Here is a 461,373-nt window from a genome sequence, read left to right on the forward strand (position 1 = left end):
GATACGAAACCGGCGAATCGACCTGCACCGATGACGCGAGACACCCGGCTAGGCTGCATACCCCCCATGAACGGAGTGTGCTTGAGAGTCATCTTGGCAAGCGATACCGGGGCGACCGCCGCGCAGTAGGCAAGAACGAATATGCTAGCAAATGCTCCGATCGCCAAGACAACCGAGATCCAAAACTTAGTCTTGTGCGTGAGCTTGCTTCAATCCCCTCCTCCAAATGCGAAATATTATTGACCGGAGAGTCTCCCGTCCACCATGCGAAGCTTGACGATGGGTACCAAAAGCAAGAATAAACGTTAGCGCTCCAAGCCGCCGCGCTCGTCGGCGGCCGCCCAGAACTCGCCGGCGAAGCGGGGGTCGGACGCGGCCATGAAGGCGTTGGTGGCGATCCAGCCGGAGGGGGTGCCGGTGTCGTAGCCGGACAGAGGGTCGATGACGACGGCGTACATGGCCTCGCGGTCCAGGCTGCGCGCCATGGCGTCGGTGAGCTGGATCTCGCCGCCCTTGCCGGGCTGCTGGTTGGCGAGGAGCTCCATCACGAGCGGGGAGAGCAGGTAGCGGCCCACGATGTAGAGGTTCGAGGGCGCCGCCTCGGGGCTCGGCTTCTCCACCAGGCCGCCGATGCGCCACACGGAGCCGGGCTCGGTCTCCCCCGCTCCCTCGCAGCCCTCGAGGGTGCCCACGAAGCCGCCGGCGATGACGCCGTAGCGGTCCACCTGCTCGGGCGCGCAGCCGGACTCACCTCCCCTACTGCCCCTGCGCTTTGTACCTCGCCTCGGTGGCCTCCTTGGCCGGGCGCCACCAGGCCTCGTTGTCTCGGTACCAGGCGATCGTCTCCGCCAGGCCGGCGGCAAAGTCGGTGTGGGAGGGCTCCCAGCCCAGCTCGCGGCGGAGCTTGGTCGAGTCGATGGCGTAGCGCCGGTCGTGGCCGGGGCGGTCGCGGACCCAGTCGAAGTCGTCGGCATCGCGGCCGAAGGCGCGCAGGATCTCGCGCAGGACGGCCAGGTTGTCGCGCTCGCCGTCGGCGCCGATGAGGTAGGTCTCGCCGATGCGGCCGCGAGTGAGGATGCGCCACACGGCGGAGCTGTGGTCCTCGGTGTGGATCCAGTCGCGGACGTTGCGGCCGTCGCCGTAGAGCTTCGGGCGCACCCCGTCGATCAGGTTGGTCACCTGCCTGGGGATGAACTTCTCCACGTGCTGGTAGGGCCCGTAGTTGTTTGAGCAGTTGGAGATGGTGGCCTTCATGCCGAAGGTCCTCACCCAGGCGCGCACGAGCATGTCGGAAGCCGCCTTGGTGGAGCTGTAGGGGCTGGAAGGCCTATACGGGGTCTCCTCGGTGAAGCGGGCCGGGTCGTCCAGCGCCAGGTCGCCGTAGACCTCGTCGGTGGAGACGTGGTGGTAGCGCACGCCGTGCCTGCGGCACGCCTCGATCAGGGTGTAGGTGCCGCGCACGTTGGTCTCCAGGAAGGGCGAGGGGTCGGCGATGGAGTTGTCGTTGTGGGACTCGGCGGCGTAGTGCACCACGGCGTCGGCCCCGGCCACGAGGCGGTCCACCAGCGCGACGTCGCAGATGTCGCCGACCACGAGCTCCACGCGGTCGGCGGGCAGCCCCGCGATGTTCTCGGGGTTGCCGGCATAGGTGAGCTTGTCCAGCACGGTGACGTGCACGCCGGGGTGCTCGCGCACCACATGGTGGACGAAGTTGCTGCCGATGAAGCCGCAGCCGCCGGTGACGACGATGCGGGAAGGCTCGAAGGTGATGTCTGCCATGAGGTCCTCTCTGCCTGCGCTCGTGTTGCCGATATGATTATCGCCCCGACCCGCAGCATAATCACAGGACGCCCCGCATCTTCGTGACCCGCAGGCAGGCAGGCTCATACAAAATCATCCCTCATGTCGCCATGAAGGGACTCAGCGCTGCCTCATAAGACAGCCAATCCCACCCCGAGGCAAACATCCTAATGCGCATCGATTCTCTGCTGCATTTTGGACAGCATCTCCGGAAATCCAAGATCATCCAGCAAGTGGACCCCCGCAGCGTTTACCTCTAAATAATTCCCTACAAGATCCGTTACATCGCGCAAGAACCCATAGAACTCTTCTTCTGTAAGAAAACGTTCGAGCATCCAAATCATCTTGCTATACCCGACGTTCTTGCGGGCTCCAACATGCGCGCAATATAGACGCTCATCATGGGCGCAGAGATTGCGGAACTTAACAAGGACCTCCAGAGAGACTCGAGCTTCATCGACATCAAAATACCCGAGCAGCTTGCTTCCTTTTCTTCCAATGCTCTCCGCAATCATCTTGCACACAGAGACCTTTTCATTGGGTTTCATCAAATTGAAGAAATGCTGAATATTGCCAAATGTCAAGGCGTTGCAGAGAGCGATCGAATGTGAACAGGGCAAAGATATCGTCAAATGAAGTGCCACCTTTATAGCGGTCATTTAGTTCGTCCTTGGTCACAACCGGCTCGAGGAACGGTTCCTTGTAACCGTTGATGATTGAATATTAGCCTTCGCGCATCAAGGCGCAACGCTCACCCTCGGTACGAGAAACACCTCGTCTCTTCAGAAGCTCAATTTGCTCCTCAATGGCCAGAAACGGCTTGCCCACATGGCCTCCCTAGAAAAAAGACGACCATCCCCGTAAGGACAGCCGTCTCTCGCGGAAGCGGGCCCCGTGAGGTCACCACGTCAATACCGCTGCTTAAAGAATAGTCGCAGCATGCTCAAAGCCAAGCGCTTGCCAGTCGACAGTACCTTGATTTCCAACATGGTTATTGAGAATTGGGCGGAAGGCATCAATTGAATGCCCGTAAATAACTAGAGCCAGTCCCCGAAAAGACCGGCCCCTACAGAACCTCGGAGGTTATTGCATCTGTGCTCATCTTGGCATCAGCCTTGTGCCGCTTCAAGGACCATCGCAAGAAACGTAAGATGGGACACGAGGGGATTCTGTATCCCATAGAGCACGATCGCGCCATCCATCAGGGGACGGAGGCCAGCGACCGCGTCAAGCACTCAACGCAGAAGAGATAAAAGGCAAGCATCGTCCCGAACGGCTCCACTTCCAGCGATACCCATACGGGAATGGCGTCCCGGTAGTGATCGATCGGCGGCTCCGCGTACTCATCCACCCGAGAACGCGATACGAGGGCGCGCCCAAGCCCATCGCGGAAGCCATGCAGCGGAGAGGACACGAAGTCGGCGACAATCCCATAGCCATCCTCCCCACGTCCAGCGGCCTCGGACACTAACCATGCCCCTACTGCGCGCTCGACATCCTTCGCCATGAGGCAAAACGCATCACGAAGAACTTCGTCGAGAGAACTCACGTCCAAGAGATCCCCGAAATCGCGGCTCACGAACTTTCCGGCGTCAGCGCCGTTCTCATGGCGCTGGAAAAGCACCCGGTAAGCGGAAAGACGCAGATAGGCATTGGCGCTCGAAATAATCTCGAGAGCGTTATCCATGCTCCATGCTGTGTGCTTCTTAGTATCATCCGACATGCAAGCAATTCTACCACCGCAGCCAGAAGCTGAAGACAGTTTAGGAAAAGCAGTGCGGTCCGAGCTTGCGGGCCTTCGCCTCTCTTGCTGTTTGGGCAATTGTATGAGGCAAATCAGAACTCGCGTTACCAGGTGGAATTACTAATCAAAGAATCATTCCATGCTAATTTACCTAACGGCGTCAACCAGAGTAGCACTGCACTCGGCCTGCGTTAACGCACATCGAACCCTATAGAGGCGACGGTCCATGACGGATAGCAGCGGAGGCGGTCACGCACATATGCCTAGCCCCGCCCTTCGGCATACCGCTCCGTCCACTGATCTAGCAACTTCTCGCACTGCTCATAGGAGGCGCTGGCCTCGGAATACGAGACAGCACCTTCCAGCAGACGCTCCACGCAAATCCTCAAGCCAGCGAGCTTAAGCTTTACGCTCTGACCGAGCGTCCAAAATGCGTCGCTACGCAGCGCGCCATCAAAGCTGTCGAGCACCCGTTCCATGGAGATATCGTTGTCAAAATCGACCGGAAAAGCCCATCCAGTTTCGCCAGCCGAATGATAGAGGCCCAATTGATAACTTGCATAAAGAAGATAGGCCAGCGGATCAAGAAGCAACCCCTCAGTTACGCGCGCGGCATACGCTCTTTGATCAAAACAGCTCCACAGATACAGCAGCATCCGAGAACCTTCTATGGCCAAATACTCAACAGAAAGCTGCGCATCACAAAGAGTCTGGGCAATACTCCGCTCAACCCGCTTCAAACACGCAAGCGAAATCAGCTGCTCGCTCGGCTTTTCGCTTTTGCCTGCCAGTCTTCCGTAGGCAAGCTCTTGCCCGTTAACAAAGTGTGCCATTTTAGCCAAATGCGAAAAATCCAAACCCTTTATCTCGGAGGCGAATAGTTCACTCGCCGCACCCTCTCCCATAGCAGAAAAGAACTTCTCAAGACAGCTCTCGTAACGATAGAACGGCAATGAAAGCAGTCCGGCCCCGTCAGATTCCCCCGGGCTGCTTCTAATAATCGCCCGCGCAAAGGTAGAACGCCGGTCTTCATTCATATCGGCCGCAGTCTCACCCGCAACTGCGACAAGCGTTGAGGCAACATCATTCGATCCTTCGTCCAAAATGGCCTTAAGCTCGTCTACTGAGCCAGAATGCAACAATGCTATCGCCAACTCACGCGGAAAAGCGTATGCTTCCATGCTCCCAGACAGGTAGTTTCTCAAAATCTCCGGACATGCGATCCTGCGATCAATCTTAAGCTTGGCCTCAGATACACTCACGGCATGCAGTCCGCATGCATTTGCAACACGGGGGAAAACTGCCGCTAGCAACCTCAGGGCATCATCAGCTTTACCGCAATCTCCAAGCAGCTCGCCAAGTGCCTCTAGGTATTGCTTCTTGCACCGCTCAGCGTCCGAAACCAGATAGCCTCCCCCTGTGCCCCCGCTCAACCCTGGAGCCTGAGTCCTAATCCATGGCAAAATCTTGGGATATACGATGCGCAGCACAGACATGCTCAACAGGTCGCCTGGAGCAACCTTCTCCACAGACGCCCGCCAATCGGCCTCAAATAGATTCAGGATACGTCGCACATCGCGCACGGTACGAACCCTCGAAGTCGCATCATTGACTGATAAACCAACACGCTTCAGCTCGCTGCGGCTGAGCTGAACGTGGGACACAACCCTCTCCACACCCTCTTGAAGCATTGCTGAAAGGGCGCCGACAGCAGGCTCCGGCAGCTCAAGAGGCACCTGGATGATTTTCTCAAGGTACTCATCCCCGTCGCATTGCTGCACGGCACGAAGCGCGCGCAGAATATTGCTGCGATCGTAAGCGAGCAGGTAGCTTACCCGCGAAAAATCGGCGACAGCTGCAACAAGCTGAAAAATCGAGCACACCGTGTCGTTGGACAGGCGATCAAGATCGTCGATCATGATAACAACGCGTAGGTGCAGCGACAGCAAGCTATCACCAATCTGCTCTTTCAGCTCTGCCAGAGTTTTTCTCTCCTCCTTTCTCTTTTTCCTGGCAAGACGCACTTGCACCAAATTAACCAGCGAACTCATACCTCGAGGGGTCACCGGCTTCAAGGCGTCCACATAGTCAGCAATCGCCTCAAGAGCCTCCTCAGCACGCTTCTTCATACGGCTTTTAAGGTTATATTTTCGTATTTCGGAAGCCAATGAAGTAAGAAACGGTGTTACCAGATCGGAGCCGGCAGGATAGTTCCAGGGATCGAAGCGAACTACAACGGGCGGGTCGCTAGCCTCACTGAGAAGTTCGCCCACCATGTTGAGCACTGACGTTTTTCCCGAACCCCATGATCCCGAAAGTCCGAAGACAATCGAGTGGTCCGCAGGTGCCCCGATTAGCATGTCGGCAATGTGCCGAGCAATACCAACTCGTCCAAGCCGATCGTCGATGCACTTTGTAATTGGGACGTCAGTGTCCACAACAACCCCCTATTCACACGATGCCAGTATGGCATTACAAAATTCTGCTTAAAATCAATTCCTATTAACCATTTTCCCATCATCGTCCCCAGCGATAGCTGGCGAAAAAGAAATGACACGGTCATCCACTGAAATCGATTTAGATGTCGACACGCCCAAGACTGATATCGGACCTAAAGAACTATAGTCAAATGATCAGCGTGCTGGACGAGCAGCCATACCAGATAGTGCCTCTCTCTTCCGGTACCGTATATGCAGTGCATCGGTACCGTTTTTGTGGGTCGGTACCAACTAAGTGCAGCACTCACTTGCATCGCATTCTCTTAAGAATGGAGGCCAAGTTGCTCAATTCATCGGTTGCCACTCAATCATCTAGATGCTTCAACGTCTGGTACCGTCAAGATTCTTGCGCACTTTCCGACAGCCCCATAGGCCCGCCATCCGGTACGGCTACTCGTCGAGCAGCGTCACGTCCAGATAGCGGCGGGATCCCCATTCGCTCTCCGCGACGTACTTGAGCCTCGCGGTGACGAGCATGAGGGCCGACCTGCCGTCGGGAAAGGTGCCCACCACGCGGGTCCGCCTGCGGATCTCGCGGTTCAGGCGCTCGATCGCGTTGTTGGTGCGGATACGGCGCCAGTGCTCGCGGGGGAAGGCCGTGTACGCCAGGGTCTCGGGGGAGCCTTCGCGGACGACCCTGGCGGCCTCACCGAGCCGCATCCGCTCGAGCTCGTCCGCGACCGCGAGCGCCTTTGCCTCGGCGGCCTCGCGCGACTCCATGGCGTGGACCGCCTTGAGCATGGCCGCGACCGCGGCGCGCCCGGGCTTCGGCACGCGGGCGAGCACGTTGCGGTAGAAGTGCACGGCGCAGCGCCGGTGGGCGGCATCGGGGAGCACCTCCGCGATCGAGCCGACCATGCCTGACGCCTTGTCGCCGACGACCGTCCGCACGCCGTGAAGGCCTCGGGGCCGCGGCCAGGACAGGAATTCCCGCCAGCACTCCGAGGACTCGGTGAAGCCCTCGGCGGCGCCGATGACCTCGCGGTAGCCGTCGTCGTTGACGCCGATGGCCACCATGACGGCGACGTTCCCGTGGGCGCCTCCCCGGCTGCGCTTCAGGTGTATGCCGTCGACGCAGGCGTAGGGGTGGGCGCGCCCGGGCGGGCGGTTCCGCCACTCCCCGGCCGAGGCGAACGCCTTCTCGTCGAGGTCGGGGACGGTCGCGGCGGAGACGCTCGACCCCCAGAGGATCTCGGAGACGTCCTCGATCCTCCTGGTCGAGACCCCGGCGAGGTGCATCTCGATCATCGCCTCCTCGACGGAGGACTCCCGCCTGCGGTGGCGCTCGATGGCCGCCGTCGCGAGGCGCGCGCCCTTGAGCTTGGGCATGCGGACGGTCACCTCGCCCGAGCTCGTCGTCAGGCCGCGGTCGTAGTGGCCGGCGCGGTAAGCCTCCCGCTCGGCGGTGCGCCCGTGGCGCTCGGCCCCGACAAGGTCGTCGGCCTCCGCCTCGAGCAGGCCGTTCAGGGCGTCCTCGACCGTCTTCCTGGCCAGTTCGCGCAGATCGGACCTGAGGCTATCTTCATTCAATGTCACGATGGGTTCTGGCATGGCAACCTCCGATATGCTTCTTGTCTCGACAACTTGAATCATACCGAGGCGGGCCGTGCCTTCCCTTCTATCTGGACGCTATTCCGCTGTCAAAGTGCGCAAAATATTGTACGTTACCTATGGGCGTCGCTGGTGACGCAAATCGCGCCGTCGACTCCGCGTGCGCGCGGCGACAGCAGGAACGGCTTCCAGCCGTCATAGGACTCGGTGTCGATGGCGTCGAGCCCCAGAAGGCGTCTGTACCCGCCCGAGCCGACGCCGATGGCGGTGACAGGCGCGGTCGACTGCACGCGGCCCGCGTCCTCGCACTTGGTGTAGGTCGCGTCGAGCCAGATATAGGGGTAGACTGCGTCTGACGGGTCGTGTTCCCGCAGGTCGGCGACCGACTCGTCCATCGACGAGCATATCCTCGACACTTGGCTGGCGCTCATGCGGTCTATGCCCATGGTACGCGGCGCGCAGCTTCGGGATCCTGAGGTTGATGGTGCCGACGCCGGTGACGAGCTTGCGCACGCGGTAGCCGTTGCGCCGGTTGCCGCCCTCGCGCGCCTCGTCGGCCCGGGCGTCCATGATCTCGTCGACGGGCGACTCGGCCATCACCCTTATGAGCTCGGCCATGTTCACCATGCCGTCGTCGAATCTCGGCATCAGGGCGCCGTCGCCCGCGATCTCGTGTATCTTGTCCATATGCGGTTATCGCCCTTCCACGAATCCTAACTTCAGCAATTGAGATTCCAGGCGATAGCCGCTTCCTGCTTTCTGCGGTCAGGGAAGCGACCCCTTACACCAACATTCGGCACGCGATCATTTGATCGAGCGCAAGCCGCGCGTAAGTACGATGTTTTTCTAGGCTCGATGCGAGATGAGAAAATCCAAGCGCAACGGCACTTTCTTATGAAGAGCAGCGCTTGAATATATTTCCCGAGGGCTCTTTATCTTTGGCGTTCATTGTCGTGTACCAAATGTAGTCCGAGTCATAGAGTCTAACTATATGAGTGGAAAGCAACCGAATAATGAGTTCGCGCCACTCAAGTATCTCCTTTTCCAATTTCTCATAACCCGAAGCGAGGCTTGCTTCGTCAACAAACGGAGATGATTGGTGTAGGTATTTTCCACACGTGCCATACGCTTCGATAAACTTCTCTTCTGTGAGATATCCCTCTTTTACATCAACAAACTCATCTGGTCGATTGTCATCGTGGGCCACGATTTCGATTGGTTGTGGATAAAAATCAGGGTGGATTCGCCCAATGTCTCTAAGTATGAGGCGAGCATTCCACATTTTTTCAATTTTATCTAACCGCTCGCGATACAAATCAGCATCAGAAACAAATGCAGAGAGGGCTATGAGCTCAAGAATCTTCCTGATTTGGAGTACACAAAACTCCATGTTCGTTATTCTGTAGGTCGTAGAACATCTCCCGAAGAAAATATCATCGATTGCCGCCACACGCCTCTTCACTTCCGACATGTTCCTCAGATACAGCTCCCACAGACGTTGCTGACGTTCGAGCTCTTTGTCCTCCAGACCTCTTTGAGCCATGCTGCTGCCCTTCCGCCCTTGATTGAATCGAGAAATTACTCGCGAACGTTCTCCTGCGCACCTACTTTCGAGTTTGTCAACACAACACCGATGGGCACGGCGCCACCCGCTGCGTACTCGGATCCCTCAGCCTTATACTCGATAGAAGTGTTGCCGATCCACCCATGCCTTATTGCCAGTCGCACTGTAGTAGAAATAACGCAAGCGTATATTTTGATGACTATGGCGGCGTCGAAATCCCCGGATGCTCATCTCTCCGTCAAGGAAAACATGCGGATTTGCTTTGCCGTCACAACCACTCATGGTACACCTGTCAAAAAAGAAGGGGCTTGCCTAGTTTAGGGGCCTTTCGCGGAGTTCCCGAAGCATGAATCTGTACATGCCCCGCCCCCGCATGTCGAACCTGAACTCGCATTCCCTCAGATGGAGGTAGAAGTCCTCCTCGGGCATACCCTGGTATTTCACCAGCCTGTCCTTCGCGTGGCCCCAGAAGCCCTCGGTGCCGTCGATGCGGTCGCCCGGGTTCCCCCGCTCAACGGACCCGTTCTCGCCGCGGCTCACCCTGTGATGGTGCCTGCAGCCCCAGTCCACCAGGCCGTCGCAGGAGGCGGACCCGTCGGTGCACATGATGGGGTCCCTGGACGCCCTGCCCTCGATCACCCGCGTCGACGTCCCGCGGGTGACGTCCGGCACGATCCGGGTGCAGACCTCGCCGCCGCGCTTGGGCAGGCCGGAGACGATCGCCTCGCCCCTCGCCCCGCGGCCCCGGGCGCCCCGAGCGCGCCCCGCGCCGAAGTGGCCCTCGTCGGCCTCGGCCTCGCCGTCGAGGGGGCCGTCGGCCTCGCAGGCCTCCGCAATGCGGGCGCGGGGCATGCCGTGGTGGCGGTTGGCCGTGTCGCGGTTGAGGCCCGTCGGGGAGGCCGCGGAGAGCGCCGTCGCGTCGGCGCGGAACAGCCTCGGCAGCTCCCCGAACTTGCGCTCCGAGAGGTGCGATTTTTTTGACGTACTTGTTCTTCGGTGCCTTCTTGCTGCCCATGGCCTAATTCTAGAGCCTTTCCGGCCCCTAAACTAGGCAAGCCCCTTAATGTCACTCGAGGCCATTACAGACGCTTCCTCCACACCATCTTGTCCACGATGCCCGTGTAGGACTGGATGATCTTGACCACCTTGGTTGACACGCACTCGTCGGCGTAGTCGGGCACGGGGGCCTGGGGCAGCGACCCCTCCGCGTCCAGAGCCACGGCGGTGCGCACGGCGTTGAGCAGGCCGCGCCCGTCGATGCCGGCGAGCGTGAAGCACGCCTTGTCCAGCGCCTCGGGGCGCTCGGTGGAGGTGCGGATGCACACGGCGGGGAACGGCCTGCCGATGGAGGCGAAGAAGCTGGACTCCTCGGGCAGCGTGCCAGAGTCGGAGACCACGCAGAACGCATTGGACTGAAGACAGTTGTAGTCGTGGAAGCCCATGGGCTCGTGCATGCGCACCAGCGGGTGGAGCGCGAAGCCCGTCTCCTCGAGCCGCCTGCGGCTGCGCGGGTGGCAGCTGTAGAGGATCGGCATCCGGTAGGTCTCGGCGAGCCTGTTGATCGCATTGAACAGGGACTCGAAGTTGGCCCGGGTGTCGATATTCTCCTCGCGGTGGGCGGAGAGCAGCATGTACTTCTTGGGCTCCAGACCGAGGCGGGCGTGGACGTCGGAGGCTTCTATTTTTTCGAGGTTGGCGCGCAGGACCTCGGCCATGGGCGATCCGGTCACGTAGGTGCGCTCGGGGGGCAGGCCGGTGTCCTTCAGGTAGCGACGAGCGTGCTCGGAGTAGGCGAGGTTCACGTCGGAGATGACGTCGACGATGCGGCGGTTGGTCTCCTCGGGCAGGCACTCGTCCTTGCAGCGGTTGCCCGCCTCCATGTGGAAGATGGGGATGTGCAGGCGCTTGGCGGATATGGCCGAGAGGCAGGAGTTCGTGTCGCCGAGCACCAGCAGGGCCTCGGGCTCGACCTCCCTCATGAGGTCGTAGGAGCGCGCGATGATGTTGCCCATGGTCTCCCCCAGCCCGTCGCCCACGGCGTCCAGGTACACGTCGGGGTCGTCCAGGGACAGGTCGCGGAAGAAGATGCCGTTCAGGGTGTAGTCGTAGTTCTGCCCGGTGTGGGCGAGCAGGCAGTCGAAGTGGCGGCGGCACTTCTTGATGACCTCGGACAAGCGGATGACCTCGGGGCGCGTGCCAACGATGATGAGCAGGCGCAGGCGCCCGTCATTTGTAAATTGTCTACTCATTTCACCAATCTCCCTATTCATTATTCAACAATTTCAAATTAATATCTCTGCGCGCAACAATCGTCTGAATTAACGACGTGGGAACAAGGCATAGTGTGGTTGCGAACACCACGCCAATCCAGCCAATTCCTAAATGTCCAATTAGAATCGAAAGCGGTATCTTAAGCACAGCCCCGCATCCCAAACCCATCATCTGGGCAGTCAGAGCATTCGAGGCGTTCGCGTAGCAGGAAGAAGCATTCAATAAAAGCATTGATCCTGTATATGCCGCAAATATATAAGCATATGGGATAGATGGCACTAGCGTATCGGACCCAAGCCAAATCCTAAAAATAGGATGGATAAAGTTGGCTCCAATAAAACATAGTGCAGTTAAAGCAATCGCCGCCATAACAAATTTGCTGTGAACATTCTTTATCCAGCGATATCGCTTTTCTTCAATCGCGAGACCCATTGAGCTCCAAATTGGTTGAACTAACAAGCCAAAAAGGGTAATCGCCAAATTGAACAATCTGAAATATGTTGAATAGTATACGACGCTCTCCGATCCAACTAATCGCGCTATTAGCATCTCGTTAGAGGACGTAATTACCATCAAACAAACTTGGATAATAAAAAACTTCCCGCCAAGCCCACATACCGACCCTGCATGTTCAAGAGAGATGTATCGAAATGACGGGATCAACTCTCTAAATTTCGTCAAGAAATAATATACTGTAGCGATCAATAACGGCAAGTTCATACTAAGAACCTGAACCCATGCTATATAAAATAATTTAGATGCTGCAGAGCACCGCAATGGCACAAAAAGCGCCAGCAATACTGCTGCATTTGATATTAGTGCTATAAATGAAGGTAATGCAGTTTTCTCAAATGCGTAAAGCACAGCAGTAATCAGTCTTAACCAGAGTTGCAGTGCAGTACCAATCACCACAATGCTAAGCACCGCCCTTAAATCTGAAGTAGAAATGGCGTGCGCACCTATACCAAATAGCCGAGAGACAGGAGCGATATAAATTGCAGCGATCAATACAATTGACATGCCCGCGCTTAAGATACCTAAAGATAAATACGCAGAAGACACATATTTTCGTGCCTCCTCATTACTGCCGCGTGAACGACACGCAACGATTTTATTCCTCAGCCCGTTGCCAAGTCCAAAATCGAAAAATAACACCCAATTTAAAACTGATACAATTGCAAACCATAATCCCAGAATAGAGTTATCGTTAAAAAAAGCCAGATAACACGGCGTGGAGAAAAAGGAGACTACTAAAGCCAGGCCCTTAATCCCAAATGATGCAACGATGTTCTTAATGAGCGTGCTTGCATTAGTCATCTATGGCACCGCCGACCTTTTTATTCTCCATCTTTAGCATCATCAGCGGAATTGTAAGAAAAAGCAGATCGAAAATATGAGTCTCTTTATTCAGAATCATATATAAAAGCGTTATCAGAATAATCCTTTGCACAAAAGATAGGTTTTTAAGCCTCGCCACTCCAATAGCCGGCAGCAAGGATAATGCAATTCCTAAAAAACCATATGCCGCCATATAAAATGTTGAAGTAGACGTTTGCGCATCCACTGATGCGCGCAGCATCACCTCCCGTGCATAGGCTTCTGAGGCCTCGGTTAATCCAAGACCGAATACGGGATCTTCCAAAAACAAACGAAGGTTAATAACTGGCGCCTCGAGCCTTGTTGACGCAGTCAGCAAATCGAGATTCGCTATTTTTCCGAAAATCGTTGGATTTAGACTGATTAGCGCCCTAACGATATTTTCGCTCCAATAAATCAATGCAAGCGCTACAAGCAAACCAATCAGGCATAGCAAAATGCTTGTTTTGCTATTTGATCTGAAATATTTAGGCAGTAGGGCAATTGGCAAGAGTAGTATTCCCGCTGTCGAAAAAGTTGTGATAAGCGCTACTGACATAATGATGATTTGTTTGGGTTTATATTCACTGATGCCTACCGATTGAAACGAAATGGCCAAAAGCAGAATACTTGCAAAAATGCCAGGCTCCCAAAAGATGCTTAAGCTAGAGTACCAAATACCGGAATACATGTAATTTGGACTGCATACCGCAAGCAATCCCAGTTTGTACTTAATGGAGTTAAAGCTTGTAAACTCGTTGAAAAATAAATTCAAACCGAAGATATTGACCAGCACAAATTGCAATAATGCAAATATAGCGAGTGCAACAACTATAGTGTTTACTGTCTTAAAAAATAACTTACTGGGTACTGACAATGAAATTAGAAGCGCCGTTGATACGAGGAGTACCATCCGCATCTCTTCGGAGTCGAGTCGCATCCCATGCGCCATTCCGTCAATCGTGAAAATGCCCAACCATAAAATGATTGAAGCCTTAATCCAACGATTCGGTATGCACCCGCCCGATAAAGCCGGAAGAATCAAGCATGCTATTGCGAGCAGAAGCAGAATAGAACCCAATAGCATCGACCCGTTAAGAGTCAACATGAAAGATGAGCTATTATACAAACATGCACATACTAGTATAAGAGCAACAACTGAGAAATCTACTCGTAGGGCTGCGATTCTATTTAAGAGCCTCATTTCTTCTTTCCTTTAATCAGTAGAAGAAAAAACCTCACAAGGCTCTTTAAGCGATAGGATATAGGCTGAAGGATAATTTGATCAATCCTTTTCTCAACGTTATCATCCAAGCAATCTTCTCCCAAATGAATCAACGGAAACCGCAAAGGATAAGAGTCGATTCCACAAAAACGTTTCGTCATCTCGTCCTCCATGGAATTCCCGCCGTGGATAGACATAGCATCAACACCGATATTTTTTATTTGATTCCTTGACGGCATGATTCCAAAGAGGCGGTTGCACCTTATTGTAGAAACAACCTGGTAATCCCATGAGGCATAACCATACCCCAGGCGTCTTCTCAAAATCTCAGTATCAATACTAAGCTTCTGCTGCAAGCGAAGCCATCTATTCGAATAAGACTTCCTGAACTCTCTTTTTCCGTCAGAGGACAAATATCTACTGAAATCCTTGTCATAGTATTTACGATACTTTTTACTCCATGATGCCCAGCCGCACGGAAGAAGGCTTTTCGTCAAATAATATGATGATTGATTCAGCTCATCCAAATCTTCGAGATAATTCGTTCCGCATATCCAGAATATTTCATCATTATTTCTAAATTTCTGAAGCATCTCTGCACAGTAGTCAAAAAACGATAACTCAGGAAGATTATCGTCTTCGAGAAAAATCGCTTCTTCTTCCTGTGAGAAAACCCAATCAGCTCCTAACCCAATATTGTTATATACTCCACGATTGACGTCTGCAAAATTCCGTATTACTTCACATTCCCAATCAATCGCGTTTAGAACCTTATCCCTACATTCATCGACCAGTATCTGCTCGTCAGGCGTTCTTCCCGCATCCGCAATCAGATAAATCTTTTTTACCCGAACTTCTCGAAGCCTCTCAATGATCTTTAACGTACAGCTCGTTCTTTTAAAGATAAATAAAACCACAGGGATATCAAACGTGCCATGTCCAATCAACCGCTAGACCTCCTCGAAGTAGGTGTCGGGGTCCTCGGGGTCGAAGGGCTCGTTGACCCACATGACCGTCACGAGGTCCTTGGAATCGGAAAGGTTCTCGATGCAGTGCGTGGTGCCGGGCGCCATCTCGACGACCATCGGATTCTCACCGCTCACGCGATACTCATCCACAGGGAACTGCTTGCCATCGGCATCAAAGCCGACACGGCGCAGACGAATCGACGCCTCGCCAGATACCACCAGGAATCGCTCCCACTTGGAGTGGTGCCAGTGGTTGCCCTTGGTGATACCAGGTTTGGAAACATTGATGGAGACCTGACCGCGCTCAGGCGTGCGTAGGAACTCGGTAAAGGAACCGCGATCATCACAGTTGGCCTTCAACGGATACGCCCGGGAGCCCACGGCGTAATAGCTTTCAAACGTGCTCCAAAGCTTCTTGGAAAAAGAGCCGTCAGCAAGACTCGGGACCATAAGGTCGTCGCGGCTCGACTTGAACGATTCGAGCAGGGAGACGATCTGGCCCAGCGTCACATGATCCGTGGGATGGCACGTGCAGAAATCCTCACCATCGATCTCGGTTAGGCCGTCATAGCCACAGCGATGCTCTTCACCGAGCAGGGAGGAAAGCATCTCGGCGACCAAGTCATCAATATAGAGGAGCTCAAGCTCGACCGTGGGATCGTTCACCGTGTACTCGTCACCGTTTGCGATGGCATCGCAAAACGTCGCGACAGCGGAGTTATAACGTGGGCGGCACCACTTGCCGTACAGATTGGGGAAGCGGTAGATCAGGACCGGGGCACCGGTGCGCCCGGAGTACTCGCGGAAGAGGCGCTCCCCCGCCAGCTTGGACTCGCCGTAGGCGGAGCCCGCGTAGCGGCCCGCCAGGCTCGCCTGCGCGGAGCTCGCGAGCATCACGTGGCACGCGTTGCCGTGGCGCTCCAGCGCGGCGAGCAGGTCGGACGCAAACCCGAAGTTGCCGGCCATGAACTCGTCGGGGTCCTCCGGGCGGTTCACGCCGGCGAGGTTGAACACGAAGTCCGCCTTTGCGCACATCTCGTCGAGCTCGTCGGCCGTCGTCTCGACGTCGCACTCCATGACCTCGAGGGGCAGCAGGGGCCGGAAGCGGCCGCGGCGGTCCCTGCCGTCGCGGATCGCCCCGAGGGCCTCGCAGAGGTTGCGTCCGACGAACCCCCTGGCGCCGGTGACCAGGACGCGCATCACTGCACCGCCTCGTGCTCGCGGCCCTCGAGCGCCAGCTGCACGTACTCGGCGGTCTTGATCTTCTCGACCGTGCCCGCGACATCGAGCCTCTCGGTGTTGTGGGAGGTGTAGGCCTCGTCGGCCTGGGTCCTGACGTCGCCCTCCACGAAGAAGCTGTCGTAGTTGAGGTCGCGGCTGTCGCAGGCGACGCGGTAGTAGTCGCCCATGTCCTCGGCCCTCAGGCGCTCCTCGCGGGTCATGAGGGTCTCGTAGAGCTTCTCGCCGTGGCGGGTGCCGATCACCTTGGTGCCCACATGCCCGAACACCTCCTGGACCGCCTCGGCCAGGTCTCCGATCGTGGAGGCCGGCGCCTTCTGGACGAACAGGTCGCCGGGGTCGGCGTGCTCGAAGGCGAACTGCACGAGGTCGACCGCCTCGTCGAGGTTCATGAGGAAGCGGGTCATGCTGGGGTCGGTCACCGTGAGCGGCTCGCCGCGGCGGATGCGGTCGATGAACAGCGGGATGACGCTGCCGCGCGAGCACATCACGTTGCCGTAGCGCGTGCAGCAGATGGTGGTGCGGCCCGCGCCGTTGCGGGCGTTGGCGTAGATGATCGACTCCATCATGGCCTTCGACTTGCCCATGGCGTTGATGGGGTAGGCGGCCTTGTCGGTGGACAGGCACACGACCTTCTCCACTCCCTCGGCGATGGCGGCGTGCAGCACGTTGTCGGTGCCGATGACGTTGGTGCGCACGGCCTCCATGGGGAAGAACTCGCATGAGGGCACCTGCTTGAGCGCCGCCGCGTGGAAGACGTGGTCCACGCCGCGCATCGCGTCGCGCACGGACTGGGCGTCGCGCACGTCGCCGATGAAGAAGCGCACCTTGGAGGCGAGCTCGGGGCTGCGCTCCTGCAGGCGGTGGCGCATGTCGTCCTGCTTCTTCTCGTCTCGGGAGAAGATGCGGACCTCCTCGAAGTCCGTGTCCACGAAGTGCTTGAGCACGGTGTTGCCGAAGCTGCCCGTACCGCCCGTGATCATGAGGGTCTTACCTGCAAAACTTGCCATAATTCAATCTCCCTATTAATTCGATCGATTTACTGAAATAGATCAAAAGGAAATGCCGAGAGCAGTTCCTCGCGCATCGTTTTTAAATTCGGAATTTCAGGAGGCGCCAAATACGAAACTTCTGATAAAGAATGAGCAACTGGATGCTTCGACCGGCCCGTCGATTCATACCAGTCCTCATACTTCATAAAGTCGCAATTTGGCATCATTAGAATTGCTGGAACGCCATAAGCCTCAGCCAGAATAACGCCATGCAAACTGGTAGAGACAACAATCTCGACACTCGTTATCTCGTCAATAAAGTGGTGATAGTCATCGGTTTTAATGTCGATATTTATGTAATTCCCGTCCAGCTTCTCCGTATCGAAGAAACGCTTAGATCCATCTTTGTGAATGATTAACCCGTACTTTGCCACTTTTCTAGCGTTATCCGGCATGTATATCTCCGGCATAAATACCGCAGGGTCCCCATAAACTGCCGGCACCTCATATCCGTACTCCAGCAACAGGGCTCTTGTCACCGGTCCACGCACGGCACGAATGTCGAGTCTTCTTTTCTCGACACGATAGAGTAGCTTAGGGTTAAGAATGCCACTACCCCAGATTGTACAATCTTGAGCACCCGCCGTAATGACGCTGCCAATAGCGCAGAGATGCTTTGTCCCATCGATTTCGGTATCAAGAGTCAATCCTCTAGAATTCAAAATATGCTCGACAACAACAGGAGAAATAGCATCGCCAAGATTTGGAAGTTCGCTCCAGTAGTTCAGGTTGACCCTATTTGCCCTGGCCTTAGCACCAGGCTGCAGAAGTATGTAGTTATTTGCCAGTGGCTTAAAAATTAGGAATAGCATCTTTTTGGGAAGCGACCCAATTCTCTGCTTTATTCCCACTTGCTTACTCTCCGTCACCGGTAGCATTCCTCTCCAATAGCTCTGAAAACGTATCGATTAGCAGCCTCTGAACTGCGTCACGCCTATGGTTTTTGCAACCAGCTGCCCATGCATTGTTTGCATATTCAGTTAATTGGCCTTTATCTAAAGCTAGTCGCATCAACTGAGCTGGAAGTTGATCCAAATCATTCACCACAACCCCGCATCTTTCCTTCTTAATATAGTTGGTAGCAGTTGTAGGTCCTCCAAGCGACAAGATGCATCGAGCGGCATTTAGGTAATCGACTATTTTTGTCGAGAAGGAGTACCTACATTCCTCCAGCTCTTTTACGTCTGTAGACTCCACGTGAACCAAAATATCCGCCTTGTCAAAAAGTGCTGGCAGCTCCCTGGCATCCACTCCACCATGGAGACTCGATTGTTTTGTATTTAGGCGTTCCTTCATTTCTGGCGAACAGGGCGTATGGGTGTAGATGTCAAGCTGGGCTTTTGTTTCGCAATTCAGATTGCAAAACTCTACTGCATCTATAAGCCGGGCCAACACCTTCCATCGGCCTGCACCTATATTGCCTGCGTAGAGCAAATGAAGTTCATCCTCTTCACGCAGAATGTACTCCGGCTTTGATGTGAAGTCATACGCCTTTCGAAGGAGTTTTGTCGGCTTGTCAAACAGACACGAATAAAACTCACCCAGCTCAGGGGTAATCGTGAAAATAACACTCGCTGATTTTGCGCACCTTGCCAAACTTCTACGCTCAAGAACGGCGCGAATATAATAGAAGGGTGACAAGCGACCATGTTTTATCGAATAGTGTTCATCCCATCCATACACAACAAGAGGAATCGAATAGCGGCGCGAAATGAACCGCATTAAATCGTTAACAACTGGCACGCGCCCCAAAGCCCCGAAAACTATATCTGGTTTTTCTTCTCGAATAAACTCGTCAAGCGCTCTGGAGTTCCAATTGCCCAGCACTCCGATACAGTCCTGAGCTAATAAAAATGAGTCCCACCTAAGTTGTCGAGCTTTGTTATAGGCGGCAGGAAGCGAAGGATCGGCGCCTTCCTTCACCTCTTTTTCTTTTGAAATTGTTACGCGTTTTCCTACTGCTTTTCGCGTAACTATACTTTTAGCCAGTTCCTTTTCTGAAATATGGAAACAGGCACCCTCGTATTCATTCGATGGAAACCCATCTCTGAAATATAGCTGAATAATATTTAGCTCTTTTTCGAGCCCTGAGAATATATTTGAAAAAGTATTCCCGACGCTCGTGTCTGTACGCCAGGGCACATTTGTAACAACCAACACATTAATCATTTAATGCTGCTTTCAGCTCACTCTGATTTGCCGCCTCGAATAAACTCGTATAACGAACAGCCAAATTTACAGATTCTCTTGAAATGTCGTAACCTTTAGCTTTTGCTGCAGATGCATACCCTACTCTCTGTTTGTTTTCGCGATTTTCAAGTATCACTGCCGCCCAGAACTCAGGACCTTGATCTAAATGCAAACTTCGAGCGACAGGGGCTATATAAGCCTCGCTGGGAACATGCTCTGACAAATAAGTTGGCAAGCCGGCGACCTGAGCCTCAACGGCGACCATTCCCAGGCCTTCATAGTTACTGGGAAGGCAGAACGCATCGAACGCTTGATACAAAGAGCCAACTTCGCTTCTATTGGGTAAAAACAGCACCTTGTTTACGAGATTCAAAATCTCAACACGCTTCTCAAGCTTTGCGCGAAGCGGGCCATCGCCGACTATCAGCAGGCGGGAGTCGGGCATCTGTTTCTCTATATTCGCAAAGACTTCCAATAAGAACTCTTGATTCTTTTGCGTAACAAGTCTCCCGACATGCCCAAGAACAAAAGTGCCCTTATTAATTCCGAGTTCGCTTCTAGCTCGTTGACGAATCTGGGGGTTAAAGCAGAATGACTCTAGATTGATTGCATTTTTAATTATTTCAAAATTTGCTCCATTTCCGAATAACCACTTCCCCGCTAAATCACTACAGGCAAATCGATTAGTTGGATATCTATTTGCCTGCTTCTTCAGCAACGATTTAATTACGTTCTTTATCGGCTCACCGCTACCCCCCGTGCTGTGGCTATGCGCAATGCGCACAGGCACGCCCGCCTTGGCTGCTGCATGCAGAGGAAACACAGACATCGCGTTTATGTGACTATGGACTATAAGCCAACCGTTATTTTCAAATAAATCTGATAGCTCTCTCTGGTAAAGAACTGGCTTCTGATACGGAGGTACTGTAAAAATACGCCCGCCCAAATCTAGTATTTCCTCAGTTGGGACCCTTGGAGAATCCGCGTCAACGATAAAATCAAACTGGATGCACGACCGATCGATGTTGCGATAGTAATTCATCACAACTTGCTCGACCCCACCGCCAAGCATCTTGCCCATCACATGAGCGACCCTGATCGGCTCAGGCATCTACGCCGCCCCCTTCCCGGTGAAGACCACGGCTATGGTCTGGAAAATGATCTTGAGGTCCATGGCGACCGACCTGCGAGCGATGTAGCCGAGGTCGAGCCGCACCATGTCGTCGAAGTCCACGTCCGAGCGTCCGCCCACCTGCCAGGGGCCGGTGAGGCCGGGCTTGACCGCCAGGCGCTGCATGGCCCACTCGTCGTACTCGGCGACCTCCTCGGGCAGCGGGGGCCTGGGGCCCACCACGGACATGTCGCCCAGAAGGACGTTCAGGAACTGCGGGAACTCGTCGATGGAGTGCCTGCGGATGAAGCGGCCGATACGCGTGACGCGCGGGTCGTCCCTCATCTTGAACATGGGGCCCTCGACCTCGTTGGAGGCCATGAGCTCGTCCTTCATCTTGTCGGCGTCCTTCACCATGGAGCGGAACTTCCACATGGTGAACTCGCGCGGCCTGCCGTCGGCGCCGATGCGGCCCACGCGCCTCTGGCCGTAGAGCGGGCAGCCGGGGCTGTCGATCGCGATGGCGGCGCACAGGATCGCGCCGGGCACGAGTCCCACGGCGATGACCGCGGCGGAGAAGGCGATGTCGAAGGCCCGCTTCGCGACGCGGTAGCCCAGGCGCTCGCGGTCGAAGGCCTCGGCGTTGCGCATGAGCGTGAGGCGGCGCACCGAGCGCTCCTCCTGCTTGGCTGATTCTCTTGTTCCTGCAATGGGAATAGTTGTGGGAGCTGGAACGACCGTGGACTCAACGCCCCTCGTAGCCGAATCGTCGAGCGCGGCCACCTCGGGGCTGTCTACAGGTTGCACAGGGAGCTGCCCCCCCCCGGTACGTTTGTAAGGCTAGCGTCTGAGGCTGTCACCCTTCGACGCTGGTATGTCTTCTCTTCGACCGACAATTCCCAGTCCCACCTTTGTTGCGACTCTTCGTCCACATATCTCGAGCTCCACAAAGGCAAGGTTCTTATGGCGGTTTACGTTCGTGATACGCGCCTCGTGCCCACGGAGGGGGCCGGAGAGGACGGCGACGTGCTCCCCATCCATTACGCCCACACTCATGTCCACGCATCGACTTCCCTTATTGGTAAGGGCTTCGATCCATGCGCGCTCATCACTGGCCAAGGGAACGAACGACTCTCCCATCTTGAGGAGGAGGGTGTACTCGGGAATCTCGCGCAATGCGCGTATAACCAAATCAAGCCGACTGCTCACCACGATTACGTAACCTGGAAGCAGGGGCTTCTCAACATCAACCCACTCCCCCGCACGCTTCATTTGCGTGGCGTACCGCGGAGAGAAACACTCTTCAACTGCTCCCTCAGGTGCCATGTGTTCAATCAGATTGCACAGCTTGCGCTCGGCACCCGTAGGCACTTGAATCACATACCATGAAACTGCAGCCATGGCTTCCTCCTCTTCGCGCGGCATAGCTTCGCCATAGGCGTACGCCATGCGGGAAAGTCGTATTCGCTCTCTTGGCACCGCTGGGCTCTGCACGTGGCACGATCCCCTTAGGAGCAAGATATGTACGCAGAAAGCTTTACCGGCCTCCTGCCCCGTTGGCGCTCGAACCCGTGTTCAAGTGCAAACGGGGCAACATGCCAAATCAAATTCTCTTATAGGGTATCAGTTTAGATCCTCATATGCGACCCACGTCGTGGATATTTGTCGATTGCGCGAGCAAGATACATATAGTGTTCGGGCCTATGCGCATCGCTTGCAATATACCGATACAAATTGCGGTCAAACAGCTTCTTAGCGGGCTTTTTCTCTTTACCAAAGCGACCCCCGGCAAGAAAGTCGGAAGAGGCCTGCAAGTGACATCCCATTCGCACAAGCCGCTCTGCAATGTCAGGTTCTTTTTGAATTGCTCGATACCGCTCGGGGTGGGCGATAATCACCGAATAACCGAGACCTTGAAGCTCAAAGATGGTCCGCTCGTAGTCGGCAAAATCGCGCTCAGTAGCGTGGGGGTCAAGCTCAAGGAGAAACTCGTTGCCCCCGTCAAAACACAGGTAGGGCGCCCACTGCTCCACCCCCAGCTCCATGAGCTTAGGGTGCGCCACCTCAAAGCCCATCTGCAGGGGAAAGCCATCCGCATGAGCCTGCAGCTCGCGGAATGCCGCCCACATAGCGTCGTAGTCAAAATAAGGATCACGGCAATGGGGTGTGCAGACAATACTCGTCACACCAGCAGCCTTGGCAGCCTCGAGCATCGAAAGGCTCATGGCAAGATCACGAGCGCCGTCATCAACGCCGGGAAGTATATGGCAATGGATGTCTCTCATGACTGCCCCCTCGCTTCTTTAGTAAAGCTCCGCCGTGCTCGTGGCACGGCGGAGCGGTCGATACTCGCTGTGGCGCTTAGTTCTTCTTGGCGCCCGCACTCATGCTTGCGATAAACTGCGCCGTCGAGTCGGGAGCGATCTTACCCGCCGACGCACCGGGAGTATTGGGCAGGGGCTTAAGGCCCGGAGCGGCATTCGCCGAGCGCGCGGATCCTGCAGGACGGGCGGCGGAGCGCGACGCAGGACGTGCGCTGGGCTTGGAAGGCGCCGGCGCGGCAGAGGGCGCGGAGGTAGGAGCACTCGGGGCGTTAGCATCGTCGCCGCCGCGAGAATAATACTCGGTGTAATACTCGCTCTTCTCGCTCTTGCACAGGTTCATGACGGCACCCAAGACATTCGCGCCTGCCTTCTCAAGCTGCGCAAACGAGGCGGTAAGCTCATCGCGGCGCACAACATTCTGGCCAACGACCAACAGCGTGCCGTCGGCAACAGTGGAGAGAATCGCGGCGTCGACGAAGGCGGACAGCGGCGGCGTGTCAAAAATGACGTAGTCGAAGCTGGAAAGCGCAGCCTCGGCTAAATTACGGAAGCGCTTGGAATCGAGTAGGGCATCCGGATTGGGAATGTGGGGTTCGCAATCGAGGAAATACATGCCGCGGGCAGCGGTGCTCACCACGGCGTCGGCAAGAGAGACCTGACCGCACAACACGGCATACACACCGGAACGCGCGTGCACGCCCAAGCTGTTCGCAACGGACCTGCGACGCATGTCGGTCTCGACCAAAAGCACCTTGCTCCCCGAGCTGGCCATGGCCTCGGCAAGCGAGATGGCCACCGTGGTCTTGCCCTCATTGGGAACCGACGACGTCACCACAATGGAGCGAATCGGATCGTCAACGGAGGCGAAGCGAATGTTGGCCGCAAGCGTCTTGATCGCGTTCTGCATAAGGATCTGGTCGACACCGACCTTCTGCTGCTTTGCCATATTAGCGGCCCCCTTTCACAAGCGGAATGCGTCCGATAACCGGAACACCCAGAAGCTCCTCGACTTCCTCGGCGCTACGGACCTTCATGTTGAGCATATCGGCAACAACGACGATCGCAACGGCTGCAAATAGGCCACCCATGCAGGCAACGGCTACGTACAGCGGACGCTTGGGGCCACTCGGCGCCTGGGGCGCGACCGCCTGGTCGATGATGTTAACGGCTTGGACCTTCATGACGTCCTGCGAGATGGCGGAGACGCTATCGGCGATGGCGTTCGCGACCTCGGCCACCTGCTGGGGATCGGTACCGGTCACTGACAGTTCGATAACGCGAGACGTGGTGGCACTGGAGACGGAGATTTCAAAATCGCTCAAGTTCTTGAGGCCCAGATCGTCAGCGGTCGCGTTCTGGACGCGCTTGGACTCCAAAAGCGTGGTGACGTCGTTTGCCACCATCTGGGAGGCTGAAAGATCAGAAGAGAGATTGCTCGAAGACTGGTCCTGGCTGGTAAGAACGTACAGGCTTGTGGTTGCCGTATACGTATTGGGCATTCCAATAAACGAATACACGGCAACAAGCAATGCGCAGATAACGGGTAGTCCCACGACCAGCTTCATATGCTTTTTCAATAATTCAAACAGCTCGAGAAGCGTCATTAAGCAACCTCTCCATCCCCAACGATACGAAGACACATCAAACAGTCGAATATATTACCAAACTGGGTAGATTTGTCTCCTGGAATGCATAACGTGCGACACAACTGCAGAAATCTGACAGAAATGCGTCAGATTCTTCCGTTTATTAACGCCCCAATAAGAATTCGAGCGCCCTTAAGCGGCAATCCAGGTGCGTGGCAGCCCATATGTGGGCCAAGCCGAGGAGCCGCGCCGCGGTATGGGGGTCGATGTTTGAGGCGGCGAGCTCCGTGAAACGCAGGGCAATGAGACCCTCGAGCCACTGCGCCATGTTGGCATCCACCCGCTCGCACCCGGGAACGCCCTGCGCGCAACTGGCGCACAGCAAGCCGCCTGCCTGGGCCGAGAAGTACGTTGGGTGCTCGTCATCGCACGCGATGCAGCACGAATAATCGGGCCGGTAGCCCACATGACTCAGCAGCTTGAATATGTACGCGGCCACCAACAGGTCCTGGTGGGCAACATCCACCGGGGCCAGTTGCGCCAGCGCCGCCCGCGTGATGGGGTACACGAACGGATCTTCGGCATCCTCATAGGTGCACCGCTCCGCGACCTCCGCCACCGCGCTTGCGGTGGCAAGGAGTTCGTACGTGGGCTGCGACCCCAAAGGCGCCGCGATGAGCTCCGCCTGCGAGACGATGTCGAGGCTGCGCCCATGCGCCAACAGCAGGTCGACCTCGCAGCACAGCTCGCAGCGCGCGGCCAGGCGGCTCCCCGGCTTGCGCGCGCCCTTGGCGACCGCACGGATCTGGCGACCGGTCTGGTCGACGAGCGTGAGGATGAGGTCCGTCTCCTTGAGCTTGGTCTTGTCGAGCACGATGGCCTTCGTGCGATACGTGCGGCTACCGGCCATGACCGCTCACGACCAGCCGCAGTGCATGTGGAGGGTTCCGGTGCATGTCATCGCCTGCTCGAACAGTCCTGCTCGCGACGAAGGCGCCACAGGCGCCTTCTGCTCGTGCGGAACTCGCAAGCGATGACGTGCACCGGCACCGGACGATCACGGGCGTCAGTCTGTACGAGTGAGAAACGTGGCTACTCGTCATCGGCGGCGTAGCCAAAGCGGCGGATCTCGCGGGCGTCCTCGCGCCAATGCGGCTTGACCTTAACGTCCAGCCCCAGGTACACGCGGCAGCCGAACATGCGCTCCAAGTCACGGCGCGCCTCGATACCGATACGCTTGATCATCTCGCCGCCCTTGCCCACGAGGATGCCCTTCTGACCCTCGCGCTCCACATAAACGGTGGCATGCAGGCGCAGTAGATCGCGCTTGGGACGCTCGAACTCATCGCAGATCACGCCGACGGCATGCGGAATCTCCTCGCGCGTGCGCAGCAGCACCTTCTCGCGCACGAACTCGGCAACCAACACCTCGTCGGCCTCGTCGGTGCCCATGCCCTCGGGGAACCAGCGCGGACCTTGCGGAAGGAATCGCGCCACCACATCCACGAACGCCTCCACGTTGAAGCCCTCCGTGGAGGAGACCACGATCTCGTCATCAAAATCCACCAGGGCGCGCGCGGCCTCAAGCTGCTTGAGCATCTGCTCCGGACTCGCCAAGTCGGCCTTGGTGAGAACGAGCACTTTGGGCGCCTTGGCTGCGGCCACGCGCTCGGCCACCCATGCGTCGCCACGACCGATGGGCGCGCTCGCGTCGATCACGAACGCGATCACGTCGACGTCCGAGAGCTCGCCCAGGGCGCTCTTGTTGAGCTCGGATCCCAGGCCGTCCTTGGGCTTATGGATGCCGGGCGTGTCCACAATGACGAGCTGGCAGTCCTCACGGTTCACCACCGCGCGCAGACGGCGGCGGGTGGTCTGGGCCACCGGTGAGGTGATGGCCACCTTCTCGCCGTAGCACGCGTTGAGCAGTGTGGACTTGCCGGCATTGGGACGACCGACGAGCGCCACGAAGCCGGAACGGAAACCCTCGGGCACATCGGCGCACAGGGGTGCCGGTCCAGCAGTGCCGGAAAAGTCAGGCATCTCACCGGACTCGAGCATGGCATCAAGCTCATCGTCGGAGAGGTCGGCAAACGGGTCGAAATCGGTCATAACATCGGACATAGGTACTCCTCAACAGATACGTTGGAACTTGAACGGTGCGGACAATCACCGCGATCGAATGGTGCAATTGGGGACGTACCCCAACTGCGCCATTCCCCAACTACACCATTCGGTGCGAGTTACAAGGTGCGACTGCTGACAGGGCTGCGTTTTACAAAGGGACTACGTCCCCAATTGGAAAGGCGGTCAGTGCCAGGGGCCGAGGAAGCCGAAGGCGTGGGCGAACACGAGGATGCCCACGATCGCGGCGGTGATGGACAGCACGTAGACACTCGCAGCGGCGATGTCCTTGGCGCGCTTGGCAAGCGGGTGCAGCTCCTGCGTGGCCAGATCCACGATGGCCTCCATGGCGGTGTTACACAGCTCGGCGAAGATCACCAGGCCGATGCAGATCGCGATAAGCGCCCAGCTAATCAACTGAAGCTTGGCCACTAAACCGGCGATGACCGTAAGGATACCCGCCACGAGCATGACCTTGATGTTGCGCTCTGTCTTGACGGCGGTCATGAAGCCCTCAATGGCGTAGCCAAACGAGCGCAAAAACGACGGATGGTCCTTGTTGGAACCGGGAATCATGGCGCCTCCTAATCGTGCGCGTGGTTAGTGATGGGACCGACCTCGACGTCGTCGGGGTTCTCTCCCCGCATGACGGCGAGCTCGCGCAACAGCGCGTCCTCGCGGGCCTCCATAACCTCAGCCGCATCATCCTCGATATGGTCATAGCCCAGAAGGTGCAAAAGGCCGTGCACAAGCATGAGGCGGCACTCGTCGGCTGGCGTGTTGCCAAACCCGGGTGCTTGGCGCTCAATCACCTCGGGCGCCAGGATAACATCGCCAAGCTCGATGAGTTCATCGGCAGGAAGCTCATCGTCAAAAGCTGAGTCGCACTCAAAGGAGAGGACATCGGTGGTTCGATCGATGCCACGCCACTCATGGTTGAGCTCGCGCATCTCCGACTCGTCCACAAACGAAAGGGAGATCTCCACCTCTCGCTCCACTCCTTCTGCGGCGAGGACATGTGCCGCAATGGCACGAATCTCCTCCTCGGCAATGAGTGTGGGCAGCTCGGCATCGTTACTTATGAGAACGGCCATGACACCCCTCCTTTCCAGATTGCACGCGTTCGGCATCAAACGCCTCGTACGCTTCCACAATCTTACCAACAAGCCGATGACGCACCACATCGGCGCGGGCGAGCTCCACGAACGCGATGCCCTCCACGCTGCACAGGATCTCCTGGGCATCGGTGAGACCGCCGCGCTTGCCAGGTAGGTCGCGCTGCGTGGCATCGCCGGTGATAACGAAGGTCGAGTTAAAGCCCAGACGCGTGAGGAACATCTTCATCTGCTCGGGCGTGGTGTTTTGCGCCTCGTCCAAGATCACGAACGCGTCGTTCAGGGTGCGGCCGCGCATGTAGGCGAGCGGCGCGATCTCGACCACGCCGCGCTCAACGAGCTCATGCGCGCGCTCGGCGTCCATCATGTCGAACAGCGCGTCGTAGAGGGGGCGAACGTAAGGATCGACTTTCTCCTCCAGGGTGCCGGGCAAAAAGCCCAGACTCTCCCCCGCCTCGACCACCGGGCGCGTGAGTACGATGCGCCCCACGTCGCGGCGCTGCAGAGCTGCCACCGCCATGGCCATGGCAAGATACGTCTTGCCCGTACCCGCGGGACCCGTGCAAAAGGTGACGGTGTGCTCGCGAATGGCGTCGATATAGCGTTGCTGGCCAGGGGTCTTGGGCCGAATGACCTTGCCGCGGTAGCTGAGCAGCACGTCATCGCGCGGGCCGGAGGAGCGCACGTCCTCGGCGCGCAGGCCGTCGATGGCGCGATCCACATCGTCCGCCGTGAGGGTAACGCCGGTAGTGGCAACTTGCATGATGTGGGTGAACAGGCGCGTGAGCAGGTCGACTTCGCCGGGCGCGCCACTCAACGAGACGGCGTTCCCCCGCACGGTGACGCTGGCCTCGCACCGGCGCTCGGCGGCGCGCAGAAGCGCGTCGGCCGGGCCGGTCACGCGCGTGGGGTCAACCCCCGCGGGGATGGAAAGCCGCACTTTCGCCGTACTGGTAGCGGAGCCACTCATCGCCGCCCCTCCCCTTCGGCAGACCCATCAGAGGCGTTGGGGGCTACCGACTGGTCGTCGTTCCCGCGCAGGACATGGGCATGGAGGATACCGCGATCATCCATGGCGTCGACCCGCACGCGAACAAGGGAGCCGGCGCGGTCGAGGGGCACATCGTCCACGATCACGCGATGGAAGCTGCCCAGGGTACCGCGGTTACCGTACTCCAAGACGGCGTTCTCGCACGTGCCCACGCGTAAGGCCGCATCCGCCTGAGCGCACCGCTCGGCAACCGCACGAAGCTCAGAGGCGCGGGCCGCCATGACCACGGGCGCCACCTGATCGGGCGCCTCGGCAGCGGGGGTACCGGGTCGCGCGCTATAGCGGAATACGTGCATGCGGCTAAAGCCCACGCGCTCGCACAGGGCGCGGCTCTGAGCAAACTCTTCCTCGGTCTCCCCAGGGAAGCCCGCGATGATGTCACAGGAAATAGAGGCGGCGGGCAGTTTGCCGCGGATCATGGCGACCGTAGCCTCGTATTGCTCTGCCGTGTAGGGGCGATTCATGCGCTCCAGGGTAGCGGTGCAACCGGACTGGAGCGGTAGATGCAAAAACGGGGCGACACGCTCGCCGCCGGCCACCATGGCGTCTATAAGGCGCTCGTCGACGTCCATGGGCTCGAGCGAGGACAGGCGAACCTGGGGGATGTCCGTCTCGTGCAGGATGATGCGCAGCAGCTCGTCGATCTCCACATGAGAGTCCTCGGCATCCGCGCCATCATATGCCCCCAGGTTGACACCCGTGAGCACGACCTCGGGAATGTCGGCGCGTTCGGCTTCGCACACTTGGTGCAGGACCGCCTCGACGGGAACAGAGCGCTCGGGACCACGTGCCTTCCACACGATACAGTAGGAGCAACGGTTGTTGCAGCCGTCCTGGACCTTGATGCCCAGGCGCGAGCGGCCCAGAAGGTCACCTAGGTCGTGGTGTTCGCCTGCCGACGCGTCGGTACGCAAGGAGAGCCCTGCGGCTCGAGCGGCCGTGCGGGCGACGTCGATCTTGGAGGGTTCGGCGATTACGCGCGGCGACAGCTCCGTAAGCTCACCGGGATGAAGGTTGACCACGCAGCCAGTCACGATAACGATGGGCTCGTTGGGCAGACCGAGTGCATGCCGCACGGCCTTACGGGTCTTTGACTCGGCCTCACCGGTGACGGCACAGGTGTTGATGACGATGAGGTCCGCATCTTGCTGGTCCACGAGCGCGAAGCCCGCAGAGGCAAGGTCGGAGGTGATGCGGTCGGATTCGACGCGGTTTACCCGGCATCCCAGGTTAACCACGCTGGCGAAGGGGCGCGTCATACGGGTCCGTTCTAGTCGAGGATATCGTCGATGGCGTCACGGATGCGATCGCCCACCGAGCGCTTCTTGGCGGTGCCGGCAGCATGCTCACCCGAAGCCGCGGCATAGCGCTCGAGTGCCTCGCGCGCGTCGGCGGAGAGGCGCGTGGGGACGTCGATGACGATGCGAGCCACAAAACGACCGCGCGAACCGCCGCCACCCAAGCGCGGCATGCCATGCCCGTCGACGGTGATGAGGGAGCCGTACTGCGTGCCGGCGGGGACCTCAAGATCGAATTCCTCGTCGGGCATGATGCCCTTGACCTCAACCAGGCAGCCGAGTGCTGCCTCGGCGATGCCGATGTGAACCTCAGAGAGGAGGTCGTCACCATGGCGCTCAAAGCGCTCGTTGTCCTCGACCTGGATGGTCACGATGAGGTCGCCGGATGCGGCACCTCGGTAGCCGGCCTCGCCATAGCCACGCAACCTCAGCTGGCGGCCCGTCGCAACACCGGCCGGGACCTCGACATCCAGGCGCTCGTGCGTACGAGAACGACCCTCGCCGTGGCAGTGCTCACACGGCTTGTCGACGATGGTGCCCTCGCCACCGCAATCCGGACACGGGGCGCTCGACTGCATCTGGCCGAAGATGGAGCGCTGGACGGTGGTCACATAGCCGGAGCCGTTGCAGCGCGGACAGGTCTTCTCCTGGCCACCCTCTCCACGACCTGAACCGTGACAATGCCCGCACGGCGCCAAGCGATCGAACGAGATGGTCTTCTTGCAGCCGATCGCCGCCTCTTCGAGCGAGACGGTGAGCGAGATGGCCATATCGCGCCCGGCCCTGCGGCGAGCACGGTCGCGCGGACTGCCGCCGCCCGATCCTCCTCCGCCGAAAATCGACGAGAAGATATCATCGACGCCCATGCCGCCGAAGATGTCGGAGAAGTCGACGTAGCCGGACCCGCCGGGCATGCCGTCGACGGTGCCGTAGCGATCGTACATGGCGCGCTTCTGGTCATCGGAAAGCACCGAGTATGCCTCGTTCAGCTCGGCGAACTGCTCGTTGGCGTCGGGGGCGTCGTTGTGGTCGGGATGAAGCTTGACCGCCTTCTTTCGGAACGCGCGCTTGATCTGGTCGGCCGTGGCATCGCGCTCGACGCCCAGCACCTCGTAGTAATCCCTTTTGTCCGCCACCTTGTGGACCCTCCCCCAATGAATGATCAACCTTATGCGCCCGCCGCGCGCACGCCGCGGGCGTCTTTCGTTTTACCCATAGTTCCGCCCATCCACACGCGCGATGCACAGACACCCCAAGGCATCGACACACCCCGCTCCGCAAGACGGGAGAAGCGAACAGCGCGTGCCATGTGCGGACGTTCCGCTCGGACTTTAACCCTGCCTACATGAACCGATACGGCGCGAGGAGCACCGCCTGCGTGCAGCTGGAAAACCAAACGGCAATCATAGCGAACACCAGCCCGTTGGCCGCGCCGTTCGCAAGCACCTGCAAACCTCGCTTCCACCACAGCCCGCTGCGATGCAACACGTCATCGGAGACGATCATGAAGATGCCCATGACGAGCGGTATCAGGCACAGCATGAGGAACATGGAAAACGTGCCGGAAAACGCCGAAAGCACCAGGAACGGCAAGACCAGGCCGAGCATGTAAAAGCCGCTCTGCGCGCGACCCTCGAGGCGCTCGGCAGCCACATGGGCGCGGCCCACAAGGTCGCCCGTCTCCCCACCGTTGGTTCCAGCGTTGCCGCGGGCCTTTATGCGAACGACGTCGCCGTCATGCGTGCCCGCCGGGAACTCGACCACGGCCTCGGCTTGAACGCGCGTACGGCCCTCTCCCCCGCACACGGGGCAGGGGTCGGCCACGACTTTGCCGGAACCGCCGCACTCGGGGCAGACCATGCGGGCCTGACCCATGCCGAACATGCCCAAATCGACGGCAATGGCGCCGGTGCCTCCGCAGGTGGGACAGGCGCGGTGATGCTCGGATGCCACGGAGCCCGAGCCGTGGCAATTGTCGCAGGGCTCATAGCGCGGATACTTGACGGCCACCTTGGCACCGTCCTTTGCCTGGTCGCGCGAGAGCTTGACCTCGACGATAACGTCGGCACCGGTAGAAGGGTTATAGGCGGACGCGCCGCGGCGGCGCTGCGTGCCAAAACCGCCCATGCCGCCGAACGGGAAGCCAAAACCGCCGAAGCCGGTGTAGCCGCCCTGGTATCCGCCGGGGTACCCTCCGGGGTAGCCCCCCGCGGACGGCGAGCCGGCCGAGGCAAAGGGGCTGCCCGAGCGCATGGCGTCGTAGCGGGCGCGCTTTTGTTCATCGGAGAGAACGGCGTATGCCTCGGAGACCTCCTTGAAGCGCTCCTCGGCATCGGGCTCCTTGTTCACATCGGGATGGAGCTTGCGGGCCTTTTGCTGGAAGGCCTTTTGGATGTCCTTAGCGGAGGCGTCTTTATCAACGCCCAGAATGGCGTAGTAGTCTTTATCGTTCATTCCTGCCATATGGCAAAGACTCCCCTGTTCATGGGTTACATTCAGTGGGAGACATTATATCCCGACCCCGCGTGCGATAAGCGGGGCGGGTGCGTTTTACACATCCACGTACAAAACGTGTCCACCGCTTTTACAAGCGGCGATGCAATCGGTCGCTCGACCGGAACCCGTGCCTAGCGGCAGTGTAGTCACCTGCCCAAGAGCCTATTCAGCAGGCTGATCGCTCAACTGGACCTGGCGATAGGCAATGCCGCAGCGGTCGAGGATGTTCTTGGAAATGAGGTTGTCCTCGGTGCCGCAGTACTTGTCGTCGAGGTAGACGACCTCGCCGATGCCCGCCTGCACGAGGGTCTTGGCGCACTCGTGACACGGGAAAAGCGTGACGTAGACGGTGGCATCTGCCATGTCCTTGAGGGAGCCACGGTAGTTGAGGATCGCGTTGGCCTCGGCATGAATCACGTAATTGTGCTTGTCATGCAGGGGGTCGTCCGCTGTGCCCCAGGGGAAATCGTCGTCGTTGAGGGCGGAGGGCGTGCCATTGTAGCCCACCGAGAGGATGCGGTGGTTGGTGTCGGCAATACAGGCGCCGACCTGCGTGTTGGGATCCTTACTGCGCAGGCTCGCGGCGACGGCCGCACGCATGAAGAACTCGTCCCAGCTGATCACGTCTTCGCGTTTACCGGGCATGATGCCCCTCCTCTCAAGCGTTTTGGACAGCATGGCGCATAACGTGGGAAGATGCAAGCGTTGGCGAAAAGATGTCCCTCGCAAAAGGCGGTGTCGCTAGCGGAGAAGCGTGCCCGCAATGGCGACGAGGGCTGCCCGTAACGGCGACGAAAGGCACCGGGGCAACGACGACGCTTGGCATTGGCGATGTGAGAAATCAGGGGTTTGAAACAAGCCGGCCGTTTCAAACACCTGATTTCTCACAAAAAAGTAGGTGGTAATGTGATTTATCAACGGTTTGAATGAATGGGCTTATGTCAAACCGTGGATTTCTCACATTGCGAGGGCGAAGAACGGCGGCCGAGGGCTGAGATGCGGGGGCCCGGCACTCGGCGCGCGTTCAGGCCGTGCACACAGCGTTACGCATCAGCCGCCAAATCCCAGAAGATGCCGAAGAGCTTGTTGCCATCGAGCCATCCGAGGTGCGTGGGCTTGAGGGCACCGTTGTCCCACGCGGCGAGGTTCCACTCAACAGCGCGATCACAGGCAGCGGAGAGCTCGTCCGCCGGAATGACCCGTATCGCACGCGCGAGTAGCTCCGGGCCGATACCGTCGGTCATACGGCACGCGAGCATGAGGTCCTCGGCCATAGCTTCGCGGGGCGTAAGGAACTCGTGGTCGAATTCCTCACCCGCGTCGTCGAGCTGCGTGAAGCGAATGCGGGCCGTGGACGAATTGGCAGACGATCTGCCGGCAGCGCCATCGGACGTGCCGTCAGACTCACTATCTGGCGTTCCGTCGAACGTGTTTTCCAGCAACAAGCTGACGTCGCCCGTTGCAGCGCACATGCTTGCGGCGGAGCGGCCGATACCCAAATAAGGCACGCCGGTCCAGTAGGCGATGTTGTGCTGGCAGCGGTGCCCGGGCTTGGCATAGCTCGCCACCTCGTAGCGCTCGTAACTATGCGCATGCAAAAGCTCCGCCGCGATGTCCATGCATTGGGCCTGGAAATCCTCATCGGGCACCTCGATTTTCCCCGCCGACTCGAGACGCTCCAGAGGCGTGCCTTCCTCAAGCTGCAACGGATACACCGAAACATGGTCGGGATCCGCCAAGAGGACCCTCTTAAGCGTGTCCCTCCATGCGTCGAGCGTCTGACCGGGCAACCCACACATCAGGTCGCAGGAGGTGGAAAATCCAGCCCCCTTTGCCAGAGCAACGGCCTCCAAAGCTTGTTCGACCGAATGGATGCGCCCGATCACGCGAAGCTCATCCGCCTGCAAAGACTGCACGCCAAGGGAAACCCTTGTCACGCCCGCGGCGCGCAACGAGCGCGCAAGCTCGGCCGTAAACGACTCGGGATTCGCCTCGCAGGTGAACTCGACCGGATCACAGTAGCCGAGTACACGCCGGACGAGTTCAACCAGGCGGACCCCCAACAGCGAGGGCGTTCCGCCCCCGATGTACACCGTTTGGACCTCCGCCAGATCCCCCGCCCTGCCATGGGCGTCGATCTGCGCGGCAAGAGCGTCGCAGTAGGTGGCCACGGCCTCATCCAGCGCGCACCCCTCGCCCATCGCGCGCGAGTCGAAATCGCAGTACGCGCATTTGGATTTGCAGAAGGGTATATGCAGGTACAGAGCCTCGAAGCGCATGGCTACACGCGCTCCGGCGACGACGGTCCCGCGTCGGCGACGCCGCCGGCAGCGGGAACGGCTGACCTGCAGGCGCCCGGAGCGGCGGGAGCGGATGCCCCGAAGACGCTTGGGGCGGCGGGGGCGGCTCCTGCACCGAAAACGACATCTGCCCCGCAAGCGGCGTCGGCGGGGGCAGCCTCGAAGGCGACGACGTCAGCCTCGACCTCGTCGAGCATCGCCATGAACTCTTCGTAGCTGGTGCACCGCACGACCTTGCCGCGCCAAGCGGCGGCGTGCGGCAGCCCCTTGAGGTACCAACCCGCAAAGGCACGGGCGCGCGCCATGTAGGGCTGCGTGGCGTGCAACAGCGTGAGGTGCTCACGCAGGGCGTCAATGCGCTCGAGCGCGATGCGCTCCGGCACGGGAACGCCATCGAGCGCGAACGCACGGGCGTCGCCGAAGATCCAAGGGTTTCCGTATATACCGCGCGCGATGAACACTGCGTCTGCGGCAGTGTCGTTGAGCATGCGCGCCGCATCCTCGGCCGAAAACACATCGCCGGAGCCGATCACCGGTACGTCCACGCGCGCGGCGACCTCGTCGATGGTGGACCAATCGGCCTCGCCAGTGTAGAGCTGATTGGCGGTGCGCCCGTGAACCGCCACCGCCGCGGCGCCCGCCTGCTCCATGCGCGCTGCAAACTCGGCGGCCGTGTTCTCCCCCGCCGCGAAACCGCGGCGGATCTTGACGGTGACGGGCACGCGCGCCTCGCGCACGCACGCCTCCACCAGCGACGCGGCAAGCTCGGGCTCCTTCATGAGCGCGGATCCCTCGCCCTTGGTGATGACCTTGCGCGCCGGGCACGCCATGTTGATGTCGATGAGACTGAGCTTCTCCCCCACTCGCTCCTGCACGGCGTCGACGGCGAAGGCGAACTGCTCCGGCTTGGTGCCGAACAGCTGCACGCAGATCTGCGGCTCCTCGGGCTCTGGCTCCACGAGCACCCACGTTTTGGCGCTTTTGTACGAAAGACCCGCAACGCTCACCATCTCGGTGTACGCCATCTCGGCTCCGCGACGGCGGCACATAATACGGTACGCCGCGTCCGTGACGCCCGCCATGGGCGCCATCAAAAACGGCTGACGCCTGAATTGTTCACGTAGGTCGATCAAGTAAACCCCTTAAATCGACGATAAGCCTATCAACTCGATCTGGGTTTCTCAGGTGCCCCAGATTCGGGTGAAAGAGGAGGGCGCACGCCTGACGTGCGGCGCCCGACGATTGAACCCGAAGGTGGGGTGCCTGAGGAAGCCAGATTAGTCTTCGACCTTCAAAATGGCGAGGAACGCCTCCTGCGGCACTTCCACGCTGCCGATAGCCTTCATGCGCTTCTTGCCCTCTTTTTGCTTCTCGAGCAGCTTGCGCTTGCGCGAGATGTCGCCGCCGTAGCACTTGGCGAGCACGTCCTTGCGGCGCGCCTTGACGGTGGAGCGGGCGATGATCTTGTTGCCAATGGCGCCCTGGATGGGCACCTCGAACAGCTGCCGGGGGATGATCTCCTTGAGCTTGTCGCAAAGCCCTCGCGCCAAACCGTAGGCCTTGTCCTTGTGGACGATGAACGACAGGGCGTCCACCTCGTCGCCGGACAGCAGGATGTCGAGTTTGACGAGTTCGCTCACGCGATAGTCGGAGAACTCGTAGTCGAGCGAGGCGTAGCCCTTGGTACGGCTCTTGAGCTGGTCGAAGAAGTCGAGGATGAGCTCGGCGAGCGGGATATCGAAGTGCATCTCCACGGACTTCTGCGACAGGTGGATCATGTCGGTGGTGATGCCACGGTGTTCGATGGCGAGCTGCATGACCGCGCCGGTGTACTCGGGCGGAGTGATGATCTTGGCCTTGAGGTAGGGCTCCTCGATGTGGTCGATGCGCGTGACGTCGGGCAGGTCCTGCGGGCTGCGGACCTCGAGCATCTCGCCGTCGGTCTTGTAGACGTGGTAGTCCACGGAGGGGCTCGTGGCGATGAGCGCCAGGTCGAACTCGCGCTCCAAGCGCTCCTTCACAACCTCCATGTGCAGCAGGCCGAGGAAGCCCACGCGGAAGCCGAAGCCGAGCGCCGCCGAGGTCTCGGGCTCCCAGATGAGTGACGGATCGTTGACGTGCAGCTTCTCAAGCGCGTCACGCAGGTTCTCGTAGTCCTTGTTGTCGATGGGGAACAGGCCCGTGTAGACCATGGGCTTGGCCTCGCGATAGCCGGCAAGCGGCGCGTCGCAGGGGTTATTCACAAGGGTGAGGGTGTCGCCCACGTGCACGGCCTCGGGATCCTTAAGACCCGTGACCACAAAGCCGACTTCGCCTACGCCGAGCGCATCGACGGCGAACTCAGCCGGACGGCGCACACCCACGCCGTCTACGAGGAACTCCTCGCCGCCCTGCATCATGAGCAGGTGGTCACCCTTCTTGACGTGTCCGTCGAAAATGCGAACCGTGGCGACCACGCCGCGGTATTCGTCGAAGTACGAGTCGAGGATGAGGGCCTTGAGTGGCTTGTCCGCGCTGCCCGTGGGCGGGCTCACGAGAAAGACGATAGCCTCGAGCAGGTCGTGGATGCCCTCGCCCGTCTTTCCAGAGACGCACACGGCGTCGTCGGCGGGGATGGCAAGCTCGTCCTCGATCTCGACCTTGACCTCCTCGGGATGCGCGGAGGGCAGGTCAATCTTGTTGATGGCCGGTACGATGTCGAGGTCGGCGTTCATCGCGAGGCTCGCATTGGAGACCGTCTGTGCCTCGACGCCCTGGGTGGCGTCGACCACGAGAACGGCGCCCTCGCATGCCGCGAGGCTGCGGGAGACCTCATAGGTGAAGTCGACGTGACCGGGCGTGTCGATGAGGTTGAACTGGTAGGTCTCGCCGTCATCGGCGTCGTACATCACACGGACGGCATTCGACTTGATGGTGATACCGCGCTCGCGCTCGATGTCCATGGTGTCGAGCAGCTGCGACTCCATGTCGCGCTCCTCCACCGTGCGGGTGAGCTCGAGGATGCGGTCGGAGATCGTCGACTTGCCGTGGTCGATGTGCGCAACGATCGAGAAGTTGCGGATGTGGGAAGTGTCAAAAGTATTCATGCAGACCATCTTACCTGAAATTGGCTGGGTCGGGTGCGTGTTTGCCGCTCGGTCAAGTCCTGCGCAAGACGAAGAGCCCACTGGGCTCTTCTTTGCGTGCGGAATCTACGGCAAACACGCACCCGACCCAGCCCCAAGGCTCGACGGCCGCGCATTCAGAACGAGATTCCGCCTGAAAGTCGCCCGTAAACGTAAGCTCAACGTAGCCCAGCGAGAACATATAAGGTTCGACGTAGATTCCGCACGAGCGGAAGGCGCCTGTGGGGCCTCGTCGCGAGCAGGACTTGACCGAGCGCCGAATCTTATATGCTCTCGATGGGCGAGCGTCTACAGTTGTCCTGCCTCAGCGAGCATTTGCTTGGCGTGGGCGAGAGATTCCTCGGTGGCGTCGCCCGAAAGGAGGCGGGCGACTTCGGCGATCCGCTCGGGACCCTCAACGCGCAGCAGACGCGTCTCGGGGACGTCCTCGGAATCATCGCGACGGACCACGTAGTGGACGGAGCCCTGCACCGCGACTTGCGCGAGGTGCGTAACCACGATCACCTGGTGCGTGCGGGCAAGGTCGGCGAGCACCTGGGCGAGCGAACGCGCCGTGGCACCGCCAACGCCGGCGTCGACCTCGTCGAATACGAGCGTATCGACGGCGTCGGCTTCACCAAGCACCACTTTTGCGGCGAGCATCACGCGCGAGAGCTCGCCGCCACTCGCGATACGGCGCAGGGGACGCGGCGTAAGGCCGGCGCCACTGCGGTACAGCAGCTCGCAAGCGCAGGGCCCCTGGGCGGTCCAGCGTTCGCGCGGGAGCTCGCGGCTCTCCCACACCAACTCGGCACGCCCCATCTCCAGTCGTGCCATCTGCTTGCCCACCTCGCGGCAAAACCGCGGAGCCGCGGCATTACGGCGCTTGGTAAGCGCGCGGGCCGCCTCATCGAGAACGGCCTCGGCAGCCTCAAGCGCCTCGCGGGCACGACGGACGCGGGCCTCGGCGTCATCGACGAGGCTCAGCAGCTCGGCAGCCTCGGCACGACGCGCGAACACGTCCTCCATGCGCGGACCCCATTGGCGCAGCAGTCCCTTGAAGGCCGAGAAACGCTCCTGTGCCGCCGCGAGCTCGGCGGGGTCGTAATCTACGGAGTCACGATAGCGCCGTAGGTCGGAGGCGGCGTCCTCGATGATAATCGCGGCACTCGTGAGCTCCTCGGCAAAATCGGCGAGCTTGGCATCGACTGAACCCATACGCGAAAGGCCGGCAATGGCGGAGTTGAGGGCATCAAGTGTTCCCCCTTCGCCCGAGAGGGCCTCAGAGGCGTCGTTGGCGCAGCTCGCAAGCGCCTCGGCATGCTCCGCTCGGGGCAGACGCTCCTCAAGCTCCTCGTACTCACCGGGCTTGGGGTCGACTTCGTCAATACGCTCAAGGGCAAAACGGGCTTCCTCAAGTCGACTTCCCTGCGTGCGGCTTGCCTCTTCCACACGGGCAAGCTCACGAGCCGCCTCGGCGGCGCGCGCAAGCGCTTCGCGATACGCCTTGAGCGCGTCGGCAACGCCGGTGCCCGCCCATGCGTCTACCATGCCCACATGGGAGGCGGGATCGAGCAGGCGTTGATGCTCGTGCTGGCCGCAAAGGTCAATCAGAGGGCTCACGCGCTCGGAAAGCTCACGCACGCTGGCCAAGCCGCCGTCGATGCGCGCGCGAGAGCGACCGTCGGCACCCAGGCGGCGCGTCACCACGAAGCCCTCCTCGTCATGTGGGCCCGCAAACAGACGGCCCTCCACCAGCGCGCCTTCGCTCCCCTCTCGAACCGCGGAGGAGTCGGCACGCTCCCCCATGAGCAACTTGAGTGCGGAGAGCAACGCGGTTTTTCCCGCTCCGGTCTCGCCCGTGAGCACGGTGAGGCCCGCGCCCGGTACGAGGTCCGCCTCGCGGATCAAGGCCACATTTTCGACATGGATCTCATCGATCATGACGCACTCCGTAGAACACACGGCTCACCGAGCGGTAAAAGCTCTGCGGACCATAATCGAGCAGCAGAACATCGGCGTCACCCCGACGAACCTCCACACGGTCGACCTCGCCCTCGCAGGTGAGGAACTGGCCGTCGACGGCGATGGCGGGCACCGAGGGGCGGTCCTTGGACATCTTGAGTTCGATCACATCGGAGGGCGAGGTGAGGAAGGCGCGCGCCTGAATAGTGTGCGCCGCGATAGGCACGCAGACCATGCCCGCGTAATCGGGGCTGACGATGGGGCCTCCCGCGGAAAGTGCATAGCCCGTCGACCCAGTTGCCGTGGACACCACCACGCCGTCGCCACGTAGACGGTCGATATGATGGCCCGAGACCGTGATATCGAATTCAACCATATCGGACAGCGGGCCACGCGTAAGGGCCAAGTCGTTCAGGGCGAAGCTCGTGTAGGAGCGCTCCTCGCCGAACTCATCAACGCTCACGATATCGCAGGCGAGCGTTGCGCGACGACTCACGTGCAGCTCACCTGCAAGGGCATCACCCACTACGGTGAGGACGTTGCGATCCTCGGGCCTGGCCGCCGTAAGAAAGCCCAAATGGCCATAGGAAAGGCCGAGAATGGGGATCTCGCGGTATCCCACGATGCGTGCGGCGCGCAGCAGCGTACCGTCACCGCCGAGTGAGATCACCAGCCCACAGTCTTCAAGGTCGGGCGTCAACTCGATGCCGGAGCGCTGGTCGGGGGCCCACTCGACCTCGAAGCCCTGACGCGTGAGCCAGAGCTCCAAGGCAAGACCGCTCTCAACGGCCTCCTGCTTGTAGTAATTGGGGACGAGAAAGACCATCATAGCGAGGCCGCCTTACTCACGAGCAACGCGATGCGCTCATCGAGGGCGCGTGCGTTGGAACACAGACCTTGGACGTCGCGGGCGCCCCGAGCGCCCAGCAGGAAGAACTCACGATTGCCCTTCGCCCCCTTGATGGGCGAGGCGCACACGTCGAGCGGGGCGAGGCCGCTTTGGGCGAGCAGGCGCACCGTTTGCTCCAACACGCGCGCGTGCACCGTGGGGTCGCGCACGATACCGCCTTCCCCCACCTCGTCTGGCGCCGCCTCGAACTGCGGCTTGACGAGCGTGAGGAAGGCGCCGTCGGCCGAGATAAGCTCGAGCACCGCAGGTAAGATGGTGCGAATGCTGGTGAAGGAGACATCGCACACGGCTAGGTCGAAGGCCCCCGCATGACCGAGCGCGGGTACATCGACGATGTTCGTGCGCTCGAGCAGGGTCACGCGGGCGTCGTTGCGCAAGGACCAGTCGAACTGGGCACGGCCCACATCGACGGAGACCACGTGCGCAGCGCCGCGCTTAAGCAGGCAGTCGGTAAAACCACCCGTCGAACATCCCACATCGAGGCAGGACAGGCCCGAGGGGTCGACCTCGAACGCGTCGAGGGCACCGGCCAGCTTGAGGCCCCCGCGGCCCACATAGGGAATGCGCCCCTTGACATGCAAGGGCGTGCCGGGCTTGACCATCATCCCGGGAGAGCTCAGGCGCTCGCCACCCGAAGAGACGAGACCCGCCATCAACGTGCGCAGGGCATCTGCGCGGTTCTCGCAGATGCCCTGGGAAATCAATTCATCATCTAGACGAACACGTGCCACGATGTGCCCTTCTTACGCGTCCTCGGCGCTCGAATCCGCGCCGGAGGGCCCATCCGAAGACGCGGTTGCTTCGGGTGTACGCGCGTCCTTGACCGCCGAATCTGCCGAGTCCTCGGAGCCGTCACGCGACTCCCGCTCATCGAGCATGTCGACCTCGCGAGGCGACAGCTCGAACGAGTCGACCATATCCACGGCGCGCGAGCCAAGCTCGATCGCCTCATCGAACAAATCGAGGCTGCGCTCGAGCGAGGTGTCCTTGGAACGAACTTGAGCGATGATCTGGTCCAGACGCTCCGTGATGTCGTCGAAAGTGCCCTCGGCCATGTCCTACTCCCCGTCGGAGGAATCGAACGGGTCGAGGAACATATCGTCGAGGTCCTCGGTCTCAAAGCCATACTCGGCTGCCTCGAAGCGCGCGCGGGCCTCCTCGGCGGCGCGGGCGGCTTCGCGTTCCGCCTCGAGCCGCTTGGGATCGATCTCGAACCACAGGGCGGAAATGCAGGCAGCCTCGCAGTCATCTGCCGTGACGGTGCACGCAACGTGCTGGAGGCTCGGCAGATGGCGCTCACGGACGATGCGGCCGAGCACGCCGTTCACAAAGCCAGCGGAGTCGTCGGTGCCGTAGGCCTTGGCGACCTCGACGGCCTCATTGATGACGACGGCGGCATCGAGGGTATCGGCCACCTGGAAGTACAGCTCGTACACGGCGGCGCGCAGCAAGTTGCGGTCGGCACCGGGCATGCGCTCGAGGCTCCAATTGGCGGAGACGGCGCGCAGCGCGGAATCGATGCGCTCGCGATTGGCGTCCACGCCGCGCGCGATCTCTACCGCGTAATCTGCCAGCGGGCCCTTGGAAAGCGTGAAATCGCCGGCAAGAACGTCGGCCACGGACTCGCCGCGGACCTCCGCCTGGAACAAGATCTGAAGGGCCTGGCTACGGGCGAGCGTACGCCCGCGGTTGACCTTAAGGGATGCCACGCGCTACTCCTTGGGGAAAACGAGGCTGTCGATGCAGATGTTCACGCTCTCGACCTCGACGCCCACCTGGGCATCGATGGCGTTGACCACGGCCTCGCGCACGACCTCGGCGAGCTTCTTGAACGGATAGCCGAAGAAGACCGTGAGGTGCACGGTGAGACGGAGCTTGTCGTCAATGACCTCGGCCTCGACGTCCTCACCCACCTGCGTGGACTTGGCGGAGAACATGGAAACGAGATTGGTGGCGAGGTCCTTGACGCCCACAGACGCGACGCCTTCGACCTGCTCGACGGAACGGGAGACGATGGCGGCCAGGACCTCAGGCGCGATGCCGATTCCTGCGATGGTGATCTCTTGCGACATGGTCACTCCTTACGTGAATGCGTGATGCGCGAGGATGCGATTAGAGGCGCTGGACGAACTCGCCGGTGCGGGTATCGACCTTGATGCGCTCGCCCTCGTTGAGGTACATGGGGACCTGAACGACCGCGCCGGTGTCGATGGTGGCGGGCTTGGTGGCACCTTGGACGGTGTTGCCCTTGGCACCCGGGACGGTCTCGACGACCTCGGCCTCGATGAACATGGGCGGATTCACGCCGAGCAGCTCGGTATCGGCGTAGAGGAGCTGGGCGTTGTCGTTCTCGCGCAGCCACTTGGCGTTGTCGCCGATAAAGTCGGCGGGCACCGGGATCTGCTCATAGGAGCTCATGTCCATGAAGTAGTAGTTGTCGCCGTCGTTGTAGAGGTACTGCATCTCGTTGGTGATGAGCTGCACGCTCTCGAACTTGGAACCGGCGTTGCAGGTGTTCTCGACCACGCGGCCGGTCTTGAGGTCCTTGGTCTTGTAGCGGACGAAGGCACCGCCCTTGCCGGGCTTGACGTGCTGGAACTCGACGATGGTGTAGTACTTGTCCTTGATCTTAAGACCCATGCCGTTGCGGAAGTCGGCGGTGGTAATGGAAGCCATGGCTTGCCTTTCTGTAGAGGAGTCGAACCTGAAAAGTATACTCTCAAATGCGCTTAACAGTCGATGACGACCAGCTCGTGCGTAGAGGTCGTGAAGGGCTCGTAGCCGTCCTTCGTCACGACGCCGTAGTCCTCCAGGCGCACGCCGCCCACGCCGGGCAGGTAGATGCCGGGCTCCACGGTGATGACGGCGCCCTCCTCCACGATGTTGCTCTTGCGGCCGAAGACCGGAAGCTCGTGGATGTCGATGCCCACGCCATGACCGAGGCCGTGGCCGTAGTACTCACCGTAACCGGCATCGCCGATGATCTTCTGCGACAGCAGGTGGATATCGTGACCGTCCACGCCGGCGCGGATCGCGGCGACGCACTCCTCGTGCGTACGGCGAACGATGTCGTAGATCTCACGTTGCTTCTCGGAGGGCTCGCCCACGCAGACCGTACGGGTCATGTCCGACTTGTAATCGCGGTACCCCGCGCCGTAGTCCATAAGGACGAAGTCACCCTTCTCCACCACGCGGTCACCGGGGATGGCGTGCGGGTTGGCGGTATTGGGGCCGCTCGCGACGATGGAGCCAAAGGCCAGGCCATCGGCACCGTTGTCGAACATGAAGGTTTCAAGCTCGGTGCGGAGCTGCTTTTCCGTGTAGCCGGGACGGATGAACTCGCACATATGGACGAAGGCGGCGTCGGTGATGGACTGCGCATGGCGCATGAGCTCGATCTCCTCGGCGTCCTTGATGGCGCGCATGAGCTGGAGATCTCCGTGCATGAGCGGCAGGCTCGCGCAGATGGAGCAATCCTCTAGCCCGCGCTCGATGCCGCGGTAGAAGTTGATCTGCATGTCATCCTCAACGGCGACGGTACGGCTCTTGGTATCGCGGGCGCGCTCGGCGACCCAACGCGGAATGTCGATGACCTCCATGTCGAGCTTCCACTCGACGCCCTCGGGAAGGTTCTCCTCGAAGGTGTTGAAGTACCGGGAGTCCGTGTGCAGGTAGCAGGCATCAGCGGTGATAAAGGCGGCGTGCGGGTATTCGCCGGTGTAATCGAAGACCCGCATGGCCCCAGTGAGCCAGCGAAGGTTTGCCTCGTCGCGCACGACCACGGCGTCGTAGCCGCGCTCTGCCATAAGGGCACGCAGGCGGGCGATGCGCCCGGCGGGACCGTTAAGTTTCTGGGACATAGGATGATCCTTTCTCGAGAACAGGCTGGCTGGGATGTGTGCAATGGGAAGACGGATGCGTCCTGCACCATTATCGCACTGTAAGAAGCTAGGGGTGGCGCGAGGCGAGGAACGCGCGGGCGTGGCGCTCGAAGACCTCGTCGTCTACCGATGCCAGGCGAATGATGCCCGGATGCTTGGGCAGGGCAAACTGGAAACGGTTCGAGCGACGGAAGCGCTCAGCGCGCACGGCCTCGACGAACGTCTCGGGTTCAATCGAGAACTGAAGCTCCTCGATGCCCAGGTCTTCCAGGCGATCGTCGAGGGCAAACATCTCATCAACGGGAAACTCGCACACGTCGACGGCAAGACGCGCCTCGAAGCGCATGCCCTCGGCGTAAAGACGGTACCCGGGGATGGAGGAGTCATTCAAACACACGGCTAGTGCGCGAGCCGTGGTATCGCCGTACATGAACGCGCGGCGTGCGGAGGGGCTCGCCGACTTGACAGTATTCATGCGCGAGGTATGCGCACTGGTGAACGCCTCCATGAGCGAGACTTCACTACCGGCGACCATGCCCTCGACCGTGGACTCGAACGACTCCCAGCACTTGCGGCTCTCGGCGAGGCTCGCCGCGCACATGAGCACGTAGCCCAGGCCATTGCGCTGCGAGTCGAACGCGCGCACAAGGTCGAGATCGCATATGACGAGACCGACCTCAGGCGCAAGCGACACGCCCGCATCATGTGCCCCAACGGAAAGGGGCACCATCTGGGTGGGTGCCATGATCATGGCATCGAGCGTCGTGGGGACAAGAGCGCACGCGCACCCTCCGCACCACGAACGGGCGATGTACGCGGAGATGGAGCAGACGGGGGCGGAGCCAACGCCCACGACGAGGTCCTCGGCAGTGAGGCCGAAAGACGCGAGGCGCACGAACAACCCGCCGACAGTTGCGAACGAGCTCGCGGCCTCTCCATCGAGCGCCACCTCATCCACGCGATATCCGGCATCGATAAGCGAACGGCGCACGTTAAGGACAAGGTCCTCGGGCAGGTCGGCATCGGCAACCATGAAGGCGCGACAGGGACGCCCCACGGCGCCGGCGAGCATTTTGGAGAGCTCGGAAAACGCACCGCAGCCAAAGCGCAAATCGGTGCTACGTGAGCCAAAGTTGAGAAGCTTGCGACGAATCGTCATATCAAACCACGCTCCAAGAGCAGTTCGGCAACGGTATAGGACACATCGGTGAACGAGGTGCCGCGAATATCCACGGTAAGATCGGCAGCCTGTCGGTACAACGGGCGGCGATGTTCGAGCAGACGCGCGGCGTGCTCGGCGCTGCGGAAATCGGGTCGGGTGTCGGAGCGGCGGATTTGACGCAGGGAGTCGTCTAAGTCACCGTCGAGATACACACAGTAGCCCATCTCGTGCATGAGCTCGATGTTACGAGGAGTCTCCACGACACCACCCCCGCATGAGACGAGCAGGCTGCGCTCCGAACGCAGCCCCTCGAGCACGGCGGTCTCGAGCTCGCGAAAGCGGTCCTCGCCAAGTTCCTCGAACACGCGGGCGACGGTGCTGCCGCAACGCCGCTCGACCAAGCGGTCGGTGTCGACGAAACGGCGATGGAACATCCGTCCCAGGTTTCGGGCGAGCGTCGACTTGCCGGCCCCAAGGAATCCGACGAAGAAGACGTGATCGCATCCGTGCTTGACCGCCTGCGCCATGGCGACCTACTCCTCGCAGGCCACGTGACGCAGGGCGCGGCGCTCGAAGATGCGGAAAATCTGCGTGTACCACAGGTCGACGGTTGTCTGTGGCTTGACCAGAATAGTGTCGATACCGGCGAAGTTTCCGCCCCACACATCGGTGTAGAGCTGGTCGCCGATCATGACGGCCTCCTCCGGCTTCGCGCCCAAACGGCGCATACCCGCCGTGATCGCATAGGGCAGCGGCTTGCACGCGAAGGAGATGTAATCCATCTTGAGCTCGCGCGCCGAGCGCGAGACATGACTCTTGTGCCAGTTGTTGGACACCATGATGAGCTCGAAGCCGAGCTCACGCGCATGGTCGAGCCACGCCGCCACGCTGGCGGGCGCGTCCTTGCGGTCACGCGGGACGAGCGTATTATCGCGATCGAGTAGAATGGCGCGTTTGCCGGACGCCCAAAGGGCGTCGAGGTCGATGCGCTCAACGCTCGAAACATAGCGTGCAGGGGAAAACCAGCTCATTGCCTACTCCCAAGACTGCATGTGCTCATCGTAGGTCTCGGAGAAATACTCCTCGTCCTGCGTGATGTAAAAGTAGAGGTCATTTGAATCGGTCGGGTTCAAGGTAGCCTGAATCGCCTCGACCGACGGCGCGCAGATGGGCGTGGGGGGAAGTCCCGCGTTCTTATAAGAGTTATACGGGCTGTCGATGCTCTGGATGTCATCGGCCGTGACGGCGCCGCCCGTCACATACATGAGCGTGGCGTCACTTTGCAGGTACGGGCGACCCGCAAAATCACCCTTCCCGCTCATGCGGTTGAGGAAGACGGAGGCAACATGCGCGCGCTGGCTGGCGTTCAATCCCTCACGCTCAACCACGGAAGCGAGGACGAGCAATTCATAATCGCTGAGGTCGAGCCCATAGCGCTCGTTGATAGCGATGCGGGCGGCCGTGAAGTCGAGCGCGTCGACCACATCCGTCTGATACTGGTCGAGCATGGCGCGAATAATTTGATCGGCCGTGGGAGTGCCCGAGAAGGTATACGTCTTTGGATAAAGGAAGCCCTCAAGGGAATCGTCGGCTGCCTCAGACAAGAAGGGATAATCCGAAACGTAAGCGCTCGCCTTTGCCTGGGCAAGGAAGTCATCGGCAGAGATGCCATAGGTCTCCTCAACGAGCTGCGCCGTCTGCCCGACAGTCCTGCCCTCGGGCACCGTGAGCTTGGCGCCACTGGCATTCGGGCCCTCGACGAGCTGCTCGACCACTTCGACGGGATCCTGCAGCGTCTCGAACTGGTAATCGCCGGGCTTGAGCGACATCTCGGCATTCAGCTTCTTGACGGCGGCATAGTACTCCGAGGGATCCTCGATAATGTGGTTCTCGGAAAGGATGGAGGCTATGGTATCGCCAGAGGCACCATCGGGAATGGTGATAGTGACCTGCTGGCCCGCCTCAACGGTTTGATCGGATCCGCTAAACAGACGAGGGAAGATAAAGATGGCAGCACCTGCGACGACGGCGATGGCGATGAGGACGCCGACGATCACCGGAATCGGAGAGCCCTTCTTATGCGAATCGCCACTACGGCTGTATACAGGCTGAACACCAGTGCGGGAGGGCTGGGCGGAAGCGGGACGCGAGGTGTTCTGCGAGAAACGAGTGCCCGCTGGACGCGGCGCGGCGGTACGACTCGAGGCAGACGAAGCGGGGGCAGACCCATTGGTGCGGAATCGCTTGCCCGCCGGACGGGACGTGTCGCCGGGGCGATGGGAACCGGAGTAATCAGCCACGGTCTTCCTTTCGTCTCTGAGAGTCGAGCCACGCCTGCAGGAACAGCGAAGCCGAGATCATATCTACCTTACCGCGCATCTGTTTTTCGCTCAAACCCTGCTCACGCAAAACGCGCTTGGCCTCGCTCGAGGAAAGGCGCTCGTCGATGAACTCGAGGGGAAGGTCGCAGGCACGCGATACGCGTTCGGCGATCGCACGGATATGCTCTGCCTGCGGGCCTTCCTCCCCCGCCATCGTCTGGGGCAGTCCGCAGACGATGACATCGGGCTCATGGTCCTCAATGATCATGCGAAAGGTGCGCGCCATATTCTCAACCTCGGAAGCAGGGAGGACCTTGAGCGGCATGGCGACGCGCCCGGTGCGGTCGGAGACCGCGATACCGGTACGCGTGCCGCCAATATCGAGCGCGAGTGCAACCACCTCTGGACGCCTCGGTTACGCGTTCAGCGCATCGCTCGCGGCCTCGAGAGCAGCAGCGATGCCCGCGGCATTCTTGCCGCCAGCCTGCGCCATGGTGGGCTTACCGCCACCACGGCCATCGACGAGCGGCACGATCTGCTTGATGACGTTACCCGCGTGGAAACCAGCGGCGGCGGCGTCATCGGTCGCGGCGGCCAGTAGCGCGGGCGTACCCTTCTCGGTAACCGTGGCGAGCACGCAGGCGACCGGGCCGGCGATCTTGCCGCGCACGGTGTCCCACACATTGCGCAGGTCCGCCGCCTCGAGCCCCGTGAGCTCGGCGGTCACGAGCTTGTACGAACCCATGTCGGCGGCGTTTTCGATCGCCGCGGAAATGGCATCGGAGCCACCGCCGGTGAGCGCGCGTTTGAGCTTCTGGTTGACCTCGCGCAGCTCGGACTGGAGCACAGCGATGCGCGTGGGAACCTCCTCAACACGGCACTTGAGGCCAGCGGCGGCCGACTCGGCCAGCGCAGCGCGCTCCTCGAGATACGTGATGGCGCCGGTGCTGGTCACAGCCTCGATACGACGGACATTGGAACCGGTGGAGGACTCGGAGACGATCTTGAACAATCCGAGCTCCGCCGTGTTGGCAACGTGGGTGCCGCCGCACAGCTCGCGGGAGAAGGGCTCATCCTCGACGCCCACGGACACGACGCGAACCACGTCGCCGTACTTCTCACCAAAAAGCGCCACGGCGCCGGAGGCCTTGGCCTCCTCAATGCCCATGACGGTGGTCACCACGGGCTTGGCGGCAAAGATCTGCTCGTTGACCAGGTCTTCCACCGCGCGGACCTGCTCAGTGGTCATGGCCTCGAAGTGCGTGAAGTCAAAGCGCAGGCCCTCGGGAGACACCAGCGAACCGGCCTGGTTGACGTGGTCGCCCAGGACCTCCTTCAAGGCGGCGTCGAGCAGGTGGGTGGCGGTGTGGTTGCGACGGAGCAGACCGCGGCGGGCGAGGTCGTAACCGACAAAGACGGTGTCACCCTGCGAAAGCGCGCCGATGAGCTTGCCCTCATGGACGTACAGACCGCCCTTGGCGATAGTGTTATTGACGAAGAACTGGGCGTCGACGGTGTCGATAAGGCCGTGGTCACCCATCTGGCCGCCCATCTCGGCGTACAGAGGGGTGCGATCGAGCACGACGGCAGCCTCCGCGACGTTCTCGGCGCGCTCGACACGCTCGCCGTTCACGACGATAGCGAGGACCTTCGCGCCCTCGATGCTCTCGTTGTCGTAGCCCACGAACTCGGTGGCGGGCAACTGGTCTGCAAGCTCGGTCCACACGTCGTTGAAGGAACCCCAGGCGTCACCCTTGGCGGCGGCGCGGGCGCGGGCCTTCTGCTCGGCCATCTCGGCATTAAAGCCCTCGATATCGACCGCATGGCCGGCGCCCTCGGCGATCTCGACGGTGAGGTCGATCGGGAACCCGAACGTGTCGTGCAGCATAAATGCGGCGGAGCCGGGAAGCTGCTCGCCATCCGCGAGTGCCGCGAGCTGCTCATCGAGATAAGCGCGGCCGTTGTTGAGGGTGGTGGAGAAACGCTCCTCCTCCGCCTCGACGATACCCTTGACCAGGCCAACGTTCTCGAGCAGGCTCGGATAGGCGTCGCCCATCACATCATTCACCGCGTCGATGAAACGGCCCAGGAACGCGTCCTCAATGCCCAACAGTCGCCCGTGGAACACGGCGCGACGCAGCAGGCGGCGCAGCACGTAGCCACGGCCCTCGTTGCCGGGAAGCACGCCATCGGAGATGAGGAAGTTCACCGAACGGGCGTGGTCGGCAATGATGCGTAAGGAACGGGAGGCGCCGGTGTAGTCGTCGTCGACGTAGGTCTTGCCGGAGATCTCCTCGCCCAACTTGATGAGGCTCTGCATGACGTCGCCGTCGAAGAAGGAGCTCTTGTGCTGCATGATGGCGGCCATGCGCTCGAGGCCCATGCCGGTATCGAGATTGCGGTGGGGCAGCTCGGGCATGGAGCCGTCCTCCCGGCGATCGAACTGGGTGAACACGAGGTTCCAGAACTCGAGGAAGCGATCGCAGTCGCAGCCGGGCGCGCAGTCCGGGCATCCACAGCCCACCTCCTCGCCAAGGTCGAAGTAAATCTCGGAGCACGGACCGCACGGACCGGTGGGGCCGGCCGCCCAAAAGTTGTCGTCCTCCCCCAGACGGGTGATGTGGTCGGCAGGCACGCCGAGTGAGCGCCATACGGACTCGGTCTCATCGTCCTCGGTGAAGACCGTGAAGTACAGACGGTCCTTGGGCAGCTTGAAGACCTCAGTGATGAGCTCGTATGCCCACGTGCATGCCTGCTCCTTGGTCACGCCGCCAAAGGCGAAGTTGCCGAGCATCTCGAAGAAGGAGGCGTGGCGCCCGTCGGCACCGATGATGTCGATGTCATTCGTGCGCACGCACTTCTGGCACGAGCACGCACCGATCTCCTTCATGACCTTTTTGCCCTGGTAGAACTCCTTGAACTGGTTCATACCGGCGTTGGCGAGCAGCAGGGACGGGTCATCGGGAACGAGTGAGGAGCTCGGATAAAGCTTGCAGCCCTTGCTCTCGAAAAAGTTGAGGTAGGCCGAGCGGATCTCGGCGGTCTTCATGGTGGGATAGTCGGCGGCCATGCGTAAACTCCCTGGGTTAAATGAGGTCCCGATCACCGGGACAGTTTCCAACCCGTCTAGTATACGTTAACGGCCGTCATCAGTTGTGTCGGTTTCCTCGGGTTTCTTGGCACCCACATCGTGCTCGTGCGAGGTGAAAGGGTTCTCGAAGTCGATGAGCTTTGCCCACGGGTTCTCGAGCTCGGGCTTGGGCATGGCCTCCGCCTCGGGAACCGAGCTCTCGTCGATGATCTGCGAGTCGGCTACGAAACTGTCGTCTCCCAGCGCGTCAAAAGCAGGAACCGGGTTGCCCTGTGCATCACGGAAGGGGGCTCCACGGAAGAGCGCACCCTCGTAGGAAACGATCTGCTCGCCGGTGCGCGTCTCGAAATAGAAGATGAAGAGCGATTTGATGACCGCAACGAGCGGCAACGCGACGATCATTCCCGCGGCTCCACCGAAAGTCGATCCAACAACGAGCGCCGTGAGCGACAAAACCGGATGCACCTGCATCGTGGACTGGTTGATCTTGGGCGCGATCACGTTGTCCGTGATGTTTTGGGAGAGCATAGCCATGACCATCGTCCACAGCGCCATGATGGGGCTGTACACAAGTGCGATCAGAGACGCCAACGCCGCGGATATGGAGGGGCCGACCACGGGAATGATGTTTAACACGCCCGAAAGAACACCCATGGCGCCCGCGTACGGATGGCCCACGATCGTAAATCCCACGAAGGCGAGGAAGCCCTGGATGACGGAGTTAATGACCGTCGAGCGCAGGTAGCCCCCCACCGAACGACTGACCACCGCAACCATGAGGCGATAGTCGTCGGCTTTGCCCTCGGGCAGCACGCGACAGATTTCCTCGTTGATGCGGGGGTAATCGCACGCAAGCCAGAACGCGAGGACGAAGCCGAGGAACACGATGAAGACCGTCGAGGCGATGTTGTTCACCATGGGAACGATGCCATCGCGCACAGCCGCGAGCAGGCCCGAAAGCGCCTGGTTGACGATGTCCTGCGCGGCGGTGAAGATCGAATCGAGCTGAACGATGTCATTCAAATGCTCGACCACGGCGTACTTGCTCTCCATGCGCACCACCCACGCACCGAGGGCGGAGAATTTGGAAGGAGCATCGCGCAGGAGGTCGATGAGCTGCCCGGTAACCATGGGGATCACGAGCGCAAAGAGTAGAATCAAGCCGACCATGACAACGATGAGGCCTATCAGGGCACCCGCACCACGGGGGACACGGTGGCGCTCGAGCCAATTGACGATGGGCGAGGCGACGAATGCCGAGAGGCAACCGACGGAGAGGAAGAGCAGCACACTCGAAAGCGAGCCGATCAGGTTCAGCGCGACGGAGGCGATGATGATGACGCCGATGACGATCCAGATGTTGAAAAACGTGATGCGGGCCACACGCTCTGCGTGCGAAGTATCGTGCTTCATAGTTCCTCTCACCAACCGGACCTAGCCGGCCATGGACCCGTCGGGGTCGATTTTGTCTTGGATCTTCTTGAGCGTACGCCTGAGCAGACGGCTCACCTGCACTTGGGAGATGCCGAGCTTCTCGGCAATTTCAATCTGCGTCATCCCCTGCAGGAAGCGCATCTCAATGACCTCGCGCTCACGCGGCGAGAAGCTCGCAAGTGCCTCCTCGATGATGATGCGATCATCGGTGAAGGCGAGGTCTTCATCCTCCGTGGCATATCGGTCGATGACCGAGGGGGTGTCGTCATCCTCCATGCCCGAAGGCGCCTCAAGCGAAACAGAGCTATACGCGGAAGAAGATTCCATGGCCTCGAGCACCTCGTCGACGGAGGCGTCCAGATACTCCGCAATCTCGGCGATAGTCGGCGAACGCTGAAGCTTGGAGGTAAGGGTATCGGTGGCCTGGTTGACCTTTGCCGAGAGCTCTTGCAGGCGCCTAGGCACACGGACGCTCCAACCCTTGTCACGGAAATGCCGCTTAATCTCGCCCATGATGGTGGGCGTGGCGAACGTGGTGAACTCGAGGCCGCGACTCGGATCGAAGCGGTCGATAGCCTTGAGCAAGCCCAGATACCCGACCTGCACGAGGTCATCGAGAGGCTCTCCGCGATTCTTGAACTTATTGGCGATGAAGCGCACGAGATTCAGATGGGACATCACGAGTTTCTCGCGAGCATCCATATCGCCCTCTTCTTTGAAGCGGCGGAAGAGCTCGCGCATCTTCTCCTTGTCCCAGGCGCTTTTACCCGAGGTTTTAGATGGCATCGACGTCCGCCTTCACGTCGAGCACCAAGCGAGCGGGCGCCTCGTGCTTTTCGTAGACATCGCAGACCGAGCCCAAGATGAGATCGGCGTACACGGCGGTCGGGTCCTCCTCAGAGGGCACTGCGAACGCCGTTGCGGACAACTGGAACGTCATGGCGACATGACGCTCATCGACATCGAAGTCGATGACTAGCTCCTCACCCGGCGTCGTTCCGCAAGCGTAGATGAATGCCTCCTCCGCAGCCATGCGCATGTCTTCGACGCGCTCGACCGACATGGCGGAAAGCGTCGCCACGTTCGCGGCGGTCATGCGCACGATGCGCGCGAGATGCGGCTCGCAAGCAACGGTAAGGGCGACACGCGTGGGATTACTCATGGTCGGACTCCTCGGCGGGGGTGTAGGTGAAGTACTGACGGGGCTCATCTGCCTCAATGGGCTCTGTCTCCCCCGAGGCATGGTCGAACGAGCCGGGCGTCTCTGCTGCCGGGGCAGCCGCTGTGTCGCCGAAGGTGCGGGGTGCGGGCATGGACTCAGTCTTACGCGGCTTGGCAAACAGCTTGTGAACCTTCTCACTCGCGGCGTCAGCAAAACCGGTCACGGCACTCGACGCGCTGCTGGCGGCACCGCTTACCGCGGAGACGTCACGAAGTACACCGTTGACCTCGATAAGGTCTGCCGAGAGTGCCTCAGTCGCGACCGTGGCCTGCTTGAGCAGGGGTTCGATCTGGGACACAGCCGGCTGCAGTTCGTCGACCACACCATCGAGCTTGGCGACCACAGGACGCGCCTCCTCGATGGTGCTGTTGATCTGCTCGACGGTCTTATCGAGCGAATCGACCACGCCGCGTGTACGACGCAGCATGAGGGCCAACTCGACGACGGCCCAAGCGCCGGCGAGCGCCAAAACGATAAGGACGATCTGGATGGGATCCATGAATGCCTCCGTAGTTGTCTCGTCACAGATAGATTGATGATACCCGTTCGCGTCCAATTCAACCATCTCGCTTCTCCCGTGCGCGGGCGGCGATCATTTTGCTCGGTCAAGTCCTGCGCAAGACGAAGCGTCCACTGGACGCTTCTTTGCGTGCGGAATCTACAAAATGATCGCCGCCCGCGCACGGGGGAAGCGAGATGACAGGCATGGCGCACACTTTGAAAGAGTTGTGAACCACAGCGGTTATCTAGGGCGGGTCTCGGCGCGCCATTGTTCCCAACCTCGGCCGCTGGGGTGCCAGAAGGCGCCGGGCTCGAGACCCTCAGGGAGATACCGCTGCGGTACCCAGCCCTCTGGGTAGTCGTGTGGATACTTGTACTCTCCATATTCGTCTGAACCCGGGCGATGGCGGTCGCGCAAGTGGTTGGGGACTTCGCGCTGACCACTCGAGCGCACGTCTTCGAGGGCGGCGTCTATGGCGGCTTCGGCGGCGTTGCTCTTGGGAGCCAGTGCGTTGTAGATGGCCGCCTGCGCCAGATTGATGCGGCATTCGGGATAACCGATCACCTCAGCGGACTTGAATGCGGCCTCGGCGACCAGCAAGGCTGTAGGGTCGGCGTTCCCGATATCCTCGCTTGCCTGGATCATGATGCGACGCGCGATGAACTTGGGGTCCTCCCCCGCGTCGATCATGCGGGCGAGCCAGTACACCGCGGCATCGGGATCACTGCCCCGCATCGATTTGATAAACGCGGAGATGATGTCGTAGTGCATGTCGCCAGACTTATCATAGGAGAGCCCGCGCCTGGGGTTCGCCTGCTTGACGTCCTCGAGTGTGATCTCGATGGGAGCTCCCTCGGCGCGAACGTCCTCCGCCGGGTCTGCCGGACGCGTAAGCGCAATCTCGCTTGCGAGCTCAAGCGTGGTGAGCGAGCTGCGCCCGTCGCCCGCGGCAAGCGTGCAGATCGCCTTGATGACCTCATCACTCGCCGTGTACCTGCCCGCCAAGCCCTCTGGGGCCCCAAGAGCACGGCGCACCAATTGCTCAACGTCCGCGTCGCTCAGGTGCGTCAGTTCGACCACACGACTGCGCGAGAGCAACGCGGAGTTGACCTCGAAATACGGATTCTCGGTGGTGGCGCCGATCATGACCACGGTGCGGTTCTCCACCGCATGGAGCAGAGCATCCTGCTGGGAGCGGGAGAACCGATGGATCTCATCGATAAACAGAATAGTACGGCGGTCGAACATCATGAGGCGGTGCTTGGCCTCCTCGATCTCGCGACGCAGGTCCTTGACCGTACCCGTCACCGCCGAAACCTCGACGAACTCACTCTTCGTGTGTGCGGCGATGATGTGGGCCAGGGTGGTTTTACCCGTACCGGCAGGTCCATAGAGGATCACGCTCGAAAACACGTCATGTTCGATGGCGCTGCGCAGCCACGAACCAGGCCCCACCGCCTTCCGTTGACCCACGTAATCGTCAAGCGTGTTGGGACGCATGCGCACCGCCAAGGGTGCGTTCTTGAGCTGTTTGCTCCGCTCGGAGCTGCTGAAAAGGGTATCCATGAATCCGTTCCGTCGATTCGCCATCGCATGTGATTCTAGCAAATGGAATGATAGATTCAAACACCTGTTCGTATTAGCGTTCGTTGATGTACGTGCGCTGGGGGAACTTGAGCTCCGGGAACAACGTGCACGCAAGCTCGGTAAAGTATCCATCTGTCATGCTCGCGATATAATCGACGACCGTCTGGTCAAGATCACGCTCCCACTCGTACGTGCGCCCGTAGTACGACAGAGCCTTGTCGATGCGCGCGATGTGGTGGCGGAAGATATAGCTCTGCTCGTCATGTGCCTTAAGGTCGCCTAGGAAATGCTCGTACATGAGGCTGAATGCGCGCGCCATCGTCGCCGCCTCCTGCTCCTCGATGCCAGCCGAGTGATAGATCTTTTCGTAATTCTCACGCTTCGCGCGGCGGATCTCGCAGAACAGCTCCTCGCTCATCTCGATGCGGTCCTTACCGTAACTGTGCTCGACGATGTCGATCGAGGCGCGCGTGAGAATCCAGGAATTGTATCGACCACCTAAACCGTCTTCAAACGCGTCTTCCGAGAGTAAACCCGCCTCGATGGCGTCCTGACGGTCGCGCCCCACATAGGCGATGATATCCGAGATGCGCACCACGCAAGCCTCGAGCGTCATGGGGCGCAGCGTCTTGACGTAGTCGAAGTCGTGGGTGTAGCACTCCCCCACCACGTGGTCGAACTGCTCGAACGATTCCATGCCCGAGAGCTCGAAGACGCGCTGCTCGTACTCGCCGTTATGGCACAGCACGCCATCGAGCGTCTGCAGCGACAGGTTGCGACCGTAGAGCTTGTCGAGCACCCGGACCGAATGGACGTTGTGGAAAAACGAGCGGCCGGTGCGGGCGGTGGTGATGTCGTTGAGGCGCGCCTCCCCCGCATGGCCAAAGGGCGTGTGCCCCAGATCGTGCCCCAAACCGATCGCCTCGATGAGGTCACAATTGAGACCGAGCGCGCGCCCGATGTCCCGCGCAATGCGCGCCACCAGCTGCACGTGGAGGCCACGGCGCGAGAGATCGTCGTTGCTGCGGAAGCTGAACACCTGCGTCTTGCCGTTGAGGCGGCTGTAGGCGGGCAGATGCATGATCTTCTCGGCATCACGCACGTACGACGGACGCCAGATGCTACCGGCGTCACCTGCGCGCGGCTCGCGGCGAATCGCCGCATCGTCGGCGGCGCGATAAGGATTGATCCATCCTGCAGCACGATCCTCCTCCATACGCTCGACCAGCTCGGCGCTCAATTGGTCGGGCATGGCGAGTAGGCGATGCGTGAGATCACTCGTTGACTCTGAGGCATCGACAGTCATACGGGGATTCACATCATTTGTCTTCTGTTGCTGTACGTTCGTCATGTTCCATCTCCTCCTGTCATCGTTGATCGAGACCAATCATCGCACGGCGTGCGGACATACATCGATTCGCATTCGCAGCCGGACGGCTAACCCATACGAACGGCAACGATCATCACCAACAACAAAGTTACTACGAAGGGCAGTAGCGGCAACGAGACGCGCCGTGCAAACAAGCCGGTCAAGGCAAGCAACACCAAGCCGCCTCCAAACGCCGCGAGGGCTTCGAGGGGCCTCCAAAGCGAAAGCGCGGCGAGGAACTTGACGTCCCCCATGCCAAGGCCCGCGCGTCCCTTGTGCCAACGGCGCCACCACAACTCGAATGCGACGATCACCGCACTCGTGAGGGCGGATACCAGCGCGCACCACATGAGTCGCAGCAGGCCTCCCGTAGCCAAGCTCAAGGCCGCGCACGCAAGTGCCAAGCCCACTCCGAGCACGGTGGGAAACCTCCGCTCACGCGCATCGACCACCGCAGCCGCAACCAACAGGACGCACACGAGCAGCGTCAACGCACCTGCAGCGAGGCCCCTAGACGAAACCCCCTCCATCAAATTGCCCGCCTGTACCATGTATACCACCTCGACACTCGCCCGCCGCCACGCCAACGCGGGTATAATGGCGACAATGAACTCGACCTTTCACGGGAGACCTATGGAAACGCCCACGTTCGACTACAGCACCAAACCCGAACCCCAAATGACCGGTCCACAGGCGGCGGACGCCGACGTCATAGAGTCCATTGACGGCCAGCGAGTGATCGAAAGCGCGAGCGCTTCGACCGCGCCTCAGACGAACTCGTCAAACTTCGCCTATGTCCTTGCCGCAGTGACGTTGGGGATCATCTCATTGCTGGCAATCGCGTTCGCACTCCTCATGTTCGGGGTGGTCGGAACGGCCATCAATTCGTCCTACGCATATGATGAGCTGCCGAGCGATGGCTATGTGAACGGTTGGAAACGCTTTGAGAACGAGCATCGCGATGAGCTCGACCAGTTCGAAGAAGAACTCTGGAACGAGCTCATGTCCGAAAACGGCTACGACGCGTAAAACCTATTTGGCCCCGTCGAGCACCTCGTCGAGCGTCACGCTCACGTCATGCGGCGTGGGAACCCAGTCGACCTTAAGGAACAGCGCCGCCACGGTGAGCGGGACATACGTGAACATAAACAGCGGGAAGGTAAACAAGTTGGCGAAGATGCGCCAGCGCTGCGGACAATGGATGTGCTTCCACTCGGTGATAGTAGTGAAGAGCCCCATGACAAAGAACGTGCCGTACATATAAGCAAAAATCATGATTACCGAACCGATTGCCATCTCGATCTCGGAGTCGGTTGCCAAGAACCCGTGGCTCAGGCTACCGACCACGATGAAGGTGGTGTTGACCATGAGGCAGAGCAGAGTCAACAGCATGGCAGGACCGATGACCATGAGCATGTCGTAGGCGGCAAAGCGGCGAAACTTGGTGATGGACGTGAGCATGTGGCGGCCGTAGGTGAAAAGCACCTGATAGAAGCCTTTGGTCCAGCGCATGCGCTGTTTGATGGAGGCCTTGAGCGTGACGGGCTGCTCATCGAAGAATTCGGCCGGGGCATAGCCGATGCGAACACCGTGGATGGCGCAGAAGGTAGCGAACTGGATATCCTCAGTGAGTGTGTGGAAGTCCCAGCCGTGCATGCCCTGGATGATCTTGGCCGAAACGAGGTAGCCCGAGCCGGAGACGGCGCACGAGGTGCCGCAGATCATACGCGCGTTGTTGAGATAGCGCGCCTCGCGCATGAACCAGGTGGCGTAGGCCGCGCTGATCCAGGAGCTACCGAAATTCTTTGAGTTGCGATAGCTCGTGAGCGCCAAATACCCCTGGTCGAAGGCGTCGTTCATGACGGTGACGTAGTCACGTGCGAGCAGATTGTCGGCGTCGAAGATGAAAAACGCCTCGTGCTTGCCGGGATACTCTTTGAGGATGCGGTCGAACCCGTAGTCCATGACCCAGCTCTTTCCCTTGCGGGAGAGGTCGTTGCGCTCGTAGACGATGGCACCGGCATCACGCGCCGCTTGGGCGGTGTTGTCGGTGCACGCGTCCGCCACCACGAAGATGTCGATCAGTTCGGAAGGATAGTCCTGGTCTTTAATCGACTTGACGAGGTTGGCGATCACCGCTTCCTCGTTATGGGCGGCGATGAAGAACGCATAGCGATGCTGCTTCTTGGCGGCGGGGATCTTCACCTGGCCCCGCAGAAGTCCGATGAAGAAGAAAACGACCTGGTACAGAAAGCACCAGGTGAATAGGAAGCCAACGATGCTGTTGAAGGCGACGATAGGTGTCAAAACGCCTCCCGGGTCGCGATTGTTTCGTACGTCTCAGTGTACGACAGTCTGCGCCCGGGCACGCAATCTCCAATCGAGAGGGCTCAATCCTCGAGGAGGCCGAGGCGTGGAATGATCTGCTCCCCCGCCTCCGTGCGTCCGAGCGAGCGGTCGTGCAGCTCATCCAAAGCCGCCGCGAGGTCCCAAGGAAGCTCATCCTTGCAACTCACGACCTCACCGGTCACCGGATGCACGAACGAGACGCTCCATGAGTGCAGAAATTGACGGTCGAGGTAGAGGTTCATGCGCTCATTGCCCTTACCGTACAGCGGGTCGCCTACGAGCGGATGGTGGATGTGGCGCATGTGCACGCGAATCTGGTGCGTACGCCCCGTGTAGAGGTGACATTCGACGAGCGTATAGCCCTCGTCGCCCCGCGCGGGCTCAAAGCGCTCAAGCACCTTAAACGTCGTAATGGCCTGACGTGCAAAAGGATCATCGGAGACGGCCATCTTCACGCGATCGCGTGTGGAGCGCGCAATACCCGTGTTGATGGTCCCCTCGTCCATGACGATCTCGCCGTGGACGAGCGTGATATAGCGACGGTCGAGCGTACGCGTGCGGATGAGGTTCTGCAGGGCGCGCTGCGTGTCATCGTCCTTGGCGGCGAGCATGAGGCCCGAGGTGTCGCGGTCGAGGCGGTGCACGATGCCTGGTCGGTCCTCCCCCTGCACCGTGCCCAGGTGATCAAGGCCGCAATGGTACGCAAGGGCGTTCGCCAGCGTGCCATCCTCGTGGCCGTGCGCCGGATGGCACACCAAACCGCGCTGCTTGGAGAGGACGATGAGGTAGTCGTCCTCGTAGCGAATGTCGAGGGGAATGGCCTGTGGAATGATGGCTCCCGGTTCGCGGACCTCGGGAAGCTCGATGGAGATGCGGTCACCCTCAGCAACTTGCTGCTTTTTGGAGAGGCACGTTTCGCCGTTGATGGCCACGGCACCCGCCTCAACGAGCTTCGCGCAGGCAGAGCGTGAGGGGCACGCATCCTGCGCGCCCAGATACGCATCGAGGCGCTCGCCCGCAGCTTCGACGGGAACGAGCAGGTGAAGGTCGGCGGGCATTAGCGTCCCTCCCCTTCCGGCTTGTCGCACTCCTGGCGCTCACGCACCGCGCGGGCGCGCTCGCCGCGGCGTTTGGCGCGACGGGCGGCGGCACGGGCGTCACGTGCGTCGAGCTCGGCACCCGCATCGACTTGGGCGGCGGGAGACAGGAACATGAAGCCCACGAACGCGAGGAAGACGCCAACGCAAATGCCGATATCTGCAACGTTGAACACGGGGAAATCGATGAAGTCGCTGGCGATGAAGTCGACCACGTAGCCGAGAACCAGGCGATCGAGGGCATTGCCAATCGCGCCCCCCGCAACAAGGCCGAGCCCGAAGGTCTCCACCTTCGACACCTTCCTCACGTGACCAAGGTACAAGGCGATGGAAACGATGACGACTGCGGCAAAGAAGGCGAACAGCATACCCATGCCCTCGCCCATGCTGAACGCGGCACCGATGTTCGCGACGAAACGAAAGCTCAAGATCCCTGGGATGACGGATACGCTCTCCCCCGTCAGCATGAGCGTGTTCTTAACGAACACCTTGGAGATGTAATCGAGCGCGAACACCGTGACGGCGGCGACGAGCGCCACGCACGCGCGCCATCCAAGCGACGGCTCAAAGGTTTTTGTATCCGGCTTCTCGGCCAAAGGAATCCCCAAACTCCGAAGTGAACATCCTTGATGTAGAAGGTCATGCCGCGTGCCAAAGGGGCACGTCCCCAATGGCACGCGATCCTTGATGTGGGCATGCACATCAGCGAGCGACGGCCAGGTGCGCCAGATTGCCCTGAAAGAGGAGGGCGCACGCCTAGCGTGCGGCGCCCGACGATTGAAGGGCAAGGTGGCGTGCCTGGCCGCCGCGCAGCGTCATGCGCTGAGCTTAGCTCAGCGCCTTTAGCTCAGCGCCTCAAAGCAGCGGTCGCAGATGTGCTCGTGCTCGCCGTGGACGCCCGTAGAGGTACGGTAGTTCCAGCAGCGGTCGCACGCCTCACCATGGGCGGCCTCGATCTGGGCGGTGAACGCCGCACCCTCGGCCAGCTCCACCTCGGAGACGATGTAGAACTCGGCGAGGTCGACAGCCTTGTCGCCGGTGAGCAGCGCATAGGCCTCGGCCGGGGCGGTCGCCTTCACGCGGACCTGCTGGCTCTTGGTGAAGGTTCCCGCGGAACGAGCCTCCTCGATGGCCTTGGTGACCACGCCTCGCAGCTCGAGCGACGCCTCGAGGACGCCGGCGAACTCGTTGGCCTGCTCGAGCGTGATGGGGCTCTTGTACCAATCGAGCAGGGCCGCGAACTCCTGGTTGTCTCGGCAACCGGCCGGAGCGAACTCCATGGCCTCGTCGACCGTGTAGGACAGGATGGGCTGCAGGTCGCGCATGAGCATGGAGAGCAGCTCGGCCACGACGGTCTGCGCGCTGCGCATCTCGTGGCTGCCCGGCTTCTCGCAGTACAGGCGGCCCTTCAGCGCGTCGAGGTAGACGTTGGAGAGCTCGGTGACGACGAAATCGTACAGCGTGCGGTACGCGCGGTTGAACTCATAACCGGCGTAGGCCTCGTCGACCTCGGCCTGCACCTGGGTGAGGCGGGCGAGCATGAGCTTGTCGAGCGGCATGAGCTCGTCGAAGGCCACGCCGTCGGTCGCGGGCTCGAACTGGCCCTCGAGCACGGACAGCAGGAAGCGCAGGGTGTTGCGGAAGCGGCGGTACGCGTCGGAGGTGCGGGCGAGGATCTCGTGGTCGCAGGCGACGTCGGTGGAGGTGTCCACGGAGGCGACCCACAGGCGGATGATGTCGGCGCCCATCTCGTCGCAGATCTTGTTGGGGTCGATCACGTTGCCGAGCGACTTGGACATCTTGCGGCCCTGGCCGTCCAGGGTGAAGCCCTGGGAGATGACGGCCTTGTAGGGGGCGACGCCGTTGGTGCCAACGGAGGTCAGCAGCGAGGACTGGAACCAGCCGCGGTGCTGGTCGGAACCCTCGAGGTACACGTCCGCCGGGTACTTGAGCTCGGGACGATACTCGCACACGGCCTTCCAGGACACGCCGGAGTCCCACCACACGTCGAGGATGTCGCGATCGGCCTTGAGGTGATGGCCGCCGCACTTGGGGCACACGCAGGCGTCGCCGAGGTAGGACTCGGGTGCGTCGGTGAACCAAGCGTCGGAGCCCTTCTCGTGGAAGAGCGCGATGACCGCGTCGAGCGTGTCGTCGTTCATGATCTTCTCGCCGCAGTCGGCGCAGGTGAAAGAGGGAATCGGCACGCCCCAGTTGCGCTGACGGGAGATGCACCAATCGGGACGCTGCTCCACCATGGCGCCGATGCGGTTGACAGCGTGCTCGGGATACCAGGACACGTGGTTGCGCACCTGGTCGAGCGCCTGCTCACGCAGGCCGGTCTTGTCCATGGAGACGAACCACTGGTCGGTGGCGCGGAAGAGAACCGGGCTCTTGCAGCGCCAGCAGTGCGGATAGCTGTGGGTGATCTTCACCTCGGCCACGAGCATGCCGCGGTCGCGCAGGAACTGGATGATATGCGGGTTGGCCTCATCGGTGTCCATGCCGGAGAACGGGCCGCCGGTGCCGAACTCGGTGCCGTTATAGAAGCGACCGTCGTCGTCGACGGGCATGCAGACGTCCATGCCCTCCTTCATGCAGACGTAGTAGTCGTCCACGCCGTGGCCGGGCGAGTTGTGGACGATACCAGTACCGTCCTCGGTGCCTACGTAGTCGGCAAGGAGCGCCACGCCCTCGACGCCGTCGAAGACGGGCTGCTTGTAGTGCAGGTGATCGAGGACCTCGGCGGGGACCTCATAGGGCTTGCCATCGACCATCACGGGGGTGACGTCCCATCCGGCGATGCCGCAGACCTTCTCGGCGAGGTCCCTGAGCATGATCTCGGCGCGGCCATCGTGCTCGATGGCGGTGTAGATCGCCTCGGGCTTGAGGGAGACCGCCTGGTCGGACGGGATGGTCCAGGGGGTGGTGGTCCAGATCACGAAGTCAACGGGGCCGTCGAAGGACTCGAGGCCCGCCGGCTTGGTCGTGAGTTCGAAGCGCACGTAGATGGACGGGCTCGTCTCATCGCCGTACTCGATCTCGGCCTCGGCCAGGGCCGTATGGCAGTGCTTGCACCAGTGGACCGGCTTATGGCCGCGATAGACCATGCCCTTATCGAACATGGCCTTGAAGGCCTCGATGTCGGCGGCGTCGTGCTGGTGGTAGAGCGTGAGATATGGGTTGTCCCAGTCGCCCAGGACGCCCAGGCGCTTGAAGCCCTCACGCTGCAGGTCGATGTTCTCGACAGCGAACTGGTTGCACAGCTCGCGGATCTCGGCAACGCTCGTCTGGTTGAACTTCTCCGTCCCGAGCTTCTCCTCGACCTTGTGCTCGATAGGCTGGCCATGGCAGTCCCAGCCGGGAACGTACGGGGTCTCATAGCCCTGCATGGCCTTGTAGCGGTTGATCATGTCCTTGGCGATCTTGTTCATCGCGTGGCCCAGGTGGATGGGGCCATTGGCGTACGGAGGGCCGTCGTGGAGCACGAATTTCTCGTGGCCCTCGTTCTTCTTGAGCATGAGCTCGTAGACATGGTTCTCCTGCCAGCGCTTCAGGCGCTCCGGCTCGCGCTGCGCCAGGGCCGCCCGCATGGGGAACTTGGTCTTGGGCAGGTTCATGGTCTGCTTGTACTCGTTTGCCACGAATACCCCCTTCTCGTTATGGGCGCATGAAAAAAGCGCCCGTCCTAGCTCAAGCTGGGACGAAGCGCGTATGAGATACGGGAAGCAGGGCCCGCGGTGCGTTTCGCTATACCACCCAGCTCAAAGGTTCGCGCACATGCGCTCCCCTCGTACTCGGCTGGCCCGTGACGACGGCCATCCCGGCGACGCCTACTGGGCACCATCCCGCGTCCCCGCAAACGACACTCCCCATTGGGGACGTAGTCGTTTTGCAAAACGCTATGGATGGCAGCCGTTCGGGCCGCGGCTCCGGGGTGATCTTCGACTGGTCGCACGCACTTGGATCCCACCGCCCCAAGCTCTCTTTTCCGTGCGGGTCCGGCCTACTCGTCCCCATCAACGCCTGTGGCTCGACATGATAGCACGTGGCGAGACCCGTGCGATGGAAGCGCATCCGTTAACTCAGCGATTACACGCAGCGGTACGGGAACGCTCTGGACAATCCACTACGATTGCCGGAGGCAGGTGGTGTTCATGTGCCTGATGCCAAAGAAGATTCCGACAGCCATCGCGAAAACCGCCATGAGCGTAACCCAAACCGATGAATCACGGCTTATCGAGCCTTGCGTGCGAGCGAACTCCGCAAGTGCCATCGTGCCGAGAGCGAAAAACGCACCAACCATGATGAACCCCATGGCTCTGCATAGTTTCCGCTCGTCATATCGAGCACGCTGCTCGGGTGTCGAGGTGTTGTAGCCGGCGATGAGCTTGGCTCCTCGACCGGAAAAGAATAGCATGCTCAATACACCGCATAGCAAGGCAAAGGCAGACATGATGACAACGTAATTCATAGGCACCCCTTAATACACAAAGTGATGGTTGGGAGAGGCAGGCATGGGCGGTGGTAAAGCTGTCAGGTTTTCAGCGCCGTTGCCGTTTGCTCAGATGCAGAACTACGTACATTTTTACCCCGCAGGCCCCGCAGGTCCCTCCGCCAAACTCGCCCTCGTCCTCCGCATCGCCCTTGATGAGAAATTCGAAGAGGTCTTCTACTTCTCATGATCTAATCGAGTACGTCATCTAAATCGGATGCGTCCACCAAGCGCACGCCCGCCGCCGCGAGCGCTTGGGCGAACAGGCCTTGCCCCGGAATAAGCGTCCCCGTGAAGGTGCCATCATAGACTTGATGAACGCCGCAACTGGGACTCCGGGACTGTAGAACTGCTGCCGCAAGCTCCCCCGTCTCGATCGCCGGCGCGAGCCGCGCCATCTCGGCGGCGACGCCCGCCCGATACGCGGTATCCACGCTTTCGCCAAGATTGTTGACAACCTCACCGCCCATGATCTCCGCAGGTGGGCGAGGCGTGGGCAGACCGCCCGCCACCTCGGGGCACACAGGGATCACCTCGATATCAGGACGGGCATGTAGCACCTCCAACAGGCGCTCACAGCGGTTGTTGCCCCCGCTGTATTTGCAATTCTCGCCCAGCAGGCAGGCGCTCACCGCGACCTTCATGACAGCCACCTTTCTTCCCAGAACGGAAATCTCACGTTAACACTCTTTTTCCGATTTCGATACAGAGCGCCGCGTGCGAACACCGTCCTAGAATGTCACGAACGACAACTCGTCAAGGAGGTCACATGCGCACCATTCAAATGAGCAGCTATACGGTTGGCGAGGATTGCTTCGAGGCGATCCCCGCGGTACTCGCCCCCTACCAGGCAAAAACCGTCGTCCTGGTAGGTGGACGCCGCGCCCTCGCCGCTGCGGCGCCTGGTATCCGCGCCGCACTCGATAGTGCAAACGTGCAAATCCTCGACGAGATCGTCTACGGCACCGATTCCACCCAGTCCGCCATCGACGCGCTTGTTGCGAATCGGGCATTTCGCGATGCCGACATCGCCTTCGCGATCGGCGGGGGCAAGGCGATCGACACGGTGAAGACCGCTGCCAAGGAGCTCGACAAGACCGTCTTCTCCGTTCCGACCATCTGCTCGAACTGCTCGAGCGCCACCGCCATCGCCGTGGTCTACAACGACGACCACTCACTCAAGGGATACGCCTATCCCGACGCGCCTGCGCACATCTTCATCAACCCCGCCATCATCGCCGCCGCACCCGAGGAGTATTTCTGGGCCGGCATCGGCGACGCCCTCTCCAAACAGCCCGAGGTCGAATATGCCACCAGCGAGGCCGAGCTCACGCACACGGGCACGCTGGGCCTCACGCTCGCACACACCTGCACCGATCCCCTCATGGCCTACGGCGAGCAGGGCTTGGCCGACGTCCGCGTCGGCCAGTCGAGTGAAGCGGTGCGCCAAATCGCGCTCGACATCGTGGTCAACACGGGGTATGTCTCCAACCTCACCAACCAGCCCGACTTCTACTATAACTCCTCACTTGCGCACGCCTTCTACAACGCCACGACGGGCGTGCAGCGCCCCGGGCGCACGCACCTGCACGGAGAGGTCGTGAGCTTCGGCGTGCTCGTGCTGTTCGCCTACACGGGCGACACCGAGCAGCTGGCGCGCTATGCCGCCTTCAACAAGAAGCTCGGTCTTCCCGTCACTCTTGCCGAGCTCGACCTCGACGAGAGCCACCTGCAGCGCATCGCCGAGCTGGCCCAGAACACGAACGAGTGGAAGCAGGCGAATCCCGCCCCGTTCTCGCCCGAGGGGTTCATCGAGGCCATCAAGGCCGCCGACGCCTTCGGCAGAAACTTGAAGTAGCGCGAGCCGGGAGTCGGCTAATCCGAGCCAACAGGCACAGCGAGTCTAACGGCACGCAATCGGGGCGCCCGCGTTCAACTTGAATGAACGCGGGCGCCCCGCCTTTCAATCGAAACCCCCGTCGAAAACGGTAGCACAACTCGACAAAACTTCGCGATTTCATGAAGTTTTGTCGAGTTGTGCTACCAAACCCTGCGTGAGGAGTGTCCGAAGCTCAAGCCCCGCCCCGACACGCGCCAGCACGTCCCGAAAGCGAGTCGCGGCAAAAAACGGGCCCCGTGAGAACGGGACCCGTCGCAAAGCGAATTGTTCGCGAAGACCTAGAGGCTGTTCACGAGGTTCTGGACGCCGGACTTGCGGTTGGCAGCCTGATTCTTGTGGATAACGCCCTTGGCAACGGCCTTGTCGAGCTTACGGTAGGCGGTCGTGGCAGCAGCCTGGGCAGCAGCCTTGTCGCCAGCCTCGACGGCGGTCTTAACGTGCTTGATCACGGTCTTGAGCTCGGAGCGGATCGCCTTGTTACGGACGCGAGCGATCTCGTTGGTGCGGATGCGCTTCTTCTGGGACTTGATGTTTGCCATCGGGTTCGGTTCCTTTCGGGTACTTACAAGGTCTTACTATCCGGCCTCTGAGACACGGTTGTTGAGGTCATACGGGCGAGTATTTTACACGCGGTCCAGCCGCGGCGCAAGCCGCATTGCGTAATTGTGCAGGTTACTTGCGGAATTCACAAGTAAGATGCGAGCCCGTACGGTCATATGCGATCCGTGCGAGCCGCCGGGGCCACTTGCCATTTCCCATGTCCGAACCTATCAACTGCCCATGACGATGACCGCACATGCAACGACACCTCGTCGGACCAGTTTGGCATCCCGAGCCCTGCAGTTACCGACTGGTCATGGAGATGACCCACATACGCAACGCCAGCTCGCTGTCGCGCGAACCCTTGAGCGCAAGCTCGACCTCGATCGCCTGGGACAAGGCCTCGAGCAGCTCGTCCATGCGCCAGCGTCGCGCCCATGAAAGGTGGTTCTTGACCTGCCAACCCTGGACGCCCAACGTGGTGGCAAGCTGGCTCCCCTGCCCTCGGGTGTCGAGGGACTTCGCAATGATCAATTCGCGCAGACGTGTGACGAGCAAGGACCACAGCCTGACCTCGCTCTTTGCCGGCTGGAGCTTGAGCAACTCCAGCGAACGCACAAGATCTCGCGCGGCAACGGCGTTTAAGAACTCCCAAGGCTTGACCTCGGCGGTCCGCATAACGTGTCGCTCAATATCGGCAAGCGTTATCTCGGACCCTGTGACCATGGACGCGAGCTTCTTGAGCTCGTTGTCAAGCATCCTGGTGTTCTCTCCCGAGCGCGCAACCAGCACCTCGGCGGCGGGAAGGCCCATCGCCTTCCCATGAGCTGCTGCCATCTTGACCACCTGGGGCGGCATCTCCCATGTCTTTTTGGGCGCACAGTCGATAATCGCTTTATCGCCAAGCTTCTTGATCGCCTTATACAAGCGCGTGTTCTTGGCAAGAGTGGTGGCCACCACCAGGCACACGGTCGTCGGGGACGGATTGGCAAAATACTCGACAAGGGGCTCGCTCATCGCCTTAGGGAGCTTGTCGCAGTTGGTCAGAATGACCAATCGGAACTCAGCCCCCATGGGAAAGGTGTTGAGGGAGGCGACGACATCGTCGACCTGCGGGTCTTTGGTCATATCGCGCTCATCGAGGTTGAACTCGACCATGCCTGACTTCCCCAGGCGAGCACGCATACGCTCGACGGCACGCGAGCTCTTGAGTTCGTCGGATCCCACGATCAAATATCCTGGCAACAGACCTTGCCCGGCCATGCGCGCCCCTTTCGAAACGACACGTCAGGCGCTGTATCCCTGACGGGCGGAGAATTTCATCAACTATACCCCGATGCGGACCTTGAAGAGTTCCTCGGATGCCGAATACCGGCATTCCGGCCCTTCACCTTCCTCGTTCCCGTCATTGAATCCCCTGGGTCTTAACGACAGGACCCGTCTTTCCCGGACGAATGATCACATCGCCCACGTCCTTGGTGCACAGAAAACGCGCACCGGCTCGTTCGAGCAGTGACACGCACACCGGATCGGGATGGCCGTAGGAATTCCCCTCGCCCGCACTCGCCACAGCGAGTTCGGGATCCAGCAGCTCAAGCGGCTTCTCGGCAACAGCGATCTCCGAACCATGATGACCCACTTTGAGCACGTCGATATCCCCCACCTCATCCGCGTATTCCGCAAGCTCATCTTGTTCCGTATCACCCGTAAGAAGCATGTCCAGACTCGCCCCCTCACCATTGCCATACGATACGTCCAAGCAGAGGGAGTCGGCATTTTCCTCACCAGAGACCAAACCCTGGGGCCATACAACCCTACAGGCGAACTCCCCCACACGGATCACATCGCCTACTTGCACCTCGACAATCTCTTGAGAGACGCTTGAGAGCTCGGAAGGCGCATGCGCGGATGCGCCGCAGGCAACGACGATTTGGCCGACCGGCATGGCGTCGAGCACATCGGGGAGACCGCCCCAGTGATCGCGATCCCAATGTGTCACGACCACCGCGTCCAGCGCATACACGTTGTTTCGCGCGAGCGCCTCTACGACGGCATTGTCGACGCCCGCATCGACCAACATGGTCCTCGAGCCATCGCGAATGAGAATGGCATCGGCTTGTCCCACGTCAAGAATCGCGACCTGTGCCGGGGCGTACATCGACCATCGCAGGATATGCGCCACGAGCAGCAACGCCGGCAAACCGATGATGCAAGAGACTCGACGCGCCGAGGCATCGCGCCACCTCACATAGACCACAATCGCCGCACCGTATGCAAGTACCGGCAACCACCAAGGAGCGACAACCGTCATCGATGCAAAGGGAACGGCGGCGAAGAGCCGCGCGAGAAAGATGGCGAGCTGCGCCAGGGCGTCGGGCAGCCACAAGACCGCATCGGCAACACGAGCGATCAACGCCTCCGGCACATCCGCAAGCACACCCACGCCATACACCACCTCCCCGACTGCCGTCGCTCCAAGACCCGCCATCAGCAGCCCCGTCATCACCGGCCCCACAACGAGATTCGCCAATGGCGCGATGAGCGACACCTCACCGAACACCGGCAGGGTTACAGGGAGTGTCGCCCACTGCGCGACAAGTGAGAGGGAGAGCGGCTCGGCAATTGCGGCCGGCAGGCGAAGGCACGCGAGGGCATACGAGACATACCGGCCAAGCACCCCGATGAACAAGACGCTGAGCGCCGAGAGCTGGAACCCAAGATCGTACACAACTCCCGGATTGAGCCAGACGAGGGCCGTCACCGTGAGAGCGAGGGCAGAGGGGGCGTGCGATCGACGCCCACCGAGGATTGCTGCCGTAGCCAGCCCGACCATCGAGACCGACCGGAGCGCAGAGGGCGCACCCCCGGTGAACATCACGTACAGCGCCATGACTACCAGAAGCGCCGCACTTTTTGCCGCGCGCCCGCAGCGTAAGCGCCGCAGCAGCATCTCAAGCATCGCGGAGATGTAAGCCAGATGACTCCCAGACACGGCGACAAGGTGCGTGAGGCCACAGCGAGAGAACGCATCGTACGCGTCTTCCCGCGCGAGCTCCGTCACGCGCCCGCAAACCGTACCAGCCAGCAAGGCCCGGGATGGACCGCACGCTGAATCAAGGATGGAAAGCGCAACGGTGCGCGCCACAGCGACGGGCGAGCTAGACGCATTCTCTTCCATTTCCAAAACCGTGGCGACATCGAGAACTCCCACCTCGCCCCTCATGAACCTCCCGCGTGCCCAATCACCTTCTTCCAACCGCTCGATGTGCCCGACAACCCTAAGCGCCGCACCGGATTCGACGGTGCGTCCCGTGGTCGCTCTTAGCCGAACGCCGGTAGGGATACCGGAGTCAACCAACTCGACAGTTGAGGATGCCCCGTATTCGCCGAGACTCGGGTCTCCTATGGTGACGAACTGCCAGGCGCTTACCGATGCAGACCCCGCCATGTGCAGGCGATGCTCCCAACCGGCGAGCTCCACGCCCGAGATCGCAGCAGCAACCGCACACCCAACGCCGGCAAACACCAGCGAAAGACGCACGTAGCGACCGGGAAATGACCCCTCGTCATCTCCATGAGCGGTCCCCTCCCAACGAGCTATGAAACGCCATGCGAACAGTGCCAGTGCGCATCCAAGAACGACCAACGCCCCGATGGTGCCCCAAGGCGCAACCGTCACTTGTGCCCGCCGCGTCCAACCTATCTGCATGACGCATGCGGCGGATGCACATGACCCGATCGCCAAAAAGGCCGTGGGCGGAATATACGGACGTACGGGCTTCTCAACTACGCCCCCGCGCATCGCCATCACACGCAGATGCCCGATTTGAGCTTTTCGAACTTCTTCTCCCCTATGCCGCTCACACGCATAAGATCCTCGATGGTGGAGAAGGGTCCGTTCGCGTCGCGGTCTTCTATGATTGAACGCGCTGTCGAGGGCCCTATACCCGGCAGCTCGTCGAGTTCCGCCTCGCCTGCTGTATTGATGTCCACGAGGGAGCCACCCGCATCTCCGTCTCCCGTCGACGACGCGCCATCTCCCGATGAAGATCCGCCCGCAAGCGCGCTCTCGGACAGCTCCTCACCAACACGCGGAATGTAGATCTGCTGTCCATCCGATACCCTAGCCGCGCGATTAACTCGCGACAAATCAGCGTCGCCAAGAGCTCCCCCCGCGGCGGCGATCGCGTCGCCCACACGCGCATCCGCTTCGAGTTCAAAGACGCCTGGTTCCGTTACCGCCCCGGCAACATCAACGATGATGTCGTCGAGCGAGTCCCCTGTTTCCCCATCGGCTCCCGCACCATCGGCCTCCGTTTCATCCGTGTCCCCAGAATCGATGTCAGTGCCTTTATCCGAGTCGACATCGCGTCGTATCTCAACCCCATCAGCCGAGGCAAATCCATCTCTCGCGACTCCCCCGGCAAAGAGCATCCCAAGTCCAACCGACCCCAGTACCAGTCCTGTCACCAGAGCGAATGCGAAGCACGCGATCGGTCTCTGACGCAGGTACAGCGCGACGCGCGTTGCGAGGGCCACACGCTTCTTTTCAACCTGAGCCATGTCACCACCTCCCCCATCCATCGTTGCAGTGCTCGCACGATGAGTTCGGGAGTTTTTTAGAAAGTCTTCAATGCTCTGTTGAGGGCTCAGGCACGCGACTGACACGTCAGGCAAGGTTCCTGCCCGCAAAAGGCAAGGGCTTCGCGATGGGATGGACATGGGACCAAGGGCGGGAGGGCCCGCGATCTCGGTAGGGATGGCTCCAAAAGCAGAACGGGGTCGAAACGACCATATCGTCTCAACCCCGTTCGCATCAGCCTACCTACGGCAGCATGGAAATCATTCCGTTGCAAGGTCTTCGGGCGCATCGGCCTTCGGACGGAGAAAACGCGGCGCCAGTTCGTCATGACGCTCGCGCATCGCACGCGGCCGCTTATAGACGGGAGCGGTAAAATCAACGTACTCGACGTGCTCAACCAGGTAATCGATCATCGTCTCGTGATCGAACATGTTCCACGCCTCGTGAACGGCGTCGAGCTTCGCATGCGTCTCGGGACGGCGGGGCATGAACAAGGTGCAGCAATCGGGCGCCGTCTGGCAGGAGATTTCGTACGTTCCGATCTGCTTGGCGCGCTCGATGATCTCCTGCTTATCGGATCCGATGAGCGGACGAAAAACCGGAATGTCCACAATCTCGTTTACGGCCATGATGTTCTCGAGCGTCTGGGAGGCAACCTGTCCCAGCGACTCGCCCGTGACAATCGCCTTTGCCCCCTCGATCTTCGCAATGCGCTCGGCCACCGCGTACATGACGCGGCGATACATGATAACGCGTAGGTCGGAGGGTGTCTTAAGCGAAATTTCGCGCTGGCAGTCGCCAAAAGGCACCACGTACATGCGACCGATCTGCACCGCAGGTGCAAGCTGCTCGATGATGTCCTGACAGAGGTACTCGCTCGTATCGGCGGTCTGTGGACGACCTGAGAAGTGGATGGGCACCACAACCGCGCCGCGACGGGCGAGCTGCCACGTGGCGACTGGAGAATCGATACCTGAGGAGAGCAGCGTCACGACCTTGCCGGCACTACCCTGGGGCAGGCCGCCAACACCCCGCATGCTCTTGGCGTACACATAGACGCTGCCCTGAACGACCAGCACGTGGACAGTGGCATCGGGCTCGCGCATTTGGACCTTCTTCTCGGGATACGCGAGGCAAAGCGCCTCGCCCACCTGTCGGTTGAGGTCCATACTCGTGAGCTCGTAATCGGTGTTCGATCGGCGGGCGGCAACCTTGAACGTGTCAAACGGGCCGAACTCTGCAAGCGCGTCGATCGCCGCCCGACAGTACTCGGAGGGCTCACGGTTGGTATGAAACGCGAGAGAGCAACGTGCGACACCCGGAACCTGAGCGATCAGCGGCATGGCGCGCTCGGCTTCGCCCTTGGTGGAGAAGGTGATGAGGATATGCCCGGAAATGCGCGTCACGCACGAAACGGAAAAGGCGGCCAAAGCCGCCTTGCACGAGTCCATGAGGATGCGCTCGAACCGAGCTCGGTTCTTGCCTTTGAGTCCTATCTCGTGATAGTGCACCAGGCAAACGCGGCTGGCCATCTACGCTTCCGACGGGTCGATGTGGCCAAGGGCGGCCTCATAGCGGGCGTGGTCATAGGAGATGGTGCCATCAACGATCTCCTCCATGGCCATGGAGATGGTGTCCTTGCCAGAGAGCAGCACGGTCAGGTCATCCGTATCCTGAACAGCGAGCACGCGATTGTGCTGGCCGCGCAACATGTTGTTGATATCGCTTGCGCGTTGGGACGCAAGAGCGGAGAGAAGGAACCGGTTGTGGTCGGTCTTCTCCAGCAAGTCATCGATGGCGGGCTTCACAACAGACACTGGAATCAGTTCCTTTCGTGACGATGCAGTACGGCAATGAGCTCCTCAGTCGCGCGATCGAGGTCATCGTTTACCACGATTTCGTCGTAGCGATCACGCAGATGCATCTCGCTCTCGGCGGTATGCAGGCGAAGCTCGAGAGACTCAGACGTTTCCGATCCGCGGCCGATCAAGCGCTCACGCAGAACCTCGAGCGACGGGGGCTCGATGAAGATGAGGACGGCATGGGGGAACCGCTCTTTGACGGCGAGCGCTCCCTGCACGTCGATCTCCAAGATGAGGGACTGACCGGTGGCCAGATTGCGTTCGACCTCGCTGGCAAGCGTGCCATACCGATGATCGTGCACCTGTGCCCACTCGATGAACTCGCCGGCCTCAATCCGAGCGGAGAACTCATCGTCGGTCAGGAAATAGTAATTCACGCCGTCCACCTCGCCGGCGCGCGGAGCTCTCGTGGTAGCGGAAACCGTCAGACCCAGGTTAGGCATCTGTTCGCGAACGCGCGCGACCAGCGTACCCTTCCCTGCGCCTGACGGCCCGGAAATCACAAAGAGCTTTGGCTCGATGAGACCCACTTACTTGGTGAGCTGCTCGATGAGCTGCTCGCGCTGACGGACGCCGAGGCCCTGGACGCGACGGGTGGCGGAGATGCCCAGCTCGTCCATGATCTTGGCGGCCTTGGCCTTGCCGTAACCAGGAAGGGACTCGATGAGCGTGGAGACCTTCATGCGAGAGGCGATCGGGTCGTCGGAGTTAAGAACGGACTCGAGCGTGGTCTCGCCCTTCTTGATCTTCTCGCGAAGCTCGGCACGGGCGTGACGGGCGGCAGCGGCCTTCTCGAGAGCGGCCTTACGCTGCTCATCGGTGAGCTGAGGAAGCGCCATGTGTACCTCCAATAACGGGTTACTCATACGAATTAAGATTCCAATATGGGCATTTACGTGCGCATTTGAACCTTTAACGGCTCCTTAGGGTAGTCCATGCACTGGCGAAATGCAAGCAAAACGGAGAAAAGAACCGAGAAATGCCTGTTTAAAGGCTATGCGGACACCGTTTGGACAGGCACGGTGCCCGCTCCATCATTACTTCACGCCCCGTACCAGCTCTTCGACGATCGCCTCGTATGCGGCAACGGGGTCCTCTGACCCTGTGATGGGACGCCCCACCACGATATGGCTCGCACCACGCTCGATGGCCTGAGCGGGCGTTGCAACCCGGGACTGGTCGCCGAGCTCCGCACCAGCGGGACGGACCCCGGGCGTGACGATGAGCGCATCCGGCCCCAACAGCTCACGCATTGCCCGTGCCTCCATGGGAGAGCAGACGATACCGTCGATGCCGTTGGCCTGCGCGAGCGACGCAAGACGGGCGGCCTCATCGGCCACAGGGGAATCGACGCCGATCTGCGTCAGGGCATCTTGGTTCATACTCGTGAGCACGGTGATGGCAACGAGCTTGGGACGACTACCGCGAATCTCGGCAGCCTCCTCCGCCCCCTCGCGGCAGGCCGCGAGCATGGCACCGGAACCCAAACCATGCACGGACAATAGGTTCGCACCGGCGAGCGCGGCAGAACGAGCGGCTCCGCGCACCTGATGCGGGATGTCGTGGAACTTAAGATCCAGGAAAACCTTGAACCCACGTTCATTGAACTCGCGAACGATTTGCGGACCTTCGGCATAAAAGAGCGTCATGCCCACCTTGAGCCACTTGGCGTGCCCGGACAGGGCATCGGCAAGCTCGAGGGCGCGGGTACGGTCGCAGTCGATGGCGACGATAACGCGGTCGCGGGCGTCCGCCTCTAGCATTCAAAGGCTCCGATCAGCTCGTTGATATCACGAACGCCCTGGCTCTCCGCCCACTCCTCGAGCTCGCGCAGGATGCGCACAGAGGCGTCTGGCTCGACGAAGCTCGCCATGCCAACCGAGACGCAGCAAGCGCCGGCCAAGATGAACTCGGCGGCATCCTCACCGGTCATGACGCCACCGACGCCGCAGACCGGAATATCGACCGCATTGGCGGCCTCCCACACCATGCGCACCGCGATGGGATGGCACAGCGGGCCGGACAAACCACCCGTGGGCTTGGAGAGCTTGGAGCGGCGCGTATGCACATCGATCGCCATACCGGGAATGGAGTTGATGACGGTAAGGCCATCAGCTCCCTCCGCCTCGAGCGCCCGGGAGATCTCGGGAATGCGAACGGGGGCCATCTTCACGAACAGGGGGCGATCGGTCACCTTACGGCACGCGCGCATGACCTCCGCGGCGCCATCGGGGGTCGAGCCGCAGGCGGCGCCGCCAGCTGCGATGTTGGGGCAGCTCACGTTGATCTCAAAGCCAGCCGCCCACGGGCACAGCTCATCGAACATCTCGAGGGCGCGGACGTACTCTTCCGTGGAGTGACCGGCAACCTGGCAGATCACCTGCGTCCCCTTGCCCGTGAGTTCGTCGAGCCATGGACCGTAATCGCGCGCGAAGGCCTCCACGCCGGGATTCTGAAGGCCCACGGAATTCATCATGCCGCCGCGGACCTCGGTCATGCGGGGTGCGGGATTGCCCGGCCAGGGCTCCGCCGCACAACCCTTGGTGGTGATGGCGCCGAGCTGACTCACGTCCATGAGCTCGGAGAACTGCCACCCCTGGCCGAACGTCCCCGACGCGGTGTTAATGGGGTTCTTCATCTTGACGCCGCCGAAATCGACGGCCATATTCACCTGGCTCACCAGACCACCACCTTGGATGCATCGAACACGGGACCGCACATGCAGGCGCCCTGCATGCCGGAGGTCGTCTCGACGTTGCACGTGCTGCAGGCGCCAAACCCGCAGCTCATCATGCGCTCGAGAGACGCCTCGCAATACACGCCGGCATCCGCTGCCGCCTGGGCGACCTTGCTCATCATGACACCGGGACCGCATGTGGCCACGTAGTCGTACCCGCCGGCGGCCAAGAGCTCGGCAGCGGGATCGGTGCAGAAGCCGCAGCTGCCGGCAGAACCGTCGTCGGTGGCAACGCGAACCGTGCCGCAACCCAGAGCCTCGAAGTCTTCAACGCCCACGAGCTTGTCGGCCGTCGCCGCGCCCACGCAGGCGTCAACGGCAACACCCGCCGCCGCGAGATCACGCGCAAGGCACAGCACCGGCGGCACGCCGATGCCGCCGCCCACCACGAGCACCCGGCTGGCATCCTCGGGCACGCACCAGCCATGGCCCCCGGGGCCAAGAAGGTCGCTCTTAAAGCCGGGCTTCCACTCCGACATGCGCTGCGTTCCATTACCCACAACGGCATACCAGATTTCTACCGTACCTGCCTGCGGATCAGCCGCGACATAGCTCAGCGGAATGCGCAGCAGCTCGCTGGCATCGCCGGGCACGCGAACGTTGACGAACTGGCCGGGCTTGAGCGCGGATGCGAGACGCGGGGCCAAAATGACGAGCGAGAAGATGCCATCGGCGATCTTCTCGTTCGTGACGACCTCGAAATCGTGCATGCGCGCAGGTGAAGGATTCGGCATATATGCTCCCCTCCCCATGCGGTGCATGGTCAAGATGTACGCGCGGCCCCGCAATGACAAATCGAGGGGCCGCGCTATGCAGATACAGCTATCTTAGCAAACGACGCCGTTGGCGAGCGTGCGCTTTCCACCCACGAAAACATCCGTGGCGCGACCGGTGAGCTCAGCGCCCTTGAATCCGGAATTCTTGGCGTGGCTGACGAAATCGTCCTCAGACACGGTCCAAGCGACATCGGCATCGAAGACGGTGAGGTCGGCGACGCTGCCCTCGGCGATCGTGACCTGATCGAGCCCGAGGATCTTACGGGGCTCGATAGCCATGAGCTCGACCATGCGGGCGAAGGTGATCTTGCCCGTCTTGACCAGGTTGGTGATCACCAGGCCGAGCGCGGTCTCGAGGCCGGTCATGCCGAACGGAGCGAGCTCGAACTCGCGGGACTTCTCCCAATCGGAATGCGGGGCGTGGTCGGTCGCGATCGCATCCACGGTGCCGTCGATGACGCCCGCGATGAGTGCTTCGGCGTCGGCGGCGGTGCGCAGCGGCGGGTTGACCTTGAAGCACGTGTTGTAGGTTCCGTCGATGGCATCCTCAGTGAGGAACAGGTGATGCGGGGTAGCCTCGCAGGTAACGGGCAGACCCTTGGCCTTGGCGGCACGCACCATATCCAGGCCCTTGGCGGTGGAGATGTGCTGGATGTGCAGCTTGGCACCGGTGAGCTCGGCGATCATGATGTCGCGCATGATTTGGAGCTCCTCGCCTTCCGCCGGCCAACCGAGCAGGCCCAGGCGCGTGGAGACGGCGCCCTCGTTGATCTGGCCATCGCCCACAAGGTCCTCATCCTGGCAGTGGCTCATGAAGACCTTACCGAACATCTGGCCGTAATCCATGGCGCGGCGCAGCATGCCGGCGCCCTGGACGCCATGGCCGTCGTCGGTGAAGGCCACGCAGCCATGCTCGACCATATCGCCCATCTCGGAGATGATCTCGCCTTTGAGGCCCTTCGTCATGGCACCGGAGGGGTACACGCGGCAGTGGCCCTTGGCGGCGGCGACGGACTTGATGTACTCGACCACGACGCCGTTGTCGGTCACGGGCTTGGTGTTGGGCATGGAGCACACGCCGATGAAGCCACCGCGCGCGGCAGCGGCGGTCTCGGACTCGATGTCGCCCTTGGCCTCAAAGCCGGGCTCGCGCAGATGCACGTGCATGTCCACCAGACCGGGGACGAGATACTTGCCGGTAAGATCGATGACTTCGGCAGCATCGCACGTGAGGTTCTCGCCGACAGCGGCGATCTTGTCGCCCTCGACGAGCACGTCTACACATCCGTCAAGCTCGACGGCAGGGTCGACGACGTGGGCATTCTTAAGAAGCAAGGCCATTATCGGCACCTCCAAGCAGCAGATACAGGGCAGCCATGCGCACGCAGATACCGGCGTACACCTGGTCGAGGATGACGGAGCGCTCCGGATGGTCGGGCATGTAGGAGTCGAACTCGACGCCACGGTTGATCGGGCCGGGGTGGCACACGATCGCATCGGGCCTCATGAGGCCCTCGCGGGCCTTGGTGAGACCGTAGAGGCGGTGATACTCGCGCTCGCTCGGGAACGGCGCGCCCTCAAGGCGCTCACGCTGGATGCGCAGCATGTAGACGACGTCAAGATCGGGAAGGACATCGTCGAGGCTGTTCGACACATGGTCGGCGCCCAGGATGTCGGGACGGGGCGGCATGAGGGTGTTGGGACCCACGGCCGTGACCTCGGCACCCATGATCTTGAGCGCGGGGATGAGGGAGCCGCACACGCGGGAGTGACCGATATCGCCCACGACGCCCACCTTGAGGCCGTCGAAGCTCCCCTTGCGCTCCCAGATGGAGTACAGGTCGAGCAGCGCCTGGGTGGGGTGGCCGTGCTTGCCGTCACCGGCGTCGATGACGACGGCAGGGCTCGCCTGGCTCACGATGTGAGGCGCACCGGCGTGCTTGTCGCGCACGACGATGCAGTCGATCTTATAGGCGTCGAGCGTCATGACGGTGTCGATGAGGCTCTCGCCCTTCACCGTGGAGGTGGAGGAGCCGCCAAAGTTCAGCGTGTCCGCGGAAAGACGCTTCTCGGCCAGCTCGAAGGAGCTGCGGGTGCGCGTAGAGGGCTCGTTGAACATGTTGACGATGGTCTTGCCCTTGAGGGTCGGAACCTTCTTAATGGTGCGCTCATTGACCTCGGAGAACGCCTTGGCGGTCTGCAGGATCGTCATGAGCTCGGTATCGGAGTACTCGGAGATGTCGATGAGGTGCTTGTGGTTGTTGAACACGGATTACTCGCCTCCCAGCGGCGCGGAGCCAACGTGGCCACCCGGCGCGACGTCGAAGATCTCGACGGCGGAACGGCCGTCGACCTCCTCAAGATACAGACGGACGTTCTCCTCGTGAGAGGACGGGACGTTCTTACCCACGAAGTCGGGGCAGATGGGCAGCTCGCGATGGCCGCGGTCAACGAGGACGGCGAGCTCGACGCGGCTGGGGCGACCCAGGTCCATGATGGCGTCGAGGGCGGCGCGGATGGTGCGGCCGGTGTAGAGAATATCGTCCACGAGCACGATGCGCTTGGCATCCAGGTTGAACGCGATGTCCGTGGCGTGGACCGCAGGAGCGAAGTTGGTGAGGTAGTCGTCGCGGTAGAAGCTGATGTCGAGGCTTCCCAGCGGGACGCGCACCCCCTCGATACGCTCGATCTCGTCCACGAGTTTCTTTGCGAGCAAATCGCCGCGGGTCACGATACCCACAAGCGCGAGGTCCTCAACGCCCTCGTTCTTCTCGACGATCTCGTGCGCAATGCGGGTGATGGCGCGGTTGATCGCGGTGTCATCCATGATGACGGCCTTAGGTGAAGACATGCTCTCGAACTCCTTCCTTACACTCTTGACCTGCGACAATTGCAGGTCAAAAAAATAATGCCCGACCGCTTGGCGTGCGAGCATCACAGGAAGGCATATATGCTGGGCGCGGGCGCCCCGCTTGATGGTCCTTGTGGTATCTCGTACGCACTTAAAGGTCTTTGTCCATTGTACACGGTATGGCGGATGTCGAACATGGTGAATAGAATTTCGCGCGGAGCGCATAAAATGCGAAGATGGCGACCTGTGGGTGCCCGTGGTGGAAAAGCGCGGTGACTCGAAATCCGTCGTGATCCACGTGAGCACGGGGTACCCACGTTCGACAACCGTTGCGACCTCATCGAAGGAGCACCCGGTGAGCTCAACGCCGTGGAGTGGCGCATCCACGGCAGCCGCATACGCATCTGCGCAAACTACCACGGCGGGCGGCATGGCGCTGCCGGAACTCCGCACGTCGCCTGCAAAATGGTTGACGAAATCGCTCCACGTGGGGTCGGTCGGCATGTACGTGTCTATGAGCGCGGAAGGCTCAACCGAATACCCCATCGAACGCAGACACATTGCGAGCGAGAACGCCTCGCATCCCGATGGAAACTCCGGGTTTTGGTACAGCGGCGCGACGATGAGCTCCTGCGAACGCCTGGGAAACTCCTCTAGACGTGAGGATGGCCCTCCAAACACGAAGCTAATTTCCCATGCACATGCAGCGGCCAAGCACATCGCCAAAAGCATCAACAGTGCACATCTTTTGCGTCTAGTGTGCTTGCGCCTTGGCCTACCAGCACGACACCCGCCATTGAGCAATTCAGACATCCGATGGCCTTCCTTTCCCCGTGTTTCCTCGAGCGCGGCTCATGCACGCGCATCGCGGTCATACGTCGACAAGGAACATAGGAGTCGCGAACGGCTTCGTCTGCCATCAAAGGATATGAATACGCCGTGTGCGCCTGATGACAGGCGCGCACGGCGTGGAAACACTCGAGAAGGACATTGTTCAGTGCCTTAAAGCCCCGCATCCCTTCGCAGCAAAGCAACAAGCTGGGCGCGACGATGAACGCGTAGCAGTCGATAGGCGGCATCCCGGGCGGAGTTGACGGTGCCGATTGAATAGCACATCGCGCGGGCGATCTGTGGGCCCGACTCCCCCGCGACGATACGCAGCGCAACTTCAACCTGGACAGAGTTGAGGCCTCGACCTGCAAGGTAACTCTCCAACCGAGAACGATCCGCATTGTGAGAAGCGAGGAGCGCCGCGGCATCGCGCTCATTACGGGCATCAGCAAGAAGCCGAACACCCGCCCACACGGTCAGAAGCATCAACAAGGTCAGACAGGTGACAATCACCACGAGCATCGCGGTTCTGACATCGCCCATGCCGCTCGCCGGTACGACATCTCCCATGGACGCGTATCCTCCGAAAACCACATCTCTAAACTGAGCATATGAGAGGTCGGCGTACACATTCGTCACCTTGCCACCGCCGAGGATGCCCGCCACCCCAAACAGCGCACAGAGTGGCAACCCACGAGCCGACATCCGCACCGTGTTGCGTAAAGACAATGCGAGCAGGTAGATTACAAGCACGGACGTGCCAAAGAGGGCGACGGACGCTTGCCCTGATTCCGCAGCGAACACAACCACCAGCGTGCCGCTGAGAAGCTGGCGCGTGGCCCCCACCCCTTGGGAGCGTAGCCCTCCAACGCACACAACGATGATGCATCCGAACAGTGGCATCATGAGCGGTGCGAAGCTGAGCGGCGAGGCCGAGCGCCACACCTCCTCCCAAGCAATGCCGATCATAAGGGAAAGCAGCGCCAAGTAGACAACATGGAGAACGTCAAGCGTCACGCCCGGAGACGTGGGGGCGACGGGAACAGACGATATTGCCGCCCCTCCGGCATCGTGATGACACATCCAAGAGATGGACGAGGAGATTGCACAGAGCGCGATGGACACGATGGCAGCGCAGCCCAAAAATCCCGGAATTGCCGACGCGAAGACGATCTCGCATAGGACTCCCCACGTGGCAGCTCGAGCCTGCCGGGCGACCAGCTCGCGTGCTTCTGCGAGCGAGGCGACCTCCATTTTGCGGTACGCACGTTGCTGATACGCACGAACGGTCGGAGCCTTGATACCCAATCGCTCCGCGATGGCAGCGGAGGTCATCCCATCCAGCGCAAGGAGAAGGCACACTGTCTCGCGCTCCGTCAGGTGGTACGTCTCAGCCAGTCGCTCATGCCGCCGCTCGTCTCCCTCGTCCAACTCCAAAGACGATTCGTCGGCTCCGCTTTCCACAACTTCTTGTCCCGTATGCCGCCAGACCACAAACACGCAGGCGATCACCGCCACAACCAGAACCATGCACAGACCATAGGAGGCAAGCTCTCCAAATGGCCCCCTTAGAGGAATCGCACACGAAGCCGCATAGGAGGCGACTTCGCCCGATGCATATGAGCCCAGCAGGGCGCATGCGTAACGCCGTGATACTCCCGTGGGACTTCCAACACCAGGCCGCGCAATTCGAACGACCCACATGCCGACGCCTATCACGGATGCCACGAGCCCCAAGCTCGCCATCGGATTCCCCACAACCTGCGTTCCCCACAAAGCCCCACATGCAAAATGGGGAAAGCACCACATCATGGCGAGAGGCCGTAAACATCCGATGCAAAAGAACAACGCCGGCACCATGCGCATTCGACGCGCGTCAAAAACACGGGAGACGCCCGATGGTCCCGCATCGTCACGTCCCCCGCACCCCTTCGCAAGGATAATCCCCTCCCAAGACCAGCATGCAGCGGAAATTGCAGACGCAATGAGGCAGATGAGGCGCCCATCAAGCACATAGGGCAGCTGGCCCATTAGGAAACCCGCGAACACCTGCACCAGACAAACATGTCTACCTCCATATGAGACGAACACATCCAAGCAACTACAGCTTGGCGAACGCTCATCTTCGAGCGCCGAGGAAATCATCACCCGTTGGTAGGGCGGCTGTCTGTAGTCAACGGATATGAATCAACCGATGACATGCCCTACCTTACGTTTGTCGCCAATATAGATAAAGGTTACGCGTCGCTGAAATCACGCGCAATATCGACCTTTCGACAGATTCAGGCCCTTCTCCTTGTGAACAGCGCGGCAGAATGCACAAATGCGCAGCGCACGGCATCAAAACCCTACAGCTATTCATCGATGCGCAGGCACAGGCATCAGCAAGGCCATCCACGGTTCCTGACCATGGCCCATCCACGGCTCAAAAACTTTTTTAAAATTGGGGCTTGCGTCACGCGGGACGTTCCGTATAATTAACTTCGTTGCTCAGGAGCACAGCACGTGAGCAGCTTGACAATTCCTCGATAGCTCAATGGTAGAGCCCGCGGCTGTTAACCGCGTTGTTGTAGGTTCGAGTCCTACTCGAGGAGCCAGAATTTTCAGACCCGCGTTCTCGCGGGTCTTTTTGTATACAGATGAGCCACCGCAATCCCTCCCCTGCGATCACGGGAGTCGGGGCCCTCGCCCGCCAGGACAAGTACGAAAAGCGCCCCTTGGAGCACAGGGCTCGCAAGGGGCGAAAAGAACGCGCTCTCGTATTGACTTAGCAGTTCTCGAGGTAATCCTTGAGCTTGCTGGAGCGGCTGGGGTGACGAAGTTTGGCCAAGGTCTTGGACTCGATCTGGCGAATGCGCTCACGCGTGACGCCAAACTCGCGGCCAACTTCCTCAAGAGTGCGCGGATGGCCATCGACCAGGCCAAAGCGCAGCTCGATAACCTTACGCTCGCGTTCAGCCAAGCCATCGAGCACCTGCGTGAGCTGCTCCTGCAGCATGGAGAAGCTCGCGGCATCGGCGGGAACGACCGCTTGGGCGTCCTCAATGAAGTCACCCAGCTGGGAGTCCTCCTCCTCACCAATGGGCGTCTCAAGCGACACGGGCTCCTGAGAGATCTTCTGGATCTCGCGCACGCGATCGGCGCTCATGTCCATCTCGGCGCCGATCTCCTCGGGGGTCGGGTCGCGACCGAGATCCTGAAGCAGCTGACGCTGCACGCGGACGAGCTTGTTAATGGTCTCGACCATATGGACCGGAATACGGATGGTGCGGGCCTGGTCGGCGATTGCGCGCGTGATGGCCTGGCGAATCCACCACGTGGCGTACGTGGAGAACTTGAAGCCCTTCTCGTAGTCGAACTTCTCGACCGCGCGAATCAAACCGAGGTTGCCCTCCTGGATGAGGTCGAGGAAGAGCATGCCGCGACCCACGTAGCGCTTGGCGATGGACACAACCAGGCGGAGATTCGCGGAGATGAGCGCTTGCTTGGCGTCCAAACCCACCTGCTCGACACGCATGAGGCGGCGCATCTCGGCACGGGTGAGCTCGAGCTCGCCAGCCTCCTGCTTTTCGAGCTTGTCGGCAGCGTCCAGGCCGGCCTCGATCTTCATGGCCAGGTCGACCTCTTCGGCGGCCGTCAACAGATCGACCTTGCCGATCTCCTTAAGGTACATGCGAACCGGGTCACCCGTCAGCATGACCGTTGAGGCGTCGATGCCGCGAGCGCGCGAACGGCTGCGCGTGGTGCGCACGGTACGAGCCTTCTTCTTCGATTTAGTCGAGGCCATCTCGGCATCCGCGCGCTTAGCCATTTTAAGGTCATGGTCCTCGTCGCTCTCGTCCCCGTCGAGATCCTCGTCCCTCATAACGTCGTGGTCGTCATCGTCCACAACCAGCTCGGACTCATCGTCTTCGGTGGCAGAGACGATCTCGACGCCGCGATCGCGGAGGAATTGGTAGATAGAGCTCAGCTGTGCATCAGTTACATCGACATCCTTGAGGGCAACCTGAATCTCGTCCTCAGTGACGGAACCGGACTTCGAGCCGAGATTGAGCAGCTTTTCGATGGTCGCGTCCAGCGCGGATTCAGTGCTTTGAGTCTTTCTTGGCACAGATGCTCCCTTCTTAGCACATAGGATTCATTACTTTACCACGGTTCTATACCCAATTGTGCCAGAAGATTGCGCTTTTCTGACAATCTCGTTATTGCCGGAAGGGGTCGGCTATCCCCTCAACGGCCCGCTCGAGCTCTCGAATGCGCGCGGCATCCCGTGTTGCCTGGATGGCGAGCTCCCTGCGCTCATCGCTCGAAAGCGAGCTGTTGGACCGCAGGCGCGACTGCGCGGCCTTCATGCGACGACGTGCCGTGTACAGTTCGAGCGTGTCGAGCAGGAAGGCGATGTTTGTCTCTGTAGGATGCCTGCTCGTCGCCGAGATCATACCGGCCGACACGAGCTGCGCCGCCTCGGGGCACACCGCGCGTGCGGCCGACATGACCTCAGCGGCACCCGTGCCCTCGGGCGTTGCGAGAACAGACCAGGCTATCGTCTCGTTGCGGGAATCGACCCATTCAACCTCGGTGATGCGTTCCGCAAACGGCCTGAACGCGTCGGGGTAGGTGGTGAGCATGGTCAGCAGCTCACGCTCGCAGGCGAGCTGACGGCGCTCGAGGTCGGTGAGCATGGATAGCGCCGCGTCCTCGTTGCGCGCGGGTGGTTCCGCACCAACGACATCGGGAGCATCCGGAACGTAATCGTACGGTGCGTCTTCATAGAACGGCTCATCATATGGCGGATAGTCGACGGCGGAGGTGGCTCCAGGAGCGGCAGGCGCACTCCCGACGGACGCAATCGTCTCACTCCCGCGCGCGCGAGGCGCTCCCCCGCCCTCGGCACCGATACGTTCACGCTCCGCCTGCGCGCGCTCGCGTTGCTGCTCGCGACGGCGATTGGTCTCCTCGCGCTGCTGAACCTCGCGAAACACCTTGCCGGCGTTCGAGCGAATCATTTCAACGTCGAGTCCCAGGCGGTCGGCGATCTGCATGTAATAACCGTCGATCATGTAACTCGCGCGCAGCGGGTAGATGAGCTCGAGCGCGGAGCGCATAGCCTTGGCGCGACCACCCGGTGTGGAGATATCGCTCTCCTCCTCGAGCTTTCCAAAGACGAAGTCCATGAGCGGGATGGACTGATCGAGAAGCGCCCGCAGGGCCTCGCCGCCGTTTGCGCGTACGAAGTCATCGGGATCCTGACCATCGGGCAGGATGACGCAGCGCAGGTCGATGTCGTCCTTCTCGATGAACCGGATCGCGCGGCGAGCCGCCTTTTGCCCGGCGGCGTCGCCGTCGAACATATAGATGATCTTCTTGGTGAAGCGCGTAAGCGTCTTGACGTGCGATTCGGTGAGCGCAGTCCCCAGCACGGCCACGATGTTCTCGATACCCGCTTTCCAACAGCTCATCGCACTGATATAGCCTTCGACCACAATGACCTCGTTCGCGTTCACGATGTGATCTTTGGCCCAGTTGAACCCATAGAGGTTCTTGCCTTTGTGGAAGATGGGCGTCTCGGACGTGTTGAGATATTTGGCGTTCGTCTTCTCCTTATCGAGCGCGCGACCGCCGAACGCGATGCACCGACCCTGCTCGTCGTAGATAGGAAAGATCACGCGGTCGAAGAAGCGGTCGACAAGCCCGCCGCTGCGACTGCGGAACGCCACATTGGCATCGATCATCTCCTGCGGCGTAAACCCCTTGGACCCCAAATAGCGCACGAGCGCGCCATGGCCGGGCGCAAACCCCAGGTGGTACGTGCGACAGGTGGCGGCATCGAGGTCACGTCCCTTGCAGTATGCGCGACCGCGGTCGTCTTTACCCCGCATGAGCAGGGTATGGTAGAACTCGGCGGTCGCCTCGCAGACCTCGATAAGGCGATTGCGCTTGGTGCCGGAACGCTTGAAGGTGCGTTCCTCCTCGAGCTCGATGCCCGCGCGATCCGCTAGATATCGAATGGACTCGGGAAAACTCAGGTTCTCACGCTTCATGACGTACGTGAACGCGTCGCCGCCCTCACCGCAGCCAAAGCAATGCCACACCTGCGTGGAGGGGATCACGTGGAAGGAAGGCGTCTTCTCGCCGTGGAACGGACAGCAACCCCAGAGGTCGATGTTGCCGCGCGGCTTGAGCTCGACGGTCTCTTGGATGAGCGCGACGAGATCGGTCGCGTCACGTACCTTGTTCTTGTCGTCCTCAGAAATCATGCGATCCTCACCGGCGTCGTACCATAATCTGCCGCAATCTGTGCGATATCCCCCTCAACCGCCCGGATAAGCGCGTCAATGGACTCGAATGAACGCGAGGGACGCACCATGCGATCGAACGCGATGGAGACCTCCCGACCGTACAGGTCACCGTGATAGTCAATTAGATTGGCCTCGAGGCGGGCGGACGCGGCGGAGTCGGCAAACATCGGGGGCACGCCGGCGTTGATCGCGGCGGGCCAGACCTCGCCTCCAACACGCGCGAATCCCGCGTAGACGCCATCGGCGGGCATCTGTATGTCCGCTTGGACCTCGATATTGGCAGTGGGAAATCCCATTCCCGTGCCCTCTCCGCGCCCCGGCGCAACAACACCGTGCACGTAGAACCGTCGTCCGAGCTCACCGGCGGCGGCCACGACGTCACCCGCGGCGATCAGGCGCCGGATGCGCGTGGCCGTGATGGGTGCGTCGCCATCGATAAGCAGCTCGTGACCCGTAACCTCAACACCGCGATTCGCACCCCAGGCACGAATGACATCGACGGTCGAGGCGCCACGTGCGCCAAGGCGAAAATCGACGCCAACGTGTATCGCGCGGATGTCCACATACGGAGCGAGGACCTGCTCAAAAAAGGCCACATGATCGAGGGCGGCAAGCTCGCGCGTGAACGGAACGACCACCACACCCGTGCCCGACGCCCTAAGGGTTTTGATGCGATCGGCGATACTCAGGAGCTTGAGTGCGGGACGCTTACCCACCACCTCATCCGGATCGGGGTCGAACGTGACGGCAATGGCAGCAACCCCACGCTCAGCTGCATCACGACGCGCGCGGGAAAGCAGGCCGAGATGACCCCGGTGGACACCGTCGAACGCCCCGATGGCAACGACGCACGGCACGGGCGTCGCTGGCGAAGCATCGTCACCCACACGTATAACGGTTGTATGGCTACCGCTCACGTCGGCATCAGAGGCAAGGGGGGCGACGAGAAAGTCGCGCGCGAGCTCTGCACGCGCGGGCATGTGCGCCCCGGGCATGTGCGCGCCCGTATGCGATGAAGCCGCGTCCTGTACGCGCGTCATTGCGCAACACCTTCGATACCCTGGGGAAAGACCGTCTCCATGCGTAGGCTATCGCCCTCTGAGCTCGCGATGGCGCGCAGTTGGCCGCCGTGTGTGAGCGCGCACGGAGTGTCGATGGGAACATCGGCCGGGCGCCCAAGAGAGCCTCCCGCAAAGTGGTTCGGTATCGCGCGACCATTCAGAACGGCAGCAAGCTCGGCATCGCTGAGCGTACGCACGGGCATGCCGAGCACGACGGCGGGATCGAGCGCGGCGGCGCGAGCACCTTCGCACGACAGGTCCTCGATGCGCAGGCACATGCCAGCCGTAACGGGACCCGAGGCGGTACGGCGCAAGTCGGAAATGTGGGCGGCGTTGCCCGCAGCGCGGCCGATGTCGCGCGCAAGGGAGCGGATGTACGTCCCCTTGCTCACATCAAACGAAGCCGTCCAAACAACATGGCCGTCGACCTCGTCTATCGCCACGAGGTCGGCAGCATACACCTCGATGGTGCGCGCTGGGAGATCGACATCCTCCCCAGCCCGGGCTCGTTTGTACGATCGCACACCGTCGATGGAAATCGCGGAGTACGCCGGCGGGACTTGCTCCTGCTCACCGAGAAAATCCTTGAGGATGCTCGAGGCGAAGAGCCGAGAACTAAGATCGTCCGTTGCGGGAGCAGTGCGCGTGACCTCTCCTTCCGCATCGTCGGTCGTGGTCTCGGCCCCAAACGTGATGCGCGCGAGGTATCGCTTGCGGTCAAGGGTGACACGCCCCAACAACCGCGTCGCCTGGCCTACGCCCACGATCATGACGCCTGAGGCAAGCGGGTCAAGGGTTCCGGCATGACCCACGCGGCGCTCGCCCAGGGCGCGACGCACCTTGGACACAACGTCGTGAGAGGTGATACCCACCGGCTTATCGACAGCGAGCAGGAGATTGAGCTCGCTCGGCTTGCGCTTCGCCATGCGATCCTCACTTTCTGGCGAATATGTTCACGTGTACGCAAGGGGCATGCGCATCTCGCGCCCATCCCCTTGGTCGTGCTTTGTGTGACGAGCCCTAAGCGAGAAGCGCCTCCAGCTTGGGGAGCACCGTCTCGGCAGCCTCGGCAACCGTTCCATGGAAGGTGAATCCCGCTGCCGCGGCGTGCCCCCCGCCGCCGAGTTCGACGGCGATTCCGGAGATGTCGAGCTTGCCCTTCGAACGAAGGTTGCCGCGCACCACACCCGGCTCGCTCTCGCGCAAAAACAGGCAGAGCTCAGATCCATCAACCTGACGCACGATATCGACCAGGCCGTCGCATTCCGCCGGCTTGACACCGCATTCGACAAGATCGCTGGCAAACGCGTAGCTGTAGGCAACGCGACCGCACGCGTGCGTCTCGATACGGCTCATCACGATCGACTCGAGATGCAGATACTCAATGCGCTGGCTCTGGTACACCTCGAGGGCGATCCGTGCCGGCTGGGCACCGGCGTCGACCAGACGAGAGGCGCAGGCAAACGCCGAGGGATTGGCGTTTTGATACTGAAAGCGCCCGGTGTCGGTCATCAAGCCCGTCAAGAGACACGACGCGATGTCAGGCGTGCAGGGCCACCCCGCAGCATCGAGGAGCTCGTACACAAGGACTGCGGTCGCGGCAGCCGACGTCACGCGCACCGTGACGTCGCCGAACTCTTCGCGCGAGGGATGATGGTCGATCACCACGCGACCGCGAGCCTGCTTAGCCACCGCAGCGGAATCCTCAAGACGCTCGAGAGTGGGAACGTCGACCGAGATGAACAGGTCGTACGCCTCCGCATGCCGAACAGCGGGCTCCAGCTCCCCGGCAAGGGGCAGAAAGCGGTATATGCGCGGGATGGAGCCATCGTCGGCAAGCAGAAAGTCGACGCGCTTGTCGGGAAACTGCGCCCTGATCGAAGCGCCGAGCCCGAGAACCGAGCCGAGGGCGTCACCATCGGGATTCGTGTGCCCCGAGATCGCGATGGTGCGGGCGCCCTCGACGAAATCTATGACACCCGCCCACATATCGGGCGTCGTGCTTCGACCGGAACAAGGCGACGTGCTATTGCTCATCACTCATATCTTTCTCAACATCGGCATCCTCGATGGGATAGCCGAATTCGTCCTTCTCGACGGCGAGGGTCGCGGGGATGTTCTCGAGGGCACGGCTAATCGCCTCCGCCTCGTCGGTGGAGCGGTCGATCTTGAATTGGAGCTCGGGAGTCACACGCCAGTCGAGCGAACGTGCAAGAAGGCTGCGAATTCTGCCCTTGGCCGCGTTAAGGACGTCCAGCACCTCCTCATAGCGATCGCCTTCGCAGCTCACGAACACGCGCGCGAATGAACGGTCCTGGGAGACCTCGACACCCGTGAGCGTCACGAGCTCGAGACGAGGATCGGAGATCTCGAACAAAAGGATATATCCGAGCTTCTCACGCAGCTGCTCACCCAAGCGGCGGGTCATAGGCGTCTGCTTCATACAACACCAGCTCCCCAAAAGGTCTGTGTAGGCTACGAAAGGACAACGCACGCACGCGCACGTTGCCCTCTCATATACCCACGAAGGTTCTTCTCGTTACACACCCTACTCGCTCGTCCTGACAAACCAGATCGTACAAGCAAAGTGCCTCAAGGCTTTTCCAGGTGCCCCAGATTCGGGCGAGCGCAAGAGCGTCCAATCAAAAACGGGATCACCGAGCAAGGCCACCCGGCCTGGGTTTCTCAGGTGCCCCAGATTGCCCTGAAAGAGGAGGGCGCACGCCTTGCGTGCGGCGCCCGACGATTGAAGGGCAAGGTGGGGTGCCTGAGGAAGCCAGTCGCAGGCTACTCTGTCCTCGCGACCTCGACGATCTTGTAGGCCTCGAGAATGTCGCCGACCTTGATGTCCTGGAACTTCTCGATGCCAAGACCGCACTCGTAGCCCCTCTTGACCACATTGACGTCATCCTTGAAGCGGCGCATGGAGCCGAAGGCGCCGTCGAATACCACGACGCCGTCGCGCACGACGCGCACCTTGTCGTCGCGGCTGATCTCGCCCTCGGTGACCATGCAGCCGGCGATGAGACCCGCCTTGGGCACGCGGAACGTTTCGCGAACCTCAGCGGCACCGGTCTGGACCTCTTCCTCCGTGGGCGCAAGCATACCGATGCGGGCAGCGTCGATATCCTCGATAGCCTTGTAGATGATGGAGTAGGTCTTGATCTGGATGTTCTCCTTCTCGGCCGCGTCGCGCGCCTTGGGCTGCGGACGCACGCCAAAGCCGATGATGATGGCGTTCGAGGCAGCGGCGAGCGTGACGTCGGTCTCGGAGATCGCGCCGACGGCGGAGTGGATGATGTTGATACGGACCTCGGACTGATCCATCTTGCCGATGGAGTCCGCGAGCGCCTCGATGGTACCCTGGGCATCCGCCTTGACCACCAGGTTGAGCTCCTTGAGCTCGTTTTGGCTCATCTCGTCGAACAGGGTCTCGAGCGTGACGTGCTTGACCTTGTTCTGCTCCTCGATGCGGGCCTTGAGCGAGCGCTGCTCGGCGAGGTCGCGGGCATCGCGGGCATCCTCAAATACACGGAACTCGTCGCCTGCGGCAGGCACGGAGTTGAGTCCGAGGATCTCGACGGCGTCGGAGGGGCATGCGGCATCCTTGTGCTCGCCATGCTGGTCGAGCATGGCGCGGACGGAACCGTAGCTCATGCCGGCGACGATGGTGTCGCCCACGTGCAGGGTGCCGCGCGTGACGAGCAGGGTCGCGACCGGGCCGCGACCGCGGTCGAGCTTGGCCTCGATGACGGTACCGGATGCGAAGGTGTCGGGATTGGCCTTGAGTTCGAGGACGTCCGCCTGCAGCAGGATGGTCTCAAGCAGCTCGTCGATGCCTTGGCCCTTCTTGGCCGAGACGTTGACGAACATGTTCTGACCGCCCCACTCCTCGGGGATGATGCCATACTCGGTGAGCATCTGGCGGACCTTGTCGGGGTTGGCCTCGGGCTTATCGCACTTGTTCACCGCGACGATGATCGGCACGCCAGCCGCCTTGGAGTGGTTGATGGCCTCGATGGTCTGAGGCATGACGCCGTCATCGGCGGCGACCACGAGCACGACCACGTCGGTGATCTTGGCACCGCGGGCGCGCATGGCGGTAAAGGCCTCATGGCCAGGGGTGTCGACGAACGTGATCTGACGACCGTTGATCGTAACCTCGGAGGCACCGATGTGCTGGGTGATGCCGCCGGCCTCGCCGCTCCACACGTTGGTGTGGCGGATGGCATCGAGCAGGCTCGTCTTGCCGTGGTCGACGTGTCCCATGACGGTGACCACGGGCGGACGCGGCTTGAGGTCCTTGGGATCGTCATAGAAGCTGAAGGAGTTCTCCTCCTCGGCCGTGACGATACGCACCTGGCGACCCAGGTCGTCGGCGACGAGCTCGACGAGGTCGTTGCTCATGGTCTGCGTCATGGTGAGCGGGGTGCCCAGCAGGAACAGGCGCTTGATGATGTCGTTGGCGGAGACGTCGAGGGCCTCGGCGAGCTCGGCGACGGTCACGCCCTCGGAGACCTTGACGGCGTCGAGGTCCTCGGGATTGATGCCCTGAGCCAGAGCCTCCTCGATCTTGCGCTCCTCGGCTGCGGCTGCCGCCTCGGCCTGGCGCTTCTCCTTGCGCTTCTTGCGGCGACCGGAAGACTCGCGGGAAGCCTCTTCCACGGCAGCGCGGGCGTCGGCCAGCACCTTCTCGCGGCTGTACTCCTCCGCCTCGCGAGCCATACGAGCGTAACGATCCTCGCCGTCATGGGTGTCGTGCACGGAACCCTTGCGACCCTTCTTGCCACCCTTGCCGGCTTTCTCAGGCGAGGGCGGGAAGTTGTCGGGCATATTCGCCGCGGGTGCGGAACTGCGGCGGCGGCTGCGCGTCGGAGTCTCCGACCCCTTATCGGATGAGGTGTTCGCACCACGGTTGCCACGACGGCCACCGCGCTCGTTGCGAGACTCGTTCGCGGGCTTTGCAGCCTCGGCTGCCTTCTTCTCCTTGAGCACGGCCTCCTGCTCGGCGATCTGATCGAGCAACGAACGGAAGCGCATACCGGAATCGGAAGCGGGGACGGCGCGGCGCTTGGCCTCAAGCTCCGCCTCACGAGCAGCCTTCTCGGCCTCCTCCTTGGCACGACGCTCGGCCTCCTCCTTGGCGGCACGGACGGCCTCAGCGGCGGCCTGGGCCTCCTGGGACAGGCGGCGCTCCTCCTCGCGACGGGCCTCGGCGGCGAGGCGCTCGGCCTCTTCCTTGGCGGCGGCTTCGCGCTCGGCGGCACGGGCGGCCTCCTCCTCGGCGCGCTTAGCGGCCTCGACCTCGGCGGCGCGCGCCTCGATCACGGGAGCGAGCTGCTTTTTGACCATGGAGACGAAGGCGTCTTCGAGGGTCGAGGACGCCGACTTTGCCGGGATCTTCATCTCTTCAAGGTGGCCCATGAGTTCCTTGGACGTCATGCCGAACTCCTTGGCCAGGCTGGAAATACGGACTTTCGCCATATCTTTCACCTACCTCTCACGCACATCGACGTGCGCATCTTCAATCAAACGGACTCGGTTGCGCGGACGCGCCTGCAGACTAGATGAGGTCCTCGGCGTTCGCGATGGCATCGGAGTCGGCGCCGTCGAGGGAATCGACATCGTGCACGCCGCAGTAGCGAGAGCCGGGACGGGCCTGGTTGCGGCAACGGATGCCGTCCTCGCTCACGTGCGCGCAGCGCTCGGGCTCGAAGTCACCGGACTCCTCGTCAATCAAGTCCTCGACCACGGGCTCGGGAGCAAGCGGGACGTTCTTGAGGATGTCGGCGGCGAGGGTCTCGCTCTTGATGTCGATGTGCCAACCGGTGAGGCGCGCTGCGAGGCGGGCGTTCTGGCCCTCCTTACCAATGGCGAGCGAGAGCTGGTCGTCGGGGACGATGACGCCAGCGTAGTTCTTTTCGGGATCGATGAGTACGCGGGTCACCTTTGCCGGGGAAAGCGCGTTCGCCACGTAGACGGACGGGTCCTCGTCCCACAGGATGACGTCGACGCGCTCGCCGCGCAGCTCGCCCACGACAGCGCGGACACGGCTGCCCTTGGGACCCACGCAGGCACCCACGGGGTCGAGACGGTCGTCGAGGGAGTGGACGGCGACCTTGGAGCGCTGACCAGGCTCACGAGCGATGGACTTGAGCTCGACGGTGCCCTCGTACACCTCGGGAACCTCCTGCTCGAACAGGCGACGCATGAGCTCGGCATGGGTGCGCGAGATCACGATCGGCGGGCGGGAATGCTCACCGCGCACCGGAGGCAGCGTGGAGTTGGGGTCACGGACGTCGACGATGACGGCCTTGAGGTGCTGGTTGTGCAGATAACGCTCGCCGTTGGGGCGCTCGTTGCGCTCATCCGGGTAGCGACGCTGGTCAAAGTGGGGCAGCTCGGCCTCAACGCCATCGCGAATCTTGACGATGGTGAAGTCGGGCGTGGACTGCAGCACGGTGCCGTTGATGAGGTCGCCGACGCGGCCGGAGAACTCCTCGTAGATCTGCTCGCGGGCGGCGTTGCGCACGATGGCGTTGATCTCGGCCTTGGCGGTCTGGGCGGCGAGGCGGCTGACGTCCTTGGGCGTGACGTCGATCTCCTCGTACTCGGTGAAGTTGCCCTCCTCATCCATGGAGTCGTCGATGGGCTCGAGACGATACACGTAGATCTTGCCCGTGGCGCGGTCGATGGTGACCTTGGCGCCCCAGTCGAGCTTGAGGACCTTGGCATAGGTCTCGGCCAGGGCCGCCTCAAGACGGTCAAGCAGGTAGAGCTGATCGATGTGCTTTTCCTGGCACAGAAGCATAAGTGCTTCCATCATGGTCATATCGGCGTCTGCCATCTTACTTCCCTTCCTTAACGCCCTTGAAGTCGTAAACGGGCTTCAAAGTGCACTTCTTTACATCGTCATAGGAGATAGTGGCGGCGTCCTCGCCCTCGGGTTGGATGGTCACGGACGCATCGTCGGCGGCCGCGATGACGCCCTTGTACGAGCGGCGGCCCTCCATCGCGGTGGTGGTGAGCTCGACCTCCTCGCCCTGGAAGCGGACGAAGTCGCTGGGACGGCGCAAGGGGCGCTTCATGCCCGGGGAACTCACCTCAAGCGTGTAGGAGCCCGAGATGGGGTCGAGGGCCTCGACGGTATCGGAAACCCATGCAGTCTGCGCGGTGACCTCGTCGAGGTTGATGGGGTCCCCCTCGAGCTTGTCCAGGCGTACGCGGACGCATGGGGCCTTGGTAGCTCCCACGATCTCGACGTCAACCACATCGATGCCGTGCTCGGCGGCGCGGGCCTCCAGGGCGTCGATGATGTCCTGCTCGAGCTTGCTCTTGACCATGCAACACCTCTCCTTCATGAAAAGGGAGCGCGGGCGAACCCGCACTCCCTTCACGTGACAACTTCATTTGCTGCTGCACTATAGCACATCCCCAGCGTATGGGGCAATTTTGCATCGCCGGAGAGCTCTTTTGGCGTCTACTTCACCACAAGATTTACAAGTTTACCCGGCACGCAGATGGCCTTGACAACTGTTTTGCCCTCTATGTGCTTGGCAGCGGCTACCTCCGCGGCTGCCTGCATCGTCGCGGCGTCGGCACCGGCGGGCACCATCACGCGAGCGCGCATCTTGCCGAGCACCTGAACGGCGATCTCGATCTCGTCGGCGGCAGCCTCGGCGGCATCGAACTCAGGCCAAGGGGCGGTGTAGACACTCCCCTCGCGGCCGAGTGCCGCGTGCCAGAGCTCCTCACAGGCAAACGGGCAGATCGGAGCCAGGACCGAGACGATGTCGCAGGCGACGAGTGCGGTGAGGGCGACGTCGCGCTCGGTCGCAGGCACAGCGTTGAGGTAGGCGTTCGCGGCGTTCACGAGCTCCATCATCGCCGAAATCGCGGTGTTGAACTGGCCGCGGTCGAAGTCCTCGGTGCACTTGGCAAGGGTGCGGTGGCGTTCACGGTAGAGCTCGAGAGCGGGCTTGGAAAGCGTCGACTTGTCGAGAGCAGTCGCATCGCCGGCGGTTTTAGCGAGCTGCCACACGGTGCGCCACGCGCGCTTGATGAAGCGGTTCGCACCCTCGACGGCGTTGGGGTCCCAGTCGAAGTCCTTCTCGGGCGGGGCGATGAACAAGATCGCGAGGCGCATCGTGTCGGCGCCAAAGGGCTCGATGACCGAGCTCGGCGGGACGACGTTGCCCTTCGACTTGGACATGGTGTCGCCGTTCTCGTCCTTCACCATGCCCTGGCATAGCAGGTTGGTGAAGGGCTCATCGACGTCGAGCAGCCCCATGTCGCGCAGAGCCTTGGTAAAGAAGCGGCTGTAGAGCAGGTGCAGGATAGCATGCTCGATGCCGCCGATGTAGTTGTCGACCGGCATGAAGCGGTTGGCTGCCTCGCACGAGAACGGGAGCTCGGTGTTATGCGGGTCGGTGTAGCGCAGGTAGTACCAGCTGGAGCAGGTGAAGGTGTCCATGGTGTCAGTCTCGCGGCGGGCCGGGGCTCCGCACACGGGGCAGGTGGTCTCGTAAAACTCGCGGCACTCGGCGAGCGTCTCACCTGCGCCGAGGTCGAGGTTCTCGGGCAGGGTCACCGGCAGCTGGTCCTCGGGTACGGGGACGATGCCGCAGTGCTCACAGTGGATGGCCGGAATGGGATTACCCCAGTAGCGCTGACGGGAGATGAGCCAGTCGCGTAGGCGGTACTGCACGGAGCGGCGTCCGGTGCCGGCGGCCTCAAGGTCGGCCACGATGGCGGCCTCGCCCTCGGAATGCTTGCCGCCCGTCATGCCGGTGTACTTACCGGACTGCACCAGGGTGCCCTCGCAGGTAAGCGCCTCGTCCCAGTCGACGGACGTGACAACCGTACCCTGCTCGGCTTTGAGCTGCTCGAACAGCGGGTCTTCATCGGAAAGGATGATGGGGACGATGGGTAAGTCGTACTTCTTGGCGAACTCGAAGTCGCGCTGGTCGCCACAGGGAACGGCCATGACGGCGCCGGTGCCGTAATCGGAGATGATGTAGTCGGCCACCCAGACGGGGACCTTCGCCCCGGAGACGGGGTTGACAACGTAACGACCCGTGAACGCGCCGTGCTTCTCGAGCGTGCCCTGGGCGCGCTCGACGGCAGAGATGTGCTTGGCGCCCTCGACGACCTCGCGGACGGCCGCCTCGTACTCGGTGCCCTCAACGAGCTCCATGAGGCCCTTGTACTCGGGAGCAAGCAGGAAGAAGGTGTTGCCGAACAGGGTGTCGGCGCGAGTGGTGAAGACGGTGATCTTGCCCTCATCGCCCGGGATGGGGTCGCCATCGGCGTCGCACAGGGTGAAGTCGACCTCGGCCCCCTCGGAGCGGCCGATCCAGTTGGCCTGCATCTGCTTGACGCGCTCGGGCCAACCGGGCAGCTTCTCGAGGTCATCGAGGAGCTCCTGGGCGTACTCGGTGATCTTGATGTACCACTGCTCGAGGTCGCGCTTCTCGACCTCCGAGTCGCAGCGCCAGCAGCGGCCCTCGGTCACTTGCTCGTTGGCGAGCACGGTCTCGCACGTGGGGCACCAGTTGACTGGGTTCTTCTTGCGATACACCAGGCCGCGCTCCCACAGCTTCTCGAAGATCCACTGGCCCCAGCGGTAGTAGTCGGGGCTGCAGGTCTTCACGAGACGGTCCATGTCGTAGGAGAAGCCCATACGCTTCATGGTGGCGAGAGCCTGGTCCATGTTCTTGTACGTCCACGCGGCGGCCTGGGTGTTGTGCTTGATAGCCGCGTTCTCGGCGGGAAGGCCGAATGCGTCGAAACCGATGGGATGCAGCACGTCATAGCCGCGCATACGGGCCTGGCGGGCCATGGCGTCGCCGATGGTGTAGTTGCGGGCGTGGCCCATGTGCAGGTCACCCGAAGGGTACGGGAACATCTCGAGGACGTACTTCTTGGGCTTGGTGGAATCGGTGTCCACAGCGAAGAGATTCTGCTCCTCCCAGGACTTCACCCACTTTTCCTCAATGGCCTGCGCGTCGTAAGCCGGGATCTCCCCCGCCGCGCGACCGGCGTGATCGTGCTCGTGGCAATCGCACATGGTTGGCTCCTATCGTTCAAGCGCCGGGGCCGCTCGGGGCCCGCCGCGCCGCGTCGGTAATGTTCAAGAGTTTAGCAGGTCTGCAGCAAGCAAAACTGTTCGATCTCGCGCACCGCACGCTATGGCAAGTCCATGGCAGATCTTTCAAACTCAAACCAAGGAATAATCGACCGCACGCACACCAATCCAACCCGGAATGCTCGCAATATGTGCTGTAAAATCCCCTTGCAGTTAATTGTTGCAGGTTTTATATATTTCGAAGCGCATCTCTAACTTCTTCGACCTGCGCCCTTTATTGATTGCATGGTCAATGTTATTGCTATTGCTTTATATCATTTTACTCTAAGAGATTTTTGCAGCACTTAAGAAACGCGGCGGCACACAAACGCGGCGCATAATATGAGAGATTCGGGGCATAGCAATACTCGCGGGCGTGAACGCGACGAACAGCCGCGCTTGGCGCAGGACGACCGAACGTTTTTACATGCGGGCATTCGCCAGATTCGCACATGCATAATCCGCCAACACAGAATCAAACGATCTAACTACGAACTGCAACCACAGCAGTCGCCTCCGCTCTTGCGTCCTGAGAAGCACCTCCCTGCTCTCTGCAGAATCTTTTGCCCCGCGAAGCAAGGGGCGCGATCGCCTGCCCAGCAATCTCCTCATGCGATCAGCAAGTTTTTCCAAGTACTCAAAACTCATTGCATCATCGGAGGTGATGGTGAAATGGGGCACATCGCGGATTGTGGCCATATCGTTCCTACGCCGAGAATCGAGCATCATCTTTTCCATTCCCGCATGCGTACTTGCCGGGTCGTAATCCACAAACACCATGCGCCGTTCGCCTTTGCGGCTCGTGGAACGTATCGCAATATCGGGATATCGAATCGAGTACCTTGGCTTGCCCCTGCGGTCGCTTCCATCAAATACGCGAACCATCTCGTTGAAGGAAGGGTCCCCCAAATCAAAACCCCCGAGCCTCGCGGGCAGACAAAACATCATTCCCAACGCACATTCTTTTGGAGACCTTGCATGATCGCGGACATGCCTTAGAGCCAAACGCGCCCGTTTAGCTCCCTTGAGGCCATCAGATCTATCCAAGTACCTCGCTATCGAGTTTTGGCTTGCGATTGCGTGACCACCTTCCGAACGGAACACGACGCCGCCCAGCGCAAAGGAATCAAACCGAAAGTCCGAGCAGACGCACATGCCAAAATAAATCGCCGCCAGCGTATCAACCGCCTGGCAGATCTGTAAAAAGGCGAGCTCCGGGCAGCATACCAGCATCTCCGCATCGTGGGCACGGCATGCTATGGGAATCAGACTGCCGGGCGGAATGTCCTGACTGCAACGATGCGGGCGAACCGCAGAACTTCGGCGGAGCGCGCCGTCGCCGATAACCAAAAAGTCAAGAGGACCCTCCAGTCCAATAGTCCACCGCAACTCTTCCACCACCTGGGAATCTGGAGCATCGGACGATGCCGGGACATCAAGATACGGCGCATTGTTGCCCACACGTGGGTCTCGGTGACTCAATAGCCAGTGAAGCGCAGAAAAATGAGAAAGCACATAGGTTTTCATCCGACCATCCCCCCATTGCCCGTGGATGATGTTCATTGTTTCCCAGTGATGCTGCAAAATTCCCTTAAAATGAAAGCAGTGTTGCGAAGGTGCAATCCAACGATGCTACATCCAGTTGCGACCTGCGGAAAGAATACAATTGACCCGTCTTGGATATGTCACCATCGTTCTGTTCATTTACTGCAAGGGATTTTTGCAACAAGTCGTATTGGGGCAAGGAAACTACAAGCAACCCCAGCGCCCAGCCAATTCATGGAAATAGTGATACGCAAGCCCTTTCGCCACATACGTCCTAATCCACGATCCATTATCGAAGTGGTCGTCCCTAAACTGATAACCCAAAATCGAAACTAGCTGGTGGTCGCTCAGGTTCGAAAGCTCCTTCTTGGATGCCTTTCTGAGCGCTATATCATCTTTTCCTATCGATTGATATACAACCCCGTAGTTAACGGGGACAAATCCTCCTCGGTAGGCCAAATCCAGCAAACCATTCAAGCTGTTTTCAAGGCCGTAGGGATCATCCTGCTGTGGGTCATAGAAGCTAAAGCTTGAGCACCACTCTCTCTTCTCCCCTGTCAACTCGACATCCTAGAGCACCCTGTGGATCTCCACGAGCGCCTTACGAGAATAAGCGGCCTTCACATAGCGGATGGGATTTGCGCTCCCCGGCGCGTACAACCCCGAGACGCCCTTTCCGACATAGCGATCTCTAATACACCGTTCGGCAACGCGCCCCACGAACTCCATGCGATGAGCCAACTCGGCTTGACTGACCGAGCGATCTGCGCACATGCCCGAACCCGCCGGCAACCATGCCGCGATTTCATAGGCTTCAAGAACCATGCCGTCATAGACCGCCAGAGCAAGATGGATTCCCTCTACCTTACTTTTGTCCACACGCCAAAACCCTCGTGTTACCTCATACAACTCAAAATCGGACATTCCGTTTCGGTAGAGCTGGTTGACCTTGACCAGGACCGCATCTTCGAGAAAATCCGACTCGGTCAGTTCTCCGTGATCAAACCTCGCATCGAGCTCCGAAACCTCTATCCGCCCATATAGGCTCGATTCATGACCCGCCTGCTTGTTCGTCAGATTCTTCAGTCCAAGTAAGTCAATTGCCGCCGCCTCAACTTTATATGCGGCCTTCTCATCAAGGCCGAAAGCCAAAATCTCGATGAGGGGTTGCCTGCCACGCGCTTGTATCTCGGCAATCTTGCGTGCCTTATCGCTTTCGGAACCGTCGTGCAAATGAGCGAATGCCCTATTGCCCTTTCCTTTGCCAACATAAAAAGGAACTTTAGTCACGGGATCAGAATATATATAGACGTAATACCCAAGCGCTTCGATTGTTTTTGGAGAAAACTTATCCACTCTGAACTCGATTCATTCGAAAAGAGGCGACCATGACCCCAGCTTCACATTAAATACTGACAAATCCTTCGTACTCAAAATAGCAGAAGGCTCGCATGCGAGCGCACACGAGCCTTCTGAGCATTAGCCTGTAGGATGATTTGGAACCGCTTAGTTGTAGCTCACCGTCTGCTGCGAGTCCTTGACCACGACGTCGTGGGCACCGCCCTCGACGATGGAGGTGGCAGACACGAGCGTGAGGCGAGCCTTGTCCTGCAGCTCGGGGATGGAGAGCGCGCCACAGTTGCACATGGTGGACTTGACCTTGTACAGAGTGCCGTTCACGCCGTCCTTGAGCGAGCCGGCGTAGGGCACGTAGGAGTCGACGCCCTCGACGAAGGACAGCTTCTGGGCGCCGCCCAGATCGTAGCGCTGCCAGTTGCGGGCGCGCGCGGAGCCCTCGCCCCAGTACTCTTTCATGTACTGGCCGTTGACGTTCACGCGAGAGGTCGGGGACTCATCGAAGCGGGCGAAGTAGCGACCGAGCATGAGGAAGTCGGCACCCATGGCGAGCGCGAGGGTCATGTGGTAGTCGTAGACGATGCCGCCGTCGGAGCACACGGGCACGTAGACGCCGGTCTCCTCGAAGTACTCGTCGCGGGCGCGGCAGACGTCGATCAGCGCGGTGGCCTGGCCGCGGCCGATGCCCTTGGTCTCTCGGGTGATGCAGATGGAGCCGCCGCCGATGCCGACCTTGATGAAGTCGGCGCCGCAGTCGGCCAAAAAGCGGAAGCCGTCGGCGTCGACGACGTTGCCGGCACCGACCTTGACGGAATCGCCGTAGTTGGCGCGAATCCACTCGATGGTGCGCTTCTGCCACTCGGAGTAGCCCTCGGAGGAGTCGATGCACAGGACGTCCGCACCGGCCTCGACGAGCAGCGGCACACGCTCGGCGTAGTCGCGAGTGTTGATGCCGGCGCCGACCATGTAGCGCTTGTTGGCGTCGAGCAGCTCGTTGGGGTTGGTCTTGTGGGAATCATAGTCCTTGCGGAACACGATGCCGACGAGATGGTCGTTGTCGTCCACGACGGGCAGGGCGTTGAGCTTCTTGTCCCAGATGAGGTCGTTCGCATCCTTGAGGGTGATGTCCTTGTCGCCCACGATGAGCTCGGCGCGCGGCGTCATGAACTCGGCGACCTTCTTGGAGTGGTCGTCGCGGCTGGGGCGATAATCGCGGCTCGTCACGATGCCGAGCAGCTTGCCGCGAGGCGTGCCATCGTCGGTGACGGGCATGGTGGAGTGACCCGTCTTGTCCTTGAGGGCGATGACCTGCTCCATGGTCATGTCGGGCGTGAGGGTGGAATCGGACTCGACGAAGCCCGCCTTGTGGTCCTTGACCGCTTTGACCATGGCGGCCTCGGACTCGGGGGTCTGAGAGCCGTAGATGAAGGAGATGCCGCCCTCGGTGGCAAGGGCGACGCCCATGTCAACGCCGGAAACGGACTGCATGATGGCGGAGACCATCGGGATGTTGAGAGTGATCTCGGGCTCCTCACCGCGCTTGAAGCGCGTCAGAGGGGTCTTGAGGGAAACATTATTGGGAATGCACTCCGAGGATGAGTACCCGGGGACGAGCAGATACTCAGAGAAAGTGTGGGACTCACCAGGGAAAAACGTTGCCATGTCGCTCCTTCGACTCACTGCTACCGGCGTATGCGGCGACCATCGCGCCACGCGCCTTTGGCGCCCAATATAAGTGGTGCGTATTGTATCGCAGACCCACTGCTACAATGACTGTCGTTGCAAGACTTCAAAGGGTCTGCCCATCTGGGCCCTTCGCAGGCGCGCGAGCGCCGCGTTTATCCGCGAGCCGCTGCAAACAAGCCCGCCCAACACACTTGGAGATTCCATGCCGCTGTCCGCCCATGCCCGACTCACCATCTCCGACGACGCGCGCGACCTCCCCGGCGCGTTCGGGGGCGGTTGCGCGGCGCTGCTCGAAGGGGTGGCGGAGGAGGGCTCGCTCAACCGTGCGGCGAAGCGCATGGGTATGGCGTATTCCAAGGCGTGGAGAATCGTACGCGAGGCCGAGGGGCATCTGGGCTGCGAACTGCTCGCCCGCGACGGTGCGCGCGGCTCGGTGCTCACCCCTGAGGGCGAACATGCCCTCCACGCTTATCGAACCCTCCAGGCAGAGCTCGACGCGATGATCGCGAAGCGCCTCACCGAGCTGTTTTAGCCACCTCGGGTACGAGCGCCCTCCTGGCAAAAGCTCGGACAGGGCAACTACAACCCCAAACACGCCTTGACGCCGATCAGGATGAGCACGATGCCACCAATGACCTCGGCACGCGCGCCGAAACGCTCACCGAGCTTGCGGCCAAGAGCCAGCACGAGCAGGCAGCGGGTAAGCGTGGTCGCCCCGATCATCCCGCAATAGAGGACGACGTCCTTGCCCTCGGCGGCAAAACTCACACCCACAACAAACGCATCGATGGCGGTGGCAACAGCCTCCATGCCAATCGTCGCCCAAGTAAGGAGCGCCGCAGGACATGCCTCCGGCTCTCGGAGCTCGCGCACCGCCTCGACGATCATCTTCCCACCCACGAATGCGAGGATAATCAGCGAGACGATGCCCGCGTAACGCTCGATGTACTCCGCGATGAGCGCTCCGCCCAGATAACCGAAAGCGGGCATCATCATCTGAAACAGGGCGAACGCGACGGGCATGCCGAGCTTCTTCGACAGGGGCATGTCGGGTTCGCACAGGCTGTTCGACAGGGTGACCGCCATGGCATCCATGGCCAGAGCGATTCCGAGCACAGTGCTTTCCGCAAGAGCTGCGGCGGTGATGACGGGCATACAATCCCTCCAGACTCATAGCTTGAGACGGGCTTCCGATCAGGCGTGCACGGAAAACGCACCGGATTGCGCACGACGGAAAACGAGACGCGGCGGGCGGAACCGCTTCGATCACACGGCGACGCCGACAATGTCGTGAGACAACCTCCTACGGCTGCGGAGGATTGCGGAACCAGCGCATGGCCTGGTCGAGATCGTCGGCTATGGCGAGGGGGTCATCGAGGCCGGCGAATATGCGAACCGCGCTCCCCTGCCACCCATCGCGCGCATGCAGGCGCGTGAGGGATCCGCCGGCGTGGCAATCTCGGCCGCTGAGACGACAGCGCCCGATGAAATCCCCCGCCGTGGCGCCCCAGTCCCCAGGGAGCTCGAAATCGACGGCGGGGCCGAAGCCGTGACGCAGCACACGCTCAGCCAGCGAGCGATCGGGATGTGTGGCGAGACCGGGGTAATCGACCCGGACCAAACCATCACAACAGGCAAGGTACTCAGCGAGGGCGCGGGCATGATCGAAATGGCGCTGCATACGCGTCGAGACGCTATCGAGTCCATGGGCGATGACCTCGAGATCGGCCCGAGCCAACGCGCAAGAAGGCTGGTCCCCCACGCGAGCGACCGCGCGAGCACCACGTGCGGAAAGCGCAACCACCCTGCGATCGAGTAACCCGCCAGCAACGCGGTCGAGCGCCTCGCACTGCACGTCGGCACCAAGCTCGAAAGCATGGCAACCGAAATGCGACGGCACGGTGATGTCAACCCACATAAGACCGCCGTGGGCATGAACCTCACGAGACTCGGCACGGACATCCGCCACGCGAAGGCCAGTGCCGCCGACCATATCGGTCAAACGGTCTTCGTCCGCCATGACGCCAAGGCGCGCGAGCGCCTCGTCGACGCGATCGCCGTACACGAAGACGGCGATCTCGGCGCAGACGAACTGCGCATATCGGGTCTCGAGTTCCTGTTGAGCCATCACGTTGAAACCGCCCTTCCTCTCCTGGACAGTGGGCCCGAAGCATAACGCACGCCGCGCCGAGCCCGTGGGGCCCGAGGCGGCGTGCGCATCATAACAATGAACCCGGTTGCGTCCTACGCGCGCGTACGGGTCTCCTCAACGACCTTGGCAATGAATTCATCGACGGCCATCGGAACGGTCTCGTTGGAGCGGTCGCGCACGGAGATGTTGCCGGCCTCGACCTCCTTCTCGCCCAGGATCAACATGTAGGGCACGCGGTCGGTGCTGCGGGCCTCGCGGATCTTGTAGCCGATCTTCTCGTCGCGGTTGTCGCACACGGCGCGGATGCCGGCGGCCTCGAGCTTCGCCGTGACCTCGTTCGCGTAGTCGCGGCTCTTCTCGGAGACGGGCAGGACCTTGACCTGCATCGGGGCAAGCCACACGGGGAACTTGCCCGCGAAGTGCTCGATCAGGATGCCGATGAAGCGCTCGATGGAGCCGAAGCACACGCGATGCAGCATGATCGGGCGCTTCTTCTCGCCGTCGGCGTCCACATAGGTGAGGTCGAAGTTCTGCGGCATCTGGAAATCGAGCTGCACGGTGCCGCACTGCCAGGTGCGGCCGAGGGAGTCCTCCAGGTGAAAGTCGATCTTGGGGCCGTAGAAGGCGCCGTCGCCCTCGTTGATGACGTAGTCCATGCCGAGCTTGTCGAGGGCGACCTTGAGGCCTTCCTCGGCGGCGGCCCAGTCCTCGTCGGAGCCCATGGAGTCCTCGGGGCGCGTGGACAGCTCGACGTGGTATTTGAAGCCGAACTTCTGATAGACGGAGTCGATCAGGCGAACCACACCGACGATCTCGTCGGTGAGCTGCTCGGGGGTGACGAACAGATGGGCGTCGTCCTGGTTGAAGCAGCGGACGCGGAACAGGCCGTGCAGGGCGCCCCTGAGCTCGTGGCGGTGCACCAGGCCGATCTCGCCGGCGCGGATAGGCAGCTCACGGTAGCTGTGCGGCTTGGAGCTGTAGACGAGCACGCCGCCGGGACAGTTCATCGGCTTGATGCAGTACTCCTCCTCGTCGATCATGGTGGAGTACATGTTGTCCTTGTAGTGGTCCCAGTGACCGGAGGTGAGCCACAGCTGCTTGTTCATGATCTGCGGCGTGGAGATCTCGACGTAGCCGGCCTTGTGGTGGATCTCGCGCCAGTAGTCGAGCAGCGTGTTCTTGAGGATCATGCCGTTGGGCAGGAAGAACGGGAAGCCCGGGGCCTCATCGCGCATCATGAAGAGGTCCATCTCGCGGCCGATACGGCGATGGTCGCGCTTCTTGGCCTCCTCGAGCATGGTGAGGTGCGCCTCGAGCTCGTCCTTGGTGGCAAACGCGGTGCCGTTGATGCGGGTGAGCATCTTGTTCTTGGCGTCGTTCTTCCAATAGGCGCCGGACACGCCGGTGAGCTTGAACGCCTTGAGGGCCTTGGTGTAGGTGAGGTGCGGGCCGACGCACATGTCGATGTAATCGCCCTGCTGGTAGAAGGTGATGCGGGCGTCGTCGTCAAGGTCGCCGATGTGCTCGACCTTGTACTTCTCGCCGCGCTCCTCCATGAGGGCGATGGCCTCGGCGCGAGGCAGCTCGAAGGCCTGGAACTTGAGGTTCTCCTTGGCGATCTTCCTCATCTCGGCCTCGATGGCGGGCAGATCGTCCTCGGAGAGGGTCTTGTCACCGAGATCGACGTCGTAGTAGAAACCGTTGTCGGTGGCGGGGCCGTAGGCGAAGTCGGCCTCGGGATACAGGCGCTTGATGGCCTGGGCCATGATGTGGGCGGCGGAGTGGCGGATGACGTGCAGGGCCTCGTCGCCCTCGACCTCGGCTACAGAGCCGTCGTTGAATAGAGCCTTCATATGAGTACCTTCCTTATAAGGTGTATTACCTGAATGGCTGTCTAAGTGTACCCGTTTTCATATGGGGATGCGTTTCCAAACGAAGACGTCATGCGCAAGCCGACTTCTCCCCTATTAGCTCCCCCATTTGAAAGCGCACCCGCCATCGGGATGCGATGACGGGTGCGGATCGGCGTGCGGCAAGAGACCCCATGCGCTACATGGGGCGCAGACGCGCCTATTGGATGTGAGTACGGCAGTACGGGCAAACTTTCCAATGAGCCTCGAGCGGCTTCTTGCAGGTGGGGCATACGTTGCGAACCTGCGTGTTGCAGACGGGGCACACGATAAAGTCCTTCTCGATGGTGGTACCGCAATTGGGGCAGTTGCCGTACTGGGCAAGCTGACGCTCGCGAAGAGCCATCTCGAGCTCCTGCTCCTCGCGATCGGAGGCGTACATGCTGGGACGCATGACCAGGTAGGCGATCAGACCGACAAACGGAATGAGGGCAAGCAGGCCCCACGCCCAAAATGCCTGAACACCGCGACGTTTGGCGTCGATGAAGACGTAAGCGACGGAAAGCAGGTAAAGGGCGACGACGAACGCGATGAAAACATAGACGACCATCATCAGTTGAGGCGATATGAGCTCCTCGATGTATTTGGACATGCGGACATACCTTTCAGCAGGGTTGCACGACGGCAAAGCTGGTCATAATCGTTCAATATTGTATACCCACGGCGGCCGACACGCACGAATTAACGACCAGGGGGATGCGCGCGCACGCGAATGACACAGGGGGACCCCACATTCGATAGCACCTAGCCGATGACCGCTCGGGCACACGCAATAGAGCTCCGCTAGACAGCGCTCTCAACGACTTCCTCGCCTTCAATCTCGCATATGCGCCACGAGAGTTAACTCTCGAAGAACAAAAAGCTCCCGTTCAACGAAAATCGGCTCCGAGAGTTAACTCTCGGAGCCGATTCTCCTCATCACCTGACCTGTCCATCAAGACTCGACACGCCTTCGAGGAAAGACGACTTGGCCAGGTTCATCAATCCGGTTGAACCCACCTTGGCGCCATCCGCAGCAGGCACGTAACACGTCAGCCCCAAAGGCAGCCAGGCACTTAGCCCAGATCTTCGCCGTTAGAGGCAATGACCTTCTTGTACCAGTAGAAGCTGTCCTTGCGATATCGGTCGAAGGTGCCGTTGCCCTCATCGTCGGCGTCGACGTAGATGAAGCCGTAGCGCTTCTTCATCTCGCCTGTCGAGACGCTCACGAGATCGATGCAGCCCCACGGTGTATAGCCAATGAGGTCCACGCCGTCGTCAACCGCCTTCCTCATCCCCTCGATGTGGCGACACAGATAATCGATGCGATACGAGTCGCGGATGGGGCCGTCCTCCTCGACCACATCAACCGCACCGAGACCGTTTTCGGTGATCATGACGGGAACACGGTACCGGTCGTACACCTTATTCAAGGTGTATCGCAAACCGACGGGGACAATGGGCCAATCCCAGTCTGTCAGCTCGAGATACGGGTTGCGGACGCCACCCATGATGTTGCCGCTCGTCTGGTCGGTGAACTCGTCTTCGCGAGTGGTCTGGCAAATGCTCTGATAGTAGGAGAACGTGTAGAAGTCGCATGTTCCGGTCTTGAGGTCGGCGCGCTCCTCATCAGAAAGGTCGAGCTTGATACCGTGACGGCGGACATACGTCCACGCGTAGTACGGGTACTCGCCACGCAGCATCACATCGGAGCACATGCAGTTGCGGTACAGGTCGTCTGCCTGGACCAACAACTGGTCCTCGGGGCAGCACGTGCGTGGGTACTGCGTGATATGGCAGATCATCGTGCCAAAATGGAAATCGGGGTTGATATCCCTGCCGGCCTTCACCGCCCGAGCAGACGCGATCATGATGTTGCTGCAATTTCACAAGGCGCTCGAGCGGACACTTCCGTGAGAGTTGACTCTCGATGCCAGTAAACCGCGGATTGGGCACAAAATGGCTTCGAGAGTTAACTCTCGCGGAGTTTTACAGAGCAGGACACTGCACGCCTGTTGGCCCTTGGGCTTGGACAATGCCCGATAGTAAGCACCGTCAACAACCATGGCACCATTCTCGCCGCATTCCGGCATGAATCACACACAACATGTCAGCCAATGGTATGAGCCCTCCACAGCTCAACGCGATGAATCTCAGTTTCTCGAGACATTTCTTTTTATCGGCCGTACGCTTACAACATGAAGGCGTTTCTTGTTGACATATCGGCATTTCAGATCTGGTTTGGCGACCAAGGGGTTATACGCACGAACAACCCGATTGGCCTCGTCAGAGACTACGATCTTGCCGCTTCTCGCCGAACCGACCTGCCGCTCGACCAGGTCGGCAAGCTCGGCCTTCGCGGACAGATGCACGTCGCCGTACCAAACCATGCAAGGCGGCATCATCAAGCCGGCATAACCGCCCATGTCATGAGCTCCCCCGCCCCGTACTCCTTCGTGCGACTCAGCAAAGATGTATACGTTGAGTCACCCGAAGCCACCCTGATTCGCATGGCCAGCCACCTTGATCATGGTGAGCTGGCGGTCATGGTCAATCAGCTCCTGAGCCACTACCGCATATGCAACGGCGCCATCGTAAGCGCTCGTCCCCTTTCAACGGAAGCCCGATTGTTGCAACAACTGAAGCAATCAAAAGGCAAACGTGGAGCCAAGATAGTGCGAACGGCACTTGCATACGCTGTGGTAGGAACTGCCTCGCCGGCGGAAGCGAAAGTGGCAGCCCTGCTAACCCTTCCCGCGCGATGGGGCGGAAAAGGACTTCCCGTTCCCGAGGCAAACGCGGAGATCACGCTTGTGCCCTCGACGTCAAGAAGATGCGTCACGGCGGATCCCACCAGCGCTGAGATGGTTATTCGCAATGGAACCAAACGATACGCAGATTATCTCTGGAGAGCCTGGAAGCTCATCCTCGAATACGACAGCGACGAATTCCACGCTTCACGAAAAAAGCTAGGTGCAGACAGTGCCCGCAGGGCTGAGCTGCAGCGCGCGGGCTATACCGTGGTTACTCTCACCAATCGGCAACTGTCCAATATTGAAGAGCTTTCCGTCGTCGTAGACACCCTTCTGAATAAGATGGGGATGAAGAGCAAAACCGCCCGGATTGAAAACTACTGTGAACTCGAGCGGGAGCTACGTCGTCAGGTATTCTCTTACGATCCTCGAGTCATCAGAATGAGCTGACGCGCCCTTTGGTCCGCTCGATGGCGTCGGCACGATTTCGGCACCAAGATAGAAGATGACGCCGCAGCAATCCACTTTTCAGGGCAACAAGGAGCCACCAAGGCGCCCGGCCGGCAAACTGTCCCCAATCGAGCCCATGAACTACATGCGAAGTTGCCGCGAGAGTTAACTCTCGAAGAGAGAAATGCGATGAACGCACCGGAAAGATCCGCGAGAGTTAACTCTCGCGTTAGGAGCACATCGAAAGACGGCAGTAATGAGCACCCTTGCGTACGCCACCCATGTGACGGCACGCAAGGACGCCGTTGGCGGGCGGATTCACACGCTCCGCCGAAACGGCATTGTGCAGATAAGCGACAGGCGTAGCATAGCTTATTGACACTTCGTCTATAACGCCTCGAACCCGCGAGAGGCATGAGAGTCCTCACAGCGCACGGAGCCGAGGCCGACATGTCCCATCGACTTGATGACAGGAGACGCAATGGCTCAGACGTTCGACATCGTCATCGCAGGTGCGGGCGTTACCGGATGCGCGATTGCCCGGCAGCTCGCACGGTACGATCTCTCGATCTGCGTATTGGAAGCGACCAACGACATCGCCCTCGGCGCCTCCAAGGCGAACGGGGGCCTCGTGCACGCGGGCTACGACCCCGCCCCCGGCACCGTCAAGGCACAGGTGAACGCTCGCGGATGCGCCCTCTACGGCACGTGGTCTGAGGAACTCGGCTTCCTCTTCCGCAGGACGGGCTCCATGGTTCTGGGATTCACGGAAGAGGACCGTGCCCACCTCAAGGTGCTCGAGGAAAACGGGCACGCCAACGGGGTTCCCGAGCTTGAGATCATCGGCCCCGAGCGCATCCGGGAGCTTGAGCCCCGCGCGAGCCGCGAGGCAACCTGCGCCCTGTGGTGCCCCTCGACGGGATATGTCGACCCGTTCGACGTCGCCATCGCGTGCGCCGAAAACGCCGCGGCGAACGGTGTTGCGTTCGTGCGCAGTGCGCCCATACAGGCGATCGACACGCTCGTCGCGAATGCGCCACTGCAGACGGGTGACGCACCTCTTTCGAGCCAGCCCGCTCGCTTCGCCATGCACACTCCGCGCGGGACCTTCCACGCGCGCATCCTCATCAACGCCGCTGGCAGCGGTGCCACCAAGATTTCCGCCATGGCGGGCGGCGAGGCGTTCGAGCTCGCATGGCGCCAAGGCAACATCGTCGTGCTCGACAAGGAGCCCCGCGCGCTCATGCCGCTCTACCCCGTCCCCACGCCCGTCTCCAAGGGCGTCATCGTGACGGGAACCGTCCACGACAACACGGTGATCACCGCCACGGCCGCTCTGCGCGACCCCGGTGACCGCGACACCTACGCATCCGACGTCGAAGCCCTGCTCGCGGGCGCCCGCAAGCTCGTCCCCGACCTCGATACGCGACGCGTCGTGCGCTCCTTCGCGGGCGGACGAGCGGTCATCCGGGGCCTCAATGACTTCCTCATCGCACCCTCCTCGACCGCACACGGCCTGTTCCACGCCGCCGGCATCCAGTCCCCCGGCGTGGCGAGTGCACCCGCGGTCGCCGAGCTCATGGAAACCCTCCTGCGGGAGGCGGGCGTGGAGCTCGTGGAGAAGCCCGACTGGCAGCCGCGTCGCCGCGCGCCCGAGGATTTCGACCGCTCCACCACCGTGCATCAAAACGAGCTCATCGAATCAGACTCCGCCTGGGGGCGCATCGTCTGCCGATGCGAGACCGTCCCCGAGGCGGAGATCGTCGCCGCGATCCACCGCACCCCGGGCGCCGTCTCCGTCGAGGGCGTGAAGCGCCGCTGCCGCGCCGGTATGGGCAGGTGCCAAAGCGGGTTTTGCCAAAGTCGCGTGCTCGAGATCCTCGCCCGCGAACTCGATTGCCGTCCGGAAGACGTGCTCCTTGAAGACGAGGGCTCGTGGATTGTAGATGGCGTGCTGAAGGAGGGCCGATAGATGGGAGAGATCCGGACGCGCGACTTCGACGTCGCGGTCATCGGTGGTGGACCGGCAGGCATGGGCGCCGCGCTCGCGGCGCATGAGACAGGCTCCAGCACCGTCATCATCGAACGCAACGAGCACCTGGGCGGCATCCTGCGCCAATGCATCCACCCCGGTTTCGGGCTCACGCACTTCAAAGAGGAGCTCACCGGCCCCGAGTATGCGCAGCGCTTCATCGACAAGGTGTCCGAGGCGGGAATCGAGACCATGCTCGGCAGCATGGTCCTCGCGATCGACGGCGGAAAGAGGGGCGAATGCGGCATCGGGGACGTCGATGGCGCCACCGCACGCCACGAGGCCCCCGACACCGGCGGGCACTCGGTCACCGTCATGACCGAGTCGGGCATGGTCGAAATCACCTGCCGCTCGGTGGTGCTCGCCATGGGATGCCGAGAGCGCACGCGTTCCGAGATCAAGATCCCCGGCAGCCGCCCGGCGGGCGTGTTCACCGCGGGCCTCGCCCAGCGATACATCAACATCGAGAACCTGCGCCCGGGGCACCGCGTGGTCATCTTGGGCTCCGGCGACATCGGTCTCATCATGGCACGCCGTTGCGCGCTCGAGGGCATCGAGGTCGAGGGCGTCTACGAGCTCATGCCCTACGCGAACGGACTGCACCGCAACGTCAAGAACTGCCTCGAGGACTTCGGCATCCCACTGCATCTATCCACCACCGTGACGCGCGTCATGGGACGCGACCGCGTGGAGGCGGTCGAGGTCTCGAGAGTCGGCGCGGACCTCTCCCCGATCCCGGGTACCGAGCGGATCGTCCCCTGCGACGCCCTGCTGCTCTCCGTGGGCCTCATCCCCGAGAACGAGATCGCGCAAGCCGCGGGCGTCGAGCTCGACCCCCGCACGCGCGGTGCCCGCGTCGATCAGGACCTGCAGACCGGCGTCCCCGGCATCTTCTCCTGCGGGAACGTCCTTCACGTGCACGACCTCGCCGACAACGTGACCGCCGAGGCCGAGCGCGCCGGCACATCGGCCGCCGCTTGGGCGCGTTCGCGTATGGGCACACCGGAAGCGGTCGAGGTGCTCGCAAACGAAAGCGGCCCCAAGGCCGCGGAACCTGCCGATGGTGCAGGTTGCGCGCTGAACATCCCTGTGAGCGCCGAGGGTCTCGCGGGCTACGTCGTGCCCTCACGCATCACGCGCGCAATCTCGACCAAGCTGTTCTTCCGTGTCAAACGCCCCGTCGAACAGGCGAGGCTGGTGATCAGCTCGGGCGGCGAGGTCATCTTCGCCGGCAAGCCGCGCGGATTCAAGCCGAGCATCATGGAGTCAGCGCCCCTCACCGCCAAGATACTCGAGCGCACAGGCGGCGAACTCACATTGTCCATCGAACCCATCGAGGAGCTGTAGACCATGGCCGAGCCGAACCCCACCTCCACCACAGCCTCCACCGGTGCAGGCGTCAACGAACCCATAGCCGAGCCGACCCTCACCTCCGATAAGAACCCCGCCGTCGCAGGAGCCAGCGAGCCCGTAGCCGAACCCCTTGCCGAGAAGGGCACCGGCGCAGGTATCAGCGTCGGGACGCAACGATTCCACTGCACCACCTGCCCATCCGAATGCGCGCTTACCGTCGAGGTCGCCGAGGACGCAACGGGGGCACTCCGCGTCATATCGGTCCAGGGAAACCGGTGCCCGCGCGGAAAGATCTTCGCCGAGCAGGAGATCACCTGCCCCATGCGCATCCTCGCGACTACCGTCGTCGTCAAGAACGGCGACGAGCGTCTCCTCCCCGTCCGTACCGACAACGCCATCCCCCGTGCCCTCCACATGCAGGCGATGGAACTCGTGCGGCACGCATCTATCGAGGCTCCCATCCACATGGGGGACGTCATCATGAACGACGTGCTCGGCACGGGGGTTGACCTCATAGCGAGCATGGACGTCGCGCGCGTCGCGCGTACATGAGGCAACCGCACGAAGGCCAACCGAACGTTGGCTGCGCGACGCGCGAACGCGGGCCCCATCCGACACCACAGGCGCTCGCTTCGGCCAATCGGGTCCGCCAGCATGCGCCCTCGACGCATTTTGCGAGCCGCCTGCCGCGAATCGTGCGTTTTTGTAACGAAATCCGAAGAGGCCCGAGTACACGGGCATGTTTGGCAAAGAAACCCCAGTTGGCCAGAGGCAAAATGGGCCGTCTACTCGGACTCGCTAAAAACTCGTTACAAAAACACCCGATTCGCGGCAACGAGGGGCATGCCGCGCTTCAAGACTGCGCTAGGGACTGCGGGCATCATCCCGCGCCCGCGCCTCATCACCTCATGGCCGCACCGCCCAGCTCAAGGCACTGCGGAGCAAATCTAAAAGTCCAGAAATCACGCAGTCAAACCCTTAAGCTCAACTTTAAGGTGAAAGTTGAACTATACTGATGGGCGTTCACGAGAAAAGGTGGTCCGCCCATGAGTCTCCCCCAACGTCGTATCTCCTGCCGTTGCACCGCGCGCCTTGCCTGTACCCTCGGCCTCACCGGAGTCCTGGCCATCGGCGGCACGCTCGGCACGCTCGCACTCGCGCCGGAGCATGCGTACGCCGCGAGTGAGGAGACGCTGGCGGAGCTGCGCGCGCTGCAGTCTGAGGTCTCAAATGCCGCAGAGACCTACGCAGACGCTACAAGCAAGGCAGACGAACTCAACACTCAAGTCGATGCCATTGCCGATGAGATCCTCGAAATCGAGGAGGACCTTCTACCGGCACGGCAGCAGCGTGCGGCAAGCGCGGCAAGCGACCTCTATAAGACCCACGCCTCCAGCGGGAACATGATCGCCCTCCTGCTCAACGCGAGCTCTTTTGCAGACTTCATCAATCTCACCAAGTACTTGGGCACAGTCCAGGACGCCAACGTCGCGGCACTCAACGAGCTCGATGCCCTCGAAGAGAAGCTCAATGGAAGGTTGGCCGAACTGAGCGAGGCGAAAGACCAGGCAGACGAAGAACTCGAGCGTGCCGCGACCGCGCTCGGTCAGGCGCAATCCGCCGCCGAGCAGCTGCAGGCCAAGGCCAATGCCGAGGATGCGGAGGAGGCCGAGATCGCGCGCAAGGCAGCCGAGGAGGCGAAACGTCTCGAAGCGCAGCAAAATGCCAATCAAAACTCCAATCAACAGCCTTCGAGTGGAAGCGACCAGGGAGGCTCCCAGGACGGATCGACGTCTAGCGGTGACCAGAACGCCAACCAAGGCAATGGCAACCAGGGAGGCACGAGCGGAAACCAGGGCAGCGAAGGCACTGGCGGCAGTGGCAACAGCGGCAACAATCAGGGCGGTTCGTCCGATTCCACCGGTTCCTGGATGACGGGCGTCGCATCGTATTACGGCATCGGTGACGGATTCATGGGAGGCACCACCGCCAACGGCGAGAAGGTGACCGAGACCTCCATGGGCATCGCCATGCTGAACGTGCCCTTCGGGACACGCGTCGAGATTCGCTACGGCGGGCGCTCCGTCATCGCCTATGTCAACGACCGCGGGCCGTACGCGCACGGGCGCGTCATCGACATGCAGCCCGCCGTCGCCCGAGCGCTCAATTTCCTGAGCGTGGGCGTTGGAACGGTGCAGTACCGGTTCCTGTAAGGAGCTGTGACACGCTTCCCCGCCCGTGCATATCATCCCATGCTCAAACAGTCCTGCTCACGACGGAGAGCCCGCTGGGCTCTCCTGTTCGTGCGGAACTGCGCGTGGGACGATATGCACGGGTGGGGCTCCCTATTCGTGCCCCATCCGTGTGGGGTGCCAAGCCCCATAAACTACTAAGCAGTTAGGCCAAGCCGCTCGAACTCCTCGGCGGGAGCCTCCACCGCGCGCATGCCGTTCACGAGGGCGGAAATCATCCGTTCCTCAACGTCGGCGTCCTCGATGCGCTCCTCGCCGTCCCGGACGTCCCACAGGGAACTGCCGAAGCTGTGCGAGTTCATGTACGTACGCGACCCGCACTTGAGGTACGGCCAGCCGTTCGAGAAGCGATCCCCCTCCACCAGCTCGGCGCTTTCGATCTGCTCGCGTGAGAAGAATCCGCGGATGTTCGTGGGCATCAATGTGCACTCCACGAAGGGCTCGTTGTCCTCTCGTGCCGCAGCGCGCATGTACACGTAATCGCCGTCGGTCACGCACACATGGTTCCCGTGGGCACCGAACAGCGCATGCTCATGACCCGCGGCGCCCTCACGCACAACGGGGAGCAGCGACGCTCCGTCCATGTTGACAGCGGAATCGACGCCGAACCAATCGAGCAATGTTGGTGCGATGTCGATGGTTTGACACAATTCCGCGCTTCGAACGCCCTCCGCAGCCCCGGGCACGTGAATGAAGAACGGCGTATGGATGATTTCCTGGTGCATCGGCCAGAAGTTCTTTCCGAGGTAGCCGTGCTCGCCGAGCAGAAATCCATGGTCGGTGTTGACGATGAGAAGCGTGTCCTCCCACAGGCCATAGCCGTCGAAAGCGTCGAGAACCCGTCCGAGCTGCGCGTCGCACAAGGAGACCAGGGCGGTGTACTCACGACGGCACTCCTCGAGCTCGCTCGCGTGCGCCCCGGCATCAACCGCCGCATAGGCCGGCCAGTTGAGTCGCGGGGGATCGGTCAGGCCGACCGCAGCTCGATACTCCTGGGGAACATAGAACGGCTCATGGGGATCAAAGCACTCGATCTGCACGAACCAGTCGTTTCGAGAGGCGTGAGCGGCGAGGAAATCTAGGCCGGCGCCGACGGTGAGAACGGTCGACATGTCCTTCTCAAGAGGCTGACGCGACTTATTGGCCTCGTGCTGAAGCGGACTCGGCCCCTTCGCTTTCTGCAAGGACGACATACCTGTGGGAAGGCCCTCGACAACGTCGCGCGGTGCCCAGCGATCCCCCTCCTGCCCACGGAAGCCCTCCCATGAGCTGTAGCGGTTGTGGTACGTTGCGCCGCCGTCTTCCCAGTAATGGGAATGGTCGGTTACGAGATGCGCGTACGTACCGGACTCGTCAAGCGCCTGAAAACAAGAGTAGTCGAACGGCTCCAGCGGGCCCCAGCTGCGGTGCAGGAAGTTGTAGCGCCCCGTGTGGAGCTCGCGGCGCGCGGGCATGCAGGGCATCGAGCCGCCATAGAAGCGGTCGAAGGTGCAGCAGCGCTCGGCAAGGCGAGAGAAATTCGGAGTAAGGTCTGGATTCGCGCCATACGGCGACAGAAAACCTCGTGAAAGCGTGTCGAACATGAGCATGACGGCTCGCATGACAGACAACCTCCTCAGCAATTGCGCGGGGCACGGGCGAACACCCATGACCCCGCACGATGAAATCGGCTACACGAGAACCGCGAGAAGCTCGCGATCAGTGGCAGCGGACGGCTCCTGAGAACGCACCACATCTTGGAAGCTCGCGGAGTTGGACACGAGGAAGATGACGGTGTCGTCATATCCCTCGGCAGCGAGAAGACTGCGGTCGAATTCGATCAGTGGCTGGCCTTGCGTAACCTTATCGCCAGCATTTACAAGCTTCCTGAATCCGCGGCCGTTTAGCTGAACGGTATCGATACCAACATGGATAAGAAGCTCCGCACCGGAGGCGGTGGTGATGCCCACGGCATGTCCCGTCTTGAAGAGCATGCTCACCTCGCCATCGGCAGGAGCAACGATGGTCCCTTCGCTCGGCTTGACCGCAACGCCTTTACCCACAGAACCGGAAGCAAACACCTCATCGTCAACGTTCTCGAGCGCAACAACACTACCTGCGACGGGAGCGACGAAAATCTCCTGTTTCACGGTATCAACGGCATCCACATCGGATGTGGCATCAGCGATGTTCTGAGCAGTGGCAGAAGAGGGCACTCCGAAGAAGAACGTGAGCAAAAAGCCCATTGCCATGGCAACCCCGAGAGCAACGAACACGCCGTAGAAGGTCATATCGAGCTCAGGTGAAGCGGGGTTGATGAAAGCGGGAATGTTGAAGAAGCCAAGCCCGCCCTGGGTATAGCGCATGCAACCAAAGAAACCAAGGATGGCGCCGCCAACAGCAGAGGAAACCAGCGTAAAGGCGAAGGGGCGCTTGAGGGGCAGCGTCACGCCGTAAATCGAAGGCTCAGACACACCAAAGAAGCTGGAAATGGCGGCAGGAAGCGCGACGGACTTGAGCTTCTTGTCCTTAGTACGCAGGTACACGGCAAGCACAACTGCCATCGTAGTGAACGGGACAGCGGCCATATAGCATGTCAGGTTCTCGTAACCCTGAACCATAAGGCTGTTAAGGGCAATGGGCGCAAAGGCGTGGTGCAGGCCAAAGACCACGAGCACCTGCCACAGACCACCAACAAGAACACCGGTAAGAACAGGGCTGAACTGCTGGACAGCGGTGATGCCTGCGGCGATGAGCTGACTGATCCAGGTCACGACGGGACCCACGAGCAGAAGCGTGAGCACGACGGTGATGGACAGGGTCGCAGCGGGAACGACAAACATCTTCACGACATCGGGAACGATCTTCTTGAAGAACTTCTCAACGCGGGCACCGAAGAACGTGGCGGCAATGATGGGCATGACGCTCGAGGTATAGCTCACCATAAGGACAGGGATGCCCAGGAAGGTCGTGGTGACGTTCGTAGCGATGGGCGTACCCTCGAACAAGGTGAATAGAGGCTCGGCAGCCTTGAGGCCCACGATGGTGGGATGCACGAGCGTGGCGCCAATTGCCATGCCGAGAAGCTTGTTCATGCCGAACTTCTCTGCGGAAGTGTAGCCGAGGAAGATCGGGAAGAAGTAGAACAGCGAGTCGCCGGCGGCGGAGAGAATCTGGGCAAAACCCGAGGTGGGGTCGAGCAACTTCATGGCCGTGCAGAAAGCCAGCAAACCCTTTATGATGCCGCAGCCCGCAAGCAACGGAATCGTGGGCGTCAGGATAGCCGAGATCATATCGACGATGCGGTCGAACGCGCTCTTTCCCTCGTTGTCGCTGACGTCGGAAACGTCACTCGCGGAACTGGCGAATTTGCCGAGCTTCATGACGGCGTCGAATGCATCCTCGACGTCATTGCCGATGACGACCTGGTACTGGCCGCCCTTCTGAATGACATCGATGATCCACTCGTGATTCTCGAGGGCCTCGGTGTCGGCGCGGCTCTCGTCTTTCAGCTTGAAGCGAAGACGGGTCACGCAATGACGCAGTGAGACGACGTTCTCGGTTCCGCCCACATGGTCCAAGACGAACTTGGCAAGGGCGTCGTAGTCTTTTTTAGCCACGGGTTCCTCCCAGCCTTATGCTCGATTGAGCAAACGTGCGATATGGATGATGAGGTAGGTGATCTCCTCATCCCCGATCGAGCGCTCGAGCTTGCCCTCAACGAACGCGCGCACATACTCGGCGACGGAATACGCCTCCGGATAGCTCTCCCTCACCATCTTCGACAGGGCGCTGGGGACTTGCGTCTGCTCGCCACCCAGCACGCGCTGCACGAAGAAGCGCACATGCACGGCCAAACGCTGATAGTCAAGATCGCCCTCGCTATATGCGAGATGCGCTTGATACCGAATGATCTGCATGACCTGGTCCATGAGCCTGAGCCCATCGATTCCTTGACGGGACCCAGCACCCTCCTGCTCCGCGTTGATGAGATGCAAGGCGATCGAAGCGGCCTCGGCGTCGCCGAGCGTCCCCTCGATGCCCTCGAGCTCGTCATCCAACAGCTCGATCGCCTTTTTGCCCACCTCGAACTCGCGGCGATAGTACTGGCTGATCTCCCAGGTCAGCGAGTTTTTGGGAAGAAGCCCCTTCTGTGCGCGCTCGTGAACATATGCGACGTGGTCGGTAAGCGCGATGTAGATGGAATCAGCAAGGCGAACCCCAAGTGTGCTCTGAGCATAATCGACAATCTCCCGGGCAAGATCGAAATACCGCTGCGGAATCGCGTTAACAAGCTGATACAGCTGACTTTGCTGCTCGACGGACGTGAACACGCGCTCGATCTTGTCCTCGGGAATCTCGCCGCCAAGCTCAACGTAACCGATGCCCAGGCCGATGACCACGAACTCGCGGCCCTTTTCATCCCGCGCAACGGCGACGTTGTTGTTGAGCGTCTTGGCGAGCCTCACGGCTTCACTCCTCCCCTGTTCGACATCGTGGTCTGCAAAACGAAAAACCCGGGCTGATAGAACCATCCCCCATGGGATCATTCTATCAACCCGGGTCCTGCCTGTTGTTCACAGTTACACGCCCTGTTGACGCACGATATACGATTGAATGGTTCTTTTGTACACCTTTTTCCTGATGGTTTGCAAGCGCATCAGATTGCATTGCTGCAAGCGGTTGCTGCAGACCGGCGAACGGCAAAACGGGGCTTCGATGCAAAACCGGGTTGATGACCTTATAAAGGCATCAACCCGGGCAAGATCAATCGCCGCGTTTGCCGCTAGTCCCCAAGAACCTCGCGGACATGCTCAATGACGCCGACGCCGTTCATGGTGCCGTACATGACCGTATCAATCGCCTCAACCGGCTTATCCGGGAACAAGGCCTTGACACGGTCGACCTCAAAGCGAACCGGCGGGCCAAGCAAGATGAAATCCGCATCCCCGCCGAGCTTGGACGCCTCGGCGACGGCATGGGCCGCAATCTCGACCTCATAACCCTGGTCAGCGGCGGCCGCTTTCATACGCTCTACCAGCATGCTTGTGGACATGCCCGCGGCACAGAACAACTTGATGTTACGCATGGATACAATCCTCCATCTTCTTGTAAACGTTCACAATCTTACGGGCAAGGATCCCAAAAGCCTCAGCGCTCATGAGCTGGTCCTCGGCGTGCATGAGGATGAGCGCGAACTCACTCGACTCCCCCGCCGCCTCTTTCTGAATCAACCCAAAATGTGCGTCATGACCGGCGCGGAACTGTTCCTCGCCCTCCTCTATAAGCTTCTCGGCACCCTCGAAATCACCCCGCTCGGCGCAATCAATCGCCTGGATGTAGCAAGAGCGCGCGGTGCCGACGCTCGCGATGATCTGGAAGCTGACCAGCTGCACCTCTTCGGATACGGCCATTGGTCCTCCTAACGCTTGTCGAACTTGGGCGGCACGTAATCGGCCGTCTCCATGTAGAACCTGAGCAGCCTGTCTCGAAGCTGCGCGGCGGATTGGGCGTATGCCGGATCATCAACAAGGTTGACGAGCTCCATGGGGTCCACCTCAAGGTCGTAGAGCTGGTCACCCTCGTACAGGCGCATGACGTACTTGAGGTTTCCCATGCGCACCATCGCGCCCTTGGTGTGTGCAGGTCCCTCCTCGTGTTGTGCGGATATACGCGGCCAGTATGGTGACTCGGGTCCATGTTCGGGCTCCATTGCTTGCCACTCACCGTGGATACGCCCGCCCTCGCAGAACATCGCATCATGCGGCGTGTCCTCACCGGAGATCGCCCCCATCAGGGAGCTGCCGAACTGCACGTATCCCAGGTCCACGCCGACAATCTCCGCAACCGTCGCGGGAAGGTCGATCAGACCGACAAGGCCGTGGCGCACGCCCGGCTCCACCGGCACCGACGCCGCAGGCTTGACCACAAGGGGCACGTTCGTCAAGGGGTCCTCGAAGGAGTTCTGGCACTTCTCTGCGATGCCGTAGTCTCCCGTCAGGTCGCCATGGTCGCTGAACGCGAAGACGTTCGTGTCGTCGTACAACCCGCGCTCGCGCAGCTTGTCGAGCACGAGGCCGAGCATGTGGTCCCAGCGCGCCACCATGCCGAGATACACCGCGCGCATCTCGTCATACTGGGGCTCGCCCCATCTCTTCATATCTTGGCGGTCACGAATGGCACTCAAGATACTCGCCTTGCCCTCCAGCGTCTCCACATTGGGGCGACGCGGCGGAAGGGCCGTACGATCGACAAGCGAATACCATGGCTCCTCACAACCGTACGGGGGATGCGGGAACGACAGCGTGCAGTAGATGAAGAAGGGCTTTTCCTGCTTCTCGGGGTCGATGGAGTCCAAGAACGCCAGGGCGGCATTCACGCAGTTCCAGTCGAAGTCGCTATTGAGCGAACCCTCGGGGTACTTCCCCTGGAAGAAGGAGTACTTGAGATCGTGCCCCTCGAAGACCTCGGGCACCTCGGGCGTGGGGAAGTTCTTCCCGCCGAAGTTCATCTTGAGACCCTCGACGCCCACCTTGTCGACTAGGTCGGTTCCATCGAAGAAATGGTCGCAATACGCCTCCTTGCTCCATGAGCCCGGGATGAAGTCGTTGCGACCGATCCACACGACCTCATACCCGGCCTCCTTCATGGTCTTGAGGATATTGGGATCCTCGCGATGCATCATGAAGTGCATCGTGCGGTGACCAAGCGTGTGGGGGTACAGGCCGGTCAAGAAGCTGCAGCGGCTCGGAACGCAAACGGGATTCTGGCAGTACGCGTCCGCGAAGGACACGCCCTCCTCCGCCATGGCGTCGAGGTTGGGGGTGCTCGCCGCCGGATTGCCCAGATGGGCCATTGAGTCCGCGCGCATCTGGTCCGCGACGAACCACACGATGTTGGAGCGATTGTCCATCAGCGCTTACGCCTCCTTGGCGGCTGCCTGCTCGTCGGCATATGCCTGCTTGTCGAGCATCTTGAAGAACGGGAAATAGATGGCGAACTGGAGGGCGACGAGAACCGCCTGCCAGATCATTGCCCGCCAACCGCCCGTAAGGAATCCGGACAGGAGCACAGGGGTACCGGTCTGCAGCTGCATTCCATTCAGAACGGGAACGAGCCCGATGGAAGTCACCGCGTAGGAAAGAACGAAGCTCAGGAGAGGCGTCAGGATCATGGGAATGAACATCATGACGTTGAGCATGAGGGGCATACCGAAGACGACGGGCTCGGAAACTCCGCAGAGCGCCGGGGCGATTGCCATCTTACCGAGGGACTTGTAGCGCTCGCTCTTGGCCACGAAGAGCATGCACAGAACAAGGCCGATGATGCCGCCGGACCCGCCGAGCTGGACGAAGGTGAACCACCACGTGTTGGTGAGGATGTTGGGCAGGGCCGCGGCGCCCGCTGCAAACGCATCGAGGTTCTCGAGGGCGGCGGGCATGTACAGCATGGTGATGAAAGGCATCGTGACCATACCGCCATGGATGCCGAAGAACCACAGCAGATTGCACAGAAGGACCAGGAGGCCGAAGGTGAGCGGGCTCTCGCTCAACGAGGCGAGCGGGGCCTTGAGCAAGCCATAGATCATTCCGTCAAAGGAACCAAAGGGGGTCAGGGCGCAGAGCTGGCGGACGATGACAAACAGGATGGTGATGCACAGCACGGGGATGATGCCGGCGAAACCCTTGGAAACGAACGGAGGGACGCCATCGGGCATCTTGATGGTGATGTTCCTCTTAATGAAGACCGCGTAGATGGCGGGAACGACGATACCGAGGATCATCGCGGAGAACAAGCCGGCAGACCCAAAGTAAGTCATGTCGATCATGTTGGCGACCGCGGTGCCGTCGGCAGCAATGCCGGAAGGAATGAGCAGCAGGAACACGAACAGCGAGGCTATTCCGATAATGGAAGACTGACCCTCGCAGTCAAGCTGCTCGGCCATGCATTTGCCTATGGCGAATGCGGCATACAGGGACAGCATGTTCGTCGTATACGTGGTCACATACGAGAACACCGTCTTGAGGCCATTCGCGGTGATGAACTCCTGATAGGGCGTAATGCTCAAGCCGGCGAGCAGCGACGCGATGGCGCCGACCATGATGATGGGCAGCAGCATGCCGAAACCGCCCGAAATGGCCTTCAAGACCTTGTTGTTGGAGAGCTTAGTCGCAAACGGGACGAGCGTCTTCTCCATCAGAGCTTGGAACTTCTCCATCTCTTCCCTCTTCTCTCGGTGCAGAAACACGGGAGCGATTCGGGCCCGGAACCGCTCTTCATCTTATAGAGTAGTCGATTTGGATATATGTCCGTTCTCTATTGGATATTTGTCCGTGAGTGGATAGTTTTCCACGATGAACGGCATGCTATGGATAGTTATCCATTTCATGCCGTTCACACTAGGAGAAATTTCGAGAGATGTTCAACAGGAGCATCTCTATGAACATGTAAACGATTACCTGGTCTTCGTAGAAGTTTATCGAGTCATCATGGCTGATCCAGGGAAGCACATATACCTCGGAAGCGTGCGGAACGAGGCTCGACCTGCCGTCCATGGTCACCAGATGCACATCGACCCCGCGCTCGCGCATCACATCCATATCCTCGCCATACATGCAATTACCTCGACCCTGCATGCTCAAGACGATGCAAACGTCTCCGCTCTCTAATATCGCTGCATCATCGGACATGACGATGGCGTCATCAGTCGGTTTATTGAAAATACCGAGTCTCGTCAGACGATGAGAAAGCTGCATCGCGCTCTGAAACGTCCTGTTCGACCCCCAAATTACAAGCCGCCTGGCCTGAACGATCGCCTCGGCGAGGGCGTCGAATTGCTCCTTGGAGACACACTGGGGAATCAGATGCATATATCGAGCATACGTGTCGACGAGCCTATTCGAATCGTCGTGATCCGCTTCCACAGAGGGGCTCTCAGCTGCCATCATGGCCCGGTTGAAGGAGAAGCGGAATTCGGCGAACCCATCATATCCGAGCTTTTGGCACATGCGGATAATCGCGGAGTTGGATGAACCGGTGAGCTTTGCCAGGTTGGTGATGCTGCTGCCCAACATGATATTCGGGTCGTTCAGGATCCGCTCGGCGGCCTTCAATTCTGATTTGGTGAGTGTAGGCAGAGCTCGACGCAGTTCATCAATGGGATTCATGGCCACTCCTCAAATTGGATATCTCTCCAAATAGTGTACCGCGCCCGAAGCCCTCGAAGCTCAAATCAACATGGTAGACTCCTCATCAGACCACAACGACCCGCTGCGAGGACCCATGAAGCACATCTCGTTTCTCATCAAACCCGCCAGCTCGACGTGCAACATGCGCTGCCGCTATTGCTTCTACGCGGATGTCGCAGAGCACCGCGAGACGGCGAACCACGGCGTCATGGAGGCCCCATGCGCCGAGGCCATCATCGATGCTGCATTCGCGCTCGGCCCCGACACCGAGGTGACCTTTGCCTTCCAGGGTGGCGAACCCACCTGCGCGGGGCTCGAGTTCTTCCGCTCGTTCTGCGCGCACGTCGATGAGGCTCGCGAGCGCCAGACGGTCCACTACGCCATCCAGACCAACGGTTACGTCATCGACGACACCTGGGCCGAGTTCCTCGCCGAGCACGACTTCCTCGTGGGCGTCTCCATCGACGGCTATCCCGAGATGCACGACTGGCTGCGACCCGATGCGCGCGGCGTGGGCACCATGGGCCGCGTGCTGGATGCTATATCGGCGCTGAGGCGGGCAGGCGCGGAATTCAACATCCTCACCGTCCTCACCGACCAGCTCGCCCATCACCCCCAAAAGCTCTACCGCTTCTACAAACAGCACAAGTTCGGCTTCGTCCAACTCATCCCCTGCCTGCCGGGACTCGATGAGACGAACGACGAGTACTCGCTGGAGCCCGAGAGCTTCGCGAGCTTCTACAAAACGTTCTTCCGCATGTGGCTCGAGGACTTCAAGCGCGGCGACCGCATGAGCGTGACGCTCTTCGACAACGTGATACCCCTGTTCGCAGGCGTTTGGCCCCAGCAGTGCGGCATGCTCGGGGCATGCGCACCGCAGTTCGTGGTCGAGGGCAACGGAGATGTGTACCCCTGCGACTTCTACGTGCTCGACCGATATTGCCTGGGCAACATCCGCGAAAACTCACTGGAGGACATGGCCACCTGCGACGCGCTCCGCACGTTCATCGCCGAACCCAGGCGCGATTGCACCCTGTGCGCGGACTGCCCCTTCGAGCGCATCTGCCACAAGAACTGCAAGCGCCTCAATACCTGCTACTATCGCGAGGACTATTGCGGATACCGCGACTTCCTCGAATACGCCGCCCCCGACATGATCGCGATTGCGCGCACGTTGCGCTAAAACGCTTCCAAGGGTTCGAGCACCCCACCTGTCGCCCGAACCCCAAAGCGGGCCCTTCCCCGTGTGGAGAGGAGCCCGTCTCTTCAGTGCGAGGCGATGGTGCCGAGCGATTTATGCCAGCACAGTGTACTTCGCGATGTTGTAGACATTGATAAGGATGATAACGACCATGAGGCCGATGAACAGTTTGTCGACTCGCTCGGAATCGATGCGCTTGTTCATAGCGCGACCGGCGACGCCGCCCAAAATGCCACAGGCAACCATGCCCGCAATCAACGCAATGCTAATGCTCGCAAGATCCATCGTGAGGATGCTGCGAACAGTGCTCGCAGCCTGTGAGAACAGGATGATATACAGGGAGTTCTGCGCGGCCTCCTTGGTTTCCATGCTGAAGAAATAATAAAGGACGACGAGGTTGATGGGACCGCCGCCGATACCGAGGAAGCTCGACATGATGCCGAGGAACAGGCCGATGACCGCGCACGCAAGGGCCCCGCTGACCCGCTTGGTGGCGATCTTCTCCTTATTGACGGTGTAGACGAGGGTTCCGATGGTGATGACCATGAGCACCGCAGCCTGCACCGCGCCGGCGGTATTGGGCGTGTCGAACAGGCCCTCGACCATGCTGAAGAGATCCTTGCCCACCAGGCCGCCCACTGCCGCGCCGATGGCAAGCGGCGTGGCGGTCTTGAAGTCGATCTGCGAGGCACCGGAGACGCGGGAGCGCAGGACCGAGTAGGCGGTCATGGACAGGACCGTGCATCCCGAGAGGAAATTGATGGTCGAAACAGGGAACACCCCGAGTGCGTCGAGCACGGGCTTGATGATGACCCCGCCGCCGATGCCGCAGATCGCGCCGATGATCGACGAGAAGAAGCAGACAGCGAACACTGCTGCGTAGATGATTGCCATCGATTGCCTCCGAACATATATACACATTTCGAACATTATCGAACACATCGACAGATGATACCACTCATCGCACGAGGCGTGTCGGAATTCGCCGCGCGGCGGCCACGATGCAACGCGCAAGCCGCCGCGCGGAGAATCGGATGGCCTAACGCCGCAGAAGGCCGGCGACCTCCCCCGCCAGCGTGATGGTACCAGCCGCGACCAGCTCCAGCCCGGAAGCAGTTGCCCAATCGAGCGCAGATGCGACGTCCTCAAAGACGGAAAGCACATCCCCCTCGTCGCGGCCCAGCTCACCAAGCTTGGCTCGCACGAGATCCGCGAGTTCCCCCGCGGGCATCGCACGGTCGCTCGCGGTCTGCGCGATGACGATTTGCGGAAACGCCGGCACGAGCACATCGACGATGCCCGACACATCCTTGTCGGAAAGAGCGGCGATGAGCAGGGCGGGTCGATTGGACATGCAGGGCTCCACCTCGTTGAGTGCGCGCACAAAGTTCTCGCAACTCTGAGGATTGTGGCAGGCGTCGACGAGCACCAACGGGTCGGTGCGGACCACATCGAAGCGGCCCGGTATGGGACAGGAGTCGAGGCTTCTCTCGAGCGCGCCGACGTTCAGAGCGCATCCAAGGTATCCCTCGGCCAACGCGATGGCACACGCGGCGTTTTGCGGCTGATACGCAGGTTTGTGCATGTCCACGCGATATTCCGCGCGGGAGGTCCGGGTGCGAAACGACACGACGCCCCCAATGCGATCGGGCTCGCGGAGCGTCTCGTGCGAAACGACCCAGGACGTCACGCCGCATGCAGCGCAGCGCTCGTCCATGACGCACTGGACCTCCGGCACATGCGTCCCCTCACCCAAAACCACGAAGCGACCCGGCTTGATGACCGCCGCCTTCTCGCACGCGATCTGCCCGAGCGTGTCACCCAGAATACGCGTATGGTCGAGGCCGATGCCCGTGATCGCGACGGCAACGGGATCAGTCGCGCTCGTGGCGTCCCAGCGCCCGCCCAGGCCGACCTCGAGCACCGCCACGTCAACGCGGGCCTCCGCGAACACCACCATCGCCGCCACGGTCAGCAGGTCGAACGGCGTGATCGTGTAGGATGGCTCCCCGGCGGCGACGCGATGCGCGTTCACCCGACGACCCGCCTCAGCCGCGACGGACACGCCATGTGCGAACTCTGAGGGCTTGACCACGGCGCCGTCGACCTCCATGCGCTCCTCGTAGCGCACCAGCTGGGGAGACGTGTACAGGGCGGTTCGCTTGCCCTCGCCACGCAGGATGGCCGCGGCAAAGCGCGTGGTGGATGTCTTGCCGTTCGTTCCGGCGACCTGAATGCAATCGAAGTGCTCATCGGGGCGCTCAAGCTCCTCGAGCATATCGACCACCGTCTCGAGCAGCGGGCCCGCGTCGCCGGAGATCTTGCCGGTATCGGCAGCGATGGCAACCGCGTCATCATAGGCGAGCTCGGCCACTTCGAACGGAACGCTATAGACTCCCTGGCGCTTCATGCAGCCCTCCTAATTGCGATCTTCGCGGCCGTACACAAACCAGTACGCGGCAGCGATCGCGACGCCGCCCACGATATTGCCAAGCGTGACGAACACGAGATTAGAGGCAACCCCCAGCACCACCACGGACGAACCGCCCCACAACGCCTCGATAGCCAAGCCAAGCGGGAGAAAGAACATGTTCGCGACCGAGTGCTCAAAACCCAGGACCACAAAGGCGACCACGGGCAGTATGGCGGCAGCGAGCTTGTCACACACCGTCTTGCCAGCGCTGCCCATCCACACGGCAAGGCAAACGAGCACGTTGCACAGGATGCCGCGCGAGAACGCGACGACCGGACTTAAGGACGCCTTAGATGCCGCGACCGAACAAGCAAGCTCGCCGACGGCTCCTCCCTGCATCTCGGCAAAGCCCGAAACGAGGAGCAACACGACCACCAAAAGGGCTCCCACGGCGTTGCCCGCGTACACAATCGCCCATTTACGCAGCATACGAACGAGCGGATACCGCCCATCGAGCGCGCCGATAACCATGAGGCAGTTACCGGTGAACAGCTCGGCACCGGCAACGAGCACCAAAAACAGGCCAAGGCAGAACGCGAGACCGCCCAAAACGAGCGAGATGGTCGGGGAAAGCGACACATCGGACCGTACCATGAGCATGAACGACGCGCCCAGGGCCACAAATGCGCCGGCTAGGATCGCCAAAACGAACGCCCGACCGCGCGTGAGACGCGCCTTGGCAAAGCCGATATGGACGAATGCCTCTTGCGTCTTCGCCGGTGGAAGCATCACCGTCCCGTTTTCGTTTTCTGCCATATGTGCCCTCCCCATACTACCGGCACTGGCCCCAATTGCATCCAGGGCGCAGCTGGGGAGTAACCTATCTCAGTTGTATCCATGTCTAGGGTTTTCCAGGTGCCCCAAATCCGGCCGAACGTAAAGGCGCGGTGTACGGACGTACATAAGCCTTTAGGTTCGACCGGAGATGGGGTGTCTGGGAAAGCCGACTATGCGAAGTCCTCAAGCTGCGCCTTGATGGCAGCGATGGTCTCCACCAGCTCAGCGGCACGCTCGCGCTTCTTGGCGACGACCTCGGGTGCGGCCTTCGCCACAAACCCCTCGTTGCCGAGCATACGCTCGGCGCCTGCGAGCTCCTTCTCGGCAGCCTTCAATTCCTTCTCCATGCGGGCGCGTTCGGCGTCGAAATCGACAAGATCACCCATGACGACGTAGGCGTCGAAATCCGGACCAGCGAGAGCGATGGCCTTCTCGGGCTTCACGAACTCATCGGCCGTGAGAACCACGAGCTCGCTCACATTGGCCAATCCGCGGATGAAGTCGGCCATGCCGATAATGTCTTCGGCAACCTCGGCAGTGCTGGCCTTGACCTCGCAGCGCAACTCCTGCTTGGGGGAGATGCGATAGCGGGCGCGCGTGGAACGAACATCGGACACGAGCGCGCGCGCAAGTTCGAACGTGCGCTCGGCGGGCTCGTCGATGAAACGGGCGAGGTCCGCAGGCTCGGGCCAGAAGGCGATCATGAGAGCCTCGGCGCGCTCAATCGAACCGTCCTCGTTCACGTCGAGCCAGCTCGCGGGCATCTGGTCCCAAATGGCCTCGGTCACGAACGGCATGAGCGGATGCATCAGGCGCAGAGAGGCGTCGAGGACGAACATGAGGTTGCGCTGGGCCTGGAGGCGCGCCGCGTCATCCTTAAGACGGGTCTTGGTGACCTCGACGTACCAGTCGCAGACCTCGTTCCAGAAGAAGTTCTGAACACCGCGCGCCATCTCGCCGAACGTATAGTGCTCAATGCCCTCGGTGACGAGTTGGGCGGCCTTCGCGAGGCGGCTGAACATCCAGGCGTCGGCAGCGGTCTCGGCAACCGGCTCGCCCGGGGTGTAGCCATCCATGTTCATAAGCAGGAACCGGCTCGCATTCCAGATCTTGGTGACGAAGGAGCGGGCCTGTTCGGTGCGGGCGGAACCCTTGAGCGCCTTGGTCTTCTTGTCGATGTCGGCGTCGAACTTGACGTCCTGGTTAGTGGTGCACAGCGTGAGCAGGTTGAAACGCATGGCGTCGGCGCCGTACATGTCGATGAGGTCCATGGGGTCCACACCGTTGCCCTTGGACTTGGACATGCGGCTGCCGTCCTTGGCAAGGATCGTCGGGTAGATCACGACATCGTGGAACGGCACCTCGTCGAGGAAGTACAGGGAGCTCATGACCATGCGGGCAACCCACAGCGCTATGATGTCGCGTGCGGTGACGAGCGCCGTAGTGGGGTGATGACCCTCGAGCTGCTCGGGGTGCTGCGGCCACCCTTGCGTGGCAAAGGTCCACAGCTGGGAGCTAAACCAGGTGTCGAGCACGTTCTCGTCCTGGTGAACATGGGTGCAGCCGCACTTGGGGCAGACGGTGACGTCGTCCATGCAGGCGTCTTCCCAACCGCATTCCTCGCAGTAGAACACGGGGATACGATGACCCCACCACAGCTGGCGGGAGATGCACCAATCTTTCAGGTTCTCCATCCAGGTGGTGTAGGTGTCGGTCCAGCGGGCGGGGTGGAAGGTCACGCGACCGTCGCGCACAGCGTCGAGCGCGGGGGCCTTCAACTTGTCGACCGCGACGAACCACTGCTCGGAGAGCCAGGGCTCGAGCGTGTTATCGCAGCGGTAGCAGTGCATGACGGAGTGATCGTGCTCTTCGATATGGTCGAGCAGGCCGTGCTCCTCGAACCAAGCGAGGACAGCCTCGCGGCACTCGTCGCGGGTCATTCCGGTGAACTCACCGTAGCCCTCGACCACCACGGCATGCTCGTCGAAGATGTTGATCTTCTCCAGGCCGTGGGCCTCGCCCATCGCGTAGTCGTTGGGGTCGTGCGCCGGGGTGACCTTGACGAAACCGGAGCCGAAGTTCGGATCCACATGCCAGTCATCGAAGATGGGAATCTCGCGGTCCACGATCGGGAGTTTGACGGTCTTGCCCACGAAGGCAGCCTTCTCGGGATCCTTGCTGGACACGGCGATACCGGTATCGCCCAGCATGGTCTCGGGGCGTGTGGTGGCCACGACGATGTACTCCTGGCCGTTGACGGGCTCGGTCAGCGGGTAGCGGAGGTGCCACAGGTGGCCCTTCTCGTCCTTGTACTCGGCCTCATCGTCGGAGATGGCGGTGGTGCAGCTGGGGCACCAGTTAACGATGCGCTTGCCACGGTAGATCAGGCCATCGTGGTACCAATCACAGAAGACCTTGCGCACTGCCTCGGCGTACTCGTCGTCCATGGTGAAGCGCTCGCCGTCGAAATCGACGGAGCAGCCCATACGCTTGATTTGCTCGACGATGGTGCCGCCGTACTCGTGCGTCCAATCCCAACAGGCATCGATGAACTTGTCACGCCCGATCTCCAAGCGGGAGATGCCCTCGGACTTGAGCTTCTTATCGACCTTGGTCTGGGTGGCGATACCCGCGTGGTCGGTGCCGAGAATCCAACGCGTGGAGCGACCGCGCATGCGGGCCATGCGAACAATGGCGTCCTGAATGGAGTCGTCGGTGGCGTGGCCCATGTGAAGGATGCCCGTCACGTTGGGCGGCGGGATGGTGACGGTGCAGTCGCCCACGCCCTTGCAGCGCTTGTAGTAGCCGCCATCGAGCCACTTCTTGAGGATCGCCGGCTCATTGACCGCCGGATCGTAATTCTTGGGCATCTCTTCTGCCATGAGTGTCCTTCCTATGGATACGTTAGTCCAGGTCGATGTCGGATCCCTCGTAAACGCGGCGAGGCTGCTCGTCTCCCTGCACGGCGGCTGCGGTCACCACAACTTGGCTCACGCCCTGCTCACTCGGCAGGTCGAACATCGTCTGCTGGAGCAGCTCCTCGCAGATGCTGCGCAGGCCGCGGGCGCCCGTCTTGCGAGCAAGGGCCTTCTTGGCGATCTCATGCAGAGCCTCGGCCTCGAACACGAGCTCGACGCCCTCCATGGCAAACATGCGGCGATACTGCTTGACCACGGCGTTCTTGGGCTCGGTGAGGATTCCCACCAGGTCGTCCTCTGACAGAGCCTGGGTCTGCGTGATGACCGGCGTACGGCCAATGAACTCGGGGATCATGCCAAAGTTGTTGAGGTCCTCGGGGAGTACCTGCTTGAGGAGGACGTTCTCGTCCTTTGACGTGGGGCCGGCGATCTCGGAATTGAAACCGACGCCCTGGTTTCCCACGCGATCGGAGATGATCTTGTCGAGTCCCACGAACGCGCCACCGCAGATGAACAAGATGTTCGTGGTGTCGATCTGGAGCAGCTCCTGCTGAGGGTGCTTGCGTCCGCCCGTGGGCGGGACGCTCGCGACGGTACCCTCAAGGATCTTGAGGAGCGCCTGCTGCACGCCCTCACCGGAGACGTCGCGCGTAATGGAGAGGTTCTCCGCCTTGCGTGCGATCTTGTCGATCTCGTCGACGTAGATGATGCCGATCTGCGCGCGATCGATATCGCCGTCGGCGGCGGTGATAAGCTTGAGCAGGATGTTCTCGACGTCCTCGCCCACATAGCCCGCCTCGGTGAGCGCCGTGGCATCGGCGATGGCGAACGGGACCTCGAGCACGCGGGCGAGCGTCTGGGCGAGCAACGTCTTGCCGGTGCCGGTGGGACCGAGCAGCAAGATATTGCTCTTGGCAAGCTCGACATCTTCGTCCAGGGACGCAGCGTGGGCACCACGGGCAGCGGCATCCGACGCATCCCCCTCGAGCACGCGACGATAGTGGTTGTACACCGCCACGGACATGGCGCGCTTAGCGTCCTCCTGACCCATGACGTACTGCGACAGGGCATCATAGATCTCATGCGGCGTGGGAACACGCGTAATGAGCTTTGAGGCAGTCTCGCGCATGGTCGGTGCGGGAGCCTCCTCTACCGGTGACTCCGGCGCGGCAGCCCCATCCTGTTGAGCAGCGTAAGCGGCCCCAAAGGCGCGCATCATCTCGTCCTGGGCAAAGGACTGCTCGAGAATCTCATTGCACGCCTCAACGCACTCGTCGCAGATGAACATGCCGTCATGCCCGCGCACGAGCTTGCGCACCTGATCTTGCGTCTTGCCGCAGAATGAGCAGCGGACCGGAACCTCACCATCGGAGCCCGGCGTACGGCCAAAGTCCTCCCCCGCCATTAGCGCTCGCTCCCGGAGTCGTTGCGGGAGGTCACGATGCGGTCGATAAGGCCGTATTCGAGGGCTTGATCGGCGCGAAGGTAATGATCACGCTCGGTATCCTGTTCAACCTGCTCAAAAGGCTTGCCCGTGGCATCGGACAAGATGTGGTTGAGCGTGGTGCGCGTCTCGCGGATCTCACGCGCAGCAATCTCAATCTCGGTCTGCTGGCCCTGGGCACCGCCGCTGGGCTGATGGATCATGATCTTGGAATGGGGCAGGCAGAAGCGCTTGCCCTTGGCACCGCTCGCAAGAAGAACCGCAGCCATTGACGCCGCCATGCCAACGCAGATGGTGGAAACATCGGGCTTGATGTAATTCATGGTATCCAGAATGGCAAGGCCCGAATAAACCTCACCGCCCGGCGAGTTGATGTAGAGCGAAATGTCCTTCTCGGCATCCTGGCTCTCAAGATGCAACAGCTGTGCAATCACGAGGTTCGCGGTCACCGAATTGACCTCCTCGCCAAGGAAGACGATGCGATCGTTGAGTAGGCGCGAATAGATGTCGTAGCTGCGCTCTCCGCGAGGAGTCTGCTCGACGACGTAAGGCACGAGCGCAGAGTCGATGCGATGGATCATATGGCTCCCTTCGGGATAGGACGCCGCGAATCGGCGCCTGAAGATGCTGTTTGGTCGTCATCGAGTGAACGCTGAAGAACATTTGGCACTCGATAGAAACGTACGGTGCCCAATCCCGCCGAGCGCGATGGGGCACCGTACGCAAATCAGCCGTACAGCCGCTTATGATACGCCATTTTTGCCGAAGGCCATGCGAGAGCACAGAGTCCGGCGGGCGTGACGCAGATACGCTACTCGGCCTTGGCCTCAGCGGCGCGAGCGGCCTCGTCGACCTCGGTCACCTTAGCGTTCTCGACCAACCAGTCGACAGCCTTGGAACGACGAATGGAATCGCGGATGGCGGGCATGCGGCCCTCGGCGAGGAACTGAGCCTTGGAGGCTTCGACGTCCTCAACACCAGCGCGCTCGAACTCGCCGTTGACATCCTCGTCGGTGACCTCGACCTTGAGCTCGCGAGCGAGCGCGTCGAGGGCGAGGGACTCGCGGGCAACGTCGTTGGCCTGACGGTGCAGGTCGGAGATGAACTCCTCAGAGCTGATGCGGTTGGCCTGCAGCCAGCCGTCGAGGCTCATGCCGCGAGCGGAGAGGCTCTGCAGGAAATTCTGGCCGAGCTCCTGGAAGACGGACTGCTCGTAGTCCTCGTCCATCTCGTCAAGCTGAAGACGCTCGGCGAGCTTGGCGACAGCGCGATTCTCCTTGAGCTGCGGGAGCTGGGAGGACTTGTCAGACTCGATCTCGAGCTTCACGGCGTCGCGCATGGCGTCAATGCCATCGAAGCCGAAGTTGGTCTTTGCGAACTCATCGGTAAGCTCGGGGAGTTTGCGCTCCTTGACGCTCTTGACGGTGACCTCGACGGAAGCCTCCTCGGCACCCTCGACCTCTGGCGTCCAAGAAATGGTCTTGGTCTCGTCGACGTTCATGCCCATCAAGCCCTCGTCGAACTCCTTCGGCAGATTACCGGAACCCATGGCGATCATGCGGCCCTCGCCGGCGAGCGCCTCGGCGTTGGCGACGTTCTTGATGTCAACGGTCACATAATCGGCGGCCTCGACGCCACGCTCGACGTCCTCAAACGTGGCGTGGTAACCCATGAGCATGTCGACCTGCTGGTCGATCTCGGCCTCGGTGACCTCCGCGGGAGGCATCTCGATCTCAACGGCATCGTAAGAGGAGAGCTCGGGGGTGGGGCGCAGGGTGAACTCGACCACATAGGTGTAGTCGGTGCCATCGACGCACAGGTCGATCTCCTGGTAATCGCCCTCCTTGACGGGAACGATGTCAAGCTCGTTGAGGACGTTGCCCTCGTTGGCGCCGATCAGCTCATTGGTGGCCTGCGCGAGCACGGCCTCCTTACCCAGGGCGGAGTCGATCACGGGACGCGGGGCCTTGCCGGCGCGAAAGCCGGGGAAACGGTACTTCTTGGCAGCCTCCTTGTAGGCCTTCTTGATGGCCGCGTCGACGTCGGCAGCCGGAATGGTGACCGTGGCGGTAAGCTTGGCGTCCTTCACGTCAGAAGTGATGTTCAACGTTCCTCCTCTAATACATGCCCGGCATATGTGGGTGCCGGGGTCCCTTTGGTACCTTGTGTGCGTGTGTGGTGCGGGCGAAAGGACTCGAACCTTCACGGGAACCCCACTGGAACCTAAATCCAGCGCGTCTACCAATTCCGCCACGCCCGCAGCTAGTAACACAGGTGAACATAATAGCAAAAAGAACGGCTACGCGCTTGTCTGCAACAAGAAGCGTCAAAAACCCGCATCACAGCTGCACATACCCCTGCATACATCTCCAGCTGCGCTCGTGTGCGATTTAGCGGGAGAGCTGACTTTTGCCGAGCAGCTCACCCTTATTGAAGAACTCACCGGATCGTGGTCTCTTCCCGAACGCAATGTTGCCGAAGAAGATGACGATGGGCTGGACTTCATCGGCAAGGCAAGCGGATATTATGATTGCGAGCCCGCTACCTCACTTGAGGAAATACGCAAGTACCATTCCGATTCAAAATGGGTTGCGGGAAGAGAGGCGGCACGCCAAGCCATATCCGTTGCAACGGGCTCAAGTCGTTCGCCCATGGAGGCAATCATGTACTGCATGTTTGCCCTCCCCCACTCTCTGGGCGGATTTAATTGCGGTCCACTTAAACCGAATTACAAGATTGTACTGACAGGAAAAGCCTCCATGCTGTCGGGATTGCCGTATGTCATAGCCGATGCATATCTTCCTCGCTTCAAAGCGATTATTGAGTACAACGGTAGCTACCACGACGAGTCAACGATACGTCGTCGAGATGAGGCGCGGGCACTCGGGCTCATGAGCATGAACGTTGACGTATACCGGCTAAACGACCTGCAGCTCAAAGATGCGGCGGCACTCGAATCAGTCGCACGCACACTCTATCGGAGAAAGCAGATCCAGTTTAGTCCCCGAGCTCGTGCATACGCTTCAAAATGCCCGGAATTGCTCAGAGAATTGCGCCAGGCTGTCGGTCTCGGCAATTAACGCACTCGAGTATATGGCACTTGTTATGACTCACTTACAAAAAATGACAATGTGTACCTTTAAGCAGTCAGGAAAGGTACCGAAGACGCTACTAAGCAACTTCGAAGGCATAGTGTACGAAGAAGAGCCCTCTTTTATTTAACACCTGTTTGTTATCTCAGCGCTTCAAGGCGTTTTGCAACAGGTACCTTCCTCCAAAATGGTCCTTATCCGGACCCTAAGGTACATATTGTCGATATTTGTAAGTGTTTTTGCACGGACAACATTTTCGAGACGCCAGCGATCGGGACACCAAAGCGGGGCCCGCGCTTGAGCGCGGACCCCGCTTACGGTCAGGCGCTGCCAAACCGGTTAAGAGCGCAAGGACTAGGGGCTCCAGAAGCCCCAAGCCACGATGCTCCTAGACGATGCCCTGAGCCATCATGGCATCGGCAACCTTCTTGAATCCAGCGATATTAGCGCCGACCATGTAATTGCCCTCGAAGCCGTATGCGGCAGCGGCATCATCGCAGGCATGGTAAATGCCGCGCATAATGCTCTCGAGCTTGGCGTCGACCTCGTCGAACGTCCAAGAAATGTGACCGGCGTTCTGGCTCATCTCGAGACCAGAAGTGGCAACACCGCCGGCATTCGCGGCCTTACCGGGCATGAAGGCGACGCCGTTCTCAATGAGGTAGTTGGTCGCATCGGTGGTTGTGGGCATGTTTGCGCCCTCGCCGACTACCTTGCAGCCGTTTGCCACGAGTGCCTGGGCGTCCTCGAGAAGCAGCGTGTTCTCACGAGCGCACGGCAACGCGATGTCGCAGGGAAGCTGCCACACGCCGTGGCCGTCCTCCGCGTGCCAAGTGGCACTCGGGTGAGCGTCGACGTACATGGCAAGGCTCACGCCGCGGTCGTTGCCGGAACGCTTCTTGTTGTAGATATCCTCGAGCACCTGATAGTCGATGCCCTCGGGGTCCTCGACCCAGCCCTTGGTATCGGAAGCGGCAATCACCTTGCCGCCAAGCTGGGAGACCTTCTGGATAGCGTAAATGGCAACGTTGCCGGAACCATGAACCACAACGGTCTTGCCCTCGAAGGACTCTCCGTGGCACTTGAGATACTCATCGACGAAGTACACGAGTCCGTAGCCGGTTGCCTCGGTGCGAGCGAGGGAGCCGCCAAACGAGAGCCCCTTGCCAGTGAGAACGCCCGTCCACTCATTGCGCAGGCGCTTGTACTGACCGAACATGTACCCAATCTCACGTCCGCCCACGCCAAGGTCACCGGCGGGAACATCGGTATCGGGGCCGATGTGACGGTAGAGCTCCGTCATGAAAGACTGGCAGAAACGCATGATCTCGTTGTTGGACTTGCCCTTGGGGTCGAAGTCGGAGCCGCCCTTGCCGCCGCCCATGGGCAGCGTGGTAAGGGAGTTCTTGAAAATCTGCTCAAAACCCAGGAACTTGAGCATGCCCAGCGTCACCGTGGGATTGAAACGCAGGCCACCCTTGTAGGGCCCGATTGCGGAGTTGAACTCGACGCGGTATCCGCGGTTGACCTGACACTTACCGGAGTCGTCAACCCAGGGAACGCGGAACATGACAATGCGCTCGGGCTCGACCAGACGCTCGAGAAGAGACGCCTCCTCATATGCGGGCTCCTTGTCGACAGCGGGCGCGATCGAGGTAAGGACCTCGTCGGCAGCTTGGATGAACTCGGGCTGATCGGCATAGCGCTCGTGCAGCTCGGCGATGACCCTCTCGGTGTAGGTCATGGTTTGCCTCCAATGTATGAGAATGGTGATGCGGTGCATATAGTACTACGGCTGAATAGGGCAAAGGGGAAACGGAATGGACATGTTTCCTAGCGGTTTCGATGCGATGAACGCTCAATTGCCGATGACCGTTGCCGAATGCACGCAGGTGCTCTATAATCGCTAACGCCTTGGGACAAGCAGGGTCATGGTACCCCAGCTGCTCAGCACCTTCGGGACGTGGCGCAGTTTGGTAGCGCGCCTGCTTTGGGAGCAGGATGTCGCAGGTTCAAATCCTGTCGTCCCGACCACATTCGCGGGCGTAGTTCATCGGTAGAACCTCAGCCTTCCAAGCTGATGAGGCGGGTTCGACTCCCGTCGCCCGCTCCAGTAAAAGACGCAGGTCGGAGTAGTTACATGCTCCGACCTGTTTTGTTTTCATCGTCCGATGCAAAACGGCGATGCTAAACCGATGCAAAAACGGAGCCAAGATGGACCGGCCCACGAGAAGCACCCATTGTCCTACTCGTATCAGCGCTGGCAGTCACCCCATGCGTCATCGTTCCAGAAGTACGGTACCGGCTACGCCTCGATGAGTTCGCGCTAGAACTCATCGCCAGCTAGCATGTAGAACAGAAAACGCGGCAAAGCAGGCCTACCTCCTTTGCCGCGTTTTCAGTCAAAAGCACTTAGCGCCGGTTAGCTCTTACGCCGAAACAATCTGGCACCGATGGCGGAAAGCGAGATACCCGCAGCGCTCAGCAACCCAACGATCGAAACCAGGTCGCCTGTGCGGGGCAGCGATGCGCCGCCGTTCGATCCTGCAGAACCATTGGGCTTCTGGCCAGACCCCTGCCCCGGAGTCTGATCGGTCGCGCCGCCCGTTCCCCCACCAGGTTCTTGCTCACCGATGGCCGGCAACACAACCCGCTTTTCATCTCGGTACACGTTGCCCTCGAACTCGACCTCGGCTGTGTACACCACCAACCCGTCCTTGGTCTCGGTTGGTTCCGTCCGCACGCTCGTGACCTTGCAGGCAAGCTTCCGAGTCTCCCCGCCCGCCGTATGTTTGAACGTTGCGGTCGCCTCCGAGCAATCATCGGACCAGACGAACTCGGGGGCGAGGTAACCTGCAACCGTGATACGGTACACGGTGTCGCCCACCATGGCATCGGTCACGCCGGGAGCCACGCCCGTGACCTTGAGAACCGAATTTCTTCGCTCAGGATCGACCTTCACGACATGCGCGTGCTTGTTCGTCTTGTCATTCGAGGGGTTGAGCGCATACAGCGTATCACCCACGCGTGCAACGATGAGATACGCCTGCCCGTCCTTAACGCCCGACAGGTTAGCGACACGCACAAAGCCTGGAATGTCAGAATCCGCCGCCGCCTCGGTGACACCGTCGCCGCTGGCGGATGCCTTCGTGTACAACTCGAAGGAATCGGCACCACTCGTGTCGTTCTGACAGCGATCGAACACCGCCTGACCATCGCGATAGAAGTGCAGATGACGGTTCGCATCCTTACTGTACAGCTTGAACGTGCCCTCGGAGTCGCCAGCCCTAAGCTCAATGTCCTTCGCAGTTTCGGCAGACGGGAACCCGGGGGTCGACAAATCGAGGCACACGGTCTCTCCAGCAGCGGTCTTACCCGAGATCTTCCACTGTCCCTCCCCCGCCGCAGAGAACATGTACATGGCCTGGCTGAGCCCAATTACGTCACCCGTGTACGATGCGTCCGTTCCCAGGCTTCCAGGGGTCTCCCCCAGCTCATCGGCATACAGGACCGAAGAGAGACTGGCACGTGCAATCTCGAGGTCGGGGGAGAGCGTAAGCTCGCCCTCTCCCACGGGGATTGACACCGTCTCGCCCGGTGCAACGACCTTCTCGACAAGCCTAGCGGGTGCGACGGTAATCTGGTACTCAACTCCCGAATGCTTCTCGACGAACGAGACCGAGCCCTCCTTCTTGCCGGTGAGCACAACGGTCGAGCTGCCGTCCTCGTTGGCCTTGACCTCGATGCCGAGCACACTGGAATCGACCGCTTCGTACCCTGCAAACGATTCGGGCACGCGCAGTTCGATCGACCCGTACAGAGGTACGTTCACTTTGCGCTCGTTGCCCACCTGGGCGTGTTCCGCCACATCCGATATCTCGTAGGTGACGAACCGAGTCCCGCTGGAACCCTCATACAGCAACGCGAGCGAGCCGTCCTGTGCCTCCGTCACACACGAATAGGCAAATGCGTCGCCGCCCGATGTCACCTCATGCTCGTACTTCCACTCGATGTCGCCGTCCTCTTGCACCAGGCCGACGAACAACCTGCCGTTGGCGCGGCTATCGCCCGTGGGGCAAGAGAGGATGATGGCGGTCTTGCCATCGATGAGCTTGGAATAGGTGATGGCGCTAATCTGACAGCCCTGGTTGATGTTGATGCCCATATCACGAATACGCCGCTCGTTTTCCCACGTGGCACCACCGTCGTTGGAGACCGCGTACACACCATGACGGGCGAACAGATACAGTCTTCCATCCGCCTCGACCACCGTCGCCTCAGATGTCTGGGCTTTGAGCGCTTGGCTGCGATGCCAGGTCACACCGTCATCGGAGTAGATGACACTCGTGTTGCCGTCGCCCTGTCCGCGCGTGAAGGTGTAGCACGGCAGGATGATACGTCCCTTCGAGGTGACAAGACCGCGCCCGGGACCGACACCGTAGAAGCTGGCATTGCCCTCTTTAAGGCCCGTGCGCACCTGCTCGTTGAGCATGAGCGGATCCGACCACGTCTTGCCACCGTCCGTGGAGCTCGTGAGCCAAAGGTGCGATGTGGCGACGACGTGCAGATCTGCCTTGTAGTAAAACACGTTCTGCTGCACGTAATCGCTGCTGCCCAGCTGCTGACAGTACAGAGGCTTCTTGTCCGCATCGAACAGGTAGTACTGGCGGTTAACATAGTTGGTCGTGGTACCATCGGCGACCGCAATAACGGGAGCAAGGCCGTCGGTTCCAAAATCGCCGATGTAGTGCGTGTGGCCCTCTCCCTTCTCGGCACCAGCTGCGCGCTGATCCGCAGGGACTGGCGAGCCGAAGAGCACCATCCGCTGCTTGCCGTCGATCTCGACATAGCCACTCGCGTTAATCGGATCCTGGTGCTTGGCGGTATTGAGCGCCACACCGCCCGGCCACAGGTCGACCATCATGTACATCACGCCATCCTTCTCGACCATGACTGGATCGATGAAGGCGGTCGCCTCGTTGTTGAACGAGTCAACGCTATCGTTAAAGTAATTGGGGAAGCTGAAACTCCAGGTCGCACCACCGTCATCCGAACGGCTGAAGATGGTGTCGAGACCAGCGGCATCGCCCTGATGATTCCAACGGGCATCGATAGCGGCGAACAAGCTGCCGTTAGCCCCGGTGATGAGTGACGGAATGCGGAAGTTCCCACTGCCGCCCGTGCCTTGCGCGAAGGGCTGGCCCTGCGTGACACCCACGGTGTCCTTGCCGTTGGGAAGCACGGTGGGGGTCACCTCGACGCGCTGGTAGAGCAACACGTCGTAGGACTCGGTCGAGGAGGTCCAACCGCTGTTGCCATAGCAGAGGTAACGTGTCTCATCACCTACTATCGCGCTGATGCGGCACCCGCCATCGCCCTTCTCGATGGTGAGCGTCTGTGGAGTCGCCGAACCCACGGCGCCATTTTCCGTCAATGTGATATAAGGGCCGTTATCCGTATTCGACTTGATGGTGAAGCCACCGTCAACCTTCTCAATCGTCCACTCGTGCGCATGGGTGTTCTTATACGCTCCGACAGCGCAATCGGACGGAGAAAGCTTATCGCCCACGCTATCGGCGCCACAGCGATCGAGTTTGGTCGTGCCCTTGCTCAGATGAAGAATGCGCTGCTTATTGCCGGCAGTACCCGGCTCCGAGGAGACGAGCTGGTACGTTTGTCCCGCCTTGATATCGCCCGTCATCTTATGAAACTCAATGGTCTTGGGCAGGTTTTCCGTGCTCCCTTGCACGGCCGCCTCAAGTGCAGTGGGCCCTGCTGCCTCATGCGCAATCGCGACCGCGGGTGCCCACGATAGCGCGAGGCATGTACTGGCGGCAACGGCCATTGCGGCAAGACGCCTGTCCTTACCCATATGAAACACCTTTCGAACGGCGCCTTCCCATGCGAACTATCCAAGGCGCACGAAACCCAATGCTCTTTAATTTAGATAGATAAGCCCACCAGCTCGATGGGCATTCCGCAAACGGCGTCAACACTGCCGCCAACGATCAGCGTGCAGATACTGGTATGCAAAGAGGATTGCCAGTTAAAGGCCATTATGGAGGGTCTGTGCGCAAAGTGGGGCAGAACAATCGGCCCGATGGAACCGGTCAAAAATGAGGGCCATCAAAGCAAACGTGTCTCCAGGAGCAGAGCGCGTGTTCGCGTGTTCGCGGACACGCCAGCCAATGCTATTCCACCCGTGCTCAGACAATCACTTAGCAACCAACAGCAACCGGCTAGCATCAAAATGGAGACGGAGCGTCTCGCCTTCACGGGGCAGCTCGTCGCTCGGCGTGTCCACCATGTCGACCTTCCACTGAATACGTGAACGAGCGCCCGCGAGCGGCGGATCGAGCAGCACCAGCCGCTCAAAACGCGAATCACTCACGCGCGCTACATGCAAATCGAAGCTGTTGCGGCGGCGCTTCCCCGTCTCACACGAGCGGTCTCGATGGATGTGGCGCGCGCGGACGCCCAGATACGCAACGTCATCGGGCACCTCGCGACCCACGTCGAAGGTCATGCCCCAGTCGATGGCCTCGACGTTTGTGGCAGAGACCTTGCACGCACGCGAGGTGTTCTTGCACCCCGTCAGGCGCATGCCGGCAAGCGTCTGGGGGCGCGTCATGAGCTCGCTCGCCGTACCGCTCTCCTCGATGCGCCCATTGTGCATCACGCAGATGCGGTCACACAGTCGGCACGCCTCGTCGATGTCATGACTCACGTAGAGCACCGTGCGATGCACCACCGAGAACACGTCGAGCAGATTCTGCTCAAGCGCGCTTTTTAGATAGGAATCGAGCGCGGAAAAGGGCTCGTCGAACATGAGGATCCCGGGGCGGGCGGCGAGCATACGCGCCAGGGCGACGCGCTGCTGCTGTCCACCGGATAGCTGGGAGGGATAGCGGTCGGCAAAATCGGCCATACCGAAGATGTCCAAAAACTGCCGAGCGCGTGCACGATGGAAATCGAGCTCGGAACCGCGGCTGGGGTACGCACGACCGGTGCGCGGCATGCCTGCGCAAACGTTGTCCTCGACCGTCATGTGCGGAAAGAGCTGGTAGCTTTGGAACAGCAGCGCCGTTTTGCGTTCTTGCGGCGAAAGGTCGATGCCGGCACGGGAATCGTAGAACGTCACGCCGTTGACCACGATGCGCCCCTCATCGGGGGTCTCAACACCCGCGATGCACCGTAGCGTGCAGCTCTTGCCGCAGCCAGACGCCCCCAGCAGGGCAACGCGTTCCTCCCCTGCCTCAAGAGATACGTCAAGGGAAAACCCCGGGTATCGCTTCTTGATGTCAAGACTCAGGCTCATGCCGCACCATCCTCAAACAGCGAACGCAACGCCTCACGATCGATGCACAGCGCGTCACCGCCGGTTTCCTCCAACCCGTCGCGCACGGAATCGGGTCGAGCACCGGAGTCCGCAAGACGAGAGACTCCGCACGCCCGATCGCAACGACGACCCGCCACCGAAGCGCAACGGAAGGCGCCGGGTGCCGTGCCGCCATCGCGATACCCCTGATGGCGCGCAGTGTAAGCGTTGATCCCCCATACCACGAGGAAACTGAACGCAATGACGACCACCACCCAGAACAAGGCGACGGAGGTGTTGCCGCCCATCCACTCGAAGTAGATCGCGATCGGGATGGTCTGCGTGATGCCCGCGTAGTTACCGGCAAAGAACAGCGTGCAACCGAACTCACCCATGGCGCGCGCGAAGGCGAGCACCGTGCCTGCGGCGATGGAGGGCCAGGCAAGCGGAAGCATGATCTTGCGGAAGATGCGCGACTCCGACCATCCAAGTGTGCGGGCGGCGTCAAGCATGCGTGCATCGAGCGACTCGAAGGCGCCGAGCGCCGTGCGATACACGAGGGGGAAGCTCACGACCACCGCGGCGATGACCGCCGCCTGCCAGGTGAAGACGAGCGAGACGCCGTGTGCAATGAACCAACGGCCCACCGCGGTCGACTGTCCGAAGATCATGAGCAACAGGAATCCGCACACCGTGGGCGGTAGCACCATCGGAATCGTGAAGACCGAATCAAGCAGGCCCTTGATGCGGCTCGACGTACCCATCACGCGCCATGCGGCGAGCAGTCCGAACACAAACGAGATGACGAGCGCAAGGCCACTCGTTTTGAGCGAAACCCAGAAGGGGCGGAAATCGATGGACGAGAGGAACTCCGCGGCACGTTCAGTGGGGCCCACGGGGGCATCGGTGACCACGTCGGCGGCGGGAACAAGCTCGGCATAGTCGCACCATAACGCACCGGCACCCAAATCGATGCCAGCTGCACGAGCCTGCTCAACCCCGGCTTGGCCCTCCGGTGCCGCCGCCCACGTCACCGTGGCAAACCGCGATCCATCAGCAGCGCGGGCATTGAAGCGATACCGGCAGTCCCCGATCGTGAACACGTCGTCGTAAACCAACATGTACGGAACGTCCATGCTGGAAAGCAGAGCACCTCCCATACTCGCTTCCTCATCGAGGGCACAGATCATGGACCATAAGACGGAATCGTTTTCACTCACAAACGGATACAGTCCCAACTGCTGCGCCACACCCTCGTCTATGTGCACCAGCGTCATTTCGGGCGTCCTGATCACCACGACGCTCGCTTGGTCGGAGAGCGGGATCCGGTAGCCTTCAGGCGCACCGTCGACGCTGCGTGCCGTTCCCTTTGCCAGGCGTTCGAAGCCGGTGAGCCCGAACGTCGAGCCCTCGAACGTCGCCGAACCCTCAGAGGGCACCTCGACCCGATCAAGGTAGTCGGAGTAATTCCGCTGCACGGCCTCGCCGGCATAGGCACGAGGCTGGACGGCGGCGATGCAGACCAAAGCGATGATGATGCTCGCCAGCACGCGGGCGGGGGTACACGCAAGACGCATCCGAGCAGGGCCTCCGGCATGAACCGGGCGCCTTGAGCCCAACAGGGAGTCCACACGTCTGCTTCCCACGGGTCAAACACCTACCAATCAGCAATCTTGCAATCAAAAGGGGCGACCGCGATGGCCGCCCCTTCCCTTTTCATGCGCCGTCGCGTTCGTCCCAGCATTCGCGTTCGTCCCAGTATGCCAGAACATTCGGGCGAAGCAGCTATTCGGCAAGCTCGAAGCCGTACTTTGCCCAGATCTTCTGGGCGCCGGCGTCGTTCATGCAAAAGTCGAGGAAGTCCGCGGCAGCCTTGGCATGCTCGCTTGTCGAGGAGACGGCGCCAGGGTACACGATGGGCCTATGCGAATCCTCTGGACACACAAAGGCCTGCTCAATGCCATCGTACCGGAAGATATCAGAGCTATAGACGAAGCCGATGACCGCATCACCGGTCGAAACGTACTTGGCGGCTGTGCCCACCTTGTCGGCCAACGCCACGCGATCGGCGAACTCCGGCGCGTACTCACCGTCGTCACCGGCAGCCCCTGTGTACAGGCCAATGGTAAACAGCGCCTGGTTTGCGTACTTGCCCGCAGGAACCGTGACGGCGTCTCCGATAGCCACCTTGCCGTCGATGTTCGCGAGATCCTCAAGAGAGTCGATCTCGACGTCAGAGCCTTCGGCCTTGGCGATCACGAGGTCATTCACGAACATGTCGAAGCGCGTGTCGTCGTCGACCAGGCCCGCCTCAACGGCGTCATCCATGGTGCCGGTTGAAGCCGTGATGAGAGCATCGACCTGCGCGCCCGCACGCATTTGCTCTATGAGATCGCCGGATGCCTTGAACTGCGTATCGGCGAACGTGACGCCCGTCTTCTCGGTGTACAGCCCTTGCACCTCGGGCATTGCCTTCTCAAGCGAATTGGCGGCGAAAACCTGGAGTTCGACTGCTTCCATGGAGTCCTGGTCGTTTGAGCCCGAATTCGTTGCCGGTGTATCACCGCCGCAGCCCGCAAGGGAGCCGGCAATCAGAACCGTCATGCCCCACGCCACGATAAAGCGGCGAGACCAAAGCCGCGATCCAGCGAACGCGCGGCTACGGGAGCCATCCTTGATCTTCTTCATGCACTGTCCTTTCCCCCTGATATGGATAGGTGGATGAGCCCGTACGTACGCCCGTCCACATTATTCATATTATATTTGCTTGAGAATAATGTTAATGACCCCCGCCGCGAGACATCTGCATGGCATGCTCGAGCTGGTCGGCAATGGCCTCCCAGCATTCACGTGCCGCCTTTGTCGACCCGGGAAAGTTAATCACCAGCGCGAGTTTTCCCATGGGCAGACCGTCCTCGCCGCGAACCGCGCGCTGCATACAGCACGCGCGGGAGAGCATTGCGCGGCGGGTCTTTGCGAGCGAATACGAACGGATGGCCTCGGCGATGCCCGGGACGTCGCGCTCGCACACCGCAGCGGTGGCCTCGGGGGTCACGTCACGCGGGGAAAGACCCGTGCCGCCACAGGTGAGCACGATGTCTGCCGCCAGGTCGTCGGTCGCGGTGCGTATGGCGACGGAGATCTCCCTCATGTCATCGTGTACCACGTCGTGTGCGCATACCGACCATCCCGCCTCCCTGATCAGGGACTCGAGCGCCGCCCCCGCCTCGTCCTCGGTGACGTCGCGCGTATCGGAGCACGTGATGATCGCGAATTTGATATCCATGGGGCTCCTCCAAATAGTCTGAATGAACTGGTTGGTGGCTTACAGAACGGTGCCCTCGGGCAGGTCGTAACGAATTACCTCACCCTCATCACCTGCGGTGATGCCCCGCAGGCCATCGGGCACCACGAGCAGGCAATTGCCCCGATGAAGGTCGACGAGCATGGCGGAGTTCTGCGTCGCCGCCTCGGTGGCGACGAGCTCACCCGCCGGATCGCGCTCAACGCGCGCGCGATTGTAGAAGCGACGGTCTTGGCGCTTCTTCACATCGCGCTGGACGCGCGCCTTCTGCACGGGCCTTTGCAGATCGGAGTGGCCGCGCATCTTGCGGATGGCGGGGCGAACGAACAGCTCGAAGCCGATAAACGCGCCGGCAGGATTGCCCGATAGGCCGACAAACGGCACGTCATTGACGAGACCAAAGGTTACCGCCTTGCCCGGACGCATGGAAATGCGGTCGAACAGGACCGTGCCCTCGCGGGCGACGAGCGCTGTCACGTAATCGTAGTCACCCGCGGACGCGCCTCCGGATGTCACCACGAGGTCGCACTCGTCAACCGCACGCCGCACGAGCTCGCAGATGCGCTCTTCGTCGTCAGGGGCGATGCCGTAAAACACCGGCTCCGCGCCCGCGGCAATCGCAGACGCCATGAGCGCGGGAGCGTTGACGTCGCGGATCTGGCCGCGCGCGGGCGCTACCGAGGCATCGACCAATTCCGTCCCCAGGGAGATGATGCCGACGCGAGGCGCGCGGTGCACCGGCACGACGGCGGCGCCGGCGTTGGCAAGCAGACCCGCACCTGCGGACGTCACCACCTCGCCAGCGTGCATGATCACCTCGCCACGGTGCGCCTCGAGGCCGGCGGCGCGGATATTCTCCCCAATCGACGCGGGCCTTCTCAATGCCACGCGCGAACCCTCGTTGCCATCACCCTCGAGAACCTCGACGATCTCGTACTTGACGACGGCATCGAGCCCCTCGGGGACCGGAGCCCCCGTCATGATGCGCACGGTCTCCCCAGGGCCGACGGTCCCCTCGAATACATGGCCCGCGGCCTCATGCCCAACCACATTGAGCACCACGGGATGCCCCCCGTCGGCATCGAGCAGGTCCTCAGCGTGCACCGCGTATCCGTCCATGGCGCTGTTGGCGAAGGGCGCTAAGTCGATATCGGTCGCGACGTCGCGCGCCAAGGGGAGCCCCGCTGCCCTCCAGCAGGCAATCTCCTCTATCGGCGTTGGAACGACGTGGCGCAGGACGACGTCCAACGCCTCCTCCACCGTGAGCATGTGCGCATCGGGGTTGAAGTCTTGTGCCATAAAGTCCCTTCCTCACCATATCCCGGGTGCCGCAACGCCCGCCGCAAATCGAAAGACGATTGAGCCGCGCCGCCGCAACGGCGAGGGCACATGCGATGCCGCCCGTTGTATTCTCATTAGAGAATAGTTCAAGCGCGGTCGTTTGCCTATCGGCGACCAAAGATGGCGGCGTATACTGAAACGCATTTACACCCCAAACACCCAAGGAGGATGACCATGCCCAAGCAGGCGCTCAAAGCGGCGCGAGGCGAACTGCGCCGCGGGTCTCGCGAACTCGCCTTCGATGCTCGGCGCAACGCGGGAAACGCGCGGGCGAGCTTTCGCGTCCTGGTACTCAGCGCGCTGGTCGCCGCACTCATGGGAGTCGCCGGATGGGCTTTCCTCGCCGCGCTACGACTCGCCACGGACGCACGCGAAGCCCATCTGTGGCTCTTCGGACTGCTTCCCCTTGTCAACCTCGCCACCGCCTGGCTCTACCGCAACCACGGATTGCGTGCCCAGCGCGGCAACAACCTAGTCATCGACAGCACCATAACCGGCACACCCATCCACGGCCGCATGGCGCTGCTCACCTTCGCCTGCTCAACCGCCACGCACCTCGCAGGCGGATCTGCCGGTCGCGAGGGAGCGGCAGTGCAGATGGGCGGCACCATCGCGAGCAACGTCGCCACGGTGTTCCGCGTGGAGGGCCACGACCGGCGCGATCTCATGATGGCGGGTATCTCCGCTGCATTCGGGGCGGCGTTCGGCACGCCGCTCGCCGGAGCCTTCTTCGGCATGGAGATGTGCTTTGTGGGCAAACTCGACTACAGCGCCGCCCTCTACTGCCTCACCGGGTCATTCATCGGGAATGCCGTGAGCCGAGCCCTTGGCAGCCCTTTCGCCTTCCAAACGATCTCGCGCGTCCCACCGATGGATCCAAGCGTCTTGGCCGTCGTCATCAGCGCCGCCGTCGCGTTTGGCCTCGCCGCCCGCCTCTTCACGTTCTGCATCCGCACGGTCAAGCGCCTCTACGCTCGCTTCTTCGTGAATTACCTCGCAGCCGCAGGAGCAAGCGGCATCCTCCTCGTCCTCCTTTTCCTCGGCCTTGGCCTGCATCGCTATGGCGGCCTCTCCGAATGGATGGTCCCCGCGGCATTCGAGGGCAAGACCACCCTCTTAGACCCGGTCTTGAAACTCGTCATGACCGCACTCACCGTGGGGGCGGGATTTCAAGGCGGCGAGGTGACGCCCCTGTTCGGCATCGGCGCTTCCCTCGGCGGCTGGATCGGATCGGTCACGCTCGGAGATCCCAGCCTTATGGCCGCATTGGGCATGGTGGGGGTTTTCGGCGCGGCGCTCAACGTTCCCATCACCACCATCATGCTCGGTATCGACATGTTCGGAGCGAGCGCGGGTGCGTACTTCGTCATCGTGGGCTTTATGAGCTATCTCATCGCCGGACACCACGCCGTGTACCCCGCACAGCGCATCGTCACCCCCAAGAGGCGATCGCTCAAGGAGGATACGGCCCTCACCGTAGAAGGCGCTTACGAACGCCATCGCCAGGAGCTCGAGGAGATGATCGACGAATGAGGAACGCCCGGCTCGAGTCACTTGGACATGCGCTCATCATCGTCAACCCCGTTGCGCAAAGTGGTGCGGCAGCAGGGGCTGCAGAGCGCCTCAAGCGCTTCCTCACGATGTACTGCCACCGCGAGGCATTCGACATCGCCCAAACCGAACGCCCCCGACATGCGACGGAGCTTGCGGCCGCGGCGTCAGAATTCGACACCGTGCTCGCACTCGGCGGCGACGGTGCGGTGCACGAGGTAGCCAACGGCCTTATGCAGATCCCGGCGGCGCAGCGGCCCATGCTCGGGGTCGTGCCGGTCGGGTCGGGGAACGACTTTGCGCGCACCCTCGGGCTGACCGACATCACCGATGTCTCCGGCACCGATTTCTCCGCCCTGCTCACCAGCGAACCCACCGTCTGCGACATCATGCGCATCACCTACGAGACGAGCGGCTCAGGGGCACCCCGCAGGGTTGTGGAGTACGCCGTCCAGACTGCCTCATTTGGGCTCGATGCCGCCATTGCCATCGACACGCACACCATGCGAAAGCGCACGGGGCTCACGGGAGCACCGCTTTATATGGCGAGCGGACTCAAAGCGTTCGGGCGGAGCTATCGCGACTATCCCGTTCGCGTTCGATTTGACGATGGTGAGACTCGGCACTTGCGCACCATCGTATTCGCGATCCAAAACGGGCCGACCTACGGATCGGGATTCAACATCTGCCCGCGCGCCAGCATCTCCGACGGATTAATCGATGTATGTTACGCCTCCGGCCCCGTGCCGCGCGCCGTGGCGCTGCCAGTCTTCCTTTCTGCCAAGAACGGCCGCCACGTTGGAAGCAAACACGTGCATATCGAACGCATCAAAAAGGTCGACCTTACATTTTCCGCAGGCGACTACCCCATCCAGCTCGACGGCGAGCAAATCCGCGCCAAGAGCATGCGCATCGAGGTCGTGCCCGGCGCACTCAACGTGTTGCAGCCGCTCGATATCGGCCATGCGGAACCCATCGCAACAGCCGAGGCGCCAAAACGCCCCGAAAGTTCACTCTCGGGGCGTCAATAAGGTAATTATGAGCAAATCGCGCTTCGAAAGTTCACTCTCGCGTCTCTAGCGCGGATCGATGGCGGGGAGCCTTACGCAAAGACGATCTCGCCCGTCTCGTCGTCCATGCCGGCAATGCGGGCGAGGCTCTCCACGCGATACCCGCGGGCGCGCAGCTTGTCACCACCACCCTGATAGCCCTTCTCGATGGCGATGCCGATGCCCGCGACCTCGGCTCCGGCGCTCTCGCAGATGGAGATGAGCCCCTCGAGCGCGCAGCCGTTCGCCAAAAAGTCGTCGATGATAAGCACGCGATCCCCGCTCTCCAAAAAGCGGCGACCCACGATGACCGGATACTCCTTTTGCTTGGTGAACGAGTAAATGGTGGTGGAATACTGCTCGCCGTCCAAGTTGATGGACTGCGCCTTCTTGGCGAACACCACCGGCACATTGCCAAAGTGTCGCGATGCGCAGCATGCGATACCGATGCCGCTTGCCTCGATGGTGAGAATCTTGTTGATGCCAGCACCCTCGAACAGGCGCGCCCACTCGGCACCCATGTGGTCGAAGAGCTCAACGTCGCATTGATGGTTCAAAAACGCGTCGACCTTAAGGACATTGCCGGCCTTGACGATGCCGTCGCGTACAATGCGCTCCTCGAGCTCCCTCATGAATACCCTCCTATGGTCTGCAGATTTCACAGCAGGATACCACGAAGGCAGGGCTACAGTCCCTGGCGTTCCAGCCATGTCAGGATATCGCGGTGGACCTCGTCTTTGATGGGCTCATTCAGTATCTCGTGACGCATGCCGGGATACAGCTTCTCGCTCACGCGCTCGATGCCCGCACGGCGATACATCTCCACGGCGCGATGCACGCCCGCCCCACACGCGCCAACCGGATCTTCGTCGCCCGAGATGAACATCAACGGCAGGGCATGCGGTAGTTTTCGCGCCAAACGGGGATCGGTCGCATCGGACACGAGGCTCGTGAGCGTGTGATAGGCACCGACCGTGAACGGTTGCCCGCACAGGGGGTCGCGCTGATACTCCGCGACGACCTCGGGGTCGGTCGCCAGCCAGTCGACGTCGGTCTTGGCGCCCTTGATCGCCTTGCCATACGCGCCCGCGCCCAGCCCATCGACAAAGGAGCTCACATATCGCTCCCCGTGCTTTTTCGCAAGCGACCGCGTGAGTGCCCTGCCGGCGCTCGACAGAGCGCGCGCCTGATGTCCCGTTCCGCACAGCACCGCGGCCCGAACGCCAAAGGCATGGCGGGTGAGGAACACGCGTGTGACGAAGCTTCCCATGGAGTGGCCGAAGATCACGTAGGGAATGCCACTCACACGCATATCGCATTGGACCGACAAGCGATCGAGGACGGTCTCGCGCAAGGTCTGGACGTCGGCTATGAGCACATCCTCCCCCGCCTCAAGCGGCATGTGGCCCAGATCTTCGGCGCTGGAAACGGTCTTGCCATGTCCTATATGGTCGTTGGCGCACACGACGAAACCCTGCTCGCACAGAAACGAGGCGAACCCCGCATACCGCTCGACGTGCTCGGACATGCCATGAACGAGCTGGATGAGGCCGCGCGGAGCCTCTCCGCCCGAGGCGACCTCGTCTGGCTCCCAAACGAGCGCGCAGATGGTTGATTCCCCATCGCGGCTGGCATAGTTCAAGGTGGTTGTCTTCATGTTGGGAGCTCCTGTGCGATCGATGTGGACTGCGATGTGCACGCATCGACCTTCTTGTACCCCACGCGGCACAAGGGATATCCAGCCATCCGCCAGCGGCGAGATCCGCCCTGTGCAACGCATCCGATCGGGGCGCAGACGCGCCACCCATCCAAGCACAACAGCCTCCCTCGCATGCGGGAGGAGTCCAGCACGAGCAGATGCACGGCGCGGTTACACTTCCAGCGGAAGGAAACGAAACTCGCTCATGGGAATGGTGCGCGCCTCACGCGCCTCAGCGTCGGCAATCTGGTCTGCGGCATACCCAATAGTGAGCATGTGCACCGGATACAGATCCGAAGGAAGGCCGAACTCGTCGATGGCGACGCGCGGATCGAAGTGACACACCCAGCAGGTGGACAGACCGAGATCCTCTGCCTGCATCATCATCTGGTCAACAACGATGCTCGAGTCGATATCGCCCGAATCCATCTGGTCATACTTGCGCACCCAGGCGATGTCGACCTTTTCGCACACCACGAGCACGAGCGGTGCGCCGAAGACGCTACCGTCTTTGGCGAAGTGCTTTGCCGCAATCCCAGCCTTCTCACGCAAGCGCGGGGTATCGCAGACGAGCACGCGCGTGGGATGCTTGTTGCAGGCGGACGGCGCGATACGCCCCGCCTCGAGAATCGCGGAAAGCTTTTCGGGCTCGACCGCACGGTCCTCATAGGAGCGGCAAGAGTAGCGGGCGCGCGTCAATTCGGAGTAGGACATACTGCCTCCCAGGGCATCGTGATGGAAACGGTTGTGCCGCCGAAGCGAACTACAGGTATTTGCGCCAGTCGTCCTCCCCTTCGTCTTCCTCTTGAGCCTCCGCCTCTGCCGCCGCAGCGGCGCGTTCAGCGGCGGCCTCGGCGTAGCTCACGGCGTTCTTCTCGGGAAATGCAGCGAAGACATGCTCGAAATGCTGGAGGTTCTCGTTGAACCGATCGCGCGAAACGGCGAAGATGGCGAGCTCGATGGCGTGCGTGCCCCGCGCAAGTTCCTCGCGGAACAGCTCGGCGACCGTATCGGCGTCCCAACCGAACACACCGCAACCCCAGGCACCGAGCACGACCTTCTTATGCCCAAGCATATCCACCACATCAAGCGCAAAGCGGATGCGCTCGCGCATGGCGCGCTCGAGGACGCCTTCCTTGACGCCATACTCCTCGCGCGCGCGGCGGGCATTGGGAGCGGCGATCACGAGCACATCGGCGTACGCGTGGATCTTATCGCGCGCGAAACGGACCTTGGGAACCACGAGACCGCGGTTTCGATACAGCTCGCAATTGATGTTGCGACGACGATTCTCGCCATACCAGTCACGCTGGGATTCGAGCACGTTGTAGAGGAAAGACTCAGAGCAGAGCGCCTCCTCCTGTGCCCAAGCGCCGCGAATGTAGCCACCACCCGGGTTCACGAACGAGGCGAAGTCGAGCACGGCGAGATCGCAGTACTCCGCGCGGCCGCGGCCGTTCTCGAGGATCGCGGCGACGGAGTCGGCGTCGACCACGCGCACCTCGGGCACGCATCCGGTGACCTCGACGGAGACGGGTGCCTCGACGCGGCGCACACCGGCCGAACTCCGCTCGATTTCCTTGCCGAAGCGCACGGCCACCTGCTCGGTATGGCGCTCGGCGGCAGCGGCGCGCGCCTGCTTGCGGGGGTTGCTCCGCTGGCTCCCTTTGTGTTCCACCATGGATACCCCTCCCTACAGGCTCGCGAGCGCCTGCTCGACGTCGGCAATCAGGTCTTCGGTGGACTCGATGCCGCAAGACAGACGCACCATATCGGGCGCGATGCCGCACGCCTCGAGCTCGGCGTCGTTCATCTGGCGGTGCGTGGCGTTCGCCGGATGCAGGCAGCAGGTGCGCGCGTCGGCCACATGCGTGGCGATCTGGGCGATTTTGAGGCTCTTCATGAACTGCTCGGCAGCGGCGCGGCCGCCGGTGAAGCCGAAGCTCACGACGCCGCAGGAGCCGTTCGGCAGATACTTCTGGGCGAGGTTGTAGCACTTGTCGCCGGGAAGGCCCGGGTAACGCACGAAGCGCACGGCGGGATGGTTCGACAGGAATTCCGCCATGGCCTGGCCGTTCTTGCAGTGCTGCGGCACGCGCACATGTAGACTTTCGAGACCAAGATTGAGCAGGAAGGCGTTCTGCGGGCTCTGAATGCATCCGAGGTCACGCATGAGCTGGGCGGTTGCCTTGGTGATGAAGGCACCGCCTTGGCCGAATTTCTCGACGTAGGTCACGCCGTGGTAGGTCTCGTCGGGGGTGGTGAGGCCCGGGAACTTGTCGGCATGGGCCATCCAGTCGAAGTTGCCCGAATCAACGATGGCGCCGCCCACTGCGGCGCCGTGGCCATCCATGTACTTGGTGGTGGAGTGGGTCACGATGTCGGCGCCCCACTCGAAGGGACGGCAGTTGATCGGCGTGGGGAACGTGTTGTCCACGATCAGCGGCACGCCGTGGGCGTGAGCCGCAGCGGCGAAGCGTTCGATATCGAGGACCGCGAGTGCAGGGTTGGCGATGGTCTCGCCGAACACGCACTTGGTGTTGGGTCGGAACGCCGCCTCGAGTTCTTCGTCGCTCGCGTCAGGCGCCACGAAGGTGCACTCCAGGCCCATGCGGCGCATGGTGTGGGCGAGCAGGTTGTAGGTGCCGCCGTAGATGGCGGAGCTTGCCACCACGTGGTCTCCCGCGCCGGCGATGTTGAAGACGGCGAAGAAGTTCGCCGCCTGGCCGGAGCTCGTCAACATGGCGGCGGTACCGCCCTCGAGTTCGGCGATCTTTGCGGCCACGTAGTCGTTCGTTGGGTTCTGCAGGCGGGTGTAGAAGTAACCCGACTCCTCGAGATCGAACAGGCGGCCCATATGCTCGGAGGTGTCGTACTTCCACGTGGTGGATTGGTAGATCGGCACTTGGCGGGGCTCAGCGTCCCCGGGACGGTAGCCGCCTTGCACGCAGGTCGTTCCGATATGCTCGGCCATGGGCTCTCCTTCGCTCGCATCGACACGGCGAGCAGCCGCATCGTTTCATAGATAGGTAAAATGGTATACCGTTCACCGCAAACGCGAAGGAAGAACCATGGCAATCAATAAATCGGTTACTTTGACGGATCGTGAGGCGCTGAAGAGGGCCGCCGCGGACTATCACGCGCGCGGCTTCAACTGCGCCCAATCCGTGATCTGCGCCTTTGCACCGACGCTCGACATCGACGAGAAGGCGGCATTCGCCCTCTCCGAGGGGTTCGGTGCCGGCATGGGCGGCATGTCGGAGACCTGCGGGGCGATCTCGGGCGGCATCATGGCGCTCGGCCAGATAAAGAGCTCAGGTTTCGACGCTCCAGGCAGCAAGGGGGCCACGTACCGTCTCGCTCGCGCGTACTGCGATGCGTTTAGGGAAAAGAACGGCTCGACCATCTGCCGCGAGCTCAAGGGCGTGGGCGGGGACGCTGGTCCGCTGCGCTCTTGCGCCGGTTGCATCGACGACGCCATTGATCTGTTCGTGGACATTATCAAGGGGTAACTGCCTTAGATCGCGCATCGCCATCCGCACGATTGACCGCGGGGCATACAGCTAAAACTCGTCGAAATGGGGGCTTCCTATCTCGATGCGCTCGCGCCCAGCCATGAGCTCGGTGAGCTTCGGCGCAAGCGCGAGCTCCTCGCCTTCCCGATACACGGCGTGGATAACGACCTCGTCGGTGTAGTCAGTCGCGGTGACCTTGCCGCGCGTATCGGCAATCTTGCGCACAACTTGCTCGTATTGGGGATATGCAACAGTAATGTCGACCGCCACCACACTCGTCATCTCTACAATATCGCCCGCCTGGCGGGCGGCCTCGACCGCCGCCTGCGCAGCAGCCGTATAGGCGCGCACCAGACCGCCCGGCCCCAGCAGCGTACCGCCAAAGTAGCGCGTGGTCACGCAGCAAACGTCCTTGAGCCCCGCGCCGCGCAGCACCTCGAGCGTGGGCATGCCACTTGTCCGCTGCGGCTCCCCATCGTCGCTTGCGCGCTCCGTTCCATCCACCAAGATAAATGCGGGGACGTTGTGACGAGCGTCATAATGCCGCGCTCGGACTGCAGCCTGATGCGCCTGCGCCTCCTCAACGGATTGCACGTGGACCAGCTGCGCAATGAACCGGCTCTTGCGATCCTCGAACTCCCCGGTGACCTCAGCCCCCGCCCTCAACGTGAAATAACTCTCCGCCATAACCCCTCACAACCGTGCCCAATAATATATAAAGGCTTCTTTCGTCTTTTTCATTACACCGTATTGAACCACAGCTCCCTGGACCGGCGAACAGCGCGGCCGCATCTTCCACGCGCAGTTCCGCACGCAAAGGAGAGCCCAGTGGGATCTCCGTCTTGCGCGGGATTGTTTGAGCACGGACGATGTGGGAGTGCGGGAGAGGGGGAACAACTCCTCGAGCTCATGGTACAATACCTCATCGCGAAGCGGGCCAGACGATCGCGCGACCAGTCACTACGTGACAGGCGTGAGGAAAGTCCGGGCTCCATAGGGCAGGAAGCTGGTTAACGGCCAGGCGGGGCGACCCGACGGATTAGCGCCGCAGAAAAGAAGACTCCCGCTGCCCGCATTCATGCGGGTGAGAGAAAAGCTGAAACGGTGGTGTAAGAGACCACCAGCGTCGTGGCAACACGGCGGCTTGGCAAGCCCCTTCCGGAGCAAGCGCGAATAGGAGCGCCATGGGCCGGCCCGGCCCGCGCTCGGGTAGCGTGCGAGGAACTGCACGGCGACGTGCAGGCGAGATAAATGATCGTCCACGACAGAACCCGGCTTATCGGCCCGCCTTCGCCCCTTTAAGGATCTTTGACCGAATCCCCTCCCAATAAATACGGGACCTGTCCCACCACACCTTGTAGCTGGTTCTTCCTTACAGAAGCCTTACATTCCGTTCGTGCTTCAGCTCCGTGTCATGTGTTTGTAAGGAGTAGAATAACAAGGCTGTGTAAACGGGCGCGCTCGCGCGCCGAACGGGAATGTGGTATCAGTGGACGTATCCTTCTCCTATTTCATTGCGCAAGTCTTTTCAAATCCAATACTTGCCATGACGGTCCTGCTCACGCTGGGCGTCATCTTCGTCAACGGCTGGACCGACGCGCCCAATGCCATCGCGACCTGCGTCACGACGCGTTGCCTTCCACCCAGGACCGCGATCATCATGAGCGCCATCTTCAACTTCCTCGGCGTGTTCATCATGACGCACATCAACGCGAGCGTGGCCTCGACCATCTCCAACATGGTCGACTTCGGCGCGAACACCCAGATCGCACTCATCGCGCTGTGCGCTGCGCTGTTCTCCATCGTGGTGTACTCCGTGGGCGCGAGCATCTTCGGCATCCCCACCAGCGAGAGCCACAGCCTCATCGCCGGCCTCACCGGCGCGGCGATCGCCCTGGGCGGCGCCGACGGCGTCAACATGAACGAGTGGGTCAAGGTCCTCTATGGCCTCGTCCTCTCCCTCGGCCTCGGCTTTGCCATGGGCTGGGTCGTCTGCAAGGTGGTCACCCTCCTCTTTGCCTCGACGGACCGCCGCAAATCCAACACGTTCTTCCGCTGGGCCCAGATCGCCGGCGCCGCCGGCATGAGCTTCATGCATGGAGCCCAGGACGGGCAGAAATTCATCGGAGTCCTGTTCCTCGGCGTCGCCTTCTGTAACGGCCAGTCCTCGGTTGACAACATGATCATCCCGGTGTGGCTCATGCTGCTGTGCTCCGTCGTCATGGGCGTGGGCACGTCCGTCGGCGGCGAGAAGATCATCAAGTCCGTGGGCATGGACATGGTCAAGCTCGAGAAGTACCAGGGCTTCTCCGCGGACCTCTCCAGCTCGCTGTGCTTGCTGCTCGCGACCCTTACCGGCATCCCGGTTTCCACCACGCACGTCAAGACGACCGCGATCATGGGCGTGGGCGCGGTTAAGCGTATCTCCGCCATCAACTTCGGCGTGGTCAAGGACATGCTGCTCACCTGGGTGTTCACCTTCCCCGGTTGCGGCCTCATCAGCTTCCTCATGGCAAAGCTGTTCTTGTTGTTTATCTAAGACGAAACGGGCAAACCGAACCATCTTCTGAAAGGACCGATCATGGCCAAGAAAAACGACGCCTTCTACTTTGACAGCTTCGCCAGCGCCGCGGAGCTCGCATGCAAGGCAGCCCAAAAGCTCGACGAGATCATGCGTCATTTCGATCCCGCCACCATCGAGGAGGCCGTCGCCGAGATGCACGAGATCGAGCAGGAGGCCGACGAGATCGTCCATACGGTCAACGACGCGCTGATCACCGCCTTCATCACCCCCATCGAGCGCGAGGATATCGCCACCCTGAGCAACAGCATCGACGTCGTCATCGACCGCATCGAGGGTGTCCTGCACCGCATCTACTTCACTAACGTTCAGGAGATCTACCCCGCCGCGCTCGAGATGTCCGCCAAGGTCATGCGCGCAACTGAGCAGATGCACGACCTGGTACTCGAACTTCCGCAGTTCAAGCGCTCCAAGAGCCTGCGCGAGCACGTGGTAACGGTAAATACCATCGAAAGCGAGTGCGACGACATCTACATCGCTGCGATGCGCGGCTTGCACACCGCGGACCTTGACCCGCTGACCGTCATCTCCTGGCGCGATGTCTATACGTTCCTCGAGTACTGTGCCGACTCCTGCGAGTTCGTCGCCGACACCGTCGAGTCCATCGTGATGAAGAACAGCTAAACGAACGAGTGCTCGACACATGCCGAGCAGGATTAAGAGATCTGAAGCTCAAGTTTCCGCGCGCTAGCGCGTTGCCGCAGAAACTTGAGCTTTTTCGTATTAGTTTTCGAAAGTAACAAGTAGAAGACGACGAACATTCGTTAAAACACCAGCAAATGGCTGGATGAAAACCCACTATACATCGACTTTTTAAAATTCAATACGAAAAAGCTGAACTTTGAGCAGTGCACGATTCAACAGATGGGCATCTGCATATCAAGTCGGTCATACAGTGTCCACATGCCTCGTTTTTTCAAATTATGTCTCTACAACGCAGTGAGCCCACGCCATATGGCACGGGCTCACTTTCAACGATGGTGAAATCAAAGTGTCGCACTGCATCTCAGACCGAGCGACCGCTCAAATCGAATCGAGCCCCGGTCTTGACCGATGTCTAGTCCAGATCGTCGGAGCCGAAGTTCGGGAGTGGTGCGAACGGGTCGTCGACGGGCATCGGCTCAGGGGCCGGTACGGACACGGGCTCAGCAACAACGGCCTCGGAACCCGTAGGGGTGCCCATGAGCAAATCGGCAGGGAACTCATTTTGAGCCTCATCCATGAAGTGCTGGATCAGCTTGAGGTACTCGGCCTTGAACTCCTCACGGGAAGCCTTGAGACGATCGATCTCGTTGATCTCATTCTGCTTCTCGGCGAGAGCCTGACGAATGACCTCACGAGCCTTGGCGTCGGCTTCGGCGCGAATGCGGTCGGCGTTCTCGCGAGCGTCGGCGACAATGTTGTCGGCAGACTGCTGAGCCGCGATGAGCGCAGCGGAGATCTGGCTTGCCGTAGCCGTGTACTCGGGATTCGCAACGGGCGCAGGAGCCGGTGCAGCCACGGGAGCCGGAGCAGCCTGAGCCTGGGTCTGGGCGGCCGCGAGCTCCTGCTCAGCTGCCGTCAGACGCGTCTTGAGATCAACGATCTTGTTGAGCATGGCGTCGACCTCAGAGGCGAGCCTCTCAAGGAAAACGTCGACCTCGGCGGGATCGTAACCGCGCTTGGCCTCGGAGAAGGTCTGCGCCTGGATGTCAGCGGGAGTAATTGCCATGAGTCAATCCTTTCGTACGCGAGGGGCACCAACTGGGGGTGCGCTCCGCTCGGCGTCAATCGCTACAATAATAACCTTATTATGAGGTTCTCCAGCAGATTCAACACAAGTATCGCAAGAACGGGAGACCAGTCGATTCCCCCCATGGGAGGCAGGAATCTACGGAACAGGTTCAGATACGGTCCGACGATGCTCTGCAGAACCGCAGCGATGTCCTCCATGAGACCACCGGAACGAATGGGAAACCAACTGAGCAGGCAGTAGGCCAAAACCAAAAAACTGTAGAAGTTGAACAGCGTCTGAACAAGTCGTGCGATGGTAAGGGCGTTAATCGAAATCACGTCAGGCGGCTCCTACTGCTTAAGATAGCCATCTTTGCGGAGGTTGGCGAGATCGGTCTGTTTGACCTCGCAGCCCTGCGGCAAAACAATGAATACACGGTCGCCCACCTCGCGAACGCTCGCTCCAGATCCACAGGCGAAGCCGTAGCTGAAGTCGAGGACGCGCTTGGCGACCTCGGTGCGCACACCCGCGAACACGAGCGCGACGGGCTGACGCGTGCGGACGCGGCGAACGACGGTCTCGACATCATCGTAGCTTTCGGGACGCAGAACGTACGCGGGGAGCTGAGGCGTGCCTTCGAGCACGGCGCTTACACGGGCTTCGGTGGACGTTGGAGCGGCGGGAGTCGGCACGGAGCTCATCGCGGCGCGCTGCGACTGCGCCTGGGCATAACTGGAGGGCGTGTCATAGGCGCCCGGGCGATAGGCACCATCGCGGCCGGTTGCCGTGGGGGCGCCATAGGAGCTGGCATGACGATCCGCCTCGCCGACCAGCTGGCCGGAACGTGTGTACACGGCAACGGACTCCGCCTCGCCACGGCGCGTCTGACCGAGCATGCCGTTCCCGGAATCCGAGGGCTCGTAACCGCGGTAGGTATCCTGTGCGGGCTGTCCGTATCCCGCCGGGTAATCCTCGTAACCGGCATCGCCGTCTTCGCCATAGTAATCGTCATACTGATCATCGCCGTACGGCTCCGAGGCGCTACCGCGCCCTGCGCCAAAACGGCTCTTGATATCATCGAAAAAGCTCACGTCTCTACCTCTCTTCGCGCCTTGTATGGGCGTACCCGCCTATCTTACTGCAAAGGATGGGTCAAAGACCACACGCCCGAGTCGAACGATGGTGGAACCCTCCTCAAGCGCCACCTCGAAGTCCTCGCTCATACCGCACGAAAGTTCCGAAAGCGGCAGGCCGCTCTCCCGCGAAAGCTCGTCACGCAACTCGCGCAAGCCGGCAAAACACGCACGAGCCGTATCTTTATCCCCACGGGGAGCCATGGTCATAAGCCCCTTGATGCGGATTCCACAAAGACCCTGCAGTTCGTTGAACTCACGGCGAAGATCCGCAGGAGAAAATCCCCCCTTTGTCTCCTCGCCGCTCACGTTCACCTCGATAAGGACGTCTTGCGGTACGTCGAGTTCGCCAGTCTCCATGCGACGCTCCACACGCGATGCAACGGCGCATGCGAGGTGCAGCGAGCCGATGGAGTGGACGAGGCCGACACGCCCAAGTACGGCATTAATCTTATTCGTCTGAAGATTCCCGATCATATCGAAGCGCACGTCGGGCAGGTCGTGAACAGCCGAGAGTCCTTCGAGCTTGCGATTGAGTTCCTGCGGTCGGTTCTCTCCGAACACGCGATACCCGGCGTCGATCGCAGCGAGAACCTCCCCCACCCCAACCGTCTTCGACACCGCCACGAGGGTCGCGTCACCGGACGTACGGCCGCTCACTGCCAGTGCCGCATCCATACGCGCGAGGATCTCCGCACGACGCTCAACGATATCATTTGCGTACGAAGCATTCATGGTCGGTTACTCGCCATCCGTCCCGACGCGGGCAATGAGGGCCGCGAGCTCGGAACCAACCTCGTCGGGCGCAAGGGCGGAGACGTAACGCGCATCACTCACGGGGTCGAGCGTCACGCCCTCGCCCGAGGGGATGCGCATGCTCTCCAACTCCTCCTCATCCGCATCGGCGATGTCGTCGGCGCCCCAACGCTGACCGGTGAGCAGGAACACGAGGCGATAGGCGGATTCCATGGAAATGTTGGCGATGCGGTCCAGGTAGCGCGAGACCATGACGGTACGACGGAAGTCGTCCATCTGGGCGTCATCGGCCACTTCCATCGTCTCAGTGCGGTTAAAGACACGGAAGAACTCCTGATACGCACCGTGCACGGCCTCGTCCTCCTCCGAGAGGGCGAGCACCGCGGCGAGATCGTTATTCACGAGTGCCGCGGCGGTTGAGCCGAGAACCTGGTAGACGCTCGCCGCCTCCTGCTCGATGAGGGCAACCATCTCGGCGGGGAACTCGATGTCGTTGTTCACCTTGCGCTTGGCGGCACGCGCGATACGACGGACCTTGTCGCTCATGCGCTGGAGGTTGAAGTCGATGTAGATGATGGTCTGCAGCAGACGGAAATCTGAGGCGACCGGCGACTGCGTGGCGATGAGGTTGTAGCAGACGGCCTCGAGGTTGGCGCAACGGGCGTCGATCTTGTACGTCTTCTTCTTGGCGCGGCGCGCGAGCTCCATGTCGTCGGTCACGAACGCGGTGACGGCATCGTGAAGCGTGAGGTCGATCGACTCGAAAATGGAAAGCATCTCGTGGCGCGCCTCGATGAGCTGGCTTGAAAACAATTTGCGCATGTGCGCCTCCTAACGGGCAGGTGGTAGAAATGTGTGAAAAGGGGCCTGACCCCCCAATCGCACATCATGATGCAGGTTACCCAAAACGACCGGTGATGTAATCCTCGGTGCGCTTATCCATGGGAGTGGTGAAAATGGCGTCGGTCTCGCCGTATTCGATGAGCGTCGCGGGCTCCCCTGCAACCTCCTGCAGGAAGAACGCGGTGTGGTCGGAGATACGCGCGGCCTGCTGCATGTTGTGGGTGACGATGATGATCGTCATCTCGGGCGCGAGCTCGGCCATGAGGTCCTCGACCTTCTGCACACTCGTGGGGTCGATGGCGGAACAAGGCTCGTCCATGAGCAGTACGTCGGGCTGCACCGCGAGCACGCGGGCAATGCAAAGACGCTGCTGCTGACCGCCCGAGAGGGCCAGACCGTCTTTAGACAGCTGGTTGGAGACCTCCTTCCAGAGGTTGGCACGCTTGAGGGACTCCTCGACGATGTCATCCAGATCGCTCTTGCTCGTGACGCCCTGCAGGCGCGGGCCGAACGCGACGTTCTCGTAGATCGACTTAGGGAAGGGATTGGGCTGCTGGAAGATCATGCCCACACGGCGACGCAGGTCAACGGGGTCGACGCCCTCCGCGTAGATGTTGGAGCCGTCGAGCTCCATCGTGCCCTCGTTGCGCGTGCCCTCGATAAGGTCATTCATACGGTTCATGCAGCGCAGGAACGTGGATTTACCACAACCAGAGGGTCCAATGAAAGCGGTGATCTTGTTCTTGGCGATATTCAGGTTCACGTCGGTGAGCGCATGGAAGTCGCCATACCAAAAGTTGAATTCCTTGACGGTGATGGCGCTCTGCGCCGCCTCGGGCGCGTTACGGTAGACGGTCACGTGGAGCTCCTTACTTGCTCTTGCGGGAAAGCCAGCGGGCGAACAGGTTGAAAGCGAGAATGATGGCCATGAGCAGCAGGGCGGTGCCGTACGCCGCATTCATGTTGATGCCGTCATTCGCCAGCAGGTACAGATGGACCGTCATGGGGCGGCCGGAGTCGAGGGGCGTGATGGGCATGTTGATGGCCTGTCCCATCGTATAAAGCACCACGGCCGTCTCGCCGATGGCACGACCGATGCCGAGCACGATGCCCGTGGCGATGCGACCGAACGCCGAGGGCAGGACGATCTTGCTCACGACCTGCCACTTGGTGGCGCCCAGGCCGTAGGCGCCCCAGCGGATGTAGCGGGGCACGGCGCGGATGGCCTCCTCGGTGGTGCGCATGATGATGGGCAGCATGAGCAGCGCGAGGGCCAGGGCGGCCGAGATCATGGACAAGCCAAAGCCCATCGCCTCGACGAACAACGCGTAGCCGAACAGGCCCATGACGATTGAGGGCACTGAGGCGAGCGTATCGGCTGCGTAGCGGATAATGTTGACCAGACGACCCTGCTTGGCGTACTCGGCGAGGTAAACGGCCGCGAGCACGGCGATGGGTGTGCAGATGAGCATCGCCAGGGCGGTCACGTAGACGGTCGACACGATCGTGGGCCAGATGCCGCCTTCGGCATTGACGCCCTCGGGCCACCCAAAGATGAAGTCGAGTGAGATATGCGGGAGGCCGTTGACCACCACGTAGGCGATGATGGCAACGAGCACGAGCGTGGTGATGGCCGCAGCGACGCGAAACACACCGAGCATAATCTTGTTGCTCGTGTTCTTGGAGATGCGTTCCTTCTTACCAGAAGCGAGCGCGCGCTTGATGCGCTGGGCGGAGGACTCGGCCTGGACAACCGCCTCAGGAGCGGCGTTGGGGACCTTGGAGGCGTCTTGTGCTTGGGACATGGCCTGCCCCTTCCTCATCTTGGAAAGCAGGCGAACGATGCCCACAAGCGCGGCCGATACGATAAAGAGCACCACGCCCATGCCGAACAGGGCAGTGCGGTGCAGACCGGAGGAATAGCTCATGTCGAGCGCGATCTGGCTCGTGAGCGTGGAGACCGGACTCGAGATAGACTCGGGGATGACCGGGGCATTACCCACGACCATGAGGACGGCCATGGTCTCGCCGATGGCGCGACCCATACCGAGCACGACGGCGTCGACGATGCCGAATTTCGCGGCAGGAAGCACGACCTTGTAGATGGTCTGCCATTTGGTGGCCCCCATCGCGAAACTCGCCTCGCGGATACCCATGGGTATGGAATTAAGCGCGTCGATGGTGAGCGTGGTGATCGTGGGGACGATCATGATGGCGAGCACGAACCACGCGGTGAGCGCGCCGAAGCCCAAACCGCCCGTGAGATCGGCGACGAAGGGGCGGATGATGACCATACCGAAGAAGCCGTAAATAATCGACGGGATGCCCGCAAGCAGATCGACGGCAGGGCTGATGAGGGCGCGCACGCGAGCAGATGCGATCTCGGTGAGGTACACGGCGGTTCCCACGCCGAGCGGAACGCCCAGGACGAGTGCGCCGACCGTCACGAGCGCCGTGCCGGCAGCGAGCGACAGGATGCCATAGTGTCCTTCAGTGGGCGCCCAGGTGAAGCTGAAGAAGTTCGCCAGGCCGATATCGGTGAACACGGGGACGGCCTGCATCATCGTGAACGCGAAGATGAGCACGACCGTGACGACGGCCAGGAACGCGCAGCCGAAAAACAGGTATTGCAGCGCCTTCTCCTTAAGATAGGTGCTGCGCGAGACGAGCGCCAAGTCACGCTTGCGCGGAGCGTTCTGCTCGGTCATTTGGCTCATGCTCCCTCCCCACTCGTTTCGACCGGAATGAAGCCGGCCTCGCGGATCTGCTCATCCATCTCGTCGGAGAGGACGTACTCGATGTACTCCGCAGCGGCGCCCGTCGGTTCGCCTTTCGTGAAGAAGTACAAATCGCGTGAGATGGGGTACTCGCCCGTGGCGATGGTCCCCTCGGACGGAGCAACGCCGTTGACGCTCATGGCGCGCACGCTCGTTTGAGCGTACTTGGACTCGACGAAGCCCATGGAAATATAGCCGATGGCACCGCGGGAACGACTCACGACATCGCGCACCTGGCCCGTGCCGGAGAGCACGGCGGCGCGACGGTCGAAAGCGGAGCCGTCCATGACGATCGATTTGAACGCCTCGCGGGTGCCGGAGGCCTCATCGCGGTTGACGAGCTGAATCGTCAGATCCTCGCCACCGACCTCGCTCCAATTGGTGATTTGGCCCGAATAGATGCCACGCAGCTGCTCAATCGTGAGGTCATGCACGGGATTCTCCGTGTTCACAATCACCGCGATGCCGTCATGGGCCACCGGCACCGTGGTGAGGCCGAGCTTGGACTCCTCGGCATTGAGCCCGCGCGAGGACGTCGCAATCTCGGCGGTACCGGTCGAGACGGCCTCGATGCCGGCAGAGGACCCAAGACCGCTCACGAGCACGCCGATGCCGGCCTCTTCCTTAAAGAGCTCAGCGGCTTGTTCGGCGATGGGCAGGCAGGTCGTAGAGCCGGCCACGGTAATGGATTCCGTCGCACCCTCCGAGCTGCAGGCGGACAGGGCCGCCATAGTCGACAGGGACACAACCGCTGTCGCGAGAAACAGCGGGATGCGGCGGCGCTTGAGCGGAACCGAACCTTCTTGCCCTCGATCTGCGAAAGATGTCGCTGCACGCGCATTGCAGAACTGGGCGGAGGGAATACGTCGCACGGAGGGACTCCGATCTCTTCGAGCGATTGACGCAGGCACGCGGGTGCACCCTACACCCGCGCCACATCCCGATATGGTATCAAATGTTGTACCTGCGCAAGTGCTCGACGAGCCCAAGCCCCTATAAACACCCTTTGGGCGCGACTATTCCGTCTGTTCGGTATCGGCGCCGTCTTCGATAAGCGACGCGAGCGCCTCGCCCACCTCGTCGGGCGCAAGGGCGGCGACGTAGCGCGCGTCACGAGCGGGATCGAGCGTCACGCCCTCACCCGCGGGAACGCGCATGCTCTCCAGCTCATCCTCATCGGCATCGGCGAGGTCATCGGCGCACAGGCGCTGGCCCGTGAGCAGGAACGTCAAACGGAACGCGGCGTCGATGGAGATGGCGGCGATGCGATCGAGGTAGCGCGACACCATGATGACACGGCGCAGGTCGTCGAGCGATGAATCATCTGCCATGTCCTCGGCGTTCATACGGTTGAAGGTGCGGAAGAACTGCTCGTAGATCTCGTGAACCGCCTCGTCCTGGTTGGAGAGATCGAGCACGATCCCCAAATCGTTGTTCACCAGGGCGGACACCGATGCGCCGAGCACGCGATACACGCTCTCCGCCTCACGTTCGATAAGGTCAACGAGTTCGGCGGGAAGCTCAATTTCCTGAGCGACCTTGTGACGCGCGGCACGTGCGATACGGCGGACCTTGTCGCTCATGCGCTGGAGGTTGAAGTTCACGTAGATGATTGTCTGCAGCAAGCGGAAGTCCGAGGCGACCGGTGACTGCGTGGCAATGAGGTTGTAGCAGACCGCTTCGAGGTTGGCACTGCGCGCATCGACGTGATCGGCGGCCCGCTGAGCCTTCTTGCCAAGATCCTTATCGTTGGCGATAAACGCGTTCACGGCATCGTGCAGGGAAAGGTCGACCGCCTCGTAGATGGAGAGCATCTCGTGACGTGCCTCGATGAGCTGGCGGGAAAACAGTTTGCGCATGGGGGTCCTTCGCGACGTGTGGTTTTATACCAGGCAAGTCTAACGTCGGCCCCGCACGCCTCGCGTAAACGCAATGTCAGGGAAATGAAAGGGCTGCCCTAAGGGAGGCCGTTGACCATCATCGATCCAGATGGTAACAACGTCGAAAACTAGGCTTCAAATCGCGCCGCTTTTCGACATTGTTACCCTCCTTCGGCTTCGACTCCGAGCATCCTGCCAGAAACACACATACAACGGCGTCTAACGAGAGCGCTGGCCAACCCAAGGCTCCCGGCTAGGCGATCACCGCGACAGCGGCGTGCCGCCCGCACGTCCCGCCCTCGGCTCGATATGAGAAGAAGCGGTCGTTATCGCGAACGGTGGACAGGCCCTGGTCCCAAATGCTCGACGCGGGGACGCCGGCCTCGACGAGCGCCTGCCGGATGGCGCGCGACAGGTCGAGCAGGCGCGTCACACCGGAGCCGTGCCAGCCGAACTCTTCATCGAATCGCCCGATGAGCTCATCGGACACCTCGTACTCATCGCCTTGGATGTGCGGCCCGATATAGGCCCGTATGTCCTCGGGCGCGCAGACGGCCTCGTCCGCGAGAGCACGGGACGCCTTGGCGGCGATGCGCGCGATCGTCCCCTTCCAGCCGGAGTGGATCACGGCGAATCCGGATGGAGCCGTAAGGACGACCGGCACGCAATCGGCAAAACAGAGCATCACCGGCGTACCGGGGGCCACGCAGACGATCGCATCGGCGCCCGCGGCGATTTCGGTCCGCACAGAAGCCAGGGAGGTGGGGTCCGAATCGCGCACCACGGCGACATGGTCGCCGTGGACTTGGTTGGGAACAAGGAGACGGTCGAGCAGACCGTCAAAGCCCTCGGCCGCCCACGCGCCCGGGCGGCCGCCGAAAGGCGCGGCTTTACACAGCGCATGAAGCGCGCGCCGCCGGTTCTCCAGAACGGCTTCGAGATCGTCTCCCACGTGGGACCCGAGGTTCAGCGAGGTGTACGGAGCCTCGGACACGCCGCCCGTGCGCTCCGTGAAGCCGAATCGCACCCCGCCGTCGCACCCACCGACAAGCGCCACCCCATCAACCACAACGCGTTCCATAGCGATATCCCCCATCTCGTCAAACACAAGTTCCAGCAAGCCGCCCCGCCGCCCCACCTTACGCGTGAGAGCCGCGAAGCCTCCGAGCTTTCGGCACCTTCAAATTCTCTACCACGTTAACGCAAGGAGGGGTCCGGCACTTGCCTAAGCAAACATTCCGCAGCCGTTGAGCAAAGCTCGACGGCGAGGACGTTTGCGTGGCAAGTGCCGGACCCCTCCGACAAGTCACGTGGACGAATTAGAAGTTGCCGCGCTTGAGGAAGTCGGGAAGCTCGAACTGATCGTTGCCGAAATTCGGAAGCTCAGTGCCGCCGATGTTGCGCGTTGCCGCAGGAGCAGCGGCAGGCTCAGAGGAACGCTCGGAACGGGGAGCCTTGGAAGCAGCGAAGAGCTCGTCCTGGCGGTTCACGTTGGAATCAGAGAAACCAGTGGCGATTACCGTGATGCGAACCTGATCGCCCAGGGACTCGTCCACAACGGTACCGAAGATGATGTTGGCATCCGGGTCGACGGCGTTGGCGACGAGGTCGGCCGCGTCGTTGATCTCCTGGATGCCGAGGTCCTTGGAGCCGGCGATGGAGAGCAGGACGCGCGTCGCGCCGTCGACGGAGCTCTCGAGCAGCGGGCTGGAGATCGCCTGCTGCGCGGCATCGACGGCGCGGGTGTCGCCGGAGGCGACGCCGATGCCCATCATGGCGGTGCCGGCCTGCTTCATGATGGTCTTGACGTCGGCGAAGTCGAGGTTGATGACGCCGGGGACGGTGATGAGGTCGGTGATTCCCTGGGTGCCCTGGGACAGGACGCCGTCGGCCGTGGTGAAGGCCTCGAGCATGGTGGTCTTCTTCTCGGCGATGTCGAGCAGGCGGTCGTTCGGGATGACGATCATGGTGTCGACGGATTCGGCGAGGGTCTTGATGCCCTCCTCGGCGGAATTCTTGCGCTTGCGGCCCTCAAAGGTGAAGGGCTTGGTCACGACGGCGACGGTCAGGGCGCCCACGTCGTTCATCGCGATGTCGGCCACGATGGGGGCAGCGCCCGTACCGGTGCCACCACCCTCACCGCAGGTGATGAAGACCATGTCGGCTCCGGCAAGCGCCTCGGCGATGTCGTCACGACTCTCCTCGGCGGCCTTACGACCGACCTCGGGGTTGGCGCCCGCGCCTAGACCGCGGGTGATGTCGGTGCCGATGTGAACCTTGATGTCGGCATCGGAAATGGCCAGGGCCTGAGCGTCCGTGTTGATGGCGACGAACTCAACGCCGCGGATGCCCTCCTCGATCATGCGGTTCACGGCGTTCGTGCCGCCACCGCCCACGCCGACGACCTTGATGACAGCAAGGTAGTTGTTGATCTCGTTCTCGTGCATGTGCGGTCCTTTCGAACGCTATGTTGCTAGCCCTTAGGCGAAACGTCACGACGTTAACCCTCAACTAGAGATTAAAAGTCAAGGTAAACCGTGCTATGTTTGCACAAAGTAGGCTCTCAAGTCAAACCGACCTGCGCATATTGTGAAGTATACGGCATTTCCGCTGGTATTCCCAAAGACCGTTCGGCGAGCGCAAAAATGGCGCGCGTCAGAAACGCGCCAGACCTCGTGAGCATTACCAGTCAACCCTCATCGGCAGCCTATTGTGGAGCGCTACGGAACGTGTAGGCGCCAGGCTCACGGACGTTGATGAACGACACACCCGTCTCTTGGGACAGCAGCTTGGTGACCACGCGCTCCTTCTCGGTGATATTGTCCGGCGCGCCGAGCGAGACCTCAACGCCGGAGATCAGATATGCCGAAATTGCCTCCACCGACGAGACCGACAAACTCTTGATCTGCGCCACGAACTCCGAGGAAAAGCCGTTTGCGTATTCAAGTCCCGCCAAAACCACGTCCGAATTCACCGGCTCGCCGCTTTTGGGGGAGATATCGCTGGGCACATCGGTCAAAAGAAGGGCGCCGGAATCTTGTGCGACCCTCAACGCGGCCTCCTGGGAGGACAGCAGGGTGGCACCCTCGGGCACAGACCCATCTTCGCCCACCTCCACTTCGTTGCCCTCCGCATCGACGGCGACCAGAAGGGTCACGGGAGCAATCCAAGTACCGTCATCGCCGATCGCCCAGGCGATCTCGTCCGCGGTGATATACGCGATGGCCTTCAGTTGGCGTTCCACAGGCGTGATGACGAGCGCATGCGGCCAGGAGCGTTCAATCTGAACGCCCTTGATCCACGGGCTCGCCTGGAGCTGCTCGAGAATAGCCTTCTCGTCGACGTTGAGCAGGGTCGTCCCCTCGGGAATATCGACAAGAGCCTGCACCGTCTGTTGCTCAACGTGATCGCTACCCCGCACTTGAATATCGGAGGCCTCAAAGAGCGCAGAGTTCGCAATGACGACGACGGCAAGTGCCACGGCGGCAAGTCCGCCCACGCCAGCGATGAGCACGCCTCGACTCGGTTTGCGGATGTTGAGTTTTGAAGCGAGCGCGGTAAAAAAGCCCCCGATTGCCGCGAAGGCCCCCATGAGGGGACGCAGGACGCGGACGACACCCGTTTTTTTCGAGCTGGGCTTACCAGCAGCGGGCATACTCGCGCGCTTGACCCCGGGCACGACGATCTTTGCGGCCGTCTTCTTGCCGGATGTCAAAGACGAAACATGAGCGGTGGAAGTTTTTTTCTCGGCAGCTCGAACCGCCGCAGGGGAAGCGACGGGGCGCGTGCCATGGGGCAATTGCCTTTGCCGGGCAGAAGCCTTGGCGCTCTTGCCGGGAACCACGCCACGCTTGGTGGGGACAGGGCGCTTTGCCTTCGAGACGCCCATGGCAGACGCAGGTCGGGCAATCTGCGAGCGCGCAGAGACGGGCCTGGGCTTCGCCGCACCCCTCGAGACGGGAGCGGGTTGAGGGGCCGACGACGACTTCCTGGAAGGCGGGGCCTTCTTGGCTGCCGCGGCACGACGGTAGGTAGGCTTGGGAGCCCTAGAAGCCGAGGAATTTGACTTCTGGTTGTAGCTCGACGCCATACCTCTCCCTTACCGTCTTGTGCACGTGCCGTATGACCGCGGAGACATCTGCCGCGGAAGCGGTTCCCTTGTTCACGATAAAGTTAGCGTGAACGGACGAGACTTCCGCCCCGCCCTGCGAAAAACCCTTTAATCCGCATTCCTCGATCATGGCGCCCACGGCGCGATCGGGGGGGTTGCGGAACACCGAGCCGCAGGACGGGACGCCGAGCGGCTGCGTACGACGGCGACGCGTTAGGGCGCGCTCCATGCGAGCGCGAATCTCATCTTTCAAGCCCGGCATGAGTTCAAGTGTCGCCTCGAGGATGATCTCATCGCGCGGAATTCCGCACTCGCGATACCCCCAGGCGATGTCGTCGTGCCCGTAATGACGCATCCCCTCGCCCGGCTTATACGTCATGACATCTTGAACAAGCGTTCCAATCCACTCGGTTCGCGAGCCGGCGTTCATGGAAATCGCGCCTCCCACGGTTCCCGGAATGCCCACCGCGAACTCAAGGCCCGCGAGCTCCTTGGAAAGGGCTTCGTTCACCAGGCGCGCGAAGATAGCCCCAGCACCGACGGTGATGGTTCGACCATCCTCACCCAGCACGAAGCGGGAGAATTCGCTGCCGAGCGTGATGACCGCCCCACGATAGCCCTCATCGGCGACGAGCAGGTTGGAGCCCTTTCCGATAATGACCCATGGCACCCGCTCGCGGGCGAGTACCTCGATGGTGCGGCGCAGGGAATGATAGCTATGGCAGGTCACGAACAGATCGGCCTTGCCGCCAATGCGATAGCTCGTGTGACGGGCGAGCTTCTCCTGCTCGATAATGTCCGTGTCGATCGTGCCCGAGAGCGACATGACGGCGTTGAACACACCCATCGACTATTGATCCTTGCTCGCGACATACTCGAGATAATCGGGGCCGACGGCGGTGACGTCGCCCGCACCCATGGTGATGAGCAGATCGCCCGCCTGCGCGACCTCATCCAAACAGGCCATGAGGGACTGATGGTCGGACGCGTAGCGCACCTGTTTGTCGGGGTGGGCGGCGCGAATCTTATCAGCGAGCATCTTGCTCGTCACGCCGGGGATGGGCATCTCGCCCGCCGGGAAGACATCTACGAGCACAACGGTATCCGCATCTGCAAACGCGTCGACGAAGTCGTCGCACAGCGCCTGGAGACGCGAATAGCGGTGCGGCTGGAACACGACGATAACGTGCTGGAAGTCCAAAGACTTGGCAGCATGAAGCGTCGCCTTCACTTCGGTCGGGTGATGGCCGTAGTCATCCACGAGCATGACGCCGCGGGTCTCACCCACGTGCGAGAAACGGCGGCGGGCACCCTCGAACGTGGAGAGGGCCGTCGCGGCCTCCTGTGTATCGAGGCCGAGCACATAGGCCGCAACAAGGGCGGCAGTGGCGTTCAGCATGTTATGACGACCGGGATTGTTTTTAATGGAGACGGAGCGAACAGCCCCATCGGGAAGAGCGACCGTAAAATCGGTACCGAAGGTATGGCTGGAAGCCCTCGGCGTGCAGACGGCGTCGAAACCCTCGCCTTCACCATAGGTGAACACCGAACGACCAGTCGAACGGGCGAGCTCGACGAGGCGCGGATCCTCACCACAGACGATGACCGCGCCGTCCTCGTCCACCAAACGCATAAACGCGCAGAACGTGTCTTCGATCTCGGCGAGCGAGCCATAGTGGTCCATGTGGTCGGCCTCGACGTTGGTCACGATGACAACATGAGGATCGAGGTAGAGGAAGGAGCTGTCCGACTCATCCGCCTCGACGACGAAGTACTCCCCATCGCCGTTCTTGCCGTTGGTTCCATAGCCCTCAACGACACCGCCGATCAAAAAGCTCGGGTCGAGCCCCATGCGGTCGAGCATAGTCGCAACCATAGAAGAGGTCGTCGTCTTGCCGTGCGTACCAGCAGCGGCGACCGTCGTGCGGCCATACCCGAGGGCAGAAAGCATCTTGGCGCGGTGCCAAACGGGAATACCGAGCTCACGCGCGCGCATGAGCTCCGGATTAGTCTCGGGGATCGCCGTGGAAACCACCACGACATCGGGCTTGACCTCATCGATCGTGGCGGCTTTATGCCCCACATGGACGTTGACGCCAGAGCGCGTGAGCTGACGGACATAGCGGGAGGTCTTGAGGTCGGAACCCGTGACGGTGAAACCACGCTCATGGAGAACCAAGGCAATGCCGCTCATGCCGGCACCGCCGACGCCGATAAAGTGAGCGCTCTTGAACGTCGGGGCGGTCGTCGCCTCGGGAACTGCAATGGTCGACATGACTCTCCTCGCATGATCGCATACGTAAACTAATCTAGTATACGCCATTCGCATTGCCTCGGGTCCCATCGCCCCGCCCCACGGCATATCATCCCGTGCTCAAACAGCGCTTCGCGGCGGGCACATCCATTGCCTCGGATCCCATCGCCCCTCCCCTGCGGACATCATCCCGTGCTCAAACAGCGCTTCGCGAACTGCGCGCGGGACGATGTCCGCAGGAGAGGGGCTGCGGGGACTCTGTCGATGGGCCCCCTTACACGAGGGCTTCTAGCTCGTCGGCTAGGACTTGGGCGGCTTTATCTTGGGCTAGGCCGCAGGCGGCGTCATGCATCGCGGAGCGGCGGGCGGGGTCGTGCAACAAGGTGAGCAGCTCTTCGCGGAAAGAATCGCCATCGATGTCCGCATCCGCAAAGACCACAGCGGCACCGGCGTCGGAAAGCAAGCGGGCGTTGGTGGTTTGATGGTCGGCCGTGGCAAAGGGGTACGGAACGAGGATAGAGGGCACCGCGAGGGCGGCGATCTCGGCCACTGAGGATGCGCCGGCGCGGGACAAGACAAGGTCGGCGGCGGCGAGGACATCGCCCATGTCGTCGATATAGGATCGGACCTGCCAGCGTGCGCCCTCGTCGCCACTCAGATCGAGGGCCGCGACGGCGTCATCGTAGCCACCCTTGCCCGTCGACTGAACCACATGCAGGCCCTCGATCGCGAGCAGTGCGCCTTTGAGTTCCGCGAGCCGCTCATTGAGGTGCTTGGCTCCCAGGGACCCGCCAAAGACCAACAACACCGTCGCGTCTTCATCGATTCCAAGAGCGGCGCGGCCACGTGCGCGGTCGCCGTCAAGCACGCTGCGGCGTACAGGATTGCCGGTGAACACGATGCGCGTGGCAGAGCCGGCATGCTCGCGAAGGATGTCCCCCACGCTCGGCTGACCGGTTGCGATGAGCCGCGCGAGCTTGGCGGAGCGCTTGTTGGCAAGACCGGGAACGGAGTTCTGCTCGTGCAGGGCAACGGGAATGCCGAGCTTAGCCGCGGCGCGCACGAGCGGCAACTCGAGATATGCCCCAAAACCGATCGCAACATCCGGCATGAGCAGGGAGCCAGACTGAAACTCGCCCACCAAGCGGTGCTCCTCACGCGCTAGATGCATAAGGGCCGTGACGAGCGTCCACGGACGCTGTCGATCGAAGCCTGTCACGTGAACGGGGTGGAACGGGAAGCCCGCCTGGGGCACAAGTGAGCCCTCCAAACGACGCGTCTCGCCAAAAAAGTGAACCTCGTGCCCACGGGAGCGCAATTCATCCGCGAGTGCCAAGGCGGGATTCACATGGCCTGCGGTGCCACCTGCGGCGATGGCGACCACCAAATGCCTGCTATCGGTCATAACGGCTCCTCCCCGTTCGCCCTCTACCATCACCGCGACCAGACTCACCGGAACGGCGCGGGCGAGGGTTGCCTGCGATACCACCATAATCCACCCGAGGCCGTGCGTCACGCGAACGGAGTCGTTCGGAGGCACCGCCGCCCAAATCCACGCGCTGATACCCACCTGGGCGCGGCATCCGCTCCGATGCGCGGACATTCCGCGCGCCACGCGGACGCGGACCGCGCGGACGATCGGGCAAAGATGGGGCGCCCCCTTCGTATACGCGCAATCCGCCACGACCGCGCGGCATAGGATCGCCCACACCGGAATCCTCCTCCACGTTACCCGCAGCCATAACATGGAAGCTTGCGCGACGGCGGTCGGCAGAGGTTTGGACGTTGCTTTCGACCGAGACGCGGAAGATGAATCCCGCAAGTATGAGCGACGTGAGCACCGAAGAACCGCCGTAGCTGACGAACGGAAGCGGTTTACCCGTCATCGGCAAAAGGCCCAAGATGCCAAACGAGTTGATGATGAACTGGATGAGCAAGACAAACGAACAGCCCGCAGCGACCAACTGGCCATGGAGGGTCGGCGAGCGGCGCGCGATGTAGAACCCCGCGGCGATCATGGCAAGGAACACGGCGACGAAGATGGCCATGCCAACAAAACCGAGTTCCTCACCAATAATCGCAAGGATATAGTCGTTGTGGGCTTCGGGCAGATAGTAATATTTCATGGTCGCGTTACCGATGCCGCGACCGAACGGACCGCCCGAGGCGAATGCCATGATGGCGACCGTCGCCTGGAAGCCGTCGCCGTACGGGTCGCTCCACGGGTCGAGGAAGACGAGGAGGCGGGCGAAACGGTAGGGCGATGCGACGGCCAGAATGATACCCGCCAAGACCATCAGCACGAATGCGCCGGCGATCAGGCGGTATGAAATGCCGCAGATGTAGGCCATGGCAAAGACCGTCGCCACAATGATGATCGTGGTTCCCAGGTCGGGCTCGGCAAAGATGAGCACCGCGGGCACACCCACGCAAAGCAGCAGGTAAAACAAGAACGACGAGGTGTCGAGGGTGCCATCGTCGTAATACGCGGCGAGGATGTTTGCCGCGTAGACGATGACCGCGGGCTTGGCGAGCTCGGCGGGCTGCAAGTTGAAGAAGCCCAGTGGAATCCAACGAGAGGCGCCCCACGTCTCGCCACCGGCACCGACCGCCAACACAATGACGAGCAGCGCGACGACTGCCCACCACACGCTCGTCACGAAACGAGTGCGAAACGCCTGCCAGGGAATGATCTTGCGCGTGCCGATAACCGCGAACGCACTGAACCCGATGACCATAAAGATGGCCTGGCGAAAGACGTAGTGCCAGGAGCTTCCCTCCTCCTTGAGGGCTTCGACAGACGATGCAGAGTACACCATCAGCAACCCGAAGGCGCAGATCGCGATCAGGCACGAGATGAACACGAGGCGGGGACGCATAATCCGCGCGGGAACGCCGGCGATCAGCTTCTCCCCCAACTCGGAATGACTGGTCGCCGTGGCACCACGGCGAGATCTCTTGCCGGGACGCGCCTGAGACGCGCTCGAACCGCCCGAAGTTACCGAGCGCTCATCGCGCGTGCGACGGAACGCGCCAAACGGCCTTTTGTCTTTTTTGGCATCGTCGGCCACGCCGGAGACGACGTTGGGCTCATCCACGGTGCGTTACCCCTCGAGGGCGGAAAGCTCCGCCACGTAAGATCGGAACGCATCGCCGCGTTCCTCGAAGCCGGAAAACTCGTCAAATGACGCACACGCAGGCGACAGCAACACGACGTCGCCGCGCTGCGCGAGGGAGCGGGCAACGTCCACGGCATCGCGCAAGTCATCGGCCTCGGCGATATCGATCTCGGTGGAAGCGGGAGCCTCGGCCAAGGCGGCGCGGAATCGCTCGCGGGCGGCTCCGAAGCACACGACGGCAGTGGCGTGCTCCACCACGACGGACATGAACTCATCGAGCGGAGTACCCTTATCGGCACCGCCCAGTAACAAGATCACGCGATCGTTGGGAAAGGCAGTGAGGGCCTTTTCGACCGCGTCGGTGTTCGTCGCCTTGGAGTCGTTGATATAAGTCACGCCGGCAACCTCACCGACGGGCTCAATACGATGAGGCAGCGGCTGAAACGCGACCAAGCCGGCACGGATACCCTCCGCGTTCGCCCCGCAGGCGAGTGCCGCCGTGGACGCGGCGAGAGCGTTCAACGTGTTATGGGCGCCTGCGATATTGAGCTCGTCCACGCGCACGAGGGCGGTTTCCTCGCCGTGCAGGCGCACAACAAGATGCCCGTCACGCACGAACGCGGCATCCGGGCCACCGGCATCGGAAAGCGAGAGCTTGAGCACGCGGCGTCCCGGCACATACACGCGGTCGGCAAAGGCCGCAATGCCCTCGTCCTCCACGTTGACGATGGCGATATCGCTCTCGTCCATATTGCGGAACAAGCCGATCTTCGCCAGAGCGTAATTCTCATGCGTCTTGTGCCAACCCAGATGGTCGGGCGTGATATTGAGCAGAACGGCGACACGCGGATGCAGCTCGCTCGTCGTGGCGATCTGATAGCTCGAAAGCTCGGCGACGAACCACTCCCCCTCAACGCGGCGATCGACATCGTGGATGCAGACGTTGCCGATATTGCCCACCGCGACGCTCGGCAGGCCCGATGCGCGCAGGAGCTCGTTGGTGAGCGACGTCACCGTCGTCTTCCCGTTGGTACCGGTGATGGCGCACCAGCGTTCGGGCGATAGGCGCCACGCGAACTCAGGCTCGCCCATGATCTCGCCACTCACCGCCCCGGCATTGCGGAAAAACTCGGAAAACTCGGAGATACCCGGACTCGCCACGCAAATATCGTATGTGCCTTCGACAACCTCGGTCCCATAGACGAACCGGGCGCCTCGCGCCTCAAGCGCACGCGTGCGATCTGAGGGTTCCGAACTCGCGCCCCCGTACGTTGTGACCGAGCTGACACGCTCGCCCAAGTGATCGACGGCCCATGAGACGACTTCGAGACCGGACCCTCCCTGCCCGAGGACGAGAAGGCTGAAACGTTGCGGCAACGGCATATGAACTTCCTAACCCAGCTGGAAGAAGAGTGCAAGGCCAAGGGCTCCGAACGCCGCGGAGACGATCCAGAACCGGATGACCACCTTGGTCTCCGCCCAGCCCTTCTTCTCGAAATGATGGTGTATGGGCGCCATGAGGAACACGCGCTTGCCGGTAGCCTTGAAACTCGCAACCTGAATCATCACCGAAAGCGTCTCGGTGATGAACAAGCCGCCCACGACAAGGGAGACGACCTCGGTGTTGGTAAGCACGGCGACGGCGGCCAAAGCACCACCCAGGGCGAGGGAGCCCGTGTCACCCATGAAGATCTGCGCGGGATAGGCGTTGAACCACAAAAAGCCGATGCAGCCGCCAGCGCATGCCGCGCAGAATATGGCGAGGTTGGCGTCGTGGCACACAAAGCACACGGCGGCCATCACGATCATGGAGATCATGACCGTACCGCCCGCCAGGCCGTCGAGGCCGTCGGTGAGGTTGACGGCGTTGGACATGCCCGCAAGCAGCAAGAACACGAACACAAGGTACAGCCACGGAATATCGATCGTCATCCCGGAGATGGTCAGCGTCGTGGTGAGGATTCCCAAGTCGATGGAAAAACCGCCGGGAAAGCGTATCACCGGGGCCACATCGCAGTAGTTCACCGCGATGACGAAGAAGACGCAGACGATCAGCGTAAGACCGATCATCTTGCCCGCGGGCGTGAGGCCAAGGGAGCGTTTCTGCACGACCTTGGTCACATCGTCGAAGAGCCCAAGTGCGCCGGTGGCGAGCATCGCGCCCACGGCGAGCATGAGGTCGATGGTGGGCTTAGCCATGATGAAGCAGGTGAGCACCACGGCAAGCAAGATGATCACACCGCCCATGGTGGGAGTTCCCGCCTTCACCAGGTGGGACTGCGGGCCGTCCGCGCGGATCTGCTGACCGATGCCGTCCTTTTTAAGGAAACGGATCCACAGCGGCATGATCAGCCCGGCGATCACCGCCGAGATGAAAATGGCCAAAAAGACTTGGTACGTGGGATACGCGGGGTTACCGAGCATCGGCGCACACCTCTTCCACAAATCGGTCGAGTCCGACGAAACGCGAACCCTTCACCAACACGAGGTCGCGTTCGCCGATCACCCCGGCGAAGCGCTTGATAAGCACGTCGCACGACGGAACGACGTGCACGTCGCCCTCGTCGAGACCCATGAGACGCGCGGCAGTGGCCATCTCCTCGGCAAGCTCACCGCCCACGCAGATGAGCAGGCCGGGACGCTTCGCGGCGGCATAGGCACCGGTGAGCGCATGGAGACGCGGAGCCTCCTCGCCCATCTCGCCCATCTCGCCCAAGATGGCGATACGCGTGCCGGAGCACGGAAGACTCTCGAGCAAGTTGAGGCCGGCTGCCATGGATTCGGGGCTGGCGTTGTACGAATCGTCGATAACGCGGGCACCGCAGGTCGCATGGCGGACCTGCGCGCGGCGGCCAGTCAGTGCAAGCGAGGAAAACGCCTCGTCGATCTCGAAACCCGGAACGCCGAGACGGTGCGCAACGGTCGCGGCGAACAGCGCGTTGGGCACCGACTGGGCACCCGGAATGGACAGGTGCGTCTTGAAGCTCAAGCCATCCTCGAACGTGATGTCGAAGTGCGGACACCCCGTCTCATCAAGCTCTACATGGGTCGCATAGACGTCATCATCGGTCGAGGTGCCCGCAAGCACCACATCGATGCCGCGAGGCCGCGCATACTTCTCGATGATGAGCGGGGTGAAATCATCCTCGCCGTGCAGCACGAGGGCGGAATGGTGCCCCTCGAAGTTCTCGGCACTCGGAGGCATGCCCTGAAGAATCTCGGCCTTGGCGCGGGCGATCCCCTCGCGGCTCCCGAGCATGCCGATATGCGAGGTGCCCACCTTGGTGATGATGGCAAAGGTCGGTTGGGCACACGCGGTGAGGCGAGCGATCTCGCCGAAATCGTTCATACCCATCTCGAGGACGAGCATCTGCGTGTCGGCGGGGGCGGACAGGATGGTCAACGGCAAGCCGATAAGGTTGTTGTAGTTGCCCGCGGTGGCGTGAACGCGGAAGCGCTTTGCCAGACAGGCGGCCAATACGTCCTTGGTGGTGGTCTTGCCGATGGAGCCCGTCACACCGATCACGGTGCAGTGCAGGCGTGCGCGGTAGCCCTGGGCGAGGCGCAAGAGGAACTCGGTGGGGTCGTCGCAGGTCAACAACGAGCAATTGCGCGCGTGGGCGGCGTCGACGAGAGTCTGGTCGGGCTCCCGCGTCATCACGACGGCGGCGGCGCCCTTCTCAATAGCGGCGGCGGCGAAATCGTTTCCATCGACGCGCTCGCCGGGGAACGCGACGAAGATGGCGTCCGGCCCGACTTCGCGGGAGTCGATGACGACGCCGCGGCATACGCGATCGGGATCACACGCGACGCGGCGCGCGCCCGTGGTGCTCTCGAGGTACTTGACTGCGATCTCAACCATATTAAGTGGTAACCCTTCCTGATCGCGTTCCTTGCAACGTGATATGGTACCCCGCCCGCCCTTCGATGTGGTGCAGGCTGTGTGAACCCTATCGCGTGGGCTTGATGCCCAACGCCGGCAACGCCGTCTCCATGATCGTCTTGAACACCGGAGTCGCCGCATCGGAGCCGGCAGGCGTGCCGTCAAGCGTGATGTAGCACATCGCGCGCGCATCAGTGGTGGACGCGAAACCCATGAAGGAAGACATGTAGTTTCCCTCTTGATAGCCAGATGTGCCCTCCACGGCGCGCTCCGCGGTTCCCGTCTTTCCCGAGATTTCGTAACCGGAGACCTGCGCTCCGGTGCCGGTACCTTCATCGACGACCGTTCGCATCATATCCGCAACGGCGGCGGCGGTCTCAGCACTCAGCACCTGCTGCTCGCCATCGGTCCAATCGACCTCTTGCCCGGCACGTGTCTTGAGGAAATGAGGGGTCGTCATGACGCCCTTGTTCGCAATCGCGCTCATGGCGCGCACCATCTGCACCGGCTCGACGGCAAGCGCCTGACCAAACGACATCGAACCCAGGGTCGCGCCATCATACTCGGATCGACCCTTGATGATGCCAAGCGATTCGCCCGGAAAATCAATGCCCGTCGAGGTGCCGAACCCGAAGTCCTTGATGACGTACTGGTCGAAGTCGTCCGCACCGATCTTCTCGCCCACCAAGACGAACCCTGTATTCGAGGAGCGCCGCATCATCTCGCGCAGCGTCATATTGAGGCCATAATCGCGCTTATCGGCGTCACGGACTTCGTCATCGCCCACCCGGACCATGGCGGGCACGTCCATGGCGGTGTCGGGGGTCATCCCCTCGTGTTCGATTCCCGCGGCCGCCACGAAGGACTTAAAGACCGAGCCCGGCTCGTAGACATCGGTCACCACGCGCAGATTGAGATCCTCGTTCGAGGCGTTTGCCAAGTCCGTAGGATCATAGGTGGGATACGAGCACGCGCAGATGATCTCGCCTGTCGTGGGATCACTCACCAAAACGGAACCGTTCTTGGCGCCCACGCGCTCCACCACCTCGGCAATGGCGTCCTCGGCGACGCGCTGGATATTCGCGTCGATCCCAAGCACGATGTCCATGCCATCTTGGGCGGGGATCTTCTTATACGCTCCACCGGCGATGAACGTGCCATCCAAGGCGCGCTCGCGAACCAACGAGCCGTTCACGCCCGTCAATATCTCGTCATATTGCTTTTCGAGGCCCGAAACGCCCACATTGTCCACGTTCACGATGCCGAGCACCTGCGACGCCAGCGTGCCATTCGGATACACGCGTTTGATTGACGGCTCGAACTCGATGCCCGCGATCTCCTTCTGTGCGAGCAACTCGGCATCTTCGTCATCAACCTGGCGCTTCACATAGGCGAAGGTCGTGTCTTGGTCGAAGAGATCGGCCACGTACTCCTCATCGACGCCCAAAACGTCAACGAGTGCGGCGATCGCCTTCTTGCGCTGCTTCTTCTCAATGAGTTGCGGATTCACATAGACGTTCTTGCACTCGACGCTCGAGACGAGCACCGTGCCGTTGCGGTCGTAAATCGTACCGCGCTTGGCGTAGAGCGTTTGGCTTATCATGCGGCGCGCATCCGCCTCGGCGAGGTAGCGGTTTGCGTTGAAGATCTGGTAATCGGCAAGGCGCGCCGTGATGAGCAGACCGGCGAGCCCCAAACCGCCCATGAGAAAGCCGTGGCGCGAGATGTTCTCATGCGCCAAGTCGGAATGAAGCAGATCGGTCTTGACGCGGGTGTCTCGATGGTCGCGTGAGCCGCGGGCGTCGCGCCCGCGCGACTCTTCACGTGCACCGCGCGCACCACGCGGGCTGCGCGAGCCACGGAGCCCATCTTGGGCACCGCCACGCGAGCCGCCCGTGCGACCGGAGCCCCGCCTCCTATCGTAATTCGAAGACATGAAGACGTGCCGCCCAACTACTGGCCGAGCGCAGAGAGCGCACTCGCGCCGGTGTCGGCACTCGAATCGACATATTCGGTGAAATCGAGCGTGATACCGCTGTCCGCGGTAACCATGCCGTAGCCCTCAGCAAGGTCGCGGATGCGCGTGGACGAGCCATACACGGCACGCATGACCTCAAGCTCGGAGCTCTGCTCCTGAGCCTCGGTAAGTTCGTTGGAGAGGGTCGCGGCGTTGTTGAGCGTTGCGGTGGTAAGGCCGGCAAGAGCCACGCGGAAGACGCCAATCGCGACGAACAGAACCGCGAGCACGGCGAAGACCTTGACGCAATGCGTGAACTGGGGGCTGACCTCCTGGCTCGCCTCACGGCCCGCACCGGTGACGACATCAAGGCGAGGACGCGCAGAAGGTGTGGGGGCGGAAGCGTGCCCGGCATACGTCTCGGACTGCATATCATAGGCATATGCTGCGTTTGAGGTGTGGTAACCCATGATATGCAACCCTCCGTCCCGGAAGCAGTGACAATACGAGCGGCGCGAGACGAACGGATGGCGAACGCGGAGCTATAGACGCTCTGCGCAGCGAATCTTCGCCGATCTCGCGCGTGGATTGCGGGCGACCTCCTCGGCCGTCGCAACTAGCGGTTTGCGGGTGGTGACCTTGACTATCGGCACGTTCCCGCACACGCACACCGGAATGTCCGGCGGACAGGTGCATCCTTTGGAGAGCTCCTGGAAATGTTGCTTGACGATGCGATCCTCAAGCGAGTGGTACGAGATGACGCATACGCGACCTCCCGGGTTCAACCAACGAACCGCCGCCTCGAGGCCGCGTTCGAGCACATCGAGCTCATGGTTGACCTCGATGCGAATCGCCTGGAAGCTGCGTTTGGCCGGATGCCCTCCGTGCCTACGCGCCGCCGCCGGTATACCGGCTTTGATCGCCTCGACGAAGTCTCCCGTCGTCTGGAGCGGCGTCACCTGCCGACGACGCACGATCTCACGCGCGATCTGGCGAGCGAACTTCTCCTCTCCATAAACGCGAAGAATCCGGGCGAGGTCGGCTTCGGTATAGGTGTTCAAGACCTCAGCTGCGTTTAGGGTGTTGGTTCCCGGATCCATACGCATGTCGAGTGGGGCATCCTCGTTGTACGAGAAACCCCTACCAGGGATATCGAGTTGGGGGCTCGAGACACCCAGATCGAACAGGAATCCATCGACGCCGGGCACCTGAGCTGTGCACAGGAGCTCGTCCAAGTCCCCGAAGTTTCCCTTGAGGAGCTTGTGGGGCGTACCCGGGGCCTCGACGTCAAGCCGATTTCCCGCCGCCTCGAGCGCCATGTCGTCCTGGTCGATCCCGAGCAACAGCCCTTGGGGTCCAACCTGCGCCGCCATCTTCACCGAGTGACCGGCACCGCCGAGCGTGCAATCGCACACAACGGACCCGCTTGCGAGCTGGAGCTGCTCGAGCACTTCTTGGAGCATGACTGGTTCATGCCGATATTCAGGTGTCAACGTACCTGTCCCCCGTTCGCGTCCATAAGGCCTTTCCTAATCGAAGAAGCCCGCGAGGATATCCTCGGTCTCAGCCTGACGTGCCGCATAGGTCTCGCGATCCCAAATCACCAGGCGGTCGTCGCCACCGACGACCGTGACCTCGCGATCCAGGTGAGCCTTCTTGCGGTCATGCTCGGGAAGGCTGATGCGGGCGGCGGAGTCTATTTCGAGTGTGGTTGCCGCGCCGTACAGAGCCTCCTTGACCATGCGGTGAGAACGGTCGGTGGGATTGAACCCGCCCTTTGCCTCAAACACAGAGTCAACCCAGACCTTGAACGTGTCCTCAGTGAACACGTACAGGGCATCGACTTCCTTTTCAGGAGCGGGAAGGACGCGCACATGACCCTCGAGCTGCTTTTTGAAGGCGGGCGGCAGCGACAAACGTCCCTTCGCATCGAGATTTCGATCGTAGGTACCGTTGAAATACACTGGCGCACACCCCCTTAGGCTTACTCGTGGGCATATGCGGGAGCCACCCCGCCGTCGACGCTTTTCATTCTATGGGGGCTTCTCCCCTTTCGCAACACTTTTTCCCACTTTCTCCCCCACAGCTCCCCACGCGCCCCGAACGCCCCATCAAACGGACGCGAACAGCCGTTTGGACACACACAACATCTTGTGTTTGGGCAATGTACGACCACCACGGGTCGATGCGATATCCGCAGGTTAAACCTTCTAGTTGAGGTTGAACCGATTTTCGAGTTGTGCCCGACTTGTGGGCGGCGTGTGGGCGAGCATCCCACCCCATGCGGCGGCGCAGACGCCAAGGCAGGCCGTGAACCTAGGCGCGTGGATGGGCGGCAAGGTAGACTTCGCGTAACTGCGTCTGATCGAGATGCGTGTACAGCTGGGTCGTGGAGATATCGGCATGCCCCAGAATCTCCTGCAAAGCGCGCAGGTCGGCGCCACCGGCGAGCATATGCGTCGCGAATGAGTGGCGCAAAGTGTGGGGATGCAGGCCCTCGATGCCAACCATGCGGCCGTAGCGCTCGCAGATACCGTGAACGCTTTGACGCGAGAGCCTGGTGCCACGAGCATTGAGGAACACCGCCGGGGAGATGGCGGTGCCGCGGGAATGACGGAGCAGGTCATTGCGGGCACCATCTGTAAGATAGGAGTGCAGAACCCTGAGCGCGGAGCCTGTAATGGGGACAAGGCGCTCCTTGGATCCCTTTCCCACCACACGGACAAACTCATCGTCAAGATATAGGTCACGAATGTCGAGACCCGTGAGCTCACTCACCCGCATCCCGCATCCGTAAAGAACCTCGAGCACCGCATGGTCCCGCTCTCCAGCGGCGGTTTGAGGAAACTCCTGATCGAGCAGGGCGTTTGCGCATTCGATCGAGATGACGTCCGGAAGGCGCTGCTCGGCCTTGGGGAGTCGAATGGTCGATGTCGGATGCGTATCGACCAGCCCCTCGCGGACAAGAAAGCGGTGAAGGCCCTTGACGGCCGAAAGGGCGCGATTGACCGACGCATCCGCCGACCCGGCGTCGCGACGCGAGGCCACAAACTCCTCCACATCACGCCGGGTCACCGCGGATGGACTTGTGATACCGCGCCCGAGCAGGAACGCTCGATACCCCTCGAGGTCGCGGCGGTACGCGGCCACCGTATTCCGCGAGAGGTTGCGCTCCACCACCAGATGGGCAAGGTATTCCCGGCAGCAGTCTTCGAGGTCCGTCATGGGGAACACGGTTTAGCGGTGGTAATACCCGCTACGCTCGAACTTGGGCTCGCAGCATACGTTGATGCCGAGCTTCCTCAGCAGTGCCTCATCCGAACTCGAGATGATCACCGAGAAGAACGCATCGCAGCCGCGCAGTTTGGGGAGACCGGCGAGCACGCGCGCGGCAACCTCGCTCGTGGCGGAGGTGATGGACAGTGCAATGAGGGTCTCGTCCGGGTGAAGACGCGGGTTGACGCTGCCCAGCTGACTCGTCTTGAGGCGGCTGATGGGCTCGATGGCGTCGTTGGAGATGACTTCGAGCTCGATGTCGACGCCGGTAACGGCCTTCAGCGCGTTCATCATGAGCGAGCTCGCGGCACCAAGGCGCGTGGATGTCTTGCCCGTGACGACCGTGCCATCGGGCAGCACCATGGCTCCCGCGGGCGACCCCGTGGTCTCCTCCTTAAGCAAGGCTGCGGAACGAGCCGGAGACTGATCCTTGGTGACGCCGACCTTCTGCATGATGGCCTTGAGCTTGTCGACCTGCTCAGAGCCGCAACCCGTGCGCTTGACGTTGGCCGCGGCGCCGAAGTACCTGCGGACGATCTCCATGTTGGCCGCCTCGCGACAGGCGTCGTCGTCGCTGATCGCGTAGCCCACCATGTTCACGCCCATGTCCGTGGGGCTCTGATAGGGGCTCTCGCCCAAGATCTTCTGCATGAGTGCCTTGACCACGGGGAACGCCTCGACGTCGCGGTTGTAGTTGACCGTGGTGACACCATGCGCCTCGAGATGGAACGGGTCGATGATGTTCGCGTCGTCGAGGTCGACCGTCGCTGCCTCGTACGCGATGTTGACGGGATGCGTGAGCGGCAGGTTCCACACGGGGAAGGTCTCGAACTTGGCATAGCCCGCGGCGACACCGCGCTTGTGCTCATGGTAGAGCTGGGACAAGCAGGTAGCGAGCTTGCCGGAGCCCGGACCCGGCGCCGTCACGACGACGAGCGGACGAGAAGTCTCGACGAACTCGTTCTTGCCGTAGCCCTCCTCGCTCACGATAAGGTCGATATCGTGGGGGTAGCCCTCAATGGGGTAATGGAGCTTGCAGGTAATGCCGAGCATGGAGAGGCGGCGGCGGAACTGGTCGGCGGCAGGCTGACCGGAGTACTGGGTGAGCACGACGGCACCCACGAGGAATCCGTTGGAACGGAAAATGTCGGCAAGGCGCAAGACATCCTCGTCGTACGTGATGCCAAGGTCACCGCGGGCCTTGTTCTTCTCGATATGGTTGGCGTTGATGGCGATGATGATCTCAACGTCATCCGCCAGGCTCTTAAGCATGCGGAACTTGCTGTCGGGCTCGAAACCGGGCAGTACGCGGCTCGCATGGTAGTCGTCGAACAGCTTGCCGCCGAATTCAAGGTAGAGCTTGCCGCCGAACTGGGCGATGCGCTCCTTGATGTGCTCGGCTTGGTTGGCAATGTACTTCTCGTTATCGAAACCCTGGCGCATGCGTTCGGCTCCTTTGTCATATGGCGGTACCGAAACATAGTAGCCGAGTTTCGCTCCCCCGCCCGCGCCGCTCGCACACTTCACGCAATCGCCCCGACACGCACAGGCCCCACCGCCGCGAAACACAAGCGCCCCCTCCCGCGCACGGAAACGGAAGGGGGCAGAAAGGTAGGTCGCAACCGATCGCAAGACGATTCAAGTGACCGGTCGGACGGCTATTGAGCGACCGCGGAGCCCACATGGGGTGCTTACGCTATGATCACGGCCGCAAAGCACCCATCGGGTACTAGATCACCATGCAGGCCACCGTCGTGATAACCATGCTCACAAGCGTGAGGATCACAATGAGCGGCATGGCGAACTTGAGCCACGTGGTCCACTCGATCTTGGCGAGTGACAGGCCACCCATGATCGCGCCGGAGGTGGGAGTAAACAGATTCACGACACCGATGGCGGACGAGAAGATCATGACCATGACCTCGGGCGAGAAGCCCAGACCGGCAGCCAGCGGACCCATAATGGGCATGGACACGGTTGCCATACCGGACGTGGACGGAATCAGGAAGGAAAGGCCAAAGTAGACCAGGAACGCCACAGGGGCGAAGATGAAGCTCGGAACGCCCCTGAGCATGGCGGCGGCAGCGTCGAGCACGTACATGTTCAGACCGGTGGCGGCCATGAGAACGGAGATGCCACGGGCCAGCGCGATGATCAGGACGACGGACATCATGTCGGCGGCACCGGTGATGAACGTGTTCACGATCTGCTTCTCGGACAGGCCGCCCACGATACCGATGACGATCGCCATGACGAAGAACCACGTGGAAGCCTCATCGAAATACCACTGGCCAATGGGAAGGCCGGTGACAACTGCGGACCAAGCCTGGGTAATGGTATTACCGTCGGCGTCGTACACACCGTTGTCGAAAAAGCCTGCGACGTTCGCATTAAGGTCGCCCAGCGGGATGAAGCCGACGATCATGACGACGAAGGTGAAAGCGAAAATGCCCAGAACGGCCTTCTGACGACCGGTGAGCTTGACCTCCTTGGCGGCCTCGGCGGCAGCTGCGCCATGGGCGGCCTCGGCGTCCTTCTGCTCCTGCAAAGACAGGAACGTGGAGCCCTTATCGGCCTTGACCTTCTTGGCGTACCGCATCACGAAGATAATGGAGATCAGCGTGGTCACAACGGTGAGAAGGAAGCCCAGACCAATGATGATGGTCTGATCAACCTCGATGCCCTTGGAGGAAAGGGCATCGACGGCGGCACCGACGGCGAACGGGTTGACCGTGGAACCCAGGCAGCCGCATCCCGCGCCGAGCAGGACGGTAGCGGCGCCGACCAGCGGGTCGAAGCCGCCAGCCATCATGGTGGCGGCAAGCAGGGCGTAGAACGGGACCGTCTCTTCACACATGCCGTAGGAGGTTCCGCCGAGGGCGAACAGGCACATGAGCACCGGAATAATCCAAATCTCACGGCCCTTGAGCTTCTGAACGAGCACGGCGATGCCGTTGTCCAACGCGCCGGTCTCGGTCATCATGCCGAGGAAGCCGCCGAGGATCATTACGAAGAGGCAGACGGGCAACGCATCGGCGAAGCCCTTGACCGGCGCCGTGAAGAAGTCGCTGAACGTAGCGGCGGTCACGGCATCCGTCGTACCGGAAACAATTACGGTGATGACGGCGACGATTGCCAATAGGGCAAGAAGAATGGTGAACGATGAGGGCATGCCGCGCTTTTTCTTGGCGGTTTCAGTCATTGTTCTCATCCCCCCTTCTTTGTATTACTTAGGCTTATCCCGCATGGACGGGGCGCAATCCGTGCCGTGCGACGCCCCAAGCGGCGGGAAAACTACCAAAAGGACCGCTCGGGACGCGCAGCGATGCGCCCCGAGCGGGCAGACGATGCGCTCTTACTTGAGCGTGGCGTACATAATCGCCTTGATGGTGTGCATGCGGTTCTCGGCCTCGTCGAACACCTTGGACTGCGGGGACTCGAAGACGGCGTCCTCGACCTCCATCTCGGTGACGCCGAACTTCTCGGCGATCTCGGCACCAGTGGTGGTGTTGGTGTCGTGGAAGGCCGGCAGGCAGTGCAGGAAGATGGCGGAAGGATCGGCCATGGCCATGAGCTCGGTGGTGACGCGATAGGGCTCGAGCTGCTTGATGCGCTCGGTCCAAACTTCGTCGGGCTCACCCATGGACACCCACACGTCGGTATAGATGACGTGAGCGCCGGTGCAGGCCTCCTTGGGATCCTCGGTAAGGGTAATGGTGCAGCCATTGGCCTCGGCGATCGGCTTGCAGGCGTCGATCACATCGTTGGCGGGCATGCACTCCTTCGGGCCGCAAGCCACGAAGTTCATGCCGAGCTTGGCGCACACGACCATGAGGGAACGAGCGACGTTGTTCTTGGCGTCGCCCATGAAGACGAGGGTCTTGCCCTTGATGTCGTAGTTGAAGTTCTCCTGGACGGTCAGGATGTCGGCGAGCATCTGGGTGGGGTGCCACAGGTCGGTCAGGCCGTTCCACACGGGAACGCCGGACTTGGCGGCGAGCTCCTCGACGTCCTCCTGGTCGAAGCCGCGGAACTCGATGCCGTCATACATGCGGCCGAGGACGCGGGCGGTGTCCTCGATGGACTCCTTCTTGCCCATCTGGGACGAACCGGGGTCGAGGTAGGTGACGCCCATGCCAAGGTCCATACCGCCGACCTCGAAGGCGCAGCGGGTGCGCGTGGAGGTCTTCTGGAACAGCAGGACGATGTTCTTGCCCTCGAGGTAGCGGTGCGGGGTGCCCGTGCGCTTGAGGTCCTTGAAGTTCTTGGAGAGCTTGAGCAGGTACTCGATTTCCTCGGTGGTGAAGTCGAGCAGACGCAGGAAGCTGCGGCCAGAGAGGTTAACGCCCATGTGGGCTCCTTTCACATAGAAGGTAGAGCGAATGCCGCGGATGATACCACGGCGAAGTGCGACGGCGCACCGGAGCCGATGCGCCGTCGAAGCTAGTGCTTAGAGATCCTCGCGCCAGAAGGGCATGCTCATGCAGCGCGGGCCACCACGGCCGCGGGAGAGCTCGGCGGACGGGCAGACCAGAAGCTCCAAGCCCTCCTTGTAGAGCACGTCGTTGGTGACGGTGTTGCGGGCATAGACGCAGATCTTGCCGGGGGCGACAGCCAGCGTGTTGGAGCCGTCGTTCCACTGCTCGCGAGCAGCCGCAATGGGATCGCCGCCGCCGCAGGGAATCAGCTTGATCTGGTCGACGCCGGTGGCGTCCTCGAGGACGTGCTCGAGCGTGTCGACCATTTCCTTGATGTTGACCTCGCCGGGGTTCTTGCCCGGAGTGAGCTCGTACACCTTGAGGGTGCCCATGATCGCCGGGTGGATGGTGAACTTATCCACGTCGATCTGGGTGAAGACGGTGTCGAGGTGCATCATGGCGCGGTTGTTCGGGATGTCGAAGGCGAGGATGCGATCGACCTTGGAATCGCTGTTCCAGAAGATGTTCTGGGCCATGACGTCGATGGCGGCAGCCTGGGTGCGCTGGGAGATGCCGACGGCCAGGGTGTGCTCGTTGATGTTGAGCACGTCGCCACCCTCGGTGTGGTAGGCAGCGTCACGACGGAAGTACAGGGAGACGTCCTTATAATCCGGGTGATACTTGAAGATGTACTTACCGTACAGGGTCTCGCGGTTGCGGGTGACGGAGTACATACGGTTCAGGCAGACGCCGTTGCCAACGACCGCGAACGGGTCGCGGGTGAAGTAGAGGTTCGGCATCGGGTCGATGATGAGATCGGACTCGGACTCGGTGTTGACCATGGAGTCGAGCGTGACGGAGCTCACATGCGGCATCTCGATCTCGGCCTTGGTGAGACCAGCCATGGTCTTCTGGACAAACTCGAGGTTGTCCTTGATGGAATCGAGCTTCTCTCGGACGACGCGGGGCATCTCCTTGCCCTTGATGCCGGCCTCGGCGATGTACTGATCCAGGAACTCCTGGCGAGCGTCGGGGTTGGCATCAAAGACCTCGGCGACGAGCTTCTCGAGATAGAGAACCTCGACACCCTGATCACGAAGAATCTGGGCAAAGGTGTCGTGCTCCTCTTGGGCGACCTCGAGGAACGGGACGTCGTCGAAGAGCAGACGCTCAAGCTCGAACGGCGGCAGATTCAGCAGTTCCTCGCCGGGCCTGTGCAGGCAGACCTTCTTGAGCTGCCCAATCTCACTTGGGACATGCAAGCCTTTCGTCATTGCCTCCTACCTTTCTTATTCTGGGACCGCGCGGCGATCCCGTCTTAAGTCCTTTACGGGACTCCGTTCACACCTACCGTTATATCCAATTTTCGGCTTAATGATACCGTCACCGCCAAACGGTCGTAAAACTGGCGGGAACGGTATATCATCAAAACTCCCGCAGGTCGTTACTTTTATCCAGTAAAGCGTTTTACATGGGAGAATAGCAGCACATGGCATGTGCAAGGCAAGGGATAAATGCCTGAATCTATACCTCAAAGTGAATATTTTTCTACTTGTCCTGCATATTATGAACAAGATTCAAAAGCCTAATTTACGGTTTGTTAATATGCATTTTAATCAACTATTTATGCAATTGCCTGTGAATTAAAGCCGCTCATGGCATTATTACGACCGTCTACGCGCTTTTTTGTGCACGGGAGTGCCCCGCGCTGTGAGCTAAAACTTACCACCGGCACCACGATTTCCAAAAGCGGGAGCCGACTCCCTGTAAGGGCATCCATCGCACGGCCGAAACCAGCCGCCCCTCCTGCCCCTTGTGCTTGTACCGTGCCCATGCGCGAACGCGGCATATCGAGCGAGGCGCTTCTAGTATCATGATTTAGATTGCGCGTTTCGCGTATGACGTCCACTCCCGACCGATGGTGGTATCCATGGAACAAGCCATGCCATATTTCCTTGTGGCTGTCGCCGCCTTCCTTGCCACCTACCTATGCGTCCCGCCCGTCAAGCTCCTCGCGCGGAGGCTTGGTGCCATCGACTACCCCTCTAAACGCCGCATCAACACCAAGCCCATCCCACGTTTGGGAGGCCTTGCCATGTTCGCCGGGCTCTGTCTCGCGCTCGTCGTCGAGATTGCGGGAATCAAACTACTCGGATGGCCCCCCATTCTCATTCCCCATCCAAGCATGACGATCAACTACCCCCTGCTGGGCGTCGCGTTTCTCATCATCGTCATTACGGGTGCGGTAGATGACGTGCGTTCGCTCAGCCCTAAGAAAAAGCTGCTCGGCCAGATTGTCGCCGCATGCGTGGCAGCTACCGCGGGCCTGCTCATTGGGAATATCGTCAATCCGTTCATCCCGGGAGCCGAGATCGACCTCGGGTGGTTCGCCTACCCCATCACAGTGATCTACCTCGTGGCGTTCACCAACATCATCAACCTCATCGACGGACTCGACGGACTCGCCGCGGGCATTTCGGGCATCGCCTCGCTTTCCATGTTTTCCTTTGCCGTTCTCGCGGGGCGTCTCGACGCCGCCTCTCTCGCCATCGCGCTCTTTGGTGCGTGTCTCGCCTTCCTGCGCTACAACTTCCATCCCGCATCCATCTTCATGGGCGATTCGGGGTCCTTGCTCTTGGGCTTTGGCCTGGGCACCATCTCGCTGCTCAACGTGAGTCGAACCGCGGCGCTCACCTCGCTCATCATCCCGCTCATCGTCGCAGGCGTTCCCATCCTCGACACCCTCTCCGCCATCGTCCGTCGCAAGCGCGCGCACGTGAGCATTGGTCAGGCGGACAAGGGCCACATCCACCACCGCCTCATCCAAGAGGGGTATGACCAGCGTCAGGCGGTCCTGCTCATCTACGCGTGGTGCCTGTTGCTCTCGCTGGGTGCGGCTCTCATCAACCAGGTTGCCATCGAGGCGCGCATTGCGATCTTCCTTGCGTTGCTCGCCTGTTCTGCGATTTTCGCGGCGCGCCTTCATTTGTTCGAGCCTGTTTTACGGCATCACTACAACCCAAAGACGCAGCAAGACGAAATCGTGACCCCCGAGGATCCGGCGTTCGCCGACGAGGAGCGCGCTGCGGAGGAGCTACACGAAAGCCGGATCGAACGCCTTGAGGAGATGCTGCCCGGAAAGGGCCCAACGCACAGCCACAGCTCATCCGACCACACCGACCAGTAACCTCTTGTCCCCTTCGTGCAAGCGTAGAGCGCGAACGGGATGTGCCATCGATCGAACACGCAAAGGAGACATCATGCCCAACGAGCTCAGCTACGAGGTCAGCCTCGAGCGCAGCAACCAGATCCGCGCCGACCTGCCGCTGCATCCCGAGAAGTACACCATGCTCACCGGCGACCGCCCCACCGGGCGTTTGCACCTCGGCCACTACTTCGGTACGCTCAAGAGCCGCGTGGAGCTGCAGGACATGGGCGTCCACACCAATGTGCTCATCGCCGACTACCAGGTCATCACCGACCGCGACAGCACGGACAACATCCAGGATAACGTCTACAACATGGTCATCGACTACCTCGCCTGCGGCCTGGACCCCGACAAGACCATGATCTACACGCACTCAGCCGTCCCGGCGTGCAATCAGCTCATGCTGCCGTTCCTCTCCCTGGTCTCCGAAGCGCTGCTGCAGCGCAACCCCACGGTCAAGGCCGAGATGGAGGCAAGCGGCCACGAGCTCACGGGGCTGCTCCTCACCTACCCTGTGCACCAGGCATGCGACATCCTCTTCTGCAAGGGCAACGTCGTGCCCGTCGGCCGCGACCAGCTGCCGCACATCGAGCTCACCCGTACCATCGCCCGTAAGTTCAACAACCGCTACGGCCAGGTGTTTCCCGAGGTCGATGCCCTGCTCTCCGATACCCCGCTACTGCCGGGACTCGACGGGCGCAAGATGAGCAAGTCCTACGGCAACGCCATCAACATCTCGATGACCGCCGAGGAAACCGCCAAGCGCATCAAGAAGAGCCAGACCGACGGCGAACGCATGATCACGTTCGATCCGGAAGGAAGGCCCGGCGTGTCCGGCCTGCTCTCCACTGCCGCCATCTGCACCGGCCGCTCTGAGGTCGAGATCGCGGAGGAGATCGGCATGGGCGGCTCCGGCCAGCTCAAGAAGTACGTCACCGAGAGCGTGAACGAGTATTTCGCCCCCATCCGCGCGCGCCGCGAGGAACTCGCAGGTGACATGGACTACATCAAGGACGTCCTGCGTGAGGGAAATCGTCGCGCCAACGAGGTCGCCGAGACGACGCTTGCCGAGGTGCGCGAGGCGATGGGCATGGTGTACTAACATGTACCGTCTTGTCGCCAGCGACATGGATGAAACCTTCCTCGATGCCAACCATGTGATTCCCGAGGCGAATCTCCACGCGCTGCGGCGCATGAGGGAGCTCGGCGTGCTGTTCGTCCCCTCCAGCGGCCGTTGGTACTCCAGCATCATGGACAACTTCACGGGCGAAGCTCGGGAACTGCTCGAAGGCAGCTATGTGCTGTCATACAACGGGGGCTTCATCAACCGCGTGGGCGACGAGACGCCCCTCAGAACCTGCGGCCTTTCGCGCGCTTGCGCGGAAGAGCTGTACGCGAGGGGTCGCGAACTCGGTCTGTGCATGCACATCAACGTCGCCGACGGCCACGTCTTCGTACCCGATGCGGACAAGGACGAGCGTGCGTACCTTAGCTTGATCTCCGGCGTGACCCACATCTCCAGCGCCGACCATCCGGACCTGTCGTTTCTCGATGGACGCGATATCGTGAAGATCCTGTACGTGAACCGTGACTTCGAGGCGCTGCAGGGTCTGGAGCCACACCTGGCACCCATGGCGAAACGCCTTGGGGTCGAGATCACGTTCTCGTCCAAGCGCTATCTCGAATTCATGCCCGCGGGCGTGGACAAGGGCACCGGTCTTGCGCATCTCGCAAAGATGCTGGATATTCCGATGTCCGAGGTGATCGCCGTCGGCGATTCGGCAAACGACCTTGCCATGATCAAAGGGGCAGGCCTGGGTGTGGGCGTGGCAAACGTCACCGACGACGTACGCCCCTACTGCGACGCCATCCTCGAGACGACGGGCATGGACGGGGCATTCGGGGAGCTTGTCGAACGATTCCTCACTACGTGAAAACCTGCGACTTCGTTCGAGCACAGCTCGACCCGCCCCATCCGAGCCGACGCGCCATCTCCAGCGATACGCATTTGTAACCCTTAGTTAACTTATGGAGACGATATGTATCGCCTTCTTTAGCGCATCTTTGACGACGACTGCAGGTATATTCATCGCAGCGAAGGACACAGGCGATACAAGGACCTTCGTTATTGCTCGGAAGCGCGTTTTTCCCTCCCCTCTGCGCGCGACTACATTTGGCGCCGTCTTCCTGCTGGAAGGCGGCGCCATTTGCTTGAAATGTTATTCAGCGAACTGGGAGTTGTAGAGGTCGGCATAGAAGCCGCCGGCGGCCAGCAGCTCGTCGTGCGTGCCGCTCTCGATGATGTCACCCTCCTTCATCACCAGGATGAGGTCGGCGTTCTTGATGGTCGAGAGGCGGTGCGCGATGACGAAGCTCGTACGGCCGCGCATCAGCTCATCCATCGCCTGCTGGATCTTGAGCTCGGTGCGCGTGTCCACGTTGGAGGTCGCCTCGTCCAAGATGAGCATCGGCTTGTCGGCGATCATCGCGCGCGCGATCGTCATCTGCTGCTTCTGCCCCTGGGAGAGGTTGACCTGGTCGTTCAGCACCGTGTCGTAGCCATGTGGCAGCGAGCGGATGAAGTGGTCGAGCCCGACGGCGCGGCAGGCGCGCTGCACCTCCTCGTCGGTCACCCCCTCGTCGCAGTAGACGAGGTTCTCGCGCACCGTCCCCTCGAACAGCCAGGTGTCCTGCAGCACCATGCAGAACAGCGCATGCACGTCCTCGCGGCGCATCTCGCTGGTCGGTACACCGTCGATGCGGATCTGGCCGCCGTCGATCTCGAAGAAGCGCATGAGGAGGTTGACCATGGTGGTCTTGCCCGCGCCCGTGGGACCTACAATGGCGACCTTCTGGCCGGGCAGCGCGTGCGCGGAGAAGTCCTTGATGACCGGCTTGTCGGAACCGGCGTAGGTGAAGCGCACATGGTCGAACTCGACCTCGCCGCGTACGCCCTGCGCACGGCGCGCCGGCTTGGCGGACTCGTCGGCCATCTCGCGCGCCTCGAGGAACTCGAAGACGCGCGTGCCCGCGGCGCCTGCGGACTGCAGCGCCTGCACGCCCTGGGCGATCTGCGAGAGCGGCTGGGTGAAATAACGCACGTACAGCATAAAGGCGACGATTACGCCGAAGCCGATCTGGCCGTCGAGCGCCAGGGCACCGCCCACCACGCACACCGCCACATAGCCGAAGTTGCCGATGAACATCATGATGGGCATCATGAGACCCGACAGGCACTGGGCGCGGAATCCCGCGCTCACGAGCTCGCCGTTCATGCAGTCGAACTCGGCGCGCACGCGGTCCTCGGCGTTGTAGGCCGCGATGACGGAATGGCCGGTGTAGGACTCCTCGATATGGCCGGACAGGGCCCCCAGAGCGGACTGCTGGCGCACGAAGTACTTCTGGCTGCGGCCCATGATGCCCATCATAAGCGCGAAGCCGAGCAGGCTCGCACCCACGGCCGCCAGCGTCATCCAACCGTTGGTGGTGATCATCATGAACAGGCTGCCAAAGAACAGCACCACGGCTGAGAGCAGCGTGCCCACACTCTGGTTGAGCGACTGGCCGAGCGTATCGACATCGTTGGTGATGCGCGAGAGGATGTCGCCGGTGGGCACCGTGTTGAAGTACGACATGGGCAGGCGGTTGATCTTGGCCGAGATGTCGGCGCGCATGCTGCGGCCGATGCGCTGCGTGACGGTGGTCATGATCCAGCCCTGGACCACGGAGAGCACGTAGCTCGCCACGTAGAAGGCGACGAGGGTGAGCGCGATGCGGGCGATCAGATCCATGTCGATGCGCGGCTCGACCAGGCTCTTGACGGAGGCGGGAAGCTCATCGAGGGCAGCCATGGCCGCCTCGGTGTCACTCATGTCGAGGTTGGAGAAGATGTCGAGCAACTTCTGCTGGTCGGCACCGGTGATGATGACACCGTCCACCTCGACGTCGGTGAGCAGCGCGTCTCGCGTCTCAGCGGGCATGCTCGCGAGGTCGTCCAGGGAGGGCGCGGCGGATGTGGCGCCCTCCGCGGTGTCTGAGCCGGTGGCGGCGGCACCCATCCCCGCCGCCGACATCGCGTCGACATCGCCCACACCCACAGGCGCACCGGCGGCGGCCATCGCGGCAGCCTGCTGTTGCGCCATCGCCTCGGCGTTTGCCTCGATATTGCGCGTGACGGCCTCGACAACCTGCTCGAGCTTGTCGCTATTTGGCGCGGTGCCGTCTTGCACGGCATCCGTGATATCGGAGAGCATGTTGGGGCCCAGCAGCGTGAGCACCGTGCCCACCATCGCGCAGATAAGCGCCACCGCAACGGCGGGGAGGAAGCGCCGGCAATATTTGAACAGCCTGCCCCAGGTCCCCCGATCGATACGCTGTCCCGCGGCTCCACGTGCGCCGTGCCCCACGGACCCGTGGCCCATGGGGCCGCGCGGCGCAGACGAAGTATGCATGCCCGCCATCTACATCAACTCCTCTTCACTCAGCTGGGACAGGGCGATCTGCCGATAGGTCTCGCAATCGTGCATGAGCTCCTCGTGGGTCCCTTGCCCCACCACGCGGCCTTCGTCCAGAACCACAATGCGATCGGCATCGCGGATGGTGCCGATGCGCTGCGCCACGATGATGCGCGTGGTATTCGCAAACTCACGCTCGAGGGCATCGCGCAAGACGCGGTCGGTCTTGTAATCGAGTGCCGAGAAGCTGTCGTCGAAGATCAGGATCTCGGGCTTGCGGGCAACCGCACGGGCGATGGACAGGCGCTGCCGCTGTCCGCCGGACAGATTCGCGCCGCCCTGAGCCACCCGTGCGTGATAGGCACCCTCCATCTTCTCCACGAACTCGGATGCCTGAGCGGTCTCGATGGCGTCCGCCACGTCCTCCTCGCCCACCGGGCCGCGACCGTTGTCGCCGTATGCCACGTTGGTACTCACCGTGCCGCCGAACAGCGTCGCCTTCTGCGACACATATCCAATCTTGTTACGCAGGGCCCGCACGGAATAATCGCGCACGTCCACGCCGTCCACGAGGACCTTGCCCCACGTGGCGTCATAGAACCGCGGGATAAGATTGATCACGGTGGACTTGCCCGAACCGGTGGAGCCTATGAACGCAACCGTCTCGCCACGATGCGCAGTAAAGGAGACATGGCGCAGCATACTGCCCTCGGCATCTGGATAGCGGAAGGTCACATCGCGGAACTCGATCTCGCCCACGCGACCAGGCTCGCCCTCTTCGCGTGTGCCGTCCTTGATGGTCGCATCGGTTTCGAGTACCTCGTTGATGCGGTCCGCGGCCACCTGCGCACGCGGCAGAATCATGAAGATCATCACGAGCATCATGAACGCCATGACCACCTGGATGGCGTACTGGGAAAACACCATCATGTCGGAGAACAGGGAGATCTTATCCGCCATGGCGGAGGAATTGATGAGCACGGCGCCGATCCAGTAAATGGCGAGCGACAAGCCGCTCATCGTGGCCTGGATCGTGGGCATGAGGAACACCATCGTGCGGTAGCCCACGAGCTGGTTGTTGGTGAGCGTGTCGTTCACCGTATCGAAGCGGTTCTGCTGGTAGCCCTCGGCGTTGTACGCGCGCACGACCGAGAGGCCGGAGAGGTTCTCGCGCGAGACGCGGTTGAGGTCGTCGGTGAGGCGCTGCATGCGGCGGAACCGCGGTGTCGCGATGACGAGGCAGACCGCCACCACGGCGAGGAGCACCACGATGGAGACGGCCGTGGCAGCCGTCCACTCCCAGCGCTTGCCGGCGATCTTGGTGATCGCCCACACCGCCGTGATGGGGGCCTTGATGAGCATCTGCAGGCCCAGGACGATGAGCGTCTGGATCTGCATCACATCGTTCGTGGAGCGCGTGATGAGACTCGGTGTAGAGAACCGGCCAATCTCCTCCATGGAGAACGACTGCACCTTGCCGAACAGCTTGGCGCGCATGGTCCCGCCGAACCCGGTTGCGATACGCGCTGCGCACACGGCCGTGGCGACCGAGGCGAGCAGGCTGCCGAGCGAGCAGGAAAGCATCTTGCCGCCTGCCGTGAGGATCTGGGGCATGGTCGAGCCCTCGACCTGCACGAGGCGGGTGATCTCGGCCATGTACTCCGGGGACTTGAGGTCCAGCCACACCTGGGCTACGATGAACGCCAGCGCCAGGACGGCAAGCCCCCGTTCCTGCTTCGTTAGATTTCGAAATAGCTTGAGCAACATCTTCTCCTTATCTAACCCTATGAGATATATACGCGTGCCGAACCGGCTCCGCCATGCGCGCAGGTCGGTTCAAGACGACAGGACGCACAACGAACGCAAGGACGCATCGGAAACCCGAACGTGCAGCGCGGGCATCCTACAGCTGCATCGTGGGCGGGCGCAGGCGCGACCGAATCTCGCATGCCGTGAGGAAGAACGCTCGCAGACGCTCCTCACCCAGCTCGTTGATCAACATGGCCACCTGGGCGCGCATCTCCCCGTAAAACGCGTGCACGCAAGCCGCGCCCTTATCGGTGAGCACAACCTCGGTGACGCGGGCATCCGCCTCGCTACGTCTGCGCGCGATGAGCCCCTTGGACTCCAGGCGCTTGAGCAGCGCGGCGACACGCGCCGTCGTCACGCCGAGCCGCTCCGCTATGTCTCCCGCCGTTACCACGGTTTCGGCCTTACGCGCCTCCGCCAGCATACGGAGCGTTCCGCCAATGCCCGCGTTCGCCTCGTCCATACAGCGAAACGCATCGGACGAATGGACACGCTCGGCCAGACGAATGATCTCATCAACCTGCGTCTCTGTTGCCATATCGCTCCTTTCGGAATCGAAGGTGCCCGTTGTTGGGATGCGAGCGTTACCGCATGAGCCATTATTACCTCATAGGGTTAGATGTTTCTTGGGATGATGGATGCCATCGCACCTCCATCGTGTCACCATATGCCTGGCGCCATCCGGCCTCCGGCTGACCGCTGCGGCGACGTTGCTTGCAATTGAGCTGTAGGGGGTCTTTTGAGCGAGCGCGATCGGCGCCACCTCGAGCAGCCTAGCCGATCGCTTCTAGTACGTCCTCGCCACGCTGCATCATGTTCTTCTCCCTGGGTCTGCTCCTGAACCAATCGCGCAAGCCCTCAAGCGTGCTGGCCGCAGCGTACACCTTGATCTTCCGACCGTCCTTCGTGGTCACGATGCAACGGTCGCCGCTCTCGCTCCCCTCGGGCGCGGACACCTTCTTGAGGTAGTCGCGTCGGAACGCCACGATGCGCGCGTTGCTGATCGAGACGAACCAATCATCATCCTCAAGCTCCGTCCCCGTGGCACCTCGAGCCGCCATCTCGTCGGAGAAAGAAAAACCGAGCTCGCGCTCCTGCCTGCCGATCTCGAGGATGCCGCGGGCCGGCATGCCGAGCATGAGCAGGGGCAGGAACCCCCCTATGAACAGGAACAGGAACGGGATGAGCACGAGCAGGCGCGCACCCTCGTCGGTGAAGACCGCCATGAAGGCGAGGACGAGCGAGAAGACGAGGGCCATGCCGTTGAAAACAATCGTCAACGGCTTGATGGCAGACCAACACAGGCCCGCCTTGGTCATGGGACCGTCGACGGCGTCCGAGACTTCGATGCCCTCTTCCTCCAGACGGGCGAGGAGGTTGAGCGAGCACACCCCCTCGAGGCTTATCGAGCAGAACTTCCGGTCGCCCGCGAACAGGTCGATCCTCATCATCTGCGCGTGAAGCGTTGCACGGGTGATGTTGCCAAACGTCGTCTCCTTGCGGATGCCGAAGGCGTTACGCGAGAGAATGCGCCCACCGTCCACGTCGATACGCGGGATGCTCAGCAAGGCCCAGATAGCCATACCCGCGAGCGCCATGGCATGACCGAACCACACAAGTTCGTGGTCCCACTCGCCCAGCGAGACGCCCTGCCAGACGTAGACACCCAGCATGAGCAGTTCGAACGCGACGGCGCAGCAGGCGATGATCGTGCGGATGGCTGCGGGCATGCGCACCGTGAAGCAATCGAGGCTGTCCGTTGCCTCGCTGCGCTCGCGCGCGCCGCGGCGGGCGACCCATGCAGTGAGCGGGCCGACGATGAACACGGTCATACCGACGCGCAGAATGGATTCGAGCAGATTACTCATAGGGGCCACCGCCTCGAGCTCTGGAGATTAACTGCAGGAAACGCTGCCAGAACGATGGGATGCGCACAACGTAAGGAGCCGCGTATCGGCAAGCGGCGGCATCGCAATCGCCCGGCGAACAGATGATGATCGGCGCCGGGCCAGACGAATTAAACAAAAGGGTGGTCGACGGCGCCCTCGCAGGCGCACCGTCGACCACCCTTCACGTCGCAGCGACCCTACGAGCCGTCCGAAACGAAACGCACTCCGCCAGAGCGCTACCCAATCTTGCGGATGCTCGGGATCGCCCAGGTGATGCCTGCTAGGATCACCATTGCAGCACCGATGAGCACGAAGCACGCGCTTACGCCGATGGCGTCCGCGAACAAGGTCGATGCGACGAGCCCCACGGGCATAGCCCAGCTGCAGACCGCTCCGTACAGACCGAAGACGCGGCCCATGCACTCGGGATCGATGCGCTCCTGCATGAGCGCCATCTGCGGGGCGCTGTACAGCGGACTCGACAGCCCCATCGCGAACGTGAGGCCCAAAAACACGACGAGGGCCGAGGGCGGCACGAGACCGCTCGCGAGCGTGGCCGCGCCGAAGAGCGCGATTGCGAGCGCGCACGAGAGCGCGTGGTTCCTGAGGCCGCCCGTCACCCCAATCCAGCCGCTCGCCGCGATCATTCCGACCGAGAACGCGATCTCGGCGATAGCCGACTGCGTGGTGGTGCCGCCGAAATGGTCGAACACCATGAGCGGGAACAGCGCGGAGATAGGCGAGAACAGCACGGAGAACGCAAATCCGATCCAGAGCATGGCGAACAGCCCGCGATGGCGCTTGAGCTCGCGGAAACCGTCGGCCGTCTCCGAGAGGAACGCCCGCACCGCACGGCGCGACGCCTCGGCGTTCTCCTCGAGTGCATGGCGCTCGGGCACTGGCGTCTTTATACCGGAGACCGCGACCGCGATGCTCGCGAGCACCGCGCCGGCGACATCGAGCGCGATCATGAAGGTCAGGCCGAACGCCGGATAGATGACTGCCGCGATTGCGTTGCCGATGATGTAGCTGCCCGACTGCATGAACTGGAGCATGCCCGCCAGCTTTCCGAGCGCCTCGGGCGGGGCCATAAGCGGCGTGAGCGCGTTGAACGCAGGCGTGTGGAGCGTGCTACCTAGGTCGCGAACGAACAGCACCGCCGCCACGGCAGTGACGGAGAGATCGCCGCGTAGCGATCCGAAGACGAGCGTGAGACTCACGGCGGCTATGAAGAGGTCCGCGCCGATCATGAGCCGCTTGATGGACGTGCGGTCCACGATGGTGCCCGCGAAGGCGCCGAGGAGCGCCATGGGCAAGAAGGCCGCCAGGCTCACGAACGACAGGGCGCTCGCGGAGCCGGTGGTGAGGGTGACGTGCCAGATGAGGCCCATCTGCAAGATGGAGCTCGTGAGCACGGAGAAGAACTCGCCGATCCAGACGATGGCGAGCGAGCGCTTCCAGGAAGCGCGGGGATTCGGTTGTGTCATGGAATAATCCTTTGTTGCGATCGGTGATATGCAGCGAAGTACCGGTCGCTCACGCGACCGTGGCTAGAGCCAAATCCTCATGGAAGCGAGCATGATACAGCTCCCCTTTCCTAAATCCAGGTGCACCTTCAGTCGTGAGTGGGAGCTATTCTAGGGACTTGCCGGCAAAGATGCAACAGAGCGGCCGCGGCGGAGCACAGAAGTGCGCGCGCAGGCACCGATTCTTCTTGACATGGTCTCAATATGATATCACAATGCAATCAGCAGCCGCACGGACTGCCCGGGGATTCGCCTCCTCCCCATCGCAATCTGGAGGCGGCGCCGGGGCCGTCACGCAAACGCCGGCGCAGTCGTGAAAGGAACTCACATGAGCGTGGAAAAGCAACTCAAGGCCACGTCGGGCTATGGCATGCTCGCCGCCGTCATCGCGACGCTGCTCGCCATCGTCGGCCTCTTCATCTGGAGCCTCGCCGGCATCGCCGGAACGCCGGACGGCGTCGACGCGTCCGCCGTCTACGGCTGGGGCCTAGGGCTCAGCATCGTCGCCTTTTGTTTTTGGTTTTTGCCGCTGAACGGCTTCTTCTCGCTTCAGCCCGGCCAAGCTCGCGTGTGCATCCTCTTTGGCAAGTACGTGGGCACCGTGCGCGACGAGGGCTTTTTCTGGGCAAACCCGTTCTTTAGCAAGAGCATGGGCGTGAGCGGCGCCTCCGAGGACGCCATGGCCGCAGCCGCCGCAAAGGCAAGTCTTTCCCTGAGCGAGAGCGTCAAGGCGGCGGGCAACGCCGCCAAGGGCCTGTCCACCACCATCTCCACCCGCGTGCGCACCCTGAACGGCGAGCGCCTGAAGGTCAACGACAAGATGGGCAACCCCATCGAGATCGCCACCGTCGTGGTGTGGCACGTGGCCGACACCGCCAAGGCCCTGTTCGACGTGGACGACTACCAGAGCTACGTGGCCATGCAGGCCGAGACGGCGCTCCGCCACGTGGCCAGCGTGTACGCCTACGACCACCTGGAGGACGAGTCCGACGCCGCCGGCGCCATCACCCTGCGCGCCAACGTCGAGGAGGTCTCCGAGGCCCTGCGCCGTGAACTGGCGATGCGCCTGGCGCCCGCCGGCGTGGAAGTGGACGACGCCCGTCTCACGCACCTCGCCTACTCCCCCGAGATCGCCCAGGCGATGCTGCGCCGTCAACAAGCGGAGGCCGTCATCGCCGCGCGCAAGAAGATCGTCGAGGGCGCCGTCTCCATGGTCGACATGGCCGTCAAGGAGATGGCAGCGGGCGGCACCATCGAGCTGGACGACGAGCGCAAGGCGCAGATGGCCAGCAACCTCATGGTGGTGCTCTGCGGTGAATCCGAGGCGCACCCGGTCCTGAACGCAGGTTCCCTGTACTAACCACGCAACCTCAGTTTAGGGACAGTCCCTAAACTGAGGTTTTCCAGCCACACGCACCTCAGCTCGATAAGAAAGCACGTCATGGCACGCAAGCAATACCCCCTTCGCATAGACCCCGCCATATGGGAGGCCGTCCAACGCTGGGCGGACGATGAGATGCGCAGCGCCAACGGCCAGGTAGAGTGGATCTTGCGCGACGCCCTCAAGCGCGCGGGAAGGCTGCCAAAGAAGGAGAAGCCACGCAATGAATCCGAGGGGCAGGTAGACAGCCTGTAGTCGCAACCCGCCAATCGATGTACCCCCCCTCGAAAGCACATCGCTTTCGAGGGGGATTTTTACGTCTCTGAACGATAATGGACGCACCCGAGGCAGACGCGGACGAGGAGACCAACATGACCGCGAACATCCTGGTCGTCGAAGACGACGCCGACATCAACGAGATCATCTCCACCCAGCTCTCGCGAAATGGGCACACCTGCACGCAGGCGTTCTCCGGGACCGAAGCGCTCATGCGTCTCGACCCCAATGGCGGCCCGCTCCCCTACGACCTCGTCATATGCGACCTCATGCTCCCCGGGGCCACGGGCGAGCAAATCATCGACAGCGTGCGGGGAATCGATTCCGCGCTGCCCGTGATCGTCATATCGGCGAGGACCTCGACCGCCGACCGCGTTGAGCTGCTCAAGCTCGGTGCAGACGACTACCTCACCAAGCCATTCGACCTTGATGAGCTCGCAGCACGCGTCGAGGTACAGCTCCGGCATAGGTCGAAGCAACGCGGACCACGCACGAATAAGAGCAGAACGCCGCACGAGAAAGCCAGCGGCACGCTCGTCTTTCGTGACTGGATGCTCGAACCCTCCTCACGCACCTTCTTGGTAGCGGGCTCCCCACTTCAACTCACCCGCATCGAGTTCAACCTCCTCGAGGCCATGATGCGCCAGCCCAGGCGCGCCTTCTCGAAGCAGGATCTCTTTGAGGCGGCCTGGGGTGAACCCTATGCCGGCGACGACAGCACGGTCACGGTCCATATATCCAACATCCGAGCCAAGCTCAAGCCGTCGGGCACCGACGCGTACATAAAAACCGTCTGGGGCATCGGCTTCAGGCTCGACGAAGATAAACGCTAACCCACCAAGCCGAACTTTACCCTTTCTTTAGGGTTGCTTCGGACTTTATCAAGAGATGGACCGCATCCTTGTAATCAAGTTGATGCTGAACTGCAAGGAGGCACCATGAACATCATCGAAACCCATGCGCTCTCGCGCGTCTACGGCAAGAGGCGCGCCGTCGACAGCCTCGACATGTGCGTCGCTGCCGGCGAAATATACGGATTCGTGGGCAAGAACGGCGCAGGCAAGTCGACCGCAATGAAGATGATCGCAGGGCTCGTGCGCCCGACCTCGGGCTCCGTAGAACTCTTCGGTGCGCAGCGACGAGCGCGCGAGGGGTTCTCCCGCGTCGGCGCACTCATCGAGGACCCCGGCATCCTGCCGACGTTCTCCGCACTCGAGAACCTCATGTGCAAGGCGCTCGCCCTCGGCGTCGTCCGCCCCAATGCGCACTGTCGCGAACTACTGGAGCTTGTCGGCCTTGCCGACACGGGAAGCCTGCGCGTCAAGAAATTCTCCCTGGGCATGAAGCAGCGCCTGGGACTCGCGCTCGCGCTCGTGGGCGGACCGGACCTGCTCCTGCTCGACGAGCCATTCAACGGGCTGGACCCCGAATCGACGAGGGCCATGCGCGGCGCCCTTGTACGTCTCAACCGGGAACGGGGCGTGACCATGGTTATCTCAAGCCACGTCCTCGACCAACTCGACCGCATGGCGACGAGTTTCGGTGTGATCAGGTCGGGCCGCATGGTGCGCGAGCTCTCTATGGACGACCTGCATCGGGAGTGCGGTAACTCCATCCGCATTAGGACGAATGACCCCGCACGAACGCTCGCGATACTGGAGGAAGCGCTGCCGGGAACGGCACTGCGCGCGGAGCCGGACGGGTCGATTCTCGCGAGCGCAGCCGTACGCCACGCCGCCACGAGCTTCGGGGGCGCCGCTGTCGCCCCCATGGCGCCCTCCGCGGAGGACGTGGCAAGGGCCCTCAGTGAGCATGGCCTGCTCATCCTCGAGCTCAGCAACGTCGAACGCGACATCGAGGAGTACTTCGTCGAGCTGATGGGCGGGGCGGATGCTTAGTCCAGCGCCCCTCCCGAGTGCCTTTGCGCCGTCCGTGTTCATGCTCGCATGGCCGCCGACACTCGGCCGGCTCGCACCAGCCATCAACCTCCTCATCGATATCGCGCTCGTCGCGTTCCTCGTCTACATCCTCGTCGCCGCCCGGAAAGGCAGGTAAACCATGTTGAATCTCCTTCGCTCGGATCTCTATCGCTGCACACGCTTCCGCGGGTTACGCGGACCCCTGTGGCAGTATCTCTCCGTCGTCCTCGGCGTCGCGATCCTCGAGGTCGGGCTCAACGCCCTCATCATCTCTCAGGGACTCGGTGAGCTCGAAGCGATCAGCGTGCACGAATCCCTCGCCACGCCCTCAGTGTTTTTGGGCTGGTCCATGTTCGGCTCCGTCTCCGTCGTGGGCTTGGCGAGCGCCTACGGCATGGTCGAGTGGATATTCGCCGATCTGAATGACGGCTATGTCAAATCGCTCGTCTCCTCGCTCGCCGGGCGCCTGTCATATTTCACGGAGAAGGTCGTGTTCTCGGGCATCTGGGCGGCCATGATGCTCATCGCGGGCATCGTGTGCCACCTCATCTGCATGCAGCTGCTCCTCACCCTTCCCCTGGGTCTCTCCTTCACCTCGTTCGACGGGGCGGCCGAGCTCGCGCTGTGGCTCCTCGGAGGCTGGCTCGCCGTGTGGGCGCTCACGGTGATCCCGCTTTCCGTCGTCCTGCTCTTCCGCAAGAAGCTGCCCGCCTACACCCTCACGTTCATCTTGATCATGGGCGTCGTCCCCGTCGCGCTCATGTTCGCGGCCAATATGGGGGTGCAAGCCGCTCCCGTGTTTGAACCGCTGTTCTCCGCCCTCACCGGCATCGCGAACTGGATGCCAAGCATGGTCATCGCCGCCTTCAAGCTCGGCGCGGAAGCCATGTTCGATCCAGCGCAGACCTTGCCGCTCATCGGCGCCGTCCCCACATGGCTGTGGGGCGCGTTGGCGGGCCTCATGTGGACCGCCATCGGCGGCGGCGCGTTTCTCCTCACCGCAAGCAGGCGAGACCTGTGATCCACGGATGCTCGATGAGTCGCCGCTCAGGCCCGCCCTCGAGTCCACACCGAGACGGCGACGAAACCCGACTATCCTATCTTTAAGCTCCCCGCCGCCCACCTGCTCGTCAGGGGGCGGCACGACATCAAGGAGGCACCGTGTCCCCAGGCGCACTCGCCGTACTCATGCTCGTCATCGGCGTTCTCGCGGGCGCGCTCATCACGACTGCGGCATATGCACCCGAGCTCCGCCGAATATCGCGGCTACTCGACGCGCGTCGGGACGGCAGAGCGTCCGCCAACGCGCGCATAACCATGGGCGCGCACGCCCCAGGGGTCGCCGAACTCGCCGAAGCGATCAACCGAGAGCTCGATTGCGCCATGCGCTCGCATATAGACGGCATGAGAGCCCAGCGGGACTTCCAACGTGACCTCTCCGCGCTCTCGCACGACATACGGACCCCGCTCACCGGGGCAAAGGGCTACCTGCAGCTCGCCGCAGACGAGACGGACCCCGCGCTCAAACGGCGGCGCATCGACGCCGCGGTCGAGCGCATCAACCGGACCTCCGAGCTCCTTGACGCGCTCTTCTCCTACACCAAGGCGAGCGACCCCGACCTCGTTCTCAATGCCGAGCCCATCGACGTGCGCGAAATCGTCGAGCAATGCCTGCTCGGCCACTATCCGGATTTCGAACGGCTCGGATGGGAGCCGGTCGTAACGGGGACCGGAGCTCCGCGCATCACGGAGGCCGACCGGCAGGCGATGGGGCGCATCGTGGAGAACCTCGTCGCGAACGCGCTGAGGCATGGCAGCGGCGCACCCGAGCTCCGCATCGCGACGGCGCCCGAACAGACCATCCTCTCCATCTCGAACCCTATCGACCGTCCCGATGAGCTGGATGTGGAGCATCTCTTCGATCGGTTCTACAGGGCAGACTCCGCACGGCGCGGCGGGGGATCGGGACTCGGCCTGGCGACGTCCGCGAAGCTGGCCGAGGCCATGGGGATGTCCCTCGAGGCGAAGGTGGATCGCGGCCGCCTCACCATCGAGCTTCGAAGCAACCAAAGCCGATGAACAATGTGAACTGTAAAACCCGCAGCTCAGAAGCGTGTATAAAGCCTTTTGGCAGCACGATCTGACCCCTCGGGGACGCGGTATAAAGACCTTTGATGGTACGATTTGCCCGTCAATGCCATGGTGACTTTCGACAAGGGTCACCCCGATCCGCAAGGAGCAAGCGCATGGAGCTGGGCTCTCACATCAAGGAGCATCGCACGGAGCTCGGACTGTCCCAAGACGACCTGGCGGAGCGCATCTACGTGTCGCGCCAGACCATCAGCAACTGGGAGTGCGGCCGCACGTATCCTGACGTCCAGAGCCTGCTCTTGCTTTCCAACGTGTTCGGGGTGACCGTGGACTCCCTCATCAAAGGAGATGTGGAAACCATGGCACAGGTAATGAACGAAGCGGTCAAGAAGTACAACGTCCTCTCCACGGTCACGGTCGTGAGCGCGGTCATGTTCCTGGGGCTGAGCGCGTGGGCGGCGTTCCAGTTCGAATGGGGCTGGGGCGCCCACATCGCACCCACCGCGGCGTTCGCCGCCGTGGCGCTCGTCGTGATGCTCGTTGCGTTCGTGTATATGGAGCGCATGAAGAAGCAGCACGACCTCGTCACGTACCGCGAGGTGCTGGCGTTCAGCCGCGGCGAGCAGGTCGAGCGCGACACGCTCGAGGGACACCGCGAGCGCGAGATGAACCCCTGGGTCAAGGGCGCGCGCAGCGGCGTGCAGATCATCCTCGGCGCGATCGTCGGCGGCATGGTTGGCGTCGGCATCGGCATGCTCGCCAAGATGTTGAGCTAGGTAGATCTGCAGACCGGATGGCCTTTCGCCGGCACGATCGCCCCCATTCCCGCCCCTCGTGGCAGAATGGGGGCGATTCTCGTTGAGGAGGCCCCATGAACGCAACCGCGCGCGCATCGCTCATCGCCGCAGCCGCCATCGCCGCCGCATGCTGGGCGGTTCCCGCCCTCCTGGTCGGCGCCGTCCCGCCCGATGCGGGGATGTTCGCCATGATGGCGCTCCTCTACGCCCTTCTCCCGATCACCGCGGTCGCCCTCGGCCTGCTCGCTGCGGGCTCCGCGCGAACGCTCTTTTGGGTGCCTGCGGCGCTCGGGGCCGCCTTCGCCCTCCTATTTCCCCTCGCGGTCGAGGGCAGCCAGGACGTCGCGTTCTACGGCATCGTCTACGCTGCAATCGGCTACACCGCCATGGTCCTACGCGTCAGCATGGCCAAGCGGTGTCGCCCACCACGCTGAACCAGATGTCCATAAAGGGCCGTACGGGGCCGGCGCTTTCGGTGCGCCTACCGGATCTTCGGTGCACCCACCGGATCTTCGGTGCGCCTACTGGATCTTCGGTGCGCCTGTGAACCATCTTCCATGCGACATATGGTTCACAGGCGCACCGAACTTTTCAAAGCGCCCCGAAGTTGAAAGCGGATACTCGTCGGTCGCCCAACACCCCAATCACGCCATGCCCCATGAATTTCCCAGCTCACAAGCATGTACAACAGATTTTGCAGAGGCCGGCGGTCCTTGCCGCGTAAGATGTACAACAGATTCGATAGCGCCCGCGGCGTGTTCGCGAGACGCTCCTTCACGACCGGGAGGTGACGATGGACATCAGCAACCAGATCAAGACGCGGCGCGAGGCGATGGGCCTCTCGCAAGAGCAACTTGCCGAGAAACTCTATGTATCGCGTCAGACGATCAGCAACTGGGAGCGAGACAAGACGTATCCGGACGTCCAGAGCCTGCTCATGCTGAGCGTCCTGTTCGACACCTCCATAGACACGCTCGTGAAGGGAGACGTGACCGTTATGGAAGAGGCTGTCGAGAGAGACCGCAAGTGCTTGGGAACGCGGATGCTGCGACTGGCCGTGCTGATGCTCGCGCTGCTCGTATTGCCTTTTGCCCTAATATTCTCACCTGCGTTTGACTGGATGCGGGGGTATTGGGGCGTAGAGATCGCCGCCATAGTAACGCTCATCCCCGCAATAGGCGCCCTTGTTTTGAGTAACACCATAGAGAACATCAAGCAGGAGAACGACTTGGCTACCTATAAGGAGATCCTCGCCTTCATGAACGGCGAGGCGGAGATCGAGCGCGATCCTCGGGCCCTCCCCCGCCGCGGCTGGGCAGCGAAGCATCGTCATGCCTACAACGCACTGACAATTCTCGCCGGCGGCGCCATCGGCGCGGCAATCGGCTACTTCATTTGGGGGTTGCTGAACTAACCAGCCTGCCGGCGGGCCAGACATCCGTCGATTGCCTATGGCTTCTCCGAAATTACCTTGGGCTCTTGCGGTATCCCCGCAACTCCCCCGAAATGTCTATGGGCCCCTTGCAATTGTCTATGCTGTTCAGCCAATTCAAGGGGCCCAATCGGAAGGAAGCCATAGGCAATCTTTCGGACGTTAATGCTGGACCTTGGCTAGCGCTTGCCCTCACAATGAGACTCAGCGTTGTCATCTTCAATCACGATCAAGGCGATTCCACTGCCAAGGCTGCCAACGACCCAAGGAAGCCAGAACAAGCCGGAGACACCCTCGGAGGCGCCCATGGCGGACGCGGCGAAAAGCCATACCAGCGCCACCATCGTGGCGACGAGCATGATCACCATGCAGGCCTTCCCCTTGCGGTCGGCGGCGCCTCGACGCCTGGGGTTGTTAGCGCGCAGATAGGCCTCACGGCTCCGCTGGTCGAGCTGCGCCAGCTCGTCATCGCTCAGCGCAACGGTCTCGAGCCACTCCTTGTTGTAGTCCGCAAGGTCCGTGCGCCCCCAGAGCATGCCCCAATGGACGATCATCCCGACACCGAACGCAACCAGCACCATCATCAGCGAATTGCCGTATACCTGCACGTTGGACTCAACCTCAAACAAACCTGCCACGGCAACCCCGAGCAGAATCATCGCGATGCCGGCCACAATCGCGATCGACGCGCGGCGCCGAGCAGTCGCCTTCTCCTCCGCCGTATAGAAATCAGCGACGTAGGGATGCGCCTTGGCAAATGCGGCGTGGTCGATTCCCGCGGGAATGGTAAACGCGAGGCCGGCGGCAACGAACGCGAACGTCGTGAGGAGGACGATGCCGTCAGAGTGCATGACCTCATCGGCGAAGATGGCGGCCGCCGCGCCAAGGATACACAGCACGACGCCGATCGCGATTTTGCGCGCGAAGGTGACCATGTGCTCGTCGTAACCACATACATCCGTAGCTGGACCGGCGGGGATAGCACAGACACCGGCGGAGGAACGTGCGCGTGCAGGTCCCGCAGGTTCACCAAGAGATGCATCCCGCGGTGCGACGGTCAACGGACCAGCGGACATATCGCCAACGGCGCCCTCCGTGGCCACACGCACCGGCGAGTAGCCGCCAAGATCATCCCGAGTGGGGACGCCGTGGCGGGATACATCACCCTGCACCAAATCGTCCAGCGAGCATTCGAAGATCTGGCACATCTTGATGAGCTTGTCCATCTCCGGATAGGACTTCTCGGCCTCCCATTTGGTGACGGATTGGCGGGACACCCCGAGCAACATAGCGAGCTGCTCCTGGGTCATGTGGCGCTCTGCGCGCAGATATTGCAGGTTGGTGCGAAAGCTCATGATGGGTCCTCTCGTTGGCTGGGACGAGAGTCCGAACGGCGCAATCCAACTCAATGCAGCGCCCGAACTCGACATCCAGCGTTTGGCGTTTTTCCTGCCGGCGACTTACACACTACGGTTGCCGCACGGCGAGAACCACCAACTTGGGGCTTCATTTTACGCAACTTGCAGGCACCCTGCGGTTGCAAACCGCAGGTAGATTGGCTAGACGTGAAATGAGGGTTCCCATGGCGAAGTTCACCGCAATGCTGTTCGCAGCTGCTGTGCTCGTTCTATCGATCGTGCTGCTCTTCCTTATCGCTCGCTAGCGATATAGGGGTGAAACTCGCCATTTAAGGGAACAGCCGCCCTGTGCCGGAGCGGCTGTTCGTGCGGGTTTTACCCCACTTACATCCAAACCAGGAGGTCGTACGCCTCCCTAGCCGCTACCAGTATACCCGCTTTTCCGGCGCCCCTGCACGCCACCCGCGGGTTTCTGGGCGGCGCCGGGCTACGCGAGCTCGACGCCGTTTTACAACGCTGCCGTCAAGGCGAGTCAATCAATCTAAATAACGAAGAACCTAGCCCTGGTTTCGAAAACTGCGCACAAGGGCAATCGACCATCTTCATATCGGGTTTCAGCAGCTTGTATCCCATGTGAACTCAAACAGCCCTCACCAACGTTACAACCCGTTGCTTGCGGCAACGAGCCATCTGCGTGCAGCATTGCGGTAACGTAGGAGCCAGGCGAGAGAAAGGATCCGCCATGCTGAACGAGAACATCCATGCCCTCAGGAAATCGAAGGGCCTCTCGCAAGAGGAGCTCGCGCTCAAGCTGAACGTGGTAAGGCAGACGGTCTCAAAGTGGGAACGCGGCCTCTCCGTACCCGACGCTGAGATGCTCGTCACCATCGGAGAGGTGCTCGACACCCCGGTGAGCACGCTGCTGGGCGAGACCGTTCCCACATCCGAGCCGGGGGGCCTACAGGTGCTCTCCAAAAAACTTGAGGTGCTGAACGACCAGTTCGCACGAGCGCAGGAATCCAAGCGACGTGTGCTGCACGCCCTTTGCATCGCGATCGCCGCCGCCACGGCACTTGTCCTCCTCGCGTTGGCAGCGATCGGGGGCTCGTATCTCGAATGGAATTTCTCCATTCCGGAATACGCGGTGGCTGGAACGATGCTCCATGGACTCGAGTGGGTCTTCGCTCGAATGGCACCAATCATACTGGCGGGGTCGATCGCGGGTGCAATTGCGTCCCGCAAATAAGGTCCTTCATCGCTTTCGCGATCGATTTACCATGGGCACCGCCTCGCAATGGGCAGCACATTGAACAATGACCACACAAAAAAGAGGTTTTTCGTATTGTTTTTCCGTTCCGCCAAGTACAGAAGCGCAGTAAGGCACAAAAGCGCAGGAAAAATGAGGTGATTAACATCTTATACTTGACGATTTCCAAAATTAGTACGAAAAACCTCAAGATCATGAATCCGATTAATGAAATCATGCATTTGAAGAGCTTTAAGGGTGAGCTTCGACATGGAAAACCGGATGCAATGCGAATCAGCGCAGAACCGACCACGCCCGCAACAAAGCGTTGCTCGACCATCAAGGTGCATCGCGGGATAATCGCAGGCAAGCGGCGGGATCAAACCCCGCCGCCCACGCCCCGATCAAAGGAGACCCGCCATGATTCTGCTTAAAGACGCCCTGGCCCAAGCCCGACGCGAACGCGGCCTCACCCAAGAAGAACTCGCCGCGCGCCTCTACATCACGCGCCAGGCGGTCAGCCGCTGGGAGACCGGAGCGACCGAGCCCGGCATCGACATGATCAAGCTCATCGCTCGCGAGCTCGACGTCCCCGTGACGCGCCTGCTCGACATGCCCGAGCACTACTGCCAGAGCTGCGGCATGATGTTCACCGAACCCGACCAGCACGGACATGAGGCGGACGGCACCGAAACCGAAGACTTCTGCCGCTGGTGCTACGACAAGGGCGCGTATACCTACGAGACCACCATGGAAGAGATGATCGAGGACTGCGCGCCGCGCATGGCGAAGCACATGGACTGGTCCGTGGACGAGTGCGCTTCGCTTCTGGGCGCCATCCTGCCGACGCTCCGCAGGTGGAGGGAGAGTGCCCGGCCGAACGAGTAGCGGCTACTTCCCGCGGTGCTTGCGGCGTCTCCTTTCACGCCGATCTTCCCAGCGAGAGCGCGCTTCATCCTGGCGCCGCGCCGCTCGCTCGCTTCGCGATTCGTCCTTGATGCGTTCCCGCTCGCGGGCGAGCGCAAGTTGCGAAGCTGTCGATGACCCGTGCTGGCGCATCACCTTGGCTGCCTCGCGCGCACGACGCTTGGGGTTGCCAGGGGTCCGCCCGACACGTGGCCCAACAGGCTCCGCCTCCGCACTCAGGTGCAGGCTCGACCAACGCTCAAGCACCCACGTATAGACTTCTTCATTCGAAGGTTCCGCACCATATACCACGCGCGCAATACGAAGCATGCCGTCTTCGACATGCTCGACCACGCCCACCCAAAACTGACCATCGTGATAGACAGTCAGGGTCGATGAGACCTCACTCTTTCGCATAGCCGCGACCTCCTTCTATGTAGGGCTACGCGAAGAAGGGACAACCAAGGAGGCAGGTTACTGGCAGGCTCATGCCCGCGGCCCGACTACCCGACGGGCGCTGTGTTTTTATCTTCGATGGATATCAGTATAGCGCCACGTCCTGTCGTATCATCAAACGCCTCCGTCCAAGCTTCTGAGCATATCGGAGATGCTGCGAGCCATCTCATCCGATGCCTCACGAATAATTCCGAGCCAGCGAGAAAGGCTATCCACACCGACCGATGAGTCGCCGATTGACAAATCGTCGGACACGTCAGAAGAAATCGCGGTCTCCGCTTCAAGCACGTCGCAGGCGCTCGTGATTGCCATCAAAGGGGTTATAAGCTCGTGGGAGGCGGAAAGGACGAACCCCCTCTCGCGCTTGCGAGCCTCCATAACCGGTCGCAGCGACCGCGTTGTCGCGAAAGCCGCAACCGCCGTTGCACACAACACGATGACCGCCCCGGAAGCGATGCAACGGAGGATGAACGAGGCAGCATAATCGCCATGGGGCGTTACATCAAGAAACGTGTAGACACGTATCCCGCTTGGAGCGGTCTCGACCGCCGCAACGCTTCCATTCGAGACCGTCACGGCACCATTCTGGGCACCGAGGGGCTGCCAGAGGCCGATCCACTTGCGCCCGTCAAAAGAGAAAGGCTGGCTTCCGACCTCATCGCGAAGACTCACGAGCTGCGTCGCGACGCTTTCAGAGAGGCGATCGACGGCAGCCGCTCCCCCGCATTCCACCGCACCCGCCTCGCCCGACTCGTCCACGGCAACCCGGCACCATGAAATGTCGGGGCCGGTAACGACCAAACCTGACGTCCCATCAGCCTCGCTGTCCGCGGCCGTCCGGTCGATGTCAAACGGCTGGTTTGAGAACTCCTCAAGCATATGCCTGCGCGCCGTCATATCCGCATCGATGAGCGGTGTCGCCAGCAGCGCCATACACGCCGCGGTACATAGGGCGATGAGGGCGGCGGAAACCACGACGATGCGTCGGCGGAACACCGCGAGGTCCCTAGGCATCTTCATGCTTGGCCTCCAACACGTAGCCGATTCCACGAATGGCGCGAATTGAAACCGGGGCGCCGAGGACGGCGATCTTGGAACGAAGCAGCGAGACCTGCGTCTCGATCCTACCGGCACTCGACCCGCCATCGGCGCCCCACGCAGAGGCCATGATTCGCTCCCGATGCACCGGAGTCCCCGCATGGCGCATCAATGCTTCGAGCACCAGGCCCTCCTTGGGCGTAAGAACGCAAGATCCCTCACCATACGTCAACTCGCGGGAATCGGGTGCGTAGAACATGCCGAGCGCCTCAATCACTGTGGACGGATCCGCGCCGCCGCGCCGTCTGAGAACGGCGCGCAGCCTCGCCAGAAGCTCCTCGACATGGAAGGGCTTGGCAAGATAGTCGTCCGCGCCGAGGTCCAGGCCGCGCACGCGATCGCGCATGTCACCGCGGGCCGTGAGCAGGATGACGGGCGTGGCGTCACCACGTGCGCGCAACTCCGACAGAACGGAAAGGCCGTCCTTGCCGGGCAGCATGATGTCGAGCACCACGGCATCTACAGGAGCCACGGCAAGACGCGCGAGCGCCGCCTCGCCATCTGGCACTGCCTCCACCTCCCACCCGGTGAGCTCGAGCGCCCGAGAAAGCGGCTCCCGGATGAGCCGGGCATCCTCTACCAGCAAAAGCCTCATACCAGCCCCCTTTTACAAGGGCGGCGCGAACCACCTCGGCCCGCGCCGCCGCAACAGTCCGTCGCGCCTATTCCGCGACGTCGGCGAATACCCGCACATCGGGCACGGGCGCCACCTCGGTGCCGTCCTCGACCCAGCGAACAACATCGAACTCCATGCCCCCATCGGAACGCGGCGTCGCCTCGCCCAAGCCGATCACGATTCCGCGGGTCCCAGGCGCCTCTTCATCGGCAACGGCAGACGCGGGCAAGAGCATCCCGAGAGCCGCAAACACCGCCACGGCCAAACCCGTAGCAGCCAGTGCCAGCTTGCCCATATTCTTCATCTTCACCCTCCAAACATACAGCGTCCATGACGCACGGCTAGGATTGGAGATCTCCATGACCTCATGGTAGAAGGCGAAGCTTTAGGATTGCTTTACATCTGGAAATAGGGGATGCAATTGTTGGCGGCGCCGGCGAACAAGCGTGCCATAGTATAGAACAGATGTTCGTGCTTTATGCTATCATAGAGACAGCGACATGGGCGGTGCCCTCCGAGTCCTTGCAGGGGGTTAGGAGGGTTCCCATGGCGAAGTTCACCGCGTTGCTGCTCGCAGCTTCCGTGCTCGTTCTATCGATCGCGCTTCTTTATTTTGCCGTTTTCTAGCGGCCAAGGGGTGAAACTCGCCATTTAAGGGAACAGCCGCCCTGGCCGGAGCGGCTGTTCGTGCGGGTTTTACCCCACTAGGTCAATCCAGGAGGGCGTACGCCTCCCTAGTCGCTACCAGTATACCCGCTTTTCCGGCGCCCCTGCACGCCACCCGCGGGTTTCTGGGCGGTGCCGGGCTTCGCGGGCTCGGCACCGTTTTACAACGCTGCCGTCAACGCAGGACAATCACTTAAAAGACGAAGAACCTAGACATCCTTCCCATCCACTCCCGTCGGCATTTTTCATAGCCTACCATAATCATTCTGCCAAGTTTTATTGTCAGTGATATCCTTTCACTGACAATAAAACTTGGCAGAATTGAGGATGACATGGACAGAGATGAAATCCTTGCAAGAAATCGCATGGACAACCGACACCTTGATGAGCGGGATCACAGGTTAGCTGACGAAGCGAGCGCTTGGGGAGTGATAGCCTTAACGGCTGCCGTTGCCGTGATCTTTCTCATCCGATTGCTCACAAAGGGTGGGAATTCATACGACCTGCTCGCCATCCTGTTCGCGTACCTCTCCGCAGGGTGCGCGTACAAATGGAGCAAAACAAGGTCGCGCTGGACATTCATAACATCTGTTCTGTACACAGCCCTCGTCGTGGCCTGGCTATGTGCCTACGCGTCGTTGGGTTGATGCCACTGTGAAGGAATCGCTGACACTTAAAAACTCACTGCGAGAGGCTCGCAAGCAGCGTGGACTCTCGCAGACACAACTTGCCGAGTTGACGGGGGTGTCCCGAAACACGATCAGCTCCATCGAAACGGGACAGTTCAACCCTACAGCCAAGCTTGCGCTCGTCCTCTGCATTGCGCTCGACAAGAAGTTTGAGGAACTGTTCTATTTCTAGGCGCCTGTGGAGCAGGTTATCCCCCTCGATGCAAACGGCGATGTTTCCTGCGATGGAACCCGTACCGCTCACACCCCCTTTCACGCACCTCATTGACACGTTGCGAACATCTATAAAAGCACTATACGAGTCGAGCGTAATCTTGCGACTGATGGAAGATGTGGGCGATGGTCACGTCGTCGCCGCGCACCGTATAGAGAAACGTATGTCTCATCACGGAGGCGGACCGGTATCCCCTTGCAGCAAGCTCAGGCAGATGGCATAGGCTGAATGCTTCGGGATGGTTCCGAACGCTTTCCACCTTGGCATCGAACTCCGTCATGAAATGACGGGCGGCCTGAGGGCTCTTCACTACGTTGACAAGGTAGGAGACGATATCTCGGTACTCGCGCTGCGCCTCGCGAGCAATCGATAACCTATAGCCCATATTCTTCCCTGAGCTTCGACGCGAAGACGTCGTACTCATCCACCTCGCCGTTCTCGATTTCCTGCTCCGCGAGCAGAATCCGAGAAAACAGGCGCGCCTTCGCAACCTCATCGCGCTGAGCAGCCCACTCCTCTGCCGACAGACAATGAAATGCCTCGTAACCGTTACGCGTCACCGTAACATCACGCTCTCGACTGACAAGCGCGGTAAAAGCCGCGGTGTCCTTCATATCGCGAACTGGGACTGCGATAGCCATATGCACCCCTTTCAACTTGTGGCCTAACTATACCACGTTCATCAATAGAAGCAGCAGCGGCCAACGGCGGTACCCATCTACGCCCTGCGAACCGGATGCCTGATCACCGTCTTGAGCTTCTCGGGCGCGGTGCGTCGGGCATCGTTGAGGTAGATCTCGTGATGGAGGCGCTCGTCGGAGAAATCCTCGACATAGCCCTGCTCCTCGGCGAAATCGCACATGGCTTCGACGGTCGCCGGCTCGCCGTCATACGTCCCGACATGCAGGCACTGAACGCACAGTCCCTCCTCAATATTGAGCAGCTCCACCATCGAGAAATCCCGCTTCTTCTTGGCGGCGGCCTCCGCGACGGCCCATTCAAACTCCTCGCGCGTCACGAACTCGGGCACGCGGATGGCGGATATCCAGTTGAAGTCCTCCTTGCGCGCATAATCCACGCCCAGAACGCCGTCCTGCCACCAAAAACCCTCAAGAGGCGGCACGACGAAGTCGAAGTAGCCCTCGATGCGATGGTCGCCTTTCTTGGACATCTTGATGGTGTACGCCACGCCGTAGAGCGCCTCAAGCGCATCCTTGTACGCCCCGCCTTCCTCGTTAGGGTCACCATGGCCGCGGACGGCGATGAACGTCATCGCAGGAACTTCGACGAGCATCGGCTTCTTGGGCGGAAGGTAGAACTCCTTGTATTCCTTCTTGTAGTCAAATGCCATCGTAATCCCCTTTCGCAAGCAACCCTGACCCTATGATAATAGAACATGTGTTCTTGTCGAGTTGACCATAACACCTTGCCGAATTCAAAACGAAGCGGGTCTCGCCTCGTTGCAATTCGCATAGATGTCACCTACCATTGAGGAACCTGCATCCGGGCACTCGGCACGGCGATTCCAAGGGGGCGCAATGAACAGGAAAACGGTTCTCATCGCGATAACGGGCACTCTCGCCGCTCTTGGCATCCTGGTGGCGCTCGTCGGTCCCTCCGGCGGAAACGTGAAATCGGTCGAGCGCATCGCGCAGGCGACCGATCTTTACAGCAAAGACGACATAGACGATGCGTTCAATGCCGTCGAATCGGAATTCGCCTCAGGCTTCAAGGGATGCTCGCTTGATGAGCTTCGCTACGACGACGAGGTTGAGTCCACATTTCTGGACGAAATACTCGAGCATGGGCAAAAAGGCAAAGGGGACCTTATCGTCGTGCTATCCGAATTCACGACCGACTGGCGGGCAGCTGACGAGGGCTTTTCGCCGAACGACAGATACGAAGGCTGGCAATGGATTCTCACCAGGCCTTCGCAAGACGCCCCATGGAAGATCGTCGACTGGGGCTATTGATGACGCTGCGGTGATGCACCACGCGGCCGTCCCCCCGTGCAAGCCAGCGCCCAACCGCTAGATCGCATCCGTGTTCAGACCGTCAAAGTAGAATTCCCCCTGATCGGAATCATAGATGAACAGAGCCTCGATACCCAGGTAGTCATCTTTCTCCCCCATCCAGTCGGACGGCGAGATGGGCGGTAGGGGCGTCAGGCGCCCTTCACGGCGTACGTCGCCCAGAAGGTCGGAATGTTCAGATCGTGCAGACGGCCCTCGCCATAGGTGTCCTCGTAGCAGTCGACCAGCTGGAAACCCGCTTGCAGCTGACCGCGAATCTGCTCTTCCATCGTATGTGAGAACAGAATGCCGTCCTCAACAGAATCGAGCGCCGCCATGTGATCGGGATTCTTCAACGGGTTGAACGGCAGGTTGTACACCGCCCGCTCCTCTTCGGGGTAGTCGAACACGTACCCGAAGCCGTTGTCCATGCCCGCCAACAGGCGACCACCAGGCTTCAGAATGCGATGGCACTCGCGCCAAAGCGGCTTGACCTCCTCTATGTAACAGTTCGAGACGGGATGGAAGATGAAGTCGAACTCCCCGTCCGCAAAGGGAAGCGGATGGGACATGTCGCCTCGAACGATCTCGATCTCGTAGCCCTCGCGCTCGGCGACCATCCGCTCGGATTCCAGCTGGCTGGGCGTGTAATCGAACACGGTGCACCGCGCACCGAGGGCAGCGAAGACGGGCATCTGCTGACCTCCGCCGCTGGCGAGTCCCAGCACGCGCAGGCCGGACAGGTCGCTCGGATACCATGCGGGCGGAACGGGCCTGGTGGGGGTTAGCAGCATGCGCCACTCGCCCTGCCGCGCCTCGAGGTATTCCTCATGGCTCAAGGGGGTGCCCCACTCCCAGCCCTGTGCGTTCCAGCCATCGATGGCGCGGGCGTTCACATCGGCATAAGTATCTCTGGTTATATCCGTCACAGATAGGTCCTTTCAATTCGGGACGTGATATCGATTATGCTACGTCGACGCCTTCCATGCGCAGCAGGCCGAGGCGCACGAGCAGCGTCTCGCACACGCGCAGCCAGTAGAGGGCAGCGGCAAGCCCGACGGCGTAGAGGGCGATCGAATCCCGGAGAAGCGGCCTCGCGGCCCACATGAGGATGAAAAGCGGCGACATGAGCAGCGCGAGCGCCGCAAGGGCGGCGGCGACCCTCCCCGCCCCTCCGAACGGCGCCCATTCGAACTCCGCCCCACAGGCGCACCGCCTCGGCATGATGCCGAACCTGACGGGCACCCTCCGCCCGCAATGAGCGCAGGTCATCTCCCCCATCATCGACGGGCCTTCCGAGCCGAGGCGCCGCGGAGCTCCGCGCAGACAGCCCCCACCAAGCGGGAGAGCGAATCGCCGTCATCTGAATCGACGAGCCTCATCGGCCTCGCGCCCTCGTAGGGAACGGCGGTCGCGCCCAGCGCCGACGCGGACGCGGGGGTCTCCTTGATGAGCAGCCGGTCGTCGTAGACGCCGCCGAACAACGTGCCCTCCGAGTAGAGGAGGTACTCCCCCATCATCTTCCTCGTAGTCAAGCCCTCAACACCCGAGAGAAGGTCGAGGACATAATCGAGATAGCCTTGCGAAGACGCCATGACAGCCCCCTTTGCTTCAAATCCGGTCAGCCCCGCTCGACGATCGCGCCGTAGCCCGTGTGCGGCAGGTACTCCACAGCGAGCCTGAAGACGGCGTATTCCATTACCCGCTCACCTCCAGCCCCGACAGCACCTCGGCGCGCAGGCGCTCCATGCGGGGCGTGAGCGGTTCGAGGGAGGCATCGGACGCCAGGCGCGCCGCCTCCTCGGGCGACCCGTGCAGTAGCTCGTACTCGGCGAGATAGAGCTGCCAGTTCGCACGCTGTTGATGGCAATCGGCCAGGGCCATGCGCTCGCGCATGCGCGCGGCGTCGGCGGCGTCCCGCTCGGCGGGCGGGCGCACCAGCACGGCGTAATCGGCGACCTGCAGGTCGGCGGAAGCACGGTTGCGCGAACCCTCCTTGAAGTTCTTCCGGAACGCCGCGAGCCTCGCCAGCGCATCGCGCGCGCCTTCGAGATCGCCCACATCGATCCGGCTCAAAAACTCGATCTGCATGGCTCGGAACCACCTGACGTTGTCCTTGCGCTTGAAGGTGACGGACTCGAGGCGGCACAGGGCACCGGCGCTATCGAGCTCAAGGTAGTCGCAGTACGCGAGCTCGATGGCGATGGTGTTCGCGGAGCGGCCGAAGCGGTCGCGGGCGGAAAGCACATCGAGCACCGTGCGATAGCGGGCGGGGTCGCAATCCTGGGAGACGACCTCTCCGAGCTTGAGGAACAGTGCGCCCATGCGCACGCGCGCGATGAGCACGATGGCGAACAGGAGGACAAAGCAGACGAGGTAGAGCGCGAAGTGGCCCTCCTCGACAAACCAGATCATCGCAACGAGGTTGGCGAGAATCAGCGCGATGGACTGCGCCTTGATCGCGCGCACCCTCTTGACATACGTGGCAACGGTCTCCTGCGCATCCAAACCCCAGTAGGATGAGCGCCCGTCACCCGACGGCGAGACGTTGTCGATGCGGTTGGGCTCCGGCGCCGGAGCGGGCGGAGTCGGTAGGTTGCTCATGGCGATCATCTCCTCGCTATGGGTTTAGGGGATTGTACCCCCTCCGGGATTGCAGGCCACCGCGCCGGCGTTCCAGGTCGCAAGACGAACGCGGCTGCCACCTTCAATTGCCGGGCGGGCGGCTCACCTCACAGCTTCAAATGATCGAACCCCGGATACCCGCGCCGCAGGGCCTTGTTGAACTGCCGCTTGAAGCAGCCCGCCTGCAGATACCACGCTGCATACAGGGCAAGGCCCTCGACGACGAGCATCGCGATGAGGACGGGCACGGAGCTCTTGGTCATCACCAACATGGCATCGAAGGCGGCAAAGAGCGCGAGCACGCCGCTCGTCGCCCTCGTCCGCTCCTCGATTTGGCGCCTCAACTTGCAACGCACGCCCTCGATCTCCATCTCGGAATACGCGGAGGATTCCAAACCCCTCCTGATTTCATCATCAAGCGTGGCCTTATACAGCGAGAAGAGCATGTGAGCCCCTTTCCAAAACGGTCAGTCGACGAACCAGAGCCAGATGAAGAACACGAGGTACGGGACGCTCGCCAGGTACAGGGCGCCCGCGGCGACCGCGAACCCGGGCCGAACGCTGGCCCCTCCCCTCGCGCGGCTGACCTCCCGCACCGTGAGGACGACGGCGATCGCCAATCCGCCGACGGCCAGCGCGGCCATGCCGAGCGAGAGCGCCGCCAACCCCATCGCGGCGGCCATGACCGGGGCCATGAGCAGGGCACACCCGCAGCCCCCGGGGCTGTACAGACGCGCGGACGAGCGGAATGGGCGACGGCGCCGTTGACGCGCGACGGGAACCCGCCCCGCCGGACAACCGCTTTTGAGCGTCGACCGGGCGTGAGGGGACTCCGCCACAGGAGCCGTTCTCTCAGTCGCGCGCGCCATTGCCGCCCCCTACTCGATCGGGTCGCCCGCGGTGGCAGGACCGTCCACGTCGCGCGCGCCCACGAGGGTGCGAGTCTTGGGGTACCAGCGAACCTCGGCCATCGGCTCGTCAAGGACAAGCGCGACCTCGGGCCAGTCGGCCGCGTTCACGCTGAGACGCGCGTCCACCCGGTGGTTCGCCACCGACTCCCCGTCCCTGTAGAGCGAGACCTCGAACGTGGTGGGCGACAGCGCCGCCCCGCGGCCGCGCGGCTTGTTGATCTCGGCCTCGTAGAAGGCGAAGCGCTCCTGCTTCCAGCCGCCGTTGAGATCGTCGAGCATCTCGCTGCACGAGAAGGCGCCGCCGGCGATTGAGATGACGGCGAACACGCCGCAGAACGCCACGATCGCGGCGGACCCGGTGTGCCTGTAGGAGATGGGGTCCTTCTTGCGGTGACGGCGATACACAAAAGGAATCGCGCCGAAGGCGACCATGAGGGCGAGCCCGAACACCCCCGTGGTGTCGGCCGAGGATAGCGCGCCCATGGCGAGGAAGAACGGCACCACGTAGCAGAGGAAGCCGAGCAGAATGCCCTTAAGCTCGCGGGCGAGAACGGCAGGGTCGATACGCCTGCGGTGCATGCGCTGCAGGTAGACCATGGGCGTGAAGCACAGCATGGAGATGCCGAAGAGGATGAACCCGACACCGACCGACGCGCGGTTGTACAGTCCCGCCGCCCCGACGCTCGTGGCGAAGCGGCCGTAGACGAGGACGCCGAACGCGGTGAAGAGGAAGACGCAGCCGATGATGGCGACGGCGCCCTGTTTGCGGTCCCTCGCAGTGGTGAAACGTCCCATGCTTCCTCGCTCACGTCAATGCGGCCCAGTCCGTCCCCGGGCCGATAATTCAAACGAATCTAGCACAGGGCAAACCAACCCATGGCGGAGGTTAGGTAAAGGGCGCGGAGGGGTCGGCCTGCGCGAAACGGAATCGAGGCAAATGCTCAAGCCAATTATGCCAACTTTCCGGCGCGCTCACGTATTGTTGATAGAGGGAGATATCGCAAACCGGTCCCTCGCACATCGAAACCACCCGAGAAAGCGAGGTGAGGGCATGGGAGCTTGGCTTCTTGAGCTTTTTCGTATTCAAATCGGAAAACGCCAAGTAGCACCAACATAAGATGCGCAGTCACCTGCACTTTTGCCGCACGAGATACCCGCCGTACTTCGCGAGTTCAAAAATGGATACGAAAAAGCTCAACTAAAGGCAATGCACAAGAGATTTGGCAGCTCGAGTCATCTCGAGGCGGTAAGGTGAACTTGGAAAAGGACAAACATGTTCGACTCCAACGAAGGGAGCGCAGATGATTCTCTCGGAACAGATCAAGCTTGGACGCAAACAACTCGGGATGTCGCAAGCCGATCTCGCCGACGCCATCTGGGTGTCAAGAAACACCGTCAGCAACTGGGAACGGGGCGATACCACGCCTGACATTCAAAGCCTCGTGCTGATGGGCGCGCTCTTCGGGCTCTCTCTCGACGAGATGGTGAAGGGCGACGAGCAGGTGATGGCCCAGGCGCTCGAACGCGACAAGAATCACCTCCTCATTGCAGGAGAGACGTTCAACCCTGGAAATCGGCAAGCCGCCGACTGGAACCATACATCCACGCTGGGCCTCTTCGAACTTCGCTCGACGGGCGGGCCCGCACACGGCAAATTCGAGGATGCCGATGTCACCGATTCACACGGGCTTGCGTATCGCCTGGTGCGCATCGCGACGCTATTCAGCAGAAGCCTTTACCACATCTTGGATGAACATGGGTACAAAGTTGGCTCTATCACACGCAGACACGCTCTCCAGCACCCCGTCTTCCAAGTACGCATGGAGGGATTCGACCGAATCCAACTCCGTCGCGAGACCCGCATCGACAACGGCTACAAAGACGTCATACGGTTCGACGGCGGCGGCGTCGGCGTGGAAGGCAACCTCATGGGGGACGAGTTCTCGATAGCACGAAACAACAGCGCAATCGCCCACATCAACGCACGTCGGGCCCTCAACCGGACCGCATATGGCATCGAAATCGTGGACGATGCTTCGGCTCCCCTCGCACTCGGCGTGACGTTCGCGATCTTGATGCTCCGCGACTACGACCGCGTGTGGGTGCGCGGCGCGGGCAAAGCTTCTATCTGAACCTTTGAATGGCCGGGACTTTGCGAATTGCGGTACATTTCCCGGCCATGCGTCCATTTCAACCCAGCTACATCATCTTCCCCTGGCAATGCCCGCGCACAAGCGCGGGCATTACTCTCACGTAAAAATACGCGTTCGATTCAACCATTAGGTAGTTGACGCCTTATACTATGCGCCGTATAGTATCGGTCGAAGGGAGATATCATGGATGCTCAGATGAAGCGCGGCTTCCTCGAGATGTGCGTGCTCGCATCGCTCCAGGAACGGGACTCTTACGGCTACCAGATCGTGAAGGACGTGCCCGACATCCTGGGGCTCACCGAGTCGACACTGTACCCGCTGCTCAAGCGCCTCGAGAAGGCCGAGTGCTTGACCGCCTACTCCGTGGAGCACAACGGCAGGCTGCGCAAGTATTACCGGCTCATGCCCGCAGGCGAGGAGCGCATCGCAGAGTTCCTATCAGAGCAGGCGGACATCATGTCGATCTACGATTTCGTGAAACGAGGTGCACACGCATGACCAAGCAGGAATTCCTCTCCGAGCTCGAGCGGGCGCTGGGTAAGCTGCCGCACGCCGAAGTCGAGCAGGCGCTCGCGTTCTACGACGAGGCCATCAGCGACCGCATGGAGGACGGTCTTTCCGAATCCGAGGCGGTGGCAGACCTGGGCCCAATCGATGAGATCGCGGCGCAGATCGCCGCCGAGACGCCGCCCATACCGCGCGCCATCGCGCGGGCCAACACCGGCAGCCGCACCCTGAACATCGTTTTGCTCGCGGTGTTCTCCCCCATCTGGGTGCCCGTCGTGCTTGCACTCGCGGCTGCGGCGCTTGCCGTGTACGTCGCGATTTGGGCGGTCATCGCTGCGCTGTGGGCCGTCGACGCGGTCCTCGTGCTCATGCCCTTCGCGGGAATCGCCGCGCTCACCTCGACCCTGGGAGGCGGGATGCCGTTGCCCGGCATCTTCGTCCTCGGCCTCTCGCTCGTGTCGAGCGGCTTCGGGCTCATCGCCTCCTTCGCCGTGTTCTGGGCAAGCAAGCTGCTCTTCCAGGCAACGCGAGCTTTCGCGCGCTGGATCGCGAGCCTGTTCGTGCGCGTGAGCGGCGAAGGTGACGGCGACACGCCCAATAGCGCAAAGACCCACGGCGCCCCGAGCATGCCGTCGGCCGCCGAGAGCACCCGCCCCGGCCAAGCCACCCTCCCGGAAGGAGGCGTCCACAATGCGTAAGGCGCCCAAGATCATCCTCATCGCCGCCGCGGCGCTCATCGGGACCGGAACCGTGCTCTCGTGCGGCGCTTGGGCGGCGGCCGGATTCGACACCGCCCGCCTGTCCACCGTGAACTACGACTGGCATCAAACGGTAAGCGCGCTCGAAGACGAAGCGACTTCGCCGCACAAAAGCATCGTCATCACGTCCGAATTCGAGAACGTCCTCCTCGAACCCGCCGACGGCGATGCCATCGAACTCGAGTATTGGACGGGAAACTGCCAGAGTGTCTCCGTTGAAGACACTGACGGTGTGCTCAAGATCGACGTCGACTCGCAGCCCATGGAGGGCGTCATGATCGACCTCTCCCCTGCTGAGGCCGGCGGCGTCGACGACACTACGACCGTAGTGCGCGTGCCAGCCTCGTTCACCGGTGAGATCGAGGTGCACTCCGATTCGGGCGATGTCGTTGCGACTAACGTGCACGGGCTCGCCGGGCTGCGAGCTTCCAACAGCAACGGAGACGTCGTGGCGAAGAATGTCTCCGCCGCCAAGCTCGACGCGATCAACGAGAACGGAGACACCCTGCTCTCCGGCGTCGAAGCCGAGGCGGTCCTCGCGACCAACTTCAACGGTGACATCTCGCTGGGAGGAGCCACGGCACGCAAGGCCCAGGTCGTAAACGAGAACGGTGACATCATGTTGGTGGACACGGCGCTGCAGGATGACCTGCTGTGCGAATCCGTGAACGGGGACATCTCGACGCAGAGGCTCGACGTCACCGCGAGTCGGATTGAGAGCGTGAACGGGGACATCTGCCTGTCGTACCTGGGGGCAGAAGACTCCTACCACATCGACACCCACACCAACCAGGGCGACATCGTGTCGCCGCAAGGTGCCGACGACGCCGCGCGCACCATTAGCGTCGACAGCAACCTGGGCGACATCCAGATCAACTTCGCCTCGAAATAGGAATCAGCCCTCACCTCAATTTAGGGACAGTCCCTAAATTGAGGTGATCGCGCTCGCCCTCTACGCGCACATGCAGCGATAACAACGGGCCAGCCCTACTCCCTCACATGCTCGATCAGATACTCGCGCATGTAGGGGATCGCAAAGCTGACCATGCCGTATGACGGCGCCTCGATGAGCGCCGCATCTACGAGGCGGCGACGATAGGTGCTCACGGACGTGGGGGCGACCCCCATCTCGCGCGCGATATCGCCAGACGCCACGGGTCCAGACCCACATCGCGCCATGGCCGCAAGGTACTCGAACTGCCTGCCCGAGACGCGCCTGAGCGCCGGTTCAATCACCATGTTATCGAAGCTCTTGCGCGCCGTCGCGATGCCCTTTTGCGCATCGAGCAGCTCAACCGCATCAGAACCGCGGCGCGAAGCTGACTGCCAGGTGTAATATCCGACAAGCTGGACCATGAAGGGATAGCCGGCAGCGGCGGCCGTGAGCACACCGGACACCCCAGGCGCAACAGATTTACCCGCGCGCACCATCGTGTCCTCAAACGAATCTCCGACCTCAAAGTCCATAAGGCGCTTGAGCTCGACATGCTTGGCCCGCTGAAGAAACGTCAGGGTCTCGTCCACCACGACACCGTCGACCGAAGCGGGAAGACCCGCGAATGCAAAGGCGACGTTCGCACCCTGGCGCACCAGCAGCTGAATCTCGTTACCCAACTCGCGCATCTCATCGAGCGGCGCATCTTGAACTTCATCGAGCGTGATCAAGAGGCCACCGTTGCGCGAAGCCTCGTACATCGCCTCCCCCAGCTGCGTCGCCGACTTGGATATCTCGACGGAACCCAAGCTCACACCCAATATAGAAGGGGATATCGACAGCGAGGACACTTCGCGATTCCGCGAGAGGGCACCGAGAATGCGATCGCAAAAGCCCGCGTTCGCGGCGACGTCAACCACATGGAACCCATGCTCGCGCGCGATGTCTCCAAATGCGTTAAGGAGCACGGTCTTACCCACGCCACGGACCCCGGAAACGCGAAGTAATCTGTCAGGAGCTCCGGGGCCGTTTTCAAGCGCTTCGGTAAAGTCGTCGAGAATCTCGTCTCGACCGATAAGTTCAGGTGGATTCATTCCAGCCGTCGGCTTGAACGGATTAACGCGCACCACCGCACATCACCCTCTGTGGTCAAAGAAGTTTAACAAGTTGAACAGAGTTTAACAAGTTGAACAAGGTTTAACAAGTTGAACAAAACTCATACCGAGGGCTCGATAGAAGAAACGCCCGCTCAATCAGCTCACTCGCAAATTCTGTCACTCATTGAGAAACCGCACCGGTGCGGACCTGATCATGCGCAGCACCGGCATCAGCCCTGCTACGACCAGCACGACGAAACCTGCGACGGCGATGAGGACGGCAGGGGCAAAACGCACGGACAGCATCGCGCTCCCAGCACCCAAGCCCAACGCATGGGCCGCGATCATGTTGGAAAGCACAACCGCAAGCAATGCAGCCGAACCCGCTGCTACCACATGCATAAACGCCTCGAGAACCGAGACGACACAGACTTGGCGAGGGGTGGCGCCCAGCACCTCCAGCAACGATGCGTCACGCTCCCGCACACGCAAGGCGAGAACCACGTTTGCGCACGACCCCACAGCCGCCAAGATAACCGGCCCCGCAAACATTACGCACGCGAGGCGCGGGTCGAGACCGAATCCGCTCCCAATCGGCAAGTCGTATGCCGTGGCATACCGCTCCATCAGGCTCATCATCGAATAGAAGCCCGCAACGACACCCATGGCAACCACGAGGGATGTCTCAATCGACAAGCTTTGTGTCAAGGCGTGCTGAGCGCTCCTGCGCGCGAGAAGCCACGCCGTCCAGCGCGACAACGGACACGTCGCCGCTCGCAGGATCCTCGGCAAAAGTACAGGGGCGAGAGCCGTAATTAGCGCCGGGATTGCAATAGGCAAAAAGACGAGCCAGGTGCTCTGACCGAAATCGACAGGGGCTAAGACGGGGTCAACCGTGGACACACACCATGCGGCAGCGGCGCATGCGGCAAGGGCGGCAAGCCAGCGCAGCGGCATCATGCGCTCGGATGCGCCCTCGACCGACCACTCGTCACGCAAAGCCATCACGGGCGGCGTACACGCCGCCGCCCTTGCGGCGCGCGCCCCGCCCAGCACCGACAAAAATAGCGACACTCCAAGAACTGCAGGACAGAGGGAAAATCCCGGCAGAAGCCGCACCCCTTCGAACAAGTCGATATCCATGAACAGAGCGCTGAACACGGTGGATGAGCTTGCCCAGCACAAGGCCAAGCCCAAGCACGAACCGAAGACCCCCCACGAGTGCAATTTGAACGATGACGGCAAAGCCCACCACAACCGGAGGAATGTTGATCACCTGCCACAGGGCGTAGGTTCGCCGCAACGAGACGACGCATCCCCGGGCCACTGAAGAGAGAACGACGCATCCGGAAATCGCCGAGAACATGAGAATCGCCTGGGCGGCGCTTCTAAAGAAGAAAGAAGTCGAGACCATCGGGTCCGCGGCCGCCGTTGCGGAAAACGATGCGAACCAACCTCCCATATAGCCAAACGCAGTAGCAACGGCAAGCGCACCGAACCACACATGCCAATGCTCCCAAACATCACCCACAAGCAGGCGAATCATCGCAACATCGCCCCCTCATCGGTATCGCGCTCCCCAACCGTCTCCATCGCGGTGAGGATTTCCCGCGACGCAGGACGAGTCATCATGTGGACGATCTTCCCGTCACGCATTACAAACACCCGATCGGCACGAGCGGCCGCCTCAAGATCGTGCGTCACCATGACGACGGCCCGGCTCTCCCCATCCGCCATGGCTCGCAGTATGTCGAGGACCACGTTCCCGTTCGCCGTGTCGAGGGCGCCGGTGGGTTCATCGGCGAACACGATGTCCGGACAGGAAGCGATAGCCCGGGCGAGCGCCACGCGCTGCGCCTCGCCGCCGGACAACTCGGCTGGACGGGCATGCTCCTTCCCTCCCATACCGACCCGCTCCAAGAGATCGCACACATCCTTCCCACTCACCCTGCAACCGGCAAAGCGCGCGGACAGTGAGACGTTCTCACCCACGGAGAGCGAGGGCATGAGATTGTACCGCTGGAACACGAACCCGACATGCCGAGCCCTGACCTTCGCGCGCTCGCCGCGCCTCGCTCGCACGACATCCACGCCCATAAGATGAATCTCGCCCGCATCGGGAACCTCAAGCCCCGCCAAACAGTGCAGCAGCGTCGACTTGCCCGAACCGGATGGTCCCACGATGGATACCATCTCACCAGCCGACACGCTCATATCAACGTGGCGAAGGACATCGGTGTTCAGATTTCCGTGCTTATAACTTTTGCATACGCCACACGCCTCAACGAGGATGCCCATAATTCTTTCGCTCCTTTTGCCAACCCGCCCGTGAACATGCAACGCCAAGGCGCACGAGCCCTGCACCCTGCAAGAAAGGGCATATCGGGCAAGCGCCAAGTTGCCTTGCACGCGTCTCATCAGTTGATAGTGAATACGAGATCCCAGCCAGCGGCTACTTCCAGCCGGGGATGTCGGCACCCGAGGTGAGTATCGTGGACAGGATGGTCAGGATAACGACAATCAGCAGGAACACAACCGCAGTGCCCGCGATGACCATGAGGGCACTGAGGGCGAAGCGGTACTCGCGCGACAGCTCGCGCGGGGCGGGCGCCGAGGGCGTCTCGCACACCGATGGGACGCTCGCCGAGCCCGTGAGGATGAAGTCCGTGCTCACACGGTAGATCTGCGCGAGCTTGACCACGTTGTCGACTTCGGGGCGGCCCTGGGCGCCCTCCCACTTCGAGATGGCCTGACGGGAAACACCAAGCAGGTCCGCCAACTGCTCCTGCGAGTAACCGGCCTTGCGGCGAAGGTCGAGCAGACGGTCGGCTAGCTGCGTCGTCGCGTCATCCATAATGAAAGCCTCCTTGTAGCGTTGATATTCCGGGGCCCGACGGCAGCCGTCATGGGATGCTTTCGCCCCCTTTGGCCATCGGGCCTCAGCGCAAGACTATCCTCGCAACCGCCGTTGCGCTCCACCATCTAGCAGCGACAATTGTAGCAACACATCGCGACAATTCCGCCACCGCCCGTTGCAGTGAGGATGCAGGGCGAATACTCGCAGCTTCGAACCCAGCTTCGCCCCGCCGTTGGCATCGTTGCGGCAGTCGGGATCAAAACCAAGTCGCTCGTCTGGTGCATCGTGACGGGAGTCGCGGCGTTCGCCATCCTACAGGCCGCTGCCCTCTAGCTGCGATAAAGGCGGCTGGGCCCCAATCACACCGAAACAGAGAAACAGACGACGTCAGCCCCGGCAGAAGCGCTTGTCGAACCAGCCCGTGAGAATCGGGTCGAGCAGCGCCGTCACGATGACGGCGGTCGCGATCTGCGCGTAGGCCACCGGCGCGATGGCAGCGTACTGGGGCGCAACCTCAACGAGTGCCGCAGGAGTGGTCATGGCCGTGCCGGCGATCGTCGAGCAGGCGATGGCCGCCTTACCCGTACCGCCGCACAGACGCTCGAGCCAAGCGACGGCGAGGCCCATCGCCGTGGCGAGCAAAAGCTTGGGGATGAGCACGACGACGCCCGTCTTGACGGCGCCCGGCGTGGCCTTGAACGAGATGCCCGCGCCGACGAACAGCAGAATCGCGGCGACCACCGCGCTGGCACCCCCGCGCGTAGCCGCCGTGAAGAAGCCGCCGATCTCCAGGACCTGGGGGCAGAAGGTGTTAATGAGCAGACCCGCGATCATGGGGTAGATCATGATGTCGCCCGGAAGGCGTGGGACCTTAAGCGCCCGCGCCGTCGTCGCCCTGTTGCCGTCAGTCGCCATATGCGCGTCCTCCGTCTTTTCGTGCTGCGCTTTCTTTCAGTAAAGTGTTGACATGCCAACAGATGGCTTCGCGCCTCGGATAGCGGCAGGGTCGGAGTGTCGTAATATGTCGAAACCGTTACGAGATGTACGGCACGGGCAGTTGCAAACGGAAGGGAACCCGGTGAAACTCCAACAACTCAGATACATCGTCGAGGTGGCCTCGTGCGGCAGCGTCACCGAGGCGGCACGGCGCCTGTTCGTGTCGCAGCCGAGCGTGACCGCCGCCGTGCGCGACCTGGAGCGCGAGATGGGGATCACCGTGTTCGACCGGACGAGCAAGGGAATGGTGACCACCACCGAGGGCCAGACGTTCCTCGGCTACGCCCGCCAGGTCCTCGAACAGGCGGACCTGCTCGAGGAGCGTTACAAACGCGACACCGAGCCCGTGCCCCGCTTCGCCGTCTCGTGCCAGCACTACTCCTTCGCCGTCAACGCGTTCGTGGACGTGATCCGCGCGTTCGACGCCGCGCGCTACGAGTTCACCCTGCGCGAGGAGCAGACGCACGAGATCATCGAGGACGTCGCCCATATGAAGAGCGAGCTCGGCGTGATCTACCTATCTGATACCAATCGCGACGTGATCGGCCGCATGCTGCGTGCCGAGGAACTCGAATTCAAGCCTCTGTTCTCATGCGCCGCGCACGTGTTCCTCTCCTCGACCCATCCCCTGTCGGGACGCGCCTCGGTCACGCTCGAGGATCTCGCAGACTATCCGTACCTCTCCTACGAGCAGGGGGATTTCAACTCGTTCTACTTCTCCGAGGAACCACTGTCCACGCTCGGCCGCTCCAAAAACATCCGCGTGCGCGACCGCGCGACCCTGTTCAACCTGCTCATAGGCCTCGATGGTTACACGGTGTGCTCGGGCGTGATCTCGCACGAGCTCAACGGCGAGGACATCATCGCCGTCCCACTCGAGGTCGACGACCGCATGGAAGTCGGCATCGTCACGCGGCGCGACACCCACCTCTCCCGCTATGGAAAGGCGTTCGTCGAGGCTATCCGCACGCATATCCCGTGATGCCCATGGGATCGCAAGCCTTCGTCACCTACCCAGTCCCATAGATTTTTCCTATCGTAGTTTGATTGTTTTAAGTATTTCCCAATCGGATGCGCGTCCCGCATACTCCTTTCATCAGATATCGCATCTACCGAAAGGAACCCATCATGGCCGCCATCGCACCCACCCGATTCGACGTCGTCGGTAGTTTCCTGCGCCCGGAAGCGCTCAAGGAGGCCCGCGCCGCCCACGCCGCCGGCAAACTTGACGACGCAGGTCTCATCGCCGTCGAGAATGCCTGCATCGCCGAGCTCGTCGCCAAGCAGAAGGACGCCGGTCTGCCGCTGCTCACCGACGGAGAGTTCCGCCGCTCCTACTGGCACCTCGACTTCATGTGGGGACTCGGCGGGATTGAGCACGTGGAGCTCGACCACGGCTATTTCTTCGTGGGCGAGGAGACCACGCACGGCTCGGCCGTCCTCACGGGCAAGATCACCGGCGAGCACCACCCCTTCGTCGAACACTTCAAGTTCGTGCAGGCGCTCGAGGAGCCGGGGCACACGACCAAGCAGACCATCCCCGCCCCCGCCCAGCTCCTGCTCGAGCTTTACCGTGACGAGGCGGCAGCCGAGCGCACGCGCAGCTTCTATCCGAACGAGGACGAGCTGCTCGAGGACATCGGCGCGGCATACCGCACCGTGATCGCCGAGCTCTACGCCGCGGGCTGCCGCAACCTGCAGCTCGACGACTGCACCTGGGGCGCGCTCGTGGACAAGGGCTTCCAGGCGGGCATCCGCGCCGCCGGCTCCACGCCCGTGGCCGAGGCAGAGAAGTACCTGCGCGTGAACAACCTCGCGCTCGAGGGGCGCCCCGCCGACATGGCCATCACCACGCACGTGTGCCGCGGCAACTACCACTCCGCCTATGCATCGAGCGGCCCATACGACCTGGTGGCCCCCATCTTGTTCGCGCGTGAGAACGTCGACGCCTTCTACCTAGAGTTCGACGATGAGCGCTCCGGCGGCTTCGAGCCGCTCGCGCACGTGGCGCCGGGCAAGAAGGTCGTCCTCGGCCTGGTGACCACCAAACGCCCCGAGCTGGAGGACCGCGACGCCGTGATCGCGCGCATCCACGAGGCCGCGCGCTACGTCCCGCTCGAGGACCTCTGCCTCTCCCCGCAGTGCGGATTTGCCAGCTGCGAAATCGGCAACAAGCTCACCGAGGACGAGCAGTGGACCAAGATCGCGCTCGTGCGCAGCATCGCCGAGGAGGTCTGGGGGGCCTAGCTGCGCCGCTCGTTGCTCAGCGACCTTAGAAGCTTGGCAAAGTTGAGCAGGGTGACTCCGATCGTTGAGCCACCCTGCTCAGGCCAACAGAAGTCAAAACCCCGCCTTGCGATAACGACACATCGAAATTACCGGAGCACCTCGACCGGATTACCGTACTCTCGCCTCATTGCCTCTTGGGTCACAACCCACTGCTTACCAAATTTACGTGCGTCAATCCCCGCTTCTATCTTTCCATATGCCACAGCCTTACGCAGGGCAGACTCGCTCAGGCCCCAAAGCTCACTTGCATCGGAAAACGCCATGAGTCCGTCAAAAGGCGTCTTCACGTCGACGCCGTTTTTCCAAAGCTCATCGCAGGAAAGGTCGAGATCGTCGTTCCAAACGATGCCATAGCCACCGACATCAACTTGCACTTCCTCAAAGAGGTGCTCATCTTCCAAAGCGGCAAACTGGGGAAATCGAGAGACGAGCTTCTCTACGTCATATTCCTTTGTCGATCCATTTGCAAAACGCACACATAGCCTCATGTCCTGCAAAGGAACAACTTCTTTCACTTTGTGAAACACAGGCATCTCCTATTCAAGTGAATCGAGCTTCTTGAATTCTTGGGTCTCCCACATTTCAATAAGCTCATCCTTGTGCAACGTCATCCACTCTTTCACCAATGAGGCAGCGCGCTTTGGAAGATGACCGTCTATTATTACGCCAGATCTGATGTCATGAGCACCTCAAAATAGGGACAGGCACCAATCTGAGGTTTTAGCAGCCCCGACACTCATCCCTCGCACGGTCTCACCTCAAATTAGTGCCTGTCCCCAATTTCAGGCCACCGCTCGCGTGCTTGCCACCAGGCGACGGCAAGCTGGGTGCGGTTTTTGTGCCCGGTCTTTTGCAGAACGGAACTGATCCGATTGCGCACCGTGCCTTCGCTGATGAACGCGGCGGCGGAGATCTCATGGTTGTCCAGACCCTCGGCAACCAAGCGTACCACCTCGTATTCGCGCTCGGTCAACTCCGAAAAGGCAGCACGACAGCGCCCTTCGGACGAGCGCGCGGCAGCATCAACGTCAGCTACGGCGCACTCGGATACCGCATCCGCGCTAGGCTCCGAACAACCATCCGCCGCCACGACACCGCTCGATCCCTCCGCGCCGAACAGCTCGTGCGCGCGAAACTCGTCCCGGGTCCGATGCCGCAAGTCGCGCTGGGCAAGCAGCATGCTCGTCCGCCAGGACAACAGCCCCGCCAACGCAGACAGAGCACCCACGCACGCAAGCTCCGTCCCAGAAACACACGGCGCGACCACCAGGCGCGCGGCGGGCAATAGCAAAGCAATCGGCGCTGCGCGCCACGGCAGCGGCGCCCGCGCGAATTGGAGCAACTCGTACACAACGGCGGGAAGCAGAAATAGCCCCTCTGGAACAAACGAACTCACAACGCAATACGCCACCGGGCCAAGCACGCGCCACTTCCCCCGCGCCCACTCGCATGTCAGCACCGCGATGATCGCCACGAGCAGGCAGACGACCGTCGGGACAGCAAGTGCATCCCCCGCGAGTCCCGCAACGGCCGACGCCGCGCCCACGACCCCGGCGGCAACGCGGAGCAGCACGCACGCGGCGAGCACCAGTGCTATGTCAGTGATTCTCTCCATGGCCTCACATGGTAGCAAAAGCAAGTTAGGGCAGGTAAAACCAAGTCGTGACAATTGTCACTATCGCGTTGCGAGGGCGTCGGGCACCATGTTCGCAGCAAGCACGGAATCGAAAACCTCAATTTAGGGACTGTCCCCAAATTGAGGTGGAGCGGAGGAACAATGGACGTCATCGCGATCGAGGGACTCGTCAAACGCTACGACGAGCTGCTCGCCCTCGACCACTTCGACCTGCACGTCGACCAGGGCGAGATCTTCGGCCTGCTGGGCCCCAACGGCTCGGGCAAGACCACGAGCATCAACTGCATGCTCGCCCTGCTCACCTACGACCGCGGCAGCATCCGCCTGTTCGGCGAGTCCATGGCGCCCACGCGCTACGACCTCAAGCGCCGCATCGGCATCGTGCCGCAGCAGGTAGCGGTCATCGACGAGCTTACCGTGCGCGAGAACATCGACTACTTCTGCTCGCTCTACGTGAACGACCGCGCCCGGCGACGCGCGCTTGTGGACGAGGCGATCGAGTTCGTGGAGCTCGAGGAATTCGTCCGCTTTCGCCCCGGCAAGCTCTCGGGCGGACTGCTGCGCCGCCTCAACATCGCCTGCGGCATCGCCCACAAGCCTGAACTCATCTTCTTTGACGAGCCCACCGTGGCCGTGGACCCGCAGAGCCGCAACGCCATCCTCAACGGCATCCAGCGCTTGCGCGCTGAAGGGGCGACGGTGGTTTACACCAGCCATTACATGGAGGAGGTCGAGCAGATCTGCGACCGAGTGATGATCATGGACCACGGCCGGGCGCTCGCGCAGGGCACGCCCGACGAGCTCAAGCGCTCGATTCGCACGGGCGAGCGCATCGTAATCGAGCTCGAAGGCCCCTCGGGCCCACGCGCGAGACCGGGTTCTCGCGCGAGCGACGGCGGCGTGCTCCCCACCCGCGAGCTCGACCGCCTGCGCGCGCTGCCCCACGTCCTCGACGTCTCGCTCGCCGGCAACCTACTCACCGTGTCCTGCGAGGCAAGCGAGCACAACCTCACCGACGTCCTCGCGTCGCTGCGCGCGGGCAACGCGCGGCTGGGCCGCATCACCTGCGCGCCGCCCACCCTCAACGACGTGTTCCTCGAGATCACCGGCCGCGAGCTGCGCGATTAGGAGAGCGCCATGTGGACCACCTTCAAAGCGACCGTGCGCACGCTGTTGCTCACGCCGAGCGCCGTCGTGTGGACGCTCATCTTTCCCATCGTGCTTGCCACGGTGTTCAACTTCATGTTCGAGCCCATGCGCTCCACGGGCTCCGTCGAGGCGGTGGAAGTCGCCGTCGTCGTCGACGACGCCTGGGAGAATTCTCCCTTCTCGCAGGTAGTCGATACTTTGAGCGAGGCAGACGAACCCCTTCTCGCCGTTCATCCCGTGGCCACCGAACAGGAGGCGCGCGAGCTGATCGCCGAGGGGTCCGTGGCCGGGGCGTATGTCGTCGACGCTGCGGGAGAGTCGACCGCCGCGCCCTCCGCCAGCGACGCGTGCGCACCCCGCATCATCCTCGCCCCCGCCGGGTCCGGCACGAGCAGCGACGCCTCCTACGACATCAATCGAGCCATCCTCGAATCGGTCGCGACCAGCTATCTGCAACGCGTGGCGCTCATCGAAGACCTCGCCGCGCATGACCCGGCGGCGCTGAGCGACCCCACCACCGTGCAAAACGCACTCGGTCTCGGCGTCTCCGTGCGGGAGGTCTCGCTCACGAATGCCCAGCCCGATAGCATGGTGCGCTTCTACTACGCGCTGCTCGGCATGGCCTCGATCTTTGCCGCGCAGCTCGCCGGGGAAAGCGTCTGGCGCCTGCAACCCACCTCGTCAGCCGCCGGCGCGCGGCGCGCCGTTTCGGGCACGAGCCGCATGCGCCTGCTCATCCCCACCATCGGCGCCTGCTGGGCGGTCTCCACCACATTTTTGGCCATCGCCTTTGGTTACATCTGCCTGACCGCGCACATCGACTTCTCGGGACGCGAGGGACTCTGCCTCGTTGGAATCGCGGCGTCGAGCTTGCTTTCTTGCGGCATCGGAGCCCTGGTGGGCGCGTTGCCCGGACGTATGGGCTCAGACTCGCGCAGGGGCATCCTCACGGCGCTTACCTGCCTGCTGTCGCTTTTTGCCGGCCTCTACGGAGAGTCCACGATGGAGCCCGCCGATACCGTCGCACATGTCTTCCCCGCTGCAACGTGGCTCAACCCGGTCTGCCTGATCCGCGACCTGTTCTACACCCTCTACTACTACGACACACTCGTCCCGTTCTCCCTTCGCCTAGCGGCGTGCGCCGGCATCGCAGCCGTGCTGCTTGCCGTATCGGCCGCCTGCATGAGGAGGTCCGCACATGAACATCTGTAAACGGGCGCTCACCATCGCGCTTCGCCACCCGCTCTACCTCATCATCTACATCGGCTTTTTATCGAGCATGGGCGTTGTGCTCATGGGAGAGGTGGGCGGAAGCGGCGCGCGGGAGGCCACCGAGGTTCCCCGCGCCCGCATCGCACTCGTCGATCGCGACGGATCAGCCGTAGCGCAATCGCTCGAGGAGATGCTCTCCCAGACGGACGAGCTCATCACCGTTGCCGACGAGCCCCTCGCCCTGCAGGATGCGCTCGCGACCGGCAAGGCCGACGCCGTGCTCGTTATTCCCGCGGGCTTTGGCGATGCCCTCATGGATGCCGCTCGAACGGGAGGCGACCTGCCCGAGCTCGAGGCGGCGACCGGCGGCGACATGCAGGCGGCGGCGCTGGCATCCCAGCGCGCAAGCCGCACGGCATCGCTCATCGCGAGCCGCGCCGCGCTCACGCCCCACGCGAGTGCCGAGCAGGTGCTGGACGGCATGCGCAAGCTTTCCGACATCGCACCCGCCGTCGACACTATTGAAACGACCGAGGAAAGCACCGCGGCATCGCGCCTGGCGTTCTACCTCACCTTTAGCTCGTACACCGTCACCTCGTCCATCGTCGTGGTCGCCGGCGTGGTGCTCTCCACGCTCAACAAGCCCGACGTGCGGCGGCGACAGCTCGCTGCGCCCGTGAGCAGCTGGCGCATGGGATTCGAGAGCATCGCCGGATGCGCGGTGCTGGCGCTCGGCGTGTGCGCATGGGTCGCACTCGTCGGCATCGGCGCCTCCGGGGCAGGCGCACTGCTTTCGAGCGCAGGTGCGCAGGTGGCGCTCGCCATCGCGTCGCTTTGCGCGTTCGCACTCGTCCCGCTCTCGCTCGCCTACACGCTCGCGCAATGCGGCTTTAGGGAGGAGGCACTCAACGCGATCGCCAACCTGGGCGGCATGGTCATGTCGTTTTTGGGCGGGGCGTGGGTGCCGCTGTCGCTCATGGGCGCGAATGTGCGAGCGGTCGCGCACTTCACGCCCACCTTCTGGATGTACGATGCCGTGACCTGCGCGCTCGGCGCCCAAGAGGTGAATGCGAGCGTTCTGGCCACCGTCGGTATCGACTTGGGTATCATCGCGCTCTTCGCTGTCGCGATCATGTCCGCGGGCCTTGTGGCCGCCCGCCTGCGCGTGCGCGAGGTCTAACGCACCTCGATGCAGGGACTGTCCCTACATCGAGGTGACCGCGGCCGCGCGGACGAACTCACGGAACAGGGGGTGCGGGCGCGTGGGGCGGCTCTTGAACTCGGGGTGCGCCTGCGTGGCGACGAACCACGGGTGCGCATCGCGGCGCAGCTCGACCATCTCGACCAGCTCGCCATCCGGGCTCGTGCCGGACACGACCAAGCCGGCCGCCTCCAGCTCCTCGCGATACGCGTTGTTGAACTCGTAACGATGACGATGACGCTCGCGCACCAGCGCCTCGCCGTACGCCTCCGCAGCGAGTGTGCCCTCGACGAGCGCGCACGGATACGCGCCAAGGCGCATGGTGCCGCCCTTCTCGGTCACACCCTCCTGCTCGTCGAGCAAGTCGATCACGGCGTGCGCGCACTGCGGGTCGAACTCGGATGAGCTCGCGTCCGCATATCCCAGCACGTCGCGCGCAAACTCGCACACGGCGACCTGCATCCCCAGACAGATACCCAGATACGGCACCTGGTGCTCACGCGCGTAACGGGCAGCGGTGATCTTGCCGTCGAAGGCGCGCTTGCCAAAGCCACCCGGCACGAGGATGCCCGACGCGTCGCCCAGCACCTGCTCGACGTTGTCATCGGAGAGCGCCTCGCCATCGACGAGCTCGACCTCCACGTGCTTGCCCAGATGCGTGCCCGCGTGGCGCAGCGCCTCGATGACGGAGAGGTACGCGTCGGGCAGCTGGGTATACTTGCCCACGAGTGCGATCTTCACGGGGTCGCCCTCGTTTTCCGCATGGTCCTTCGCGGCGAGGAACCTCTCCCAATCCGCCATGTCGCGCTCGCGCGGATCGAGCCCCAGGCGTTCGCAGACGCGCAGGTCGAAGTCCTGCTCGGCCATCATGCGCGGCACGTCGTAGATGGACGGGGCGTCCTCGCAGGTGAACACGCAATCCACGTCGACGTCGGTGAACGAGGCGATCTTGGCGCGCACGTCGTCATCGATCTCGTGATCGCTGCGCAGCACGATGATGTCGGGCTGGATGCCGAAGCTCCGCAGCTCCTTGACGGAGTGCTGCGTGGGCTTGGTCTTGACCTCATGTGCCGCCGCGATGTAGGGCACGAGCGAGACGTGGATGTAGCAGACGTTCTCGGCCCCCGCGTCCTTCTTGTATTGGCGGATGGCCTCGACGAACGGCTGGCCCTCGATGTCGCCGATCGTGCCGCCGAGCTCGGTGATGACCACGTCGGCGTCCGTCTGTTCCTCGACGCCGCGGAACTTGGCCTTGATGGCGTTCGTCACGTGCGGGATGACCTGCACCGTGCCGCCGAGGAAGTCGCCATGGCGCTCGCGCGCGATGAGGTCCTGGTAGATGGCACCCGTGGTGAAGTTGGAGTCGCGCGTGAGGTTCTCGTCAATGAAGCGCTCGTAATGGCCGAGGTCGAGATCGCTTTCGTAGCCGTCCTCGGTGACGAACACCTCGCCGTGCTGGAACGGGCTCATGGTACCCGGGTCCACGTTGAGATACGGGTCGGCCTTCTGCATGGTCACCCGGTAGCCGCGCGACTTGAGCAGACGCCCCAGCGATGCCGCGGTGATGCCCTTGCCCAGCGAGCTGACCACGCCGCCGGTCACGAATATATGCTTTGTCATGGTGTTTACCTGCACTTCCCGTCGAAATCTGCACCGGAGTCCGGCGCTTCCACGGGATTTCAGTGTACTACCCGCCTACCATGACGGTGGGGAGCATGGCGAATTCACGCACTGGAAACGCAAGGCCGTCTAAGATTTGGAACGCAGTTAAGAACAGCCGACGGCATACGACTCCTCGATTTGGGGACGGCCCCTCCATTGGGGGCACGGGAATACGCGACGGCCGGAGAACGGAGCCGGCAAGAGACCGACACTCCAACGAGAGCTCGCGCACGACCTCGCAATCGCGCGCGGCCGCCCGTCACGCCTTCAGCACCGTGCGTTCCACCGCACGGGCGGTAAGCAGGCCATACACCCCCATCAAGACAACGACGAACGTCAGAACACCGCCCACAATGGCGAAGAAGCCCTGCACGCCGAGCGCGAACGTGAGGAACCCCACGAGGAACAAACCGAACACGTCGTGGATGAGCGCGCCGACGAGAGGCGCGACGAAATACAGCCGAACTTGCGACCGCAACGAACGACGCATGTCCGCATGCTCGCACCCGAGTTGCATGAGCACACGATACGCCCGACGCGCGTCCTCCGCACCCGAGAGCTGCTGCAGCGCCAAAACCGCGACGGCGCTCAGCAGGAAAACAGCTCCGTAGAAGATCCCAATGTAACCGATGGGCGCCATCGAAGCGGCAATGCCGCTCGAAAGCATCTCCGGCGTCCGCAACCCCACGCTGAACGCTAAGCCGGCCACCATCATACACAACCCCACGGCAATGAGCACGCATACGCAAGCCAGCGCCATCGAGGAGCTTGAAACCCGCGCCTCAACCTGACGAACAGTGAACGCACGCAGCCCGTCCCAGTACCGACTCTCCGATGCGCGCGCATGCGCTGCCCATCGTGCCACACCCAGCCGGGCGACAAGTGCCGTGGCGAAGCATGCGGCAAGTCCCATGGGGATAATGAACGCGATGAAGTACACAGGCTGAAACACGCACGAGCCCCATACCACCGCGAGCAGACAAGCCGCAAGCACACCTTGTCCCGCCCGAAGTGCGCGCTCGCCCAAACGCATGGTCTCGGGCGCGCGATCGGCGGCCAAAAGATCGATGAGGGGTCTACGTACCACATCGCGGGCACCGTCGACGGCGTTGAACGCGAACACCACCGCAAAGCACGACCCGGTCCACAGGGCGGAACTTGCCGAAAACGTGAAGGAGAGACGCCAGGGAACGTTGAACACGAAGGCCGCAATCGCGCCGAATGCGGGTGACAACCACGCGCCCGCCGCCAAACCGCACGCCAGCGCGCCGGCACCCACGAGCGCCGTCTCGGCCACGAGCACGACCGACACCGCGCCGCGCCCCATGCCGCACAGCTCGTACAACGCAAACTCGCGCTTGCGCCGGCGGAGCAGGAACCGATTGGCATACCGCACCAAGAAGAGGAACACGAGCACGGTGAAGATGGAGAACGCCTGCAGCACGTCGCCCGCACTCCCCAGCACGCCCATCTGCTCGGGCGAGAGACCCATGGCGCGCACGTGGTCGGTCGAGGCAACGAACGAGTACAGCAGGCACGCCGCGAAACCGAGCGTCGCGAAATACACCGAGTAGTCACGGGCGCTGCGGCGCACGTTGCCGACGGCGAGTTTGAGATATAGCTGCATGGCGGGCCCTTCCAAGGGTTATTACCGCACCCATTCTCGCGGGCGCGGCGCTCCCCCGCCATCGATTCTGCTTACATGCGGCGAACAAAACCGTAAGGTTGCCCGAACGTGCGCCGCCGCATCAAATCCGAGCGCCCGCACACGTTCCGGACTCGCGTCGGCACAGACAGATTTCTCCTGGCATGCGCATGCCCCCGGCGCGACCGCACCGGGGGCATGCAAGCATCTCCAGTCGAAAACGCCGCCTACAGCACACCATCCAACATGAGGTTCACCTTGAGCACGTTGACCGTGGGCTCGCCGAAGACGCCCAGGAATCGGCCCTTGGTGCACTGGGCGATGATGTCACGCACCTCGCCTTCGCTCTTGCCGGTAGCCTTTGCCAGGCGCGGTACCTGGTACTCGGCAGCATCGGGAGAGATCTCGGGGTCGAGCCCTGAGCCGGAACACGTCACCAGGTCGACGGGCACGGCATCCATGCCGGCGTCGGGATTGGCGGCGCGAATCTTCTCGACGCGCGCGTCCACAAGCTGCCGGTACTCCTCGCTCGCTGGAGAGAGGTTGGACGGAGCGCCGTAGGCCATGAGCCCGCCGTCCTCCCCCTCGACGATAGTCACGTTCTGGATACGGCCCCACATGTGGTCCTCATCCTCGAAGCTCTGGCCGATCAGCTCGGAGCCCACGATCTTGTCGTCGACCTTGATGAGCGAACCGTTCGCCTGATACGGGAACGCAACCTGGGCGATGCCGGTCACGACGAGCGTATAGCCCATGCCGCAGACAACGGTAAACAGCGCGAACACGCCCAGTGCACGCGATGCAACACCTTTGAACATACAAACCTCCACTTACATAATGCCGCAGAACGCGAGCAGCATGTCAATGAGCTTGATGAATACGAACGGGGCAACGATGCCGCCCAGACCCCACACGAGCAGGTTGTGAGTCAGCAGCTGTCCGGACGGGACCTCGCGGTACTTAACGCCCTTCAGCGCGGCCGGGATCAGCGCGACGATAACAAGCGCGTTATAGATGATGGCCGAAAGAACCGCGGACAGCGGGCTTGCCAGACCGAGGATGTTGAGCGCTCCAAGGCCCGGGTAGATCGGCGAGAACAGGGCCGGGATGATAGCGAAGTACTTCGCCACGTCGTTGGCCACCGAGAAGGTCGTGAGCGAACCGCGGGTCATGAGCAGCTGCTTGCCAATACGCACGACCTCGATGAGCTTGGTGGGGCTGGAGTCGAGGTCGACCATGTTGCCGGCCTCCTTGGCAGCCTGGGTGCCCGTGTTCATGGCCACGGCGACGTCGGCCTGGGCCAGAGCGGGCGCGTCGTTGGTGCCGTCGCCGGTCATGGCGACCAGGTGGCCCTCACGCTGGAACTCGCGGATCTTCTCGAGCTTGCCCTCGGGGGTGGCCTCTGCCAGGAAGTCGTCCACACCCGCCTCGGCGGCGATTGCCGCGGCGGTGAGCGGGTTGTCGCCCGTCACCATGATGGTCTTGATGCCCATCTTGCGCAGGTCGGCGAACTTCTCCTTGACGCCGGACTTGATGATGTCCTTGAGGTACACAACGCCCAGCACGCGGCAGTTCTTGGTCACGACCAGCGGGGTGCCGCCGGCCTTGGCGATGCGCTCGACGACCTCGTCGCACTCCTGGGAGAACACGCCGCCGGCCGCCTCCACGTAGGCGCGCACGGAATCGGCGGCGCCCTTGCGGATCTCATTGCCCTCGTAGTTCACGCCCGACATGCGCGTCGCCGCGGTGAACGGGATGAACTCCATGCCCTTGTCCTCGAGCGTGCGGCCGCGCAGGCCGAACTGCTCCTTGGCGAGCACGACGATGGAACGGCCCTCGGGCGTCTCGTCGGCCAGCGAGGAGAGCTGCGCGGCGTCGGCCAGCTCCGCGGGATCGACGCCGTCGACCGGGATGAACTCGGAGGCCTGGCGGTTGCCCAGGGTGATGGTGCCGGTCTTGTCGAGCATGAGGATGTCGACGTCGCCGGCGGCCTCGATGGCGCGGCCGGACATGGCCAGCACGTTGGCCTCGTTCAGACGGCTCATGCCGGCGATGCCGATGGCGGACAGCAGCGCGCCGATGGTGGTGGGGGCCAGGCACACGAGCAGCGCCACGAGCGTGGTCACGGACGTGGGGTTGGCCATGTCGCTGAGGCCGGCCGAGAAGCAGGAGTAGCAATAGAGGGCCAGCGTGACCAGAATAAAGACGATGGAGAGGGCCACCAGGAAGATCTCCAGGGCGATCTCGTTGGGGGTCTTCTTGCGCGCGGCGCCCTCGACCATCGCGATCATCTTGTCGAGGAAGCTCTGGCCGGGCTCGCTGGAGATCTTGACGATGATCCAGTCGGACAGCACCGTGGTACCGCCGGTAACGGCAGAGCGGTCGCCGCCGGCCTCGCGGACCACGGGGGCGGACTCGCCGGTGATGGCGGACTCGTCAACGGAGGCAGCGCCCTCGATGACGTCGCCGTCGCCGGGAATCTGCTCGCCGGCGCGTACGATCACCAGGTCGCCGCGCGTGAGCTCGGTGCCGGGAACGACGGTGAAGTGCTCCTTGTCCTCAACGGACTCGATGCGATGGGCCTCGACATCCTTCTTGGCCGCACGCAGGGAATCGGCCTGAGCCTTACCGCGGCCCTCGGCGAGCGCCTCGGCGAAGTTCGAGAACAGATCGGTGAGCCACAGGATGACCGCGATGGCGACCACATAGTAGGTGGGCACACCCGCGTCCTGCACACCGAAGACGGAAGCGACGGCCAGGACGGAGGTCATGACGGCGGAAAGCCACACCAGGAACATGACCGGGTTTTGAATCTGGACGCGAGGATCCAGCTTGGCAAACGAGTCGCGGACCGCGCGGCCCATCATGTCTTTTTGCATAGCCATAAATCTGCGCCCTCCTTTACGCAATCATCTGGAAGAACTCGGCAACGGGGCCAAGCGCCAGGGCCGGGAAGAAGCTCAGGGCACCGATCAGCAGAACGATGAACACGAGCAGGAATACGAACATGCCGTTGGTGGTAGACAGGGTACCGGCGCTCTCGGCGACCTTGCCCTTCTTGGCCAGCGAGCCGGCGATGGCCAGCGTACCGACGATGGGCATGAAGCGGGCGAACAGCATCTCGAGGCCGAGCATGACGTTGATCCAGGGGATGTTGCAGTTCATGCCCGCGAACGCCGAGCCGTTGTTGCCACCGCATGAGGTGAAGGCGTACAGCACCTCGGAGAAGCCGTGCGCGCCGCCGTTGTTGAGCTGGTCGGCAAGACCGGGCACCATGCAGGCGATGCCCGAGCACACCAGGATCGCGAACGGGGTTGCCAGGCACAGGACGACCGCCCAGCGCATCTCGCCCGGCTCGATCTTCTTGCCCAGGAACTCGGGCGTGCGCCCGACCATGAGGCCGGCGATGAACACCGTGAGGATGGCGAAGCCGATCATGCCGTACAGGCCGCAGCCCACGCCGCCGAAGACGACCTCGCCCAGGGCCATCTGGAGCATCTGGACGAAACCGCCCAGCGGGGTGTAGGAATCGTGCATGGAGTTGACCGAGCCGTTGGAGGCGGCGGTGGTGTAAGCCGACCACGTGGAGGAGGCGGCGATGCCGAAGCGGCTCTCCTTGCCCTCCATGTTGCCGCCGGCCTGGCCGTCGGTCATCTCGATGTTGACCGCTCCGCCATCGGCCAGCTGCGGGGTGCCCGCATGCTCGTTGACGGCGATGACGCCGGTGAAGATCACCAGCAGGATGAGCATGGCGGCGAAGATGGCCTTGCCCTGCTTGGTGTTCTTGACGCCGATGCCGAAGGTGAAGCAGCAGGCGGCCGGGATCAGCAGCAGGCTGGTCATCTCGATGATGTTGGTGAAGGCGTTGGGGTTCTCATACGGATGGGCGGAGTTCACGCCGAAGAAGCCGCCGCCGTTGGTGCCGGACTGCTTGATGGCGACCTGAGGAGCCGCGGGGCCCTGGGGCAGGAACTGCTCGGTGACCACGCGCGCGTCCTCGACGACCTTGCCGTCGACCTTGACCGTGTCTCCCTCGATCTGGGCGCCGTCGATGACGCTCCAGCCGCCGTCGGCGTTGGGCTGGACGGCGACGGGCTCTACGAGCTCGGCCTTCTGGGCCGGCTGGAAGTTGGCGATGACGCCGCCGGCGGCCAGGCAGATGCCGAACACGAGGTTCAGCGGGATGAGCACGTACAGGACGGTGCGGGTGAGGTCGACCCAGAAGGAGCCCAGACCCTGCTCCTTGACCTGACGGAAACCGCGGATCAGAGCGAACATGACCGCGATGCCGGTGCCAGCGGAGACGAAGTTCTGCACGGTGAGGCCCATGAACTGCACGAGGTAGGACAGGGTGGTCTCACCGGAGTAGGACTGCCAGTTGGTGTTGGTGATGAAGGAAGCCGCCGTGTTGAACGACAGGTCCCACGGCACGCCCGGCAGGTGCTGCGGGTTGCCCGGCAGGACGGCCTGGAGCATCTGGAGCGCGACGAGCACCACGAGCCCGATGCCCGAGAAGGCGAGGACGCTCACCAGGTAGCGCTTCCAGCCCATCTGCTCGGAGGCATCGATACGCAGGAGGCGATAGACGCCTCGCTCCACCGGAGCCAGCACGGGCGACAGAAACGTATGCTCACCGTCCATGACGCGCGCCATGAACTTCCCCAAGGGGATGGCGAGCGCGATGAGGACGGCAAAGTACAGAGCGTACTGAATGATGGCACTCATGCTTTACGAATCACTCCTCATCAAAATATAAATGTAGTAGATCAACAGGCCGATGCACGTGATGCCTATGATCGGGATCAGGACATTCATGTAACCGCTCCTTCCGAGAATCACGGGTGGCACCCTTCCCCGAGTGCCTGGGAACAGTAAACGGCGAAGCGGATTAAAACGGTGTTAGAGTGATGCCCTCCGGCCTTAAGATGCCGTAAAGATGCAGCTGGACGGATGCGGCGCCCCGAACGGAGCCCTATACTCATCGCATGCTCGAGGCGGCCCATCCCACCGCCGCAATCGATCCACACCGGCGAGAAAGGCCTCGCAATGTCACGCACTGCATCCGACGTACGGGCTAACCCCGACCTCCTGCTCAGAGCGCTCGAACAGGACGCCCACACACAGGAGCGCCGCGGACGTCGAGGGCACCTCAAGATCTTCTTCGGGTACGCCGCGGGCGTGGGCAAGACCTACGCCATGCTCCAGGCCGCACACGCCGCCAAGAGGCGCGGCGTGGACGTCGTCGCCGGCTATATCGAACCTCATGAGCGCCCCGCAACGGCGCGCCTGTCGCGGGGCATCGAGCGCATCCCGCATATGGCCATCGAGCACAACGGCATCGAACTCGCGGAATTCGACCTCGACGCTGCCCTGGCCCGGGCGCCGCAGCTCATCCTCGTCGACGAACTCGCGCACACCAATGCACCGGGGTGCCGCCATGAAAAGCGCTATCAAGATGTCGAGGAGCTCCTGCGCACCGGCATAGACGTCTACACCACGGTCAACGTCCAGCACATCGAGAGCTTGAACGACATGGTGGCCTCCATCACGGGCGTCGTCGTGCGCGAGCGCATCCCCGACCGCGTCTTCGATGACGCCGACCAGGTCGAGCTCGTGGATATCGAGCCCGAGGACCTGCTCGAGCGCCTCAAGGCCGGACTCGTGTACCGCGCGGCGCAGGCCGACCGCGCGCAGCGCAACTTCTTCAGCATCGAGAACCTCACGGCGCTGCGCGAGATCGCCCTCCGCAGATGCGCGGACCGCACCGGGCGCCTCGCCGACGCCGCGCGCGTGCTCGGCAACCGCGACTACTACACCAGCGAGCGCATCCTGGTCTGCCTCTCCCCCGCCCCCACGAACCCGCGCATCGTGCGGGCGGCCGCGCGGCTGTCGAAGGCCTTCCACGGCGAACTCGTCGCCCTATTCGTCGAGAGTCCGCGAACCCAGACCATGGACGAGGACGAACGTGCCCGCCTCTCATCGAACAGCGCCCTCGCCGAACAGCTCGGCGCGCAGGTGGAAACGGTGTATGGGGACGACATCGCCTTTCAGATCGCCGAGTTCGCGCGACTGTCCGGCATCTCGAAGATCGTCATGGGGCGCACCGGCGAGGCGCGTGGCCTGCATCACGCGCTCTTCGGGCGCAAGTCGCTCGTGGAGAGGCTGATCGCCATCGCGCCGAACCTCGACATCTACATCATCCCCGATCAGCCGGTTCCGGCCAGGCGGGGGCAGGACCGGCCAACGGCCTCGGAACCTCATCTGCCGAGCAGGCGGGACATGTTGCTCACGCTGGGCCTATCCGCCATCGCCACGGCAGTTGGCACCGCATTCCGCGGACTCGGGTTCGCCGACTCGAGCATCATCTCCCTCTACATCCTCACGGCCCTGCTCACGGCCGTCACGACCACGGGGCGCGTCTGCACCATCGTGTCGAGCATCCTCTCGGTGGTGCTCTACAACTTCTGCTTCGTGACGCCGCTGTTCTCATTCGACAGCTACGACCGAAGCTACCTCGTGACCTTCGTCATCATGTTCGCGACCGCAATGGTGGCAGCCGAACTCACCGCGCGCCTCACCGACAACGCGCGTACCTCGGCGAAAAACGCCTTCAGGACCCGCGTGCTCCTCGAAACCAACCAGCTCCTGCAGCGGGCCCAGGGACCCCAGGCACGAGCGCGCATCGCCATGAGCCAGCTCGTGAAGCTCCTCAGGCTCGACGTCGTCTTCTACCCCGCAGACGGCGACCTGCTCGGAGAGCCGCTGTATGAGAGCGCCGGGGCCGAAGACCACCGCACGTCCCTGCTCACCGAATACGAGCGCGCCGTGGCGACGTGGACTTTCAACAACAACAAGCACGCTGGGGCGAGCACTCACACCCTGCCAGAGGCGCAATGCCTCTACCTTGCGGTGCGCGCAGGCAACGAGGTGTTCGGCGTCGTGGGCATCGATCTTAAGGGGCGCGGACTCGAGGCGTTCGAGCACTCCATCGTCTTGTCGATCGTCGGCGAGTGCGCACTCGCCCTCGAGAGCGACAAGGCGGCGCGGGAGCGGGAGGAGGCCGCCGTATTCGCCAAAAACGAGCAGCTGCGCGCCAACCTGCTTAGATCCATCGGCCATGACCTGAGGACGCCCCTCACCGCGATCTCGGGATCTGCCGCCGTGCTGCGCGATGGTGGGGAGAAACTCGGGGACGCGAAACGGCTCGAGCTCGCGGACGCCATTTACGACGACTCGCTCTGGCTGATCGACACCGTCGAGAACCTCCTCGCCATCACGCGCGTCGAGGATGCGGGCATGCACCTCAACCTCACCTCGGAGCTCATGGATGAGGTCATAGCCGCCGCCCTCGGCCATGTCGCGCGCGGGGCGCGCGGCCACCGGGTCGTCGCCGCGCATACGGACGAGCTCCTCTTGGTAAAGATAGACGTCCACCTCATCATGCAGGTCCTCACCAACCTCGTCGTGAACGCGTTCAAGTACACGCCCGAGGGCTCGACCGTGACGGTGGGCGCGCGAAGGGCCGGGGCCTTCGTCGTTGTCGAGGTCGCCGACGACGGGCCGGGCGTGGCCGACTGCGACAAACCGCACGTCTTCGACCGCTTCTTCATCTCGAGCAAAGCGCTGCCCGTGGACTCCCATCGCAGCTTCGGGCTCGGGCTGTCGCTGTGCCGCTCGATTGTAGAGGCGCATGGCGGTACCATCGAAGTGCATGACAACCACCCCCATGGAGCGGTTTTCCGCTTCACCCTTCCCGCCGAGGAGATCGAGATCCATGAATGACGGCACACGCTCAAACATACTCGTGGTCGAGGACGACCCGGCGGTCCGCAATCTCGTGACGACCGCGCTCGGCCTGCATGGATACGACGTCGAGGCGGCGACGAATGGCGAGACGGCCATCTTGGACGCCGCCTCGCGCAACCCCGCCCTCATCATGCTCGATCTCGGCCTGCCCGACATCGACGGCGTGGACGTCATATCCAAGGTCCGCAGCTGGTCGGCGGTGCCCATCATCGTCATCTCGGCACGCACCGAAGACTCGGATAAAATCGGCGCGCTCGACGCCGGCGCGGACGACTACCTAACGAAGCCCTTCTCGGTGGAGGAGATGCTCGCCCGCGTGCGCGCCAACTTGCGACGCTCGGCCATGCCCGCGGCCGATTCCGTCGAGTCGAGCACCTTCGACAACGGGGGCCTGCATATCGACTATGCCGCGGGGTACGCCGAGCTCGACGGCGAGCGGCTCTCGCTCACGCCCACCGAGTACAAGCTCCTCGTGCTTTTGGCGAAAAACGTCGACAAGGTGCTCACGCACACGTTCATCACGCGCGAAATCTGGGGGACGAGCTGGGATAGCGACATCGCGAGTCTTCGCGTGTTCATGCGGACCCTACGCAAGAAGATAGAGGCCGACCCCTCGCACCCGACGATGATCCAGACGCACGTGGGCGTGGGCTACCGCATGCAGCGACTCTAGTCCGATCAGGCCTCGTCGCCAAAGGAGATGCCCAGGGAACGCGCCTCGTGCACCAGGTCGCTGCCGGGGTCGACGTACTTGAGCTTGCCGGCGACCTCCTCCAGCGGCACGCGGCACATCTTGCCAGAGCGCTGCGCGACCATAAAGCCGCTCTCCCCCTCCAGGAAACCCAAAGCCGCCTCGACGCCGCACTGCGTGGCGAACACGCGGTCCTGCGCATCGGGCTGGCCTCCGCGCTGCGTGTGACCGGGGATTGCCACACGCGTCTCGCGACCGGTGCGGGCCTCGATCTCGCGCGCGATGTCGTAGACGATGGACGGAGAGGTGCGCGCCGCGACGAGCTTCTTGTACTCCTTCTTGGACAGCGTCGCCTCATCGCGCGAGATAGCGCCCTCGGCGACCACGATGATGGTGAACCGGGCACCGGCCTGCATGCGGCGATTGATCGCGGCGATCACGTTGTCCATGTCGTAGGGGATCTCGGGAATCAGACAGACGTCGGCACCGCCCGCAACCGCGGCGTACAGCGGAATCCAACCCACCTTATGGCCCATGATCTCGATCACGAAGACGCGTCCGTGGCTGCTCGCGGTGGTGTGGATGTCGTCGATGCACTTGGTGGCGATCTCGACCGCGCTCGTGAAGCCAAAGGTAAGGTCGGTGCCCCAGGTGTCGTTGTCGATGGTCTTGGGCAGGGCAATGACGGAGAGACCCTCCTCGCGCAAGCGGTTGGCCGTCTTGGTGGAGCCGTTTCCGCCCAGCATAAACAGACAATCGAGCTTGAGCTCGCGATAGGTCTCCTTCATGGCGGCGACCTTGTCCACACCGTCGGCCTCGGGCGTGTCGAGGCGCTTGAAGGGCGTGCGGCTCGTGCCCAAGATGGTCCCGCCGCGCGTGAGGATGCCGCTGAAGTCGACCGGTGCCATCTTGCGATAGCGCTTGTAGATCATGCCCTGGTACCCGTCCTCGAACCCGTAGATCTCAACGGGCTCCGTCGACAGGTTGACGACGGTCTTTACGATGCCACGCATGGTGGCGTTGAGCGCCTGACAGTCGCCACCGCTCGTCAGAAGGCCGATTCGCACCATAGGTACCCCTCACGCTCATGGCACACGCCGCCTGAAGGGCGGCGAGCGCGGTCTATTCACATATTCAACAGTGTACGCCCAACGAAGCCCCGCTCAGCGTGTCCGCGCGCATCGCTTACATACGCGCGATTCTTTAACATGCTCGAAAGCATCGCGTAAAGAGTCCATCATGCTTGCGCGTTACACTCACCATGAACCGAGGCACGGCGATAACCTAAAGACATCCATGCGATTTCACAGGTACCACCACTTCCGGCAAGCACCGCAACACGAGGGAGCCATCATGGGCAACGACGGACACAACAAGCAGCGTGATTTGAATTACACCCAAAACCGTGAACTTTCCTGGCTCCGTTTCGACGAACGCGTGCTCTCCGAGTCCCTCGACGACACGGTGCCGTTGTTCGAGCGCCTCAAATTCATCGCGATTTTTGAGAGCAACATGCATGAGTTCCTCATGGTCCGCATGGGTGGACTCTCAAGCCTGGCGACCCTCAAGCGGCAGCCACGCGACAACAAGAGCGGCATGACCCCCTCCGAGCAAGTGGCGGCCGTATTCTCGGCGTTGCCGGGATTGTTCTCCAAAGCCGCCTCGTCCCTCGACGCCATCGAATCCCTCCTGCGCGTCAAGGGCATCGAGCGCATCACGCCCTCCGAGCTCATAGGTGCCGAGCGCGATGCGGTGCGCAGCTACTTCGACCGCAACGTGCTCCCCATCTTCTCGCCGCTCATCATCGACCCGCGCCACCCCTTCCCCAACCTGCGCAACGGAGCCCTCTACATCGTCTGCACGCTCGCCGCCGCCTCCGAAGACGAACAAGGGCTCCTCGGCATCATCGAGGTCCCAAGCTCGCTCCCCCGCGTCGTCGAGATCACGAGAAACGACGGCCAGCTGCGCTACATCCTGCTCGAGGATGTCATCTTGGCGTGCCTGGAATCGTGTTTTGGCTCCTATGTCCCGCAGGATCGCGCGGTAATCCGCGTCACGCGCAACGCCGACCTCGACCCGGACGGCGAGGGCGTCGAGGAAGACGAGGATTACCGCCAGCACATGAAGAAGGTGCTCAAGAAGCGCTTGCGCCTCCAGCCCGTGCTCCTCGCCGTGCACGGAGATTTCGCCCGCGAGTCCCTCAAGTCGATCCGCAAGGCACTGGGACTGAGCCAGCAGGCCGTCCTGTCGGTTACCATGCCCCTTGACTTGGGATATATCTACTCCCTGGAGGGCAAGTTGCCCGCCACCGTGCGCGACCGGCTCCTGTTCCCTCCGTTCGCCCCCCAGCCGAGCCCGCTGTTTTGCCCGGGTGACTCCATGCGCGATCAGGTGCTCGCCGGCGACAAGCTGCTGTTCTACCCCTACGAGTCGATGGGCACGCTTCTCGGCCTCATCAACGAGGCCGCCCACGACGACACCTGTATCTCGCTGCGCATCACGCTCTACCGCGTAGCGCGTCAGTCGCGTTTGTGCGAGTCGCTCATCTCCGCAGCCGAGCGTGGCAAAGAGGTGACCGTGCTGATGGAACTCCGCGCGCGCTTTGACGAGGAGAACAACATCGCCTGGGCGGAGCGCCTCGAGGAGGCGGGCTGCACCGTCATCTACGGTGCGGAGGGCTTCAAATGCCATTCCAAGATCTGCCAACTCACCTATCATGACCAGGGGAAGATTCGCCGCATTACCCTACTGGGGACCGGCAACTTCAACGAGAAGACCGCACGCCTGTACTCGGACTTCATGCTCATGACTGCGCACGAGGGCATCGGCGAGGACGCCAACGCGTTCTTCCGAAACCTCACCCTGGGCAACCTGCGCGGCGAGTACCGCTACCTCGGCGTGGCGCCCGCCGGGCTCAAGCCCCTCGTGATGGACGGCCTCGACCGCGAGATCGCCCGTGCGCGCGCCGGCATGCCCGCCCACGCCTTCTTCAAGATGAACTCCCTCACCGACCGAGAGGTCATCGATAAGATCGCCGAGGCAAGCCGAGCGGGTGTCCGCATCGATATGATCATCCGCGGGATATCCTGCATGCTGCCGGGCATCGAGGGCAGCACCGAGAACGTGCACATCCGCTCTATCGTGGGTCGCTTCCTGGAGCACGCGCGCGTGTACTCCTTCGGTGAGGACGCCGACACCGTCTACCTGTCGAGCGCCGACATGATGACGCGCAACACCGAGCACCGTGTGGAGATCGCCTATCCCGTTCTCGACCCCACGTGTCGCGCCATGGCGCGCGACTACATGGCCGATCAGCTGCGCGACAACGTGAAGGCTCGTGAGCTGAGCGCGCAGGGCACCTGGGAGCCCGTTGCCCGAGCGGAGGGCGATGAGCCCTTCAATGCACAGGAGCACTTCATGACGCAGGCTGCCAACCGCGCTCGCGCCGCAGAGGAACGACGCGCGGCTCGAGCCGTCGAGGTCGAACGTGCCGCGCGTGACGAAATCGCACATGACGCGGAAACGGTGAACCCCCGTGCAGGCCGGGCGCCCGACACGTCGAATGCCGATGCGACGCCGTCGCAACCGGTTGCCTCCACAACGGAAACCAACGAGCTCAACCAAGCTGTCGAGCCCCAAGAGACAGACGGCCACAAGGGTACCGAACAGGGCAAAGAGAGCAACTTCAAGCGCGGCTGGCACATGGTGATGCGCGGCTTCCGCGAGATGCTCTCCTAGCCGCCATTACCCGTTTTCAAGACGAGGACGCTTTCGTATTCGACGGGCAGCCGGCGCACCGCGCGTGTAATGTCGAAAAATACGCGATTGAAGCGCGTCAATTTCGACATTCTACGCGCGGATCCGTCAAATCCGGCTGACATGCCGCGCCGCCTCACATCATGCACGAGGAGGCAGGTACGTTATACGCATTAGCCCTCGAGCTGCTCGCTGGCCTCGAGCCAAGCCATCTCGAGCTCATCAAGCTCCTCACGAGCGTGGGCAATTGCCTCCTGCTGCGCAGTGAGGGCGGCGAAGTCGGTGGGGTCGATGGCGAACATCCCCTGCTCAAGCTCCTCGACCTTGCCGCGACGCGTCTCCATTTTGCGTTCGAGCGAAGCAACCTCCTTCTTGAGGCGCTGGCGCTCCGCATTCGACAGTCCGCATGCCTGGGAAGGTGTCGCCACGGCAGATGCGACGGCTCCTTGACCGGACGCGCCGCCGCCCAAAGGTGACCCCGCTTCCAAAGCACCACCGAACCCGGGCGCCTGAGGATGGGACGCTCCGCCGGCAGACGCGCCCTCCGTCAAACGCAGGTACTCGTCCACGCCACCAGGTACGTGGCGAAGCGTGCCTCCTATGAGGGCCCACTGCTGGTCAGTCACACGTTCCATGAGGAAACGGTCGTGCGTCACGAGGATGAGCGTGCCCGGCCAGCTGTCGAGCAGGTCCTCCACGAGAGCGAGCATGTCGGTATCGAGGTCGTTGCCCGGCTCGTCCAAAATCAAGACATTCGGTTCCTCCAAAATGGTCAGCAGCAACGACAAACGGCGCTTCTGACCACCCGAAAGATCCTTGATACGACTCCACATCTGTTGCTGCGTAAATCCGAGGCGCTCGAGCAGCTTCTCGGGGCTCGTCTCCTTGCCCTCGACCATCACGTAACGCTTGCCGCGGGCAAGCACCTCGCGAATGGTATCGTCCTCGACGGGCTTTAACTCGTCGAGCTGCTGGGACAGCACGCCAAACCGGACCGTGGAACCAATCTTCACGCGTCCGCGGAGCGGCTTGAGTTTGTCCTGGATGATATTGAGCAAGGTGGTCTTACCGGCGCCGTTCTCGCCGAGCAGGCCGTAGCGGTCGCCCGCACCAATAAGCCAGGTCACATCGGAAAGAACGGGACGACCCAAAGCCACGGCGTCAGGAGACACGCCGCGGGCAGCGAAGCCGTCCGCCGCAGCGGAATTGCCCACAGCAGAAGGATTGTCCGGCACGGCGGAGCCGCCAAGAGAACTTGTGCCTTCCTTGGAGCCACGCACGGCGGCCAAGGAGCTTGCGTAACCCGCGTCCACATCGATCACATCGATGACCTGCTTGCCCAGGCGGCTCACCGCGAGACGCTTGAGCTCGAGCTCGTTGCGCACGGGAGGCACGTCGGCAATAAGCTCGCGGGCGGCCTCAACGCGGAACTTGGGCTTGGTACTACGCGCCTGCGCACCACGAGAGAGCCAGGCAAGCTCCTTGCGGGCCATGTTGCGGCGACGCTCCTCGGTTACCTGCGCCATACGATCGCGCTCGACGCGCTGCAGGATGTAGGCGGAGTACCCACCCTCAAAGGGGTCGACACACCCGTCGTGCACCTCCCACATGGAGGTGCAGACTTCATCGAGAAACCAGCGGTCATGCGTGACCACGAGCATTGCGCCGCTCGATTTCTGCCACCGCGCCTTCAAATGCTCGGCGAGCCAGTTGATGGTACGCATGTCCAGATGGTTGGTGGGCTCGTCGAGCATGAGCACGTCATAGTCGCCAATAAGCAGGCGCGCCAGATCCACACGACGACGCTGTCCACCAGAGAGCTCGCCCACCAGGCCCTCCCAGGGCACGTCGGCGATAAGACCGTCAAGAATCTGACGCACACGCGGGCTCGACGCCCACTCGTATTCGGGAAGGTCGCCCACCACAGCACGATGCACGGTCATGCCGTCATCGAGTGCGTCGCGCTGACCGAGGACGCCCACCGTCACATCACGACGGCGCGTCACGCGTCCGGCGTCCGGCTCGATCGCACCCGAGAGAATGCCGAGCAGGCTCGACTTGCCATCACCATTCTTGCCCACGATGCCGATGCGGTCGCCCTCGTTCACGCCGAGCGTCACGTTCTGCGCAATCAGTTTGGTAGGAAACTCAAGATGCACGCTGTCGCAACCGAGCAGAATGGCCATATCGAAACGCTCCTCGCTATCGTATTCACAGCCATCCATCTTAGCAGGGCGTCTACCCGCCCCGCCCGCCACATTGCAGACACGAGCACTTAACCACAGTGTGCCGCGCCGTACCCTCGGGCATATCGTCCCGCGCGCAGTTCCGCACGAGCCGAAGGCCCCAGTGGGGCCTTCGTGCGAGTTCAGGACTGTCCGAGCACGGGATGATATGCCCGAGGGTACGGCGCGAAGCGTGATAGGCGGTCTACGAGAACATGCCGGTCAGGTAGTCGTTCAGGCGCTTATCGCGAGGACGCTGGAAGATCTGCTCCGTCTCGCCGTACTCGACCATGTCGCCCATATAGAAGAACGCCGTTCGGTTGGAGGCGCGGCTCGCCTGCTCCATGTTGTGCGTCACGATAACGATGGCGCGCTCCTTCACGATGCTCTGCATGAGCTCCTCGATCGCCAGCGTGGAGATGGGGTCGAGCGCAGAGCACGGTTCATCGAACAAAATCACGTCGGGATGCATGGCGAGGGTGCGCGCAATGCACAGACGCTGCTGCTGGCCACCGGAAAGCGAAAAGGCGCTCTGGTGTAGCTTGTCCTTGACCTCGTCCCACAGGGCGGCGCCGCGCAGGCTCTCCTCCACGAGCGCATCGAGGTTCTCCTTGCCCTTGAGGCCATGGCGCTTGGGCGCGAACACGATGTTCTCGTAGATGGACTTGCGGAACGGATTGGGCTGCTGGAACACCATGCCGATGGAACGGCGCAACTCGTAGAGGTTCTCCTCGCGGGTGTTGATGTTCCGGCCATCGTAGAGGATCTCGCCCTCAACGCGGCATCCGCGGATCTCTCGATTCATGAGGTTGAGGGAGCGTAGGAACGTCGACTTGCCGCAACCGGAAGGGCCGATGAGTGCGGTGATCTCGCCCTTGTGGAATTCGAGGGACGTATCATGCAGCGCATGGTTGTCGCCGTAATACACGTTGACGCCGCGCGCCTCGAGAACGACTTCGCCATCGGTCGCACCGCGAGGCTGCACGGAGGCGGCACCGGCGCGCACGCTATCCATGAAGGCTTCGGACGCACTCGACTCCACGGGGGCGGAAACGTCATGTTGGGTAGACTTGTTACTCATTCGGCCGTCATCCTTTTCGCCAGAGCCTTACCGGCCAAACGAGAAGCCACGTTGAACAGCAGGACGCAAATCATCAGCAATGCGGCGGTTCCCCATACGATGTGCTGCGCCTCGGGGCTTCCCTCACCGTAAATCTTGTAAATGTGCACCGCAAGCGACTCGCCCGGTCGGAAGATGTTCCATGCGCACGTGGGGCTTGAGAAGTTGAGCGAGAGGAAGTTCAGGCGCACCGGGCTCGACATGCCCGAGGTGAACAGCAGGGCCGCGGCCTCGCCGAAGACACGCCCGGCGGAAAGAACCACGCCCGTCACAATGGCGGGCATTGCGGCGGGAATCAGCACGTGGACCGTCGCCTCCCAGCGCGTAAGGCCCATGGCCAGGCATGCATCGCGCTGGTGCTGAGGAACGTCATCGAGGGCCTGCTGGATAACGCGCACCAAGATAGGGATATTGAACATGGTGAGCGCGACCGCACCGGAAATGATCGAGTACTTCCAGCCAAAATTCACCGAGAACACGAGGAAGCCGAACATGCCGACGACGATCGACGGCAGGGAGGACAGCGTCTCGATGGCGGTACTCGCGATGCTCGTGATGGGGCCGTCGGGTGCGTACTCCGTGAGGAACACGGCAGCCCCCAAGCTCACGGGAACGGAGATGATCAGCGTGATGAGCAACAGATAGAACGAATCGAAGAGCTGGTAAGCCACACCACCGGCAGCGCCGTTGGAGCGGCTGGGCTGCGTGAGGAACCCAGGAGTGAACAAGGTCGAAAGGCCCTCATATAGGATGTAGGCGACCATCGAGACCACGATGAACATGACGAGTCCCGCGATGGCGGCAAGCGCCACGGTTGCGAAGCGATCGGCTCGGCGGGAACGGCGAATGATACGCATGTCCCCCATCTGAGCGGACGCCGCCTGAGAGATATCAGCCACGGGCGTTCGCCCCCTTCTTGCCAATGAGATGGATGATCAGGATGAAAATGAGCGACATACCCATGAGCAGCAGGCCCAGCGACCACAGGACGTCCTTTTGCACGGAGCCATCCGCATAAATCGCCATGCTGGTGGTAAGCGTGGTCGTGATGGTGGATGCCGGTGACAACAGGGACGCGGGCATGACCTCAGCGCCACCGATGACCATGCGCACCGCGAGCGTCTCGCCAAAGGCGCGCGTCATGCCGAGAATAACCGCGGTCATGAGCGAGGGAAGGGCGCTCTTGAGCACCACGTGCCAAATCGTCTGCCAGCGGGTATAGCCTAGGGCGAGCGAGCCCTGACGATATCCATCGGGTACGGCGCGCAGCGCGTCCATGGAAAGCGTCGTGACGGTAGGCAAGATCATGACGGAGAGCACGATGGCACCGGGCAGGATACCCATGCCCGTCTGCGTCCCAAACACGGCTTTACAGGCGGCGACCACCACATGGAAGCCGATGAGACCGAACACGACCGACGGGATACCCACCAGCAGCTCGACCATGGGTTGGAACACGCGCTTTCCGAACGCCGGGGCGATCTCAACCGCAAAGATGGCGGAACCAATCGCGATGGGAAGCGCAATTGCCGTCGAAAGCAGCGTGACCGCAAAAGACGTGATGATAAGCGGAAGCGCGCCGGTCTGCGGCAATCCCGTCGCCTCGTCGACATTGGCGAGGCTCCAATCAGTCCCGGTAAAGAACCCAACGACGTCGACACCGTCCTTGACGAAGGTCGAGATGCCCTTCTGCGCCACCATGACGATCAGCGCAAGGACAAGAAGCGTCACGAGCGCTACACACGCGCCCGTGACGCCCTGACCGACCCTCTCAAGGTTGCGCTTGGGCATGTGCTTTGCCATACCGCACCTTTCGAGAATTCGTGACTTCAACAGTTACTTCTTGGAGACCTTGCCCTCGGCATCCTTGGTCACCAGCATCTCGGAGACGGGGATGAAGCCCTGCTCCTCAACGAGGGAGCCCTGGACGTCGTCGGAGAGCATGTAATCGAGGAACGCCTTGGTGGCGTCGTCGGCATCCTCGGCGCAGTACATGTGCTCGGTCGCCCAGATGGGGAAGCTGTTGTCGAGGACGTTCTTGCTCTCCGGCTCCACGCCGCCCACCTTGATGGCGGTGAACTTGGAGTCATCGAAGTGGGAGAAGTCGATGTAGGAAATGGCGTTATCGGTGGAGCCCATGAGGGTCTGGACGTCGCCGGACTTGTCCTGCTCGGGCTGAGCCGGCTTATAGGTATTCTTCTCGTCACCGAAGACGGCGGCCTCGAAGGTGGCGCGGGTGCCGGACCCCTCCTTGCGGTTGACGACGACGATCTCAGCGTCGTCACCACCGACCTCGCTCCAGTTGGTGATGGTGCCGCCGAAGATTCCCTTGAGCTGCTCGAGGGTCAGGTCGTCGACGGTAACGTTCTTGGAGACGATCGGGCCCATACCCACGACGGCGACCTCATGGTCGACGAGCTTGGCGGCAGCGTCGGCATCGAGCTTGGTCTCGGCGAAGACGTCGGAGTTGCCGATGGTCACGGTTCCGGAGGAAACGGCGGTGAGGCCGGCGCCGGAACCATTGCCGGAACCAGAGATGACGCAGTCGGGGTTCTCGTTCATGAACTGCTCGGCCGCAGCCTCGACGAGCGCCTGGAAGGAGGAGGCACCGTCATAGGTGACCTCGCCCGTCACGGTAGCGGCGGCATCGGCGGAGCCGGCAGCGGGAGCGTCAGAGCCACCGCAGCCAGCCAGACCAAGACCGGCGACAGCGGCAAGACTGCCAGCGAGACCGAGGAAGGAGCGACGAGAGCAGGAATAATCGAACATGGTTCTCCCTTCGAGAGCAAACGTGCGCAATGCGCGCGGACGGTCCGGGGCGTGTCCTTAAGGCCCCCATGGGGAACCTTCAACTCCCCATCCGTCGTACCGCAAGCACAATACCGCGCGTTCGCCGCCCATTCCTCCACGTTCGCCGTCTCTTACGGCTCTCTGACCATCCATTACCGCCCGCTGCGCCCCAGCTTACCCGCGGCTTACATAGACGACTGAGATTGACGCCCATGCGTTATGCCGTGGACAACCACCCGGCCAACCCGCCACATTCCCCCTGCCCATTCGAGGGCGAACGGCGTTTGAAGCATCTTCCAAGCCGATAAAGGGGGTCTTTATTTAAAAAGTGAGGGGTTTATTTGGCAACAGCTGAATATACACGCACGTTCTTCCGTCGAATCATGCGGATATGGTCCAGCTAAAGCGTGTGCATACGGCGAGCCGGGATAACCGCTCATATTCTATTTTTTAACCCCTCTTACGGGGACGTTTCGCCCTCGGGCGGCCCGCGGTACCCGTTCGTCCCGAGTCGTCGCCATGGCGTCTGCGGTACAGGTAGCCGCCAAACACCATGGAAAGCGCAATGATCACGAAGCCGAAGATTTGCTCCCAGAAATTGGGCACGATTGTCTCCCGTCCTATCCCTGCATGCATACGATACACACGTGCAATGGGGCACCGTGGCTCTTTCTCCGCGGCGCCCGCGTCTCTTACAGCTCGAGCTCGTTGAGGCGAAGAATAGCCAAGATATACATCTTGAGAGCGCCGCGGAAAAGCGCCTCGTTCGCCGCCTCGTTGGGACCGTGCATGGTGCCTGCCCACTCGGGAAGTTCGAGGTCGTTGTCCTCGGGGCCGAACGACACCGCACTCTTGAAGTTGCGGGCATAAGTGCCGCCTCCCATGGAGAACGGCTCGGCATGTTTGCCCGTAACCTCGCGATATGTGTCGAGCAGCGCTTGCACGGCGGGGCTCTCCGCCGAGGTCGAGAACGGCTCCTTGGTGCTGTCGAGCACGAATTCTGCACCATACCGCGCCGCGTGGGCACGGCAGATCATGGACATCTCGTCGCAGGTGATCGAATCGGGATAGCGAACGTCGATGGTCTGCGAGATACGCCCGTCAGAAACCTTGATCGTGCCCGCGTTGCAGGTGAGCGGACCGAAAGCCGCGCTCTCAGCCTCGATGCCCAAACCCTCGCCTGCCGTTCCCTCATGCACGATGGAAAGCAGGTTGAGATAGGTGCGCTCGCCTTCAGAGAGGAGATCGGGCCGCTCGGCCGAGATCTCCTGCAGATAGTCGACAATCAGAGCAATGGCATTGACGGTACCCTGAGGCAGCGAAGCATGTCCGCCGATGCCCTTGGCGAAAATGCGGGACCGCCCCTCCCCGAGCGGCTCAACCGTCAAGCGCTCCGCATGAGACCGCGGTGCGGGAAGCTCAGAGACGGGGACTGCAAGCACACACACCGACTCGCTCGGAATGGCATTGGTGGCATCCGCGCCACTCCACGACTCGATGGCACCGTCTTTGATAGGCGCACTCACGAACATGCCGCCAAAGCAACCCTTCTCGGCATTGCAAACGGGAAACTCTGCATCCGGCGTGAAGAGGAACAGCGGCTGCTCATGAGACTCGAGGTAATGGTGGACGTCGGTCATCCCGACCTCCTCATCGCACCCCAAAAGCGCGCGGAAACCGTAGCGGGGCTTGATACCGCGGCTCAGCAGGTATGCACCGGCGTATAGCGAGAGCACCGCCGGGCCCTTGTCGTCGATCACGCCGCGGCCAAGCAGCCAACCCTCGCGGCGCTCCATCACATAGGGGTCGGTTGCCCAACCGGGACCAGCGGGAACGACGTCGACATGCGCTATCGTAGCGATGTGCCCATCAAGCTCCCCCGCGATATCGGCGATGCCGACGTAGCCCCCATCGTCCCCCGTCTCGTATCCAAGGCGATGGGCGATGTCGAGAGCGCAGTCGAGGGCATCTCGCACGGTGGCACCGAAAGGAGCGCCGGGCATCGATTTCCCAGCATCGGCGACCGAAGGATGCGCGACGAGGGCGGCGATGTCGGCCACCACATCCTCCCAGACCTCATCGACATATGCCTCAATGTCATCCATACTTCCAGTGCGCATGGGCACTCCCTTCATGAAGACGTTCAATCTAGACCATTGTGCCCCATAAACCGGATGGGGCAAAGCCCGTGAGCAAACCCTCGGCAAGCGGACCCGGGTCTCTCGGCAAACAAGCGGCGCGGCGCGACCGAGGTGCGGGCCGCGATTCCGCTAGGCCACACCCAGCACGCGCGCCACCTCGAGCATAGAACCGCAAGACACATCCGCGGCATCATGCTCACCGGGTTGGGCGGCACCCGTGTACACGCCGATACAGGGGACACCGCAGGCGTGGGCACCCTCGATATCGTTGAGGCGGTCCCCAACCATCACAACGTCGGCGGCGTCAACGCCCATATACTCGAGGGCATCGCGGATGGAGTCCGCCTTGGTGAGGCGAACGGGCTCATTGAGGCCCATGACGCACTCGAACCGATCGGTCCAGCCGAGCTGATCGACCATACTCCGAGCACCCGACTCCTTACGCGACGTCGCGATCGACATACGCCGCCCCGCAAGCGTTAGACGATCGAGCAGGAAGGGCACGTCGTCGATTGGCGGGAAGTCGGAGGGAGTGACGGTCTTGTCGAACAGCTCGCGATACTCTTGAGTGAGTGAGAGCGCAGTGTCGTGCGTCACGCCGAACGCGCGCTCGAATCCCGACACGAGCGGCGGGCCCAGGAGCTTGCGTAAATCGGCATCGGTGGGCTCGATGCCCCGCGCGCGGAGCACGGCGCGCGCAGTTCGCATGACGGCTCCGCCAGTGTCTGCCAGCGTGCCATCGAAGTCGAAGAGGACGACGGAACGGTCTCGAAGACGCGTGGGCATCTCGGAGTCGGCGATCATATACGGCTCCCTTCAACGTCCATATATGCCATTTGGGATGAAAAGACCCCGACGGGCCCGTGCCCGTCGGGGTCTGCAGCGAACCTAAGGTTCAAAGGCGCTACACCGGAATGCTACTCGGCGTCCTCGGCCTTCTCCTCACCCTCGAGCGGGGTGACCTCGATCTCGATGCCGAGGGTCTCGGCAGCAGACTTCATGGAGAGGGAGATGCGACGACGATCGAGGTCGATCTCCATGACCTTGACCTGGACCTTGGCACCCACAGCGGTGACCTGGGCCGGCTGGTCAACGTGCTTGTTAGCCATCTCGGAGATGTGGACCAGGCCCTCGATGCCGTCACCGAGGTCAACGAACGCGCCGAAGGGCACGAGCTTGGTGACGGTGCCCTCGACGATGGCGCCGACGGGGTACTTCTTGACGAGCGCGCGCCACGGATCCTCGGTAGTCTGCTTGAGACCGAGGGAGATGCGCTCGCGATTCAGATCGACGTCGAGAACCTCGACCTCGACCTCCTGGCCGACCTTGACGACCTCGGAGGGGTGGTTGACGTGGTTCCAAGAGAGCTCGGAGATGTGGATGAGGCCGTCGATGCCGCCCAGATCCACGAAGGCGCCGAAGTCCACGATGGAGGAAACGGTGCCCTTGAGACGCATACCGCTCTTGAGCTTGGAGAGGATCTCGGAGCGCTCGGCCTTGCGGGACTCCTCGAGCACCACGCGACGGGAGAGCACGACGTTATTGCGGTTGCGATCCATCTCGATGACGCGAGCCTCGATAGAGGTGCCGAGGTAGGAGGTGAGATCCTTCACGCGGCGAAGGTCAACGAGGGAAGCGGGCAGGAAGCCGCGCAGGCCGATGTCGAGGATAAGACCGCCCTTGACGACCTCGATGACCTCGCCCTCGACGTTCTCGCCGGCGTTGAACTTCTCCTCGATGCGATTCCAGGCACGCTCGTACTCGGCGCGCTTCTTGGAGAGAACCAGACGACCGTCCTTGTCCTCCTTCTGGAGCACGAGCGCCTCGATGGAGTCGCCCAGCGCCACGAGGTCGGCAGGGTTGGCGTCCTTACGGATGGAGAGCTCGCGGACAGGAATGACGCCCTCGGACTTGAAGCCGATGTCGACGAGGACCTCGTCGCGCTCGATCTTCACAACGGTGCCGTTGACCAGGTCACCCTCATCGAAATCGGTGATGGAGTTGTCGATGAGGTTGTTCATCTCCTCGGTATCGACGTCGTCGAGGGAGAAGATGGACGAGTTCTGAATCTCACTCAAAGGTGGACCCCTTTCGAACTACGGGGCCCCGATTACCTGACCTGCAGATGGTTGCGAGCCTTAAGGCGATAATCGCCAGCGCGCGCACACCGTTTGGAACAATCTCGGGGGCCGACAGATACTAATGTGAAGCATATGCATTCACGAAACAGTAGATTACGTGGAAACAAAGTCGTTTTCAAGCGTCAACTGCGATTTTTTCGTACTCGGCAATAAACCTTTCGCGAATGGCGCGCCCCTTCCTCGAGCCCTCACGTAAAATGCTATACACAAATCGATTCAATTCCAGGAGCCCTTGTGTCCACCATCCAAGAAGTCGCCAAACGGGCCGGTGTGTCGGCGGGAACGGTCTCGCGCTACCTCAACGGCCATCAACTCAAAGCGGGCAATCAATCTCGCGTCGAGGCGGCGATTGAGGAACTCGGGTACCGCAGCAACTACCTTGCCCGCAGCTTGCGCTCCAACCAGAGCATGTCCATCGGTCTGCTTATCAACAATATGCTGAACCACTTTGCCGTGAGCGTTGTTGCGCAGGTGGAACGCGAGATGGAGCTCAATGACTACAATATCATCCTCTCTGGATTTCGCGAGGATCGCGAGGTCTTCATACGCAAGCTCGAAAATCTCATCGACCGCCGCGTGGACGGCCTCATCCTCTTCGAGGCGATTGAGGACGAACGCGCACGCAAGCTCATCGAGCAGAGCGGGATCCCAACCATCTCCATATCCAACCCCCTTCCCTATCCATGTGTCGACAACATGCTCGCCGCCAATCGCAAAAGCTGCCGCGAAGTGACGCGCCGCATCATACACGCAGGCCACGCACGCATTGGCGTGCTCGCCGGCATCCAAGAGGAATACGTCTCGCGCGAGCGCTTGGCAGGTGTGCTCGAGGCATTTGACGAGGCGGGCCTGCCGCGCAACAACGCCGTGGTGCGCATTGGCGACTATCCGCGCGAATGCGGGTATCGCGACATGATGCACCTCGTCTGCGAGGATCACGTGGACTGTGTCTTCGCACTCAACTACGGGCGTAGTCAAGGCGCCCAGCAGGCGTTAAACGAGCTTGGGCTGCGCATCGGCGAAGACATCTCGTTCGCATGCTATGACTACCTGGACACCAAGACCTACTTTCACCCGAGCATCACCACGGTGTGCCCGCCCTCGCTCGAAATCGGCACGAACGCCGCGCGCGAGATCCTCTCCATGATTCAAGAGGGGCGTTTGGGCAGGGGTCGCACCACGTATACCGACGAGGACATCGCCTGGTTGCCCTCCATCATCGGCCTGGACGCATAGCGCACTGGTAATTGGCGCCCGGCCCATAACGCGATGGCCCCGCAACCGACTTGGGTTGCGGGGCCATCGCGTTTCTGCAAGATGTCGGTCGGTCGTTGAGCGCGCCTAGGCGTTCTTCTTCGCAAGGTCGATGAACTTGCCGGCCAAGATCTTGAAGGTCTCGGCGCTCATGAGCTGGTCCTCGGCGTGAATGAGGATGATGCTCGGGTCGATGTGGTCGCCGCAGGCCTCCTGGGCGATCATTTCGCCGTGCTTAGCGTGACCGACCAGGAAGAACTGCTCGCCCTCGGCGACACGGGCCTCGGCCTCGTCGATCTTGCCCTCGCCGGCGAGGTCGATGGCCTCGATGAAGCAGCTGCGGGCGGAGCCCACGTTGGCGATGATCTCGAAGCAGGCCATCTCGATCTTGTTCATGTCTTCCATGTTATTCCTCGCTCTCCGCGGCGTTGTCAGCCGCACTTTGGCTCTCCTCCGGCAGTTCGCCGTTGGCGGATACCGAATCGGACTCGTCGTCTCGGACGGAAGCGCCGCTCGCCTTGATGTAGGCCTCCATGTCACGCAAACGCTTCTTGATTTTACGCTTGGCAAAGGGGCTGTACAGAGTACCCATGAGTTTGCCGTTGAGGTCGTTGAGGGTCTTGTCGCCCTCGTAGCCCTCCTCGTAGACGACGCTGATGGCGTCCTGTCCCTCGATGGGCTCAATCTCGTAGCGCACGGTGTTGACGCCGCGCGACGAGGTGATGGAAGCGGCGTACAGGCGCGGGGGCTCGAACTCGGTGATCTTGGTGGTGACATGCTGAGCACCGCCGAGCTTGGCGTTCAGCGTCTTCTGATAGGTGAACCCCGCCTTGAGCTTCTTTGCCGGCACCTTCTTGCCGCGCGCCTGCTCGACGTCGTAAAGCACCGACGTGACGATGCTGTCGAAGAGGTCGTCGGCACTGATGCCCATCTTGACCTGTACTTTCATTAACCCTCCTCATAGGGGCGCCCCGCCACGCGCAAGGGCGCCCTCGTGTCGCTAGAAGCCGCGGGACTCGGCGAGCTGCTTGTACCAGCGACCGCTCTTCTTAATGCGGCGCTCCTGCGTCTCGAGGTCGAGCTCAACCAGGCCGTAGCGGTTCTTGTAGGCGTTCAGCCAGCTCCAGCAATCGATGAACGTCCAGAGATGATACCCGATGCAGTTGGAGCCCTCATCGATGCCGCGGGCGAGCTCGGTCAGGTGCTCCTTGATGAAGTCGATGCGATAGTCGTCCTGGATGGCGCCATCGGGTCCGCGGAACTTCTCCTCGCCCTCGACGCCCATGCCGTTCTCAGACACGATCCACTCAATGTTGCCGTAGTTGTCGCGCAGGTTGATGGCGATGTCGTACAGCGCGTGCGGATAGATCTCCCAGCCGCGGTGCGGGTTCATGCGACGACCCGGCATGGCGTACACGTCGTAGTAGTACGTGGGCATGAAGGGCGCCTCGGGGTTGGGCAGGCTCGCACGGGCGCAGACGCGCAAGGGCTGGTAGAAGTTAACGCCCAGGTAATCCACCGTGTTGTCGAGGATGATGGCGAGATCGGTCTCGTCGACCACGGGCATGAGGCCGTGCTTCTTGATGAGCTCGACGAGCTCGGGATCGTAAGCGCCGTGCACGCTCGGGTCCAGGAAGCTCTTGTTGGCGAAGAGCTCGGCGATGTGGGCGGCGCGAGCGTCGGCGGGATTTTCGGAACGCGGATAGGCGGGCGTGAGGTTGAGCACGATGCCGATCTTGGCGTCGGGCAGGACCTCATGGCAGGCACGAACAGCCAGCGCGCTGGCGAGCGCCGTGTGGTAGGCAACCTGTGCCGCGGCCTTAGGGTCGACCTTGCAGGGATAGTGGTACTGCTGCAGATAGCCGCACTCCACGTGCACGATGGGCTCGTTGAACGTGTACCAGCGCTTGACGACGTCGCCGAACAGCTCGAACGCAATGCGGGCATAGCGTTCGTAGAGGTCGACGACCTCGCGGCTTTCCCAGCCGCCGCGCTCCTGCAGGGCGACGGGCATGTCGAAGTGGAACAGGTTCACGAAGGGCTCGATGTCCTCGTCGCGCAGCGTGCCGAACACGTTGCGGTAGAACTCGACGGCCTCGGGGTTGGGGTCGCCCTCCGGGTCGGGCAGCAGGCGCGACCAGCTGATCGAGGTGCGGAAGGAGTTCTGCCCCGTCTCGTGCAGCAGCTCGATATCCTCGCGCCAATGCTCGAAGAACGTCGACGTGTCGGCTGGACCGACGCCGCCGTGGAACTTGTAGGGCTCCTCCTCGAACCAGAGGTCCCAGATATCCGGGGCCTTGTGATCGGCGGTATGGGCGCCCTCCGCCTGGGCCGCGCTCGTGGCACTACCGAAGTAGAACCCTTCCGGGAACTTGACGTCCATCGTCTTACCTCTTTCTCTTTACGAACAGGTAGATGCCGCTCAGGATGACGATCGCCAAGCCGCCCACGAGCAGGCCGAGGCTCATCTCAGAGCCGGCGGCGGCACCGAAATTCGACATCACGATGAAGAAGAAGCCCAGGCCCATGATGAAAACGGCCCAAGGAGATCGAAATCCCATGAGTAGCAAACCTTCCTCTAGGTAAAAGGGCCACCGGCGAGTCAGCAGACCACCGGCGGCCGACGGGCGTGACCCGCATGGAGCATATGCAACCACTGTGGGCCACGCGAATCAATCGTTGAAAGCCGAAGCCCTTAACGCCTAGGCAGCGGCCTCGGTCTTCTCCTGCTCCTTGTTCGCAAGGATGACGAACGGGAGCCAGATGATGAAGGAGACAGCGAGGTTCAGGAGCGCGACGAGCGCGGCCATGACGTTGCCGCCGGTGGCGAAGAAGGCGTACAGGCCAACGGGCATAATCCAGGGAAATAACAGCTCTTGGGTTACGTTGTACTTCCCTAGAGCAGGATGCCGAAGCGCGACCAGGAATCCAGGTAGTCGAGCAGCATCTGCTCGTAGGCGGGCAAGGTGCCAACCACGTTGCGCGTGCCGTCATCGGGCATGTCCTGCAACACCAGCTGCAGCTCACCCTTATAGCGGGGGCTGGCGTTGTTGACAACCACCACGTCGCCGCGCTTGAGGTCGCGGCCGACCGGACGCACCGGGATGTCGAGGTCGGCGAACTCGACGCGCGACCACGTGCTGCGCAGCAGATAGGGACTCAGGTCGCCGCGGACCTTGTGCTTGGGATAGAGAGCGACCATGCGCTCGTTGTCGGTCAAGCCGGAATCGGCGACAGGACGCATCTGGACGAGGGAGCGATCGATCTGCTCGATAGAAGCCAGCTCCTCCTCGGTGGCAAAACAGTTGGAGATGATGATGTCGTCGACCAGGCCAATGGCGGACAGGTGGCGCGCCTGGAAGTCGAGCGGAAGCTCGCGATGGCACTCGAGGGTGACGAGGCCCTCACGCAGGGGCCAGGGGCCGAAGGCATCGGCGCGGGGGATGCCGATGAACGCGGCGAGGTTCACACCAAGCTCGCAGACGATTGCGCTCTCACGCTCGAAGAAGGCAGTGTCGAGGCCGCTGAAGCGCTGCGGATAGAAGTTATGACAGGAAATGAGACGCGCACGGTCGGGATCATGCGTGAGCGTCGCGGCCAGGATGCCATCGGCGCAGCTGGCGTTGAGCTCGATCATGAGACCGTAGGGGTTACGGGTCATGTCGGCGACCTGGCTGGGCTGGAAGGGCTCGTCGAGGCGGATGCCGTCGGCGCCGATCTCGTGGAAGAACGAGAGGTCGTCATAGGAGATGCCGAGTTTGGCGAAGACGCTGGGGGCGACGTCGAAGACGACCTCCATGCCGTTCGCGTGGGCGCAGGAGGTGAGCTCGGCAGACTCGCGCTTGACCTGATCGGGATCCCCCTCGACCGACAGCAGGCAGGAGAAGATGCGGCTAAAGCCGTGTGCCGCGGCGCGCTCGATGTATGCGCAATCCTGCTCAACCGTCGAATGCTCCGGATACAGGGAGATACCCCACTTCATACGCGGACGTCCTTCCTCACGTGGCCTGCGTCGGCGCACACGGCAATTGTGTGCATCTGGTGGTTGGAATTATATCGATTCAATTGGAGTCCGGCAGTAGGAATACTCCACCCCTCTCAGGTGCTAAAACGCTATTTCTTGGCGTAATGCCAGCTATTTGTATCGATTTAATTTTAGTCTGCATAATCGAGTAAAACCGCGAACGGTAGCGATTTACCGGTGAGCGGATGGGGGCAAGCGACGAAAAACGTCTCCGGCTAGCCACCGGCATGTCGCGCGCAGAGACGACGGCGGCGAAGGGCCATGAGGGAGACGACGCCCCGCCCGGTCGCGGCTAAGGCGATGCGAAGGTACGAGGGACGATGCAGGGCAACGGCGGGAAAGCGTGGCTCAGGTACTTCGAGGCCACCCTCCCCCGCCATGCCACAAGGAGATTGCAGCCCTCATTCATTTCCATGGCTGGAACGCAGCGATTATGGGCATAATTCATAAACATGCCCATATAAACGGAAAGGAGGCGTTCATGACGGCTCTCAAAGCGGTTGTTTTCGACATGGACGACACGCTGCTCAGCATCAACCTGAACGCCTTCATCGGCATGTTCGCACTTGATGAGGCAAACCTTCTCGCCCAAGCGGCACGCAAGAGTACCGTGGCGCTCTTCACCTCGGTGGGAAGTGCCATGTTGGAGCTCAACAACGGAGAGCGCGCCGAGGGCGACATACGGACGAACCAGCGGTTTTTCGCCGATGAGGTCGAGCGCCGCTGTGGCGTGCCCCTGCTCGAGCCCGCAATCCTCGACATGCTCGAGTTCTACGAGCGCGAGATCCTCCCCAAGAAGAACGACCGCCTCATCGCCGCGCGTCCACGCGAGGGAGCCCACGAGGCGATTGAGGCCGTACTCAATCGCGGGATGCGCATCGCCCTCCTCACCAACCCGAGCTTCTCGCGCGCCTGCATCGAGTGTCGCATGGGCTGGGGCGACATGCTCGGCATGCCCTTCGAGCTCGTGACCACCTGGGAGAACTCGACGCGCTGTAAACCGTGCTCCGGCTACTACCTCGAGGCGCTCGGCAAACTCGGACTCGCCCCCGAGGAGACGCTCATGGTAGGCAACGACCCCAAGCGCGACTTCCCCTCCCCCGCAATCGGGCTCAAGACCGCCTACGTGGGCAACGGCAACCAGCCGCGCGCCCTTTGGTGCGGCAGCATGGCGGACTTCGCCAAGGGCTTTGACGAGATCGAAGAGCGGTTCTGCACGGGCGACTGACGCCATGGAGCCTTCACCCGAATACACCCCAGGAGCGGCATCGAACTCAAACGAAGACCAATATTGCGCTGAGAGCGGAATGTAGAAAATGAAGCGTTTCACAGTCCTCATTTTTCGACATTACGCGCTCGGATCATCTCTGTAAGCGAAGCTGCCACATAGGCAGAGGCAGCACGCCTACAACCGTGTCTCGCCCGTCATGATCTTCAAGATCTCGACGTCGGTGTCCTTCATGCCCACGCGGCCAACGTAACCCATGCTGGCGATGGTCTCCTCGACGGTGTCTTGCACGATGCCCTCACCCGCGCGGAAGCCGCGGCCAGCGAGCGCCATGTCGCATCCCAGGATGGCGGCATCCACCGCGGCGGAGATCTTCGCCGCGCAGCTCGCCTTGGCACCGTCGCACACGATGCCGCCCACGTTGCCGAGGGTGTTCACCACCGTCGCGCCGATCTGCTCGCGCGTGCCGCCGCGCATCCAGCAGATGGCCGCGCCCGCACCGCACGCGGCGCACACAACGCCGCAGAACGCGGAGAGAGCTCCGATATAGCTCTTGGTATGAATGGCGACGAGGTCCGCCAGCGCAAGGGCGCGCGTGAGACGCTCCCCCTCGATGCCGAGCTCCTCAGCGTAGGTGAGCACCGGCAGGGCGCACGTGATGCCCTGGTTGCCCGAGCCGCATACGATCGCGACGGGCAGGGCGCAACCGCTCATACGGGCGTCGGAACCAGCGGCGGCGCGGGCCCGGGCGCGGCAGGCGAGGTCGTCGCCGCGCGTGGCGAGCAGCGTGCGTCCGACCTCGGCACCCCATGCGTTCTCAAGGCCCTCGGCAGAGATGGCGGCATTGAGCGCGAGCTGGCGCTCAAGAGATGCCCGGGCGCGAGAGATATCGCCCGACTCAGCGTAATCGAGGATGACGTCGAGCGACAACCCCGGCACCGGAGCCGCCTGAGACACATCCTCGGCGGCCTCCTGAACCGAGACGGCACTCATGAGCGCGCACGTCCCCGAGCACGCGTCCTCGACGTCACGCTCGGCTCGCGCGGCGGGGCACAATTGGATCGCGGGTACGCCGTCGCGCGTACAGCGGACAACGTTGGTGTGGTGCTCCGAGATGGCGACCTCCGCCGCATGCCCGAAAGCCTCGGCGCGCACCTCGATATACAGATTGGGCACGCCCTCGATGAGGGAGACATCAATATAGCCCTCTCGAGCGAGCAGCTCGCGCGTGTGGGCGATGTCGGCATCGGTGACGCGCTCAAGCGTCTCAAGGGCGGCCGAAGCGTCACCGCCCACGGCGCCCAAAACCGCCGCGGCCTCAACTCCACGCATACCTCCCGAGTTGGGGACCGTGACGCTCTTGACGTTCTTGATGATGTTGCCCGAACAGCCCACCGTGAGTTTCTCGGGCTCGCAGCCGAGCACCAGGCGCGCAAGGGCGGCGGCATACGCCAGCGCAATCGGCTCCGTGCATCCCAGCGCGCAGATGAGCTCTCCGTTCAGCAGGTCCCCCAACGCGGCGTCGCGATCCTCAACCGTCATCTCGTCTACGCTCTTCTCTGCCACGGGAACCCCCTCGTTCGTATGTCCGATGCTCTTCAGTGTAGCGAACCCGAGCGGCTCCGCGCCATAACAAACCCCGCGCCGTCCGCCGTTAGGCAGATGGCGCGGGGTCGTTAGGGGGTACCGTGCGATTCGACCCCCGACACGGCTTGCAATTGGACTACGTCTCCAACTGGGAAACTAGCCGAAGAAGCGCTCGATCTCGATGGCGGCGTTCTCCAGCGAATCGGAACCGTGGATGACGTTGGCGTTCACATCGACGGCGAAGTCACCGCGGATGGTGCCGGGCGCGGCGTCAAGCGGGTTGGTGGCGCCCATGAGCGTGCGCATCTTGGAGACTGCGGAGAGGCCCGAGACGACCATCTTGACCACGGGACCGCTCGTCATGAACGCGACGAGATTGGGGAAGAACGGCTTGTCGGCGAGGTGGGCGTAGTGGACCTTGACGGTCTCGTCGTCGAGCACGCACTTCTCCATCTTCTCGATGGTAAGACCGGAGCGCTCGATGCGGTCGATGATGAGCCCGGTCTTGCGGTCACGCACGGCATCGGGCTTAATCATGATGAAGGTCTGCTCCATAGCGGGCATGACGTCCCCTTTCAACAGGTATCAACGGTGCGCGCAGGTCGGGCACCCATGAGGAGCCTTCATTGACGGCGACGCGCTGGCCTCATCTTACCCCATGCCACCCTTGACGATTCTCCACCCTCTCCCAAAGTTCACTTTGGAACGCTTCAATTCAGCTATCTGCGGGAAATCACCATCGAGAGTTAACTCTCGATGCAGCAACGACGTCCGAACCGCAACGGTGTTCGGGCAGAGGCGCCATCCGGGTCGCATCGGTATCCGGGACGCAGCGACCACCCGGAGCTGGTGTCTTGCCGCAATTGCCACCCGACGGAGGCGCGGCCTCGGTCGGGTGGCCAGCGAGAGCGGCATCAGGAGCCGCAACCGCGCCTTCAACCGGAGCCCAAGGGTCCCTACGCGCCCGCACCCATGGAGACTACATAGCCCAGACCGCCCACGCGCGCCTCGTCGCCCACGAGCGACGTGCGAACGAACTTGAGCTGCTCCTTCACCGCGGAAGGCGACGTCCCGCCCTCCGTGGTGCGCGCGGCGACAATCGCATCGATATCGAGTGCCGAGGTAATGTCGGGCGCGAACAACGGGCTCGCCTCTTGGAAGACCTCGAACGGCAGATCCTCCAGCTGGCATCCGCGGTGGTCGCACTCCAGCACCAAATGCCCCACGACGGCATGGGCTTCACGAAAGGGCATGCCCTTCTTGGCGAGATAATCGGCAACATCCGTGGCTGCCAAATGACCGACCCTGCAGGCGGCGCGCATGCGCTCGGCGTTGATGTGCATCGTGTCCACCATGCCCGCCATCACCTCGAGGCACTGGCTAAGCGTACGAGCGGAGTCGAGCGCCCCCTCCTTGTCCTCTTGGAGATCCTTGTTGTACGCAAGCGGCAGACCTTTGCAGGTCACCAACAGCTGCATGAGGTTACCGTACACGCGCCCGGTCTTACCGCGGATAAGTTCGGCGAAATCGGGGTTCTTCTTTTGCGGCATGATGGACGAGCCGGTCGAGAAGGAATCAGACAGCGTGATGTACCCGAACTCGGAGCTGCTCCACAGCACGATTTCCTCGGCCAGACGCGAGAGGTGCATGGCCATGGTCGAACAGGCAAAGTGCAAATCGAGAAGAAAATCTCGATCGGACACGGCGTCAAGCGAATTGGGGATCACGCGCGTGAAACCCATGGCGTAAGCGGTTGCCACGCGGTCGAGCGGATACGTGGTGCCCGCAAGCGCAGCGGCACCGAGCGGAGAGGCATCCGCGGCCTCAAACGCCGCATCGAGCCGCTTGAAGTCGCGCGTGAACATCCAGTAATACGCGAGCAGATGATGCGAGAGCAAGACCGGCTGCGCGTGCTGCAGGTGCGTCATGCCGGGCAGGACCACCGTGCCATTATCGATCGCCACGCGCACCAACACCTGCCGAAGCTTGAGGTTGGCCTCCATGAGCTGCTTGGAAAGAGCCTTGGCGGCGAGGCGCGTGTCGGTGGCCACCTGGTCATTGCGCGAGCGACCCGTGTGTAGGCGCTTGCCCGCTTCGCCTATCCTGCGCGTCAACTCGCTCTCGATGGCCATATGGATGTCTTCGTCATTGATGTCAAAGACGAACGCGCCCGCATCGATCTCGGCCTCAATCGCCGCGAGACCGCTGGCGATGGCTTCATAATCCGCCTCGGTGATGATTCCTTGCTTAGCGAGCATCGCGGCATGTGCGCGCGAACCGGCGATATCCTGTTTATACAGATGCTTATCGACGGGAAGCGATGCACCGAACTCCTGCGTGGACACATCCACGCCGCCCTCGAACCGTCCGCCCCAAAGTGCCATATATCCGCTCTCCTTAGGTAAACTCGATGCGGTTTCGTTAGTAATTCACGACCTGGTCGCAAGCAGTGGACTGGGCATCCGCCACGACCTCGAAATGGACATCTTGACCAGCACCGGCGAGCTGCGCCTGCTTGGTGGCCCACGTCTTGATGGAGAGGCCCTGGATGTCGATGAAGCCCTTGGCGGCCTTCTGGTCGAACGCATCGTCGTTGTCGTAGGTGGCGAGCGCGGGGTCGTACAGGGCAGCGGCGCTCTTGCGGCCCACGACCACGCATCCGCCCTTGTAGAACTTGAGCTTCACCGCGCCGGTGAGATCCTGCTGCGTGGCGCCCATAAAGGCATCGAGCGCCTGCTTGAAGGGGCTGAACCAACGGCCGTTGTAGACCTGGTCGGCCCAAAGCTGCTCAAGGGCGAGCTTGTGGTGGAGCACGTCGCGCTCCAGGCACAGATCCTCAAGCGCCTTGTGAGCCTGAATGAGCGCAAGACCCGCCGGGACCTCGTAGCACTCGCGAGACTTGAGACCCACGTAGCGGTTCTCGATCATGTCGATGCGGCCGTAGCCGTTCGCGCCTGCGATGGCGTTGAGCTTTGCAATGAGCTCCGCCAGCGGCAGCTCCCGCCCGTCAAGGCTCGCCGGCACGCCAGCGACGAAGCCGATCTCGACATAGGTGGGCGCGTCGGGCGCGTCAACGGGGTCGACGGTCATCGTCCAGATGTCCGCCGGGGGCTCCGCCCACGGATCCTCGAGGACGCCGGCCTCGATGGCACGGCCCCAGAGGTTATCGTCGATGGAATACGGCTTCTCGATGCTCTGCGCAACCGGCACGCCATGCTTCTGGGCATAAGCAATCTCGTCGGGGCGCATGCCGAGGTCCCACTCACGCACCGGGGCGATGACCTTGAGAGAGGGGTCGAGGGCCGTGATGGAGGTCTCGAAGCGCACCTGGTCGTTGCCCTTACCGGTGCACCCGTGGGCAACGCTCGCCGCGCCGTACTTGTGAGCCACCTCAACGAGGTGCTTGGAGATCAACGGACGGGACAACGCGGAAAGCAGCGGATACTTGTTCTCGTACATGGCATTGGCAGCAAGCGCGCAGGTGATGTAGTCCGAGGCGAACTCGTCGGTCATGTCGACCACTTCGACGGCGATGCAGCCGAGCATCTTGGCCTTCTCGGCAACCTTCTCCAGGCCGTCGTGCTCCTGGCCCACATTGCCGAGCATGGCGATGACGTCGAGACCCATCTCGTTTTGCAGCCATTTTATGCAGACGGAGGTATCGAGGCCGCCAGAATAGGCAAGTACGACTTTTTCCTTGGAGACAGTGTTCACGGTGTTCATGGGTTCATCCTTTCGATATGCCATTCGGCTTGAGAACGGGTGAGCCCAACTGATTGCGATATCCCCACATGGTGCAATTGGGGTACGTCCCCATTGCACCAAACGCGCCGCGAGTCGCGTGCGGCCGTTTGGTAAGAAAAATCCGCCTTGCGGCGGACCCTCCCTCGACGATATCAGTTGGACTCTGCTTGGAGGACTTGACCTCCATGCGAACAGAGACAACGAGTTATCGTCGTCGGGAGATTGAACGCTGGCGTCGGGCGGCCGCATCGGCGGCGTTCTGGCAAGGCATGATGGCGATGTGCGCCATGCCCTCATATGTAGCCAGAAGCTGTGCCACGGTTACTCATCCCTTCGAAACCAGCCGTGTCAATCGTTGGTCACTATAGTAGCCTAAAGTGACATCGATTCACGCGACGTTCTGTTATGTTGCGACTTTGTTACCACCCCGTCCCCTGGCGCGCATCATCCGGCGCTCGAACAGTCCTGCTCGCACGAAGGCCACATTAAGTGGCCTTCGGCTCGTGCGGAACTCGCGGCGGATGATGCGCGCCAGGGGACGGGCTACGGCAACGAATAGAAATTCCACGTACTACGCCTCTCCCCAAACATGTGCCGCGCCCCCTCCGCCCATATCGTCCCGCGCGCAGTTCGCGACAGCGCTGTTTGAGCACGGGATGATATGGGCGGAGGGGGCGCGTTCTCATTGAAGTGATGAGGTGAAAAACTGTTCGAGCGCCGGATGATACGGTCCGAGACGCGGGGCGGCGAGCGCCTGTCTACTCTTTGAGATAACGCGAGAGGAACTCACGGGTACGTGCGTGGTGTGGCGCAGTGAAGATCTGCTCGGGGTCGCCCTGCTCGGCAATCACGCCCTTGTCCATGAAGACCACGCGGTCGGACACGGTGCGCGCAAACTCCATCTCATGCGTCACCACGACCATCGTCATACCGTCGCTGGCCAGGCCTCGCATGACTTCGAGCACCTCTCCGACAATCTGCGGGTCCAAGGCGCTGGTAGGCTCGTCGAACAGCATGATCTTGGGACGCATGCATAAGGCGCGGGCAATCGCCACGCGCTGCTTCTGGCCACCGGATAGCGTCGAGGGCGCAGCGTGGGCAAAATCCGCCAGACCCACCGAGCGCAAGTGCTCGAGAGCGACCGTCTCGGCCTCCCCCTTCGACATCTTCTTGCGCGTTACGGGAGCCAGCGTGCAGTTTGCCAGCACATCCATGTTGTTGAACAGGTTGAATCCCTGGAAGACCATGCCGATGTCCTCGCGTAGCGAGTTCACGTCCACGTGGTCGGCGGTGAGGTCGCTTCCTTGAAACCACACGTGTCCCGCGTCGGGCGTCTCGAGCAGGTTGATGCAGCGCAGAAGCGTCGACTTACCCGATCCGGAGGCACCGATGATCGTCACCACCTCGCCGGGTGCGACCTCCAGATTGACGTCGCGCAGGACTTCGAGGTCGCCGAAGGACTTGCGCAGGCCCTCGATACGCACCATGTAATCGCCGGCGGGAGCCGTAACGGCGGTGTTGTCGTTCATAGCCATGGTCTAGTGCTCCTCGACGTTGACGGGCTGATCGGAAGTGCTGCCAAGCTTCACCGACTTGACGTTGAGGCGGTTCGCCAGGCGACCAAGCAGCCACGAAGCGATCATGGTGAGGCACAGGTAGATCACGCTCGTCACGAGCGCCGCCTCGAATTTGGCATAGTAGATGCCGCCCACGGTGGTAGTTGCGAACATAAGGTCAAAGGTGCCAATGACGGAAAGGACCGACGAGTCCTTGATATTGATGACGAGCTCGTTGGAAAGACCGGGGATGGCGAATTTGACGCCCTGGGGGAACACGACCTTGCGCATGGCCTCCCACTGGGACAGGCCAAGCGAACGGGCCGCCTCGGTCTGACCGGTGTCAACCGACTCGATGCCGCCGCGTAGCACCTCCATCATATACGCCGTTGAGTTGAGGACGATGGTGACGAGACCGGCGGTAAACGTGCTCCAGATCGCGTTGATCTGCGTGGTGGTGAGGTCGGTCATCTTAAAAAGCGCGAACACGCCGAAGAAGATGATCATGGCCTGGACCATCATGGGCGTGCCGCGGACCACGGTGCTGTAAAGGCGCGCGAAACCGCTGCCCACGACTTTCCAAAAGCGAACGAAATCGTTGTCGGAACGGTCGATGACCTGGATGCGCAGGAACACCAAGAGCAGTGCGAGGAAAAACGCGATCACCGTGCCGAACACCGCGAGCGCGACGGTGGTCTTGAAGCCGGAGAAGAAGATGGCGCGACTGTTGTAGAGCATATAGAGCATGCTCTCGAGCGTGGAGGCGGGACGCGTCTCGGCCGTAACCGCGACCTGCCAAGCAGATGCGATCCCCATGCCAAGGCGGTCGAGCGCGAGTACGGCAGTGATACCGCACACCGCATACGATCCGTAGCGCAACGCGCGCGCAACGGTAGGTTGGGTAAAGGGCGACACCTGCGCGTACGTCTTCCACCGAGCGAGCTTGAACGCCAAGGCCACGGCGGCAAGCACGAGCCAAGCAACGAGCAGGTAGTACAAGACGACCTCAAGCGCATACGCACCGGCAAGGAAACTCAGTGCGGGGCGCGGCTGGCTGGACAGGCTCATGCCCATCGCCGCAATCACACTCGTTCCCAACAACACGTAGCGATGATCATCCAAAACAAACGAGGCCAAGCGACCAAGCGGGCGAGCACCCGCCGATGCGGTGGTCATGGATCGACTCCTTTAATTGAATAATAGCGATACGGCCACCGATCGTGAGATGGCGGCCCAGCAAGATGTATAAAGCCCGAGCGCGAACATATTCTCGTAGGGCGTTTTGTGGAGCGAAGCGCAACCACGCCCGAAGAGATTATGTCCGCGCGCAGGCGGTTTGGATACGTTATGCAGGCTGACGATCCATGCAGGCGGACCACATGTCCTGACGCTCCTCGTCATCGATGCCCGCGATGATCTCGTTGATCTGGTCGAGGACGGCCTTGTTCTCATTGGCCACCGCGGCGTTATCGGGCATGAGGGAATCCTCGAAGGAGTCCTCCATGTCGAGCACCACGAGCTCCGGATAGACCTCGAGCAGCTTGGGGGCGGAGAGCATGGAATAGGTGATGATGTCGCACGTACCGTTCATCAGGTTCTCGACGACCATGGGCTGCGTCTCAGCAGGCGTCATATGGTTGACGTCAGGAATCTGCTCGATCACGTCGTCGTACATGGTCGCCGCCTGGCCGAGAATCGAGGCGCCCGCAAGCTCGGCAAACGTCGTGGCACCGGCGTAGGCCGAATCGTTCTTGCAAATCATGATGATGTCGTCATCGACATAGGAGTCGGAGAACGCGGCGGCGTCCTCGCGCTCGGGCGTGACGGACATACCGGCGCACACGATATCGATCTGACCGTTGTTGAGCGCGTCGATCAGCGAGCCGAACTCGAGCTTGACCGCGACGGGCTCCATACCCAGGCCCTCGGCGATCATCTTGGCAACTTGGACGTCATAGCCGTCGGCGTAAGCACCCGAGACGTTCTCGATTGGAATGGTGTACTCAGACTCCTCGGAGACCTGCCAGTTATACGGGGCGTATGCGGCCTCCATACCAACACGCAGCGTCTTGCCATCGCCCAGCTGAGCCGCCGATGCGGAAGCGTCGGTGCTACCGCTCTGTCCTGCATCCTGGGCAGCGGGGCCGCAGCCCGCAAGGAACATCATGCCTCCCACGCTCATAGCCGTTATGCCGGAGAGCTTAAGGAACTCCCTGCGCGAACGCATAGCGGGTTGGATAGATACGTCAACAGTCTCACGAGTCATGATGAACCTCCAATGTTTGTCTGAGACCCCTTCCGCACGACGCAACCAGAGGGGGCCCATCCCCCTCTCCCTTGCAACTTAATGCGTGAAAGTTCCGCGTGCTGTAGGGCAGGATACTCCGTTTTGGTGGAGCATAATCAGGAGGTATACCAAGAAATAGATTAGTTACATTTCTTATACATGCACATGCATAGAATTTCAGCGGGCAGAGAAATCGAGCGCGGTAACCGCTTTTGTACCGATGTGCGGCACTCAGGCTATACAATACCTGCGAACATCAAGGCGCGCGCCGCCCAAACCGGAAAGGATCACATGCTTCCCTCGTACCTCGCCGATACCGACCTCTCCTCGATCAGACTCGTCGCCACCGACATGGACCTCACCCTGCTCGCCGATGACAAATCCATGCCCGAGGGCGTTGACGAACGCATTGACGCACTCGCGCGACGCGGCGTCGTGTTCTGCGCGGCGAGCGGCAGGCCCGCGCTCGCCCTGCGCGAATCCTTCCCGGCCCATCACCAAGATATGGCGCTCGTCGCCGACAACGGGGCATCCGTCTACCTGCGCGATGAGCTCATCTACCGCGACCTCATCGATCACGACCTGTACCGCGAGGTCCTCACGCGTTGCGTCGAATCGGGGTGCGGCGTCCCCGTGCTCTGCGCCTTCGACGTCGCGTACGCGCTTGAGCGCGACCGTGTGCACCATGACGTGGTGAGCATCTACTACCGCAATATCATCTACATCGACACCTTCGAGGAAATCGATGTCGACTCGAATAAGATCTCGATATACTTCCCCAACTGGGACAGCAAGCGCAATTTCGATGAGGTGTATGGGCCGGAATTCGGAGAGCGCCTGTACGTCACGTGCGCCGGTGATGAATGGCTCGATTTCATGAACCTCGGTATCGACAAGGGGTCGGGCATTCGCCATCTGGCGGAACATCTGGGCATCAAGCTCACCGATATCGCCGCCTTCGGCGACACCTATAACGACATCCCCATGCTCGACATCATAGGCCACAGCTACGTGATGGCCAATGCCGCCGAGCACATGCATGCCCACGGCAAGTTCCTCGCCCCGAGCAACAACGAGGCGGGCGTGCTCACCGTCATCGACCGCATCATCGAGGCGATGGCATAAAGCCCCATCACGATCGACTCGCAAACCAAAACCGCGAAGCCCATCACCAGCGACATGCAGTCGATTAAAAATCGAGTTTCGCACCGCTGATGATGCGGAATGATCAGAAGCCAGAGGCCCAGCACCAGCCTCCACGCCCCTTCTTCCATCTACCAACGCACGGCCAGCGAGACTCTGCCGCGAATCGGACGAAAATGTAACGAATTCTCGAAGGGGTCGAGTAGACGGGGGTTTTGGCCTCCTGCCAACTGGGGTTTTACCATCCAGACCGGCCGTCTACTCGGGGCGTCTCGAAACTCGTTACAAAATCGAGCGATTCGCGGTAACTCGGCGGGAAAACCGCGATATCGCAAAGAGCTACTTCGCCTCTGCCCAGGTCTCGCCGATGCTGGCGTCCGCGATGAGGGGCACGCGGAGCTGAGCCACGCCCTCCATTTCCTCGCGCACCATGGCCACGAGCGCGTCGACCTCGGATGCCGGGCACTCGAAGTCCAACTCGTCATGCACCTGCAGAATCATCTTGGCGGCAAAGCCCTCGGCACGCAGTCGCTCGGCCACGCGCACCATGGCGATCTTGATGATGTCTGCAGCGGAGCCCTGCATCGGATGATTCATCGCCGTGCGTTCGCCGAACATGCGCTGCGCGGGCACGCGCAACTCAGGGATGGGGCGGCGGCGCCCGTACATGGTCTCGGCATATCCGGTCTGCTTCGCGAAGGCCACCGTCTCATCCAGGTATGTGCGCACGCCCGGGTACGCGCGGAAGTAGGCGTCGATCATCTCACGGGCCTCCGCCATGGGGATATCGAGCGTCTGCGACAGACCGTATGCCTGCTGGCCGTACACGATGCCGAAGTTCACCGCCTTGGCGCGGCTGCGCAGCTGCGGGGTCACCTCGTCAACCGCGACACCGAACACGCGCGCGGCGGTCTCGGCATGGAAGTCCTCGCCCTCGTTGAAGGCACTCACCAGATGCTCGTCGCCCGAGAGGTGCGCCAGCAGCCTCAGCTCGATCTGCGAGTAGTCGATGGCCACAAAGACCGAGCCCTCCTCCACCGAGAACGCCTTTTTGACCGCATGGCCCAGCTCGGAGCGAGTGGGGATGTTCTGCAGGTTGGGATTGGAGCTCGATAGGCGGCCCGTCGCGGTGATGGTCTGGTTGTAGGTTGTGTGTACGCGGCCGTCGTTGCGGCGCTGGCCGCCGAGGGTGTCCAGGTACGTCGACTTGATCTTGGTCTTCTCGCGGTACTCAAGGATGAGGCGGACGATCTCGTGGTCCTTCGCGAGATCCTCGAGGACCTTGGCGTTGGTGGAGTAGTAGCCGCGCTGGGTTTTCTTGAGGCCAGCCGTGGGCAAGCCGAGCTTGTCGAAGAGAATGCGGGAGAGCTGCATAGGGCTCGAGAGATTGAACTCCTCGCCACCCGCAAGCTCGCGAATGCGAAGCTCGAGCGACTGGATTTGACCAACGAGTTCCTCGGACTGCGCCGCCAATCGTGCGGGGTCGACGTACATGCCCGCGCGCTCCATGGACGCAAGCACGCGCACGAGCGGCATCTCGATCTTGGTGAAAATGTCCTCCGCGCCCTGAGCCCCAAGCGCGGCGGCGAGCGGCTCACGCAGGATGCGGGCGAGCCAGGCGGATCGAGCAGAGGCACTCACGGCATCCGCCGGCGCGCCCGCCTCCCCCGCCGCGGGTGGCAACGAGGCATGCAGGTACGTCTCGGCAAGATAGGAATCGGCAAAATCCGAACGCACGGAATCGAGCAGGTACGCGGCAACCACCGTGTCAAATAACCGCGAAGAGTCAACCAACAGCGGGTCCAGGAGCTCCGTCTCACTCGAATCGACGGGCGAGAGCTCGTGGAGCAACGCCTTAACGTCGCAAGAGATCACGCGCCCCTCGCTCAGGATATGATGCAGCACCCCAGGAATGACCCCCGCCGAGAGGTCAAGGTCGATCGTGGATATCGCACAGGGGCCGAGCGGTTCCTCGAATGACAGCAGGGCGCGGTCGGTGGCGACCCACAGGCGACGCGTCATGCCGAAGAGCGCTCCATCTTCCTTGTCATCCTCCATGGCGACACCCAGCCACTCGTCCGCATCGAGGGCACGACAGAGCTCGTCGAAGCACGCGTTCATCTCCTCAGATGCGGCCCGCTCTTCCTCATCGCCCTTCTGGGCCGCAGAGGCGTCGAGGGCAACACGCAGCACCTCGGGCATCTCCAGGCTCGTAGCCACAGGAGCCGAAGCGGCGCCTTCCCCGAGCAGCGCGAGGAAGCGGTTCTGCATCGCCATGATGCCGAGCTCACCCAGGGCGGCAGAAACGGACGACGCGTCGAACGCCGGGAACGCCACCTCGGTCAGGTCGCACTCGATGGGCGCGTCCGTCATGATCGTGGCGATCTTGCGGGAGATGAGCGCATCATCGATGTGCGCGCGCAGGTTCTCGCCCATCTTGCCCTTGACCTCGTCGGCATGGGCAATAACCTCGTCCAAGCTGCCGTACCGGGCGATCAATGCGCTCGCCTTTTTGGGGCCGATGCCCGGCACGCCGGGAATGTTATCGGAAGAGTCGCCCTTGAGACCGTAGAAATCGGGTACGAGATTGGGCGTGATGCCATGGTAGAGGTCGTCCACGCTCTCGGGTGTCATGATAGCGATGTCGGAAAGGCCCTTGCGCGTGGAGACCACATGCACATGTTCTGTAACAAGTTGATACATATCGCGGTCACCGGTGACGAGATACATATCGCACTCCGCCTCTTCACCGCGGCGGGCGAGCGTACCCAGAATATCGTCGCCCTCCCAGCCTTCGAGCTCGATCACGGGGATCGAGAGGTTCTTCAGCAGTTCTTTGATCATGGGGAATTGGCTGCGAAGATTCGGATCCATGGGTGGACGCTGGGCCTTGTACTGGGGCAGCATCTCCATGCGGACCTTCGGACGGCCCTTGTCGAACGCGCAGACCACGCCGTCGGGCGAGAACTCGTCGACCATCTTAAGGAACATGTTGAGGAAGCCGAATACTGCGTTGGTGGGGCGGCCGTCCGGCGCGTTCATGGTGGGGGGCACAGCATGGAAGGCGCGGTGCATGAGCGAGTTGCCATCGATGACGGCGATGACGCGTCGGGCACGGGCAGGCGTGAAATCAGGCATGGAGGACCTCTCTCGTCCGTTTTCTCTCGCAAACCAGTCTACCCCACCGCCCGGACAAGTAGGCGCAGGCCGATAGATGGCAGTAGGCCCCGGAAGGACATCCCTCACTAAACATTCCACAGGATTTGCGCAAAGCGCAGATCCGAGGGCGTTTGGGGAGGGATGTCTTTCCGGGGCCGACCGAGCACGTCCGCTCGGCAAACCCTAGTTGAACTTGAAGATCTTAGACGCAAGATGGTACATACCGATGGTGGTCTTCTCTCCCAGCTTGCCCGGCAGGTTCGTGCCCCAGCCAATCACGCCGTGGCGCGCCTTGCGGTACATCTTCTCGTCATACGTGCGCAGATCGTTCCATAGGGCAGCAAGCTCATCATCGATGCCCGGCTTGTCGGAAAGCTTGGTGAACACCGAGCAGATGGCCATCATCATGGTGAAGTAACCCATCATGTAGGAGCGCAATTTCTCCTGTTCGACGTCCTCGTACAGGTGGTAGGACTCCATCATGATGCGCGTAATGCGGAACTGCTGGTCCAGGCGCTTGACCATAGTGGCCTCGTTTACGCTCTGACCCTCACGACCAATGAAGTAACGATACAGGTCGATGTCGGCGTAATAGAGAGTCTTGCAGTTGGGCAACGGCACGTACGCGTAGATATTGTCCACGTAGAAGGTGTGCGGTGGCATGGGGAGGTCGTGCCCGCGCAAGACATCCGTGCGGTAGCACAAAGAGTGCATGAGCAGGTTCTGATCGGGGCGGAAGCGCCCGATCTCCTCCCAGGAAAAGACCTTTTTGCGCGGCAACGCCATGCGATAGCTGATCGTGGTGTGCGTGCCCTCGTGAACCTTCTCGTACACGTAGTTCGAGATGAACAGGTCAACGCGCAGGTTACGCTCCTCAAATCCGCGAAGAATGGTGAGCATGGTGGAAAGCGCGGCGGCGTCGAGCCAGTCGTCGGAATCGACGACCTTGTAGTACGTACCCTGGGCTTCGCGCAGGCCGGCACGCACAGCCATGCCATGGCCGCCGTTCTCCTGATGCACCACGCGGACAATGCCCGGATACCGCGCCTCCCATTCATCTGCCTTGGCGCCCGTTTCGTCCTCCGAGCCGTCATCGACGATGATGATCTCGATGTCGGACGCGAACTTGGATCCCTCGAGGATTGAGGTGATGCAGTGATCCATATCCTTAGCGGCATTGTAACTGGGGATGCCAAAAGAGAGCACCTTGTGGCCCTCCCCCGCCGGCGTCACAGAAATCGTCCTGATGGGAAACGCGACGCGGGCAGCCTCGATATCGTAAGCAGTCGCAACGCAGTTCTGTTCGGTATTAGGCATGGCAGGCGATGATCTCGTCGGAGAGGTTAAGGGCGGAAGCGGTCACGGCATCCATATCGTAGTAACGATACTCGGCAAGACGGCCGACCGGGTGGAAATTCGTGATGTGCTGCACGCGCTCGAGATACCGCTCGTAGAGCTTGCGGTTGTCGGGGTCGAGAATCGCGTAGTACGGGGTCTGGCCGCTACCCGGCTCGTAAGCGTGGCTGTACTCCTTCATGATGGTGGTCTTGCCTTCGACCTCTTGCCCTGTCATGTTCTTGAACTCGGTGATACGCGTGAAGTCCTCGGACACCGTGTAGTTAACCGTGCCAACCGGCTGGAAGCGATCCATGTCGAGGGTCTCGAACTTCATGTCGAGCGTACGGTACGGCAGAGCGCCCAGATCAAGGTTGAACAGCTCATCAAGCGGACCGGTGTAGATGACCTCGCCACCGTAGACGTTGCCGCGAACCTTAACCGTGGTCTCGTCGAGCTCGAAGATGTCGCGTGCGTCGACACCACAGAACACATCGATGCAATCATGGTCGAGCATGTTCTCGAACAGGGCGGTGTAGCCTTCCGCGGGCATACCCTGGAAGGGGGCCTGGGGGAAGTAACGGTCATCGTCACCCACGAACACGGGGACGCGCGCAGTGACGGACGGATCGATCTCGTCGGGCGTCTGACCCCACTGCTTCATCGTGTAGTGCAGGAATACGTTCTCGTACACGTAGTCGGCGACCTCGGCCAGGTCCGGGTCGTTTTTCTCGCGAAGCTTCAGGATCGGAACCTTCACATCCTTGCCGAACGTGTCGACGAGCTTGTTGTAGAGCTCCTCACCGCGCTGATCGCCAAAAGCGAGCAACAGGCTCTTGTGGTTGAAGGGCACCGGCATGAACGTGCCGTGAACGTTGGCGAGCACTTTGTGCTGATAATCGGTCCACTCGGTGAAGCGGGAGAGGAAATTGTGCACGTTCTCGTTGAACGTATGGTAGATATGCGGGCCGTACATATGCACCAGAATCCCGGCCTCGTCGTAATAGTCATACGCGTTGCCGGCGATATGGTCGCGACGCTCCAAGACGGCGACGCGGAATCCGACGGTCTCGGCGAGGCGACGGGCGCACACGGCGCCGGCGTATCCCGCGCCGACGACGATCATGTCGTACGCGTTCGGGTTGAAGTCCTCCGGGAGACCGAAAGTGATCTGCATGACAGCTCCTTGCAGGCGGTGGCGACATCTCTTCCCATGAAGCGACGAGCGGGGTCGCCATGGCCCGCATATCGCGTTTTCATCCAAATGATTATAGCGGTCGAGTCATATAATTACCTCTGTCACACCAATAATGCTCATCGCGCGCAGCGGCACGCGATGAGCGATTCATTCTGAGGAGCGTACATGAGCGATTTCCTGAGCCGCATGAAAGCCACCGCCAAGGCGGATAAAAAGACCGTCGTCCTGCCCGAGGGCGAAGATCAGCGCACCATCGACGCAGCGAAGATCATCGTCGAGGAGGATCTCGCCAACCTGGTCATCTTGGGCGATCCCGATAAGATCGACGTCCCCGGCGTCACCGTGATCGACCCCAAGTGCGGCCCCAAGCACGAAGAGTACGCCCAGAAGTTCGCCGAGCTCCGCGCAAAGAAGGGCGTGACCATCGAACAGGCCCGCGCCCAAATGAACGACGCCACCTATTACGGCACCATGATGGTCAAGATGGGAGATGCAGACGGCCTCGTGTCCGGCGCCTGCCACTCCACCGCCGACACGCTGCGCCCCGCCCTGCAGATCCTCAAGACCGCCCCGGGCACCAAGCTCGTCTCCGCATTCTTCATCATGTGCACCCAGACCCCGCAGTTCGGCACCGACGGCACGCTGATCTTCGCCGACTGCGGCCTGAACATCAACCCCACCTCCGACGAGCTCTCCGAGATCGCCATCGCGTCCGCCAAGAGCTGGCAGACCTTCATGGGAGGTGCCGAGCCGCACGTGGCGCTACTCTCCTACTCCACCATGGGATCGGCTGGCGGCGAGGTCGCCAAGAAGGTCCAGGAGGCTGTGGCGTTCTGCAAGGATAAGGCTCCCGAGCTCGCCATCGACGGCGACCTTCAGCTCGATGCCGCCATCGTGCCCACCGTGGCGCAACTCAAGGCCCCGGGCTCCCCGGTCGCCGGCAAGGCGAACGTACTCGTGTTCCCCGACCTCGAGGCCGGCAACATCGGCTACAAGCTCGTGCAGCGTTTCGCCGGTGCGGATGCCTACGGCCCGATCCTGCAGGGCATCGCCAAACCGGTGAACGACCTGTCGCGCGGCTGCTCGGCCGAGGACATCGTGGGCGTGGTGGCCATCACGGCCGTTCAGGCTCAGATGGCCGAGTAAGCCTCCGATTCATCGCACGTGGCCATGGGGCCGGGCGTTGCTTTGGCAGCGCCCGGCCCTTTCCCTATCAAAACGCAAGGTGCGGCCGAAACGACTACGGTTGCCCGCCAAAGGGTACAGATGTCATAACGGATGCCAAGGCGAGAGAAAGGGGCACCCATGTTGTTCAAGAACGTTTTGGTTCCCTTCGATGAGTCCGAGCACGCGCAGGCGGCGCTCCATCTTGCCATCGACTTCGTGGGGGACGACCCCACGGCGACGATCCATATCGTCACGGTCGTATCGAACGATATCATGCCGCCCTCGATGATCTCCGCCGCTGGTGCCTTTGGAGAGGTCCCCATCGACTACACGAGCTACGAGTCACTCCTCACCTCGATCGCCGAGCGCTCTGACCGCGAGCTGCGCGACAGCATCGGCAGCATCCTTGGCAAGGACCTAGATGCCATCAAGGCCAAGGTCGTCATTGATACGCGCCTGGCACCCTCCCCTGTGGACGGGATCACCAACTACGCCGCCGACCATCGCTGCGACCTCATCATCATGGGCCGGCGCGGCTTGGGCGCCCTGCGCGGCATGCTCGGCAGCGTGAGTTACGGCGTTCTGCGTTCGTCCGAGATTCCCGTCCTCACGGTCAAGTAGTCCCCAACTGAAAGCGGCCCCTCATGTGAGGGGCCGCTTCGCGTGATGCTCTGGTGAGCGAGGTTACTTGGCCAAGCGCTCGACGTCCAGCGAAATCATATACTCCTCGTCCGTGGGAATGACCACGACGGTGACGCTAGAGCCGGCAGCGGAAATGACGCCGCCCTTGCCGCCCACGCACTCCCTGTTCTTGGCGCGATCAACGCGAACGCCGAGCCACTCGAGGAACTCGCAGAACGCCTGACGGGTCGCCCAGTCGTTCTCGCCAATGCCACCAGCGAAGGTGATGGTGTCGACGCCGGCCATGGAGAAGATCATGGAGCCGGAGTGCAGCATCGCCTTGTAGGCGAACAGGTCGAGCGTGAACAGCGCCTTCTCGTCGCCCTCGAGCGCCGCCTCGCGAATGTCGCGCGCATCGCTCGTCTTCTCATACATGGCGAGGATACCGGACTGCTTGTTCATCATGGTATCGACCTCGTCGGCGGTGTAGCCACCCACGCGCTGCAGGTAGCAGACGGTGGCGGGGTCGATGGAGCCGCAGCGGGTGCCCATCATGAGGCCGTCGAGCGGGGTCAGGCCCATCGTGGTGTCGCGGCACACGCCGTCCTCGATGGCGCACAGGGAGCTGCCATTGCCCAAGTGGCAGGACAGCAGGCGGTGGCAGCGGTCGCCGAGCATCTCCTTGGCGGTCTTCCACTCATAGCGATGGCTCGTGCCGTGCGCGCCGTACTTGCGCACGTGGTACTTCTCGCGAACCTCGCGAGGCAGCGGGTAGGTGTAGGACATCTCGGGCATGCCCATGTGGAAGGAGGTGTCGAACACAGCGACGTTCGGAATACTCGGATAGGCATCGCGGCAGAACTCGATTACGCCGGCCTCAGCGTAGTTGTGCAGGGGGGCGAGGGGCGCCACCTCGTAGATCTTGGCGAGCACGTCGTCGTCAACGAGGGCAGAATCGGTGAAGTGCCAGCCGCCCTGGACGATACGATGGCCGATGGCGTCCATTTCGAAGCCATGCTCGTTGATAAGATCGATGACCATGCGAACGGCCGTGCCGTGATCGGGTAGAACAACGGCCTCCTTGGCCTTTTCCCCACCCTCGCTGTGACCGAAGATTCCCTCTTCGAGGCCGATCTTCTCGCAGTTGCCCTTGGTGAAGACCTCGCGAGTCTTGGTGTTCATGAGCTGGAACTTGAGACTCGAGCTACCGGCGTTGAGAACGAGGACGTTCATGACACTCCCTACAAATGATGCGCGGACAATCGTGCGTCGCGCAGGACGTTACAACGGTTCTATCATAGCGCGAATGTGCGCACGCAGGCATCCCACCGCGCGCACAACGCTATTTTGCATGCGGGCCCTGCGGCCTCAAATGAGTCCTTCGCCGAGCGGCTTGCCGCCGAGCACGTGCAAGTGAACGTGCATGACGGTTTGACCGGCGGCCTCGCCCTTGTTCGAAATCACGCGGAAGCCCTCATCGAGGCCCTTGATGCGGGCGACCTCGGCCACTGCGTGCATCATGGCGGCGAGCGTCTCGGCGGGAATGCCATCGATGATGTTGTCGTAGTGCTCCTTGGGAATCACGAGCGTGTGCGCGGGCGCCTGCGGGTTGAGGTCGTCAAACGCGATGACCAGGTCATCCTCGTAGACGATGGTCGAGGGGATCTCGTGGGCGGCAATTTTGCAGAAGATGCAGTCGGACATGGGGCTCCTTTCAATTGTGTTCCCGTGTCGGCAAGGGGGGCATATCGACCCGTGCTCAAACAGTCCTGGCTCGCACGGACCGTCCACCGGACGGTCCGGCTCGTGCGGAACTGCGCGCGGGACGATATGCCCCCTACCGACAAACGACGTCCCCCTCGATTATCGCATCGAAAGGGCGACTACGGGTTGAGGGGATGGCTCTTAGAGGTTGAGGCTGTCGGCGTCATCCGCGGGCTCACCCGGGACAAGCTGATCGGTACCGTCGACATCTTGCAGCAGGACGGAGACCTTTTGCTCGGCCGCTGCCAGACGACCGCGGAGGCTCTTGAGAAGCTCCACGCCGCGCGTGTAGCTCTCGAGTGATTCCTCGAGCTCCATATCACCTGACTCGAGACTGCGGATGATAAGCTCAAGCTCGGTGGACGCCTCCTTGTAGGTAAGCTCCTCAACGTTCTTGCGATCTGCCATGTTCTTCTCCTTACTCGGCGCCACTCCGGGCAACGCGTAGCTTCCTGTATCTTCTCGGCTTATTTCCCAGCATGTGTGATGTTGCGGACAGATGCACTCACTTCGCCGCCGGCCATGCGTACCCGCACTTCGTCACCCGGCGCGAACACGTCCACGCTCGTCGCGACGCGCCCGGCACCGTCGTAGGCGATGGAGTACCCGCGGCCGAGGACCTTGAGCGGCGAGAGCGCATCGAGTGCTGCCGCGTTTTTCCCCAGATCCGCCACGGGGCCGCTCAAGATGATCGAACCCTTGGCACGTAGCTTAGAGGTGTACAGGTCCAGGGCGTGACGTTTGACGCCCAGACCGGAAACGCTCGCCTCCAGGCGCGGTGCCAGGCGGTCGAGCGCACCGGTAAAGCGCTCCTGCGAGCGGTCGCACACGACGGCGAATCGATCCGCCGTCTGCGCGAGCTCGGCACGGCGACGATCGGCGACATTCGTGGGGTCGACCAGGCACGGACGCGACGCATAGCCATCGACCTCGAGTGCAAGACGCTCGAGCCGCATGGACATCGCGCGGGAGATCCTCCCCAACATGCCCTCACATTCCGCATCCGCAGAAGCGGTAAGCGATACCAGGGAGCGCTGCAGCCGCTGCTCACGCATATTCAGCACATTAACGAGTTCGGCGAACTCGGGGGCCACCGACTCCGCCGCCGCTGTGGGTGTGGAGCACCGGCGGTCGCTCACCATATCGCAAATCGAATTGTCGGGCTCGTGTCCGATGCCGGTCACCACGGGCACGGGACTGGCCGCGACGGCGCGGGCGAGGGACTCGTCGTTGAAGGTCATGAGATCCTCGAAGGAACCACCACCGCGAACGAGCAGGATGCAATCGGGTGCGGGCGAAATCGCGGCCGCACGGCGCAGCCCCTCGATGAGCTCGGCGGGAGCACCCTCCCCTTGGACCTTCGCCCCCACACAGACGACCTCGACCAGCGGGTTGCGGCGGCGCAGCGTGCGCTTGACATCGTTGACGACGGCACCGGATAGCGACGTGACGACGGCGATGCGCGTGCAAAAGACCGGAATGCGGCGCTTGCGCTCGGGTTCCATGAGGCCCTCGCGGCGCAGCTTCTCCGCAAGTTGGGCAACCTGCTGACGAAGCAGGCCCTCCCCCGCCAAGGTGAAGGAGCTCGCCTTGAAGCTCATCTTCCCCGTGGGCTTGTACAGGTCGAACGTCCCCGTGAACAGCACTTGCAGGCCGTCGCGCAAATCAAAGGCGCGCTTGTCGTACGTGCCCTTCCACACGATGCAATCGAGCGCCGCAGACTCGTCCTTGATCTGAAAATAGCAATGGCCGCTACGAGCGTTTGGACCGCGAAAGCCGGTCACCTCGCCGAGCACGGTGATCTTGGGAATGTCGTGGAGCGCACCGGCGGCGAGCTCTGCCGCTTGCGAGACGGAAAGCGCGTCCTCATCGGGCACCGCGGAAGGTGCCTCGGGCGAGGAGCCCGTCAGGTTCCACGCGTTCATATGCCCTCCTCTCACTCGTATCTTCGAACTCGAACCAGTGTAGCAACGCGTGCGGACAAAACGAAGCACCGCGTGAGCGAGCAGAACCGCACCCGGGCACGCGCCGCGCCCCCTCGCAGCCACGCGCCCCGAGCACGGCCACGCAACGGTGCGTGGGGCACCGCGCAGGGGCTGCTCACGTATGGCTGCTCGCGAAGGGCTACTCGTCGCGATTCCTGTTGGTGCGGGCGAGCAGATAGAGCAGCTGCATCACGCTGGCAAGCGCTGCCGCCACGTAGGTGAGGGCGGCGGCGGTGAGCACCTTGCGAGCACCGCGCACATTGACCTCGCTCATGCCCGAACGCTCGATATAAGCCACCGCACGGCGGCTGGCGTCGATCTCGACGGGAAGCGTTACGAGCTGGAAGATGACGGAGAAGGCGAACAGTGCGATGGCGAACGTGGTGAGTCCGGCCACATTCATCATGATGCCGAGTAAGAACACGATGGTCCAAATGTTCTGGGTGAAGTTCACCACGGGCACAAGCGCATGACGGACCTTCATCATAAAATACCCGCTCTCGCGTTGCGCGGCGTGGCCCGCCTCGTGGCAGGCGACCGCGACACTCGCGACCGATCCGCCGCTGAGGTTCTCTCGGGAGAGGTAGAGGTTGTTATCGCGCGGGTCGTAGTGGTCGGACAGGTGACCCGAGGTGCCCCTGATGCCCACGCGACCGCACCCGAGGTCGTCGAGCATGCGACGCGCAACCTGCTCGCCCGTCTCCCCGTCCGAGGCGACTTTGGACCAGCGACGATAGGTCGAGTTGACGTAGTTTTGTGCCATCAGGCCAATAACCGTGGTGGCAATCACGATAACGAGATACAACGGGTCAAATCCGTACCCGTAGCCATATCCATAGCCGTAGTAAGGCATCTGCGAATCCTTTCAAGCACGCGTCCATTCGCACATGCAGCTTGTTCTACCCAAAAAACCGCCCAAGGCGCGGGAGATGGGCGCCCACAATGAAAAGAGAACCAAAGGGGGTAGGAATGTCGAAAAACGAGGGCGAGAGAGGCTCGATTTTCGACATTCCTACCCTCTACGCAGCGCAAACGGGGACGATTGCGCAATGCGGACGGGGGCGATGAACCCTCCGCTCTTTCAATTGCCGGGCAGACTAGAAGTCCGCCGCGCCCTCGCTATCCATCCACTCCGCCTGGAACTCGGCATAGCGCCCGTCGATGATGGCCTGGCGCGCGCGACGCATGAGGTCGAGCAGGAAGTAAATGTTGTGCTGCGACAGCAGAATGCCGCCGAGCATCTCCTTCTGTGTGACCATGTGGCGGATGAGCGCGCGAGAGTAGCCGCCGGTGCACACCGGGCAGGTGCACTTCTCGTCGATGGGGCGCGGGTCCTTCGCGAACTTGGCGTTCTTGAGATTCATGCGGCCGGTGCTGGAGAACGCCGTGCCCATACGGCCGGTACGCGTGGGCAGGACGCAGTCGAACATGTCGATGCCGCAGCCCACGCCGCGCACGAGCGTAGTGGGGTTGCCCACGCCCATGAGGTAGCGGGGCTTGCGGCGCGGCATGTGCTCGGACACGAGCGGCTCGAGCGTCTCGAACATGACCTCGTGGGGCTCGCCCACGGAATAGCCGCCGATGCCGTAGCCGGGAAAGTCGCCGATCTCCTCGAGGTGCTTGAGGGAGCGCAAGCGCAGATCGAGGTGCATGCCGCCCTGGACGATGCCGAACAGGGCCTGGTCATCGCGGGTATGGGCCTTGTAGCAGCGCTCGGCCCACATGCTGGAGAGCTCGACGGCGCGCTCCACGAACTTGCGCGTGGCGGGGTACCCGGGGCACTGGTCGAGCTGCATGCAGATATCGCTGCCGAGCTTCATGGCGATCTCCATGTTGTCCTCGGGCGTCCAGAAGACATGGGAGCCGTCGTAATCGGTGGCGATGAAGCGCACGCCCTCGTCGGTGAGCTTGACTGCGTCGGAATGGGAGAAGATCTGGAAGCCACCCGAGTCCGTGAGGATGGGGCCGTGCCAATTCATGAAATCGTGCAGGCCTCCGAGCTCGGCGATGGTGTCCGCGCCGGGGCGCATGGCGAGGTGATAGGTATTGGCGAGCACGATCTGGGCGCCAAGGTCCTTGACCGTCTCGGTGGGAATGCCCTTGACGTTCGCCTTGGTGCCCACCGGCATGAAAATCGGGGTCTCGATATCACCGTGCGGCGTGTGTAGAATGCCCGCACGGGCATGCGTCTTGGGGTCTTCGACGACGATCTCGTACTTGAACAGGGACTGATCCATGAAACGGCTCCTCGGTTATTCGGTGCCGGGCGCACACGGGGCGATCGCCCTTCCGTGCGAGGCGCTCCCGCGAAGGGGACCTCGCATCCGCGCGCCGGCGGCACCGCGCGATATCAGCCGCTTATTGTACTATCGGGCACGCCCTTTCCGCGCACTCCCGCCTGAGCAGCACATAATATGTCTGTCCAAACCCTTTTACATCTGTCGTTTTGCCTACTCCGCGCCCGGTAGTCCGTTATTTGCGCCGCGGTTGGGACGCTTGAGAGAGAGGAGCTGATCGCGCACCTGCTCGCACTGGGAAATCGCCTTGTCAACGCGCCCCTTCGACTCCATGATGCGCTGCTGGACCATGGCGTCCATGAAGGCGTTGTCGAACAGCCAGTCGGCAGTGAGGAGGAAGTCGCCGACGTCGGGGCCGAGCCCGGCGAAGCCCTGAACGTCATCCAGCCCGTCTGCCAGGCGTGCCAGTGACGCTTGAGCAGCGGAGAGGTGGCGGCGCGCGGCCTGCATCTTGTCGTGCTTAATCAGTGAACTAAAGAATCCCCCACCGAAGATGTCAAACCATCCCCAGTTGCCGGCGCTCTTGAGATCACGCGCCGCGGCGTCAAGGCAGTTAAGCGCGTCCTCCACCGCCGTGAGCGCCTCATCAATCTCGATATCCTGACGTGCCATCGTCTTCCCTTCCAAGTCGGTTGCTCAATTCTACCCGCTATGGACCCGTTCGTTCTTCCAAGCGCAGGGATGGCGGCATTGCATGCACCAGCCGATGGCAAATCAGCCGACTCCGAGTGCGCGAGACGCGCCACGAGCATACGGAACGGGCGAGAGACAGGACAAGTTGAGGTTTTTCGTATCGATATCGAGAAATAGAAAGTAGCGACAACAGTGGCAAGCGCATGACCTGTGGCGATTATGGACGCAGAGCCGCCCCTACTTCACGAAACCAATTTTCAATACGAAAAAGCTCAAGTTTGTGAGCAATGAGCGACTTGCGAGCCGCTTCGGCCACGGGAAAGGCGGCTTGCGTGCCGTTTCGACCATGGAAAGGCGGCTCAGACTTACGGGCAGTCGGCTCACCCTTGCGGAAAGGCGGCTCGCCTCGCCTCGCGAAGCCATGCAAAAGCCTCCCACCCCCAGCTTTTGCCTCTTGCCGGGAAATGGGAGGCCGAATGCGGGTCCGTCCGACCGAATCGCACGCCAATCCAGTCGCCCCTTGCCAATGGGAACATGAACGCATCGATTACAACCCAAAGCACGCCTTGATTCCACCCGTCAAAGGCGGTAACGATTCGGTGCTAGGCCGTTCGCCGGGGGCGATTGCCACATCGGCATCAGGTCCGCCGATGTGGCCTTGCAACGCAGTCTTGCCTTACGGGCGCTGGCCCATGCCGCCCTCAAGTGTGAGGGTCTCGCCGTTCATGTACTTGAAGTCGGGTCCGCACAGCTGAACGACGACGCGGCCGATCTCGGTCTCGACGTCACCGTAGTGGCCCGCCGGCGGCATGTGGACGTTGGCCTCGAAGGCCTCAGGATACGCGTTCTGGAAGTTCTCCAGCTGGGCGGTCCAGGCAAGCGGGCAGACGATGTTGACGTTGACGCCGTCCTTGCCCCACTCGTTCGCGGCAACGCGCGTCAGGCCGCGGATGCCCTCCTTGGCGGCGGCGTAGGAACACTGACCGTAATTGCCGAACAGGCCGGCACCGGAGGCGAAGTTCACCACGGAGCCCTTGGCCTCTTTAAGATGCGGATAGCACTTCTGCATGTAGAGGAACGTCGCGTACAGTCCGGAGTACAGGGCCAGGTCGAACTGCTCCATGGTGTGGTCGGCAATGGTGACACCGGATGCAGAGGCCTGGGCGTTGTTCACGAGCGCGTCGATACGACCGAACTTGGCAATCGCCTCGTCGATGACGTGCTGCACGATAGCCTCATTGTCCTGGCCGGCGGAGACGTCTGCCTGGACGGGAAGGACCTCGATGCCGTACTCGGCCTCGAGCGATTCCTTGGCCGCCTCGAGCTTTGCCACGTTGCGGCCAGTGATGACGAGGTTGGCGCCCTCCTTGGCGAATGCGATGTCAATGCCGTAACCGATGGATCCGGCGGAACCATCCTGGAGCGTGGCCTTGCCGCCACCCGTGACGATTACGGTCTTACCGGTGAAAAGCCCCATGTCTTTCTCCTCTCAATTAATTATTGTGCAGAAACCTGCACACAACTACCGCAACCATACCCCTCTTACACCTCACGCAATCAAAGCCGGCAACGCTGTTCGTTAAGCGGCGTTCCGCGATTCGCCAAACGGATAAACAAGACCGCCCATTCCCAGAGGCAGCGCTAAGACAAGTATGCGAAAACGTCTTGGAATCAAGGTAGCCAAAGCCATGCGTCCGCACCGCGCCGTATGATAGAGCCATACGAACGGCGGGCATCGACCGCATGCGAAAGGGGCACCATGAGCGAACGTGACGATATGCAGCCTGTTGATGCGACGTCAAACCCAAACGACGAGACGGCAACCAACAGCGACTCAGCCAAAGAAGTACACGCAGATGGGGTCGCAGTCGAGCCCGAAAACCGAGCCATTGAGCCGACCGGTTCGGCCCGTTCGGCCAATTCGACAGGTTCGGCCATCTCGGCTGATTCGACCGGCGCGACCGGCACCACCGAGCCAGCCGGCTCAACCGATTTGGCCAACATGCCTGACCGGACAGAAACCAACGCCGCGCGGGCAGTAGGTGCGTTCTTTGCAGAGGGCGTGGCGAGCATGAAGGAGATGAGCGCAGCCCATCGCGCTCACAGCGAGGCGCGCGGAGAGCTCGAGCGCCTGGACAACACCATAGCCGCTCGCGAACGCGAACTCGCGCGCCGCCGCGACATCGAGTCGCGCTATGACGAGATCGTCGCAGAAGAAACAGCTCGCAAGAACGCCGCCGTTCAGACACGTGAGGCCGCCGAGGAGCGTCGCGCCGCAATAGCCGCAGAAGTCGCCGAACTCAAAAACAACCTGGAGAAGATGCGAGACGAGGACGCCTCCGTTGAGCGTCGCCTCAAGTCCGCCGTCGATGCGGCGGAGGACAAGGAGCGGTCATCGCGCGAATCCGGCAAACGCCTTCAGCGTCGGCTCGATGATGCGCAGGAGAATCTCGAGCGTACGGTCAAGGAGCACGACGAAGGCGTCTCGGCCGTACAGCAGACGGTCAAGAGCGCCGAGTCGCTGCTGGCGACGCTCAATGCCGAATACGCCGAGATCCAGCGCAACCCTTCCGCCAATCCCGCTGGGTACTCCGTGCGCAAACGCGAGCTCGAAGATGAGATCTCCGACGCGGCGTGCGCGCTGCGAACGGCAAAGGATGACGTTCCGCGCATCGAACAAGAAACCCAAGCGGCAATTGACGAGGCTCGCGCCGCCGTCGCCGAGGCAGAGAAGCCCATGGCGTCGGCACGCGAGGCATTCAACGCCGTCGCAGCGGCGGCGGACCGCGCGCGAGATGCGTACAGCGAGGCGAAAGATGACGCCGAGAAGCGTCAGAAAAAACTGCGTGGCGAGATTTCCGAACGCGAAAAGGAGGCAAAAGCCGAAGAGCACGCCGCCCAAGTTGCGCAAAAGGAGGCGGACGCCGCCCAATCGACGCTTGATGAAGCCAATGAGATCCACGCGCATCCCGAGGCGACCGTATCTCTTGCCCATGCCCTCGAGGCAGATCGTGCCGAGCGCATTGACCGCGTCGCCGAAGTCGAGGAGCTCGCCGCCGCCGAAAAGACCGTCCGCGAGCGCACGCGAGGGGCGCGCTTGAAGCTCGTACTTGCAATTGCCAGCATCGTGCTCGTCGTGGTGCTCATGCTGGTTTGGACGTATCTCGCCCAATAGCCCCATTGCCCCGACGTGACGGCGGCAATCACGCAAAAGCCCGGCCCCCGCTATGAGGAGCCGGGCTTCGACTTGAGCCAAGGGGCCATCGGCCCTAGCGACGGCGCGAACGCGACGCTACTCCACGACCTCGACGAGCTCGATGTCGAAGTTGAGGTCGCAGCCTGCCAGCTCGTGGTTGGCGTCGAGCTTGACGCCCTCGGGCGAGACCTCGACGACCGTCACGGGCACGGGCATACCGCCGGGACCCTGCAGGAAGAGCTTCATGCCGACCTCGATCTTCTCGAAATCCGGCACCTGATCGGCCGGGAAGAAGAGGATCATGTCCTCGGAGCGCTCACCGTACGCCTCGGCGGCCGGGATGTGGACGGTCTTCTTCTCGCCCACCTCCATGTCGAGCACGGCGGCGTCGAAGCCCTTGATCATCTGGCCGGCGCCGGCCACGAACTCGATGGGCTCGCCGCGATCGTAGCTGGAATCGAACTGGGTGCCGTCGTCGAGCGTGCCGCGGTAGTGGGCCTTGACCGTCTTACCCTGGTTGGACATGTGCATCCTCTTTCAATAGTAGTAATCCCCGCCCGGATGAAGGCGGAAGGCTTGCAAAATGGCCGAAGGCGAGTTCAGGCCTCCCCGCCGGCACGTTGAACCACTATACCCAAGGCTCGAGCAGCTCATGCAGTATGCGCTCCCGATTATTGATAAAGAGCTCCGTGACCTGATAGCTCTCAGTCTCCTCGTAACCGATCTCATGCAACTCACCATCGTCAAATGAGATGATGCGCGCACCCGGAAGCCCCAAGAGAATGGGCGAGTGCGTAGCCACGATGAGCTGGCTGCCGTGATGTGCAAGCTGGTCCATCTCGTACAGCAAGGTCAGCTGCCGCGCAGGCGAAAGGGCCGCCTCGGGCTCATCGAGAAAATACAGGCCATTGTCCCGGGAGCCGTCTTGGATGAATCCGAGAAACGCCTCCCCATGGCTCATCTCGTGCAGCGGGACCCTTGCGCCTGTAACGGGATTCGTGTACATCGCACCCGGAAGCCCCGGCCTCATGCTGCACCGATCGGCCTCGGACGCGACGTTATAGAAGCTCTCCGCCCGCAAAAAGAAGCTGCTGCGCGGCGCCAAACGCCCCCGCTCCATGTAAATGCCCTCGTGGAGGACGGAATGGGAATCCCTCGTGGCAAACGTGTAGTTGGACGTGCCTCCCTCGGCGTTGAGGCCATACGCGACCGCCATGGCCTCGAGCAGGGTCGACTTACCCGACCCGTTCTCGCCAACGAAAAACGTGACGTTCGAGTCGAAGGCGAGCGAACGCTCGCCCAGCGACGCGAGCGCGGAGATACGGCGCAGGTACTCGTCTCCGTGGACAAGCTCCCACAGAATCGAAACGGAAGATATGAACAGCTCACCATCGAGCATGACGCCCCCTATCGTCCGTGCCCCAAATGCTGTCATTGTACGCGCGCGCCAAGACAAAGCCCTCCGTCACGATGAGGTGACAGAGGGCTTTCGTCACATGAGGCAGTTCGTTGGTTACTCGTCAGACCCTTTCGGCTCGGCGTTCTTCTCCGGCGGGAGCACCAGGTTCAAGATGATGCCCACGAGCGCGGAGGTCGCCATGCCGGGCAGAGTATAGTCGCCCAACGGGATGGCAATGCCCGCTGTCTCCATGCCCACGCCCAGGATGATGACAACCGAAGCGATCATGAGGTTGCGGTTCACGTCGAAATCCACGCCATTGGACACGAGCATGCGCAGGCCGTTGGAGGCAATGAGGCCGAACAGCAGCAGGCACACGCCGCCCATGACCGGGCTCGGGATGGAGTTGATGAGCGCAGCGAGCTTGGGGCACAGGCCGCCGACGATGAGCGCGAATCCGCCCGCGTACCAGAAGATCTGGGTGGAGTAGACGCGCGTGACGCTCATGACGCCGATGTTCTCGGCATACGTGGTGGTGGGAGGACCTCCCAGGAAGCCCGAGATCATGGTGGACAGGCCGTCGCCGGCGAGTGAGCGCGGCAGCAGCGGGCGATAGTCCTTGTCGACGATCTCGCCCACGGCGAGCAGGTGGCCGATATGTTCGATGACCGTGACCACGGCGACCGGCGCGATGAGCGCGATGGCGCCCATGTCGAATTTGGGGAAGCTGATGCTGGGCAGGCCGATCCATGCGGCCTGGGCGATGGGCGCGAAATCCACCATGCCGAACGCCACGGCGACCGCATAGCCCACGATGATGGCGAGCAGCACCGGCACCGTGCCGACGATGCCGCCGCGCCCGGAAAAGATCACCGCCGCGAGCAGCGTGACGGCGGCGACCAGGGCGCCCTGCGGGTTGAACACCGATGCACCCGCGGCGTCGGTACCCATAAAGGCCATGTTGGCGGCGGTGGCGGACAGACCCACGCCGATGACCACCATGACGGAGGCAACGAGCACGGGCGGCAGCAGGCGGTCAAGCCAGCCCGTGCCGACGAGCTTGATGATGCCCGCCACCACGAGGAACACTGCGCCCGCCACAATCACACCGGACATGGCGGCGTCGAGACCGCGCGTGGCGCCCACCGCGAGGATGGGGCTGATGAAGGCGAACGAGCTGCCCAGATAGCTGGGAATCTTGTTGCCGGTCACGAGCAGGTAGCAGATGGTGCCGATGCCCGAGCACATGATGGCGACGTTGGGATCGAGGCCGGTCAGCACGGGTACGAGCACCGTGGAGCCGAACATGCTCATCATGTGCTGGATTCCCAGCGGAATGGCGCGCGCCGGGGAGACCCGGTCGTCGACGCCGATGACCTCGCGTTCGCGGTTGCTCATGGGCGGTCCTTTCTGTAGGCGACAGTTCAGTCTATGGTACCGTGTAACCCGCAACAGAAGTGCGACGACGCGCGCAAGCTAGAAGAGTTTGCGCAGCGATGTGATGCGGACTGCAGCTGATCCATCCGTCTCGCCCCGCGACTCGCTGCACCCCAGTTCACGTCAGCCACGTAACCCGCGGCCGAGGCCGCTCGTCCATGCGCGGTGCACCAGCGGCGCGACAAGGCGCCACCAACCAAAGGCCCGCCGACCTCGAAAGGAGCCCGCAACGCATGAGCGACACCCGCCTCGTCCTCACCCTGCACGCCGATGGGCTCGAGATCCCCGTCGAGGTCACTCGCAAACACGTAAAGAACCTCAACCTGCGCGTCCGCGGCGACGGGTCGGTCGCACTCAGCATTCCACAGCGCCTCTCCTTCACCCGCGCGCAGGCGTTTCTGGACTGCAAGGCAAGCTGGATAATCGAACGCGTCCGCCGCGCCCAGATGCGGAACACGCGTATTTCCCCAACCGAGGGGGAAAGCGATGGCGATGGACGAACCTCGTACCCGCTGTGGGGAGACCTCACGCCCCTCGGCCCCGACCACCGCGGCCAAGACGCCATCGACAACCTCTACCGCGAAGAACTGGGGCGCGTCCTTTCCCGCATCGCTGCTCGACTGGAGCGGAGGATGGGCGTCCACGCCTCGCGGTGGAGCATCCGCACGATGAAGACGCGCTGGGGTTCGTGCACCCCGTCCACAGGCGCCATTCGCATTAACGCCCGCCTCGCCGCCTATCCACCCGAATGCCTTGAGTTCGTGGTCGCCCATGAACTCGTCCACCTGCTGGAACCCAGCCACAACGCGCGCTTCCACGCATTACTCGACGAATTCTGCCCCGACAACCGGGCTCTCGCCCAGCGTCTCAGGCAAGGCCCCGTTTCGCCTGACACGGAGAAGCGGAGCGATCACGACGACGAGCTCGAGGCAAAACTGCCTATGGCTGATTTGTAATTACCCCGGCATATCTCCCACAATGAAAAGGACGCCTCCGAAAAGACGTCCCTACTGCAAATTGAGTTGCTTGTTACGAGCGAACGAATCGCCCCTCGAAACTCGAAGCTACTCCTCGACGAGCTCGAACTGATCCGGGCCAACGCCGCAGACGGGGCAGACATAATCCTCGGGCAGCTCGGGGGTGTCGACCTCGACCTCGAAACCGCAAACAACGCAAACGAACTTGTAAGTCTTGTCAGCCATGATTGGCTCCTTTCACAGGCGATTGAACGTAGGTTGAGTATACCCAAGTTTACCGAACATGAGACACGCCAAGCTTCCCATGAACGATCTCGGATCTCCCTCAAACGTTCCGATATGTTATCGGAATGGTTTCCTATTATCAAGCAGTTTCTTTAAGGATGCGACGCATCGGGCAGCGCGCAGTAACCGTCCCGCTAGACTTCAAGCCGGCCATGCCAGCGGGGACGCTACCCCTGATACGAACTCGCTTTGGGGGGCGTCTTGCCTTTGAGCGTGCTGTGGTAGTAAGCATACGTGAGAGGCGGCTCATCGGAAAGCCGCTCGGCTTGCACGACCTCGCCGACGAACAGATAATGTGTCCCCACGTCGACGCTGTCGATCAGCTTGCATGCATATACCGCGCACGCGTGCTCCGGACAATAGGGGCTCCCCACCTCCGAGATTGCCGTCTCGTATTTCTCGAATTTGTCATAGGTGTCACTGGAGCGAAAGCCGAAGTTGCCGATGTAGGGCATGTCCGCCGTTTGATCGATTGCGGTAACTGTGAACGCCCCCGCCTTTGCGATGACCCCAGATGTCACGTTGTCCTTGTGCACCGCGACCGTCATGCGAATGGGCTCGGCGGTCACCTGCACCGCCGTATTGACCACGCATCCCGCCTTGGTGCCGTCCGCCTCTGCAGACACGACATACAACCCATAGCTCATCGCGAACATCGCCGTGGAATCGATAGCCATGACATTCCCCTTTCTCAAATGTCTCGCGTGCCACGCGCTTATCACCAGTATAGGGATTACAAAGGCGCGGGGACGGTCGCATCCGTATGAGTCGGTGGGAGGGACGTCGAACGCGTCCGCGCAGGCAGCGTCCATTGCATGGGCATCGAATGCCGAGAGCCTCAAACGCAAACGGGCACCCGATCGCACATGGGTGCCCGTCTGAAGGAAAATGGGCGATTACCGGCTACGTTGCTTGAGAGCCCGATCGATCTCGCGCTGCACGTCGCGCTTGGCCATGTCCTCGCGCTTGTCGTACAGCTTCTTACCTCGGCCAAGGCCAAGCAGAAGCTTGACACGGCCATCCTCGTTGAAATACAACTCCAAGGGCACGAGCGCCACCCCGCGCGTGCGCAGTTTACCGTCGAGATAGTCGATCTGCTTGCGGTGAAGCAGCAGCTTGCGACGGCGATCGGGATCACGGTTGAAAATCGATCCGTTGGAATACGGATGAATGTGCACGTTATGAAGCCAGCACTCGCCGTTGCGGATAAGGGCGAAGGAGTCCGTGATCTGACAGGCGCGTTCACGCAGGCTGCGTACCTCGGTACCGGCAAGCTCGACCCCACACTCGAAGGTCTCGTCAATAAAGTACTCATGATGAGCCGAACGGTTCTTGGCGATAAGCTTCTTTTCCCTGCGCGGCTTACGAGCAAATCCGTCTGCCATAGTTACTCACCTCCCTGTTCGTTGGAAAGCTCCGCGTCAGACTCGCGAATGAGGCGAAGGAGGGCCTCACACGCCGGAGCTCCGACCAAATCGCGGGCGAGCAGGGTGAGGCGCGTGGCCTCATTGCGGTCGCCCTCATCGGCCGCGTCCGTTGCGCACATGAGCAGGCACACGGCGATCTCGGCATTGGCACCGGTTGCCAGGCCCTCCCCCTCGACCGCAGCGTTCGCATCGGCATCGGAGAGCTCGGCGAGTTCGGGATGCTCACGGTCAAGGTGCGAGGCGAGAGCCGTGGCGGCGGCGTCATCGGCGCACGCGCGAATCGCCGCCCGACGGCAACCCTCCGCGGCGGGGAGCTTATCGCAAGACAGGAAAAAATGGCCCAAATTCGCAAAGGCACGCGCAAGCGCTTGCGGAGTCGTGGCACGCTCGAGAACTGAAGCCGAAAGCGCCGCCCACTCCCTGGTGTCCCCGAGCGCACGATAGACCTCGGCGAGGTTCAGGCGGTGGGCGCAATTCATGGGATTCCAGCGCACGGCCTGCTTGAGCGCATCGCGCGCAAGCTCATAGTCGCGTTTTTGCACGTACACATAGGCAAGTGCCGCATAGAGACGATCGAGCGGAGCGTCTACCTGCGTGAGCTCGCGGGGATCCTGCTCCACGCGACGATAGGCAAGACGCTCGAACGGGTTGGCAAAGCTGAACCATTGGCGTGCCTCGGTGGCGATGCAAGCGGTATCGGCATACTCACCAGCCTCGGCGGCAAGTTCCTCGAGCAGCATGCGCGCCGTATCGAGCTCGCCTTCCGCCAGCAGATCCTCGGCATAATCGATGTCATGCGCCGCAATGGGCATATCCATGGTGTCCTCCTAGAAAAGAGTCGAGGCTTCAGTGTAGCGCAGAAGCGTACAGGTACGAAACACACGAAAGACCCGGTGCCGGACGCCCCATCTCATCGGCATACGGGAGCCCTCACGGGCTAGCGATTGGGGCCCTCGATATGGATGAGTTTGAAATCCAGGTGCCCACGCAACACGTCGACGGAAGCCACCTCGATTATCGCACGCTGCCCGAGCTCGATCACCGTGCCACTCGATTCACCCACAAGACGCAGGCGGATGTCGTCGTACTCCCACCACTCGGCACCAAGCGCCGCCATGCGCATCAGGCCTTCGGCACCCGTGTCATCCAAACGCACGAATGCGCCCATGTCCGAAATCCACGAAACCGTTCCAGCAAAGCGCTCCCCCACGCGCCCCGCGAAGAACTGTGCGACCTTGATTTTTTGCGAGGCCGTCGCCGCCGCGTCGGCAGCACGCTCGTTGTCGCTCGCCTGTCGGCAGAGTGCGGAACACACCTGCACGAGCGACTGGGGACCCTTGCCCACGAGACGGGGGGATCGGGTCGCAGCCTCCTTTTTCCCCAGCTCCCGCTTGGCAAGTGCCACTTTGAGCACGCGATGCACCATAAGGTCGGGGTAACGGCGGATGGGGCTCGTGAAGTGACAGTACGCGCGGGCACCGAGCGCATAGTGCCCGCCGTTCTCCGACCGGTACACAGCACGCTGCTGAGCACGCAGGAGCAGGGCGTTCACCAGCGGTGCCATCGGCGAGCCATGGGCATCGACGACCGCGCTGGCGATGGCACGCGGCTCCCCCAGCATGATGCCCGCTGCAAGACCACCCTCAAGTGCACCGAGTTCGGTGAGCGTCTTGACGGCAGAGGCTAGCGTGTCTGCCGAGGGCTCCTCATGCACGCGGTACGCCGCAGTCAGATTGTGGTCGGAGAGGAACTCAGCGACGCATTCGTTGGCGAGCAACATCGCCTCTTCAACCAAGCTGGTGGCGGCACTACGTTCGCGCGTGACGATGTCGATGGGAATGCCCTCGTCATCCAAGAGCACGTGAACCTCGGACGTCTCGAAATCGATCGAGCCGCGCTTACGACGAACCTCACGCCGAGCGCAGGCAAGCGCGTCTGCGTTTCTGAGGAAGGAGGCGAGGTCGACGCCAGAGACGCGAGCAGCGTCGAGGGCGGCGTGGGCACGGCGAACGGTCGCAGCGTCCGCCGTGCCAGGTTCAGGCGTCCGTGGGCAATCAAGCGCGTCGCCGGCCCCACAGCCCGGTCCTCCATGAACGGGCGCGGGCACAGAGTCGTGTACAGCAGACGCCGCAGCGGGAACATCTCCAGCAAGTAGGGCGTCTGCAGCACCGTAATCCAAGCGCACGCGCGAGCGAATCACGCTCGGATACGCTTCATATGCACGAACGCGGCCTCGCGCGTCGAGTTCGATGTCGACGGTAAAGGCGAGCCGGTCCTCATTGGGCCGCAGCGAGCACAGATCGTTGCACAGGCGCTCGGGAAGCATGGGCAACACGCGGTCGGCAAGGTACACCGATGTCGAGCGGCGACGCGCCTCCAGGTCAATCGAGCTTTCCCAGTCAACGTAATGGGACACGTCAGCGATGTGCACGCCGAGCATCCACCCGCCACGCACGGTGCGCGCAACGGAGATCGCGTCGTCAAAATCACGAGCATCGACGGGGTCGATCGTGATGGCGAACCTATCGCGGATATCGCGACGCAGCGGATCGGCCAAAGCGGCCTCGACATCGACCGAGAGCCCCGCGGCCTCATCGATCGCTTCCTGAGGGTACCCGTCCGTAAGTCCATACCGCGCCATGATGCACTCGATGCCCAGGCTCGGCTCGTTGGCATCGCCGATACGGCGCTCGATGGTGACCACACCGGCCTCCGCACGGGAAGGATATTCGACGATGTGCGCTGCGACGATATCGCCTGGCGTGACCTTGAGACGCGCAGGGGAGTCATCAGAGGGAAGGACGAAGAAATCCTGCTTGATGCGCGCGTCGAGCGGACGTACGGCGCCCAGAGGACCAGCCAGCTCGAAGGTGCCCACAACGGCCTCGGCCGCACGCTCGATCACGTGCTCCACAACCGCGCGACGAGCTCCGCCGCGACCGCGATGCAAGCTTACGTACACACGGTCGCCAGGCATCGCCTCGCGCATCGAGCGCGAGCCCAAGCGGTACGTACCCTCCGCTGTCTCGACCTCGGCGTGCGAGTCATACACGCGCACCGTCCCCGTAAGCCCCGGCAACCGCCGCGACCGAGCAGGCCCGTGCCGTCCGTTCTTCCCGCGCTTTCCTCTACCCATGCATTCCTCTCGTCCAAATAGAGCCGATTCAAACCAGCTCTCTTGTACCCAAACCCAAGGGTGCCCGACAAACCCTCAACCGAACCTCAGGTCACTGCACACCAGCCCCGTCCCCGGCAAAACCCGAGGCCGCCACAACAAAGACCCCGTCAGACCCAACGTCAACCCCACAACACCAAACCCCCGCCACCACGCGCGCAGCGCCGTGAGAGCAGGAGACCCCCTGGGTCATCCCTAAGTAAACATTCCGCAGGCCGCCGAGCAAAGCTCGCCGGCCGAGGACGTTTACGTGGGATGACCCAGGGGGTCTCCGATGGGATCGAACGACGTTCGCGCTCTACACCTTGAGATAGCGCCTCATCGCAATCGCCGAACCAAACAGGCCGATGATCACGCCGAGGAGGACGAGTGCGCCGTACGTGGCATAGTAGATCTCCATGGGCACATTGAAGCTCATGAAGCTGATGCCGGAAGCTACCTTTGGAATCACCAGGTTGCGGAACAGCTCAAGCACGCCAATGGAGAACAGCGCGCCAAGCAGAGCTTGGAGCACACCCTCGGTGATAAACGGCCCGCGAATGAAACCGTTGGACGCGCCAACGAGTCGCATGATGGCGATCTCACGGCGACGCGCGGTGATGGACAGGCGAATCGTGTTGTTGATGAAGATGAACGCCACAAAAGTCAGCAAGGCAACCAACACCACAGCCGCGATGCGAATGTAGTTGGTAAGCTGGAACAGGCGGGAGACCTCCTCCTGGCCGTAACGAACGTTCTCAGCGACATCGGCGTCTTTGTCGTCGACGTCGGTGTTGGCATCGTCCACGATCTCGCGGAAGTCGGAGTCGGCCTTGATCTCATCGGCCATGGCCTCGACCTGAGAGGGATCCTCCATCTCGATGCGGAAGGAGCGCGGCAGCGGATTCTGGCCGTCAAGCGCCGAGAGGGTGGCGTCGGCATTGCTCGAGATCGAGGAGCTGTACTCCTCGAGAGCGTCCTCCTTGCTCACGAACTCGACGTTCTTGACGTTGTCCATGCGCTCGAGTTTGTCCTGATAGGCCTCGACGGCTTCATCGGAGGCGTCATCGGAGATGTAGGCCTGGATCGTGACCTGGTCCTCGACGTTGCCGATGGCCGAGTTGACGAGCACCGAGCCGACGATGAACAAGCCGATGATGAACAGGGACAGGAAGATGGTGATGACGGCGCCGAACGACGTCGTCCAATTGCGGAAGAAGTGGCGGAAGGCCTCTTTGGTGGAATATCCGAGATTAGAAGGCGCCATAGTTGCCGTAGCCTCCCCTCTCCTGGTCGCGAACCACTCGACCGCCCTCAAGGGCGATGACGCGACGCTGCATGGAATCGACCATGGCGCGGTCATGCGTGGCCACGATCACGGTCGTGCCGGTACGGTTGATGCGCTCAAGGAGCTTCATGATGCCGAGCGAGATCGCCGGGTCGAGGTTGCCCGTTGGCTCGTCACAAATGAGCAGGGGCGGCCGGTTGACCATAGCGCGGGCAACGGAGACACGCTGCTGCTCGCCGCCGGAAAGCTGGTCTGGCAGAGAATCCATCTGATCACCCAGGCCGACAAGACGCAGGACCTCGGGGACCTGGGCCTTGATGACCGCTTTGGGCTTGCCAATGCACTGCAGGGCAAAGGCCACGTTCTCGTAGGCGGTGCGGTTGGGCAGCAGCTTGTAATCCTGGAACACGGCGCCGATCTGGCGACGCAGGAACGGGATCTTACGGTTCTTGATCTTCATGAGATCCTGGCCCGCCACCATCACGCGGCCGCTGGTCGGCTTAACATTGCGCAGCATGGTGTTGAGCAGGGTAGTCTTGCCAGAACCGGAGTGGCCAACCAAGAAGACGAACTCGCCCGGATAGATCTCGATGTTCACATCGTCGAGCGCGGGCTTGTTGGGCTGCGCCGGGTAGATCTTGGTGACGTGCTCCATGAGGATGACGGGCTCGACACCGGCCTCGCGCGCCTGGCGGGCGCGGGAGTCGTCGACGGGCGCGAACACCGTGGTGAAGTCCGGATTGTTCGCAAGTGCCGCGTCAAGGGACGCGACTTCGGCCGCCTGATCGGGCGTGACCGCGGGGGCTGGCGCATCCATGGGGGACGGAACGCTCACAGGCGTTGCGGCGGGTGCATCGGGCGCGGGCACGTTGAACAGCGGATTCGCCGCAGGCTGCGGAGACGGAGCCGCCTCGCCCTGCTGGGCGGCGGCGAACACCTGAGACTCGAGCGCATCGGGCGTGGCCGGAGCATCGAACATGGATTGGGGGGTGTTCTGCGGAACGGGTTGATCGAACAACCGGTCCTGCACATCCGGTGACGGAGCGGCGTGCAAAGGGCTCACAGGATCAACCTGGGGCACCTGAGGTGCAGCCTGCTCGTCTCCGGGGGTACGGAAGTGGTTACCCACTAGAGCTCCTTAGAGTCGTGCGTTTGAACTACAGACTCTCCTATTTTAGCAATACGGCGGGTCTACCATCAAAGCAACACGGCAAGCGCCGGGGCATCGGGGACCAGTTCTACCCAATGGATTTAAACCCGTATCCAATCGCCTCGTTGACATCGGTGATGATAAGCATAGCGTTGGCATCGTGCTCGTAGACGACCGTCTTGATGATCGAGACCTCGCGGCGGCTCAACACAAAGAACAGCACGGGCCGGTCCTTCTTGGTCCAAGACCCCTGCGCCATGAGACGTGTGCAGCCGCGGTCCATGGCATGCAGGATATCGTGCTCGATATCCTCGTAGGCATCGGAGATGATGAAGGCGGCGCGCTGGCTGTTGCCACCATCGACCACCGCATCCACGACATATCCCATGACGACCATGGCAAGGGCGGCGTACAGTGCGTTGGTGAGGGAAAACACCGGGGCGGAGGCGGCACACACCGCGACGTCTATCGCCATGACCGTGGCACCCACCGGCAGCGAGCTCTTACGTGCGATGATCTGGCCAATGGTATCCGAACCGCCCGTGTTGGCTCCGCAGCGGAACACAAGCCCGTAACCGATACCCGAGATGATACCGCCCCACAACGCCGAAAGCATGAGGTCGCTATGGCTCACTTGGAGCACGGGCGGGGCGAACAGATCGGTGAAGAAACCGAAGAGCACAAAGCCCGTGACCGTCTGCACCACGTACTTGAGCCCGCCCGACCGCACGACCACGAGCAGCAGCAACGCGTTCATGATAATGGTCTGCAAGCCAACGGGCAGACTAATCCCCACGCGTCGCCCGAGCTCGGCGATGATGGTGGCGAGACCCGTCAGGCCACCGGCGGCAAGGCCGTTGGGAATCATGAAGGCATCCGTCGCGAACGCGGCGATCGCGCAACCCGCGATGATAAGCGGCAGGTCGCTCACGAACTGCGACTGGATGATGCGGTTGATGTCGATGCGCCGTGCCATATGACCCTTACTCCGCCTGCTCGGTAGCCCAGCGGTGGTAGCCGATGATGAACGGATCGAGATCTCCGTCCTCGAGCACACCGTCCACGTTGCTTGTCTCCACGCCGCTGCGCAGGTCCTTCACCATCTGATAGGGGTACAGGACATAACTGCGAATCTGGTTGCCAAAGCCGATGTCGGTCTTGGGTCCGCGAATCTCGTCTAGCATCTCACCGCGCTTCTCGAGCTCCAGCTCGTACAGGCGTGCCTTCAGGATCTGCATACACGCCGCCTTGTTCTGGATCTGGCTACGCTCGTTTTGGCAGGTGACCACGATACCCGTGGGCATGTGCGTGACGCGAACGGCGGAGTCGGTGGTATTGACGCCCTGTCCACCAGGGCCACTCGCATGGTAGACGTCCACGCGAATGTCGTCGGGCGCAACCTCGATCTCGATGTCATCGGGCAAAACGGGGATGACCTCGACGCCGGCGAAGGTGGTCTGGCGGCGCTTCTTGGCATCCGTGGGGCTGATGCGCACCAGGCGGTGCACGCCCGCCTCGGCACGGAGCATGCCGAACGCGTCCTTGCCCTCAACCGTGATGGTGGCGCGGTCGATGCCGATGACCTCCGCTGCGGGGCAATCGTTCACCGTGACCTTCCAGCCACGACGGGCACAGTACTTCATGTACATCTTGAACAGCATGAAGGTCCAGTCTTGGGCCTCTAGGCCGCCCTGGCCGGGCTTGATGGACAAGATGGCGCTGCCGTGGTCGAACTCTCCCGTGAACCAGCTGGAAAGCTCCATCTCATCGATGGCGCGGGTAAGCTCCTCGGCAGCCGTCGCGGCCTCCGCCACGAACTCGGCTCCGTCCTCCCCCATTTCCTCGGCCAGCTCGAGTGCGGCGCGGGCGTCGGAAAGACGCTCGTGCGCGCGGTCAACCAGCTCGACGTCGCCCTTCACCTGGGAGAGCTCCGCCATATGCGCGCGAGCAGCGTCGGCGTCATCCCAAAATCCCGGCGCAGAGCTGGCCTGCTCGAGCTCGGTCACACGACCCCTGGCCTCGTCGATATGCAGATACGCCTCGACCTCTGTCAAACGCGCAGCGAGGGCATCCAGCTCTGTCAGAATCGACTCAGCGCTTGCATCCGCCGCCATTAGCGATTCCTACCGTGGCAGTTCTTGAACTTCTTGCCGCTGCCGCACGGACACGGATCATTGCGACCCACGTTTGAGTACGGGTCGCCGCTTTGGTCTTTGCGGTACGTGCGCACGGTGGAACCGGCGTTACCCAAGGTCCCCTGGGGTGCCCGCCCAGCACCGGCGGTCACCGCCTGCTGCGCGGCCTGGCGCTGGATGGTGGATGAGCCGGTGTCGCCATCGACCTCGGCCGGACCACTCATGCGGGCGCCGGCGAGGGCGGGGTTGCGCTCCCCCTCGATCCGCGCGCGGGCGGCATCGGGGTTCTTGAACTCGGCATGCATCACCGTGCGCAGATAGTCCTCGTACATGGTGTTGACGAGCGTCTGGAACGCACGGAACGCCTCGGTCTTGTATTCGACGAGCGGATCGCGCTGACCGAACCCACGCAAGCCGATGCCCTGCTTGAGATAGTCCATCTCCTGGAGGTAGCCCATCCAGCGGGTGTCGATGACACGCAGCATGACCTGGCAGTTGAGTTCCTGCATGAGGCCCTCGCCCAGGCGCTCGGCCTTGGCGTCGTAGGCCTTCTCCACAAACGCGAGCACCGCATCGCAGAGCTCCCCATAGGGGGCGTCCGCAAACTGAGGGGCATCCGGGCGTCCGGTGAGCTCCACGACCCACTTATGCAGACCTTCGAGATCACGCTCGCCCTCATGCGAGTCAACCGGGCAGAACTCGGTCACGCAGCGCTTGATGGTGTCGTCAATGACCTCGTCGATGTGGTTAGAGAGATCCTTGCCGTCCAAAATCTTGTTGCGCTCGGCGTAGATGACCTGACGCTGCTTGTTCATAACGTCATCGTACTCGAGGACGTTCTTGCGCATGGAGAAGTTGATGTTCTCGACTTTGCGCTGGGCGCCTTCCACGGCCTTGGAGATCATCTTGTGCTGAATGGGCATATCGTCGCCCATGTCGGACGCGATCATGAGGTTGGAGATCTTGTCCATGCGCTCGCCGCCGAACATGCGCATGAGGTCGTCCTCGAGCGAGAGATAGAACTGGGTCTCGCCGGGATCGCCCTGACGGCCGGCGCGGCCGCGAAGCTGGTTATCGATACGGCGGGATTCGTGGCGCTCGGTGCCGATCACCGTGAGGCCACCGGCGGCGACCACCTGGTCGTGCTCGGCGCTGCACACGGCCTTCGTCTTGCGCACCAGGTCCTCGTAGACACGGGCGATCTCGGCGAAGGTTGCGGTGTCGATATCGATGCCAAGTGCACGAATGCCTTCGAGTACCTGGTTGAAGACGGTGCGCTCCACCGGCTCGAGTTCCTTCTCGTCCTTGGCGAGCAGGCGCCAGTTGGCCTCGTGGAGGATGCGATCGAGCACCTCGGCGTCGATGCCGAAGTCGTAGCGCATGAGCTCGTCGCGCGCCATCTCCTCGGCGTTGCCGCCGAGTAGGATGTCCGTTCCGCGGCCGGCCATGTTGGTGGCGATGGTGACGGCGCCCAAGCGTCCCGCCTGGGCCACGATCTGCGCCTCGCGCTCGTGGAACTTGGCGTTCAGGACCTCGTGCTTGATGCCGCGCTTGTTGAGCAGGCGGGAGAGGCGCTCGGAGCTTTCGATGGAGACGGTGCCCACCAGCACGGGCTGGCCGTTCGCGTGGCGCACCTCGATCTCGCTGGCGACGGCGTTGAACTTGGCGTCGATGGTGCGGTACACCAGGTCATCGTGGTCGACGCGGGCGACGGGTCGGTTGGTGGGGATCACCTGGACCGGCAGGTTGTAGATCTCGCGGAACTCGGCGTCCTCGGTGATGGCGGTACCGGTCATGCCGGAGAGCTTGTCGTACAGGCGGAAATAATTCTGCAGTGTGATGGTGGCGAGCGTCTGGTTCTCCTCGCGCACGAGCACGCCTTCTTTCGCCTCGATCGCCTGGTGCAGACCCTCGGAGTAGCGGCGACCCTCCATGATGCGACCCGTGAACTCGTCGACGATCTTGACCTCGCCGTTGGTGACGACGTACTGCTTATCGCGATGGAACATGTACTGCGCCTTGAGCGCCTGCTGCAGGTGGTTGACGAGGGCGCCGGAGAGGTCGCTGTAGATGTCGTCGATGCCGAGGCGCTGCTCGATCTTCTTCAAGCCCTGCTCAGTGGCGGCGATGGTGTGCTTGGCCTCGTCCATGACGAAGTCTCCGGTCGCCTCCACGGGCTCACCGGCAGCGAGCATGTCGAACTGGGCCTCCTCACCCTGCGTGAGGCCGCGCACGGCACGGGCGAAGTCCTTGTAGGTGCTGGCGCTCTTGGTGCCCGCGCCCGAGATGATGAGCGGGGTGCGCGCCTCGTCGATGAGAATGGAGTCGACCTCGTCGACGATGGCGAAGGCGTGATCGCGCTGGACGCGCTGGCCGGCGCGCAAAACCATGTTGTCGCGCAGGTAGTCAAAACCAAATTCGGAATTGGTACCGTAGATGACATCGCACTGATAGGCGTCGCGCTTGTCGGATAGCGGCATGCCGTTTTGAAGCAGACCCACCTTGAGTCCGAGGAAGCGGTAGATGGAGCCCATCCACTCGGAGTCGCGCTTGGCAAGGTAATCGTTGACCGTGACGACATGCACGCCTTTGCCGGAAAGCGCGTTCAGGTAGCCGGCGAGCGTGGACACGAGCGTCTTGCCCTCGCCCGTCTTCATCTCGGCGATCTGCCCCTCGTGCAGAGCCATGCCGCCGATGAGCTGCACATCGAAGTGGCGAAGACCGATGGTGCGCTTGGACGCCTCGCGCACGACGGCAAACGCCTCGGGCAGCAAGGCGTCGAGCGTCTCCCCGGCGGCCAGGCGGTCGCGGAACACACGCGTTTGGTCACGGAGTTCCTCGTCGCCCATGCCCTCATACGCGGGCTCGAGCGCGTTGATGGCGTCGACGGTCTTCCAATAGCGCTTGAGGTCCTTGTCGGAGCCGAAGGACAGCAGCTTAGAAACGAATCCCATGTGGTTTCCTCTTCACGATGCGCCAGAGCGGGCAGCGCACATTCGCGCGCGATACTCGCGTTGACGCATAGACACAGTTAAGGAAACTTTAGCCAAATGGCGCACAAGCTATGCGCAGGATGTATGTGCACACAAAACGACCCTGTACACGGCGGCGGGCCGAGTGAGCGCAAAACCTACGTTTGCGATGGTCCAGACGTTGGTTTTGCGCTCACTCGATTCGAATACCGGAAAACGTTACGGATATCGCCGAAAGGCGGGGAAAAAGATGATCGCAAAATGAAAACCCCGTACCCAGATGGGCGCGGGGTTTCACGCGTACGTCTAAAGGCGAAGGCTACTCGGCGACCTCAGCGGTCTCCTCGGCAGCGACCTCGGCCTCAGCGGCAGCCTCCTCGGCAGGAGCCTCAGCGGCCTTCCTGGCGGCCTCAGCGGCGGCCTTCTTCTCGTACTCAGCGGCACGCTTGGCCTTCTCGGCGGCCTTGGCCTCGCGCTCGGCGGCCTTCTTGGCAGCGGCCTCCTCGGCAGCGGCCTGCTTGGCGGCCTTCTTGGCGGCCTCGCGCTCGAGGGCGGCCTGAGCGGCGCCACCGAACTTGTCGGCGAATCGCTGGACGCGTCCACCGGTGTCGACGAACTTCTGCTGGCCGGTGTAGAACGGATGGCACTCGTTGCAGAGTTCGACCTGGATCTCGGACTTGGTGGAATGGGTCTTGAAGGTGTTGCCGCAGCTGCAGCGCACCGTGCACTCCACATACTCGGGATGGATGCCAGACTTCATGGCAGGGCTCCTCTTCTGGTCACGTCCTGGTTACCGACCAGGACAAAGGGGTGACTTGGTTTCCGACCAAGTCAAAATAGCTTGTCAATGCTACCACACGCACCGCGCGGCAGCGAACGTGCACAAAAGGTCCATGGGCGCATGGGGGCAGCGTGCCTCACCGCGTTCCTTATGCGAGGACCTACCCCGCCAAGCACTCGCGGCGGCCCTTGCGCTCAGCCAGCGGCACGTATCTGCCCGACTCGAGCACCGAGCGATACGCGGGGCGGATGATGCGGTGCGCGCAGATGAGCTCCTCCATGCGGTGTGCCGCCCAACCGGCAGTGCGTGCCACGGCGAACAACGGGGTGAACAGGGTGTCGGGGATACCCAGCATCTTGTAGATGAAGCCCGTGTACAAGTCGATGTTCGCGCAGATGGGCTTGGTGGTACCACGCACATCGGCCATCACCTGCGGGGCGAGCTTCTCGATGCGCTCGATCAGCTCGAATTCCTCCCCCATGCCCTTGGCGTGGGCCAGGCCGCGGGCATAGCGCTTGCACAGCACGGCGCGCGGGTCAGACAGGGTATAGACCGCGTGCCCCATGCCGTAGATAAGACCGCTGCCGTCGAAGGCCTGGCAGCGCAAGATCTTCTCCAGGTACGCGGCGAGCTCATCCTCATCATCCCAATTAGTCACGTGCGCGCGGATGTCCTCGTGCATCGCCACAACCTTAGCGTTGGCGCCGCCGTGGCGCGGACCCTTGAGCGAGCCGATGGCGGCGGCATAAGCGGAATACGCATCCGTTGCGGAGCTGGACAGCACGCGGCAGGCGAATGTCGAGTTGTTACCGCCGCCGTGCTCGGCATGGAGCATGAGCATGACGTCGAGCAGCATGGCCTCGGCGCGGGTATACCCGTCCTCGCCGCGAAGGATCTGCAAAATCGCCTCAGCCGTGGAGAAGCCGGGCTCCGGAATGGGAACGGGCGCACGCTTGCCGCTCACCTGGGCGGTGCGGAACGTCTGGGCAAAGGCGGCAAGACGGGGCAGACGGGACAGCAGCGAGATGGCGACGTCGACCTCGTGCTCGGGCGTTATGGAATCCGGATCGGAGTCGAAGGCGTAGAGCAGCAGCACGGCGCGCTGCAGCGCATTCATGATCGAGGGGCTCACCGTGGTGATGGGAAACTGACGCACGAACTCACTCGACAGATGACGATACGCGCCCAGGCGACCGTTGAAATCGTCGAGTTCGCTGGCAGTGGGCAGCTCGCCGGTGATGAGCAGATACGCGACCTCCTCATACCCAAAACGGTCCTCCTTCTGGGCATTCTCTATAAGGTCCTCGATGTCGTAACCACGCAGGATAAGATGGCCCTCGTCGGGCACGACCCGACCGTCGACCACGTTGTATCCGTGCACGTCCGAGATACGCGTGAGGCCGGCGACCACGCCGGAGCCGTCCGCATTGCGCAGGCCGCGCTTCACGTTGTGGGTGCGGAACAGGTCCTCGGAGTATTCCTCAGAGGGAATATCGTGGTAGAGACGGTCGGAATTCTCATCAACGCGGCGGCTCGCCTCGTAATCGAGAACCAAGCGGCTCAGGTGATCGTCGAAGCGATAGTAGATGTTGTGGGCGTCGTACGACATAGCGGGCTCCTTATTTGGCAAGCGCCCCGGCATATCGCCGGGGCGAACGAGGAACGATGGACGGAGTCGAGGATCACGCCGTGCGCAAACATGCACCCGTCACCAAATGGCACAGGCTACAGGCGGTACATGAACTGGAAGACATCCTCGCGCTGCATCTCGACGGTGACGCCGAGCTCATCACCCTTAGCGGAAAGCGCCTCTTGGAGCTCGGAGAAGCCGAGCGTCGAGGCGGACACGTCGGCGATGAGGGTCATGGTGAAGATGTCCTCGATGATGCTTTGCGTGATGTCGCGGATATCGACGCTCGCCTCGGATAGGACGCACGTCATGCCGGCGACGATGCCGGGGCGGTTCTTACCGAGGACAGTGATGACGACGCGGCTGGAAGAGGTCTCTGCCATGGGGTTCCTTTCGGGTCATGCGGCGATGCCGCCCAAATCGTTGCAAAGTGCCCGCCCTCGACGGCGTGCGGAAGACGGGTGGAGCCACGCGGCGCTAAGCCAGCATCCGGCATGTCCAAGCGCACTCCATTGCGATGCAGTGTTCCCAGTCTAGCCGATTTCGCGTGTCACAAGGCACGCCGAGACCCCCGCATCGACAAATGCAATCAAATTGCAAATCTCCGCGTTACCGCAGCGACTCGAGGACTCGGCGCATCTCCGCCTGCACGGCATGGTCGGCGTTGCACCCAACGACCCTGTCGGCGACAGCCTGCAAGGCGGGGCGGCCGTTGGCCATTGCGCAACCCGTGCCGACAAATCGGATAATCTCGTAATCGTTCATCGCGTCTCCAAAGGCCATGACCTCATCACGCTCGATGCCGTAATGGTCCATGAGCAACGCGATGCCCGACGCCTTGGACACCCCGGGCTGCATCGCGTCGATATAGGAGTTGCCCGAAGGCGCGAAAGTGAACAGATCGCCGAGCTCGCGCTGGAGGACATAGGCGTTGTCCATCACGTTACCATCGTCGCAAAAGATACTCGCCTTGATGATGTTGACCTTCGGCGACGGAAGCTCATAGATACGCTCCGCATTGGGAAGGTCCTTATCGACCTCCCGTACAAATATGTCCTCATCGTCGAGCAGGTAGGACTTTGTACGATCGAATAACGCCAGATGCATGTTAGGAAACATGGCCACGGTCCGTGCCAGGCGGCGAATCGCCAGGTGCGAGTACACCTCTCGGTCAATCTGCACACCATCCGCGTAGACTTGGGCCCCGTTAGATGCGACGAAGTCCATGCTGTCCTTTATGGGGGCGAAGAACTCGCACAGTCGGTCATACCGCCTGCCCGAACTTGCCGCAAAGTGAACGCCGTGCTCCTTGAGTTCGAGGATGAGGTCGTATGTCTCGGCGGGAACCATTCCGCTCTCGTCGAGGAGGGTGCCGTCCATGTCGGAGGCGATGAGCTTGATGTGTCGTGCCATGATGACGCTTCCTTACGTGTACAGGCCCCGCGGCTTATATATGGCCGCGGGGCACAACCTGTTGAGAAGCGTACCCGACGCAATCGGATGCAAGCACCACGCATCAAAGGTGCTCGAAACCCTTACCGAGCACTTATATTTCGCAGGGACCACGGGGAAATGAACGCGTCGCGGCCTACTCGGCGTATGAAAACGTCGTGACGTCGAACATGCCCTCGGGGCGAATGCGCAGGGTGGGGATAACCGGCAGCGGCAGGAAGATCATGCCCATGATGGGATCGAGCGGAGGCTCGATGCCCATTGCGCGCCCGGCCTCCATGAAGGCGTCGTGCTCGCGTGCGACCTCCTCGGCCGTCTTGTCGCTCATAAGACCACCGAGCGGCAGGTCGATCTTGGCCCTGACCTCGCCATCTTGCACGAGGACGAAGCCGCCGGAGCCCACCGCGCGCACGGCTGCGAGCATGTCAGCGGGGTCATCGCCCACCACGCAGACGTTATGGGAGTCGTGGCCGATGGTGCTCGCGATGGCGCCCCGGATGGCAAAACCGCGCACCCAGCCCTGCCCGATGTGCCTGCCCGCGAGCCCCGTGCCCGCCGCGCCATCGCCGTCGGCACCTGAGAGCTGTGCCTCGACCCCGCGGCCGTGACGCTCGATGAGCATGATGCGGCGGAGGCCCTCGGCGGTCTCGGGTCGTGCCATTCCCGTGACGGCGTTACCGGGGATCACGTCGATGACGGCTTCACCGGGGCGGAATTTGTAGGAGAAGACATCGAGCGAGAGCTCGGGCAGTTGGACGGAGTCACGCAGGCGCCCCTCGAGCTTGTCGAGGCCGGGTCGCGAGTCGACCGGCGCGATGGAGCCCACGAAGGCACCATCCTCGGCGAGGAGCTCGCCCGCAACGTATACGCGATGTGGGGCACCCTCAAACGCAAGGTTGTCGAGCAGCAGGACGTCCGCGCGCTTGCCCGGAGCGATGGCGCCGCGACGGTCGAAGGCGCACAGCGCGCCGTGGTCGAGACCGAAGACGTCCGCCGTGGAGAGCGTCGCCATGGAGATGGCAACCACCGGGTCGATACCCGCCTCGACAGCGACGCGGCACGCATTGTCGATCATGCCGACGTTGAGGGCGTCCGAGGGGGCGCGATCGTCCGTGGCGAAGCAGCAGCGGCGCGCGAGCGCGGGGTTCTCGACGATGAGCGGGGCGAGATTCGCGAGGTCGTGACTGCAGGTGCCCTCGCGAAGCATCACGTACATACCGCGGGAGAGCTCGTCGAGGGCCCCCTCGACGCCCGTGTTCTCGTGGTCGGCGATGATGCCCGCGGCGACGTAGGCGTTGAGGTCGTTGCCGCACGCCATGGGCGCATGGCCGTCCACCTGGCCGGATGCGGTCTTCGCGCCCACCGCGATGCGGCGGCAGGTCTCCTCGTCCGCACCGTACACGCCGGGCAGGTTCATCATCTCGCCCAAGCCGAAGATCGCACCGTGATACTCGTTCATAAAGGCTTCCATGTCCGCCGCGGTGATCACGGCTCCGGCCTGCTCGTCAGGCAGGGCGGGTACGCAGGAGGGCATCATGAACTTGATGTCGAGCGGCGCACGGGAGGCGTCCTCGATCATGAACGCAAGGCCCTCGAGGCCGCATACGTTGGCGATCTCGTGGCTGTCGGCGATGGCGGTGGTGGTGCCCCGGGTGAGCGCCATGCGGGCGTACTCGGACGGGCGAATGTTGGAGCTCTCGATGTGCAGGTGGCCGTCGATGAAACCGGGGGCGAGGTAGCGGCCCTCGCAATCGACGACGCGGGCGGCCTCCCAGGCGGGAACGGACGCGTCTGCGCAGTCGCGCCCCTCGAACAGGACGCCCGCGATGCAGCCGCATGTAACCGCGACCTGACCGCGCGCCACGCGCAAACGGTACACGTCGACGATCTGCGCGTTCACGAACACCGTGTCCGCCGGCACGCGACCCTCCGCCGTGTCGATGAGAGCCTGCATCAATTTGACCAGATTGGGTTCCATATCCTTGGCACCGCCCTTCATGTGAGCCGTCATTTCATCCATGGTACCCAATGCGGCAGCCGAACCGATGCGAAAGGAGCGTTGCCTTTTTGGTCGTGGCCCCTTCACGGCTGATCGCAGGCGCAGCCTTTCCGCGAGCGAGCGCATCGGGAAACCGCTCCTGAATGGGGTTCGTTTCGCAAGGGCACCCAAACGCTTATCAAAACAAAAGGTCGACCGAGAAAACCGGTCGACCTTTCTTCAATATCCGGATACCGGATGCGAGCGCGGACGAAGGGCGCCTCGACGCTATTGCGGTCCAAAGGACGTACAGGCGCCACCGCCATCCGAGGACAGGGAGTCGTACACGCAGGGGCACGCCCTACGCCAGGCGGGCGAAGTGGCGCTTGCCAACCTGCAGGATCGTGCCGGGCTTGAGGGAGGCCGGGTCCACGTTGTAGGTCTTGGGCGAGACCGGCTCGCCGTCGAGCTTGACGCCGCCGCCGTCGATGTCGCGACGGGCCTGGCCGGCGCTCGGGACCAGACCGGCGGCCTGGAGCACGGCGGGCAGGTACACGAGGCCCTCATCGTTCACCGCGATCTCGACCGCGACCTCTGCTATGTCGGTGGGCATGTCGCGATTCTTGTGCACGCGATCGAACTCGGCCTCGGCCTCGACCGCGGCCTCGGCGCTGTGGTACGTGGTCACCAGGTCGCGGCCGAGCGCGCGCTTGAGCTCGTAGGGGTTGGCGGAACCGTCGGCCAGGGCGGCGTCGATCTTATCGACCTCGACCGGCGCGAGCGAGCTTGCCAGACGGTAGTACTTGCCAATCATCTCGTCCGGGATGGACATCGTCTTGCCGAACATGTCCGCGGGGGCGTCGGTGAGGCCGATGTAGTTGCCATAGGACTTGGACATCTTACGGGTGCCGTCGGTGCCCTCGAGCAGCGGCATAGTGAGCGCGATCTGCGGCTCCATACCCATCTTCTCCATGAGCTCACGGCCGGCGAGCAGGTTGAAGAGCTGGTCGTTGCCGCCCATCTCCACGTCCGCCTCGATCTTGACCGAGTCGTAGGCCTGCATGATCGGGTACAGGAACTCGTGCAGGGCGATGGGGGTCTGGGACTGGTAGCGCTTGGTGAAGTCGTCGCGCTCGAGAATGCGGGCGACGGTGAACTTGGACGCGATTGAGAGGAGCTCCTTCAGGCCCATGGGGAACATCCAGTCGCCGTTGTGGACGATGGTCGTCTTCTCGGGGTCGAGGATCTTCATCGCCTGGGAGACGTAAGTCGCGGCGTTGGCCTCGACCTCCTCCTGGGTGAGCTGCGGGCGCGTGGAGTTCTTGCCGGACGGGTCGCCGATAGTGGCGGTGCCGTTGCCGATGATGAGGGTCACGCGGTGGCCGAGGTCCTGGAACTGGCGCATCTTGCGCAGCGGGACGGCGTGGCCGAGATGCAGGTCGGGGCTGGTGGGGTCGACGCCGAGCTTGATGTTGAGCGGGACGCCGCGCTCGAGCTTCTTCTTGAGGTCCGCCTCGGGCACGATCTTGGCGGCGCCGGAGGTGATGATGCGCATCTGCTCGTCTACGGGCAACATAGGTGCACCTTTCTGCAAGGTCATAGCACCCTCGCCACGTGCCGGCGGGAACTCGCGCGGACGGGCGGTGCTGGGGAACGACATATGGGCATTAGTGTAACGCAGAACCGCCCTCAGCGGTACAGCCGCGTCCTCCCCCGCTCGTCCACGCGCACCGCAAGACGGGCATCGGAGGCATTTCGGTCGAGCTCCACCAAAAAGCGATCGCCGCGCTTGCTCGCCAGGCGCCGGGAACACGTCGCGCATGCACCATCGCAGGGTCCCTCGGCAGTAAGTACGCAATGCTCCATGACCATCAGCGGAGTCGATCCGCTTGCGACCCGCGCAACGGGAACAGACACACCTGCAAGGCGGGCGGCATTCTGCACGCCGACAACATTTTCATCGGAAAGCTCCTCGGGCAACCAGATACGACGAGCGCCCAAACCCTGTAGGACGCGCGCCGTTTGTGCGTTCCACACATTGAGCGGCGGTGCGACCTCCCACGCAACTGCCGCCTCGCACGCAGCGTCGACTTGCCCGATGTTGCGACAGAGTAAGGCGTCGGCCTCGCCACGCGCAACCGCCGCGCATGCCTCGACCACGAACGGTATGTCCCCCGCTCGGCAGACCTCACCCAAATCGATGACGCCATCGAGCTCGCCTGCTTCGCGCACGGCATCCCCAGTTCCTTCCGCGGCTCCTCCCGCGGCTCTCGCCCCCTCGGCTCCTCCCGCAGCCCCGAGAGTTAACTCTCGATGAGCAAAATCGTTCATTTGCGCGCAATCGTGCCGCGAGAGTTCACTCTCGCGGACAGGTCGCCGCTCCGCCGGGGACAGATGCGGCGACTTACGGCGCGCGTGGGCGAATCGGCCTCCGTCGTCCAGACGCCCATCCCCCTCACACGGCTCCGTAAGGGCCGAGCCCAACGAGAGTTCCTCGTCTCGCACGATATCGACGGCGGCACGCGAGGCAGCAACCAGCGCAGCAGACCTAACCAGGTGAACCGCGCTGCCCACCTCGACTTTGCGCTTGCATCGCACGAACGCGCGGTCTTGGGCGCCCACGTTGGCCGGGCACGGGACGATCGGCCAGCGCTTGGGCACGTCGGCAGGGGCATTGGCACCTGGGGTCGAGCAAATCTCCAACATATCCCCGGCTGCGACCTCGCGGGTAAATCTCACCCATGCGCCCTCGTATCCGGGTTCATCTACGATGCCCACCTCAAGACCCTGGTTGATGGCGCGCTCTACGCTCATAAGCCCAGCCCCCGTCGCGGTGTGACCTCCACGCAGGTAGCCATCGGTGAATCCGCGATTGAACGACCGTGCGAGCCGTGCCTCCAACTCGTCCAGCTCGCACTCATCGAGCTCGACCCCGGCGAGCGCGGCATCGAGCGCCTCACGATAACAGCCCACGACGTTGTACACGTAATCGGGCCCCTTCATGCGACCCTCGATCTTAAGGGACGCGACTCCGGCGCCAACCAGCGCGGAAACATGACGGATCCCCAGGTAATCACGCGGGCACAGCAGGCGGTCGCCCTGTGCGGCGGAGCGTCCGGCGCCCCTCGCCTCGGAAACGTCCCGCTCCCACGCCCCGCCCGCGAGCAGACGGCCCTCATCGTCCTCAAGCGCATAGGCCAGACGACAGGGCTGGGTGCAGTCCCCGCGGTTGGCCGAACGCCCGCGCATGAGAGCCGAATAGGAGCACGCGCCCGAATAACAGATGCAGATGGCGCCATGACAGAACGCCTCGATGGGCGTTCCCCCAGCGCAAAGACCCGCGAGCTCCGCCAAGGACAATTCGCGCGCGCACGTCACGCGTGACACTCCCAGCTCGCGCACGGCAAGGCGGACGGCACCAACGGACTGCGCGCCCGTCTGCGTGGACAAGTGGAGCTCCACGCCGGGCAGCTCGCGATGAATGAGGTCGCACAGACCCACATCGGCGACGATCAGCGCATCGGCGCCCGCGTCAAGCGCGGCCGACGCAAGCTCCAGCGCAGAAGCGAGTTCGTCATCGTGCATGCAGACGTTCAGGGCCACATAAACACGTAAGCCATGTGCGTGGGCGAGGGCGCAGCCGCGCGAAAGCTCGGAGAGCGAGAACCCGCCGTTCGCCGCACGCGCATTAAAGGAGCCGAGCCCCACGTACACGGCATCCGCCCCCGCCGCAATCGCCGCTCGAAACGCACCCGGCGTGCCCGCCGGAGCCAGCAACTCGACCATACTCGATGCCTCCCCTCTCACGCGCCCCATCAACCTGTACGGCGCAATCTGAACGCTCCAACGTGTTTTTCGCATTGAGTAAGGATACCCGAGCGGACGTCTGCGCCGCTTGCGCTATCGTATGAATATCTATGTGTTACGGCTTTTGGGCACGCGCCCACCTGTATATGGGAGGTCGTTTATGGGTCATCGACAGCGCTACGCGCGCAGCCGCGCAAAAACGCACGCCGTCCCCGTCATCCTCGTCTCCGCTCTCGGCTTTTTGCTCGTGGCGGGCATCGCGTTCGGCATTGGCATGATCGGTAACGTGAACCGCTGGCTCTCCGATCTTCCCGACTACACGAATGCCGACGAGTACCTCGTGAGCGAGCCCACGCACATCCTTGACGCCGCGGGCAACGAGATCGCCGAGTTCTTTGTCCAGAACCGCGAGAGCGTCACCGCCGACCAGGTATCGCCGTGGGTTCTCCAGGGCACCGTCGACGTTGAGGACGAGCGCTTTTACGAGCATCCGGGCGTCGATATCATCGGCATCGGCCGCGCTGTGCTCGCGCAGCTCACCGGTCGCTCCGAGGGCGCCTCGACCATCACCCAGCAGCTCGTGCGTAATACCATCCTCTCGGAGGAGCAATTCGACCAGACCATCGAGCGTAAGGTGCGCGAGGCCTACATCGCCCTCGAAATGGAAAAGATCTATTCCAAAGACGAGATCTTGATGATGTACCTCAACTGCATCTACTACGGCCACGGAGCCTACGGCATCCAAGCCGCCTCACAAACGTACCTCTCCAAAAACGCGAGTGACCTCACGCTCGCCGAAGCAGCCCTACTCATCGGCCTACCCAACTCGCCCTCATACTACGACCCCACCGTTAATCCAGACGTCGCCGTCGAGCGACGCAACAAGGTGTTGGGCAACATGCTCCGCCTGGGCACCATCACCCAAGAAGAATACGACGCCGCCGTGGCCGAGCCGCTCGCGCTCAACGTGACCGAGGTCTCCGAGTCCGGCATCAACGTCTTCTCACAGCCGTACTTTGTCGACTACGTCAAAACCCTCCTTCAAGAGGAGTTCTCGACCGACGTCCTGTTCAAAGGCGGTCTCACCGTCAAGACGACGCTCGACCCCGCGGTGCAGCAGGCCGCTGAGACCGCCGCGGTGGAGAACATCAACAAGTACCCCGCCGCCGCACGCGACGCCAAGGACCTCGACATCGGCATGACGGTCATCGACCCTAAGACCGGGTACATCAAGGCGATGGTTGGCGGGCGCGATTACAACCGCGTCGAGGACGACGGCAGCGTCCTCCACATCAACCATGCGACTTCGCGCAACCAGCCCGGCTCATCGTTCAAGACGTTCACGCTCGCCACCGCCATCGAGATGGGCATGAACCCCAACATCACGATCAACTGCAACTCGCCGCTCACCTGGAAGATCGCCGGGCAGGCAGATTACGTGGCGCAAAACTACGGCAACCAGAGCATGGGCTACATCTCGCTCGCCCGCGCGACCGAGCTCTCGTCCAACACCGGCTACCTGCAGGTAGCAGAGACCATCGGCAACCAGAACATCATCGCCATGTGCAAGAAGCTTGGGCTCGACACCTCCGAGATGAACGATGTCCTGTCCATGACCCTTGGTACGGGCAGTTTCTCCACCGTTGAGATGGCATCCGCCTACGCCGTCTTCGCGAACGGTGGCTACTATCGTGAGCCCGTCGCGATCTCCGAGATCGTGGGGCGCGGCGGCAAAACCGTGTACAAGCACGAAGACGCTGGCAAGCAGGTCATTTCCGCTGGAGTGGCCGCAGCCGTGACCGATGTCCTCGAGGGCGTCATGACCAACGGCCTGGGCGCTCCTGGCAACCCGTACATGAACCAGCCCGTCGCCGGTAAGACCGGTACGGCCGGCACCGCGGACACCGCAACCAACCTGTGGTTTGTGGGCTACACCCCGCAGTATGCCACCGCAATCTGGGTGGGCGGCTACAACGGCACCGTCGACCTCGGTTCCCTTATGGGCAACCAGATGACGCTCCCGGTGTTCAAGAGCCTGATGCAACAGATTCTGAACGGGCTTGCTCGCGAGGAGTTCCCCACCGGAGAAACACCCACCTACAAGAAGGACTCCGAGTGGAAGTTCTCCAAGACCAACCCCAAGGGCGAAGACGAGGACGAGGAAAAGGAAGAGGAGACGACGGAGGAAACCGAACAGCAGCAGACCACGACGCCCACGCCGGAGCAGCCGACCACGCCTCAGGAGCCCACGACGCCTACTCCGGAACCCGAGCCTGAGCCCACGCCCGAACCCGAGCCTGAGGTGCCCGACGGCGGCACCACCGGTGGCGGTACAACGGGCGGCGGACAAACCACGACGCCAACCGCATAGGAGACAGCCATACAAAAACCCTCGTCCATAGGGACGAGGGTTTTTCTTTTTGGAGTCTCATGCTCCCCTATCGATGCAAGCGACGCCAGTACGCCACCAGCAACAAAACAAGCACAATGGGCAACGTGATGAGTAAGGCGAACAGGAGCATATGGATTACCATCGGGCTCACTTGCGCACGCTCCTCAGCTTGGAGATCATCGCCTCAAACGTCTCTCCGTCCAACGGCGTCTGCGTGATGACGAGAATCGTGTCGTTTCCAGCCAGCGAGCCGAGAACATCGGGCAGCTCGGCGGCATCGATTGCCGCGGCGATGCCCAGGGCGGTACCGGGCTGCGCCTTGATGATGACGAGGTTCTCCGTGCGCTGAACGCCAACCACGAGCTCAGAGACCATACGTTGCAGATGTAGATCCTCCGCAAGGACGTACATGCCCTCGGGCAGCTTACGAAGCCCCATGTCGGCGATATCGCGCGAGACGGTCGCCTGCGTGCAATCGAACCCACGCGCTTTAAGCTCGTCCACGAGCACGCGCTGAGTGCGCACGTCCTCAGTTCGGACGATCTCTCGAATAGCATCTTGGCGGCCATTGCGTTTTTTGGCCATGTTCTCCACCATTCCCTAGCGGTTCCCCACATTTCGAGTACAGCATACCGCCGAATCTCTTTAAAACGGATTAGCAGGCATCACGCTATCTAATTGAAACATTTTTGCATAGAACAGGCAAATGCAATCATATATGTGCATATTGAAGCATTTTTACGGGCAGGCCGTCAAAGCTCCATCGTCATATGCCACGTCCATAAAGCACAAACCACGCGCAGGAGCAGTAGGGCCCGCCGCCCGACGATCGCACGCTGTAATCACCTCTAAAACCCACTCCGGATCTCGACGACCCGCGCCGACTTCAACGAGGGTCCCAACGATCGTCCTGACCATGGAATGCAGGAACGCATTACCCGTGATGGTAAAGGCTATGTGCTCCTCACCCAGCGCGCCCTCCCTTTCGAAGGAGACCTCAATCACGTTGCGACACGTGGGCTTGCCGATGGCGGAAGACATCTTGCAGAAGCTCTTGAAGTCATGCTCCCCCACCAAATACGAAGCGCCGCACTCCATCGCCTCGACATCCAAGGGCAGTCGATGCCACCAAGTCACCTTGCGCGTGAGCAGCGGCGGTGCGTCGCCCGTAGCTATGCGATAGGTATAGGTTCGAGCACGCGCGTCAAAGCGAGCCGAGAAGCCGGAGGAGGCATGAAACACCCTACCAAGCGCTATGTCATCGGGGAGCAAGGCCGCCATCGCGCGCATCCACCGTCGATGCTCGATGGCCAACTCATCATGGTGTGCGGGGACGCTCACGTACTGCGCTATGGCGTGAACACCTGCATCGGTGCGACCGGCACACGTGAGGTCGATAGGACGGCGTAAAAAGGTCTCGAGCGCGCAGCGGACCTCCCCTGCGACCGTCCTAAGCCCCGGTTGCTCGGCAAACCCGGAGAAGCCGGCGCCATCGTAGCCCAGCCGAAACACCAAGGTGCCGTCGAGCACCTCCGGTTCGAAATAGGACGGCGCGCCCACGCGCATATCGTCTGTTTGGGCCACTGAAGCCTCCTTATTGCAATCTTTCGTGCCTATGCTACCAAAATCACCAACATAAACCCAGGATGGTCAAGACGAGCACGAGCGCCGCCCCCAATGCGAGCACAAGGCGATCATAAGGAGCCAATCGACGAGGAGCGGGCAGTTTCCCAGCGGCAACGGAATCATAGCAACGGGCGGACATGGCCTCGGCCAAACGATCCGCACGGCGGAACAGGCCAATCATGAGGGGCGTGAACACCGAAGCCCACACGCCGATGCGCGAGAAGAGCGGACCGGCATCGAACTGGGCTCCGCGCGCACGCTGGGCGAGTCGAATCCGATTGAGCTCCTCACTCACGAGCGGGATGAATCGCAGTGCCACGGCGAGCACGGTGCCCAAAGGACCCACGCTCACACCAAAACGGGCCAAGGGGCTCAACAGGCGCACGCAGGCATCACTCAGCTGAGTCGCGGTCGTCGACGAGGCAACGACGAGTGAGAAGCCCACGAGTAACAAGATGCGCGTTATAGCCATGAGTCCCCGCAAGCCTCCCGCCGGGCTGAGACCAATCGCGCCAACCAACTCCACCGTTCCCCGGCCATCGCACGACACCAGGTTCGCAACGAGCGTGAACGCGAGGATGACGGCAACGGGTCGTATGCCGCGCAGCACACGGCCCAACCGCATGCGCGACGACGCGAGGCAGCCGCACAGGATCAGCAGCCAAACAACGAGCATGGCCGGCACTCCGGCAGAAAAGACCCCAGCCGTCGCAAGCAACAGAAGCACGATTTTCACACGGGCATCGAGGCGTGCAACGGGTGTCCCGGGAACATACTCACCAAAAACCGTGCCAAACGCTTGAGGCCCCCTCGACGCATGACCCATGGCGGAGTCACCCGCAAACGGCTGTAAAGAGGCATCTGAGGGGCCTTCAGGCGCGCGGGCTGCATGTAGGGACCCATTTGACAACATGAGCTCGCGTGTCGCAAAGGGACGCCACTCATCGACATCATGCGTAATCACCAAAACAGACCGGCCCTCCGCGGCAAGATCCGTCACGAAACGGTGCGCGAATGCCCTGCCCCGCGCATCAAGGGCGGCGCTCGGCTCATCGAGCACGTATACGGGCGCATCGAGCGAAAGCACCGATGCAAGCGCAACGCGGCGAGCCTGCCCCCCGGAAAGCTCAAAAGGAGAGGCATCGGCAAGCTTCCGATCGAGCCCTACGGCATCGATGGCCTTAAAGACCCGACGATCGACCTCGTCCTCACTGAGCGAAAGGTTGCGCGGAGCATAGGCGACTTCGTCGTAGACCGTCTCGAGGAAGAACTGCGCTTCTGGCTGCTGGAACGACAGCCCGACAGTGCCGGGAACTGGATGCACCGGGGAAGCAGGGGCAACATCTGCGACGGAGGAGTTGTCCGCGCAGGTGTGAAGGCGAATGGAGCCCGCATCAGGCGAGACCAATCCCGCGACAAGCGAGGCAAGCGTCGACTTGCCGGCACCCGATGCGCCCGTGAGCAACACCACCTCGCCGGCGTGCAGCGAAAACGAAATGTCCTTGAGGACGGCACGATCGCCATAGCTAAACGAGACACCCCCCACCTCAAGGATCGGCGCATCGCACGGCGTGGCAACAGCTCGGCACCTGGCAGCCTCCCGACCCGTGCAAGAGCCAAAGGAATGTTGCACAGCCTGAGGGCCGGAAGACGCGCGACAAGCAGACTCGGAGGCGCCTAGAGCTCCGTTGATGGAGGCAACATCCACGATGCGGTCTGCAAGAGCGATCTCAAGCGGGTCGTGCGTAATGAGAGCGACGCCGATGCCGTCTTCATGGACAAGAGTGCGAAAGAGCGTACGGAGTGATTCGCGGACCGCCGGATCGAGCTGCGCGGTAGGCTCATCAAGCACAAGATATCGAGGAGTCATGGCTAGCACACCGGCAAGGGCGATGCGTTGCTGCTCTCCGCCGGAAAGTGCCGTCGTAACGCGATCCTGGAACCCTGATAACCCTACACGGCGAAGTGCACAGTCGACACGCTGAGACACCTCTTCTTCCGACAGGCCAAGATTACGGGGCCCAAAGGCAATCTCGTCAAATACGAGGGAGGAAACGATTTGATCAACGGGATCCTGGCACACACGGCCAACAAGCGACCGAACCATGAGGCGTTCACGTTCGTTAGCAGAGGGGTCGTGACCATCGACAACCACACAGCCATCGTCAACCAGCTGCGCCGCGCACAACACACGACCAAGGGTGGACTTTCCACACCCGTTATCTCCCGTTAGGGCAACAATCTCAGCCGGAGCAAGGGAGAATGAGCAACCAGACAGGACTTCAGCCCCATCCAACACCACGCCAACATCCTTCACTTCAAGCACGTTCTCGCCCCCTTTCTCTTGTTTTGCCTGGGCGACTGGCGGCGGGCAGTTCACTCAATGCGAGTTCCGCACGAGCCGAAGGGCCCAGTGGGCCCTTCGTGCGAGCCAGGACTGCCCGAACAGGGAGTGAACTGCCCGCCGCCAGTCGCCCAGGTAAAACAAAAAGGGGCACGCGAACGTACCCCTCTTCAATGTGATGCACGAGCAGCTACGTGCTACTCAGCGGTCTCCTCGACAGCGGCCTCGGTCTCGACGACCTCAGCAGCCTCCTCGACGGCCTCGTCCTTCTTGACGACCTTAGGAGCAGCGGCCTTCTTAGCCGGAGCAGCCTTCTTCGCCTTAGGGGTGCAAGGCTCGGAGACGATCTCGATGATGACCATCTCAGCGCAATCGCCCTTGCGCGGACCGAGCTTCATGATGCGGGTGTAACCACCATTGCGGTCGGCCCACATACCCTGAGCGGCCTTGTCGAAAATCTCAGCAACGAGATTCTTATCACCGAGCTTGGCGATGGCGAGACGACGAGAGTGCAGGTCGCCCTTCTTGGCCCAGGTGATGATCGGCTCAGCATAGGAACGCAGGGCCTTGGCGCGCGTCTCGGTGGTCTTGATGCGATCGTTCTCGAAGAGCGCCTTGGCAAGGCTCTTCTTCATGGCCTTGGTGTGGCTGGCGTCGGTGCCGAGCTTCAGGCCTTTCTTCTTATTGTGACGCATGGTCTAGTTCTCCTCTATACCTAGGGTTTAAGCCTTGAGGCTCAGACCCATGGACTCAAGCTTGTCCTTGACTTCCTCGATCGACTTCACGCCGAAGTTGCGGATGTTCAGCAGGTCGTTCTCGGAGAACTCGACCAGCTGGCGCACGGAGTGAATACTCGCACGCTTGAGGCAGTTGTAAGAGCGGACGGAAAGGTCCAGGTCCTCAATCTGCTTGTCAAGCTCGGCATTGTCGCTCGTCACCTCGGGGGCGAAGATGGAAATTTCCTCCTCCGCCTCGGGCTCGTCGGCCAGGGTCATAAACGCAGCCATGTGCTGGTTGATGATGTTGGCCGCAGACACAACCGCGTCACGCGGGGAAAGCGCACCGTTGGTCTCAATCTCAAGAACCAGACGGTCGTAGTCGGTGTGCTGGCCAACGCGGCACGCCTCGACGAGCTTGGCGCAACGCTTGACCGGGGAGAAGAGCGAGTCGACGTTGATGATGCCGATAGGATCATTGTCGCGCTTGTTCTGCTCGTAGGACACGTAGCCGCGACCATACCCGATGCGCATGCTCATGGTCAGATGACCACCCTCGGTGAGGGTCGCGATGTGCTGCTCGGGATTGACGAGCTCGAACTCGGACGGAATGAAGAAGTCTGCGCCGGTAACCTCGCACGGGCCATCGACCGAGATAGTCGCAGTGCCCTCGTCCGTGGTACCAAGCGTGCGGAACACGAGACCCTTCACGTTCAAGACGATGTCGGTGACATCCTCGACCATGTTGGGAATCGTGGTGAACTCGTGCTGGGCGCCATCGATCTGGATGGCCTCGACGGCTGCACCCTCGAGCGAGGAAAGCAGCACGCGGCGCAGGGAGTTACCCAGCGTGTCGCCATACCCGCGCTCCAGAGGCTCGACGGAAACGCGAGCAGCAGTCTCGCTGATCTCCTCGACGTGAACCTGGGGCCTGATGAATTCGGACATGTAATACCTCCAGCGTAGCGCGCAAACGATTACTTCGAGTAAAGCTCGACGATGAGCTGCTCGTTGATGTCGCCGCTGATCTGGTCACGAGAAGGCAGCGAGATGACGTTGCCGGAAAGCTTCTCGATGTCGACCTCGAGCCAGCCAGGGACCTCGAAGCGCTCGGAGGAGATGAGGGCCTCCTTGATGGGGAGCAAGTCGCGGAACTTCTCGCCCACAGCCACAACGTCGCCGGCCTTCACGCGGTAGGACGGGATGTCCACGCGCTTGCCGTTAACGGTGAAGTGGCCATGGCGGACGGTCTGACGAGCCTCCTTGCGGGTGCGAGCGAAGCCGAGACGGAACACGACATTGTCGAGACGGGTCTCGAGAATGGTCATGAGGTTCTCACCGGTAACGCCGTCCATGCGAAGAGCATGCTCGTAGTAGTGGTGGAACTGCTTCTCGAGAACGCCGTAGATGAACTTGACCTTCTGCTTCTCGCGCAGCTGCATGCCGTACTCGGATTCCTTGCGACGGCGCTTGGGCTGGCGGATAGATTCCTTTTTGGAGCTGTAGCCGAGCTCAACGGGATCGATCCCGAGCTGGCGGCAGCGCTTAAGAACCGGAGTCCTGTCGATTGCCATAATAAATCGATCCTTTCAGTTACACGCGGCGACGCTTCTTGGGGCGGCAGCCGTTGTGCGGGATGGGGGTCTTGTCCTGGATGCTGGAGACCTCGAGGCCAGCGGCCTGGAGGGAGCGGATCGCGGTCTCGCGGCCCGAACCGGGGCCCTTCACGAAGACGGCGACCTTGTGCATACCGTGCTCCATAGCGGCCTTGGCGCAAGCCTCGGCGGCCATCTGGGCGGCAAACGGGGTCGACTTACGGGAACCCTTGAAGCCCACGGTACCAGCGGACTGCCAAGCGATGACGTTGCCCGCGGGATCGGTAATGGAAACGATGGTGTTATTGAACGTAGAACGGATGTGAGCCTGGCCCACGGAGATGTTCTTACGGTCGGCGCGCTTGATACGGGTGGTGGCGCCGCGCTTGTTCTTTGCAGTAGCCATTATGCGTCAGTCTCCCTTATTTCTTCTTCTTGGCACCGATCTGACGCTTCGGACCCTTGCGGGTGCGAGCGTTGGTGTGGGTGCGCTGACCGCGAACAGGGAGACCCTTGCGGTGACGGAGGCCGCGGTTGCAGCCGATGTCCATGAGGCGCTTGACGTTCTGGGCGCGCTCGCGACGGAGGTCACCCTCGACCATCAGGCCATTCTTATCAATGTAATCGCGGATCGCCGAGATCTGCTCCTCGGTGAGGTCCTTGATGCGAGTGCCGTCGGCAATGTTGAGCTCGGCGCACATCTTCGCTGCGGTGGTGCGGCCGATGCCGTAGATGTAGGTCAGACCAATCTCCGCACGCTTCTCGTTCGGAAGGTCGACACCGTTAATACGGGCCACTGTGGATCTCCTCTCTTAACCCTGGCGCTGCTTGTGGCGCGGGTTCTCGCAGATCACGAGAACCTTGCCATGGCGGCGGATGATTTTGCACTTATCGCACATCTTCTTGACGGAAGGGCGTACCTTCATCGTTCTTCCTTTCGGTAGTGCTCAAGCTACAAGGTGGAATGTTATCTACTCGCCCAGCCGCAGGCGTTAATAACGAATGGCTGGAAGCATGTATCGAACCTTACGGGGCAGAGCACTCCCTTCCGGTTCGAATACGTGCGAATGGTCGTTACTTATAACGATAGGTGATGCGACCGCGGGTCAGATCATAGGGAGAGAGCTCCACAACGACCTTGTCACCCGGCAGAATACGGATGTAGTTCATACGGATCTTGCCCGAAATGGAACAGAGAACCGAATGACCGTTCTCAAGCTCAACGCGGAACATGGCGTTCGGCAGCGGCTCGGTGACCGTGCCCTCAAGCTCGATGGCGTCTTCCTTCTTCACGTGCATCATCTTTCTCTCGAAAACGACAGCAACAGTGCATGTTACTACATGCTAAACAGGCGAAAGGGAAATTCCCAATCGCTCCACAAATATTTTGTCCCACCGGCAGCCCGACGGGGCGGGCCCGTATGGTCCGGCGCTCAGGCAGTCCTGCTCACGACGAAGGCCACATTTAGTGGCCTTCTGTTCATGCGGAACTCGCGGCGGACCATACGGGCCCGCCCCGTCGGGCTGCCAAGGTACCGTAGTCCCTGGGCTTTCCCATATCGTCCGATGCGAGTTCCGCATGAGCCGAAGGCCCCAGTGGGGCCTTCGTGCGAAGAGGACTGCCCGAGCAGCGGATGATATAGGAAAGCCCAGGGACGGGCGGTTACATTGAACCGCCGGTCATGGGACACCATGGGCCTTGTGCATCCTGCGTGAGGATCACAGGGCCGTCGTTGGTGATGGCGACCGTGTTCTCGTAGTGCGCCGCGGGCAGGCCGTCGTCGGTCGACACGAGCCAGCCATCGGAACCGGTGTGCACGCGGTTGGAGCCAAGTGTGATCATAGGTTCAATGGCGATGACCATGCCAGCCTGGAGCTTCACACCACGACCCTTCTTGCCATAATTCGGCACGTTGGGATCCTCGTGCATAGCGCGACCAACACCATGGCCCACGTAGTCACGAAGGACTCCATAGCCATTGCTCTCGGCGAGCGACTGGACAGCATGCCCCACGTCTCCGATATGGTTTCCGGGAACGGCCTGCTCGATTGCCGCCTTAAGGCAGTCGAGCGTGCATTCGCACAGGCCCTTTGCCTCGGTGCTGGGATTGCCAACGTAAAACGTCCAAGCGTTATCCCCCACCCAACCGTCAACGATCGCGCCGGTGTCAATCGAGATGATGTCTCCCTCGCGCAGGATGACGTCGGGATTGGGAATGCCGTGAACAACCGCGTCGTTCAGCGAAGCGCAAATGGACCCGGGGAAACCGCCGTAGCCCTTGAAGGCGGGCGTGCCGCCGTGCATTCGGATGATCTGCTCGGCAAGCTGATCGAGTTCAAACGTCGAAACGCCAGGTCGAATCATCGAGCCGACCTGCCGGAGCGCCATCTTGGACAGAGCTCCGGCCTTCTTCATCTGCTCGATATCGGCGGCAGATTTGATCTTGATCATAGACCGAGCTCAGCCTTCACATCCGCATACACCACGTCGATATCACGATCGCCATCGACGACCTTGAGGATGCCCTGGCCGCGGTAGTACTCCACGAGCGGGCTGGTGTTCTTCTGGTAGACATCAAGACGGTTCTTGATGGTCTCGGGCTTGTCGTCATCGCGCTGATACATCTCGCCTGCGCACTTGGGGCACACGGCGGTATCGGGACCTGCGGTGTAACCGCAATCGCGGCAGGTGCGACGAGAAGAGAGGCGATCGACGATGACCTCGGCGGGAACATCGACTAAAAGCGCGCCATCGAGCTCGCGACCCATAGCCGAAAGCTCGGTATCGAGCGTCACGGCCTGCGTCGTGTTGCGCGGGAATCCGTCGAGGATGAAGCCCTTCTGCGCATCGTCGGCAGCAAGGCGCTCCTTGACCAGGTCGATCACGAGCTGATCGGGAACGAGCTCTCCGGCGTCCATGTACTTCTTGGCAGCAACGCCAAGCTCAGTCTGAGCCTTGACGGCAGCGCGAAGCAGGTCGCCCGTGGAGATATGCGCCACACCATAATCGGCAACAAGACGCTGGGCTTGCGTACCCTTACCGGCGCCAGGGGCGCCCAACAACACGATGTTCATAAAAGACTCCTTAGAGGCCTATTTGAAGAAACCGTCGTAGTCGTACATCTTGAGCTGGCTCTCGACCTTGTCGATGGTATCGAGCACAACGCCGACCATGATGAGCACCGAAGTGCCGCCGAAGGCCTGGATGAGCGCGTTGTTGGTGAACGAGAACACAATCGAGGGAACGATGGCGATGAGGGCCAGGAAGACCGCACTGGGAAGCGTGATCTTGTTGAGGGCGTTCTTGATGTAATGCGCCGTCTGCTTGCCGGGGCGAACACCAGGAATGAAGCCGCCCTGCTTCTTGAGGTTCTCGGCGGTCTCGTCCGGGTTGAACACCATGGACGTGTAGAAGTACGCGAAGAACACGATGAGGACGACATTGAGGATCCAGTTGATCCAGCCGCTCGAGAGCGCGCCGGCAAAGGCCTGCATCCAACCCACGTTGGGGAAGAACACGGCGAGCTGAGCCGGGAAGTAGAGCAGGGCGCTCGCGAAGATGATCGGGATGACACCCGCGGTGTTCACCTTGATGGGCAGGTACGTGGACTGACCGCCCATGATACGACGACCCACGACGCGCTTGGCATACTGCACCGGGATACGACGCTGGCCGCGCTCGAGGTACACGATGAAGGGGATGACGCACAGGATCACCACGACGATGACGAGCGTGGTGATAATGGCAACGTTGCCGCCATCCATGGACTGGATGATAGCCTGGGGAAGCCCCGCCATGATGTTGGCGAAGATGATGAGACTCATGCCGTTGCCGATCCCGCGCTGGGTGATGAGCTCACCAATCCACATGATGAGCATGGCGCCCGCGACGAGCGTGCCCACGATCATGATGTCGAAGATGATCTCGGGAGCATCGGCGCCGGCGAACTGGATACCAAAGCTCTTGAAGAGGAACAGGTATCCAATGGCGTTCAAGAGCGCGAGGGCCAGGGTGAGGTAACGAGAGTACTGGGTGATCTTGGTCTGACCGACCTCGCCCTCACGAGCCAACTCGTGCAGGCTGGGCACAACGGCCTGAAGCATCTGCAAGACAATCGAGCTGGTGATGTAGGGCATGATACCCAGCGAAAAGACGGACACGTAGGAAAGCGCACCGCCCGAGAAAAGATTCAGCAGGGCCATCGCACCGCTGGCGAAGGTGTCACCGGCGGATGTAAAAAGGGCCGACATCCCCTGGAAGGGGATGCCGGGCACCGGAACGTGTGCACCGATACGGTACACGACGAGCATAGCGATGGTAAAAAGAATCTTCCCGCGGAGTTCCTTGATGCGGAAGGTGTTCTTCAAACCAGTTAGCACGGAAGCTCGACCTTTCCTCCAGCGGCCTCGATCTTAGCCTTCGCGGAAGCGGAGATCTTGTCGACCTTGACCGTGAGCTTCTTGGAAACCTCGCCGTTGCCGAGCACCTTGACGGGCTCGAACTCGGACTTGGTGATACCAGCGGCCTTGAGGGATGCACCATCGACGACGGCACCGTCCTCGAACTTGACCTCGAGCGTGGAGACGTTCACCGCGGTGTACTCGATGCGACGGGGATTCTTGAAGCCGGGGAGCTTCGGGAGGCGCATCGCGAGCGGGGTCTGGCCGCCCTCGAAGCCGGCGTCCTTGGTGCCGCCGGAACGGGAGCCCTGGCCGTTCAGGCCACGGCCGGCATAGGTGCCGCCCTTGCCGGAATTGCCGCGACCGACGCGCTTACGGCTGTGGGTGGACCCGGCAGCCGGCGTAAGATCATGAAGCTGCATTGTTACTCCTCTACAATCTCAACGAGGTGCTTGACCTTGAAGATCATGCCGCGGACGCTCTCGTTGTCAGCGATCTCGCGCGTGTCGTTGATGCGGTGCAGGCCGAGGGCGCGAACAGTGCGACGCTGATCCTCCTTGCAGCCGTTAATGCTGCGAACCTGCTTGATCTTGATGGTAGCCATGCCTAGTTCTCCTTCTTGCCGATGAACATCTCGGAGACGGTGAGACCGCGGCGGGCGGCGACATCCTCGGGGCTGGAGAGCTGCTTGAGGCCCTCGGCAGCAGCCTTGATGATGTTGAGGCCGTTGTCGGAACCGAGAGACTTGGACAGGATGTTCTTGATGCCGGCGAGCTCGAACAGAGGACGCACGGCGCCACCGGCGATAACACCGGTACCCTCGACAGCGGGGCGCATGATGATGCTCGCAGCACCGAACTCGCCCTGGACGTCGTGAGGAATGGTGCCCTCAGCGGTGACGGGCACGTGGAACATGTTCTTCTTGGCGTCGATGGAAGCCTTGGAGATTGCCAGCGGCACCTCGGCGGACTTACCCATGCCAAGACCAACGTTGCCCTTGCCGTCGCCCACGACCACGAGGGCCACGAGGCTCATGCGACGACCGCCCTTGACGGTCTTGGCGACGCGGTTGATGAAAACGACGCGCTCCTCGAACTCGGAGGCCTCGCGCTGCTGCTTCTGCTGGTTACGAGCCATGCTCTTACCTCCTAGAATTCGAGACCGGCGGCGCGGGCACCGTCGGCGAGGGCCTTGACGCGACCGTGGTAGATGCGGCCACCGCGGTCGAAGGAAACGGCTTTGATGCCGGCAGCGAGGGCGCGCTCGCCCACGAGCTTACCGACCTTCTCGGCAGCCTCCTTGTTGCTGGTCGTGGTGCCCTTGAACTCGGCCTCGAGGGTGGAGGCGGAGACGAGGGTGTGACCCTTGGTATCGTCAACGATCATGGCGTAGATATTGGCGTTGGAGCGCACGACGCGAAGACGCGGACGGGCGGGCGTGCCAAAGATCTTGCCGCGGACACGGCGCTGACGACGCTTGAGGCCGGCGCGCTTTGCCTGTTGCTTGTTCATGTGAAACTCCTTATGAAGTCCTGCCAGCACCTGACGGGGTGCTGGTCTTACGACGTGGAAGCGCTCTACTACTTAGCGGCCTTGCCGAGCTTGCGACGGATGTGCTCGCCCAGGTAGTGGATGCCCTTGCCCTTGTAAGGCTCCGGCGGACGCTTGCCACGGATCTCGGCGGCAACCTGGCCGACCTGCTGCTTGTTGATGCCCTTGACGTGAATGTGGGTGTTGTCCGGGCACTCGAAGGTGATGCCCCCGGGGGCGGTGTAAATCACCGGGTGGGAGTAACCCAGGGACAGATCCAGATCCTTACCCTTGAGCTGGACACGGTAGCCAACGCCAGCGAGCTCGAGGACCTTGGTGTAGCCCTCGGAAACGCCGGTGACCATGTTCTGGATCAGGGCGCGGGTGAGGCCGTGGCGGGCGCGGGTCTCACGCTCGTCGTCGGGACGGGAGACGGTCAGCACGCCGTCGGCCACCTCGATGGTGAGCTTCTCATAGAAATCAGCCTCAAGAGTACCCTTGGGGCCCTTCACGGACACGTGCGTGCCGTCAACTGCCACTTCGACTCCGGCGGGAATCTGGACAGGCTTCTTACCGATACGAGACACGGTGTTCTCCTTTCCTTCTACTCGCCTAAGCGAATTACCAGATGAGGGCGACGACCTCGCCGCCGATGCCCTTCTTGCGAGCATCGCGGTCGGCCATGACACCCTGGCTGGTGGAAACAATGGCGGTACCGAGGCCGCCGCGGACGCGGGGAAGGTCCTTCACGCCGGCGTACTTGCGCAGACCAGGCTTGGAGTAGCGCTTAATGCCGTTGATGACCTTGGCCTTCTTGGGACCGTACTTAAGGGTGATGTGAAGGGTCTTGGCGGGGGCGGTGTCCTCAACGGTGTAGCCCTCGATGTAGCCCTCCTCGTAGATGACTCGAGCGATCTCGACGAGCTTCTTGGAGCTCGGCATCGAGACCTCGGCCTTGTTCGCAGCATTGCCGTTGCGAATGCGCGTGAGCATATCTGCGATCGGGTCGGTGAGATTCATGTGGATTCTCCTTCGTTCTTGATGAGTCCATGTCCTCGGTACTCCCCCACCCGTAGCGGGAAAGCCTATAGGACACGTCTTCCTTGCACGCAATCAACCTCAATGGTCGATGCGCGCGCTGGCAGTGACTTACCAGCTGGCCTTCTTGATGCCGGGAAGCTCGCCCTTGAGCGCCAGCTCGCGGAAGCAGACACGGCACAGGCCGAACTTACGGTACACAGAATGCGGACGGCCGCAGCGCTGGCAGCGCGTGTACTCGCGGGTCGAGAACTTCTGCTTGCGATTGCACTTGACGATCATCGATGTCTTAGCCACTTATTTCCTCCTCACATACGTTTATATGCGCCTCGGACAGGCGGCACGTGCTCCTCGCGCACCGCCTGTGGACCCCGGGGCTTTAAGAACCTATTTCTTGAACGGGAAGCCGAAGGCGTCGAGAAGGGCCTTCGCCTCTTCGTCGGTCTTGGCGGTGGTGACGATGGTGATGTCCATACCACGGGTGTGGTCGACGGAGTCGAAGTCGACCTCGGGGAAGATGAGCTGCTCGGTAACGCCCATGGAGAAGTTACCGCGGCCGTCGAAGGACTTGGCGGAAATGCCGCGGAAGTCGCGGATACGGGGGATCGCGATGGAGGTCAGGCGATCGAAGAACTCCCACATGCGGTCGCCGCGCAGGGTGACCTTGGCGCCAATGGGCATGCCGGCGCGAAGCTTGAAGGAAGCGATGGACTTGCGGGCACGGGTGACCATGGGCTGCTGACCGGTGATGACGCGAAGGTCACGGACGGCGCCGTCGATGGCCTTGGAATCGGTGGCGGCCTCGCCGACACCCATGTTCACGACGATCTTCTCGAACTTGGGGATCATCATGACGTTCTCATACTGGAATTTGTCCTGCATGAGCTGCTTGACCTCGTTGTTGTACTTGGTCTTGAGACGGGGAATGTACTTCTCCTCAGCCATTTTCACTCCTCACTGGGGTTTTAAGCACGGGGTTGGCCTCGTGGGTTAGCCTCGTGCCTCCTGCTGCCATCAACACCGCATCTGGCTGTTCGCGGCATGACGAATCGCGGCAGGAGCCGACAAAACAGTCGTTACTATACGCCTATATGAGACGGAATGCGACCGCAACTTGATGTATGCAGCTAAATCCACAAATCCATATAGGTATACTTATCGAGCATTCATTTTATTCCAGGAGTCCCTATGCGTTCCTATTCTTCCAAACCTGAATTGCTGGCACCTGCGGGCGGACCGGAGCCGTTTTACGCGGCACTGGCGGCCGGGGCCGACGCCATCTACTGCGGCATGGGGTCGTTCAATGCGCGTCGCAAGGCCGATAACTTCACTGACGAGACGTTCGAGGCCGCCTGTCGGGCGGCGCACTTGGCGGGCGCGCGCGTGTACGTGACGGTTAACATCGTCATCAAGGACGAGGAGATGTCGCAAGCTCTGGCGCTCGTCGAGCGCTGTTGGGGGCTCGGCGCCGATGCCTTCATCATCCAGGACTGGGGGCTGTTCTTCGAGATCCGCCGCCTCATGCCCGAGGTGGAGACGCACATCTCCACGCAGGCGAACATTCACGACGCCCGCGGAACCGCCTGGTGCAAGGCCGCAGGTGCGGACCGCGTCACGCTCTCCCGCGAGCTTTCTGTTGACGAGATCGCCGCGATCCACGACGCGGTGGACATCGAGCTCGAGGTGTTCTCCCACGGCGCCATCTGCTTTTGCTACTCGGGCGTTTGCCTCCTTTCCAGCTTCACCTCCCGAGGGCGCTCGGCTAACCGCGGCATGTGCGCGCAGCCCTGTCGGCTGCCCTACGAGCTCATTGATGAAACGGGTCGCTCCTGGTCCAAGCCCGGGCGCGAGCGAGCGCTCTGCCCGCGTGACACCTGCACGGCCGACATGCTGCCCCGTCTGCTCGACGCCGGGGCGCATGCGCTGAAGCTCGAGGGGCGCATGAAGGCCCCCGACTACGTGCACTCCATCGTGAGCGCCTACCGCGCGCAGCTCGACGACATCCTCGCGGGCCGCGAGATCTTGGAAGAGACCGCGCAGGCGCGCTATCGCCAGCTCAAGCGCTGCTTCAATCGCGACTTCACCACCGAGTATCAAGAGGGGCGCTCGGGCGACGAGATGATGAGCTATGAGTGCTCGAATAACCGCGGCCAGATCGTAGGCGAGGTCCTCGGCAGCAAACCGCTCGGCAACACAAAGGGCCTCAAGCCCGACGACAAGCGCCGGCGCGCCGCATGGACCCGCCTGCGCCTTTCCGAGCCGGTCGGCAAGGGTGATTTGCTCGAGCTCCGCCACGATGACGAGTTCGACCAGTTCCTCACCGCCCTCGCGCCCGACGACGCGTGCGCAGACGACGTCATCGAGTGCCGCACGGCGCGCCCCATGCCCGCGGGCGCCCGCGTGCGCCTCATCCGTAGTCAGGCCGCCCTCGATGCCGCCGAGGCGGCACTCAAACGGCCCGTCGCTCGCAAACGCGCGGTCGACGGCCGTGTCATCTCCCGCATCGGCGAGCCCTTCGCCGTCGAGTTGAGCTGCGCCGACGACCCCTCGATCATCAGTCGCGCCGAGGGTTTCATCGTCGAGCCCGCGCGAACCAAGGCAGTCACCGCAGAGGACCTTATCGAGCACGTGGGCCGTATGGGCTCCTCCCCCTTCGAGGCTGTGTCCTTCGATATTCAGCTCGATGAGGGTTGCGGTATGGGCTTCTCCGCCGTGCACAAAGTGCGCGCAGCAGCGTGCGAAGCGCTCGAGCGCGCCATCCTCACCCCGTTCGATCGTCGGCGCAGCGGCGCTCCGCTCGATTTCGCGGCAATTGCGATTACCGCTGATTCTTGCTTGGCTGTCGCTCCTGAGCGCGTCGACCCAAGCCTCTCAAATTCTGCGTCAGCCCCGTCCCGCGACGACGCCAAATGCGCACCGGCCCCGAACACAAGCCCGGAGATCTGCGCGCTCGTCACCTCGACCGACCAGGCGGCCGCCGCGCGCGCTGCCGGTGCGACCCGCATGTACATGTCCGTCGACGACCTGCTCGCCGCGGGACTCTCCCCCGTCGATGGATGCGAGCGCGGCATCATCCCCGTGCTCGACGAGGTCTCCCGTCAGATGGACCACGAGCGCCTCGACCCTTGGATTTTGCCGGGGAGCCCTGTCGCCGTGGGCACCATCTCAGAATTCGCTCTCGGCGCCGAGCGCGGCACATCCGTCGAACTCCGCAGCTGCATCCCCGTCCACAACGTGGCGTGCATGCGGGCGCTGGCCGAGCGCGGTGCTGCGGGTGCATGGCTCTCCCCCGAACTTACGCTTGCCGAAATCGAGCGCATCGCACCCCATCGCGGCAGCATGGAGCTCGGCCTCATGGTCCTCGGCGCGCCGCGCGTCATGACGAGCGAGCACTGCATCCTACAGGTTGCGGGCGCCTGCATCCACGATTGCGCAAACTGCCGCCTGCGCACGCGCGATTTCAGGCTCAAGAACATCGACGGGCGCATGCTCCCCGTGCGCACGGGACTCAACGGTCGCAGCCACCTGTACGACGGCGTCGCCTTGGACGCCACTCCCCAGATCCCGGCGCTTTTGCACGCGGGTGTCACGAGATTCCTGGTCGACGGCACCCTCATGGACGCAGACGAGCTCGCCCGCGGCGTCGCGCGCGCCAAGCGGGCGCTCGACGCCGCGCTCGCAGGCCGCACGCCCGACAAGCGCATGCCCGGATCAAGCTCAGGATGCCTCTTCCAGGGCGTCGAGTAGCCTCACTGCCACAATTCGGGCGATTTTGTAACGAATAGCGAAACGACCTGAGTAGACGGCCGTTCGAGTGAACAAAACCGCAGGTCACGTTCACTCAAAACAGCCGCCTACTCGACACTTCCAATTATTCGTTACAAAATCGCCCGATTTGTGGCTAAAAAGGTGTCGGCCCTGGCACACGCACAGTTCTTGATTCCATGCGTCTTACAATTCGCACGCACAAGAAGCTGCGCAATCTGGTTTGCAGTGACGCCACACCCATCGACCACCCATTTGAGTCCAGACGCAGCGAAGATGTCGACAGAGAACGACTTGTCCTCGACTACGGCGCATATGGCCATAGCAGCGACGGCAGAACCCAAGGGAACTTCATTCATGGAATCTGCCTTCAACATCTCTTTCTACCTTAAACCGATTTCATCCTTATTGCGACGCATCAAAACTGCCAAGGCATCTAAACAAATTGCCGATCAAGGCACCCATCCCAGGACACCCCAATCGGCAATTCGATTTTGAAACATGCACCGTACTGGAGAAGTTACTCCTCCGCTGCGCCCCACAAGTACGCCAGAGCGATACCGGCAATCAGCGAAATCATCATGCCGACACAGACCAGCGGCATCGGAGAGTAGCAGAACGTCACAACGGAAATGATGTTGTGAAACACGTAAGAATCCATGGTGGCTCCAATCGCAGCGTTGAAGGCGCCGCCCAGGCCACCGGCAATTGCGACAGCCGCCATGAGACGTTTACTGTTCATAATTAGGCCGTACAAAATTGGCTCCGTCACGCCTGCAAAAAAGCCAGTAACGGCAGTCGGTCCCGCAACGTCGCGCATCTTAGAACCCTTGCGGGCTCGCAGCCAGCAGCCGATGGCGATACCGATCTGCGCCCATACAGCGCACACGCACACACCCTCGATAACGTCGCCGCCAAACGCATCTAGATTCTGAAGTGTGATGGGCGTGAAGCCCCAGTGCAGTCCGAGCATGGTGAGGTAGGGGTACACGGCGCCCAGAACAAGTCCGGCAACGAACTTGGAGCTGGCAAAAAGCCAGTTCACGAACGCAGCAACCGCGTTGCCCACCGCATTGCCCCAAGGTCCGAATAGCAGAGCGGTAAACGGAACCATGACCATCAGGCAAACCATAGGCACTAGAAAGTACTGTAGGTCCTTATTGACGATCTTGCGCAACGCGCGATCAAGGAAGCTGTAGATCGTCGCTGCGATGAAAATGGGGAACACCGTGGAGCCGTATCCTACAGCCTGCAGCCCGATGCCAAGGAAGTCAGTCCCTTCGACACCCACGAGACCCGTAAAGCTGGGTTCGAGCAGAGCCGCGCCAATCGCCGCACCCACAAACGGATTAGCTCCCAGCTGATTGGAAATCGTGTAGCCAAGGAAAACGGGCAGGAAGTAGAAACACGCGTTGCCAGCGGCGGACAACACAAGGTATGTGGAACTCGCATCAGACATCCAGCCGACTGTCACAAGAAGCGTCAAAACCGCCTTGACCATGCCCGACCCTGCCATAAGCGGGATAATGGGTGAGAATGCGCCAGAAATGACCTTAAGGACCGCATCAACCGGGCTTTGCTTCCCAGCGGGAGCCTGTATCTCATCGTCCTGCTCAACCTGAGCACTCGCGCTGATGCCTGCGACCTCGCATACTGCATGGTAGTATTCGGGCACTTCGGGGCCGATCACCACCTGATATTGGCCACCACTCTTAATGACTTTGAGCACGTACGGTAGCGCCTCAATCTCATCGGTTGCCGCTTTTTTCTCATCAATGAGCTTAAAACGCAGACGCGTAACACAATGTACGGCAGATTGCATGTTCTCGCGACCACCGACTAGCTCGACGATCTGCTTCGCCTCTTGTTCGAATTTCATGTTTCTCTTCTCCCCAATCTATAGGTCTTCTCCGTTGGATGCGATAACCCGTTGATACCAATCGAAACTCTTCTTTTTAAACCGCTGACCACTTCCCGTTCCGTCGTCGTTTTTATCGACGTAGATAAAGCCGTAGCGTTTGCGCATCTCACCGGTCGTAAATGAAACCAAGTCGATGCAGCCCCACACGGTGTAACCGATTAAATCAACGCCATCCTCCTCGACGGCCAATTTCATCTGCTTGATGTGCTCGCCCAGAAATGAGATGCGCTCGTCATCCTCAACCGTTTGGTTCTCATCGAGCGTCTCAATAATGCCTATTCCGTTCTCGACGATAAACTGGGGCAGTCCGTAGCGCTCATCAAAAGCTTTGAGCGCATATCGCAAACCCCGAGGATCAATCTGCCAATCCCACTCGTTCGCTTCAAGATACGGATTGGAAACCATGTGCTCGTCACTGTAAGAGACCGAGTCGGACACATCAACGTGCGCAGAGTGGTCAACGACGTTACTCATGTAGTACGAGAAGCCAACGTAGTCGACCGTTCCGCTCGTCAGAGCGGCAAGATCGTCATTGGTTATGTCAAGAGGCTCCGATAGCTCCTCGTGAATGCGCTTCGCATAGTTGGGATATGCTCCGCGCACCATCACATCAGTGAAGTAGTAAGTCGAATGCATCGCATCGTTTGCCAGGAGAACATCCTCCGGATGGCAACTCAAGGGGTACACCACATCAGCGGCAACCATGCATCCCATCTTAATTTTGGGATCAATTTCATGGGCTATACGTGTCACGATGGCCGAAGCAACAAACTGATAATGAGCAGCCTGCAACATCGCGCGACGAGGGTCTTTCTCCTTGGAGAACTTCACACCTGAGTTGGTCCAACCATACACATCGTTGCTAAAGTTGTGCTGGTTGTTAATCTCATTAAAGGCCATCCAATACGTAACCTTCTCGTGATATCGCTCCAGACACACTCGAGCAAAGCGAGTGAAATGATCGATGAGCACACGGTTGAGCCAGCCACCACACTCATCTGCCAGATAAAGAGGCATCTCAAAATGGGAGAGTGTCACCACGGGCTGAATACCGTGAGCAATCATGCAATCGAATAGACGATCGTAAAATGCCAGACCTGCCTCATTGGGTTTATGCTCGATACCCGTAGGAAAAATGCGGGTCCAGGCAATCGAGGTGCGCAGACATTTAAAGCCCATCTCGGCAAACAGGGCAATATCCTGCTCAAACGTATGATAGAAATCGATACCGCCGTGATTGGGGTAACATTCCCCCTCGACGACACCACTGGTAATACGACGCGATACGCCGTGAGCCCCTGCCGTCAGTACATCGGCGACCGACAGGCCCTTGCCGTCCTCGAGGTAGGCACCCTCAAGTTGATGCGCAGAGACTGCGCCGCCCCATAAGAAGTCGCTTCGAAGCATCCTGTCTCCCTTGATTGATTGGACAACCAGGATGCTATCAAGCGAGTTATCTCACATATGACGGTATCAGGCAATTTGGAGCATCGTTACGCCGGCCTCGTGCACGTGAACGCACGGAACGTTACATTGCGCCATTATAAGGTCAGGGGCGCTACATTCCCTGACGAGCGCGATCAAGGCGCTCGTAATACAAGGCGTCATACTTGCCGTTCAACTCCATGATGTGATCGTAATCCTTGGAGAAGGTCATTACGAGTAGGGCATCGAACAGGTACTTCGCCGCACTGGCAAACACGATATCGCCGAACTTGTCGTATTCGGGGTAATAAAACCCCTCGAGTGCAAAGTTGCATGCACGCGCCAGCGGTGAATCTAAGTCTGCCGTCATCGCAATTGTGGGCACACCTCTTTCGGTGAGCTGGGCCGCCGTCTCAATGATGGCTCGATCGGTGCCCGACTTGCTGATGAGAAACGGCGTATGGTCGGTGGGAAGTTCGAACGCGTTGAACATCATCTTGTCCAGATCTTTATAAACGGTGCATATCTTTCCCGCCATAAAGAAATTATGAGAAGCATATCGCCCAATTTCCGCATTTGCATCGCGAGCAAAGATGTCGATATAACGCGTTTTTGCCAGATGCTTCGCAATTCCTTCAAGAGCCTCGGGGGACGCCCGACGCATCGTTTCCTTAATGACTTGAGCCTCTAACGTTGCCATTTTTCCCAGCACCAACAAAGCGTTCTCGTTCCGCGAGACTATAGTGCTTGCCAGATCAATGCTCTTCAATTCGGAGACGATATTGACCTTGAAATCGTTGTAATTCTGAAATCCCAGTTTTTTGCAGAAACGCAACACTGACGTAGGTGAGGTAAACGTTTCTCGCGCGAGCTCGCGCGATGACATCCTCGTCGCCGCTTCCGGCTGTTTTAGGATATAGTGCGCAATCTGCTTCTCATTTTCAGTGAAATGTTCTTCTCGGCGAAGATGTTCTAAAGCGTTCATGTCCTTACTCTGTCACATTCGATGATGAGCAGTGTGAGCGATCGGTCTGCCCACACAACGCCCTTTTCATAGTCACCGAGATCGACGAAATACCCCTCATAAATGTCACCGACCTGCTCAAGCTCTCGTTGCGCCAGAACATCGATCCGATATCTATACATGACGACGTGACTCGATCAGAGATTGAAGATGACTGTCTCCGTCGCGCAAACGGGAGGCATCGCGTTTTGCAAGAGCTCGACGATGCTCGAGTTCTCGAACGACGTCAATGGCCTCACAGCTGCTCCCGTAGGTGGCATCATCTGCCGCGATCTTCTCTGCTAAGACCGACACAGCGACCTCCCATCTCCCTTTCGCCTCAAGTATACCGCGCAATACCGAGTCGCCCTCACAAGAAGAGGTGCCGTCATCGTCGCCCCTTCTTTCCCTCCTCTTCCTCCTCGAATCCCCTACACGCGCACGAGATTTGACAGGTGAGCATACTCGTCGGGTACGTCGCCGGCGGTGATGATCTCCGCATCGTCGAGCGTGGCGAAGCTCACCGCTGCCTCCATGCCGAACTTACTCGCATCGGCAAGCACGTAGCGTCTCGAGGCCTGTCCCATCGCCACACGCTTGACCTCGCCCTCCAATGGATCGGGCGAGGTCATGCCGTGCTTTTGGCTTATGCCGTTGGCACCCCAAAAGCCGCATGCGAACCGATAACGCGCCAGCATCGCGGTCGCATCGGGCCCCACGAGCGCCTCGGTCTCCGGCTTGAGCTCGCCGCCCGTCACCATCACGCGGCATCCCCGCTCCATCAAGCGGCGGGCATGTCCTACCGAATTCGTGACGTAAGCGACGTCGGCATCGGCGGGGACGCATGATACGAGTTGCAGCGTCGTCGACCCCGAATCGATGTAGACGAACGAACCCGGCTCGATCAGGCACGCAGCCGCTCGCACGATGGCCCGTTTGTCATCGACATGCAGTCCGCTTCGCTCGGGTATGGTGAGGTCACGTGCGATGTGCGCCCGCTCGAGACTCGTCGCTCCGCCGTGAACCTTCGCCAAACGATGCGCCCGATCGAGGGTCTGCAAATCTCGACGAATGGTCGATGCCGTCACATCCAGGGCCTCGGCGAGGTCCACAACGCTCATTGACCCTGCTTCGGTCACCATCCGCACGATGGCGCTGAGTCGATCGTCGGCAAGCATATGCGCCTACTCCTCTTCGGGGTACACGACGCCCCAATCCGCCCTCAAGCGTGTCATGGTCTCCATGACATCGGAGGCGTAGTCGATGAGCTTGAGCTTGGAGGCGCCTCCGGCGACGGCGCTCTCAAGGTCGGCAGCCTCGTAGCAAAGCGCGTAGGCCTCAACGCCCGCCTTGACTTCCTCGCGATGCCCGTCCGCCGTCCAGGTGATCACGGCGCGATCGGCGCGTGGATACGACATGACCTCGATATAGCATTCGTCGAAACACAGGGTCGCGCGCTTAGGCTGCTTGGCGTGCATACTTAAGGAGAACACACCGAGCTGGCCCTGTGCATTGCGCGTCACGAATCCGCCCTCCTCGTCCACTCCCGTCTCGAAGAGATTGGCGAGGGACACGACCTCGTTCGGCTGGCTCTCCATGAACAGACGGGCGACGGAGAGTGCGTACACGCCGATATCGAGCATGGCACCGCCCGCGAGGCCCCGGTTCCAGAAGCGGTTCGAGACATCGTCGTAATCGTGAAAGCTTCCGAAATTCACCTGCGCAAGGCGCAGGCGGCCGAATTCACCGGCCTCCGCGCGGCGCATAAGCTCGACGTACAGCGGCATATGGAGAACCGTCGTCGCGTCCATGAGGACGACGCCATGCTCATCTGCAATGGCGCGCGCCTCGGCGAGCTCAGCGGAGTTCAGTGTGATGGCCTTCTCGCATAGGACATGCTTCCCGGCCGCCAACGCGGCACGAAGATAGGTGATGTGCGTGTTGTGCGGCGTGGTGATATACACGCAATCGACGTTCGGATCGGCATAGAGCTCCTCGAAGGAGTCGTACACGCGCTCGACGCCATACTCACGGGCAAACGCCTCGGCTTTGGAGTGCGTGCGATTGGCGACACCGTACACGGTGCGCCCGGCGAGCGCCAAGGACTGGGCGAACTGGTTGGCGATCACACCGCAGCCGATGATCGCCCAGTTCAGGTGAGGTGCGGTGAAGATGTCGTTCGGGAACGGCTTGCCCGCCACCGCCTCAAAGGCGGCTTTTGCAGCCGCCGCCGCGTCCTTTGGTGCCGCCGATGTCATGTCGCGCTCGATAGCCATAGCAATCCTCTCGCCACGTGCAGATGCACCCATTGCGCATCTTTTGAGAAGCAGCATAGCACAGTATTGCGTATTTCTGCGTACTTCTGCGCGTTTTTGGCCGAGCCAATTACTATTACAGCAAATGGAACCTGGCTCCGATTCCACCATTCGCGCCAGGGACGCGTAACCCCGTAAACGCAGGAAGACCCCTCCGAGGCCCGGACGGCGGTTTCTAAGCAAACATTCCGTAGGAGCCGCGCGAAGCGCGACTCCGAGGACGTTTGCGTGAAACCGCCGGGAGGGCCTCGGAGGGGTCTTCCGGTGGGAGTTCTAGGAGTTAATCCTTAGAACTTGTGACCGCACTTCTTGCAAATGCGGAGCTTGGTCTTGTGACCGTCGAGCTCGCCGGCCTCGTGGCCAACACGGGTGCGCTTGCCACACTCGGGGCAGATGAGCTGGACGTTGGAAACGTCGATCGGCATCTCCTTGTCGACGATGCCGCCCTGCTGGCCAGCACCGTTGGGCTTGACGGCCTTCTTGGCGACAGCGACGCCCTCGACGATAACCTTGCCCTCGGAAGGCAGCGCGCGCAGGACGACGCCCTGCTTGCCGCGATCCTTACCGGAGAGCACCTCGACCTTGTCGCCCTTCTTGATGGACATAGACATAGTGGTCTCTCCCTTACGTTAGAGGGTCTCGGGTGCGAGCGAGACGATCTTCATGTACTTCTTGTCACGAAGCTCGCGAGCGACGGGCCCGAAGATACGGGTGCCGACAGGCGAACCATCCTTGTTGATGACGACGGCAGCGTTGTCATCGAAGCGGATGTAGGAACCGTCCTTGCGACGGACCTCCTTGACGGTGCGCACGATAACGCAGCGCACGACATCCTTCTTCTTGACGTTCGCGCCGGGCGTGGCCTCCTGCACGGCGGCCATGACGACGTCACCGATGCCGGCGTAACGGCGCTTAGAGCCGCCCAGCACCTTAATGCAACGAACCTTGCGCGCACCAGAGTTGTCGGCAACGTTCAGCATGGTTTGCATCTGAATCATGGTTGGAACCTTTCCGAACCTAAGCCGGCGAGAGGTGCGACCGCCCTGATCGAGTACCTAAATGGCACTCGGACGGGCGCACGTCACCGGAGGGTTTACTTCAACAAGCTTACTTGGCGCGCTCGATGATCTCGACAAGACGCCAACGCTTGGTGGCGGACAGCGGACGGGTCTCCATGATGCGAACGGTGTCGCCAACGCCGGCCGTGTTCTCCTCGTCGTGGACGTGGAATTTCTTGGTGCTGGTCATCATCTTGCCGTACTTGGGATGACGCTTGCGCTCCGTGGTGGTCACAACAATGCTCTTGTTGCCCATGATGGAGGAAACGATACCCTGGCGGACCTTGCGCGCGTTGCGCTCAGTTGCTTCAGCCATTATCTCTCCTTGCGCTACTTGGTGGCAGCGGACTTCTCCGCTGCAATCTGACGGGCACGCTGCTCCGTGAGGACACGAGCGATGTCCTTCTTCACGGTGTTCACGCGAGCGGTGTTGTCCAGCTGGCTGGTGGCCATCTGGAAACGAAGGTTGAAGAGCTCGGCGCGGCAATCCTTCAGCTTCTCAGCCAGGGCCTCGTCGGAAAGCTCACGAATCTCTGCGGGCTTCATTACTTGTCCTCCCCGTTCTTAGCGCGGGTAATGATCTTGGTCTTGATCGGCAGCTTGTGCTGGGCAAGACGCAGGGCCTCGCGAGCGATCTCCTCGGACACGCCGGCGATCTCGAACATAACGCGGCCCGGCTTGACAACGGCCACCCACTCCTCGGGGTTACCCTTACCAGAACCCATGCGAGTCTCCGCAGGCTTCTTCGTGATGGGCTTATCCGGGAAGATGGTGATGTAAACCTTGCCGCCACGCTTCATGTAGCGGGTCATGGCGATACGAGCGGCCTCGATCTGACGGTTGGTGATCCAGTGGCGATCGAGGGCGACGATGCCGTACTCACCGAAATGGAGCTCGGTGTTGCCCTTGGCCTGGCCCTTCATGGAGCCACGCTGCACCTTGCGGTGAAGAATACGCTTAGGAGCGAGCATTACTGATTCCTCCTATCGTTGTTGCGACGACGCGGACGGGAGGTACCCTCGAGAGCCATGTTCGGAACAGGCTGGCCCGGGAGCTTCTCGCCCTGGTAGATCCAGACCTTGACGCCGCAGGAGCCCATGGTGGTGTGAGCGGTGGCGGTGCCGTAGTCGATCTTAGCGCGGAGGGTGTGCAGCGGCACGCGACCCTCGCGGTACCACTCGCGACGGCCCATCTCGGCGCCGCCGAGACGACCGGAGCACTGGATACGAATACCCTTGGCGCCGGCCTTGCGAGCGGACTGGACGGCCTTGCGCATGGCGCGGCGGAAGGCCACACGGCCCTCGAGCTGCTCGGCGATGGACTGAGCAACCAGAACGGCGTCGAGCTCGGGACGCTTGACCTCGATGACGTCGACGGAGAGGTTGCCCTTGGTAACGCCGGCGACACGCTCGAGCTCGGTGCGGAGACCGTCGATCTCGGAGCCCTTCTTGCCGATGACGACACCAGGACGGGCGGTGAGGATGATGACCTTCACCTTGTCGCCGGCACGCTCGATCTCAACGCGGGAGACGGCGGCACGGGCGAGGCGCTTCTCGAGGAAACGACGGATCTCGATATCGTTGCCGAGAGTCTTGGCGTAATCCTTCTCAGCGAACCAGCGGGAGCGCCAGTTCTCGGTGATGCCAAGACGGAAGCCGGTAGGATAGACTTTCTGACCCATGACGCTTTAAGCCTCCTTTCGAGGAGCGACGACGACAGTGATGTGGCTCGTGCGCTTGAGGATGCGGGAAGCGGAGCCCTTGGCGCGAGGACGGATGCGCTTAAGCGTGGGGCCCTCGTCGACATACGCGGCCTTGACGAACAGGTCGTCAGCGCGCATCTGGTTGTTGTGCTCGGCGTTGGCAACGGCGGAGCGCAGGACCTTCTCCACGTCAACAGCGACGGAGCGCGTGCAGAAGTGAAGGATATCGAAGGCCTGAGCGACGTTCTTGCCGCGGATCAGGTCGATCACGAGACGAGCCTTGCCGGGGGAAACGCGCACGTACTTGGCCGTAGCGCGGACCTCGCGGGTCTCGGTGGAAGTAGTAGCCATTTACCTAAACCCCCTATTTGGCCTTGTGGCCACGGAACGTACGAGTGGGCGCGAACTCGCCCAGCTTGTGACCGACCATGGACTCGGTGACGTACACGGGAACATGCTTGCGACCGTCGTGGACGGCGATGGTGTGGCCGACCATCTCGGGGAAGATGGTGGACGCGCGGGACCAGGTCTTCACGACGTCCTTCTTGCCAGCCTCGTTCATCGCGATGATACGCGAGAGGAGGCGCGCCTCTACGAACGGGCCCTTTTTGAGACTTCTGCTCATAAGTGCTTTCTCCTAACGAGTATCGATTACTTCTTGCGACGACGGATGATGAGGTCGTTGGACGTCTTCTTCTTGTTGCGGGTGCGGTAGCCCTTGGAGGGAGTGCCCCACGGAGAGACGGACGGACGACCGGAGGTGTGCGAACGACCCTCGCCACCGCCGTGCGGGTGATCGACCGGGTTCATGACGGTACCACGGACGGTCGGACGGACGCCCATCTTACGATGGCGACCGGCCTTGCCGATCACGATGTTGGAGTGCTCGGCATTGCCGACCTCACCGATGGAGGCACGGCAGGTCACGAGGACACGGCGCATCTCGGAGGAAGGCATGCGGATGATCGCGTACTTGCCCTCCTTGCCCATGAGCTGGCAAGCGGTACCAGCGGAACGGGCGATAGCGGCACCCTTGCCAGGCTGGAACTCGATTGCGTGGATGAGGGTACCCACGGGAATCTCGGACAGCGGCATGGCATTGCCCGGCTTAATGTCGGCGCCGGCACCGGAAACGACGGTGTCGCCGACCTTGAGGCCCTTGGGGGCCAGGATGTAGCGCTTCTCGCCGTCCACGTAGTGAAGCAGGGCGATGCGAGCGGAACGGTTCGGGTCGTACTCGATGGTAGCGACCTTGGCCGGCACGCCATCCTTATTGCGCTTGAAATCGATAACGCGGTACTGACGCTTAACGCGGCCGCCCTGGTGACGCATGGTGATGCGACCGGCGTTGTTACGACCAGCCTTGACCGGCAACGGCTCGAGAAGAGACTTCTCGGGCGTGGTGCAGGTGATCTCGGAGAAGTCCGCGATCGTCTGCCAGCGACGGCCGGCGCTGGTCGGCTTAAGGTGCTTTACAGCCATTCCTTATCCCTTTCATATCGGTCCGTTGGCCACTGCAAGCTGGGATGCGGATGCAGTGACACCGGATTACCACGGCTCCGGGCGTTTCCTATTTTTACGCACGGAGCACTTGAGCTTGCCTCCCCTACACGAGAGGCAAGCGTCAAGAACTAACGTAGGCGTGAATTACGCCTGGGCGCCAAAGACCTCGATGGTCTGACCCTCGGCCACCGTGACGACGGCCTTCTTCCAAGAACGGGTCTTGCCAGCGACGTAGCGAACGCGCTTGGTCTTGGGCTTGACGTTCAGGGTGTTGACGCGAACAACCTTCACGCCGAAGAGCTCCTCGATAGCGTCCTTGATCTGGAACTTGTTGGCGTTCTTGGCGACCTCGAACGTGTACTTGTTCTCCTCCATGGCGGAGTAGGAACGCTCGGACACGATCGGGCGGATGATGATCTCGTGAGCGGTCATTTAGGCGAGCACCTCCCCGAAGTGAGCGGCGACGTCGGCGGGCATGATCAGCGCACCGTTGTTGATGAGGTCATAGGTGTTGGCCTCGGCGGGCGTGATGATCCACGTCTTGGGGATGTTGCGGAAGGAGAGATAGGCGTTGATGTCATCCTCGCGAACGATGATGGTCAGACGCTTGCCCTCGAGACCCAGAGCCTTGAGCATGGCGACAGCGGCCTTGGTGGACGGCTTCTCGAAACCGTAGTCGTCCACGAGCACGAGCTCGTTGTCGCGGAGCTTGGCGGACAGGGCGGAACGCATGGCGAGCTTGACCTCTTTGTTGTTCATGCGCTTCACATAGGTGCGGGGCTTGGGCCCAAAGATCACACCGCCACCACGCCACTGGGCGGCGCGGATGGAACCCTGACGGGCACGGCCGGTGCCCTTCTGACGCCACGGCTTCTTGCCGCCACCGGAGACCTCGGAACGGCCCTTGGTGGACTGGGTGCCCTGACGCCAGCAGGCCTGCTGGCACGTGACGATGTGGTGCATGACGTGCACGTTCGGCTCGATGCCGTACACGGCGTCGGCGAGCTCGGCCTCGGCGACCTGCTTGCCCTCGACGTTCTTCACTTCAAACTTAGACATAGCGACGGTCCTCCTTTACGCCATGCGGATGGCGACCAGACCGTTCTTGCCACCGGGCACAGCGCCCTTGACAAGCATGAGGTTCTGCTCAGCATCAATGCGGACAACGGAGAGGTTCTTCACAGTCACGCGGGCGTTGCCCATGTGACCGGCCATCTTGACGCCCTTGAGGACGCGGGCCGGGTAGGCGCACTGGCCGATGGAGCCGGGGTGACGCTGAATGTGGGAACCGTGGGTCATGGGGCCGCGGTGCTGATTCCAGCGCTTGATGCGACCCTGGAAGCCCTTACCCTTGGAGGTGCCGATGACGTCGACCTTGGCGACGTTCTCGAAATCGGCGACGGTGACGACGTCGCCGACCTTGTGCTCCTCGCCATTCTCGACGCGGACCTCACGAAGGTAACGGACGGGCTCGACGCCAGCCTTAGCAAAGTGACCAGCCATGGGCTTGTTCACGTGCTTGGACTTGATGTCGCCGAAGCCGATCTGGACGGCGTTGTAGCCGTCGGTCGCCTCAGTTTTAACCTGCGAGACGGTGCAGGGGCCAGCCTGGATGACCGTGACGGGGACGACGTTATCGTCCTCGTCCCAAACCTGGGTCATGCCGATCTTGCGGCCGAGAATCATGTTGATCATTCGATCTCCAACTCTCGGTGGTCTTGGGACATTGCACGCGCCCCTTGCGCGTGCCCCTAGAGGACCACATACGGACTTGCGCGCCACTCCTTGCATTCGTCTCGGCCTTTCGTGCGCGGCAACCCAAATGCGCAGGTAGATGGCCTAGGCAGAATCCTCCTAGTGGACACAGCTTGATTAGTATACACGCCCACGGGCGTCTCCATATTGTCTTCGCAATGTTTTTGCAGGTGAGGGCGGTTGGCGAGAGTGCGGCCGGCTGTTGCCGTCGCCCCATATCGCCCCGCGACGCCCCGGACGGGGGCGGCCGAGGTTTTCGCTCGGTCAGGTCCTGCGCAAGACGGAGAGCCCACTGGGCTCTCCTTTGCGTGCGGATTCTACGAAAACCTCGGCCGCCCCCGTCCGGGCAGCGACGTACTCGAAACTTACCGTGAATTCCACTTGTTAAGAAAGGCCTCATAGCCGGGAGCCTCGCGTAAAAACGCGTACTCCTCATCCGCTTGAACACCGGCCAGCATCACGGTGCCCATTTGCGAGGTTAGCTGCGTCAAGTCATTAAAGTTGGTGAAACGATACAAAGGACTCTTAAGAGCGCCGGCGTCGGCACCATGCAGAGACGACATAATCTGCTCAAGCAAATCAAACGTCTCATTCGTATCCTTTGTTGCAACCGCAACGGTCAAGCTGGGCACGAGTCCCATCCATCCAGGCTGGTTGAGTACCTCAAATAGCGTTTGCGCGCGGTGGGCGCATGCGAGTGCATCGTCCACGCGGTCCTCGCGCAAGGCAATCTCGATAATGCTATTGACCGTCCCCATAAGGTCGGCCGACATTCTAATCAGGCGCGCCTCCCACGCACGCGCCGCCTCCTCATCATGGCCTTGGCGCATAAGAAGAATCGCCTGGCGCTCCTCCTTGTCAATCTGCGGCTGATGAATGGTGTCGAGCAGGCGTTGCGCATCCTCATAGCGCTCTTCCTGCATAGCGCGGGCGATAAGCATGCCGCACGCCTGCTCTCGGGCTTCGGGCAGCGTGCTTTGGGACAGCCGTTCGTAAGCTTTGTCTAGCGTGGGACGATACCTATCTGGCTCCTCAACCTGAAAGAGTGTGAGCGCGCCGTCCAGGTACTGCGTGAGCACGATGGCGAGCTCATCGCTTGCCGGATACAGGCGCATCCGCTCCTGCGCGTATGCGAAGCCTGCCTCGTACCCATCCTCTCGGACCAGCCGGTCAACCTCGCGTTGAATTTCGAGGTTCACCTCTTGGCTCAACTCGGGTTCGAACGACAGGAGGGTATTGGCGTCTGTCTCGAGCAGGCGTGCGAGAGCGGGGACCAGCGTTATATCCGGGTAGCTCATGCCACGCTCCCACTTGTTGACTGCCGGCGCAGAAACCCCCAGGCGCTGAGCCACCTGCTCCTGCGTCAAGCCCAGCCCGCGTCGGCGGTTACGGATGACCTCGGAAATATGCATGGTTCGTCCCTTCGTGCAAAGTGTATGCGTCGCAGCTGCTCACTGACTATTTCACCAGCTGGCGATCGTTCGCACAATTGAGACGTCTTCATGTTTGAGCCAGGAAACCTAACTGTTAGTTAACTCAGTCCCCCGCGCTTTCTCGACCTCAAAAAGTGCCTGTCCCCAAATTGAGGTTTTACTCACTTCTCAGCGCCTCCACCGGGTCGCGGCGGGCGGCGTTGCGGCTCGGGATGAGGCCCGCAACCACGGTGAGCAACACGTTAATGAGGATGAGCCCGAGCGCGGACGCCACCGGCAACTGCATGACGTTCTCGATCTGGTGGTTCGCGAGCGCCCACGCGTTCACCGGGAACGACACCAGCACCACCACGGCTATCGCCAACACGCCGGCAATGAGGCCCTCGATGAAAGTCTCGGCGTTGAAGACATTGGCGATGTTGCGCTTGGACGCACCCATCGCGCGCAGAATGCCGATTTCCTTCTTGCGCTCCAGCACGCTGATATACGTGATGATGCCGATCATGATGGAGCTCACCACGAGCGAAATGCTCACGAAGGCGATGAGCACAAGCGAGATCATGTTGACGATGCTCGTGACACTGCCCATGAGCACACCCATGTAGTCGGTGTAGACGATCGCCTTGTCGTCCTCGCCCGCCGCGCGCATATCCTCGTTGTAGCGATCAATCGCGGAAAGCACAACCTCCTTGGCCTCAAAGTCGACGGGGTAGATACTCACCGACTGCGGGTCGGACGGATCGGCGTATCCCAACGTAGAGAGATTGTTGCTATACGTGAGCTTGCCGGCGTTCGCGTAGCTGGTCATGAGCGATGACAGGTCCTCGGCATCCATGTTGAAATGAATCGCATTCGCGAACGCGGTGCCGTCAACCGAGAACGCCTGTTGCATATTCGCCGCAAGGCGCTGCGCGAGCTGCGGGGCAACCGCTGCCATCGCCTGGCCAAGCCCCGTCTGGAGCTGGGAGGCGATCGCGGCGCCGATCTTCTCCCCCGCCTGATCGAGCATCTGGGAGAATGCCTCGGTCATATACGGGGCAAGCTGGTTTTCGATATAGGGCCGCATCGCCTCCTGCAAGCGCTCCGCCACCGGCTCGCCCGCGTTTTTTGCGATGATGGCAAGCTGCGCCTGAGCCTCTTCCGCGTTGTTATACGAGGCAAACGCCTCGAGCAACTTGGCGGCGAAGTCGGGGTCATCGGGCCTGAGATCCCCGCCGTTGCCTTCGAGCCATGCCACGAAACCACTCGAGTACGCATACGCCGCTTGCATTGACGCCTCAAGCTGCTCGCGTGTGAGCAGGTCGCCGTCACTCAAGTCACCCCAAATCTCGGATAGATCGGGCTGCGGCGGGTTGGCCAAGATCGCGTCGAGATCGAGCGAGCCGAGCGCCCCGGAAAGGTCGATATCGACGCCGCCCAAGTTCAGCCCTGCAAAGTCGAATCCAGACAGGTCGAGCCCGGCGCCCAACGCCTTCTCGTCGATCTTGAACGCCGACTTGAGGCCCGCCTCGTCCACGATGAACAAACTCGCCAGGTCCACGCCCTGCTTCGCCTCCTCCTGCAGGGTGGCGAAGGGCTTGCCGGTGAACACGTCGACCTCGGGGTGCGCAAGCTGCTGTTTGACGATCTCGGAATTCGCAGCGCGCTCCATGAGCTCGTCGGTGAGCTCATGCGTGTAGGCGATGCCCTGCGAGAGCGCCGCGGACTTGGCCGTAGGGCTCGGCTGCACCACACCCACGACCTTGAGGTCGAGGCCGTTCGCGACCTGTTGCCCTACGAACGAGGCGTCATCGGACATGTCCGTCCAACCGCCCGTCTCGGCGTTCTTGCGGTAGAAATCGGAGGCGGTCAGCACCTTGAAGCTCGTCCCCAGGGCATCCTCGTAGGTGAAGTCCACGTCGACCTCGGGCACATCGATCTCACCCGAGCCGCTCATGGCGCCGTCCACCATGCGATCGAGCTCGGAGGGGTCGAGCACGCCGAGGCTGTAAAGCGTGTAGTCGGAAATCTTGCCGCGGGCAGAGAGCACGAGCACGCATTCATCGGCCTCGCGCGCCCAACGACCGGCCACCACGTTGTACTGCTCGTCGAGCAACTCGGGATTGTCAATCATCTCGTTGAAGGCGGTGGTGCCCGTCATCATCGTGCCCGCCATGGCGGCAGAGCTCGCCCCGCCGGTCATAGCCGTGGACAAGGCGTTGGGCGAGACCTGGACCGGATCGGCACCCTCGTCCGCGCGGTACACGAGCGGCGTGATGCCGTAATCGTATTGGATGGCGGACACCTCTCCTTCGAGCTCATCGGCGTCCTTATCGAGGAAGGCCTTGAAGCTCGCCATGTCGTTCGACTTCACGCTGGCGAACATGTCGGAGAGCATGGTGAACACGGGAATCTTATCACCAGGCTCGGGTTGGGCGTCATCGTGCGAGGCGGAAGCCGTGTCGTCACCGGCCGTGCCCTCCCCCGCCGCGCCGGCGGTATCTTCGCCCGAAGAAGTGCCCGCGTCGCCCGTCATCATGCTCGTGAGGTCGTAGCTCTGGCGGGCAATGGTGAGCGGATAGCTCGACAACGTGTCTTGCTCGACTTTGGCGATATAGCCGTTCACACCGTTGGAGAGCGCCAGGATCGCCGCGATGCCGATGATGCCGATCGAACCCGCGAAGGCCGTCATGATGGTGCGGCCCTTCTTGGTCATCAGGTTGTTGAAGGAGAGCGACAGCGCCGTGAGCAGGCTCATGGACGAGCGCTTCTTGGGGTCAGTGGACGTCTCGCGGCCCGCCCCTTCCGCCAGTCCCTCGGCAAGCTCCTTCTCGCCCACCGGACGCGTGTCGTCCACGATACGACCGTCTTGGATGCGCACGACGCGCGTGGCGTAGTCTTCAGCGAGCTGCGGATTGTGCGTAACCATAATCACGAGCCGCTCGCGCGCGACCTCGGCAAGCAGGTCCATGACCTGGATGCCCGTCTCAGTGTCGAGGGCACCCGTGGGTTCGTCGGCCAGCACGATCTCAGGGTCGTTCACCAGCGCGCGGGCAATCGCGACGCGCTGCATCTGACCGCCCGAGAGCTGGGCAGGCTTCTTGTTGATATGGCCGCCCAGACCCACGCGCTCGAGCGCTGCCGTCGCCCGGCGCGTGCGCTCGGCCGGCGCGATGCCCGCCAGGGTGAGAGCAAGCTCGACGTTGGCGAGCACCGTCTGGTGCGGGATGAGGTTATAACTCTGGAAGATGAAGCCCACGCGGTGGTTACGATAGGTGTCCCACTCGGCGTCACCGTAGTCACGCGTGGAGATGCCGTTGACCACGATGTCACCGGAGTCGGCGTGGTCAAATCCGCCCAAGATGTTCAGAAAGGTGGTCTTGCCTGAGCCGGATGGCCCGAGCACCGCCACGAACTCGTTGTCACGAAAGGTCACCGAAACGCCGTCGAGCGCACGCTGAACCAGATCGCCCGTGGTATACGTCTTGGCGATATCGCGAATCTCAATCATGCATCGGCCTCCCCCGCCGCGCCGCGCTCCGCAAGACGCGCGTTCGTCCACTCCCTGAACAATTCGTAGAGCACCGCCACAATGGGAATGAAGAACACAATGCCCACGATGCCAAACAGGTTGCCGCCCACGAGCGCGGCAATGAGCGTCCACAGGGCGGAAAGCCCCACGGAGGAGCCCACCACGTGCGGGTAGATGAATTGGTTCTCGACGAACTGAACCGCCAGGTAGACGACGACGCAGAGCAGCGCGTGCTCGGGCGAGGCGAGCAGCGTGAGGAACGCGCCGATCGCGCACGAGGCGAACGCGCCCACGTATGGCACGAAGGCGAACAGGGCCGTCAAGAAGCCGATGAGCCCGGCATAGGGCAAGCGAACCACGGAGAACGCGAGGAATATCAGCGTTCCCAGAATGCATGCCTCGACACATTGGCCGGAAAGGAACTTGGAATACGTGTCCGAGGCGAGATGCGCGACATGGCGGATCCGCGCGGCGTGACCCGCATCGAGATGGGCGTCCATGACGCGATTCACCTGACGGCCGAGCGTGCGTTTGCTCGCCAAGACGTACACGGCGATCACGAAGGCGAACACGGTGCTGGAGATAACCGAGACCGTCGAGCGCGCCGCCGCGAACACCGAGGTCGCGACCGACCCGAGGCCGAAACTCAGTAATCCTTCGAGCCCCGACGCAGAACCATCGGCCGCGGAGGAGCTGGAGTGTTGGAACACCTTGGCGAGCCTGTCGACGTCGAAGCCGCTCTCGGCGAGCGCCCGCTCGATCTCGGGAAGGCGCTCGGCAAGCAACGGCGCGATCGTCTTGGCAGAGGCGACGAGTTGAGGGACGAGCATGGTCACCGCAAGTACGGCGACGCCTGCGATGAGGATGAGCACGATGACGATGCTCGCCATGGTGACGGTGCCCGGGCGAGGCCGGTGCTTCTCAGGCAGCCGGGAGGTAAGACGAGCAAGCAAGCGCTCCATGCCCGAAACGGGCACGTTCAGAACGAAGGCGAAACCCAGGCCAAGTAGAACGGGGAACAAGATGTCGACGATCGCGGACAGGGCACCCAGTACCACGTCGAGATGGGAAACGGCGACGTGCAGGCACACGCCAAAGGCGATGAGCAAAGCGATGCGGCGGGTCTGCTGATCGAACATGAGGCCCTTTCGGTCTGGTCTCGCGTCCGTCCTGACGGACGCCTCGTGCATATCAACTGTTTATACCCAAATCGCCGTGGTTAGCGCGTCCAAAAGTCATAGATAGCCTGGGAGTATAGGGCGCTGCCATAGGCGGACGGATGCGAATAGTCGCGCAGAAACAGCGGATCGTACTCGTATCCCGAAAAATCGGCGACCTCCACGTCCATGCGATCGCATATCGCGCGGATCGTCGTGTAGTACGCCTCGCGCACCTCCCGCGTGTAGATGGTCTGGTCGTACGCCTTGCCCTTGACGGGCTGGATAACGATGAGCGGCTCTACGCCCACTTGCCGGCAAACGTCGAGCATGAGCTCGAAATCCTCGTATTCCTGCTGGCTGAAGTACACGCCGTCGTCCACGTGCCAGGCGCGCTGGGCACCGTCGAGCCAGGCTGCGAACTTCTTCTCGTACCAGCCATCGTAAAAACCATACTCGTTGTTAGACGAGCCCTTGGACGCACGCTGCTTACCCTCCTCGATGAGCGCGCCCCAATCGAGCGCGGCGGTTTTTCCTCCCGCGGTGCCCTGCTTGCCCGCACTCGCCTTGGGGTCATGCGGCTCCCCCGCCCCATCCGCGCGCAACGACTGCGCGAGGCGCAGGTCGGAGGCGAGCGGAGGCCGCAGCGCGATCCGCGGCGTTCACGAATCCCAAAGGCGTGGAGGCGCTCCCGTCGGCATCTTCAACGCCATATGTTCGCACGCGCTCGACAACACGAGCCTTCATCTCACGCGAAATGGAGGGGTTCGCCATGAACGCATCGTAGGCGCCTTGCGAAAACACGCCGGGAAAGGTACTCGCCGGATCCCGATAGCACATGAACCACTGCATGCTCGCAAAGATGACGACGCGACGGCTCCCCTTTGGCATATGGGGAGCGAACGCGCCAACCTCAATCGCCTGCCACAGGTCATTGACGCCAGCCCGCCCCGCCACAACCGAGGTGACGCCATATCGCCCATCGGCGAACAGACGGCCCGGATGAGCGGGGCTCGCAGGGGCCGAATTGAGCTCGGAAGAGCCGAGAATAAGCCGCGGGTCGTCTCCACCCCTTCGGAGCGCATCGTACTCGCCCGCCATGAAATCCCAGCTCGCAACCTCCGCGTAACTGGGATACGCCGTCCTCAAGTCCGAAGGCGGCAGGGCGCGCACGCCACCCGCGCACACAAAGGCAACACCGGCACTCGAAATCAGCGCAAGCGCGGCGCATACCGCAATGAGACGCTTCATATCATGCTCCCTCCTCTCGCTATCGGTCGCATGCTAAAACTCGGCGTAAACCGGAGAAGCCGGCGCGCCGTACGGAGAGCAGATGAAAAACCACACAAGCAGGGCGGCGAGTGCCACAAGCGCGCACGTCCAGGCGATCGCCGCAGAAACCGAGCCCCCATACCACCATGCTCGCACGCGCTCCACCACATGCGACACGGACGCCACGGGTGACACCGCACTCCCGGTTCGCCCAAAACGCCCTCCGGAGGCGCTCACAGGCGCACCGCGATCTGCTCGATGATCTTGTTTACCGTGTTCATCTCCTTGCGCTCAACCGCCGTGGGCGCGATTTCGATCCCGAAGTTCTCCTCAATGCCAACGAGCACCTCGATGGCCGCGAGCGAGTCGAGCAGACCCGCCTCGAACAGGTCGACATCGCGTTCCTCGCGCACCGCCTCGTCATCGCAGATCTCTTCGAGCATCTCGAGTACCCGGGATTCGATCTCGTTCTTGTCCATTGCCATGGGAAATTCCTTTCTCTCATGCGCCACGCAGGCGCCTTGTCTATATGCCGACGAGCTCATCGTCAGCCTAACGCCGCCGCAATCAGGCCCGAGACCTGCCCTGAGAACAGGGCGAACCCCAAGACCACGAGCTGCAAGGTGACAAACCACGACGCCACCTTGTACCAACCCTCCTTGCGATGGCGCTTATGGAATGAGCTGCGCTTTTGGTAGACCTCCGTCACCGCGAGCAGGACACCGTGATAGATACCGTACGCAAGGTAGTCCACCGTCAATCCGTGCCAAGCCCCCATAAGCGCCATGTCGACCATGTAGGCGGCGCACGCCGTCTGCAGCCTGCTCGAAAAGAGCTTGCGCTTGGTCGCCATGCGAACGAACCGCATGAACACGAAGTCGCGCAGCCACGTCGACAGCGTTATGTGCCAGCGGTTCCAAAAATCCTTGATATCGACGGCGATGTACGGGGCGCGAAAATTCGCCGGAACGGCGATGCCAAAGCACCGTCCCAAGCCCATCGCCATAAGCGAGTACCCGGCGAAATCAAAGAAGAGGTACGCCGCGTACCCATATGCCCGAAGCACTTCACGGCAGGCGACGGGCATAGTGAGCGCATCGAGCGTGAGCGTGCCGGCGGGAGCGCAACTCGCGTCGTAGAACCCCCGCGCAATCGTCGCGAGGACGAGTTGCATTGCGGCGCCCGCGAACATCATCATGACGCCGCGCGTGAGCAGGTCGGCGTAATCGGAGCGCGGTCTAGGGGCGTGGATGTCCTCGACGAAGCGCCTGGATCGATCGATCGGTCCCGAGGTGAACGTGGCGAAGAAGGTCAGGAAATACAGATAGTCGAGCGGATCCATGCGCTCGATGAGGCCGTCGCGCATCTCGATGAGAACCTGCACCGCCTTAAAGGTGATATAGGAGATGCCGATGAACCCCAGCAGGTCCCGGTCAAACACCGCCCCAACCTTATAGATCACCAGCGGGACGATGGTGGATAGCAGGGCCGCGCGATAGACCGCAAGGCTTTTGGCACCGCCTTCGGTACACCAGCTGCGATGCACCGCATAGGCACCCAGCGAAGCGATAGTGAGAAAGACGCCAAGCGCTGCCAGACCCTGTGGATTCCCGGCAAACAGCAGTGCCATCATCAGACACGACGCCGTCATGCCATATGCCCTCATGGACCTGCCCGTGAGGCCGAGAACGGCGGCGGGCACCACCAGGAAGGCAGATGCCATGAAGAACGACGGCGAGGTATAAAAACCCATGCGTCCTCCTAGCAGCCCGCGCTCTGCAGGCTCCGGCGATCGAGCTTGCCATTGCCCGTCATGGGCAGTGAATCTCGAAATGCAACCTTCTTGGGAATCATGTAGTGCGGAAGCGTCGCCTTTAGACGCTCCTTCAGCGCGAGCCCCTCCCTAAACGGCGTCTGCTCAAGCGGGCGCGCGGGCACCACGTGCGCCACCAGGTGCGACACCTTCCCGTCGCGATATGTGGCCGTCACCGCGGCAGCGGCGACTTCGGGGAGCCGGCGCAGCTGCTCCTCTATTTCCCCCAGTTCAATGCGGAAGCCGTTGAGCTTCACCTGAAGATCCAGGCGACCGCGGAAGTGAAGCATGCCGTCCTCGTCGAGCATGCCCTCATCGCCCGTGCGGTACGCCCGCACCTGCTCGCCATCGAGCTCGGCCTGCCCAAATGCCCGCGCGGTGAGGTCGTCGCGGCCAAAGTAGCCACGTGCAACGGTGTTCCCCTCGATTACGACCTCGCCGAAAACGCCCGGCTCGCAATCGGATCCATCCGCATCCACGATGCGCAAGCGCGTGCCAGGACGCGGGACGCCTACGGGCAGGGGCTCGTCGGAAGACGCCATGTCTGCCGTGACTTCAACCGAGGTCACTGCCACCGTCGACTCCGTCGGTCCGTACGTGTTGAGGATGCGGGCAGTTGGAAAGCGCTCGAGAAGATGGGCGGCTACCATGTTGGGGAGCGTCTCACCGCAAAAGATGAACAGGCGAAGATCGGGCAGGAGCTTATCGCGAAACTCCACGTTCGCCAGACACAGCTCGGCAAACGATGGGGTCGAAACCCACACCTGGACGCCGCTGTCCGCAAGGGCCTTCATCTGGGATGAAGCGGAGCTTTGCGTTGCGGAGGCAAGGGAGTAGAGGGATCCCCCGCTCGCGAGGGCACCGGCCATCTCAAAGACCGACAGGTCGAAGGAGAAAGGCGCCTGATCGAGCCAAACGGCGCCCAGGGAACGGCCTTCGTCCGCCATACGGGCGAGCTCCACGTCCCAAGCGCAGAAGTTGTCAAAGCACGCTGCGGTTATCTCAACGCCCTTGGGGGCACCCGTCGACCCCGAGGTGAACAGAATGTAGGCGATGTCTTCGCCTGCAATCCAACGCCCGCGATCGCTTTCGCCACCCGTCGCGGCGATGCGACAGAACTCGTCTTGGGACAACACCGTGAGCGGCGGCATCTCCTCGACACGCGGAATATCCTCGGTAGCCAAAACCAGCGGACACGACCCTTCGCGCGTGATTTGCCTTGCGATGGACGCGACGCGTTTGGCGGGAACCGAGGTGCAGTCGACGGGAACATACGGACACCCGGCCTTCATGCAGGCGAGGAATCCCACCACCATGAAGGGGTCCTTATTCCCGTACACCATGACCGGGACGCCCCGTTCGACATGAGCCGATATATATGCCGCGAGCGCGTCGGACGCCGCCCACACCTCGCCGTAATCGAACTCAGCACCCGTCGACACGCGCACCGCCGGAGCATGGTGCCGCTCACGGGCAACCGCCTCGATCATCTCCAAATACTTCATGCCATATCACTTCCCCGTCCGCGTTCGTTCGCGTTTTCGACAGACCGCTAGAGCCTACCCCCCCCCGTCGCCCTTTTGGCAAGAGTGGCTTGGGTTTCCCTTATGCGGCATCGCCCATTGTGCCCGCGCAATGGTTAAGAAAGGCTTACGACCGGGTGACATTGCCGTAAGACTGGTTATGAATGGCTGAAGTCGCAGACGGGGGCGGGCGGGAGAGGTCGTTGTGTCGTTTTGGCCCCATGGGCAAATTGCCTGATGGTCCGCAGCGCCAAATGGGGGGCGTGGCGTATTATTGAAGGGTTAGCAATCCGTCTGGTTCAAGGCGGTTCGGACGCACCTTTCGGACGCGCCCGAACCGACCGCCGCCAGCGGCCCAACCCGTCCACAGAAGGGCAGGACTCAATGGTCTCTCGCGTGTACGTAGAGAAGAAACCCGGGTTTGACGTCGAGGCGAAGCAGCTGCTCACCGAGCTCCGCGACACCTTGGGCATCGAGGCGCTCACGGCTTTGCGCGTCATTAACCGTTATGACGTCGAGGGTATCGACGAGAAGTTGTTCGCACGCTGCGTGCCCACCGTATTCTCCGAGCCGCAAGTCGACGCCGTGTACAAGGAGCTGCCCGCCGATGCTGCTCACCTCTTCGCCGTCGAGGCGCTGCCCGGCCAGTTCGACCAGCGCGCCGCCTCCGCCGCCGAGTGCGTCCAGCTCATCTCCCAGGGCGAGCGCCCCACCGTGCGCTGCGCCAAGGTGTACGTGCTCTCCGGCGAGCTCTCCGCCGAGGACCTCGACGCCATCAAGGGTTACGTGGTGAACCCCGTCGAGTCGCGCATCGCCGCGCTCGAGCTCCCGGACACCCTCACTCAAGAGATTCCCGATCCCGAGCCGGTCGAGGTCATCGACGGCTTCCGCGAGATGGACAAGGCCGCCCTCGCGGCGTTCATCGCCGATCGCGGCCTGGCCATGGACGAGGCGGACATCGCCTTCTGCCAGCAGTACTTCAAGGACGAGGATCGCGACCCCACCATCACCGAGATCCGCGTCATCGATACGTACTGGAGTGACCACTGCCGTCATACCACCTTTGGCACCAACCTCCAGAACATCGAGATCGACGACGCCGCCGTCGAGGCCGCGTTCGACCGCTACATGGAGATGCGCCATGAGCTTGGCCGCGACGAGAAGCCCGTCTGCCTCATGGACATGGGCACCATCGGCGCCAAGTGGCTTAAAGCGCAGGGCATCCTCACCAACCTCGACGAGTCCGAGGAGATCAACGCCTGCACCGTCAAGGTGACCGTCGACGTCGACGGCGAGGACCAGGACTGGCTGTTCCTCTTCAAGAACGAGACCCACAACCACCCCACCGAAATCGAGCCCTTCGGCGGCGCCGCCACCTGCGTGGGCGGTGCCATCCGCGACCCGCTCTCCGGGCGCTCCTACGTCTACCAGGCAATGCGCGTCACCGGCGCGGCCGACCCGACTGTCCCCGTGAGCGAGACCATCGCCGGCAAGCTGCCGCAACGCAAGATCGTGACCACCGCGGCCGCCGGCTACTCCTCCTACGGCAACCAAATCGGACTGGCCACGGGCCAGGTCTCTGAGCTGTACCACCCCGGCTACATGGCCAAGCGCATGGAGGTGGGCGCCGTGGTGGGCGCCACCCCGGCGAGCCACGTCCGCCGCGAGTGCCCCGCCCCCGGCGACAAGATCATCCTGCTCGGTGGCCGCACCGGCCGTGACGGCATCGGCGGCGCTACCGGCTCCTCCAAGGCCCACAACGTCGAGTCCATCGAGAAGGACGGCGCCGAGGTCCAGAAGGGCAATGCCCCCATGGAGCGCAAGCTGCAGCGCCTCTTCCGCCGCGGCGACGCCTGTCGCCTCATCAAGCGCTGCAACGACTTCGGCGCGGGCGGCGTGTCCGTCGCCGTGGGCGAGCTCGCCGACGGCCTCTACATCGACCTCGACATGGTCACCAAGAAGTACGACGGCCTGGACGGCACCGAGCTCGCGATTTCCGAGTCCCAGGAGCGCATGGCCGTCGCCGTGGCCGAGGAGGACGTCGAGGAGTTCATGGGCTACGCCGCCGAGGAGAACCTCGAGGCGACCGTGATCGCCGAGGTCACGCATGAGGCCCGCGTCCGCATGGCCTGGCAGGGCGACGCCATCGTCGACCTCTCCCGCGACTTCCTCAACTCCAACGGCGCGCCCAAGTACCAGGACGTCCACGTCGTGGCCCAGGGCATCGCCCCCATCGACCCCGAGAGCGAACTCGCCGAGGCCGCGCTCGAGGAGTTCGGCACCCTCGAGGGCATCTACGAGAGCACCGTCCCCATGGTGCCGGGCGCCGAGACCTGCGAGTCTTTCCACGACGCCATGACCGAGCTCGTGAGCGACCTCAACGTGTGCTCCAACAAGGGCCTGTCCGAGCGCTTCGACTCCACCATCGGCGCCGCGACCGTCCTCATGCCCTTCGGCGGCACCCGGCAGCTCACCCCGAGCCAGGCCATGGTCGCCAAGTTCCCGGTCGACGGCGAGACCACCACGGTCTCTGGCATGGCCTGGGGCTTCAACCCCTACATCATGGACGCCGACCAGTACCGCGGCGCCTATCTCTCCGTGGTCGAGAGCATCTCGCGCCTCGTGGCCACCGGCTTCGACCATGAGAAGGTCTACCTGTCCTTCCAGGAGTACTTCGAGCGCCTGCGCGATGTGCCCGAGCGCTGGGGCAAGCCCATGGCCGCCGTACTGGGAGCGCTCATGGCCCAAGTCGAGCTCGGCGCCGGCGCCATCGGCGGCAAGGACTCCATGTCCGGCTCCTTCGAGGACCTCGACGTCCCGCCCACGCTCGTGTCCTTCGCCGTGGCCGTCGACAAGCTCGCCAACATCGTCTCGCCCGAGTTCAAGGGCGCCGGCCATCGCGTCGCCCTGATCCAGCCCTCCTACCAGGTCGACGACCTGCTGCCCGAGACCGACTCCCTGCTCGCCGCCTTCAGCGCCGTCGAGGACCTCGTGCGCGAGGGCAAGGCGCTCTCCGTCTCCACCGTCGGCTTTGGCGGCCTGGCAGAGGTCCTGTTCAAGGCCTGCCTGGGTAACCGCATCGGCTTCGAGGTTTCCGAGGCCTACTACGAGGCTGACGCCCGCGACCTGTTCGACCACTCCTACGGCTGCTTCATCGTCGAGCTCGACGAGGGCGCCGCGCTGCCCGAGGTCGACGGCGCGTGCGTGGTCGAGCTCGGCGTGACGTGCGAGCCCTACGAGCTCACCGCCTACGGCGAGACCCTTGATCTGGACGAGCTGCAGGAGGCCTGGGCGAGCGCGCTCGAGGGCGTGTTCCCCTATCGCAGCGCCGCCGACGAAGTTGACGCGCCCGAGGAGCTGATCCCCGAGGAGCGCTACCGCTGCGAGGAGGAGGGCCGCATCCGCGCGACCTACGGCGGCCTCAAGATCGCCAAGCCCCGCGCGATCATCCCGGTCTTCCCCGGCAACAACTGCGAGTTCGATTCCGCCCGCGCCTTCCGCGCCGCCGGTGCCGAGGCCGACGTCTTCGTAATCAACAACCTCACGCCCGATAACGTCGCCGAGTCCACGCGCGAGCTCGCACGGCGCATTCGCGAGTCCCAGATCGTCATGATCCCCGGTGGCTTCTCCGGTGGCGACGAGCCCGACGGTTCCGCCAAGTTCATCACCGCGTTCTTCCGCGCGCCCGAGGTCACCGAGGCGGTTCGCGACCTCCTGCAGTCCCGTGACGGCCTGATGCTCGGCATCTGCAATGGCTTCCAGGCGCTCGTCAAGCTCGGCCTGGTGCCCTACGGCGACATCGTGGACGCCACCGCGGACGCGCCGACGCTGACCTTCAACCAGATCGGCCGCCACCAGAGCCGCCTGGTTCGCACCCGCATCTGCAGCGATCTCTCGCCCTGGCTATCCCAGTGCAACGCGGACGAGCTCTACACCGTGGCCATCTCCCACGGCGAGGGCCGCTTCGTCGCGAACGACGAGGTGCTCGGGCAGCTCCGCGCCGGCGGCCAGATCGCCACGCAGTACGTCGACGTGGCCGGCATGCCGTCCATGGACCTCGACGTGAACCCCAACGGCTCCGTCGCCTGCATCGAGGGCATCACCTCCCCCGACGGCCGCGTGTTCGGCAAGATGGGCCATGTGGAGCGCCGCGGCAACGGCCTGTACAAGAACGTCCCCGGTGAGAAGTTCATGCCCCTGTTCGAGAGCGGCGTGGCCTACTTCGGGTAGGCAGATCCCCCAAATGGTCCTCCTCGTGGGGTCCGCATATAACGCCTTCGAGCGCCGCCGGCTGTTCTGCCGACGGCGCTCTTCCATTTGCGCCCGCCTCCTCATTTGCGCCCGCTCGCGCAATCGCTCGTAATTGAGGTTTTTCGTATTCGTTTCCCAAAAGTCAAAGTAGAGGACGCCATTCAGCAAAATAATCCTGACCTTTTGCTAAATTACCCGCCGCTCTACTTTCGAAATCCCAAATCGAGTACGAAAAACCTCAACTTCCTAATTCCCCGTTGGCACTATGTGCCTCCGTAGTCAGTCTGCACCGATCCACGTTTGGGCCATGGCGCGCTGGCGCCCCCCTTTCAAACACCCGAGCTAGCGGGCTTCAAGCCACGCGCCACCACGACTCAAAATAACGTATTCTCTGTTCAAACCCACACAAGAAAGGTCGATCCATGCACCAGCCCATGAAGCAACTCCCGGAACGAGCCATCAGCGAAGAGGAGGCCCGCAAAATCCTCCGCATCGGCGAGCACTGCGTCGTCGCCACGGTCGATGCTGACGGACACCCCTACGCCACGCCGCTCTCCTACGTCCTGGACGGTGACGCCCTGTTGATCCACACGGGCATCGCGGGAGGCCAGAAGACCGAGGACTGGAAGCGCGACCCGCGCGTGTGCGTCACCGTCGCCGTGGATATGGACCCAGTTTACGTCGAGGAGGACGGTGCTCCCGGCTTCTTCACCACGCGCTTCGCGAGTGTGATTGCCACGGGTACCGTTCGTCCCGTTGAGGACACCGCGCTTATGCGACGCGCCTTGGCACAGATCTGCCTTAAATACTGCCCCGAGCACAAGGACAAGATTGGCGCAGCGATCGACTGGGAGCTCCCCGCGACCGCAATTTGGGCAATCGACCTCAATCATATCTCCGGTAAGGCGGGACGCCGCATCCCCAACGGTAAGGGAACCGTCACCGGCAATCTGGACGGATAGACCACCTACCCCCCTTCCCACAAATCGTACGGGAGGGCACACGCTCCATGCGCCGCACACGCCGTCGGCATGGCGCACGTCAACTGCCCCACCGCTTCGCATCCGTATCACCGTCCATTCCATTGACCCCGAAAGGACCACTATGGAACTCATCACCGCTCGCCTTGTCCTGCGCCCCTGGCTCGACAGCGACGCAACCGAGCTCTACGCGCTCGCCCGAGATCCACGTATAGGTACCGCCGCAGGCTGGCCTCCACATGAAAGCGAAGAGCAGAGTCTCGACATCCTCCGCAATGTCTTGCGGGGACCCGAGCAATATGCCGTCACCCTCAGATGCGACGGCACGCTCATAGGTGCAATAGGACTTAAAACGATCGATGATTGCGATTATCTAGAGGGACCCGATGAGTACTCCGCAGGCTACTGGATCGGCGCGCCGCATTGGGGTAAGGGATACGCCCCGGAGGCGTTCTCCGCGCTCATCGAGCATGCGCAACGCGACCTGGGAGCTCGAGCGATGTACGCCGACCACTTCCTCGATAACGCCCAATCGCATCGTGTGATGGAGAAGTGCGGTCTCAAGCCCCTGCGGACAGCCGAGGTTAGCGCGCTGTACCCCGAAGGCTCGCGCGAGGTCCTCATCATGCAGCGCGAACTCAGGCCGGACGGCGAGGCGAACGGCTCATCAGGGTTATGACACGGCAATCGGTTTTGCACGGTCGTCCCCACGCCGCCAAAAGGCCTAATTCATCGAATCCAAGGCTTCCTTCCAGCGTTTTTGAAGCCGATCGAATGTCCATGCGGCGTTTGCGGGACTCGTTGAGGGCAGCACGACCGCGGGCAATCCAACCCGATCCTGCAGGTGCTTGGCGTATAGACGCCCCGCCGTTCCGCCATTGCACACGACATGCCGAATGGGCGCCACCTCAAGCACACGCTCGATGTCTACAGGCTCCACGTTTGCGATGCTCGCATCGCTCGAACCCTTAATGTCGCATTGCGCCACCACGTCCCACAGCGCAATACCATGCGCAAGCAAGAGCGCGCACTTCTCAGGGATCGATTGGGGGACTTTCGCTCGCAGGCAAGACGCTAAAACGCGCCAAAATCGGTTCTGGGGATTTCCGTAATAGAAGTCGTTCGCGCGCGAAAGTACCGAGGGAAAGGAGCCGAGCACTAAAATGCGTGAGCGCTCGTCGTATACCGGTTCAAACCCGTGCGATATGCGTTGATACTCCGGCATGATCTTCCTCCTATCTCCACGAGAGCCTCCGCGCGAGTGGGTATAAGCGACTAGAATACCATCATCTTTAGAAGGGATCATCATGTCAGCCAACCACGACCTTGTCCTGTATTATCGCCCCACGTGCCCGTTTTGTATCCGCGTCACGGACTTCATGAAGAGCCACGGCATCGAAATTCCCCTGCGCAATATCAGCATCGACTCCGAGGCGGCGCGTACACTCGTTTCGGTGGGTGGCAAGCAGCAGGTTCCGTGCCTGTTCATCGACGGCAAGCCGCTCTACGAATCAAGCGATATCATCGCTTGGCTCGATGCCAACTTCTAAGCTCATTCCCCACCGCAAAACATACGTGCACTGTCGCCGAACAAAGGCATACAGGGGAACGTGTCTCATCCAGACGGGCTCATCGCCATAACCGCGGTGAGCCCGCCTCCCTCTGCGACAGACCAATGGCTGAGAACGCGAACCCTACTGCTCTGCCGATACGTAATCCTCATCGACCGTGATTTTGGGCACGGCATCGGGGTACTCTTCGACAACAAGGGCCGACAAGCGAGATTTGAACTCCTGGGGACTCAGCTCACAATCAGCAGGATGCAGCGAATCGAAAATAACATTGGTATGCGTAGGCCCCGGTACACACCGAAGATCATGAATGCTCGCGTGAGGGCTGATGCTCTGCGCTAAAGCATTAATCTTGTTGCGCATATCGGCGACATGGGGATCATTCGTGACGATGGGGTCGTAATGAAGGGTGACAATGAGCCCGTCCTCGTCCTTGAACGCCTGCTCGATATTATCGAGTGTGTCGTGGCTCTCGAGCGGATCGGTCTCAGCTGCCATCTCAACGTGCGCGCTGGCGAATTGCCTGCCCGGGCCGTAGTCGTGCACCATGAGGTCATGCGTGCCGAGGACCCCAGGGTAGCTCATGATTTTTGATCGGATATGCTGAACAAGCTCAGGGTCGGGTGCTTGTCCAAGTAGCGGATTGACCGTGTCGCGGATGAGCTCGATGCCGCTCCAACCGATATAGGCGCCCACTGCGAGGCCCGCCCAGGCGTCCAAATTAATCCCCGTGATACGGGCGAATATTGCACAAATGAGCACCGCCCCCGTGGCAAGGACGTCATTTTTGGAATCCTGGGCGGTTGCAAGCAGTGTTTCGGATTTGATTTTCTCCCCGAGCACGTGATTCAGATGAGCCATCCATTGTTTGAGCCCCATAGATCCCACAAGGACACCCACCAACGCAAGCGAGAATTCGACGTCAGAGGGATTGATGATCTTATCAATCGAGGATTTGACGAGCTCGACGCCGATCATAAGCACGAGAACAGCGACGACAAGCCCCGAGAGATACTCGAAGCGACCATGACCATACGGATGCTCCGGGTCGGCGGGCTTACTGGCGAGCTTGAAACCCAGGACGCTCACGATATTCGAGCTCGCGTCACTCAGATTGTTGAGTGCATCGGCAACGATGGACACAGAGCCAGAGAGAACGCCCACCAGCCCCTTGCCAAGGCAAAGCACGACATTGAGCGCAATGCAGACAAAACCGGCAAGCTCGCCGACCTTGCCGCGGTCACCTTCTGCGCGTCGCATAATCAAATCAACCATACGTACCCCGAATCTCTTTACCGTACAGCCCCATAGCGCAATTGCAATTTGACAATGGTAGCACCGAACAGGACGGGCGGCACGCTACGTAAGCAACGACAATCAACTCTAGAGACACAAAAAGGCCGTCACCCCTAGGTGACGGCCTTGAAGATTGCGCTATCAAGCAATCAACTTAGAGCTTGATCTCGATGTCGACACCGGCAGGCAGGTCGAGGCGCATGAGCGAGTCGACGGTACCGGGCGTGGGATCGAGGATGTCAATGAGACGCTTGTGAGTGCGCATCTCGAACTGCTCACGGGAGTCCTTGTTCACGTGGGGCGAACGGATGACCGTGTACAGGTTGCGCTCGGTCGGCAGAGGGATGGGGCCGGAAACGCGAGTACCGGTCTTCTGAGCGGTCTCAACGATGAGCTTGGCGGACTGATCGACGACCTCGTGATCATAGCCCTTCAGGCGGATCCTGATCTTCTGGCTGGACAACTTAACCTCCAACAATGGATGAGCGAGGGCACCCTCGCGGTGTTACACGTACGGGCGAGGGACCTTAGTTGGTACCGTTCTTCGCCATGACCTCGTCCACGATGGACTTGGGAGCCGGCTCGTAGGAGTCGAACTGCATGGTGTAGGTAGCACGGCCCTGGGTCTGGGAGCGAAGGTCGGTAGCGTAACCGAACATCTCGCCCAGCGGCACCTTGGCACGGATGAGCTTGCTGTTCCTGCGATCCTCCATACCCTCGATCTTGCCGCGGCGACCGGAGAGGTTGCCCATAACGTCGCCCATATACTGCTCGGGGGTCTCGACCTCGACAGCCATGATCGGCTCGAGCAGCTGCGGATCGGACTTCTTGAGGGCGTCCTTGATAGCCATGGAACCGGCGATCTTGAAGGCGGCCTCGGAGGAGTCGACCTCGTGGTAAGAACCGTCGAACAGGGTGACCTTAACATCGAGGACCGGGAAGCCGGCGATAACACCGGTGTTCAGGGCCTCCTGGATGCCCTTATCGATGGACGGGATGTACTCCTTGGGCACGACGCCGCCGACGATAGCGTTGACGAACTCGTAGCCGAAGCCCTCCTCCATCTTCTCGAGCTTGATGACGGCGTGGCCGTACTGACCGCGACCGCCGGACTGACGGACGAACTTGCCCTCAGCCTTCTCGACGTCGTGACCAGCGGTCTCGCGGTAGGCAACCTGGGGCTTACCAACGTTAGCGTCAACCTTGAACTCGCGGAGCAGACGGTCGACGATGATCTCGAGGTGCAGCTCGCCCATGCCGGCGATGATGGTCTGGCCGGTCTCGTGGTTGGTGGACACCGTGAAGGTCGGGTCCTCCTCGGCGAGCTTGGTCAGAGCCAGGGACATCTTGTCCTGCTCGGCCTTGGTCTTGGGCTCGATGGCAACGTCGATAACGGGCTTAGCGAACTCGATCTTCTCGAGGACGATCTCCTTGCCCTCGGTGCACAGGGTGTCACCGGTAGTGGAGTTCTTGAAGCCGACGCAAGCGACGATGTCGCCGGCACAGGCGTCGTCACGATCGATACGCTCGGCGGCGTTCATCTCGAGGATACGGCCGAGACGCTCGCGCTGACCGTTGGAAGCGTTGACCACGTAGGAGCCGGACTCGGCGCGGCCGGAGTAAACGCGAACATAGGTGAGCTTACCGACGAACGGGTCGGTCATGATCTTGAAGACCAAGCCGGAGAAGGGCTCGTCGAAGGAAGGATGGCGCTCAATCTCCTCGCCGGTGTCCGGATCGGTACCGGTGACGGCCTCGACGTCGATCGGGCTGGGCAGGTAGTCGACGACAGCGTCGAGCAGCTCCTGGACGCCCTTGTTCTTGTAGGCGGAGCCCACGAAGACGAGGTTGAGCTCGTTGGCCAGAACGCCCTTGCGCAGAGCAGCCTTGAGCTCCTCGACGGTGAAGTCCTCCTCCATGAGGATCTTCTCCATGAGCTCGTCGTCAAAGTTGGCAGCAGCGTCGAGGAGCTCCTCGCGCTTGGTGGCAGCGATGTCAGCGAACTCAGCCGGGATCTCGTCCATCGGCTCGGGGTAGGTCATGCCCTTCGCGTCGGCCTTGAAGTCCCATGCAGTCATGGTGACCAGGTCGATGACGCCCCAGAAGTTGTCCTCGGCGCCCATCGGGACCTGAGCAGCCACGGCGTTAGCGTCGAGGCGATCCTTCATGGTCTCGATAGCGTTGAAGAAGTCAGCCCCCACGCGGTCATACTTGTTGATGAAGGCGATGCGGGGGACGTTGAAGGTAGAAGCCTGACGCCAAACGGTCTCAGACTGGGGCTGAACGCCGGCAACGGCGTCGAACACGGCGACGGCGCCATCGAGGACGCGCAGGCAGCGCTCGACCTCGGCGGTGAAGTCAACGTGGCCCGGGGTGTCGATGATCTGGATGCGGTAGTCCTTACCGTCCTTGTTCCAGAAGCACGTGGTAGCAGCGGAGGTAATGGTTACGCCGCGCTCCTGCTCCTGAACCATCCAGTCCATGGTGGCAGCGCCCTCATGGACCTCACCGATCTTGTGGGTCTTACCGGTGTAGTAAAGAATACGCTCGGTCGTGGTGGTCTTACCGGCATCGATGTGAGCCATGATGCCGATGTTACGGGTATCGGAAAGCTTGTACTTGGGCTTAGCCATGTCTTAAGTCCCTTCCCTGAATTACCAGCGGTAGTGAGAAAACGCGCGGTTGGCCTCGGCCATCTTGAAGACGTCCTCGCGCTTCTTCACGGAAGCACCAACGCCGTTGGAGGCGTCCATGATCTCGGCGGCCAGACGCTCGGCCATGGTCTTCTCCTTGCGGGCGCGGGAGAAATTGACCATCCAGCGGATGCCCAGCTGAGTGGAACGACGGGCGTTGACCTCCATGGGGACCTGGTAGGTAGCGCCACCAACGCGCTTGGGCTTGACCTCAAGCGTGGGCTTGATGTTGTCCATGGCCTTCTTGAAGACGGCGAGGGCGTCCTCACCGGTCTTCTCGGCGACCATATCGAAGGCGGTGTAGACGATACGCTCAGCGGTGGCCTTCTTGCCGTCAAGAAGGACCTTGTTGATGAGCTGCGTCACGAGGCGGTTGTTGTAAACAGCATCAGGCTGGACCTCGCGGCGGTGAGTTTTAGCTGCACGACGCGGCATATTGAATCTCCTCTATCTGAATGGGATCTGGGTCAATCGTCGATCGACTACTTCGGGCGCTTCGCGCCGTACTTGGAACGACCCTGCTTACGGTTGGCGACGGGGGCGCAGTCATAGCAGCCGCGAAGGATGTGGTAACGCACACCAGGCAGGTCGCGAACACGACCGCCGCGGACGAGCACGATGGAGTGCTCCTGCAGGTTGTGACCCTCGCCGGGGATGTAAGCGGTGACCTCGATGCCGTTCACGAGGCGCACACGGGCGACCTTGCGAAGAGCCGAGTTCGGCTTCTTAGGGGAGGTGGTGAACACGCGGGTGCACACACCGCGCTTCTGGGCGTTGCTCTTGAGAGCGGCGTTCTTGGACTTCTTGGGGACCGAGCGACGGCCCTGGCGAACCAGCTGGTTGATAGTAGGCAAAGCGTACTCCTTCTCGAAATATCCAGCTTCCATTCCATGTGCAACGGCATATTAAGGGGCGTCAGCACCCGCCCACAAAACACGCATTTCGCTATGATACGCGCGCGTATCTGGGCGGTCAACAGACCACGCGTCCGCGCGTTTCCCTATTTGGGGCATATTCCGCAGAGTCTCCACAAACAGCGAAAAGCCCGCCCTCCCCTTTTGGGAAGACGGGCTTTAGCAATAGGTGAACCGCGAGCGGGGCTCAGGCGCCCCAGATCGCCCTGAAAGAGGAGGGCGCACGCCTAGCGTGCGGCGCCCGACGATTGAAGGGCGAGGTGGGGTGCCTGAGGCACGCGCAGCTTAGTCCTCCTGCTCCTCGGGGTAGACCTCGTCAGTGTCGACGAGCTTGTTCAGAAGCTCGTCGAGGGAGGCCATGTCCTCGTTGATGACGCCGTTGCCGTCCTTGGACTGCGCAGGGGCGCCGAGCATCTCCTCGTCGGAGTCGAGGTGATGGCGCGGGGCGCTCGTGCCGAGCAGGATGTCGTCCGGACCATCCGGGGAGAACACCATCTGCAGCAGCTGGGAGAGGTCCTCCTCGTCGGCAACATCCTCGGAGTTGTCAAGGATGTAGAGCAGGTTGTGCTCCTCAAGACCGTCGCGGAGCTCCTCGATGGCCTTGGCACCAATGCCGTCGATGCGGAGCAGGTCCTCCTCGGACTTGCCCACGAGGTCACCGACGACCTCAATGCCGACCTCGCTGAACTTGTTGGTCCAACGCTGGGAAACACCCAGGTCATCGAAGAGATAGAGGCGCGCGTCCTCGGCGGAGATGGTACGGCCATTGCGGGTGAACTGGCCACCCTCGCCGCCATACTCGCCCGCGCCGAAGTCGAGCTGCTGCGGCAGCTCCTCATCGAGCTCCTTGAGCTCCTCGGGCGCCCAATCGGGGAGCACCTTGGCATGCGGAGAGGTGGGGTTCTCAATGGCCTGGTAGCCATCCTCGGTACGATAAGTCAAACCGGCCTTGGCGTACGGCTTGAGACCGGTGCCCGCCGGGATCTTCTTACCCACGATGACATTGGACTTGAGGTCGAGCAGATGGTCGACCTTGCCCTCGATGGCGGCCTCGGTGAGGACGCCCGCGGTGCGGATGAACGACGCGGAGGACAGCCAGGAGTCGATGGAGGAAGCGACCTTGAGCGTACCCAGAATCGCAGGCTCGGCGGCAGGCGGCGTGAGGCCCAGACGCGCCACGCGATCGACCTCGTCGGCGAACTCGTAGCGGTCCACGTACTGGCCGAGCAGGTAGCGGGAGTCACCGGGGTTGGTGATCTGAACGCGACGCAGCATCTGGCGAGCCATAACCTCGATGTGCTTGTCGTTGAGGTCGACGCCCTGGGAGTTGTAGACCTCCTTCACGTTCTCGACGAACGTGTGCATGGTGGACTCGATGTCGGTGAGCTGGCGCAGGTTGCGGAAGTTCACGAAGCCCTTGGTGATCTGATCGCCGGCGCGGACCTCGCAGCCGTCCTCGATACCGGGCATGAACTGCACGGCGGCGGGAACGCGCTTCTCGTCCAGAATGCGGCTCGGGTCGTCCGAGTCGGTGAGCGTGAGCACATACTCGGACTTCTCGGGCTTGATGGCCAGGTGACCGGAGAACGGGGCCAGGTCGGCCTCGCGACCGAGAATCTTCTCGTTAACGTTGCCGACGATGTCGAACATACGCGAAACGGTCGGGAGACCCTGCGTAATGTCCGCAACGCCCGCGACGCCGCCGGAGTGAATCGTACGCATCGTAAGCTGCGTACCGGGCTCGCCGATGGACTGGGCGGCGATGATGCCGACCGCGGTACCGATGGCGACAGGACGGCGGGTGGAGAGGTCCCAGCCGTAGCACTTCTGGCACACGCCGTACTTGGAGCGGCAGGTGAGCAGTGCACGCAGCGCGACCTTCTTGAGGCCGGCATCGACCATCTTCTTGAGGTCGTCGACGCAGGTGATGTACTCGTCCTTCTTGAACAGGACGGTGCCATCGGCAGCCACGACATCCTCGAGGAAGCAACGACCGACGAGGTCGGCGTTGATGTCCTCGGTGCCCGGGATGATCAGGTTGTACGTGCAGCCCTCAGTGGTGCCACAGTCCTCTTCGCGCACGATGACGTCCTGTGCCACGTCGACGAGTCGACGGGTGAGGTAACCGGAGTCGGAGGTGTGCGAAGCGGTATCGACGAGGCCCTTACGAGCGCCGTAGGTGGAGATGAAGTACTCGAGCGGGAGCAGGCCCTCGCGGAAGTTCGCCTTAATGGGAAGGTCGATCGTCTCGCCGGACATGTCCGCCATGAGGCCGCGCATGCCGCCGAGCTGACGCAGCTGGGCCTTGGAACCACGGGCGCCGGAGTCGGCCATCATGTAGATGGGGTTCTCCTCATCGAACATCGCGAGCATCTTGGAAGCGACCTCGTCGGTAGCGGCGGTCCACTCGTTGACGACCTCGATGTGGCGCTCGGTCTCGTTGAGGAAGCCCTCCTCGAAGTACGCGTTGATCTGGTCGACGTTGCTCTGGGCACGGTCGAGAACCTGCCACTTGTCGTCAGGGATCAGAGCATCCCACACCGAGATGGTGAGGCCGGAGGTGGTGGCGTAGTGGAAACCGGAGTACTTGATGGCGTCGAGGATCGGGGCGACCTCGGCCTCGGGGTAACGATCGCAGCAGTCGGAGACGAGCTTGGCGATGTCGCCCTTAACCATCTTGTAGTTAATGAACTCGTAGTCAGTGGGCAGGCACTGACGGTTGAAGATGATGCGGCCGATGGTGGTCTCGAAGCGAGCGGTCTTGGTGCCGGTCACGTCGTAGTCCACGACCTCGTTCTTGCCAATCTTGACGCGGAACAGCTTGGTGCCGTCCTCGAGCTCGACGTTGGCCTCGGCCTCGGAGACGCGGACCTGGACCTTGGCCTGCAGGTCGACGCCGGCCTCGGCGCGGCAGTCATAGGCGCGCAGGGCGTCGTCGAAGCTCGCGAACACGTGGCCCTCGCCCGGCATGCCGTCGCGGGCCTGCGTGAGGTAGTACACGCCAATGATCATGTCCTGGGAAGGAATGTTCACGGGCTTGCCCGAAGCCGGCGAGCGCAGGTTGTTGGAGCTCATCATGAGGATGCGCGCCTCGGCCTGAGCCTGGACGGACAGCGGTACGTGCACGGACATCTGGTCGCCGTCGAAGTCGGCGTTGAACGGAGCGCAGACGAGCGGGTGCAGGTGGATGGCCTTACCCTCGACCAGCACGGGCTCGAAAGCCTGGATGGAGAGGCGGTGCAGCGTCGGTGCGCGGTTGAGCAGGACGAGGCGGCCATCGATGACCTCCTCGAGGATGTCCCACACAAAGGAGGCGCGACGCTCGATGGCGCGCTTGGCGCCCTTGATGTTCTCCACCTTGCCTAGCTCAGTCAGGCGCTTCATAACGAAGGGCTGGAACAGCTCCAGGGCCATCGTCTTGGGCAGACCGCACTGATGCAGCTTGAGCTTGGGGTCGGTAACAATAACCGAACGGCCGGAGTAGTCAACGCGCTTACCCAGCAGGTTCTGGCGGAAGCGGCCCTGCTTGCCCTTGAGGGCCTCGGCGAGCGACTTGAGCGGACGACCGCCACGGCCAGAGACCGGGCGACCACGACGGCCGTTGTCGAACAGGGCGTCCACGGACTCCTGGAGCATGCGCTTCTCGTTGTTCACGATGATCGCGGGAGCGTCCAGGTCGAGCAGGCGCTTGAGTCGGTTGTTACGATTGATCACGCGACGGTACAGGTCGTTGAGGTCGGACGCGGCGAAGCGGCCGCCGTCGAGCTGGACCATCGGGCGCAGATCCGGCGGAATGACCGGGATGACGTCGAGGATCATGTTCGCGGGGTCGTTGCCGCCCTTGAGGAAGGCATCAACGACCTCGAGGCGCTTGACGGCCTTTTCACGCTTCTGCTTCTGGGAATCCTCGTCGGCGATGATGGCCTTGAGGGTCGCGGCCTCCTGCTCGAGGTCGATGGAGGCGAGGAGGTCGCGGATGGCCTCGGCGCCCATGTCGCCCTTGAAGTACATGGAGTAGTAGCGCTTCATCTCGCGGAACAGCGGCTCGTCGGAGACGAGGTCGCGCTCGTTGAGCTGCATGAACGCCTGGAAGGCCTCGGAGCGGAGGTCCTTCTCATCGCGGCACTCCTCCTGGATATCGACAATACCCGCAGCGATTTCCTCGGGCGTGAGGGGCTCCTCGTCGGAGAACTCGTCGAAGTTCTCGGGGTTGCCCTGCGCCTTGAGGCTCTCGATCTGGCGGGCGCACTCGGCGTCGATCTCCTCCAGGTCGGCGGCGAGCTCCTCACGCAGGTCGTCGGCGTCGGCCTCACGGGCCTCATAGTCGACGTGCGTGATGATATAGCTCGCGAAGTACAGCACCTTCTCGAGGTCCTTGGACTTTATGTCGAGCATGCGGCTCATCGGGAACGAGACGGGGCTCTTGAAGTACCAGATATGGCTGACGGGAGCCGCCAGCTCGATGTGGCCCATGCGCTCGCGGCGCACCTTGGCCGTGGTTACCTCGACGCCGCAGCGCTCGCAGACGATGCCCTTGAAACGGATGCCCTTGTACTTGCCGCAGGAGCACTCCCAGTCCTTGGCGGGACCGAAGATCTTCTCGCAGAACAGGCCGTCCTTCTCGGGCTTGAGGGTACGGTAATTGATGGTCTCGGGCTTCTTGACCTCGCCGCGCGACCACGAGCGGATCTTGTCGGCGGAAGCGAGCGAGATCTTTACCGAATCAAAATCAGTAGCTTCGAAATCTGCCACAGTCAACTACTCCTTATCGGTGGTGGTGGCGGCGAGCTCATCGAGGATGGCATCGGCCGCATCGGCGGAGGTGTCGGCCTCGTCGATCGAGGGCAGGTCATTGTCATCGAGCTCGGAAGCGCCCTCGGCCTCGACGGCGACGGGCAGCTCGGGCTCGACATCGCGAATGGGCTCGATATCGAGCGCCAGGGAGCGGATCTCCTTGACAAGAACCTTGAAGGACTCGGGGATACCGGCCATGGGGACGTTCTCGCCCTTGGTGATCGCCTCGTAGGTCTTGACGCGGCCGACCGTGTCGTCCGACTTTACCGTGAGGATCTCCTGGAGCACGTTGGAGGCACCGTACGCGTAAAGCGCCCAGACCTCCATCTCGCCGAAGCGCTGGCCGCCGAACTGGGCCTTACCACCCAGCGGCTGCTGGGTAACGAGGCTGTAGGGGCCCGTCGAGCGAGCGTGGATCTTGTCATCGACCATGTGGCCGAGCTTGAGGATATAGGACGTACCCACGGTGATGGGCTCGCGGAACTGCTCGCCGGAACGGCCGTCGTACAGGACGGTCTTGCCGCGCTCGTCGAGCTGGGTCACGAACGAGGGGTTCATGTGCTCGCCGAAGCGCTCGGAGGCGAGATTCAGCATGTTCTTGTTGGCACGACGGATAACCTCGGCGATCTCGTCCTCACGGGCGCCGTCGAAGACGGGCGTGGAGACAAAAAACGGGCCGGGGATGTACGTGTCGGAGTCGGCGGACTCGGTGTCCCAACCGCAGGCCGCGGCCCAGCCGAGGTGGCACTCGAGGAGCTGGCCCACGTTCATACGGGACGGGACGCCCAGCGGGTTCAGGATGACGTCGACCGGGGTGCCGTCGGCCATGTAAGGCATGTCCTCCACGGGCAGAACCTCGCAGATGACGCCCTTGTTGCCATGACGACCGGCGATCTTGTCGCCCTGCTGGATCTTACGGCGCTGCGCGACGTAGACGCGGACCTGCTCGTTGACGCCGGGGGCGAGGTCGTCGCCGTTCTCGCGGCTGAAGCGGACGACGTCGATGACGCGACCCTCAGCGCCATGGGGCATCTTGAGGGAGGTGTCGCGAACGTCGTGCGCCTTGGTGCCAAAGATGGCGCGGAGCAGGCGCTCCTCGGCGGTCAGCGCGCTCTCGCCCTTGGGAGAGACCTTGCCGACCAGGATGTCGCCGGCCTTGACCTCGGCACCAATGCGAATGATGCCGTCCTCGTCGAGGTCGGACAGCATGTCCTCGGACAGGTTCGGGATCTCGCGCGTGATCTCCTCGGGGCCCAGCTTGGTGTCGCGGGCATCGAGCTCATAGCGGGAGATGTTGATGGTGGTGAGCAGGTCCTCGGAGACCAGACGCTCGGAGACGATGATGCCGTCCTCGTAGTTGAAGCCCTCCCACGGCATGTAAGCCACGGTCAGGTTCTGGCCGAGTGCGAGCTCACCGTGGTCGGTGGAGGGGCCGTCGGCCAGCGGCTGACCCTGCACGACCTGATCGCCCACACGTACGAGCGGGCGGTGGTTGATGCAGGTGGACTGGTTGGAGCGCTGGTACTTGGGCAGCTTATAGGTGTCCATGCCCTCAGAGGTCTTCACCGTGATCTTGGCCGCATCGGCGAAGATGACCTCGCCGGCGTGCTTGGCCAAGGTAACCTCGCCGGAGTCGATGGCGGCGCGAGCCTCCATGCCGGTGCCGATGTAGGGAGCGACCGGGTGAACCAGCGGCACGGCCTGACGCTGCATGTTCGCGCCCATGAGGGTACGCTTGGCGTCGTCGTGCTCGAGGAACGGAATGAGCGTTGCCGCGACGGAGAGCATCTGACGCGGCGAGACGTCCATATAGTCGACGTCCTCGACCGGAACGTCTGCAGGGGCACCGAAGGAGCCATCGAAGTCGCGGGTACGGGCGACGACGGTGTGCGGACGAACGAGGTTACCCTCGGCGTCGACGGTTACCAGCTCGCCGGTCTTGGGATCGATCGGGGTGTTCGCCGGAGCGATGATGTGGTTCTCTTCCTCATCGGCGGTCATCCAGTCGATCTGGTCGGTGGCGACGCCGTTCTCGATCTTACGGTACGGGGCCTCAATGAAGCCGTACTCGTTCACGCGAGCGTACAGCGCCAGGGAGCCGATCAGGCCGATGTTGGGGCCTTCGGGCGTCTCGATGGGGCACATACGAGAGTAGTGCGAGTTGTGAACGTCGCGGACGGCCGTAGGCACGTTGGTGCGGCGGCTGGAGCCGGACTTGTGGCCGGCAAGGCCGCCGGGGCCGAGCGCGGACAGACGGCGCTTATGGGTAAGGCCGGTCAGCGGGTTGGCCTGGTCCATGAACTGAGAGAGCTGCGAGGAGCCGAAGAACTCCTTGATGGAGGCCACGATCGGGCGGATATTGATGAGGCTCTGGGGAGTGATCTCATCGATGTCCTGAGAGCTCATGCGCTCGCGCACGACGCGCTCCATACGGCTCATGCCGATGCGGAACTGGTTGGCGACGAGTTCACCAACGGTGCGGATGCGGCGGTTACCGAAGTGGTCGATGTCGTCGACCTTGAAGCCGGGCTCGCCGGCGGCGAGACTCAGCAGGTAGCGCAGAGTCGCGATGATGTCCTCGTCGGTAAGGACGGAGACCTCTTCCTCGGTGGCGAGGCCGAGCTTCTTGTTGACTTTGTAGCGACCGACGCGAGCGAGATCGTAGCGCTGCGGGTTGAACAGCAGGCCCTCGAGGAGGCTACGGGAGGCGTCGACGGTCGGCGGCTCGCCGGGGCGCAGGCGACGATAGATCTCGATGAGGGCGTCCTCGCGGGTAAGGGCGGTGTCGCGCTCGATGGTGCGCTTGATGACGTCGGAGTCGCCCAGCAGCTCGAAGATGTCGTCGTTGGTGACAGCGATGCCCAGGGCACGCAGGAACATCGTTGCGCTCTGCTTGCGCTTGCGGTCGATGGAGACGACGAGCTGGTCGCGCTTGTCGACCTCGAACTCGAGCCAGGCACCGCGGGCCGGGATGATCTGGGCCTTGTAGACCTGCTTGCCGCCGTCCATCTCGGAGCTGTAGTACACACCCGGGGAGCGGACGAGCTGGGAGACGACGATGCGCTCCGTGCCGTTGATGATGAAGGTGCCCTGGTCGGTCATCATGGGGAAGTCGCCCATGAAGACGAGCTGCTCCTTGATCTCGCCCGTCTCCTTGTTGGTGAGACGGACCTCGGTCAACAGCGGGGCCTGGTAGGTCATGTCCTTCTCGCGGCACTCGTCCACGCTGTGGGACGGGTCGCCGAACTGGTGGTGACCGAAGGTCACCTCGAGCTGGTGGTTCTGGCTCTGGATGGGGCTGGACTCCCTAAAGGCGTCGCGAAGGCCCTCGTCCTTGAAGCGCTCGAAGCTCTCCTTCTGTACGGAGATGAGGTTCGGCAGCTCCATGGTCTCCGGGATCTTCCCGAAGTTGACGCGTGTGCGCTCGGTGGCGGTCACGGTCTTGGTAGCGTTTGCTTTCGGCACCAGGTGTTTCCTCCTTCTTGGGAAAGGCGGTTGATCCGACGGGGCGCGGCCGTTCGTCCGTTTGGCACATATCGGGCGGACGGGTGCGTGCCGCACGTCGTCCTCGGGGCGGTGCTTGGCGCACATCACCCTTTCCCAGTGCTCTCACGGGCTATACGCATAGCTCCGCCAGGTAAGGCAACCTATTAGTTTAGCAGGTCGATTCCGTTCGGCAAGAAAATGCTTGACTCATGGGGTGTTTTGGACTAGCTAACTTTTTCTATAGAGAAACACCTGCTCAACGCATATGCATCGAACAGGTGTTCATGTATTTTGGGTGAATCTAGACGAAGCCTAGCGCTCCAGACCGCCGCGCTCGTCGATGGCGGCCCAGAACTCGTCGGCGAAGCGCGGGTCGCCGGCGGCCATGAGGGCGTTGGTGGCGATCCAGCCGGAGGGGGTGCCGGTGTCGTAGCCGGAGAGCGGGTCGATCACGACGGCGTACATGGCCTCGCGGTCGAGGCTGCGCGCCATGGCGTCGGTGAGCTGGATCTCGCCGCCCTTGCCGGGCTGCTGGTTGGCGAGGAGCTCCATCACGAGCGGGCTCAGCAGGTAGCGGCCGACGATGTAGAGGTTGGAGGGAGCGGCCTCGGGGCTCGGCTTCTCCACCAGGCCGCCGATGCGCCACACGGCGCCGGGCTCGGTCTCCCCCGCTCCCTCGCAGCCCTCGAGGGTGCCGACGCAGTCGCCGGCGATGACGCCGTAGCGGTCCACCTGCTCGGGCGCGCACGGGGCGACGGCGATGACGCTCGCGCCGCCATGGGCCTTGGAGACCTCAAGCATCTTGCCGCAGATGTCCTTGTTCGGGACCACGTAGTCGCCCAGCAGGACGAGGAAAGGCTCGCCCGCGCAGGCGTCGGCGGCGGAGCGGATGGCGTGGCCGAGGCCGCGCGGCTCGTACTGGTAGCGGAAGTCCACGGGCATGTTGCCGGCATGGGCGATGGCGTCGGCGTAGCCGGCCTTGCCGCGCTCGCGCAGCAGGGACTCGAGCGAGCGGTCGGGCTGGAAGTAGTTGAGCAGCTCGGGCTTGCCGGGGCTCGTCACGATGATGGCGCCGTCGACCTCCTCGGGGTCGAGGGCCTCCTCCACCACGTACTGGATGACCGGCTTGTCGAGGACCGGCAGCATCTCCTTGGGGGTGCACTTGGTGGCGGGCAGGAAGCGGGTGCCGAGGCCGGCGGCGGGGATGATAGCCTTCATCTTCGAGGTTCCTTTCCGAGCGGGAGCGCGCGTGCGGCGCATGCATGCCCAGCGATCGGGATTATTCGATACCCGCCTATGGTACCTGCAACGTGCACATTATGCGAAAACATCACCGATACCCGACAAATCGCCTCGTCCGAAGCTGATTGTGGTATGCAAACGGAAAGTCCAGCTGGACCGATTCGACTCAGCTCGCGGCGTGCACGTGAAACGGGAACACGATGAGCTCCAGGCCGAGCAGGAGCACGTGATGGCCGAGGTTCGCGATGGGGGCGATGAGCAGCATCGTGCCGAGTACGAGCTCGAAGGCGCCCGTCGCCAGCGGCACGAGCCATTCCCCGCTCGATGCGCGCGCCTCGAGCGACTCGTCGATCTCGTGCGCCGCCTTCTCGAGGCCGAGTAGGCCCCACATGACGGCGATGACGTTGAGCGACTCCGTCGTGTTGAGCAGGGTGACGACGCCGAGGACGATCATGACGACATCCGTGCCGACCGTGATCTTGTCGGGGACGCTGCCCTTATCGAGCAGGTCCGTGAAGATATCCGCGGCGCCGACGAACAGCATGACGGCTCCAAGGATGTGCGGCAGGTGCGCGGCAACCTGCTCCGAGAGCAGCAGGCAGGCGACGCCGAGGATTGGAAACAGCAGCGTTGCGACAAACGCCACTTTGCCGGACAGCTTCTGCCCAGCAAGGTGGCGCTCCATCTGAACTCGTGACATAGCGCTAATCTCCATGTTCTCGTGGCAGCAACGTCATGGGGACGTCTGCGAATCATCTTTATGGAGTTTTCCCGGCAACCACCGTCACAAAGCCGAAAAAGGTGCCGCCACGGAATCTGCAGGGACACCCAGGGGAGAGAAAAGCACAAATGCGCGGATAAAATCCGGATCGGAAAAGTATAAGTCAATGAATGTATATGAAAATCGCAGGTAAAAGGGTTGCCGCTTTTTTACTCTACACGCCGTTGCCGTAATTAACCCCGCATTTGCGTTTTTATTCCTTCTGCAGCAATGCCATGAGCAAAAAGGTCTCGCCCGATAAGCGGACGAGACCCTTCACACGGACGCGTTTCTACCGACGACAGTCGAATCAGGTCGCAAACGGAGCAGCGCGCTACTGCGCGGGAACGACACCAATCATCCTACTTAGCGCGGTCGCGGTTGTAGTTGATGAGGCAGCCCGCCTTGACGATGGCGCGCTCCTCGGGGGTCATGTCAGCGATGAACAGGGAGATCTCCTCGACCTCGCCCCCGGCGCGCACGACCCATGCGGGGATGTCGCCCAGATCGCCGTCGAGCGCCGAGCGGATGCCGGGCACGTACACGTAGTCCCCCACCTCGAAGTTCGGCTCGCCCTCCATCTGGAACGGCACCATGCCCCAGTTCATCACGTTCGAGCGATAGCGTTTGGTGGCGTACTCGCGCGTGATGTTGGCAAGGCCGCCGAGGACGCGCTGGCAGCTCGCCGCCTGCTCGCGGGCGGACCCGTCGCCGGGCTTCACAGCGTAGATCATCGACCCGATCTCCACCTCCCCGGGCTCGACGCCCTCCAGGGCATCCGCGGCGGACAACGCGTCGAACACGGGGGCGACGGCGGCGGGGACCGAGGCGGCAGCGCCCTCCCCGGCCGACAGGCGCTCGCGCTCGATGCCCGCCGTCTCCTTCGCGCGGCCGACGTAGTCGGGATCGCGGCGGCTCAACGTGAACTCGGCCAGGCCGAGCGGGTTGGATCGGTACGAGCTCGTCTCGCCCGAGGGGATGAGCTCGTCGGTCGTCGTCACGTCGTCCATGATCTTGGACGCGACGCGCAGGAGGATGTTCTCGGCAAGCGGCTCCATCTCGGGCCAATCCTTGATGTTGGGACCGTACACAAGCTCGCGCGCCGCCTCGCCCCTGCCGAACCCGTTGTACACGCGATGCTCGTAGGCGCTCGCGTCGAAGCGGTACTCGACATGCTCGTCCCAGATCTCCGCGGGAAGGTCGGTCGCGGCGGTGAGCACGCCACCTGCCGCCGCCGTGGCGGCGATGGAGCGGGCGTCCATGAGGGCGACTCCCGTAAGCTGACCCGCGCCCGGCTTCGATCCCTCGCGGTTGGGGAAATTGCGAGTGGTGTGGCGGATGGACAGGCCATTGTTCGCCGGCGTGTCGCCCGCGCCGAAGCACGGACCGCAGAAGGCGGTGCGCACGATGGCGCCCGACTGCATGAGGTCGAACGCGGCGCCGTTTGCCGCCAGCTCGAGGAACACGGGCTGGGAGCTCGGATACACCGAGAGGGCGAACTCTCCGTTGCCGCAGCTCTTTCCCTTCAGCGCGCGGGCGGCCTGCATCACGTTGGTGAAATTGCCGCCCGAGCATCCCGCGATGACGCCCTGCTGGACCTGCAGGCGCCCATCCGGGCGGATCTTGTCGACGAGGGACAGCGACGCACGGCCGCCGCCGACCTGCTCGGCGTTGACCTCGACCTCGCGCAGGATATCGGGGAGGCTGGCGTTGAGTTCATCGATGGTGAAGGCGTTCGAGGGGTGGAACGGCAGCGCGATCATGGGGCGCACCGCGGAGAGGTCCACCTCGACGCAGCCGTCGTAGTAGGCGATGCGCGCGGGGTTGAGCTCGCGGTAATCCCCGCCGCGGCCGTGCTCGCGCAGATAGGCGGCCGTGTCTTCGTCCGTGCGCCAGATGGAGGTGAGGCACGTGGTCTCGGTGGTCATGACGTCCACGCCGTTGCGGTAATCGGTCGGCATGCTGGCGATGCCGGGGCCGACGAACTCCATGACGGAGTTCTTGACGTAGCCGCATGCGAAGACCGACCGGATGATGGCGAGCGCGATGTCCTGGGGGCCGACGCCGGGCTGCGGGGCGCCCTTCAGGTACACGGCGACCACGCGCGGGTACGCCACGTCGTAGGTGTCGCACAGGAGCTGCTTGACCAGCTCGCCGCCGCCCTCTCCGATGGCCATGGTGCCCAGGGCTCCGTATCGGGTGTGCGAGTCGGTGCCGAGGATCATCTTGCCGCAGCCCGCCTGCATCTCGCGCATGTACTGGTGGATGACGGCGATGTGCGGGGGCACGAAGATTCCGCCGTACTTCTTCGCGGCGGAAAGCCCGAAGACGTGGTCGTCCTCGTTGATGGTGCCGCCGACGGCGCACAGGGTGTTGTGGCAGTTGGTGAGCACGTAGGGGACGGGGAACTCGGTCATGCCCGACGCCTTGGCCGTCTGTATGACGCCAACGTACGTGATGTCATGGCTCGCCAGGGCGTCGAACCGCAGCTTGAGATGGGCCATGTCGCCGCTCGTGTTGTGCTCGGCGAGGATGCCGTACGCGATCGTGCCCTCGCGCGCCACGTCTGGGTCGGGGAACTCGAGCGTCGATTCGACGGCCTCGAGCGCACATTCCTCGGGGATGACCGTCTCGCCGTCCACCAGGTACACGCCGCCGGTATGCAAGGTGATAGGTTCTGCCATGAGGTCGCTCTCCGTCCTGGATATACGGGCACCACCTGGGCACATCCGTCGCTGACGGAGCGTCCGGTGCGCACCGCGTCACTTTAGCTTGCGACAGTATACACTAGCTCGAACACGGTGCCGCCGAGCTGAGTTAACAGGAATTTGAAGCAAGCCCCATATTTCAAACCTCTGATAAATCACATTACCAGTCTGATTTTTGTGAGAAATCAGGGGTTTGAAACGACTAAGGGGATTTCAAACCGATGTTTTCTCACATCGGAGATTGCACGGGCGCCCAATGGCACCCGGGCGCCTTCTACACAGCACAGCCGCGACGCCCCATGAGGCGAAACAGCCCAGCAACGGTGATGACCCAGCACGCTGCGACGATCGCAGCGCCCACCAAACCCACCGCACCGACGGACAGATTCGTCACAACGACGCCGCCGAGCGCCGAGCCGGCACCGATACCAAAGTTGAACAGGCCCGAGAAGATCGACATGGCGACGGACGACTCATCCTCCTCGACACCCTTGATGATCTCCGCCTGAAATGCCACGTTGAACGCCGTACCGCAGCAGCCCCACAGCAGGAACATGACGAGCACCGTAGCGACGCTCCCTGCCAGAGGGCGGAGCCCCGCCAGGGCCAAAGCAACTCCGGCAATAGAAAGCGCGAGGAAGGGACGACTCTTGCCATCGTAGAAACGGGAAAAGAGCATGCTGCCCAAGATGCCGGCGAAACCGAAGACCGTCAGCGACATGGTGATCATACCGGAATCGAACGACGCGACCTGGTGCAGGAAGGGCTCAATGTAGCTGTAGCAGGTGTAATAGCCGGTCGCGAACAGCATGGTGACCACGTACACGGTCACGAGCAGGCGATTCTTAAGCATGCGGGGTAAGCGGGAAAGCGTAAAGGGCTCCCCCGCGGGCATGAGGGGCAAGGCGGCGGCGAGGTACACGATAATGGCGACGGCGATGGCTCCCACCACGGCGAACGTCATACGCCATCCCAACGCGAGGCCGATTGCGCGCCCCAGGGGCAAACCGAAGATCTGCGCAATGGAGGACCCCGTGGCGATCATGCCGATGGCGAGCGAACCGTGGCTCACATCGACCAGGCGCGTCGCCATGACCGAGGCGATCGACCAGAAAATGGCATGGGCGCTCGCCACCACGATGCGGGCGAGCGTGAGGATGGCGAACGTGGGCGCTATAGCGGAGAGGAACTGACCGATGGCGAACACCACGAGCACGCCGAGCAGCAGGCGCTTGAACTCGATACGCGATGCGGCCATCATGAGCGGCAGCGACAACAGCATCACCGCCCAGGCATAGGCGGTGATCATGAGGCCGCAGGTCGCCTCGTTGATGGAAAAGCTACCGGCAATATCGGTGAGCAGCCCAATGGGCATGAACTCCGAGGTGTTCAAGATGAACGCGGAAAACGTGAGCCCCACGAGCGGCATGAGCTCCCGTATCGTCAATGCTCCGCCAGCACGGTCCTTCGAGTTCATGCCATCGTTCGGCACGAGACCGTTTCTCGTCGGCTTTTCCATACATCCCCTCGTCTCTTCATATGATCGCCCCCACATCGATCGCGACGTGGGGGCACGCTGTAGGCGAAGAAATTATAATGGTCTGCCCCTTAAGCACGGCAGCAGTTCATGCGAAAGGAACGCGTAACAATTATCCGTTCATCGATGCGCATCTCAATGCCCGGATGCCCTCCACAGCACGTAGAGCATGCCAAAGAAGAGCGCGCCCATGGTGAACAGACAGCCAATCATGCCGGCAGCATTGGAAATGGCGCCGCGGATCCCGCGAGTGGATTTCCCGCTGCATGCCGCATATCGATCGACCTCATATGGATTACGCGTGCCCATGATGCCTCCTTAAAACAACTACGTCCACGCACGTGACGGGTACCGGGCCCGACACGTATCCGTTTCTGAGGACATCATCTGCTATCTGCCCATTTGCTACCATCGATTTGCCTTACGGTGGGCTTGCGCTTTTGTAAGAATGCTTGAGAAATCATTGTGCGGTGCCCAAGGAGTCCCCGCATGCGGAGCCAAGGCATTGGGGTCGCACACCGAGACCGTGTGCGCAAAAAATACGAACATCTGTTTGCTCTTATGCTAGACTGAGTAGATACACGAGCAAGGCCGCGAACGCATGAGGGAGGTGCCATGAGACCTTTGAACGGCACGAAGCCCGATGCCCAGGAGCTCATCGACCGCATCCTGGCAGACGAGCGCTTTCGGGCGAGTTCCCATTTTTCCGACCGCGTGTACACGGATGAGCCAATCCTCATCACGGGCAATCGCATGGCATCCTACCTGCCCGAACGCTATCGCAAAATGCGGGAGATCTCCCGTTGGGAGCCCGAGGGGCCAGCCGGTCGGGGACGCTGGCTCTCAGAGGCCGAACTGTTCTACCGACAGGGCATCTTTATGGCGGATTATGAGGACGATTGCCCCTATCATGGGAACTTCAAGTCATATTTCCCCACATACAATGCCATGAGTGACCGCCAACTCCGCGGATATTTCACCTGGAGGTCCGCCGTTCGCCGCGGGACGGTACAGGAGACCTCCCTCTCGTTCGCCTACGTCTATCTCTACGAACTCATCAACGGGATCGGTGTCGCCAACCCGCGCGAGGGGTTCGATGCATTCGAATCTTTCTGTCAGGCATATCGCGCCTTCGCCCCGGAAATCGATCGGTTCGCCGGCGTCTGGCTGCAGGACTACGTCGTTTACCACGACCTGCCTGTAGAGCTGCTCGAACCATACAAGACCCTGGCATTCGACCGCGCGATCATCGCACTGCGCCGCGCAGACGATCGCTCTCGTGAGTTAACGCGCCTGATCAAAAACGAACGCAAGAAACGGGGGGCCTCGGCCATGCCGCTCCCCTGCGACAAGGCGCTCGAAAGCGAGCTGTTCGACGCCATCGATGCCTTATCTACCTATAAGCTCAGTGGAAGCCGCCTGTACCGGGATAACCCCGACGGACTTCGCCACGTTGCGTGCGCGGTATTTGTCCGCACGAGCGACTACTATCGCAGGCAACGAAAGAATACGCTACTCGAGAGCTGGTTTGGAGAGGAGGTCGCTCTGCCCTACACCATGTTCGGCTCAGCCGTCTTCTTTTCACCCCGGCGTCACGTAGACACCGTGTATCAACTTGACGAGATCCATCGGTACCGATGTCAAAACGGCATATGGACGTGCGAGCGAATCCACGGAAGCCGCTCGTGCAGCCCCAAGCTCGGCATATGCATGCGCGCGGTCGACCGTAGTCTGCGGACGGCGCTCGGATACGAGCATCCGCTCAAAGAGACCAAGCCGCTTCCCAAGTACCTGGAGAAGTTCATCGATGAGGAAGTGGCCGCGTGGATGAGCTGGCATGCGGCACACGCGCCGCGGCACATCACCATTGACCTCTCTCAGCTGGCCGACATCCGACGCGCGGCGGTATCCACGCGCGAGTCTCTGCTCATCGATGAAGAGCGTGAAGGGACGGGCACCATCGTCTCCTCTTGTGGATCGGCCGACGAAGGCCGCCCATCGAGCGCGCTCGCCGAGCCACAAAGCCCAGTCACCGCACCCCAGGAAGACGGTATCGAGCGGGCGCGAACCCCCATCGAGCCCCCCGTCCCTCCCGCGCCGGTGCCCAGAGTTCACGCCGCCCGGCCATTGACCCCCGGGCAGGAGTCGTATCTCAGATCCCTTGCGGAGGGTGACGCCCCAGGTGCGCGCGATGCACTCCAGGTGCTGGGGACATCCGAGGACATGGCCGTGGACGCCATCAACGATGCCTTGTTCGACCTGATAGGCGACACCACGATCGAATACGGGGCATCCGGCCCCGAGCTCATCGAGGATTATCGCGAAGACGTGGAGGAATTCCTTGCCCATGACTGACCAGATCACCACCGCGCCCCGCGTCCCCAAACGCGTGGCCGCCGTCATCCTTAACTCGCTCAAAGGCGGCGTCGTGCCGCGCATAGGCCTGCCCTACATCACCGTGGGGCGCGAGTTCGAAATTCAAGCCTTGCTCACCGACCTCTCGCTCATCTCCGACGGCGGAGCAAGCTTCCGCTTCCTCGTTGGCCGGTATGGAGCGGGAAAGAGCTTCCTGTTGCAGACTATCCGCACGCACGCCATGGGCGAGGGCTTTGTTGTGGCAGATGCGGATCTCTCCCCAGAGCGCCGACTGCAAGGCGGCCAGGGCCAGGGTTTGGCGACCTACCGCGAACTGGTGCGCAACCTCTCGACCAAGACCCGTCCCGAGGGCGGTGCACTCAACCTGATCCTCGACCGCTGGGTGCAGAATCTCGAGGCGGAAGACGCTTCGAGGGAAGACATGTCAAAAGGGGATGTGTCAAACGGACATGTCGCAGGTAGCACGCCTGCCGGCACTTCGATACGCGCCCAATTCGCCGCCATCGAGGAGATGGTCCACGGATATGAGTTCAGCCGCGTGCTGGGCATCTACCGCAACGCCGTATCCACGGGAGACGAGGAGACCAAGGCACTCGCCGTCAAATGGTTGCGCGGCGAATACCGCACCAAGACGGAGGCGCGCTCCGAGCTGGGGGTCACCGCGATCATCGACGACGACACCTGGTACGACTACGTCAAGCTGCTGGCGCGCTTCCTCACGGGGGCGGGCTACAAAGGTCTGCTCGTCCTCATCGACGAGCTGGTCAACCTCTATAAGATCCCAAATGCCGTCACGCGCCAGTACAACTACGAGAAGATCCTGCAGATGTACAACGATACCCTGCAGGGCAAAGCTCATCACCTGGGCATCATCATGGGAGGCACCCCCACGTCCATCGAAGACCGCAGACGGGGCGTCTTCTCCTACGAGGCATTGCGAAGCCGCCTTACCCAAGGCCGCTTCGCACGCGAGGGAATGCGCGACATGTTGGCGCCCATCATTCGCCTGCAGCCCCTCACCTACGAGGAGCTACTCGTGCTCATCGAGAAGATTGCGCAGATACACGCCGGCTATTTTGGATATACGTGCACGCTTCGCGATGCGGACTTAGTGGAGTTCCTCACCATCGAGTTCGGGCGTGTGGGCGCAGAGACGCACCTCACCCCGCGCGAGGTGATTCGCGATTTCATCGAGCTGCTAGACATCATGTGCCAAAACCCTAATACCGATCTTCATGAGTTGATGGCATCTGGCACCGTCGGCGTCGCGGACGCCAGCGCGCCGAGCAACACGACCCCCTTCGCGGAATTCACCATCTAGTCCGGGAGGCAGCTTGAACACATTCGATCGATACGCGCCGTTTGTACAGGACTTCATCTACTCGCATAGCTGGGAGAACCTCCGGTCGATCCAAGTCGCCGCAGCAGATGCCATCTTCAACACAGATGAGAACGTGCTGCTCACCGCCTCGACCGCCTCGGGCAAGACCGAAGCCGCCTTCTTCCCCATACTCACCGAGTTTTGGGAGAACCCGCCCGCAACGGTCGGGGCGCTCTACATCGGCCCGCTCAAAGCTCTTATCAACGACCAGTTCTACCGCCTGAACGACCTCTGCGAAGAGGCCGATATCCCCGTCTGGCACTGGCATGGCGATGTTGCCGCTTCGCACAAGGCGAAGCTGCTCAAACACCCGAGCGGCATCCTGCAAATCACGCCCGAGTCGCTCGAGGCCCTCTTGCTCCACAAGCACGCGGCGATTGGGCGGCTTTTTGGAGACCTTCGCTACGTGGTCATCGATGAGGTGCATTCACTGCTGCGCGGCGATCGCGGCGGGCAGGCCCTCTGCCTCATCGAACGCCTCTCGCGCATGGCGGGCGTGAATCCGCGCCGCATCGGACTTTCCGCCACCATCGGTGACCCCGAACGCACGGGGGCATTCCTCTCCAGCGGAACGGGTCGTGGATGTGTCATCCCCCGCTTTGAGGAGACGCGCAAGACGTGGCGTCTATCCATGGAGCATTTCTACATTGGCGGACCGCAGGCGGCGGAGCGTGCCCTAGACGGCGCACGGGCGCAGGAGGCGGACGTAATCGACGACGGTGCGCGGCGCAGCCTTCCCGCGCCCGATGATGTCCGCATCGACGCACCAACCGCAACCGAACTCGCCGCGCGGACCGATTTGGCGCCGCAAGATGCCGACCCGGGTCTTGGATACATCTTCGAGCGGACCCGCGGCAGCAAATGCCTGGTGTTCGTAAACTCGCGAGAGGAGGCGGAGTCCGTCTGCGCCAATCTGCGTGCATATTGCGAGGCCAATCACGAACCCGACCGCTTCCTCATCCACCACGGTAATCTCTCGGCGGCGTATCGTGAATCGGCGGAGGAGCTCATGCGCGACGAAGAGCAGGCGCAGACCACCGTCACCACCGCGACGCTCGAGCTGGGCATCGACATCGGACGCCTCGAGCGCGCGTTCCAAATCGATGCCCCCTTTACCGTCTCGAGCTTCCTGCAGCGCATGGGGCGCACCGGACGCCGCGACCTTCCACCCGAGATGCACTTCGTGATGCGCGAAGAGCAACCCGAACCCCGCTCCATGCTGCCCGAAACCATCCCTTGGAAGCTCTTGCAGGGCATCGCGCTCGTGCAGCTCTACCGCGAGGAGCACTGGGTCGAACCACCCGCGCTTGATCGCCTTCCGTACAGCCTGCTCTACCATCAGGTCATGAGCACGCTCGCCAGCTGCGGGGAACTCACTCCCGCCGAGCTCGCCGCACGCGTGTTGACGCTCTCATACTTCCATCGCGTCGATGCCGACGACCTCCGTTGCCTCTTGCGGCATCTTTTGGAAACCGACCATATCGAGGCGACCGAAAACGGCGGCTTGATTGTGGGCCTCGCCGGTGAACGGCTCACCAACTCATTCAAGTTCTACGCGGTGTTCCAGGAAAACGAGGAGTTCACGGTGAGATGCGAGTCGGCGGAACTCGGCACGATTGTGAATCCGCCACCCGCTGGCGAGCGCATCGCCATCGCCGGGCACTGCTGGCTGGTCGAGGAGGTCGACTGGAAGCGTCACCTCGTGTACTGCACGCAGATCAAAGGCCGCGTTCCAGCGTACTTTGGCGATTGCGCGGGCGATATCGACACGTATGTCCTGGAACGCATGAGGCACGTGCTCGCGGAGCGTGACGTCTATCCCTACATCATGGAGAACGCGCGGGCTCGACTGGCACAGGCACGACACGTGGCATCCAACGCGGGCATCACCGGGCGCGCCTCAAGCCCCCTCATCAATCTGGGTGGAGACACCTGGGCGTTGTTCCCCTGGCTCGGAAGTTACGCTTTCCTGGCGCTCGAGCGGCTGCTCAAGATCAAATGCGCGCGAGAGCTAGGGCTCAAGGGGCTCGATCCCTCGCGCCCTTACTTCATGCAGTTCAGGATGAAGGCGGACCCCGAAACGTTTTTCGAAGCGGTCGCCGCCGAGGCGGAAGCAGAATTCGACCCCATTGACCTCGTGTACCCAGGCGAAGTTCCGTATTTCGACAAGTACGACGAATTCCTACCGCAAGAGCTCGTTCGCAAGGGTTTCGCCGAGGGCGTCCTCGACATCGAGGGCATGAAGCAACGCGTGCTCGGCTGGCGCGACGCATGGCGAAGCGCGCAGTACGGCTAGTCGCGCAGCACCTCACCGAGGAAGTCGGCAGCAAAGGGAACCGCACCCTCGAAATCGTAAGCGTCGACGTCGCTCGCGATCACCAGGTAGTTATCTTCTCCCGCAAAGGCCTCATCCACGCAGGGCACGACCCAGACGCGTTTGAACACCGCCGAAGCCGTGGCAACGACGTTGCGCAGGAAGTCTATGTTCTCGCCCCCGTGGGTCGATACCACGTTGGCCACGTACAGGCCGCCCTCGTTGAGACACACCTTTGCCTGGCAGAGGGCTTCCACGGTGGCGAGCGACCGAACTGGCTCCGACCCGGCAAAGCAGTCGTTCACGACCACGTCGTACCGCATGCCCGCCGCAAGAGCCTCGCCCATATACGACCGAGCGTCCGCGGTGATGAGACTCAGACGGTCTCCCGCCATGCGCTCAAGTTCGTCCAGGTAAAACCATCGACGAGCAAGCAGGGTCACCGACGCGTCAAGCTCGACGACGTCCATGGCAAGCAAACGATGGGTGGCGAGCGCATGCTTGGGATAAGAGTATCCACCACCTCCGAGCATGAGCACTCGTTCGATGCCATGGCCAACGATGCCGCGCATGGAATCCTCCGCCTCAAACATCGCATCGAAGGCGCGGATATACTCGAACACGGGCTCGAACCTGCGGCGACCGAGATAGGTGGCACTTTGATACACCCCACCCTGCTGCAACACGCGCACGAGCTCTCCCTGGGCGCCGCGCACCATCTTCACGCGCGCCAATCCAGCGTGCGTGCGGGCGACCTGAAGGCATTTCGATCCAACGGCTATCGCCGCCGCGCCAACGGCCACGGCGCCAAACGCCACGCCCGCGGCAATACCGGCGGCCGTGTTTCCCCTCTTTTCCATCAAAGCTTCCTTTGCTGATAAAGCCCGTGGTCCTTAAACCCAAGGCGACGATAATACGTGCGCGTGCCCACGGCGCTGATCACGTTAATGCTTTCGTATCCCGCCTCGCGCGCGATGTCACAGGCGCGCTCGATGAGCCGCCTCCCCAACCCAAGATGCTGGGCTGACGTGCCATCCTCACCAAGCTGCGTAGCGATGCCATACACGTGCACTTCCCGAATCATGGCCTCGCCCGCGCGGACGGGAAGGCCCTCGCTCCCCGCCTCATCCGCGAGACGCTGCACATACGCGGCACTCGGCAAAGACAGGCGCAGGAAGCCGGCGATGCGGTTGTCGGGCAAGATCCACTGCAAAAAGCGTTCGTGCGTGTTGCTCGTCTCGTACCCGACGACATCGAGGACCAGGTCGCCCAGATCGATGTCGTTCGTTCCGATCTCTCGAAATCGAATCTCCTGGACGCCGTCCGAACTGCCCATGTCGCGCAGGCTCCGCTCGACGAGTTGGCGCAAATTGGGCTTCTTGTTGCCCGCCACGATATCGTGCGACGAGAAATCCCTGATCATGCGGGAGATACGGCAGAACGGCGGCGTGACGGCGACATCGCTCGCCAACACGTCGAGCAGTTCCCCCTCGGTGTAGGGGCGCCATAAGCCAAGTTCATAGCGCTCGGTGAGCCGGGAGCCGTCGATGAGGGCACAAGGGTAGAGCTTGATTTCGTCGGGCTGGAACGGTGCGCTCCGCACCAGGCGGTCGTAGTCGGCCTTATCGCGCTCGGGCGTCGACCCCAACAGGTTCGCCATGGCATGCGCGTGGATCTTGAAGCCAAAGATGCGCAGCAACTCAAATGCCCGCCCTATGCGCTCAATCGAGATGCCGCGCTCATTCAAGTCAAGGATCTCCTGGTCAAGCGTCTGGATGCCCATTTGCACCTTGGTGCAACCCAGGCGGCGAATCAGCATGAGGGCTGCGGGCGTGATCGCATCGGGGCGCGTCTCGACTACAAGGCCCACCACACGATGACGTGCGCCCTCGTTTTCGCGTTGCCGCAGCTCGAGCTCATCGAACGTGGCCGTCTGGGCGCGACTGGCCAAACGCCACGGCTCGCTGTTGCCGTACAGCAGCCGAAATGCGTGGTTGTAGGAGAGGGCCCCTTCGGCGATCTCCTCCTGCGCACCCTCCGCAAATAACGCGAACTGCTCCGCATTCTGCGGAAACCCCGCGCTGCGGTACCAGCTCCGACGCTCGGCGATGTCGGAAGCCGCTGACTCCTCGTCAAACTCGTTGAGCGCGCGGAACAGTTCCGAGATGAACCAGACCTGGTATTCCCGTGGATAATCGCTCCAGGTCCCGCCGAGAACGATCAGCTCGATCTTGTCTGTAGCATGTCCCATCTGCGTCAACGCCGTCAGACGGGAGGTAACCTGCAGATACGGGTCGAACCAGTTTTGCTCGGCGCGTTCGCATGCCGGCTCGTTGTGCAGGTAGCTCTTGGGCATGCGCAGGTCATTGGGGCAAAAGAGGCAGTCGCCACCACAGGGCCATGGCTTGGTGATGACCGTGATCGTTGCGACACCCGAGGCGCTGCGACGAGGCTTCATGCGCAGCACGGCGAGCAAGCGCTCTTCGAGTTCGGGCGTAACGCCCCACGCCTCCCAGCGCTTTTGATCGTTGCGCTTAACACTCTGGTAGAACGGCAAAAGCCGACGCTTGGCAAACATGCGCTTGTCGGCATGCTCCCGGCGTGCGGCGGCATGACTCAGCTTGAGTAGCACGCGATCGTCGACCGCGCGTCCGGACCGGAGCTCCGCCAATATGTCCATGATAATCTGTTCCATGGCGTCCATTGTATATGACGTCCGCGCACCGCTTCCGGCGGACGTGGGAGCTTACAATAGGGAAACCTCACGGTGCATGCGCTCGCCCTAAAGACACGCAGCCACTCGACGCGGCACCGACTCACGGAATCCAGGAGGCCCATGGACACCACGACCGCGCAGGCGCTCATCGCGCTCAACAACCGCTTTTACCGGGATAACGCAGCATCCTTTTCCGCCACGAGGTCGGCACCATGGGAAGGTTGGAAGCGGCTCGGAAGCATATTGCGCGAGCATGGCTGGGTGGGTGCGACGGCGCCTCAGACGCGCCTCGTGTTCGATATGGCAAGCGGCAACCTGCGGTTTGAGCATTTCCTCTCCACCGCGTTTCCCAGCATCGACTTTGAGTTTCACGCGGTGGACAACTGCGCCGCCCTGGCAGAGCATGGTCAGAACGACCGCATCGCATGCCGCTTCCGCCAATGCGACATCCTGGATACCCTCGTCTCGAGCAACGCGAAAATCCCGGAATGCCCCCTCTGCGACCTGTCGGTCTCCTTTGGCTTCATGCACCATGTGCCCAGCGCATACCTCAGACATCGCGTGTTCGAGGCACTCATCGAACACGCACGCGTGGGCGGCCTGATCGTCCTGTCGTTTTGGCAGTTCATGAACGACACGCGCCTTGCTGCCAAGGCTCTGAAGGCAGACGAGGCGCTTGCCATGGATATCGACATATCGCAGCTTGAGCCAAATGACCACTTCCTTGGATGGCAATCCGACCCCTCTCCGCTGCGCTACTGTCACCACTTTGACGAATGCGAGATCGACGAGCTTGTAGCATCTGTGGGCACCAAGGTACGGGAGGTCGCGCGCTACTCCTCGGACGGCGCGTCTGGTACCCTCAATCGGTATCTCGTGCTCGAACGCCTTGATTGAGAACTCGAGCACGACGCCCATTCAGACGCATGGCGCGCGCCACTCCAGTGGCAGCCGCGAACATGCAGCCGCCATATCGGACGCCAACGACCGCCATCCGCCGCCGCGCCACATTCCACCGTGCAGCGCGCCGCGATATCCAGGAGACCTTTCCGCCATGCATGCACGTATGCCCAAAAACTTCGTCCTCGACCAGCGCATCGAGCGCGCAGCCAACGCCATCGAGACTGGTGCCGCAGCGTATCGGGGGCGCTGGGCCGAAGCGTGCCATCCGCTCACCGAGCATGGCACCGAGCGCTTTGAGCGGGTGCATCTCGATCTTGGATGCGGAAAAGGAGCCTATATCGCCGCCATGGCCGCCCGTCATCCGGACACGCTCTTTATCGGTATGGACAGCGAACCCGTGTGCGTGGTGCATGCCGCGCAGCTCGTTCTCGATCGTGGGCTCAAAAATGCCCTCGTGATTCCCGGAGACGCCGCCAGGCTCGACCGCATCTTCGCCCCGGGCGAACTCTCGAGCATCTCGATCAACTTTCCCACGCCGCACCCTAAACGACGCAACGCCCGCCTGCGCGTAACGACCGCCGAGCACCTCGATGGATACCGACCGCTGCTTAAAGCCGACGGCATTCTCGCGCTGCGCACCGATAGCCTGCCGTTGTATGAGTTCTCTCTTCCGCAGTTCAAGACCATTGGATGGAATGTAACGTGCGCCACGCACGACGACCGCGCCGCCCATCCCGATCAGCCCATCACCGAGTACGAGCAGCGGCTAACCGAGCAGGGTGCGACCGTCCACGCTGTATATGCACGGCCCGCAGCGCAACCCGCCACACAGGAACAACTCCAGGCTGCACTCGAACTTCCGCAGAGCCTCATCGACTATCTGCCCGAAGACCTATTCGCCGGAGAATATATCCCCTACGGCATGAGCTACGCGATTGACAACCTGCGCAACCGACGTCACCATCTCGCCGCGCGTAAAGATGCATATTCTGACCGCATTTAAGTTGCTATTTGCATAGGCTTTTCTCACCACGCCCCACGTGTCCATGTGGATTTACGAAAGTGGTCAAAATACCCAAATGTTGCGCAGGCCCGATCATCGTTTGTCTAACTCACATCGTGCCAACACCTTTCTCATCCCCGTCGTGCATCGGGACAATTGAGCCAGCGCGCCACAAGCGTCTTGAAACCCTGTGATCACAACAGGAGGAGGGGGGCGCGCGTGCGCGGCCCCCTCCCGCAATCCCATCGCATCCCGCAACCCGATCTTTACGTCATAATGAAGGAAAAATGCCTTATAGAACGGACCTGCCCATGCCAGACGCATCCAAGCAGCTTGAATCTCAAAACGCCTTCGACCCCTTCGCCCACGGGTCGCTTGGTTCGCTTGCCCCAAGCTGGTGGGAGCCCGAGGCTGCGGACACCAGCGGCAACACAACCGATGAGTACGCTGACGGGCAAGGTCCCTTCGACAGCGACGACGCCCCTGTCGCACGGACCTGTTCTCCCGGATCCGAACTCGAACCTTGGCTCACGTCAGAAAAAGCCTACGAACGCTTCATCGACTGGGTTGCCGCACGTGGCATCGACCTCTGGCCGCATCAGGAGGACGCGCTGTTCGCCCTGGCTGCAGGTAGCAACGTCATCCTCGGCACGCCTACCGGTTCCGGCAAATCGCTCGTCGCGCTCGGTATGATGTTCATGGCAATGGCGAGCGGTCAGCGTGCATACTACACCGCCCCCATCAAGGCCCTCGTCAGCGAGAAGTTCTTCTACCTGGTCGATATCCTGGGCCGCGACAACGTCGGCATGATCACCGGCGATTCGCATATCAACACCGGTGCCCCCATCATCTGCTGCACTGCCGAGATCCTTGCCAACCAGGCGCTGCGCGAGGGAGAGGACACCGACGTCGGTTGCGTCGCCATGGACGAGTTCCATTTCTTCTCCGACCCCGACCGCGGCTGGGCCTGGCAGGTTCCCCTGCTCACGCTGCCCCACGCGCAATTCCTGCTCATGAGTGCGACCCTGGGCGACATGACCGCCATCGGCCAGACCCTTAACCGCACAACAGGCCGCGACCTCGAGCTCATCGCCGACGCCCCGCGACCCATCCCGCTTTCTTACGAGTACGTCAAAACCGCGCTCGAGGGCACTGTGGAGCTGGCACTTCGCCAAGGGGACTCCCCGCTCTACATCGTGCACTTCTCGCAAGACGCCGCCCTGCAGTCTGCCCGCTCGCTCGCCAGCTACGGCGTCGCCAGTAAAGAGCAGCGCGAGGCCATCAAGGAGGCGATCAAGGGCGGGCGCTTCACCACGGCGTTCGGCAAGACCTTGAAGCACCTCATCTCCAGTGGCGTCGGGCTCCATCACGCCGGCATGCTGCCGCGCTACCGCCTGCTCGTCGAAAAGCTTGCGCAGCAGGGCCTTCTGCCCGTCATCTGCGGCACCGACACCCTGGGTGTGGGCATCAACGTGCCCATCCACACCGTCCTGCTCACCGGCCTCACCAAATTCGACGGTCGCAAGCAGCGCCGCCTGCGCTCACGCGAATTCCACCAAATCGCCGGGCGCGCGGGGCGGTCGGGCTTTGACACCGAGGGCGTCGTCATCGCCGAGGCACCCGAGTTCGAGATCGAGAACCACAAAGCCGAGCTCAAGGCCATGGGCGACCCCAAGAAGATGAAGAGGCTCAAGAAGAAGAAGCCGCCGGAGGGCTTTGTCACCTGGAACGAGGCGACCTTCACGCGCCTCATCGAAAGTGAACCGGAGATGCTCAAGCCGAGGCTGCGCATCACGCACTCCGTGGTGCTCGCCGAGGTCGAGCAGGGCGGTGACGCCTGGGGCCGCGTCCTCGAGCTGATCGAGGCATCCCTGCAGACCCCGGAGGAGAAGGCGAAGCTCAAGCTCCGGGCTGCCGAGATCTTTGCCACGCTCATCGATGCGGGCGTTGTGGTGCGCGAAGCCTGCGGAACCGAGGCGGACGCCGATAACGGCATCGGGAGCGACAAGACGGTCTCGCTCACCGAGGCCCCAAAGAACATAGATGCACTCAGGGCACTCGACGCCACGGCCAATGAGGATGACGGCGCGGACGACAACGACGGTCGACCGCTCGGCGATACGAACGCCGCAACTGGTCACCCCCTCGACGGGCCGGCAGCTTATTACCTCACGGTCGACCTGCCCGAGGACTTCGCCCTCGACCAGCCGCTCTCCCCGTTTTTGCTCGCCGCGCTCGAACTGCTCGATCCCGAGAGCCCCACGTACACGCTCGACCTCATCTCGATGGTCGAGGCGACCCTCGAGGACCCCAAGCAAATCTTGCGCGCGCAGGAGCGACGTGCCCGCGACGCTGCCATGAGCGCCATGAAGGCCGAGGGCGTGGACTTCGAAGAGCGCCTGGACCGCCTCGAGGACGTCAGCTACCCCAAGCCGCTCGAGGACATGCTCGAGGTCGCGTTCGCGAAGTACTGCGCGCAGGTGCCCTGGGCGAACGACTACGAGCTCAGCCCCAAGTCCGTGCTGCGCGACATGCTCGAAACGGGCTGCGACTTCAAGAGCTACATCGCCCAGTACAAGATCGCTCGCTGCGAGGGCATTCTTCTACGCTACCTCACCGAGGCCTACCGCTCGCTCGACCGCACCGTGCCGGTCGAGCGCGGGACGGAAGAGCTCGACGATATCGTCTCGTGGCTGGGCCTCGTCGTGCGTTCGGTCGACTCCAGCCTGGTGGACGAATGGGAGAACGCCGGAGCGGCGCCCGGAGCGGCACCGCTCAAGCGAACCGACGAGGTGGTAGCCGACCGCCGCGGCATGACGCTCATGGTCCGCAACGCTTTGTTCCAGCGCGTGCGCCTCGCCGCTCTCGATAAGGCCGCCGAACTCGGAGCCCTCGACGAGGACTGGGGCTTCGGCGAGTTCCGCTGGGGCCGCGTGCTCGATGCGTTCTACGGGGCCCACGAGGACCTGCTCACCGATGCCGATGCGCGATCGGCCGCGTTCCTCGAGATCGATGATTCTGACGAACTCAGCGAGCACGTCTGGCATGTGCACCAGATCTTCCACGACTCGGACGGCGACCACGACTTCGGCATCATGGCCGACGTCGATCTGGACGCCACGCAGGACGGCGATGGCATCGTTTTCAAGAATTACCGCGCAGGGTCCTTCGAAGACCTCGCCGACTGACCCGAGTAGGACGGCATACGATTGGCCGTGCACCGGACGGCACGCGTCAGCCCGGCGGCGACGGGACCCGAGCGCGGGGGGCACGGCTGCCTCCCGTCCCCGCCGGGAGGTTCACACTGTGTTAAGAAAGGTTTAACCCCTCCTTTAGCACTGTGACCGTTCCGTCACGGTAGCGTCATCATCGAGTTAGAAGTGCAGGTCACCATGGGTGTTGTACACATACCGACCATGGAGGACCGCCATGCACACCCAAAGACGCCAGCCCGCATACCGCCCCACGCGTGTCTTCGACGGACCCATCGACAGCGGGCGCTTCAGACGCGGGAACGGGCAGGGCCCGACGGCGGGCGCGGAACAGACGGCAGGCGCAAGGCGCAAGGCGAGCGGCGGGTGCTTCAGGCCCGATAGCGGATTTGATTCCGGTGACGGGCGACGCGAACGCAAGAGGCAACGAGGGCGCGGTCGGGGCAAGCTCATCCTCGTGGCAGCCCTTGCGCTCGCCGCCCTATTCGTCGCGCAGTCGCTCATCAGAGGACGCATAGAAACGCTCACGAGTCCCGTCGCCGGCAAGGGCGAACCGGCGAGCTCCACGCCCGTGGGGGGATGGCGGCAGGGCGAAGTTCCATACCTGTACCAAACCGATCCTCAATGGTCCGAGGAGCCCTACGCCGGTGGAAACATGCGCGAAAATGGCTGCGGGCCCACGTGCCTGTCCATGGCATACGTCGCGCTAACGGGAAACACGAATCTCGATCCCACCGCGATGGCTCGCCTCAGTGAGGAACAGGGCCACACCGTTGACGGCATGACCGCATGGACCCTCATGAGCGACGGAGCGGCTTCAATCGGCCTGAACTCCCGGGAAATCTCAGCATCCGCCGATGCCGTCCGCGCCGAGTTAGAGGCGGGCCACCCCGTCATCTGCAGCGTACGGCCCGGCGACTTCACGACCACGGGGCATTTCATCGTACTCGCGGGCCTCGCCGAGAACGGACAGGTTACGGTGCGAGACCCCAACAGCGAGCAGAACAGCACGCACCCCTGGGACCTCGAGCGCATTCTCGCGCAATGCGCCAACCTGTGGGCTTTCAGCCTCTAGACAGACGAGGCGGGACGCATCTGCCCACGGCCGCAGAGCGGACGCACCGGCCCCGCCGCCGAACGCGCGACACTTTGGACACGGTGCGATTTCAGCTCCACAGCCACGTCGTTGTGAGTTTACGATCACTCAACCAGAACCATGATGAGCGCACCCCCAAAGAGGATGGCGACGATCACGATGAGGCCGTAGACGGTTTCGCGCAAAACGCCCCATCGCGCCAAGGCGGGACACCTCTCGCGGATCCTGCGGCGATCGAGCATCAGGTAGGACCCGATGATCAATATGGGATCGATGCAGACGATGTTCTGAACGAACAGGAGCCCCACAGACTTCCCCGCATCCTGCGGCAAAGGGTTGAAGATCGTGTCGACGCTCATCCACAGCATCGCGACGAGCATCAGCAGGACCCAGACGTTCCAGGCCCGCCCCATCCACGTGGGAACACGGACCGATTGCCTCCGGCTATTTGCAGACTCTCGCAAGACCCTCGTGGACTCTCGCAAGGCGGGAGCTGCGCCGGCCCCTCGCTTTGACACGCCGGCGGGCACACGCCCGGCCGCGGCGGTGACCGCTGCGCCGAAATCCGCAACCGAGCCATACCGGGCAGCGGGATCGAACGCGCACGCAGTTCCTATGGCCTGCGCCCATGCGCCTCCGATGCCCCTTTGGGTGCATTCCTCGGCCCCGCAGATATTCGGGGGCTGCTCACCCGTCAGACAGAAATAGAGGATCTTGCCGAGCGCGTAGACATCGGTGCGTTCGTCGGTCTGCCCGAACCCGAACTGCTCGGGCGGGGCGTAGCATCGCGTGAGGAAATGCGTGGTGTCGGTCGACGCATCGGGATTCCACGTGCGCGCACTCCCGAAGTCGATGATGACCGCCTCGCCGCCACGCATAATCACATTCGTCGGCTTGAGGTCTCGATGGATGATCGGGCGGTCGAACGCCGTGTGCAGTTCCGTCACCGACCGGCACAAAGCGGGCAGCACCGAGGTGGCGAGCACCTCGCCCGCGCCGAGAGCCCGCTCCAGCTCTTCGACCGTACAGCCGTCGACGTGCTCCATCACGACGGTCATCGTGCCGCCGTTGCGCGAGCACTCAATCAGCCTTGGGACGCAGGCAAGGCTCATTCCCTGCTCCTGGGCGCGCCACAGCTCCTCATACGCCCCGCCGACGCCTGAAGAGGCGTCGATGGTCTTGCGGATGTACCTGCCGGCCCTGCCAGCACCCGGGCACCCGCGGACCAACTCGGTCGTCTCAAAGTCGGACTGCTTGATCACCCGCTCGACATGCCACGTCGTGGCCTCGGACGCGCGGGACAGGAACACCTCGAGCTCGTGGCGGAACGCGCCGTCCCCCGGGTTCGAGGCATTGAATGCGGATATGTCTTCGGAATTCCCCATGACCTGCATCATACCAGCGCACGGAGACATTTAGCAGACGGTCTCCTCGCCCAGGCGATACAGTTCCTCGTTCACCTTCTGGAGGCTGCACCCCTGGCCGATGCAAAAGATGATGATTGCATCGCGGCGGCATTTGGGGTTGAGGGAGCTCGTCCCGGCGGCTCTGAGCGCCCGGTTCGTCTCGCGCAGGGTGAGTGCCATGGCGAAGGCAATCTGCAGGACCTTGTCGCGCGAGGGGTTGCGGGCACCCGTGAAGATCTGGTAGCCGAACGTCTCGTTGAGGTCTGCCATGCGCACCACGCGCGAGCGCTTGAGGTGCTTTTTCTCGAGCATGTGCCCCAAGAATCCCGCCAGCGTCTCAGCAGGGAATTCGCGCCCGTCGACGAACGCGTCGAGGCTCGGCGCATCCAACAGCTCCTGCAGCACTTCTTCAGTTAACCGCTCCGTCATGACCGGCCTCCACTTTCTCCATTCCCATTGTAATCACGTTCTACGCAAAGGGGCGCATGCCCGATGCGCCCCTTTGGCCCAAATCACCGCCACGTTCCGATCGATGCGATTATGCCGGGACTTTCGCCAGGCACCTCACATGTGCCGAGGTTCCCCACACCCGCGCGAATTCCCAGCGGCACCCCGTTCAAACCGCTTAGGCTATCGCCCAAGTCGCAGCGGGCTTGTCGGCAAATGGCGAAGAATAATACAGGATGCTCGAGACATCGCCCTCGAAGTACACATAGCCGCTCACCGTGCCTCCCGCCGACAGGTCACCAAAGGAAAGCTCTTCGGTCGCCTCGGAATAATACGTATTATCGCCCTGGACGCCGTTCGCGCTCTCCCCCTTCCAGTCGTACGAGTTGAACGATAGCTTTTCATCGCTGTTGTTCGTGTAGGTGACGCGCACACCGGTCATGGCGGTGCCATCGTAATTGGTGAGGCCCGGCGTGACCTCGTCCACCGAAACCGTCATGCCGTTGGACAGCTCGACCGAAGCTCCCACGGCGAGCTTCTCATCAGCAGACGACGTAGGCTCATCATCGCTGGAATCATCGTCCTCAGAGGCATCGTCCTTTGAGGACTGCACGGCCTTCGGGCCGTTCACGGCGTCGTCGATTGCAGCGCTATACATGCTCTGGCTACCCAAAACAGCTGCAACGGAAACGATGTTCACCACAATCGCGGCGATGGCGAGGCCCTTGCCCGCGCGCTTTCCACGCAGGCAAGACACAAGCCCGGCAATGGCGAGCACGGCGCCGACGAGCGCCATGAAGAACGACACGTTGTTGATGATCGGCAGCAAGGACGTGAGGAGCGCGATGATTCCGAGCACCAACCCGGCAATGGCGATCCCGGAACGCGGCTGTTTTACCTGATTATTTTCCACGTTTTCCCTCCCATGACAGCGACCTATCCCTCAAGTCGCCTCGACACCCCCCATTATTTACACCTCTGCCGGGGATTTCATTAGCTGCGAGCTAAGGCCTCGACATGCGGAGCGAGCGGAAACGCGTTACCATGGGTGTCGGTTTATCTTCACCGCGCGTCAATGGACGCGCCCGGAAAGGTGGTTTTGCACATGAAGCTCGCAGTTCCCTCCATTGGCAAAGGCGGCTTTGACGCCCAGCGTTCCGCGCATTTTGGCCACGCCGACTGCTTCACCATCCTGAACATCGAGGACGGCAAAGTCTCCGTCGAGGGTACCATCGCCAATCCCCCTCACGAAGAGGGCGGCTGCATGCGGCCCGTGCGTATCCTCTCCGAGGCCGGTATCGACGCCATCGTGGCCGTAGGCATGGGCATGCGCCCCATGCAAGGCTTTGCCGCCGCGGGCATCACCGTCCTGCACGATGCTGAGTCCGCGACCGTGGGAGCCGCCGCCGAGCGCATCGCCACTGGGCAGCTCGACGCCATGGGTCCCGAGCACGCCTGTCACCACTAGAAGACCGAGGGTAATTCCGCCCACAGTCGTTCAGGTCTCGTGCCGTTCGCACAAACAGCGATTCAATCAGGGACGAGCGCAGCAATCTGCGATACCCGCCCCGATTCCTTTATCGATGGGAGTTTCCATGGCGAGCAACAAGCGCTCAGCGCGCGCCAAGCAACGAGCGGCATTCGAGGCCGGCCTTGAGGACGGCTTGAGCGCTGGCGGCATGGACGACCTCTTTGCTCGCGAACATGCACGCGAAGAACGAATCGACGCTGAACATGACGCAGCCCTCCGCCACAAGGCTTGCGAGTCGAAGAACCGCTACGCAAGCCGCCCCGAGGCAGAAGCGGCCCTGATTTCCTGCGAGGAACACGGGAGACACGGGCTCTCGATATACCGCTGCCCGTACTGCAATGGCTGGCACCTCACGAGCCACCCGCAAAAACGATAGGTCGCCTGCGTTCCACATGCTGGCATCACGATCCCGTGTTAGACTCTGACTCGCCCGCCCGATGGATTCGGGCCCCATGCGAGGGCACCACCGCGAAGAGACAAGGTGACCATGCGCTTTTAGACATCCACCTCAACGATTCTGTTGGCCTCCGATCAAACAAGGAGGGGATGTCTTTATGCAGCTCGCACTCTCGCGTGTGACCTACACGCACCCCGCGGCACAAGACCCCATTTTGAATAACGCGACCATTGCCTTCCCGCAAGGCTGGACCGGGCTTTTGGGCGACAACGGCTGCGGCAAGTCCACGCTCGCCAAAATCGCCTGCGGCCTTCTGAAACCCGACTCGGGAGCGGTTTCGGGCAATCTGCTCGCCGCCTACTGCCCACAGGAGGCAGACGAAGCGCCCGCGATCCTGGCGGACTTCGCGCTCGACTATGGCCGCGAGGCCCGCAGCCTCCGCAAACGCCTGAGTCTCACCGATGACATGCCCTGGCGCTGGGACGAGCTCAGCTTCGGTGAGCGCAAGAAGTTGCAGATCGCCTGCTCGCTCTGGCAGCGACCCGATGTGCTCGCAGTGGATGAGCCGACCAATCACCTCGATCGCGAGGCCCGTGCCCAACTGACAGGACTGCTGGCCAGCTTCACCGGCGTCGGCATCCTCGTGAGTCACGACCGCGAGCTGCTGGATGCGCTCGCATCGCGCTGCGCGTCGTTCGAGGCAAGCGGGCCCCGCGGGGAGATGCGCATCGTCGTGCGGCCCGGTGGCTATTCCGCCGGGCACATGCAGGCGGAGCGGGAGCGCGCCACAGCGGCGGGCGAGCGCAAACGCGCCAAAGGCGAACTCGCGCGACTCGCCGCCGAGCGGGGGCAGCGCTCCCAAGAGGCGGCGCGATCTGATGCCAGACGATCGAAGCGGGGGCTCGACCCCAAGGACAGGAGCGCACGGGCGAAAATCGACCTCGCCATCTTTACCGGCCAAGACGGCGCTCGCGGCAAACTGCTGCGGCAAATGGACGGCCGCATTGCCGCGGCGCAAAGCAGGGCCGATGCGGCATTCGTCCCCAAACGCTACGACGGCAGCCTGTTCCTGGACGCCAAACCCAGCCCCCGCAAAACCGTGCTCCACATTCCTGCGGGCCGTATCCCGTGCGGCGAGAGCGAACTCGATCTGCCGGAGCTCTTTGTGGGAAATACGGAGCGCATCGGCATCATTGGGCCAAATGGTGCCGGAAAGACCACCCTGCTCGATCATCTTCGCGCGCTCTTGCATCTGCAGGCAGAACACCGAGATGCGCACGCCCTCACAATCCTCGACATACCCCAAGAGCCGAGTCGGGAGCAACGGTCGCAGATACTCGAAGAGGTCCGCTCCCTCTCCCCTGCCGACCGCGGACATGTATTCAGCTGCGTGGCGCAGCTGAACTCAGAACCCGACCGCATCATGGAAGGCGCTGCAACCAGCCCCGGTGAGCTGCGAAAACTGATGATTGCCCGCGGCCTGCCGGACGCGCCCGCGCTCATCATCATGGACGAGCCCACCAACCACCTCGACCTGCACTCGGTTGAGGCATTGGAGCAAGCGCTCGCGCAATTCGGAGGAGCGCTGCTCCTCGTGAGCCACGACCATGCGTTCCTGCGAGCGTGCACAAGCATCACCTGGGAAATCGAAGCGGGCGCGCTGAAGGTGACGCAGCACTGAGCGTTTTGTTGCAGTAAACGGGCGACAGATCGAGTACCAATAAGATTCTCAAGAAGAAAACCGCAGTTAGCAACTTCGTGAATCCCCGCGTCTACTTAGCAATCCCTTGGTCCACTGCAACAAAACAAGAAAGGCCGACCCATGTGGGCCGGCCTTTCCCCCGTCGACGCGCGTTACGCGCGAAATCCGACGAAGTGTCAGTTCAAACTACTCGAACTCGATGGTCCCGCAGGGCTTCGGGGTGAGGTCGTACAGGACGCGGCAGATGCCGTCGACCTCAGAGGCGATGCGGTCGCCGATCTTCTTGAGGAGCGCCCAGTCGAGCTCGGGCACCTCGGCGGTCATGGCATCGACGGTGTTGACGGCGCGGATGAACGCCGGCCACTCGTAGAGGCGCTTGCCCTCCTTCACGCCGGTGACGCGGAAGTCGGGCACGGAGACGAAGTACTGCCAGACCTTGCCCTCAAGGCCTGCCGCGGCGAACTCCTCACGCAGGATGGCGTCGGCCTCGCGCAGGGCCTCCAGGCGATCACGGGTGATGGCGCCGAGGCAGCGCACGCCCAGGCCAGGGCCCGGGAAGGGCTGACGCTCAACCATGTTCTCGGGCAGGCCGAGCTCGCGACCGACTACGCGGACCTCGTCCTTGTACAGCAGGCGGACGGGCTCGCAGAGCTCGAACTGCAGGTCGTCGGGCAGGCCGCCCACGTTGTGGTGGGCCTTCACGCCGTCGGACTCGAGGATGTCGGGGTAGATGGTGCCCTGGGCGAGGAAGGAAACCTCGTCGCCCACCTTGCGGGCCTCCTCTTCGAACACGCGGATGAACTCGGCGCCGATGATCTTGCGCTTGGCCTCGGGCTCGGCCACGCCGTCGAGCAGGGACAGGAAGCGATCCGTGGCGTCAACGTAAACGAGGTTGGCGTCGAGCTGGTTGCGGAACACATCGATGACCTGCTCGGACTCGCCCTTGCGCATGAGGCCGTGGTTCACGTGCACGCAGATGAGCTGCTTGCCGATGGCCTTGATGAGCAGCGCGGCGACCACGGAGGAATCGACGCCGCCGGACAGGGCCAGGAGGGCCTTCTTATCGCCGATCTGCTCGCGGCAGGCGGCGACCTGCTCCTCGATGAAAGCCTGAGCGAGCTCAGGGGTGGTGATGCGGACCATGTCGTCGGGGCGCTTGTTCAGATCCATGGGTCTCCTTTCAAGGGCGCGCGCGATGGGCGCGATGGGACGTCTTGTAGGCGGGACGTCATATATCACACAGCATTATGCCTTTTCCGCGTGATAGATGCGGGAGAATCGTGCGGTGATGATACGATTTCCACCGTAGGAACCTGTCTAAGGAGGACCGATGGTCACCCTGTCCGACGCCCGCATCGACGAGCTCATCGCCGAGGACGTGCCTTATATCGACCTGACCAGCCATATTCTGGGCGTCGACACCCAACCGGGGGAAATGGAGTACTTCACCCGCGAGGCGTGCGTGCTCGCCGGAAGCGAGGTGGCCTCCCGCATCGCAACCAAGCTTGGGTGCACCGTTGCATGCATCCTGCCCGACGGCACGGAGCTCGAGGCGGGCCAGGCCTTCATGACCCTCGGCGGGACGGCCGCCCAGCTCCATCAGGCCTGGAAGGTCTGCCTCAACGTGTTCGACCATCTCTCCGCCGTTGCGACCAAGACCCGCGCGATGGTCGACGCCGCGCACGCCGCCAACCCGTCCTGCGAGATCCTCACCACGCGCAAGAGCATGCCGGGCGTGAAGGACCTCCTCGTGGAGGCTACCATCGCCGGCGGCGCGTTCCCCCACCGCCTGGGCCTGTCCGAGACCGTCCTCGTGTTCGACCATCACCTCTCGTTCATGGGAGGGATCGACGCGTTCATTGAGCAACTGCCCCAGATCCGTTCGCGCTGCATCGAGAAGAAGCTGTTCGTCGAGGTGAACGCCGAGCAGGCGCTCGCCCTCGCATGGCACAACGCCGCCTGCACGCGCGCCTGCGCCGCCTCGCGCGGGGCCGTTGCCTGGGCCGGCGTCGATGGCATCCAGCTCGACAAGGTCGCAGTCGACGAGCTGGCCGAGCTCGTGGGCAACCTGCGCGCGCTCGACCCGCGCCTCACCATCATCGCTGCCGGGGGCGTCAACCCCGAAAACGCGGGGGAATATGCCGCCACCGGCGTGGACGGACTCGCCACCACCGCGCCCTTCACCGCCAAGCCCATCGACATGAGCGTCCGCATGCGACGCCTGGGATAGGAAACCATGACCTCTTCCTCCAAGTCCGCCGCCGAAGGCCCCTCCGCCAGCGCGAGCACCGCCGTCAACGCCAACGCGGCGCCGGTGAAGCGCTACTCGCTGTTCACCGCGATCTGCCTGATCGTGGGCATCTGTATCGGCTCCGGCATCTTCTTCAAGTCCGACAACGTCCTCATCGCCACCGGCGGCAACGTCGCGCTCGGCGTCGCCATGATGCTGCTCGCCGCCACGACCATCGTCTTCGGCGGCCTCACCCTGGCCCGCTTTGCCGCGCGCACCACCGGCCACGGAGGGCTGATCGACTACGCGGAGGAATTCCTGGGCCCGCGCCGGGCCGCGTTCATCGGCTGGAACTTCACCTTTCTGTACATGCCCGTCGTCTGCTCCGTGCTCAGCTGGGTCGTGGGCGTGTACGCGTGCATGACCTTCAACCTGCCTGGGACGTTTGCCTGGCAGATGGGCATCGGCCTGGCATTCCTGCTGGCCTGCACCGCGTGGAACATCCTGTGGCCCACCTTGAGCGGCTACTTCCAAAATCTCACCACGCTGGCCAAGGCCCTGCCGCTGGTGCTCGTGGGCGTCATAGGCCTTATGGTGAACGACCCGGTCGCCCAGCTGAGCTCCGACATCGCCGCCGCACCGGCAGCCGGCACCGCATGGATCGCCGCGGCGGCGCCCGTCGCCTTCGCCTTCGACGGCTGGAGCTCCGCAGTGAGCATCGCGCCGGAACTTAAAGATGCACGCCGCAACCTGCCCCGCGCGCTCATCGCCGCCCCCGTCATCATCCTCGCGCTTTACCTGGGATACTTCGTGGGTATCTCGTGCTTCCTCGGGCCGCAGACCGTCATCGAGGCGGGCGATGCGAGCCTCTCGCTCATGTTCGTCAAGCTCTTTGGCGAGCAGGCCGGTGCGCTGCCCAACGTCATCGCGCTCATCGCCGTGCTCGGAGGTGCCAACGGCATGGTGCTTGCCACCCTGCGCATGCCCCAGTCCCTGGCGCTCCACCACATGATGCCTTGCGAGCGCACCGTGAGCCGCATGAACGCGACGCTGCGCTTCCCGGTGGTGAGCGCCATGATCGCATTGGCCACCACGTTGTTCTGGGTTGGCGTGCATGCCGTGGTGAGCACCCTGGCGCTGCTTCCCAACGGCGATATCTCCGAGGTCGTGGTGGCAATGACCATGCTGATCCTGCCGCTGTATTACGCCGAAGCGCTCCGCGGGGCGCTGCGCGAGGACGCCCCCGCGCTCATGCGCGTACGCCGCGCTGTGGCACCCGCCATCGCGCTCGCGAGCTCACTCACCATCGGCCTGTCGAGCATCTCCGATCCAACGCGCTGGCCGTTCGTCATGGCCTTCACGGCGCTGCTCCTCGTGATGACCTTCGCGCTCACACCCAAGCGGGGCGCTTAGGCGTCCGGAAGCGCGCGCTCCTCGCGAGCCTCGGCGAAGGCTGCCTTCATGGTGGGGTTATTCCGCGTGAGCTTGCGGATGGTGAGGCCCTGGGCCTTGTCGTTCGCCAGGCGCAGGTTGTTCTCGCTCGAAATCAGATTGTTTCTTCTATCGCGATGAGCGGATGCGCCGTCGCTCGCGCTGCGACTCAATCATATGGCGTATCGCCATCACGGGATGATGGAAGAGCATGCGCGGACCCGCGTACCGCATCACCGTGCGGATGCGCTCGAGCATCTCGGGTCGGTAGCAGTGCACCGTGCAATTCGAGCAGAACGTCTTTTCTTCCATGAACGGGCAGTGCTCGCTGCGCGCGTGGGCATACGCCTCGAGCTCGGCGCATTCGGGACAGAGGTCCCGCCGCTCCCCGGAGTCCTGCTCCCGAAGGGCCGCCCCCTCCCGCATCTGCTGCATCTCGCCGCCCCGCTCTCGCAGCGGCGCCGAACGATGCGCGGAATGATTGCCCTTGCAATACAAGGCGATCATCTGGCTTACGATTTCCTGCTCGCGTTCGCGCTTGCGCTTCAGCGCATCGGCCGTCAGGCGCGCCTCGCTCTTCACCATCGTCCGCTACACCTCGTAACTATCCGTAAAATCGGGATCGACGCCCGGCGCCTCCTCGACGGCGACGCCCTCGCGGGCAGCGCGCTCCGCCTCCTCGCGGGCCTCGTCGAACTTCGCCTTCATGGTTTTGTTACCCCAGGTAAGCTTGCGGATGCTGAGCCCCTGGGCTTTGTCGTTCGCCAGACGCAGGTTGTTCTCGCTCGAGATCAGATTGTCCTTGACCTTCTGCAGGTGCTTGATGGTGGCGTCGATCTCATCGATGGCCGTCTGGAACTTGCGGCTCGCCAGGTCGTAGTTGCGGTTGAAGCCCTCCTGGAATCCCAGCAGCTTTTCCTCGAACTCTGTGACGTCGATGTTCTGTTGGCGTACGAGCTCGAGCTCCTGCTTGTAGGCGAGCGCGTTCATGGCGGCGTTACGCAGCAGCGTGATCATGGGGATGAAGAACTGCGGGCGGATCACGTACATCTTCTCGTAGCGGTAGCTCACGTCCACGATGCCCGTGTTGTACAGCTCGCTCTCCGGCTCGAGCAGAGTGACCAGCACCGCGTACTCGCAGCCCTTCTTCTTGCGGTCCGAATCGAGCTTCTTGAAGAAGTCCTCGTTCTTGTGCTTGGTGGCCGTGGCGTCATTCTCGTTCTTCATCTCGAACATGATCGAGACGATCTCGTTACCGGCCTCATCGCACTCGCGGAAGATGAAGTCACCCTTGGTGCCGTCGGAGGCGTCGTTGTCCTTCTCGAAGTAGGCACGAGGGAACGCCGTGGCGCGCAGCTGATTGAACTGGGTCTCGCAGTGCTGCTCGAGGGTCTCGCCCACCATCTTGGTGGAGAGGCGCGCCTTCATATCGCGCAGGCGCTCGATCTCCTCGTCCTTGTAGCGGATAAGGTCCTGAGCGCTCTTGCGGGCCTGCTCGATCTCGAGCGCGTGGGCGGTCTCGATCTGCCGCTTCTCCGCCTCGCGCGTCTCGTGGTCGGCGGCGCGGCCGTCCTTTTCGCGCGCGAGGTCAAAGCGAGCCGCATCCAGGTCGTGAGCGAGCTTGGCGCGCTCCTCCTCGAAGGCGGTGCGCGCCTCATTCACAGCTTGCGTCACCGCGAGATCTCGCTGGGTGGCGCCGGCGTCCAGCTGCGCCTTGAGCGAGGCGATCTGCGCATCGCGCGCGGCGACCATCTGGCGCAGCTCCTCTTTTTTGTCGGCGGCGTCCTGCTGCACGACCATGCGCTCGCGCTGGGCGGCGACCTTCACCGCAGACTCGCGCTCCTCAACGGCGGACTCGAGCTTGGCGGAGAGCTCGGCGATGCGGGCATCCGCCTCGGCACGGACACGCATGAGCTCGGCGGCGCGCTCAGCCTGCTCGCTCGCCAGCTTTGCGGAGCTCGCCGCGTTCGCCTCCTGCAGGGCCGCGGCGCCCTGCGCTCGCGCCTCCTGCAGCTCGGCGGCACTGCGGGCCTTGGCCTCCTGTAGCTCTGCCGCGCCGCGTGCGAGCGCCTCCTGCAGCTCGGCCTTCTGGGCCGCCATCGTGCGGTCGAGCTCTGCCTTGGCCTGAGAGCGGGCGAGCTCGAGCGCCTGCTCGTGCTCGCGACGCAGCGAGGCGGCGCGCTCCTCCACCTCATGGGCGAACTGATCATCTCGCACCTGACGGACAATGCCCTCGTAATCGCTCTCATCGAGATTGATGACCGTACCGCACTTGGGACACGTGACCTGGTTCATATGCCTGCTCCTCGTCTGGCCGCCACCCGAAGGCTCATCCGAGCCCATTCCATATGCTTCGAACTATACCCGCCCGTCCGGACAAAACTCGTACGCGGCACCGCGCGGAGCGAGATCGCCCGACGCGTCCACTCGGCGCGCTCATCGGACAGACGCCACCATCCTGCGGATACTCGGCAAACTCGAGGCTTCCTCCAGTATGGCGATCAGTTCGTCAGCCTGGAAGAACACACCACGACGCCTGTTTCCAATCGGCCGTAAGATCTCATATTCACATGCCCTGGACACAACGTTTTGTGCCGCGCGTGGAGTGATATCCAATTCGCTCGCGACGTACGCAACGTTGACCACCGGCTGCTCCGCCAATATGGACGGCAGCTTATAGATGCTGGAATTTTCGCGCTCGGTCATTATCTCGCGCCAGCCCTCGAACACGTCATCGAGGCTCCTCGCCACGAGCCTGCCCACCACAAGAGACAACTCAAGCGCCTCCACGAGCTGCCTGACCACGGCGATGGGATCACCTTGCTGATACGCATCGAGAGACTCCATGTAGGCATCTACGTTGTGAAGCAGGCCCGCGGACACGGGCAGTGTGACATGGGACATCACCCCGGATTTGCGCAGCATCTTGTGCAGCAACACACGGCCCGTCCGCCCGTTCCCATCAATGAACGGGTGAACCGTTTCGAACTGTGCATGCAAAACCGCGGCCTGAACGACGGGGTCGACATCATCGCGTGAGGCAAAGCGAACCATGTCGTCAAGATACTCGGGAACGCGCTCCCATGCCGGCGGCACATACTGAGCGCCGTGGGGACTGTACGGGGTCCCTCCCACCCAAACCTGCTCTTCCCGTAACTCTCCTCCAAATGTCTCACCGCTCCAATTGATCAGAGCCCGATGAATATCGAGGATTGATTCGACGGTCAGTTCGTCACGAGCGGACAGCGCCTCTCGCATCGCAGCGATGTTTCCCGCGATGAGGCGGGCGTTCTGAGGCGTCTCATCGGTCAGCTCCGCCAACGCGACGTTTCGAACACTTGAGGTGAGCCGTTCAATCTGAGAGCTTGCGGAGGATTCGCTTCTCAACAGGAGGGCGGGCAGGTCATACCCGCGCTCAGCCTGTTCGCCATCAAAACGGGCGATCGATATGAGCAGGTCGGACATGCGCGCCGAAAGAACCGAATCAAGGAAGACGTCCTTGTGCGTAATCATGTGCGGAACCGCGGCATCGTACTCGGGCAATATTCTTCTACGGGCGCTTTTGGGAAAAAACTCGAGCTCGTCTGGGTCGCGCTGCCACGCTCGCTGTTCATACGAGATTGGCTGCCATTGATTAAGCCGTCTGCCCGCTGCCACCATTTTTACTTCCTTTACATAGCTGCTAACGGAAGTGAACTGGATTTCACTTCCGTTATTGTAGCTTAAGAGAAGTGAACTATATTTCACTTCCGATAGCATATGGCTAACGGAAGTGAAACTCGATTCACTTCCGTTAGGTGCCCTCTTTTGGAAGCGAGCTGCTCGCGGCGCCGTCTTCCCTTGAGGGAAGGGCGCGACGCAGATACACCATGTCCCTGAGCTGAACTCCCGCCTCGATAATCGGATGGTCGTAGTTGTCGACGAAGAAATTGGGCAGCACATGTGAACGCGCGAAGCCGCACGTCTCGTAAAACGGCACGGTAAGCGGGCTATCCCCCGTGCCCACCTGCAGCACGCCGTGCGTGGGCGCGTACCGGGTGGCCGCAAAGTCCAGAAGGGCGCGACCCACGCCGCGGCGCTGGAACTCGGGAGCGACCGCCAGGTTCTTCACCTCGGCAATGCGCGCACCGGAGGCGTCAACGCCCTCGTCAGTCACGATCATGCAACCGAGGACGGGCGCGGGCCGGACCGAAAGCTCAGATTCGGCTCCACTCATAGGGGTGAGTCCGGAGCTCTCAGCTGAAGCGCATCCCAAATCTCCCCATCCGAACGCCGCGTACATATCGCCTCGGCGCAAATAGCGCTCGACCATATCCCACTGCTCATCGGCAAGCAGGAGCAGGTCGCGGTATCGCTCACGGTCGCGATCGACGGATGCGATGTGAAGGGACAACGTCACGAGTGAACTCCCAAAGCCATCGAAGGGTGATTGCGGCGTCATTGTAGCGTGCCTTTTCACCCTCGTCTCTGGGTCGAAAGCCACAAATCGAGTGATTTTGTAACGAATAATCGGAAGGGGCAAGTAGACGGGCAAAACCGACGGCATAACCGCTGATAAACTCCTTTACTTTTTCCCTCTATCCGGCCATGCAATTTCTTCGTTACAAAAACGCTCGATTTGCGGCAATCCGCTTTGGACACGACAACGAGAACGACCTTCACGCCATCTGGCATCCTCTGGGAAGTCTGCCAGCGGGGACCGGAGCGGCGGCGGACTGCGCACCGGGAACCGCAACGTCAGGCTGTACGCTGGGTTAACTTACCGCGAGTCGGTCACGAACACGGCGGCGCGGACCTGATGCCACGGACTGCGTTCGGGCGCGACCTGGAGCACGCGGCACTCGAAGACGTCCTCGTGACCGTAGAAGAACATGGTCGAGAGCGGCCCCACCAAATCAGCTGGGATGTAACCGAGCATGGTGCCGTGGAACTTGACGGCGATGGCGTCAGCGTCGTGCGGGTTATCGCGCTCCGGCTCGAGGTCGAGCGTGTCGCCCGCTTTGAGCTCGTTGAGGACAAGCGCACCGTCGTGGTGCTGGAATCCGGCGATATTGAACGTGAACAGATTGCGTGACGGCTCGTACATGGTGGACTCCCTTCAAGCCCTGCACCGCGCTCCGTTTACGCGGCTTTTTCTACGGCTTAAAGGTACGACCCCGTGCAGACAAAATGACGATCTACCCAACTTGACGCCGAGCAGCGCATTGATAGATCATACAGCCAGTCGAAGGAGGCATCCCATGCACACCGTCCAATACGAAATCATCAACATTCCTGCCATCGATCTGGAACGAATTAAGTTGCCAAGATTCCAGCGTAAGCTCGTGTGGCCAAGAAGCAAAAAAGAGCAGTTTATCAATACTCTTCATGAGGGACTGCCCTTCGGGTCGGTGTTGGTCTATCCCGAAAGCCAAGAGCCGGATGCCAACCTCCTCATCATAGACGGCCAGCAGAGACTATCAACCATCATCGAATTCAACCGCGACCGTCTTAAGTTTTGGAAACCACTGAACCCAGAGATTTATGGAAGTGCACTTCTCTCAATCAACAGCTCCCTTCCGGACGGTGCCCAACTCAGCGAGTCAGAATTTGATAACCTCCTTCATCAAGACAGGCGTTCTCTCGATGACTGGCTTGACGATATCGATGACAAGGCGAGCCGGAAAACCGTGCGTGCGGAATTTGGAAGAATCGAGCAGGAGCTATCCAATTATGTCGATTTCTCCAGCCTCCTCATACCCGCAATCAAGTTCATCGGTGACAAGAGCCTTATCGCAGAGGTCTTCTCTCGTCTGAATCAAGGTGGCGTTAAATTATCGAAATACCAGGTATTCAGTGCCGCTTGGATACACACGCAAATCAAACTCTCTACATCCGAACTTCAAAACGACATTTTGGAAAATGTAAAGAAGTACTACACATCCATGGGAAAGGGAGCAGCTTTTGAACTCGATGACTTTTCTGAAGATGCATTGACCGCGACTAGAATAATCACCCTCTCCGACCTCGCCATCGCTCTTGGAATGTACATGCAGGAGCACCTGAATTCACTCGCCCCTCAAACCGACAATAAGATTGCTGAACTCGGATTCGGCCTTCTGGGCGTCGCCGTCGATCTCGATAATCGAAAATTGGGAAAGCTACTCGACTACTCCGACTTTATCCAATCCAATCTCCAGATCATCCTGGAAAAGACCGAGCGCATCTGCAGCAATCTGCAAGACGTGTTTTCAAAAATGTTGAAGGTCGTCAAGGCCAACAAAAGTGACGAATACGCCCGGGCACTTTCGACCAATTTCAAAACCCTGTCTTATTTTGCCGCGCTTTGGTACCTGGATCCTGACTCACCTGAGTATCGTCACACCCTTAGGAACATTAAGGGCCATTACCTGCTCGACGCCCTTACGGGAGTCTGGAGCTCCGCCGGCGACCAGCGCCTCCTCGAGTATCAGCCAAGCTATAAAAAACGCGACTACCTTACCCCCGTTGACCAACGCGAACTCGAATCCGCTTTCGACCAATGGCTTTCATCCAACACGGCGGGAATTCGGTTCAATGGGGAGACCAAGGCGATCATCACTATTCATGCCAATTTAACCTACTTGGCGAAAACAGTTCCAAATGGAGAGAGCTTCGAGCTCGAGCACATCATTGCGAAAAAATACTTCGAAGCGGCGGACGAGAAAACTAGGCAGGCGCTATTTGGCAATTCCATAGGTAACTGCATGTTCCTGCCCAAAGGGCTCAACAACCGAAAGAAAGCCAAAACCCTTTATGAGGTCAATACCGATGAGCGCTACACAAAGCTCATCACGGAGTCTTTCTATTTCTCTGAGCAAGACTTAGAGGATGCAATCGGGGCTATTGCATCTGGCAATCGCGAGCTCGCCAACAGCATCATTAAAAGACGCGCAAAGCTTATCGCAGATGACACAGTCAGAATCCTGCTCATATAAAGCTGGGCACAACGCGCTGGCATGGCGTCAATTATTCATCCTGTTGACAATCGCCTTGCCGATTAAATGCGGTATGCCCACGATGAGGGCGTTTCCCATGCAGAACGCACGGTTGACATCAGTCATGCCGGTGTCCGTCCAGCCTCTCGGGAAGCCCTGAAGCTGATCGAGCTCATCTGGGACCAAACGGCGATACCTGCCGTCCGCCGTCGCGACAATATGTTTGCTTCGAGAAGCCGACCCCCCCCCCTCACTGGTAAGGATGGTTCGGGCAGGCGCGTCAACGGGGTCGGGAAAAGCCATGGCGCCCTCAGAATACCGATACGTAAAGCCCGTCTTTTTGTTGACGCGTGGCTCGTTCTTCCCACCCTTGAAATAGCGCCATTTGGCAAGCTTCGCCTCGTCGACGAAAAATTCTTCCGGCACCTCAGAATCGGAAACGAGAACGTCGCCCAGCGTCTTGCTCGGCCCTTCATACGCTGCCTCGACTTTTGCGGTCATAACTGTACAGCCCTGCATGACTCCCGCATTTTGAAACGGGGATGTCTTAAGCCCCACGCCGAAGCGCTCCGTGTTCTCAAAAGGATCGTCATAAATCGGAATCGTCGCTTCCGTCGCAACGCATCGCGCCGGAAGCGCATCCGCCATAACACCCGCGCGGAGTCGTTCCTTCAGATCCCAAGCGTCTTCCGTCCGCTCTGCGTAGATATACACTCTGCGGCGCTTCTGCGGGAACCCGTAATCCGCTCCATTCACCACACGCCATTCCGCGGAATATCCAAGCGAAGCCAAGCAAGACAGAATAATTGCGAAGTCGCGACCGCGTTGCGACGCGGGACTCTTGAGCAGGCGATCAACATTTTCGAACAGACAGTACTTGGGCTGCTTCAAACGCAGGAACCGATAGATGTCCCACCATAGAACACCCTTCTTGCCCTCAATACCGTTTGCCTGTGACAGGGGCTTTGCCACGGAGTAATCTTGACAGGGGAATCCGCCGACAACCATATCCACATCGGGAATATCGATCTCTCCCACTTCATAAGCGCCCAAAACCGCATGTATGTCTTCGTTGACCACGGAACCGTAGCCGAATCGCTCTTCATAACAACGCGCAGCAAACTGCCTGGCAGGAGAGCCCTGGGGCTCCCACTGATTCGCCCAAACCGTCACGAACGGCCCGGCAGCGGGCATCTCAAACTCCGGATGATCCTCATTGCTATAGCCCTCAAGACCCAGGCGAAAACCGCCAACCCCCGCGAACAATTCCGCAACTCGTATCACGTTTCCAGTCATTCCGCTGTGTCCTAGCCTCTCTTCAAGCGCTTCATCAGTCGGAGCGCGCAAATCCCGCCTTACTCTATCGATCTCGGATGCGATATAACGCGCGTTCAGCCAAAAGCACTTCTTCGTCTCGAACGATCCATAAGGCGTCGGAAGCACATCTGCTTTGTTTCTGCCATGCGGCCTTACATGGCAACACCGATTTTCCGTTGATTTGACCGACTGGTCCGCATGACCGGATCTCACCCGCCGCTGCATTTCCTCATAACAGCGACGCGCTTCCAGCAGGTCCATGTCGGGCATCTGCCAAAAGAGCAGCTCAGCCAATCTAAACGTACCTTTATCGGCCGCGTCCTCCCGATATACAACGAAGAGATACTTCTGAGCCAAGTAACGCCTAAAGTCACTGGAATTGAACTCACATATCGCAAGGTCGCAGTAATCGAACGTCGGAAATGAAATCGACTCCTTGGGCATTCCGTTGCACTTGATCCTCATCGTCTTTGGCTTCACGCCCGCTTTCTCAAACTCCGCGATGCGAGAATCCTCGTCGACACCCAGGATGTGCTTCGTTATAAGCGCGCAAAGGTTCTTGGGCTTCCTATTTCCCTGCCACCCATATCCACACACGCTCGCCAATTCGTTTTCCGACAAGCCTATATATGGCTCGAATCTACGCCTCACCAACGCAAGCAAATCGAGCCCCGAACTTCCACTGTCCCTGCGAATTGCCTGTGCTTCTAGCATGCCGTTGAGCGCGACTGTCATATACGAAGGCTTTATTGCCCAAGCCCTCGGCTTGGCGGGGACATCCGAATACGGTTGCTCCGTTCGCTTCGCGGCATTCGCCGCTTTGGTCGCTGCCTCCAGATACAAGGTGTCCGAACCGGACAGCTCATGAGCCCTGCCTCGGCGAATCTTCCGCACGACGATATCCCAATCCCTTTTGAACGTCGGGATATCTTCATCCGGAATCCCCCAGAGCTCCACAAGCTTGACGAGATAATCAACGGGATTGAGCTCTTTGTCATATTGGTACGCAATGAGCAAGATCTGGTGTAGCTTCTTCTGAAGCGAGCTCGTCTCCCAAGTCTCATCAACAACGCTCATATAATTGATCATGCTAATTACCAGACGCTCTTTAGCCGAAAGTCGCCCGTCTTTCAATTGTTTGAGCGGAGTCGTTTTCAACTCAGTTCCAACTTCGGCAAAATCCGCATCAGGGTCGCTATTGATTTCATAATGGAAGTAGTACTTTTCAACCGCGTTGCCGAACGACCCCCTTCTTTTATGTGGGTCCTCGACTCGCTCCAGTCCCGGGCATTCCTCCCTGAGCGTATGGCCTTCAAGACGCTTGGCATACGCAAGGATTGACTCAATTGAAGAGCTGTCATATTCCAGGGTTGCGTCCACGATTTCCACCTTATTAGGAACGCCTGTTCGATCTCTGTATTGTACCGATCGAACAGACGTTCCTCAAAGTAGGTGCAGTCGGATTGGCGGGAACCAATGCTTGCCCGTATTCCCTTCGCATCGCCTATACAATATTGATCAACGCAATTCCCACACCAAAGGAGCCCTCGCCATGTCCAACTCCTACCTTGTCGTCATCGACATGCAAAATGACTTCATCGACGGCGCCCTGGGCACGCCCGAGGCGCAGGCCATCGTCGAGGCGGTCGCCCAACGCGCCAGCAGCTTCAGCGGCACGGTCGTTTTCACCAAAGACACCCACGGCAGCGACTACGCAACCACGCAAGAGGGTCGCAACCTGCCCATTCCCCACTGCATCGCCGGCACGACCGGCTGGGAGCTCGCACCCGCCCTCGAGACGGTTCGCACCCACCGCAGCGCTCCCGTGTTCGAAAAGCCCTCGTTCGGATCGCTCGACCTTGCCCGCTGGCTCGTCGCGCAAAACGACGCCGAGCCCATCAACTCCATCGAACTCTGCGGCCTGTGCACCGACATCTGCGTGGTCAGCAACGCCCTCACCATCAAGGCGCACCTGCCCGAGGTCCCGCTCAGCGTGAACCCCGCCCTGAGCGCCGGCGTCACCCCCGCCGCGCACGACGCCGCGATCACCACCATGGCGAGCTGTCAGGTGCAAATCCTGTAACCGGGCTCGGGCCTCGTTTTGCGGCGGCCTTTCGCCCCGATGACCCGCCTGAGACAGACCCCATACCCACGCACGGGCCTCACCCCGCGCCGTCTCTCGCGACCTTGCGATTGGCGGCGTTCTTGTTTTTTGGCCAGCTACCGTGCCAACGCTGCAGCGTACCATTTGAATGCTGGGATGAGCTGCATGCGCAGCACGTTGCGACGCGCATCGAAACCGCTGCTGCGGATTCTCAGCCGAATGCCCATCGCACGTGCAACGTCCACGACGAGCTGGTTGTACAGATGCTCTTCGACAATGTCCTCGTACCAGACGTTCAATATGGTCCAGCCCGAGCCAACCAGCTTGTTCTGCCTGCGGTCGTCGCGCTCGACCTGCTCGATCATGTGGAACTTGCGGCCCTTGTACTCGAGACCGACCTTATGACCGGGGAATGCAACGTCCACATAGCGGTCCCCGTCGGCGGTTGAGACGCGATGGTTGAGCGAGACAGGCCCGAGGGCATAACCACCGAGTCGCCGCGGCCAGGTAAGCAATGCGCAAAGAACGGATTCCATGGGCGAGTTGGAGCCGTCACCGACCAGCTCAAGCGCCTCGCGGGCCCGGACGATCCCCGGCGCTCCGGGCATCGCATCCAGCACACGGGCGATCTGTTCGACGGAAGTCAGGGGCTTCGCCGTGTTGGTAAGACCATCCCATGAATCATCGAGGAGGTAGGTTCCGCACAGCTCGAGGCCGATCATCGCCAGCTCCTCGACGGTGCGCTGCCGCTTCTTGTGCAGGTCCACTGTTGCAAGATGCAGAAATGTCAGAGCCGGGCTCGTCACTAAAACATCCCTATTCACGTAAATAAGCGAACGAGGTGGCAACTCCGCCGCGCTGCGGTGGCACACGATGTCGTCGCGGCTGCGGGCGCCCGACTCTTTGGACACCAGGATGTGCACGGGACGCGTTTTCACACCCAAACGCCCCATGTCGTCCGCAAACATAGCTTTTGGCGATATGCCGCAGCCATCCAGTTTTTGCGTGCGTGGTCTATCCAAAAACTCCGGCGCCAATCGTCCGCTCGATCGCATAAATTCGAGCGCTGACTCTCCAAAAATGCATACGCTCATGACCGTCGCCCCCTCGGCCCGATACGTTTTGCTCAGTGTGGTCAAAATACCCTGATTGTGCGCTGAGCAATCAGTGACGCAGTTGCGTTTGCCCAGGATTGGGCAAACTGATTCCGCCGACCACGCGCCCTGGCACCCATTGCCTCCAGCCGCCATCGACAAAACCCCAGGATTGTCCCGCGCCAGAAAATATGCACGAGCGTTTTGGCCCCGCTTTCAGCGCACAATCAGGGTATTTTGACCACTTTTCCGAAAACGGATATATTGTGACCCCCTTTTGAGGGCTTGAGCGCTTTTTCGCGTGCCACGTTGCCGCCGCAGAACCACCCGCCGCCACCCCTCCCTGAGCGTCCAGACAAAAGCAGGGGTCCAATCAGCTCTTGGCCTGTTCGGACGGACACTTGAACGCCCCATCTGCCCCGTTAACACGCCGATCGCCATTACATGACCATCTCCCTAAGGCCTTGAACTGCACGTTCGCTCATTTGTGAACTATTTAAGAATGAATCCTAATATGTTTCCGTTTTAGGCCCATATGATTCTGGAACTGTGCCATAATGCAGTTGTCCGAGCGCGAGCCACCCACCGGTTCGCCCGCGCAATCGCCTGTGTTCAAAGGAGAACAAACATGAAGTTCGTTTGCCCCGTTTGCGGTTACGTTGAGGAGTTCGACGGCGAGGAGCTGCCCGCCGATTTCAAGTGCCCCCAGTGCGGCGTCTCCGGCGACCGCTTCACCAAGGTCGAGGAGGGCAAGATGACCTGGGCCGCCGAGCACATCGTGGGCGTTGCTCACGAGGAGGGCGTCTCCGAGGACATCATCGCCGACCTGCGCGCCAACTTCGAGGGCGAGTGCTCTGAAGTTGGTATGTACCTGGCCATGGCCCGCGTTGCCCACCGCGAGGGCTACCCGGAGATCGGCCTGTACTGGGAGAAGGCCGCTTACGAGGAGGCCGAGCACGCTTCCAAGTTTGCCGAGCTCCTGGGCGAGGTCGTGACCACCTCCACCAAGAAGAACCTCGAGATGCGCGTTGAGGCCGAGAACGGCGCCACCGCCGGCAAGTTCGACCTCGCTAAGCGCGCCAAGGCCGCTGGTCTGGACGCCATCCACGACACCGTTCACGAGATGGCTCGTGACGAGGCCCGCCACGGCAAGGCTTTCGCTGGCCTGCTGCAGCGCTACTTCGGCTAAGTTTTAGTCGCAAGTCCCTTAGCTTACACAAACGAAAAAACGCCGGCCTCCTGAGGTCGGCGTTTTTTCAACCAACAGACGCCACATGTCGCCGTCTATAAGAAACGTTTGAACGCAGACGCCGTCACGACACAGCATATAGGACGTACCTGAATATGGACGCCATCTATCACAGCCCGGTTTCTTACTCCACGCCCACGAAGGTAGCCTCGCTTCGCTTGCGAGCGGCGCGCATCAGAAGCAAGCTACTTGTGATAGGGCTCTCCACGCATGATCTTGAATGCACGGTACACCTGCTCAAGCAGCACCACGCGCGCCAAGTTGTGCGGCAACGTGATCCGCCCGAACGAGAGGCGCTCGTCGGCGCGAGCGCGTACCTCAGACGACACACCGCACGAACCACCGATAACAAAGGTGATGGAGCTCTCCCCCCGTAGCATCAGGTCATTTAGATGCGACGCGATCTCCTCACTCGAACGCTCCTTGCCCCCAATGTCGAGCAGCACCACATGCGACCGCTAGGGAATCGCCGCCAAAATGGCCTTGCCCTCAAGCGCGCGCCCCGCCTCCTCGCCACCGGTCTTTGCCGGATCACGGTCGGGGATCTCGACCATCTTGATGCTCGCATACGCGCTCAAGCGCTTTACGTACTCCGCGCAGGCGTCCGCCCAAAAACGCTCCTTGAGCTTGCCCACTGCGACCACGGTGATCTTCACTGAATCCTCCTCGATAAACGCCATGGCGCGACTCACGCCACTGGGGCCACACGAATCGGCGCGCACCCTGTGGCTGGCGCCCCTACGCTTGACGATAGGTCTCAAAGAACTCAGCCAGATCTTCCATCGCCTCGCGCAGCACACCCATGCGCGGCAGATACACGATACGGAAGTGGTCAGGCTCGGGCCAGTTGAAGCCGCCGCCGCGGGTGATGAGAATGCCCTTCTGGTGCAGCAGGTCGAGGGCGAACTGCTCGTCGTCGTGGATGTTGAACTTCTTCACGTCCATCTTCGGGAAAATGTAAAACGCCGCCTTGGGCTTGACCGCCGTAATGCCGTCGATCGCGTTCAGCGCCTCGTACACGTAGTTGCGCTGCTCGTACACGCGACCGCCGGGCGCCACGTAATCCTTGACAGACTGGTGCCCGCCCAGCGCGGTTTGCACGATGGACTGCGCCGGCACGTTGGAACACAGGCGCATGTTGGAGAGCATGTTCACGCCGAGCATGAAATCGCTGCCCAGGCGTTTGTTGCCCGACACGATCATCCAGCCGATGCGGTAGCCCGCGATCATATGGCTCTTGGAAAGACCGGAGAAGGTGACGCAGAACAGGTCGGACGCCAGGCTCGCAATGGAAACGTGCTCGGCATCATCCATGCACAGGCGGTCGTAGATCTCGTCCGCAAAGATCATGAGCTGGTGCCTGCGTGCGATCTCGACGATGCCCTCGAGGACGTCCTTGGAATAGACCGCACCCGTGGGATTGTTGGGGTTGATGATGACGAGCGCCTTGGTGCGCGGGGTGATCTTGGCCTCCATGTCGGCCAGGTCGGGGTTCCAATCTGCCTGCTCATCGCAAAGATAATGCACGGGCGTGCCACCGGCGAGCGTGGCGCATGCGGTCCACAGCGGATAGTCGGGCGCGGGAATGAGAATCTCGTCACCGGTGTCGAGCAGTGCCTGCATGCACAGGTTGATGAGCTCCGATACGCCATTGCCCGTGTAAATGCCGTCCATGCTCACGTTGGGCAGGCCCTTGAGCTGCGCGTACTGCATGATCGCTTTGCGTGCGGAGAACAAACCGCGGCTGTCGGAGTAGCCCTCGCAGTCGGGAAGCTGTTCGCGCATATCCTGGATGACCTCGACAGGAGTGCGAAAGCCAAACGGTGCAGGGTTGCCAATGTTGAGCTTGAGAATGTGAGCGCCCTCGGATTCGAGGCGCGCGGCCTCGTCGACCACGGGGCCGCGGACATCATAGAGAACGTTGTCGAGCTTGGAAGACTTGCTAAAGGTGCGGATGGCGTTGGACATGGTAATCCCTTCGGGGTGCGAGCTGGCCGAGTCGACGGAGTCGGTGTTCTTGTCGAGGCGGCTCATGTGGATGCGGGGCTCGGGGGCGGCGGCAGGCCGCACCTCGGCTCGCCCGGGGGGATCGGAGGTCGTGCACGCGGAGGGCGCACTCTCCCCCATCAAGAAGCTAGGTTCAATTTCCAAAATATCGGATAGCAGCTGCACAACCGCGCGGCGCGGCAAGGTTTTGCCGCTCACGTACTGGCTCACTTGGCTCTTTCCGAGCTTGGCCCCTCGCTGGCTCGCCATCCGAATCAAGTCGGCCTGCTTGAGCCCTCGACGGTCCATGCCCTCACGCAAGTGCTGCGCGAACGATTCCGCCGTGGCAGGCGAATCGACAGGCATGCGCTTCTTCTCAACCATCGGCACTCCCAACAAGTCAATGGAACCAATAGTTCAATTTCTGGGAGTTTACCATATGAGTTCAATTATTAGTTCAATTAGTTCAATTTAAACGAAAGCAACGCCCCGTACGGCATCGGTGCCACGCGGGGCGCGAGGCGCGGCGCCCGCGCAGCCCGGCAATCCAACAGGGCGCGCACCCACTCCGGATGAAGCGCTGCCCTATGCGCGGCGCTCCTTCACGCCGAGCGTGAAATAGGCGAGGTGGAACACCCAAACGCACACGAGAATGATGCGCCCGACGGGCACCTGATGCATCAGGGCAAAGCCAATCGACATCAGCACCGTCACCACCGCCATGATGCGCACCTTCGCCGCGCGCGTCATGCCTTGATCCGACACGTAGCCCTCAAGATTCTCCTTGTACAGCTTGGTCCCCAAAAACCACTGGTTGAGGCGCTCCGAAGCCCGAGCGAAGCAAAACGCCGCCAACAGTAGAAATGGAAGCGCTGGCAACAGGGGGAGCACAGCGCCGACGGTGCCCAGAGCCAAAGCAAGGCACCCACACGTCGCATACGCGCATCGTCTCAAGTTCATTGGGCATCCTCCCCGGCATTGGGCAGATGGTGGTGCCAGCCCGCCTTGTTCTCCAGAAACGTGTCGCCCAGCTCGGTGTACTGGCCCCAATACCTGCTCAACAGTTTTTTCGCCCACGTCTGCACCGCGGCAATCGACACGGGGATAAGCGGCACGCACACGAGTAGGACAAGTGCCGCGCGCAGGCTCACGGTGGAAAGGACCGCGAAAAGCGTGGGTGGAGCGAGCATCGCGTAGAACAGCTGGAGTAGGTACGCCGCGAAATAAGTCTCGAGCTGCTCCACGCCTTCAACGGCGACTTGCACGACCTCGAAGGTCGCCGCGGTCTGCCGGTACGTCGCCCCAAGGCGCAGGAGCTTCTCGTAGAGTTGGGTGCGCAGCGTGCGCTTGACGGCGCGCGAGGAACACACGGCGAGCAGTGATGCTCCGAGCGAACAATGCGTCGCGCTTATACCTCTGCACGGCACCCGGGGGCCCTGTCGATATGAAAAACGCTCCGGCCCTAAGAATCGGATCGGAGCGTCTTCATGCAAGCACCTCACGCTGCGCCCACTCTGCCGTCAAACGTGCGGCAATACGGGCCGGGACGATTAGTAGCGGCTACCACCGCGACGGTCGCCGTAGTTGCCACGGCCACCACGGTCGTCACGAGAGCCGTAGCCGCCGCGGCCACCGCGGTCGCCATACCCGCCGCGCGTGTTGCGATCGCTGAACTTGCGGTCACGGTCGCCAAAGCCGCCGCGACCACCACGGTCGCCGCGGTCGCCGAAATCGCGACGAGGACCGCGATCGCCAAAGTCCTTGCGAGGACCGCGATCGCCGCCACGGCCGCCGAAGCCACCGCGACCGCCACGGTCACCGCCGCGGCCGCCGAAGTCCTTGCGCGGACCACGGTCGCCACCGCGAGCACCAAAACCGCCACGGGAGTTGCGGTCGTCGTTATCCAGGCCCATCTCGGTGAGCGGGTCAATGAGCTTGTCCATGAGGGCCACGATATCCTCAGCGTCAAGCTGAGAAAGCTGGGGGATGAGCTTCTTGCGCTTGCCGCCCAGAGAAGCGGCGATTTCCTCGGCGTTCTCGTTAGCGGAGACGAGGATGGCGCGCATGTCCTCTTCCTCGGGCATGACGCGGGTCACAGCACCGGCCTCCTCGGCCTCGCGCAGGATGCCGTCGAGCTCACGCAGACGCATGCCCAGCAGGTCGGACATCTCCTTCTGCTCCATCTGGGGCTTGAGCTCAAGGAGCTTGAGGGCGCGCATCAGTTCGCTGGCGCGGGCGGCGTCGGCCTCAGCCTCACGGCCCATGGCGAACTTACGGTTGCGCAGCAGGCGAGCGGCCTTCTGCACCTTGTCGAACAGCTGGTCGTCGAGGGAGAGCTCCTCGGCGGCCTCCTCGGCGTCGGCGTCCTCGGACTCGGCAGCGGTCTCGGCCACGTCGTCGGCGGCCTCCTCGACCTCGGCAGCCTCGGTGGCCTCGACGGCCACAGTGGCTTCGTCCATGATCTCGTTCTCGTTCTCGATGTTCTCGGACATGTCGTCCTCCTTCTGCGCCCGCAGGCGCGCTATCGGGGGCTGATCGCCCCGGCGCCACTCACGTCTTTCAAAAATGTCTGGCACCATCTCCACGCCTTCCGGCGTCTCATGCGGCACGCTCCATCTGAGCCTCGAATGCCGCCGTAAACCAGTGTACGCGCCGCAGCCTTGATTCCCGCGTGCACATTTCGTGACACACAGGTTCCGCATTCGCTCCGTTTGTGAACAAGCACTGCCCCCCCTCCGCGATGGCGCCGACGCTCCGAAACGGCACCGCGCGTGTAATGTCGAGAAAATCACGATAGTAGCGCTTCAATTTCGACATCACACGCGCGGAACTTCAGCGTTCGGGTTCACCGTCGCAGGCCATGCATGCCCTGCGGCAACGCCAGGTGTTCGGGCTCGCCATCTCGCCCGTGCACGCCTCATGCCAGCGTCGGCACTCGGGGTCGTCATCACGCCCGCGCACACCTCACGCCAGATAGCGCTCGACATCCGCAACCCGCGCCTCTCCGTCGCGCCTACCCACCTGGTAGACGCGCTCAAGAACCTCGGGGTCTTTGACCGAGATGGGCGCCTTTACCGACTCACTCGGGCGGATGACGAGCAGACGCCCCTCCGCTTCAAGACGAGCAACGTCATCGAGTTGTGCATTGTAGCGTTCGTGCCGGTTGGCCAGCAGCTCAATGAGCCTAGGGTACTTGCGCAAGGTCAGGCGCAGGATGGGCATGAGGCCGTTGGGCTCCTTGCGAAAACCTGCCGGCTGCGTGAGGATCGCCACGTTGCGGTCGTATCCGTGGCGAACCATCCACATCGCGGGGATGGAGTTCGCGATGCCACCGTCGAGCAGGATGTGCCCGTCGAGGCGGACGGGATTTGCCAGCATGGGCACGGACGCGGAGGCGCGGATCCAATCAAGATCCTCCTCGTCCCCGCGCTCGATGTCATGGTAGATGGCCTTCCCCGTCACGATATCGGTGCACACCACCGTGAAGCGCATCGGGTTCGCCTGCAGTGCCTCGACATCGAACGGATCCAGCTCGAGAGGAACCGTGCGATACGCGAAATCGACGCTGTACAGGTCACCCGTGCGCAGCAGGTTGCGCATGCTGGCGTAACGCGGATCGGCACAGAAGCGCTTGTTGTAGCGAATGGCGCGGCCGGCCTGACGCGACTTGATGTTCACGCCGAACGCGGCACCGGCTGACACGCCCACCGCATGGTCGAACTCGATCCCATGCTCCATGAACACATCGAGGACGCCCGCCGTGTACAGGCCACGCATGCCGCCGCCCTCAAGTACCAATCCCGCCGTCATCTGCGCCTCGCCCCTCCTCGTATCACGCCTCTTTCGACAGGCAATTCTACGCCCATCGCGAAAAAGGGGGCGAGCGCGTTTGAACTGCGCCCGCCCCTCCGACTGGGCCCGCTTTCCCAGCAGGAAACCCTACAGGTCGCGATAATCGATGAGCTCGAGATCGCCCCGGCCCTCCAGCCAAGCGCGCAGGTCGGGGTCGAGCAGGGCATCGACCTCCTTGGTACGGTCCTCGGTGAGCGACGAATGCGTGAGGATGTAATGGTCGAGGTAGCCCGGATGGCAAACGAACACGACCGTCTCGCCGTCCTTCATCTCCTCGACCGTCTCACGAATCGCGGCGGCGGGATCGTAACCCGGCGTCTGGGAGCGCATGACCATACGCACGGGAGTATCGCCGCAGGTAACCACAGCAGTTAAGTCGAACGAGGGGACCTGGCATTTATAACCGTGATTTTGCGCGACCTGGGCGATCGCGGCGTTAAGGTTCTCGGAGAGCACCGCATGCGCCTCGAAGTATTCCGGCTCGCGCCCGACGATCTCGATGAAACGCTTGAGCTGCGCCTCAATCTCGATGACCGCCTCGTCGAAGTCGACGAAATCGATGCCCTCCTTGTACTTGGCGCGGTATTCACGACTGCTCTTGAACTCCCCGTTCGCCTGAAGGAGACTCGGGATAAGGGCCGGATCGGCGCAGGGCTTTCCCAGGCAGACATTGGTATGCTGACCAGCTGCGATGTCGCAATCAGCGATGAGGCCCCAGCCGCGCTCGGCTTCAGGCATGTTCGGCATCACGCCCACCGAGCGCACGAGGCCCTCACGGACGCTCCGCTCGATGCCCAGGTCGACGGCGTAGGAATAGCCCACATCATCGGCGCGAATAAGCAGGTATTTCATGATGGTCTCCTCTCGTCCGCCAATAGGCGAAACGCTGCACCTGAAGGCCCTCGTCCTCGAGCCCCTGTCGCTCGGCATCACCGCCCGTCAGCGGGGCGGAATGATGCAGTCGTAGCGGACGGCCTTGCCAGCGATGCTATGGCTGGGCTTGACGCCAGCGAGGTGCGGGCCTTTGATTGGGCGCTTGATGACGATCTTGCGCGGGCGGGCCGCCAGGGCAGCCCGCAGCAGATCGTCTTCGTCAAGCGGGTCCGTCGGGCGCTCGAGGCCGTGGATGAGCTGGAATTTCTTCTTAACCGCGGCGCTTTTGGTGCGACCGGGGAACATGGGGTCGAGATAGACCACGTCGGGACACGTGTCGGGCGTCTCCCCGAGCCCCATCAGCGTGACGCGGCTGTCGCCCTCCACCAGATGCATGCGTGCAACGACCGGAGCCAGCGCCGGGTTATGGGCGGCGCGCTCGAGCGCATCCGCCAGTAGCGCGGCAATCACCGGGTCCGCCTCGCACAAGGTCACATCGAACCCGGAGGCGGCGAGCAGGAACCCGTCCTCCCCCAGGCCCGCGGTCGCGTCCACGGCGCGCGGACGGTCGACGCCCTTGACGCGCGCCGCCTTCACCAGCATCTCGCGCTGGATCACGCCCTGTTTGATACGGGGCAGCAGCTCCGCGAAATCCGGTCTGAGCTCCATGCCGTCGCGGGCAAGGGCGAGACCCTCCCCCGTGACCCTGAGGTGCAAGGTGCCCGACTCAGCCCTGTCGACCAGCGGCGCGCCCAGACGCGCCGCAAGGGCATCTGCCTCGGCGCGACGGGCGTCGTTCCCGCACGAAACCATGATCGCCGGCGCCGCCATGCAGGGCGCGTCCTCGGCCTGGCCGCTCGCCGGCGCTGCCATGCGGAATGCGCCCTCAGTCGACCGCTCGCCCGAAACCTCAATTCCATCCACGAAGAGCCGGTCCGTCATGCGCGGTCGCCGCCCTTGAACGCGCCGGACACGCGACGACGCACCTTGCGCGGGCTGAGCGCGGAGGCTGTCGCAGGAATGTCGATGTTCACGCCCAACAGAATCTTGGCGACCCAGAAGTAGAACAGCAGCACAAGAATTGGAATCAAGCACGAGGTCACGAGCATGACCGCCAGCGACTCGATGAACTGGTTGAGCGACTCCTGCGCACCTTCGACGGCACTCGAGATCCCGCCCGTCACCGTGTCGATAGCGTCTTGGAAGAAGCCGAGGATACCGCCCTCGTTTTGCTTCTCATCGCTCTTCTCCGCCTCGGCAGCGCCCTCGGCCAGCGTTTCCGCCGACTCGATGGACTCCTGCATGGAGGTCTGATACGTGGCGTCGATCCGGTTGGTCACCCATGAGCTCGTGGGGATCGCCAACAGCAGAACGGCACCGAGAACCGCCAGCTTGGCACCAATACCCAGGGGGATCTTCACCCAAGGGCTGCGCCCCCACTGCCACACCACGGCGATGCCGAACAGCGCCGCGATGGGAAATGCGAGCCCCAGCGCCGCAGCACTGAAGATGGTGATGAGGTACTTCTCGAGGAAGAGCGCCGCGAGCACGATGAGAAAGCCCGTACTGAGGTCCATGAGCTTGTCAGCGATGGGCGATCCCGCATCGCCAGGGATGGCGGAGATGAGAGCCGACGCACCCGCCGAACCCGCCGTGAGCGTGAGCACGTTGTCAATCTTCTCATCAATGGCGGCAATCACGTCCGTGTGCGCCGCCGGCGACGAGAAATGCGGCAGGAGAATGAACCAGCACACGAGCGCAGCGACGATGAGGGCCGCCGTGATAATCCAACGTGTACGGTCGGACATCGACGAACCGGGAAGTGCCACGGCGCCCGATGAATCCCCAGCATCCATGAGCACGGCGTCCCGAGACCCACCATCGGGGTACCCCTCGTCAAAACCCCGATCAACCTCGACATACCCATACTTGTCCAGCTCACGCGTGCGGTCGCGGTCCGTGCCGCGGCGATCGAGTCCGTTCATATGCGCCTCGCAATCGTGCGGCCAAGTCCGATTCGCGCCCGAGGGGGCGCGGACGCTCGGCCGGTACAGAGCCCGGCAACCAAACCATGCCGCGCTGCCAAATCTCTGCTGCCATTTTAGCAGTCGCCCCGCCTCCATCGGGAAGCGGGGCGACTCAGGCGGCGAAAATGCGACGCGGACGGCGTTACGCGCAGACCGGGACGCCGACCGTAGCCGCGATGCTACGCGCGGGCAGGAGCGTTACGTGCAGATGGACGGCATTACGCGCGCTCGGCGATGTCGAGCACGAACTGCTCGGTCTTCTCCCAACCGATGCACGGGTCGGTAATCGACTTGCCGTACACGCCGCCGTCGACGGGTTGGTTGCCGTCCTCCAGGTAGCTTTCCACCATAAAGCCGCGGACGATCCCGTTGATCGACTCATTGCGGCGGCAGGAATCGAGCACCTCCTTGGCAATGCGCAGCTGCTCGAGCGGGCGCTTGCCGGAGTTGTCGTGGTTGCAGTCCACCACCACACCGGGGTTGGCGTAGCCGGCCTCCTCGGTATAGCGCTCGGCCAGACGCTCGAGGTGCTCGTAATGGTAATTGGGGTAGGTGCGCCCGTCGAGGCCGATGTAGCCGCGCAGCACGGCGTGGGCCAGCGGGTTGCCGGGGGTATCGACCTCCCAGTTGCGGTAGATGAAGCCCTGCTCGGCCTGGGCGGCGTAGATGGAGTTGAGCATGACGCTCGTGGAGCCCGCGGTGGGGTTCTTCATGCCCACCGGCACCGAAATGCCGGACGCCACCAAACGGTGTTCCTGGTTCTCCACCGAGCGGGCACCCACGGCGACATAGGACAGCAGGTCGACCAAGTACTGATAGTTCGTGGGGTAGAGCATCTCATCGGCGGTGAAGAAGCCGGTCTCCTCGATCACGCGCAGGTGCATGCGGCGGATGGCCTTGACACCCTCGAGCAGGTCGTCGCCGGCCTCCGGGTCGGGATTGTGCAACAGGCCCTTGTAGCCGGTGCCCTTGGTGCGCGGCTTGTTGGTGTAGACGCGCGGGATGATGAGCAAGCGCTCGCGGACGCGCTCCTGCAACTCGGCCAAGCGGGTCATGTAGTCGAGCACGGAGTCCTCGCGATCGGCAGAACAGGGGCCGATGATGAGTACGCGGCGGCTGTCCTCGCCGCGAAAGATGGCGGCAACTTCGGCGTCGAATGCACGCTTGGCCTCGACGAGGTCGGCGCGCAGGGGCATCTCCTCGCGGATGTCCTTGGGTATGGGCAGTAGGCGCTTGAAGTGCATGGCCATAAGAGCTCCTTACGGGTTGAGCGGCGGTCGGGGTGCGTCGAGCGGGCGCATGGCAGGTCGGATGCTGCGCGATGCTTGGCGATCCGGGGCAACGCAAGCTCGACAAGACCGACAGGCCACGGACGCGACGCATTTTTTCGTAGGGGAGATTATCGCTCACGACGCACAGCGCCCAGGGCGTTGGTCAAACGATTTAACCTGCGCGTCATATGCGCCATACGCGCATCTCAAGGCACAAATGCCCGTGAAGCTCATGCGCGTTCATCTATGATGTGGTGTAGAGGATTGTTTTCCACATCTTCATTCGATCTCGAGCATCGGCGCGTTCGACATCGAATTACCGTCTATGATACCGAGATACAGCACGCAACCCAAGCTAGAGATGGGATCCGAGCATGGGAGACCGAGAAGACACTCAGCGCCGCACAATCGGACCGCTTGGCATTGGAGCCGCCCTGTTTGCAGCATGCGTCGTTTTAATCCCCCTTGTTTTCCTCAGGATTCCCGTAAACAGCAGCTCATCTCATCTGTCGAGCGCAACGGGCATAATTCGTTCTATCGACATCGAAAGATCCCGCGCTTCAATAGAATTGACCGACCATGATCCTGCCGAGTTTCCGTTCCGCGATGAACCCGTTTTATTCGAGGTGCCGGAAGGCCATCTTGGACAAGAAGGTTTTGAGGTCGGAGACCCCGTCGATGTGACCTTTTTCTACACAAGCCCGCCCAAAGAACCGCTTGAATGCGTTGCCATGGAAATAGCCACGGATCTCAATTCTGCGTCTGTCACCTAATTGAAGCTAGCGTCGATTCGCACGCCAGATGAGGTGCAGACCGCGCAGGGTGAGGGCCTCGTCGACGGTGGCCTCGTGGGCGATGAGGGCAGCGACGCGCGCCGCGCCGTCGCCCGTAATCACCACGGGGGCATCACAGCCGAGCTCGCCCATCACGGCGTCAAGGAGGCCGTCGATGCGCGCCGCCTCGCCCAGCACCACACCTGACTGCATGGCCGCACGCGTGCTGCGGCCGATAACCCGCTCGGGCGCACGCAACTCGATCATCGGCAGACGCGCGGCGGCAGACGTGAGCGACCGGGCGCCCAGGGCCACGCCGGGCGCGATGATGCCGCCCGCGAACGCGCCCGACTCGTCCACGACCTCGATGTTGGTCGTCGTGCCTAGATCGACCACCACAACGGGCGCCCCATAGGCCTCGCGTGCCGCCACGGCGTCCGCCACGCGATCGGAGCCCACCTCAGCTGGATCGTCATAACGCATGCGGATACCGGTTTTAATACCCGGACCGACGACATAGGGACGCGTGCCGCACAATTTGCCCAACGCGATGTCCCACACGTCGCTCAAACTGGGCACCACGCACGACAGAATCGCAAAGCCGGGCTCGGGCGCGTCGAGCATGTCGATCGCACGGGCAGCATGGGCCCACGCCTCGTCCGCCGTGCACGATGCGGGCGTGGTGATCTCCCACGTGCCCATCAGCCGGTCCTCGACGAATACGCCGAACTTGGTCACGGTGTTGCCCACGTCGACCGCGAGCAGACAACCCTCGGCAAACGCGGGGCGAACAGACGTCGACTCCTCGATAAAACCCTCGCTGGCACCCATGACGCCCTCCAAGTTCTCGAGCATTTTTTCCTCTTTCGAGCTTACACTATAGCGGTCCTAATGCCGTAACCCGACTCTCCAATGAGGGAGAGCGGATATACGAGGGAGATCAAATTGAATCGAACGAACGAGCGCGCGCCTCGGCGCGGGCAAATCAGCGTTGCCGGTGTCATCATCGGCTGCATCGGCTGCGTCATCATCACGGCTTCGTCGGTCTACACCGCACTGAAGATGGGAGCGCTGCCGTGGCCCACCATCTTCACCTCCATTACCGCCCTGGTGCTCCTGCGAGCCCTCGGCCGCACGAGCCTCAGCGAGGCGAACGTCACCCAAATCATCATGTCGGCAGGCTCCATGGTCGCTGGTGGCCTGGCCTTCACCATCCCCGGCATCTGGATGCTCGGCATGGGCGATAAGGCCGGCTGGGTCGAGATGCTCGCCGTGGCTCTGGCGGGCACACTGCTCGGCCTGGTGTGCACGGCACTGATTAGGCAGAGGTTCGTCGAGGAATCCGACCTCGAGTACCCCATCGGCACCGCCGCCGCCGAGACCCTCATGGCGAGCCGTGCAGGCGGTGCCACGGGCAGGAAACTGTTCGGATCCATGGCGGCAGCGGGACTGTGGTGCGCGCTGCGCGACCTGGCGGGCGTGATTCCCTCCATGCTGCTCGCCCTGCCCATTCCCGGCGTGTCGTTCGGCATCTACAACTCCCCCATGCTGCTCTCCGTGGGCTTTCTGGTGGGAGGTGCCGCCGTGGCGTTCTGGTTCGCCGGTGGACTTATCGCGAACTTCGGCATCATCGTGGGCGGCAGCACCGCGGGGCTCTGGGACGTGGCAAGCGCGCAGGGCATCGTGTCGAGCCTTGGCATGGGTCTCATGATGGGTTCGGGCCTCGGCGTCGTCGTGCACGACATCCTGCCCAAGGCCGCGCGTGCCTGGAGAGGAACGCGTGGGCATCGGGGTGCGGCCGAGACGGATGCCGGTGCGACGTCCGGGGCAGGCGGCGTCACGCCGCGCGACCGCGGTGTCCTCGCCCTGTTCGTCGCGGCGGCGGCGCTTCTTATCTGCTTTGGCCTCGGCCTCTCCCCAATCGTCTGCATCGCGGTCGTGGCGCTCGCATTCGTGACCACCATCATGAGTGCCCAGTCGGTCGGACAGACCGGAATCGACCCCATGGAGATCTTCGGCCTCATCGTGCTACTCGCCGTCGCCGCCCTGGGCGAGACCAACCAGGTCAAGCTGCTCTTCGTCGCCGGCGTGGTAGCCGTTGCGTGCGGCCTTGCGGGCGACGTCATGAGCGACTTCAAGACCGGGCACATCCTGGGCACCAGTCCGCGCGCCATGTGGATCGGCCAGGCCATCGGGGCCCTGCTCGGCACGGTGATAGCCGTAGCGGTGATGGTGGCGCTGCTGTCCGCATACGGCCCTGAGTCCTTCGGGCCGGGCAAGCTGTTCGTTTCCGCTCAGGCAAGCGTGGTCGCCACCATGGTTTCGGGCATCCCCAGCGTGGGCGCGTTCGTCATCGGACTTGTAGGCGGCGTGGCCCTGCACTGCCTGGGCATCCCCGCCATGATGCTCGGCCTCGGTGTGTACCTGCCGTTCTATATGACCATATCCGCCGCACTCGGCGCATGCGTCAAGTGGGCATACGACCGCCTCTCCGCGCGGAGCGCCGGTAAGACAGGCACTGGTACGGTCGATAACGCGAAGGAAACCACACACGACGAATCTGGCATCATCGTCGCCTCCGGTGTGCTTGGCGGCGAGTCGATTGTGGGCGTGATCATTGCACTCATGTCCGTCGCGGGGGGACTCTTCGGGTAAATCCGCGAACGAAGATGCAGGGGCGGCGCGGATTGCGGGCGCGGGCTTTATGCGCACGCATCCGTACCAAGTCCCCAAGCGCACAGTCGCTCCGCTCTTCGCACTGGGCGTCATTCTCTTCATAGGTCATGCCATCATGGGACGACTCTAGGTATTGGACAAAGAGAACGCGGTAAAGAAAACGCGGCGGCATCTCTCTTCTGCAATGTGAGAAACCATAGGTTTGAAAAACCGCACCGGATTTCAAACCCATGATAAATCACATTACCAACCCCATTTATGTGAGAAATCATGGGTTTGAAACGTTAAGCCAGTTACAATCCCATGGTTTCTCACATTTTTCAACCAGCCGCTCGGATTCAACAGCGGATACACGCATCCTGCCGCAATCGGCTGCGAGCCCCCGTCTGCGAGGTGCCCACTTCCGCAGCAGCTGAACCGCCTACCGAGCCACTCGCCTGCAAATGCCCGCCACGCGGTATGCTGAGACCTGCGCCCTCTTGGCACCTCCGTCGGCGCAACACTCGACCACGCTTTCCGAGGGGCCTTGTCATGTGGGTTTTCGACACAACGCTCTACCAGATGTATCCGCTGGGCATGCTTGACTGCCCATTCGACGCGCCCGCCGTCGACGACGCCGAGGGCCAAGAGCGCGAACGCTCCCTGCACCGCGTGCGCTCGCTCATCGAATGGGCCCCGTACCTGGGAAAGCTCGGCGTGGGCGCCATTCTGCTCAACCCCGTCTTTGCCAGCGACACGCACGGCTATAACACGCGTGACCTGCGCGAAATCGACTACCGGCTGGGCACGAACGAGGACTTCGCCCGCGTGGTCGACGCTCTACACGCATGCGGCGTCCGCGTGATACTCGACGCCGTGTTCAACCACGTAGGGCGCAACTTCTGGGCGTTCCGGGATGTGCGCGAGCGCCGCTGGGACTCGCCGTACAAGGACTGGTTCAACATCAGCTTCGACGGCGACACGCACTTCGGTGACGGATTTTGGTATGAGGGCTGGGAGGGCAACCAGGACCTCGTCAAGCTCAACCTACGCAACCCCGAGGTCGTCGACTACCTCCTCGATGCGGTGCGCATGTGGAAGCGCGAGCTGGGCGTGGACGGACTGCGACTGGACGTGGCCTATAGCCTCGACCACGATTTCGTGAAGCAACTACGCGGGCTCGCGGACGAACTGGGCGCCGAACCGCGCTTTGACGGCGCCCCGGGCGACGGGTTTCCGCTCATCGGCGAGGTACTGCACGGTGACTACAACCTCATCGTGAACGATGAGATGCTCAACTCCTGCACGAACTACGAGTGCTACAAGGGGCTGTATTCGAGCTTCAACTCCATGAACATGTTCGAGATCGCCCACTCTCTGCACCGCCAGTTCGGCGGCGACCCGTGGTGCATCTACCGCGGCAAGCACCTGGTGAATTTCGCCGACAACCACGACGTCTCGCGCCTTGCGAGCATCCTCACCGAGAAGCGCCACCTCGCTCCGGCATACGGTGTCTTGTTCGGCATGCCGGGTATCCCGTGCCTGTATTACGGTAGCGAGTGGGGGCAGCTGGGAACCAAGGGCATCGGGTACCTAGCAGACGTGGAGCTGAGGCCCGCCATCGGCGCGCCCGCGGCCGAGGCGCTCGACGCCCCGGTCGCCGGATGGGACGGCGGCACGGGCCCCAACGAGCTCACCGCGTTCATCAACCGTCTCAACCACGTGCGCCGCGAGTCGCGGGCGCTCTGCCACGGAGACTACCGCAACGTGATCATCACCAACAAGCAGCTGCTGTTCGAGCGTTGCGTCGGTGCGGCGGACGGGGCGGCGGCCGAGCATGTGCTCGTGGCCGTGAATGCGGATGACGCGCCGTTCACTTTCAACGATGGCTGCCTACAAGGATCATTCGATGTCCTCGTCTCGTGCGAGGCGAGCTCCCCAACTGCGAGCGCCGCACCGTCCGCGACCTCACCCGACACACGTCCTGAGCACGATGGCGAACAACCCGCAACCGGGGCAGACGTGCGCCCCGAGCCCGATACCGGGCAACACGCAGCCGCGGCCGAGGACGATGCGCACCCCGAGCCTAGCGCTAACGCCAGGCTCGACCTTCACGGGACGCTGGAAATCCCGCCCTTCGGCATTTTGTACCTCCGTCAAGCGTAAAGAGCGGCGCGTCGAGCAACGAAGCGACCCTTGGAAAAACGAAGTTGAGCTTTTTCGTATCGATTCAAGAGAAGGCGAAGTATACCGTTCCCTTTGACTCATAAAAGCGCAGGTCAAAGTCGATCGAAAATGCCTTGTACTCGCGAATTCCGATTTCCGATACGAAAAAGCTCGAGAACCCATCTGCGAGGCCCGGAATTGCGGCGGAACGCGAGCATCTAGCGTGCGGCAACGCACGCAACGCGCAGCCAGGGAGGGCGCACCCGCGTCAGGCACGCAAAATGCGCCCGCCCCCAACGCGCCACGCGTTTCCAATGTGCAAAAATGCGCGTGCCCCCCAAATGCCACATGTCGCTAAACCCTACCGATCCATACGCCCCTCGACCATGGTGAGGGAGATCTTCTTGCGAGCGCGGTCCACGCCGGTGACCCACACGGTCACGGTGTCGCCCACGGCGACGACCTCGCCCGGGTGCTTCACGAAGCGGCTCGCCAACTTGGAGATGTGCACCAGACCGTCCTGGTGCACACCGATGTCCACGAAGGCGCCGAAGTCCACCACGTTGCGCACGGTGCCCTTGAGCTCCATGCCCACCTCGAGATCCTCGATGCTGCGCGCCGCCTGGGAGAACACGACCTCCGGGGCGTCGTCGCGCGGGTCGCGGCCGGGCTTCTCGAGCTCAGCCACGATGTCGCGCAGGGTGGGCACGCCGCAGCCGAGCTCGGCCGCGACCGCACCCAGGTTGCCGATCTTGACCCCGATGCCGGGCACGCCGCCAGCGGCGAGCGCACTCGGCGCCACCCCCGCACGGCGCAGCAGCTCGCCCGCGACCTCGTAGCTCTCGGGATGCACGCTCGTGGCGTCGAGCGGGTTCTTACCGCCGGTGATGCGCATGAAGCCCGCCGCGTTGAGATACGCCTTGGGTCCGAGCTTGGGGACCTTCTTGAGCTGGCGACGATCGGTGAACGCGCCGTTCTCCTCGCGATAGGCGACGATGTTCTTGGCGACCGCCGGCGTGATGCCCGAGACGTACCCCAGTAGGCTCGCGCTCGCAGTGTTCACGTCGACACCCACGCGGTTGACCACATTCTCGACCACGTTGCCCAAAGCGCGTCCGAGCTCACCCTGGTCGAGGTCGTGCTGGTACTGGCCAACGCCGATGGACTGCGGCGGGATCTTGACCAGTTCCGCCAACGGGTCCTGCAGGCGGCGGCCCAGGCTCATCGCGCCGCGCGTGGTCACGTCGAGGTCGGGGCACTCCTCGCTCGCCAGCTTGGAGGCCGAGTACACCGACGCGCCCGCCTCGTTCACGATGGTGTAGCGCAGCTCGGGCGCGGACTCGGCGATGAACGCCGCCACGACCTCCTCGGTCTCGCGGCTCGCCGTGCCGTTGCCCACCACGATGGTGTTGACGCGGTGCTTGCGCGTGAGGCGCAGCAGCTCGCGCTTGGTGCCCGCGACATCGCGTCGCGGCGGCGTGGGGTACAAGATCGTGTGGTCGAGGAGCTTGCCGTACTCGTCCAGCACGGCGACCTTGCAGCCCGCCCGGTAACCGGGGTCGAGCGCGATCACGCGGGCACCGCGGACGGGACGCTGCTGCAGCAAGCCCTCGGTGTTCTTGGCAAAGACCTTGATGGCGTCCTCCTGCGCGCGCATGGTGAGGTCAACGCGTAGCTCGCGATCGAGTGAGGGGGCCATGAGACGCTTGTATCCGTCGGCGATGGCGGCGTTGAGCTCCCCCGCGAACGGCCCGCGACGACGCGGATACCGGCGCTGCAGGCGCTCGGCGGCCGCCTCGCCGTCCACGCGCACGCGTACGCGCAGCTTGCCCTCGCGTTCACCGCGGTTGATGGCGAGGATGCGGTGGTTGGGGATGGACCGGGCCGCCTCGGAGAACTCGTAATAGGGCTCGTACGGAGTCTTCTCGTCCGCATCGACGGCCTCCGACTCGATGGCGGCCGTCTTGTGCGTGTACTCGCGCAGGTCCGCCGTGTTCTCAGGGTCCTCCGCCACGAGCTCCGCCACGATGTCGCGCGCACCGGCGAGCGCGGCCTCCGCCGTGGCGAAGCCTCCCTCGGCGTTGACGTAGCCCGCGGCCGCCGCGAGCGGCTCGGCCCCTTGCGCGGGCTGCATGAGGATGAGGTTCGCAAGCGGCTCGAGGCCTGCGTCGCGCGCCTTGGACGCGCGGGTGGCACGCTTCTTGCGGAAGGGTTTGTAGAGATCCTCAACGCGCTGGAGGGTGGGCGCCTCTTCGATGCTCTCGCGAAGCTCCTCGGTGAGCTTGCCCTGGCCGTCGATCACCGCGATGACGTCGGACTTGCGCTGCTCGAGGTTGCGCAGGTAGGACAGGCGGTCGTCGAGCGCGCGGAGCGCGACGTCGTCCATGCCGCCCGTGGCCTCCTTGCGGTAGCGGGCGATGAACGGAATCGTGGCGCCCTCGTCGATGAGGGCGATGACGGACTCGACGCGCGCGGCGGGCTGGCCCAACTCGGCGGCGAGAGCAGCCACGATGCGCTTGTGGCGCGCGGCGAGCTCCTCGGCGGAGGGCTCGACGCGACGCGAGGCCGCGGGGGCGTCCGCCACGTCGTCCGCCGTGAGCGAGCCCGCGGAGCCCAACGGCGTCGAGGGGACGGGGCGCACCGCCGAGGAGGTCGCGGCCGCATACTCGGCCCTGGCCCTTTCCAGCTCTGCCGAGACCCCGGACTCGGCGGGCACGTCCTTGCGCACGCCGCTGCCCTCCGGGCTCAGCGCAGCGACCATATTCATGATGGCGGCGACGTCGACGTTGTTCGTTTCAGCCATGCAGGCACTCTCCCATCAAAATCGGTTAGGCATTACATCCTACCCGACCGGCCGGACGCCACATGCAATCACTACGCATCGCCCAGACAACGGCGAGGTCGGTGCTCTCCCCTCCCGCACATCGCAGGATGGCAGATTGCATGTCAACGCGTGCCATGCTCCCCAACCCCACTCTGCTATGCTGTGCCGGGATATCACTCGCTCGAAAGGTCTGTGCGGAATGCATCGCATCCTGTTGTCTGCCACGGGAGCATCTGCCGTTCCACCATGGCACAATTCGCGTTCGAGGAGCTCGTGCGGCGCGCGGGGCTCCAGGATGACTTCACCGTCGACTCCGCCGCCACCTCGACCGAGGAGATTGGCAATCCGCCGCATCATGGCACGGTTGCCAAGCTACGCGAAGTCGGGATTCCCGTCGTCGCCCATCGCGCCCGCCAGGTGCGTCGCGCGGAGTATGCCGACTGGGACCACATCATCTATATGGACGCCGAGAATGCGCGCGGACTGCGCCGCATCTTTGGCGAAGACCCCGACGGCAAGATCACGCGCCTGCTCGATTGGACCGGTCGCCCCGGCGATGTCGCCGATCCCTGGTACACCGGCGACTTCGACGCCACGTACCGCGACGTCATCGAGGGCTGCACGGCCCTCTTCGAACGCCTGACCGGGATCCGCGCGCCGGAGCTGCCGGACGCGGGCGCGCGCTAGGGGCGCCCCATGATCGGACTCGGCACCCTCATCTGGGGAAAGACGTTCCGCGTGGCGAACATGCTGCCGGCGGTACTTGCAGCCATGGCCGGTGCCTTCTTCGTATAGGGCCACGTCGCCCTCAACGTGCCCATTGCCAAAAAACGACGGGCCGCCGATCTCCCCCGGCAGCCCGTCTTGCCTAGAACTCCACGTTGCCGAACTCGGACAGCTTGAGCTCCTTGTTGTGATCCGTGGCCCAATCGATGTTCCACGGGCTCGTGAACAGTAGCAGCTTGCCGCCGCGCATGTCCTCGACGCGCAGCGTGTCACGCGTGAGGGAGAGCGCCGGGATGTCGATGGTGCCGGGCTCGTTCACGATCCAGCGGATGTCGGTGTAGGGCAGCGGCTGGCGGCGCACCTCGACGTGGTACTCGCTCTTGAGGCGCTGCTCGAGCACCTCGAACTGCAGGGTGCCCACCACTCCCACAATGACCGACTCCATACCGGCACCGAGCTCGCGGAAGATCTGGATGGCGCCCTCCTGGGCGAGCTGCTCCATGCCCTTCACGAACTGCTTGCGCTTGAGCGTATCGACCTGCGTGACGCGCGCGAACAGCTCGGGCGCGAACGTGGGGATGCCCGTGAACTGCACCGGCTTCTTGCCCGTGCAGATGGTGTCGCCGATGGAGAAGATGCCCGGGTCGAACAGGCCCACGATGTCGCCGGCGTAGGCCTCGTCCACGATGGCGCGGTCGTCGGCCATCATGGTCGTGCCCGTGGCCAGCTTGATCTTGCGGCCGCCCTGCACGTGCGTGGCGTCCATGCCGCGCTCGAACTTGCCGGAGCAGATGCGCACGAAGGCAATGCGGTCGCGATGGTTCTTGTCCATGTTCGCCTGAATCTTGAAGACGAAGCCGGAGAAGTCCTCACGCGTGGGCTCCACGGGCTCGCCGGTCAGCGCGTCGGTGTGCGCGCCGGGGCGGGGGGCCAGGCGCAGGAAGTCCTTGAGGAAGGGCTCGACGCCGAAGTTCGTGAGCGCGGAGCCGAAAAACACCGGGGAGAGCTTGCCCGTGAGAACCGCATCGAGGTCGAACTCGGAATCGGCACCGTCGAGCAGCTCGATGTCGTCCATCAGGTTGTTGTGGTTGTGCTCGCCGATGAGCTCGGTCAGCGCGGCGTCGCCGAGCGTGGCCTCGACCTCATCGACCTTCTTGGTGCCATTGGCGCGGCCGTCGCCCTCGAACGCAAGGACCTTGCGGCTGGCGCGGTCGAATACGCCACGGAAATCGCGGCCGTTGCCGATGGGCCAGTTCATGGGATAGGTGCGGATGCCGAGCACGTTCTCGACCTCTTCCATGAGGTCAAACGGGTCGCGCGTCTCGCGGTCCATCTTGTTCACGAACGTGAAGATCGGGATACCGCGCATGGCGCAGACGCGGAAGAGCTTCTTGGTCTGGGCCTCGACGCCCTTGGCACCGTCGATCACCATGACCGCGGCGTCGGCGGCCATGAGGGTGCGGTACGTGTCCTCGGAGAAGTCCTGGTGGCCGGGGGTATCGAGGATGTTCACGCAGCAGCCGCCATAGGTGAACTGCAGCACCGAGGAGGTGACGGAGATGCCGCGCTGCTTCTCGATGTCCATCCAGTCGGAGACGGCATGACGGGAATTCTGCTTGCCCTTGACCGAGCCGGCACTCTGAACCTGGCCGGTGTAGAGCAGGAGCTTCTCGGTGAGGGTGGTCTTGCCGGCGTCGGGGTGCGAGATGATCGCGAACGTGCGACGGGAGGAAATCTGCGGGGCGTAAGATGCCATGGGCGCGTGCGTCCTTTTCTGACGTGGCGACGCGTTTGAGACGCGCCGTTCGATATGACGTGATTTGAACCGCTCGTATTGTAGCGGCATACGAGGGCGATCCGGGTCGTCGTGGGCGTCATGGAGCATTATGCAGCGGATTTCCACTGCAAGGCGTTCGCCTAGGCCCCCATGGTGCATTTTATGGTGCATTTTGCACCCGTCCCCAATTGCACCAATTTGCATGTTAAGAGTTGGGTGCAGTGCTCTCCCGCGCACTCCATCATGCTAAAGTGTCCGCACGAAGACAACAGACACCCATATGATGAGAGAGGGACGGTATGGCAACGACACCGCGCGGATTCAGAGATATCCTGCCCGACGAGGCGGAGATGCGCGAGCATATCGTCGCGACGGTGAAGGCCCGCCTCGTGCACCATGGCTACCGCCCCATCGAAACGCCCCTCATCGAATCGGCGAGCGTCGGCGAAGCCAACGCCTGGAGTTCCGATGCACCGTTCAATCTCTTCGACGACAACGGCGCCCTACTCGCCGTGCGACCGGACAACACGACCTCGGTGGTCCGCGCCATCGCCGCGCGCATGAGCGAGCGTGACCTGCCGCTGCGCCTGCGCTACGAGGCCCCCGTCGTGCGTCAGCAGCCCCGCGGCACCGCACGGGCGCGCCAATTCACCCAACTCGGGTATGAACTCGTAGGCGAGGGCGGGGACGCCGCGGACGCCGAGATGACCCTCATCGCCGCCGAAGCACTCGATGACCTGGGGCTCAATTCTTGGCAGCTCGTCTGCGGCAGCGTCGTTCCCTATCAGGCCCTCCTCGAGCTCGGCGTCGATGAGGCACTCGCCAACGAGGCGCTCGCGCTCGTCCACGCCAACAACTACATCGACCTTGACGAGCTCGCCGCCACGAGCGACCTACCCGTCGCGCTCCAGTGCGCCATGCGCGAGCTGCCCCGCATCACGGGTGGCCCCGAGGCGCTCGACCGTGTTGACGCCCTATTGCGCGCCGCCGGCTCCACCACCTCCACGACGACGGAGCTGCGATCGCTCGTCCAGCGCCTGACCTCGCGCAACGCCGAGCTGGCGAGCCACCTCTCCTTCGATTTCTCCCTCATGAGCTCGTTTGGCTACTACACCGGGCTGGTGCTCAAAGCCTACACAGGCGACCTCGCCGATCCCGTGGGGTCGGGTGGCCGTTACGACGCGGTGCTCGACGCCGCCCTTGAGCAGGGTGCGGCAGCCGCTGGCTTCGCGTTCTCACTCGAACGCCTCACCGAGGTGTTGGAGGCACAAGCCGAGCAGGCGCCGTGCAGCGATATCCGCGTGGGTGGATCGGCAGACGCCGCGCGCCCCGACTCTGCCGCCACCACGGGTCCCAACGCATCCGAGACGGCCGACGAGCAGGCGCCCCTGCGCATCGCCGTGCCCAAGGGCTCGTTGAAGGACGACACCATCGCCGCACTCGAAGCCGTCGGCATCGACGCGAGCGGGCTGCGCAACCCCGGACGTCACCTGATCATACGCACGCGCGATACGCGCGAGGGCGAGGGCGCGATCGGCCCGGTCGAGCTCGTCATCGTGCGTGCCACGGACGCCCCCGCCTTCGTCGCGCTCGGAGGGACCGACTGCGGCATCTGCGGACGCGACTCGCTCATCGAGGCGGACCTCGACCTGCTGCAACTCGTCGATTTGGCGTATGGAGCCTGCCGATTCATCGAAGCCGAACCAGCGGGACGCGCCGAAGCGACCAAGCGCTCCTATGCCCGGCGCGGATGCCTACGCGTGGCAACCAAGTACCCGCGCATCGCGAGCGCCTGGTACGAGGAGCGCGGCGTGAATGCCGAGGTGGTGGCCTTGCACGGTAATATCGAGCTCGGTCCCATCGTGGGGCTCGCCGATCGCATCGTCGACATCACCGCCACCGGTACGACCCTGCGCGAGAACGACCTCGTGATCACCGGCGAACTCATGACCTGCACCGCACGCTTCTTCGCGAATCCCGGCCGCGCACGACTCGACCCGCGTGTGCGTGAGCTCGCCCGGCGTCTCGCTGCCTGGCGCGACGAGAGCGCCTGCGACGACGCGCATTAAGGCCGTCAACACGCTCGATACGCACGCTGAGTTCCCACCCCTCCCCCATCGACTCGGAGCATCGGCCCATCGGGCCCCTCCGCGCTCCAGCCCCAGAAAGGCCCGCATATGAACACCGTCATCCTGCTCCCCGGCGAGCGTCTCACCGTATCCAACCTTGGGCGCGAGGGCGCCGTCTCGGCAAAGATCACCCAAGCTGCCGCGAACATCATCGACACTGTGCGTGCGGAGGGCGACGCCGCCCTGCGTCGGTACGCCGCCGAGTTCGATGGTGTCGACCTCACCGACTTCCGCGTGCCGCAGGAACGCATCGACGCCGCCCTCGAGCAGGTGGATGCGTCCCTCATCGCCGCCCTCGAGAAGGCCGCCGCGCAGATCCGCGACTTCCACCAGCGCCAGGTCCGCCAGTCATGGTTCACCACGCGCGCGGACGGCACGCTGCTCGGCGTGCAGGTGACGCCCGTGCGCGCCGCCGGCATCTACGTCCCCGGCGGACGCGCCCAGTACCCCTCGACCGTGCTGATGAACGCCATTCCCGCCAAGGTCGCCGGCGTGGAACGCGTCGTGATGGTCACGCCTCCCCAGCGCGACGGAGGGATCTCGCCCGCCACGCTCGCCGCGGCCAAAGTCGCAGGCATCGACGAGATTTACCTGGTGGGCGGAGCCCAGGCCGTCGCTGCGCTCGCCTACGGCACCGAGAGCATCCCGCGCGTGGAGAAGATCACGGGGCCGGGCAACGCCTACGTGGCAGCCGCGAAACGCCTCGTCTCGGGCGATGTGGGCATCGACATGATCGCGGGCCCCTCCGAGGTCTGCGTGCTCGCCGACGCGAGCGCCGAGGCAGCCGTGGTCGCCGCCGATCTCATGGCCCAGGCCGAGCACGATCCGCTGGCGGCGTGCTACCTCGTAACTGAGAGCCCCGAACTCGCGCGCGGTGTCGAGGCGGCGCTCGAGGTCCTTCTCGCCCAAAGCCCGCGCGCCGAGATCACCCGCACCTCCCTCACCGACCAGGGGACCATCGTAATCGCGCCCGATCTCGCGACCGCGATTGACGCCGTGAACACCATCGCCCCCGAGCACCTCGAGCTCCACTGCGCCGATGCCCTCGGGCTCGTCGGCTCCATCCGCAACGCGGGTGCGATCTTTGTGGGCGCCTGGAGTTCCGAGCCGCTGGGCGACTACGTGGCAGGGCCCAACCACACCCTGCCCACCGGCGGCACCGCGCAGTTCTCCAGCCCGCTGTCCGTCGACGACTTCGTTACGAGCTCGTCAGTCATCTGCTACACGCCGCAGGGCCTACTCGCCGACGCCCCTGCCACCCAGACCATGGCGCAGGCCGAGGGCCTGTGGGCGCACGCGCTCTCCGCGGGGCTGCGCCGCCGCCTTATCGACGAGGGCGCCCCTGCCGTGGCGACCAAGGTCCTCGCCGAAGCGGACCTCACCGCCATCGCCTGGCCCGCCGACGATGCCGCAACGGTGGCGTCCGGCGTCGGACGCCCCACCGCTCAAGGGGAGGTGAGGTAACCGTGGCAGAGCTCTCCACCCGCGTCCAACGCCTCATGCAGCCGCACCTGCGCTCCATCGAGCCGTACGATCCGAACTTCACGGCCACACGCATCAACCTCTCCGCAAACGAGAACACCCATCCCCTGCCGGCGAGCGTCCGCGAGGCCGTGGACGAGGTGCTCGCCGCGACCCCGCTCAATCGCTACCCCGACCCCATGTCGGATGCGCTGCGTGACGAGATTGCCGCCGTGAACGACGTCTCGCGCGCCCAGGTCTGCGTTGGCAACGGCGGCGACGAGCTTCTCTATAACTTCCTGCTCGCTTTCGGCGGCCGGAATCGCTCCGTCCTCATCTGCCCGCCATGTTTCTCGGAGTACGCGTTCTTCGCCCAGCTCACCGAGACGAATGTCCGCACTGCGGGCCGCGATCCACGCACGCTCACCTTGGACGAGGAGACGCTGCTCGCCCGCGCGCGCACCTGTGACCTCGTGATTGTCACCTCGCCCAACAACCCCACCGGAGACCTGGCCGACCTCGGCCTCATCCAGCGCGTCTGCCACGCGTGCCACGGTCTGGTGATGGTGGACGAGGCGTATATCGAGTTCGCCGGTGAGGATGCCTCGGCCCTGCCTCTCCTCGCGCACCTCGACAACCTCGTCATCCTGCGCACGCTCTCCAAGGCCTACGGTGCGGCCGGGACGCGCTGCGGCTACGTAATGGCCGCCACGAACATCATCAACGCGCTCTCCGCCGTGCGCCAGATCTACTCCGTCAACGTCCTCACACAGGCAGCCGCACTCGCCCTCGTGCGTCAGCGCGGCGCCCTCGAGCCGCTCACCGCCTCCATCGTTGCCGAACGCGCACGGCTGCAGCGTGCCCTCGAGGAACTCCCCGACATCACCGTATGGCCGAGCAGCGCGAACTTCCTTTTGGTGCGCATGGCAGGCGCCACCGCCATCCGCAACCGCCTACGCGACGAGTACTCAATCCTCGTGCGCGACTTCAGTTCCGCGGCCGGTCTTGAGGACTGCCTGCGCATCACCGTGGGAACGCCCAAGGAAAACGACGCCGTCATCGCGGCGCTGACCGAACTTCTGTCTTAAGGAGGACCGATCGCCATGACCGATTCCGCCAACCGCCGCGCCGTCGTCACGCGCGTCACCGGGGAAACCGACATCACCGTCGAGCTTAACCTTGACGGCACCGGCACCTGCTCAATCGATACCGGGGTACCGTTCTTCGACCACATGCTCAACGCCTTCGGGCGCCATGGCCTGTTCGATCTCACCGTCCGTGCCACAGGAGACATCGAGGTCGACGCACATCACACCGTCGAGGACACCGGCATCGTGCTCGGCCAGGCATTCACCCAGGCGCTCGGAGACAAAGCGGGCATCACGCGCTTTTCCGACGTGTGTATACCCATGGACGAGACGCTCGTCCAGGCAGCCGTTGATATTTCGGGGCGCGGGCAGGCGTACTGCGACCTTCCCATTCCTACCGAGCGCGTGGGCTCCTTTGACACCGAGCTCGCCGTCGAGTTCTTCTACGCCTTCGCCCGTGACGCGCGCGTGACGCTACACGTACGCGAGCTCGCCGGAGCGAACTCGCACCACATCATCGAGGCAGCCTTCAAGGCGGCCGGCCGCGCGATGCGCTACGCCTGCGAACTCGACCCCCGCGTGAACGGCGTGCCCTCCACCAAGGGCTCGCTGTAAGGGAGGTGCCCGTGAACGAACCGAGCATCGTGGTGGTCGACTACCACAAAGGCAATCTGTCGAGCGTCGTGCGCGGGCTCACGCGCGCGGGGGCGCATGCCTTCGCGTCCGATGACCCCGATGCGATCGCGAGCGCCGATGGCATCGTCCTGCCGGGCGTCGGCTCGTTTTACGACGCGATCTCGTACATGGCCGAACACGGTCAGGACCGCGCCGTGATCGAAGCCACACGCGGCGGTAAGGGCACGCCGTTTTTAGGCATATGCCTGGGGCTGCAGTTACTTTTCGAACGCGGTGACGAGGGCGTTCCCGCAGACGCGCCAACCGTCCCCGCACCCGACCCCCGCGGCACGGGCCTCGATGCCGGATCGATTTTCGAGGCTGACGGGACGCGCTGGGTGCGCGGGCTCGCCGTGCTTCCCGGCAGCTGCACGCGGCTCGAATCGGCACGTCTCAAGGTTCCCCATGTGGGCTGGGATCAGGTGCACCTTACCGAGCACGGACGCCCGTGTCCCTTGCTGGAGGGGTTCGCCGAGGGGTCGAATGTCTACTTCACCCACTCCTATGCCCTCGGGGCCGACGTCAATGAGGACGACGTGGCGGGCGTCACGCACTATGCACGCAACTTCGCCTCCGTTGCGGCGCACGGCAGCGTCTTCGGCTGCCAGTTCCACCCCGAGAAGTCCTCCGCGCATGGGCACGCGATTCTTCGCAACTTCGTGCGCCTGTGCTCCTAGGAGCTCAACGTGCGCCCCGGGAGCTGCGCCTCTTCGCAGCGTCCACGTCGCATTTCCCCGCTCCGCACCCACGCTGCGCCGCACCATCAACCCCCTACCGAGGAGGCCCCTCGTGATCATCTTTCCCGCCATCGACCTGATTGACGGTAAGGTCGTGCGCCTCGAACGAGGCGACCGCAACCGCATGA

General features: G+C 61.9%; 410 protein-coding genes, 4 tRNA genes, 1 other RNA gene and 6 pseudogenes (1 of these 421 only partly in view). 89 read left to right on the top strand and 332 right to left on the bottom strand.

The window, feature by feature from the left end:
- Nucleotides 1-305: 305 nt before the first annotated feature.
- The 58 genes and pseudogenes from ACX9NZ_RS04460 to ACX9NZ_RS04745 form a co-directional block, all read right to left on the bottom strand.
- Nucleotides 306-740 (bottom strand): annotated as a pseudogene (locus ACX9NZ_RS04460) (sugar phosphate nucleotidyltransferase); the annotation flags it as partial.
- 16 nt (nt 741-756) lie between these two features.
- Nucleotides 757-1,779 carry a dTDP-glucose 4,6-dehydratase gene (gene rfbB / locus ACX9NZ_RS04465; protein ID WP_407496977.1) on the bottom strand — a complete coding sequence of 341 codons (1,023 nt, stop codon included), beginning with the start codon at nt 1,777-1,779 and terminating at the stop codon, nt 757-759.
- A 188-nt stretch (nt 1,780-1,967) separates the two neighbouring features.
- Nucleotides 1,968-2,348, bottom strand: a complete 381-nt coding sequence (locus ACX9NZ_RS04470; RefSeq protein WP_407496969.1) for an Abi family protein — start codon at nt 2,346-2,348, stop codon at nt 1,968-1,970.
- Entirely contained in the window at nt 2,335-2,478 is a 144-nt protein-coding gene (locus ACX9NZ_RS04475; RefSeq protein WP_369680571.1) for a hypothetical protein, read from the bottom strand. Before ACX9NZ_RS04475 ends, ACX9NZ_RS04470 begins: the two co-directional genes overlap by 14 nt.
- A gap of 523 nt (nt 2,479-3,001) precedes the next feature.
- Nucleotides 3,002-3,487 (bottom strand): Abi family protein, encoded by a 486-nt coding sequence (locus tag ACX9NZ_RS04480; protein WP_304292689.1) that lies wholly within the window; start codon nt 3,485-3,487, stop codon nt 3,002-3,004.
- A 320-nt stretch (nt 3,488-3,807) separates the two neighbouring features.
- The gene (locus ACX9NZ_RS04485) at nt 3,808-5,982 is read right to left on the bottom strand and encodes a KAP family P-loop NTPase fold protein (protein ID WP_407496971.1); all 2,175 of its coding nucleotides are present in this window, start codon (nt 5,980-5,982) and stop codon (nt 3,808-3,810) included.
- Between the two features lie 450 nt (nt 5,983-6,432).
- A complete protein-coding gene (locus ACX9NZ_RS04490; RefSeq protein ID WP_407496973.1) occupies nt 6,433-7,593 on the bottom strand; it encodes an IS256 family transposase in 1,161 nt (386 codons plus the stop codon).
- A gap of 113 nt (nt 7,594-7,706) precedes the next feature.
- Entirely contained in the window at nt 7,707-8,024 is a 318-nt protein-coding gene (locus ACX9NZ_RS04495) for a transposase (RefSeq protein WP_407496975.1), read from the bottom strand.
- An 82-nt stretch (nt 8,025-8,106) separates the two neighbouring features.
- Nucleotides 8,107-8,280 (bottom strand): annotated as a pseudogene (locus tag ACX9NZ_RS04500) (IS256 family transposase); the annotation flags it as partial.
- 205 nt (nt 8,281-8,485) lie between these two features.
- On the bottom strand, nt 8,486-9,136 hold the full coding sequence (locus ACX9NZ_RS04505; protein ID WP_407497005.1) for a hypothetical protein: 651 nt from the start codon (nt 9,134-9,136) through the stop codon (nt 8,486-8,488).
- A gap of 333 nt (nt 9,137-9,469) precedes the next feature.
- Entirely contained in the window at nt 9,470-10,180 is a 711-nt protein-coding gene (locus ACX9NZ_RS04510; protein ID WP_407496989.1) for an IS1595 family transposase, read from the bottom strand.
- Between the two features lie 56 nt (nt 10,181-10,236).
- Nucleotides 10,237-11,406, bottom strand: coding sequence for a UDP-N-acetyl glucosamine 2-epimerase (locus tag ACX9NZ_RS04515; RefSeq protein WP_407496979.1), 1,170 nt, complete (start codon nt 11,404-11,406; stop codon nt 10,237-10,239).
- A gap of 13 nt (nt 11,407-11,419) precedes the next feature.
- On the bottom strand, nt 11,420-12,745 hold the full coding sequence (locus ACX9NZ_RS04520) for an MATE family efflux transporter (protein ID WP_407496981.1): 1,326 nt from the start codon (nt 12,743-12,745) through the stop codon (nt 11,420-11,422).
- On the bottom strand, nt 12,738-13,865 hold the full coding sequence (locus tag ACX9NZ_RS04525; protein ID WP_407496983.1) for a hypothetical protein: 1,128 nt from the start codon (nt 13,863-13,865) through the stop codon (nt 12,738-12,740). Before ACX9NZ_RS04525 ends, ACX9NZ_RS04520 begins: the two co-directional genes overlap by 8 nt.
- A 119-nt stretch (nt 13,866-13,984) precedes the next feature.
- Complete coding sequence (locus ACX9NZ_RS04530) at nt 13,985-14,956, bottom strand: hypothetical protein (RefSeq protein ID WP_407496985.1); 972 nt, start codon at nt 14,954-14,956, stop codon at nt 13,985-13,987.
- Between the two features lie 3 nt (nt 14,957-14,959).
- Nucleotides 14,960-16,177, bottom strand: coding sequence for a polysaccharide biosynthesis C-terminal domain-containing protein (locus ACX9NZ_RS04535; protein ID WP_407496987.1), 1,218 nt, complete (start codon nt 16,175-16,177; stop codon nt 14,960-14,962).
- The gene (locus tag ACX9NZ_RS04540; RefSeq protein ID WP_459389432.1) at nt 16,177-17,226 is read right to left on the bottom strand and encodes a polysaccharide biosynthesis protein; all 1,050 of its coding nucleotides are present in this window, start codon (nt 17,224-17,226) and stop codon (nt 16,177-16,179) included. Before ACX9NZ_RS04540 ends, ACX9NZ_RS04535 begins: the two co-directional genes overlap by 1 nt.
- 29 nt (nt 17,227-17,255) lie before the next feature.
- Complete coding sequence (locus tag ACX9NZ_RS04545; RefSeq protein WP_407496884.1) at nt 17,256-18,137, bottom strand: polysaccharide pyruvyl transferase family protein; 882 nt, start codon at nt 18,135-18,137, stop codon at nt 17,256-17,258.
- Nucleotides 18,124-19,437, bottom strand: a complete 1,314-nt coding sequence (locus ACX9NZ_RS04550; protein WP_407496882.1) for a glycosyltransferase family protein — start codon at nt 19,435-19,437, stop codon at nt 18,124-18,126. The genes ACX9NZ_RS04545 and ACX9NZ_RS04550 overlap by 14 nt, the downstream gene beginning before the upstream one ends.
- Nucleotides 19,430-20,569, bottom strand: coding sequence for a glycosyltransferase family 1 protein (locus ACX9NZ_RS04555; protein ID WP_407496880.1), 1,140 nt, complete (start codon nt 20,567-20,569; stop codon nt 19,430-19,432). Before ACX9NZ_RS04555 ends, ACX9NZ_RS04550 begins: the two co-directional genes overlap by 8 nt.
- The gene (locus ACX9NZ_RS04560) at nt 20,570-21,376 is read right to left on the bottom strand and encodes a sugar transferase (protein ID WP_407496878.1); all 807 of its coding nucleotides are present in this window, start codon (nt 21,374-21,376) and stop codon (nt 20,570-20,572) included.
- Nucleotides 21,377-21,409: 33 nt separating this feature from the next.
- A complete protein-coding gene (gene loaP / locus ACX9NZ_RS04565; RefSeq protein WP_407496876.1) occupies nt 21,410-21,970 on the bottom strand; it encodes an antiterminator LoaP in 561 nt (186 codons plus the stop codon).
- Between the two features lie 227 nt (nt 21,971-22,197).
- A complete protein-coding gene (locus tag ACX9NZ_RS04570) occupies nt 22,198-22,854 on the bottom strand; it encodes a tyrosine-protein phosphatase (protein ID WP_118653641.1) in 657 nt (218 codons plus the stop codon).
- A gap of 76 nt (nt 22,855-22,930) precedes the next feature.
- Nucleotides 22,931-23,839 (bottom strand): CpsD/CapB family tyrosine-protein kinase, encoded by a 909-nt coding sequence (locus tag ACX9NZ_RS04575; RefSeq protein ID WP_407496874.1) that lies wholly within the window; start codon nt 23,837-23,839, stop codon nt 22,931-22,933.
- A 1-nt stretch (nt 23,840) separates the two neighbouring features.
- Nucleotides 23,841-24,497 (bottom strand): YveK family protein, encoded by a 657-nt coding sequence (locus tag ACX9NZ_RS04580; RefSeq protein WP_407496872.1) that lies wholly within the window; start codon nt 24,495-24,497, stop codon nt 23,841-23,843.
- 145 nt (nt 24,498-24,642) lie between these two features.
- Nucleotides 24,643-25,389, bottom strand: coding sequence for a DNA repair protein RecO (recO, locus tag ACX9NZ_RS04585; RefSeq protein ID WP_407496870.1), 747 nt, complete (start codon nt 25,387-25,389; stop codon nt 24,643-24,645).
- A 182-nt stretch (nt 25,390-25,571) separates the two neighbouring features.
- Entirely contained in the window at nt 25,572-26,603 is a 1,032-nt protein-coding gene (gene era / locus ACX9NZ_RS04590; RefSeq protein ID WP_407496868.1) for a GTPase Era, read from the bottom strand.
- Nucleotides 26,604-26,789: 186 nt separating this feature from the next.
- Nucleotides 26,790-27,179 carry a diacylglycerol kinase family protein gene (locus ACX9NZ_RS04595; RefSeq protein WP_118653646.1) on the bottom strand — a complete coding sequence of 130 codons (390 nt, stop codon included), beginning with the start codon at nt 27,177-27,179 and terminating at the stop codon, nt 26,790-26,792.
- 8 nt (nt 27,180-27,187) lie between these two features.
- Nucleotides 27,188-27,697, bottom strand: a complete 510-nt coding sequence (gene ybeY / locus ACX9NZ_RS04600; RefSeq protein WP_118653647.1) for an rRNA maturation RNase YbeY — start codon at nt 27,695-27,697, stop codon at nt 27,188-27,190.
- Nucleotides 27,678-28,688 carry a PhoH family protein gene (locus tag ACX9NZ_RS04605; RefSeq protein ID WP_407496865.1) on the bottom strand — a complete coding sequence of 337 codons (1,011 nt, stop codon included), beginning with the start codon at nt 28,686-28,688 and terminating at the stop codon, nt 27,678-27,680. The genes ybeY and ACX9NZ_RS04605 overlap by 20 nt, the downstream gene beginning before the upstream one ends.
- Nucleotides 28,685-30,028: a MiaB/RimO family radical SAM methylthiotransferase gene (locus tag ACX9NZ_RS04610; protein WP_407496863.1), complete on the bottom strand. Its 1,344-nt coding sequence runs from the start codon at nt 30,026-30,028 to the stop codon at nt 28,685-28,687. The genes ACX9NZ_RS04605 and ACX9NZ_RS04610 overlap by 4 nt, the downstream gene beginning before the upstream one ends.
- A gap of 11 nt (nt 30,029-30,039) precedes the next feature.
- Complete coding sequence (dnaJ, locus tag ACX9NZ_RS04615; RefSeq protein ID WP_407496861.1) at nt 30,040-31,203, bottom strand: molecular chaperone DnaJ; 1,164 nt, start codon at nt 31,201-31,203, stop codon at nt 30,040-30,042.
- A 205-nt stretch (nt 31,204-31,408) separates the two neighbouring features.
- A complete protein-coding gene (locus ACX9NZ_RS04620) occupies nt 31,409-32,530 on the bottom strand; it encodes a DnaJ domain-containing protein (protein ID WP_294123802.1) in 1,122 nt (373 codons plus the stop codon).
- Nucleotides 32,531-32,725: 195 nt separating this feature from the next.
- Complete coding sequence (locus tag ACX9NZ_RS04625; protein ID WP_118653652.1) at nt 32,726-33,208, bottom strand: deoxycytidylate deaminase; 483 nt, start codon at nt 33,206-33,208, stop codon at nt 32,726-32,728.
- 398 nt (nt 33,209-33,606) lie between these two features.
- Complete coding sequence (gene hemW, locus ACX9NZ_RS04630; RefSeq protein ID WP_407496858.1) at nt 33,607-34,842, bottom strand: radical SAM family heme chaperone HemW; 1,236 nt, start codon at nt 34,840-34,842, stop codon at nt 33,607-33,609.
- A 2-nt stretch (nt 34,843-34,844) separates the two neighbouring features.
- Complete coding sequence (gene dusB, locus ACX9NZ_RS04635; RefSeq protein WP_407496856.1) at nt 34,845-35,996, bottom strand: tRNA dihydrouridine synthase DusB; 1,152 nt, start codon at nt 35,994-35,996, stop codon at nt 34,845-34,847.
- A 144-nt stretch (nt 35,997-36,140) separates the two neighbouring features.
- A complete protein-coding gene (gene lepA, locus ACX9NZ_RS04640) occupies nt 36,141-37,949 on the bottom strand; it encodes a translation elongation factor 4 (RefSeq protein WP_118653654.1) in 1,809 nt (602 codons plus the stop codon).
- Between the two features lie 327 nt (nt 37,950-38,276).
- On the bottom strand, nt 38,277-39,911 hold the full coding sequence (recN, locus tag ACX9NZ_RS04645; protein ID WP_302742678.1) for a DNA repair protein RecN: 1,635 nt from the start codon (nt 39,909-39,911) through the stop codon (nt 38,277-38,279).
- A complete protein-coding gene (locus ACX9NZ_RS04650) occupies nt 39,901-40,761 on the bottom strand; it encodes an NAD(+)/NADH kinase (protein WP_118653656.1) in 861 nt (286 codons plus the stop codon). Before ACX9NZ_RS04650 ends, recN begins: the two co-directional genes overlap by 11 nt.
- On the bottom strand, nt 40,758-41,573 hold the full coding sequence (locus tag ACX9NZ_RS04655; protein WP_118653657.1) for a TlyA family RNA methyltransferase: 816 nt from the start codon (nt 41,571-41,573) through the stop codon (nt 40,758-40,760). Before ACX9NZ_RS04655 ends, ACX9NZ_RS04650 begins: the two co-directional genes overlap by 4 nt.
- A 12-nt stretch (nt 41,574-41,585) precedes the next feature.
- On the bottom strand, nt 41,586-41,897 hold the full coding sequence (locus ACX9NZ_RS04660) for an exodeoxyribonuclease VII small subunit (RefSeq protein WP_118653658.1): 312 nt from the start codon (nt 41,895-41,897) through the stop codon (nt 41,586-41,588).
- A 3-nt stretch (nt 41,898-41,900) separates the two neighbouring features.
- Nucleotides 41,901-42,551, bottom strand: a complete 651-nt coding sequence (gene nusB / locus ACX9NZ_RS04665) for a transcription antitermination factor NusB (protein ID WP_118653659.1) — start codon at nt 42,549-42,551, stop codon at nt 41,901-41,903.
- Between the two features lie 3 nt (nt 42,552-42,554).
- Nucleotides 42,555-42,914: an Asp23/Gls24 family envelope stress response protein gene (locus ACX9NZ_RS04670; protein ID WP_118653660.1), complete on the bottom strand. Its 360-nt coding sequence runs from the start codon at nt 42,912-42,914 to the stop codon at nt 42,555-42,557.
- A gap of 40 nt (nt 42,915-42,954) precedes the next feature.
- The gene (gene efp / locus ACX9NZ_RS04675) at nt 42,955-43,518 is read right to left on the bottom strand and encodes an elongation factor P (protein WP_118653661.1); all 564 of its coding nucleotides are present in this window, start codon (nt 43,516-43,518) and stop codon (nt 42,955-42,957) included.
- A gap of 53 nt (nt 43,519-43,571) precedes the next feature.
- Nucleotides 43,572-44,702, bottom strand: coding sequence for a M24 family metallopeptidase (locus tag ACX9NZ_RS04680; RefSeq protein ID WP_118653662.1), 1,131 nt, complete (start codon nt 44,700-44,702; stop codon nt 43,572-43,574).
- Between the two features lie 88 nt (nt 44,703-44,790).
- Entirely contained in the window at nt 44,791-45,882 is a 1,092-nt protein-coding gene (locus tag ACX9NZ_RS04685; RefSeq protein WP_302742689.1) for a dehydroquinate synthase/iron-containing alcohol dehydrogenase family protein, read from the bottom strand.
- Nucleotides 45,879-46,412 (bottom strand): shikimate kinase, encoded by a 534-nt coding sequence (locus ACX9NZ_RS04690; RefSeq protein ID WP_118653664.1) that lies wholly within the window; start codon nt 46,410-46,412, stop codon nt 45,879-45,881. The genes ACX9NZ_RS04685 and ACX9NZ_RS04690 overlap by 4 nt, the downstream gene beginning before the upstream one ends.
- A gap of 6 nt (nt 46,413-46,418) precedes the next feature.
- Nucleotides 46,419-46,916: a YqeG family HAD IIIA-type phosphatase gene (locus ACX9NZ_RS04695; RefSeq protein ID WP_118653665.1), complete on the bottom strand. Its 498-nt coding sequence runs from the start codon at nt 46,914-46,916 to the stop codon at nt 46,419-46,421.
- Between the two features lie 3 nt (nt 46,917-46,919).
- On the bottom strand, nt 46,920-48,185 hold the full coding sequence (gene mltG, locus ACX9NZ_RS04700) for an endolytic transglycosylase MltG (RefSeq protein ID WP_407496850.1): 1,266 nt from the start codon (nt 48,183-48,185) through the stop codon (nt 46,920-46,922).
- The gene (gene ruvX, locus ACX9NZ_RS04705; RefSeq protein WP_407496848.1) at nt 48,178-48,606 is read right to left on the bottom strand and encodes a Holliday junction resolvase RuvX; all 429 of its coding nucleotides are present in this window, start codon (nt 48,604-48,606) and stop codon (nt 48,178-48,180) included. Before ruvX ends, mltG begins: the two co-directional genes overlap by 8 nt.
- A 15-nt stretch (nt 48,607-48,621) precedes the next feature.
- The gene (alaS, locus tag ACX9NZ_RS04710; protein WP_407496846.1) at nt 48,622-51,276 is read right to left on the bottom strand and encodes an alanine--tRNA ligase; all 2,655 of its coding nucleotides are present in this window, start codon (nt 51,274-51,276) and stop codon (nt 48,622-48,624) included.
- Between the two features lie 66 nt (nt 51,277-51,342).
- On the bottom strand, nt 51,343-52,710 hold the full coding sequence (locus ACX9NZ_RS04715; protein WP_294123721.1) for an AI-2E family transporter: 1,368 nt from the start codon (nt 52,708-52,710) through the stop codon (nt 51,343-51,345).
- A gap of 21 nt (nt 52,711-52,731) precedes the next feature.
- Nucleotides 52,732-53,517, bottom strand: a complete 786-nt coding sequence (locus ACX9NZ_RS04720) for an RNA polymerase sigma factor SigF (protein ID WP_407496844.1) — start codon at nt 53,515-53,517, stop codon at nt 52,732-52,734.
- Nucleotides 53,507-53,893, bottom strand: coding sequence for an ATP-binding protein (locus ACX9NZ_RS04725; protein ID WP_407496842.1), 387 nt, complete (start codon nt 53,891-53,893; stop codon nt 53,507-53,509). Before ACX9NZ_RS04725 ends, ACX9NZ_RS04720 begins: the two co-directional genes overlap by 11 nt.
- Complete coding sequence (locus ACX9NZ_RS04730) at nt 53,886-54,452, bottom strand: hypothetical protein (protein ID WP_118653672.1); 567 nt, start codon at nt 54,450-54,452, stop codon at nt 53,886-53,888. The genes ACX9NZ_RS04725 and ACX9NZ_RS04730 overlap by 8 nt, the downstream gene beginning before the upstream one ends.
- A 243-nt stretch (nt 54,453-54,695) precedes the next feature.
- Nucleotides 54,696-56,021, bottom strand: coding sequence for a replication-associated recombination protein A (locus ACX9NZ_RS04735; RefSeq protein ID WP_302742704.1), 1,326 nt, complete (start codon nt 56,019-56,021; stop codon nt 54,696-54,698).
- Between the two features lie 73 nt (nt 56,022-56,094).
- The gene (locus ACX9NZ_RS04740; RefSeq protein WP_118653749.1) at nt 56,095-57,348 is read right to left on the bottom strand and encodes a deoxyguanosinetriphosphate triphosphohydrolase family protein; all 1,254 of its coding nucleotides are present in this window, start codon (nt 57,346-57,348) and stop codon (nt 56,095-56,097) included.
- Between the two features lie 131 nt (nt 57,349-57,479).
- Nucleotides 57,480-57,962 (bottom strand): prepilin peptidase, encoded by a 483-nt coding sequence (locus ACX9NZ_RS04745; protein WP_407496839.1) that lies wholly within the window; start codon nt 57,960-57,962, stop codon nt 57,480-57,482.
- Nucleotides 57,963-58,044: 82 nt separating this feature from the next.
- Between ACX9NZ_RS04745 and ACX9NZ_RS04750 the strand changes: the two genes are divergently transcribed.
- Nucleotides 58,045-58,440 carry a hypothetical protein gene (locus tag ACX9NZ_RS04750; RefSeq protein ID WP_407496837.1) on the top strand — a complete coding sequence of 132 codons (396 nt, stop codon included), beginning with the start codon at nt 58,045-58,047 and terminating at the stop codon, nt 58,438-58,440.
- A gap of 3 nt (nt 58,441-58,443) precedes the next feature.
- Here ACX9NZ_RS04750 and ACX9NZ_RS04755 read toward each other — a convergent pair whose 3' ends face one another.
- From ACX9NZ_RS04755 to ACX9NZ_RS04780, 6 genes are all read right to left on the bottom strand, one after another.
- The gene (locus ACX9NZ_RS04755; RefSeq protein ID WP_118653676.1) at nt 58,444-59,718 is read right to left on the bottom strand and encodes a glycosyltransferase family 2 protein; all 1,275 of its coding nucleotides are present in this window, start codon (nt 59,716-59,718) and stop codon (nt 58,444-58,446) included.
- 83 nt (nt 59,719-59,801) lie between these two features.
- Nucleotides 59,802-60,818, bottom strand: a complete 1,017-nt coding sequence (locus ACX9NZ_RS04760; protein WP_118653677.1) for an RluA family pseudouridine synthase — start codon at nt 60,816-60,818, stop codon at nt 59,802-59,804.
- Nucleotides 60,818-61,453 carry a signal peptidase II gene (gene lspA, locus ACX9NZ_RS04765; RefSeq protein WP_118653678.1) on the bottom strand — a complete coding sequence of 212 codons (636 nt, stop codon included), beginning with the start codon at nt 61,451-61,453 and terminating at the stop codon, nt 60,818-60,820. The genes ACX9NZ_RS04760 and lspA overlap by 1 nt, the downstream gene beginning before the upstream one ends.
- 246 nt (nt 61,454-61,699) lie before the next feature.
- A complete protein-coding gene (gene ileS / locus ACX9NZ_RS04770; RefSeq protein WP_407496834.1) occupies nt 61,700-64,501 on the bottom strand; it encodes an isoleucine--tRNA ligase in 2,802 nt (933 codons plus the stop codon).
- A 485-nt stretch (nt 64,502-64,986) separates the two neighbouring features.
- Nucleotides 64,987-65,331, bottom strand: a complete 345-nt coding sequence (locus ACX9NZ_RS04775; protein ID WP_407496832.1) for a DUF3784 domain-containing protein — start codon at nt 65,329-65,331, stop codon at nt 64,987-64,989.
- A gap of 212 nt (nt 65,332-65,543) precedes the next feature.
- Complete coding sequence (locus tag ACX9NZ_RS04780) at nt 65,544-65,996, bottom strand: 2-thiouracil desulfurase family protein (protein ID WP_118653681.1); 453 nt, start codon at nt 65,994-65,996, stop codon at nt 65,544-65,546.
- A 125-nt stretch (nt 65,997-66,121) separates the two neighbouring features.
- Here ACX9NZ_RS04780 and ACX9NZ_RS04785 point away from each other — a divergent pair, with 125 nt between their 5' ends.
- A complete protein-coding gene (locus ACX9NZ_RS04785; protein ID WP_317440433.1) occupies nt 66,122-67,210 on the top strand; it encodes an iron-containing alcohol dehydrogenase family protein in 1,089 nt (362 codons plus the stop codon).
- 320 nt (nt 67,211-67,530) lie between these two features.
- Here the strand turns inward: ACX9NZ_RS04785 and rpsT are convergent, their stop codons facing one another.
- The 16 genes and pseudogenes from rpsT to ACX9NZ_RS04865 all read right to left on the bottom strand — a co-directional run bounded on the left by rpsT (nt 67,531) and on the right by ACX9NZ_RS04865 (nt 82,961).
- On the bottom strand, nt 67,531-67,791 hold the full coding sequence (rpsT, locus tag ACX9NZ_RS04790) for a 30S ribosomal protein S20 (protein WP_118653683.1): 261 nt from the start codon (nt 67,789-67,791) through the stop codon (nt 67,531-67,533).
- 304 nt (nt 67,792-68,095) lie between these two features.
- Entirely contained in the window at nt 68,096-69,055 is a 960-nt protein-coding gene (holA, locus tag ACX9NZ_RS04795; protein ID WP_407495441.1) for a DNA polymerase III subunit delta, read from the bottom strand.
- A gap of 142 nt (nt 69,056-69,197) precedes the next feature.
- The gene (locus tag ACX9NZ_RS04800; protein WP_407495444.1) at nt 69,198-71,471 is read right to left on the bottom strand and encodes a DNA internalization-related competence protein ComEC/Rec2; all 2,274 of its coding nucleotides are present in this window, start codon (nt 71,469-71,471) and stop codon (nt 69,198-69,200) included.
- 128 nt (nt 71,472-71,599) lie between these two features.
- Nucleotides 71,600-72,355, bottom strand: a complete 756-nt coding sequence (locus tag ACX9NZ_RS04805) for a ComEA family DNA-binding protein (RefSeq protein WP_302743118.1) — start codon at nt 72,353-72,355, stop codon at nt 71,600-71,602.
- A 279-nt stretch (nt 72,356-72,634) separates the two neighbouring features.
- Nucleotides 72,635-73,906 carry a tRNA uracil 4-sulfurtransferase ThiI gene (thiI, locus tag ACX9NZ_RS04810; RefSeq protein ID WP_302743116.1) on the bottom strand — a complete coding sequence of 424 codons (1,272 nt, stop codon included), beginning with the start codon at nt 73,904-73,906 and terminating at the stop codon, nt 72,635-72,637.
- Nucleotides 73,907-74,191 carry a DNA-directed RNA polymerase subunit omega gene (locus ACX9NZ_RS04815; RefSeq protein ID WP_118653688.1) on the bottom strand — a complete coding sequence of 95 codons (285 nt, stop codon included), beginning with the start codon at nt 74,189-74,191 and terminating at the stop codon, nt 73,907-73,909.
- A 5-nt stretch (nt 74,192-74,196) separates the two neighbouring features.
- Nucleotides 74,197-74,766 carry a guanylate kinase gene (gmk, locus tag ACX9NZ_RS04820; protein ID WP_118653689.1) on the bottom strand — a complete coding sequence of 190 codons (570 nt, stop codon included), beginning with the start codon at nt 74,764-74,766 and terminating at the stop codon, nt 74,197-74,199.
- Nucleotides 74,767-75,075, bottom strand: a complete 309-nt coding sequence (mihF, locus tag ACX9NZ_RS04825) for an integration host factor, actinobacterial type (protein WP_118653690.1) — start codon at nt 75,073-75,075, stop codon at nt 74,767-74,769.
- 198 nt (nt 75,076-75,273) lie between these two features.
- Complete coding sequence (gene pyrF / locus ACX9NZ_RS04830) at nt 75,274-75,999, bottom strand: orotidine-5'-phosphate decarboxylase (protein ID WP_118653691.1); 726 nt, start codon at nt 75,997-75,999, stop codon at nt 75,274-75,276.
- Nucleotides 75,993-76,901 carry a dihydroorotate dehydrogenase gene (locus ACX9NZ_RS04835; RefSeq protein ID WP_199588902.1) on the bottom strand — a complete coding sequence of 303 codons (909 nt, stop codon included), beginning with the start codon at nt 76,899-76,901 and terminating at the stop codon, nt 75,993-75,995. The genes pyrF and ACX9NZ_RS04835 overlap by 7 nt, the downstream gene beginning before the upstream one ends.
- 11 nt (nt 76,902-76,912) lie before the next feature.
- On the bottom strand, nt 76,913-77,683 hold the full coding sequence (locus tag ACX9NZ_RS04840; protein ID WP_118653750.1) for a dihydroorotate dehydrogenase electron transfer subunit: 771 nt from the start codon (nt 77,681-77,683) through the stop codon (nt 76,913-76,915).
- Nucleotides 77,684-77,800: 117 nt separating this feature from the next.
- Entirely contained in the window at nt 77,801-79,090 is a 1,290-nt protein-coding gene (locus ACX9NZ_RS04845) for a dihydroorotase (RefSeq protein WP_407495450.1), read from the bottom strand.
- Nucleotides 79,074-80,018, bottom strand: coding sequence for an aspartate carbamoyltransferase catalytic subunit (locus tag ACX9NZ_RS04850; protein ID WP_118653694.1), 945 nt, complete (start codon nt 80,016-80,018; stop codon nt 79,074-79,076). Before ACX9NZ_RS04850 ends, ACX9NZ_RS04845 begins: the two co-directional genes overlap by 17 nt.
- Nucleotides 80,019-80,021: 3 nt before the next feature.
- Complete coding sequence (gene pyrR / locus ACX9NZ_RS04855; protein WP_118653695.1) at nt 80,022-80,600, bottom strand: bifunctional pyr operon transcriptional regulator/uracil phosphoribosyltransferase PyrR; 579 nt, start codon at nt 80,598-80,600, stop codon at nt 80,022-80,024.
- A gap of 234 nt (nt 80,601-80,834) precedes the next feature.
- A pseudogene (locus ACX9NZ_RS04860) lies at nt 80,835-81,413 on the bottom strand (C39 family peptidase); the annotation flags it as partial.
- A 189-nt stretch (nt 81,414-81,602) separates the two neighbouring features.
- Nucleotides 81,603-82,961: a LuxR C-terminal-related transcriptional regulator gene (locus tag ACX9NZ_RS04865; protein ID WP_407495454.1), complete on the bottom strand. Its 1,359-nt coding sequence runs from the start codon at nt 82,959-82,961 to the stop codon at nt 81,603-81,605.
- 992 nt (nt 82,962-83,953) lie between these two features.
- Here ACX9NZ_RS04865 and ACX9NZ_RS04870 point away from each other — a divergent pair.
- Nucleotides 83,954-84,028 (top strand) — tRNA-Asn (locus ACX9NZ_RS04870).
- 170 nt (nt 84,029-84,198) lie between these two features.
- Here ACX9NZ_RS04870 and rpoD read toward each other — a convergent pair.
- The 14 genes from rpoD to ACX9NZ_RS04940 all read right to left on the bottom strand — a co-directional run bounded on the left by rpoD (nt 84,199) and on the right by ACX9NZ_RS04940 (nt 103,480).
- A complete protein-coding gene (rpoD, locus tag ACX9NZ_RS04875) occupies nt 84,199-85,542 on the bottom strand; it encodes an RNA polymerase sigma factor RpoD (protein ID WP_118653698.1) in 1,344 nt (447 codons plus the stop codon).
- A 91-nt stretch (nt 85,543-85,633) separates the two neighbouring features.
- Nucleotides 85,634-87,688, bottom strand: a complete 2,055-nt coding sequence (dnaG, locus tag ACX9NZ_RS04880) for a DNA primase (protein ID WP_294123638.1) — start codon at nt 87,686-87,688, stop codon at nt 85,634-85,636.
- Nucleotides 87,685-88,770, bottom strand: a complete 1,086-nt coding sequence (gene ribF / locus ACX9NZ_RS04885; RefSeq protein ID WP_294123636.1) for a riboflavin biosynthesis protein RibF — start codon at nt 88,768-88,770, stop codon at nt 87,685-87,687. The genes dnaG and ribF overlap by 4 nt, the downstream gene beginning before the upstream one ends.
- Nucleotides 88,767-89,717 (bottom strand): tRNA pseudouridine(55) synthase TruB, encoded by a 951-nt coding sequence (gene truB / locus ACX9NZ_RS04890; protein WP_118653700.1) that lies wholly within the window; start codon nt 89,715-89,717, stop codon nt 88,767-88,769. The genes ribF and truB overlap by 4 nt, the downstream gene beginning before the upstream one ends.
- Nucleotides 89,718-89,811: 94 nt before the next feature.
- Nucleotides 89,812-90,780 (bottom strand): DHH family phosphoesterase, encoded by a 969-nt coding sequence (locus ACX9NZ_RS04895; RefSeq protein WP_118653753.1) that lies wholly within the window; start codon nt 90,778-90,780, stop codon nt 89,812-89,814.
- 37 nt (nt 90,781-90,817) lie between these two features.
- Nucleotides 90,818-91,234, bottom strand: coding sequence for a 30S ribosome-binding factor RbfA (rbfA, locus tag ACX9NZ_RS04900; protein ID WP_118653701.1), 417 nt, complete (start codon nt 91,232-91,234; stop codon nt 90,818-90,820).
- Between the two features lie 344 nt (nt 91,235-91,578).
- The gene (infB, locus tag ACX9NZ_RS04905; protein ID WP_407495459.1) at nt 91,579-94,275 is read right to left on the bottom strand and encodes a translation initiation factor IF-2; all 2,697 of its coding nucleotides are present in this window, start codon (nt 94,273-94,275) and stop codon (nt 91,579-91,581) included.
- A gap of 79 nt (nt 94,276-94,354) precedes the next feature.
- Nucleotides 94,355-95,638 carry a transcription termination factor NusA gene (gene nusA, locus ACX9NZ_RS04910; protein WP_302742805.1) on the bottom strand — a complete coding sequence of 428 codons (1,284 nt, stop codon included), beginning with the start codon at nt 95,636-95,638 and terminating at the stop codon, nt 94,355-94,357.
- A gap of 1 nt (nt 95,639) precedes the next feature.
- Nucleotides 95,640-96,134 (bottom strand): ribosome maturation factor RimP, encoded by a 495-nt coding sequence (locus tag ACX9NZ_RS04915; protein WP_294124011.1) that lies wholly within the window; start codon nt 96,132-96,134, stop codon nt 95,640-95,642.
- A gap of 137 nt (nt 96,135-96,271) precedes the next feature.
- Nucleotides 96,272-98,860 (bottom strand): leucine--tRNA ligase, encoded by a 2,589-nt coding sequence (gene leuS / locus ACX9NZ_RS04920; RefSeq protein ID WP_407495462.1) that lies wholly within the window; start codon nt 98,858-98,860, stop codon nt 96,272-96,274.
- A 480-nt stretch (nt 98,861-99,340) separates the two neighbouring features.
- Nucleotides 99,341-100,480: a hypothetical protein gene (locus ACX9NZ_RS04925; RefSeq protein WP_330006391.1), complete on the bottom strand. Its 1,140-nt coding sequence runs from the start codon at nt 100,478-100,480 to the stop codon at nt 99,341-99,343.
- 186 nt (nt 100,481-100,666) lie between these two features.
- Entirely contained in the window at nt 100,667-101,023 is a 357-nt protein-coding gene (locus ACX9NZ_RS04930; protein ID WP_317440625.1) for a hypothetical protein, read from the bottom strand.
- Between the two features lie 9 nt (nt 101,024-101,032).
- Entirely contained in the window at nt 101,033-101,818 is a 786-nt protein-coding gene (locus ACX9NZ_RS04935) for an LEM-3-like GIY-YIG domain-containing protein (RefSeq protein WP_317440626.1), read from the bottom strand.
- 150 nt (nt 101,819-101,968) lie between these two features.
- A complete protein-coding gene (locus ACX9NZ_RS04940; RefSeq protein ID WP_118653708.1) occupies nt 101,969-103,480 on the bottom strand; it encodes an IMP dehydrogenase in 1,512 nt (503 codons plus the stop codon).
- Between the two features lie 226 nt (nt 103,481-103,706).
- Here ACX9NZ_RS04940 and ACX9NZ_RS04945 point away from each other — a divergent pair, with 226 nt between their 5' ends.
- Complete coding sequence (locus ACX9NZ_RS04945; RefSeq protein ID WP_407495465.1) at nt 103,707-104,036, top strand: winged helix-turn-helix domain-containing protein; 330 nt, start codon at nt 103,707-103,709, stop codon at nt 104,034-104,036.
- Nucleotides 104,037-104,083: 47 nt separating this feature from the next.
- Here the strand turns inward: ACX9NZ_RS04945 and ACX9NZ_RS04950 are convergent, their stop codons facing one another.
- The 5 genes from ACX9NZ_RS04950 to ACX9NZ_RS04970 form a co-directional block, all read right to left on the bottom strand.
- Complete coding sequence (locus ACX9NZ_RS04950) at nt 104,084-104,659, bottom strand: manganese efflux pump MntP (protein WP_407495467.1); 576 nt, start codon at nt 104,657-104,659, stop codon at nt 104,084-104,086.
- Nucleotides 104,660-104,807: 148 nt separating this feature from the next.
- Nucleotides 104,808-105,632, bottom strand: a complete 825-nt coding sequence (locus ACX9NZ_RS04955) for a PLP-dependent transferase (RefSeq protein ID WP_407495469.1) — start codon at nt 105,630-105,632, stop codon at nt 104,808-104,810.
- 116 nt (nt 105,633-105,748) lie between these two features.
- Nucleotides 105,749-107,509 carry a threonine--tRNA ligase gene (gene thrS, locus ACX9NZ_RS04960; protein ID WP_407495471.1) on the bottom strand — a complete coding sequence of 587 codons (1,761 nt, stop codon included), beginning with the start codon at nt 107,507-107,509 and terminating at the stop codon, nt 105,749-105,751.
- A 217-nt stretch (nt 107,510-107,726) separates the two neighbouring features.
- A complete protein-coding gene (locus ACX9NZ_RS04965) occupies nt 107,727-108,158 on the bottom strand; it encodes a double zinc ribbon domain-containing protein (protein ID WP_317440336.1) in 432 nt (143 codons plus the stop codon).
- 463 nt (nt 108,159-108,621) lie between these two features.
- Nucleotides 108,622-109,416, bottom strand: coding sequence for a family 1 glycosylhydrolase (locus tag ACX9NZ_RS04970; RefSeq protein WP_407495475.1), 795 nt, complete (start codon nt 109,414-109,416; stop codon nt 108,622-108,624).
- A 327-nt stretch (nt 109,417-109,743) separates the two neighbouring features.
- On the opposite strand from ACX9NZ_RS04970, the gene ACX9NZ_RS04975 reads away from it, so the two are divergent.
- The 5 genes from ACX9NZ_RS04975 (at nt 109,744) to ACX9NZ_RS04995 (ending at nt 116,346) form a co-directional block, all read left to right on the top strand.
- Nucleotides 109,744-110,748, top strand: a complete 1,005-nt coding sequence (locus tag ACX9NZ_RS04975; RefSeq protein ID WP_330006406.1) for a hypothetical protein — start codon at nt 109,744-109,746, stop codon at nt 110,746-110,748.
- Between the two features lie 481 nt (nt 110,749-111,229).
- The gene (locus ACX9NZ_RS04980; RefSeq protein WP_407495477.1) at nt 111,230-112,720 is read left to right on the top strand and encodes an NAD(P)/FAD-dependent oxidoreductase; all 1,491 of its coding nucleotides are present in this window, start codon (nt 111,230-111,232) and stop codon (nt 112,718-112,720) included.
- On the top strand, nt 112,721-114,127 hold the full coding sequence (locus ACX9NZ_RS04985; RefSeq protein WP_407495479.1) for an NAD(P)/FAD-dependent oxidoreductase: 1,407 nt from the start codon (nt 112,721-112,723) through the stop codon (nt 114,125-114,127).
- A 3-nt stretch (nt 114,128-114,130) separates the two neighbouring features.
- Entirely contained in the window at nt 114,131-114,685 is a 555-nt protein-coding gene (locus ACX9NZ_RS04990; protein WP_407495481.1) for a DUF1667 domain-containing protein, read from the top strand.
- Nucleotides 114,686-115,179: 494 nt separating this feature from the next.
- Entirely contained in the window at nt 115,180-116,346 is a 1,167-nt protein-coding gene (locus tag ACX9NZ_RS04995; RefSeq protein WP_407495483.1) for an RlpA-like double-psi beta-barrel domain-containing protein, read from the top strand.
- Between the two features lie 176 nt (nt 116,347-116,522).
- On the opposite strand, the gene ACX9NZ_RS05000 is transcribed toward ACX9NZ_RS04995, so the two are convergent.
- The 8 genes from ACX9NZ_RS05000 to ACX9NZ_RS05035 form a co-directional block, all read right to left on the bottom strand.
- Nucleotides 116,523-117,986 (bottom strand): sulfatase, encoded by a 1,464-nt coding sequence (locus ACX9NZ_RS05000; protein WP_118653719.1) that lies wholly within the window; start codon nt 117,984-117,986, stop codon nt 116,523-116,525.
- A gap of 69 nt (nt 117,987-118,055) precedes the next feature.
- The gene (locus ACX9NZ_RS05005; RefSeq protein ID WP_118653720.1) at nt 118,056-119,984 is read right to left on the bottom strand and encodes a beta-glucoside-specific PTS transporter subunit IIABC; all 1,929 of its coding nucleotides are present in this window, start codon (nt 119,982-119,984) and stop codon (nt 118,056-118,058) included.
- A 15-nt stretch (nt 119,985-119,999) separates the two neighbouring features.
- On the bottom strand, nt 120,000-120,833 hold the full coding sequence (locus ACX9NZ_RS05010) for a PRD domain-containing protein (RefSeq protein ID WP_158574821.1): 834 nt from the start codon (nt 120,831-120,833) through the stop codon (nt 120,000-120,002).
- A gap of 317 nt (nt 120,834-121,150) precedes the next feature.
- Nucleotides 121,151-121,453, bottom strand: coding sequence for a PTS sugar transporter subunit IIB (locus ACX9NZ_RS05015; protein WP_407495487.1), 303 nt, complete (start codon nt 121,451-121,453; stop codon nt 121,151-121,153).
- Nucleotides 121,446-121,778: a PTS lactose/cellobiose transporter subunit IIA gene (locus tag ACX9NZ_RS05020; protein ID WP_407495489.1), complete on the bottom strand. Its 333-nt coding sequence runs from the start codon at nt 121,776-121,778 to the stop codon at nt 121,446-121,448. The genes ACX9NZ_RS05015 and ACX9NZ_RS05020 overlap by 8 nt, the downstream gene beginning before the upstream one ends.
- A gap of 8 nt (nt 121,779-121,786) precedes the next feature.
- Nucleotides 121,787-123,277, bottom strand: coding sequence for a sulfatase-like hydrolase/transferase (locus ACX9NZ_RS05025; protein WP_302742841.1), 1,491 nt, complete (start codon nt 123,275-123,277; stop codon nt 121,787-121,789).
- Between the two features lie 6 nt (nt 123,278-123,283).
- On the bottom strand, nt 123,284-124,582 hold the full coding sequence (locus ACX9NZ_RS05030) for a PTS sugar transporter subunit IIC (protein WP_118653725.1): 1,299 nt from the start codon (nt 124,580-124,582) through the stop codon (nt 123,284-123,286).
- Between the two features lie 181 nt (nt 124,583-124,763).
- On the bottom strand, nt 124,764-125,531 hold the full coding sequence (locus tag ACX9NZ_RS05035; RefSeq protein WP_118653726.1) for a MurR/RpiR family transcriptional regulator: 768 nt from the start codon (nt 125,529-125,531) through the stop codon (nt 124,764-124,766).
- Nucleotides 125,532-125,646: 115 nt separating this feature from the next.
- Here ACX9NZ_RS05035 and ACX9NZ_RS05040 point away from each other — a divergent pair, with 115 nt between their 5' ends.
- Nucleotides 125,647-126,735, top strand: a complete 1,089-nt coding sequence (locus ACX9NZ_RS05040; protein WP_302742845.1) for a radical SAM/SPASM domain-containing protein — start codon at nt 125,647-125,649, stop codon at nt 126,733-126,735.
- 111 nt (nt 126,736-126,846) lie between these two features.
- Here ACX9NZ_RS05040 and ACX9NZ_RS05045 read toward each other — a convergent pair whose 3' ends face one another.
- From ACX9NZ_RS05045 to ACX9NZ_RS05080, 8 genes are all read right to left on the bottom strand, one after another.
- The gene (locus ACX9NZ_RS05045; RefSeq protein ID WP_118653728.1) at nt 126,847-127,647 is read right to left on the bottom strand and encodes a sulfite exporter TauE/SafE family protein; all 801 of its coding nucleotides are present in this window, start codon (nt 127,645-127,647) and stop codon (nt 126,847-126,849) included.
- A 145-nt stretch (nt 127,648-127,792) separates the two neighbouring features.
- Nucleotides 127,793-129,163, bottom strand: coding sequence for a bifunctional folylpolyglutamate synthase/dihydrofolate synthase (locus ACX9NZ_RS05050; protein WP_407495494.1), 1,371 nt, complete (start codon nt 129,161-129,163; stop codon nt 127,793-127,795).
- A gap of 9 nt (nt 129,164-129,172) precedes the next feature.
- Entirely contained in the window at nt 129,173-129,982 is an 810-nt protein-coding gene (locus ACX9NZ_RS05055) for a formate/nitrite transporter family protein (RefSeq protein WP_407495496.1), read from the bottom strand.
- A gap of 191 nt (nt 129,983-130,173) precedes the next feature.
- Nucleotides 130,174-132,885, bottom strand: a complete 2,712-nt coding sequence (locus tag ACX9NZ_RS05060; RefSeq protein ID WP_407495498.1) for a valine--tRNA ligase — start codon at nt 132,883-132,885, stop codon at nt 130,174-130,176.
- A gap of 22 nt (nt 132,886-132,907) precedes the next feature.
- On the bottom strand, nt 132,908-134,326 hold the full coding sequence (clpX, locus tag ACX9NZ_RS05065) for an ATP-dependent Clp protease ATP-binding subunit ClpX (protein WP_294159069.1): 1,419 nt from the start codon (nt 134,324-134,326) through the stop codon (nt 132,908-132,910).
- The gene (locus ACX9NZ_RS05070) at nt 134,326-134,946 is read right to left on the bottom strand and encodes an ATP-dependent Clp protease proteolytic subunit (RefSeq protein WP_302742856.1); all 621 of its coding nucleotides are present in this window, start codon (nt 134,944-134,946) and stop codon (nt 134,326-134,328) included. The genes clpX and ACX9NZ_RS05070 overlap by 1 nt, the downstream gene beginning before the upstream one ends.
- A 230-nt stretch (nt 134,947-135,176) precedes the next feature.
- Nucleotides 135,177-136,472 carry a trigger factor gene (gene tig, locus ACX9NZ_RS05075; RefSeq protein WP_294121882.1) on the bottom strand — a complete coding sequence of 432 codons (1,296 nt, stop codon included), beginning with the start codon at nt 136,470-136,472 and terminating at the stop codon, nt 135,177-135,179.
- A gap of 69 nt (nt 136,473-136,541) precedes the next feature.
- Nucleotides 136,542-136,625 (bottom strand) — tRNA-Leu (locus tag ACX9NZ_RS05080).
- A gap of 121 nt (nt 136,626-136,746) precedes the next feature.
- On the opposite strand from ACX9NZ_RS05080, the gene ACX9NZ_RS05085 reads away from it, so the two are divergent.
- On the top strand, nt 136,747-137,445 hold the full coding sequence (locus ACX9NZ_RS05085) for a hypothetical protein (protein WP_317440321.1): 699 nt from the start codon (nt 136,747-136,749) through the stop codon (nt 137,443-137,445).
- 400 nt (nt 137,446-137,845) lie between these two features.
- On the opposite strand, the gene gdhA is transcribed toward ACX9NZ_RS05085, so the two are convergent.
- Nucleotides 137,846-139,201, bottom strand: coding sequence for an NADP-specific glutamate dehydrogenase (gene gdhA, locus ACX9NZ_RS05090; RefSeq protein WP_407495502.1), 1,356 nt, complete (start codon nt 139,199-139,201; stop codon nt 137,846-137,848).
- Between the two features lie 213 nt (nt 139,202-139,414).
- Between gdhA and ACX9NZ_RS05095 the strand changes: the two genes are divergently transcribed.
- Nucleotides 139,415-139,491, top strand: a tRNA-Pro gene (locus tag ACX9NZ_RS05095).
- A 5-nt stretch (nt 139,492-139,496) separates the two neighbouring features.
- Nucleotides 139,497-139,570: transfer RNA gene (locus tag ACX9NZ_RS05100), tRNA-Gly, on the top strand.
- 309 nt (nt 139,571-139,879) lie between these two features.
- On the opposite strand, the gene ACX9NZ_RS05105 is transcribed toward ACX9NZ_RS05100, so the two are convergent.
- From ACX9NZ_RS05105 to ACX9NZ_RS05130, 6 genes are all read right to left on the bottom strand, one after another.
- The gene (locus ACX9NZ_RS05105) at nt 139,880-143,329 is read right to left on the bottom strand and encodes a sialidase family protein (protein ID WP_407495504.1); all 3,450 of its coding nucleotides are present in this window, start codon (nt 143,327-143,329) and stop codon (nt 139,880-139,882) included.
- 342 nt (nt 143,330-143,671) lie between these two features.
- Nucleotides 143,672-144,775: a sulfate/molybdate ABC transporter ATP-binding protein gene (locus tag ACX9NZ_RS05110; protein ID WP_317440319.1), complete on the bottom strand. Its 1,104-nt coding sequence runs from the start codon at nt 144,773-144,775 to the stop codon at nt 143,672-143,674.
- On the bottom strand, nt 144,772-146,352 hold the full coding sequence (gene modB / locus ACX9NZ_RS05115; protein WP_407495507.1) for a molybdate ABC transporter permease subunit: 1,581 nt from the start codon (nt 146,350-146,352) through the stop codon (nt 144,772-144,774). The genes ACX9NZ_RS05110 and modB overlap by 4 nt, the downstream gene beginning before the upstream one ends.
- 208 nt (nt 146,353-146,560) lie before the next feature.
- Nucleotides 146,561-147,463 (bottom strand): molybdate ABC transporter substrate-binding protein, encoded by a 903-nt coding sequence (gene modA, locus ACX9NZ_RS05120; protein WP_407495509.1) that lies wholly within the window; start codon nt 147,461-147,463, stop codon nt 146,561-146,563.
- Between the two features lie 91 nt (nt 147,464-147,554).
- Nucleotides 147,555-148,061 carry a MogA/MoaB family molybdenum cofactor biosynthesis protein gene (locus tag ACX9NZ_RS05125; RefSeq protein ID WP_118653740.1) on the bottom strand — a complete coding sequence of 169 codons (507 nt, stop codon included), beginning with the start codon at nt 148,059-148,061 and terminating at the stop codon, nt 147,555-147,557.
- Between the two features lie 39 nt (nt 148,062-148,100).
- Nucleotides 148,101-149,378 carry a molybdopterin molybdotransferase MoeA gene (locus tag ACX9NZ_RS05130; RefSeq protein WP_407495512.1) on the bottom strand — a complete coding sequence of 426 codons (1,278 nt, stop codon included), beginning with the start codon at nt 149,376-149,378 and terminating at the stop codon, nt 148,101-148,103.
- Between the two features lie 216 nt (nt 149,379-149,594).
- On the opposite strand from ACX9NZ_RS05130, the gene ACX9NZ_RS05135 reads away from it, so the two are divergent.
- Nucleotides 149,595-150,953 carry a chloride channel protein gene (locus ACX9NZ_RS05135; RefSeq protein WP_407495514.1) on the top strand — a complete coding sequence of 453 codons (1,359 nt, stop codon included), beginning with the start codon at nt 149,595-149,597 and terminating at the stop codon, nt 150,951-150,953.
- Nucleotides 150,950-152,002 carry a diacylglycerol/lipid kinase family protein gene (locus ACX9NZ_RS05140; protein WP_294121841.1) on the top strand — a complete coding sequence of 351 codons (1,053 nt, stop codon included), beginning with the start codon at nt 150,950-150,952 and terminating at the stop codon, nt 152,000-152,002. The genes ACX9NZ_RS05135 and ACX9NZ_RS05140 overlap by 4 nt, the downstream gene beginning before the upstream one ends.
- 71 nt (nt 152,003-152,073) lie before the next feature.
- On the opposite strand, the gene ACX9NZ_RS05145 is transcribed toward ACX9NZ_RS05140, so the two are convergent.
- From ACX9NZ_RS05145 to ACX9NZ_RS05165, 5 genes are all read right to left on the bottom strand, one after another.
- A complete protein-coding gene (locus tag ACX9NZ_RS05145; RefSeq protein WP_118653744.1) occupies nt 152,074-152,652 on the bottom strand; it encodes a xanthine phosphoribosyltransferase in 579 nt (192 codons plus the stop codon).
- A 53-nt stretch (nt 152,653-152,705) separates the two neighbouring features.
- Entirely contained in the window at nt 152,706-153,677 is a 972-nt protein-coding gene (locus tag ACX9NZ_RS05150; protein WP_118653745.1) for an alpha/beta fold hydrolase, read from the bottom strand.
- Between the two features lie 213 nt (nt 153,678-153,890).
- Nucleotides 153,891-154,433 carry a nitroreductase family protein gene (locus ACX9NZ_RS05155; protein ID WP_118653746.1) on the bottom strand — a complete coding sequence of 181 codons (543 nt, stop codon included), beginning with the start codon at nt 154,431-154,433 and terminating at the stop codon, nt 153,891-153,893.
- Between the two features lie 49 nt (nt 154,434-154,482).
- Nucleotides 154,483-155,400, bottom strand: coding sequence for a TIGR02452 family protein (locus ACX9NZ_RS05160; protein WP_118653747.1), 918 nt, complete (start codon nt 155,398-155,400; stop codon nt 154,483-154,485).
- A gap of 12 nt (nt 155,401-155,412) precedes the next feature.
- On the bottom strand, nt 155,413-156,693 hold the full coding sequence (locus ACX9NZ_RS05165) for an O-acetylhomoserine aminocarboxypropyltransferase/cysteine synthase family protein (RefSeq protein WP_118654142.1): 1,281 nt from the start codon (nt 156,691-156,693) through the stop codon (nt 155,413-155,415).
- 97 nt (nt 156,694-156,790) lie between these two features.
- On the opposite strand from ACX9NZ_RS05165, the gene ACX9NZ_RS05170 reads away from it, so the two are divergent.
- Nucleotides 156,791-157,231: a C-GCAxxG-C-C family protein gene (locus tag ACX9NZ_RS05170; RefSeq protein WP_407495519.1), complete on the top strand. Its 441-nt coding sequence runs from the start codon at nt 156,791-156,793 to the stop codon at nt 157,229-157,231.
- Nucleotides 157,232-157,282: 51 nt separating this feature from the next.
- Here ACX9NZ_RS05170 and ACX9NZ_RS05175 read toward each other — a convergent pair whose 3' ends face one another.
- Nucleotides 157,283-157,921 (bottom strand): IMPACT family protein, encoded by a 639-nt coding sequence (locus ACX9NZ_RS05175; RefSeq protein WP_294159281.1) that lies wholly within the window; start codon nt 157,919-157,921, stop codon nt 157,283-157,285.
- Between the two features lie 242 nt (nt 157,922-158,163).
- Between ACX9NZ_RS05175 and rnpB the strand changes: the two genes are divergently transcribed.
- The 3 genes from rnpB to ACX9NZ_RS05190 all read left to right on the top strand — a co-directional run bounded on the left by rnpB (nt 158,164) and on the right by ACX9NZ_RS05190 (nt 160,439).
- Nucleotides 158,164-158,530, top strand: an RNA gene (gene rnpB, locus ACX9NZ_RS05180) — RNase P RNA component class A.
- A gap of 193 nt (nt 158,531-158,723) precedes the next feature.
- Nucleotides 158,724-159,773 carry an inorganic phosphate transporter gene (locus ACX9NZ_RS05185; protein WP_118654145.1) on the top strand — a complete coding sequence of 350 codons (1,050 nt, stop codon included), beginning with the start codon at nt 158,724-158,726 and terminating at the stop codon, nt 159,771-159,773.
- Nucleotides 159,774-159,815: 42 nt separating this feature from the next.
- Nucleotides 159,816-160,439, top strand: coding sequence for a DUF47 domain-containing protein (locus tag ACX9NZ_RS05190; RefSeq protein WP_118654146.1), 624 nt, complete (start codon nt 159,816-159,818; stop codon nt 160,437-160,439).
- Between the two features lie 433 nt (nt 160,440-160,872).
- Here ACX9NZ_RS05190 and ACX9NZ_RS05195 read toward each other — a convergent pair whose 3' ends face one another.
- The 28 genes from ACX9NZ_RS05195 to arcA form a co-directional block, all read right to left on the bottom strand.
- On the bottom strand, nt 160,873-161,526 hold the full coding sequence (locus tag ACX9NZ_RS05195; RefSeq protein ID WP_118654147.1) for a DivIVA domain-containing protein: 654 nt from the start codon (nt 161,524-161,526) through the stop codon (nt 160,873-160,875).
- A gap of 62 nt (nt 161,527-161,588) precedes the next feature.
- Entirely contained in the window at nt 161,589-161,867 is a 279-nt protein-coding gene (locus tag ACX9NZ_RS05200; protein WP_118654148.1) for a YggT family protein, read from the bottom strand.
- Between the two features lie 12 nt (nt 161,868-161,879).
- Nucleotides 161,880-162,620 (bottom strand): cell division protein SepF, encoded by a 741-nt coding sequence (locus ACX9NZ_RS05205; protein WP_118654149.1) that lies wholly within the window; start codon nt 162,618-162,620, stop codon nt 161,880-161,882.
- A gap of 39 nt (nt 162,621-162,659) precedes the next feature.
- Nucleotides 162,660-163,397 (bottom strand): YggS family pyridoxal phosphate-dependent enzyme, encoded by a 738-nt coding sequence (locus ACX9NZ_RS05210; protein ID WP_294121817.1) that lies wholly within the window; start codon nt 163,395-163,397, stop codon nt 162,660-162,662.
- Between the two features lie 6 nt (nt 163,398-163,403).
- Nucleotides 163,404-164,240 (bottom strand): phosphate signaling complex PhoU family protein, encoded by an 837-nt coding sequence (locus tag ACX9NZ_RS05215; protein WP_294121814.1) that lies wholly within the window; start codon nt 164,238-164,240, stop codon nt 163,404-163,406.
- 76 nt (nt 164,241-164,316) lie between these two features.
- Entirely contained in the window at nt 164,317-165,120 is an 804-nt protein-coding gene (pstB, locus tag ACX9NZ_RS05220; RefSeq protein WP_294121813.1) for a phosphate ABC transporter ATP-binding protein PstB, read from the bottom strand.
- A 10-nt stretch (nt 165,121-165,130) separates the two neighbouring features.
- Nucleotides 165,131-166,978, bottom strand: coding sequence for a phosphate ABC transporter permease PstA (pstA, locus tag ACX9NZ_RS05225; protein ID WP_407495526.1), 1,848 nt, complete (start codon nt 166,976-166,978; stop codon nt 165,131-165,133).
- Entirely contained in the window at nt 166,975-167,910 is a 936-nt protein-coding gene (locus tag ACX9NZ_RS05230; RefSeq protein WP_233546222.1) for a phosphate ABC transporter substrate-binding protein, read from the bottom strand. Before ACX9NZ_RS05230 ends, pstA (ACX9NZ_RS05225) begins: the two co-directional genes overlap by 4 nt.
- A 144-nt stretch (nt 167,911-168,054) precedes the next feature.
- Entirely contained in the window at nt 168,055-168,897 is an 843-nt protein-coding gene (locus ACX9NZ_RS05235; protein ID WP_118654154.1) for a phosphate signaling complex PhoU family protein, read from the bottom strand.
- Nucleotides 168,898-169,171: 274 nt separating this feature from the next.
- On the bottom strand, nt 169,172-169,999 hold the full coding sequence (locus ACX9NZ_RS05240; RefSeq protein ID WP_118654155.1) for a polyphenol oxidase family protein: 828 nt from the start codon (nt 169,997-169,999) through the stop codon (nt 169,172-169,174).
- 238 nt (nt 170,000-170,237) lie between these two features.
- On the bottom strand, nt 170,238-171,365 hold the full coding sequence (ftsZ, locus tag ACX9NZ_RS05245) for a cell division protein FtsZ (protein ID WP_118654156.1): 1,128 nt from the start codon (nt 171,363-171,365) through the stop codon (nt 170,238-170,240).
- A gap of 260 nt (nt 171,366-171,625) precedes the next feature.
- Nucleotides 171,626-173,008 carry a cell division protein FtsQ/DivIB gene (locus tag ACX9NZ_RS05250; protein ID WP_407495530.1) on the bottom strand — a complete coding sequence of 461 codons (1,383 nt, stop codon included), beginning with the start codon at nt 173,006-173,008 and terminating at the stop codon, nt 171,626-171,628.
- Complete coding sequence (gene murB, locus ACX9NZ_RS05255; protein WP_407495532.1) at nt 172,965-173,876, bottom strand: UDP-N-acetylmuramate dehydrogenase; 912 nt, start codon at nt 173,874-173,876, stop codon at nt 172,965-172,967. The genes ACX9NZ_RS05250 and murB overlap by 44 nt, the downstream gene beginning before the upstream one ends.
- Nucleotides 173,877-173,879: 3 nt before the next feature.
- On the bottom strand, nt 173,880-175,304 hold the full coding sequence (gene murC, locus ACX9NZ_RS05260; protein ID WP_118654159.1) for a UDP-N-acetylmuramate--L-alanine ligase: 1,425 nt from the start codon (nt 175,302-175,304) through the stop codon (nt 173,880-173,882).
- A gap of 253 nt (nt 175,305-175,557) precedes the next feature.
- Nucleotides 175,558-176,688, bottom strand: a complete 1,131-nt coding sequence (murG, locus tag ACX9NZ_RS05265; RefSeq protein WP_294121798.1) for an undecaprenyldiphospho-muramoylpentapeptide beta-N-acetylglucosaminyltransferase — start codon at nt 176,686-176,688, stop codon at nt 175,558-175,560.
- The gene (gene ftsW / locus ACX9NZ_RS05270) at nt 176,678-178,381 is read right to left on the bottom strand and encodes a putative lipid II flippase FtsW (RefSeq protein WP_302741538.1); all 1,704 of its coding nucleotides are present in this window, start codon (nt 178,379-178,381) and stop codon (nt 176,678-176,680) included. Before ftsW ends, murG begins: the two co-directional genes overlap by 11 nt.
- Nucleotides 178,382-178,387: 6 nt before the next feature.
- Entirely contained in the window at nt 178,388-179,785 is a 1,398-nt protein-coding gene (murD, locus tag ACX9NZ_RS05275; protein WP_118654162.1) for a UDP-N-acetylmuramoyl-L-alanine--D-glutamate ligase, read from the bottom strand.
- Between the two features lie 9 nt (nt 179,786-179,794).
- Complete coding sequence (mraY, locus tag ACX9NZ_RS05280) at nt 179,795-180,826, bottom strand: phospho-N-acetylmuramoyl-pentapeptide-transferase (RefSeq protein ID WP_118654163.1); 1,032 nt, start codon at nt 180,824-180,826, stop codon at nt 179,795-179,797.
- Complete coding sequence (locus ACX9NZ_RS05285) at nt 180,816-182,264, bottom strand: UDP-N-acetylmuramoyl-tripeptide--D-alanyl-D-alanine ligase (protein WP_407495537.1); 1,449 nt, start codon at nt 182,262-182,264, stop codon at nt 180,816-180,818. The genes mraY and ACX9NZ_RS05285 overlap by 11 nt, the downstream gene beginning before the upstream one ends.
- 88 nt (nt 182,265-182,352) lie before the next feature.
- Nucleotides 182,353-184,221, bottom strand: a complete 1,869-nt coding sequence (locus ACX9NZ_RS05290) for a peptidoglycan D,D-transpeptidase FtsI family protein (protein WP_407495539.1) — start codon at nt 184,219-184,221, stop codon at nt 182,353-182,355.
- A gap of 17 nt (nt 184,222-184,238) precedes the next feature.
- A complete protein-coding gene (locus ACX9NZ_RS05295) occupies nt 184,239-184,712 on the bottom strand; it encodes a hypothetical protein (protein ID WP_407495541.1) in 474 nt (157 codons plus the stop codon).
- Between the two features lie 72 nt (nt 184,713-184,784).
- Nucleotides 184,785-185,735: a 16S rRNA (cytosine(1402)-N(4))-methyltransferase RsmH gene (gene rsmH / locus ACX9NZ_RS05300; RefSeq protein WP_118654166.1), complete on the bottom strand. Its 951-nt coding sequence runs from the start codon at nt 185,733-185,735 to the stop codon at nt 184,785-184,787.
- A 36-nt stretch (nt 185,736-185,771) separates the two neighbouring features.
- Complete coding sequence (locus ACX9NZ_RS05305; protein WP_118654167.1) at nt 185,772-186,206, bottom strand: division/cell wall cluster transcriptional repressor MraZ; 435 nt, start codon at nt 186,204-186,206, stop codon at nt 185,772-185,774.
- A gap of 352 nt (nt 186,207-186,558) precedes the next feature.
- Nucleotides 186,559-187,467 carry a site-specific tyrosine recombinase gene (locus ACX9NZ_RS05310; protein ID WP_118654168.1) on the bottom strand — a complete coding sequence of 303 codons (909 nt, stop codon included), beginning with the start codon at nt 187,465-187,467 and terminating at the stop codon, nt 186,559-186,561.
- 12 nt (nt 187,468-187,479) lie between these two features.
- On the bottom strand, nt 187,480-188,961 hold the full coding sequence (locus ACX9NZ_RS05315; protein WP_118654169.1) for a DUF1846 domain-containing protein: 1,482 nt from the start codon (nt 188,959-188,961) through the stop codon (nt 187,480-187,482).
- 286 nt (nt 188,962-189,247) lie between these two features.
- The gene (locus tag ACX9NZ_RS05320; protein WP_407495545.1) at nt 189,248-190,729 is read right to left on the bottom strand and encodes a YfcC family protein; all 1,482 of its coding nucleotides are present in this window, start codon (nt 190,727-190,729) and stop codon (nt 189,248-189,250) included.
- Nucleotides 190,730-190,873: 144 nt separating this feature from the next.
- Nucleotides 190,874-191,869, bottom strand: a complete 996-nt coding sequence (gene argF, locus ACX9NZ_RS05325) for an ornithine carbamoyltransferase (protein ID WP_118654170.1) — start codon at nt 191,867-191,869, stop codon at nt 190,874-190,876.
- Between the two features lie 99 nt (nt 191,870-191,968).
- Nucleotides 191,969-193,210 carry an arginine deiminase gene (gene arcA, locus ACX9NZ_RS05330; RefSeq protein ID WP_118654171.1) on the bottom strand — a complete coding sequence of 414 codons (1,242 nt, stop codon included), beginning with the start codon at nt 193,208-193,210 and terminating at the stop codon, nt 191,969-191,971.
- Nucleotides 193,211-193,866: 656 nt separating this feature from the next.
- On the opposite strand from arcA, the gene ACX9NZ_RS05335 reads away from it, so the two are divergent.
- From ACX9NZ_RS05335 to ACX9NZ_RS05345, 3 genes are all read left to right on the top strand, one after another.
- Nucleotides 193,867-195,123 carry a glycosyltransferase family 4 protein gene (locus ACX9NZ_RS05335; RefSeq protein WP_118654172.1) on the top strand — a complete coding sequence of 419 codons (1,257 nt, stop codon included), beginning with the start codon at nt 193,867-193,869 and terminating at the stop codon, nt 195,121-195,123.
- A gap of 73 nt (nt 195,124-195,196) precedes the next feature.
- On the top strand, nt 195,197-196,246 hold the full coding sequence (gene trpS, locus ACX9NZ_RS05340) for a tryptophan--tRNA ligase (protein WP_294121784.1): 1,050 nt from the start codon (nt 195,197-195,199) through the stop codon (nt 196,244-196,246).
- A gap of 1 nt (nt 196,247) precedes the next feature.
- The gene (locus ACX9NZ_RS05345; RefSeq protein ID WP_294121782.1) at nt 196,248-197,078 is read left to right on the top strand and encodes an HAD-IIB family hydrolase; all 831 of its coding nucleotides are present in this window, start codon (nt 196,248-196,250) and stop codon (nt 197,076-197,078) included.
- 285 nt (nt 197,079-197,363) lie between these two features.
- On the opposite strand, the gene ACX9NZ_RS05350 is transcribed toward ACX9NZ_RS05345, so the two are convergent.
- The 5 genes from ACX9NZ_RS05350 to ACX9NZ_RS05370 all read right to left on the bottom strand — a co-directional run bounded on the left by ACX9NZ_RS05350 (nt 197,364) and on the right by ACX9NZ_RS05370 (nt 204,783).
- A complete protein-coding gene (locus ACX9NZ_RS05350; RefSeq protein ID WP_407495548.1) occupies nt 197,364-199,604 on the bottom strand; it encodes an ABC transporter ATP-binding protein in 2,241 nt (746 codons plus the stop codon).
- A complete protein-coding gene (locus ACX9NZ_RS05355) occupies nt 199,605-201,365 on the bottom strand; it encodes an ABC transporter ATP-binding protein (protein ID WP_294121777.1) in 1,761 nt (586 codons plus the stop codon).
- A 136-nt stretch (nt 201,366-201,501) separates the two neighbouring features.
- Nucleotides 201,502-201,945 (bottom strand): MarR family winged helix-turn-helix transcriptional regulator, encoded by a 444-nt coding sequence (locus ACX9NZ_RS05360; RefSeq protein WP_302741558.1) that lies wholly within the window; start codon nt 201,943-201,945, stop codon nt 201,502-201,504.
- A gap of 235 nt (nt 201,946-202,180) precedes the next feature.
- The gene (locus ACX9NZ_RS05365) at nt 202,181-203,275 is read right to left on the bottom strand and encodes a hypothetical protein (RefSeq protein ID WP_407495551.1); all 1,095 of its coding nucleotides are present in this window, start codon (nt 203,273-203,275) and stop codon (nt 202,181-202,183) included.
- A gap of 257 nt (nt 203,276-203,532) precedes the next feature.
- A complete protein-coding gene (locus ACX9NZ_RS05370; protein ID WP_407495553.1) occupies nt 203,533-204,783 on the bottom strand; it encodes an MFS transporter in 1,251 nt (416 codons plus the stop codon).
- A 367-nt stretch (nt 204,784-205,150) separates the two neighbouring features.
- Here ACX9NZ_RS05370 and ACX9NZ_RS05375 point away from each other — a divergent pair, with 367 nt between their 5' ends.
- The 9 genes from ACX9NZ_RS05375 (at nt 205,151) to ACX9NZ_RS05415 (ending at nt 212,700) form a co-directional block, all read left to right on the top strand.
- Nucleotides 205,151-206,182, top strand: coding sequence for an SPFH domain-containing protein (locus tag ACX9NZ_RS05375; RefSeq protein WP_407495555.1), 1,032 nt, complete (start codon nt 205,151-205,153; stop codon nt 206,180-206,182).
- An 81-nt stretch (nt 206,183-206,263) separates the two neighbouring features.
- Nucleotides 206,264-206,458, top strand: a complete 195-nt coding sequence (locus tag ACX9NZ_RS05380; RefSeq protein ID WP_006722365.1) for a type II toxin-antitoxin system antitoxin — start codon at nt 206,264-206,266, stop codon at nt 206,456-206,458.
- A gap of 116 nt (nt 206,459-206,574) precedes the next feature.
- Nucleotides 206,575-207,312, top strand: coding sequence for a response regulator transcription factor (locus ACX9NZ_RS05385; RefSeq protein ID WP_039910452.1), 738 nt, complete (start codon nt 206,575-206,577; stop codon nt 207,310-207,312).
- A gap of 105 nt (nt 207,313-207,417) precedes the next feature.
- The gene (locus ACX9NZ_RS05390) at nt 207,418-208,377 is read left to right on the top strand and encodes an ABC transporter ATP-binding protein (protein WP_407495558.1); all 960 of its coding nucleotides are present in this window, start codon (nt 207,418-207,420) and stop codon (nt 208,375-208,377) included.
- Between the two features lie 160 nt (nt 208,378-208,537).
- Entirely contained in the window at nt 208,538-209,419 is an 882-nt protein-coding gene (locus tag ACX9NZ_RS05395) for a hypothetical protein (RefSeq protein ID WP_407495560.1), read from the top strand.
- A gap of 140 nt (nt 209,420-209,559) precedes the next feature.
- Nucleotides 209,560-210,477 carry a sensor histidine kinase gene (locus ACX9NZ_RS05400; protein ID WP_407495562.1) on the top strand — a complete coding sequence of 306 codons (918 nt, stop codon included), beginning with the start codon at nt 209,560-209,562 and terminating at the stop codon, nt 210,475-210,477.
- A 167-nt stretch (nt 210,478-210,644) separates the two neighbouring features.
- On the top strand, nt 210,645-211,265 hold the full coding sequence (locus ACX9NZ_RS05405) for a helix-turn-helix domain-containing protein (protein WP_407495564.1): 621 nt from the start codon (nt 210,645-210,647) through the stop codon (nt 211,263-211,265).
- Nucleotides 211,266-211,360: 95 nt separating this feature from the next.
- Nucleotides 211,361-211,720 (top strand): hypothetical protein, encoded by a 360-nt coding sequence (locus ACX9NZ_RS05410; protein WP_407495566.1) that lies wholly within the window; start codon nt 211,361-211,363, stop codon nt 211,718-211,720.
- A 359-nt stretch (nt 211,721-212,079) separates the two neighbouring features.
- Nucleotides 212,080-212,700, top strand: coding sequence for a helix-turn-helix domain-containing protein (locus tag ACX9NZ_RS05415; RefSeq protein ID WP_407495568.1), 621 nt, complete (start codon nt 212,080-212,082; stop codon nt 212,698-212,700).
- Between the two features lie 197 nt (nt 212,701-212,897).
- Here ACX9NZ_RS05415 and ACX9NZ_RS05420 read toward each other — a convergent pair whose 3' ends face one another.
- A complete protein-coding gene (locus ACX9NZ_RS05420; RefSeq protein WP_407495570.1) occupies nt 212,898-214,073 on the bottom strand; it encodes a helix-turn-helix transcriptional regulator in 1,176 nt (391 codons plus the stop codon).
- Nucleotides 214,074-214,818: 745 nt separating this feature from the next.
- On the opposite strand from ACX9NZ_RS05420, the gene ACX9NZ_RS05425 reads away from it, so the two are divergent.
- The 3 genes from ACX9NZ_RS05425 (at nt 214,819) to ACX9NZ_RS05435 (ending at nt 216,210) form a co-directional block, all read left to right on the top strand.
- The gene (locus ACX9NZ_RS05425) at nt 214,819-215,322 is read left to right on the top strand and encodes a helix-turn-helix domain-containing protein (protein ID WP_317440485.1); all 504 of its coding nucleotides are present in this window, start codon (nt 214,819-214,821) and stop codon (nt 215,320-215,322) included.
- Between the two features lie 158 nt (nt 215,323-215,480).
- Nucleotides 215,481-215,756 (top strand): hypothetical protein, encoded by a 276-nt coding sequence (locus ACX9NZ_RS05430; RefSeq protein WP_304292471.1) that lies wholly within the window; start codon nt 215,481-215,483, stop codon nt 215,754-215,756.
- On the top strand, nt 215,743-216,210 hold the full coding sequence (locus ACX9NZ_RS05435) for a zinc ribbon domain-containing protein (RefSeq protein WP_407495573.1): 468 nt from the start codon (nt 215,743-215,745) through the stop codon (nt 216,208-216,210). Before ACX9NZ_RS05430 ends, ACX9NZ_RS05435 begins: the two co-directional genes overlap by 14 nt.
- A 3-nt stretch (nt 216,211-216,213) precedes the next feature.
- On the opposite strand, the gene ACX9NZ_RS05440 is transcribed toward ACX9NZ_RS05435, so the two are convergent.
- The 4 genes from ACX9NZ_RS05440 to ACX9NZ_RS05455 all read right to left on the bottom strand — a co-directional run bounded on the left by ACX9NZ_RS05440 (nt 216,214) and on the right by ACX9NZ_RS05455 (nt 218,702).
- On the bottom strand, nt 216,214-216,645 hold the full coding sequence (locus tag ACX9NZ_RS05440; RefSeq protein ID WP_407495575.1) for a YjdF family protein: 432 nt from the start codon (nt 216,643-216,645) through the stop codon (nt 216,214-216,216).
- Between the two features lie 153 nt (nt 216,646-216,798).
- Complete coding sequence (locus ACX9NZ_RS05445; protein ID WP_407495577.1) at nt 216,799-217,704, bottom strand: histidine kinase; 906 nt, start codon at nt 217,702-217,704, stop codon at nt 216,799-216,801.
- On the bottom strand, nt 217,691-218,377 hold the full coding sequence (locus ACX9NZ_RS05450; RefSeq protein WP_302741592.1) for a response regulator transcription factor: 687 nt from the start codon (nt 218,375-218,377) through the stop codon (nt 217,691-217,693). Before ACX9NZ_RS05450 ends, ACX9NZ_RS05445 begins: the two co-directional genes overlap by 14 nt.
- Nucleotides 218,378-218,444: 67 nt before the next feature.
- Entirely contained in the window at nt 218,445-218,702 is a 258-nt protein-coding gene (locus ACX9NZ_RS05455) for a hypothetical protein (RefSeq protein WP_118654193.1), read from the bottom strand.
- 694 nt (nt 218,703-219,396) lie between these two features.
- On the opposite strand from ACX9NZ_RS05455, the gene ACX9NZ_RS05460 reads away from it, so the two are divergent.
- Nucleotides 219,397-219,711: a DUF6442 family protein gene (locus tag ACX9NZ_RS05460; RefSeq protein ID WP_407495579.1), complete on the top strand. Its 315-nt coding sequence runs from the start codon at nt 219,397-219,399 to the stop codon at nt 219,709-219,711.
- Between the two features lie 7 nt (nt 219,712-219,718).
- Nucleotides 219,719-219,925, top strand: coding sequence for a helix-turn-helix transcriptional regulator (locus ACX9NZ_RS05465; protein ID WP_294159341.1), 207 nt, complete (start codon nt 219,719-219,721; stop codon nt 219,923-219,925).
- Between the two features lie 121 nt (nt 219,926-220,046).
- Here ACX9NZ_RS05465 and ACX9NZ_RS05470 read toward each other — a convergent pair whose 3' ends face one another.
- The 3 genes from ACX9NZ_RS05470 to ACX9NZ_RS05480 all read right to left on the bottom strand — a co-directional run bounded on the left by ACX9NZ_RS05470 (nt 220,047) and on the right by ACX9NZ_RS05480 (nt 221,318).
- Entirely contained in the window at nt 220,047-220,352 is a 306-nt protein-coding gene (locus ACX9NZ_RS05470; RefSeq protein ID WP_302741596.1) for a type II toxin-antitoxin system RelE/ParE family toxin, read from the bottom strand.
- A complete protein-coding gene (locus tag ACX9NZ_RS05475) occupies nt 220,342-220,608 on the bottom strand; it encodes a hypothetical protein (RefSeq protein ID WP_072414369.1) in 267 nt (88 codons plus the stop codon). The genes ACX9NZ_RS05470 and ACX9NZ_RS05475 overlap by 11 nt, the downstream gene beginning before the upstream one ends.
- A gap of 77 nt (nt 220,609-220,685) precedes the next feature.
- Nucleotides 220,686-221,318 carry a GyrI-like domain-containing protein gene (locus ACX9NZ_RS05480; RefSeq protein WP_302741601.1) on the bottom strand — a complete coding sequence of 211 codons (633 nt, stop codon included), beginning with the start codon at nt 221,316-221,318 and terminating at the stop codon, nt 220,686-220,688.
- 187 nt (nt 221,319-221,505) lie between these two features.
- On the opposite strand from ACX9NZ_RS05480, the gene ACX9NZ_RS05485 reads away from it, so the two are divergent.
- On the top strand, nt 221,506-221,940 hold the full coding sequence (locus ACX9NZ_RS05485; protein WP_302741603.1) for a hypothetical protein: 435 nt from the start codon (nt 221,506-221,508) through the stop codon (nt 221,938-221,940).
- Nucleotides 221,941-222,131: 191 nt separating this feature from the next.
- Here the strand turns inward: ACX9NZ_RS05485 and ACX9NZ_RS05490 are convergent, their stop codons facing one another.
- The 7 genes from ACX9NZ_RS05490 to ACX9NZ_RS05520 all read right to left on the bottom strand — a co-directional run bounded on the left by ACX9NZ_RS05490 (nt 222,132) and on the right by ACX9NZ_RS05520 (nt 226,310).
- Nucleotides 222,132-222,908 (bottom strand): class I SAM-dependent methyltransferase, encoded by a 777-nt coding sequence (locus tag ACX9NZ_RS05490; RefSeq protein WP_407495583.1) that lies wholly within the window; start codon nt 222,906-222,908, stop codon nt 222,132-222,134.
- A gap of 34 nt (nt 222,909-222,942) precedes the next feature.
- The gene (locus ACX9NZ_RS05495; protein WP_407495585.1) at nt 222,943-223,203 is read right to left on the bottom strand and encodes a hypothetical protein; all 261 of its coding nucleotides are present in this window, start codon (nt 223,201-223,203) and stop codon (nt 222,943-222,945) included.
- A gap of 56 nt (nt 223,204-223,259) precedes the next feature.
- Nucleotides 223,260-223,574 carry a TfoX/Sxy family protein gene (locus ACX9NZ_RS05500; RefSeq protein WP_302741609.1) on the bottom strand — a complete coding sequence of 105 codons (315 nt, stop codon included), beginning with the start codon at nt 223,572-223,574 and terminating at the stop codon, nt 223,260-223,262.
- A 103-nt stretch (nt 223,575-223,677) separates the two neighbouring features.
- Nucleotides 223,678-224,583, bottom strand: coding sequence for a hypothetical protein (locus ACX9NZ_RS05505; RefSeq protein WP_407495587.1), 906 nt, complete (start codon nt 224,581-224,583; stop codon nt 223,678-223,680).
- Between the two features lie 128 nt (nt 224,584-224,711).
- Nucleotides 224,712-225,050: a hypothetical protein gene (locus tag ACX9NZ_RS05510; RefSeq protein ID WP_407495589.1), complete on the bottom strand. Its 339-nt coding sequence runs from the start codon at nt 225,048-225,050 to the stop codon at nt 224,712-224,714.
- A 21-nt stretch (nt 225,051-225,071) separates the two neighbouring features.
- A complete protein-coding gene (locus ACX9NZ_RS05515; RefSeq protein WP_407495591.1) occupies nt 225,072-225,287 on the bottom strand; it encodes a hypothetical protein in 216 nt (71 codons plus the stop codon).
- A gap of 195 nt (nt 225,288-225,482) precedes the next feature.
- Nucleotides 225,483-226,310: a hypothetical protein gene (locus ACX9NZ_RS05520; RefSeq protein WP_407495593.1), complete on the bottom strand. Its 828-nt coding sequence runs from the start codon at nt 226,308-226,310 to the stop codon at nt 225,483-225,485.
- A gap of 506 nt (nt 226,311-226,816) precedes the next feature.
- Between ACX9NZ_RS05520 and ACX9NZ_RS05525 the strand changes: the two genes are divergently transcribed.
- The 4 genes from ACX9NZ_RS05525 to ACX9NZ_RS05540 all read left to right on the top strand — a co-directional run bounded on the left by ACX9NZ_RS05525 (nt 226,817) and on the right by ACX9NZ_RS05540 (nt 229,825).
- Nucleotides 226,817-227,647 (top strand): helix-turn-helix domain-containing protein, encoded by an 831-nt coding sequence (locus tag ACX9NZ_RS05525; RefSeq protein WP_294159362.1) that lies wholly within the window; start codon nt 226,817-226,819, stop codon nt 227,645-227,647.
- Between the two features lie 204 nt (nt 227,648-227,851).
- A complete protein-coding gene (locus ACX9NZ_RS05530; protein ID WP_294123963.1) occupies nt 227,852-228,166 on the top strand; it encodes a PadR family transcriptional regulator in 315 nt (104 codons plus the stop codon).
- Nucleotides 228,163-228,873, top strand: coding sequence for a DUF1700 domain-containing protein (locus ACX9NZ_RS05535; protein ID WP_294123961.1), 711 nt, complete (start codon nt 228,163-228,165; stop codon nt 228,871-228,873). Before ACX9NZ_RS05530 ends, ACX9NZ_RS05535 begins: the two co-directional genes overlap by 4 nt.
- Nucleotides 228,866-229,825 (top strand): DUF4097 family beta strand repeat-containing protein, encoded by a 960-nt coding sequence (locus ACX9NZ_RS05540; RefSeq protein ID WP_407495597.1) that lies wholly within the window; start codon nt 228,866-228,868, stop codon nt 229,823-229,825. Before ACX9NZ_RS05535 ends, ACX9NZ_RS05540 begins: the two co-directional genes overlap by 8 nt.
- Before the next feature lie 95 nt (nt 229,826-229,920).
- On the opposite strand, the gene ACX9NZ_RS05545 is transcribed toward ACX9NZ_RS05540, so the two are convergent.
- The 5 genes from ACX9NZ_RS05545 to ACX9NZ_RS05565 form a co-directional block, all read right to left on the bottom strand.
- A complete protein-coding gene (locus ACX9NZ_RS05545; RefSeq protein ID WP_407495598.1) occupies nt 229,921-230,961 on the bottom strand; it encodes an AAA family ATPase in 1,041 nt (346 codons plus the stop codon).
- A 180-nt stretch (nt 230,962-231,141) separates the two neighbouring features.
- A complete protein-coding gene (locus tag ACX9NZ_RS05550) occupies nt 231,142-231,972 on the bottom strand; it encodes a hypothetical protein (protein ID WP_459389433.1) in 831 nt (276 codons plus the stop codon).
- On the bottom strand, nt 231,956-232,510 hold the full coding sequence (locus tag ACX9NZ_RS05555; protein ID WP_407495602.1) for a hypothetical protein: 555 nt from the start codon (nt 232,508-232,510) through the stop codon (nt 231,956-231,958). Before ACX9NZ_RS05555 ends, ACX9NZ_RS05550 begins: the two co-directional genes overlap by 17 nt.
- Nucleotides 232,507-233,262: an ABC transporter ATP-binding protein gene (locus tag ACX9NZ_RS05560; protein ID WP_407495604.1), complete on the bottom strand. Its 756-nt coding sequence runs from the start codon at nt 233,260-233,262 to the stop codon at nt 232,507-232,509. The genes ACX9NZ_RS05555 and ACX9NZ_RS05560 overlap by 4 nt, the downstream gene beginning before the upstream one ends.
- Nucleotides 233,263-233,416: 154 nt before the next feature.
- Complete coding sequence (locus ACX9NZ_RS05565; protein ID WP_039910191.1) at nt 233,417-233,818, bottom strand: helix-turn-helix domain-containing protein; 402 nt, start codon at nt 233,816-233,818, stop codon at nt 233,417-233,419.
- A gap of 189 nt (nt 233,819-234,007) precedes the next feature.
- Here ACX9NZ_RS05565 and ACX9NZ_RS05570 point away from each other — a divergent pair, with 189 nt between their 5' ends.
- Nucleotides 234,008-234,154, top strand: coding sequence for a hypothetical protein (locus ACX9NZ_RS05570; RefSeq protein WP_259322792.1), 147 nt, complete (start codon nt 234,008-234,010; stop codon nt 234,152-234,154).
- A 54-nt stretch (nt 234,155-234,208) separates the two neighbouring features.
- Here ACX9NZ_RS05570 and ACX9NZ_RS05575 read toward each other — a convergent pair whose 3' ends face one another.
- Nucleotides 234,209-234,736 (bottom strand): 2-keto-3-deoxygluconate permease, encoded by a 528-nt coding sequence (locus tag ACX9NZ_RS05575; RefSeq protein WP_407495607.1) that lies wholly within the window; start codon nt 234,734-234,736, stop codon nt 234,209-234,211.
- A 163-nt stretch (nt 234,737-234,899) separates the two neighbouring features.
- Here ACX9NZ_RS05575 and ACX9NZ_RS05580 point away from each other — a divergent pair, with 163 nt between their 5' ends.
- Together ACX9NZ_RS05580 and ACX9NZ_RS05585 are read left to right on the top strand one after the other, a co-directional pair.
- Complete coding sequence (locus tag ACX9NZ_RS05580) at nt 234,900-235,799, top strand: LysR family transcriptional regulator (RefSeq protein ID WP_317440505.1); 900 nt, start codon at nt 234,900-234,902, stop codon at nt 235,797-235,799.
- Between the two features lie 146 nt (nt 235,800-235,945).
- Nucleotides 235,946-237,064 (top strand): 5-methyltetrahydropteroyltriglutamate--homocysteine S-methyltransferase, encoded by a 1,119-nt coding sequence (locus ACX9NZ_RS05585; RefSeq protein ID WP_407495609.1) that lies wholly within the window; start codon nt 235,946-235,948, stop codon nt 237,062-237,064.
- Nucleotides 237,065-237,192: 128 nt separating this feature from the next.
- Here ACX9NZ_RS05585 and ACX9NZ_RS05590 read toward each other — a convergent pair whose 3' ends face one another.
- The 3 genes from ACX9NZ_RS05590 to ACX9NZ_RS05600 form a co-directional block, all read right to left on the bottom strand.
- Nucleotides 237,193-237,639 (bottom strand): DUF2442 domain-containing protein, encoded by a 447-nt coding sequence (locus ACX9NZ_RS05590; protein ID WP_317440507.1) that lies wholly within the window; start codon nt 237,637-237,639, stop codon nt 237,193-237,195.
- Between the two features lie 3 nt (nt 237,640-237,642).
- Nucleotides 237,643-237,783 carry a DUF4160 domain-containing protein gene (locus ACX9NZ_RS05595; protein WP_407495733.1) on the bottom strand — a complete coding sequence of 47 codons (141 nt, stop codon included), beginning with the start codon at nt 237,781-237,783 and terminating at the stop codon, nt 237,643-237,645.
- A gap of 86 nt (nt 237,784-237,869) precedes the next feature.
- A complete protein-coding gene (locus tag ACX9NZ_RS05600; RefSeq protein WP_317440508.1) occupies nt 237,870-238,721 on the bottom strand; it encodes a helix-turn-helix transcriptional regulator in 852 nt (283 codons plus the stop codon).
- A gap of 162 nt (nt 238,722-238,883) precedes the next feature.
- Between ACX9NZ_RS05600 and ACX9NZ_RS05605 the strand changes: the two genes are divergently transcribed.
- From ACX9NZ_RS05605 to ACX9NZ_RS05615, 3 genes are read left to right on the top strand one after another with little or no spacing between them, the layout of a single operon-like run.
- A complete protein-coding gene (locus tag ACX9NZ_RS05605) occupies nt 238,884-239,870 on the top strand; it encodes an ABC transporter ATP-binding protein (RefSeq protein WP_317440509.1) in 987 nt (328 codons plus the stop codon).
- A gap of 9 nt (nt 239,871-239,879) precedes the next feature.
- Nucleotides 239,880-241,103 (top strand): ABC transporter permease, encoded by a 1,224-nt coding sequence (locus tag ACX9NZ_RS05610; RefSeq protein ID WP_407495612.1) that lies wholly within the window; start codon nt 239,880-239,882, stop codon nt 241,101-241,103.
- On the top strand, nt 241,090-242,283 hold the full coding sequence (locus tag ACX9NZ_RS05615; protein ID WP_407495614.1) for an ABC transporter permease: 1,194 nt from the start codon (nt 241,090-241,092) through the stop codon (nt 242,281-242,283). Before ACX9NZ_RS05610 ends, ACX9NZ_RS05615 begins: the two co-directional genes overlap by 14 nt.
- 24 nt (nt 242,284-242,307) lie before the next feature.
- Here the strand turns inward: ACX9NZ_RS05615 and ACX9NZ_RS05620 are convergent, their stop codons facing one another.
- The 5 genes from ACX9NZ_RS05620 to kdpA all read right to left on the bottom strand — a co-directional run bounded on the left by ACX9NZ_RS05620 (nt 242,308) and on the right by kdpA (nt 250,336).
- A complete protein-coding gene (locus ACX9NZ_RS05620; protein ID WP_407495616.1) occupies nt 242,308-243,924 on the bottom strand; it encodes a CTP synthase in 1,617 nt (538 codons plus the stop codon).
- Nucleotides 243,925-244,225: 301 nt separating this feature from the next.
- Complete coding sequence (locus ACX9NZ_RS05625) at nt 244,226-245,593, bottom strand: FtsX-like permease family protein (RefSeq protein ID WP_407495618.1); 1,368 nt, start codon at nt 245,591-245,593, stop codon at nt 244,226-244,228.
- A 245-nt stretch (nt 245,594-245,838) separates the two neighbouring features.
- Entirely contained in the window at nt 245,839-246,429 is a 591-nt protein-coding gene (gene kdpC, locus ACX9NZ_RS05630) for a potassium-transporting ATPase subunit KdpC (protein ID WP_407495621.1), read from the bottom strand.
- A gap of 12 nt (nt 246,430-246,441) precedes the next feature.
- Nucleotides 246,442-248,496, bottom strand: coding sequence for a potassium-transporting ATPase subunit KdpB (gene kdpB / locus ACX9NZ_RS05635; protein ID WP_330006296.1), 2,055 nt, complete (start codon nt 248,494-248,496; stop codon nt 246,442-246,444).
- 16 nt (nt 248,497-248,512) lie between these two features.
- Nucleotides 248,513-250,336: a potassium-transporting ATPase subunit KdpA gene (gene kdpA, locus ACX9NZ_RS05640; RefSeq protein ID WP_330006297.1), complete on the bottom strand. Its 1,824-nt coding sequence runs from the start codon at nt 250,334-250,336 to the stop codon at nt 248,513-248,515.
- 321 nt (nt 250,337-250,657) lie between these two features.
- Here kdpA and ACX9NZ_RS05645 point away from each other — a divergent pair, with 321 nt between their 5' ends.
- On the top strand, nt 250,658-253,393 hold the full coding sequence (locus ACX9NZ_RS05645) for a sensor histidine kinase (RefSeq protein ID WP_294123673.1): 2,736 nt from the start codon (nt 250,658-250,660) through the stop codon (nt 253,391-253,393).
- Nucleotides 253,386-254,090 carry a response regulator gene (locus tag ACX9NZ_RS05650; RefSeq protein ID WP_118653543.1) on the top strand — a complete coding sequence of 235 codons (705 nt, stop codon included), beginning with the start codon at nt 253,386-253,388 and terminating at the stop codon, nt 254,088-254,090. The genes ACX9NZ_RS05645 and ACX9NZ_RS05650 overlap by 8 nt, the downstream gene beginning before the upstream one ends.
- A gap of 5 nt (nt 254,091-254,095) precedes the next feature.
- Here the strand turns inward: ACX9NZ_RS05650 and ACX9NZ_RS05655 are convergent, their stop codons facing one another.
- The gene (locus tag ACX9NZ_RS05655) at nt 254,096-255,178 is read right to left on the bottom strand and encodes a 6-phosphofructokinase (protein WP_302741657.1); all 1,083 of its coding nucleotides are present in this window, start codon (nt 255,176-255,178) and stop codon (nt 254,096-254,098) included.
- A gap of 283 nt (nt 255,179-255,461) precedes the next feature.
- On the opposite strand from ACX9NZ_RS05655, the gene ppk1 reads away from it, so the two are divergent.
- Nucleotides 255,462-257,846, top strand: a complete 2,385-nt coding sequence (gene ppk1 / locus ACX9NZ_RS05660; RefSeq protein WP_407495625.1) for a polyphosphate kinase 1 — start codon at nt 255,462-255,464, stop codon at nt 257,844-257,846.
- A 191-nt stretch (nt 257,847-258,037) separates the two neighbouring features.
- On the opposite strand, the gene ACX9NZ_RS05665 is transcribed toward ppk1, so the two are convergent.
- From ACX9NZ_RS05665 to rpsA, 8 genes are all read right to left on the bottom strand, one after another.
- Nucleotides 258,038-260,050: an ABC-F family ATP-binding cassette domain-containing protein gene (locus ACX9NZ_RS05665; RefSeq protein WP_407495627.1), complete on the bottom strand. Its 2,013-nt coding sequence runs from the start codon at nt 260,048-260,050 to the stop codon at nt 258,038-258,040.
- 244 nt (nt 260,051-260,294) lie between these two features.
- On the bottom strand, nt 260,295-261,104 hold the full coding sequence (gene pstB, locus ACX9NZ_RS05670; RefSeq protein ID WP_294124007.1) for a phosphate ABC transporter ATP-binding protein PstB: 810 nt from the start codon (nt 261,102-261,104) through the stop codon (nt 260,295-260,297).
- Nucleotides 261,105-261,166: 62 nt separating this feature from the next.
- Nucleotides 261,167-262,108 (bottom strand): phosphate ABC transporter permease PstA, encoded by a 942-nt coding sequence (pstA, locus tag ACX9NZ_RS05675; RefSeq protein WP_407495630.1) that lies wholly within the window; start codon nt 262,106-262,108, stop codon nt 261,167-261,169.
- Nucleotides 262,101-263,012, bottom strand: a complete 912-nt coding sequence (pstC, locus tag ACX9NZ_RS05680) for a phosphate ABC transporter permease subunit PstC (RefSeq protein WP_294159455.1) — start codon at nt 263,010-263,012, stop codon at nt 262,101-262,103. The genes pstA (ACX9NZ_RS05675) and pstC overlap by 8 nt, the downstream gene beginning before the upstream one ends.
- A 33-nt stretch (nt 263,013-263,045) precedes the next feature.
- Nucleotides 263,046-263,978, bottom strand: a complete 933-nt coding sequence (locus ACX9NZ_RS05685) for a phosphate ABC transporter substrate-binding protein (RefSeq protein ID WP_118653548.1) — start codon at nt 263,976-263,978, stop codon at nt 263,046-263,048.
- A gap of 713 nt (nt 263,979-264,691) precedes the next feature.
- Complete coding sequence (locus tag ACX9NZ_RS05690; protein ID WP_407495633.1) at nt 264,692-266,119, bottom strand: Sapep family Mn(2+)-dependent dipeptidase; 1,428 nt, start codon at nt 266,117-266,119, stop codon at nt 264,692-264,694.
- A gap of 150 nt (nt 266,120-266,269) precedes the next feature.
- Nucleotides 266,270-266,944: an HAD family hydrolase gene (locus ACX9NZ_RS05695; RefSeq protein ID WP_294159459.1), complete on the bottom strand. Its 675-nt coding sequence runs from the start codon at nt 266,942-266,944 to the stop codon at nt 266,270-266,272.
- Between the two features lie 113 nt (nt 266,945-267,057).
- Nucleotides 267,058-268,218, bottom strand: coding sequence for a 30S ribosomal protein S1 (rpsA, locus tag ACX9NZ_RS05700; RefSeq protein WP_118653551.1), 1,161 nt, complete (start codon nt 268,216-268,218; stop codon nt 267,058-267,060).
- 297 nt (nt 268,219-268,515) lie between these two features.
- Here rpsA and ACX9NZ_RS05705 point away from each other — a divergent pair, with 297 nt between their 5' ends.
- Nucleotides 268,516-269,517, top strand: coding sequence for a LacI family DNA-binding transcriptional regulator (locus tag ACX9NZ_RS05705; protein ID WP_294123998.1), 1,002 nt, complete (start codon nt 268,516-268,518; stop codon nt 269,515-269,517).
- Nucleotides 269,518-269,622: 105 nt separating this feature from the next.
- Here ACX9NZ_RS05705 and ACX9NZ_RS05710 read toward each other — a convergent pair whose 3' ends face one another.
- The 6 genes from ACX9NZ_RS05710 to ACX9NZ_RS05735 all read right to left on the bottom strand — a co-directional run bounded on the left by ACX9NZ_RS05710 (nt 269,623) and on the right by ACX9NZ_RS05735 (nt 273,517).
- Entirely contained in the window at nt 269,623-269,940 is a 318-nt protein-coding gene (locus ACX9NZ_RS05710) for a PTS lactose/cellobiose transporter subunit IIA (protein ID WP_294123898.1), read from the bottom strand.
- 1 nt (nt 269,941) lies between these two features.
- Nucleotides 269,942-270,484 carry a DUF3284 domain-containing protein gene (locus tag ACX9NZ_RS05715; protein WP_294123896.1) on the bottom strand — a complete coding sequence of 181 codons (543 nt, stop codon included), beginning with the start codon at nt 270,482-270,484 and terminating at the stop codon, nt 269,942-269,944.
- 51 nt (nt 270,485-270,535) lie between these two features.
- Nucleotides 270,536-271,918, bottom strand: a complete 1,383-nt coding sequence (locus tag ACX9NZ_RS05720; RefSeq protein ID WP_317439986.1) for a glycoside hydrolase family 1 protein — start codon at nt 271,916-271,918, stop codon at nt 270,536-270,538.
- Nucleotides 271,919-271,922: 4 nt separating this feature from the next.
- Nucleotides 271,923-272,096 (bottom strand): LPXTG cell wall anchor domain-containing protein, encoded by a 174-nt coding sequence (locus ACX9NZ_RS05725; RefSeq protein WP_317439985.1) that lies wholly within the window; start codon nt 272,094-272,096, stop codon nt 271,923-271,925.
- 141 nt (nt 272,097-272,237) lie between these two features.
- Nucleotides 272,238-272,390, bottom strand: coding sequence for a hypothetical protein (locus tag ACX9NZ_RS05730; protein ID WP_407495639.1), 153 nt, complete (start codon nt 272,388-272,390; stop codon nt 272,238-272,240).
- 41 nt (nt 272,391-272,431) lie between these two features.
- Complete coding sequence (locus ACX9NZ_RS05735; RefSeq protein WP_304292462.1) at nt 272,432-273,517, bottom strand: DUF871 domain-containing protein; 1,086 nt, start codon at nt 273,515-273,517, stop codon at nt 272,432-272,434.
- Between the two features lie 523 nt (nt 273,518-274,040).
- Here ACX9NZ_RS05735 and ACX9NZ_RS05740 point away from each other — a divergent pair.
- On the top strand, nt 274,041-274,787 hold the full coding sequence (locus tag ACX9NZ_RS05740; protein WP_304292463.1) for an HAD family hydrolase: 747 nt from the start codon (nt 274,041-274,043) through the stop codon (nt 274,785-274,787).
- Nucleotides 274,788-274,964: 177 nt separating this feature from the next.
- Here ACX9NZ_RS05740 and ACX9NZ_RS05745 read toward each other — a convergent pair whose 3' ends face one another.
- The 7 genes from ACX9NZ_RS05745 to ACX9NZ_RS05775 form a co-directional block, all read right to left on the bottom strand.
- On the bottom strand, nt 274,965-276,329 hold the full coding sequence (locus tag ACX9NZ_RS05745) for an L-cysteine desulfidase family protein (RefSeq protein WP_407495735.1): 1,365 nt from the start codon (nt 276,327-276,329) through the stop codon (nt 274,965-274,967).
- Nucleotides 276,330-276,530: 201 nt separating this feature from the next.
- Nucleotides 276,531-276,938: a nucleoside-diphosphate kinase gene (gene ndk / locus ACX9NZ_RS05750; protein WP_118653560.1), complete on the bottom strand. Its 408-nt coding sequence runs from the start codon at nt 276,936-276,938 to the stop codon at nt 276,531-276,533.
- A gap of 392 nt (nt 276,939-277,330) precedes the next feature.
- Complete coding sequence (gene argH / locus ACX9NZ_RS05755; protein WP_118653561.1) at nt 277,331-278,758, bottom strand: argininosuccinate lyase; 1,428 nt, start codon at nt 278,756-278,758, stop codon at nt 277,331-277,333.
- Between the two features lie 37 nt (nt 278,759-278,795).
- On the bottom strand, nt 278,796-280,097 hold the full coding sequence (locus ACX9NZ_RS05760) for an argininosuccinate synthase (RefSeq protein WP_302741686.1): 1,302 nt from the start codon (nt 280,095-280,097) through the stop codon (nt 278,796-278,798).
- 779 nt (nt 280,098-280,876) lie between these two features.
- A complete protein-coding gene (locus tag ACX9NZ_RS05765; protein WP_294122561.1) occupies nt 280,877-281,653 on the bottom strand; it encodes an amino acid ABC transporter ATP-binding protein in 777 nt (258 codons plus the stop codon).
- A gap of 3 nt (nt 281,654-281,656) precedes the next feature.
- Entirely contained in the window at nt 281,657-282,850 is a 1,194-nt protein-coding gene (locus tag ACX9NZ_RS05770) for an amino acid ABC transporter permease (protein ID WP_199588893.1), read from the bottom strand.
- Between the two features lie 169 nt (nt 282,851-283,019).
- On the bottom strand, nt 283,020-283,901 hold the full coding sequence (locus ACX9NZ_RS05775; protein WP_199588897.1) for a transporter substrate-binding domain-containing protein: 882 nt from the start codon (nt 283,899-283,901) through the stop codon (nt 283,020-283,022).
- Nucleotides 283,902-284,252: 351 nt separating this feature from the next.
- Here ACX9NZ_RS05775 and ACX9NZ_RS05780 point away from each other — a divergent pair, with 351 nt between their 5' ends.
- On the top strand, nt 284,253-285,086 hold the full coding sequence (locus ACX9NZ_RS05780) for an HAD family hydrolase (RefSeq protein ID WP_118653563.1): 834 nt from the start codon (nt 284,253-284,255) through the stop codon (nt 285,084-285,086).
- 357 nt (nt 285,087-285,443) lie between these two features.
- Here the strand turns inward: ACX9NZ_RS05780 and polA are convergent, their stop codons facing one another.
- From polA to glf, 3 genes are all read right to left on the bottom strand, one after another.
- Complete coding sequence (gene polA, locus ACX9NZ_RS05785; RefSeq protein ID WP_294122555.1) at nt 285,444-288,242, bottom strand: DNA polymerase I; 2,799 nt, start codon at nt 288,240-288,242, stop codon at nt 285,444-285,446.
- A 204-nt stretch (nt 288,243-288,446) separates the two neighbouring features.
- Nucleotides 288,447-289,580 (bottom strand): glycosyltransferase family 2 protein, encoded by a 1,134-nt coding sequence (locus ACX9NZ_RS05790; protein WP_118653565.1) that lies wholly within the window; start codon nt 289,578-289,580, stop codon nt 288,447-288,449.
- Nucleotides 289,573-290,775, bottom strand: a complete 1,203-nt coding sequence (gene glf, locus ACX9NZ_RS05795) for a UDP-galactopyranose mutase (protein ID WP_118653566.1) — start codon at nt 290,773-290,775, stop codon at nt 289,573-289,575. Before glf ends, ACX9NZ_RS05790 begins: the two co-directional genes overlap by 8 nt.
- Nucleotides 290,776-290,961: 186 nt before the next feature.
- On the opposite strand from glf, the gene pta reads away from it, so the two are divergent.
- Both pta and ACX9NZ_RS05805 read left to right on the top strand, forming a co-directional pair.
- Nucleotides 290,962-291,942 (top strand): phosphate acetyltransferase, encoded by a 981-nt coding sequence (pta, locus tag ACX9NZ_RS05800; RefSeq protein ID WP_118653567.1) that lies wholly within the window; start codon nt 290,962-290,964, stop codon nt 291,940-291,942.
- A 159-nt stretch (nt 291,943-292,101) separates the two neighbouring features.
- Nucleotides 292,102-292,584: a universal stress protein gene (locus ACX9NZ_RS05805; RefSeq protein ID WP_118653568.1), complete on the top strand. Its 483-nt coding sequence runs from the start codon at nt 292,102-292,104 to the stop codon at nt 292,582-292,584.
- Between the two features lie 63 nt (nt 292,585-292,647).
- Here the strand turns inward: ACX9NZ_RS05805 and ACX9NZ_RS05810 are convergent, their stop codons facing one another.
- The 8 genes from ACX9NZ_RS05810 to ACX9NZ_RS05845 form a co-directional block, all read right to left on the bottom strand.
- Nucleotides 292,648-293,817 (bottom strand): acetate/propionate family kinase, encoded by a 1,170-nt coding sequence (locus tag ACX9NZ_RS05810; RefSeq protein ID WP_294122551.1) that lies wholly within the window; start codon nt 293,815-293,817, stop codon nt 292,648-292,650.
- 135 nt (nt 293,818-293,952) lie between these two features.
- Nucleotides 293,953-294,288, bottom strand: a complete 336-nt coding sequence (locus ACX9NZ_RS05815) for an HIT family protein (protein WP_294122549.1) — start codon at nt 294,286-294,288, stop codon at nt 293,953-293,955.
- Nucleotides 294,289-294,489: 201 nt separating this feature from the next.
- Entirely contained in the window at nt 294,490-294,756 is a 267-nt protein-coding gene (gene xseB, locus ACX9NZ_RS05820) for an exodeoxyribonuclease VII small subunit (RefSeq protein WP_294122546.1), read from the bottom strand.
- A gap of 59 nt (nt 294,757-294,815) precedes the next feature.
- Nucleotides 294,816-296,273, bottom strand: coding sequence for an exodeoxyribonuclease VII large subunit (gene xseA, locus ACX9NZ_RS05825; RefSeq protein WP_407495647.1), 1,458 nt, complete (start codon nt 296,271-296,273; stop codon nt 294,816-294,818).
- A 199-nt stretch (nt 296,274-296,472) separates the two neighbouring features.
- On the bottom strand, nt 296,473-297,186 hold the full coding sequence (locus ACX9NZ_RS05830) for a zinc metallopeptidase (protein WP_294122540.1): 714 nt from the start codon (nt 297,184-297,186) through the stop codon (nt 296,473-296,475).
- A gap of 244 nt (nt 297,187-297,430) precedes the next feature.
- On the bottom strand, nt 297,431-298,570 hold the full coding sequence (gene tgt, locus ACX9NZ_RS05835) for a tRNA guanosine(34) transglycosylase Tgt (RefSeq protein WP_330006324.1): 1,140 nt from the start codon (nt 298,568-298,570) through the stop codon (nt 297,431-297,433).
- A gap of 213 nt (nt 298,571-298,783) precedes the next feature.
- Nucleotides 298,784-299,242, bottom strand: coding sequence for a hypothetical protein (locus ACX9NZ_RS05840; protein WP_294122536.1), 459 nt, complete (start codon nt 299,240-299,242; stop codon nt 298,784-298,786).
- 697 nt (nt 299,243-299,939) lie between these two features.
- Nucleotides 299,940-300,740, bottom strand: coding sequence for an SDR family NAD(P)-dependent oxidoreductase (locus tag ACX9NZ_RS05845; protein WP_294122533.1), 801 nt, complete (start codon nt 300,738-300,740; stop codon nt 299,940-299,942).
- Between the two features lie 282 nt (nt 300,741-301,022).
- Here ACX9NZ_RS05845 and ACX9NZ_RS05850 point away from each other — a divergent pair, with 282 nt between their 5' ends.
- On the top strand, nt 301,023-302,438 hold the full coding sequence (locus tag ACX9NZ_RS05850; protein WP_407495652.1) for a hypothetical protein: 1,416 nt from the start codon (nt 301,023-301,025) through the stop codon (nt 302,436-302,438).
- A gap of 117 nt (nt 302,439-302,555) precedes the next feature.
- On the opposite strand, the gene ACX9NZ_RS05855 is transcribed toward ACX9NZ_RS05850, so the two are convergent.
- The 3 genes from ACX9NZ_RS05855 to ACX9NZ_RS05865 form a co-directional block, all read right to left on the bottom strand.
- On the bottom strand, nt 302,556-302,984 hold the full coding sequence (locus ACX9NZ_RS05855) for an FKBP-type peptidyl-prolyl cis-trans isomerase (RefSeq protein WP_039910319.1): 429 nt from the start codon (nt 302,982-302,984) through the stop codon (nt 302,556-302,558).
- A gap of 103 nt (nt 302,985-303,087) precedes the next feature.
- Nucleotides 303,088-303,858 carry an AAA family ATPase gene (locus tag ACX9NZ_RS05860; RefSeq protein ID WP_407495654.1) on the bottom strand — a complete coding sequence of 257 codons (771 nt, stop codon included), beginning with the start codon at nt 303,856-303,858 and terminating at the stop codon, nt 303,088-303,090.
- A gap of 114 nt (nt 303,859-303,972) precedes the next feature.
- Nucleotides 303,973-305,256 carry a uracil-xanthine permease family protein gene (locus ACX9NZ_RS05865; protein ID WP_302741705.1) on the bottom strand — a complete coding sequence of 428 codons (1,284 nt, stop codon included), beginning with the start codon at nt 305,254-305,256 and terminating at the stop codon, nt 303,973-303,975.
- A 272-nt stretch (nt 305,257-305,528) separates the two neighbouring features.
- Here ACX9NZ_RS05865 and ACX9NZ_RS05870 point away from each other — a divergent pair, with 272 nt between their 5' ends.
- Nucleotides 305,529-306,251 carry a M48 family metallopeptidase gene (locus ACX9NZ_RS05870; protein ID WP_294122528.1) on the top strand — a complete coding sequence of 241 codons (723 nt, stop codon included), beginning with the start codon at nt 305,529-305,531 and terminating at the stop codon, nt 306,249-306,251.
- A gap of 108 nt (nt 306,252-306,359) precedes the next feature.
- Here the strand turns inward: ACX9NZ_RS05870 and ACX9NZ_RS05875 are convergent, their stop codons facing one another.
- The 17 genes from ACX9NZ_RS05875 to ACX9NZ_RS05955 form a co-directional block, all read right to left on the bottom strand.
- A complete protein-coding gene (locus ACX9NZ_RS05875; protein WP_118653581.1) occupies nt 306,360-306,497 on the bottom strand; it encodes a rubredoxin-like domain-containing protein in 138 nt (45 codons plus the stop codon).
- 227 nt (nt 306,498-306,724) lie between these two features.
- Nucleotides 306,725-307,234 carry a flavin reductase family protein gene (locus ACX9NZ_RS05880; RefSeq protein WP_199588894.1) on the bottom strand — a complete coding sequence of 170 codons (510 nt, stop codon included), beginning with the start codon at nt 307,232-307,234 and terminating at the stop codon, nt 306,725-306,727.
- A 219-nt stretch (nt 307,235-307,453) separates the two neighbouring features.
- Nucleotides 307,454-307,942 (bottom strand): SsrA-binding protein SmpB, encoded by a 489-nt coding sequence (gene smpB / locus ACX9NZ_RS05885; RefSeq protein ID WP_118653582.1) that lies wholly within the window; start codon nt 307,940-307,942, stop codon nt 307,454-307,456.
- A gap of 2 nt (nt 307,943-307,944) precedes the next feature.
- Nucleotides 307,945-308,802: a tetratricopeptide repeat protein gene (locus ACX9NZ_RS05890; protein ID WP_118653583.1), complete on the bottom strand. Its 858-nt coding sequence runs from the start codon at nt 308,800-308,802 to the stop codon at nt 307,945-307,947.
- A gap of 119 nt (nt 308,803-308,921) precedes the next feature.
- A complete protein-coding gene (locus ACX9NZ_RS05895) occupies nt 308,922-311,120 on the bottom strand; it encodes a ribonuclease R family protein (protein WP_407495658.1) in 2,199 nt (732 codons plus the stop codon).
- A 337-nt stretch (nt 311,121-311,457) separates the two neighbouring features.
- The gene (gene ftsX / locus ACX9NZ_RS05900; RefSeq protein WP_294122522.1) at nt 311,458-312,405 is read right to left on the bottom strand and encodes a permease-like cell division protein FtsX; all 948 of its coding nucleotides are present in this window, start codon (nt 312,403-312,405) and stop codon (nt 311,458-311,460) included.
- Entirely contained in the window at nt 312,392-313,555 is a 1,164-nt protein-coding gene (gene ftsE, locus ACX9NZ_RS05905) for a cell division ATP-binding protein FtsE (RefSeq protein WP_294159507.1), read from the bottom strand. Before ftsE ends, ftsX begins: the two co-directional genes overlap by 14 nt.
- Before the next feature lie 109 nt (nt 313,556-313,664).
- Nucleotides 313,665-314,552 (bottom strand): YitT family protein, encoded by an 888-nt coding sequence (locus ACX9NZ_RS05910; protein WP_407495661.1) that lies wholly within the window; start codon nt 314,550-314,552, stop codon nt 313,665-313,667.
- A gap of 7 nt (nt 314,553-314,559) precedes the next feature.
- Nucleotides 314,560-315,690, bottom strand: a complete 1,131-nt coding sequence (gene prfB, locus ACX9NZ_RS05915) for a peptide chain release factor 2 (protein ID WP_294122520.1) — start codon at nt 315,688-315,690, stop codon at nt 314,560-314,562.
- Nucleotides 315,690-318,665 (bottom strand): preprotein translocase subunit SecA, encoded by a 2,976-nt coding sequence (gene secA, locus ACX9NZ_RS05920; RefSeq protein ID WP_118653589.1) that lies wholly within the window; start codon nt 318,663-318,665, stop codon nt 315,690-315,692. Before secA ends, prfB begins: the two co-directional genes overlap by 1 nt.
- Before the next feature lie 337 nt (nt 318,666-319,002).
- Entirely contained in the window at nt 319,003-319,443 is a 441-nt protein-coding gene (rpmE, locus tag ACX9NZ_RS05925; RefSeq protein WP_407495665.1) for a 50S ribosomal protein L31, read from the bottom strand.
- A gap of 181 nt (nt 319,444-319,624) precedes the next feature.
- Complete coding sequence (locus ACX9NZ_RS05930; RefSeq protein WP_407495667.1) at nt 319,625-321,073, bottom strand: citrate synthase; 1,449 nt, start codon at nt 321,071-321,073, stop codon at nt 319,625-319,627.
- Between the two features lie 116 nt (nt 321,074-321,189).
- Nucleotides 321,190-321,477, bottom strand: a complete 288-nt coding sequence (locus tag ACX9NZ_RS05935; RefSeq protein WP_118653592.1) for an ACT domain-containing protein — start codon at nt 321,475-321,477, stop codon at nt 321,190-321,192.
- Between the two features lie 226 nt (nt 321,478-321,703).
- The gene (locus ACX9NZ_RS05940) at nt 321,704-322,507 is read right to left on the bottom strand and encodes a Cof-type HAD-IIB family hydrolase (RefSeq protein WP_118653593.1); all 804 of its coding nucleotides are present in this window, start codon (nt 322,505-322,507) and stop codon (nt 321,704-321,706) included.
- 175 nt (nt 322,508-322,682) lie between these two features.
- A complete protein-coding gene (locus ACX9NZ_RS05945; RefSeq protein ID WP_304292133.1) occupies nt 322,683-324,566 on the bottom strand; it encodes an adenine deaminase in 1,884 nt (627 codons plus the stop codon).
- Between the two features lie 319 nt (nt 324,567-324,885).
- Complete coding sequence (gene tyrS, locus ACX9NZ_RS05950) at nt 324,886-326,100, bottom strand: tyrosine--tRNA ligase (protein ID WP_407495670.1); 1,215 nt, start codon at nt 326,098-326,100, stop codon at nt 324,886-324,888.
- 113 nt (nt 326,101-326,213) lie between these two features.
- Nucleotides 326,214-328,310: a U32 family peptidase gene (locus ACX9NZ_RS05955; protein ID WP_407495672.1), complete on the bottom strand. Its 2,097-nt coding sequence runs from the start codon at nt 328,308-328,310 to the stop codon at nt 326,214-326,216.
- 181 nt (nt 328,311-328,491) lie between these two features.
- Here ACX9NZ_RS05955 and ACX9NZ_RS05960 point away from each other — a divergent pair, with 181 nt between their 5' ends.
- Entirely contained in the window at nt 328,492-330,702 is a 2,211-nt protein-coding gene (locus ACX9NZ_RS05960; RefSeq protein WP_118653596.1) for a transglycosylase domain-containing protein, read from the top strand.
- A gap of 168 nt (nt 330,703-330,870) precedes the next feature.
- Here the strand turns inward: ACX9NZ_RS05960 and ACX9NZ_RS05965 are convergent, their stop codons facing one another.
- The 23 genes and pseudogenes from ACX9NZ_RS05965 to rplE form a co-directional block, all read right to left on the bottom strand.
- The gene (locus tag ACX9NZ_RS05965; RefSeq protein WP_118653639.1) at nt 330,871-331,308 is read right to left on the bottom strand and encodes an arginine repressor; all 438 of its coding nucleotides are present in this window, start codon (nt 331,306-331,308) and stop codon (nt 330,871-330,873) included.
- A gap of 153 nt (nt 331,309-331,461) precedes the next feature.
- Nucleotides 331,462-332,289, bottom strand: coding sequence for a tRNA pseudouridine(38-40) synthase TruA (gene truA / locus ACX9NZ_RS05970; RefSeq protein ID WP_118653640.1), 828 nt, complete (start codon nt 332,287-332,289; stop codon nt 331,462-331,464).
- Between the two features lie 61 nt (nt 332,290-332,350).
- Entirely contained in the window at nt 332,351-333,262 is a 912-nt protein-coding gene (locus ACX9NZ_RS05975) for an energy-coupling factor transporter transmembrane component T family protein (protein WP_407495738.1), read from the bottom strand.
- A 141-nt stretch (nt 333,263-333,403) separates the two neighbouring features.
- A pseudogene (locus ACX9NZ_RS05980) lies at nt 333,404-334,219 on the bottom strand (ATP-binding cassette domain-containing protein); the annotation flags it as partial.
- Nucleotides 334,193-334,729: pseudogene (locus ACX9NZ_RS05985) on the bottom strand (energy-coupling factor ABC transporter ATP-binding protein); the annotation flags it as partial. The pseudogenes ACX9NZ_RS05985 and ACX9NZ_RS05980, both read right to left, overlap by 27 nt.
- 161 nt (nt 334,730-334,890) lie before the next feature.
- Complete coding sequence (gene rplQ / locus ACX9NZ_RS05990; protein ID WP_118653598.1) at nt 334,891-335,388, bottom strand: 50S ribosomal protein L17; 498 nt, start codon at nt 335,386-335,388, stop codon at nt 334,891-334,893.
- A gap of 27 nt (nt 335,389-335,415) precedes the next feature.
- On the bottom strand, nt 335,416-336,357 hold the full coding sequence (locus ACX9NZ_RS05995; RefSeq protein WP_118653599.1) for a DNA-directed RNA polymerase subunit alpha: 942 nt from the start codon (nt 336,355-336,357) through the stop codon (nt 335,416-335,418).
- A gap of 29 nt (nt 336,358-336,386) precedes the next feature.
- A complete protein-coding gene (gene rpsD, locus ACX9NZ_RS06000) occupies nt 336,387-336,983 on the bottom strand; it encodes a 30S ribosomal protein S4 (RefSeq protein ID WP_118653600.1) in 597 nt (198 codons plus the stop codon).
- 19 nt (nt 336,984-337,002) lie between these two features.
- Nucleotides 337,003-337,410 carry a 30S ribosomal protein S11 gene (gene rpsK / locus ACX9NZ_RS06005; protein ID WP_294122499.1) on the bottom strand — a complete coding sequence of 136 codons (408 nt, stop codon included), beginning with the start codon at nt 337,408-337,410 and terminating at the stop codon, nt 337,003-337,005.
- Between the two features lie 16 nt (nt 337,411-337,426).
- Nucleotides 337,427-337,801 (bottom strand): 30S ribosomal protein S13, encoded by a 375-nt coding sequence (gene rpsM / locus ACX9NZ_RS06010; RefSeq protein WP_118653601.1) that lies wholly within the window; start codon nt 337,799-337,801, stop codon nt 337,427-337,429.
- Nucleotides 337,802-337,816: 15 nt separating this feature from the next.
- Nucleotides 337,817-337,930, bottom strand: coding sequence for a 50S ribosomal protein L36 (gene rpmJ, locus ACX9NZ_RS06015; protein WP_006363204.1), 114 nt, complete (start codon nt 337,928-337,930; stop codon nt 337,817-337,819).
- Between the two features lie 148 nt (nt 337,931-338,078).
- Entirely contained in the window at nt 338,079-338,297 is a 219-nt protein-coding gene (gene infA / locus ACX9NZ_RS06020) for a translation initiation factor IF-1 (protein WP_009141477.1), read from the bottom strand.
- Between the two features lie 370 nt (nt 338,298-338,667).
- Nucleotides 338,668-339,456, bottom strand: a complete 789-nt coding sequence (gene map / locus ACX9NZ_RS06025) for a type I methionyl aminopeptidase (RefSeq protein ID WP_118653602.1) — start codon at nt 339,454-339,456, stop codon at nt 338,668-338,670.
- Nucleotides 339,453-340,079 (bottom strand): adenylate kinase, encoded by a 627-nt coding sequence (locus tag ACX9NZ_RS06030; RefSeq protein WP_294122494.1) that lies wholly within the window; start codon nt 340,077-340,079, stop codon nt 339,453-339,455. Before ACX9NZ_RS06030 ends, map begins: the two co-directional genes overlap by 4 nt.
- An 18-nt stretch (nt 340,080-340,097) precedes the next feature.
- Nucleotides 340,098-341,384 (bottom strand): preprotein translocase subunit SecY, encoded by a 1,287-nt coding sequence (gene secY / locus ACX9NZ_RS06035; protein ID WP_294122492.1) that lies wholly within the window; start codon nt 341,382-341,384, stop codon nt 340,098-340,100.
- Nucleotides 341,378-341,827, bottom strand: coding sequence for a 50S ribosomal protein L15 (gene rplO, locus ACX9NZ_RS06040; protein ID WP_407495682.1), 450 nt, complete (start codon nt 341,825-341,827; stop codon nt 341,378-341,380). Before rplO ends, secY begins: the two co-directional genes overlap by 7 nt.
- 2 nt (nt 341,828-341,829) lie before the next feature.
- Complete coding sequence (gene rpmD / locus ACX9NZ_RS06045) at nt 341,830-342,009, bottom strand: 50S ribosomal protein L30 (protein WP_006720329.1); 180 nt, start codon at nt 342,007-342,009, stop codon at nt 341,830-341,832.
- Nucleotides 342,010-342,011: 2 nt separating this feature from the next.
- A complete protein-coding gene (gene rpsE / locus ACX9NZ_RS06050) occupies nt 342,012-342,542 on the bottom strand; it encodes a 30S ribosomal protein S5 (RefSeq protein ID WP_006720328.1) in 531 nt (176 codons plus the stop codon).
- Nucleotides 342,543-342,553: 11 nt separating this feature from the next.
- Nucleotides 342,554-342,916 carry a 50S ribosomal protein L18 gene (gene rplR / locus ACX9NZ_RS06055; RefSeq protein ID WP_118653606.1) on the bottom strand — a complete coding sequence of 121 codons (363 nt, stop codon included), beginning with the start codon at nt 342,914-342,916 and terminating at the stop codon, nt 342,554-342,556.
- Nucleotides 342,917-342,984: 68 nt separating this feature from the next.
- Nucleotides 342,985-343,521 carry a 50S ribosomal protein L6 gene (rplF, locus tag ACX9NZ_RS06060; RefSeq protein WP_407495685.1) on the bottom strand — a complete coding sequence of 179 codons (537 nt, stop codon included), beginning with the start codon at nt 343,519-343,521 and terminating at the stop codon, nt 342,985-342,987.
- 34 nt (nt 343,522-343,555) lie between these two features.
- The gene (gene rpsH, locus ACX9NZ_RS06065; RefSeq protein ID WP_276674202.1) at nt 343,556-343,954 is read right to left on the bottom strand and encodes a 30S ribosomal protein S8; all 399 of its coding nucleotides are present in this window, start codon (nt 343,952-343,954) and stop codon (nt 343,556-343,558) included.
- 129 nt (nt 343,955-344,083) lie between these two features.
- Nucleotides 344,084-344,269, bottom strand: a complete 186-nt coding sequence (locus tag ACX9NZ_RS06070) for a type Z 30S ribosomal protein S14 (RefSeq protein WP_039910329.1) — start codon at nt 344,267-344,269, stop codon at nt 344,084-344,086.
- Between the two features lie 90 nt (nt 344,270-344,359).
- The gene (gene rplE, locus ACX9NZ_RS06075) at nt 344,360-344,917 is read right to left on the bottom strand and encodes a 50S ribosomal protein L5 (protein ID WP_294122490.1); all 558 of its coding nucleotides are present in this window, start codon (nt 344,915-344,917) and stop codon (nt 344,360-344,362) included.
- A 243-nt stretch (nt 344,918-345,160) separates the two neighbouring features.
- On the opposite strand from rplE, the gene ACX9NZ_RS06080 reads away from it, so the two are divergent.
- Nucleotides 345,161-347,719 (top strand): U32 family peptidase, encoded by a 2,559-nt coding sequence (locus ACX9NZ_RS06080; RefSeq protein ID WP_407495688.1) that lies wholly within the window; start codon nt 345,161-345,163, stop codon nt 347,717-347,719.
- A gap of 538 nt (nt 347,720-348,257) precedes the next feature.
- On the opposite strand, the gene ACX9NZ_RS06085 is transcribed toward ACX9NZ_RS06080, so the two are convergent.
- From ACX9NZ_RS06085 to ACX9NZ_RS06095, 3 genes are all read right to left on the bottom strand, one after another.
- A complete protein-coding gene (locus ACX9NZ_RS06085) occupies nt 348,258-349,616 on the bottom strand; it encodes a PTS transporter subunit EIIC (RefSeq protein ID WP_407495690.1) in 1,359 nt (452 codons plus the stop codon).
- Nucleotides 349,617-349,634: 18 nt separating this feature from the next.
- Entirely contained in the window at nt 349,635-351,065 is a 1,431-nt protein-coding gene (locus ACX9NZ_RS06090; RefSeq protein ID WP_407495692.1) for a 6-phospho-beta-glucosidase, read from the bottom strand.
- Between the two features lie 151 nt (nt 351,066-351,216).
- On the bottom strand, nt 351,217-352,068 hold the full coding sequence (locus ACX9NZ_RS06095) for a MurR/RpiR family transcriptional regulator (protein ID WP_407495694.1): 852 nt from the start codon (nt 352,066-352,068) through the stop codon (nt 351,217-351,219).
- 189 nt (nt 352,069-352,257) lie between these two features.
- On the opposite strand from ACX9NZ_RS06095, the gene ACX9NZ_RS06100 reads away from it, so the two are divergent.
- On the top strand, nt 352,258-352,392 hold the full coding sequence (locus ACX9NZ_RS06100) for a hypothetical protein (RefSeq protein WP_407495696.1): 135 nt from the start codon (nt 352,258-352,260) through the stop codon (nt 352,390-352,392).
- 125 nt (nt 352,393-352,517) lie between these two features.
- Here the strand turns inward: ACX9NZ_RS06100 and ACX9NZ_RS06105 are convergent, their stop codons facing one another.
- The 23 genes from ACX9NZ_RS06105 to dltA form a co-directional block, all read right to left on the bottom strand.
- Nucleotides 352,518-353,264 carry a DeoR/GlpR family DNA-binding transcription regulator gene (locus ACX9NZ_RS06105; RefSeq protein WP_407495698.1) on the bottom strand — a complete coding sequence of 249 codons (747 nt, stop codon included), beginning with the start codon at nt 353,262-353,264 and terminating at the stop codon, nt 352,518-352,520.
- A gap of 6 nt (nt 353,265-353,270) precedes the next feature.
- Nucleotides 353,271-354,362: a Gfo/Idh/MocA family protein gene (locus tag ACX9NZ_RS06110; RefSeq protein WP_407495700.1), complete on the bottom strand. Its 1,092-nt coding sequence runs from the start codon at nt 354,360-354,362 to the stop codon at nt 353,271-353,273.
- A gap of 326 nt (nt 354,363-354,688) precedes the next feature.
- Nucleotides 354,689-355,012, bottom strand: coding sequence for a 50S ribosomal protein L24 (rplX, locus tag ACX9NZ_RS06115; RefSeq protein WP_118653613.1), 324 nt, complete (start codon nt 355,010-355,012; stop codon nt 354,689-354,691).
- 18 nt (nt 355,013-355,030) lie between these two features.
- A complete protein-coding gene (gene rplN / locus ACX9NZ_RS06120) occupies nt 355,031-355,399 on the bottom strand; it encodes a 50S ribosomal protein L14 (protein ID WP_006720295.1) in 369 nt (122 codons plus the stop codon).
- A gap of 109 nt (nt 355,400-355,508) precedes the next feature.
- A complete protein-coding gene (gene rpsQ, locus ACX9NZ_RS06125; RefSeq protein WP_006723044.1) occupies nt 355,509-355,775 on the bottom strand; it encodes a 30S ribosomal protein S17 in 267 nt (88 codons plus the stop codon).
- A 14-nt stretch (nt 355,776-355,789) separates the two neighbouring features.
- Entirely contained in the window at nt 355,790-356,005 is a 216-nt protein-coding gene (gene rpmC, locus ACX9NZ_RS06130) for a 50S ribosomal protein L29 (protein ID WP_118653614.1), read from the bottom strand.
- Nucleotides 356,005-356,430 carry a 50S ribosomal protein L16 gene (gene rplP / locus ACX9NZ_RS06135; RefSeq protein WP_006720292.1) on the bottom strand — a complete coding sequence of 142 codons (426 nt, stop codon included), beginning with the start codon at nt 356,428-356,430 and terminating at the stop codon, nt 356,005-356,007. Before rplP ends, rpmC begins: the two co-directional genes overlap by 1 nt.
- A complete protein-coding gene (gene rpsC, locus ACX9NZ_RS06140) occupies nt 356,430-357,140 on the bottom strand; it encodes a 30S ribosomal protein S3 (RefSeq protein ID WP_006720291.1) in 711 nt (236 codons plus the stop codon). Before rpsC ends, rplP begins: the two co-directional genes overlap by 1 nt.
- Before the next feature lie 6 nt (nt 357,141-357,146).
- Entirely contained in the window at nt 357,147-357,512 is a 366-nt protein-coding gene (rplV, locus tag ACX9NZ_RS06145; protein WP_102338403.1) for a 50S ribosomal protein L22, read from the bottom strand.
- A 13-nt stretch (nt 357,513-357,525) separates the two neighbouring features.
- Nucleotides 357,526-357,786 carry a 30S ribosomal protein S19 gene (gene rpsS / locus ACX9NZ_RS06150; RefSeq protein WP_006720289.1) on the bottom strand — a complete coding sequence of 87 codons (261 nt, stop codon included), beginning with the start codon at nt 357,784-357,786 and terminating at the stop codon, nt 357,526-357,528.
- Between the two features lie 26 nt (nt 357,787-357,812).
- Nucleotides 357,813-358,643, bottom strand: coding sequence for a 50S ribosomal protein L2 (rplB, locus tag ACX9NZ_RS06155; protein WP_118653615.1), 831 nt, complete (start codon nt 358,641-358,643; stop codon nt 357,813-357,815).
- A gap of 165 nt (nt 358,644-358,808) precedes the next feature.
- Nucleotides 358,809-359,096: a 50S ribosomal protein L23 gene (gene rplW / locus ACX9NZ_RS06160; RefSeq protein ID WP_118653616.1), complete on the bottom strand. Its 288-nt coding sequence runs from the start codon at nt 359,094-359,096 to the stop codon at nt 358,809-358,811.
- Nucleotides 359,097-359,723: a 50S ribosomal protein L4 gene (gene rplD, locus ACX9NZ_RS06165; protein ID WP_118653617.1), complete on the bottom strand. Its 627-nt coding sequence runs from the start codon at nt 359,721-359,723 to the stop codon at nt 359,097-359,099. It abuts the gene before it with no gap.
- Nucleotides 359,724-359,738: 15 nt separating this feature from the next.
- Entirely contained in the window at nt 359,739-360,359 is a 621-nt protein-coding gene (gene rplC, locus ACX9NZ_RS06170; protein ID WP_118653618.1) for a 50S ribosomal protein L3, read from the bottom strand.
- Nucleotides 360,360-360,784: 425 nt separating this feature from the next.
- Nucleotides 360,785-361,831 (bottom strand): helix-turn-helix domain-containing protein, encoded by a 1,047-nt coding sequence (locus ACX9NZ_RS06175; protein ID WP_407495707.1) that lies wholly within the window; start codon nt 361,829-361,831, stop codon nt 360,785-360,787.
- 178 nt (nt 361,832-362,009) lie between these two features.
- A complete protein-coding gene (locus ACX9NZ_RS06180) occupies nt 362,010-365,342 on the bottom strand; it encodes an ATP-binding cassette domain-containing protein (RefSeq protein WP_118653619.1) in 3,333 nt (1,110 codons plus the stop codon).
- Nucleotides 365,339-366,502 (bottom strand): AI-2E family transporter, encoded by a 1,164-nt coding sequence (locus ACX9NZ_RS06185; RefSeq protein ID WP_294123915.1) that lies wholly within the window; start codon nt 366,500-366,502, stop codon nt 365,339-365,341. Before ACX9NZ_RS06185 ends, ACX9NZ_RS06180 begins: the two co-directional genes overlap by 4 nt.
- Before the next feature lie 80 nt (nt 366,503-366,582).
- Entirely contained in the window at nt 366,583-367,125 is a 543-nt protein-coding gene (locus ACX9NZ_RS06190; protein WP_407495710.1) for a D-alanyl-lipoteichoic acid biosynthesis protein DltD, read from the bottom strand.
- Nucleotides 367,094-367,771 carry a D-alanyl-lipoteichoic acid biosynthesis protein DltD gene (locus ACX9NZ_RS06195; RefSeq protein WP_407495712.1) on the bottom strand — a complete coding sequence of 226 codons (678 nt, stop codon included), beginning with the start codon at nt 367,769-367,771 and terminating at the stop codon, nt 367,094-367,096. Before ACX9NZ_RS06195 ends, ACX9NZ_RS06190 begins: the two co-directional genes overlap by 32 nt.
- A 33-nt stretch (nt 367,772-367,804) precedes the next feature.
- Nucleotides 367,805-367,978 carry a hypothetical protein gene (locus ACX9NZ_RS06200; protein ID WP_233546140.1) on the bottom strand — a complete coding sequence of 58 codons (174 nt, stop codon included), beginning with the start codon at nt 367,976-367,978 and terminating at the stop codon, nt 367,805-367,807.
- 47 nt (nt 367,979-368,025) lie between these two features.
- Nucleotides 368,026-368,277, bottom strand: a complete 252-nt coding sequence (dltC, locus tag ACX9NZ_RS06205; protein WP_294123917.1) for a D-alanine--poly(phosphoribitol) ligase subunit DltC — start codon at nt 368,275-368,277, stop codon at nt 368,026-368,028.
- Between the two features lie 62 nt (nt 368,278-368,339).
- Nucleotides 368,340-369,545 carry a D-alanyl-lipoteichoic acid biosynthesis protein DltB gene (gene dltB / locus ACX9NZ_RS06210; protein ID WP_317439960.1) on the bottom strand — a complete coding sequence of 402 codons (1,206 nt, stop codon included), beginning with the start codon at nt 369,543-369,545 and terminating at the stop codon, nt 368,340-368,342.
- Nucleotides 369,546-369,553: 8 nt separating this feature from the next.
- Complete coding sequence (dltA, locus tag ACX9NZ_RS06215) at nt 369,554-371,110, bottom strand: D-alanine--poly(phosphoribitol) ligase subunit DltA (protein WP_317439959.1); 1,557 nt, start codon at nt 371,108-371,110, stop codon at nt 369,554-369,556.
- A 402-nt stretch (nt 371,111-371,512) separates the two neighbouring features.
- On the opposite strand from dltA, the gene ACX9NZ_RS06220 reads away from it, so the two are divergent.
- The 3 genes from ACX9NZ_RS06220 to ACX9NZ_RS06230 all read left to right on the top strand — a co-directional run bounded on the left by ACX9NZ_RS06220 (nt 371,513) and on the right by ACX9NZ_RS06230 (nt 377,038).
- Nucleotides 371,513-375,358, top strand: a complete 3,846-nt coding sequence (locus tag ACX9NZ_RS06220) for a phosphoribosylformylglycinamidine synthase (protein WP_317439958.1) — start codon at nt 371,513-371,515, stop codon at nt 375,356-375,358.
- A gap of 443 nt (nt 375,359-375,801) precedes the next feature.
- Entirely contained in the window at nt 375,802-376,341 is a 540-nt protein-coding gene (locus ACX9NZ_RS06225; RefSeq protein WP_317439957.1) for a pyridoxamine 5'-phosphate oxidase family protein, read from the top strand.
- A 142-nt stretch (nt 376,342-376,483) separates the two neighbouring features.
- Nucleotides 376,484-377,038, top strand: coding sequence for a GNAT family N-acetyltransferase (locus tag ACX9NZ_RS06230; protein ID WP_118654259.1), 555 nt, complete (start codon nt 376,484-376,486; stop codon nt 377,036-377,038).
- A 45-nt stretch (nt 377,039-377,083) separates the two neighbouring features.
- Here the strand turns inward: ACX9NZ_RS06230 and ACX9NZ_RS06235 are convergent, their stop codons facing one another.
- Nucleotides 377,084-377,584, bottom strand: coding sequence for a DNA-deoxyinosine glycosylase (locus ACX9NZ_RS06235; protein WP_302741298.1), 501 nt, complete (start codon nt 377,582-377,584; stop codon nt 377,084-377,086).
- Between the two features lie 82 nt (nt 377,585-377,666).
- Here ACX9NZ_RS06235 and ACX9NZ_RS06240 point away from each other — a divergent pair, with 82 nt between their 5' ends.
- Nucleotides 377,667-377,909 (top strand): glutaredoxin family protein, encoded by a 243-nt coding sequence (locus ACX9NZ_RS06240; RefSeq protein WP_294158776.1) that lies wholly within the window; start codon nt 377,667-377,669, stop codon nt 377,907-377,909.
- A gap of 144 nt (nt 377,910-378,053) precedes the next feature.
- Here the strand turns inward: ACX9NZ_RS06240 and ACX9NZ_RS06245 are convergent, their stop codons facing one another.
- The 12 genes from ACX9NZ_RS06245 to ACX9NZ_RS06300 all read right to left on the bottom strand — a co-directional run bounded on the left by ACX9NZ_RS06245 (nt 378,054) and on the right by ACX9NZ_RS06300 (nt 397,669).
- The gene (locus ACX9NZ_RS06245) at nt 378,054-379,205 is read right to left on the bottom strand and encodes a cation diffusion facilitator family transporter (RefSeq protein ID WP_407495718.1); all 1,152 of its coding nucleotides are present in this window, start codon (nt 379,203-379,205) and stop codon (nt 378,054-378,056) included.
- A 175-nt stretch (nt 379,206-379,380) separates the two neighbouring features.
- Nucleotides 379,381-379,689 carry a 30S ribosomal protein S10 gene (gene rpsJ, locus ACX9NZ_RS06250; RefSeq protein WP_407495720.1) on the bottom strand — a complete coding sequence of 103 codons (309 nt, stop codon included), beginning with the start codon at nt 379,687-379,689 and terminating at the stop codon, nt 379,381-379,383.
- 64 nt (nt 379,690-379,753) lie between these two features.
- Nucleotides 379,754-381,859: an elongation factor G gene (gene fusA, locus ACX9NZ_RS06255; protein ID WP_118654264.1), complete on the bottom strand. Its 2,106-nt coding sequence runs from the start codon at nt 381,857-381,859 to the stop codon at nt 379,754-379,756.
- A 21-nt stretch (nt 381,860-381,880) separates the two neighbouring features.
- Nucleotides 381,881-382,354: a 30S ribosomal protein S7 gene (rpsG, locus tag ACX9NZ_RS06260; protein WP_118654265.1), complete on the bottom strand. Its 474-nt coding sequence runs from the start codon at nt 382,352-382,354 to the stop codon at nt 381,881-381,883.
- 47 nt (nt 382,355-382,401) lie between these two features.
- Nucleotides 382,402-382,773 (bottom strand): 30S ribosomal protein S12, encoded by a 372-nt coding sequence (rpsL, locus tag ACX9NZ_RS06265; RefSeq protein WP_118654266.1) that lies wholly within the window; start codon nt 382,771-382,773, stop codon nt 382,402-382,404.
- Between the two features lie 345 nt (nt 382,774-383,118).
- A complete protein-coding gene (locus ACX9NZ_RS06270) occupies nt 383,119-387,585 on the bottom strand; it encodes a DNA-directed RNA polymerase subunit beta' (RefSeq protein WP_294123794.1) in 4,467 nt (1,488 codons plus the stop codon).
- A 6-nt stretch (nt 387,586-387,591) separates the two neighbouring features.
- Entirely contained in the window at nt 387,592-391,092 is a 3,501-nt protein-coding gene (rpoB, locus tag ACX9NZ_RS06275; RefSeq protein WP_118654269.1) for a DNA-directed RNA polymerase subunit beta, read from the bottom strand.
- 333 nt (nt 391,093-391,425) lie between these two features.
- Entirely contained in the window at nt 391,426-392,331 is a 906-nt protein-coding gene (locus tag ACX9NZ_RS06280) for a UTP--glucose-1-phosphate uridylyltransferase (protein ID WP_118654270.1), read from the bottom strand.
- A gap of 190 nt (nt 392,332-392,521) precedes the next feature.
- Nucleotides 392,522-393,055, bottom strand: coding sequence for a DUF308 domain-containing protein (locus ACX9NZ_RS06285; RefSeq protein ID WP_294158782.1), 534 nt, complete (start codon nt 393,053-393,055; stop codon nt 392,522-392,524).
- Nucleotides 393,056-393,477: 422 nt separating this feature from the next.
- A complete protein-coding gene (locus tag ACX9NZ_RS06290) occupies nt 393,478-395,799 on the bottom strand; it encodes a hydratase (protein WP_118654272.1) in 2,322 nt (773 codons plus the stop codon).
- Between the two features lie 298 nt (nt 395,800-396,097).
- Complete coding sequence (locus ACX9NZ_RS06295; RefSeq protein ID WP_233546238.1) at nt 396,098-397,342, bottom strand: MFS transporter; 1,245 nt, start codon at nt 397,340-397,342, stop codon at nt 396,098-396,100.
- Nucleotides 397,343-397,495: 153 nt separating this feature from the next.
- Nucleotides 397,496-397,669, bottom strand: a complete 174-nt coding sequence (locus ACX9NZ_RS06300; RefSeq protein ID WP_158574850.1) for a hypothetical protein — start codon at nt 397,667-397,669, stop codon at nt 397,496-397,498.
- A 306-nt stretch (nt 397,670-397,975) separates the two neighbouring features.
- Here ACX9NZ_RS06300 and ACX9NZ_RS06305 point away from each other — a divergent pair, with 306 nt between their 5' ends.
- The 3 genes from ACX9NZ_RS06305 to ACX9NZ_RS06315 are packed head-to-tail and all read left to right on the top strand — an operon-like array spanning nt 397,976 to nt 403,413.
- Entirely contained in the window at nt 397,976-399,715 is a 1,740-nt protein-coding gene (locus ACX9NZ_RS06305; protein WP_407495726.1) for a TerB N-terminal domain-containing protein, read from the top strand.
- Nucleotides 399,708-401,057: an ATP-binding protein gene (locus ACX9NZ_RS06310; protein WP_294158789.1), complete on the top strand. Its 1,350-nt coding sequence runs from the start codon at nt 399,708-399,710 to the stop codon at nt 401,055-401,057. Before ACX9NZ_RS06305 ends, ACX9NZ_RS06310 begins: the two co-directional genes overlap by 8 nt.
- 13 nt (nt 401,058-401,070) lie before the next feature.
- Nucleotides 401,071-403,413, top strand: coding sequence for a DEAD/DEAH box helicase (locus ACX9NZ_RS06315; protein ID WP_294158790.1), 2,343 nt, complete (start codon nt 401,071-401,073; stop codon nt 403,411-403,413).
- On the opposite strand, the gene ACX9NZ_RS06320 is transcribed toward ACX9NZ_RS06315, so the two are convergent.
- Both ACX9NZ_RS06320 and ACX9NZ_RS06325 read right to left on the bottom strand, forming a co-directional pair.
- Nucleotides 403,410-404,291, bottom strand: coding sequence for a spermidine synthase (locus tag ACX9NZ_RS06320; protein ID WP_294123856.1), 882 nt, complete (start codon nt 404,289-404,291; stop codon nt 403,410-403,412). The two genes, ACX9NZ_RS06315 and ACX9NZ_RS06320, sit on opposite strands and share 4 nt — an antisense overlap.
- Nucleotides 404,291-406,126: an elongator complex protein 3 gene (locus tag ACX9NZ_RS06325; RefSeq protein ID WP_294123852.1), complete on the bottom strand. Its 1,836-nt coding sequence runs from the start codon at nt 406,124-406,126 to the stop codon at nt 404,291-404,293. The genes ACX9NZ_RS06320 and ACX9NZ_RS06325 overlap by 1 nt, the downstream gene beginning before the upstream one ends.
- A gap of 141 nt (nt 406,127-406,267) precedes the next feature.
- On the opposite strand from ACX9NZ_RS06325, the gene ACX9NZ_RS06330 reads away from it, so the two are divergent.
- From ACX9NZ_RS06330 to ACX9NZ_RS06345, 4 genes are all read left to right on the top strand, one after another.
- The gene (locus tag ACX9NZ_RS06330; RefSeq protein ID WP_294123851.1) at nt 406,268-407,044 is read left to right on the top strand and encodes a class I SAM-dependent methyltransferase; all 777 of its coding nucleotides are present in this window, start codon (nt 406,268-406,270) and stop codon (nt 407,042-407,044) included.
- 157 nt (nt 407,045-407,201) lie between these two features.
- Nucleotides 407,202-408,053: a tRNA (guanosine(46)-N7)-methyltransferase TrmB gene (gene trmB, locus ACX9NZ_RS06335; RefSeq protein ID WP_118654279.1), complete on the top strand. Its 852-nt coding sequence runs from the start codon at nt 407,202-407,204 to the stop codon at nt 408,051-408,053.
- A 311-nt stretch (nt 408,054-408,364) separates the two neighbouring features.
- Entirely contained in the window at nt 408,365-411,241 is a 2,877-nt protein-coding gene (locus tag ACX9NZ_RS06340) for a DEAD/DEAH box helicase (RefSeq protein ID WP_118654280.1), read from the top strand.
- A gap of 241 nt (nt 411,242-411,482) precedes the next feature.
- The gene (locus tag ACX9NZ_RS06345; protein WP_118654281.1) at nt 411,483-412,340 is read left to right on the top strand and encodes a C39 family peptidase; all 858 of its coding nucleotides are present in this window, start codon (nt 411,483-411,485) and stop codon (nt 412,338-412,340) included.
- A gap of 125 nt (nt 412,341-412,465) precedes the next feature.
- On the opposite strand, the gene ACX9NZ_RS06350 is transcribed toward ACX9NZ_RS06345, so the two are convergent.
- The 3 genes from ACX9NZ_RS06350 to ACX9NZ_RS06360 form a co-directional block, all read right to left on the bottom strand.
- Nucleotides 412,466-413,776 (bottom strand): serine/threonine protein kinase, encoded by a 1,311-nt coding sequence (locus tag ACX9NZ_RS06350; RefSeq protein ID WP_294158796.1) that lies wholly within the window; start codon nt 413,774-413,776, stop codon nt 412,466-412,468.
- On the bottom strand, nt 413,777-414,196 hold the full coding sequence (locus ACX9NZ_RS06355; protein ID WP_294158798.1) for an XRE family transcriptional regulator: 420 nt from the start codon (nt 414,194-414,196) through the stop codon (nt 413,777-413,779). It abuts the gene before it with no gap.
- A 196-nt stretch (nt 414,197-414,392) separates the two neighbouring features.
- Complete coding sequence (locus tag ACX9NZ_RS06360; RefSeq protein ID WP_118654284.1) at nt 414,393-415,127, bottom strand: DUF4190 domain-containing protein; 735 nt, start codon at nt 415,125-415,127, stop codon at nt 414,393-414,395.
- Nucleotides 415,128-415,319: 192 nt separating this feature from the next.
- Between ACX9NZ_RS06360 and ACX9NZ_RS06365 the strand changes: the two genes are divergently transcribed.
- The 3 genes from ACX9NZ_RS06365 (at nt 415,320) to ACX9NZ_RS06375 (ending at nt 417,823) form a co-directional block, all read left to right on the top strand.
- Nucleotides 415,320-415,682, top strand: a complete 363-nt coding sequence (locus ACX9NZ_RS06365) for a NifB/NifX family molybdenum-iron cluster-binding protein (protein ID WP_294158802.1) — start codon at nt 415,320-415,322, stop codon at nt 415,680-415,682.
- Between the two features lie 127 nt (nt 415,683-415,809).
- Nucleotides 415,810-416,121 carry a hypothetical protein gene (locus tag ACX9NZ_RS06370; protein WP_317439952.1) on the top strand — a complete coding sequence of 104 codons (312 nt, stop codon included), beginning with the start codon at nt 415,810-415,812 and terminating at the stop codon, nt 416,119-416,121.
- A gap of 178 nt (nt 416,122-416,299) precedes the next feature.
- Nucleotides 416,300-417,823 (top strand): ATP-binding cassette domain-containing protein, encoded by a 1,524-nt coding sequence (locus ACX9NZ_RS06375; RefSeq protein ID WP_407496502.1) that lies wholly within the window; start codon nt 416,300-416,302, stop codon nt 417,821-417,823.
- A 207-nt stretch (nt 417,824-418,030) separates the two neighbouring features.
- Here the strand turns inward: ACX9NZ_RS06375 and guaA are convergent, their stop codons facing one another.
- Nucleotides 418,031-419,014, bottom strand: coding sequence for a glutamine-hydrolyzing GMP synthase (gene guaA, locus ACX9NZ_RS06380; RefSeq protein WP_294123216.1), 984 nt, complete (start codon nt 419,012-419,014; stop codon nt 418,031-418,033).
- A 160-nt stretch (nt 419,015-419,174) separates the two neighbouring features.
- Between guaA and modD the strand changes: the two genes are divergently transcribed.
- On the top strand, nt 419,175-420,074 hold the full coding sequence (modD, locus tag ACX9NZ_RS06385; RefSeq protein WP_118654289.1) for a ModD protein: 900 nt from the start codon (nt 419,175-419,177) through the stop codon (nt 420,072-420,074).
- Between the two features lie 6 nt (nt 420,075-420,080).
- The gene (locus tag ACX9NZ_RS06390) at nt 420,081-421,487 is read left to right on the top strand and encodes an APC family permease (RefSeq protein WP_118654290.1); all 1,407 of its coding nucleotides are present in this window, start codon (nt 420,081-420,083) and stop codon (nt 421,485-421,487) included.
- Here the strand turns inward: ACX9NZ_RS06390 and ACX9NZ_RS06395 are convergent.
- The 6 genes from ACX9NZ_RS06395 to ACX9NZ_RS06420 form a co-directional block, all read right to left on the bottom strand.
- The gene (locus ACX9NZ_RS06395) at nt 421,484-421,678 is read right to left on the bottom strand and encodes a hypothetical protein (protein ID WP_199588935.1); all 195 of its coding nucleotides are present in this window, start codon (nt 421,676-421,678) and stop codon (nt 421,484-421,486) included. The two genes, ACX9NZ_RS06390 and ACX9NZ_RS06395, sit on opposite strands and share 4 nt — an antisense overlap.
- On the bottom strand, nt 421,635-422,090 hold the full coding sequence (locus tag ACX9NZ_RS06400; RefSeq protein WP_118654291.1) for a nitrous oxide-stimulated promoter family protein: 456 nt from the start codon (nt 422,088-422,090) through the stop codon (nt 421,635-421,637). Before ACX9NZ_RS06400 ends, ACX9NZ_RS06395 begins: the two co-directional genes overlap by 44 nt.
- Nucleotides 422,091-422,096: 6 nt before the next feature.
- A complete protein-coding gene (locus ACX9NZ_RS06405) occupies nt 422,097-423,800 on the bottom strand; it encodes a DUF2130 domain-containing protein (RefSeq protein ID WP_407496504.1) in 1,704 nt (567 codons plus the stop codon).
- 141 nt (nt 423,801-423,941) lie between these two features.
- Nucleotides 423,942-425,048, bottom strand: a complete 1,107-nt coding sequence (locus tag ACX9NZ_RS06410; RefSeq protein WP_302741090.1) for a Fic family protein — start codon at nt 425,046-425,048, stop codon at nt 423,942-423,944.
- A 250-nt stretch (nt 425,049-425,298) separates the two neighbouring features.
- Nucleotides 425,299-425,904 carry a GNAT family N-acetyltransferase gene (locus ACX9NZ_RS06415; protein WP_233546240.1) on the bottom strand — a complete coding sequence of 202 codons (606 nt, stop codon included), beginning with the start codon at nt 425,902-425,904 and terminating at the stop codon, nt 425,299-425,301.
- A 360-nt stretch (nt 425,905-426,264) separates the two neighbouring features.
- Nucleotides 426,265-426,591: an HIRAN domain-containing protein gene (locus ACX9NZ_RS06420; RefSeq protein ID WP_118654294.1), complete on the bottom strand. Its 327-nt coding sequence runs from the start codon at nt 426,589-426,591 to the stop codon at nt 426,265-426,267.
- Between the two features lie 154 nt (nt 426,592-426,745).
- On the opposite strand from ACX9NZ_RS06420, the gene ACX9NZ_RS06425 reads away from it, so the two are divergent.
- A complete protein-coding gene (locus ACX9NZ_RS06425; RefSeq protein WP_158574852.1) occupies nt 426,746-428,461 on the top strand; it encodes a DUF262 domain-containing protein in 1,716 nt (571 codons plus the stop codon).
- A 27-nt stretch (nt 428,462-428,488) separates the two neighbouring features.
- On the opposite strand, the gene ACX9NZ_RS06430 is transcribed toward ACX9NZ_RS06425, so the two are convergent.
- On the bottom strand, nt 428,489-431,158 hold the full coding sequence (locus tag ACX9NZ_RS06430) for a Sau3AI family type II restriction endonuclease (RefSeq protein WP_294158815.1): 2,670 nt from the start codon (nt 431,156-431,158) through the stop codon (nt 428,489-428,491).
- A gap of 172 nt (nt 431,159-431,330) precedes the next feature.
- Between ACX9NZ_RS06430 and ACX9NZ_RS06435 the strand changes: the two genes are divergently transcribed.
- Nucleotides 431,331-431,861 (top strand): cysteine hydrolase family protein, encoded by a 531-nt coding sequence (locus ACX9NZ_RS06435; protein ID WP_407496505.1) that lies wholly within the window; start codon nt 431,331-431,333, stop codon nt 431,859-431,861.
- Nucleotides 431,862-431,998: 137 nt separating this feature from the next.
- Here the strand turns inward: ACX9NZ_RS06435 and ACX9NZ_RS06440 are convergent, their stop codons facing one another.
- Nucleotides 431,999-433,132 (bottom strand): hypothetical protein, encoded by a 1,134-nt coding sequence (locus ACX9NZ_RS06440; protein ID WP_407496506.1) that lies wholly within the window; start codon nt 433,130-433,132, stop codon nt 431,999-432,001.
- A 472-nt stretch (nt 433,133-433,604) separates the two neighbouring features.
- Between ACX9NZ_RS06440 and ACX9NZ_RS06445 the strand changes: the two genes are divergently transcribed.
- A complete protein-coding gene (locus tag ACX9NZ_RS06445; RefSeq protein WP_040360524.1) occupies nt 433,605-434,165 on the top strand; it encodes a ferritin family protein in 561 nt (186 codons plus the stop codon).
- Between the two features lie 245 nt (nt 434,166-434,410).
- On the opposite strand, the pseudogene rlmH reads toward ACX9NZ_RS06445, so the two are convergent.
- The 10 genes and pseudogenes from rlmH to ACX9NZ_RS06495 all read right to left on the bottom strand — a co-directional run bounded on the left by rlmH (nt 434,411) and on the right by ACX9NZ_RS06495 (nt 444,213).
- Nucleotides 434,411-434,905: pseudogene (rlmH, locus tag ACX9NZ_RS06450) on the bottom strand (23S rRNA (pseudouridine(1915)-N(3))-methyltransferase RlmH).
- A 58-nt stretch (nt 434,906-434,963) separates the two neighbouring features.
- Nucleotides 434,964-436,520: an aminotransferase class I/II-fold pyridoxal phosphate-dependent enzyme gene (locus tag ACX9NZ_RS06455; RefSeq protein ID WP_369834846.1), complete on the bottom strand. Its 1,557-nt coding sequence runs from the start codon at nt 436,518-436,520 to the stop codon at nt 434,964-434,966.
- A gap of 276 nt (nt 436,521-436,796) precedes the next feature.
- Nucleotides 436,797-437,171 carry a YbaN family protein gene (locus ACX9NZ_RS06460; RefSeq protein WP_118654244.1) on the bottom strand — a complete coding sequence of 125 codons (375 nt, stop codon included), beginning with the start codon at nt 437,169-437,171 and terminating at the stop codon, nt 436,797-436,799.
- Complete coding sequence (locus ACX9NZ_RS06465) at nt 437,168-437,713, bottom strand: ABC transporter transmembrane domain-containing protein (RefSeq protein WP_407496507.1); 546 nt, start codon at nt 437,711-437,713, stop codon at nt 437,168-437,170. Before ACX9NZ_RS06465 ends, ACX9NZ_RS06460 begins: the two co-directional genes overlap by 4 nt.
- A gap of 48 nt (nt 437,714-437,761) precedes the next feature.
- A complete protein-coding gene (locus ACX9NZ_RS06470) occupies nt 437,762-438,703 on the bottom strand; it encodes a helix-turn-helix domain-containing protein (protein WP_118654242.1) in 942 nt (313 codons plus the stop codon).
- Nucleotides 438,704-439,175: 472 nt separating this feature from the next.
- Nucleotides 439,176-440,021: a patatin-like phospholipase family protein gene (locus tag ACX9NZ_RS06475; protein WP_294123244.1), complete on the bottom strand. Its 846-nt coding sequence runs from the start codon at nt 440,019-440,021 to the stop codon at nt 439,176-439,178.
- Nucleotides 440,022-440,150: 129 nt separating this feature from the next.
- Nucleotides 440,151-440,915, bottom strand: coding sequence for a ChbG/HpnK family deacetylase (locus ACX9NZ_RS06480; protein WP_304292381.1), 765 nt, complete (start codon nt 440,913-440,915; stop codon nt 440,151-440,153).
- An 87-nt stretch (nt 440,916-441,002) separates the two neighbouring features.
- Entirely contained in the window at nt 441,003-441,878 is an 876-nt protein-coding gene (locus tag ACX9NZ_RS06485; protein ID WP_294123249.1) for a class I SAM-dependent methyltransferase, read from the bottom strand.
- Nucleotides 441,875-442,921: a hypothetical protein gene (locus ACX9NZ_RS06490; RefSeq protein ID WP_407496511.1), complete on the bottom strand. Its 1,047-nt coding sequence runs from the start codon at nt 442,919-442,921 to the stop codon at nt 441,875-441,877. Before ACX9NZ_RS06490 ends, ACX9NZ_RS06485 begins: the two co-directional genes overlap by 4 nt.
- Before the next feature lie 260 nt (nt 442,922-443,181).
- Nucleotides 443,182-444,213 (bottom strand): 3-deoxy-7-phosphoheptulonate synthase, encoded by a 1,032-nt coding sequence (locus ACX9NZ_RS06495; RefSeq protein ID WP_407496512.1) that lies wholly within the window; start codon nt 444,211-444,213, stop codon nt 443,182-443,184.
- A gap of 395 nt (nt 444,214-444,608) precedes the next feature.
- On the opposite strand from ACX9NZ_RS06495, the gene ACX9NZ_RS06500 reads away from it, so the two are divergent.
- Nucleotides 444,609-445,007 carry a hypothetical protein gene (locus ACX9NZ_RS06500; RefSeq protein WP_302741114.1) on the top strand — a complete coding sequence of 133 codons (399 nt, stop codon included), beginning with the start codon at nt 444,609-444,611 and terminating at the stop codon, nt 445,005-445,007.
- Between the two features lie 6 nt (nt 445,008-445,013).
- Here the strand turns inward: ACX9NZ_RS06500 and ACX9NZ_RS06505 are convergent, their stop codons facing one another.
- Nucleotides 445,014-445,862, bottom strand: coding sequence for a type III pantothenate kinase (locus ACX9NZ_RS06505; protein ID WP_233546232.1), 849 nt, complete (start codon nt 445,860-445,862; stop codon nt 445,014-445,016).
- Between the two features lie 90 nt (nt 445,863-445,952).
- Here ACX9NZ_RS06505 and ACX9NZ_RS06510 point away from each other — a divergent pair, with 90 nt between their 5' ends.
- Nucleotides 445,953-447,662: an OPT/YSL family transporter gene (locus ACX9NZ_RS06510; RefSeq protein ID WP_118654235.1), complete on the top strand. Its 1,710-nt coding sequence runs from the start codon at nt 445,953-445,955 to the stop codon at nt 447,660-447,662.
- Between the two features lie 552 nt (nt 447,663-448,214).
- Nucleotides 448,215-449,828, top strand: a complete 1,614-nt coding sequence (locus tag ACX9NZ_RS06515) for an alpha-amylase family glycosyl hydrolase (protein WP_317439940.1) — start codon at nt 448,215-448,217, stop codon at nt 449,826-449,828.
- Between the two features lie 361 nt (nt 449,829-450,189).
- Here the strand turns inward: ACX9NZ_RS06515 and ACX9NZ_RS06520 are convergent, their stop codons facing one another.
- Complete coding sequence (locus ACX9NZ_RS06520) at nt 450,190-452,631, bottom strand: Tex family protein (RefSeq protein ID WP_407496514.1); 2,442 nt, start codon at nt 452,629-452,631, stop codon at nt 450,190-450,192.
- A 267-nt stretch (nt 452,632-452,898) separates the two neighbouring features.
- On the opposite strand from ACX9NZ_RS06520, the gene ACX9NZ_RS06525 reads away from it, so the two are divergent.
- On the top strand, nt 452,899-453,339 hold the full coding sequence (locus ACX9NZ_RS06525; protein WP_407496516.1) for a low molecular weight protein-tyrosine-phosphatase: 441 nt from the start codon (nt 452,899-452,901) through the stop codon (nt 453,337-453,339).
- Nucleotides 453,340-453,520: 181 nt separating this feature from the next.
- Here the strand turns inward: ACX9NZ_RS06525 and ACX9NZ_RS06530 are convergent, their stop codons facing one another.
- Nucleotides 453,521-455,134 (bottom strand): peptide chain release factor 3, encoded by a 1,614-nt coding sequence (locus tag ACX9NZ_RS06530; RefSeq protein WP_407496518.1) that lies wholly within the window; start codon nt 455,132-455,134, stop codon nt 453,521-453,523.
- A 320-nt stretch (nt 455,135-455,454) separates the two neighbouring features.
- Here ACX9NZ_RS06530 and hisG point away from each other — a divergent pair, with 320 nt between their 5' ends.
- The 6 genes from hisG to ACX9NZ_RS06560 all read left to right on the top strand — a co-directional run.
- Nucleotides 455,455-457,224 carry an ATP phosphoribosyltransferase gene (hisG, locus tag ACX9NZ_RS06535; protein WP_407496520.1) on the top strand — a complete coding sequence of 590 codons (1,770 nt, stop codon included), beginning with the start codon at nt 455,455-455,457 and terminating at the stop codon, nt 457,222-457,224.
- Between the two features lie 108 nt (nt 457,225-457,332).
- The gene (hisD, locus tag ACX9NZ_RS06540) at nt 457,333-458,748 is read left to right on the top strand and encodes a histidinol dehydrogenase (RefSeq protein WP_407496522.1); all 1,416 of its coding nucleotides are present in this window, start codon (nt 457,333-457,335) and stop codon (nt 458,746-458,748) included.
- 2 nt (nt 458,749-458,750) lie between these two features.
- Entirely contained in the window at nt 458,751-459,833 is a 1,083-nt protein-coding gene (gene hisC, locus ACX9NZ_RS06545) for a histidinol-phosphate transaminase (protein WP_407496524.1), read from the top strand.
- A gap of 15 nt (nt 459,834-459,848) precedes the next feature.
- Nucleotides 459,849-460,448 (top strand): imidazoleglycerol-phosphate dehydratase HisB, encoded by a 600-nt coding sequence (hisB, locus tag ACX9NZ_RS06550; RefSeq protein WP_118654224.1) that lies wholly within the window; start codon nt 459,849-459,851, stop codon nt 460,446-460,448.
- Between the two features lie 11 nt (nt 460,449-460,459).
- Entirely contained in the window at nt 460,460-461,185 is a 726-nt protein-coding gene (locus tag ACX9NZ_RS06555) for an imidazole glycerol phosphate synthase subunit HisH (RefSeq protein ID WP_407496526.1), read from the top strand.
- Between the two features lie 112 nt (nt 461,186-461,297).
- Nucleotides 461,298-461,373, top strand: the start of a protein-coding gene (locus tag ACX9NZ_RS06560; protein ID WP_407496528.1) for a 1-(5-phosphoribosyl)-5-[(5-phosphoribosylamino)methylideneamino]imidazole-4-carboxamide isomerase. The gene runs 665 nt beyond the window's last position; 76 of the gene's 741 nt are visible here — the first part of the coding sequence; the start codon lies at nt 461,298-461,300; its stop codon lies beyond the right edge, outside the window.

The organism is Collinsella sp. BM28 (assembly GCF_054551995.1).

What these genes read in the sequence shown, in the direction of transcription:
- ACX9NZ_RS06225 (WP_317439957.1), top strand. Translation starts at nt 375,802, where the DNA reads ATGCACCAGCCCATGAAGCAACTCCCGGAACGAGCCATCAGCGAAGAG.
- ACX9NZ_RS05745 (WP_407495735.1), bottom strand. Translation starts at nt 276,329, where the DNA reads ATGACGGTTGAGGATCGCGACGCCGCGTTGGGGGACCTGCTGAACGGA.
- ACX9NZ_RS05020 (WP_407495489.1), bottom strand. Translation starts at nt 121,778, where the DNA reads ATGGCCGTATCCGAAGAGGTGCAGCTGGTCAGCTTCCAGATCATCGCG.
- ACX9NZ_RS05890 (WP_118653583.1), bottom strand. Translation starts at nt 308,802, where the DNA reads ATGGATATGCCCATTGCGGCGCATGACATCGATTATGCCGAGGATCTG.
- era (WP_407496868.1), bottom strand. Translation starts at nt 26,603, where the DNA reads ATGTCCGATGTTATGACCGATTTCGACCCGTTTGCCGACCTCTCCGAC.
- ACX9NZ_RS05515 (WP_407495591.1), bottom strand. Translation starts at nt 225,287, where the DNA reads ATGGCCGCCGCGATGGGGTTGGCGGCGCTCTCGCTCGGCATGGCCGCG.
- ACX9NZ_RS05650 (WP_118653543.1), top strand. Translation starts at nt 253,386, where the DNA reads ATGAATGACGGCACACGCTCAAACATACTCGTGGTCGAGGACGACCCG.
- rpmC (WP_118653614.1), bottom strand. Translation starts at nt 356,005, where the DNA reads ATGAAGCCCGCAGAGATTCGTGAGCTTTCCGACGAGGCCCTGGCTGAG.
- ACX9NZ_RS05250 (WP_407495530.1), bottom strand. Translation starts at nt 173,008, where the DNA reads ATGGCGTCGAGCTACAACCAGAAGTCAAATTCCTCGGCTTCTAGGGCT.
- pstC (WP_294159455.1), bottom strand. Translation starts at nt 263,012, where the DNA reads ATGGCAAAGCACATGCCCAAGCGCAACCTTGAGAGGGTCGGTCAGGGC.
- ACX9NZ_RS05855 (WP_039910319.1), bottom strand. Translation starts at nt 302,984, where the DNA reads ATGTCCAACCAGGGTAAGACGGTCAAGGCCCACTACCGCGGCACGCTC.
- ACX9NZ_RS05150 (WP_118653745.1), bottom strand. Translation starts at nt 153,677, where the DNA reads ATGAAGACAACCACCTTGAACTATGCCAGCCGCGATGGGGAATCAACC.
- ACX9NZ_RS05425 (WP_317440485.1), top strand. Translation starts at nt 214,819, where the DNA reads ATGCTGAACGAGAACATCCATGCCCTCAGGAAATCGAAGGGCCTCTCG.
- ACX9NZ_RS06400 (WP_118654291.1), bottom strand. Translation starts at nt 422,090, where the DNA reads ATGGTGAAGAGCGAGGCGCGCCTGACGGCCGATGCGCTGAAGCGCAAG.
- ACX9NZ_RS05215 (WP_294121814.1), bottom strand. Translation starts at nt 164,240, where the DNA reads ATGCGCAAATTGTTTTCAAGCCAGCTCATCGAGGCGCGCCACGAGATG.
- ACX9NZ_RS04955 (WP_407495469.1), bottom strand. Translation starts at nt 105,632, where the DNA reads ATGGCTCAACAGGAACTCGAGACCCGATATGCGCAGTTCGTCTGCGCC.
- dltA (WP_317439959.1), bottom strand. Translation starts at nt 371,110, where the DNA reads ATGAAGTATTTGGAGATGATCGAGGCGGTTGCCCGTGAGCGGCACCAT.
- ACX9NZ_RS06340 (WP_118654280.1), top strand. Translation starts at nt 408,365, where the DNA reads ATGCCAGACGCATCCAAGCAGCTTGAATCTCAAAACGCCTTCGACCCC.
- smpB (WP_118653582.1), bottom strand. Translation starts at nt 307,942, where the DNA reads ATGGCAGACGGATTTGCTCGTAAGCCGCGCAGGGAAAAGAAGCTTATC.
- ACX9NZ_RS05845 (WP_294122533.1), bottom strand. Translation starts at nt 300,740, where the DNA reads ATGGGGCTTTTCACCGGTAAGACCGTAATCGTCACGGGTGGCGGCAAG.
- ACX9NZ_RS04985 (WP_407495479.1), top strand. Translation starts at nt 112,721, where the DNA reads ATGGGAGAGATCCGGACGCGCGACTTCGACGTCGCGGTCATCGGTGGT.
- dltC (WP_294123917.1), bottom strand. Translation starts at nt 368,277, where the DNA reads ATGGCAATGGACAAGAACGAGATCGAATCCCGGGTACTCGAGATGCTC.
- ACX9NZ_RS06515 (WP_317439940.1), top strand. Translation starts at nt 448,215, where the DNA reads ATGTGGGTTTTCGACACAACGCTCTACCAGATGTATCCGCTGGGCATG.
- pstA (WP_407495526.1), bottom strand. Translation starts at nt 166,978, where the DNA reads ATGAGCCAAATGACCGAGCAGAACGCTCCGCGCAAGCGTGACTTGGCG.
- ACX9NZ_RS04725 (WP_407496842.1), bottom strand. Translation starts at nt 53,893, where the DNA reads ATGAGTAATCCCACGCGTGTCGCCCTTACCGTTGCTTGCGAGCCGCAT.
- ACX9NZ_RS05975 (WP_407495738.1), bottom strand. Translation starts at nt 333,262, where the DNA reads ATGTTGTCAAATGGGTCCCTACATGCAGCCCGCGCGCCTGAAGGCCCC.
- prfB (WP_294122520.1), bottom strand. Translation starts at nt 315,690, where the DNA reads ATGGCGGCGGATGCAAGCGCTGAGTCGATTCTGACAGAGCTGGATGCC.
- ACX9NZ_RS04570 (WP_118653641.1), bottom strand. Translation starts at nt 22,854, where the DNA reads ATGAGAGACATCCATTGCCATATACTTCCCGGCGTTGATGACGGCGCT.
- rpsS (WP_006720289.1), bottom strand. Translation starts at nt 357,786, where the DNA reads ATGAGCAGAAGTCTCAAAAAGGGCCCGTTCGTAGAGGCGCGCCTCCTC.
- ACX9NZ_RS05405 (WP_407495564.1), top strand. Translation starts at nt 210,645, where the DNA reads ATGGAGCTGGGCTCTCACATCAAGGAGCATCGCACGGAGCTCGGACTG.
- ACX9NZ_RS04515 (WP_407496979.1), bottom strand. Translation starts at nt 11,406, where the DNA reads ATGAGTAGACAATTTACAAATGACGGGCGCCTGCGCCTGCTCATCATC.
- ppk1 (WP_407495625.1), top strand. Translation starts at nt 255,462, where the DNA reads ATGGGCAACGACGGACACAACAAGCAGCGTGATTTGAATTACACCCAA.
- ACX9NZ_RS05860 (WP_407495654.1), bottom strand. Translation starts at nt 303,858, where the DNA reads ATGCTCGATGGTGAGCTGTTCATATCTTCCGTTTCGATTCTGTGGGAG.
- ACX9NZ_RS05995 (WP_118653599.1), bottom strand. Translation starts at nt 336,357, where the DNA reads ATGTCCGAATTCATCAGGCCCCAGGTTCACGTCGAGGAGATCAGCGAG.
- ACX9NZ_RS06305 (WP_407495726.1), top strand. Translation starts at nt 397,976, where the DNA reads ATGAGACCTTTGAACGGCACGAAGCCCGATGCCCAGGAGCTCATCGAC.
- ACX9NZ_RS05895 (WP_407495658.1), bottom strand. Translation starts at nt 311,120, where the DNA reads ATGGGTAGAGGAAAGCGCGGGAAGAACGGACGGCACGGGCCTGCTCGG.
- ACX9NZ_RS04915 (WP_294124011.1), bottom strand. Translation starts at nt 96,134, where the DNA reads ATGGTCAAGAGCAAGCTCGAGCAGGACATCATCGACGCCCTGGAGGCC.
- ACX9NZ_RS05235 (WP_118654154.1), bottom strand. Translation starts at nt 168,897, where the DNA reads ATGCGCAAACTGTTTTCCCGCCAGCTCATCGAGGCACGTCACGAGATG.
- ACX9NZ_RS05910 (WP_407495661.1), bottom strand. Translation starts at nt 314,552, where the DNA reads ATGGCACGGCGCATCGACATCAACCGCATCATCCAGTCGCAGTTCGTG.
- ACX9NZ_RS04520 (WP_407496981.1), bottom strand. Translation starts at nt 12,745, where the DNA reads ATGACTAATGCAAGCACGCTCATTAAGAACATCGTTGCATCATTTGGG.
- efp (WP_118653661.1), bottom strand. Translation starts at nt 43,518, where the DNA reads ATGGCTTCCATTACCACCGCCGACTTCCGCAACGGCATGGGTCTTAAG.
- leuS (WP_407495462.1), bottom strand. Translation starts at nt 98,860, where the DNA reads ATGTGCGATTGCCACGAGCACGATCACGCCGGTCGCGCGGCGGGGGAG.
- ACX9NZ_RS05130 (WP_407495512.1), bottom strand. Translation starts at nt 149,378, where the DNA reads ATGGCACAAGACTTCAACCCCGATGCGCACATGCTCACGGTGGAGGAG.
- ACX9NZ_RS05850 (WP_407495652.1), top strand. Translation starts at nt 301,023, where the DNA reads ATGAGCGAACGTGACGATATGCAGCCTGTTGATGCGACGTCAAACCCA.
- hisG (WP_407496520.1), top strand. Translation starts at nt 455,455, where the DNA reads ATGGCAACGACACCGCGCGGATTCAGAGATATCCTGCCCGACGAGGCG.
- xseA (WP_407495647.1), bottom strand. Translation starts at nt 296,273, where the DNA reads ATGAACGCGTGGAACCTGACGGGCTCCTCGCCCGAGGCACCTTCCGCG.
- ACX9NZ_RS05135 (WP_407495514.1), top strand. Translation starts at nt 149,595, where the DNA reads ATGCCCAAGCAGGCGCTCAAAGCGGCGCGAGGCGAACTGCGCCGCGGG.
- ACX9NZ_RS05525 (WP_294159362.1), top strand. Translation starts at nt 226,817, where the DNA reads ATGATTCTCTCGGAACAGATCAAGCTTGGACGCAAACAACTCGGGATG.
- ACX9NZ_RS06240 (WP_294158776.1), top strand. Translation starts at nt 377,667, where the DNA reads ATGTCAGCCAACCACGACCTTGTCCTGTATTATCGCCCCACGTGCCCG.
- ftsX (WP_294122522.1), bottom strand. Translation starts at nt 312,405, where the DNA reads ATGGCGCCTTCTAATCTCGGATATTCCACCAAAGAGGCCTTCCGCCAC.
- ACX9NZ_RS05720 (WP_317439986.1), bottom strand. Translation starts at nt 271,918, where the DNA reads ATGGACGTCAAGTTCCCGGAAGGGTTCTACTTCGGTAGTGCCACGAGC.
- tyrS (WP_407495670.1), bottom strand. Translation starts at nt 326,100, where the DNA reads ATGTTGCCCGTAGACGAGCAGATGCGCATCATCACCTCCGGCGCCGCC.
- ACX9NZ_RS06175 (WP_407495707.1), bottom strand. Translation starts at nt 361,831, where the DNA reads ATGCATATTTCCGAGGTCATCCGTAACCGCCGACGCGGGCTGGGCTTG.
- arcA (WP_118654171.1), bottom strand. Translation starts at nt 193,210, where the DNA reads ATGACGAAAGGCTTGCATGTCCCAAGTGAGATTGGGCAGCTCAAGAAG.
- ybeY (WP_118653647.1), bottom strand. Translation starts at nt 27,697, where the DNA reads ATGGCCGTTCTCATAAGTAACGATGCCGAGCTGCCCACACTCATTGCC.
- ACX9NZ_RS05865 (WP_302741705.1), bottom strand. Translation starts at nt 305,256, where the DNA reads ATGAGCAACCGCGAACGCGAGGTCATCGGCGTCGACGACCGGGTCTCC.
- ACX9NZ_RS06485 (WP_294123249.1), bottom strand. Translation starts at nt 441,878, where the DNA reads ATGACGGACCGGCTCTTCGTGGATGGAATTGAGGTTTCGGGCGAGCGG.
- ACX9NZ_RS05960 (WP_118653596.1), top strand. Translation starts at nt 328,492, where the DNA reads ATGGGTCATCGACAGCGCTACGCGCGCAGCCGCGCAAAAACGCACGCC.
- rpsH (WP_276674202.1), bottom strand. Translation starts at nt 343,954, where the DNA reads ATGAATCTCACCGACCCGATCGCAGATATGCTCACGCGCATTCGCAAC.
- ACX9NZ_RS05625 (WP_407495618.1), bottom strand. Translation starts at nt 245,593, where the DNA reads ATGCAGCTATATCTCAAACTCGCCGTCGGCAACGTGCGCCGCAGCGCC.
- ACX9NZ_RS05815 (WP_294122549.1), bottom strand. Translation starts at nt 294,288, where the DNA reads ATGTCCGACTGCATCTTCTGCAAAATTGCCGCCCACGAGATCCCCTCG.
- ACX9NZ_RS05170 (WP_407495519.1), top strand. Translation starts at nt 156,791, where the DNA reads ATGGCAATCAATAAATCGGTTACTTTGACGGATCGTGAGGCGCTGAAG.
- ACX9NZ_RS04505 (WP_407497005.1), bottom strand. Translation starts at nt 9,136, where the DNA reads ATGGCTCAAAGAGGTCTGGAGGACAAAGAGCTCGAACGTCAGCAACGT.
- ACX9NZ_RS04750 (WP_407496837.1), top strand. Translation starts at nt 58,045, where the DNA reads ATGGAAACGCCCACGTTCGACTACAGCACCAAACCCGAACCCCAAATG.
- ACX9NZ_RS05690 (WP_407495633.1), bottom strand. Translation starts at nt 266,119, where the DNA reads ATGCGCACTGGAAGTATGGATGACATTGAGGCATATGTCGATGAGGTC.
- rplE (WP_294122490.1), bottom strand. Translation starts at nt 344,917, where the DNA reads ATGGCTGAGGAGAAGTACATTCCCCGTCTCAAGACCAAGTACAACAAC.
- map (WP_118653602.1), bottom strand. Translation starts at nt 339,456, where the DNA reads ATGATCAAGATCAAATCTGCCGCCGATATCGAGCAGATGAAGAAGGCC.
- ACX9NZ_RS05870 (WP_294122528.1), top strand. Translation starts at nt 305,529, where the DNA reads ATGAGCGACACCCGCCTCGTCCTCACCCTGCACGCCGATGGGCTCGAG.
- ndk (WP_118653560.1), bottom strand. Translation starts at nt 276,938, where the DNA reads ATGCCCGCTATGGAGCAGACCTTCATCATGATTAAGCCCGATGCCGTG.
- recN (WP_302742678.1), bottom strand. Translation starts at nt 39,911, where the DNA reads ATGATCGATGAGATCCATGTCGAAAATGTGGCCTTGATCCGCGAGGCG.
- secA (WP_118653589.1), bottom strand. Translation starts at nt 318,665, where the DNA reads ATGGGATTCGTTTCTAAGCTGCTGTCCTTCGGCTCCGACAAGGACCTC.
- ACX9NZ_RS05615 (WP_407495614.1), top strand. Translation starts at nt 241,090, where the DNA reads ATGAACATCTGTAAACGGGCGCTCACCATCGCGCTTCGCCACCCGCTC.
- ACX9NZ_RS04715 (WP_294123721.1), bottom strand. Translation starts at nt 52,710, where the DNA reads ATGAAGCACGATACTTCGCACGCAGAGCGTGTGGCCCGCATCACGTTT.
- rplC (WP_118653618.1), bottom strand. Translation starts at nt 360,359, where the DNA reads ATGATCAACATGATTCTCGGCCGCAAGATCGGCATGACCCAGGTTTGG.
- ACX9NZ_RS05965 (WP_118653639.1), bottom strand. Translation starts at nt 331,308, where the DNA reads ATGGCCAAAAAACGCAATGGCCGCCAAGATGCTATTCGAGAGATCGTC.
- ACX9NZ_RS06095 (WP_407495694.1), bottom strand. Translation starts at nt 352,068, where the DNA reads ATGAACGCTTTAGAACATCTTCGCCGAGAAGAACATTTCACTGAAAAT.
- ACX9NZ_RS05610 (WP_407495612.1), top strand. Translation starts at nt 239,880, where the DNA reads ATGTGGACCACCTTCAAAGCGACCGTGCGCACGCTGTTGCTCACGCCG.
- ACX9NZ_RS06085 (WP_407495690.1), bottom strand. Translation starts at nt 349,616, where the DNA reads ATGAAATTCGAACAAGAGGCGAAGCAGATCGTCGAGCTAGTCGGTGGT.
- kdpC (WP_407495621.1), bottom strand. Translation starts at nt 246,429, where the DNA reads ATGTTCAAAGGTGTTGCATCGCGTGCACTGGGCGTGTTCGCGCTGTTT.
- ACX9NZ_RS05765 (WP_294122561.1), bottom strand. Translation starts at nt 281,653, where the DNA reads ATGGCTATGAACGACAACACCGCCGTTACGGCTCCCGCCGGCGATTAC.
- ACX9NZ_RS05480 (WP_302741601.1), bottom strand. Translation starts at nt 221,318, where the DNA reads ATGGCATTTGACTACAAGAAGGAATACAAGGAGTTCTACCTTCCGCCC.
- ACX9NZ_RS04975 (WP_330006406.1), top strand. Translation starts at nt 109,744, where the DNA reads ATGAAGGCGTTTCTTGTTGACATATCGGCATTTCAGATCTGGTTTGGC.
- ACX9NZ_RS04965 (WP_317440336.1), bottom strand. Translation starts at nt 108,158, where the DNA reads ATGTCCAAATACATCGAGGAGCTCATATCGCCTCAACTGATGATGGTC.
- rplX (WP_118653613.1), bottom strand. Translation starts at nt 355,012, where the DNA reads ATGTCTATGTCCATCAAGAAGGGCGACAAGGTCGAGGTGCTCTCCGGT.
- ACX9NZ_RS05450 (WP_302741592.1), bottom strand. Translation starts at nt 218,377, where the DNA reads ATGAGGCTTTTGCTGGTAGAGGATGCCCGGCTCATCCGGGAGCCGCTT.
- ACX9NZ_RS05790 (WP_118653565.1), bottom strand. Translation starts at nt 289,580, where the DNA reads ATGCCTAATACCGAACAGAACTGCGTTGCGACTGCTTACGATATCGAG.
- ACX9NZ_RS05365 (WP_407495551.1), bottom strand. Translation starts at nt 203,275, where the DNA reads ATGAGTAATCTGCTCGAATCCATTCTGCGCGTCGGTATGACCGTGTTC.
- ACX9NZ_RS05345 (WP_294121782.1), top strand. Translation starts at nt 196,248, where the DNA reads ATGTACCGTCTTGTCGCCAGCGACATGGATGAAACCTTCCTCGATGCC.
- ACX9NZ_RS04720 (WP_407496844.1), bottom strand. Translation starts at nt 53,517, where the DNA reads ATGCCATCTAAAACCTCGGGTAAAAGCGCCTGGGACAAGGAGAAGATG.
- ACX9NZ_RS04680 (WP_118653662.1), bottom strand. Translation starts at nt 44,702, where the DNA reads ATGTCCCAGAAACTTAACGGTCCCGCCGGGCGCATCGCCCGCCTGCGT.
- ACX9NZ_RS06230 (WP_118654259.1), top strand. Translation starts at nt 376,484, where the DNA reads ATGGAACTCATCACCGCTCGCCTTGTCCTGCGCCCCTGGCTCGACAGC.
- ACX9NZ_RS06285 (WP_294158782.1), bottom strand. Translation starts at nt 393,055, where the DNA reads ATGTCACGAGTTCAGATGGAGCGCCACCTTGCTGGGCAGAAGCTGTCC.
- ACX9NZ_RS05140 (WP_294121841.1), top strand. Translation starts at nt 150,950, where the DNA reads ATGAGGAACGCCCGGCTCGAGTCACTTGGACATGCGCTCATCATCGTC.
- recO (WP_407496870.1), bottom strand. Translation starts at nt 25,389, where the DNA reads ATGGCCGGTAGCCGCACGTATCGCACGAAGGCCATCGTGCTCGACAAG.
- ACX9NZ_RS05500 (WP_302741609.1), bottom strand. Translation starts at nt 223,574, where the DNA reads ATGGCGTCTTCGCAAGGCTATCTCGATTATGTCCTCGACCTTCTCTCG.
- ACX9NZ_RS05445 (WP_407495577.1), bottom strand. Translation starts at nt 217,704, where the DNA reads ATGAAGATGCCTAGGGACCTCGCGGTGTTCCGCCGACGCATCGTCGTG.
- rplP (WP_006720292.1), bottom strand. Translation starts at nt 356,430, where the DNA reads ATGCTCGCTCCTAAGCGTATTCTTCACCGCAAGGTGCAGCGTGGCTCC.
- ACX9NZ_RS06420 (WP_118654294.1), bottom strand. Translation starts at nt 426,591, where the DNA reads ATGTACGAGCCGTCACGCAATCTGTTCACGTTCAATATCGCCGGATTC.
- ACX9NZ_RS06345 (WP_118654281.1), top strand. Translation starts at nt 411,483, where the DNA reads ATGCACACCCAAAGACGCCAGCCCGCATACCGCCCCACGCGTGTCTTC.
- pyrF (WP_118653691.1), bottom strand. Translation starts at nt 75,999, where the DNA reads ATGCTAGAGGCGGACGCCCGCGACCGCGTTATCGTCGCCATCGACTGC.
- ACX9NZ_RS05505 (WP_407495587.1), bottom strand. Translation starts at nt 224,583, where the DNA reads ATGAGCAACCTACCGACTCCGCCCGCTCCGGCGCCGGAGCCCAACCGC.
- ACX9NZ_RS05420 (WP_407495570.1), bottom strand. Translation starts at nt 214,073, where the DNA reads ATGAGCTTTCGCACCAACCTGCAATATCTGCGCGCAGAGCGCCACATG.
- polA (WP_294122555.1), bottom strand. Translation starts at nt 288,242, where the DNA reads ATGCCTGATTTCACGCCTGCCCGTGCCCGACGCGTCATCGCCGTCATC.
- hisB (WP_118654224.1), top strand. Translation starts at nt 459,849, where the DNA reads ATGACCGATTCCGCCAACCGCCGCGCCGTCGTCACGCGCGTCACCGGG.
- kdpA (WP_330006297.1), bottom strand. Translation starts at nt 250,336, where the DNA reads ATGAGTGCCATCATTCAGTACGCTCTGTACTTTGCCGTCCTCATCGCG.
- ACX9NZ_RS05575 (WP_407495607.1), bottom strand. Translation starts at nt 234,736, where the DNA reads ATGGCGACTGACGGCAACAGGGCGACGACGGCGCGGGCGCTTAAGGTC.
- ACX9NZ_RS04495 (WP_407496975.1), bottom strand. Translation starts at nt 8,024, where the DNA reads ATGAGCGCCAGCCAAGTGTCGAGGATATGCTCGTCGATGGACGAGTCG.
- ACX9NZ_RS05385 (WP_039910452.1), top strand. Translation starts at nt 206,575, where the DNA reads ATGACCGCGAACATCCTGGTCGTCGAAGACGACGCCGACATCAACGAG.
- ACX9NZ_RS05470 (WP_302741596.1), bottom strand. Translation starts at nt 220,352, where the DNA reads ATGGGCTATAGGTTATCGATTGCTCGCGAGGCGCAGCGCGAGTACCGA.
- ACX9NZ_RS06445 (WP_040360524.1), top strand. Translation starts at nt 433,605, where the DNA reads ATGAAGTTCGTTTGCCCCGTTTGCGGTTACGTTGAGGAGTTCGACGGC.
- ACX9NZ_RS05025 (WP_302742841.1), bottom strand. Translation starts at nt 123,277, where the DNA reads ATGGACAATCGCTCCAACATCGTGTGGTTCGTCGCGGACCAGATGCGC.
- murB (WP_407495532.1), bottom strand. Translation starts at nt 173,876, where the DNA reads ATGGGTGTGTTCAACGCCGTCATGTCGCTCTCGGGCACGATCGACACG.
- ACX9NZ_RS05060 (WP_407495498.1), bottom strand. Translation starts at nt 132,885, where the DNA reads ATGGCAGAAGAGATGCCCAAGAATTACGATCCGGCGGTCAATGAGCCG.
- ACX9NZ_RS06520 (WP_407496514.1), bottom strand. Translation starts at nt 452,631, where the DNA reads ATGGCTGAAACGAACAACGTCGACGTCGCCGCCATCATGAATATGGTC.
- ACX9NZ_RS05540 (WP_407495597.1), top strand. Translation starts at nt 228,866, where the DNA reads ATGCGTAAGGCGCCCAAGATCATCCTCATCGCCGCCGCGGCGCTCATC.
- ACX9NZ_RS06280 (WP_118654270.1), bottom strand. Translation starts at nt 392,331, where the DNA reads ATGAAGGCTATCATCCCCGCCGCCGGCCTCGGCACCCGCTTCCTGCCC.
- trpS (WP_294121784.1), top strand. Translation starts at nt 195,197, where the DNA reads ATGCCCAACGAGCTCAGCTACGAGGTCAGCCTCGAGCGCAGCAACCAG.
- ACX9NZ_RS05935 (WP_118653592.1), bottom strand. Translation starts at nt 321,477, where the DNA reads ATGGCAGAGACCTCTTCCAGCCGCGTCGTCATCACTGTCCTCGGTAAG.
- glf (WP_118653566.1), bottom strand. Translation starts at nt 290,775, where the DNA reads ATGCAGATCACTTTCGGTCTCCCGGAGGACTTCAACCCGAACGCGTAC.
- ACX9NZ_RS05355 (WP_294121777.1), bottom strand. Translation starts at nt 201,365, where the DNA reads ATGTTGCTCAAGCTATTTCGAAATCTAACGAAGCAGGAACGGGGGCTT.
- ACX9NZ_RS06290 (WP_118654272.1), bottom strand. Translation starts at nt 395,799, where the DNA reads ATGGCAGAACCTATCACCTTGCATACCGGCGGCGTGTACCTGGTGGAC.
- ACX9NZ_RS05460 (WP_407495579.1), top strand. Translation starts at nt 219,397, where the DNA reads ATGGACAGAGATGAAATCCTTGCAAGAAATCGCATGGACAACCGACAC.
- ACX9NZ_RS06530 (WP_407496518.1), bottom strand. Translation starts at nt 455,134, where the DNA reads ATGGCATCTTACGCCCCGCAGATTTCCTCCCGTCGCACGTTCGCGATC.
- rplR (WP_118653606.1), bottom strand. Translation starts at nt 342,916, where the DNA reads ATGAACAAGCAACAGGCAAAGCGCGCCGGCCTCAAGCGTCGTCAGCGC.
- ACX9NZ_RS04805 (WP_302743118.1), bottom strand. Translation starts at nt 72,355, where the DNA reads ATGGCTCAGGTTGAAAAGAAGCGTGTGGCCCTCGCAACGCGCGTCGCG.
- ACX9NZ_RS05840 (WP_294122536.1), bottom strand. Translation starts at nt 299,242, where the DNA reads ATGGCACGTCAGGATATCGAGATTGATGAGGCGCTCACGGCGGTGGAG.
- ACX9NZ_RS04995 (WP_407495483.1), top strand. Translation starts at nt 115,180, where the DNA reads ATGAGTCTCCCCCAACGTCGTATCTCCTGCCGTTGCACCGCGCGCCTT.
- ACX9NZ_RS06435 (WP_407496505.1), top strand. Translation starts at nt 431,331, where the DNA reads ATGTCCAACTCCTACCTTGTCGTCATCGACATGCAAAATGACTTCATC.
- ACX9NZ_RS05880 (WP_199588894.1), bottom strand. Translation starts at nt 307,234, where the DNA reads ATGGCTATCGATTCCACGGCGATGTTCGCGATGAGCTATGGGTTGTAT.
- ACX9NZ_RS05830 (WP_294122540.1), bottom strand. Translation starts at nt 297,186, where the DNA reads ATGCCTTACTACGGCTATGGATATGGCTACGGGTACGGATTTGACCCG.
- pstB (WP_294124007.1), bottom strand. Translation starts at nt 261,104, where the DNA reads ATGGATAGCGTGCGCGCCGGTGCCGCCTCCGTGCAGCCTCGCGGTGCG.
- tgt (WP_330006324.1), bottom strand. Translation starts at nt 298,570, where the DNA reads ATGGATCAGTCCCTGTTCAAGTACGAGATCGTCGTCGAAGACCCCAAG.
- ACX9NZ_RS05715 (WP_294123896.1), bottom strand. Translation starts at nt 270,484, where the DNA reads ATGAAAGTACAGGTCAAGATGGGCATCAGTGCCGACGACCTCTTCGAC.
- ACX9NZ_RS06355 (WP_294158798.1), bottom strand. Translation starts at nt 414,196, where the DNA reads ATGACGGAGCGGTTAACTGAAGAAGTGCTGCAGGAGCTGTTGGATGCG.
- ACX9NZ_RS05410 (WP_407495566.1), top strand. Translation starts at nt 211,361, where the DNA reads ATGAACGCAACCGCGCGCGCATCGCTCATCGCCGCAGCCGCCATCGCC.
- ribF (WP_294123636.1), bottom strand. Translation starts at nt 88,770, where the DNA reads ATGACGCGCGTACAGGACGCGGCTTCATCGCATACGGGCGCGCACATG.
- rpsQ (WP_006723044.1), bottom strand. Translation starts at nt 355,775, where the DNA reads ATGGCTGAAGCAACTGAGCGCAACGCGCGCAAGGTCCGCCAGGGTATC.
- modD (WP_118654289.1), top strand. Translation starts at nt 419,175, where the DNA reads ATGGTCACCCTGTCCGACGCCCGCATCGACGAGCTCATCGCCGAGGAC.
- ACX9NZ_RS04950 (WP_407495467.1), bottom strand. Translation starts at nt 104,659, where the DNA reads ATGCCCGTCATCACCGCCGCAGCTCTTGCGGAAAGCACTGTGCTCGGA.
- ACX9NZ_RS05145 (WP_118653744.1), bottom strand. Translation starts at nt 152,652, where the DNA reads ATGAGGGAGCTCGAGGAGCGCATTGTACGCGACGGCATCGTCAAGGCC.
- ACX9NZ_RS05485 (WP_302741603.1), top strand. Translation starts at nt 221,506, where the DNA reads ATGAACAGGAAAACGGTTCTCATCGCGATAACGGGCACTCTCGCCGCT.
- rplQ (WP_118653598.1), bottom strand. Translation starts at nt 335,388, where the DNA reads ATGCGTCACAATAAGAAGAAAGGCCTGAAGCTCGGCACCGACGCCAGC.
- ACX9NZ_RS06405 (WP_407496504.1), bottom strand. Translation starts at nt 423,800, where the DNA reads ATGAACCAGGTCACGTGTCCCAAGTGCGGTACGGTCATCAATCTCGAT.
- trmB (WP_118654279.1), top strand. Translation starts at nt 407,202, where the DNA reads ATGCATGCACGTATGCCCAAAAACTTCGTCCTCGACCAGCGCATCGAG.
- dltB (WP_317439960.1), bottom strand. Translation starts at nt 369,545, where the DNA reads ATGGGTTTTTATACCTCGCCGTCGTTCTTCATGGCATCTGCCTTCCTG.
- ACX9NZ_RS04695 (WP_118653665.1), bottom strand. Translation starts at nt 46,916, where the DNA reads ATGAGCTGGTTTTCCCCTGCACGCTATGTTTCGAGCGTTGAGCGCATC.
- rpmD (WP_006720329.1), bottom strand. Translation starts at nt 342,009, where the DNA reads ATGGCTACCATCAAGATCAAGCAGGTTCGCAGCATTAACGGCTGCAAG.
- argF (WP_118654170.1), bottom strand. Translation starts at nt 191,869, where the DNA reads ATGGGCGTTAACCTCTCTGGCCGCAGCTTCCTGCGTCTGCTCGACTTC.
- ACX9NZ_RS05190 (WP_118654146.1), top strand. Translation starts at nt 159,816, where the DNA reads ATGGCCAAGAAAAACGACGCCTTCTACTTTGACAGCTTCGCCAGCGCC.
- ACX9NZ_RS04595 (WP_118653646.1), bottom strand. Translation starts at nt 27,179, where the DNA reads ATGATTCCCGGTTCCAACAAGGACCATCCGTCGTTTTTGCGCTCGTTT.
- ACX9NZ_RS06460 (WP_118654244.1), bottom strand. Translation starts at nt 437,171, where the DNA reads ATGAACTTGAGACGATGCGCGTATGCGACGTGTGGGTGCCTTGCTTTG.
- ACX9NZ_RS05740 (WP_304292463.1), top strand. Translation starts at nt 274,041, where the DNA reads ATGACGGCTCTCAAAGCGGTTGTTTTCGACATGGACGACACGCTGCTC.
- ACX9NZ_RS05695 (WP_294159459.1), bottom strand. Translation starts at nt 266,944, where the DNA reads ATGATCGCCGACTCCGAGATGCCCACGCGTCTTCGAGACCGTTCCGTC.
- ACX9NZ_RS05665 (WP_407495627.1), bottom strand. Translation starts at nt 260,050, where the DNA reads ATGGCCATTCTGCTCGGTTGCGACAGCGTGCATCTTGAGTTTCCTACC.
- ACX9NZ_RS05290 (WP_407495539.1), bottom strand. Translation starts at nt 184,221, where the DNA reads ATGTCTTCGAATTACGATAGGAGGCGGGGCTCCGGTCGCACGGGCGGC.
- murC (WP_118654159.1), bottom strand. Translation starts at nt 175,304, where the DNA reads ATGTCGACCATTGCAGTTCCCGAGGCGACGACCGCCCCGACGTTCAAG.
- ACX9NZ_RS04785 (WP_317440433.1), top strand. Translation starts at nt 66,122, where the DNA reads ATGCGCACCATTCAAATGAGCAGCTATACGGTTGGCGAGGATTGCTTC.
- ACX9NZ_RS05320 (WP_407495545.1), bottom strand. Translation starts at nt 190,729, where the DNA reads ATGAGAACAATGACTGAAACCGCCAAGAAAAAGCGCGGCATGCCCTCA.
- ACX9NZ_RS05940 (WP_118653593.1), bottom strand. Translation starts at nt 322,507, where the DNA reads ATGGCACGACACATCAAGCTCATCGCCTCCGACATGGACGGCACCCTC.
- ACX9NZ_RS04670 (WP_118653660.1), bottom strand. Translation starts at nt 42,914, where the DNA reads ATGTCGCAAGAGATCACCATCGCAGGAATCGGCATCGCGCCTGAGGTC.
- ACX9NZ_RS06330 (WP_294123851.1), top strand. Translation starts at nt 406,268, where the DNA reads ATGGACACCACGACCGCGCAGGCGCTCATCGCGCTCAACAACCGCTTT.
- ACX9NZ_RS06090 (WP_407495692.1), bottom strand. Translation starts at nt 351,065, where the DNA reads ATGCTTCGAAGCGACTTCTTATGGGGCGGCGCAGTCTCTGCGCATCAA.
- alaS (WP_407496846.1), bottom strand. Translation starts at nt 51,276, where the DNA reads ATGGCCGCCGACTATCCCACCATGAAGACCGCCGAGATCCGCTCGGCC.
- ACX9NZ_RS04735 (WP_302742704.1), bottom strand. Translation starts at nt 56,021, where the DNA reads ATGGATACCCTTTTCAGCAGCTCCGAGCGGAGCAAACAGCTCAAGAAC.
- ACX9NZ_RS04775 (WP_407496832.1), bottom strand. Translation starts at nt 65,331, where the DNA reads ATGAATTACGTTGTCATCATGTCTGCCTTTGCCTTGCTATGCGGTGTA.
- ACX9NZ_RS04730 (WP_118653672.1), bottom strand. Translation starts at nt 54,452, where the DNA reads ATGGATCCCATCCAGATCGTCCTTATCGTTTTGGCGCTCGCCGGCGCT.
- ACX9NZ_RS05105 (WP_407495504.1), bottom strand. Translation starts at nt 143,329, where the DNA reads ATGGGTAAGGACAGGCGTCTTGCCGCAATGGCCGTTGCCGCCAGTACA.
- argH (WP_118653561.1), bottom strand. Translation starts at nt 278,758, where the DNA reads ATGGCACTTTGGGGCGGACGGTTCGAGGGCGGCGTGGATGTGTCCACG.
- ACX9NZ_RS04555 (WP_407496880.1), bottom strand. Translation starts at nt 20,569, where the DNA reads ATGCCTGAGCCGATCAGGGTCGCTCATGTGATGGGCAAGATGCTTGGC.
- rplD (WP_118653617.1), bottom strand. Translation starts at nt 359,723, where the DNA reads ATGTCTAAGTTTGAAGTGAAGAACGTCGAGGGCAAGCAGGTCGCCGAG.
- thrS (WP_407495471.1), bottom strand. Translation starts at nt 107,509, where the DNA reads ATGAAGGCTCTATTCAACGACGGCTCTGTAGCCGAGGTCGAGGGCGAC.
- ACX9NZ_RS04845 (WP_407495450.1), bottom strand. Translation starts at nt 79,090, where the DNA reads ATGGCCTTGCTTCTTAAGAATGCCCACGTCGTCGACCCTGCCGTCGAG.
- mihF (WP_118653690.1), bottom strand. Translation starts at nt 75,075, where the DNA reads ATGGCGCTTCCTCAGCTCACCGATGAGCAGCGTAAGGCCGCTCTCGAG.
- lepA (WP_118653654.1), bottom strand. Translation starts at nt 37,949, where the DNA reads ATGAATACTTTTGACACTTCCCACATCCGCAACTTCTCGATCGTTGCG.
- rpmE (WP_407495665.1), bottom strand. Translation starts at nt 319,443, where the DNA reads ATGAAGTCTGGCATCCATCCCGAGTATGTGGAGTGCACGGTGCGCTGC.
- ACX9NZ_RS05335 (WP_118654172.1), top strand. Translation starts at nt 193,867, where the DNA reads ATGGAACAAGCCATGCCATATTTCCTTGTGGCTGTCGCCGCCTTCCTT.
- ACX9NZ_RS05805 (WP_118653568.1), top strand. Translation starts at nt 292,102, where the DNA reads ATGTTGTTCAAGAACGTTTTGGTTCCCTTCGATGAGTCCGAGCACGCG.
- ACX9NZ_RS06110 (WP_407495700.1), bottom strand. Translation starts at nt 354,362, where the DNA reads ATGGCTATCGAGCGCGACATGACATCGGCGGCACCAAAGGACGCGGCG.
- ACX9NZ_RS04685 (WP_302742689.1), bottom strand. Translation starts at nt 45,882, where the DNA reads ATGACGATTCGTCGCAAGCTTCTCAACTTTGGCTCACGTAGCACCGAT.
- ACX9NZ_RS04835 (WP_199588902.1), bottom strand. Translation starts at nt 76,901, where the DNA reads ATGGCCGTCGATTTCGGCGGCGTCAAGATGAAGAACCCCATTAACACC.
- ACX9NZ_RS06455 (WP_369834846.1), bottom strand. Translation starts at nt 436,520, where the DNA reads ATGGACCGTCGAGGGCTCAAGCAGGCCGACTTGATTCGGATGGCGAGC.
- ACX9NZ_RS04980 (WP_407495477.1), top strand. Translation starts at nt 111,230, where the DNA reads ATGGCTCAGACGTTCGACATCGTCATCGCAGGTGCGGGCGTTACCGGA.
- guaA (WP_294123216.1), bottom strand. Translation starts at nt 419,014, where the DNA reads ATGGATCTGAACAAGCGCCCCGACGACATGGTCCGCATCACCACCCCT.
- ACX9NZ_RS06180 (WP_118653619.1), bottom strand. Translation starts at nt 365,342, where the DNA reads ATGATTGAGATTCGCGATATCGCCAAGACGTATACCACGGGCGATCTG.
- ACX9NZ_RS05195 (WP_118654147.1), bottom strand. Translation starts at nt 161,526, where the DNA reads ATGGCAATTACTCCCGCTGACATCCAGGCGCAGACCTTCTCCGAGGCC.
- ACX9NZ_RS05495 (WP_407495585.1), bottom strand. Translation starts at nt 223,203, where the DNA reads ATGCCGAGGCGGTGCGCCTGTGGGGCGGAGTTCGAATGGGCGCCGTTC.
- ACX9NZ_RS05165 (WP_118654142.1), bottom strand. Translation starts at nt 156,693, where the DNA reads ATGGCCGAGCATATCGGAACGACCTGCGTGCAAGGCGGCTACCGTCCC.
- holA (WP_407495441.1), bottom strand. Translation starts at nt 69,055, where the DNA reads ATGGCCGGGCAAGGTCTGTTGCCAGGATATTTGATCGTGGGATCCGAC.
- ACX9NZ_RS05545 (WP_407495598.1), bottom strand. Translation starts at nt 230,961, where the DNA reads ATGAATCCACCTGAACTTATCGGTCGAGACGAGATTCTCGACGACTTT.
- ACX9NZ_RS05945 (WP_304292133.1), bottom strand. Translation starts at nt 324,566, where the DNA reads ATGGATGAAATGACGGCTCACATGAAGGGCGGTGCCAAGGATATGGAA.
- ACX9NZ_RS04660 (WP_118653658.1), bottom strand. Translation starts at nt 41,897, where the DNA reads ATGGCCGAGGGCACTTTCGACGACATCACGGAGCGTCTGGACCAGATC.
- hisD (WP_407496522.1), top strand. Translation starts at nt 457,333, where the DNA reads ATGAACACCGTCATCCTGCTCCCCGGCGAGCGTCTCACCGTATCCAAC.
- xseB (WP_294122546.1), bottom strand. Translation starts at nt 294,756, where the DNA reads ATGGCAGATCGCAAGAACGTTGAGGAGCTTACCTACAAGGAGGCGTCC.
- ACX9NZ_RS06185 (WP_294123915.1), bottom strand. Translation starts at nt 366,502, where the DNA reads ATGTTCGATCAGCAGACCCGCCGCATCGCTTTGCTCATCGCCTTTGGC.
- ACX9NZ_RS05770 (WP_199588893.1), bottom strand. Translation starts at nt 282,850, where the DNA reads ATGACCACCGCATCGGCGGGTGCTCGCCCGCTTGGTCGCTTGGCCTCG.
- ACX9NZ_RS05760 (WP_302741686.1), bottom strand. Translation starts at nt 280,097, where the DNA reads ATGAACACCGTGAACACTGTCTCCAAGGAAAAAGTCGTACTTGCCTAT.
- infB (WP_407495459.1), bottom strand. Translation starts at nt 94,275, where the DNA reads ATGGCGAAAGTCCGTATTTCCAGCCTGGCCAAGGAGTTCGGCATGACG.
- ACX9NZ_RS04470 (WP_407496969.1), bottom strand. Translation starts at nt 2,348, where the DNA reads ATGAAACCCAATGAAAAGGTCTCTGTGTGCAAGATGATTGCGGAGAGC.
- truA (WP_118653640.1), bottom strand. Translation starts at nt 332,289, where the DNA reads ATGCGCGTGGGCGCGCCGTCCTATTTCGAACCGGAGGTGCTCGACGGC.
- ACX9NZ_RS05620 (WP_407495616.1), bottom strand. Translation starts at nt 243,924, where the DNA reads ATGACAAAGCATATATTCGTGACCGGCGGCGTGGTCAGCTCGCTGGGC.
- ACX9NZ_RS05040 (WP_302742845.1), top strand. Translation starts at nt 125,647, where the DNA reads ATGAAGCACATCTCGTTTCTCATCAAACCCGCCAGCTCGACGTGCAAC.
- ACX9NZ_RS05125 (WP_118653740.1), bottom strand. Translation starts at nt 148,061, where the DNA reads ATGGATATCAAATTCGCGATCATCACGTGCTCCGATACGCGCGACGTC.
- ACX9NZ_RS05560 (WP_407495604.1), bottom strand. Translation starts at nt 233,262, where the DNA reads ATGGGCATCCTCGTTGAGGCGTGTGGCGTATGCAAAAGTTATAAGCAC.
- ACX9NZ_RS06470 (WP_118654242.1), bottom strand. Translation starts at nt 438,703, where the DNA reads ATGTCCGAGAACATCGAGAACGAGAACGAGATCATGGACGAAGCCACT.
- modB (WP_407495507.1), bottom strand. Translation starts at nt 146,352, where the DNA reads ATGCGTCTTGCGTGTACCCCCGCCCGCGTGCTGGCGAGCATCATCATC.
- ACX9NZ_RS06495 (WP_407496512.1), bottom strand. Translation starts at nt 444,213, where the DNA reads ATGGCCATGCACTTCAAGCGCCTACTGCCCATACCCAAGGACATCCGC.
- ACX9NZ_RS05050 (WP_407495494.1), bottom strand. Translation starts at nt 129,163, where the DNA reads ATGAAGCGCCAGGGAGTCTATAGCGTTCCGTTCGAAGTGGCCGAGCTC.
- ACX9NZ_RS05555 (WP_407495602.1), bottom strand. Translation starts at nt 232,510, where the DNA reads ATGATTCGCCTGCTTGTGGGTGATGTTTGGGAGCATTGGCATGTGTGG.
- ACX9NZ_RS04620 (WP_294123802.1), bottom strand. Translation starts at nt 32,530, where the DNA reads ATGGCAGGAATGAACGATAAAGACTACTACGCCATTCTGGGCGTTGAT.
- ACX9NZ_RS05520 (WP_407495593.1), bottom strand. Translation starts at nt 226,310, where the DNA reads ATGGGACGTTTCACCACTGCGAGGGACCGCAAACAGGGCGCCGTCGCC.
- ACX9NZ_RS05655 (WP_302741657.1), bottom strand. Translation starts at nt 255,178, where the DNA reads ATGGTGCGAATCGGCCTTCTGACGAGCGGTGGCGACTGTCAGGCGCTC.
- ACX9NZ_RS05645 (WP_294123673.1), top strand. Translation starts at nt 250,658, where the DNA reads ATGTCACGCACTGCATCCGACGTACGGGCTAACCCCGACCTCCTGCTC.
- ACX9NZ_RS05000 (WP_118653719.1), bottom strand. Translation starts at nt 117,986, where the DNA reads ATGCGAGCCGTCATGCTCATGTTCGACACGCTTTCACGAGGTTTTCTG.
- ACX9NZ_RS06220 (WP_317439958.1), top strand. Translation starts at nt 371,513, where the DNA reads ATGGTCTCTCGCGTGTACGTAGAGAAGAAACCCGGGTTTGACGTCGAG.
- murD (WP_118654162.1), bottom strand. Translation starts at nt 179,785, where the DNA reads ATGCCGTTGCCGCAACGTTTCAGCCTTCTCGTCCTCGGGCAGGGAGGG.
- ACX9NZ_RS06320 (WP_294123856.1), bottom strand. Translation starts at nt 404,291, where the DNA reads ATGGAAAAGAGGGGAAACACGGCCGCCGGTATTGCCGCGGGCGTGGCG.
- ACX9NZ_RS05605 (WP_317440509.1), top strand. Translation starts at nt 238,884, where the DNA reads ATGGACGTCATCGCGATCGAGGGACTCGTCAAACGCTACGACGAGCTG.
- ACX9NZ_RS05475 (WP_072414369.1), bottom strand. Translation starts at nt 220,608, where the DNA reads ATGGCTATCGCAGTCCCAGTTCGCGATATGAAGGACACCGCGGCTTTT.
- rpsT (WP_118653683.1), bottom strand. Translation starts at nt 67,791, where the DNA reads ATGGCAAACATCAAGTCCCAGAAGAAGCGCATCCGCACCAACGAGATC.
- ACX9NZ_RS06490 (WP_407496511.1), bottom strand. Translation starts at nt 442,921, where the DNA reads ATGAACGGACTCGATCGCCGCGGCACGGACCGCGACCGCACGCGTGAG.
- rpsC (WP_006720291.1), bottom strand. Translation starts at nt 357,140, where the DNA reads ATGGGTCAGAAAGTCTATCCTACCGGCTTCCGTCTTGGCATCACCGAG.
- ftsZ (WP_118654156.1), bottom strand. Translation starts at nt 171,365, where the DNA reads ATGCACGAGAACGAGATCAACAACTACCTTGCTGTCATCAAGGTCGTC.
- ACX9NZ_RS06365 (WP_294158802.1), top strand. Translation starts at nt 415,320, where the DNA reads ATGAAGCTCGCAGTTCCCTCCATTGGCAAAGGCGGCTTTGACGCCCAG.
- rplB (WP_118653615.1), bottom strand. Translation starts at nt 358,643, where the DNA reads ATGGCTGTAAAGCACCTTAAGCCGACCAGCGCCGGCCGTCGCTGGCAG.
- ACX9NZ_RS05015 (WP_407495487.1), bottom strand. Translation starts at nt 121,453, where the DNA reads ATGCGTAACATCAAGTTGTTCTGTGCCGCGGGCATGTCCACAAGCATG.
- ACX9NZ_RS05810 (WP_294122551.1), bottom strand. Translation starts at nt 293,817, where the DNA reads ATGAACGTCCTCGTTCTCAACGCCGGTAGCTCGAGTCTCAAGTTCCAG.
- ACX9NZ_RS04650 (WP_118653656.1), bottom strand. Translation starts at nt 40,761, where the DNA reads ATGATGGTCTTTCTCGTCCCCAATTACTACAAGCAGGAGGCCGTTGAG.
- thiI (WP_302743116.1), bottom strand. Translation starts at nt 73,906, where the DNA reads ATGGCCAGCCGCGTTTGCCTGGTGCACTATCACGAGATAGGACTCAAA.
- ACX9NZ_RS04480 (WP_304292689.1), bottom strand. Translation starts at nt 3,487, where the DNA reads ATGGATAACGCTCTCGAGATTATTTCGAGCGCCAATGCCTATCTGCGT.
- ACX9NZ_RS04745 (WP_407496839.1), bottom strand. Translation starts at nt 57,962, where the DNA reads ATGGTACAGGCGGGCAATTTGATGGAGGGGGTTTCGTCTAGGGGCCTC.
- ACX9NZ_RS06425 (WP_158574852.1), top strand. Translation starts at nt 426,746, where the DNA reads ATGCACACCGTCCAATACGAAATCATCAACATTCCTGCCATCGATCTG.
- ACX9NZ_RS05590 (WP_317440507.1), bottom strand. Translation starts at nt 237,639, where the DNA reads ATGCCTGTGTTTCACAAAGTGAAAGAAGTTGTTCCTTTGCAGGACATG.
- ACX9NZ_RS05390 (WP_407495558.1), top strand. Translation starts at nt 207,418, where the DNA reads ATGAACATCATCGAAACCCATGCGCTCTCGCGCGTCTACGGCAAGAGG.
- ACX9NZ_RS05295 (WP_407495541.1), bottom strand. Translation starts at nt 184,712, where the DNA reads ATGGGTTACCACACCTCAAACGCAGCATATGCCTATGATATGCAGTCC.
- rpsK (WP_294122499.1), bottom strand. Translation starts at nt 337,410, where the DNA reads ATGGCTACTGCAAAGAACAAGCGCGGCGCCACCACCCGTATCAAGCGC.
- loaP (WP_407496876.1), bottom strand. Translation starts at nt 21,970, where the DNA reads ATGGCTGCAGTTTCATGGTATGTGATTCAAGTGCCTACGGGTGCCGAG.
- ACX9NZ_RS05210 (WP_294121817.1), bottom strand. Translation starts at nt 163,397, where the DNA reads ATGAATGCTTCGTACGCAAATGATATCGTTGAGCGTCGTGCGGAGATC.
- ACX9NZ_RS05780 (WP_118653563.1), top strand. Translation starts at nt 284,253, where the DNA reads ATGCTTCCCTCGTACCTCGCCGATACCGACCTCTCCTCGATCAGACTC.
- ACX9NZ_RS05240 (WP_118654155.1), bottom strand. Translation starts at nt 169,999, where the DNA reads ATGGAACGCGTTGTGGTTGATGGGGTGGCGCTTGTCGGTGGGTGCGAC.
- ACX9NZ_RS05930 (WP_407495667.1), bottom strand. Translation starts at nt 321,073, where the DNA reads ATGTCGTACGACGCCCACAACATCTACTATCGCTTCGACGATCACCTG.
- ACX9NZ_RS05395 (WP_407495560.1), top strand. Translation starts at nt 208,538, where the DNA reads ATGTTGAATCTCCTTCGCTCGGATCTCTATCGCTGCACACGCTTCCGC.
- ACX9NZ_RS05535 (WP_294123961.1), top strand. Translation starts at nt 228,163, where the DNA reads ATGACCAAGCAGGAATTCCTCTCCGAGCTCGAGCGGGCGCTGGGTAAG.
- ACX9NZ_RS06100 (WP_407495696.1), top strand. Translation starts at nt 352,258, where the DNA reads ATGACTGTCTCCGTCGCGCAAACGGGAGGCATCGCGTTTTGCAAGAGC.
- ACX9NZ_RS04760 (WP_118653677.1), bottom strand. Translation starts at nt 60,818, where the DNA reads ATGCCCGCCGACCTTCACCTGCTCGTTCCCGTCGAAGCTGCGGGCGAG.
- murG (WP_294121798.1), bottom strand. Translation starts at nt 176,688, where the DNA reads ATGACCGATAGCAGGCATTTGGTGGTCGCCATCGCCGCAGGTGGCACC.
- nusA (WP_302742805.1), bottom strand. Translation starts at nt 95,638, where the DNA reads ATGGCAGACGCCGATATGACCATGATGGAAGCACTTATGCTTCTGTGC.
- ACX9NZ_RS04580 (WP_407496872.1), bottom strand. Translation starts at nt 24,497, where the DNA reads ATGACGCTTCTCGAGCTGTTTGAATTATTGAAAAAGCATATGAAGCTG.
- ACX9NZ_RS05875 (WP_118653581.1), bottom strand. Translation starts at nt 306,497, where the DNA reads ATGGCTGACAAGACTTACAAGTTCGTTTGCGTTGTTTGCGGTTTCGAG.
- rplW (WP_118653616.1), bottom strand. Translation starts at nt 359,096, where the DNA reads ATGACCGCTCACGAGATCATCATCCGCCCGATCGTGTCCGAGCGTTCC.
- ACX9NZ_RS06195 (WP_407495712.1), bottom strand. Translation starts at nt 367,771, where the DNA reads ATGAAGCGTCTCATTGCGGTATGCGCCGCGCTTGCGCTGATTTCGAGT.
- ACX9NZ_RS05055 (WP_407495496.1), bottom strand. Translation starts at nt 129,982, where the DNA reads ATGGCAGAAAACGAAAACGGGACGGTGATGCTTCCACCGGCGAAGACG.
- ACX9NZ_RS05030 (WP_118653725.1), bottom strand. Translation starts at nt 124,582, where the DNA reads ATGGAGAAGTTCCAAGCTCTGATGGAGAAGACGCTCGTCCCGTTTGCG.
- rplN (WP_006720295.1), bottom strand. Translation starts at nt 355,399, where the DNA reads ATGATTCAGATGCAAACCATGCTGAACGTTGCCGACAACTCTGGTGCG.
- rfbB (WP_407496977.1), bottom strand. Translation starts at nt 1,779, where the DNA reads ATGGCAGACATCACCTTCGAGCCTTCCCGCATCGTCGTCACCGGCGGC.
- ACX9NZ_RS06295 (WP_233546238.1), bottom strand. Translation starts at nt 397,342, where the DNA reads ATGGAAAAGCCGACGAGAAACGGTCTCGTGCCGAACGATGGCATGAAC.
- ACX9NZ_RS05725 (WP_317439985.1), bottom strand. Translation starts at nt 272,096, where the DNA reads ATGGGATTTCGATCTCCTTGGGCCGTTTTCATCATGGGCCTGGGCTTC.
- ACX9NZ_RS06030 (WP_294122494.1), bottom strand. Translation starts at nt 340,079, where the DNA reads ATGAACATCGTGTTGTTGGGCGCCCCTGGCGCCGGTAAGGGTACGCAA.
- ACX9NZ_RS05600 (WP_317440508.1), bottom strand. Translation starts at nt 238,721, where the DNA reads ATGGAGAGAATCACTGACATAGCACTGGTGCTCGCCGCGTGCGTGCTG.
- ACX9NZ_RS05350 (WP_407495548.1), bottom strand. Translation starts at nt 199,604, where the DNA reads ATGGCGGGCATGCATACTTCGTCTGCGCCGCGCGGCCCCATGGGCCAC.
- ACX9NZ_RS05585 (WP_407495609.1), top strand. Translation starts at nt 235,946, where the DNA reads ATGGCCGCCATCGCACCCACCCGATTCGACGTCGTCGGTAGTTTCCTG.
- ACX9NZ_RS05155 (WP_118653746.1), bottom strand. Translation starts at nt 154,433, where the DNA reads ATGTCCTACTCCGAATTGACGCGCGCCCGCTACTCTTGCCGCTCCTAT.
- ACX9NZ_RS04550 (WP_407496882.1), bottom strand. Translation starts at nt 19,437, where the DNA reads ATGATTAATGTGTTGGTTGTTACAAATGTGCCCTGGCGTACAGACACG.
- ACX9NZ_RS05285 (WP_407495537.1), bottom strand. Translation starts at nt 182,264, where the DNA reads ATGGTTGAGATCGCAGTCAAGTACCTCGAGAGCACCACGGGCGCGCGC.
- ACX9NZ_RS04535 (WP_407496987.1), bottom strand. Translation starts at nt 16,177, where the DNA reads ATGCGCGTCCTGGTCACCGGCGCCAGGGGGTTCGTCGGACGCAACCTC.
- gdhA (WP_407495502.1), bottom strand. Translation starts at nt 139,201, where the DNA reads ATGACCTACACCGAGAGGGTCATCGCCGAGCTGCACGAGCGCTATGCC.
- rpsD (WP_118653600.1), bottom strand. Translation starts at nt 336,983, where the DNA reads ATGGCAATCGACAGGACTCCGGTTCTTAAGCGCTGCCGCCAGCTCGGG.
- ACX9NZ_RS05685 (WP_118653548.1), bottom strand. Translation starts at nt 263,978, where the DNA reads ATGTTCGATTATTCCTGCTCTCGTCGCTCCTTCCTCGGTCTCGCTGGC.
- ACX9NZ_RS04840 (WP_118653750.1), bottom strand. Translation starts at nt 77,683, where the DNA reads ATGCACGATTTCGAGGTCGTCACGAACGAGAAGATCGCCGATGGCATC.
- ACX9NZ_RS06370 (WP_317439952.1), top strand. Translation starts at nt 415,810, where the DNA reads ATGGCGAGCAACAAGCGCTCAGCGCGCGCCAAGCAACGAGCGGCATTC.
- clpX (WP_294159069.1), bottom strand. Translation starts at nt 134,326, where the DNA reads ATGGCGGGGGAGGACTTTGGCCGTACGCCGGGCTCCGATGGTGAGGTT.
- ACX9NZ_RS04625 (WP_118653652.1), bottom strand. Translation starts at nt 33,208, where the DNA reads ATGCCCGGTAAACGCGAAGACGTGATCAGCTGGGACGAGTTCTTCATG.
- ACX9NZ_RS06350 (WP_294158796.1), bottom strand. Translation starts at nt 413,776, where the DNA reads ATGTCTCCGTGCGCTGGTATGATGCAGGTCATGGGGAATTCCGAAGAC.
- mraY (WP_118654163.1), bottom strand. Translation starts at nt 180,826, where the DNA reads ATGCTCGGTAACCCCGCGTATCCCACGTACCAAGTCTTTTTGGCCATT.
- ACX9NZ_RS06375 (WP_407496502.1), top strand. Translation starts at nt 416,300, where the DNA reads ATGCAGCTCGCACTCTCGCGTGTGACCTACACGCACCCCGCGGCACAA.
- ACX9NZ_RS05510 (WP_407495589.1), bottom strand. Translation starts at nt 225,050, where the DNA reads ATGCTCTTCTCGCTGTATAAGGCCACGCTTGATGATGAAATCAGGAGG.
- ACX9NZ_RS06505 (WP_233546232.1), bottom strand. Translation starts at nt 445,862, where the DNA reads ATGCTCGAGAACTTGGAGGGCGTCATGGGTGCCAGCGAGGGTTTTATC.
- rplV (WP_102338403.1), bottom strand. Translation starts at nt 357,512, where the DNA reads ATGGCTACTACTTCCACCGAGACCCGCGAGGTCCGCGCTACGGCCAAG.
- ACX9NZ_RS04575 (WP_407496874.1), bottom strand. Translation starts at nt 23,839, where the DNA reads ATGGCAAAGCAGCAGAAGGTCGGTGTCGACCAGATCCTTATGCAGAAC.
- ACX9NZ_RS04865 (WP_407495454.1), bottom strand. Translation starts at nt 82,961, where the DNA reads ATGGTTCTGGTTGTGGCGGTGATCGCCTGCGTGTTTGTGGTCTGGCGG.
- rpsG (WP_118654265.1), bottom strand. Translation starts at nt 382,354, where the DNA reads ATGCCGCGTCGTGCAGCTAAAACTCACCGCCGCGAGGTCCAGCCTGAT.
- ACX9NZ_RS06080 (WP_407495688.1), top strand. Translation starts at nt 345,161, where the DNA reads ATGCGTTCCTATTCTTCCAAACCTGAATTGCTGGCACCTGCGGGCGGA.
- ACX9NZ_RS05070 (WP_302742856.1), bottom strand. Translation starts at nt 134,946, where the DNA reads ATGATCCATCGCATCGACTCTGCGCTCGTGCCTTACGTCGTCGAGCAG.
- ACX9NZ_RS05415 (WP_407495568.1), top strand. Translation starts at nt 212,080, where the DNA reads ATGGACATCAGCAACCAGATCAAGACGCGGCGCGAGGCGATGGGCCTC.
- ACX9NZ_RS05530 (WP_294123963.1), top strand. Translation starts at nt 227,852, where the DNA reads ATGGATGCTCAGATGAAGCGCGGCTTCCTCGAGATGTGCGTGCTCGCA.
- ACX9NZ_RS05380 (WP_006722365.1), top strand. Translation starts at nt 206,264, where the DNA reads ATGGCACGCAAGCAATACCCCCTTCGCATAGACCCCGCCATATGGGAG.
- rpsE (WP_006720328.1), bottom strand. Translation starts at nt 342,542, where the DNA reads ATGGCTCGTAACCAGCAGAAGCAGCAGCGCGAGGCCTCCGAGTTCGAG.
- ACX9NZ_RS05735 (WP_304292462.1), bottom strand. Translation starts at nt 273,517, where the DNA reads ATGAAGTGGGGTATCTCCCTGTATCCGGAGCATTCGACGGTTGAGCAG.
- ACX9NZ_RS06245 (WP_407495718.1), bottom strand. Translation starts at nt 379,205, where the DNA reads ATGGTTGATTTGATTATGCGACGCGCAGAAGGTGACCGCGGCAAGGTC.
- ACX9NZ_RS05360 (WP_302741558.1), bottom strand. Translation starts at nt 201,945, where the DNA reads ATGGCAACAGAGACGCAGGTTGATGAGATCATTCGTCTGGCCGAGCGT.
- ACX9NZ_RS05375 (WP_407495555.1), top strand. Translation starts at nt 205,151, where the DNA reads ATGAGCGTGGAAAAGCAACTCAAGGCCACGTCGGGCTATGGCATGCTC.
- ACX9NZ_RS05730 (WP_407495639.1), bottom strand. Translation starts at nt 272,390, where the DNA reads ATGCCCGTTGGCCTGTACGCCTTCTTCGCCACCGGCGGCAACGTCATG.
- ACX9NZ_RS05455 (WP_118654193.1), bottom strand. Translation starts at nt 218,702, where the DNA reads ATGAAGAATATGGGCAAGCTGGCACTGGCTGCTACGGGTTTGGCCGTG.
- ACX9NZ_RS05175 (WP_294159281.1), bottom strand. Translation starts at nt 157,921, where the DNA reads ATGGCGGAGAGTTATTTCACGTTGAGGGCGGGGGCTGAGGTCACCGGG.
- ACX9NZ_RS04895 (WP_118653753.1), bottom strand. Translation starts at nt 90,780, where the DNA reads ATGTGGGCGGGTGTCATAGATTTCGTCGAGGGCGCCCGCACCATCGCG.
- ACX9NZ_RS04740 (WP_118653749.1), bottom strand. Translation starts at nt 57,348, where the DNA reads ATGACTGTCGATGCCTCAGAGTCAACGAGTGATCTCACGCATCGCCTA.
- modA (WP_407495509.1), bottom strand. Translation starts at nt 147,463, where the DNA reads ATGAAGAAGATCAAGGATGGCTCCCGTAGCCGCGCGTTCGCTGGATCG.
- ACX9NZ_RS04690 (WP_118653664.1), bottom strand. Translation starts at nt 46,412, where the DNA reads ATGGCGCAGGCGGTCAAGCACGGATGCGATCACGTCTTCTTCGTCGGA.
- ACX9NZ_RS05775 (WP_199588897.1), bottom strand. Translation starts at nt 283,901, where the DNA reads ATGCGTTCGCGCAGGGAGTTCCTTAAGCTCTCCGGCATAACGGCTATG.
- fusA (WP_118654264.1), bottom strand. Translation starts at nt 381,859, where the DNA reads ATGGCTAAGCCCAAGTACAAGCTTTCCGATACCCGTAACATCGGCATC.
- ACX9NZ_RS06105 (WP_407495698.1), bottom strand. Translation starts at nt 353,264, where the DNA reads ATGCTTGCCGACGATCGACTCAGCGCCATCGTGCGGATGGTGACCGAA.
- ACX9NZ_RS06475 (WP_294123244.1), bottom strand. Translation starts at nt 440,021, where the DNA reads ATGACGGCGGGATTGGTACTTGAGGGCGGCGGCATGCGTGGCCTGTAC.
- kdpB (WP_330006296.1), bottom strand. Translation starts at nt 248,496, where the DNA reads ATGGCTATGCAAAAAGACATGATGGGCCGCGCGGTCCGCGACTCGTTT.
- ACX9NZ_RS04925 (WP_330006391.1), bottom strand. Translation starts at nt 100,480, where the DNA reads ATGAACATCATCCACGGGCAATGGGGGGATGGTCGGATGAAAACCTAT.
- ACX9NZ_RS06235 (WP_302741298.1), bottom strand. Translation starts at nt 377,584, where the DNA reads ATGCCGGAGTATCAACGCATATCGCACGGGTTTGAACCGGTATACGAC.
- ACX9NZ_RS04540 (WP_459389432.1), bottom strand. Translation starts at nt 17,226, where the DNA reads ATGGCAAGTTTTGCAGGTAAGACCCTCATGATCACGGGCGGTACGGGC.
- ACX9NZ_RS05315 (WP_118654169.1), bottom strand. Translation starts at nt 188,961, where the DNA reads ATGCGCCAGGGTTTCGATAACGAGAAGTACATTGCCAACCAAGCCGAG.
- rplO (WP_407495682.1), bottom strand. Translation starts at nt 341,827, where the DNA reads ATGCAGCTTCATGATCTTACGCCGGCTGCCGGGTCCACCCACAGCCGT.
- ACX9NZ_RS04780 (WP_118653681.1), bottom strand. Translation starts at nt 65,996, where the DNA reads ATGAAGGTCGCGGTGAGCGCCTGCCTGCTGGGCGAGAATTGCAAATAC.
- ACX9NZ_RS04610 (WP_407496863.1), bottom strand. Translation starts at nt 30,028, where the DNA reads ATGACGCGCCCCTTCGCCAGCGTGGTTAACCTGGGATGCCGGGTAAAC.
- ACX9NZ_RS06525 (WP_407496516.1), top strand. Translation starts at nt 452,899, where the DNA reads ATGGCACAATTCGCGTTCGAGGAGCTCGTGCGGCGCGCGGGGCTCCAG.
- ACX9NZ_RS05045 (WP_118653728.1), bottom strand. Translation starts at nt 127,647, where the DNA reads ATGGCAATCATCTACGCAGCAGTGTTCGCTGTCTGCTTCTTCTCGTCG.
- ACX9NZ_RS05710 (WP_294123898.1), bottom strand. Translation starts at nt 269,940, where the DNA reads ATGGAAGACATGAACAAGATCGAGATGGCCTGCTTCGAGATCATCGCC.
- ACX9NZ_RS06325 (WP_294123852.1), bottom strand. Translation starts at nt 406,126, where the DNA reads ATGGAACAGATTATCATGGACATATTGGCGGAGCTCCGGTCCGGACGC.
- ACX9NZ_RS04605 (WP_407496865.1), bottom strand. Translation starts at nt 28,688, where the DNA reads ATGAGTGGCTCCGCTACCAGTACGGCGAAAGTGCGGCTTTCCATCCCC.
- rbfA (WP_118653701.1), bottom strand. Translation starts at nt 91,234, where the DNA reads ATGAAGCAGACGCCTATGACCCGCCGCTTGGGTGAGCAGCTGCGTGAG.
- pta (WP_118653567.1), top strand. Translation starts at nt 290,962, where the DNA reads ATGAGCGATTTCCTGAGCCGCATGAAAGCCACCGCCAAGGCGGATAAA.
- rpmJ (WP_006363204.1), bottom strand. Translation starts at nt 337,930, where the DNA reads ATGAAGGTACGCCCTTCCGTCAAGAAGATGTGCGATAAGTGCAAAATC.
- ACX9NZ_RS05435 (WP_407495573.1), top strand. Translation starts at nt 215,743, where the DNA reads ATGATTCTGCTTAAAGACGCCCTGGCCCAAGCCCGACGCGAACGCGGC.
- ACX9NZ_RS05955 (WP_407495672.1), bottom strand. Translation starts at nt 328,310, where the DNA reads ATGGTCGAGTTGCTGGCTCCGGCGGGCACGCCGGGTGCGTTTCGAGCG.
- pyrR (WP_118653695.1), bottom strand. Translation starts at nt 80,600, where the DNA reads ATGTCTTCACCTAAGGCCGTCATCATGGATGACACCGCGATCAACCGC.
- ACX9NZ_RS04490 (WP_407496973.1), bottom strand. Translation starts at nt 7,593, where the DNA reads ATGCCAGAACCCATCGTGACATTGAATGAAGATAGCCTCAGGTCCGAT.
- ACX9NZ_RS06390 (WP_118654290.1), top strand. Translation starts at nt 420,081, where the DNA reads ATGACCTCTTCCTCCAAGTCCGCCGCCGAAGGCCCCTCCGCCAGCGCG.
- ACX9NZ_RS05310 (WP_118654168.1), bottom strand. Translation starts at nt 187,467, where the DNA reads ATGACGGACCTCGAAGACTGCTGCCGGGAATACCTTGCCCATCTGGTG.
- dnaG (WP_294123638.1), bottom strand. Translation starts at nt 87,688, where the DNA reads ATGATTTCTGAGGACGACAAGAACAAGGTACGTGACGCGACCGATCTC.
- hemW (WP_407496858.1), bottom strand. Translation starts at nt 34,842, where the DNA reads ATGCGCTTCGAGGCTCTGTACCTGCATATACCCTTCTGCAAATCCAAA.
- ACX9NZ_RS06500 (WP_302741114.1), top strand. Translation starts at nt 444,609, where the DNA reads ATGGGAGACCGAGAAGACACTCAGCGCCGCACAATCGGACCGCTTGGC.
- ACX9NZ_RS05160 (WP_118653747.1), bottom strand. Translation starts at nt 155,400, where the DNA reads ATGGTGGAACACAAAGGGAGCCAGCGGAGCAACCCCCGCAAGCAGGCG.
- ACX9NZ_RS05370 (WP_407495553.1), bottom strand. Translation starts at nt 204,783, where the DNA reads ATGACACAACCGAATCCCCGCGCTTCCTGGAAGCGCTCGCTCGCCATC.
- ACX9NZ_RS06480 (WP_304292381.1), bottom strand. Translation starts at nt 440,915, where the DNA reads ATGAAATACCTGCTTATTCGCGCCGATGATGTGGGCTATTCCTACGCC.
- ACX9NZ_RS05440 (WP_407495575.1), bottom strand. Translation starts at nt 216,645, where the DNA reads ATGCGAAAGAGTGAGGTCTCATCGACCCTGACTGTCTATCACGATGGT.
- truB (WP_118653700.1), bottom strand. Translation starts at nt 89,717, where the DNA reads ATGGCGAAGCGCAAGCCGAGCGAGCTCAATCTCCTGCTCGCTGTCGAT.
- ACX9NZ_RS06300 (WP_158574850.1), bottom strand. Translation starts at nt 397,669, where the DNA reads ATGGGCACGCGTAATCCATATGAGGTCGATCGATATGCGGCATGCAGC.
- ACX9NZ_RS05035 (WP_118653726.1), bottom strand. Translation starts at nt 125,531, where the DNA reads ATGAATCCCATTGATGAACTGCGTCGAGCTCTGCCTACACTCACCAAA.
- ACX9NZ_RS05110 (WP_317440319.1), bottom strand. Translation starts at nt 144,775, where the DNA reads ATGAGCCTGAGTCTTGACATCAAGAAGCGATACCCGGGGTTTTCCCTT.
- ACX9NZ_RS05570 (WP_259322792.1), top strand. Translation starts at nt 234,008, where the DNA reads ATGCAGGGCGAATACTCGCAGCTTCGAACCCAGCTTCGCCCCGCCGTT.
- ACX9NZ_RS04970 (WP_407495475.1), bottom strand. Translation starts at nt 109,416, where the DNA reads ATGATCGCGTCTGCTCGGGCGGTGAAGGCCGGCAGGGATATCAACCCC.
- ACX9NZ_RS05565 (WP_039910191.1), bottom strand. Translation starts at nt 233,818, where the DNA reads ATGGATGACGCGACGACGCAGCTAGCCGACCGTCTGCTCGACCTTCGC.
- ACX9NZ_RS04940 (WP_118653708.1), bottom strand. Translation starts at nt 103,480, where the DNA reads ATGGCAACGTTTTTCCCTGGTGAGTCCCACACTTTCTCTGAGTATCTG.
- ACX9NZ_RS06310 (WP_294158789.1), top strand. Translation starts at nt 399,708, where the DNA reads ATGACTGACCAGATCACCACCGCGCCCCGCGTCCCCAAACGCGTGGCC.
- ACX9NZ_RS06440 (WP_407496506.1), bottom strand. Translation starts at nt 433,132, where the DNA reads ATGGCGGCTGGAGGCAATGGGTGCCAGGGCGCGTGGTCGGCGGAATCA.
- ACX9NZ_RS04945 (WP_407495465.1), top strand. Translation starts at nt 103,707, where the DNA reads ATGCCGCTGTCCGCCCATGCCCGACTCACCATCTCCGACGACGCGCGC.
- ACX9NZ_RS04990 (WP_407495481.1), top strand. Translation starts at nt 114,131, where the DNA reads ATGGCCGAGCCGAACCCCACCTCCACCACAGCCTCCACCGGTGCAGGC.